The organism is Priestia sp. D51, from assembly GCF_053345675.1.
The window spans coordinates 458,631-902,400 of record NZ_JBLTIR010000002.1 but is presented as its reverse complement, the minus strand read 5'-3'; the positions used below and the strand labels follow the sequence as shown (position 1 = coordinate 902,400).

Below are 443,770 nucleotides of genomic sequence, written 5' to 3'. Positions count from 1 at the left end.
ATCGGTTATTCCGCTAGAAGGAATGGATTATCAAATTATAAATAAAAAAGGGCAAATCGTATATGGATCCATGTCCACTTCATACATAAAAAATAAACGGGATTTTTACTCTCAGGTCAATACCAATATCCGCTCAGGTAAATACATTATAAAAGTTTATCCGCTTTTTAATTCAAAAGACGAAGTAAACGGGGCGATTGCGCTACGGTATCAATTAAATATGGCCTCTGCTAATCCGAATATTAAATGGATCGTTGCGCTTGTCACATTTGTATCGCTAGCCAGCCCGTTTCTTTACTTTTATTTGTTTGCTTATTTGTTTGGAAGACGATTTAGCAAAAAAATTGAACGGCCTTTTAATGAGCTGATGACCGCAGCTAAAAATATTCAGCATAATAATTTAGATTTTTCGCTGTCCGTCACTCAAGACGCCAAAGAATTAAGTCAGCTGCTTCATGCCTTTGAAGAAATGCGAAAAGAATTAAAGCAATCGTTAGCTAAGCAGTGGCAGCTAGAAGAAGACCGCAAAGATATGACGGCTGCGATTGCGCATGATTTACGAACGCCTCTTACGATTATTCATGGACATACGGAAATTTTAGTAGAAGGAAGCAAAAGAGACCCGGAGAGGCTTAATCGATATTTACATACGATTTACACAAATACACAGCGTTCGATTCAACTGTTAAATCAGCTGCAAGAAGTATCTGTCATAGAAAATCCGGGCTTTACCGTAAAGAGAGAGCTAATCGATATAATCTCATTTGTTCACGAGAAAGCAGACGAGTTTCAGCTTTTATGTCAAAAAAAAGAGATTGCCTTTTTACCTTCGGTTAGTGAAGCAGAAGCATTAAGTCAATTTTACGGAGATCCTCAGCGTATTTCTCAAGTGCTAGATAATATCATTACAAACTGTATTCGCTACACGCCTGAACGAGGGGAGATAGGGTGGAATACCGTCATTCATCATAACGAAGTAATCTTTGAAATACATGATACGGGTCCCGGCTTTGCGTTATCGAACAAAGAGCAGGTGTTTAAAAAGTTTTACAGAGAAGATGCGTCGAGAACAAGCGGCCACGGAAACTTGGGGCTAGGTCTTTATATTGCTCATTCTATTGTGAAAAATCACGGAGGAAGCATCACAGCCGATAATAAAGAGACGGGAGGGGCATTATTTAAGATTGTTCTTCCGATGGGAAAGAAGTAAACGCATAAAGAAGAACCCTCAAAAAAGAGAGTTCCAAAAAGGGTAAGTAAGAAAGAAATGTACATGTTCCTTTGGGGGGACTGCATCTGTACAGTAAAATTTATACCCGGTATGCACTTGTTAAAACGTTGAAAAATAAACCAATCATGTAAAAAATAGATGAAATCAGCTTTTAGCATTTAAAAAAAGACTGCAAAACGGCGGTATACCGTATTCTGCAGTCTTTCTCTCGTTTATTTGCTTAAAAACTCTCTCATAAATTCATTCACTTTTTCTGGCTGCTCATGCTGAGGAGCATGCCCTACACCGTCTAAGCGGTGAATCGTTACGTTTGGAACGTACTCTTCAATTCCATCTAAATTACTGTTTTCAAACGCTTCATCTGCATTTCCCCATACAATTAAAGTCGGAGAGTGAAATACTTTATGCGGAAGGGCAACAGGTTTATGAACGCGCTCTTCAAACGGATAAAGAGAAGACGCACGGTAGTAGTTAAGCATGGATTTCATCGCATTCGGCTGATTCCACGCCTCTACGTATTTAGCTTCTTCTTCTTTTGTTAAATAGCCTTTTTTGATGCCAGGCTCCGTCAGCATGTTTCTTAGCTTTTCACTATTATTTGCGAGTAGCTCATCTTGAGAATTTGGCTGTTGGAAAAAGCTCATATAGCTGCTTGCTTCTCGTTGAGCAGGGTTTTCAGCAAGCTCTCTTATAAATGTATAAGGATGCGGTGCATCGAACATCACTAACTTTTTGACATACTGCGGATACGTATAAGCAAATGCCCATGCTACAGCGCCGCCCCAATCGTGTGCTACTAACACACACTCTTTTTCACCAAATGCTTCAATTAACTGTTTTACATCTTCCATGAGAAGAGGCATGCTGTAAGAAGAAATTTCTTCTGGCTTATCTGATAAGTTATAGCCTCGCATATCTACAGCTACCACGCGATAATCTTTGGAAAACTCTTCCAACTGATGGTGCCACGTGTACCAAAAGTAAGGGAATCCGTGTAAAAACAGCATAAGCTCGCCTTCACCTTTTGTTACATAATGAAGATTTACATCATTTACTTTTACATAACCGTCTTTAAACATGTTACTCATCCTTTCGCTTTTAACCTTTATTATAGAAAAACTTTACTCTTTATTAGTTGATGTATCAAACAATAAGGTTTCCTTACGCTATAAATAAGCTATAAAGCTCTCTTAAAACCCTTATTTTGGTTATTATTTGTGAAATATAACCACAGTTTTATTTTGAATAATCTTAATCTATTAGAAAAACTTGGAATTTAAAAGAGTATGTAATAAGATAGTATATGATAAATATTTCCATATATAGGAGGAGACATATGCAAAAGAAAATTCTACATACGGTGCTTTCACTGGCAGTAGGAGCAGGAATATTTGCTGTTGGCGGAGTTCCTACTCAAGCTAAGAGTCAAGATCAAAAGGTAAGTAACACATACACAATCGCTTTTAAAAATGGATTGCCAGACAACTATCAAGAGATTATTCAAAAAGCTGGTGGCAAAGTGACTAAAGCGCTTCCTGAAGTAGGAGGGATAGAAGCTCAATCTGAACAGGCTTCTTTTCTTAATAATTTAAAAGGGAATTCTTCGATCGAAGCTGCTAATAGAGAAATTCCTCTAAGCTTGGACAAAACATCAGGTAGTCCTTATAACTATCAGTCTAATATTATCAGTTCACAGAATGTAGATAATTATTGGGACTCTCAGTGGGATATTCAACGAGTGACAAATGGCGGAAAATCTTATGATGTAGAAACAGGCGGATATAAAAATAAAGACGGTAGTACAACTCATAAAGCAGTGGTGGGAGTAATTGATACGGGTATTGATGCATCTCATCCTGATTTAAAAAATAATATACTAGGTGGACGTAATCTTGTTCCGGCTGGAATGGACGAATCTGAAACTGGAGATCCCGCAGATATAAAAGATCGCAATGGACACGGTACGCATGTTGCTGGGATCATTGGAGCGAATGGAAAAGTAAAAGGAGTAGGACCAGAACTTGGAATACGTTCTTATCGCGTACTGTATTCAGAGCAAGCTCTTGGAATGCCTGCTTGGATTATAGACGGAATTATTGCCGCAACCAATGATAAAGTCGATGTGATTAATATGTCTCTTCGTTTCTATAATAATAACAAGATGACTATTGAAGGAGAAAGCTATAAATCAATTGCGGAAACACTGCTTTGGAAAAGAGCCATTCAGTATGCCGTGAAAAATGGCGTAACGGTCGTAGCCGGTAGTGGAAACGAAAGTTTAAATTTAGATAATAAAAAGGAAGTAAACGACTTTTTAAATACCTTGTATGAACCATATGGTATAAGTGTCAAAGGGCCAGCAACTGTCGTACCGGCGCAAATGCCAGGAGTAATTAATGTTTCGGCTTCCACAAAATGGTCGACTCGGCAGCTTGCTTTCTACTCTAATTATGGAAACAGCGCCATTGACGTGGCGGCTCCAGGAGGAGATTTCGGAGAGAAATATGCAAAAACTAATGATCCTGCAACAGCTGATCCAAACAATTTAATCCTAAGTACATGGCCGACTTATTTAGGGACTTCCTATGAGTTAAACGCCGGTACTTCCATGGCAACTCCTCAAGTAGCTGGAATTGCAGGAGTTCTTAAAGCAGCTCATCCTGAGTATAAACCCGCTCAAGTAACAGCACGTATTAAGCAAACAGCTGTTGACTACGGAAAAAAAGGACACGACGCTTTATTTGGTTCAGGAGAAGCAAATGCTTATAGAGCGTTAGAAGATATAAAGAATTAGTACTTGTAATGGATACAGTAAAAAGTCTCCCTAAAACATTGCTTTTAGGGAGACTTTTTTGAAAAATTATCATCTTGAGCATTAGTGCTTTCTTAAAAATCACCGGCCTTGGCAATTCCTAAATTAGATTCAAAGTCAGTAATGTACACACAGGCATTTGTATATTTATCATAGGAATTATAGCGAAAGTTTCTGCTTATATTATAATCTCCACTTATAGGTTTATAGGATTGAATTGATTTAATTTGATCGTTAAGAGACAAATCAAAATTATGAGTGGCTTTTTTTAATTGCTCGAGCTGGAGCTTGGTGAAACTATCGCGGTGCTTTTGGATTTCGTCTTGCATGAGCTCTATTTTATATTTAGATGCGGTGTTGATATGATTAATCGCAGGCCCCATATCTTTTTTTATTTGTGCTTCGGAAGAATGAAAGTGTTTATCATCAAATGAGTCTAACACGTTACTGCTTTCTTCCGAAGTTTTTGTTGCATCTATAACGTCATGCATATTGTTCATGAGCGTAACTTCATAGATCGTCTTGCTTGAATTGAATTTTTTATAGGATGTTACATACTCTTTTTCTGTTAAAGTATCTACGTCTTTTGCTAAGTGGGCTATGCTTTTTTTTAGCTCGCTATCACTTTGTGTTTCTACTTTTGACGTACTATTAATAGACGCAGACAGCAGGTTAAAATCATTTTTGTAGCTTTGAAACGTTTTATCTTCTATCTTTCCGTCATTATTAATTAAGCGTTCGGACTCGTTTTGCAGAAATTTCAGCTCTATGGCCAGCTCTTTTTTTGCTTCGGTTTCATCTATGCTCTCATTGTTTGAAGTTGTGTGACTGCACCCCATTAATCCAAGCGCCAAAGCTATCGTAATGGTCCCAGTTGTTATCTTACTTATGTTCCTCATGTTGAAACTCCATTTCTCTTTGTTTATTACTTACTTATAAAGACTATATCATATAAATGGAATATTTATGTTTATATACTATTAAATGTTACATTTTGTATAGGTAAACTTAAAAAAGTATTATAATGGAATTTATAAAAATAGTACTAAAAGAAGATAAAGGTAATAGAAAAATTAATTATGCATTTATACTTTTTTACTATTAATATGACGTCTAAAGGAGGAAATCAATATGAGTGGAATTGCTAAAACCCCCGAACCGCCTTATTATGCCGTTATTTTTGCTTCTGAAAGAACAGAAGGCGAGAAGGGTTATGGAATAATGGCAGATAAAATGGTGGAGCTTGCATCTAAACAAAAAGGCTTTTTAGGAATAGAAAGTGCCAGAGATCAAGATTTAGGCATTACCGTTTCGTACTGGGACTCTTTAGAATCAATCAAAATGTGGAAAGAACATTCAGCTCACCGCGCAGCCCAGCACAAAGGAAAAACAGAATGGTATCAAACGTTTTCGCTTAGAGTGTGTAAAGTGGAAAGACATAGCTTTTTTGAGATGTAAGACGTATATGGCTGATTATTTTGCAACAAGGGAGAAGCCGTTATGTTTTATGGCGTTATAGGATTTATAGCCGTTTTTATTACTTTGTGTTCATTAGAAGCAAAGCTAAAAACAATCGTTAAGCAAAATGATAGAATCATTGATTTACTTGAGAAACAGAATAGAGAGTGAGAAAACGCTAATGAACTCACCGTTTATAATATCATCTCCTGAGTTTAGTTAAGGGAGATGTTTTATTTTAAGAGTGCATAAAAAAAACCTCAGTAGGAGGTCTAGTTATTACTTTTTAAAAAAGCACTTATAACAAGCTCATTTACTGTCCGGTGTCATCTAGAGGCTAATTATAAAGTGAGGTTATATTTATCGTTTCACCAGAAAATATGAGCTCAATTTCTTTATTTCTTACTTGTGAGCTTTCATTTAATCACCGTATTTTTTTCTGTAGGTAAGAAAGGTTATCAAATATATAACTGAAATCATCGTTAGAAATATTAGCGGCGAAATGCCAATGCCATCATAAGAACTTTTTCCTTGAAAAGTCCGGTAAATGGACTCTATAACTTCTAAAATCAGCATACCTATAACTACCACAAATGCGTATGATTGAGCCTTCGTACTGATAAACTTTTTTCTTTCATCACCTTTTCGAGAAGATGATGAAACAAAAATCAAAATTCCGCAAACTAACAGGATGAATGAATACACAATTTTAACCCAATCCATTCTTACTCCTCCTTATAATAAATGTAAAAAGTATTTTACATTTATTATTGTAGCATCAGTTCCATAAATGTCAAACTCTTTTTACATTGTAAATTATTTGTATAGAAGAATCGCTATAGAAGAGTGGATATCTTTAAATGGATTTTATAACACAATGTCACGCTACAAAGTGACTTAAATCAACTCCATTGATAAAATGGAAGTAACAGGAATTTTTGTGTTTCACCAACTAAAAGTGAGGTGGGTTATTTGGTTCTTCATAAAAAAACGGTGTCTTTTGTCGCTCTTTTTTTACTGCTGTTAGTAATAAGCTCAAATTATGTGTTATATCATTCTTCTTTTGGACTTCAGTCGTTGCCTGCTGATTTCAACGGAGTAGTAGTAGGTTCTATTTTAGACTTAAGCCTTGTGGCTCCGCTCTTATTTCTAGCTTGGCAGCGTAAGTTCAGTCTAAAATACTTTATTGTATTAATGGCTACAGGCCTTATTGCTGCGCGTTTTATCATTCCGAGTGAATACTTGGCTTCTTTTCAGTCGGTTATGTGGCTAGGAGCTGGCATAGAAGGACTACTTATTTTGTTTGAACTTTCACTGCTATTTATGCTAGTCAAAAACGTACCGCCTATTTTAAGAAGAATCAAATCAAGCTCTTTACCGCTGTTATTTTCCTTTTCACGTGCTGTAAACGAAAAGTTCTCCAAACAACCGTTTATACACGTACTGTGTTCAGAAATGCTGATGTTTTACTATGCGTTTGGAACGTGGAAGAAGCAGCCGAGGACTGAAGGGAATACGTTTACTCTGTATAAACGCTCAAGTTTTATCACATTTCAAATTATGATTATTCATGCGATTGTCATTGAAACATTAGGACTTCACTGGCTGCTTCACAACACGTCTATGACTCTTTCAATCGTTTTACTAATCCTTAATATTTATAGTATTGTTTTCTTTATAGGAGATATTCAAGCATTAAGGCTTAACCCTTTACGAGTGGAAGATGATCGCATATACATTTCATTTGGTTTAGCTAAGCGTATGGAAATCTCTTTTAAAAATATTGAAGAAATAATAGAAGACACTCACATCCTTAAACAAAAAATAACCAGCACCACGATTGAATTTATCGCACGCGATTTTGAAACCGTTCATCCTGATCTTTTACTAACATTAAAATCTCCAGTAGAGGCGACGCTTTTTATGGGAATTAAAAAGAAATACCAGCAGGTCGCCATTCGCGTAGATGATCCACATGCGTTTAAGAAAATAGTCAAAGAACGTTTGGAGAAAAATAAACAAAATATGTAATCGGTGGGTTGAATTCGAAATTAACGAATAAAGAGGTCACGCACATTGAAAATCTACAAATTCAGTAAAGAACATGGCAAAAAAATAGAAAAATATCAGTCGCATTTAGCTACTTATGTAAAAATAACACAAACAAATAAAGCAGCTAAGATTGGTTATATGTATATAGAAGGAGAAGGAACGGTAGGATATCACGAAGCGCCTATAACTCAGCTCTTTATCGTCGTCGAAGGTGAAGGGTGGGTAACAGGAGAGGACCAAAAACGAATTTCAATTAAAAGCGGAGAAGTGGCACTGTGGGAAAAAGGAGAATGGCATATGTCGGGAAGTGAAGAAGGCATGGCGGCCATTGTCATTCAATCCGAGGCTTTACACCCCGAAGAATTTATGGAGGTAAAAGAGCATGCTTAGATAGAGTTATCCAAGCATGCTGATTTTTTATAGAACTTTAAACTTTTTAAGGGCAAATTCAATACCGTCTTCACCCGACTTCTTCGTTACAAAATCAGCGGCGTTTTTTAACTTATCAGAGCTGTTACCCATCGCAATTCCAAGGCCGGCTAATTCTAGCATATCAATATCATTTTCTCCGTCTCCAAATGCGATGGCCTCGGATTGATGGATGTTAAAATAGTCTAAGACCTTCAGGATAGCTACCGATTTTGTGATTTCTTCTTGAAGCACACTTACGATAAAAGGGTGCCATCTTTTAAATAGTAAATGAGGAAATCGCTGTGCATACTGCTCGGCGGTTCTATCATCGGCATATAAGCACATTAAATAAATATCTTCATCATAAATACGCTCATTCATTTGAGGATAATCATTGAGCGATAATGTTTCCTTTAGTGCTTTTAAAATGTTGTCATCTTTGACACCGTTCACGCTGAGCTCTTTTGTGTAAAATGAAAGACCGTGATTTTGGGAGGCTGCGTATTCAAAGACTTCACGCGCAACGTCCTTATCCATGGACAGCTTATGAATAACTTTTTCATCGTGTACAGTAAACGCTCCGTTCGCGGTAATGAGCGTATCTATACCTAATTCTCTAATTTCTTCACAGAGAGATAAAGGCCTTCCGGTAGCGGCTACGATTTTTAATCCTTTGTGCTTTAAACTTTTTACAATCTCTCGAGTTTTGGAGGAAATAGTCCCGTTTTCGTGATGAGTAAGAGTTCCGTCCACGTCAAAAAATACAATTTTATAGCTCATAGTAATCTCCTTGCTTAAACAGCTCGATCTTTTTTTACATTTACAAGCAGTAGCGCACAAATTAAAATAGCAGCTGCATATAAAAACGCAGAAACAACCGGTTTATGTAAAAAAGCAGTATGATTGTATGAAGAGTCATACAAGTAAAGAGCGGCTAGAAATAGAAAAGGCAGTAGTTTTTTCATGTTGTCACCTCCTGGTTTTATTATACATATTTTTCTTGTATTTGTATGTGATCTTAATAAGAGTGATAGAATAATAGTATTTTACATAAGCAAAGAGAAAGCGAAGTGACGAATATGACGATACATCACTATATAGGTTCTCCTTATGAATTGCCTACAGGAAGTTTTGGCACAAAAGAAACGCTGGTGCCTTTATCCGAAGTTTCTTCCTTTAATCGAAATTCAAAGAAAGAAAAGATAATTACAATCTATGAAAAAGAAGAAGATGCGTACGGTATTAGTGTTAATAGTTTAACCGACGGGTATAGCGACATCAAGCACGTATTCACCTTGCCATATATCTATGAATTATCTTGTGATACACATCCTAAATCGATAAGAGAGTTATTTACTTATATTGAAGAACACCTTATAGAGGGCTGTTACATTGAATTATACTCTTGCTTAGACGGAGGTGAAGCGGAAGAAAAAGATTCAAGTCTAGATATGAGTATTAACTTGAAAACGCTGTATTTTGGAAAGTATTATAAATTAGACAAAAAGAAGTATATCTATGAATTAGGGGAAATGTTCAAATTTGAAGACAAACAATTTGTAGTGGTGGTGAAATGAGGGAATTAGCCTATAACCTTTAAGTAAGAGTTATAGGCTAACCAGTTTAGGCAGACTAATATTTATAAAAAAGGCTTAATATACGGTAGGCTCAAACCAAAATAAATAACAAACGACATAAGCAAGTAACAGCCAATAACACTTCTTCTAACGGGTGTAGAAGCTTTCTTCAACCAGCCCCAGTGCTTATCTTCATAGTCAAAAATAAAGTAATCTAAAATGATGGATAGCGTGATAATAACCGCAATTAGTAACAGACCCATATGTATCCTCGCTTTCGGTTTATGAAATTATTACCATTTATAACAATATACCTTATTATTCCATTCATTACAAAGTAATTTTCTATAAACGGTTTATCGACACTACTAGATTATGGTAAAATTCACAGAGTATAGTAGGATCATTTTTTAAAGAAAGATGGGAAGAAGTTGGATGTCGTAAAAGAAGTGAAGCTATTAAAATATCAAATGAGTCTCATGAAGCACATGATTAACGCAGAGGAACATCCTTTTTTTATGTTTGTGATTGATCATGAATTTGAAGAAAATCAAGTGAAGGCATTCTTGAAGATACTAGGTGTGTTTAGCTGCCGAATAAAAGGTGAAGAAATTTTCGAATGGTATCAAAATGATCAGCTGTTCTCTCAATTTAATCTTCCGTTCGATAAACTATATGCGTCAGAACAACCAAATTTAGAGGAATTAAAATCGGTTGTTGCTAAAATCTTTTATCAGGAATTTGAACTAGAATATTTATTGTACAGTTTAAAGAAGCAGTGTATTCAAATGGAAGTGTGTGATTTTTTCTTGCAGCGTTTAAAAACAGATTTGAAATAACTCAATTCCGAATGTGTTTAAACGTGGAACTTTTAAAGGTAGAGGAGGGTAGTGAGATGGCGCGAATTATTAATTTCTGGTCATTTATCTTTACGCTACTATGCGTTGGTTTCTTTTTCATCGCTTTTTATTATCCAGCGTTATTGAATATCAATCTTTGTTTAGCAATTATTCTATTTTGTATTGGTATCGCAGGGTTCTTTGGAATAAACAATTGGGTATCGGCTCTGAGAAGTATTTTGACAGTAATAATTAGCGGTGGATTAATCCTAGTAACAGGATTAATTATCTTCATCGGCAATCTTTTTTCATAGCACATACATAAGAGGTACAACAAAAGGTTCTCGTGTAGAGAATCTTTTTTTATGTACATGCAATTATCTAGAAAATAAAAATGAAAATATAAAAACCTTTTTATAAAACGCTTCGTCTAAGAACAAGAAAGGAGAGGCAGAAGTGAAAGAACTAACCGTAGAATGGATACACGTACAAGACAAAGAACTAGTGATAGATGAAATTATGGATCGATATGGACAGGAAATCTTGCAGCTAGCTTACTCATATGTAAACAGCGTAGCAGTTGCGGAGGATTTGACGCAGGAGATTTTTATTAAATGCTACAAAAATCTTTACAAGTACAGCGGTAGATCCAAGTTTCGGACGTGGTTATGGCAAATCGCAATTAACCACTGTAAAGACTTTTTAAAAAGCTGGTACAACAAAAACATCATACCGGCGACAGACTATTTTCCAAATCATATCAGTGAAAAAGAAAACATAGAGGAAGCTGTTATTCAACACGAAGAAGATCACGAGCTGATGTCAGCCGTTATGAAGCTGCCTACCAAATATAAAGAAGTGATTTACCTCTTTTACTATGAAGAATTGTTAATTAAAGACATTGCGCTCTTAACCAAAACCGGAACGAATACAGTAAAAACGAGACTGAGGCGTGCAAAATCACTTTTAAAAGAAATGCTGGAGGAATGAGTCATGGATAAACGTCTTAAAAATCTTAGAAAAACAATGAATCGTGAAGTATTTGCTCAGCTAACATTTACAGAAAAACATAAGAAAAGTATTCGAGAAAAAATAAAGCAAGAGACTCATAACGAAGAAGGAATTCTGCTTGCTATGATGCAGCTGCTTGTGCAGGAGAAAACGGGCTATGAGTTAGTCAGCTTACTGCAAAGCCGAGGAATTTTAAATTTTAAAGAAAACGAAGGGTCTTTATATATCATCCTGCATCGACTAGAGCTAAAAGGTGTATTGACGAGCAGCTGGCAAGAAGACGGAGCAAAATTTTATCAATTAAATCAAAAGGGGCGCAAACTGCTCAAAAAAGTGGAAGAGCAGCCGTTATCTAACCACATAAGTTTTAAAGAAATACTAGAGGGGTGAAGAAGGATATGAGTGAACAAAGAAATTCATTCTTGGAACAAGTGAAGGCACAAATAAAATCAAAAGAAGCCAAGGCATTTGTTTCTGCGGAATTGCATCATCATTTAAACGAAGTAAAAAGCTATTGGCTGCAAAAAGGGATAAGCGACGATCAAGCAGAAGAAAAGGCCGTTCATCAAATGGGAAACCCTGTCAGTATTGGTCGGAACCTTAACCGTATTCATCGTCCAAAAATAGACTGGGTTACACTAAGTTTATTTGCTGCCGCTCTGCTTCTAGGGTTTTTGCCACTGCTGTCTCAAGATGGTATGGTCGACAATCATTTCTCTACCTATAAGGTTGTCTTTGTTATCTTGGGAGCGATGCTAGCTTTAGTTATGATGTTTATAGACTATAGAAAGTTAGCCACTAAAGGGTGGTTATTCTATTTATTAGGTACCTTACTTTTATTATTTCTGACAACAAATTTTAACACATTTACAGAAGGTCAATCTGTTTTCAAAGTAGGGCCTCTAAAAATTGAAGGTTTAATGGCCATTCCTTTTTTCTTTTTGGCATGGGCAGGGTTCTTTCAAAGCAATCGCTTTAAAATGTGGAAATTCCTTCTTTTATTTCTTCTGTCACTGTATTTCTTTTTGCAGTGTGGCCTTACAACCCTCTTTATATATGTAACCTTGACCTTTACAATGATTTGGTGGAGTAAGTTAAATAAAAAGAAAATAGCCATTGTCTTAGGATCTGGCTTTGCGTTAGTCGCTGCTTGGGGCATAATTGGATGGATGACCGTTGCTTATTATCAGAAGTATAGAGTTCTCTCATTTATAAACCCTTATAATTCAGAAGAGTACTTTGGTCTTTCAAAGGTTCATCATTTATTTATGGATGCAGGATGGTTTGGAAAACATTCATTTGTCGATCAAATGATTCCTCAAGCTGACACGAACTTTGTATTTCTAAGCTTTACTTATTATTATGGGTGGCTGTTTGCATCTATTCTTTTTCTAGTTCTTTCTTTAGTTGTCGTCAGAATAGTGCTTATTGCTAAGAGAATTGGTGATTCGTATACTAAACTGCTGCTAGTAGGAGTTATAATAATCTATACGGTACAACTTGTTGGTCACGTAGGAATGATTGTCGGATTCTTTCCTATGACCAATATGTCTTTACCGTTTATTAGCTATGGATGGATGCCGGTTCTGTTAAATGCATTCTTAATAGGAATTGTGTTGAGTATTTATAGACGCAAGAATTTACTGTCTACAAACACCTTGCATGCTAATCAGCAATAAAGTATAAATCGATAGACTCTTTTATAAACAAATAATTAATTATTTACTTTGTAAAGACAAACAAAACAAACGCTAAGATTCATTTGTCAGCGTTTGTTTTACAGCTAGAAGAACCCTTACAGGACTTTTGATTCTTTTTTATTTACATTCAAAAGAATAATCATTAATAATTGGATTATGTATTTCTACTATGGCTTCTCCGCCGTTATCATAACATCTTGAGGTCAAAGTTTTTATCTCTGAACTATTAAAATAGCTAGAACAGTTGATCAACACAGAGATTACTAGTAGTAAAGTAAGTAGAACAATTATGATTTCTTTTATTCCAGATTCAACGATAGATTTAATTTTTCATTCTCCTTTGCAATTTACATTAAAAGCTATAGACGTAGTAACAATGAGTCAGAACGTTTAAATTTCAAGAGCTTGATTTTCGGATAGTCGAAAATCAAGCTTTTATTCTTTCATATAGAAATTTCAATAACCCTATCTAAATCCCGATTTTCTTACATTTTTAATTGACCTGTTTTATTCATAGTCAACCGTTGTTCCTCCAAACATAAACGTAATAATTCCTAATATAAAGAGTAGCTGAGAAATCATGCCTACTATACTGCAAATCAGACCGGCAATCGCGAGTCCTTTACCGCTTTGATTCGTAGCAGCTATTTGATTTGATGCTTTTTTGTAGAAGATGATTCCAATAATCGCTGTAATAAACCCAATGATTGGAATAAAAATAGATACGATACCTAGAGTTAGAGAAACAATAGAGTTGGTGTTTACTTGAGGTTTTGTATTAGTTTCCAATGAATTCACTCCCTATAAATTATATTTTTTGATTATACCATAAAAAGGAATAATATCCTTTTTCCTAATAAAAGTAGAAATTTTTAGAATTATATGTGCCGCAGTATATGTTCTATTCGTTGTTTCATCAAACGTATGAAGGTATGTGCAAAAGAAACGCAGCTTTTGACTTTTCTATAAGAAAACCAGCTTTGTAGAGTATATTTACTGAGATAGCAGATTCTGCGCCATAAAATAAATTAACCTAAATTAAGGAAAATATGATACAATAATCCATAAGGATGTGAATAAATGGAATTGTTTATACCGGATGCCTTTCTGTATGTATCATTTGCGATTATGACGGCATTTTTTGTACATGCGGCTATTAAACTAGCTACATTTCAAACAATACATAAGCATGTTTGCCTGCAGCAAAAAGACATGTATCTCATACAAAACGTAAATCTGTTACGCGCTCAGAATCTCATATGCTGCGTGTATCACAAATTTAAATTTATACATTCTGTTCACAGACAAGAAGCAATAGGTGAACAAGATGATAAAGGTCCGCATTCGCCAGTATTTTTTTCGGTTAACTAAAAAAATACTGGAGGAATATAAATGTTAAAACATAAAAAGAAGCTTTTCTTTATTGCTGTTTCCGTTTTTCTACTTGCCGGCTGTGATTCAGCAAACGTGATTCAAAGTTCGCACACGCACTTTTTGGATCACTATTTTATTTATCCTTTTTCACTGCTCATTTTGTTTATAGGAAATACGTGGCTTCATCAAAGCGTTGGCTTTTCCATCATGCTTGTGACCGTTGGTGTACGTATGCTGTTGGCGCCTTTAAACATTCTTCAATATAAAAATCAGCTGAGCAATAAACGTATACAGCCTCAGCTTCAACAGCTAAAAGAGAAGTACAAAAATAAAGATCCTGAGAGTCAGCAGCAATATCAGCGTAAAATGATGGAACTGCTTAAAGAAAATGGAGCCAATCCTCTTATGGGCTGCCTTCCTTTACTTGTCCAGCTTCCGGTCTTTTCAATTATGTACTACGCGATTAGACGAATAGATGAAATTAGCGCATCATCTTTTTTGTGGCTTGACTTAGGACATGCGGATCCGTATTTTATCCTTCCAATCGCTGCGGCATTAGCTACGTATTTGCAGACAAGAGTCATGCAAAAGGATGAAGCAGGAATGAATGGATCGCACGCAGTGTTATCTCAAATTCTTTCGCCTGTCATGGTGCTTTCATTTGGGGTATTTTCACCGTCTGGTCTCGTTTTATACTGGATGACAGGCAGTTTGTTTATGATTTTTCAGTCTCTCGTATTAAAGAAGGTTTTTCAAGAAAAGGCAGTGCTTGAAGCAAAATGAATAAATTAAAAGGTTGCTTTGCTTGAAGCAGCCTTTTAATGAAAGGAGGAGTACGGTGAAAAAATATATTCTTTCATTCGGCGTAACAATTGGCACGATAGCACTTTTATTTTTTATTGGCAATACCTTTCATATTTCGTTACTTTCAGTTCAGTGGCTTTATGTAAATGAACCGGAAAATTTTCAAATGGAAGCAAAAGGCGGTTTGATACCGGTAGCCGTTGGACTTATTCTTGGTTTTATAGCAGACTACGTATTAAGTGAAAAAGAAAAAAAGCAGCGTCATCAATTATAGTGAAGGAAAAGGATCTTTTATGGGAGATCCTTTTTTTATTTGTGATTTGGGTAAAAAGGTAAGGCAAGAATAGTACAGGCAGATGTTGTCATACATATTACGGTCATAAAAAATGAATGAGTTAGAAACAAAGCTTTATGTCGTCATCGACTTTTTATAGTTTACTAGCTATAATTGGTAGTGAATCGTCATTTTTGTAAAAAAAAGGTGATATTACGAATCATCATAGCGATTAGATTACACTAACTACTAATAGAGAAAGTGAAGTGAGCACATGACAAATCTTTTAGAAGTTAGAAACATGGCAAAATCGTTTGGCCGAAATGAGGTTTTAAAAGATGTTTCTTTTCATGTTCCTCCTGGGTCGATTGTTGGATTTATTGGTGATAACGGAGCGGGGAAATCGACGACGTTTAAAGCAGTACTAGGATTAATTTCGAGAGATAGCGGTACGGTCGAAATATTTGGTGAAGACAATTTGAATAAAGATGCGACGATTAAAGAAGACATTGGCGTCGTGTTTGATGCGATTAATCTGCCGGTTTCTTTAACAATAAAACAGCTAAACAACGTTTTTAAGAAGCTATTTCATTCTTGGGAAGAAGCTGATTTTTACCGACTGATTCATTCTTTTTCACTGCCGGAAGATAAAAAAATACATACGTTTTCACGAGGCATGTCGATGAAATTATCTCTAGCAGTAGCGCTGTCCCACGGTGCTAAACTATTGCTGTTAGATGAAGCGACAGGAGGACTTGATCCTTCGTCTAGAGAGGAAATATTAGATGAGTTAAAAGCTTTTGTCAGCGATGGCAACAGCGGAATACTGCTTTCATCTCACATTATGAGCGACGTTGAAAAAATCGCGAGCCATCTTGTTGTGATTAAAAGCGGAAAAATTTTATTAAATGAAGAAAAAGAGAAAGTGTTTGAGGAGTACGCAATTGCCGTTATGAATGAAGAGCAGCTAAACGTACTTCCCGAAGAGATAGTAGTAGCAAAAAGAACGTATGATAAATCTGTCCGTGTACTCGTATCAGATAAGCATCAGCTGCCAGAAGGAACTGTAACTGAACCGATGTCGATGGAAGAACTAAGCGTGCTTTTAACAAGGAGTGAAACGTAAATGAAAGGTCTATTGTTAACGAATTACTACCTCATTCACCGAAGCTTTTTGACGTACACAGCGCTTGCCATAGTCATTTCTGCGGTCATCTTTTATTTTGCGGATCCTTCATTTTACCGTATTATAGCGATGTTAATTATTTTGTTAATGGCAATGCCCGCGCTTGAAGTGATCAAATTGGAAAGTAAGACCGGCTATGACAAATACGTGCTCACTCTTCCAATTAGCCGAAAAAATGTGGTGCAAAGCCACTATGTTTTTTACTTTTTAATTGTCGTCATCGGAACCATCCTGTCCTATGGTGTTTTCTCAATGTATTCGCTTATTTCTAAGAGTGCAGTAGAGAATATAGTAAATATCGTTTCATTTGGTACATTTATCGTCCTTTTTGCCGGTGCACTTGCTTATCCGCTTCTTTATGTATTCGGAGCAGAGAAATCTGACGGAATAGTACTTGGAGGTGGAATGGGAGGTCTTTTCGTTGCGATTGCTTTACAAGGAGTTGTTGGGTATATAGTTGAAATATTAGCAGCATCCAGCTTACCGATCGCTTCTTCTTTGCATGTTCCTATCTTATATACTCTTTTTGGGATGGTAATGTATATTGCTTCTTACTTTATTGCGCTGTCTATCTACCGGAAGAGAGAATTTTAGTGTGAATTGATTTTGAAGTAAAGACTACAAAGCGTTCTTTAAGGCTATTTATCAACCAATAGTTCAAATAAAAAAACAGCCACAACGTTTGATAAACCAAGCAAAGAAGATCTCAAAAATATAACCGGTATTATTGGTGATAAAGCTTAAGTGATGGGCACTTTTAAAAAAGTTAATTGTGTCCTCTAAGCACATGTATTATAGTAAAAGATGCAGTTTTAAAATGTGAAAGGAGATCATATGGGGAATTTGTTTAAACGGGCTTCAAACGTATCAAAAACCGCTTTTATTGCTACACTGATTTTGTACATAATTATTGTAGCGTGTTTTATTCCGTCAATTGTATTTGCCGGAGCTTTCTTTGCTATAGTAATTAAAATAGCAGCAGCACTTTTAATCTTAGTAACAATCCTAGGAATGATTTATTCGTGCTTCATTAAAGGCGGCCAAAAATTTCTTTTTTTACTGTTACATGCCGCTTCTTTATTGATTGTTTTGTTTAGTATCTCTGCTTTTATGCTCGCTAAAAGCGCTGAGTTGACATAGTAAAGAGGAATTACATATGCAAAAAGGCAGGAGAAATCCTGCCTTTTTTATTTTTGTATGATTTCAACAGGACTCGTATGTTCTGGAGAGGCGCCGCTGACTATTTGGCTAAACTTGTTTAACAAGAAGAAAAGAAGGAAAAGGAAGAAAAAGGAGATGTGATAATTTGGAAATGATCATAGCTGTGACAGCGGGTATGGGTTTTCTTTTATCTTTTTATCTTTTTTATTTTTACCCTGTTATGAGTGAAAGAAAGGGGAAACCTTTGAGTGAAAGCCAAACCTATATGATAAGAGGGCTAGACGTAATCGTTCTTTTAGCCAGCGCTATAGCGGGAAGTCATTTTACCTAAACAGGATTGTGCTATTAATCGGTGCATCTCTTAATTGCTGACAAATAAATCGTATGCTGAGACTATCAAGCTAGGTGGGGTGAAAAAGAGGGGAGGCTAATACAATGAAATGGTACAAGCACGCGCTCATTCCTTTAGCTATAGGCCTTTTAAGCTTTGTGTGTTTTATCATTTATAGTAAGACAGCGGCAAATTCGAGTCTTCAGATGAACCAGTCGCTGTTTATTTCGATTGGTATAGGTATTGGAGCAGTTCCAGTATCCTTTTTTGTAGAGTATCAAAAGAACAAAGAAAATAAAAAGTTTCATAGCTAAGTTGTTTGCCGAATGCCTTTTAGGTCTTTAGTTTGTTGAAATGGATGTGATAATTTGTTTACCCTTGTAAAGATTGGTTTGTTTGCCTTCGTTATTTTACTGCACATTGCCTTTCGAAAACTGATTTTGTATGCCCATAAAAAACAAAAGAAATCCCCAAAAGAAGGACGAAGGATATTAATAGGAGGAGTTTTGGTTATTTTGATTATCCTGTTATCCATTTTAAACTTTTTAAAGTATTACTACGGTGGTTAAAAAGGGCGGGCATATGTATTTTATATCTGTCTGGTCCTCGTCGATTAACCCATTGGTACGTCAACACTAGACTAGAAACGTTTTTTAGGTGATCAATTCTGTAATGCATGAGATTCAGATAACCAAACGTCTCATGGATTCAAATGTAATTAAATCAATGGGCATCGTGATGTAGTTGACTCGTTCATTCTTCTAAACTGTAAAATTGTGTTAGTGAAATTTTACACATCTCTCGGCTGGACCCGATTAAAGAAATAAAAAGCCACTAATTACAATCAGTGGCTTAGAGAAATCTTCATTGTTGATGATTGTTATTGCTGTTCCGATTTAACCAAAATTTTGACTTGGTTTTTTTCTTTAATCAGGCTTTCAAACCCTTCTTCAATTACATCGTCTAGAGCTATCTTTTTCGTTACTAACTTTTCGGCTGAGAAGTAGCCTTTTTGCATAAGAGACAATACTGCTGGGAACACGTTACGATAGCCAATGATTCCTTTAACAGTTCGTTCTTTAATTACAATATCATTCGGTAGAATTTCTGCTCCTTTTTCCCATATGCTAACGATAATCGTTTCTCCGCCAATTCCTGTCGATTGGATGGCTTGACGTAATACAATAGGTACGCCTGTTACTTCAAATGATACATCTACGCCACCGTCAGTTAATCTAGCAATTTCGGCTACCGTATCTTCAACTTCAGCAGGATTAATGATGATGGCTCCTAATTCTTCTGCTTTCGCTTGTCTTTCTGGGGATAATTCAACTGCATAAATATCAGTTGCACCTGCTGCTTTCAACGCTTCAATGACAAGAAGTCCAATTGGTCCACATCCAAATACAGCAACTTTGTCTCCGGCTTTCACTTTACTTGAACGTACTGCATAAAGAGCTACTGCCGCTGGTTCTACTAGAGCACCTTGTTCATAAGATAAATCATCTGGAAGTTTGAATAAAAGTTCTTCGTCTACTGCGACATATTCACTAAGACCGCCACCGCCTCCGGCTAAACCTAAGAATCCCATTTGTTCATCTAGGTTATAAGCACCTTGGTGTCCGTGTGTAGCAAAGATTGGCTCAACAACCACACGATCACCAACTTTATAATGGGTTACACCTTCTCCAACCTCTACTACTTCACCTGAGAATTCATGTCCAAGCGTCACTGGAGCAACCTCATTAGTGAGAGGGTGCGGTTTATCAACTGGAATAAAGATGGGACCACCTAAGTATTCATGCAAATCACTACCGCAAATTCCACACCATTTAACTTTCATTTTTACCTGACCAGCCTGTACAACTGGTTCATTTATTTCTTCAAGACGAATATCTTTTTGATTATGCCATCTTAGCGCCTTCATATACTCCATCTCCTTGTGTCATTTCTTTTACTATATCTATCAGTATACAACCAGATATACTTATGGTAAATTTAGTTAATATTAACGATTGTTAAGTAATACTTAACTAAAAGAAAAAGAGGGCATTATGAATATTGAACAATTAAAACATATAGTGGAAATAGATAAAACGGGTTCACTAAAAGAAGCAGCAGGTAACCTTCATATTACGTTACCTGCATTAAGCCAATCTATAAAAAATTTAGAGAAAGAACTAAATATAATGATTTTTCATCGTTCCAGAAGAGGATCTATTCCAACTGAAGAAGGTCATAGGTTAATTGAAAAGGCCAGCGCTGCTTTATTGAAAATTCAAGAATTTATGGATGAAGCAGAAGCGTATACAAATACAATGAATGGTGAAATAAAGATTGCAACCTACCCAGGACCAATGGAGATTCTCGTTCGCTTAATAACAGAAATTAAAAGAGAATATCCGAACATAAAGGCTTCTGTCTATGAAAATAGCACCGAGTATATTATAGATAAAGTTCTAGATGGGGAAGTAGATGTAGGTTTCATTACTTATACAGAAAAAGAAGAAAAAAAGTATCGGAACTTGGTATTTAAAAAGTTATTGGATGGTCATATGGTAGCTGCAGTAAATAAGAAGTCGCCATTAGCCAAACAAACACTCATTACTGAAGAGATGTTAATTAACCAGCCAATTGTTTTATATAACGACAAGTATATTCAGGAATTTATGAAAGGTTTTAGTTCACTGCCATGTGATATCTTGTTTACTACCAATAATGTAGATACAATTCGTCATACATTGGAAAATAATACGGCAATAAATATAGGATTTGACTACGCATTTAAAACAGATGCTGGTTTATCTAGAAGTAATCAATATGTAGTCGTTAACTTTGCTCCTCCGCACTATAAAACTTATTCTTTTGGGTATTTTTATAACGCCAATAATGGGCTTTCTAGAATAATAAGAGAATTCTTAAAGCGGATTCACAGAACTATAGTAAATAATGAATGATAAAGAGTGAAGGTTAAAAAGAATTATTTCAGAGAGAGGGAAATATGTGAAACGTCATTTAACTTTGCTTTTATCGTTATGTAGCAGTTTGTTCATTTTTTTATTGTCCCTGTTTCAATGGGATTTAGATGATCGTATAGGGAAATACGTAAGTCCATATATATGGTTATTCTTTGTCCTTCCTTTCTTTTTACTACTAACGCTGTGGACATTGATTTATCTCTTTAGTAGTAGAAAGTGGCTACCTTTAGTTATTCAAGTGATAACCTTTGTGCTGTGGTTCTTCATTCCGTTTGAGCAGCTTAATTTAGACATAAACTTTAAACTCCATCAGCAGAAAAGAGAAGAAGTGGCAGCTCACATACAAAGTGGCGTCTTGAAAGCCGATGGAGTCGACTACCCATCGCTCATTCCTTTCTCCAATGAACCCGACAACTCATCGCTGATTGATCTACCGAAAGAGTATGCGAGTGTGTCCAGAGGTCGAGATGATGTTGCAGTAGAAACCAAAGGAAAGGCAATCTCCGTACTTTTCTTTACAAGCAGTGGACTATTCGGCCATTTCTCGGGTTTTGTGTATGACCCAAAAAACCGTAAACCTTCATCGGGCGATTTTGGTATGAAGTTTGATGAAATAGAAAAGATACAAAAGAATTGGTATTATATATCTTATTAGTAAAAACAGGGGCTTTGAATTATGATTCAAAGCTCCTGTCTTTTAGTGTTCACGTTTGTAATTAATTGGCCTTATATAACCGAGCTTCCTATGAATTCGAATATAGTTAAACGAATGGAGGTAGGCGTGTCGTCTACTTAAACTTAAAGATTTTTAAACACAGCCTGTCCACATCCATTCATTCTATCGTTACTATAGGGTCTAGTTATCTTGCTTTATTTACAACAAAGAACCGCATTTTATCTAAAAAATAACTAAAAGAATAAAAAGTAAGAATTTTTAAGAAAATTTTAATAACTGTCTAAGAAACTTCTAATTTCCTCTTTATTTTTTTGTAAGTTGTCTCCTTTAAGATAGAAGTAATCGAGTAGCCCACCTTATTTTGAACGAATGGAAGTGAAATAAGGTTGTATGACCAAAATACGAATGGGTAACCTCACTACTTAAAATGGAGGCTGATGTACACTTATGAATCTAGAGGTTTTTCGAAATTACTCCTTGCAGCATTTGAAGAAAGATATACTATCGGGTATTGTTGTTGGCATTATAGCTATACCTTTAGGGTTAGGATTTGCGATAGCTTCTGGAATATCGCCTGTTACAGGACTGTATACAACGATTGTAGCAGGATTGTTAATTGCTATTTTAGGTGGATGTAGGTTTCAAATCGCGGGACCTACGGGTGCGTTTGTTCCTGTTTTATTAGGAATTGTGTTGCAATATGGCTATGAAAACTTATTAATTGCCGGCTTTATGTCAGGGATTCTCCTCATTATCTTTGCGCTATGTAAAGTAGGAGCTTTAATCAAGTATTTTCCGTCTTCTATTATTGTAGGATTTCAGTCAGGAATTGCGCTGATTATCTTCAGCGGACAAATTCCAAACTTCCTTGGGCTGCACGCGATTGACAAATTTCAATTTTTTCATTTGAATATAAAAGAGATCTTTGGTAATTTACACTTCATCAACATCTATAGTATCGCTACAGCAGGATTGTGCTTAGCTACGATTTTAATAGTTCTTTACTTTTCGCCTAAGTCGCTGGGAATGTCCTATTTACTTGGAATTATTGTATCAACGGGATTAGCATCTTTTTTCTTTGCAAATCAGTTTGAAACGATTGGTTCGATTTACGGAGAGATACCTCGTCATTTCCCGGCGCCAGCGTTTCCAGATATAACAGTGGAGAGGGTGGTAACTCTTTTACCTTCTGCGTTTGTAATTGCTGTACTTGTAGGGTTACAGTCTTTGCTGACAGCTCGCGTTGCGGATGAAATGACAAAGTCAAAGCACAGCAGCAAAAAAGAACTGATTGGCCAGGGAATCGTAAACATGGTAACGCCGATGTTTTCAGGTATTCCTGCAGCAGGAGAGATTGCAAGGACCGTTACCAATATTAAAAACGGCGCTTCATCTCCAATTGCAGGAATCACGCACGCTATCTTTGTGTTGATTGTGCTGCTAGTGCTTGCTCCATATGCTTCATACGTGGCGCTTGCGAGTCTCGCACCCGTATTGATGGTCGTAGCGTGGAATATCAGTAAAAAAGAACAGTTCTCAAAGGTGATAAAAGAAAAATCATTTCATTCATTGGTTTTACTTACGACATTTTCGCTAACGGTGTTTACAAACTTGACGATCGGAATCGCCGTTGGATTATGCCTGTCGGGTGCCCACTTTATGATAAAAAAGAGCAAAGAAAAGCAGAAATTATTAAGAAAAACAGGTTAACGTAAGGTAGAATAATACGCGGAAAACCCCCACTGTAAGCTTGCACAGTGGGGTTTTTTTATAATATTTTAATTACTTTCCTTCAAACCAGCAGCGGGCGTTATCAAAAAGCATATGCTGAATCTGCTGTTTCGTTACGCCTTTTCTTTTTAACTCAGGCACGACTTCTTCTAATACAAAGCTCATCGACCATTTTGGAAAACGTTCTTCAATCACGCCTTCTGGAAACCAGTCCATTGTACAGCAGTAGTCTTGTGAGAGAAACATGCGGTTTGAATAGCCTTGTTTAGCCAATTCAATGACCGTTTCATTTCTATTTTCAGTTGAACATTCTCTTGTCAGGCCGTAGCGGTCCATACCGATAAAGGCACCTTGATTTAATATGTTTGAAATATACTCAAGGTTATCTGTATCTCCCGTATGTCCAATCAGAATTTGATTTGGATTAGCGCCTTCATCGAGTAAGATGTCCAGCTGCTTTAAGCCTGTGCCGCTTGCAGGATGTGAATGAGTCATAATTGGTACGCCCGTTTTTTTATGAGCTCTTGCGACAGCGCGCATTACTTTTTCTACATCAGCCGTTACGCCAGGTGCATCCGTAGCGCATTTTAAAAAGCCTGCTTTAATCGATGTGTTTTGAATGCCGACTTCAATGTCTCGAACAAACAGGTCTGCCATATAGTCAATGCTACGAGTTTGAAAGTGAGTAGGGATGTAGTTATACGTATAAATTCCTGTGGCTGCGATGATTTGAGTATCTGTTTCACGGGCAATTCGCTCAATAAAACGAATATCGCGTCCTTGTTCCATCACCGTAGGATCACAGATTGTTTTAACTCCAAGCTTCTTTGCACGAGTTACTTGTTCGACTGCTTTTGCCACTTCTTGTTCTTCATCATATAAATGAGGAAACTGTGCGTGAACAGACTCAGAACGAACGCGCATATGTTCATGGATTAGTGTTAGCCCTAGTTCTGACGTGCTGACTGGGCCTGTTACAGAATTGATAAATGTCATGTGACGATTCCTTTCATTATATACCTGTAAATCAAACAGCTGGTGATTAGGTACAGTTTTACTATAATCTGTTTTTATAGATAGACTTCTGTTATAAAAAACACATATTGCATTATACAATATATAGGTTGTCTTACACAACACACGAGACTTTTACTCACTATGACAAAAAATCCTTCTTTCCAAACAGGAAGAAGGACTAGTCATATTGATGATTATCCAGCATTTACACTGTAATTATCACCATTTAATTTACGGAATTTTAAATAGCTGCCAACTCGCCAAATCACAATATAAATAAAAGCTAATGTCATCGTCAAGACCGCGAAGTCTATGGAATCTAAGCCTTTGAAGTACTGGCTCAAAGCCATTCTTATAAAAATAATGGCGATAATCACATATTTAAAATTTTTATTTGGCTTTGAATAAATAAAGCCATCTTCTCTTATTTCATAGTCCGTTTGGCTAAGCATAATGAGCCCGAATATCACACCTAATACACCAGCAATCATCATTTCCCAGTAGGGTGGTAAGTGAAAGGACTGGCCCGGTATCAGCTGACTTAGACTAAGAGAAAATGCAATTAATATGAACAAAATAGGAGCTAATATACCAAGTCCATTCTTTTTAATGGGCTTATTTTTCTTTTTCATTTTTCTCCAGATAATGAATCCAATAAGAGCGATAACAAATAGATAAATCAGTAGCATTTCCATCGTCATGTTGCCTCCTTTTTCATTTCTATGTTCGTACAATCCACTATTTAGTATAAACACTAAAAGGCTGTAGATAAAAGTGCATTCTTTCATTTTTTACACATGAGAATTCTCACTATTTTTTAGTATTGTCGTTTTATGGTTTATACGTCTCGTTACTGTTTCTCTCTTTTTTACCACAATATGTTAGAATGGTAGAAAACGAGAAAACGTAGTGCAAACAAATTTTGTTTATACGCTGCCATAGTTATAGAGGTGAATGAGTTGAGGTTAGGAAAGCAATTAAAAAAATTAAGAGAAGAACAAAAGATGTCAGAAGAAGAGGTTGCTACGCAGGTAGGTGTCCCTGTACAAAACATACATAAGTGGGAAAATAATCAGGGCTATCCTGACATTCAGCATCTTTTAAAGCTAGGAGACATCTACAAGACAACCATTGATGAATTTATTAAAAAGGATGCTGCATTACAAAACAGAATAAACATTCAGGAAGAAGAAAAAGAAGACGACGATAAGCTGCTTCACCCAGGCTTTTATATCGGAATTGGCCTCATGTTTTTTGGGAATTTTCTGAGTCTCATCATCGGCAATCTTATGATTATGATGGTGACAAACATCGCTGGAATGTTAATTATCTGTTTTTATAAAGAAATCTTAAAGCTTTTGAAAGGTGTCAAAAAAGATTTTTATGAACAGAAATAAAAAGCAATGTTATGTAATAACACAAAAACGATGAGGTGTACCAAGTGAAAGAGTTAAATTTAAATTTTATGACCATCTCTTTTTTATGTTTAGTCAGCTATTACTTATTTCGAGTGGGAGCATACGCTTTAGCGAGAAAGTATGTAGCTAAAACGTCCGAGGGAAGTGCTTTGAATTGGGCTGTAAATGTACTTGTTAGAGGCGGTAAAAAAATGGAGTTCAGTGATTACGTCACGTGGGCAGGATTTTGTGCATTTTTGTACCGTGTGTAATCACAGTAAAAAAGGAGGAACGATCTTCTTATTTTAAAAGGAAGAAGCGTTGCCTCACATGGTTTTTGAGCTTGAATGATAAAAAGGTGAAAACATATAAAATCCTTAAAACGAATATAGGTTATCAATGAAACCTAAAGTAGAAAGGTAGTGTAGTGATGATCAAGTCAAAGCTTTTGTGGAAAGTTATTGGCCTAGAAATCTTAGTTATCTTTTGGTTTGTGGTAAACGGTGCATACGTGAGCATGACGCATCCTACTGCACATTATCTTCAGTTTTTAGGAGTTGTCCCTTTAGCAATAGGAATAGCTTTTTATCTAACAAAAACAAAAAAGTGGCAGCATTTTTTCTCCTTTCAACAAAACATGTCCTTTAGAACAAGAATCCTCGTTCTTTCTCCGCTTCTTTTGTATTTGCTTATTATCCTCATCGGGAACAAAGGTGTACACGGAAGTTCCATTGCAGATATTGTTCTTATTTTGCTTACCCAAACTCTAGTCATAGCATTTGTAGAAGAGATGGTATTTAGAGGATTTATGCTGAATTTGCTGTTATCAAAAAGCTATAAAGTAGCGGTTCTTCTATCATCGTTCCTATTTGCCTTTACGCACAGTTTGAATATGTTAAGCAGTCAATCGGTAGCAAATACAATTTTTCAAATTCTATTTGCATTTGTTATTGGGTTGGTCTTGGCTTTACTGATCGTTAACGGTCAATCGATTGGAGTGACGATTGTATTTCACGGCTTAAATAATTTTCTCCAGTTTACAAGCCCTGTCAACGCAAATGATTCTTTATTTGTTAATTACGCGCTGCTTCTATTTTTAAGCGGATATGCCTTTTATTTATGGAACCGAAAATCTACTTTATCTGTTTCTCACCATCAGATTAGTAGCTAGTTAAAAAGAGGTGGAGATGTAACGAAACCAGCCCAACCTAAAGACAAATAACTACTATACACGAGCTGAACCGCTTCTGACACCGCAGTTGATTTCCGTGCAAGGCTTCGCTTTCCGCGGGCGGCCGATGAGCCTCCTCGTCGCTTACACTCCTGCTGGGTCTCACCTGTTCCGCTTTTCCCGCAGGAGTCTTCGCCTTGCCCTCCAATCAACTGCTAGAAAAACCTACACACATGAAAATTATGTTTACCACAAACAAACGAACCACGAATCAAAAGTATTGATCAATGACTCATTTTTCACTTCGTCTAATCTCCTTTTGTCCCAGTCTCTTTTTAGTGTTTTAAAGCAGGGATTAATCTACCCAAAGCTGAATAACTTCTATGGCTAGTGTTACTCAATTTAATTTGTTGAGATTTTATTAAACGCAAAAGGGGAGAAACGTATGTTTGAAGAAAAAGTAGGGATTATTACGGGTGGAACGTCAGGGATTGGCTTAGCAACAGCGGAATTACTCGCAAAAGAGGGCATGCATGTTGTGATTGCTTCTAGAAATAGTGAAAAAGGAGAAGAAGCTCTTTCTAGATTAAGAAAGTGGTCTCCTCACTCTCTTTTTATCAAAACGGATGTAACGAATAGTCAAGATGTCAAAAACCTTGTGAGCCACACATACTCTACTTTTGGAAGAATTGATGTGGGCTTTAATAATGCGGCTAACACGGAGGCAGCTTCTAATGCTACCCATGAATTCAAAGAAGAAGACTTTGACCATTTAATAAACGTTACGTTAAAAAGCGTATGGCTTTGTATGAAATATCAGCTGCAGGTAATGACCAAACAAAACAGCGGTGTCATTGTGAATACGTCGTCAATGGACGCTATTTTATGTTCAGCAGGGACAGGCGTATATGCGGCTGGGAAAAGCGGTGTGATCGCTTTAACAAAATCAGTTGCTCAAGAATATGGTCATCAACATATAAGAATTAACTCTTTGTGCCCAGGTGCATTTCGTACGCCTATGTTAGAAGAAAGATTTTCAGATTTATCTTCAGAGGAAAAAGTAAAGCTCAATGAATCCTATCAAAAGCTCAATGCGCTGGGCAGAATTGGTGATCCGCTTGAAGCGGCAAAAGCAGTAAAGTGGCTTCTTTCGGATGACGCATCTTTTATTACGGGTCAAAATATTATTGTAGATGGTGGGATTGGGTTTAGGTTTGAGTAAGAGTAATGGAGTAAAAAGGTGTTTAAGGGGATGCTTATGTCGTTCATTCTTAATAATTGTATGGCCATTAGTATCGTATTTACGGTAATCCTTTTTATAAGTATTGCGTTTAAAAAAAGAATAGTGGCCCTTGTTATTTCCTTTGTTACGGTGTTATTCGGTTCATTTTTACTTTTTTACGCTTTTGCGAAAATAAGCGGGCTTGATGCTCTAGACATTCAAATAAAAGGTTTAATCATTATAGGAGAAGGTTTACTCTTACTTGTTGCTACAAGCGTATTTATTTCCGTCCAAGAGGCAAAAAAAAAAACGGTGTAAAGTAAAAGAGAAACTGGCTGCTAAAGGCGGTGATGAAATGGCAATTGGAGTGGCATTAACAGTTTTAGTAGTAGGGCTTATGTTTGCAAGCGGACTAAGCCGAGGGAAAACAGCTAAAAGAAAATATATGGTGTGGGGAACAACAACTATATTAATCATAGCTCCGTTCTTTTCGTGGGCCGTTTCAATTTTGTTTGCAATTAGTCAGGAAGAAGGTTTTGCAGGAGTTGCATTAATGATGTTATTGTTTCCTATTTTCTTTTTAATAGGACTCGTTGCGCTTTTAACAGGAGTCTTTAAAAAAGAGAGTGTGAATAAATCTATTTAAAAAAAGAAGGAACAATCAAGAGTACAATTGATGGTAATATAAATCCGAAATAACTAAGGTAAAACCTTTAATCTATTAATAAAAAAAGCCAATTCGTGTTAAATTCGAATTGGCTTTTGCATTTTTCGGAACGACTGTTGTACAAATACACCTTTGGCTACAGCAAGAATCTCTTTTATTACTCTTCTGATTTTGAAGATAGCACTTCTTTTTTTAGAAAGAAGCATAAAACAAAGGCAATGATCGTAAGTACAAATGCGTAAGTATAGATATGCTGAAACGATTCAATAAATAAAACTTTAATTTTCATAAATAATTCTGGAGTAAGTCCACTTGGAATTCCTCCTGCTGCCAGGCTATTCATATTATTTGCCATACTTTTAGGCAATTCATCGCCTAAACTGCTTAGATTTGACGTAAGTGTGGAAGATAATAGCGTCCCAAACATACTTACTCCGACAGTTGCGCCAATAGACTGAAACAATGGAACAGTTGCCAAGGCAATTCCTTTGTGTTCTTTTTCTACAGATTCTTGAACAATTAAGTTATCTCCACCGAACATAACGCCTAAACCAAGACCGGTGATAAAAAAGAAAATAATGACCTGCAGGGTAGTGGTACTAATATCTAATTTAGAAAATAAATAAAAACCGATAACAGGCATAATGAAAGAAATCACGAATAATTCGCGGTACCGAACTTTTGTTAATAGAAATCCAGAAACGATTGAGGTTGCAACAGCACCTACCATCATGGGCAAAGTTAAATACCCAGATTCTGTAGGAGTAAGGCCTAATACATTTTGTGCAAAGTAAGGGAAAGATGAGAATGAGCCCATCAATCCACAGCCTACAGTAAAAACAAGCAGTGACAATACTAAAATATTACGATTTCTAAATAGATGCAGCGGTACAATAGGTTCAATCACTTTTGATTCCACCCAAATAAACAGTCCAATTAAAATCACGCCTACATATAGTAGCGAAACGATAAATGGAGAGCTCCACGTATACCCTTCGTTCTCGACTAAAACAGGCGTAATTAATAACGAAATGATTGCAGCTACTAGAAGAATAGCTCCTGCCCAATCAATTGTTACTTTTTTTCTTTCATGTACTTCTTTTAACCCACTTGCTAAAAAAATGACTGCTATTAATCCCACTGGAATATTCACGAAGAAAATCCAATGCCAGCTTGCTTGATCTACAAAAAAGCCTCCCATTAGTGGGCCTAAAAGCATAGGGATAAACATTACTGGTCCCATAAACGCTTGAACTTTTGCTCGTTGTTCAACAGGGAACAAATCACTCGAAATCGTCATGGCTAATGGCATGAGGCCACCCGCGCCAAGTCCTTGAATTCCTCTTCCAATTAAAAGCATAATCATTGAATGAGAAAGCCCGCATATAATGGAGCCTCCAATAAAGAAAGCCATAGAAGCGAAGTAGACTTTTTTTCGACTAAATAAATCGGCTAATTTTCCTAGTATAGGCATGAAAGCAGATAGAGCTAGCATATAGATGCCTGCAACCCAGCCATACATAGATAATCCGCCAAGATCACGTATAATCGTTGGCATGGCTGTATTTACAACTGTTTCATCAAGCTCAGAAAAAATAATTCCAATCATTAATCCAGTCATTACTAGTATTTTATTGTTTTTATTATTTAAAACTTGTTCTCCAACATTTGAGATGTTTTCCATATTGCGTTTCCTCTCGTGAAATTATTAGAAATGATCACTAAACAGCATGTGAATCATTTCTCGTTATTATCTCTATTAGTCTCTCGGGGATTTCGGTTTCTAAATCTCGGTGTTCTAAATTCAGCACCGTCTCCCCAAGGTCCGCGCCCAAAACTTCTTGGACCATGCTCTGGATCACCACCAAAAAATCTGTGGTGAGGTCCAAATCCTCGTAGGTCATTATGGCGTCGAAATTCTTGATTTTCATCATGACCTTGTTTTAACATTTCTTCATCTAAATAAGTATTTAACTTTTGCATTAAATGTGAAAGAGTATCCTGCTCTTCTTCTGAAAGAACATCAAAGATGCCTGAGTTATTGTCTTGTTCCTCCGTAGCCTCGATAGCTTCTAGTCCAGCTTCTGTTAGCTCAACGGAAAGTACTCGCCGATCTTTCTCAGATGGCGTACGAACAATGTAACCTTTTCTTTCTAACTTACTAAGTAATTCACCTATTGACTGAGGTCTCATATCCAGTAAGTACGACAGCTCTTTTTGTGTAGTTTTAGGCTGCAATTTTAATAATTTTAATATCCGTCCTTGCCCCCGGTGCTGATCACCTAGTGCTCCAGCATCTCTTCGATTAACAAAGTAGTGTCGCTGGTATCTTGCCAGCTGTCTCTGGAACCTGAAAAATTGATCAATCAAATCTTGCTCGTGTAAATATTCGTTATCTCTTTCATTCATGATAAAAGCCTCCTTACTAATTTAACGCTGCACTTATCTACATAAAAAATTTTATCCTTATAATAAGATAGGAAGGATTCATTTGAAATAAAAATAAGGTACCTTATCAAATAATAAAGGTACCTTACTAAAATGTCAATTTCTTATAAAAAAGATACTTTGACAAAGTTAAACATATGCATAAAAGCTGTATATTCTATAGAAATCCCTTACTTGATTAAGTAAGTTTGCTAAAAGATATGATTACAAAATAAAGTGATAAAGCTAACTGTACTAAGTTAGCTTTATCACTTCATGGCGTTTTTCAATACGTTTTTCGATTTTCTCCATTGCTTTTTTATCTTTTAATAATGCTTGTTTATTTTCTTTTACTAGTTCTTCAAAAGATTTTTTCTGTTTAAACAAACTAACACTTCTTTCTCACTATCGTGTTTTTGAATGATGAGGGGGTATGGTTATTTATCCTCGGCATTAAAATGAAATGACTTCTCAGATTTTGCGATGACGACCGTAGCTAAAGAGTTTCCTACGACATTTAATGCTGAACGGCCCATGTCTACAAAGAAATCAACTGCTAATAATAAAGCGACTCCTTCTGCAGGTAAGCCAATTTCTTTAGCCGCAGCTAACAGTACAACGATGACAGCTGAAGGGACGCCTGCTAATCCTTTCGTCATAAGCATTAATAAACCAATAATCACAATAATTTGTTCAAGACTAAGAGGTAAGTTATATACATTGGCAAGAAAAATAATTGCTACACTGATATAGATGCTAGCTCCATCTAGATTAAAAGAGTAGCCGGTTGGTAATACAAAAGAAGTGACAGAACGTGACACTCCGAACTTTTCTAATCGATGAATGAGCAGCGGCATAGAAGCCTCTGAACTGCGCGTTGTAAACGTTAATAAAATCAAATCTCCGGTTCTTTTTAACAGTTCCTTATAAGGGATACGGAAAATAAGTGCGATAATCGGAAACACAACAAATGCCGTAATGGCAAAAGATAAATACGTAATACCTACAAATTGGCCTAAAGAAAGCAAGCTGCCAATCCCGTATTTAGCCACGCTAAATGAGATAAATCCAAATACGCCAACTGGGGCAAACGATACCGCGTATTCTACTACTTTAAACATAGCTTGTAGCCATGCTTCAAAAAATGTAATAACCGGCTTCGCTTTACCTTCAAGTGATGTAAGAGCTAACCCTACAAAAATACCAAAGAAAATAATCGGCAACAGCTTTCCTTGTGCCATTGCTTCTACAATATTGCTTGGAATAATACTTAAGAAAAACTCTCCAAAGTCGATGCCTTTTGCTAGGTTTCCTAACGAGGAAGTATCCACTGCACCTACATGCATATGTCCACCTACATTTGTTACTTTAGCAATGAGTATTCCTAATATAATTAATACTGTAGTCACAATCTCAAAATAGAGAAGCGTTTTAAACGCTACTCGTCCCAGCTTTTTTGTATCATGCATCCCTGTGATTCCTAATACAATCAATGGGAAAACAAGAGGGACAATCACCATTTGAATAAGCTGGATAAACGCTTTTCCTACTATTTCTAACTTTAAACCAACTTCTTTACTAACATAACCAACGATCAATCCAAGAATTAATCCGATAATTACTTTTAATCCTAAATTAAGCTTAAATTTCTTTTTTGCAGCCATCTGTCCAATTCTCCTTGTAGTGTAGTATTGTTTTTGCTTTAGTAACCTTTGAGAATTAGACAAGTACACATGCTATTATTATGCTTATTCACTATCGAAAGTGCATTCACCTAAAATACCTCCTTAAAATATCTTTTTACATACTAAAACAATTATTCCTATAAGTAAAGTGTGGATTTTGTTTATTCTTCGGGTTTTTATCTAAAATTGATGGTTTTAATGTTAAAAAAAGTAATATAAGCAGTGTTAGAAAAAGCGTAAAAACCCTGATATTTTAAGGTTTTTACGCTTTTATTAATGATCTATAAAACCATGAATAAGTCATACCTTATAATTCTGATAAAAATACTATAAATTATATTTTATATATGTTATTATGTTTACAGAATTTAAAGGAGTGTGTATGATGCCGTTTAGTTATGTTTCTCACTTATATTGTCCTAAATGCAAAAAAGAATATAGTCCAAAAGAAAAACATCAATTATGTGAATGTGGCTCACCGCTATTGGTAGCGTATGATTTAGAGAGATTGAAACCTAACTTGACTCCAGAAGATGTTCAAAGCAGGGAACCAAATTTATGGAGATATCATGAGCTTCTTCCAGTAGAAGATCCAGAAAACGTTGTTTCATTGGGCGAAGGGATGACTCCGCTTATAAAAATGCCTAAGCTAGGTAAAGAAATGGACATTCCAAACTTATATATGAAAGATGAAGGCATTATTCCAACGGGATCATTTAAAGCTAGAGGCGCCGCTGTAGGGGTGTCAAAAGCAAAAGAACTTGGCGTTGAACAGTTAGCCATGCCTACAAATGGAAACGCCGGAGCTGCTTGGTCGCTGTATTCTTCGCGCGCTGACATAAAAGCAACCGTTGTGATGCCAAAAGATGCGCCTGTTATTACACGAAATGAGTGTGCTGTCGCTGGAGCTGACCTTTACTTAGTCGATGGACTCATCAGCGATGCGGGTAAAATTGTCGGTGAGGCTATTAAAGCATGGGGTCTTTATGATGCTTCTACGCTTAAAGAGCCGTACCGAATCGAAGGTAAAAAAACTATGGGCTTAGAAATTGCTGAACAGTTTTCTTGGAATCTTCCTGATGTGATTTTATATCCAACAGGAGGAGGCGTTGGCTTAATTGGAATCTATAAAGCGTTAAATGAGTTAAAAGAGCTTGGCTGGATTAAAGGTGATCTTCCTCGTTTAGTTGCGGTACAAGCTGAAAACTGCGCGCCTATTGTAAAAGCATGGAATGAACGAAAACAAGAATCTGAATTTTGGCCGGATTCTTCAACCATCGCCTTTGGTATCAACGTACCAAAAGCAATCGGGGACTTTCTTGTTTTAGAAGCAGTCTACAATACAAATGGATGCGCGATTGCGGTGGACGAAGATAAGATTGTGGAGGAACAAAAAAAGGTTGCGCAGCTTGAAGGTTCGTTCATTTGTCCTGAAGGTGCTGCTACATTCTTAGCTGCACGCCGTTTAAGAGAAGAAGGATGGATCAAAGAAAACGAAACGGTTGTGGCTTTAAATACAGGGCTTGGAGTTAAATATCCAAACACGGTAGATATTGAAGTACCTATTTTAGAGCGAAATGGCAGCCTTACTAAAAAATAAAATAAGAAACATCCAAATAGATCTCCGACTTTAAGCAGTCTAATCGGAGATCTATTTTTATAATTTTATCTTGTCCAAATTATAAATGGTAAACTTAAAATTTAGGTTTGCTGCGTCCAGTTAATCAGTTTTCAACGGTTGGGGGATAAATTTATGCTTTTATCTCGTATGAGTATATTTCTTTTAAAAGAAAGCTAGGGGAAAAGTTTCTCACCTACAGCAAGAAGGGACTGGAGCAAAAGTATTTTTGTTAAAGGAAGGGCCGAACGAGTTTGATTCTTGAGGGAGAATCAAACTCGTTCGGATTTTTTCATTGTTAAGGCGAATAGAGGTTTCATGTATTCAATTGCTTCTAGCTTTTGATTGGAGGGCAAGACGAAGACTCCCGCGGACAGCGAAGTCTTGCACGAAAATCAAAAGAAGTGTAACAAGCGATTCATACTAAATTATTTATCTCATTTGTTCGTCTTAAATTGGAGAGATTTCTTTATGTCTCAACCTTTTCTAATGAGTCTTTATACAAAGTGACACGCTACAAAGTGACTAGAACCGACATCTTTATAGTCAGGTGGAATATCTGCACATTTCTTCTGGGCTATCGGGCATCTTGTCCTAAACTTACACCCAGAGGGAGGGGTAATCGGACTTGGTATTTCACCTTTCAAAATGATTTTTTCTCTTTTGATGGTTGGATCAGGTATCGGTATGGCAGATAACAGCGCTTTTGTATAAGGGTGCAGTGGATTTTTGAATAATTCATCTCTTGATGCCTGCTCCACAATATTTCCTAAATACATAATAGCAACCTTGTTACACAGGTGCTCGACGACGCTCAAATCATGTGAAATAAACAGATAAGACAAATTTTCTTTTTCTTGAAGTTCACTAAACAAATTAATAATTTGAGCTTGAATTGATACATCCAGTGCAGATACCGGTTCATCTGTTACAAGAAATTCAGGATTTAAAGCCATGGCTCTGGCAATGACAATTCGCTGACGCTGTCCGCCTGAAAATTCGTGTGGGTATCTGTCTATATGGTAAGGAGATAAACCGCATTTTTCCATAATCGACAAGACGTGATCTCTTACGTTAGTTCGTGAAGCTAACTTATGTTCAATCATCGCTTCTCCAATCGCTTCGCCTATTCTAATTCGAGGATTTAAAGAACTAAAAGGGTCTTGAAAGACGAGCTGTGACTGCAAACGGTAATGAATCAGCTCTTTTTTTGACAGCTTAAAAACATTCTTTCCTTTAAAAAATACGTCTCCGCTTGTTTTATTATGAAGTCTTAAAATGGTTTTTCCTAAAGTAGACTTACCGCTTCCTGACTCACCAACCAATCCGAAAATGTCACCTTTTTTAATTGAAAATGTTACTCCGTCCACTGCTTTTACCTGTTCATTTGCTGATGTAAATAACGTAGATTTGGAGGAGTAAAATTTTTTTAAGTTGTTTACTTCTAACAGCGTTTCACTCATTGATCTTTACCTTCCTTATAAAGCCAGCAGGCTGTGTAATGATTGTTTTCTGAAATGAAGGGAGGCGCTTTTGTTTTGCAAATATCCATACAGTGTTCACAGCGCTGGCTGAAATAACAGCTTTCTGTAAGGTCTGTAAGTTTTGGTACTTGCCCTGGTATTGAATGCAGCCTTTGTGTTCGTTTGCCGATAACCGGTTTTGAGCGAAGCAGACCCTTGGTATAGGGATGTTTTGGATTTTGAAATAGCTCAACTACCTGTGCTTTTTCTACGATTTTACCTGCATACATCACCATTACGGTATCAGCCATTTCAGCTACAACGCCGAGATCATGTGTGATAAATAAGATCGATGTACGAAGGTCATGTTTTATAGTTTGTAATAGATCTAATATTTGAGCTTGAATCGTTACATCTAGAGCAGTAGTAGGTTCGTCGGCAATTAATAGCTTAGGGTTGCACCCGAGTGCAATCGCAATCATAATCCGCTGAAGCATACCGCCGCTTAGCTCGTGCGGATAACTTTTTACTATTTTTTTAGCATTGGGTATCCCTAAAAGCGTAACAAGTTCAATGGCTTTATCATTAGCTTCAGCTTTACTGATAGATAGATGCTCTAATAGAGTCTCGGTAATTTGGTCTCCAATAGTGAATACTGGATTTAGAGATGTCATCGGTTCTTGAAAAATCATCCCAATGTCTTTTCCTCTAATTTTTCTCATCTCTTTTTTTGTTTTTTCTAATAGATTGGATCCATTAAATAAAATCTGACCATCTGTAATTTCCCCTGAATCAGAAAGTAGCTGCATAATGGATAGAGCCATTACGCTTTTCCCGCATCCTGATTCACCAACGATACATACCGTTTCACCAGGGGTAATGGAAAAGCTGACGTTGTTTACTGCTGTAACCGTACCTTCTTCCGTATGAAAAGAGGTGTGTAAGTCTTTTAATTCTAGTAAAGGTGTATTCATCTATTCATTACCTACCTTTTCATTTTAGGATCAAGCGCATCTCTTAAACCGTCTCCAAGAAGATTAATAGAAATGACCGTTAAAAAGATGGCAGCGCCTGGTGGAATCCAAAGCCAAGGTCGTTTTTTAAAATCAACTAAATTATTAGCTGCATCAATCATATTTCCCCAAGAAGGTGTAGGGGGAGTCACGCCTAGCCCCAAATAGCTTAAAGCAGACTCACTTAGAATAGCTCCTGCTACGTTTAAAGTAGCAACGACCAGTAACAAAGGGAAAATATTAGGGATTAAATGATAAAAAATCTTTCTTTTATCGCTTAAACCTAATATTTGTGTGGCTTGAATAAAAGGCTGTTCACGCAGTGAAAGAACTTGGCCGCGAACAAGCCTTGCAAGTCCAGGCCAGCCAATTAAACTGAGCATTAGCATAATAATATAAATACGGTATTCAGAAGGCGTTTTCCATTCTGATAAAATAGCGCCCATGATCAACAAAAGAGGAAGGCCAGGTATAGACATCAATATGTCAGCTAGCCGCATCAGCACTTGATCAATGATACCTCGGTAAAAACCAGCAACAGCTCCTAAAACAGAGCCAATTAAAACGGATAGAATCATAGAAGCAATTCCTACAGTGAGAGAAATTTGACCAGCAAGCATCAAGCGGGTGAGTACATCTCTTCCATACTTATCTGTACCTAACCAATGCTCTGCGCTTGGCGGATGATTCATTAAATTAACATTTACAGTACTGTTGACATAAGGAGAAAACAAAGGGCCAATAAAACTAAAAGCAATCATGGCAAGCAAAAAGAATAATCCGCTTATCGCTAATTTATTTTTTCGCAGCCGCATATACGTTTGTTTCCATAGTGATATTGGTTTTGAAACTGCGTCTTTTTGCGGCTGATCTGTTACTAATGAAGTTTCCATACAATAATCGCCTACTTTAACCGGATTCGCGGATCGACCGCTGCATATGTAATATCTGCTAAAAAGTTACCTATAATCGTTAAGAAAGAAAGTAACATCGTAAAAGACATTAAGACTGGATAATCCCTAAAGCTTAATGCTTCGAGCTGAATTCTGCCCACCCCGGGCCAGTTGAAAATTTGTTCAGTGATAATCGCACCGGAAAATAGCCCGGGCAGTTCAAAAGCTAACAGTGTAATAGCAGGAAGCAACGCATTTTTTAACGCGTGCTTAAAAATGATAGAACGTTCTTTTAATCCTTTTGCACGTGCTGTTCGTATATAATCTTGCCGAATGACTTCAAGCATTCCGGTACGAAAATATCTAGTTAATGAACCTACGCTTAGAAGTGTCAAAATCGCCACCGGGAGCACCATGTGCTTACTCACTTCTAGCAGATAAGCTAGCTTTGTTGTATTACTGCCTGTATCAATCATCCCTCCAATTGGAAGAATCCCTAAATCAACAGCAAAAAATTTAATAAGCAATAAACCAATAAAAAAAGAAGGGAATGACATAGCAGCAAAAACACCAAGTGTAACAAAGCCATCGAACCAAGAATATTGTTTTACAGCTGAAATAACCCCTGTAAATAGAGCGATTGTCCAGGTGAAAAATAGAGAAACTGCAGCTATAAGAAATGAGTTCCAAATGAATTTATTTAATAATGACGTTACAGGTTCTTGGTACTTTAATGAAAAACCAAAATCACCTTTTACTAAATCTGTAAACCACCTTACGTATCTTTCTAAAATCGGCTTATCAAGTCCATATAATTCTCGTAGTTCCTGAGCTCTTTCCGGAGTCAGTTTAGGATTTGAGTCGATATAATCCCCGGGCAATAAAGCAAAAAGAACAAAAATAAGAAAAGAGGTGCCAATTAAAATAGGAATCATTTGTAAAAATCGATAAAAAATATATTGTTTCAATACGTGTTCCTCCCTAAAAGTGCCCGGCGGCTAGGACCAGGCACTATTTTTTACCTATACATGAAAGCAGACTTCACTCTTTGATTGAAAGGTTTGGAAGGCTCGCAGAAATCCCAGTAAAATTATCTGGATTAAGTCCGCTAATGCGTGCATTATTAGCGTGAATAACTTTACGGTAATTCAGTAAAATAACCGGCGGATCATCAGATAATTCTTTATACAGTTCATGGTAAATCTTTTTGCGTTCGTTAATATCCGTAGTGCCAACGCTTTCTTCTAACAATTTATCTACCTTAGGGTTTGAATATCCTGCTGAATTATCAGGGTGAGTCGAAGCTAAATCTGCGACTGCATCGTCAGGGTCAGTAAGCATAGGGGTAGAAACAGCAGCTAAGTCGTAATCTTTTTTATTCAGCTTCGTCAAAAGAGTATTAAAGTCTAATACTTCTGGGTTAAATTGAATGCCGAGCGCCTTGTAATTTTCTTTTGCGATTGGAATAAAATCGTCGTCATTTCTGCTTGTTAAATAACTGATTTTCAGCTTAGTGCCACCTTTAGCTCGTATTCCGTCTTTTCCAACTTTCCATCCTGCGTCATCTAATAGCTTTTTAGCTTTTTTGACATCATATTTATATTTGTTGATGCCATCTTCTGTGTATGCCCACGAGACAGGAGAAACAGGTACATTAGCAACAGTGCCGTATCCTTTATATGTAACGTCGGTAATTTTCTGACGATCAAGGCCGTATATCAATGCTTGTCTGACGGCTTTATCTTTTAGATACGGCTTAGTATTGTTAATATACGCGTAGCTATAAGAGTTAGCGGTTGTCACTTTGATATTTGCAAAACCTAGCTCTTTAAGCTGCTCTACGCTTTCCGGTTCTGCTGGAAAACGGTCATAGTCTGTTTCGCCTGCTTCAAATAGTTGAGAAGTTGTTTCCGGCGTGGTTACTTTATAAATGAAATTCTTTACTTTAGGCGGGCCGTCATAATAGTTCTTATTTGCAACATAGCGTATTTCTTGACCAGGAATATATTTTTCTAGCTTGTAAGGGCCGGATCCTACAGGCTTAGAGTAAAGGTTTTTTAAATAATCTAAATGGCCGTACGTATAGTCTTTTCCGTAATAATCTTTTGATAGCACGATACCGCCTAGCAGTAAAAGAGCTTTTGCGTTTACTTTTTCCGTTGTGATTTTAATTGTTAAAGGATCAACCACTTTGATTCCTTCTATTGTTTTTGCTTTTCCATCTTTATAGTCTTTTCCACCTTTAATTGTAGCGGTCGCTAAGTCACCCCATCCGTCATAAGCTGGATCGTGAAGAAGTGTTAATGTAAAAGCTACGTCATCGGCAGTAAGAGGGGAGCCGTTGCTGAATTTTAAATCATCTTTTAAGTGAAACGTATAAACAAGCTGATCATCTGAGATTTCCCAACTTTTTGCTAAAATCGGAATGGGTTTTCCGTTTTTATCTAAATCTACTAAAGGGCTAAAGATAGGACTTGTTGCGTTTCCATCCCAGCCGTTGTCGTAGAAATAAGGCAAAAAGACGCCTCCGGGAGCTGACATTCCAGCAATAAACGTATCTTTTCTTTCTAGCGCTTTGGCTGGAATATTTCCTGTGTTAGAAGCCTTTATTACCTGATCTTTTATTTGTTTAATGTCGGCCGTCTGTACAGCAGAAGTTGTTTCCTTATTAGCTTTTTCATCTGTGCTACTATTTAGTGCACATGCCGATAAAAAGCTAGCAAAAGTCATTGTTAACACTAAACCAGTCATTTTTTTCATCATTTTCCACCCCAAGTTATATTTTCTTTGTGCAAAACCAGTAAACTTTTTTATCACTTCCAGTTCTATGTATAATAAAACATGTAATTCTTATCGAAAAAGTATGTTTTATTTTATGATATTTCTAAGATATGGGAGAGTCAATAAGTATCAAAGTGACTTCAGTTAAAGAAATATGACTTATCATAAAAAGTAATTTCTTGAAAATAAAAACTTAAAAACAGCACGCCGCATTTTGTAAAACGTTTTCATTTATCATAGAAAAAATGTAAAAAAAGTATTATATGTAAATTATTGTTATAGTTGTGAATCTTTATATTCAATATAATACGGATACATTTAGGTTTAAAGTTTGTCTCAGGGGGTATTCGAAAAAGGAGAGATGGCATCTTTACATCCAGAGAAACAGCTTGGTGAGGAAGTTGAATTCATTTGTCATATACTCAACTTGAAGAATATGCCAAAAGTCGCATTGTAAACCCGCTTGCTTTTACAGTAGAAGACCTACTTGAAGCCACGAACGATTATAAGGAGAAAGGAGTTGAATTTCTATCCCTAGAACCCCAGCCAACTCTTAAAGTTTTATTCTATGGACCGAATCATCCAGTGCTGCACTTGTTAGAACGAGCTTTATATTTATTTTTGAAGCTACATAATTTTTGTAATAGAAACAGTGTATCTATTACAAAATAAAGCTTATATCTAATGGGTTGAAACAATAATTGTCAGATAACCTGAGTGGAAATTGCTACCAAGAACATTGTAAACCAAATGCGCTATCTTTAATGACTAGTTACTATTTCGGCGATTGTAATTCCATCAAAAGCGATCCCTATTTTTAGGCAAAAAACGTTTTTTTAGTAGCAACGAATTGTACGTTGAAATAAAAAAAGTTTATTTTGGTTTTAATTCATTTATTTATTAATGTTTCTTCCTCAGCTTTTTTTGGCTTCAAACCCTTTAGCCATAACCTTTTTTAATATTTAACATCACATGAATAGTTTTCGTTTTTTACTTAAAAATAAGTAGTGTTCCAACACATTTGCATGTGAAATACAGTGAGTCAAATTTGACTTTACTACTCAGTCTTGTATAATCGTATACCGCGGAGGTGACGTGATGAAATGAAGTTTAACAAGAAAAAAATTAACGTCGTAGATATTGACAAAGCTAAAAAAAGCGTCTTTGCTACAGGAGTAGGAAACGCGATGGAATGGTTTGACTTTGGCTTGTATTCATATTTAGCCGTTATTATTAGTCAAAACTTTTTTAGTGCAGTTGAAAATGATCAGCTCAAATTAGTGTTCACATTTGCCACATTTGCGATTGCCTTTTTAATGCGTCCATTAGGCGGTGTTATATTCGGTAAAATTGGAGACAAGTTAGGAAGGAAAGTCGTTTTAACCACCACCATTATTTTAATGGCCTTTTCCACATTACTCATTGGGTTGTTACCTACATATGATCAAATCGGTATATGGGCACCCATCCTTTTATTAATTGCACGAATCATTCAAGGTTTTTCAACTGGTGGTGAATATGCTGGTGCGATGGTGTATATTGCAGAATCGTCTCCAGACAATAAGCGAAATGTGCTTGGAAGTGGACTAGAAATCGGTACACTTGTCGGCTATATTCTTGCTTCACTGCTAGCCAGCTTACTGTTTTTTGTTCTCTCGGATAAACAGATGGCCTCATGGGGCTGGAGAATTCCCTTCTTATTAGGATTGCCTTTAGGACTTATTGGTTTTTATTTACGAAGAAGTTTAGGGGAAACACCTATTTTTGAAAATGAACTTTCCAACGAAGACGAAGTTGAAGAAGAAAGCTTCCTCTCTATTTTAAAAAATCACAAAAAAGATGTGTTTGTTTGTTTCGTAGCCGTGGCTTTCTTTAACATTACAAACTATATGCTATTATCGTACATGCCTTCTTATTTGAATGAAATTATTGGTTTATCAAACACAGTTGGTACGGTATTAATTACGGCAGTTATGATTTTAATGGTGCCGCTTGCTCTTATGTTTGGAAAACTGAGCGACAAAATCGGAAACAAGAAAGTTTTCTTAATCGGTCTAGGCGGATTGAGCTTACTGTCAGCCTTTTCGTTCTATTTAATCAACTTAAATGGTTTGGTTTTTATTTCAATCGGTATTCTAATTCTAGGTGTTTTACTTGCTACGTATGAAGGAACAATGCCAGGAACGCTGCCAACGATGTTCTACACAGATATTCGCTACCGAACATTAGCGATTACGTTTAATGTTTCAGTTTCTATCTTTGGTGGAACGACGCCATTAGTTGCGACATGGTTAGTTCACGCAACGGGCAATCATTTAGCTCCAGCATTCTATTTAACGATTGTGAGCATCATCGGATTTTTCGTAATCTTGTTCCTGTTCGCGAACACTGCAGGAAAATCACTGAAAGGTTCATACCCTACAGTTGCTTCTAAGTCTGAGTACAATGAAGCGGTTGAAAATCCAAAAGATTCATTATGGTGGCACACAGAGCAAACAGAAAAATAAAGTAAATAATAAGCAGCTGCTACATTCACTGCTGCGTAAAATAGGAACACTCAAAAAGAGCCTTCTCTTTGTATAGAGCTACAAAGAGAAGGCTCTTTTTATCGTTCGATGATTTATTCCATTTCCTGTATTTGCTATCTGCGGTTCCGTATGTTACGATTAAATTAATTATTTTTGTTCGGTATAGGATTGAGAGAAGAGAAATCTCTTCAATAGAATTTTTTATCTTAAGATAGTATGGTTGGACAAGGGTAGTAATACAACCGTGGAGTATTCCACACCAGGAGGCACTATTATGGAACAAGGTACAGTGAAATGGTTTAATGCAGACAAAGGCTTCGGCTTTATCGAAGTTGAAGGCGGAGACGATGTATTCGTACATTTCAGCTCTATTCAAGGTGAAGGCTTTAAATCGTTAGAAGAAGGTCAAAAAGTAACGTTTGACATTGAACAAGGTCAACGCGGAGCACAAGCTGCTAACGTTCATAAAGTAGCATAATTAATCCAACGTAAAAAGACTCCACATAGGGGTCTTTTTGCTTTGGATTTTAATCATTAAAAAAGAAATGATTTTAAAAAGGTTACTTTAAACATAAGTATAGACATTGGAGACAAAAGCCAGTAAAGAAGAGCTACCTATATCCTGTGTCGTAAATAAATAGAAAAGAATGCCTTATAGCTGTAGAACGATAGGCTTTAGGAGCAGGTATTAAGGTATCAAATATAACTAACCTTCATTGGACTAGCCGTTGGAAAAGGTTGCTGACTATCAGAATGCTGATAACGTCTCAAATATAAGCTGCACATTATATTTCCCGATAAATAAAGTTAAAAATTTGATTGGTTTTGATATGAGAGAGGATGAAGGATATGAGTATAAGCTTATTTGCTAATGGAGAAACAGTAAGTATAAAAGCATCTAATGAAGTAGTGATCATCTTAAAAAGTCATTATGTGAAAAATATGAAAAGATATTCTTATACAGTTGATAAATATCCCAGTACATTTTTCTTTGAAGAAGAGTTAATGAAGCACGAATCATAATTATTCATGAAGAAATATTGATTTATAGTTTGGATTCCGCCAATACTATGCTATACTGAGTTTACCATTTGTATTACCGATTACTATTTTTGTATTAATAAGCCCTATTCCTCAGTGGATAGGGTTTTATTATTACATTTTCAAAGTAATGAAAAAGACAGACTCCATGGAGTCTGTCTTTTTCTATTTATGACGGATTACGCTTTTTGAACGTTAGTAGCTTGAGGGCCGCGTTGACCTTGTTCTACTTCAAATGTAACTGCTTGACCTTCGTCTAAAGATTTGAAGCCTTCGCTTTGGATTGCTGAGAAATGTACAAATACATCGTCTCCATTTTCGCGTTCGATGAATCCAAAACCTTTTTCTGCGTTAAACCATTTTACTTTACCTTGTTCCATAATTGTTGCCTCCTAGTGTGACACGCACACATTGTGTTACTATCCTTGCTCAAATCTACAGACGAAAGTTATGTAACTTATCAATCTTTACCGAACAAAAATAATTCTCCTTAAACTTAACAGAAATGATGACGTATTGCAAGGATAGAGTTTGTACAGCTAGAAGTTCTCCTTTGTCTATTTTGCACTATGTGAGCTAAAAAACGATACGTAAGCCTCCTCAGTTCAAATAAAGAGAATGTTTGTGGTACACTTAAATAGTAAAAAACATTTAAAAGCGAGGAATTATATGAACACAACTAAAAAACACCACAGGCCTAAGCGGCTAAAAATTGCTTTCCGAGCACTAATGGTCATTATCGGAGGGATTATTGCAGCTTACGGCTTAGAAACTGTCTTAATTCCAAACCACGTCTCAGATGGAGGGGTAACAGGCATTAGTATCGTTGCGTCAAACCTATTTGGATTACCACTAGGTGTTCTAATTGCCGTTATTAACATTCCTTTTGTATGGTTAGGGTATCAACAAATCGGGAAAAGTTTTGCTATATTTTCCATCCTCGGAATCGTCTCACTAGCTGTCGGTACAAGCCTCATGCATCACACTCCAGCGATTATTGAAGGAGATACACTACTCGTAACCGTTGTCGGCGGTATTATCCTTGGTTTTGGAATGGGAATCGCACTGCGTAATGGCGGCGCGCTAGATGGCATCGATATGCTAGCTGTACTGCTTTCTCGAAAATTGCCGTTTGGAACAAGTGATCTTATTTTGTTCTTAAATGCGTTTGTCTTTATTTTTGTTTCATTAGTATTTGGTCTGCAAGGCGCGATTCTTTCTGCAATTGCATACTTTATTGCATCCAAAGTTATTCACATCGTAGAAGTAGGTCTAAGCGGATCGAAAACCTTCCAGATTATCACTTCTCAGCCTGCGTTAATGGTAGAGACAATACGTGATCGTTTAGGTCGAAGCGCTACATATAAAGAAGCTTACGGCGGATACTCTCATGAGAAATTCAAGGAAATCACATGTGTAATCAACCGCTTGGAAGAAAGCAAAATGAAAGAAATTATCAATGAAATTGACCCGACGGCTTTTGTTACGGTATATGACGTAGCCGAAGTTAAAGGCGGTAATTTCCGAAAGAATAATATTCACTAACATCATCAATACATCGTAAGAACACTCTACCATATCCTTTTTTACTTAGGCGTGTAGAGATAAGAAAAAGCAGCGTGATGTTTTACATCCGCTGCTTTTTCTTATCGTAAAATCCACTTGCTGAGCGGAGGGTTTTAAAATCGGATATGCTCAAAAAATGAGACGGTCAGAGTTAAAGTAGATAGGGTACCTGAAGACATTCACGTAATGATTTTTCCTTTGTATTTCTTCTTTGGAAATTTGACAACAGCGTTCCATATTATAATAGAAGCACTTGTTACTGAAAAAAGGCACATACAACTTCTTCCGCCGTCAAACAGCAGACTCAGATAGCCTACGTGTACCATATGTATTTGTATTCACTTTCCTCTCGTGCTGTATTTAACAAAGCCAACAGAAAAAATCTCTGAACGTAGAAGAACAGAGATTCAACAGAATGATGATTCTTATATCATACAAAGGATGACTTTTCCTGTCTCAGAAAGGTCATCTTTATCGTACCACCACCAAGGACTTGGCGCTGTGCGTTTTCTCACAGCGAGGGAAGAAAAACTCTGTTATTGTGTAGAGGTCGGAGTAAACTTTCTTAATTATGTGCGCTTCTTTCATATGTATCGAACCTGCTGACTAAGATCAGCAGGTTTTTTTATGCTATGGGCTAGCTCTCCTCTTCAAGCGGGCAAGACCGGTTAATCTTTATAGACAAATAGACTTTATACCATTTTACCCATACGTAAAATAGGTTAAAATAAAGGGGTGAGGCGTGGAGAGAAAAGAGAAGAGTTAAATAAAAGGTATTTAACATCATAATCACAAGCTTGATGAGTGATTGTACTAAATGGTGAACGTTGAAAGGGGATACATAGTTTTGAACACAAAATATCTAGATTTACTTGCACAAAAGTATGATACGGAAGAAAAAGTGGTAACCGAAATTATTAACCTTGAAGCTATTCTTCATCTGCCAAAGGGGACTGAACATTTTGTCAGTGATTTACACGGCGAGTATCAAGCTTTTCAGCACGTGCTGCGAAATGGTTCAGGAAATGTAAAAGAGAAAATCAAAGACCTTTTTAAAAATGTATTATCTGACAAAGAAATCAATGAATTTGCGACATTAGTGTATTATCCTGAAGAAAAATTACCGTTGATTAAAGCGCAGTTTCGAAACAAACGAGAACTATATGAATGGTATAAAGAAATCATCGATCGTATGCTTAATCTCATCTCGTACGCTTCTTCTAAATACACGCGCTCTAAACTGCGTAAAGCGTTGCCGGATCAATTTGTGTACATTATTGAAGAGCTGCTATATAAAACGGATGAATTTACAAATAAAGAACAGTACTATACAAAGATTGTTCAGCAGATTATTTCTTTAGGGCAAGCCGATAAGCTTATTATAGGGCTAGCTTATACGACGCAAAGGTTGGTTGTGGACCATCTGCACGTAGTAGGGGATATTTATGATCGTGGACCTGAACCGGATAAAATTATGGATACGCTGATTAACTATCACTCCGTTGATATTCAGTGGGGAAACCACGATGTGCTATGGCTAGGCGCTTTTGCGGGCTCGAAAGTGTGTCTTGCCAATATTATTCGGATCTGCGCGAGATACGACAATCTAGATATTATTGAAGACGTATATGGCATTAACCTGAGACCGCTGCTTAACTTGGCGGAGAAATATTATGATGATAATCCTGCTTTTAGACCAAAAGTAAGCTCGAGTGACAAACTATCCGATCACGAGCGACTACAAATTACGAAAATTCATCAGGCCATTGCGATGATTCAGTTCAAGCTTGAAAGTCCGATTATAAAAAGACGTCCTTTCTTTAATATGTCAGAAAGGCTGCTGCTTGAAAAAATTGATTATGATAAAAATGAAATTACGATATACGGAAACACGTATCCGCTAGAAAACAGCTGCTTTGCAACGGTGGATCCGGCGCAGCCTGATAAGCTATTAGAAGAAGAAGAGCAGGTAATGGAAAGACTGCTGCTTTCCGTGCAGCATTCGGAAAAGCTGGCGAGACATATGAAGTTTCTTATGAAAAAAGGCAGCCTTTATTTGAAATATAACGGAAACTTATTAATACACGGCTGCATTCCTTTAGATGAAGAAGGAAACATGGAAAAAATGACGATAGAAGATAAAACGTATGCAGGCCGTAACTTGCTTGATGTGTTTGAACATTATTTACAAGAGGCTTTTGCACATCCTGAAGAAACGGATGATTTGGCAACAGACATGGTCTGGTACCTATGGACAGGAGAATATTCATCACTCTTTGGGAAACGTGCCATGACGACGTTTGAACGATATTTTATCAGTGATAAAGCAACGCATAAAGAGAAGAAAAATCCATACTACTATTTACGGGAAAATGAGGAAGTCTGCCAAAACATTCTCGCAGAATTTAATTTGAATCCTGATCACGGTCATATTATTAATGGTCATACGCCTGTCAAAGAAATCGAAGGAGAAAACCCGGTCAAAGCAAATGGAAAGATGATTGTTATTGACGGCGGTTTTTCAAAAGCGTATCAATCCACAACAGGTATCGCTGGATATACATTATTATATAATTCTTACGGCATGCAGCTAGTCGCTCACAAACACTTTAATTCAAAAGAAGAGATTTTATTAGAAGGAACGGACGTCTTATCCGTAAAGCGATTAGTTGATAAAGAACTAGAAAGAAAAATGGTTTTAGAAACAAACGTTGGAGAGGAATTGTTAAAAGAAATTTCGATTTTAAAAGATTTACGAAAATATCGCTATAGTTAAAGCTAAAAAAAAGAGCAGTATGCCCCTGGGCGTCTGCTCTTTTTTATTTAGCGGTACTACACCGTCATTTCCCAGCTCGACATTTCCAGCCAGTGCTCTTGTTCACGATAATCGGGCATAATTTTCCCGACAAGACGCCAAAAGGAACGATCATGATTCATGTGAACCATGTGGCACATTTCATGAACGACTACGTAATCAATGACGTGCGGCGGTGCCATTGCCAGCCGCCAGTTGAAGGTTAGCTGACGCTTAGAATCACACGTGCCCCACGCTTTTTTACTATCGGAAATCGAGATGGATCGCGGCTTTGTTTTAAAATGTTTTTGATAGGAGGAGACACTTTTGGTTACGAGCGCTTTACATTGTTGATAGTAAAAACGTTTGAGCGCTTGTTTTATCGCTTCATCGTCGTGCTGATTGACATAAATCTGAAGCGTGTTCGCTTCAAACACTACAGAATCCTTTGTAATGGTCGAATCGTGATGAATCTGTATCGGATAGTTTTTTCCTACATATAAAAAGCTTTCTCCGTGTTCATAGACTTTTTTCTTGGGTCCATGCGTTCTATCTTTCATTTCATTTATTTTTTGCTGAATCAATGCCCAGTTGTTCTCTAATAACATACGTACTTGTTCAGTAGAGGTTCCTTTAGGAGCAAGGACTTCGACCGTTCCGTATCCGTCTACTTTGATTGCAAAAGAACTTCGGTTTTTATATCGTATTTCATAATGGATACTCTGATTTGAAAAAGTGTGTATCATGTTATCCTCTATATTGTACGGTTAAGCCTCTTAGGAATTTTCGAGCAAAATTCTCTTTGCACGGTTTGTAATTTTTATGGCCTTTTTTTCGTAATAAAGCACCTAATTCTGCTTTAGATACACGTATTCCACCGTCGTCAAATACTTCTAACATCTCTTCGCTTGTTAGGGATAAAGCGATTTTCACTTTCTTTAATAAGACATTATACATATTTTGATTGCTCTGAACCGGCGCTGGAGGTGCTTGCCCTGGTTTAGGATCTTGTTGTCCTCTTTTAAAGGTAATAAAACCGTTTAAAAAAGAATCTAACATACTGTTCGTGCACGGTATATGATCGTCCTCATGAACTGCATCCTCGTCTTCTTCATCCGGTGTTCTCGTAAGGATTTTTAATACGTCTTCTTTGGTTACATCTTCTCCGCCAAGATTAAAGATCTCTACCATTTCTGTATTTTTTAAATCCAAGGCATATCGTAATCTAATTAAAATATCGTTATTATCCATTCTTGCTCCTCCTATAACTTGCTTGCTGTATGTAAAAATTATGACTGCCACAATCTGAACGGACTTGGTCAATATCAGTACAATTATAGTAACAGGTTCCGCTGGAATTCTAAGTTATTCCATTCATTTCTACAAACATATAACTTCTCATATTTATCAGCCTTCGTCAACTCTTGAAAAAGAACGATTTGCTCATATTATGTCCGAACAGACACTTTGCCATAACAAAAATTAGGCGCCGCAGTCTGCTAAAAGAAGCAGAGTCAGCTTTATTTTTTAAAGAAGGGATAGGGCAATTTTTGAATTTGGAGGATTCTTGTGTGCTGCTAGAATGATATACCTTACTAAATAAATAGTTTTACATATTTATTAAGTGTCCAATTAGGAGTATGATAGTAGTAAAAAAAGAAAGAGGTCAACAGATGAATTCAACATACTCACCAAGAGAATCCACAAAAATTAAAGCTTTATCCATGCATGCGCTTTTTATCGCACTGACGTTTGTAGCGACAATGTTTATCAACATCAAGCTTCCTATTATGGGTAACGGAGGCCTCATCCATTTAGGCAACGTTCCTCTTTTTATAGCGGCCTTTATTTACGGTAAAAAAACAGGAGCCATCGCCGGCGCTTTTGGAATGGGGTTATTCGATCTGATCTCCGGCTGGACAGCATGGGCGCCGTTTACGTTTATTATTGTAGGGGCCATGGGCTTTTTAGCAGGTCTTATCTCTGAAAAAGCACCTGGTAAAAGAGCACTTGTCAACACACTGGCAGTTGTTGCTGCGCTGATTGTAAAAGTCGTCGGCTACTATTTTGCTGAAGTGATTCTTTATGGTAACTGGATCGTTCCGCTTGGCTCTGTACCAGGAAATGTGATGCAAGTTGTGATAGCCGGTATCATCGTTGTTCCGCTTGTAGCGCGCTTAAAGAATAGAGCGGTACAAATTTAATCGCTCAATCGTAACTTGTTTTACCATTATCCTATCCTTAAGTGATATACTTGATGAAGGTTTATCAAGTGAAAGGAGCGGAAAACACCATGAAATATTTAAAATCACAGATGAAGCAGCTCATTAAAGACAATCAGGAACTGCAAGGTAAGCTGAACGGTTTGATGAAAGAGCACAGTCTAGAAAAAAACTTTGCTCTTAAAGCTTTATACCATGCAGAAGTGGCTGAAGGCGGGAAATATCAGCTTGCCTATCAAGCATTAGACGCCCCGAAAAAGTAATGGCCTTGTTGCTCATTCGTATATTTCTTCATTATAAAAAGGCAGCCAAATCGCGTATTTGGCTGTCTTTTTTAGCAAATAGAATGACATAGAATTGTTTTGGCTTTTGCACAACTTCTTTCTAACTGCTTAAATCTTGATAAATAGGGTATTGAAAAATAAATGCTAGCGATCGTTCTAATTATATAAGAAAAGAGGAAAATAGCGATGACCGTATGTGCTTTAGGACAAGCAAAAGTAGAATTATCAAATGGAGAAACAGTAAATTACCGAATGAAAAAAGGCGGAAAAGAGGTGCTTTTGTTAATTCACGGAAACATGAATTCTTCCCTTAACTGGGATGTGTTAATGAACGAACTTCCAGAACATATCACAGCTTATGCCATCGACCTAAGAGGGTTTGGAGACTCCACTTACCATACACCTATCCACACAATCAAAGACTTATCAGATGATGTCAAACTGTTTGCGGATGCTTTAAAGTTGTCTGCTTTTACAATAAGCGGGTGGTCATTAGGAGGAGCAGTTGCTATGCAATATGTGATTGATCATCCGAATGATGCCAAGAATTTAATTCTATTAAGCTCCGTCAACATCAAAGGCTATCCCATTCCAAGAAGAACGTTGCTAGAACTGCCTATTCCTAACAACTTTATACAAACCAAAGAAGAAGTAAAAGAAGCATTTAGAATGGTAGAAAACGCGAAAGAAACAAAAAACACATGGTTTTTAAAAATGATGCTGCGTCAATTTTTATATACAAAAAATAAGCCGTCTGCTGATCAATTTGAAAAGTATTTAGAAGGAACGATCAAGCAGCGCAACTTAATTGATATCAATTACGCACTCATGAGATTTAATATTTCAAACGACTTTAATGGTGTTGTTCAAGGGACAGGAGAGGTGGAAAAAATCACGATTCCTACTATGGTTATTCAAGGAGATGAAGATAAGATGGTTTCAACAAGAGATGCATCTGACATCGCGAAAGGCATAGGGGAAAATGCAACGTTAAAAATTATGAAAGGTGTAGGCCACTGCCCGCTGTTAGATGATTTAAGCAGTTTAATGGACTTATACAACGCTAATTTAAGTAAAGCTTAGGAAAAGCGAGATTTTCTTTCCTAACAAAAGTTTTATTATTGCTAGATGCAGCATGTTCTAAATTCACACAATCAAAATGGGCTGTCTGCAAAAGAGATACTATGAGATGAAAAAAGCGTGCTATCTTTTGAGGAAGCAGACAGCGAGCAAATAAAGCCACTACAAAAAACGTAAGGTCTTTTTAAAGAAGCTTACGTTTTTTTACATGCACGCAACATATTCAATTCTGTTTTTCAAAATAAAGAAAAAGATTGGTAATCCATTTTGATAGCACTATCACACCAAGATAAAATACAAATAAATGACGGTAAGTAGCCCATTCATGCAGCTGGAAAAAGCCAATCCCTGTTAATAACGGTTTGAAAATAAAAGCAAAAAATAAGCAAAGAATCGTTGCGTATAAATAGTAATTTTTATGATGGTTAATTGTCCATTGGTAAAGCAGCATAAAAGAGACAGGAATAAGCGAAGCATCTAGGCTAAAGCTTACGGGTATGATTGTGTTGATTTGGTAAGGATACGTCCACAGCCCGTTATAAACTCCGGCTGTATCACTATAGTGAAACCAAACGTGCACGTTAAATCCATAAAACCCTAAATGAAAGGCTTTTTTTCGATCAATTAAAAAGAAGAGAATGACTAAAGGCAAAATAAAAGCACTCAAGGTCACCCAAAACTGCCAAGAGCCTGGAGTGGAGTATTGCTGCCAGTATTCAGCCCACGTTTTGGCTAGATTTTCTTGTATGCTATGTATTTTTTTTAGATATTCCTGTTGGTTTGGTGTCAATGTAATCCATCCTTTTTAAGTAAGCAAAATTTCGTTACTTTTAAAATGCCCTTTTCTTAAGGTTTGGATACCTTTCCCTGTTGAGTTGTTTGTATTTTTCTGCACGCAAAACAATGTATGTATTCGGTGTAATCTGCATGTTTACGTCGATTTTGCTGCTCGGAGAGGCCGTTTATCAGCTCATCATTTAAAAAGCAGTTACAGCGACTGTTTTTTCCATTTTTATGAAACTTTTAGCGAGGTTTTTACGTATAAAAGGTATCAATAAAATAGTAGAAAAAGGAGTGGCTGTTTGTCTGAAGAAAAGAAAAAGGCAAATTATCTAGGAATGGGATTAGGTCTGGGCGTTGTGATGGGGGCTTCTCTTGGAATGTTGAAGGATAATATGGGGTTTGGTATTGCGATTGGGACCTCATTAGGGGTTGTTTTTGGAACGACGATGAATCAAAGAAACAATAAGGAATAGATTTCTGAAGAAAGGAGTAGAGAATGAAATATTTTGACGAAGCAAAAGAACTATGGGTAAACTATGTCCCGAGAAATGGGCAGTCGGATATTGTAGAAGGAGAGGTCCTCCGAGCCATTGAAAAGCTTCGCTGTGAAGCTCAAGGAAACGGAAATGCCAATTGGGACAGCGGGTTTGAGATGCTGGTGCTATATATACTAGACGTATTAAATGACCCGGACGTATTCAGCGCAGCTATGCTAGCCGAAATAAAAGCCGATGTTCACACCTTGCTTACTTCAGCAGAAGATCCGTATTTAGAAGACGACGTATACGATCGCTTGACGGATTGCGTCATTGTGTGGCATATAGCCAAAGGCGGACCTATCAAACGAGAAAAAAATCCTCAATTGTATAGATAAGCGAGAAAAAGGAGCTGTTTTAAACGGGCTCTTCTTTTTTTGATCCCCAACGCTTTGCTTAACCAACAACTATCTAATTGCATCATGTGCTAAATAAATACATATTAAAAATCAGCGGTTTACATCACAGCAGTGTAGCATAAGCTTCTTAAAAAATCGATTCATAAACGATTAAATGTTTGCTGACCTCCATAAAAAGTTTATAACTGACGCTGTTGCAAACGCCTGTATTATTATATTCTTTACTACATAAAAGATAAAGGAGAAGCGCCGATGTATATTCCAAAGTATTTTAAAGTAAATGATGAACAAATCATGTATGATTTTATTGAAGACAATGGATTTGCCACTTTGTTTTCATATCATAATGAAAAGCCTTATGCTACTCATTTGCCTCTGATGTTAGATCCGAAAGAAAAAGCTTTATACGGGCATTTCGCTCGTCCGAATCAGCAGTGGAAAGATGCTGAAAATCAAGAAATTTTGATTGTGTTTCAAGGGCCTCACTGCTATATTTCACCGTCTTGGTATGAAACGAATCAAGCTGTGCCGACATGGAATTACGAAGCTGTTCACGTGTATGGCACGATGAAAATGATTGAAGAACCTAAAGAGCTGCTTGGACTGCTGAGCAAGATGGTAGCGAAGTATGAAAGCCCGAGCAGTACATATACACTAAATGACGTTGACCCTGCTTATATGAATGGTTTAAGCAAAGGAATCGTTGGATTTAAGATCGATATTATTAAAATGGAAGGCAAGCAAAAGATAAGTCAAAATCATTCAGCAGAGAGACAGCAGTTAGTCATAGAAAAATTAGAGCAGACGTCTCGTGAAAATGAAACAAAAATTGCGGAGCTGATGAAGCAAAATGTGCAGCGCGTGCTTAAGAAGTAACCGCTGTTGGAAAAGATCAGCAGTTTGTTAAAGGGAAGATAAAGAGAAACTAACTATGTGTTTAGTTTCTTTTTTATGTTCACAACATTTTCTTGTTATTGACAAACAGGCTGTATATCCTTTAAAATTATCTTTAATTAAAGATAATTAAATTAAAGATAATTTTAAAGGAAGTTAAAAAATTTATACATTATGAAAAGAGGCGGAGCAGATGGAATTGTTAGGGTTGCATCACGTATCTATTTTGACAGGGAAAGCTGAGAAAAACTATCAGTTTTTCACTAAAGTTTTAGGCATGCGATTAGTAAAAAAAACGGTGAATCAAGATAACACTCAGTCTTACCACTTATTTTATGCAGATGGAGAAGGGACCCCAGGAACGGAAGTAACGTTTTTTGATATTCCAGGGCTTGCAAGAACGCATGAAGGTGCATCTGATATTTCGACTGTGTCGCTTCGCGTTAAAAGTACGGATTCTCTACACTTTTGGAAAGAACGCTTCGAGCAGCACGGAGTGGAATATGAAGAAATAGCTAAACGAGCTAATCGTGATACATTAGCATTTAAAGATTATGAAGGTACACGTTTGCTTCTTGTTGCGGACAACGGTGAAAAGGGGGTAAGAGCAGGCGTGCCGTGGAAGCGCGAAGACATTCCGTTAGAACATGCCATTATCGGCTTAGGACCGGTCACGCTAACGGTGGGCACGGCAGAACCAACAGTCGATGTTCTGACAAACATTATGGGATTTCGCTATGTGGGTTCTTATCCATCTTTTGCAGAAAATCAAAAGGATATTTTGGTTTATGCAACGGGTGAAGGCAGAAGCGGAGCCGAAGTTCATATTGAAACGAGACCCGATTTGCCGAAAGTTCGCTTAGGGCGCGGTGGCGTTCATCACGTTGCCTTCCGTGTTCCAAATGAAGAAGAATACAATAAGTGGGCAACTCGACTAAATGAAAACAGTCTGCCGAATTCCGGTAAAGTAGAACGATACTATTTCAAAGCACTTTATTTCAGAGAACCAAACGGCATTTTATTTGAATTATCAACGGACACACCTGGATTTGCGACCGATGAACCGCTTGAAACGATGGGTCAAACACTAGCGCTGCCCCCATTTTTAGAGCCGAAGCGCAAAGAAATTGAAGCGAAGCTGAGACCGCTAGATTTGGATGAAACACTATAAGATTTGTGGCTATTGAGACATGAAAAAACTCCAGTATTTATACTGGAGTTTTTTAGGTTAACACTCATCTTGCCAGAAACCGCAACCACATGCACCAATAATAATGAGTAAAATAAACAGTACGATGATAATGGCAAAACCATTACATCCATGATGAGGAACGCCATATCCACATTCAGGAACCATATATCCATAGTCCGGCATTGTGTATCCGCAGTGTGGAATCATATGGTCATAAGCAGGAGCAGTATAGGCGTGGTGAGCCATAGCAGGTGAGAACGGCATATTTTCATTAGAACTAAAAGGTGCGTTTACGTTATTGTGCATTTTAATATCTTCCCTTCATTTATAAAACTTTTATAAAGCTTTGATAACTTATTCATATGTTCGAAGGTCCTCATATGAAGCTTATTCACAGCCCAATTATGGTTGATTAACTATATTTTATGGTGAATGGAAATGTAGCAGTTAGTTTTACAATGCTTGTGGCCTTATAAGTTATGTCAGAAGGGAAGGGGGTTACCTGTTCTAAATTGTATAACGCTGTTTCTAGAACTGGTTATGAGGAACGTTTTGATTTTCTTAATTCTATATCGTATACGTACCCAAGCTTTCGATGGTTCATAACGTCTTCAGGGGTTGTATTCCAAGGATACATCGGATCTCTAAAGTTTTGACCAAATGGCCCATTTTTCAACGGCAGATAGTTTTGATTGCGGTGAACCATTTGCCATAGCCCAAATACGATCCACATTTGCGTGGTGTAAAAAGAAGACAGGATCATTCGGAGCAGTAGGGACAACGCCCATCTGTCCGCCAACCCAACGGTGTACACGATTGTGAAGCTGTGGCCCGTTAATAAATCCTTCAAGCTGATTACGAAAGCTGTTTTGGCTGGTCATATCCCAAGGCGGCGTATCATACTGAGTTATTTTTAAAGCATCCAGAACATCATCTCGAGTAGGGAGTGTAGGCGCCTCTTTCGTTGCCCCGAAATTACGTTTTAACCCTCCAGAAGGATTTCCTTGTTCATCGATTGTCGTCCAGCACCCAGCTGCAAAGGGACCGGTATCGACGATAAAATCTTTTTTAGGGTTTCCGTTTCCGCCCATAAAATCTGCGCTCCAAATTTTTGATTGTGATGGATTCTGCAGCTGTGCATCCGTTTCCCACTCCCAATAAGGAAGGGTTACTTCTGGATTGATCGACTGAAGGTCACGTTCGAATCGCAAAAGGTATTCACGATGCCACGGCAAAAAAGCAGAACTCATATGTGCTGCATTTCGATCGCTGCCAGGAGGCGTATGAAATTTACCTGCTGCACCATGCCAGGCTACATAGCGGTCATATATTCCTTTTTCCTTTAGTATTAGCACGGCACGAATAAAATCTCTTTTTTCGGTGTCTGTAAGATGTAATACGTTTTTTCTGACTTTATATTTGTTACTCATTTTTAAACCTCTTTCTTAAAAAAGAAGCAAAGGGCTGTTTCTTTTTTATACTTAGAATATGTCCAAGAGGTAAAAGTGCTACTGTCATATCTCTAAAATTTCACAGCCTAAATTTGGATTTTTTACATATCAAATAGACTTTAAATCAATTATTAACTTTTTAGAGCTGTAGATAATGAGAAGAGGTATAATGAAAAAAGCAGGCGTGAGCCTGCTTTTTTCATTGTATATATTAGTGTTAATGACCTATTGGATACATGGTCGTTACACTATAGTCGTAGTCTTTGCCTCTGTAGTCGGTATACACAACTCTAACTTCTTGGTTTAAAGAACTAATATATTTTTCTTTAACGTAATTGCCAGATTTATTATTGGTGCCGTCTTCACCTTCGTTAATGACTTCTTCGGCAATAGACATGGCTTGTTTTTCATTTAAATACTTGCTAAATTGGCTTTTACCATGGTAATTGTCCGCTCCTGGTTTTTGCATATGCGCGACAATGTGGCAATATCCGTATTTATCATTTCCTTCTTGTAAGACAAGCTCTTTGCCGGTAAATAACCTGTCGCTTTGAGTCTCTGCAGAGCATTCGTTGCTTGATGTAGTGTCCGATGTACTGCTGGATGTGCTGCTTGAATTTTCATGCTGCTGAATGAGGGAAATAGGTGAATTGTTGGTAAATACAGCGATGAGAGCAATCACAAGTGCTACAATGGTGTATAGTATTTTGCTGTTTTTAAAAAAATCCATTCCTTTATGCGTCTCCTTTTTGAATCAACGTTAAAATCAAATCAACTTTCTTTTCTAGCTGATCGATTAAGTTTTGTTTTACTTGTTCTGATTGTAATAAAGCGCTTCTTAGTTCGTCCATATCTTTTTGCATATACGCACGGTTTTCTTTTTCTTGCTGCAGCTCTCTTTGAAGAGCGTGTATCGTGGACAGCAATTCTTTATCTTGGTTCATTTCTGCGTTCACCGCCTCTGTATTGATAAAAAGCAACGTATGCCCACTATATAAAATACCACTATCTCTGCTGTAAATCGACTATTTGGATAGGAAATGGGCCCTCCCGGGTGAGGTTTTAGCAGGATATTGCTAGTTGAGAGGAGAATAGTATGGTTTACCGTAGATTGATAAGCTGCACAGAAAAGAGGGAAGAAAATGTTTCCGGAATTAGAGACAAAACGGCTGATATTAAGAAAAATTGTAGAAAATGATGCGGGTGAGATTTTAGAATGCTTTTCTGATGAAGACGTGCTGCGCTATTACGGGCAAAAATCTTTAGAATCGATTGACCAAGTGAAAGGGATCATTGAGAATTTTTCCAAAGGCTACGAAGAAAAGCAGTTGATTAAATGGGGGATTCAGCTAAAAGGAAACGAAAAGCTGATTGGCACAATAGGGTTTCAAGAGTGGTCTTCAGAGCATAAAAAAGCAAATATAAGCTATGCTCTTTTTCCTGAGCACTGGAACAAAGGATACGCAACGGAAGCCGTTCATGAAGCGATTTCTTATGGCTTCCACAAACTTCAATACAATCGCATAGGAGCGATTGTATTTACGCAAAATAGCGGATCTATCGCTTTGTTAAGCAAAGTAGGATTTAAAAAAGAAGGGACGTTAAGAGAGTACCTATATCAAAACAATATCCCGTTTGATACATATGTTTATTCGCTGCTGCGCGGGGAAGCAAAGATATAATTGTAAGCACAAAAAAAGGAACATGGGGAGATGTTCCTTTTTTTGTGCCTATATTTGCTATTAGAACGTACGTGCAGCTTCTTTAGCGCGAGCAATACCGTCTTCTTTAATTTCTTGTGCTTTATCTGGCATTGCAGCCTGTCCTTCTACAAATAGGCTTCCGATAGAAGGAACCCCGAAGAAGTTCATCATAATGCGCATATAGCGGTGACCCATTTCTAGTTCACCAGCAGGGCCGCGAGAGTAGATACCGCCGTTTGCTTGAATATGGAATGCTTTTTTATCTGTTAATAGACCTACAGAACCTTCTGCAGTGTATTTGAATGATTTTCCGGCTACTGCTACAGCATCTAAGTATGCTTTCATCACTGGAGGGAATGAAAAGTTCCACATTGGTGTAACAAATACATATTTGTCTGCTTGAGCAAATTGGTCACTTAACTCGTTTAAGCGAGCAACTTTGCGCTGTTCTTCAGAAGTAAGTGTATCAAATTCTGCGCCGCTTCCAAGTTTGCCCCATCCGCTGAATACATCGCCGTCGATGTGAGGGATATGCTCTTGATATAAGTTAACGTGAACAATCTCATCCGTTGGGTTTACTTCTTTATACTCATTAATAAATGCATCTCCCGCAGCCATACTGAATGATTGCGTAGCATCGTTAGGGTTTGCTGTAATATATAATACTTTTGCCATAATTCTTTTCACCTTTCTGTTTTCAATATATAAATGTTGTTTTATGAATTAAAGATAATGTGTTCGAAAACATCTACTACGTTATTAATAGTAACTTAAGTAACGAATTTAGTCAAAGGTTTTTTATTTGGTTTTATCATGTTCACAAACATTTTTAAGAGTATTACGCTTTTGGGTTTTATGGCTGAATCCTTTAAGAGGAAGGGATTTTTTTCAGTTTGAAAGGTAAATTTAAACGTTATTTATTTAGAGGAACTATCTTTTTCGAACGTAGATAATTAAAAAAAGAAAAAGAAAAATTATGTATTTTTGTTTCATACGTTATTAATAGTAACAAAAGCTAACAGCGTTTCATCTTTTCTTTAAACCTATTTTCAGCGTAAAACGAGCAGGAAGGTGATCATTATTTCAAGGGAAATATAAGGGAGGGGAGAGTAAAGAAAAAGACCTCGATCTGCTTCGAAGTCTTTTTGATTCTTATTGCATTTAAAATGTTTTGGCCATTGAATGCGCTTTTTGAAGTGCTTTTTCTTTAATTTGCGGAATTTGATCCGGAAATTTTACCTGCCCTTCAATAATGATGTTTTCGAACGCTTCAATACCAAAGAAGTCCATCATGATTTCTAAATAGCGGTGGCCCATTTCTCTTGCCATTTCTGGACCTTCTGAATACACGTCTCCGCGGGACTGAATGTGAAGTGCTTTTTTTCCTTTAAGCAATCCCTGAGCGCCTTCTTTTGTATATGTAAAGGTTTTACCTGACACGGTAATCGCATCAATGTACGTTTTCATGATCGCAGGAACGGAAAAATTCCACATTGGCGTGACAAAAATATATTTATCAGCAAGTACGAACTGTCCGCCTAGTTCGGCTAACCTTCCCACTTTTAATCGTTCATCCGTTGATAAATCCTGGATGGAGGAGTGAGAACGAAGCTTTTTCCATCCGTTAAATACGTCTGCATCTAAGTATGGAATATCTGCTTGATATAAATCTAAATGAACCACATCATCTTCTGGATGTGTTTGCTTATACACATCAATAAATTCTTTCCCTACAGCCATGCTAAGCGATTCGTCTTCAGCTAAAGGGTGTGCAGTAATATAGAGAACATTTGCCATGATGCTCATCCTTTCTATGGAGTAGTTTTATTAATCTTGGACCCAGCTTTCTGCCCACTGGCTAATTGGTCCTAGTATTTTACCTAACTCTGTTCCTTTTTGAGTCAGCGAATATTCAGAACGAATAGGGCGGTCGGGAATGACATTTCGGACAACGATTCCGTGGTCTTCAAGCTCTTTAATCCGTTCTGTCAACAGCCTTCTGCTTAAAGCTGGTATACTTTCATTTAATTCACTAAAGCGTTTAGGACCGCTCATAAGCACATAGATGATTAATCCTGTCCACTTCTTGCCAATCAGTTCGAAACTTTTTTCTACTTTAGGTTGAATATCTTTTGGTTCGTCCATATTACGTATCCTCCTTCAAACAATATGGATGAAAAATAACTTATGCATTTATTGTAACAGAAAAAGCGTAAAAACATGTGGAAACTTTGGGTGAAGCAGGGTGAAATGAATAAATTCACTAATGTTTGTACCTTGCCTTTTGTTTTATAAAAACTTTTCACACATAGGCTTGTCACAACATACGATGTACGAATTCATTTTAAGAAAAGGTGGTATGGTCATGGCAGGAGTTATTAACATCTGTAACACGAGAATTAATGGTATGGCAAGAAACGGATCGATGAATTTTGGAGAAGTTCTTCACAACGGACACACAGCGGATGTTAAATCTGTTGGAATCAACTCAACCTATGGAGACATTTCAGCTGCTTGTGCGCGAATGAAAAATACAAATATGGATGCAGATATATTTGATCAAACGGCTGTTGCGAATATTGATGGGGTATATGGAAATCAGCTATAAAAGAGAGCTGCTTATAACACATGAAGTTATAAGCAGCTTTTTTATGCTGAGAAGTAGAACACTTATTTATGATAAAAGAATGTGTTTCTAATTCAATAGAATGATCTACTAAAGTTCGTGAATCTATTATATACGCCTTTTCTAAAAAAATTTATATATTGTACAAGCACCCCGTCATTTATTGAATAGTATATAGAGGAAAAACAAAGAAAGGATGATTAAAATAGAATTATATGATTCCTATTACAACCGTTCCGATGGAAAATACTATATTAAAAAGAAAAAAAAGAGTCCAAATCCCTTAAAAGAGACCAAAAATAAAATAAATAAAGCAGACCATTCATTATATAGTATGAGTATAAAAAATAATCATAAACAACCTATTAAAGTGAGTATTATTATGCCTACTTATAATAAATACCACCAAACCTCTCTTTCGCTTTACGGTTTATCTAAACAAACGTTTCCCCACGCTCAGTATGAAGTCATTCTAGTGGATGACGCTTCTTCTGACAACACACCTAACATTTTAAAAGAAGCTGATGTCCCGTTCAAATTTAAGTATATCCGTATGAAACAAAATAAAGGGCGCTCATCTGTGCGCAATATAGGAATTAACCATGCTGAAGGAGATCTTTTAATCTTTTTAGATGGGGAGATGCTAGCTCCTCCTGCTTTTATTGAAAATCACTATAAACATCATGTGCATGAATCCGATCTTGTGGTTACCGGAGCTATGCATTATGAAGGAGTCTACACGTTTATTATGCCAGACTATAATGAAGATCAAATGGCGCACTTAAAAGAACTGGTCGGCGGGGATCCTGAGTATAGAAGATTGTATGAAAACTATGAACAGACGAAGTGGCATTCAAACGTTCCTTATCCTCTTGTAACAAAAGAAGATATTGATACAAACCGTTTTCAACGTTTATCATTTCCTAATCGTTATTTCCTTAACAGCGGGCTAAAACATTTCGGAGAGCGACTTGAGGGATTTACGCTACCTTATATTGCATTTTTAAGTGGAAACGTATCAGTGAGAAAAGGGAACTTAAAAAAATCTGGTCTTTTTGATGAAACGTTTGTTGGCTACGGGGCAGAAGACTGGGAGCTTGGATATCGATTGTATAAAAATGGTGCACAATTTGTTTTAGATCCTTCAACAGTTGCTTATCATCAGGAACATGGGATATCGAAGCGAAAAGTGAAAGAGCAATGGGGCAATCACTATCGTTTTGTGAAAAAACATCCGAATATAGACGTTCTTATTCTATCTCTCGAATGGAAAGAGCTTCCGTTTATGCATATGCATAAAACATTAGTTGAATATAAAGCGCTGGAGCAGCGTTTTCCTGATGAATATAAGGAATTTAAACATGCTTTTCGCGTCATGCTGTTTAGAATCATTGAATATTTAAATAGTGGACAGCCCGTGACGAAACTTTACGATCTCCCAGGAGGATCAGATGAAAGAATAAAAATTATTCAGCAGTTCGAAACACTGCGCCCTCGTGGATTTGAGTACTTGGCGAGTTCTTTTGAACAAATCTATTACCTATAGCACTATTATATGAAGAAAAAGATATAATATCATCTCTTAAAAATTATCTCGTCGTAAAAGCCCCTCAGCTTACACCCACAAATTGAGGGGTTTATTTCTATATCTATTTTATATAAGGGGAGAAAACATGAATCAAAATTCACCAAAGTATGTTGCGTTAACGTTTGATGATGGCCCCTCAGCTTACACGGCTGCCATTTTAAAAATTCTAAAAAGATATAATGTACGTGCGACCTTTTTTGTCGTTGGTTCGGAAGTAGAAAGATTTTCAAAGCTGATCCAACGTATTCATAGAGACAAGCACGTAATTGGAAATCATACGTGGAGTCATCCTGATATTACAACTCTTTCTAAGTATGAATTGTGGAAAGAAATCACTTCTACAAATGCTCAAATAGAGAAAATCATCGGTTATTCTCCCAAGCTGTTTCGTCCACCTTACAGTTTGATAAATGATACAGCTCTTGCTGCTATTAAAGAATTGGGAATGACGTCTGTTCTATGGAATATAGATAGCCAGGATTGGCGTGAAGAAGATCCACTGGCCATATGCAAACATACGATTAAAAATCTACAAGAAAAGAATCTTATCGTCATGCACGACGGAGATCGATATGGCAGCGGAGCGCGGGACCATATTGTTGCTTCATTGCCAAAACTCATTAAGTATTTAATAAAGAACGACTATCAATTTGTAACGGTTCCTGAATTTCACAGAGTCGCATACAAGATTGAAGGTTGGTCTTAAGTAGAAAAAGGAATGGTTCTTAGTCATTCCTTTTTTAGATGTATGAAATAAGATAAAATGGATAAGGATTACATGTATTAGGTTATAGAAAGACTAGATAGAGAAACGTGTTTGAGAAATGAGGAGTTTGCGGTGAGAGTAGTATAAAAGTATTTCAACTTATAGAGAGAGTGATCGTTAAAGCATGTGGTCATCATAAATAAAATTGGAAAAAAATGAATCTTTTTAGAGTATGATTCGTACTAGTAAATAGATACATAATTTTTATGAAGAAAAGAGGTAATACATTGAGAAACAAAGGTTTGATCGCTACGATTGTTGTGTTAGTGCTTATTGTAATTTACGGAATAAGCTCTTACAATGGCCTCGTTAGCGCAGAGGAAGATGTAGATAATAAATTTTCCCAAGTGGATAACCAACTAAAAAGACGATCTGATTTAATTCCTAACTTAGTGGAAACGGTAAAAGGCTACGCTAAGCATGAACAGGAAGCAATTGATTCAGTCACTCAGGCAAGAGCGCAGCTAGCGGGAGCGAAAACGCCTGAAGATAAAGCTGATGCAGATCAGCAATTAAGCGGCGCGTTAAATCGCCTGCTTGTAGTGGTTGAAAAGTATCCGGATTTAAAAGCAAATGAAAACTTCAGAAGCTTGATGGATAGCTTAGAAGGAACGGAAAATCGACTCGCTGTAGCGCGTAAAGACTATAATGATGAAGTTGCAAAATATAATAAATCCGTTAAGGGATTTCCTAAAAACATGTTTGCGCGCACGTTTGGGTTTGATGAAAAATCATATTTTGAAGTAACAAATGAAGAAAAACAAGCGCCGAAAGTTGATTTCGGGAGCGATAAGTGATGAAATTTCTTGCTTCGTTTGCTTTATTATTATCTCTTTTATGTAATACGGTAAGCGTTGCTTTTGCTGCACCTGATATCCCAAATCCGGTAGGCGATATTTACGTTCAAGATTTTGCTCATCTGTTAAATGACCAGGAAAAAGCGGATATCAATCAAATGGGCAGAAAGTTAGATGATGAAACGAAAGCTCAAGTAGCGATTCTTACGGTGAATTCATTAGGTGATTCGGATGTAGAAGAGTACGCAAATGAAGCGTTTCGAAAGTACAAACTCGGTGATAAAAAGCTGAACAATGGCGTTCTTATTTTGCTCGCTAAAAAAGAACAAAAAATCCGAATCGAAGTAGGGTATGGGTTAGAAGGAGCTATCACCGATATCAAATCTGGAGAAATCATTGACTCTTATGCTATTCCTAACTTAAAAAACGGCAAATACGATACGGCGCTAGAAACTACATATAAAGCTGTTTATAACCAAGTCGTAAAAGAGTATGATTTAGGAAAAGATTTTGAACAAAAAGTGCCAAAAGCATCCGCTTCTTCTGATAGCGGTGTTCATTTCACAACCCTTCAAACGCTGCTGATTGCAGCTGTTATTGTGGGCTTGCTTATCCTTGACTTTGTCTTTTTTAAAGGAGCCATCACTCAATTTCTGCTAAACTTCCTTGTCATGTTTGGAGGAAGAGGCGGCGGAGGTGGCGGCAGTGGAAGCGGTCCTCGCGGAGGGGGAGGCGGCAGCTCCGGAGGCGGCGGAGCGAGCCGAGGCTGGTAAAAAGATAAGAGTTAAAAGAGGCTGAGATAAAATTAGGTTAGTTGAAAGAAAATCCGAACGTGATGGATTCTTGATTGAGAATTCAACGCGTTCGGATTTTTTGTTTGTATGGTGAACCTAGCTTTCATATCTTCATTCAGTTACTTCTAGCAGTTGATTGGAGGGCAAGACGAAGACTCCTGGGGGGAAAGGCTCACCGGCCGCGTCATGAGCGGTTCAGCTCATGTATTCTATTTGTACTCATTTAGATGAAATAATTAGGGGTATCTCAACCTCTTTTTTGCTTTGTGTGCCTATATCTTAAAAAATAGATTTTTTCTATTGTATAAGCATAATCAAAAAAAATTAGGGAACTAAGAAAAAAGTTAGAGATTTACAAATAAAAAGGAAGGTTTTATATGAATACATTTAGATGGATAGCGGCAAGGAAACAGCTTTCTCCTCGCGCGTTTAAAGATGAGTTAACTAGTCAAATCTGGTTTAGTCCCTTAATTTATGCTTTCTTTTCTGTTCTTTTAGCTGCACTGACGCTGTTTCTTGACTATTATTGCAAAGTAGGAGAGAAGGTCCCTTCATTTTTTTCAATCAACATGGATTTAACGAATACGTTAGTGAGTACGATTATGCCCGGGATTTTATCGATCACCACATTTACCTTTAACTTAATGCTTGTTGTGTTTACATCATTTGCAGCTCAGTTTTCTCCTCGCGTGTTAAAAAACTTTGCTTCTTCTAAGTCTACTCAGCGAATTTTAGGTATTTTTATAGGGAGTTTTTTGTATACACTTTTTGTCTTTCTTTTTTTAAACAGCTCTCAAGTAGACGGATATTTTGCGATTCCGTTTGTGACGACAGCCCTTTCTGTTTTTAGTGCGGGCACGTTTGTCTACTTCATTAATCATTCTGTTAAGTGGCTGCAAGTAAATCATATGACTCAATCGATGAAAACAGCGTCCATAAAAGCTATTAAGACAACGATTCGCGAGGAACTGGAGATTCATCGAACGCAGTCTAGTCATAGCGAACAATTTTCCTTTCCACAAGGAGAGAAAAAGCCGGTATGTATTCAAACATCTGGCTATATTCAAACGTTGAACTACAGCCAATTGATTCACTGTGCCAAAGAGCATAATTTAGTGATAAAAATGGAGCGTGAAGTAGGGGATTATGTGCTCAGCGGAACCGTATTGTTTTATTATTGGCATAGAGATTCGACGGAGCACGATGAAATGGATTGCACCGTTTTTCACCAATATATCCATGTAGGGAAATCCCAGACTGATATTCAAGACACGACGTATATTATTACCAAGTTTGTCGAGATGGCAATTAAATCACTAGGAAATGATGACTTCAAAACGGCGGTTAACTCCATTCACCAAATTAGCGATATTCTTCGGGAAATTTGTGCCGCGAGTCAATTTTCTTCTTACTTAGTTGATGATAAAGGCGTGATACGAATGGTGATCCCTGACAAAAAGTTTGAGGACTTTTTATATGATGGATTTGCTAATATCCGGCACTATGCGAGACGGAATATTATCATTACGATGGAGCTGCTCAAAACGCTTGGAAATCTCGCTGAGGCCATTGGGCCAGCTTATTATGACGACATCTGGGAGTTTGCCGTATACATTTCTAAAGGCTTTGAAGAAGAGTATTTATTTGTTCAAGATAAAAAATATTTTTTACATATTCTTTGCGATTTAGCGGTTTCCACAAAAAAAGAAGAGCAGTATGAACAAATCGCCAAACAAATGAAAGAATAAAAAAAGCCGAAGTCAGACGCTGACTTCGGCTTTTTCTTTATTTATTTGAACGTTTTAAGATGCTTTTAGCATGTGAAAATGTATCAAAGCTTGCTTTTCCGTGATACGCACCCATTCCGCTGTCACCAACGCCGCCAAATGGAAGGTAGTGAGATGTCATGTGATTAATTGTATCGTTAATAGAACCGCCGCCAAATGACACGCTGTTTAAGATGTGATCTTGGACTGCTTCATCTTCAGAGAAAAGATAAAGTGCCAATGGTTTTGGACGTTTTACGATTGCTTGGATTACTTCTGAGATTTCATCGTATACGATGACTGGAAGAATTGGTCCAAAGATTTCATCTTGCATCACATTGTCTTCCCATGAGATGTTGTCAAGAACAGTTGGTTCAATAAACAGACGAGAACGGTCCGTTTTGCCTCCAAAAACGATATCTCCGTTTGTTAAGAAGCTGTTAAGACGATCAAAATGCTTTTCGCTCACTACGTGAGGGAAGTCTAGATTTTGTGAAACATCTTCGCCGTACGTGTTTGTTACGACTTGTTTTAGGTTAGCTAGCAGCTCGTCTTTTACATTTCGCTGAACAAGAATGTAGTCTGGCGCTACGCACGTTTGGCCAGCATTTGCAAATTTACCGCGCGCAATACGTTTAGCTGCTTCTTCAATATTAGCATCTTCGTGTACAATTGTAGGACTTTTTCCGCCTAGTTCTAGCGTAACAGGCGTTAAATGTTTAGCTGCAGCTTCTGCTACAATTTTGCCGACCATTGTACTTCCTGTAAAGAAGATGTAATCAAAGTTTTCTTTTAGTAAAGCCGTGCTTGTTTCCACTTCACCTTCGACTACAGTCAAGTATTCTTCAGGAAAGTTTTCATTAAACATCTTAGCAAGAAGGCTTGACGTATGAGGTGTTAATTCAGAAGGCTTTAACACCACGCAGTTACCTGCAGCAATCGCGCCTACTACTGGTGATACAGCAAGTTGGAACGGATAGTTCCAAGGTGCAATCACTAGAGCTAAACCGTATGGATCTTGATAAATGTAGCTTTTTGCTCCAGCGTGAGTAGATGGTGTTTCTACTTCTTTTGGCGCTGCCCATTCTGCAAGATTCTCAACTGCAAAGTCGATTTCGCTTAGTACAAGACCAACTTCTGCACGTTTTGCTTCCATTTCTGGTTTGTTAAGATCAGCTTTTACTGCTTTTAAAATGTCGTCTTCATGTCGGACAACAAGTTCTCTCAATTTCTTTAGCGTTTCGATACGAAACGCAACGTCTTTTGTTTTACCGCTATTAAAGAATGAAAGCTGTTTTTTTGTAAGTTCTTGATAGTTATTCATCAGAAAGTCTCCTTTTACTTCACATTTTTAGCTCTTTACTTATTGAATAGAACTAGCTGCTTATTTCCAAGTCGTAACCGTATTGACCGGTAGACGGTAAGAAGCATGGCCTTCGCTTGCTGCTTTTCCGATTGAGATAAGCATAACTGGAAGATAACGTTCTTTATCTAGACCGAATGCTTCTGCGATTAAGTGTTTTTCGTATCCGCCGATTGGATTTGTATCATACCCGTGAGCACGAGCCACAAGCATAAGCTGCATAGACACAAGACCTGAATCGATCAGCACGATGTCTTTCATATCTGCTTTTGGCATGTTTTCGTAAATCGGCTTAAAGAAATTTAGCTGCTGTTCTTTAATGTCTTGCGGCATATAGCCAAGCTCTACGGCCTTGCCGAAAATCTCATCTGCATATTCAACGTTATTCATATCACCAAACACGGCAATAACAGCTGAAGATGTATGAACTTGTTCACTGTTAAATTTCGCAAGTTCAGCTAGCTTTTCTTTTCCTTCCGGCGTTTCAATTACAACAAAGCGCCACGGCTGCATATTAACAGAAGAAGGAGCGCGCATAGCTTCTGTAAGAATTTCCTCCATTTCCTCACGGCTAATTTTTACTGAAGGATCATATTTTTTAATTGAACGACGTTTTAAAGCAATTTCGTTAAAGTCTTTTGTAGTCATAGTCATTATTCCTTTCTTTTTAGGCGTTAAACTTATTTATTGTCATTTCTATATTTTTGATTGTGGACAATTGTTTGACATATCAATAATTGATATATCAACAATATAATACATTGATTTAAGAATTGCAAGGGAAAAAGTTTAAACTTTTGAAGTGGTGTGAATTGGAAGTGTGAAGATTCATTCTCCAGTGAACAAACAACTACAAAGAGAGTAAGGAAAAAAGAAATGATAAAAATGATCAAACAAAAAGTTTGACTACTTTATTTCTCTTGGTTACGATAAGTAACGAAAAGAAACAAAAGTGAATTTGTTACTTTTTAAATGAATGACAGTTTGAGAAAGAAGAGATAGAAAAATGTTTATTCTCTTTTTAAAACTTAAACTGTATCTATAATTAGTACAGTATAACAAGACATATCACGCAGGAAAAGTAGGAGGACTTCAAGATGTATACAGATTTAAAAGGTAAAGTAGTAGTTGTAACAGGTGGATCAAAAGGATTGGGTCGCGCAATGGCCGTTCGTTTTGGTCAAGAGCAGTCAAAAGTAGTTGTAAACTACCGCAGCAATGAAGACGAAGCGCTAGAAGTGAAAAAAGAAATTGAACAAGCTGGCGGTCAAGCAATTATTGTTCGAGGCGACGTAACAAAAGAAGAAGACGTTGTGAACCTTGTAGAGACAGCTGTTGAAGAATTTGGCACATTAGACGTTATGATTAATAATGCTGGTGTTGAAAACCCGGTTCCTTCTCATGAATTATCATTAGAAAACTGGAATCAAGTAATCGACACAAACTTAACGGGCGCGTTTTTAGGCAGCCGCGAAGCGATTAAATATTTTGTTGAAAATGATATCAAAGGAAACGTTATTAACATGTCTAGCGTTCACGAAATGATTCCTTGGCCATTATTTGTTCACTATGCAGCAAGTAAAGGCGGCATGAAGCTAATGACGGAAACATTGGCTCTTGAATATGCACCAAAAGGAATCCGCGTGAATAACATTGGACCTGGGGCAATTGATACACCAATTAACGCTGAAAAATTCGCTGATCCAGAACAGCGTGCAGACGTAGAAAGTATGATTCCAATGGGCTACATCGGTAACCCGGAAGAAATCGCGTCAGTTGCAGCATTCTTAGCATCATCACAAGCAAGCTATGTAACAGGTATTACATTATTTGCGGATGGCGGTATGACAAAATATCCTTCTTTCCAAGCGGGAAGAGGTTAATAAATAGAACTGAACAAAAAAGACCTCGGAATATTCCGGGGTCTTTTTTGTATGTAATAAATGTATAGGATATTTACCAAATATTGAAACTTTTGTTGGAGTGCTACGTATATAAGCTAACGACGAATAAAGGACGTGTTGATATGCTCCCGGAAACGATTCAACAAAAAGTAAATCAGTATAGAGATTTTTATATCAGCTTAAAAAATGAACTGAAATGGAAAGTAGGAGATCACAAGCAGTTTATGGCTATCGCTTCTATGTATGCAGTGAAAGGTAAATCGCTCGAGCTTCAGGATTATCTCGAGTTAAGCGACTATATTAAAAATCAAGTAGGGATGTTTTCTACGTTAAAATCATCACAGCGGTTTACAATAGCAGCTATGCTTGATACTCGCTATGAGAATCCAAAAGAAACGTTTCATGAGTTTTTTGACGTATATGATCAATTGATACAAGGCGGATTTACGAGAGGCGCGTTTACGTACATTGCGGCTTCGGCTATGCTGTCGAATGAGTCAAGCCGAAGTCATAAAGAAATGGTCCGAAGATCCGCAGAAATTTATCAAGGCATGAAAAAGAAGCATCTTTTCCTTACGTCAAGCGGGGATGTACCTCTTGCCGTTTTATTAGCGGAAACGAGCGAGTCTACTGATGGTCTCATGCATGAAATTGAACACTTCTATACAACATTGGCGCAGCATGGATTTAAAAAAGGAAATGACCTTCAATTTTTAAGTCATATTCTTTCAATCGATAAAAATTTAGATGCAGATACCCTTATTGAAAGATGCGTATCAGTAAAAGAAGCCTGTGAATCGGCAGGTATGAAAGTAAAAGCGATGCACTACCCGGTCATTGGCTTATTAGCACTGTTTGAAAAACCAGAAACTGAAATTGAACTTATCCATGAAGTGGTGAAGCAGTTAAATGCAGATAAACTTTTTAAATGGCAGAAAGACATCAATGTTATGCTGGGGGTTAATTTGGTTATCAGTGAAAAACTGAAGGATTCTAGAGTGGTCGAAACGGGCATCTATACAACGATCGAAACGATTATTCAAGCTCAGCAAGCAGCTATGCTAGCGGTTATTGCGAGCACTTCAGCAGTTGCTACTACTACGACTACTTGATAAATTAAAGAGCTATAAAAGAGAGAGGGAGACATAACTACATCAATGAAAAGATCCGAACGTATTTAATTCTCAACTAAGAATCAAACTCTTTCGGACCTTTCTTCAACTTAAATACTTTTGTCTCATCTTCTCTCTTAAAAAGTATAAACCTCGCCATCATCTGGAACTAAGACACGGGACGCCATATCTTTTTCGTTGATAAAGCTTTTTAACTCTTCTCTTGATAGCGTCCAGTGATTGACAGCTTCCATATGGACAGAAAGAATCGTAGCATGAGGGGCCGCTTTGTGCACTTCGTAAATATCTTCTTTCCCCATCACAAGAGAACCGCCTTCTAAAAACTGATTATCGCCGCCGTTTACGACAATGACATCCGGTTGATGGGTGTTGATTTCTTCTTCAACAGCGGAATACCATACCGTATCTCCAGCTACATAAAGCGTTTTTTCGCTCTTGTGTTTAAAAACAACGCCGCATACTAAACCAGTACGCTTTAAAATTTCTCCTCTTCCGTGTTCACCTTTTGTTTTGGATAATTGGATGTCTTCAAAGACCGTGTTCTTTGTTAGTACTTCTACATTTTTAAAACCATCAGCTCTTACTACTGCGGCATCTTCTTCATTTTGAACGAACATTTTGATATCGTTTGGCAACGCCTGCTTAGCGGCATCGTCAAAATGGTCCAAATGAAGGTGAGTGAGAATGACGGCATCAATACCATCAATAATCTCTTCAACGGATAACGGTAAGCTTACTAAAGGATTGTTTTGATCTTGTCTGATCGAATTTGGAAAGGGAGGGTACGTGCCTTTTTCCGCTAACATAGGATCAATTAAAAACGTTTTTCCCCCGTATTCAACAAGTAAAGTGGCATTTCGAATATGTTTAATCTTCATCTCTATCTCTCCTTTTTTGATCTACCTCTAGTTTATAGGATGAGCTGTTTTCAAATCCATAAACAAAATCAAGTCTTTTAGCACTTTTACTTGATAAATGAAAGAATATTAGTCAAAAGCAAAAAGAACCGAAACAGTGCTGTTTAGGTTCTTTTTAAGATTTCTTTTATTTCTTTATATACACATACTTGGTTGCGTCCATGTTGTTTGGCAGCGTACAGGGCGATATCTGCTTTATTCAACAGCTCATCTAACGTTTCATTTTCTTGTTTTTCCGCTTGTGCTACTCCAAGACTTAGCGTAACAGAAATGGTTTTTTCATTAATCAGTAAGGGCTGAGTCCCGACGTGACGGCGAATTTGCTCAGCAAGCGTTTCGCCTTCAGATAAAGTATGGCCCTTTAGCGCGAGTACAAATTCTTCACCGCCGTACCGAGCAAAAAGGGCTCCTTGCGGCAATACGGACTCGCAGGCTTTTACGACATGTACAAGCACCTGATCGCCCGTATAATGGCCATACGTGTCGTTTACTTTTTTAAAATAATCAATATCAAGTAAAAGAAGTGTAAAAGAAGATGCGGACTTTTTTGCTTCATCGAACGCTTGCTTGCTGTGCTGAAAAAATGCCCTGCGATTATAAATTTGCGTCAGCTCATCGTAATAAGCTTGATTTTCAAGCTTTAGCTGAAGTCTTTTTAGCTCCGTGATATCTGTAAAAATAAGCAGCAAGCCGTGACTGTTGTTAGCATACTGCAAAGGAGAAGTGCGAACTTGATACGTATACGAAGATTGATCTTCAGAAAAAAGCTCCAGTTCATGACTGCTTTTTGTATTTTCTAATGTAAAAGGAAACGAACGGCCGGACAGCGTCACCCAAACATCAGCAAAACGTTTTCCAAACATCGCTTTTTTTAGCTGAGGAAACATGTTTTTAGACGCTAGGTTAAATTCAATTAATCTGTAGCTTTCATCAAGTACGATAACGCCGTCATTGATGCTGTTAAATATCGCGTCTTTAGCAACGGGCATAACTGTAAACATACGCGATGAGTTAATGGACCATAAATATAAAAATGAAGAGACCCATAAAACCATCGGAACTGGATCAATTCCCTGCGGCGTAAAGCCCATTAAATAGATAAAAGCGGTGACGATAGGGACTAATTGACCGACCATTAATGAAATTAACTGCAGGCGATAAGCTTTGGCTGTTTCTTTCCAGCGGTAAACGGCGAGCAAAAAAGCAACGAACATAGACGAAAAGATGAACATGCCGTGAATTGTGTACCATGGCCCAATTTCTTGATGAACGTAAGGAGCACCTAGAACGGGATCAATTTCAAACACGCGGTAATGAAGGTGATGCCAGTCATTTGTTGCGACCATAATCAAACTAATAAATGGAATGATAAAAAGGGTAAAAATATGTTTTTTTCTTACCTTTATGCCGACATACTGCATAACAAACAGCAGTCCTGCAGGAGGCGAAAAAGGCATGCCCACGTATTGAATAACGGTCCAAAATTTCATTTCTCCGAGGTTAACGGATAGTAAGCTAAACGCCGCACCCATACAATAAATGGTGGTGAAACCTGTATGAAGAATAAATAAATGCGCAATGTTAGCGTAGTGGTGACGCTTAATAAATACGTAAAAACATAAGTATAGATTAAGAACACCTGACGTGCAGATAAGCGTTATATAAGCTGTTAAATCTAAATTCACAATTGTATCCCTCATCAAGAAAGCATTTTTAGTTAAATGTAGCACAGTTGAAATGAAATGTGGATATTTTATGTAGGAAATTAGTAGTGCAGGGAATACAAGGGTAGTTCAAGACGATGAAAAAATGGTGCCTAAACAACAAGTAATTGAAACAAACGGAGAAGATTTATCTTCATCTACAAAAGTCAAAGTTTCTCAGTGAAAAACACATGCCTGAAAACACGAGATGTCCTTCATCTCCGTGTCTTCAAGCATATTTTTATTGGAGTTCTATTTAAGTTTTATAAAGGTGTCATCTGCATTTTTTTCTGTCTAAAAAAGACCCAATCCGTAAAACCGATTTCTTTAAGACGCTTTTTTACTAATTCAAAGTCGTCGCCAATACGCCCTGGGTCATGAGCATCGGAACCAAATGTAATGTGTACCCCGTAGTGCAGGGCTCTTTCTAAAATATCGTCTGCAGGATACCAGCCTCCGCAGTCTTTGGTTTTGCCTGATGTATTAACTTCTATAGCAATGTCATGTGCCGAAATCACTTTTAGCGTCTGATCAATGACAGCTGTCTCGATAGAAGAAAAGGAGGGATAGAATCCTTTCATGGCATCAATATGGCCAAGAATCTGAAACATTCTGCTTCGGGCGGACTCTTGGATCAATTGATAATACGTTTCTTTCGTGCGCTGTTTTTCTTTTTGAGAAAGTCCTTCCCAGCGCGTTTTATGAAAGATACTGATTTCATCAACTTGGTGGACAGAGCCAATTATGTAGTCAAACGGATATTTTTCATAGTGGCTTTGATATATTCCCGCATGCTCAGGAAAGAAATCAGACTCCACGCCTAACAGCACTTCAATTTTCTCTTTATATTCTTCTTTTAGTTTCAAAATCTCAGCTACATATCCGGAAAATGCGCTTTTTCCCATCGTAATGTGAGGATACGGCTGCTCTTCTTCGCTTGCAAAATAAGGAGAATGATCCGAAATCCCAATAATATCAAGGCCTTTATCAATAGACGCCTCTATATAATCTCGAATCGTTCCGCGAGCATGTCCGCATCGGTCGTGATGGGTATGAAAATCAAATTTTAAATCAGCGTTCATGTTTCATCACCTCTGTCATCTTTTTGTGTGGTGTATAGAATATTCTACAAAGAAACAAAGTATCCCTCGTAGAAATGGCTGAAGAGAATATTTCTTGAATTTGCGGGTGATTCATCTACTAAAAAGAGTGTACAGAAACAAGTTATTTTATTTAATTTGCTGTAAAAATTGAATTGGAATCCGTTCCAAAAGTTACATTTGATTTGGCTTATTAAAACGCATATACTACTCATACACGATCTGAAACAACGTTCAGGTAATCGCTGCATCATTTGATGTAGAGGAAAGTCCATGCTCGCACGGTGCTGAAATGCCCGTAGTGTTCGTGCCTAGTGAAAAAATAAGCTAGGGCAGCTTGGCTTATAGCTTAGCTGACGGCGGGAAAAACCACCTAAGTCCTCGGATAGGGTCGAGTATCCCTGAAAGTGCCACAGTGACGAAGCTTTGCTGGAAACAGCAAAGGTGGAACGCGGTAAACCCCACGAGCGAGAAACCCAAACAATGGTAGGGGAACTGTCTTGAAGGAATTTAACGGAGAGACGGACGGTTACATGCGTAATCGTAGATAGATGATTACCGCCTGAGTACGAGATTAAAATCGTTTGCAGTACAAAGGTACAAAACATGGCTTATCGAACGTTGTTGAAACAGAGTCTAACTATAATTATGTAACCAAAACAAACCAATGGGGTTTGTTTTTTTGTTTGTTATTTTTCAACTCATAGCCGACTCATTGATAGAGTGCTTGAATTCCCTTACTATATGTAAATACATATTGCCTAAATTGTTGTATAGTTTACTTGTACTTACTAAACATGGGGAAAGGGAGAAGATGAATGATTAAGAAAATGGAACATACGGCAATTATTGTTAGAAATATGGATGAAACGATTCACTACTACGGGGATATGTTTGGCTTTAAAGTTCGCCTTCAAGGCTCTACCGAAAAAAGAGAGATGGCTTTTTTGTATCTTGAAGAACAGCCGGGTATTGAAATTGAGCTCATTCGAGATATTGATCCGATTGGCGAGTATACCAAAAGCGGGATTGTTAACCATCTTGCCTTTACGGTAGAGGATATAAATAAGGCGATTCAACATTATAAGAGCAAAGGAATTGAATTTTTATCATCTGAGCCTCAGCCAACGCTTGAAGGTGGCCGTATGATTTTATTTCACGGACCAAATGAAGAATTGCTGCAGTTAGTAGAACGAGTTAAATTCTAAAAAAGTCTACTTTAAGGGGTACATACAAGAAAAAATGTGTTTTAGATTCTCAAAAAAGACCTTTCTTTTAGTGTGATAGAAGGGTCTTTTTGCTGTGTAGTTACTATGATATCTTAGTTAGCTTTTTAATAATCCCCTTACGTTTCAGGACAAATTCTTCTTTCTGCTAGAAAATGATGAGTATAAAATTTTAATAAGAGCCGTATACAGCAGTCATCAAGATGAACTAAAAACATCCTCGAGTATGTTTCCATTTTTTATCGTAACACCTGCTATTTATAATGTATAATTCATTATAATCATATTTTTCATACATCTATGTAATGGATAGAACGGTTAATAAGGAGATGGTACAAAGTGGAGTGGCAGCAGTTTAAATATTTTCAAACGCTAGCACGTACGCAGCATATGACGCGCGCAGCAGAAGAGCTGTTAATTACGCAGCCTGCGCTCAGTCGTTCAATCGCTCGTTTTGAAGAGGAAGTAGGAGCACCGCTATTTGACCGGCAAGGACGTTCCATTATATTAAATCAATATGGTAAAGTTTTTTTAAAGCGTGTAGATAACATAATGAAAGAATTTGATAAAGGACAAGAGGAAATTCAAGCGCTGCTAGATCCTGAAAAAGGGCAGGTGTCACTTGGATTTTTACATACGCTCAGCACGGATTTGATTCCAGATTTAATCGCTTCGTTTCGCAGTTTATATCCTAAGGTGAATTTTCAACTGAGGCAAAGTCCTTCGCACGTGCTTCTTGAGCAGCTGGAGCTCGGCGAACTGGATCTTTGTTTGATTGCGCCGATGGAAGAGAAATCGTTCATTAAATGGCAGCATCTTTGGAGTGAAGAGCTGTTTGTAATCGTACCGAAAAATCACCGGTATGCTGATCGTGAATGTATTGCACTAGAAGAAATTGCTGAGGAATCATTTATTCACTTAAAAGAAGGCTTTTCTCTTCGTCTTACGTTTGAGCAGTTATTTGAAGAGTCAGGAAGAATGCCTCACATCATGTTTGAAGGAGAGGAAGCTGATACCGTAGCGGGACTAGTAGGAGCCGGCTTAGGAATTTCTATCCTTCCAGATTTACACGGAATCGATCAAAGCAAAATAGTGAAAATTCCATTAGCTAAGGCCAACTGCCACCGAGTCATTGGACTAGCATGGATTGAAGGAAGATATCTATCACCGGCTGTTAAACAGTTTAGAAACTTTGTTTTACATAAATTTAATGATCAGAAATAAAGATGCTTCATGGCCTAGGCTTGTTTACAAACTTAGTCCTTTTTTCGTTGGAATAATCGTTTTAAAATCGATCTCTTTTTACCTACTACGCTGCTTTCTTTTGAAGCTTCTACTAATTCTGAAATGGCCTGCTGTTCACGCAGACTTTTACGCAAAGATTGAATAAGCTGCTTATCTTTTTCCTGAAGAATTTGTTTTGTATCAGGCTCTTGTTGGGGTGGAGGCTGTACCGGCTGTTCGGGAGGTTTCGGCTGCTGGTCATCGGCCTCGGGCTGGTCAGCTGCTTCTGCTGTGTTCTCTGTGTCCTCTTCGTCTAGAGACACGGCAGCTTGATCCTCGCTTGTAGTCAAAGAGAATTCTTTTTGCAGCGCTTCATTGATTTCTTCTGCTTGACAGCCTTCATCATAAAGCTGCTTAATTTTCAGTAAAACGGTCGCAGCTGCAGCTTCATATTGTTTTGGTCGATGATCTTCTTTTTGTATAAAGAAATCTTTGAATTTATCTATGTATCTTCTGATAGTTGAAGTAGGAATACTCGTTTCTTCAGATAATTCTTTTACACTAAGCCATTTTGTCATTTTCTCACCACTTTTTAAATGATTACTTATTCGTCAGCATCAATTTGAAATTGTACTAGTATCTACTGTTTATCTTATCACGTAACGCTTCTACGTACTTTGCTGTGTTGATTTCTGTAACGTTTTTATAATCACAGTGTCATAAATAAGGGATAAGCTGCCACTCGCGCAAAGATTTGCTAGTTGAAGAATAGGAAATACAAGCATTTACCTGAAGAATGTTGCACAATGATGAGCGTACTTCTTATGTATTATCTTATAATGTTGCTGAAGAAAAATCGAGTGATTACTTCACGGTTTATTAATTATGGTAATGTTGTACTAAACAATAAAAGGAGGGACAGCATGAGTTTTACAGAGCGAGCAGTAGCCCTTATTAAACAAATCCCTCGCGGAAAAGTCATGACATACGGACAAATTGCCCGCCTGGCTGGGAGTCCTCGAGGTGCAAGGCAAGTTGTACGAGTACTGCACTCAATGAGTAAGAAACATAATCTTCCTTGGCACCGAGTGATCAATTCTAAAGGAGAAATTGGATTTAAAGACGAAGAAATGCATGTTGTCCAAAAGCTTTCACTCGAAGCGGAAGGAATACTCGTTTCTTCGGAGGGAAGACTTGATCTTAAACTCTATCTCTATGAACCTGACGTGCATAAATAACAATTGAGATAAATGATCGAGTATGAATTGCTTGTTACACGCCTGTTGATTTCCGTGCAAGACTTCGCTTTCCGCAGGCGGCCGCTGAGCCTCCTCGTCGCTTGCGCTCCTGCGGGGTCTCATCTATTCCGCTTTTCCTGCATGAGTCTTCGCCTTGCCTTTCAATCACCGGCTAGAAGCACCTGCATTTACCCTACTAATAAAAAAATCCGAATGAGTTTGATTCTCCATCAAAAATCAAACTCATTCGGAACTTTCTTCAACTAACATACTTTTGTTATTTATGTTTTTCAAAAGCGAGCTTTAATCCAAAACCGATTAACACGACGCCCGTTGCTTTATCCATAAAGCGCTGCACGCTAGGTGTTGTAAGCCATTTTCGTAAATAGTTAATAAAAAAGACGAATACGAAAAACCACGTGATCGCAAGGATCGTATACGTTATTCCCATAAGAAGCAATTGAAGCGTTACGTTTTGATCAGTTTGAACAAATTGAGGTAAAAAAGTTAAGAAAAACACCGCTACTTTTGGATTAAGAACATTTGAGACAAGGCCTTGACGAAAAGCGGACGTTTCTTTTGACTGCTCCTCTTTTTCAGAAGAAGATGCATTGCTTTTTTTAGAAAGGAAGGCAGAGGTGCCTAAGTACATTAAGTAAAGGGCTCCTGCGTATTTTACGATTTCAAATGCCAGAGCTGACTGAAGGAGAAGAGCTGATAAGCCAAACGTGGCGGCGAGCGTATGAACTAAAGAGCCGCTCGCTAAGCCTAAAGCCATTTTATAGCCGCCCGTTTGTCCGTCTGCCATCGTTCGTTTCGTGATAAGGGCGGTATCGATACCAGGGCTCATAATAACAAACAATGTAAGAACCAAAAAGGTCAAGATGTCGTTCATTTTTTTCTTCCTCCTCGCTGTGGTAGTATTAAATTATACTTTATTTATTAAATATAATTTAACATAAGTAACGCTGTTTATTAAGTTTAATTTAATAAAATTAAATATAATTAAACATAATTAAACATCTTTTACGGAGGAATCATCATGGAAAACATAGATATTGGAAAAAAAGTAGAGAAATTTCGAAAAGAAAAGGGACTAAGCAGTCGTGAATTAGCAAAATTAGCGGATATCACGCCGTCTATGTTAAGTCAAATTGAACGGGGGTTAGCTAATCCGTCCATTTCAACGCTTAAGATTTTAGCTAAATGCCTCGACGTGCCTACATTCAGCTTTTTACTTGAAGAAATAAATACCTCTCATTTAGTCGTACGGTCGAATGAGCGTAAAACGATGAAGGTAAAAGAGCTCACGTATTCCCTAGTATCACCTGATTTTACTGGAAATCTAGCTACGGCGATTATGGAAGTCCCTCCCATGATGTCTTCATCTGAAACACCTTTAGCACATAAAGGGGAGGAAGTGGCATACGTTTTAGAAGGAAAAATTAAAGTGTATTTGGACGAGGAAGTATACGTGCTAGAAAAAGAAGATAGCGTCAAAATCCCTTCGCATCTTAAGCACAAATGGGACAATCCGTTTGATGAGAAAGCCGTTATTTTATTTTCCGTTACGCCGCCGGTATTTTAAATTTATTAATAGGTGGTATGCTAGTTATTCTTTATTATCGGGTACTTTATTATATAAATGTGATAAAACTATCATGTTTGTGAGAGTAAACAATTGATAAAATAGAATTGTTGGTAATCTCTACCTAAGAGACTACATACTAAATACTTTTTGGAAGGGTGTTGAAAGGTAATGAAGAGATGGAAAGAGATGTTTTACACTTCAAAGCTTAAAAAAATGATGCCTGCACTGGCTCTATCATGCGCGGCGGTTGTAGGCTTTTCAAGCAGCGGAGTACAGGCTGAAACGGTGAAGTGTCAAAAACAAGAAACGAAAAGTGATCGAGAGTTTGCTAAGCTTGAAGAAAAATATGATGCGAATCTTGGCGTTTTTGCTTTAGATACCGGTACAAACAAAACGGTAACGTATCATCCGGACGAGCGTTTTGCTTATACGTCTACCCATAAGGCTCTTGCTGTCGGTGCACTTTTACAGCAGAAATCAATTGAAGATCTCAACGAGCGAATCTTTTATACGCGCGATGACCTTGTGAACTATAACCCTATTACAGAAAAACACGTGGATACAGGCATGACTCTTAAAGAACTCGCGGATGCATCGCTTCGCTACAGCGACAATACGGCAGGGAATTTAATTCTGCAGCAGCTGGGCGGACCGGACGGATTTAAAGAAGCTTTAGAAAACATAGGAGACGATGTAACGCTGCCTGAGCGGTTTGAGCCTGATTTAAATGAAGTGAATCCAGGAGAAACCCACGATACAAGTACACCAAGAGCACTTGCTGCAAGCCTTCAAACGTATGTACTTGGACAGGCACTTCCTGAAGACAAACGTGCACTTTTAACGGATTGGATGAAACGAAATACGACAGGGGATGCCTTGATACGAGCGGGCGTGCCAAAAAGCTGGGAAGTAGCCGATAAGACAGGCGCAGGCTCCTACGCGACGCGAAATGATATTGCCATTCTTTGGCCGCCAAATGGAGATCCAATTGTTCTTGCGATCCTTTCCGATCGTACGGAAAAAGATGCGGAGTATCATGATAAACTGATTGCAGAAGCGGCTAAACAAGCGGTCAAGGCTCTTAAAGCTACTTATAAATAAAAAAATTGGATAATAGTAGTTTAAATGTAAAAAAAAGATTGAAAAGATTGATAGAACATTCTATTATTAATGAGACAAAATATAGGAAGGAAGTATCTGTTATGAAAAAGATTTTTCCAATTGTTCTATCTTTCGGTTTATTAACAAGCGTATCTTTTGGCACGGTTTCAAACGTAGATGCGGCAGCTAAATCTTACAAAAACTGTACCGAATTAAACAAAGACTACAAAGGCGGCGTAGCTCGTACGGCTAATGTAAAGAATAAAGGCGGCAAAACAAAGTACAAACCGTACGTATCAAAAGCACTGTATGATGCCAATACAAAGCTAGATCGAGATAAAGACTACATTGCCTGTGAAAAATAAATACTGAGTGACTCATCCAAGCGCTTATTGTAAGCGCTTGGATTTTTTAATATCATCAACTTCTGTATGTTGCGAGCTGAGATTAAAAATTAGTCAAATCGCACAAATTAATATCAGAAAATTCACATAAATAATGATGAACTTGCGTTAAAATTCGTATACACTATGTACATGTTAAGTTAAGTTACATCTAATGTTAGAAGTAAGAGGGGAAACATCATAAAAAAGGAGTTGAGTATATAGTGTCTACAAATGCAACAAGTTCCGTTATAGAAGAGGTGCATTCTCATCAAGATAGGGGGCTTGATCCGTCACTAAAGCCAAAAAGGGATGCGGATCGAAAGCTAACTCCACTGGCCTATATGTTTATGTGGATTGGAGACGGCGTTAACTTAGGAAACATGACGCTTGGTGCTAGCTTGGTAATCGCAGGTACTGCGGTATTAAATCTTTTTCAAACGTTTGTGGCAGCCATTATTGCCATCGGTATTATTTCTACTTTTTTTGTGTTAAACGATCGAATTGGCTACAGGACGGGTATACCGTATGTGATGCAGCTTCGAATGTCTTTTGGCATAAAAGGCTCCGTTATATCGTCTCTTTTACGAGGTATTCCAGCTATCATTTGGTATGGTTTCCAAAGCTGGACAGGCGGTACAGCTTTAAACGAAATTGGTAAAATTGTGAGCAAAGGGGCTTTTGACAATCTTGTTCTTTGTTTTATTATCATTCAACTGCTGCAAATTGTTCTTTCGCTGTACAGCTTCCACGCGGTTAAATGGGTAGAGATGCTTGCGTCGATCATTATATTGCTTGGTCTTGTTTACGTATTTGGTGTTCTTTTAACGTCTCATAGTGAGGTAGTAGCAGAGAAGTGGGTACATACAAAAGGCTCGTGGGGACTTCCGTTCTTTTCTTTCATCATGATGTTTATGGGTAATTATGCGGCGATTTTCCTAAGCGCAGCCGATTACTCCAGAGAGCTAAAGCCAGGCATTAGCGACAAGAAACGCGGATTTTTATATTTTACACCAATTCTAGTAGCCTACGGATTTGTTCTGACAATCGGGGCTATGCTTGCTTCTGCTACGGGTATTTCCAATCCAGTTAAAGCGTTCGCGGTTGTAGTCGATAATTCGTATATCACTGTTGCTGTATCAGCATTTATTGTGATTGGCGTGATTGCCGTAAACATGGTGGCAAATATTATTCCGCCTACGTATGTCATTACGCTGCTGACAAAAGCAAACTATAAAGTAGCGGTTACGATTACCGGGCTGCTTGCCTTTTGCTCGTTCCCTTGGGTGCTTGTTCAAGATTCATCAGCTGCAGGTCTTGGTTTGTTCATTTTGATTTACTCTGCTTTTTTAGGGCCGATTGTTTCTATTTTACTAGTCGATTACTATATTTTACGGAAGCAAAAAGTGAATGTAGAGGAATTGTATCAAGAAAAAGGGCCATTTTCCGGCTACAATCCATGCGCTTTGCTTGCGATGCTCATCGGTGCAGGCGCTGCGTTTATTGAAGTTGATTTAGGCTGGATTATAGGAGTAGTAGTCGCAGGAGTTGCGTATATTCTTTTAACGAAATTTGCTTTTAAACACTCAAAGTTCAAAAAAGGAACCATCTTTGAACAATAATATTCAATAGATAAAAGTCTTTGCTTACGGCAAAGGCTTTTTCTTTTATCGCGTCAGAGTAAATCTCTTTGTCTAGTTTCCTAAAAAGTGGGTAAAGTAAAGAAGAGTAAAAAGTAACCTCTATTAGGAGTTGCTTTGAACAGAAGCGCATCTAATGTATTGCATCAATCATAGCTTAAAGGAGAGGGCAGAGTATGTATGAATTTAGAGTGTATACTCTTCGAGATGGAAGCGAAAAGGTAATCAAAACGCTGAAACATGAATCGTTTGCTGATGAAATTCAACGAGCGGGAATTAAGCAAACAGAAATTGCGCAAACGCAGCTAGTAGATAAACCGAGATAACGTATTTGCATTTATTTTTACATTTAAAAAGGCCGGTTTCCTGTGTCTTCACGCAGGAAACCGGCTTTTCTGATTTCTTATAGCTCTTCACCGTTTGTTTCAATTACATGTTTATACCAGTTAAAGGAATCTTTTTTGTAGCGCTCCATCGATCCGTTTCCTTCGTTGTCACGGTCGACATAAATCATCCCGTATCGTTTTTTCATTTCGCCTGTTGTAAAGGAAACAATATCAATAATTCCCCACGGCGTGTAGCCCATTAAATCAACACCATCGTACGTTACAGCTTTTTCTAACGCTTCGATGTGCGATTTTAAATATTCAATTCGCGATGCGTCATGAATGGAACCGTCTGCTTCAACCGTATCGATGGCGCCAAATCCGTTTTCTACAATGAATAGCGGAATTTGATAGCGGTCGTAGAAGCGATTTAACGTATAGCGCAAGCCCGTTGGATCGATCGACCAGCCCCAATCGCTTGATTTGATATAAGGGTTTGCTACGCCGTTTGGCAATCCGCCGTTTACGATATCACCCGTATTATCAGCTTCAACGTCGCTTTTAACCGTTGTGGACATGTAATAGCTGAAGCCTAAATAATCTACTTTTCCGTCTCGTAAAATTTCTTCGTCGCCTTCTTCAAACGGAATGTGATAGCCTTCTCGTTCGAATTCTTTTAACGCGTAGCTCGGGTAATAGCCGCGAACTTGAACGTCAGGGAAGAAGTAGCGCTGTCTCATTGTTTCTTCTGCTAACATCACGTCTTCAGGGTTTGAAGAATACGGATAAATTGGCACATGTGACACCATTGCTCCGATTTGGAAATCTGGATTAATTTCTTTTCCTTTTGATACGGCAAGAGCGCTTGCTAAAAGTTCATGATGTCCCGCTTGATACATCACTTCTTTTGCATTTTCACCAGGCTTTACAGAAACGCCTGAGTTCGTCCATAGAAATAGAGGATTGTTTACGTCCATTTTATTGTTGATTTCATTAAACGTCATCCAGTACGTGACTTTGTCTTTGTAGCGGTCGAAACAAACTTCAGCGAATTTCACAAAGCAATCTACCACTTTTCGGCTTCTAAATCCGCCGTATTCTCGAGCTAAATGCAGAGGCATTTCAAAGTGAGACAGTGTAATAACCGGTTCAATCCCGTGCTTTAACAGTTCATCAAATACATCGTCGTAAAATTTTAGTCCTTCTTCGTTTGGCTCAGCTTCATCGCCTTTAGGGAAAATACGGCTCCAGCCGATAGACGTTCGCAAACATTTTAAGCCCATTTCTGCAAACAGTGCGATATCTTCTTTGTAGCGGTGATAAAAATCAATCGCTTCGTGATTTGGATAAAATTTATCATCTTCCACTGTTTCAGTGATTTGTCGCGGTACACCGTGCGCACCTGCAGTCATAACGTCTACTACGCTCGGTCCTTTTCCGCCTTGATTCCATCCACCTTCAAATTGATGAGCTGCTAATGCGCCGCCCCATAAAAAATCTTTTGGCATTTTTGTCATCGTTAGTTCCTCCTTATTTCACTACGGTAAATAATGTTTGATTTAGTCCGCTATTTTCAACATCTTCAACGATTACTTCTCGGTAAGCGTTTGAATTTGTGATAATAACCGGTGTAATCGTTTGTAACCCTTGTGTTTCAATAAATTCTTTATCAAATTCAATTAGTAAATCGCCTTTTTTAAACTTTACACCGTCTTCTACGTGCAGGGTAAACGGCTTGCCGTCTAACGTAACGGTATCTAATCCAATATGAACAAGCAGCTCAACGCCGTATTCTGAACGAAGGCCGATAGCATGCTTCGTTGGTGCTACCATGACTACAGTTCCCTCAAAAGGTGCATAAAGCTTGTTATCTGAAGGATCAATCGCTAATCCTTCTCCCATCGCACCTGAGCTGAATACTTCGTCCGGTACGCTAGAAAGTGGGATAACTTTCCCGCTAAACGGTGCGCTGATTGTTTCTTCATTTTCGTTCGGGTTGCTGACAGCTACTTCGTTTAAAGGAGCAGCTGCAGCTTCTTTTGCTGCGTCTTCTCCGTAGCCAAATACTTGAATAAGCACAACTGGAAGAATAATCGCAATAGCACATCCAATTAAAATTCCCCAGATTGACATCGGATAGTCTTGGCTAATACCGTTTACAATGGTCAACGGTCCAGGCAATCCTGCGTAAGCAAAGTAATATGGGTGAAAGAAACTTGCTACAACGGCACCAATAGCACCTGAAACGCATCCAAAGATAAACGGCTTTTTAAAACGTAAGTTTACGCCGTAGATAGCTGGCTCTGTAATACCAAATAATCCTGTTATTCCGGCTGATACGCTTACTTTACGTGCTTCTTGGCTTTTTGCTTTTAAAATAACCCCAAGCACCGCTCCAACTTGAGCTACTACGGCAATTGTTTGATACGCTTGAAATGAATCTCTGCCGTTTAAATCAAAGTTTGCAAGCACCATCGGCGTAATTCCCCAATGTACTCCAAAGATAACAACAATTTGCCAGAAGCCGCCAATGATTGCTCCAGCTAAGGCAGGTACGTTTTCAGCTAAAAAGTTATAGCCGTGAGCGATTCCGTTAGCTCCCATCGTTGTAACGGGGCCAATGAGTAAAATCGTTATAGGAACCATAATCACCATACATAAAAACGGAACAAACAGCGGTCTAACGACTTCATGAATGCCCTTGTTTAGGAACCTTTCAAGGTAAGACAAAATCCATACTAAAAATAAAGGCGGTAAAACAGAAGAAGTATAGATCGTTTCGGATAAGGGAAGACCTAAAAACGAAATGCTGCTTCCATTGGCAATTTTGGCCGCCATTTCTGCCCATGTTGGACTGACTAATGCGGCACAGCACGCCACTGCGATGTAGGTGTTGGTTTTAAAATGCTTGGATGCTGTGATGGCAATAAAGATAGGTAAAAAAACAAACGGTGCCCACGAAATAAAGCTTAATACTTGATAGGTGCCCGTTTTGGCAAAGCTATCCGAAAACAAATTAATTAAGATTAACGAGCCCTGTAAAATTCCTGCCGCTGCTAAGATGTATACAAACGGTGCAAACACAGCGGACATTGTAGCAATCACACGGTTTAAAATCGTGCCTTTGTTTTCAGTTTGCTCCTCTGCTGTATCCAAATTTACTAAACTAGCAAACTCTTCATAAACGTCTCCTACGTGCTGTCCAATAACGACCTGAAACTGCCCGCTGTTTTCAACAACCGTAATGACACCAGCCATAGAAGATACCTTACGTTTGGCTTCTGGCTTCGAGCGCTTTAATACAATTCGCAGCCTCGTAGCACAGCGTGTAGCGCTTACGATATTTTCTTCGCCGCCTACTGCATCTAAAATATCTGCTGCAAGCTTGTGATAATCTCTAATTTTCCCTCCCATATGTTCAACCCCCTTGTTGAGTATACGCTTTCAGTATAATTGTACCGATACAATTTATCAATACCCAAATAAAATAATAATCAATAAATAATTTAAGTTTATGGATGGAGTTAGATTATGGTATAATCGTGTTATTCTTGAGACAAATTCAGTAAAGAGGTATAGCTATGATCAAATACCAACAAATTGCAATTGAAATTGAAACCTATATTGAAGAACACAAGCTTCAGCAAGGAGACAAGCTGCCGGTATTAGAAACGCTGATGGCACAATTTGAGGCGAGTAAAAGTACGGTAACAAAGGCCTTAGATCTATTAGAGAAAAAAGGCGTTGTTTTTCAAGTAAGAGGAAGCGGCATTTTTGTTCGCCGTCATAAACGGAAAGGATACATTGGCTTGCTTTCCAATCAAGGATTTACAAGTGAACTTGAAGATTTTCAGTTAACGTCGGAAGTAATTGAGCTAGATGTACGGAAACCGACGCAAGAAGCGGCGTTAAATTTAAACATAGAAGAAAATAGCGACGTCTATTATGTAAAAAGAGTACGGTATATTAACGGCCAGACGCTTTGTCTGGAAGAATCGTTTTATAATAAGTCCATCGTTACGTACTTAAATAACGAAATTGTTTCTCAGTCTATTTTTCATTACATTAAAGAAGGCCTTGGCTTAAAAATCGGGTTTTCTGATCTATATCTTCACGTCGGCAAGCTGAACGAAGAAGAAGCAAAGTACTTAGGATTAAAAGAAGGCGATCCTAAATTATTTATTGAAACACTTTTTCACTTAGCGAACGGCCAGCCGTTTGACTTTTCGAAAGTGACATATAACTACGAACAGTCTCAGTTCTTTTTACAAGCAACGAGTCATGTTTTATAAAAAAGTGCCCGTCTCTCAATTAGCAAGGAACGAGAGGCAGGCACTTTTTTTTCATTTCTTCGATAAAAACATGAAAGAAGATAAAGATTGTAATAAATAGGAAATTAATATACGATAAAATGGTTACAGGGTTTATAGAGATAAGGAAATGAGGTGCTAAGCTACCTTATTCCAATGCTTTTTATGTTTGGTCTGCTTTCCATGAATTTATTTCAGCCGACTAAAGGCGATTTTATCGCTGTAGATGTGATATCGATTCTTGCAGGTGCCGTAATTGGTTTTATAATGAACATAGGTTGTGCAGTATTAAAAACAGTCAAAAATAAGGTGGAGTAAACTGATTAGAGGCGGTGGAGGTTTTGAGTGAAAGTATCATCATTCAGCCATATGCTAGTAAGTATCAACAAGAAGTAGTGGACTTAATTCTTCCTATTCAGCAGCAAGAATATCACATTCCAATAACGGAGAAAGATCAGCCCGATTTATTTAAAATCGAAAGCTTTTATCAACAGGGCAACGGAAACTTTTGGGTTGCTGTTTGCAACGAAAAAGTAGTGGGAAGCGTAGCTTTAATAGACATTGGAAGCCGCCAAGTAGCGCTACGGAAAATGTTTGTAGCCAAACCTTATAGAGGAGCCACCTTCAAAACAGCTCACCGTTTATTGCATACAGCCATCGGGTGGGCAAAAGAGAGAGAAGTGGAAAGAATATACTTAGGAACCACCTTACAATATAGGTCTGCGCATCGATTTTATGAGAAAAATGGCTTTCAAAGTATGGAGAAAGAAAAGCTGCCTGCCAATTTTCCGGTGATGAACGTAGATAAAAAGTTTTATACATATGGGGTGTAAGTTGTGCTATTATGCAAAATCATATCGGTTAGTGTAATGAACGATAGCGATGTGTCTGTAGCAAAACATCTAAAAAGACGGTCTATGTATAATAGACCGTCTTTTTAGATAGCTTGTTTATCAAGATAGATGATAGCCCAAACGGCAGTGAACAGCTCAACGTTACAATAAGGATTCGCGGAAAGAGACTAAAAGCCGATATTCCGTCACTTAGCAAAAATAAAGTTAATACGGCGAGTGCTCCCATGATACCGAAAAGAAGATATAGAATTAGTTCAATTAATATTTGAAATGAAGCTATGTATTTCATGATGTTTGCTATCGCTATTGAACAAGGGATGCCTACTATAATAATAAATGGAGCGGTAAGATACACACCAATAAGCAAAGTCGATAAATAATCTACTATACTTGTATAGCCAAGGGGATTTAATTCAAATATTTCCATGCAAACCGCACCGCCGCATATCGATGAAGTAATAGTTGAAAATATTCGTTTAATAAGCTTCACAGTCGTTCTCCTAGACGTACTTTTTTATCTAGAATAACAATATAGTTTAAAAAATACTAGCATTTATTGAAAGAAAAGTGGAGGTAGGTGTTGGGACTACTTAAGCAGCAGATGGGTATGTTTAGTTTAATAACAAAAGCCGCTAGATTCATAAATCTAGCGGCTTTCACTTTGGTAATGTCTCTTGATAATGAACTCTTTTTTTCAATAGTAAATCGTCTAACTGAGCAATTAAAATTCCCGCGATGACAATAACAGAACCAATCAGTTCTTTAAGCGTAAACAGCTCGTGCAAAAAGAGAACTGCAAACAGCGCAGCAAAAATCGGCTCTGTTGCAAAAATAAGACCTGTGTGAGTAGGAGTTGTGTAGCGCTGGGCAATGGCTTGACAAATGAACCCAATCGCGCTGCAAAGAACGCCAAGACCTAAAATCGCAATCCATGATGATAAAGTAGTGGGGATGCTAGGGTGTTCAAATAAAAAGCTGCAAATCAGTGCAAATAATCCAGCAAAACCTAGCTGTAAAATGCCGAGAGCAATTGGGTTTTCATTTTTGGTAAACGTGCCAGTTAACGTAATATGAATGGCATAACACAGTGCAGTTCCAATGCAAAGTACATCACCAGCATTCATATGAAAGGAGTGCTTTAAAGTTAAAACACTTATACCGGTTAGGGTAGTGATAATACCAAGCCCAATCGGCCAAGAAGGAAGCTTCTTCACTAACACGCAGTGGAGCAACGGAACAAAAATGACCGTTAAACTGACAAGAAATCCGGCATTTGAAGCAGACGTCATGCTGACGCCAAACGTGACAAATGCAAAAACGGAAAACAGTAAAAAGCCTAAAATAGCGGATGATAAAATCGTTTTGCGCGTGATTTGCCGTAAAGGCTTATGAAAAAACAGCCCGGCAATGAAAAAAGCAATCAAACATCTAAGCGCAATAATGGTAAATGATCCGAGTGAACTCAGCCCCATTTTCATAAACACGTACGACATACCCCAAAATACGTTTACCCCAATCATCATCATATTTGCTCGCGTGCGGTAACTCACGTTCAACCCTCCATTTTTTATCATGTACCCACAGTATACAAAGGAATTTGATATTAATAAAATGAATCTTTATAATGATGAACGTGAATTAAATTCATGTTGGGGTGGGATAAAATGAGCTTAGTGAAGTATGAAATTTTAAACAAAGTAGCGGAATTGCAAAGCTTTACAAAAGCGGCAGATGCGATGGCGCTCACGCAGTCAGCGGTCAGTCATGCCATTACAAATCTCGAAACAGAATTTGGATTTCCGCTTGTGAATCGAAACAGATCAGGTATTACTTTAACAACAGAAGGCGAAACGATGCTGCTTGCCATTCGAAAGGTTCTGCAAGAAAATGAAAAAGTTCATCAAGAGGCAGCCAGTCTGTTAGGTCTTGCAAAAGGAACGATTAAAATTGGCATTTTTAAAAGCGTATCGACCAAGTGGCTCCCGGAAATTATTCAGCTGATGGAAAAAACCTATCCGGCCATTCAAATTCAGCTAAAAGAAGGCGATTATCTTGAAATTGAACAGTGGCTGCTAAGCGGAGAAATAGACTGCGGCTTTATTAACATTACGCATTCAAGTCAATTTCATATTATTTCTTTAAAAAAAGACCCGCTGCTGTGTGTCGTATCAAATCAAAGTGCTTTGTATCATCAAAAAAACGTTTCCTTTAAAGATTTAGAGAAAGAACCGTTTATTATGCCGACATACGGCGGATATCATGATATTAAGCAATTGTTTGAAGAACAGGGGGTTCAGCCTGAAATTCGCTTTGAATTAATGGATGAAAGTGCTATCCTATCGATGATTACGTATCACTTAGGCATTAGTATTTTACCTGAAATGCTTTTGGATTCAATCCCGCAAGAGCTGCGTGCGATTCCGTTTCAAGTGGATAGCTACCGTTCGATTGGTCTAGCTACTCGTTATCATCTTTCACCTGCAGCCAAAAAATTTGCTGAAACAACGCAAGCATGGCTGCAGGATTCGGATAAATAGGAGATTATTTATAGAGTAAAATCGGTTAATTCATAAGACTCTTAGGAACTAAGCGCATCTTTGTGCTATAATAAAGCTATACAATTACCTATTAGTCATCATTGATGACTAATTTTTTTTGGAGGATATTATGGAAGATTTATTACAATTAAAGAACAAGAACATTGTGATTATGGGAGTTGCCAACGACCGAAGTATTGCTTGGGGTGTTGCAAAAGCCCTTCATCAAGTAGGAGCAAACTTAATTTTTACATACCGTAAAGAACGTTCACTAGGAAAATTGAACAAGCTTTTAGAAAAAAATGAAATTCAAGCATCATTAATTGCTGAATGTGACGTAAACAGTGACGAAAGCATTGAAGCAGCGTTCAAAAAAATCGGAGAAGAAGCAGGTACAGTTCACGGAGTGATTCACTCTGTTGCGTTTGCTCATTCAGAAGATCTAAACGGCGAGTTTATTAATACGTCAAGAAGCGGATATGCATTTGCTCAAGACACAAGCGCTTATTCATTTATCGCTGTAGCGAAAGCAGCAAAACCCCTTATGACAGAAGGCGGTTCTCTTGTAGCAATGAGCTATCTTGGTGCAGAACGTGCAGTCGAAGGCTATAATGTAATGGGCGTAGCGAAAGCAGCACTTGAGTCTTCAGTAAAATACTTAGCATTAGACTTAGGAAAAGACAATATCCGCGTAAATGCGATTTCAGCAGGCCCAATTCGTACGCTTGCAGCAAAAGGCATTTCTGACTTTAACCAAATTCTTCACAAAGTTGAAGAAAAAGCACCTCTTAAGCGTAACGTAACGCAAGCAGAAGTTGGCGACATGACGGTTGTATTACTGAGCCACCTTTCACGCGGCGTAACAGGAGAAATCGTACACGTAGACGCTGGCTATAATATTGTAGGTTAATTGCAAAACACCTTCTCGAATGAGAAGGTGTTTTTTTCATGGGAAGACAAATGCATCCCAAAAAACACGGATCCCTTAAAGAAATATTCATTCTATACTTCTAGATAAATACGTGCTTCCACTTGTAAAACAAGAGCTCATGCCTATAAGTAAAGAGAAGAAATACGTAATTTAATTCATAATTAATCAAACGCCTATATTTTAAAATAGATAAGCTCTAAATTCTAAAAAGAACATATGATGTGGCAAAGGAAAAGGAGTTGACGAAATATGCATCAAGGACAGCAACATTATATTCCATGGGAACAATGGCATCATCAGCATCCTCAAGGCACGTGGAATCAATGGCATCAGCAACATCCTCATGTCCCTTGGGAGCAGTGGCACAAACAGTATCCGCACGGCACATGGAATCAATGGCATCAACAACATCCATACACACCTTGGAATCAGTGGCATCAGCAGTATCCGCACGGTTCGTGGAATCAGTGGCATCAGCAAAATCCATATGTGCCATGGAATCAGTGGCACCAGCAGCATCCACACAGTTCGTGGAATCAATGGCATAATATTTATCATCAAAGCTAATCAGCTTTTTACCACAAAAGGTCCAGTTCCCAAGGAGAACTGGACCTTTTGTGCGCAGATGGTGAATGGTGCAGTAAGCTTATTTTTTAGTAATTTATATGAGCCCAGGTGATGCATGAAAACGGAAAAGTCTGTTTGGTCTATAGGGGAGGGGGTACACACAGTAAAGGAGATTAAAGAAAACATTCATGATTCCTAAGGTGTATAAAGTGGATTGATTCGTATGAAAGGATTCATGTAAATAAGTAAAATTAAATATAATTTTCTCGCTTGACAATATACCTATAGGGGTATAATATAAAGCGTGTAAACAACATCAATTCAATAGCAAGGCGGTGATTGTTATGCTTTATATAGAAGTATTGTTGCTTGCTATTTTATTTATTGCATACAGCCGTTATTATCCTGTTAAAGGAATACAGTGCATACGGGAATCTGAAGCAAAAGAACTTGGGCGAACGGTTGTAGATATTCGCCATTATCATGAAGTTCGCGATTCTATTGATACAGTTATTCCGTATGCGTATCTCAAACGCTTTTATTCAGAAATTCCACAGGGCAGCGTTCATCTGATTGCCGGAGATAGAGTGGAGTTAAATTTAGGCGTACGGTTCTTACGAAAAAAAGGTTTTAAAGTACGCAGCTATGAGTTAGCAGCGTGTAAAAGTAAAGGAAAGAAAGGGGTATTCGATTATGGAGTATAATCAACAAGTGAAAAATCGCATGCGCCGAATTGAAGGGCAGTTAAAAGGCGTGTTTAGCATGATGGAACAAGGAAAAGACTGCCGAGACGTCGTGACTCAATTATCTGCTGCAAGAAATGCCATTGATCGCACAATGGGAGTTATTGTGAGCAGCAATCTTGAACAGTGCGTCAGAGAAAGCCTTCAGCAAGGAGAGCCAACGGAAGGGTTAGTGAAAGAAGCTGTACAGCTGTTAGTGAAAAGTCGTTAATCGTTGTCACCTTATTTAAGGTTGACGAATATCATTATTTAACATAATATACCCTTACAGGTATATGTATATAAAAGGAGAGATAAACACTATGAAAATTGATCAAGTTTTAGATGCAAAAGGATTAGCGTGTCCAATGCCAATCGTAAAAACAAAAAAGGCAATGGATACTTTAACAACAGGCCAAGTATTAGAAGTGCAAACGACAGATAAAGGTGCTAAAAGTGATCTAACAGCTTGGGCAAAATCAACAGGACACGAGCTTATTGATTTTAAAGAAGAAGGAAGCACATTTATCTTTTACATTCAAAAGAGCTAATTTTTTTAGAATTAAATATACCCCATAGGGTAATAGGAGGAACAACATGACTGAGCAAAAGAAACGAACAACAATTGTATTATTTAGCGGTGATTATGACAAAGCGATGGCAGCTTATATTATTGCTAACGGAGCGGCTGCTTATGACCATGAAGTGACGATATTCCATACGTTTTGGGGATTGAATGCGCTTCGTAAAGAAGAAATGGTGCCGGTGAAAAAAGGATTTTTAGAAAAGATGTTTGGCAAAATGATGCCGCGCGGTGCGGATAAAATGGGCTTATCTAAAATGAACTTTGCAGGTATGGGACCTAAAATGATTAAAAATGTCATGAAAAAGCATAATGCCCTAACGCTGCCGCAGCTTATCGAAATGGCACAGGAACAAGACGTTAAGCTAGTAGCTTGTACAATGACGATGGATCTTCTAGGGTTACAGGAAAAAGAGCTGCTAGATAATATTGAATATGCAGGCGTAGCGGCGTATTTAGCCGATGCAGAAGACGGAAACGTAAACTTATTCATCTAAAAGATAGCTCATGAAGCGAGGGTCAATATGATTATCAATGCGCTTATTATCGTTTTTCTGCTGTGGTTTTTGTATCAGCGTTTTGCAACAGTAAAAGGTATTCAGCAAATAGCCACAACGGAGTTAAAAGCAAAGTTAAAAAATAAAAATAACCAGTTTATCGACGTGCGAACACCGCATGAATTTCGTACCAAACATATTAAAGGATTTCGAAACATTCCTTTATCAGAACTGCCAGCGCAAACAGGCCAGCTTTCAAAAGACAGAGAAGTAGTCGTTATTTGTCAAAGCGGAGTGAGAAGTATGAAAGCAAGTAAGCTGTTGAAAAAGCAAGGTTTTATATCCATTACCAACGTTAAAGGCGGCATGAATACGTGGAGATAAATCAAGAAGGAGGAGACGCAGAGTGAAGACAATAGCAGCACAAGAAGTAGAACAATTAGTAAAAAAACAAGAACAAATTCACATTTTAGACGTGCGTGAAGTAGAGGAAGTAAAAATAGGTAAAATACCAAACGCGTTAAATATTCCGCTTCCTTTATTGGAATTCCGTATGCATGAGTTAGATAAAGCAAAGAATTATATTGTTGTCTGTCGTTCTGGTGGCAGAAGCGGAATGGCAGCTCGTTTTCTTGAGCAGAAAGGCTACAGTGTAACGAATATGACCGGCGGCATGATGGAGTGGAAAGGGGAAGCGGTCTAATTTTTTTAGATAAAAATATACCCCTACTAGTATTTAAACCAAGGAGGAAAAAGAAATGATGCAAGCAAACTTCGTATTAGATGCAAAAGGGTTAGCATGTCCAATGCCAATCGTAAGAACAAAGAAGAAAATGAATGAATTAGAAGCAGGTCAAGTGCTAGAAATTCAAGCAACGGATAAAGGCTCTACGGCTGACTTACAAGCGTGGGCAAAAAGCACAGGTCATGAGTATTTAGGTACCGAGGCAGCAGGTGACGTTCTTCACCACTTTCTTCGTAAAGGCGGAGCTGAAGAAAACGTAACGCCAATTCCTGAAATTTCATTAGAAGAATTTGCGAAAAAAGTAGAGCATGATGAACATCTTCATATTTTAGACGTTCGTGAAGTAGAAGAATACGATGAAGCTCATATTCCAGGCGTAGTTCACATTCCGCTTGGTGAAGTAGAAAAACGTTTCAATGAGTTAAATAAAGAAGATGAAATTTATATTATTTGCCACTCTGGAAGACGAAGTGAAATGGCAGGCCAAACAATGAAAAAGCAAGGATTTAAACATTTAATTAACGTGGTTCCCGGTATGCGTGACTGGACGGGTAAAGTAGAATAACCAATCGATTATAATGGATTAAAAAATTTTGATAGTTCATATACCTAAGGAGGTATTTTAATATGACAGTACATGTACTTACTGCAAAAGAAGTTACATCTAAAATTATCAATAAAGAAGCGTTATTTATCTTGGACGTTCGTAACGAAAGTGATTTTAGCGATTGGAAAATTGAAGGTCATCAATTTCAGCATTTAAATGTTCCATACTTCGATCTTTTAGACGGAGTAGAAGAAATCTTAGAAAAAATCCCTTCTGATAAAGAAGTATTAGTTGTTTGTGCTAAAGAAGGTTCATCCGTGATGGTAGCTGACATGCTTTCTGAAGCTGGTCTTACCGTATCGTACCTTAAAGGCGGTATGAAAGCGTGGAGTGAGTACTTAGAGCCTGTTAAAGTTGGCGATTTAAAAGACGGCGGAGAGATCTATCAGTTTGTTCGTATCGGTAAAGGGTGCTTATCTTATATGATCGTATCAAACGGTGAAGCGGCTATTATTGATGCGACGCGTATGGCAGATGTGTACATCCACTTTGCCAAAGAACTTGGTGTCACGGTTAAGCACGTGTTTGATACGCACCTTCATGCAGATCACATTTCAGGAGGAAGAGTTATTGCGGAAGCAACAAATGCAGCGTACTGGCTGCCTCCAAAAGATGCAGAAGAAGTGGTTTTTGACTACAAGGCTTTAGAAGAAGGCAGCGATGTCGTGATTGGTAACACAATGATTACGATTCAGCCTCTTTATTCACCGGGTCATACGATTGGATCAACTTCTTTTATCTTAGACGATCAATATTTGCTTTCAGGTGATATTTTGTTCATTGATTCAATTGGACGTCCTGATTTAGCTGGTATGGCTGAAGACTGGGTAGGCGATTTGAGAGAAACGCTTTATACACGTTATAAAGCATTGTCAGATGAGTTAATCGTATTACCAGCTCACTTTATGATTATTGATGAGCTAAATGACAACGGAAGCGTAGCTGAAAAGTTAGGTGCGTTGTTTGCGGAAAATCATGGATTAAATATTGAAAACGAAGCAGAGTTCAGACACTTAGTAACAGATAATTTACCGCCGCAGCCAAATGCGTATCAAGAAATTCGTGAAACCAACATGGGAAAAGTAAGCCCAGATGAAGAAAAACAGCGTGAAATGGAAATTGGACCAAACCGCTGTGCGATTCGCTAAAACCTAAACAAAGGAGAGAGAGAAATGGAATCAAATAAAGTACTAGATGCAAAAGGGCTGGCATGTCCAATGCCGATTGTTAAAACAAAAAAAGCAATGAATGAATTAGAAGCAGGTCAAGTGTTAGAAATTCACGCAACGGATAAAGGGGCAAAAAATGACCTTGGAGCCTGGGCAAAATCTGGCGGTCACGAGCTTCTTCATACAGAAGAAGGCGACGTTCTTAAATTTTGGATTAAAAAAGGATAAGAAATAATAGACGAAAAGGGTATCTCTTGTAAAAGGTACCCTTTCCTTATATGAAACGGAGCGACTATAGATGGATCTTACATTTATCATCACGCTTTTTCTTATTGGATTTATTGGGTCGTTCATTTCCGGTATGGTCGGTATTGGCGGGTCTGTTATTAATTATCCGATGCTGTTGTATATTCCTCCATTAGTAGGAGTAGGAGCATTAACGGCTCATCACGTCTCAGGTGCAGGAGCCATTCAAGTATTCTTTGCGACATTAGGCGGCGTATGGGCGTATCGAAAAAGCGGATTTTTAAACAAATCATTAATTTTATACATGGGCAGCAATATTCTAATTGGGAGCATGCTTGGAAGCTACCTCTCACATTATATGAGTGAACAAGGATTAAATGTTGTATATGGAGTTTTAGCTCTTATTGCGGTTATGATGATGTTTATTCCAAAGAAAAATGTAGATAAGATAAAAGAAGGCGAACTTCAATTCAATAAAGGACTAGCTTCTATTTTATCACTGCTTATTGGAGCCGTAGCAGGAGTGTTAGGAGCAGGGGGAGCCTTTATTTTAGTTCCTGTGATGCTCGTAGTGCTTAAAATTCCAACTCGAATTACCATCGCCACTTCACTAGCGGTTACCTTTATTTCTTCCATTGGTTCAACGGTTGGAAAGCTGGTGACGCATCAAGTGCCATTTATACCAGCACTAATTTTAATTGCTGCAAGCCTAATTGCTTCTCCAATTGGTGCAAAAGTTGGTCAGAAAATGAATACAAAAGTGCTTCAGTGGATCCTTGCCGGTTTGATTTTAGCAACGGCAATTAAGATTTGGTGGGGGCTAATGTAAAAAAGCTATGGATTCCCATAGCTTTTTTATATTGTTCCATTACTTTCCACATACGTTTCAAGCGCAGGGTGAAATTCTTTTTGATAGTGGTTAGACGGACACACTTTCACTACAGTCGCGTGAAGTGCATTAGATTTTGATGTATTTAACACTTGCTTGCATTTTGGGCATCGTTCATTAAACAGTAAATGAAACCATTTCACTTTTCATCACTCCTGTATTAAAACCTTTAAACCTTATCGAGTTAATAAGGATTATAACGAGTTTTATACGGCAGGTCAATGAAAAGGGAAAGGAATCTTACATAATGGTTTACTGAAATAAATATATTTGTATAAAAAATTAAGAATTTGTAGAATTTATTGTTTATTTATTTGAATTTTATGTTATCCTTTTTAACATACATTAAATATAAGGCCACATTTATCGTACGACCTTTGAATTGTATTGCAGATAGGGAATAAGAAAATATATATTGAAAGGAGAAAGGGAGAGTCAGAGAGGACGCACATGCTAGTTGTCTGTTAAAAAGGCATCTTGCAAGCTGTAAAAGCTGCATAATCTCATGAATAGAAGCATCTGTCTTAATTTTTCTGACTATTCGAATAATTATTTTTACCATTGAAAGTTTGAGTCACTGCAAAAGTTTAAAATCTAAAAAAGGAATGATCAACAATGAAAGATAAATTTGCCCAACGAGCTAGTCTTGTAAAATCCTCTGAAACGCGCGAAATTTTAAAAGTAACGGAACGACCAGAAGTGATTTCGTTTGCAGGAGGACTTCCAGCGCCGGAGCTATTTCCCGTTGAAGCAATGAACGATGCGTGCCGCGCCGTATTAAATGAAGACGGAGCCGCTTCGCTTCAATACAGTACAACTGAAGGGTATATTCCTTTACGAGAAGCCATTTCGACACGAATGAAGCATATCGGCATCGAGTCCGCTGTTTCAAACATTTTAATTACGTCCGGATCTCAGCAGGCAATCGATCTTACAGGAAGGCTGTTTCTTAATGATGGAGACGTGGTAATCTGTGAAAGTCCAACGTACCTAGCAGCCATTAACGTCTTCAAATCTTACAATGCAACGTTTGTAGAAGTAGATATGGACGAAGACGGAATGATTATGGAAGAGCTGGAGAAAAAACTTCAAGAAAATCCGCATGCGAAATTTATCTATACAATTCCAGATTTTCAAAACCCTACAGGACGCACCTTAACGCGAGAAAGACGTCAGCGAATGATCGAGCTTGCGAATGCATACGACGTGCTGATTGTAGAAGACAATCCGTACGGAGGCGTACGATTTGCAGGAGAAACCCTTCCGCCCGTTAAGCAGTTTGATACAGAAGGCAGAGTTATTTATATCAGCACATTCTCTAAAATTTTTGCACCAGGTCTTCGAATCGGCTGGGTGTGCGCAGATGAAGCTTTCATTGATAAGTACGTGGCATTTAAACAAGTGGCTGACTTGCATACGGACAGCCTTGCTCAGCGGATAACGGCTAAGTATATGGAGCTTTATGATATTGAAGAGCACATTCAAAAAATTAAAGCTGTGTACAAAGAGCGATGTACACAAATGTTATCTTGTATTGAAGAATTTTTCCCGGAGAATTTGTCTTACAGTAAGCCAGAAGGCGGATTGTTTATTTGGGTAGAGCTGCCCCAAGGAATCGATTCAGCACATATCTTTTCAGAATGTCTAAAAAATAACGTAGCCTGTGTTCCGGGAACACCATTCTTTCCAAATGGCACAAGAAACAACGCGCTGCGCTTGAATTATTCCAATATGTCTGCGGAGCAAATCGTAGAAGGCATGAAGCGCATGGGAGACGTATTGCACCGTGAACTGGCGAGAGAAACGACTGTTTTATAAAAGAAATGAAAAAATCAAATAAAGCCATTTTATTAATTCATGAAATATACGGTGTGAACGATCATATGAAGTTTGTAAAACAGGAATTGTCTAAGTTAGGGGCAGATATTATCTGCCCTAACTTACTATCTAAAGACGTTTCTTATAGTTATGAAGAAGAAGGAATGGCTTATCAGAACTTTGTTCAAAACATTGGGATTGACGAGGGTTCAAAACAAATTACTAACATGTTAATTCAGCTAAAACAAGAATATGAAGAAGTAGGGATCATGGGATTTAGTGTAGGAGCCACAATATCGTGGCTATGCAGTGAAAACAATTTGTGTGACTTTGTGATTGGCTGTTACGGATCGCGCATTAGAGACTATATAAATAGACGTCCTGTGTGTCCAACTCTTCTTATTTTTCCCGCTGAAGAGCAAACATTTGATGTAGACCGTTTAATAAACTCACTAGAGCAAAAAAGAGAGCCGCTTTTGGAAATCAAAAAGTTTTATGGATTTCATGGGTTTATGAATCCTTTTTCACAAACCTTTAATAAAGAATCAGCGGACGAAGCCTTCCAAACAGTAAGTGACTTTCTCGAAAAGCACTTAGCTGATCACTAGCTATACACGCTGAAAGTGATACCTTGCAATAAGCAGAAACTGACCCTTTTTCAGTACGTATACCTGTATTAACATTTTCTTTAAACGTATCAAAAAGGAGCGAGGTTATGCTAAAGTCAGTTGAACTTGTAGGAACAGCGGTAAAGCTAGTGCCGCTTGAAAAAATGCATGAGCAAGGACTCTATGAAGCTGCAAAACCGAAAGAAATTTGGGAGCATCTCCCGGTAAAAGTTCATCGTCTAAGTGATATGAAACAGCTGATTGAAAGTGCTTTAACAGCAAAGCAGGAAGGAAGAGAGCTGCCTTTTGCTGTATTTGATATAGAGTCACATTCAATTGTAGGAAGCACAAGATTTTTAGATATATCACTTCCTAACAAAAGCGTCGAAATAGGGTGGACGTGGTATCATCCATCCGTGTGGCGAACTCGAGTCAACACGGAGTGTAAGTATTTATTATTAAAATACTGTTTTGAAGAGCTGAAGTTTCACCGCGTTCAGTTCAAAACGGATGTGCGAAACAAGCGGTCTAGAGCGGCTATTAAACGGTTAGGTGCTACGCAAGAAGGCATTAGCAGAAAACATATGCTTTTACCAGATGGATACGTACGAGATTCGGTTATCTTCAGTATAATTGACGACGAATGGCCGTTTGTCAAAAAGCGACTAGAAGGTTTTTTACATGCAGCCAGTCAGGGAAATAAAGAAAATGCCAGCAATTAATGGCATTTAAAGATAAAAAGCACAAGCTATAGCTTGTGCTTTTTATCTTTAAAGAGCTTCTTTAATAATTTTTTTATAGTAAAGAACCGATAATATACCAAAGATAGAGTACAGGGCCGTATAAACAACCATAACGATAATCATAGGTGTCCAAACCTCTGTTCCAAACCAGAACCAGCCGGATTGCACGGCAAAATAGCTGTGAAGCAAGCCTACGATTAACGGGATGCCGAAATTAAAGAGCTGTTTTATTTTTATTCCGTTTAGTAAGTCTTTTTCAGTAAATCCTAGCTTTCTAAGAATTGTATAGTTTGGCTTTTCATCTTCACTTTCGTCCATTTGCTTGAAGTAAAGAATGCACCCTGATGTGATTAAAAATGCCAGTCCTAGAAAAGCAACAATGAACATGATTAGACCCATAGTCTGCTTTTGGCTCCCCATCATATCCATACGGGAATCATTTAAGCTGTTATTGCTAAATTTCATCTCTCCGAAAAGCTCATTTGCTTTTTTTAAGTTATCTTCATTTGATATGTCTATTCCAGTGTAGATAGACGACTCTTTTTGAATAGAAGGGTCCGCATTCTGTTTAAGCTCATTAAATACAGCATCATCTACAATGGCAGTAGGCAAACCGCCCCCTGTAAAATAAATAGATAGAAGAAACTTTCGCTTTAATCCTACAAATTTTTGTGGAATTACTTTTTGCTTTCCTTTTAACTCAATTTGTCCCGAATCTTTAAATGCCATTGTTTTTTGAAGCATATTATTATACCCGGTAAACAAGGTTTCGTTTTGAGCTAGATTTAAGCCATTAACTGATTTTTCACTAATCATCGGAATCGTCATAGCAGATGAGTCGACCATTGGACTTTTTAGTTCATGTTCTAAGATGCTTTTTACGTTTGCTTTTACTTGGATGACGTCAATCTTTTTTTCTGTATATGCTATCTTCTTTTGATCCAGCGCGGCTTTAAACGAAGCAGCGTCTTTTGTATTATTGATCGAAAAATCGTTAGGTACATAGTCTCCAGCCGACTTTTCAGCAGAGTAATAGGAAATGTAGCTCAAACATAGAAAACCGATAGCAAGAGCCGATACGGTTGTAATCACCGTTAGTAATAATGCGTTTGATTTCATTCGAAACATAATGGAAGAAAGAGATAATACGTCGTTAATCGACAAATAGCCTTTTTTGCTTTTTCGCATAAGATTTAATAAAAAGCGAACGGACCCTTTATAAAACAAATAGGTTCCGATGATAACCGAAGCTAAAATGGATACCATTGCGATGGACAAAGCATTCATGCTTGTAAAAGATCCGTCAAACAATTTAGCAGAAATATAGTAGCCGGAAACAATAAAGATCATGCCAAGAATTCCAATAATAATTTCAAATATACTAATTTTTTTCGTTTTGCCTTCTGTCGACGAAGTAACTCGGAATAGGGCTAAAATGGTCTGTCTTTTAATAAAAAGATAGTTCATCGTCATGATTAACAAATAGATGACGCCGAACACAATCAGCGTTTGAATCAAGGCTTCTTCTGAAAAGTGAAGCTTGGCAATGCCTTTTGTATCGGTGATTTTAAATAAAATCATGATGATTACTTTTGAAAATGAAAATCCGATTAAAATGCCGACAATCAATGAGCTAAAGTACAGCATAAAATTTTCAGCCGTCAAGATACGAAAAATTCTTGTTTTGGTCATGCCAATTAGCTGAAATAAGCCAATTTCTTTACTGCGCCGTTTGATAAATATCGTGTTTGCATATAATAGAAAGATAGAAACAATGGCTACAAGTAAAACAGAAGCGGCCCGAACGGCTGCGCCTCCTTTAATGGAGCCTTTGGTTGCATCAAGAGCAGGATCGTACTGAAGCGTGACAAAAGCAAAATATAAAGCTGCGCTGAAAACCAGTGCAAAAACGTACAAATAATAGTTTTTTACATTCTTTTTGAAGTTGCGGAAGACGAGCTGATTAATATTCATCTTGCACTCCGCCTAGTACACCTTGAGTTTTCATAATATCTTCAAAGAAGTCTTTTCGCGTTTGATCCCCTTTATACAGCTGCGTATAAATTTGTCCGTCTTTTATAAAGATCACTTTACTGCAATAGCTGGCTGCCACTGGGTCATGCGTTACCATCACAATTGTTGCGCTTCTTTTGTCATTAAGCTCGGTCAGTTTGTTTAATAAATCGCTAGCTGCTTTTGAGTCAAGTGCACCGGTTGGTTCGTCAGCGAAAATCATGCTTGGTTCATGAATAAAGGCTCTTGCGGCAGAGGTACGCTGTTTTTGTCCGCCCGAAATTTCATTTGGATATTTATCTTTGAGCTCATAGATGCCAAGCTGTTTGGCTAGCGCGTCAAATTTTTTGTGAGCTACTGCTGAAGGAGTTTTGACAACAGAAAGCGGCAAGAGGATATTTTCTTTGACTGTCAGTGTATCCAGTAAGTTATAGTCTTGAAAAATAAAGCCTAAATGTGTTTTTCGAAAGTTTGCTAACTGCTTTTCTTTCATTCTGCTAATTTCATTTCCTTCAATTTTGATGGTTCCGCCGTTGATTTTATCAATCGAGGAAAGCACGTTCAGAAGCGTGGTTTTACCTGAGCCGGAAGCCCCCATAATTCCTACAAATTCTCCTTTCATAATCATAATATCTACACTTTTTAATACTTCTTGTTTATTAAATTTATTTCCGTAGCTTTTATGAATATTAGTTGCTTCTAATATGTTCATATGTACTCACTCCTTTAATCTGATACGTTTATTATAGAAAAAGGGCTTTAGCTTTTCCTTTGATTCACCGAACAAATAACGAAAGCATGTGACATTTTTGTCACATGCTTTTCATATCAACAAAATCATTTGATTTAGGAAAGGCAAGTGTAAACGTCGTGCCTTCGTTAAGAGCTGACTGCACGCCAATGTGAATAGAAAGAGCGTGCGCAGCTTTTTGAGCGAGATACAAACCCATACCTGTGGCACGGCTGTCTTCATGCTGAGTGGTTGATGTAAAACCTTTTTCAAAAATGCGCGGCATATCTTGAGGAGAAATGCCGCGTCCGCTGTCTTTTATCTCGACGTACACTTGACCAAGGTGCTTGTAGCTTCTAATCATTACGTCAGATGCTTCACTGTACTTGACTGCGTTTGTTAAGAGCTGTCTCATAATAAACGAAAGCCACTTTGCGTCACACAGTACACGTTCTGCCTGTATGTCCACATCAAACCCAATATTTTTTTGCATACACCAAGCTTGCAGCGTTTTGATTTCAGTGAAAATAAGGGACTCTAAATCCAGATGTTCAATATACATATCATTTTCGATAAAGAAAATGCGCTTTTGATGCAGCTGTTGATCAAGTAAAAAGTGAATACGGAGCCACTCGAACGTCAAGTTTGCTTTAACTTCTCGATTTTCTAAGCGTTCAATTATTAAATGCATTGCAGTTAACGGCGTTTTAATTTCGTGAATCCAAGCTAACATTTCATCTTTTTCCTGCGTCACGTGCAGCTGGGTTTGCACGCCATCTTTTTTCGCCTGTTCTAATTGTTGCATCAGATTTTGCTGAACAATCTTTTCAAAGGGGCGCAGCGGATGAGAAAGAGTAGAAGAATCAAAGAAATCCTCTTCATCTTTTAACCCTTGGTAAAATTTCGTTTCTTTCTGATAGCGGAAGACGCAAAAAATAAGAAAGATAATCGATGATAAAAACACGATATAAAGAATCGAAGACAGAGGAATGGATTCATCAATATAAGCGATAAAAAGCATTAAAAGATGCATCATAAAAAAGAAAAGAATCCAGCTTAGACGCTCGCGAATAAAGAGTTTAATCATAGCGTTCCTCTTCAATCGCTACGTAGCCTTGACCGACTTTTGTTTCAATAAAGCTTCCCAGTCCAATTTCATCTAACTTTTTTCGCAGGCGATTGACGTTTACCGTTAGGGTATTATCACTGATAAACCGTTTATCTTCCCACAAACTATTAATCAGCTCATCTCGGCTTACAATCGTATTCTTTTTATATATTAAGCATTTTAAAATAAAGATTTCATTTTTGGTTAACTCAATAGCTTTAGATTCCGTTGATACTTTATTTTTTTCGTAATCAATCGTTGCGCCTTGCCACGAAAGAAGGCTTACTTGTTCAACGCTGTAATTATACACGCGGCGGAGAAGGGCTTGTATTTTTGCTACAAGCACATCAAAATGAAACGGCTTTTGCACAAAGTCGTCGGCTCCAAACTGCATAGACATGACCATATCAGAAGGATGATCTCGTGAAGATAGGAATATAATAGGGATTTTCGAGTGAGAGCGAATCATTCTGCACCAGTGGAATCCGTCATACTTCGGCAGCTGAATATCCATAATCACTAAATCAGGTTTTACCTCGCTAAACTCCTGCATAACGTTACTGAAATCACGGATGCCATAAACATCATATGACCATTGCTCCAACCGCTCTTTCAGTTCGTTAAACAGCGTTACATCATCTTCAATTAAAAGAAGTTTAAACAATAACACGTACCACGCTTTCTGTTTTTATACTCATTTTATAGTAATATTCTTTTATTTACCATATATGTTAGTAGATTCATAGGGGTTCTTTTTAAAATGTAAAGAATAACACTGGCTGAGCATAGTTTATAAACATACGCTGAACTCTAAGGAAAAAGAGAGCTGTTAGGAAAGAAATGCAGCTGTAGTTTTACAGAAATAAAAGGAAATATTTAAAAAGCTAATTTGACTTACCGGGATAGTAGGTATAACATGCAGATAAGTCGAATAAACAGCTATTTAAAAACAATCGACCAGACGACTGGAGATGCTTTGAACAATCAAAGCATCTCTTTTTATTTGTCGTGAAAAGGAGGAAGTATACGTTGAGTAAAAAAAGAAAGCTAAAGCTAGGAGCAAATATTAAAGGACTTGGAAATACGACGGATGGATGGAGACATCCGGACGTAGAGCCTGATGCGAGCATTAATATTGAGTTTTATAAGAAACAAGCGCGTATATTAGAAAAAGGACTTTTCAGCTTTGTCTTTATTGCGGATGGATTAGCCATATCTGAAAAGTCTATTCCTCACTTTTTAAATCGTTTTGAGCCAATTACGCTGCTGTCAGCTCTTGCTGCTTCTACGAGTCACATCGGACTAGTTGGAACGGTTTCAACAAGTTTCAGTGAGCCTTTTACAATCGCTCGTCAGCTGATGTCTCTTGATCATATCAGCGGTGGCCGAGCAGGATGGAACTTAGTTACTTCTCCGCAAGAAGGGGCAGCGCGCAATCACAGCAGAGGATATCTTCCTCTTCACAGCGAACGATACGAAATGGCAAAAGAGCATCTCGACGTAGTAAAAGGGCTGTGGGATTCGTGGGAAGACGATGCTTTTATCTATCAAAAAGAAACCGGTCAGTTTTTTGATCCGAAAAAAATGCATACGCTTGGGTTTAAAGGCAAGCATTTTCAAGTTCAAGGGCCTTTAAATATTGCTCGTTCAAAGCAAGGACATCCGGTTGTGTTTCAAGCTGGCTCATCAGAAAGGGGAAGAGGTTTCGGAGCGGAAAATGCGGATGCGATTTACACAAATGCACATACACTAGAAGAGGCGCAGGCATTCTATCAAGATATGAAAAATAGAGCAAAAAATCCCGAAGAGCTTCTCATTTTTCCAAGTATTGATTTAATTATAGGAGATAGCGAGGAAGATGTAGAAAGAAGATATGGAGAGCTTGCTGCTTTAATTCCAATTGATCATGCCATTACATATTTAGCTCGTTTTTTTGATGATTATGACTTTCATCAATTTGACGTAGACGCACCGTTTCCAGAGTTAGGGGATATCGGAGCAAATGCCTTTCAAAGCACGACAAATAAAATTAAACAAGCGGCGGCTGCTCGAAAGTTAACGTTAAGACAAGTGGCGCTTGAAACAATATTGCCGCGTTCGCCGTTTTCAGGAACGCCAGAGCACGTAGCGGATGAAATGCAAAAATGGCATGAGCAGGAAGCAGCGGATGGATTTGTGCTTCGTCCTTTTATGAGCGAGACGTTTCATCAATTTGTGGAAAAAGTAGTGCCTATTTTACAAGAGCGTGGTCTTTACGACACTTCATACGAAAGCAGTACGCTGCGCGGGAATTTGAACCTTTCCGTTCCAGCCAATCGATATAGTCAAACAAAGGGGGAGTTTGTATATGACAGTTAAATCAATCGGTGAATACAGCGTCACAGAAAGCTTAAAGAAGCAGGTAATTGAGTGGAGAAGACATTTTCATCGCTATCCTGAATTATCGTTTCAAGAGCACCGAACGGCTCAGTTTGTTGAAGATACGCTTCGTTCGTTTGAAAGCTTTATCATTACGCGTCCTACACCAACAAGCGTGGTAGCTAGATTAATAGGGAAAGAAGAGGGAAAAGTAGTTGCGATTCGAGCGGATATGGACGCGCTGCCGATTGAAGAAGAAAATACGTTTTCATTTGCTTCGGTTCATAAAGGCGTGATGCATGCATGCGGACATGACGGTCACACGGCTATTTTGCTAGGAGTAGCTTCTGTGCTTTCTCAGTTAGGAAATGAATTTAAAGGAGAAATTCGCTTAATTTTTCAACACGCAGAAGAGCTGCTGCCCGGGGGAGCGCAGGAGCTTGTGAAAGAAGGCGTGATGGAAGGTGTGGATTATGTAATTGGTACGCACTTGAATTCTGGTCTTCCAGTCGGAGAAATCGGCGTGCTTGCAGGTCCTATGATGGCTTCGCCTGACACGTTTAATATATCGATTAAAGGAAAAGGAGGACACGCCGCAGCGCCTCATGAAGCAGTTGACGCCATCGTTGTAGGAGCGCAAATTGTGACAAACCTTCAAACGATTGTTTCAAGAACGACGAATCCAATCGATAAATTAGTCGTATCGGTTACACAATTCCACGGAGGAACTACGCACAACGTACTTCCTGATAAAGTGCAGCTGAACGGTACCGTTCGAAGCTTTGACGCGGCTCTGCGAGAAAAAGTTCCGGCACAAATCGACCGGATTGTAAAAGGAATAACAGAAGCCTACGGTGCAGAGTACACCTTCACATATGAAAAAGGCTATCATCCCGTCATTAACTCTGAAAAAATTACAAGGCTAATTGAAGAAACAGCCATCGAAGAATACGGAAAAGAACGTGTTAAAACACTGTCTCCTAAAATGGGAGGAGAAGATTTTTCAGCTTACCTGCAGGAAACGGAAGGAGCTTTTTTTAACATCGGAGCCCGAAATGAAGAACATGACATCGTATATCCTCATCATCATCCGAAGTTTACAATAGATGAAGCCTCGCTTGAAGTCGGAGTAAAGATGTTTTTGCGCGTTACTGAAAAGCTGTTGGCTCGTTAAAAAAAGAGATTCAGACATACAATGACCCAATTTAAAGACGAAAAAAGGCACAAAGGAGCTCGTATGGATTGCTTGTGACACGGCTGTTGGTTTCCGTGCAAGACTTCGCTTTCCGCGGGCGGCTGATGAGTCTCCTCGTCGCATACGCTCCTGCGGGGTCTTACTTCTTCCACTTTCCCCGCAGGAGTCTTCGTCTTGTCCTCCAACCAACAGCTAGAAGCTACTACATAGATTAAATCTACGTCCGTCAGCACAATAAAAAGATCCCAACGGTTTATGGTTCGGATCTTTTTTCAACTAAACTACGTTTGTCCCACCCTCTCTTCTTTACGCCATCTTACTTCGTATCTTTATAATTCGTCGCAAATCCTGCTGCAATTAAACCAATTAAACCCAGCACTCCTACAATAATCGTTATGACCACTATGCTCACCTCAATCGCTCTTAATAATACGCTTTCATTTGTTTAATTTTACCATGAGTCTTCGTATGAAAGAAGCTTTTCTTTTAAAGGCTCGAGCTTCTTAAATTTTTGATCATAGCTTTGCCGTTTTAACATGTCATTGGTTATTATCAGCGCATCTTCTTTACGCCCCGCATACAAGTAGGCTTCAATAACTTCGTCGAATCCCTCTGAGTAAGGAAATTTTTCGTATTTTGCGAGTTTAAATGATGCATCGTAGTGTTTCGTTGATTCTTCATATTGCTTTAGTTTTAAAAGCATACGCCCGTTCGCTAAATGTAAATCAGCTCGTTCTAAATCGGTAAGGGTATGGAGTTCAATTCCTTGGTTACGTATATCAAGCGCATCTCCATAGCGCTTTTTCTCTTCCAGCTCAAACGCTCTCTCGTAAAAATGATCAAACTTCGTTAGCGGTCTCCTTGATTTATACAACTTGTAAATGCCGTATAGAATCAAAAGCAATAACCAAAGCAATTCCTTCAACTCTCTTTCATTTCTTTATGTATAATATTTATAATAAAGGAAATTAAAACTAATTGATAGATTGAATGAAAGAAATACGTGTGGAGGTATAAGATGGTCATCAACCAGCAGATTTACCATGTAAAAGGACTTCGGTACATCATCCGTTCAGCTCACATTAACGATGCAAACGAACTGTCTCACCTAAGAGTTCAGCTAGATGGAGAAACGGAAAACTTAGATCGTGAATCAGGAGAAGGGTATATGGACGAATCCGACTTTGGAAAACTTATTCGACGTGACACAGAAAGTAAACGAAACTTATTTTTAGTAGCGGTTGTACATAATGAAATTGTCGGATTTTCAAGATGTGAAGGTAATGAGTTGAAGCGATTGGCTCATAAAGTAGAGTTTGGTGTATGTGTCGCAAAAGAATATTGGGGATACGGAATTGGCAAAGGTTTTTTGCAGCAATCCATACTGTGGGCAGAGAGCGCGGGCATGAAGAAAATGACGCTGAATGTGTTAGAAACGAATAAAAAAGCCATTGATTTATACGAAAAGTTCGGATTTGAAGTAGAAGGAGTATTAAAAAATGACAAGGTGCTGTCAGACGGCAAGTTCTATAACACAGTAGTGATGGGGCGATTTGCATAGCCTTTTACGAAGATTTTTTATCGATTTTTAAAGGAAAAACACCTTCAAGGCTAATGTGCTTGAAGGTGTTTTGCGTTTCGCCTGTTTTACTAGAATGATAGTTAGTGATAGACCTCACTTTTTTCACTAAAGCTTTTATTGATTTCAAATCCTTGTTCTTCTTCTTTTTCGACATCTGTACCAATAGGCTCCCACTTAATAAGAAGTGTCGCGACCAGACCAATAACGGGAACGATTGTAAGGACGAGAAATGTTGTATAGATTCCGCCAATCGAAAGGACAACCGGGAATAAGTAAAAACCTAAAATACTGCCAATACGCGTTGTTCCTTGCCCCCATCCAGAGCCTAGCCCTCGCAGTTCAGTCGGATAAGAAAGAGTGGCCATTGTCATCCCTTGCGCTCCAGGGCCAAAAGATTGACCGAAAATAAATAAAGCAATAAATAAAATCGGTAGCGCAATAAAATGAGTATCGCCTGTGAGCCCCATCAGGACCAAGCTTAAAGAACAAATGGTATAGCCTGTAATCGCAAGTTTTCTTATGCCGACTTGCTCAGTTAGTCGTGATTGTGTAAAGCCGCCAATAATCCCAAATAAATTAAAGAAAAGAGTACCGATAATTGCATAAATCATTCCTTTGCCAAAAATAAGCGTGGAAATGGTTGGGATATAGAAGCCAACGGCAAAGTACTGCATACTTTGAGTAGCTGTAATGATGGAAGCTAGAAATGTCCGAGCCCGATACTTTCCTTGGAAAATAGCTTTGTAAGAAAGTTTTTTTGAACGAGATAATGGTTCTTCTTTTGCATTTTTAGCCACCGTGACTTGTATGTCATAGGTTTTCTCTAACACCTTGACAGCTTCTTTAAGCGGAAGGTGATGAGCGGCCCACATCGGGCTTTCATCCATATAGCGGTAGCGCAAAATTAACACGATTAGTGCAGCAACAGCTCCAAATCCTACCGACCAGCGCCAAATGTCTTCGTGCTGCCCGAGCAGATAAAAAGGAAGAACAACAAGTCCAGTAACAGTTGCGGCCACGTACCACAGGGGACACCACAAGTTCACGTATTGACCTTTTTTCTTTAAATTACTGAACTCAGCAATAAAGCTGAGCGCTACCGGAACATCTAACCCTACGCCTACGCCCATTAAAAACCGAAAGATAAATAACCAAACTAAATCAGTTGCTAAAGCAGCGCCAAGAGCAGAGAATACCATGAAAAATAAATCGATTAAAAACATTTTGTTGCGGCCGAATTTGTCGGTGTAATATCCCCCAACAGTAGCTCCTAGTAAAGCGCCAAAGGCCATAATAGCTGTAAGGCTTCCAAGGCCGGCAGGAGAAAGGTTAAATTGTTCCTTTAATTGATCAGCTCCAATTCCGAGACTGGTAAAGTCGTAGGCATCGACAAAAATGCCGCCTAACGCTACTAAAATGATTTTCCAGCTTTTAGAGGTAACTGGATTTGAATTAACAAAGTTGATAATGTCTTGACGTGATTGAATCACGTGAGGTTGAGCATTTGTCATACTTGTCCTCCTTATTATGTTATATATAACTTAGGAAACAAAAAAGCTCCCATTCTTTTAAAAAGAATGAGAGCCTCCAGTTGTCTGGTCGGTATTTTTAAATCCTATATGTTTAGTAAGGTTAATTTACCAAAAAATTTATAGAGTTGTCAATACGAGATACGAACGATCAAAATAAATTCTAAGAATAACATAATCGTTGACAAACATAGCATAAACTTTTAATATATAATTAAACAAAGTGAATTACTTGGTATTGATGATGCTGTACGAAGAAACGCGCCTACTAGGCAACTGGAGGCCAGACCATTGTGTTGAAACAAATGGACTGGTCTCCTTTTTATATTAAATGGGTGTTATGGAAGAGTTGGATTCGGAAACGGAATAGTTGGTATAGATTTAGCGATGAGCAAAATAGTCGAATGGACAGTAAGTAAGGTTTTTCTTAATAAGGTTTTTGAGAGCGCAAACATTTTAAGAGGAGGATCCGTATATGACTGCCGACTTTCATTTTCATACAGATGTATTAATTATTGGAGGAGGCCCTGCTGGTGCATGGGCAGCTCTGCAAGCAGTTAAAGAAGGTGCAAAAGCTGTACTTGTAGATAAAGGATATTGTGGAACGAGCGGAGCAACTGCGCCTTCTGGTACAGGAGTTTGGTATGTAAAACCTACTTCTGATGAACAGTTGGAAGCAATGAAAAGCAGAGAAGAGCTGGGAGGATATTTAGCTGAAAGAAGCTGGATGAAACGAGTGCTTGATTGTACGTTTGAACAAGTAAATGAATTAGCTCATTTTGGCTATCCGTTTCCAGTAGATGAAAAAGGGATTTCTCAGCGAACGACGCTTCAAGGTCCTGAATATATGAGGCTAATGCGGCGTCAGCTTCAAAAAGCAGGCGTACAGATTTTAGATCATAGCCCGGCACTGGAGCTTCTTGCAGATGAACACGGTGTGGCAGGTGCTTGCGGAATCAATAATCAAACGAAAGAAACATGGAGAGTGGAGGCTGCTGCAGTTGTGGTTGCAACGGGAGGCTGTGCATTTCTAAGCGGAGCACTCGGTACAAATGTTTTAACAGGAGACGGTTACTTATTAGCTACAGAAGCAGGTGCGTCGCTTTCCGGCATGGAGTTTTCAAATGCTTATTCGATTTCACCAGCTTTTTCTCCGATTACAAAATCTGCATTTTATAAATGGGCTACATTTTATTATGAAGACGGTACAGTCATTGAAGGAGCCGGCTCTCATAAAGGGCGCTCCATTATAGCCAGAACGTTAATGACCCAGCCTGTTTATGCAAGGCTGGATAAAGCGGATGAACGTATTCAAAAAGCAATGCGCTTGTCACAGCCAAATTTCTTTTTATCGTTTGATCGTCTTCATATGAACCCCTTTACTCAAATGTTTCCAATCACCCTGCGTTTTGAAGGAACTGTTAGAGGAACAGGCGGTATTCACATTACAGACGAAACGTGTAGAACCGACATTCCAGGATTATATGCAGCCGGAGATGCAGCAACACGCGAATTAATCTGTGGAGGATTTACGGGAGGAGGCAGCCATAATGCTGCATGGGCTATCTCTTCAGGCTGCTGGTCAGGAAAAGCAGCGGCAGCATTTGCTGTTAAGCAAGGAAGAAATGCTGCAAGTCGACATGCTAAAGGCTTATCAGAAGCGTCAGGAATCACAAAGTCAGTAGCTTCTTCTGATGCAGCTGATACGAAAGAAATGATAGCATCGGTTCAGCGCGAGGTCTTTCCATATGACCGGAACTGGTTTCGTTCAGAAGCAAGGCTGCAAGCTTCTCTGACAAGGTTACATGCCGTATGGAATGAGTTGAAGAACGGAGTGTATGATAAAGAAAGAAACCTCGTGAGAAGTCGAGAGCTTGCGGCCATGACGGCAACGGCGCGATGGATGTATACAAGTGCATTAGAAAGAAAAGAAACGAGAGGGATGCACCGCCGTGACGATTTTCCGTTTATGGATTCCAAACAGCACTACCGGATTCTAAGCGGAGGCGTGCAAGAAGTCTGGGCGAGACCCTTAGGAACAAAGTCTTCTAATCACGTAAAGGGGGTTATTTAATGATTGAGCTCCTTAGTGAAGACCGGTGTATTAACTGCAATCTTTGTGTATCCGTTTGTCCAACAAATGTCTTTGACCGCTCTCGCATGGGAGGAGCTCCCTCCATAGCTCGTCAATCCGATTGTCAAACTTGCTTTATGTGTGAACTGTATTGTCCGGTAGATGCTTTATACGTAACGCCTTTAGCTGATCAAACTGCAGAAGTAGATGAACAGGATGTAATTAATCAGCACCTGCTAGGAAGTTACCGAGAAGCTGTAGGCTGGGGAAAAGGAAGAAAATCCACCGCTTCTTCCGATCAATCGCATGTCATCTTAAATAGGAAATAGAAAAAAAGAGCGGACAAAGCCGCTCTTTTTTACTTTTGCGTTTCCCGAATCCATTTCACAATATCATCAATGACATAAGAAGGAATGTTGGCTGAAACAGCATATTCATCGGGCGTGCTTTTTTCACCAGTTCCTTCTGTGAAAAAGTGGTTGAGCTTTGGATAAAGCTTAAAGGAAGCGTTGGAACGCTGAGACAAGCTTTGTTTCCAGCCTTCAAAATCTTCGGTCGTTACTTGATAATCACGCGCTCCTTGTAAAAGAAGCAGCGGCGTTTTCTGAGATTTTGCGACTTCTGCGGGGTGCCAGTGAGCTAAGTCATACCAAAAATAAGGCGTGCCAAGCAAGAATTCTTTTGGCGGCTGAGCTGGGGAAAAGCTTGGGTCTTGTAAAATGGCAAACTGCTGCTGGAAAAAAGAAAGCTGCTCTTTCGTAAGCTGATTCAGCGATACAAGATAGGCAAATTGTTCAAGCATTAACTCTGGAAGTGTGCGGCTCGGTGCAGCAAGTAAAACAGAGCCCCGCACGCTTTTATCAGGCGTTTGATTTAAAATCCTGGGCATCATCATGCCGCCTTGACTGTGTCCTAGTATAAAAATGTTACGGCTGTCGATGCCTTTTTGTTTCGCCATTGCTTTGACTGCGAGTACGGCATCATCAGTTGTTTCATCGTCAACGCTTATCTTACTTTCACCGGACATTTTAGCTGTATGTTCGTATGTACGCTTGTTGTAGCGTAAAACGGCGATTCCTTGAGAAGCCAGTCCTGAAGCCAGATCTTGAAACGGCTTTAAGCTCATAAAGGTTTCATCTTGATCAGAAGGACCTGATCCGTGAACTAAAATGACAACGGGGACATTTTGATGCTTTGAACGTGTTGGAAGAGTGAGCGTTGCTGGAAGTTCGTAAGGTGCTTTGCCGATTGAAAGCTGTGTTTCTCTGTAATTCTTAGGGGTGTCATAAGGCGGTGTGGAAAATGAAAACTGGCGCTCGTCCGGCACAATTCGCCAGTCATCGATTTGACGATTTTGACTAAAACGAACGGTTAAAGTAGCTGATGCATGTTCAAATTTAATGGGAATGTCTATATTCCGATGAACGGTATTGACTTCGCCTTGTACAGCTGTACCAATCTTTTTTACAGCACCAAGCTGAGCGGTTAGAGATGACCACCACGTTTTTAGGTTATCTTCACTCATTTTTGCCTGCAGGCTGCGGGAAAAGTAGCGCGTAGCTTCTTTTGTTTTTCCGTTCGATAGATTGGTTAGAAATGAATTAGCTCGTTTGTATTCAACTTTTGCTGAGTGATGAGCAGCATTCGCCGCTGCTTCAGCTTGAATGGTTGAAGTGGACATAGGAAGTACTTGAAGGCCGAGAGCTAAAGAAACAGCGAGTGGAAGGGCAGCTTTTACTTTTTTCATACATCATCCTCCTTGGGGATTCTTTTACTCTACCAGTATACCAATTTTAGGTAAATGAAGTCATGTCATTCTGAGATAAAAAGAAAGGCGCTGGGCTATAAATATAGTAAAATAAAGAAGTTAAATTATTTAGAAAATTAAAATAAATTAAGAAGTGTAAAAGAGGAGGAGCTTTTATGAACTATGATCCGCATTATCATCCATATCCATCTTACCGAGTGCCCGTTTATGCAAAGAAAGGAATGATATCCACATCTCAGCCGCTTGCAGCGCAGGCAGGTCTTGATATCTTAAAAAAAGGAGGCAATGCTATTGATGCAGCGATCGCGACAGCGGCAAGTCTTACCGTATTAGAGCCGGCTTCTAATGGGATCGGAGGAGACGCGTTTGCGCTTGTTTGGACGAATAATCAGCTGTATGGACTAAACGCGAGCGGACCTTCTCCGCAGTCTATTTCCATTGATGCGCTGAAGGAAATAGGATACAGAGAAATTCCTAAGTACGGAATGATTCCCGTTACGGTTCCCGGTGCTCCGGCTGGTTGGGCTGCTTTATCAAAGCGATTTGGTAAACTGCCTCTTTCTCAAGTGCTGGAGCCTGCTATTCAATATGCTAAAGAAGGATTTCCGTTAGCTCCTACACTCGCTAAACAATGGAAACAAGCGTACGATACGTTTAAACGAGTACATACAAGCGAAGAATTTGAATCGTGGTTTCAAACGTTTGCGCCGAATGGACGAGCACCAAAAGCAGGAGAGATGTGGTCATCTACTGATCATGCTCATACGCTTCAGCTCATTGGTGAGACAAATGCAGAAGCCTTTTATAAAGGTGAGCTTGCAGAACGTATGGATGCATTCTGCAAAAAATATGGCGGCTTTTTATCAAAAGAAGATTTGGCAGCTTACGAACCGGAGTGGGTAAATCCTATTTCCGCTCACTACCGTGGATATGACGTATGGGAAATTCCTCCGAACGGACAAGGGCTTATTGCGTTACTGGCATTAAATATCGTAAAAGGCTTTGAGCTTCAAGAAAAAGATGGGGTGGATACGTATCATAAACAAATCGAAGCGATAAAGCTTGCATTTGCGGACGGAGAAAAATACATTACGGAAGAAACGAAAATGACCGTACCTGTCAGCGAACTGCTGTCTGATACATATTCAAACTATCGCCGCACCCTTATAAAAGAACATGCCCTTCAGCCTGAAGCAGGAGAACCTGTTGGAAGCGGAACAGTGTATTTAGCAACGGCTGATGAAGAAGGAAACATGGTTTCATTTATTCAAAGTAATTATATGGGCTTTGGTTCTGGAATCGTTGTGCCAGAAACGGGAATTGCTTTGCAAAACCGCGGTCACAATTTTTCAATGGACCCTAATCACGATAACTGTCTTGCTCCGAACAAAAAAACGTTTCATACCATTATTCCAGGCTTTCTCACTAAAAATAATGAACCTGTAGGACCGTTTGGCGTTATGGGAGGTTTTATGCAGCCGCAGGGACATATGCAAGTTGTCATGAATACGATTGACTTTCAGCTTCATCCTCAAGCTGCTTTAGACGCGCCAAGATGGCAGTGGAAAAAAGATAAAACCGTGCTCGTTGAGCCAACTTTCCCTTCGCATGTAGCACAAGCGCTTGAACGAAAAGGACATAAAATTGAAGTAGCGGTGGATTCGATGGCATTCGGGCGCGGACAGATCATTTGGAGAGATCCTGAAAGCGGCGTGCTGTGCGGAGGAAGTGAATCACGAACGGATGGTTGTGTAGCTGGATGGTAAGAACAAAATAGATCAAGAAAGAAGCCCGTACTGATTAGAGTCGGGCTTTTTTCATGTCTCAACCATATGTATAAATCTCTTCAAAGAACTGAAAACTAAAACAAACATGTACGTACGTAAAGAGAACGGGATTAGAACAACCGTCTTAAGCTGCCAATCGACACGAAGGTATACTAACAACACTTGGTGAAAGGAGCGAAAAGGTTATGAGAAATAAAAAATTTGAAGTGAATTTTTTACGTACAATGCTGATTATAGGGCTGGGAATGCTCCCTTTTCTATTTAGAAAACCACCGATCAAAGACTGGCTGCTGGCTTATGCATTTAATGCATTAACAAATGGTATTATTGATAAATTTATTGTCTCTCACGGCCTTCTTCGATATCCAACTCGCTTGCTGAAAAAACAGTTTAGAATTAATGTGTTGTTCGACTTTTTACTGTATCCTAGCATATCCGTTATGATTAATCAGGCTACGTATCACGATAAAGGGTTAAAGATTTTATATAAAATTGTGCTTTTTACGATTCCAATGTTTTTTATTGAATTATGGGCTGAAAAACGAACGAAGCTCATCGAGTGGAAAACAGGGTGGATGTGGTACCACACCTTTACTAGCGTAACATTAAAATCGTATCTTAACCGGCTGCTGATTGGATGGATTCGGAAAATTGAAAAGAAGCAGGACGAAACGAAAATAAAATAACATTGGTTCTAAAAACGACGTTAGAGAGGTGAACAAAGGTGCATATTTCTATCCTTCTATGGCTGATTTTTCAAAATATCCAAAAGAAAACGTGGAAAAAAATTCACGAGCTTTATGCTGGGGTTTTATACGTGAGCTTTTTTAATATTCTTTATTACTTTTTATGTAACGATAAGTTGCTTTGGGATTTTAAATCTTCTCATCTTTCATTAAAAGTACTGCGTATTTTACACCTTATGTTTATTACACCTCTCATGGTTTTGTCGTTCTTAGCTACTTATCCGCCTACACTTCTTAAACAGGTGAAGTATATTACAAAATGGGTATGTACAGCTTCATTTGTAGAATGGATTGGACTTAGGTGTAAGGCTATTACATTTAGGCACGGATGGCATTTAGGGTGGTCCGCACTTATTTATGTAATGATGCTTATCTTTTCGAGATGGTTTCAAAAAAAGCCTTTTGTGGTCTTGCTGCTCTCGGTTTTTGCAACAGTAGTTCTCAGCATTATTTTTAAAGTTCCCGTGAGCAAACGGATGCTAAAACATCCGCTGAAACGAATATTGACTCGGCCTTTAAAAGATCATGTGACTCAAGCTGTTGCGAATAAAGTAAGGCGAAAATGCCTGCTTCTCAAGCTGTTCTCGTAAGTTCCTGCTCTCTGTAAAGAGCAGGTTTTTTAGCTTACTGGAGGAATAACGTCCGTCAGCAACAGAATGAAAAAAATCAGGCCCACTCCCGTAAAGCTTAAAGAAGCAAGAAAATAAGCCGTCCAACGCAAACGAAACGAATTATGTTCAATATTGGCTCCAGACATTAACCTCATGGAGTGAGTGTTATAGTGAGAATGAGCGCTGTTGCTTCCGCTGCTTGAAAACCAAAAAGTTAAAACTGAAAACAAAAGTCCGCTAAAAAACATAAGCTCAATAAAGCGGATAGACAAAAATGATGAGCATGCATAGGTTAATCCAGCTTCAATAAGCAGGGTAATAACAAAAATAAGCTGAGTTCTCTTCAAAAAATTTCCCCCTTTTTTTCTCTATGTCTACTTTTCATTATACAATAATTTACATGTATAAAAAGTCTCAAAAATTCTTTTATTATGATATAATGGTAATTATTGTATGTTTAAAAAGGGTATTCAAAGCCCGTACGCATCACGATTAGAAGCTCTTTTATAACGATGACACTGATGATATACGCTGCGATTAGTTTCAACTACGTAGAATGAAAGTGAGGAATATCTATGGACTTAGGAGAGACTGTGATTGCAATACTAGCAGCGGGAGCACTACTGTTATACGCTACGCTAGAGCTTTGGTTTGCGCCTCGTAATTCTTCCTTTTTTAAAGGGTGGAAGCAAAAACTAGCCGTCATTTTACCGTTATACACAGTTACATTTGGCATATGGTTCGCGTTTTTTTCATAACAAAAAAGTCTTACAAAAAGGAGGAATGAAAAATGGAAATCAATTCATACCTCATTCGGTTTTCATGTATGCTGATGCTCATGTTTGGGGGAATATTTATTATTCGGTATGTAAAAACAGGGGACTTTTATTTAGATCAGCTTCTTGTCTTTGGAGCGGGTTTTGTTCTGTTTATCGGCTCACTTATTTGGAAAAGAAAACATCAGCAGCAAGGAAATAGAAAAGCTTGTTAATCTTATAAAATTGTGACAGTATAAAACAGATAAAAAACGTAATCTCGTGACCATGCTATTGTTTACGAGCTGGTGGAGGAAAAGAAAATGAATGTACCTAATTGTCCAAGCTGTCAATCACAGTATACATATGAAGATGGAAGCCTGTTTGTCTGCCCGGAGTGTGCGCATGAATGGGGACAAGATGAAAAAGCAGAAAGCACGGAAGAACAGCTTACTGTAAAAGATGCAAACGGTAATGCTTTAAAAGACGGAGATTCAGTTACTGTCATCAAAGACTTAAAAGTAAAAGGAAGCTCATTGGTTGTAAAAATCGGAACGAAAGTAAAAAGCATTCGTTTAGTAGAAGGCGATCATAACATCGACTGCAAAATTGACGGATTTGGAGCCATGAGCTTAAAATCTCAGTTTGTGAAAAAAGCATAACAATTAAAAAAAGCCAGGATGAAGAAGACTTTCATTCTGGCTTTTTTTTATGTATTTTAAGGAACAAGGTGAAATATATAGACCATTTTGTCTATTTTAGAAGGAATCTAGCTAAATGTCCCGAACTTACTTAAAGTGTCTGAAGGTTTGGATATTAATGGAATGGATGACCATTTCATGAAGGCAAAGGGGAGGGAGAAATGTGAAAAAGTTTTTAGCGTTTCAAATTTTAATTGCATTAGTAATTGGAGCTGTTATCGGGCACTTTTTTCCGGACTTCGGGATGGCTTTAAGACCGGTAGGGGACGGGTTTATCCGGCTCATTAAAATGATTGTGGTGCCGATTGTCTTTTCAACCATCGTCATAGGTGCTGCGGGAAGCGGCAGTATGAAACAAATGGGGAGTCTAGGGTTAAAGACGATTATTTGGTTTGAAATTATTACTACCATCGTATTAGGAATCGGTCTGCTGTTAGTGAATTTGCTAAAGCCCGGAGTAAGCCTCGATCTTTCTCATCTTGTTAAAAAAGATATCGGTGAATTGTCTCAGTATACCGACAAGGTCGTGGACTTTAAACAAATGATTTTAAACATCATTCCAACGAATATCGTAGATGTGATGGCAAAAAATGATTTGCTGGCCGTGATTTTCTTTGCTATTTTATTCGGTGTTGCCGCTTCAGGAGTTGGGAAAGCATCCGAACCTGCAATGAAATTTTTTGAATCAACCGCTAAAATTATGTTTAAATTAACGCAAATTGTGATGGTCACAGCGCCTCTTGGTGTACTAGCGCTAATGGCTGCATCTGTGGGGCAATACGGCATTGTCCTTCTGCTTCCGATGCTGAAGCTAATTGGAACCGTCTTTTTAGGCCTTTTTATTATTTTATTTGTTTTATTTCCGCTTGTTGGGTTTTTGTTCAAATTCAACTATTTTGAAGTCTTCAAAATGATTTGGGACTTGTTTCTTATTGCGTTTTCAACAACAAGTACAGAGACGGTGCTGCCACAGCTGATGGAGCGTATGGAAAAGTACGGATGTCCTAAACGAGTGGTGTCGTTTGTTATTCCGTCCGGCCTGTCGTTAAACTGTGATGGATCTACTTTGTATTTATCCGTTTCATGCGTCTTTTTAGCACAGGCTTTTAATATTGACATGCCCTTAACTCAGCAATTATTTATGATGCTTATACTCGTAATGACAAGTAAAGGAATTGCGGCTGTCCCGTCAGGTTCACTTGTTGTGCTTTTAGCTACAGCCAACGCAGTAGGTCTGCCGGCTGAAGGAGTCGCAATCATTGCAGGAGTGGACCGCATCATGGATATGGCCAGAACAGGAGTTAACGTTCCAGGCCACGCCATTGCCTGTATCGTCGTCTCGAAATGGGAAAAAGTATTTCGAACCCAAACGCCAATTCCGCCTGCATCCCACACGGAATCTCTATAAAACCAACCCCCGCTTTAGCTCATAGAGCGGGGGTTTTTTGTTAAGTCTCCAAACATTTATTAACGATGTAGACTAGAGTAATTTTCCATACTCAGCCCTCCTTAAAAAAAAGCACCAGCCGCTTAAGTCTAAAAAAAAGCCCTGTGACCGTAAAACAGTCACAGGGCTTTTTTTTAGATGAATGTTCACAAATTGTTCACTTACGAAGAAGGAAGATAAAAAGCTATACTAAGCCAAGTAAAAAACATGAAAAGGATGAGGAATATGCCCACAACTAAAAAAGAAAGTATGTATTTTGGAATGATGATGTGCGGAGGGATGGTGCTTGTGATGACGATGTATAACATGTTCATAAATGATGTCATCGGGCATATCACACTTGCAGAAGGTATTTTAAACTTGGTTATCACATTTGTAGTTGCCATGGCTGTCGAAACTTTCTTAGTAGGTCCCGTAGCAAAAAAAGTAGCATTTTCACTGCCGTTTGATAAGTCTAAACAGTTAAAAGTCGTGTTGATTTTATCATCATGCATGGTTATTGGAATGGTGCTTTCCATGTCTGTATATGGATTAATTACGATGTCACTTACGAAAGGTTTAGACGGAGAGCCGATTCTTTTAAGCTATGCATTTATCGTTATGAAAAACTTTATCGTAGCCTATCCGCTTCAGCTTCTCATTATGGGACCTTTAGTTCGCGGATTGTTTATGAAATTTGTGAAAAAGAATCCGGCAACGGCTTAAGTCAAAACCCTAAGAACGCCTATTTTCTTAGGGTTTTGTTGTGCAAAGCTGTTCAGTCAGAAGAGAAGAAAATTCACGTAAAGCCGCCGATACAAAGGCATCTTTTCGCGTAATAAAAAAAGTAGGAACCTTTCTATATGGCTGCGGCAGCGGAGTTAACGTTAATGAATTATAGTTAGATACAATGGATTTCATCATTATAGCTACGCCCATACCTGCTTTTACACAGCCAATAATGGCTTCAATCGTACCAAATTCTAATATGCGTTTTGGAAACACGCCTTCTTTTGTCATAAGCATTTCTAACGTATGTCGATATGCGCATCCGCTGCTGAATGCTAATAAATTCATATCGTTTAGGCTGTAAAGAGAAGGAAGAGGGTGGCGGCTCACAAGTACAAGCTCTTCATCTTGAACAAATAAAGAGTTTAGATCAGGATGTTCACAGCTGCCTGCAACAAATGCGCCTTCAAGTTTTCGTTCTAAAACCAGTTGAATAAGAACATCGGTTGTATGTGTTTCTAAGATGAAGTCTACATTAGGATAGGCAGTGCAATAAGTAGAAAGCAAAGGCGGCAGCCGAAGAGCCGCGGTGGATTCAGTTGCACCTATTTTTAAAGGTCCTATCGGCGTTTGCGAGCTGCTTTGCACAGCTGCCGTGGCTTCATTGGTTAAACGAAGAATTTGTTCAGCATAACGATGCAACAGCTCTCCGCTGGAAGTTAACGTTACCCCTTTACCGCTTCGTTGGAAGAGCTTTGTACCCAGCTCCGCTTCTAATTGCTGAATTCGCATCGTCACATTCGACTGCACGTAGCTTAAACTTTTGGCAGCTTTTGAAATGTTTTTTTCTTCTGCTACCGTTGTAAAAACAAGCAAATCTTTTATATCCATCAAATCTCCTCCTTCAGCTATCATTTTTATTGATGACTTTTATCTTTATTGCTTATTTTACATGATATCACCGCTACTCTACACTGAAAGTAAAGGTGGAGGAGAGAAAATGAGCAGACAAAAAGCTTCTTATAAGTGGATGATTTTATTTATTGCCACCCTTTCTCAGACGTGTGCAACGTTTGTCACGTACGGCGCGGGACCATTGGCAGCGCTTTGGCAAAGACTATATGATTTATCGCAGTTTCAAACAGGACTGCTCGTATCAGCTGTTCAAATTGGTCCGATTTTTTCCATGCTGTTCTTTGGAAACTGGATGGATCGATATGGAGAAAGGTGGCTTGTAGGAGGAGGATCTATTTTGCTGGGGATAAGCATGCTTTTTGCCTATAGCGTTGATCATTATTTGTATCTAACAGGCGTACTTCTCGCAGCAGGCGTGTGGTATGGAACAGCACAGCCAGGAGGAAGCAAAGCCGTGGTGAAGTGGTTTCCATCTCGTCATAGAGGGCTTGCCATGGGAATTCGGCAAACGGGAATTCCGATTGGAGGCGCTATTGCTTCCGCGGCATTACCGCTAGTGTTTTATCAATACGGGTGGCATGGGGCTGTTCTCATACAGGCTGCGGCAGCTATCGGGGGAGGTCTTCTTTTTTTAGTATTCTATCGAGAATACCCATCATCGCCAGAAAAAAAAGAAACATTTACGCTTCGTCAAAAAATTATGCGTATTTCTCAAGATAAAACGCTCTATCCCTTATTCTTTGTAGGTGTTTCAATGATTTCTCTTCAAATGATCATTGTGGCGCACTTTATAAGCTATTTAACGAAAGCCATAAAGATGGATTTTGCTTCAGCGGGCATGGTGCTGAGCGTCACACTGTTAGGGGGAATGATTGGGAGAATTGCTTTAGCCTGGCTAAGCGATCATGTGTATAACGGAAATCGAAGAACACCTTTGCAAGCGACGGTTTGGGTGACTGTAGGACTAATCATAGCTATTTCTTATATTGGATTTACTTTGCCTTTTTGGCTACTAACTATTTTTTGTTTTAGCCTCGGCTTTTTTGCAATTGGCTGGTTTAGTTTGTTTATCGTGTTAATAGCAGAAAAAGCCGATGATCGTTTTATTGGTTTAACGGTAAGCATTGCGTTAACGCTCAATCAATTTGCCATTGTGCTTGCACCGATTTGGTTTGGGCTCCTTGTGGATTGGCTCCGGAGCTACGCGTTGGCTTTTAGTACGGCTGCATGCATCATTGCTTGTGGAGGAATATGGTTAAAAAAAGAGCGAGTTCATTCATTTTTAAATAAAAACGTCACTAAATGAAAAGTGATGTAGGGCCATTTATTTAAGAATAGAGAAGACCTCTTACTCTCTAAAACGTTTCAAAGTCATGCTCCCGGGTACACACAACATTAATGAGGAGGAGATAGTATGGAAGCAAAAGCAAAGAATGTTGTGGGGGTATATGAAACGGAACAAGAAGCAATTCATGCTGTAGAGAATTTAAAAAAAGAAGGATACGCATCAGAAGAAATATCTATCATCGGTAAACATAAAAAGACCAAAAAAGTTCAGAAAGAAACGAATACAAAAGCAGAAGGGGCAGCAACTGGAGCGCTTACCGGAGGTACGTTAGGGAGCTTGACCGGAATATTAGCAGGTGCCGGAGCTCTTGCAATCCCGGGAATAGGCCCAATTGTAGCGGCTGGTCCGATTGTAGCTACATTAACAGGTGCAGCAGCTGGTGCGAGTGTAGGAGGTCTGTCTGGTATTTTAGTCGGTATGGGAATTCCAAAACAGCAGGCCGAGCACTATAATGAGTCAGTCAAAGAAGGCAGCCTGCTTGTTTTAGTAGACAAAGAAGACTCAGATCATGATGGAAACCCGAAAGCGCCTTTAACCGGAATGGTTTTATAGAACTTATTATGTATAGGAGAAAGCTGTCGCAGTGCGGCAGCTTTTTTTTATGCGCTGGTTTTATTTAAAAGAACTACATGCACAATAATATTCCATAATAGTTAAAAATATCAAAGTATTTGAGGGTAACCTGAAAGATAATATGCCTTAAATTATAATGTAATATTATTGTAACAATAATTTATTTATTGTTTTATTTTGGAATTTGAGTTTCGATAAAAGCTTTAACAACGGGATTTACGCGCAAAATACATCCATAAATTAACTGTAAACTATTATACGAAGTAGAATAATTTTCTAATTATTTTTCATGAATTAATTTTTAGCAAATTATTCATGTTTGAAAGAGGGCTAAAAAGTATATTTCAAAAGTATGTTTACTAAAAAAAGTTAAGCAGGTTGTTTAGTAGCATCATTCATTTAGTTAAATCTCGAAAGGAGCTGCTAAAAAATGAGTATTCAAAAAAGTACAGACAGTTCAAGTTTAGCAGAAGTGATTGATCGAATTCTAGACAAAGGAATTGTCATCGATGCTTTTGCTCGAGTATCACTCGTAGGAATTGAAATTTTAACAATTGAAGCACGAGTCGTTATTGCAAGTGTCGATACGTGGCTTCGCTACGCAGAAGCGGTCGGGTTATTAACCGACAAAGTAGAGGAAGAAGGGCTGCCTGGCCGAACAGAGGAGCGAGGAGCAGGGCTTAGTTTTTAAGTCTTTTAATCGTAAGAAAATTCATTAAATAAATAATAATAAGAGAAAAGAGGATGAAACATGTCAACAACTGATAAGAATGTACAAAGTGAAAAACAAGAAAATCAGCAGCAGGAAGAAAAAACGCAAAACTCTTTGAATCTTGCCATTTTAGGAGGCGTAGTAGGAGCGGGAATTGGACTTCTTTCAAGTCCGCAAACGAGTAAAAAAGTACTCAGTCGCTTAGGACAATCAGAAATTGTACGTGCGACAGGACAAGAGTTAAGAAGAAACGCACAGGATATTTTAACGCAGCAAGCGATGGGAGCGTTAAGACAGACGGCTACAGGCTATCTTGAAAAAGACAATTTAAGCAAGCTGCTGGCACCTAAAAAGAAAAAAGAAGAAACATCAAATGAACAGGGAGATTCGCAGGAAGAAGTCAGCGCAAGCGCAGAAATGGAAACGTCTCAGTATGAAGAGCTAAAAGAAGAAAATAAAAATATGAACGATCAGCTGCAGCGCATTGAAGAGATGCTAAACAAACTCATGGACGCGAAGAAGTAAGATATCCGTCCTGAAGGGGAATTTCATGGATAAAAAAGATGTGGAGAAAGCAGCCTTAAAAGCAGGAAAAAAAATAGTGGAGCACACGCCTGAACCTGTTAAGGAAAAAGTAGAAGAAAAGGTTAAAGAAAAAGTGAAAGAAAAGTTTGTCGAAAAAACCGAAGGGAAACTGCAGGAAAAAGCGGATGAAGCGTCAGAAAAACTGCAGGAAACGAAAGAAAAAAATGCCCAAAAGGTACACGGCAAAGGAGAAGACGCAAAAGAAAAGCTTCAAGACGTCTTATTATCAGTAAAAGATAAGCTTAGCGATGTGAAAGAAGCTGGAGAAGACTTTCAAGAAAAAGTTTCTTCTTCAGACGATAAAGATAAGTCAAAAAACAAGCGGAAAATAAAAGGCGTAAATCAGATTAAAAAAGCAACGGATATTAAAAGCTCTACTAAGATTAAAAGTTCCAATGATATTAAATCATCTACAGATTTAAAAACAATGGGATCATAAGCGAAAGGAGAAATGGGATATGTCTATTCAAAAAAGTACTAATAGTTCAAGTTTAGCAGAAGTAATTGACCGTATTTTAGATAAAGGAATTGTTATTGATGCGTTTGCAAGAGTGTCTGTTGTAGGAATTGAAATTTTAACAATTGAAGCACGAGTGGTTATTGCTAGTGTTGATACATGGTTACGCTATGCAGAGGCAGTGGGGCTTCTTCGTGACGACGTAGAAGAAAACGGCCTTCCTGAACGTTCAAATTCAAGTGAAGGGCAGCCGCGTTTTAGTATTTAATATGAATTTTAGTATTTAATATGAAGTGGTATGGAACCTTCCTTTTTGAGGGTGGTTCCAGCTTTTAGATCTAACTATTGGAGGCTACTAAAGATGGAAATTAAAAAAATTATGCAAGCCGTGAACGACTTTTTTGCTGAAAACGTAGCTCCTCCTCATAAAATTACCTCGGTGGAAGTTACTGAAGATGAAGGCTGGAGAGTTATTGTTGAAGTCATTGAAGAACGAGAATATATGAAAAAGTACGCCAAAGATGAAATGCTTGGAACATACGAGTGCTTTTTAAATAAAGAAAAAGAAGTCATTTCATTCAAACGACTCGACGTCAGATATAGAAGCGCCATTGGCATTGAAGCATAAACGATAAGATGGCAGGAGGAACGTAAAAATGACCGTCTTAACAGACAAAAGGAAAAAAGGCAGTGGAGCTTTTATACAAGATGACGAGACAAAAGAGGTTCTTTCAAGAGCGCTGAGCTATTTAAAATCCGGCTATTCCATTCATTTTACAGGTCCTGCCGGCGGAGGTAAAACCTCTTTAGCGCGAGCGCTTGCTAAAAAGAGAAAGCGTCCTGTGATGCTGATGCACGGGAATCACGAGCTCAACAACAAAGATTTAATTGGCGATTTTACGGGCTATACGAGCAAAAAAGTAATCGACCAGTATGTTCGTTCTGTTTATAAAAAAGATGAACAAGTAAGTGAAAACTGGCAGGATGGACGGTTGCTTGAAGCTGTAAAAAACGGCTATACGCTGATTTACGACGAATTTACTCGGTCTAAGCCTGCGACGAATAATATCTTTCTATCGATATTAGAAGAAGGCGTGCTGCCGCTGTATGGAGTGAAAATGACCGATCCTTTTGTACGCGTGCATCCCGATTTCCGCGTCATCTTCACGAGCAACCCAGCTGAGTATGCTGGCGTATATGATACGCAAGATGCGCTTCTTGACAGGTTAATTACTATGTTTATTGATTATAAAGACATCGACAGAGAGACAGCGATTTTAACGGAGAAAACGGATGTAGAAGAAGACGAAGCGCGCACAATTGTAACGCTCGTAGCAAATGTGAGAAACCGCTCTGGAGACGAAAACAGCAGCGGGCTTAGCCTGCGGGCTTCGCTTATGATCGCTACCCTTGCTACGCAGCAAGACATTGCTATCGATGGAGATGATGAAGATTTTCAAACGTTATGTATGGATATTCTGCATCATCCGCTTACCAAATGTTTAGATGAGAAAAATGCAAAAAGCAAAGCCGAAAAAATCATTTTAGAAGAGTGTAAGAATATAGACACTGAAGAAAAGTAAAGGAGCTTGAAAACATGAGTGAAACAAACGAAACGGGCATTTATATTTTTAGCGCCATTCAAACGGATAAAGACGAAGATTTTGGATCGGTAGAAGTAGAAGGAACAAAAGCTGAAACGTTTTTGATTCGCTACAAAGACGCGGCGATGGTAGCAGCTGAAGTGCCGATGAAAATTTATCATCCTAATCGCCAAAATCTATTAATGCATCAACACGCAGTAGCAGCGATTATGGACAAAAATGATACGGTTATTCCAATCAGCTTTGGGAATGTATTCAAATCAAAAGAAGACGTAAAAGTTCTTTTAGAAAACCTTTATCCGCAGTTTGAAAAGCTGTTTCCAGCGATCAAAGGAAAAATTGAAGTTGGTTTAAAAGTAATTGGAAAAAAAGAATGGCTCGAGAAAAAAGTAAACGAAAATCCTGAACTTGAAAAAGTATCAGCATCCGTAAAAGGAAAATCAGAAGCAGCCGGTTATTATGAGCGTATTCAGCTTGGAGGAATGGCTCAAAAGATGTTTACTTCCCTGCAAAAAGAAGTCAAGACAGATGTGTTCTCTCCGCTTGAAGAAGCAGCGGAAGCAGCAAAAGCAAATGAGCCAACGGGCGAAACAATGCTTTTAAACGCTTCTTTCTTAATTAACCGAGAAGATGAAGCGACGTTTGATGAAAAAGTGAATGAAGCGCATGAAAACTGGAAAGACAAAGCCGATTTTCATTACAGCGGTCCTTGGCCTGCTTATAATTTTGTGAACATTCGCCTAAAAGTAGAAGAGAAATAACGTGCTTCACAAATTAGTAACCGCACCTATTAACCTTGTAGTAAAAATCGGCGAAAAAGTACAGGAAGAAGCTGATAAACAGCTATATGACCTTCCGACGATTCAGCAAAAACTCATTCAGCTTCAAATGATGTTTGAGCTTGGTGAAATTCCGGAAGAAGCGTTTCAAGAAAAAGAAGATGAATTGTTAATGAGGTACGAAATCGCGAAACGCAGAGAAATTGAACAATGGGAAGAACTGACAAAAAAAAGAAATGAGGAATCCTAGATGGGAGAATTACTGTATTTATACGGTTTAATTCCAACAAAAGAAGCAGCAGCCAGAGAGCCGTTTCCATCTTATAAAGGGTTTGACGGAGAACATTCACTGTACCCAATAACGATTGATCAGGTGACGGCTGTCGTTTCTAAGCTGGATGCTGACGCCTATTCAGAAGAAGTGATTAAAGAAAAAATGGAGCAGGATATGAGCTGGCTGCAGGAAAAAGCATTTCATCATCACGAAACGGTAGCCGCTTTGTACGAAGAATTTACGATCATTCCATTAAAATTTTGCACCATTTATAAAAGTAAAGAAAGTCTGCAGGCAGCTATTGAGCTTAACAAAGAAAAGCTAGAGAATTCACTGACGCTGCTTCAAGGAAATGAAGAGTGGAACGTGAAGATTTACTGTGATGATACAGAGCTTAAAAAAGGAATCAGCGAGACGAATGAAAGCGTGAAAGCAAAAAAAGAAGAAATTAGTGAATTGTCACCAGGAAGACAGTTTTTTGAAAAGAAAAAAATAGATCAGCTGATTGAAAGAGAATTAGAGCTTCACAAAAACAAAGTGTGTGAAGAGATACATGACAAGCTAAAAGAACTGTCGCTTTATGACTCTGTTAAAAAGAATTGGAGCAAGGACGTAACGGGCGCGGCTGAACAAATGGCGTGGAACAGCGTGTTTCTTCTCCCGTCTCTCCAGATCACTAAGTTTGTAAACGAAATAGAAGAGCTTCAGCAAAAGCTTGAAAATAAAGGCTGGAAATTTGAAGTGACGGGACCATGGCCGCCCTATCATTTCTCGAGCTTTGCGTAAAGTGAGGAATTAACATTATGTCTCTTAAACAATCCATGGAGAATAAAGATATTGCTCTTATTGATATTTTAGATGTCATTTTAGATAAAGGAGTCGCCATTAAAGGAGACTTAATCATTTCCATAGCCGGCGTCGATTTAGTGTATTTGGATTTGCGGGTGCTAATTTCTTCGGTTGAAACGTTGGTGCAAGCAAAAGAAGGAAATCGCAAACCCATCACTTCTGAACAATTTGATAAACAAAAGGAGGAATTACTGGATGCAACCGGTCAGCCAAGCAAATGGACAAATCCACTTGGATCCTGATAAAGCTGAACAAGGCTTAGCGCAGCTTGTGATGACAGTTATTGAACTATTGAGGCAAATCGTTGAACGTCATGCCATGAGGCGGGTGGAGGGTGGAACGTTGACGGACGAACAAATTGAAAACTTAGGAATTGCACTAATGAACTTAGAAGAAAAAATGGACGAGTTGAAAGAGGTGTTCGGTCTGGACGCAGAAGATTTAAATATTGATCTTGGACCGCTAGGCAGCCTGCTTTAAGCGGTCAGTGGGAGGAACAGTATGGCAGTCGAACATAATATGCAGTCAAGTACGATTGTAGATGTGCTCGAAAAGATTTTGGATAAAGGAGTCGTCATAGCGGGGGACATCACCGTAGGAATTGCAGATGTCGAGCTATTAACGATAAAGATCCGCTTGATTGTGGCTTCGGTTGATAAAGCAAAAGAAATCGGCATGGACTGGTGGGAAAATGATCCCTATCTCAGTTCAAAAGGAGCCAATAGTAAAGCGCTCGAAGAAGAAAATAAAATGCTGCATGAGCGGTTAAAAACGCTTGAAGAAAAAATAGAAACAGAACGTTAAAAACTGTACGCTACTTAAAAAATGGAGGGATTTACAATGGCAACTGAAACTAAATTAAATAACGAACAGGTAGAAAACAAGGAAAACAAAAACAAGGAAAACGGTTCAAAAGAAAAGACCGATTCAAAAGCAAGCAAAACAACAAGCAGCGGGCCAATCAAACGAGCGGTAGCAGGAGGCATCATCGGTGCAACGATTGGATATGTATCGACTCCTGAAAATCGAAAAAGTCTCCTTGACCGCATTGATACAGACGAATTAAAAAGCAAAGCATCTGATTTAGGAACAAAGGTAAAAGAAAAATCAAAAAGCAGCGTGGCCAGCCTGAAAACATCTGCGGGAAGCTTGTTTAAAAAAGATAAATCAAAAGATGATGAAGAAAACGTAAATTCTTCTAGTAGCGAAACAGAAGACGATAACGTTCAAGAGTACGATGAGTTAAAAGAAGAAAATCAAACTCTTCAAGACCGTTTATCACAGCTTGAAGAAAAAATGAACATGCTTGTTGAGCTTAGCCTCAATAAAAATCAAGACGAAGAAGCGGAAGATACAGATTCCGACGAAGAAGAGAACGATGAGAACGAGGAAAACGAGCAGGACGATGAAAACGAAGAAGAAACATCTAAGCCTCGTAAAAAGAACAAAAAAGAAGAGGAGCAAGAAGAGGAAGAAGAAAGTGAAAGTGACGAAGACAGCGAGGAAGAAGAGGAAGATTCTCGTTCAAACAAAAAAAATAAAAAAGTAAAAACAGAAGAAGAAGACGAAGAAGAGGAAAGTGAAGAAGAAAAAAAGGAAGCGAAACCAAAAAAGTCAACAGCTAAAAAATCAAAAAATACAAAAGCAAAGAAAAACACGGATGAAGAAGATGATGACGCAACATCTCTTTCTAGTGAAGACGATACAACAGCCTAAGACGTAAAGGAGGAAAGAAATACATGAGTACAGGCCCTTCTTTTTCAACTAAAGACAATACGCTTGAATACTTTGTGAAAGCTTCTAATAAACACGGCTTTTCACTTGATATTTCATTAAATGTAAACGGCGCTGTGATTTCCGGTACCATGATTTCAGCAAAAGAATACTTTGATTACTTAAGCGAAACGTTTGAAGAAGGCAGTGAAGTGGCTCAGGCGCTAAGCGAACAATTCTCTTTAGCAAGCGAAGCGAGCGAATCAAACGGAGAAGCAGAAGCCCATTTTATTCATTTAAAAAATACAAAGATCTACTGTGGAGACAGTAAGTCTACTCCTTCAAAAGGAAAGATCTTTTGGAGAGGAAAAATAGCAGAAGTAGACGGATTCTTCTTAGGGAAGATTTCTGATGCAAAATCAACGAGTAAAAAGAGTTCATAAAAAACGGCGGGGTGAGTGCCCCGCCGTTTTTTAGTGATGTGATGAGATATGCAGCTTCTTTTTTCGATACATGAGCGGAGTCATCTTCATTTCTTTTCGAAACTGATTAATAAAATAGCTTGTACTATTAAATCCTACTTGATAGGCGACGTCCGTCACATTTGCTTCTGCTTGCTGCAGCATAACTAAGCTTTGCTGAATTCGATAGTTTAATACATAGGTCAAAGGCGATTTTTTTAACATTTTCTTGAAATATCGACAGCATTCAGAACGGCTTAATTGTCCCGCTTTGGCAATATCATCAAGCGTAATCTTTTCAGCAAAGTGCAAATGAATCCAATTCAGCATTTGCTTCATCCGCTGATTTTTGATCATTTCTTTTTCGTTGTATTTTAGCTGCAGCCCGTTAAGAATTACATTTTTCCAAAGTATGCTGAGTTCAGAGGCAATCTCTATTTCATAGTGGAGCGGCTGCTTATGGATCCATGTGTATATCTTATGTATAGAATCTAACACGTTATTCCCCCACGCTTGCTTTGGACTGATGAATAAATGTGATAGATTCGTTGCATGAATGTAGGGATAAACGTAATTTGTGAAAAGCTCTTGCGGCACAAGAAAATGAGGAGAAACATTTAAGCAAATGTACACGCAGCCAGATTTGTGTATGTCTTCAGCCATATGAAGACATTCGCTGTTAATAAACAGTCCGTAGCCTTGTTTTACAGTCACTGTTTTTTCATTTATTTGAAAAGACGCATTACCTTTTATAACCAATACAAATTGAAGCTCATCATGCCAGTGAAGAGGGATGTAGCCGTTTATGTGATCACTGATTGTTGTTTGATAACATGCCACTGGCAGCTCAACAGTGCGATGGGTCGTTAGCTCTTTTAAGTTTTCATCAATTTTAAAATGCGCTGCTGGCATACATGGACACCTCAATATATTTATATTTTTTAATGCAATATGCGTATTTTCTGCCCCGTTTTTCATTTATTATAACACTATTCTTATAATAAAAGTGAGGGATGAAAGATGAACGATCTCAGCAGAAAAAAAGGGTTCTTTTTTGTAACAACGGGAGCTATATGTTGGGGGATGGGAGGAACGGTTGCTCAAAAGCTTTTTCAAGAATTTGAAATCAGTGTAGACTGGCTTGTTTCAGTACGGCTGCTCACTGCGGGTTTTTTGCTGCTAATGATTTCATGTATAAAAAGGAATCATTCTCACGTACTTGGAGTATGGAAGAACCGAAAGTCAGCTTTTCAGCTCGTCGTTTTTGCCATAGCTGGTATGCTCGCCGTTCAGTATACGTATATGGCTTCTATTAAGCATGGAAATGCAGCAGTAGCTACGCTGCTACAGTATTTATCACCGGTGATGATTATCATTTATTTGCTTTTGCGCAAGCAGTCTATATTTACGCGACAAGACGTCATCACTGTTCTGCTGGCACTGGGGGGCTGCTTTTTTTTATTAACAAACGGCTCTATTTCTCAGCTGTCTGTTCCTGTATCTGCCGTTGTTTGGGGAGTGCTGTCAGGCGTAGCAGCTGCTTTTTATACGCTGTATGCAGTTCCGCTGATCAAAAAGTACAGTTCGCTTGTCATCGTTGGCTGGTCAATGGTAATTGGGGGAAGCGTAATGAGCTTTATTCATCCTCCTTGGGAAGCATCAAGCTTATCACCAATAACCTGGGGATATATTTTATTTGTCATTATTTTTGGCACGATGCTTGCTTTTTGGTTTTATGTAGAAAGTCTGCAAAGTCTTTCACCTAAAGAAACGAGTTTGCTTGGAAGTTTAGAACCTTTAGCCGCTGTTATCACAACCGTTGTTTGGCTGAAAGAGCCTTTTGGTTTTTATCAATGGATGGGCACAGCTTGTATTATTGGATTAGTTCTATTACTCACACGAACGAAACAAGTATCTTCTGAGACGACACTTTCAGCATAAATGGGGGCTTGCTAAAAGAAGAAGCAAACCAATGTCACTTTGCCGCCGAATCTGTAGAAACTCGTTTAACTTTTAAAATCTTTACATATTGAATAAACACTCTTTCTTTTGTAGAGACATTTAATTTAGCAAGTCTTGATGCGTCATCTCGGTTTTTAGCAGATTCTATCACAAAAGTTCCTTTGATTTTGGCTTCATCTTTTAGAACGGAATACTGTATTTCAAATCGTTTTGCTTTCGTTTTCTGCATAGTGATTGATAAGCTCCTTTGCCTGATAGATTAATGTGTTGGTATGAAATAAGCTTCGATAAAAAGGAAGAAAAGAACGTAACATATACTACTAAATGAAATGCAAAGCGGCAGTGATTTTTATCACACCACAACCTAGTATTTCATCTTTTTACCAAAAAAGATAGGGTGTTTTATCGTCGCTGCTTATAAAATCTTTTATTCTTTCTGCTTGACCTAGAGTTAACTCTATGGTTTATCTTGTAGTAGTATCATTTCAAGGAGGGGCTTTATATGAAGTATCATACAATTGCTAATACTGACTTACACGTATCAAATTTAATTATGGGAAATATGCGTTTAACAGAGCTTTCTTTACCGGAAGCAGAGAAGCTAATCCGCACAGCGATGGAAGAAGAAATTAACTTTTTTGATCATGCTGATATTTACGGTCCTGATTATGTAGGACAATGCGAAGAATATTTTGCAAATGCTATACAAATGAACCCAAGTCTTCGTGAAAAAATGGTGATTCAAAGCAAATGCGGCATTAACGCAGCGGAAAATTACTATGACTTTTCAAAGAAGCATATCATAGACTCTGTTAACGGCAGCTTAGAGCGTTTAAAAACAGATTACTTAGATCTTTTATTACTGCATCGTCCAGATCCACTAATGGACCCTGAAGAAGTAGCAGAAGCATTTAATGAACTTCAAAGCAGCGGAAAGGTACGTCACTTTGGTGTGTCGAACCACAACCCAGCGCAAATTCAGCTGCTTGAAAAATACATCAACCAAAAACTTGTCGTAAACCAAGTGCAGTTCAGCATCGCACATACGCCAATCATAGACTCTGGTATTTCGTTAAATATGGGTATCGACCAAGCTGTGAACCGTGACAGCAGCGTGCTTGAATATTGCCGTTTAAATGAAATCACGCTTCAAGCATGGTCACCATTCCAAAACGGATTTTTTGAAGGACCTTTCTTAGGTGATAAAGAGAAATTTGGAAAGCTAAACGAAGTGATTGATCGCATCGCAAATAAATATAGCGTGACAAACACAGCGATTGCCGTTGCGTGGATTACAACGCATCCTGCAAACATCCAAGTAGTGCTTGGTACGACAAATATTCAACGTATGAAAGATGCAAGTAAAGGTTCAGAAATCAAGTTAACGCGCCAAGAGTGGTACGATATTTATAAAGCCGCTGGCAACATGGTACCTTAAGCGCTGCAGTTCTTAAAATAAAGCAGGTAACTCCGTTCGGATATGGAACGGAGTTACCTGCGTTTTACGATAAGTAACTACTGGTTAAGCTAGAAAAAGATTTAGCAGAAGCTCAATTATTTTTGTGACGCCAAGACCTAACAAAAAGGCAATAAAACCACCAATTACAATGGTAAGCATCATGTGAGCAGTATTCATCGTATTCATCCTTTCTGATTTGAATGTATGTTGCTGCTTGTACAAAAAGTCTGCAGCATAAAGTGCGCAATGAAGAAGACTATAAAAGAATAAATCCTCGAGATAACTAGAGGTCAAGACAAACTCATCATGTTTTTCTGAGAAGTTTAAGGTATAGGAGGAAGCAGTATGACGTATACCATTTCACAAGTGGCAAAAAAATTGAACGTGACAATTTATACCATTCGCTATTATGATAAAGAAGGGCTTTTTCCATTTTTAGATCGTACAGCGTCAGGGAATCGTATTTTTAAAGAACAAGATATTGAATGGATTGATTTAATTTGCTGTTTAAAAAGCACGGGTATGCAAATCAAGGACATTCGGACGCTTATTGAAAACTGTACGCTTGAGAATGCCGTGCTTGATAAAAGTCTTCAAATGCTGATGGATCATAAAAAAGCAGTGCTAAAAGAAATTGAAGAAATTCATCACAAGCTTGAGACGATTGATTATAAAATCAAGCACCTGCCGGAAATGTACGAGCGAATTGTTAATAAGCCTTCAAACTAAACAAAAAAGGAAGCGTAAAAATGATCGAAAAAGTAGTACCTTTCACTGCAGAGAATATGCAGCAGTGCATTGACTTGTATCTAGATGTATTTACAAAAAAGCCTTGGGGTGAACCATGGACGGAAAAATCAGCTAAAGAAAGGCTGACTGATTTACTGAACACGCCTAAATTTATCGGCTATTTATTTTATGACAAAGGAAATTTAATTGGCATGATTGCAGGTCACGCGAAAAAATCATACAGCGGTATGACCTTTTACGTGGCCGAGCTTTGCGTCAGCGCAAGCGTGCAGGGAAAAGGATACGGTTCAGCTATCTTAAGCCGGTTTGAGAACGAACTTCAAAGACACGATATCGACAGCTTGTATCTCTTGACGGCGACTGGAGGAGCTGCACAGGCTTTTTATGAAAGAAACGGCTATACTGTAAATGATCAGCGGGTCGTCTTGAAAAAATCGTTTGTATAATTTTGTACATAAAGCGGGAAGAGAGCTGCAGAGTGGCTCTCTTTTTAATTAATCTTTTTATCTATTAATATGTAGAAGAAAGGGAAGTATGAACAAGGAAAATAAGGTAATGAAAAGGCGTAAACAAGGAACGGTAAATTAAAAAGCATGTTGTTTTTTCTCAGTGGTGAGTCTCATTATGAGCACACTTAAAAACAGTGCCCATTATGTGGACACTGCTTTTTCATAATAAAGTGGAAAGCTAGCTTTTGGTAAAAAATTAGTGAAAATGAAGCTGTTCATCATTATTTCTAATGATTAGCAACCGCCAAATCCTCCCCAGCAAGCACAGCCGATGATGATTAATAAAATGAATAATACGATGATCAAAGCAAAGCCACTGCCAAATCCGCAGCCGCCACCGCCGTAACCGTAACCGCCATAACCACAGCCACCATAGAAGCCCATATAGTTCACCTCCAAGTTCTGAGTACATTTTTAACATATGCCTGAAATGCAAAAGTGCTCCAAAAATATCCAACGATTTCAATGAAAATAAAAAAAGATAAGAAAATAAGATGGACACGGTACTTTTTTTCACTTTCTACATAGGATGAATCATCCCAAGATCTCATATATGAGCCCCCATGTTATAACGAAGCAGGCTAATACCACTTCCTCCTTAGCCTGCGTACATAATAATGAAGGAGAAGCCGAAGAATTTTTTCTTCGGCTTTTTGTTTTTTACGATGAAATAAACACGTTAGTACGTTCCTTATACCATTCTAAGTCAGGGTCCGCTTCTTTTTGTATGTATTAGGTACTAAAGAGAAATCAAGCTCATTTTCATATAAACCTAGTCATTTGCTTTTTTTCGTAATTCTTTTCCCTTATTTTCAGCATAACCGAGATATTTGCCCAAGACAGCGAATAGGTAAATGCATATTCTTGGATGAAAGCAAAAAACAAAAAAACGGAGGTTTCTCTCATGAATTCAGAAATGCATTTTTTACCTACTATGTATTCTCAAGATCATCATCAACTTCAACACGCAGATGAAAGGTTTATTGGCAGACCGTTTGGCTTTGGCAGACCGTTTGGTTTCGGACGCCCGTTTGGCTATGGTTTTGGCAGACCATTTGGCTATGGTTTTGGAGGTCCATTTTTAGGAGGATTAGCAGGAGGGCTAGTAGCAGGTTCACTGTTATCACCATATGGCTATGGCGGTTACGGCTACGGTGGTTATCCTTACGGTGGCTATGGCGGTTACGGTTATGGCTTCGGCGGCTGCTGTTAAACGTAAATAAAAGAAGAATCCTAAAAGAAGTATTTTTCACCTCATTCTTTTCTATAAAGAAATCTGTTTTGGAGCGTAAGGCTTTATGTCCATCCACAGTTAATCAGAGCGTGCATCCCACTTAATGTAAAAAACCATCTGGTGATTTTCCAGGTGGTTTTTGCGTGGAGTTTTTTATGTAGGAAAGAAGTTATATATTTACGCACTTACTGGAGGTCTATGTCTAAAGCAGAAGATTACGACATGATGTTTATCAATACCTTTCCTGCTGCATGCAAAAATTAGCTGATATTGGGCATAATAGAGAGAGGAAAGGAGGCGTTTGCATGGATTTATTATCTGGGAAACCTTATTGGCAGACAACAGTAGCGAAGCCGCCTGTATACCCGTCTCTAGAGGAAGATATTGAGTGCGATGTTCTCATTATCGGAGGAGGAAGTTCAGGTGCACAGTGTGCTTACTATTTATGTGAGCAGGGGCTTGATGTTGTGGTTGTTGATAAACGTAAAGCAGGGCATGGAAGTACAATTGTAAATACCTCTCTTATTCAATATTTAGGAGATAAATTGTTTTACGAATTAGTCAACACGTTTGGAGAAGAAAGAACAGTCCGTCATTATAAGTTGTGCGAACAGGCCATTACAGATATTGAGGAAGCAGCTAAAAAGCTTCCGATTAATGCACAATTTATAAGAAGAGACAGCTTGTATTACGCAAGTTATGAAGAAGATATCCCGAAGATAAATAAAGACTATTTTTATATGCAAAAGCATGGATTTGAAGCTGAAATCTTATCAGAAGAACAAATTGAAAAAGACTATGGATTTAAAAAACGAATGGCAATGCTTATTAAAAATGATGCAGAGCTGAACCCTTACAGTTTTACACTTGGTCTGTTGGAGTATGGAAAACAGCATGGGATTCGGGTGTTTGAAGAAACGGAAATTGTCGGTCAAAAGTTAGAAAAAGATGAAGCGGTGTTTTTTACCAAAAATAAATCACAAATCAAAGCTAAATATGTCATTATGGCAGGAGGCTATGAAAATCAAGAATTTAAGAGAGAGAAAAAAGCTGTACTCACAAGTTCCTATGCTATCGTTACGAATCCTGTAAAAGATTTTACAGGATGGAAAAACCGAAATTTAATTTGGGAAACCGCTCGACCGTATATTTACATGAGAACCACTTCCGATAACCGAGTCATTATAGGAGGTCTTGATGAAAACACGATTGTGCCGCAAGAACGTGATGCCAAACTCATTCATAAAAGAGACAAACTTTTAAAAGAGTTCAATAAGCTTTTTCCTCATATTCAAGTCGAGGCTGATTATTACATAAGCGCTTATTACGGAGGCACTCATGACGGCCTTCCCCTTATCGGAATATATGAAGAAATGCCTAACTGTTACTTTCTAAGCGGATATGGGGATAACGGAACGGTGTATAATATGGTGCTAGCTAAAATCATAGCAGAACATATTACAACGAAGAAAAGCAGTGATTTAGAACTTTACATTCAAACAAGAAAAGTTTAATATGTGAGAAAATGGAAGGTTTTTAAAAAAGCCTTCTTTTTTTACATACATACATTTCTTGAAGTAGAGGAGAGACATAGTATGATAGATGGTCACGCTATTTATTTACGCCCGTTAACTGTCAGCGATGCGCAGAACAGCTTTCGGCTGCAAAATGACAATCGCGGCTTTTTTGAACAGTTTTCTATGATTCGAGAGGATTCTTTTTATACGTTAGAGAGCCAAGTAGAACAAATTAAGCGTCATGAAGAGAACAGAAAAAACGATCAAGAATACTATTTTGGTCTTTTTCAAAAAGAGAATAATAAATTAATTGGCACCATTAGTCTTTTTCAAGTGATGCGGGGATCTTTACAAAGCGCAATTATCGGCTATTTTTTAGATCACCATCATAATGGGAAAGGGTACGCAACAGAAGCCGTAAAAGCACTTGTTGACTATGCGTTTGAAGAGCTGCATCTTCACCGCATTGAAGCCGGCGTCATGCCACGTAATGTGCCTTCTCAGCGCGTACTCGAAAAAGCAGGATTTCATAGAGAAGGAATCGCTAGAAAAAATGTAAATATTAATGGCATATGGGAAGACCATCAAGTCCTGGCTATCCTTAACCCTAATGATGAAATAGAAGAAATAACGAGTTCTTAAAATTTTGATATACGTTTTTACATTTAAAATTTATAATGAGAATAAGAGAATAGAACAGTCTATATTTAAATAGTAGGTGACTAAGGTAATGGAAGAGAGGAACATCAATGAAAAAGCCGTTTGGGATGTATTGCAGATGGCTAGCGAAGTAGTCGGAAGCAGGACGCTGTTTGTAGGGATTTTCGACGAACAATTTTCAGTTATGAAAGCCTTTAATAAAGAAGGGGGAAGCCTTGTAGAGGATGGACTGATGCTGCCGCTAGAGCTTGCGGTATGCAACTTAGTCACGTGTGATGAACCCCTTGTTATTCCCAATACAAAACGCGATGTTAGAACGTCTAATTTAGCCATCATTGATGGTGCCCGGGTAGGTTCTTATTTAGGAACACCTATTGTGCTAGAAGACGGGAGAATGTTTGGTACCTTATGTGCGGTCGATCCGGATCCTTATCAGTTTAGCGAAAGTGAAATTCAAGGGTTAAACCGTCTGGCTGGTATTTTGTCTCATATTATTTATAAAAATCAAGCGGCTGTTTTGCCGAAAATTGAAGAGAAAATTCTGCAGCTTGATAAGCTGGCACTCGTAGGACAGCTAGCAGCAGGGTTAGCGCATGAGATTCGAAACCCGATGCAGTCGGTGCGCGGCTTTATTCAATTTTTATTTAATGAAAATGAACAGGCAGAACCTTTTCAAAAAATTGTTCTTGATGAACTGGATCGTATGAATGAACTCATTAACAACTTCTTGCTTGTCACGCAGCCAACAGCGCCTAAAAAAGAAATCGTATCGATTGTAGAAGTTATTCATGATACCGTTGCTTTCTTGAAAAGTGAAGCTGCGCTGTATAATGTCGAAATGAACGTAAGAATAGAAGGAGCCATTCCGCTTGTATCAATCGATCCTGCTCAAATGAGACAAGTGTTTATGAATCTTTTGAAAAACGCTATTGAAGCAATGGAGAAAAAGAAACGCGGGGAAGTAAATCTTATTATCAAAGAATGGGAAGGTTGGGCTCTTATTGACATTCAAGATACCGGCTCTGGGATTCCGCTATCTATTATTAATAAAGTAGGAAATCCATTTTTCTCAACAAAAGATGGAACAGGCATGGGGTTAGGGCTTTCTATTTGTAAAACGATCATCAATGAGCATAACGGTAAGCTTGCAATTGAAAGTGATGAGAATGGGACAGTAGTGACGGTTAAGCTGCCTTTGACGCTTTAAGATAAAACAAAAAAGAAAGGAGAGCAAGCACTCATCCTTTCTTTTTTGCTGACCTTTTTAATATGCTGAACTGTCTTCAATCCAGTATTCATAGTCTTCCGCATCTTTTTTATTTAACTTTTTGCCGTTGATGTAAATTTTGTCCCACTCGTAAATTTGTTTATCCAAATAAACGTTAAACACAATGCGCACATGCTCTTTTTCTGTATAATCGTAGCCGGTAAATTGTACAACGTGATGACGGCCTTCTTGCTTGATGTAGCTCCATTTTGGATGGTCAGTATACGTTTCAAGCGTGGGTGCTTCATCGCCGTAGCGAACTACATCTTTAATATTCGTTTTTGTTGGTAAATATGATAATCCCGCTCCGACTCCAAACGTAATCACAAGCGCTAAGATACTTAAACCAATAGCAATTCCGATATGAGTGCCGCCTTTTATTTGCAAATAAGCTTCTTTCCGCTGCTCTGGCTGAGCTTCGGCTCGAGCTAACACGTTTTTAACGTGCTTATAATACCAGCGGTTGGCACATAGCCCTGTAATAAGTGAAGCACCGCCGAACACAATTGCATCGGACCACTCTGGTATGTCTACAAAGCACAAAAGGGAAAACCAAACTACTTCAATAAGCGTTAAAATAAAAAAGTGCTTATACATTTTTCGGTATGCAAACCAAGCGCTTGTTAGAAAAAAGGCTGCCCAGTTCCACGTGTTGCTTTTAGCTGGATTGGCTGTTTTTCCCCATTTTAAATCATAATAAGACGTATTTGTTCGAACTACTTTATGCTCTTCTTCAAAAGACAGGAGTTCATTTACTGCTTGTTCTTCCATTTAAAACACCTTTCATTGGTTATAATCTATCATCTAAAATGACTCTATTATTATACATTATTTCTAGTATTTTTCTATTCTTCCTTAAATTATTTTTAAAGTAAGAATATTTGCGCTGTGTATTTTTTAATGGGAACTTTCATAAAAAAGAAGAATATGGTAGATTTGAAGAAAAAGGAGCTGCCCCAACGTGAATCGTTTAAAGAAAGCCCTGCATCAATCGTGGTCAATTCATTCAAGCACGAAGTGGACGGCTGACAATCCTGCCAAAGGACAGTGCGGAGTGACCGCGCTTGTCGTTCAAGATATCAAAGGAGGAGATATTTTAAAAACTCCGTGTAAAGAAGGCTGGCATTTCTATAATCAGCTCAACGAACGGCGCTATGATTTTACACAAGAACAATTTCGTGAGCCTCTCCATTACGCAGATATTTTATCCAGTCGGGAAGAAGCGTTTATGGATACGAATGAGGAGCAATATGAGGCTTTAAAGAAAAAAGTAATGACCCATTTTGTACATAAAAATTTGCGTTAGAAAGGAACACAGGAATGAAAACTATTCAGTATTCCATTGTTGATGTATTTGCACAGAGAAAATATACGGGAAATCAGCTCGCCGTTTTTAAAGACGCCGGAAGACTTTCAGACAAAGAGATGCAGCAAATGGCTAAAGAAATTAATTTCTCTGAAACGACGTTTATTACGTCGGCTTCTGTAAAAGGAGAATATGATGTACGGATTTTTACGCCTACTGAAGAAGTGCCATTTGCAGGCCATCCGACGCTCGGTACCGCTTATGTTATTCGAGAAGAACTAGAAGAAAAAGATACAGAGGAGCTTACTCTTCATTATAAAGCAGGTCCTACGCCTGTTACATACGATGAACAAAAAGATGTACTGTGGATGACACAAGGTCAGCCGACGTTTGGGAAAGTGTTAGATAAAAAGCAGGTGGCGGACGTGTTAAACCTTGATGAAACTTATATCGATATGCGTTTTCCCGTTCAAGAAGTATCCACGGGTCTGCCGGTCATTCTTGTCCCTTTAACATCATTAGAAGCTGCTAAAGAGATAAATGTAGACAAAGAAAAATATTTCAAGCTGATAGAAAACACGGAAGCAAAAGCAATTATGGTCTTTTCGCCGGAAACCTATCACCAAGATCATCACGTAAATGTGCGAGATTTTGCTGATTATTACGGCGTTCCAGAAGATGCGGCAACCGGCAGCGCCAACGGCTGTTTAGCAGCATATTTAGTTAAATACGGTTATTTTAATCAGCAAGCTATTGACATATGTGTAGAACAAGGATACGAAATAGGAAGACCTTCACTGCTGTATGTAAAAGCTAGTTATGATGGAGAGGCTTTTCACATTAAAGTAGGCGGAAAAGTAGAGATGATTGCGCGCGGTGAATGGATTTTGTAACAAGCTGTTCATCTGCTGTTCACAATAAGTCCTTATTCTAATAAAAACGCAATAGGACCACGGCGTTTGGTTACACTAGTAAACAGATAGATACTGAAAGAACAAATGATGGCGGCCAAAAGGCCGCCATTTTAAATGGTTCATAAAAGGAGTGGCAGAAAAAATGATTCACATTTTACTGGCGGATGACGATGAGCATATGCGGCAGCTGGTTCGCCACTATTTGCAGCTTGAAGGTTATATGGTGCATGAAGCAAAAGACGGGGAAGAAGCTTCGGGTCTGCTTGCTAAGCAGCACATTCATTTAGCGGTTGTCGATATTATGATGCCTCATAAAGACGGATATCAAGTTTGCGAAGAAATACGCAGCTATTATGATTTTCCGATTATTTTATTAACAGCAAAAGACCAGCTCGAAGACAAAGAAAAAGGCTTTTTAGCAGGAACGGATGACTATGTTACAAAGCCGTTTGAACCAAAAGAATTGATTTTCCGAATCAAAGCACTGCTTCGCCGGTACGAAGTGGTAAATGAAAAAATGATCGTGCTGAACAACACCTCTATCGACCGAAAAAGCTATGAAGTGCACTGCAGCGGGCGACTGTTCATTCTTCCAATGAAAGAATTTGAATTATTAGCTCAGCTTGCGAGCTATCCAGGAAGAATTTTCACAAGAGAAGAATTAATTCATCTGATATGGGGAGCGGATTTTAACGGAGATAACCGCACAATCGATGTACACGTAAAAAGGCTGCGCGAAAGGTTTGGACATACCGATGATTTTGTCATTACGACGGTTCGAGGCGTCGGCTATAAGCTTGAGGTGACGGCAAAATGAAGACGCTCTATTTGCGGATTGTCCTGACAACCATTGCTGTGATGGTATTTAGCAGTCTCCTCGCGTTTATTGTGGCGAACGTTTATTATCAGTACAGCTTAAAACCTTATAACGATCAAAAGCTTACGCGTATGGCAAAAGACATTGCGAGCTTTTACGAAAGCAATAGAGGCGTAGATCAACAGTCTTATTTACAGCATATTAGTAAACTTGGCTATCAAATATATGTAGTGGACAGCACTGGACATGAGACGTTTTACGGACGAGAGTTTAGAAACCAGCACTTAGAAAAGAGTGCTGTCAAACAAGTGTTAGAAGGCAAAATGTATCACGGAATTGCAAACTTTCCTTCACAGGTGTTTGTGACGGGGTTTTTTGATAATGTGTTAGCTAATACCATCGGCGTGCCGTTAAAAGGAGAGGGTAACAAGCAGCAAGCGCTGTTTATTCGCCCTGATATTCAGCTGCAGTTCGGGGAAATGCGCATTTTTTTCTCGGTCATTTTACTGCTGATGATTGTATTAAGTATTTTGTTTGTACTTATTAGCACGCGTTATTTAGTAAAACCAATCGTCAAGCTAACGGAAGCAACAAAGCAAGTGGCGAAAGGAAAATACAACGTTGAGCTGTACGTAAAGCGCCGAGACGAAATCGGCGCGCTTGCTTCACATTTTTCCGAAATGGCTAAAAGTTTAGAGCAGCTTGAAGAGATGCGCCAGGAATTTGTATCGAACGTGTCACATGAAATTCAGTCTCCGCTGGCGTCCATTCAAGGGTTTTCGAAAACGCTCCGTTCTGCTGACCTTTCAGATGAACAAAGAAATGAGTATCTGTCTATTATTGAAGAAGAAAGCCGGCGCATGTCGTCCCTCAGCAAACAGCTGCTTACGCTTGCTTCACTTGATAAAGAAAGTGAGCATATCGAAAAAAGCATGTTTGACGTTGCAACTCAAATCAAGCAAGTGCTGTTTATGACGGAGTGGAGCTGGCGTGAAAAAGAATTAGCCATTGAAATGGATCTTCCTTCAACGATGATTTCAGGCGATCAAAAACTGCTTCATCAAGTGTGGACAAATTTGATTACTAACAGCGTAAAGTTCACGGAAGAAGGAGGAACGCTGTCTCTTCGCGTTGGTATGGAAGATACGTATTGCCACGTGGAGTTTCAAGATACGGGAATCGGCATGTCAAAAGAAAGCCTACCGCATATTTTTAATCGTTTTTATAAAGAAGACAAAGCAAGAAGCCGGACGGAAGGAAGCAGCGGTCTTGGTTTAGCGATTGTGAAGCAAATCGTCGACATGCACGGAGGTTCCATTCACGTTGAAAGCGAAAAAGGAAAAGGCAGCACTTTTCACGTCTATCTTCCGAAAATGTAATGAGCCGTTCATCTTCCATTCATTTTCTGTTTTTATACTTTAAATAGAATGAAAAAAGGAGATGAAAGAAAGATGTTTTTGGCTTTACGTGAATTAAAACATGCGAAGCTGCGCTACTTACTCATTGGCGTGATTATGGTGTTAATTGTATGGCTTGTACTTTTTGTATCGGGCTTAGCAAAGGGGCTTTCCTCTGACAATGCTTCAGCTGTTCAAGAAATGAAAGGAAATTACGTTGTACTTCAAAAAGAAGCGGATCAGCGCCTGACGCGCTCTGTTTTATCCATAAACAAAACAGAAGATATTCAACAACTAAGTGGAAAGAAAAAAGCTGAGCCGCTTGGTGTGATGATGACAGCCGTTATAAATGATGGAAAAGCGAAAAAAATAGACGCCTCGTTTTTTGCCATAAGCACAAGCGGCTTTTTAGCTCCGAACGTAACAGAAGGGAAGATGATTACGGACGATGCGAAACATGAAGCCGTGGCGGACTCTTCGCTAAAAGAAGAAGGAGTAAAGCTAGGTGATACGATAAAAGATACGGCTTCAGGAAAAAGCTTTAGAATTGTTGGTTTTACAAAAAATCAGTCGTTTAGTCACGCGCCTGTTATTCATATTAATCTTAAAGAGTGGAAAACAATTGAAAACACAGGTGCGTTTAATGCAGTGGTGTTAAACATGAACGATAAAAAAGCACATGCTCTTCAAAAAAAGGAGTCTGACATTGACGTGATTAGTAAAGATGAAGCGTTAAAAGGAATTCCAGGTTATCAAGAAGAACAAGGCTCGCTTTTAATGATGGTCGCATTTTTGTTTATCATTGGCGCTTTTGTGCTAGCCGTTTTCTTCTACGTGATGACGCTTCAAAAAATGAATCAGTTTGGCGTGTTAAAAGCGATAGGAGCAAAAACAAGCTATTTAGCGCGAACGATTTTATCTCAAGTGGTTGTCTTAACTTTATGCAGTCTTGCTATTAGTATTGGATTGACGTACGGAGTAGCAGCCGTATTGCCGGATTCGATGCCGTTTCACTTAGACGTATCGCTAATCGCAGGGTGTTCAGCGCTGTTTGTAGCTGTTTCTGTACTGAGTTCATTATTATCGCTGTATCGCGTAGCAAAAGTAGATGCGGTTGAAGCGATTGGGAGGGCTGTTTAATGAGTGAAGAAAAATTAGTTTTAGAGAGTGTTAGCAAGTCGTTTGGAGACGGAGAAAACGCTGTAGATGTGTTAAATGATCTATCGCTGCGTGTAAAAGCGGGAGAGCTTGTGGCGATTGTCGGTCCTTCTGGTTCTGGGAAAAGTACCTTTTTATCCATTGCTGGCGCGCTGCTTTCACCGTCTAGTGGACGCGTGATTATTGACGGAGACGAGATTAATAACATGTCTTCAGCGCAAATGAACAGCATTCGTCTTAAAAAAATTGGCTTTATCTTTCAATCAGCTAATTTAATCCCGTATTTAACGGTTCGCGATCAGCTGCTTCTTGTCACGGAACTAGAAGGAAACCGAAACAAAGAAGCAAAAAAAAGAGCGGATGATTTGCTTGAAAAGCTCGGGCTTGCCCATCGAAAACATCACTATCCTGAAAGTCTATCCGGCGGAGAGCGCCAGCGGGTAGCGATTGCAAGAGCGTGGATGAATAACCCTGAAATTATCTTCGCAGACGAGCCGACGGCAAGCTTGGATTCAGAGCGAGGAAGAGCGGTCGTTCAAATGCTTGCAGATGAAGTGAAGCTAAGGGGAAAAGCGGCTGTAATGGTTACCCATGACCAAAGAATGTTGGATTTATGTGACCGCGTTGTGTGGATGGAAGATGGGAAATTAGTGGAATCAGATAACGTGCAAGTTTAAAAAAGAGGCTGGGACAAAAGTATGTTAGACGAAGTGAAAAACGAACTATTCATCAACATGTTTGATGAGCGGTTCGTTTTTTTGTGATAGTGCCTATCGTTTTATCTGTTTTGTTCCTTCTAGCAGTTGATTGGAGGGAAAGACGAAGACTCCTGCGGGAAAAGCGGAACAGATGAGACCCCACAGGAGCGTAAGCGACGAGGAGGCTCAGCGGCCGCCCGCGGAAAGCGAAGTCTTGCACGGAAATCAACGGCGGTGTCTCAAGCAGTTCAGCTCATAAGACAATGCTATTTAGGAAAGAAGAAAATAAGACACAGGAAATGAAAAAGCCATGAAGAAATAATAAAAAGGTGATGAAATAATGAGAACATGGAAGACAGCCGCGTTTGGACTTGTCATGGCAAGCTTTTCCGGGTGTTCAAGCAGTGGAGTTCTTGAAGAATCTCCGCCAAAAGCGTATCTTGAAGCAAGCAACCATCTTTATGACACAAAAGTTGGCACTTACTGCTGGAAAAACACGTGTGTGGATAAAGCAGGCCCTTTGGAATTATTAAAAAACGAAAAGCCTATTAAAGTAAAAGCAAATGAATCGCTATCGCTTGTTATCGAGTATAAACGGCAGCCCAACGAAAAGCATATGGCACAAATACAAAACAACCATGAAATGGAAATACCACTGAAGAAAAATAAGCTGAAAGCACCTTCTGAAGCAGGCACGTACTACTACTCATATTCAGTATGGTGGATGGATGAAAGTCAAAAAAATGTATCTAATGGAGATGCATCGTACGCGTTTGTATTGGAAGTGAAATAAGGAGAGAGCCTATGCAACCCCCTATTATTCTCATTGGACCTATATGCGCGGGTAAAACGACGGTTGGTGAAAAAGTAGCGCAAAAACTAAGTATTCCTCAGTGCTCAATGGACGAAGTACGATTTTCTTACTACGAGGAAATAGGTTTCAGCAAAGAAACACAGCAGGACATTCGAGAAAAACAAGGGTTTCAGGGTATGTACGCCTATTGGAAGCCGTTTGAAGCCTATGCCGTTAAAAGAATACTAGAAGATTACAGGCATGCGGTCATTGATTTTGGCGCCGGTCACTCGGTCTACGAAGACATGGGACTGTTTCAGCAAGTAGAAAAGATATTAAAACCTTATCAGTCTCTATTTTTATTGCTTCCCAGTGCTGATAAAGAAGAGTCCATACAACTATTACATCAAAGACTGCAGCAAATAACCGATGATGAAGATGTTTTTAAGCTTAACAAACATTTTGTAACGCATCCGTCAAATGAGCTGCTGGCAAAGCAAACAATTTACACAAAGGAAAAGTCGGCAGATACAGTAGCAAAAGAAATTATTTCATCTATATCGAAGGAGTGAAAGCAATGATTAAAAAAATCGGTCAAATTATGGTGTATGTAAACGATCAAGATCAAGCGGTAAAGTTTTGGACAGAAAAGATGGGATTTCAGGTTATGTCCGAACAAAATAATGAACAAGGCATGAAGTGGATTGAGCTAGCGCCGGCAGCGGGTGCTGAAACAACCATTATCCTTCATAACAAACAGCTAATAGCAAAAATGCAGCCAGAATTAAACGTCGGAACTCCTTCGCTTCTGTTTTTTACAGAAAATGTGGATGTATTATACAGCGATTTAACGGCTAAAGGCGTAACGGTGGGAGAAATGGTATCGATGCCTTCAGGAAAAGTCTTTAATTTTTCAGACAGTGAAGGTAACTATTTTGCAGTTATGGAAAACGTGGATCATAAATAAAGGGAAAAGAAAAAGCACCGGGAGCATTCACTCTCGGTGTTTTACATGTGGGGCAGGGTGAGTTACTCTGCGTCGTTATTATAAATCAAGGAGTGATGCCTCTCATGATAAAACTAATAGGAGAAAAAGTGTTGCTAAGAGAAGCGACACAGGAAGATGTTAATGAACTTTATTACTGGAAATACGAAGAAAAAAACCAAGAAGCAAAAAAGTGGAACGCTCCTTATATAACAGAAGAAAAGCTTACGAAAGAAGAATATATGAACTCATGGGAAAAAGAGTATGAACTTTTCGCGTCAGTTCCTCGAATACTTGCGGTTATCATTGATGATAAAGCGGTGGGAACCGTGAGCTGCTATTGGGTGGACAAGCATACAAACTGGCTGGAAACCGGAATTGTCATTTACGACCCAGACTATTGGAGTGGGGGATACGGAACGGAAGCTTACCGCATGTGGATTGATTTTTTATTTGAATCTACACATTTACATAGACTCGGTATGTCCACATGGTCAGGCAATATCAGAATGATCCAAACAGCGGCAAAAATAGGTATGAAAGAAGAAGCGAGAGTCAGAGAAGCACGTATTGTAAACGGAAACTATTTTGACAGCATTAAAATGGGCATTCTGCGAAGAGAATGGGAAAGTCATCGTAGTAAGAGCTGTAATAGAAAAGAATACAGAGGTGAACGAAAGCATTGATTAATATAGTCTCATTATTTAAGGCTTCTTCCTTTATAAATGGAAGAAGCTTTTCTTATATCAATCATGTCATCTGTAAGACCTAGCGTGTATAAAATTAGAAGAAGGAACGTTTATATAGATCTGCTCAAAACAGTTACTGTGTTAAAAACATCAGGGGGGAAATGCATGCGGGTAAACTTTAAAGAATCTGCAAAAAGAAGCGTGAAAAAGGAGAGAACGCTGCAGTTTACACTAAATGTAATTGGAATATTTATGTTTATAGGGGTTTTAATCAGATGGTGGACTGTTCCGTTCGCTATTAGTAACAACCTCGGAATTTATTATAATCCAGATTTTCAAATGAAGCCCAGTGAGTGCAAGGAATTTCTTGCATTCGTTTTATGCGCAGCAGGCGTGTATTTTAGTTTAATAAACGTCTACTTTTTAGGCAAAACAGGTAAAAAACTAGTCTATACCGTTCTTGTTTTACTGGCTGTCTTTAACCTCTATATGATGCTTACACTTCTTGCTGTAGCTACGCATTAAAAAGGTGCGTGCAGCTTAAAAGAAAGAGGTCAAACTTTCTTTCTCCCTTAAATGGTTTTACGATTTTTCTATGTAAAAAACAGATAAGTCTTCAAACGTCTTCATTAGCTGAGCTTCCATATTACTTCCACCTTTTGATATTTTCACTGACACATATGTAGACATTATGTGCGTTTTTGCTTTCATACAATTCTATCAAATCCATTAAAACAGTTTTATTTTTTAAATTCAACTAAAAAGTATTTTCATTATTTTTCCATAAATTATCTAAGATAAGCGGCTATAAGGTTTAAAGAACAAAAGAAAATTGAAATGATTTTTTATGAGTTTTATATCTTGACGAAAAAATATTTCAGGAATAAGATAGGTTACATAAAGTAACGAATGAAAGAAAAGTTACTTTTTAAAGATTATATTTTTCCTAACAGGAGGAAGAGATATGGAAGCGATGACTTTTGTTTTATTCGGTTCAACAGGTGATTTAGCGAAACGCAAAATTTATCCTGCACTCTATAATTTATTTGTAGACGGGAAAATCCCTAAATCAATTTCTGTTGTAGGACTAGGCAGAAGGGAGATGTCCGACGCTGACTTTCAGGAAAAAGTAAAAGAGTCTATTCATACTTTTTCACGTCGCGTCGAAAAAGATTCATCTCTTATGCAGCATTTTCTTTCAGCTTTTCGCTACAGCCCATTGGATGCAACGAATGCTGAAGATTATAAAAAGTTGTTAAATCTAGTAGAAGCACGCGAAGAGGAACGAAACATTCCAAGCAACCGAATGTTTTATCTATCCGTTGCACCAGAATTTTTTGGTACGATTGCCGAGCATATTAAAGACAGTGGCTTAGGTGCTACAAAAGGTTGGAAACGGTTAATTATTGAAAAACCGTTTGGTCATGATCTACAGTCAGCTCGTCAATTAAACGAAAACTTAAGCAAAGCGTTTAAAGAAGAAGAGATTTACCGCATTGACCACTATCTTGGCAAGTCGATGGTACAAAATTTAGAAGCGCTGGAATTCGCTAATCCTATTCTTCAATCATTATGGAATAACGAACATATTGCGAATATACAAATTACAGCAAGTGAAACGGTCGGCGTAGAGGAAAGAGCAAGCTATTATGACCATTCAGGAGCCATTCGAGATATGGTTCAAAATCATATGCTGCAAATGCTGATGATGACGGCTATGCACTTACCGGCCCGCATTAGCGCTGATGATATTCGAAACGAAAAAATAAATGTGTTAAAAGCGCTTCGTCCGCTTGTAAAAGAAGATATGGATCTAGACGTTGTTCGCGGTCAATATGAGGCTGGAAAAATAAACGGGGCTTCAGTGCCGAGTTACATAAATGAGCCCGGTGTATCACCATCTTCTCAGACGGACACGTTTTTAGCAGCCAGACTATATATCGATAATTCGCTTTGGAAAGGCGTTCCTTTCTACATTCGTACAGGGAAAAGAATGGCGGAAAAAGCGACGCGAATTGTTATTGAATTCAAAGACTCGCTAAAAGAGTTGTACTTAGACAAAGGAGAAACAACATCTCCAAATCTGTTGATCATTGAAATTAACCCGCACGAAAATATTACGCTGCAGTTAAACAGCAAAAATCCATTTAATCATGGTCATATTGAGCCTGTACAAATTAATTTTTCAGGTCAGCAAGAAGGAGCGCCGGAAGCATATGAACGCCTTATTGCAGATGCATGCGCCGGAGATTCTACATTTTTTGCTCATTGGAAAGAAGTAGAGCTAGCTTGGGAATGGGTTCAGCCGCTTCTTGAAGCATTTCAGGAAAATACAGTGCCGCTTCACAAATATGCTGCTGGTTCACACGGCCCTGACGCATCAAATGAGCTTTTAGAAAAAGACGGTTTTAAATGGTGGTTGGATGAAGAAACAGCAAGTCAATCACGAGAAGTACAGCCAGTTTAATACAAACAAATTGAAAGAAGGATGACACATGAGTACCAACATAGATACACTCGCAGTTAATACGATTCGCACCCTGTCAATTGACGCGGTGAACGCAGCTAATTCAGGACACCCTGGACTTCCGATGGGAGCGGCTCCGATGACCTATGCGCTGTGGGCGAATCACTTACAGCATAATCCGGCAAATTCAAGCTGGTTTAACCGAGATCGTTTTATCTTATCAGCCGGTCATGGCTCAAGCTTACTGTATAGCATGCTGCATTTAAGCGGATACAATGTATCAGTAGAGGATTTAAAAAGCTTCCGCAAGCTAAATAGTAAAACACCGGGTCATCCTGAATTTGGCCATACGGATGGCGTAGAAGCAACAACAGGTCCTTTAGGTCAAGGAATTGCAAATGCAGTCGGAATGGCAATGGCAGAAGCCCACTTAGCAGCAAAATTTAATAAACCAAATTTCTCTGTTATTGATCACTATACGTATACGTTAGTAGGCGATGGTGACTTAATGGAAGGCATTTCTTATGAAGCGATGTCAATGGCTGGCCATATGAAGCTTGGTAAACTTATTGCTTTATATGACTCCAACGATATTTCGTTAGACGGGGAATTAAATCTTTCATTTAGCGAAAATATCCAAAAAAGAGCGGAATCTGCAAACTGGCAGTATTTACGTGTAGAAGATGGAAATGACGTGGATGAAATCACAAGCGCCATCGAAAAAGCGAAACAGAACACGGAACAGCCAACGCTCATTGAAGTGAGAACAATTATTGGCTACGGAAGTCCAAAAGTAGCGGGAACAAATAAAGCACACGGCAATCCCCTTGGAGAAGAAGAAGCAAAAGCAACAAAACAAGCCTACGGCTGGAAAACGGAAGAAAACTTCTATGTTCCAGAAGAAGTAAAAGCTCATTTTGAAAAGCTAGAAGAAAAAGGGATGAAAGCAGAAGCAGAGTGGAACGAACTGTTTGCTTCTTACCAAAAAGAATACCCTATGCTGGCTGATGAATTAGAGCGTGCCATTACGGGCGAAGCGTTAATTGAAGTGAATGATATTTTAACATTCTCATCAGAAAAAGCGATGTCGACTCGTGTTGCAAGCGGGGAAGCGATTAATTATTTCACTAAATCTGTGCCATCTATTTTTGGAGGCAGTGCTGATTTATCGCATTCCACGATGACGGACATTAAAGAAGAAGGCCCTTACGCACCCGGATATTTCGGTAATCGAAATATTTATTTCGGCGTACGTGAACATGCAATGGGAGCGGCCGGTAATGGAATGGCCCTTCACGGCGGTGTGAAGCCGTTTGTCAGCACATTCTTTGTTTTTAATGATTACTTGCGTCCAGCGATTCGTTTAGCTGCACTGCAAAAGCTGCCGGTCACATATGTGTTTACTCATGATTCCATAGCAGTAGGAGAAGATGGACCAACTCATGAGCCGGTTGAACATTTAGCTTCTCTTCGTGCAATTCCAGGGCTTACCGTAATCCGTCCGTCTGATGCAAACGAAACAGCAAGCGCTTGGGCTTATGCGCTTCAGCAAGCGGAAGGTCCTATAGCCTTAGTGCTTAGCCGTCAAAACTTGCCTGTATTTGAAGAAACAAAACAAAATATCAACGACCTAGCTAAAGGTGCTTACGTATTAACCGAAACAAACGATAACCCGGAGATGATTTTCATCGCCACAGGTTCTGAAGTAGCACTAGCGGTCAGTGCAAAAGCTCAGCTAGAACGTGAAGGTACATCCGTACGAGTTGTAGCGATGCCTAGCTGGGAGCTGTTTAACAAGCAGTCAAAAGAGTATCAAGATCGCGTCTTGCCTGAATCTGTTTCAAAACGAATCTCTCTAGAAATGGGAATTTCACTTGGCTGGGAACGCTTTGTAGGGCCAAAAGGAAAAGTTTTAGCAGTTGACACATTTGGTGCTTCAGGAACCGGAGCTGATGTGATGAATCTGTTTGGATTTACAGAAGAAAACGTAGTAGCACAGGCAAATGAATTACTAAAGGCTTAAATAAGAAGATAAAAAGATAAATAGAAGGAGCGGTTCACATGAAAGTAGGATTAGTTGGTTTAGGGAAAATGGGGATTAACTTAGGACAAAACTTACTGGATCAGCGTCATGACGTTGTAGCATTTGACGTAAATTCAAACGCAGTTGAACAAATGAAAGGGTACGGTGCTTCAGGAGTATCAAGCTTACAGGAGCTTGTTCAGTCACTCGAAACACCAAGAGTTGTATGGCTGATGGTTCCTCATACGGTTGTTGATTCTGTTATTAGTGAAGTGACGCCTCTTTTAGCTGAAGGAGATATCGTTATTGAAGCCGGAAACTCTCATTACAAAGAGTCTATTCGACGCTATAACGAGTTAAAAGAAAACAAAATCCACTTTATGGACGTTGGAACATCCGGCGGAATGGAAGGCGCTCGTAACGGCGCTTGCTATATGATCGGCGGAGATCGTGAAGCGTGGGAAATTGTTGAACCTATTTTCCGCGATACAGCAGTAGAAAACGGATATCTATACGCTGGAGAAGCAGGCAGCGGGCACTTTTTAAAAATGGTTCATAACGGGATTGAATACGGCATGATGGCTGCAATCGGAGAAGGATTTGAAGTTCTTGAAAAAAGCCAGTTCGACTACGATTACGAAAAAGTGGCGAGAGTGTGGAACAATGGATCTGTTATTCGTTCATGGCTCATGGAATTAACCGAAAATGCATTCTCTAAAGATGCTAAGCTAGATGACATCAAAGGAGTTATGAACTCTTCTGGTGAAGGGAAATGGACGGTAGAAACGGCTCTAGACCTTCAAACAGCTACGCCGGTTATTGCGATGTCTTTACTGATGCGCTATCGCTCGCTTGAAGATGATACCTTTACAGGAAAGGTAGTTTCCGCGCTTCGAAACGAGTTTGGCGGTCATGCTGTGGAAAAGAAATAACAAGTGAAATAGTGGGTATAGTAAAAAAAACTAATGGAGGAATGAAAAAATGAAATTTTTTATTGATACTGCAAACCTTGACGATATTAAAAAAGCATACAAAGTGGGCGTTTTATCTGGCGTCACAACAAACCCTTCTCTTGTTGCAAAAGAAGGCGTAAAGTTTGAAGATCGTATTGAAGAAATTTTAAAAACCGTTCCAGAAGTAGAATCCGTTTCAGCAGAAGTGACGCCGGATGCCGAAACAGCAGAAGACATGATTGCGCAAGCAGAAGAACTAATCAAAATTAACGGCGGGGATCAAAACATTACGATTAAGCTTCCAATGACAATTGCTGGATTAGAAGCGACTCGCTACCTTGCTAAAAAAGGTGTAAAAACAAACGTAACGCTTATTTTCACTGTAAACCAAGCGCTTTTAGCAGCTCGTGCAGGTGCAACATATGTATCTCCGTTCCTTGGTCGCCTTGATGATATTTCAGAAGACGGTGTGCAGCTTGTGGCTAAAATTGCCGAGCTGTTCCGCATTCAAAATATCGACTCTCAAATCATTGCGGCTTCTGTAAGACATCCGGATCACGTTACACGCGTAGCCCTTGCCGGAGCTCATATTGCAACTATTCCATATTCAGTAATCGAGCAGCTTGTCAAACATCCTTTAACCGAACAAGGAATTGAAAAGTTTGCGGCTGATTGGAAAAACGCTGTTCAAAACTAAGTAAAAGATAAAGAACGTGCGCATTCTAGAAAAAGAATGCACGCGTTCTCTCATAATATCCTTAAAGAGGTAAACATCATGAATACAGTAGACGCTAAAATTATTAAAACCCAATACGGTTCAGAAGTTTATGTAGACGATGCAGAGCATATTAACTTTAAAAGCCTTCATGCGCCGAAAGTTAATCAGCCGCTCTATCGCATTGAATTTGAAATTGGCTACTTTTTATTAAAAGAACACAGATATTACGAATACGAAAAAAACTATTTTTGGCTTGCAGTAAGCGAAGATTTTAGTAAGCTAATTATTCAAGAACCTGATATGGAGAGCTTATTTGGAGCTAAAAGCGAAGACGAAAGAACGGCAACAAAAGAGCTTTTAAGTCAGTGGCTCATTCATACCGAGGCTTATAAAAAGCAATTAAACCAGCATATTAATGACTGCAAAAAAAGTAATGAAACAAATGAGGGCATAACGGCTATTTTAGAAAAGTTGCTGCATATTTCAGCAGCAGACATTGAACAAGCCCCAATCGAGAAATTAGCTGCTTCACGAGCAGTTTGACTTAAAAAGTAGGTAAGCATTCATAACTGCAATAGAAAAAGATGCTTCGCTTAAAACGCGAAGCATCTTTTTCATTTTTTATAAAGAGCGGTTTTATCTTTAGGAAAGGTTCTTTCCGCTAAAGTACCTGTTACTTAAATAACTTATACCAATATAAAGTGGTTTCAATAGTAGGATTATATGACTGCTTTAGTGTGTCAACTCCACCTAGTATAAACCCTTGTTTCACATAAAATCTACATGCACCAAGATTATCATCTTGTGCTTCCAAGGACATTCCTATAAGTTTTCTTTGTTTTGCCCACTCTTCTGCTTTATTTAAAAGCAACTTTCCGACTCCACTGCCTCTATAATCTTTTTTAGTAGCAATGTTTTCAATATAACAGAAGCGATTCCAATCCTTACTTATTCTAATCTGTCCTATGCAAGTAGTATTCATATAAGCTAAAAACAAAGATTTATCCTCTTGGTTTATATATTGGTTCCAATCAAGTTTGTCATCTGGAAAACGTGTTTCTCTAGCTTCATCAAAAAGAACTTCTTTATAAGACCACTTGCCTGATTGTAAACTGGGGACAACTCTACCATATAGCTTAAAATAATCATTTGTTATATTGATATCCTCTATTAAGTCATTATTTAATGGAGAAATAGTGAGTTTACTTTCACTACCCAATAGTACACACTTCCTTTTATGATGTTTTGAAAAAATTTTATTTAAGGATAAGTAAATCCTATCTTATTCAACATTACTGTCCGTTAGCTGAATGAACCTCTCTTTATACACTACTATAAAGAGTAAATTTTTCCTGGTTATAATTAAAAGCAACAATCTTTACGAAAAGAGCCTTAGGAAAATAAAGGATAGTAATAAAAAACGACAATATTGTCGTTTTTTATTGACGAATTAATCGGAGAAGGGTACATTATATTAAAACGACATAGTTGTCGTTTTAATATAAGGAGGCTGAAATGATGCTTATTACGATGTTAACAACAGGAACTCGAGGAGACACCCAGCCTTTTATGGCTTTAGGATTAGAGCTAAAAAAGAAAGGATACCGTGTACGAATTGCCGCTTCAGAAGCTTACCAAAACTTCATAGAATCGTACGGGTTTGAATATGCCATGCTTCGAGGAGATGTTTCTAAAATTATAGAGAGCGGAGCAGCTGACGACGCAATTAATGCAGACAATCCTCTCAAATTTTTTTCAAGCTTAAAAAATGAAAAGATGATGGGTATGATGATTAATATACAAGAAGATTTGCACAAAGCATGCAAAGGAGCCGATGCAATTGTATATCATCCAGGTGCGGCAATTGGTTATTTTGCTGCTAAAGAGATGAATATACCAAGCATTCTAGCGAGCCCTTTTCCAATGACACCAACAAAAGATTATCCAGCGTTGATCTTTTATGATCGACCACGGTTTGGAAAAATATATAACAAGCTGACGCACCGTATTTTTGAATGGGGATTTTGGAAGGTAGTAAGTGGTCCTTTAAAAAAATATTGGGTTCAGCAGCATGGAGAAGGACCTAACGATTTTTTATGTCCGTACCCAAAGCAGCGTACAGCAGCTAACCCAACCATTGTTTCATCAAGTCCCGCCGTATTTTCCGTATCTAAAGATTGGCCTGAACACGTTCATTCCTACGGAAATTGGTTTATGGACAGTGATCATAGCTATCAGCCGGAAGAGAGGCTGGAAAGATTTTTAAAGGCTGGAGAACCGCCGGTTTATATTGGGTTTGGAAGTGTTGGGGATAAAAAAAACGCAGACGAAACGACTGCTTTAGTGATTAAAGCCTTAAAACTTGCAGGGAAACGAGGTATCATCAATACAGGAGGAAGTGGAATGAATCACACGGAGGGGATAGCAGAAGACATTTTCTTTGTAAAAGATATCCCTCATGAGTGGCTGTTTCCTAAAATGTCTGCCGTTGTTCATCATGGAGGAGCGGGAACAACAGCCGAAGGCCTTCGAGCTGGCGTTCCAAGTGTTATTATTCCTTATGGAAATGACCAATTCGCTTGGGGAAGAAAAATTTATGAGCTGGGAGCTGGAGCAAAAGCCATTCCGAGAAAAGAATTGACGGCTGAAAAATTATCCACAGCTATTTCCTATACACAAGTTAATGAAATTCAATCCAAAGCACAAGAAATCGGAAAACAAATCCGAGCTGAAAAAGGAGCCGAAAAAGCAGCTCAGGTGATTATTAATACACTCGAGACATTCGGGAATAAATAAAAAGTAAGCGAGCGTGAAAAAAATGCCAAAAGTAAGGGAAGGATACGCTGAAAAAAAGAAGCAAGAGATTTTAGAAGCAGCCAAAAGAGTATGCAAGAGCAAACCGGTGCATGATGTAGCCATGCGAGATATCGTTTTGGAAGCTGGAATGAGTCAAGGAGGCGTGTACAAATATTTTTCAAACCTTGATGAAGTATTTGTCGGACTTCTTAATCAAGAAAGCGTCAGCTATAAAGTAAAAGATAAAATTGAAGCCCTGCTTCAGACAAAGAAAGACTCCTTTGAAATGCTGCATGATTTCATTATGTATATTGGAGAGCATATCCAAGAATCGATGACAGCAGGAGGAGAAATTTACTTTGAACTAGTAGCATTGTATTCAAAAGACCCTCAGCGTTTTATGAAAATTGAAGATCAGCTAGTTGAAGTATCGAACCTTAAATATATTCAAAAAAAGCTTCACGACTTTATTACGGAACAAATAGAAGTAAAAAATTTTTCTCCGGCTGTACCAACAGATGATCTGCTAGCTTTTATGGCTACAGCGATCAACGGAATTACGCAAAATCCAGCTCTGGTCTACAACGTAGATGGACAGAAACAAGCTGCAGAGGAGACAAACGTAGAGCGTCATATAAACACGCTGTCAATAGCTGTCCGAAAGCTGTTAGGAGAATAAATAAAGTTGCAACCTTGAAAATTCCTCTTAGTATTGCCAGCAGTGTTAGGTATGTTTAGAAAAATGGTGTGTCACTTCTCCGTCTCTTTTGAATAGTTTTGCAATAATTAAGCATAATACGACTGCAAACTATATTTAAGGAGATGGAAAAAATGAAAAAAGGACTTATCATTGCTTCTTCGGTTCTTTTCCTTTCAGGCCTAGCTGCGTGCGGAGGAAATAAAGACAATAACGCAATGGACAATACTCAAAATGATTTACGCAACACTTCTACAAACGACGGAGTTGATAACAATATCCCAATGGATAATACCGATCAGCCGACCAAGTCAGTTGAAGCAGCGCAAAATGTAGAAGATATGAAGGAAGTTGATGATGCATATGTGCTTCGTGATAATAACAACGCCTATGTAACAGTAGACCTAGCTGGAAATGACGCAGCGGACAACAATGATAACGGCAAGGTGAACACCGTAACGTATAACGGCGATACTTATCATGAAGTTTCAACTGATTTTGAACAAAAAATTGCGGACCGCGTGAGAGAAGCAGATAGTAAAATTGACAAAGTATACGTGGCGTTTGTCAACACGGGTTTAGACAATATGAATAACAACAATAACGTACCTGGTGTAGATAAAAATGACAACATCTATAAAGATGATGAAAAAGACAACAACCGTGATCCGGAAGATATTGTAGAAGATCCAAAAGATATGATGGATCGTAACAACAAAGATCAATAACATAAAAAGGCCTCTGAATCACCAGAGGCCTTTGGTTCATTAACTAAGTTCAAGTAAAGAAATAAAAATCGGAAGAACACAGCAAGAAACGGCTGAAATAAAATCAAGCTCGTTCTGTTTTTTTGCAGAAAGCGTGAACTCCATCAAAATAATTGTCAGGATACTCATGAAAAGCGTTGCATAAAAAAGAAAATCCCGCTGACTTTCCACTAAAAACAACACCGCATTTAAAATTAAAATAACGGCATAAAGAAACTTAAGCAGCACGTGAAGCTGCATGCTGAATTTATTCTCTTGTTTGTAGCGCAAGATATAGACAAAAAAGAAAATAAATAAAGTTAATTGCCATGAGGCAGGAAGTAACTGCTGCCATAGATTGTCCAAGAAACTCATTCCTCCTATAAAACGATGATGCATATATGTATAACATACATTTTTATTTTAAAAGTGAAGAGTATCTTTAGGCAAGAACATTTCTTCCTTTTTTATTCTTTTTCTTATACAGGCTCTCAACATAAAAAAAGAATGGTCGCAATGACCATTCTTTTTACTTCACTTCAATTAAAACCTTCGTACCGTCTGGAAACTCATCTACTTGATGTGAAATCCAAGACCCGGCGCCTCGGTTGTCTGAAGGCTTTACATATTCAATATCTGCGCCGCTTCCGCCTTCTTCACAAAAGGCCATCGGAAACTCATCTCGATCATAGCCGCTTTTAGTCGGAATGCCTTTTAAAGACTCACTGCGGTTTTCTTCAGCACCGTCTCGATCGATTGTACAAACAGCCGATTTTCCTTTATCGATTGCATGTTGAATGTGCGCTGCAGTTTCAGGGTAACGATCAGCAGGGAAGGTAATGACTTCATCGTAGGAGGGATTCGTTGAAGAGTTCTGCTCTAACGGATTTCCTTCAATCATAACAATAACGGCTATCACTAAAATTAAAATACCAGAAACAATTTTTTTCAACCTGTAAAACTCCTTTATAAAACGTTTATCACTCCTATTGTAAAGTAATAAGAAAAAAATGTAAAAACATATAATGGAACTAGCTAGAATTCATAACACAAACATAAGCTCACGTTCAGCTGCTGAACGTGAGCTTATGTCTAATGATGAGAGTGGTGATGATGCGTTTCGTTTTCAGCTGGCTGCAGTGAACGTAACTCTTCTTTTGATAATTTGCCTACTGCGACTTGCTGAGTAGGAAGAATGTGCTCACCGCGAGCATTAATATCGGTTTTAATATAGTAAATACCATCCTCATTAAAGGCAGCTTTTGCTTTATACATACTGCCGTCATAATGTGCCTTTGCTGTTTCAACTTTACCGGGAGCATCTTTTTTCCACACGTTAAACTGAACGATTTTGGCATCATCCACCGTTTTATTTTCTTGCATTACGTGCACTTTTAGTACCTGTGTGCTCTGTGGCTCTATATTTTCTGGAAGCATCACATGTGCAGACAGAGGCTTTTGCTGCTTGTAGAGCTGGTCTGCGTTACTGTTTACAGAGCACGCGGAAAGCACAAGCGTACTGAGTATGACTAGTCCGGACATTTTCCATTTATTCATTGTTACTGCACCTCACATCGTTTCATCAATCATGCGTTTAAAAATCGCTTCAATGCTGGAATTCGTTTGATAACAAAGAAATCTAAAAGCCACACGATAACTAAGGACAGTCCGACTAAAGGAAAGAGGATACCAAACACGACGATTATACACGTCACGATTCGCATTGCACTTCCTTCAGGAACTTTAGGAGCCCCCATGTTTTTAGCTGGTTTTCTCTTCCACCACAGTAAGGATCCGCTGATAGCGATACCAGCAATTCCGATACAAATAATAAGGCCCATAAGCTGATTGATAAATCCAAACTGTGTGCCTTTATGAAGCGTAATACCAAGCGCAATCAATTTGCCCATAAATCCATAGTTGTCGTACCGATAATCGGCTAACACAGCTCCGGTATATTGATCAAGGTGAATGGTTGCTTCATCTTGAGCTCTTGGTGAAAAAACGGAGAGCGTATACACACCTTGAGCGTCGTGCGGAATAGAAATGGTGTAGCCGTCGTGCATATGCTGTTCTTTTGCAATACCTACAATGTCATCAAGCGATACTTTTGTATATTGTGAAGCTGTGGAGCTTGGCACTTCTAACGTTTCAGCTCCCCAAGGCACGTCCGCAACATCTTTTGTTTGCACGGTTGAAGTAGGAGCACTGCCTACCCAAACAGACGGAGGGTACCCAACACCTGCGTTTGTGGCGACTTGCTGAAACGCATTGCCCCACAGTCCTGACCACGGAAGTCCTGTTAGTACGAGAAAAAGCATCCCCGCTGAAATCCAAAAGGCCGGTACTGCATGAAGGTCACGTATCAGTACGTTTTTACCTTTTGAAAACCGAGGAATCAGCACGCCTTTTATTTTGTCTTTTTTGCGCGGCCACCATAAAAAAGTGCCGGTTACAATTAAGACAATTGCCCAGCAGGCCGCAAGTTCTACGATACGATCACCTGCTGTTCCCGCCATCAGCTCTCCGTGAAATTCTTCAATTTGATTCATCAAGCGACTGGAATCATCTACTTTTCCTATGATGTGACCATTGTGAGGGTTAACAAACATCGTATATGTATGGTCTTTTAATGAAATTCCTACTTCTGAAGAACGAGTAGAGCGATCACTGGGCTTATACGTCAACACATCAGCGTCTGGATACTTTTCCTTTACAGCCTGTACTTGTGCTGAAGGGGATACGGACTGTGACTGAGCTTGTACATGATAGAAGTCGTGATACAGTTTTTCTTCAATTTGAGGCTTGAATAAATACATCCCGCCCGTAACAGCTAATATAAGAAGAAACGGAGTAAACATTAAACCTGCATAAAAATGCCAGCGCCATATGGCTTTGTATAGACCTTGAGAACGCGCCGTGCTTTTTTTCGTTGTACTTGCTGATTCTTCGCGCTTTTCCTGCATCGTTTTTTCCTCCTTTTTACTAACTAACGTGCTTTTATTATAGAAGGAAAGGGAGAATTAGCCATCACCCCTGAGAGTGATTGTTGGGGTTTATAAGAGGAAGGGGGTAATAAAAAAACAGCTCGTGAAAGCTGTTAGTTCATTAAGCCATTTTGAAACGCATAGCTTGTCAGCTGCACGCGGTTTTCTAAATGAAGCTTACTTAAAATATTTTTCAAATGGCTTTTTACCGTGTGTTCAGAAATAAATAACTGCGCCGAGATATCGCGGTTTGACAGCCCTTTAGCCACTAATTGAAGCACTTCAAGCTCCCGTGCAGAAAGGGGAGTGTCTGGCTTTGTAATCGATGTTTCCTGCGGAAACTCTTTTAAAATTTGAAACGCAATTTCTTTTGACATAGGAACTTCATCTAAAGCGAACGCACGCAAATAGTCGTACCACACTTCAGACTGCAGGTTTTTTAACAAATAGCCCTGGGCGCCTTTTTTCAGCGCATCAAACAAATCCGTAATATCGTCTGAAACCGTGATGACTACAATTTTAACATACGGAAACTGAAGCTTAATTTGTTTTGTGGCTTCTAATCCATTCATCACAGGCATTTTAATATCCATTAGCACAATGTCAGGCATTAATTTTTCGGTTAGTTCGATTGCTTCCTGCCCGTTGGTTCCTTCGCCAACAATCATAAAATCTTCATATTCTTCTAAAATATCGCGAATGCCTTCTCTTGCGTGAGCGTGATCATCTACAATCAAAATACGAAACGGCTGCATTTACGTAACCTCCTTTTTAATACTAACAATGGTCTGGTTCTGTTTTCGTTGAATGGAAAAGTCCCAGTTCATATCTTTGGCACGATCTTTCATAATTTGCAGGCCAAGACCGGCCTTAAGAGATTCAGAGGTGAAACCTATACCGAAATCTGTAATTTCACAAATCCATCCGCCTGCCGTTTCACCGGCTGTAATCCAGATTTTATTTGTTTTTGCATGTTTAATGACGTTCATAGCAGCTTCTTTCACACAGGCAAACAGCTCATTTTTTTCTTTTCTCGAAAGCGTTGTTTCTGACAGTCTCCAATCTAAATTGACATCTAGTAAATGAGTATGTGTTAAATCATCGACGTATTGATGAATGCTTTCAGTCCAGCTTTCTGAAGAGTCTGAAGGAGAGTGCTTTAAATTTGTAATCGCTTGGCGCGTATCGTCATGAACATGCTGCAGAGTTTGCTTCATTCGGATAAAATCAGGATCCTGCTCTAAGTTGTTTTTTCTTCCGAACTTGTTCATTTTAACAGATAGGAGAAACAGCGACTGCGCAATGCCGTCATGCAGTTCACGAGCTAATTTTTCACGCTCAATAAGCGCAGCTTTCTTTTCTTTTTCTTGCCTTAGTTCCTCTTGCATTTTTTCTAAAATAGAAAATAAATAGCGGACAAAGACAAGCGTTACAAAAAAGACAAGCAGCGGAGAAAGAACATTTCCCATGTCCATTGAGATGTAAGGGAGCAAAAAGGCATGGCGAACATACTCCCAAAGTGCGATGGTCAGAGTTGGAAGAAGCAAAATCAGCCATTTAATTTGTCTATATTTCACGGTATCCCTTCTTTCATCCATAAAATGTGTCTATATTTTATCATTTGAGCGAAAAATTACTAGAGGAAAGAAGAGAAATCACTCTTAGGGGTGAGTGGATAAAGTGAATAAAGAAAATCTTATCTGCAATATCATACAAGAAAAATTCTCGAGTCAATGGTATGGTTAAAAAGCTTAGTATGTGACAAGGAGTGATTTATTAATGGCAAAAGAAATTCGGACAGCGCACGTTGACGCTGATTTACATATTGAAGCTTACCGTTTTAAAGGAATTATGCAAAAGTTTCCTGCTCATTTTCACGAGTATTATGTGATTGGATTTATTGAAGAAGGTCAGCGTCATTTAATTTGCCAAGGCAAAGAATACATCATTAATCCAGGCGATTTGCTGCTGTTTAATCCGTATGATGTTCATAGCTGTGAACAAATAGACGGCAAAACACTTGATTATCGCTGTATTAACGTAACGCCAGACGCGATGAAAAAAGCTGTTTTTGACATTAACGGCAGTGAAAGTCTTCCGCGTTTTAACAGCAATGTGGTACAAAGAAGTGAGGCTGTCTCTAGTTTAAAAGAGCTTCATTTGCAAATTTTAAATGGTGAACATGAGTTTAAGAAAGAAGAGTTATTTTTATATTTGCTAGAAGAGCTCATGCACGATCATTCAAACCTTTCCTTTTTTTCGTCAGCTGCTGACACGTCTGATGAAATCAAAACAATCTGCAGCTATTTGGAAGACAACTATACAAACAAGATCACGCTGGATGAGTTAAGTCAGCTAATTGGATGGAGCAAATACCGGCTGCTGCGCTCTTTTACAAAGCAAAAAGGAATCTCTCCATACAGCTATTTAGAAACAGTTCGAATCAATCAGGCTAAAAAGCTTCTAGAACAGGGACAAAAACCGATTGACGTCTCCTTTTTAACTGGATTCAGTGATCAAAGTCATTTGACTCGATTTTTTAAAAGTCAGGTGGGGCTAACGCCAAAACAATACATGAAAATCTTTGAAAGTGAAAAGAAAACAGAATGCTAGTAACAGCTTAAAAAGGAGAGAAGAGCTGTGGATCATTTAGCTGCTTATATGCTGATGGCGCTGGTTATGTCAATGATACCTGGTGCTGATACGATTCTTATCATGAAAAATACGCTTCATCACGGAGCAAAAGCAGGACGTTTTACCATACTCGGCATGGCTACAGGCCTCACGTTTTGGACGTTAATTGCTGTGCTTGGCTTGTCTGTTGCTATCGCGCAGTCGGTGTATCTGTTCAACACCATTAAATATATAGGTGCCGCGTATTTATTTTACTTAGGTATCAGGGTATTTCTGACAAAAAATACGCTCTCATTGGAGCACATTTCAGAAGAAGAAAAAGCTGTTAAGCCTTCATCTAATCACGCCTATAAAGAATCATACATACAGGGAGCTCTTAGTAATTTTCTTAACCCTAAAACGGTATTGGTTTATATTACATTCATGCCACAGTTTATCAACTTGGATGCTCACACGAATCAGCAGCTGCTTATGCTTGGTTTTATTCTTACCCTCATAGCGGTAAGTTGGTTTTTAATCTTAGTGTATGTAGTAGATTACGTGAAAAAATGGCTTAAAAAACCGATGTTTCAAAAAGCTTTTCAGAGATGCAGCGGAGTGCTGCTGATTGGTTTTGGAATAAGAACAATCGTGTAATAGTAGCTAGTAAGCAAAAAAGAGGCTGGGATAAAAATATGTTAGTTGAAGGAAGATCCGAATGAGTTTGATTCTTGATGGAGAATCAAACTCGTTCGGATTTTTTATTAGTATGGTGAACATAGCCTTCGTATATTTATTCAGTTATTTCTAGCTGTTGATTGGAGGGCAAGGCGAAGACTCCTGCGGGAAAAGCGGAACAGGTGAGACCCCGTAGAAGCGCAAGCGACGAGGAGGCTCACCGGCCGCCCGCGGAAAGCGAAGCCATGCACGGAAATCAACAGCAGTGTAACAAGCCACCGATACTAGTTCATGTATTCAATTTTATCGTCTTTAAATTGTATTGATTTAGCTATGTCTCAATCTCTTTTCTTAACGTTTAAAAACACGTAAACGAAACAATTTGTCGTGTATCAACACCGAAAATGGTCCAAAAACGTCCGTTCCATCTAAATCCTGCAACCGACCGCGGTCCTACAAAAATAGGGAAATACCAGAAGCTAGAGCCGTTTCTAAGCCATATAAACGTATTGCGGAATAGACAAAGAGAAATGGCTCCTGGGTCAACAGCAAATGGAGTTGCCGTTTGCTGAGCTGGAATAAATGCCGGCGGAGGGGAAGTTGGAGCTTGCTGCGGGTCAGGTGTAGGTAAACCGCCTGGTGGCCTAGGTGGACCGGGCGGGAGTTGAGGTCCAGGAAATCTTGCTGGGTAAAAATAAAAATCCATGTAATTAATGTCCATTTTTTAAGCACCTCTATTTTCTTAATCACTATTTTATAAAGTATGAGAAAGCTGCCTAAAGGGATTGGGCAACTATAGCTTTTTTTACATAGGTCTTTTTTATGAAGAAAAGTTTGGTTCTTAAGTCGGGAATGAATTCCTTCATGAACTCGATAAAAACTGAATAGGATAAAACAGAGTGTGTTTTTAGAGGAGGACTTTTCATGGATAATAATCCAAAAAAGATGTTTACACCGGTTAAGACCTATCAGCCTTTCCACAGTATCTATGATCCATGCCGGCCGATAGGAGTGAAATATTATTCTACGCCGCCTCAATTATACATGGGATTTCAACCGCCGAATCTGCAGCAGTTTTCACCGAAAGAAGCGCTAAAAAAAGGAACGCTGTGGCCGGCTTTTTGGGACTACTATGAAAATCCATACAAAGATAAAAAGAGGGATGAAGAATGAAAAAACTACCTCCAGAGTACTATCAGGATTTAGAAGAAATACAGGCGATTGATTTTGCACTTGTAGAATTAACGCTGTACTTAGATACCCATCCAAATGACCAGCAGGCTATGCAGCAGTTTAATGAATACGCGCAGCAGGCTATGCAGTTAAAAGGAAACTTTGAAACAAAGTACGGGCCGCTCCAGCAGTATGGAAACAGCTATACCGACGGGAAGTGGAGCTGGGGAACAAGCCCTTGGCCATGGCAAATATAAGCAGATAAAGGCGGGAACTATATGTGGGTGTATGAAAAGAAATTGCAGTATCCAGTTAAAGTAAGTACGTGTAATCCAACGCTTGCCAAATATTTAATGGAACAGTACGGGGGAGCGGACGGAGAGCTTGCGGCAGCACTTCGGTATTTGAATCAGCGCTATACGATTCCCGATAAAGTGGTTGGACTGCTAAACGATATCGGGACAGAAGAGTTTGCTCATCTTGAAATGATTGCGACGATGATTTATAAGCTAACAAAAGATGCAACGCCGGAGCAGCTGAAGGCAGCTGGATTGACAGAACACTATGTAAACCATGATAGTGCACTTTATTACAATAATGCTGCTGGCGTTCCGTTTACCGCTACGTATATACAGGCAAAAGGAGATCCGATTGCAGATCTTTATGAAGACATAGCGGCAGAAGAAAAAGCAAGAGCTACATATCAATGGTTAATTGATATATCAGATGACCCTGATTTAAACGACAGCTTACGATTTTTACGAGAAAGAGAGATTGTTCATTCACAGCGGTTCCGTGAGGCCGTGGAGATTTTAAAAGATGACAGAGACAGGAAGAAAATCTTTTAACTAGCAAAAAACATCCCTCTTTGCGAATGCAAATGAAAGAAGGGATGTTTTTTATTATGGCAGCGTTGATTATGCGCTAGAACTGCAGTGACAAGAAACAACCTTTAATGTTCCTTCAACATCTTTCCAAATTCGCGTATAGCAGTATTCGCCTCCAATAGATTCACCAGTTGCCAGCGACCCATTTAACGCTACTTTTGTAACGGTAACGGCAAGTTCTTGAAACAGTTTAATTTCTTGTTCCAACACTTCGATGCCCGCTATATCAAGACTTTTTGAACGATGAGCATTTATATCTTGCTCTTTTGACAACCATTGCCCAAAGTGATTCACAAAAATAAGCTCATCTGAAAGTAATTCTTCTAATAACTCTACGTTATTAGAAAGCATGGCTGAGCGAAGCATTTCTTCGTATTCTATCACTCTTGCTTGGTTCATTTTTAATCCTCCTTTACGCCTTGTGTAACTCTTTTCTATTTCCACCTTACTTTTCCTTTAAACTTCTTCCTTTAATAGGTTGTGTTAAATTATGTTAATCAAGGGGATAAGTGGACTAATTTTCTGTAAGCATAAAATATTCTGAAAGACTCCATTATTTACCTTTAAATGGTATAAAATTAGAGTGAAAGAACCTTTTCTTTCCACTTGTCTAGTTATCTTTTTACTATTAAGAAGCAGTTTTTTATACTTATAATTGTAGCGGAATGAACGTTCATTCCGTATTTGGAAAGAGGTGATAAAGTGGAATCTACTCCAACAAAACAAAAAGCGATTTTTTCTGCTTCGCTTCTGCTGTTTGCAGAAAGAGGATTTGATGCAACAACGATGCCAATGATTGCAGAAAATGCCAAAGTAGGAGCAGGAACAATTTATCGCTACTTTAAAAATAAAGAAAGCCTTGTAAATGAATTATTTCAACAGCACGTAAACGAGTTTTTACAGTGCATTGAAAGCGGTCTGGCAAACGAGAGAGATGGATACCGAGATGGATTTCATCATATCTTTGAAGGTATGGTGACATTCACTAAAAACCATCCTCGTGCGCTTGGATTTATTAAAACTCACAGCCAAGGAGCTTTTTTAACAGAAGAGAGCCGCTTAGCCTATCAAAAGCTGGTAGAATTTGTTTGCACGTTCTTCAGAGAAGGACAAAAGCAAGGTGTGATTAGGAATCTTCCTGAAAATGCGCTCATTGCTATTTTATTTGGAAGTTTTATGGAAGTATATGAAATGATTGAAAATGACTATTTATCTTTAACTGATGAACTTCTTACAGGTGTAGAAGAGAGTCTGTGGGCAGCACTTAGCAGACAATCATGAAACTTAACAAGTGAAAGAGGGATAACATGACAATTAAAGAAATGCCTCAGCCAAAAACGTTTGGAGAGCTTAAAAACTTACCGTTATTAAACACAGACAAACCACTTCAAACGCTGATGAAAATTGCGGATGAATTAGGGGAAATCTTTAAATTTGAAGCGCCTGGCCGTGTAACGCGCTACTTATCAAGTCAGCGTCTAATTAAAGAAGCATGTGATGAGTCCCGATTCGATAAAAACTTAAGTCAAGCGCTTAAATTTGTGCGTGATTTTGCAGGAGACGGTTTATTTACAAGCTGGACTCATGAGAGAAACTGGAAAAAAGCGCACAACATCTTACTTCCAAGCTTTAGCCAGCAAGCGATGAAAGGCTATCACGCGATGATGGTCGATATCGCCGTGCAGCTTATTCAAAAGTGGGAGCGCCTAAATGCAGATGAGCATATTGAAGTACCGGAAGACATGACGCGCTTAACGCTTGATACAATCGGTCTTTGCGGCTTTAACTACCGCTTTAACAGCTTTTATCGCGATCAGCCGCACCCGTTTATTACAAGTATGGTCCGTGCATTAGACGAATCGATGAAAAAACTGCAGCGTGCAAATCCGGATGACCCGGCTTACGATGAAAATAAGCGTCAGTTTCAAGAAGATGTTAAGGTGATGAACAACCTAGTAGATAAAATTATTGCAGATCGCAAAGCAAGCGGTGAACAAAGCGATGATCTATTAACGCATATGCTAAACGGAAAAGATCCAGAAACAGGTGAGCCGCTTGATGACGAGAACATTCGCTATCAAATTATTACGTTCTTAATTGCGGGACACGAAACAACAAGCGGTCTTTTATCATTTGCGCTGTATTTCTTAGTGAAAAATCCACATGTATTACAAAAAGCAGCAGCAGAAGCAGCACGAGTTCTAGTAGATCCTGTTCCAAGCTATAAACAAGTGAAACAGCTTAAATACGTCGGCATGGTCTTAAACGAAGCGCTGCGCTTATGGCCGACGGCTCCTGCGTTTTCTCTATATGCAAAAGGGGATACGGTGCTTGGAGGAGAATATCCGTTAGAAAAAGGCGATGAACTGATGGTTCTGATTCCTCAGCTTCACCGTGATAAAACGATTTGGGGAGACGATGTGGAAGAGTTCCGCCCAGAGCGTTTTGAAAATCCAAGCGCGATTCCGCAGCATGCGTTTAAACCGTTTGGAAACGGTCAGCGTGCGTGTATCGGTCAGCAGTTCGCTCTTCATGAAGCAACGCTTGTACTTGGTATGATGCTAAAACATTTTGATTTTGAAGATCATACAAACTACGAGATGGATATTAAAGAAACTTTAACGTTAAAACCTGAAGGCTTTGTTGTAAAAGCAAAATCAAAAAAAATTCCGCTTGGTGGCATTCCTTCATCTAGCACGGAACAGCCTGCTAAAAAAGCACGCAAAAAGGTAGAGAACGCTCATAATACGCCGCTGCTTGTGTTATACGGTTCAAATATGGGAACAGCTGAAGGAACGGCGAGGGATTTAGCAGATATTGCGATGAGCAAAGGATTCGCACCTCAGGTTGCAACGCTTGATTCCCATGCAGGAAATCTTCCGCGTGAAGGAGCTGTTTTAATTGTAACGGCTTCTTATAACGGACATCCGCCTGATAACGCAAAGCAGTTTGTCGACTGGTTAGACCAAGCGTCTGCTGATGAAGTAAAAGGCGTTCGCTACTCCGTATTTGGATGCGGCGATAAAAACTGGGCAACTACGTATCAAAAAGTGCCTGCTTTTATCGATGAAACGCTTGCAGCTAAAGGGGCAGAAAACATAGCTGAACGCGGCGAAGCAGATGCAAGCGACGACTTTGAAGGCACATACGAAGAATGGCGTGAACATATGTGGAGTGACGTAGCAGCTTACTTTAACCTCGACATAGAAAACAGTGAAGATAATAAATCTACGCTTTCACTTCAATTTGTCGACAGCGCTGCGGACATGCCGCTTGCGAAAATGCACGGTGCTTTTTCGGCGAACGTTGTAGCAAGCAAAGAACTACAAAAACCAGGCAGTGAACGAAGCACGCGTCATCTTGAAATTGAGCTTCCAAAAGAAGTTTCTTATCAAGAAGGAGATCATTTAGGTATTATTCCGCGCAACTATGAAGGAATAGTAAATCGTGTAACGACAAGGTTCGGTCTAGATGCATCACAGCAAATCCGTTTGGAAGCTGAAGAAGAAAAATTAGCGCATTTGCCACTCGGTAAAACCGTATCAGTAGAAGAGCTTCTGCAATATGTGGAGCTTCAAGATCCTGTTACGCGCACACAGCTTCGCGCAATGGCTGCTAAAACGGTCTGCCCGCCGCATAAAGTGGAGCTTGAAGCCTTGCTTGAAAAGCAACCGTACAAAGAAAAGGTGCTGGCAAAACGCTTGACAATGCTTGAACTGCTTGAAAAATATCCGGCGTGTGAAATGGAATTCAGCGAATTTATCGCTCTTCTTCCAAGCATGCGTCCGCGCTATTACTCCATTTCTTCATCACCTCGCGTCGATGAAAAACAAGCAAGCATCACGGTTAGCGTCGTCTCAGGAGAGGCGTGGAGCGGATATGGAGAATATAAAGGAATTGCGTCGAACTATCTTGCTGAGCTGCAAGAAGGAGATACAATTACGTGCTTTGTTTCCACACCGCAGTCAGGCTTTACGCTGCCAAAAGATCCTGAAACACCGATTATCATGGTCGGACCAGGAACAGGCGTCGCGCCGTTTAGAGGCTTTGTGCAGGCTCGCAAGCAGTTAAAAGAACAAGGACAGTCGCTTGGAGAAGCGCATTTATACTTTGGCTGCCGTTCACCTCATGAAGACTATCTGTATCAAGAAGAGCTTGAAAACGCACAAAATGAAGATGTCATTACGCTTCATACCGCTTTTTCACGCGTACCAAATCAGCCGAAAACATACGTTCAGCACGTGATGGAACAAGACGGCACGAAATTGATTGAACTTCTTGATCAAGGAGCGCACTTCTATATTTGCGGAGACGGAAGCCAAATGGCACCTGACGTTGAAGCAACGCTTATTAAAAGCTATGCTGATGTTCATGAAGTAAGTGAAGCAGACGCTCGCTTATGGCTGCAGCAGCTAGAAGAAAAGGGCCGATACGCAAAAGACGTGTGGGCTGGGTAAATAAAAAATAACCTCCGCTAAATAGCGGAGGTTATTTTTTATAGCCAGATTGAGACATGACTAACCCCACCTCATTTATAGCGCCTTAGCGTTTCTTCTGCGTGACAGCAAATTTTTTCAATTAGCTCCTGAGGTTCTTCAATTAAAGCATGAGCACCTAAGGTATAGAAAAAAGAAGCCATGTAGTTTAATTCATTTCCATCAGTTATCGTATCGATATAGCCACTGCCATCACGCGCCACCTTCACGTGATTTTCAAGCCACGGAACGCCTTTACACTGACGAACGCCTTCGTGCGTCAAGGTTACTTTTAACGAAATCGGCTGTGAGTTTACCGGTTCTGTTTCAAGCCATTCTTTTAACGTAAGAGACATCTTTTCGTCTTTTTCTAAAACTTTTAACGAGTGAATACGATCTGCTCGAAACAATAATACTTTTTGCTTATCGCAGGAATAAGCGGGGCAGTACCACAAGCCGTTATGAGCATAAATGCCAAGGGGTTTGACTTCTTTTCTTGTTTGACCCGTCTTTGAATCATAAAGAAATTCAATATATTTTCCTGTAAGGCTTGCTTCTAGCAGCTCTTTTAAATAAGGAGTGTCTAAGTTTCTTTTAGGATTCCAAAACGCAATATGAGCACTTATTTTATCTACTTTTTTCTTCGTTTCTTCAGACAGGTACACATAAAATTTTTGAAGAGCCGCATGAATTTCTGCATCAAACGGAAGGTCATGATAATACTGCAGAGCTTGATAAGCAAAAAAGATCGAAATAGCTTCTTGTTCCGTAAACAAGATAGGAGGGAGAATACGGTTTTTTAACACTCTGTAACCACCGCTCCGTCCTTTTTCACTGTAAAGAGGCAGTCCTAATTCACTTAAGTCCAGCAAATAGCGCTGAACGGTCCGTACAGAAAGGCCAAATTCCTCCGCTAGTTCTTTTGCCGTAAACGTTCTTTTTGTATTAATAAACATAAGCATATCAACAAGCCGTCTAGACTTAGCCATTTATTTTCACCTTTTTCTTTTAATATGACAAAAAGTGTCGTATTAAGATGATATCATACAGAAACAGTAAAGTTGAAAGGAGAAAAGGGAATGAAGAAAAAAATCGTCGTATATATTGCCGCAAGCTTAGACGGGTATATCGCAAGAGAAAACGGAGAGATTGACTGGCTAGAAAGCGTAGAAGGAGAGGGGGACAACGGCTACGAAGCGTTTTATCAAACGTGTGATGCGGTCGTTATGGGAAAGGCTACGTACGATCACGTGCTGAAGCTCACACCCGAGTTTCCGTATCTCGATAAAAAGTGCTACGTGTTTAGCCGCTCAGCTCAAGGAAAAGATCAGTATGTGGAGTTTATAAACGAAAGCGTGACGTCATTTCTCCACAACCTCAATCAAGGTACGAAAAAAATATGGCTGGTGGGAGGTGCTGATATTCTCGCTGATTTCTTAAAAGCAAACAGGGTGGATGAATTTATTATATCGGTTATTCCCGTTTTGCTTGGAGCTGGTATTCCATTGTTTAAGCCAGGAATTCCAGAAATGAACTTCAAGCTCACTAATATGAAGCAGTACGGACAAATTGCTCAGCTGTATTACAAAAGAGGATAAGCCTTTTGCGGAGCATTCAATTACTGTTATTTTAGGGACAGTGACATCAAGACCGGCTTTTTTTCATAGTATATTTTTGGGGTGAAAAAATGCCAAGAGTAAATTATCGAGATTCAGACGTTGCTTTAATGGCAAGGATGATGAGAGCAGAAGCTGAAGGCGAAGGAAAACAAGGCATGCTGTATGTTGGAAATGTCATTGTAAATCGCCTTAAAGCAAACTGTTTAGATTTCAAGAATTTAAGATCCGTTCCGCAAGTTATTTATCAGGTGCAGGGAGGCAACTATTCGTTCGAGGCTGTTCAAAAAGGAAATGTATTTTATCAACGAGCAAGAGGTGTTGAAAAAAGGTTAGCCAAAAAGAATTTGGATTATTGGAGAGAACACCCGGGGAAATATGCACTGTGGTACTTTAATCCATCCGCTCCATGCCCTCCAACATGGTACGGTCAACCCGCTTCTGGTCAATACAAAAATCATTGCTACTATGAGCCAAAGCCTGGAACATGCGCTAGCGTTTATAACGGGTAGATAGCTTAGAAGATATGCTGCGCTTTGAGAGTCTGGCCTCAAATCCAAACCGTTAGCTGCAGGTGACAAGGTAATTCTTCTTCATATAATAAGAGAAAGCCCTCTTTTCATAAAGAGGGCTTTTGCTAATTGGTGCATGTCTCATTTTGCTTCAAATTTTATGTTTTTACCAGCTGCAAATTCGGATTGATCCTTCGCTTTTGTATCCTTTACCACCCAGGACGTCTTTACCTTAGCTGCTGCTAAAATATCTTTGATTTGCTTATCGGTTAAGCCTTTCGTATAAAGGACAAATTCCCTTGTATAGATGTTTTTGTTTTCTTGCTCTTCATCTGCACCGCTGCCAAACCAATATCTTGTTTGCTGATCGTCTTTCATGTTATTAAAAGCTTCTTTATAGTTAGGTAGCTTAACTTGAATATCCGACAGGTAGTTCGTACCGCGTAAAGTAAGAGTCATATGTACTTTGTGAAAATCTTTTTTAGAAGGGCCTGTTAACCCTGATGTTCCAACTTCACTAAATTCTTTTTTCGTCAGCGGTTTAACTGTAGTAGAAACAGAAACTTTTGGATCTGAATTATTTGTCACAACGTCTTCGGTACTGCAGGCACTTAAAATGAACAGCGTTAAAAGAGCATAAACTGCTCCCATCACTTTTTTCTTCATGCTCGTTCTCCTTTGTCATTAATAGATAATGGTACTCATTCGCCATGTTCATTATCTTTACCTTTATTTGTCTCAACGTCATGATTAATGAAGAAAAGTATAGAACAAAAAGAGAAATGCCTCGGCATTTCTCTTTTTGTTCTATGAGTCTGGATTAAGCGAAGTATGCGTATACTCCGGCATACGCTCTTCTTTTTCCGTTAGTTGAGTATCGGGGCTTTGCTGCTCTTGTGAAACAGGAGACAGCGTAGATTTTTGTTCATGATTCATGTTTGTCATTCCTCCTTCTATGAAGTGAGCTGTTAATCAAGCGAAAGCAAATCATCTTGAATTCGCTGTGTTAAAGAGGCAACTTGCTGCGTTAAACTGTCATTTTCCGCCTGGAGTTTTTGATAAGACTGATTTGCTTTTGAACATAGGTAAGGATCTGTTTCCCACCAGTCCATGCCAATTTCTCTTGCTTTATCAATAGAAGCGACAAGCAGCCGGATTTTTATGGTTAAGAGTTCAACATCAGCAATTTGCACTTTAATATCTCCAGCAATAACAAGACCTTTATCTAATACTTTTTCCAATACTTCTACAATGGTGCCCAGCTGCCCGTTATATTCCGCCGCCATTTTTTCACTCCTTGTTATAACACTTTTCCCAGCGGACCTAGATCAATATTTAAATCTTCATTTGTAAAGTTAAACACTGATTTTAGTTCCTCCATTTTGTTCTCTAACTTCATCAACGCCACGCCCAGATCTTCGATTTGAGCGTCCGTCAGGTTTCCGCTGTCGACTCGGCGAATCGCATGTTTTTCAATGAGCTGCCGCAGTAATTCAATGACGGTTAAAACAAGCTGTGCTAGGCCCTGTTCAGCATTTTCCGCACTCAGCTCAATGCGACCGTTCCGTTTAGGGTTATTTTCCATTTTGCAACGCCTCCGTTTCCTGTTCAAACTGCTGAGAAGAAATGATTTGACGATCATGAGAGCCTATCAGCGTTTCTACAGAAGAAATCAGTACGCGCAGATCAAGATAGACTAAATCAATTCCGGCAATTGAAATCAATAAATCACCTTTAATGGCAATTCCTTTATCGAGGATCACATCCAATATATCAATGAGGGCAATGTCTTTTTGCTCGAGCGTTTGTTTTCGCAGCGATGTCATCCCGCATCTTTCTCCGAGCGGAGAGTGTCGATATGATAAGCAGGCCATGGTCCTGTTACTTCAATGTTCAGTCCCATGTTTTTGTAAAGCGCTTGCTTGTTGCTAATGGCTTTTAGAAACGATTCCACATTGCTCTTGGACAAAAGGTAGATGCTGTTCCAGCACATGCTGTAGCTGTCGCCGGTTATCTTTTGACTCCAGTTATTTTTGATTGTGTGGTAAGCGGCGTAGGGACTTATCTCACTGTGCAGGTGATCACAAAGCGAAAGCTGCTCTTTTTCTGTTTCTTCTTCAATCAGCCTTTCTATCTTTTTACGTTCAAAAAACTGCCTGCCCGGAGGTAACGTATTTATTTCTTCTTTTTTCTTTTGGATCGTTTCACTGTATGTCAAGAGGTAGCTCTTTAAATGATTCGTATGGGCATACACTTTTATATTCCATTCTTCAGATTTTTTTAAAAGCTGAAGAGAAGAAAGGGTTTTTTCTTTGTTATCGACAATTCTTTTTTGGCAGCTGTCCTTGCTTTTATAGACAGTACAAAATTTCATTGGAAGAAGCGTGTAGTGCTTCTGTAAGAAAAGAAGGGTCTCATGGTGATGCATAGCCTTGTCTTGCAGCCATTTCATATCTTGCTCTATCTTTTCTTTTAGCATTTCTTCTGAATACTCAACGCTTGGCAAGTCGCATACGAATGCGGTAATATCATCAAAGCAAAGAGTATAGATAGGGTTGTTCTTGTCCATGCCTTCAAGGGCGGGGAAGGAAATTTGCTTAGTTTCTTCGGTTGGAACTAGACCATATAAATAAATGAGCTTTTCCATTTCTTTCAACCTCACTTTTGTTTCTTCGTCATTGATTCCCATCTTTTTAATTCATGTTCTTTTGCTGCTTCATACCTAAGCAGCAGTTCTTTTTCTTTTTCCATATATGCATCTTCTGGTATTTCTCCAAGCTCATACATCATTTGAAGATGAACGATTTTTTGCTGAATAAAAGAAACGTCATACAGTTCCTTATCCGCTTCTTCTTTGATTTTTTGCCCAACTTTAACAATGAGCGTGACAGGAGATAACAGCAGTTTATGAATCATACATTCTCTTCTACCTTTAGTTGAATATTAATAAAGTTATAAGCAGCCCACGGTCCGGAATATTTAAAATCGGCTTTGTGCTTCCATTTTTCATACAGGTCATTTACACGTTCATCAAACGCTGCTTCTTTTTCTCGGTCAATTAAAAAAGAAGCGTTTAAAAGCATCGTTTCGACAATAGGAGGATTGAGTCTCGACGCTTCAGCTATCGGTTCTAAATGTTGATACAGCTCTTTTTTACAGTCGTGCTGAAGCTTTAAAAAGAATTTCTGAGCTGTTTCTCCGTGCGCAATTTGTTTATAAAAATCAGCACTGGCAGAACGCGGGTTTCGTACTTGCTGCAAAGAAGAATCTTGATTCACTTTTTGTTTCAGCCAGTCCGGTTTCCCAATTACTTTTAGTCCGACTTCTATTTTTCCTTTTAACTGTGGGAAAAGAGAGGTGAACTGTGGATATAAGTTTTCTAACAGCATTTCAACATCTTGTTGACTATGAAACACGTTGCCAAAGCTGATTGGAATGACCGAATCATGCTCATTCATTACTTTGGAAATCACCTGCTGGTGCGCTGTGACGTTCTCTTTTGTAGGGTGATAAATTTTAAGAGGAAAGGCAGCAGCCACTATAGCTGCATCTCGGTAATGAATGGTAAAAGTAGCTCTTTCTTGCTGATCAATCGTGACGCTGCCAAACGTATGCGCCTCGGTGGCGGGAATACTGCAAAAAATATAAATGCCCGTTTCTTCACTCATTGATTTCTGTTTCATTCCTTTCCATTAAAATAATCAGCTTACTTCTCTGCTGGAGAGCTTCGATAGCGCAGGCTGGTGCGTGAAAAAGACGTAATGTTATGCTGCTTATTGACCAGCACTTCATAGATACCAAGCAGTTCATCTTTTGCATAGCGCCTCATATACTCCTGTTCTTCAAATGCTTCAAGTGTTATTTTCCATCCTCCATTTTGAATCGATTCATACGAAATAATTCGGTGAGGAGGAGCAACGTGTTCTTTAAAAAAATCAGTCACGGATTCCATAATTTCGGCTACTTTCACTTCTCTAACCCACCTTCATGAGTTTATAAATCTAAATCTTGTAAAAGGTTTAGCTGTTCAAGTTTTTTTCCGCCGTTATTCGAAGAAAGAAAATCTTCTCTTTCATTATGAAGCAGCCGAACTGCCTCGGCATACCTCAGCCATGTGTCCACACTGGCAATAACGATTCGAGCTTCGATGGTAATTAATTCAATACCAATAACGGAAATACGAGCGAATACGTCAATTACCACGCCTTTATCTAAGATGCGGTCAACTACTTCAGCTAGACTAGAACAATCGTTTGATTTGTTAATCGTCATAATGAAATTCCTCTCATGTTGCATAGTAAAATATATACGTTTACTAATCTTGCTATTAATGTGTGTGACATTGTAAAAAATATACAAATAAAACGTGCATAAATGTAAAAATAGTATAAAATACCATGATTATTTTTGTTTAGATACGGGTAGAGTTAAGTACATTACTTTTATCCATTGATGATTGAAAACACATACATAAAAAACAAAGGGAGTGGAGAAAGATGAGAAAAGAAGAGCAGCCGGTATTATCTGATTTTATTGAAAAGGACCAATTTGAGTTAAATTCATATTTAACCTCTTTACTTGAAACGACAAGTGAAAAAAAAGAAAATCAAAGTTGATGAGTTGAAAATATAAAGGGCTACTTTCCATGTGGAAAGTAGTTTTTTCATTTGTGAACTTGATATACTTATTGGACAAAGAGGTGAGAAAGATGAACCAAAAAGACGTGGTTTCGAAAAGTATTTTAACAAAAGCGACCGGCTTTTTGGCATCCGGTTATACTCATAGTTTAAATCCGTATGCTGGATGTACATTCTCCTGCAAATTTTGCTACGTGCGAGAACTGCCAATTCAGCGTTTTAAAGAAATGGAGTGGGGGACGTGGTTAGAGCTGAAAGTCAACGCAGCTGAAGTCTATCAAAAAGAAATACAAAAACTGCGAAAAAAAGAGCAGCCGATGCGCATCTTTATGTCTTCAGCGACAGACCCATATCAGCCGGCTGAGCGTAAAGCAGGCATCACGCGCACCCTTTTAGAAACGATGATCAATCATCCACCTGATTTTTTATTGGTTCAAACCAGGTCTCCCCTTGTGACGAGAGATATTGATTTGCTTTTAGAACTTCAAAAAGTGTGTGATCTTCGCGTATCGATGACTGTTGAAACGGACCGAGAAGATGTAAAACAAATTTTTTCTCCTTATGCTCCGGGGATGAAACTTCGTATGAATGCGTTGAAAGAAGTAAAAGAAAGCGGAATTTCAACGCAAGTAGCCATTGCTCCAATGCTTCCTTTCACGCCTGAATTTCCTGAGAAAATAAAAGGAATGATGGACCGAATTTGCATTGATACCTTGTACTTAGGGGACGGTTCCTTAGGCAAAACGTCTAAAAGGCTAGGGATGCCAGAACTATTTGATCAGCACGGTTTCCTAGACTGGTATGACAAAGACATTCATATCAAAGCCATTCGTTATTTTGAAAAATTTTATCCTTCTTCGATGATTTATCTTTCTCAAGAAGGGTTTGCACCGTAAAAAAAGAAGGGCCTATATAGCCCTTCTTTTCTCCATATTAATTTTTATACGTATCAAACATGTTTGTGTCATCAGGTACGTTTTCTAAATAACTGATCTTCCCGTTTTTATCTAGCTTAGCAATATCTTTTCCTGTTTGAGTAAATACGCTGCCAGATGCACGTTTTCCGCATACTGCCCAAGGCGTTTCAAACATGTCCGTACCTTCAACTGCTTTCCAGCCTTCGAACATATGCTTAATATCAGCATTTTCTTTAAAAACCATTTTCACAAACAGCTTCCAGTTTTCAATGCCTTGCTTTTCGTGGCCGTTTAAGACAAATACGATATCGTCTGAAAAAAGGCTCACCAATTCTTCAAATGCTTGTTCGCTTGTACGTGATTGATCGAATAAATCAAAATATCTATTTAAGTTTTCCATGATAATCTCCTTTGGGTGCTACAGCACCATTTTTTCTTCTACAGTTGCTTTTAGCTTATCCAGGTTTTCTTTTGGACATTTTTTATGAATTTCATTTGTAAGCGTGGCAATGGTTTGCCGTTTTAAAATGGACTGCCACGAAGATTCGGCTTCTTCCATTAAATCGGATAATAAGCAAATATCTTTGTCTTTTAAATTAAGCATATCGTGAAAAATACCGCTTGATGAATAAAGAGACTGCTTGCCTTCAATGGCTACGTATACGTCATAAATACGAATTTCTTCCGGTGTTTTCTTTAAGCGAAATCCACCTTTGCTACCAGGAACGGAAGCAAGTAAATCAGCGCTAACCAGCTTGCGAAGAAGCTTTTGAAAATACGTAGGCGAACCCCCAAGCTGAGTGCTGATAACATCTCCTGGCAGCACAGCTTTTTCAGGTAAAAACGTAAGCAGCAAAATGGCATACACCGATTGCTCAACGCCTGTTTTCATATGCAAAAACATCATCTCCTGCCATATGTCTACAATGTGGATAATGATTATCCATGTTTAGGTTATCATACCGCTTATGAATCAAAAAGTAAAGCAGTTACTTAATATACACGCGATATTCGTGTATACTGTGAAAGAAGCAGCAACAAAATACGGAGATGAGAGAATGACAACTATTGCAGATATCGCTCGGCTTGCAGGAGTAGCAAAAAGCACTGTATCCCGCTACCTTAACGGAGGGTCTGTGAGCGATGCGACGAAACGAAAAATTGAAGGAATTATTAAAGAAACAAACTATAGCCCAAATGCTTTTGCTCAAAGCTTAAAAGCAAAAAAAACAAATATCATCGGTGTCATTGTTCCTCGCATGGGTTCTTTTGCGACTTCCCGCACATTAGATGGTATTGACCAAGAACTTAGAGACCACCACTACCAAATGATTGTTTCCAATTCTAATCAAGATTTAGAAAGAGAAATTGAAAATATTTATACGCTGGCTAAGCAGAAGGTAGCCGGTATTATTTTGCTTGCCGTTCAGATTACAAAAGCTCATTTGGAAGCGTTCCGTACGATTTCAATTCCCGTTTTGCTAATTGGACAAGAGCATAAAGAAGTTCACAGTTTAATTCACCAAGATTACGAGGCTGCATGCGACATTGGAAGGTACATAGGGGAAAAAGGGCATAAAAAAATTGCTTTTTTAGGCGTAACTGAAAAAGACATAGCTGTAGGTGTAAAGAGAAAAGAAGGGGTAAAGCAAGGTCTTAAAGACAGCGATTGCGAGATCCGCTGTTATGAAACAAGCTTTAACATGAGCGATGCAATCGGAGCAGCTACGGCAGTGATGAAAGAATTTAACCCGTCCATGATTGTATGTGCGACCGATAACATTGCGCTTGGTACGTTAAAGGCAGCTTATTTAAACGGACTGCGCGTTCCTGAAGATGTATCCATTACCGGCTTTGGAGGCTATGAAATTACAGGTGTGATTCATCCGAGCTTAACAACCGTAAAATATTACTATAAAGAAGCGGGCCAAATGGGAGCACAGCGAATTATCAAGCTGGTTAACGGCGAAGAAGTTGAAAAGCTTACACTTTCGAACTATGAATTGATTGAAAGAGAAAGCGTTGACAATCGTTTTACATAAAAAATGATTGACAGAATGTAGGAGATGCTATAGTATGAATGGTGTAAATACAAACAAATAATTGAACGTATCTCCTAAAGGGGAGTAGCTTTAACAGCAAAGTCGTCATTACAGAGATTATCTCTCGGCTTTGTTGGCGACATTATGTTGTTAGCAAGACCTTTACCGCTTATTTGGTAAGGGTCTTTTTTGTATTCAATTATAAAAAAGGAGGAAAAGGCTCGGACATTTAGAGGAGAAACGTTACATAAAAAGAGAAGGTGGAGGTAACTATGGAGGAACTAATTGGCGTATCAGTGCAAGGTTTGCTGCAAATTATTTTTCTTGATTTAATTTTAAGCGGAGATAACGCGATTGTGATTGCAATGGCGGCTCGTAACGTACCAAAAGACTTACAAAAAAGAGCGATTTTAATTGGAACAGGCGGCGCGATTGGTCTTCGATTATTATTTGCGGCTATTATTGTCCCATTATTAAAAATTCCATTAATCGGAGCGGTCGGCGGCTCGATGCTAGTCTGGATCGCGTATAAATTATTAGCCGATAATCACGAACACGGCGATAACCCTCAAGGTGGAGCAACGGTATGGAGTGCGGTTAAAACGATTATTATCGCAGATGCGGTCATGTCATTAGATAACGTATTAGCTCTAGCTGGTGTAGCTCATGAATTTGTTCCTATTATGATTGGTGTATTAATTTCAATTCCGATTATTATTTGGGGAAGCAGCTTTATTATGAAAGCAATGGAAAAATTTCCGATTATCATTTACGCTGGAGCGGCGATGCTCGCATGGTCTGCTGGAAAAATGATTGTTGAAGATAAAATTATTGGTGGATTTGTTCCAAGTACAGCTTTACATCTTGCTGTTCAAGTTATCTTAACGATTGCAGTTGTAAGTATTGGATACATGAAAAACAAAAAAATGAAAAAAGAACAAGCCCACGCAGCTTAATAAAAAAAGAGCGTACGGATGATCCGTACGCTCTTTTTTCATGATTCGGGATAGTGCATAAGTAAAAAAAAGCTTGCTTCTTCTACAGATGAATTGATATAGCTGTGAGAGGTATTTCCTGAAAAATGCAGAGCGTCTCCTGAGACTAATTCATGTTCTTCACTTTCAAAACGAACCGTTAATTCTCCTTCTTTAATAAGTAAGTATTCATCTCCTAAGTGAGTTTTTGCTTCATGCACGCATCCGGGCTTTAATGTGACAATGTAAATTTCAAACTTTTTTTCCGGGTGATAAGGAAAAAAAGAATATACTAAGTAATCACCTTTGTTGTCCGTGATGGGATCTAGCTGTTTTATGCTTACTTTCTGCACATCCGGAGTGTCTTCTTTTATAAATACAGAAAAAGAGACTTGAAGGCCGTTCGCAATCTTCCAAAGCGTAGTAACTGTCGGACTGGATTTACCTTTTTCAATTTGTGCAAGCATTGCTTTGCTCACACCTGTTAATTCAGAAACTTGATCAAGCGTCAAATTTCGATTTTTTCGTAGTTTAACAAGATTTTTAGCAATAATATCTTGAATCGCGTCCATTGTTGTACTCCTTTAATGATTATAAAGATAGTATAACATACCGTTGTTTAATATAACGTATAGATGTATAATATAGCAGAAAAGGAGGGAGTACGGTGATCGCAGAAAAAGCAGTACAGCAGAGAGAAAAAGTGGATCTAACGTTCAGACAAGGGGCCAAGGACTGTGTCCCTACGCTACTCGGTTACATAAGCATAGGGCTTGCCGCCGGGATTGTCGGCGTGTCCTCGCATCTTTCCGTTATGGAAGTTACTTTATTATCAGCGCTCGTGTATGCCGGGGCTGCTCAGTTTATTATTTGTGCACTGATGGTTGCGAACAGTTCGATTTCAGCTATTATTCTCACAACATTCATCGTTAACTTACGACATTTTCTTTTGAGTGCTACGGTCGCGCCTAAATTCACAAAATATTCGTTATTAAAAAACGTCGGAATTGGAGCACTTCTGACGGATGAATCATTTGGAGTGTCTTCAAATAAAATTGCAAAAGGGGAGCCAATTAATGACCGCTGGATGAACGGATTAAATATAACGGCTTACGTCAGCTGGATTATCGCCTGTACGATGGGAGCCATTTTTGGGCATTTGCTATCTGACCCGGAAGCCTTTGGATTTGATTTTGCCTTAACGGCTATGTTTTTAGCTCTGCTTGTTTTACAAATCGAAAGCGTGTTACCTTCAAAACTTAATCATTATTTACGTTTAATTCTTTATATGGCGATTATTATGATTGTGCTGTCTTTTTTGGTACCTTCACATGTAGCTGTCTTAATTTCAACGATTATTGTAGCGACGATTGGGGTGGTGACGGATAAATGAGTATCCACTATTCAACACTTATCATTATTTTAGGGTGTGCCCTTGTTACCGTAGTTCCTCGTATTGTTCCGTTTTTAGTTGTGCGTAACATCGCGCTGCCAGAACCCGTATTAAAATGGCTGTCCTATATTCCTATTTGTATTTTAACAGCACTTGTTGTACAGAACTTTATCATTCAAACAAATGACAGTGTGAAAATTAACTGGCCCGTCATCATCGTAGTCATTCCGACCTTACTGATTGCGCTGAAAACAAAAAGTTTATCTCTCACCGTTATTAGCGGAGTTGGAATGATGGCGCTGCTTCGTTTTTTTCTTTTTTCATGAAAGCTCAAGTTATGCTCTTGAGCTTTTTTACTGTCTCCTTTACGCACGCTTTTTCATATAGTATGATAAGAGTGTAAATTAGAAGCCAATGAAAACTAAAATATAGATGAGGTGCTTTTATGAGCGGAGTAGTATCTAAATAGGAACAATTGAATGAAATAAATTAAATAAGCAAGACGGGTATTTTTTTGAGAGTAAAGGTACCCTTTATTTGCTTATGGATTTATTTCACTGCCTATGAAGATACCTACAATGCTTTATAAAGGGTTCGGCATTTGTCGCGAAAAAGGCGTCTGTTTTTACAGAGCTTTCTTTCGTGATATGTGTTTAGACACCTTATGAACGCAAAAAGCTGTGGGATCACCACAGCTTTTTTTGTTTACCTTTTTCATTGCCTTCTAATAAATAGGTATCTTCATATGTGATGACAAATCATAGTGAGGAGAAAAACCATGAATACGATGACATTTGAAAAATTGCAGTATCACGAATTAAAAGAAATCGTAAAATCTCACTGCGTAAGTGAGCTGGGAAAACAATTAATGGATAAACTTCAGCCGAGCACATCTCTTAAAACAGTAAAAAACCGACTTAAAGAAACAACGGAAGCACGAAGACTTCTAGATGCTGAGAAATCACTTCCGCTATCAGGTGTCTCAGGTATAGGAAGAGTCATTGAAAAGCTTGAAAAAGGCATGATTTTAGAGCCTGAAGAGCTAATGCGAGTATCCGATTTTTTAAAAGGCTGCAGAAAAGTAAAACAATATATGGTCGATAAAGAATTTTTTGCTTCGCTCTTAAGTTCCTATGCCCATTCGATGAAAGAACTGACAAGTATAGAAGAGGAAATTAATTTTGCGATCAAAGCTGGAAAAGTAGACGCTGCGGCAAGCAAAGAGCTCAAGCGTATCAGAAGACATATAGAAGGAACGGAAGCTAAAATTTCGGAGCAGCTTGCGAAATTTTTACGAAACGGTAAAAACAAAGATTATATTCAAGACTTCTTCATCAGTAAAAAAGGAGACCGCTATACGATTCCGATCAAGGCATCCTATAAAAATCATGTTGGAGGAACGATTGTTGAAACATCTTCTAAAGGGTCAACAGTGTTCATAGAGCCGGCATCTATTACAAAGCTGAATGCGGAACTAGCGATTTTGAAAGCAGAAGAAGAGGTAGAAGAATATCAAATTTTAGCGTCTTTAACAGGTTTAGTGTTAGAGAAGCTAGCTGATATTCATATTAATTTAGAGCTAATTAGCCAATACGACATGGTGTTTGCCAAAGCAAAATACAGTAAACAGGCAGACGGAATCGAACCTAAAATTAATGATTATGGATATATTCATTTAAAAGGCGCATATCACCCGCTGTTAACTGGTAAAATTGTTCCACTTCACTTCGAAATTGGCGAGAATTATCGAAGCTTAATTATTACGGGACCTAACGCAGGAGGAAAAACCGTTGTCTTAAAAACGATTGGGCTACTGACACTCGCTACAATGTTAGGATTTCATATTACAGCTGAGGAAGGAACAGAAATTGCATTGTTTGAACATATTTTTGTCGATATCGGCGACAACCAAAGTATTGAAAATGCGCTGAGTACCTTTTCCTCACACATGAAAAATATATCGGCTATTTTGCAAAAAGCAACGAACAATACGCTGCTCCTATTCGATGAAATTGGGAGCGGCACCGAACCGAATGAAGGAGCTGCACTTGCGATTGCGATTTTAGAAAAGTTTTATCATATGGGCTGCATAACGGTCGCGACTACGCATTACGGAGAAATTAAGCGTTTCTCAGAAATTCATCCTGACTTTATGAATGCCGCGATGCAGTTCAACAGTAAAACATTAGAACCGCTGTATCAGCTGTTAATTGGTACATCTGGAGAAAGCAATGCGCTTTGGATTTCAAAGAAGATGAAGGTAGAAGAAGAGATTTTACAAAAAGCAAAGTTTTATATGGAAAGCAAATCGTATGATACAGAAGTCGTCAGAGAAAATAAAATAAAAAAACCAACTATTTTGAAGGAAAAGAAAAAAGACCGTGTTGAATACCAAATGGGAGATCGAGTCAAGCTGTTAGATTATGAAAATCATGCGATTGTGTATAAGTCTAAAGACAACACAAACACTATAGTCGTGCTCTATCAGAATGAGTTAATTGAAGTAAACGTTAAGCGAGTAGCTCTTGAAATCAAAGCTGCTGAATTATATCCCGAAGGCTATGATCTCGATTCATTATTTATTAGCTATAAAGATCGAAAAGAGCAGCATGATCTGCAGCGAGGATCAAAAAAAGCATTGCGGAAAATTGAAAAAGATATACGGGAAAATAGGTAAAGCAGAAACCCAGCACCTATAAGAAAGTGCTGGGTTTTGTTTTTATGCAGCTTCTCAACAATACATAGCTCCCTTTTGTTAATGACTTAAAAGGTAAGGAGGTTTCCTTTAGCTATATTAGTAATCTATAGGTATAAAAAACATCTCTCACCTCTCTAATGTACCCAAGAGACGTGTTTAATAAATTATTCCTTTGCCGGAACGGGAAGACTCTTGAGCGTTGTAAAACAAAAAGCCATTTTTTTCGCAAAATGTAAAGGAGGCTCTACAGATTGAATATGAAGATACATAAGGACCGGTTCTGTAAAAAGCCAATGGTTATGCAAAGCGCTTACGATAAGACCTTGCCGCGCAGCAGCTTCTGTAAAACGAGGGATTTCTTCTTGTAAAATAGCAATCTCAGCCAAGTTTAACGCGTTTCCCTGCGCGTCTATCGCCTCAAATGATACGCCAACAGGAACGACAGAGCTGCTTTTCCGCCCTTGAACAGAAGCCTGAAAGCTTCTTTTAAGCGACACTGAGCATCCTGTTGGACTAACTTTGCTTTTAGCGTTTAAAATCTGCCCAAACTGCTGACATATCTCACTTGTAGTATACATATAAGCCCCTGCCTTTCTTCTATACTCTTAGTAAGCTTTATGACATAAGAGCTTCACTTATGCAAACCGTGTTCTTATAAAAAAATCCTCTTCACGATGAAGAGGATTTTTTTATTATTCAGCATGCGATGAACGTTCGTTTAACAAATTTTCATAAAAACGAGCAAGTGAAGCAGAAAGGTATGGAATAGACCATAAAAAGCCGATTCCTACTGTAATAATACTTAATAAAAACCAGCCAAGAAAGCTTAGCAGCAGCAGGAAGTACTGTCCTTTATAACCATTCATCAACCTGCGGCTTTCTGTAATCGCTTGATTCATCGAGTAAGTAGGATTGTCTTTACAAATATAGTACGTTTGTGAATATGCCAGTGCTTTAATAATTCCAGGAATCAGTAAAAGCAGTGACCACAGCATCACATAAAGAGTCATAAGTACATAAATTCCTAATGACTTTACATAAAGGCCAAAGTCTTGGAATGTTTTAAACAAGTGCCCCAATCGAACAGATTCACCTCGTGCTAGACCTAAAAATGCCCAGTAGTTCGCCATCAGAAGAGGCGAGAAGACAATAGCAAAGGCAGTTGAAATCCATGAAGCGGAATCAGATTCATCTTTCATCCAATTGTCATAGCCTCCGCTTGCCACAATTTCAAATGGAATAGGCAGAAGCGTATATACTCCGTACGTCACCACCGTCAGTAGAATCGCAAGTCCCCAGCGATTCTTTAAAGAAGCTTTAGCTTCTCTTTTAATCGTACCGATGTTCATGTTGTTCCTCCTTTAATGTTGCAAAACAGTATCTTTGTGCTCGTATTAACATGTAAACCATGCACAATTGTTAATTTTGTATGAAATGAAAATAATAGTCAATAGGTTCTGAGATGAAAAGAGCGCTCTTACAAAAATTTTTACTAGACAGATAGAAATCTCTAAGTAGGTACAATCTGCTTTTGAAGAAGGAGGAGGTGCAAAAGCACTGTGTGCGATGTTTTATTTTAGTTTGAAGTGAAACCCTCATGGAAAGACTTTCTAAGATAGGAGGGATTTCTATGTTTGAAATGATTAAAATGATGCAACAAGTCTTAAACGAAAAAGAATTTTCTTATTGGGTTCATCAAGATCTTTTTAGTTTTCAGTGGTGGCTCATAGTAGTGATAAATGCACTTTTCCTGCTGCTTTTTTACTTTTTTATTGATAGACAGCGCCTCTTTTTTATGCTTCTCGTTTTTTTTATCAGCTTTGATATAGTCGGCTTGGTAGATGAATTCGGTAAATTTTTTAATCTGTGGTGCTATCCTCACCAGATGCTTCCATTTACCGATCGCTTCAATACGGTTGACTTTGCTATTATTCCGGTAAGTATCGCACTCGTCTACCAATTTTTTAGCAAATGGAAATTTTTCTTTATCGCACATATTATTACGTCTGCCGTTATTGCTTTTATAGGCATTCCGATATTCAAAGCGCTGTATTTGTACCAATTGCTGAACTGGTCGATGTTTTATTCATTTCTTACCGTATTCGTCATGGGAATTGTCGTGAAAATGATTAGCGATTGGATTGCGGGTAAGAAGAGAGGCTATAGCGTTAGCTAAACAAACAATACTCCTGTCTATTTGAGATAGGAGTATTATTTGTTTAAGGCAAAACGGCAGTATTCCTTTATAATAAATGTAAGAAAGAATGAGAGGAGACTGTGAAAGTGGAAAAAGCGAATATCACCCGAACATTTTATGAGTTAGAATGCAGCCACTTAAAATCAGAGATACGAACCTCTGCTAAAGAGCTTTCAAACATTCTTGCAGATGGTTACGTGGAGTTTGGCAGCTCGGGCAGGGTATGGAAACGAAAAGATTACAATCACAATCATGTACTTTCGCCAGATGTATTTGAGATCTCTCATTTTCATGTAGACGTATTGTCTCCTGACTGCGTATTAACTACCTATCATCTTATGAACCATACGGCAGAAAAAAAGACGCTTCGCAGTTCTATTTGGCGAAAAAGAGAAGAAAAGTGGCGCTTGTTTTTCCATCAAGGCACAGTGATAAACGGGGGAGTAATAAATAAGATTATTCGGTTATTATTATACTTTCCCTCTATTTGATGCTATGATGAAAGTATATTTTGACGTAAGGGATGTTTTGAAATGAGCAAAAATAACGTAAAAAAAGAAGTGTTTTCATGGATTAAGTCCATTGTTATTGCATTGGTTATTGTAGTGGGAGTTCGCCATTTTTTATTTGCGCCAACTACGGTTCACGGTGAATCGATGTATCCAACGTTTGAAGATTCAAATCGCGTTATTTTAAATAAAATCAGTGATGTTGATCGCTTTGATATGATTGTATTTCATGCACCGGATGCAGATGAAAATTATATTAAACGTGTAATTGGACTGCCAGGAGATACGGTAGAAATGAAAAACGACGTTCTGTATATTAACGGAAAAGCTTATAAAGAGCCGTATTTAAAAGAATCTAAAAAATCTCTTGCACCTAATGAAAAATTCACGGAAGATTTTACGCTTCAAACGCTGCCTGCAACTGATGGCAAAGTGAAAGTGCCGAAAAATTCACTGTTTGTAATGGGTGACAACCGTCCTGTAAGTCATGATGGACGAGCATTTGGCTTTATTTCACAAAAATCAGTGATCGGAAAAGTGCAGTTTCGCTACTATCCGTTAAATGAAGTGGGCGAACCGAAATAAAAAAGATAGAAAGACTGACGAAATTTAATCCGTCAGTCTTTTTTTGTTGGGTGAAAAGAACTGATTTTTAAAAAACGATTTGCTTTATACAAGTTAAACATCTTCTAAGGAATCAGTAAATTAGACCTTATGTTACTTCAAAGTAAGAGGTAGTACTGATAGATAAGCAGTTTTTATGGGTATACAGATATATGAAGATAAAGAAGTAAGGATTTTGGAAAGGAGTAGGTCAACATGAAAAACGTATTAATCATTAACGGACACGAGTATTATAAAAAGTCAAAAGGAGAGTTAAATCAGACGATTTTTAATGAAATGCAGCATTTACTCGCTGATCAATTTGACATTAAAACAACGGTGGTTGATAAAGGCTACGAAGTAGAAGAAGAAATTGAAAAGTGGCTATGGGCTGATGTTGTGATTATGCAGACGCCTATTTACTGGTTCAGCATTCCCGGAAAATTTAAGCAATATATTGATCGCGTGTATATGGATAACATTTTCTTTAAAGGTTCCAATCAATACGGGCGAGGCGGCTTATTAACGGGGAAACAATACATGTTTTCTCTTACATGGAATGCGCCGGAAGCGATTTTTAACAATGACGAAGCTTTCTATGAAGGAAAAAGTTTAGACGAAGCCATTATGCATTTGCATAAAATGAATCAGTACGTCGGTATGAGTCCACTTCCAACATACTCTATTCACGATGTAGTTAAACATCCAAACATTGATCACTACAAGCATAAATTACAAAATCATGTAGCAGAAGTATTTGGAATAGGAGAGCATCGTTAAAAATAGAGTTGATCGTTTTCTGAGAGGCTCTATAGATTCTAGAAAAAAACATAAAAAAGCGGCTTTATCTTAGATAAAGCCGCTTTTTTATGTGACAGTTTCAAACTTCAGGGTGTGAGGTGGGGTAGTTTTTGTTTACCCGTATATATCTAAATAAAACAATCTAAATGATAATGAAGTAGAAATTATTTATTCCGTTTGTTTATAAATTGTTTAAATATAAGATGAAGCAGTTTAGCTTTGGAAAATAAGGGAAGAAACATACTAACTTGCCTGTGTATATTTAGAAAAGGAGGGATAAAGATGTCGTTAGCTCATTTTGATGATATTTCAGAAATTTGCTATGCATGTGAAAAACAGCCTCTTGGGAAAAGACAAAAACGCATTGGCGTATGGACGGAAAAAGAAATGAGAAAGCCTGTTGAAGAGAGAGTAGAAAATCAGAAGGTGGTCGCCCTTTCTCGTTAATGTAAAAAAGCCTTTAGCTCATCTAAAGGCTTTTTTACATATTGGCGTTTGGACATGTGTGAAGGGTCATAGAAGCAATCGTTATAAATCTTCTAGTCTTTGAACTTTTTTGCCTTCTATTTTATGCTGTTCCATCGTTTCTTTTAACTCTTTGTTCGCCGTTGTCATGGTCGTTTCATTTGTTACGCCCATAAATGACCAGCCGTGAGATTCAAGCCAGTACTTGAATTCCCGCAAAAACTCTTCCTGCGTTCCTCCCGTATGATAAAAAGCTCCTTGAATCGTAATAGCCGGTTTTTCCGTATTATACGTTACATACATTTTATTTGCACACATCCAAATGGACCTCCTTTATTAATAAACAAACGTAAATTGACAAAGAAGCGCTGAATCATTCCTCAATAGTTACACTATTTCTCTATTTGACTGCTGTTTTCCTTTTAATCTCTGCGATTAATCATAATTAAATCAAGTTTTTTACAGAAAGAGGAATGTAAGTAAACAGATAAAAAGCGCGTTTCGCAATGAAATCGTCATATTTCTACATATTCTTTAAGGGTCATGTAAAAGTTGTAACATAATGAATGGCACTGTAAGAAACTTAATCCAATTAGAACAAATGTTACTGTTTTTTTTAATGAAAAGGCGAATCTATGTGCTAAGGTAATAACAGGTTCAAATTTTAGGAGGTAGTTTTTGTGAGTAAAAAACGTGTAAAAAAATGGGCAGTTGCTTCTGCAGCGTCTGTAGCATTTCTAGCAAGTCAAGGAACAGCATCAGCAGCAGCTTCGCACAAAGTCGTAAAAGGAGATACCTTGTGGGGGCTTGGCCAACAAAATGGGGTTACGGTAGATGAGCTGAAAGGCGCTAATAACCGCCAAAACGACATGATTTACGTTGGAGAAACATTAACGATTCCTGACCAGGGACAAGCACAATCTGCCGCTAGTCCGGCAACATCTGTACATACAGTAGCACAAGGCGAAACGTTATATCATATTGCAACACAAAACGGCATGACTGTGGATCAGTTAAAAGCTGTTAACGGTTTACAAAGTGATATCATTACCATCGGACAAACATTAAAACTTCAAGGAGAAGCACCGGCGCCGGCACAAACTGCTCCGTCTACATCGGCTTCTGCACAAGATCAAGATTTACTAGCTAGATTAGTAGAGGCAGAAGCAAAAGGTGAGCCGTACCAAGGAAAAGTAGCGGTAGCAATTGTGGTATTAAACCGTGTAGCTTCACCGGAATTCCCAAATAGCATTCACGACGTTATTTATCAGCAGCTAGGAAACGGCGTGTATCAATTTTCACCAGTAGCAAACGGAGCAATTAATCAACCTGCATCAGAAGAATCAAAACGAGCGGTAAGCGAAGCATTATCAAACCCGCATGAAAACGATGCGCTGTTTTTCTATAATCCGAAAATCGCTGAAAGCCAATGGGTTGCAACGCAGCAAGTAACGGCAGTTATCGGAAACCATGTATTTGCAAAATAAGTAGATTTCTTTCAAATATAAACATATATTTCATATATATGTAATGTTCATACAAAGAGTCTGCTACAAAAGTATCTTGGTTAAAGTAAAATCCAAACTATTAATATTGATAGTTTGGATTTTTTTGTTATGGTGAACGTAGGTTTCGTATATGTAGAGGTACTTCTAGCTGTTGATTGGAGGGTAAGGAGAAGACTCCTGGGGAGAAAACGGAACAAATGAGACCCCGCAGGAGCCCATGCAAAGAGGAGGCTTATCGGCCGCCCGCGGAAAGCGAGGCCTTGAACGGAAATCAACAGTGGTGAAACAAGCAGTCCAGATCATTTATTCCTATTATTCGTCTTTAAATGAGGGCGAGTTAGGTATGTTTTAATCTCTTATGTATGAAGAGAGAAATAGCTCTTTTTAAGTTTAATTGAACCTTAAAATGCCTTAACAGATCCATCTGTTAAGGCATTTTTTTGCTTTAATTTTAAGAAAACCATTGATTATTTAGAGAATAATGGTATTATAGGGGTAGTCAATTGATAATGATAATCATTTACATATGATATAGAGGAGGAGATAACTAGACTTCTAGATGAAAGAAAGGAGCAAGGAAAGTTGAAGTTTTATCAGTTAATTCTTGTGTTTGCTGTACTAGCGGTTTCGTCTCTTTTTGTAGGAGTACAAGACCTGTCAGCGATGGATCTGTTTCATTTAACAAAAGAAGAAAGCCAAACGCTGTTTTTTAGTCGTTTTCCTAGGCTTTTGAGTATTATTATGGCGGGAATGAGCCTTAGTATTTGCGGATTAATTATGCAGCAAATTACGCGAAATAAGTTTGTCTCTCCAACAACTGCAGGAACGATGGACTGGGCAAGACTTGGTGTGTTGATTTCTCTACTAGTATTTGCTTCAGCAAGTCCTCTATTAAAAATGAGCATTGCTTTCATTTTCTCACTTGCGGGCAATCTATTGTTTATGAGAATACTAGACAGAATTAAATTTAACGATACGATTTATATTCCGCTAGTTGGTTTAATGCTCGGCAGTATCGTAAGTTCCCTAGCTACCTTCATCGCTTACAAATACGATTTGATTCAAAATCTTTCTTCATGGCTGCAAGGCGACTTTTCGCTAGTAGTCAAAGGGCGATATGAACTTTTATACCTGAGTATACCGCTCTTAATAATTGCTTATCTTTACGCAGATAAGTTCACGGTTGCTGGTATGGGAGAAAGCTTTTCAATCAATTTAGGCGTGAAATACAAACAAATCGTAAACATTGGATTAGTCATTGTTTCGCTTATTACGTCGATTACGATTTTGACCGTTGGCATGCTGCCTTTTTTAGGATTAATCATCCCAAATATCGTATCGATTTACCGTGGAGATCATTTGCGAAAAAGCCTGCCTCATACAGCGGTGCTTGGAGCTGTATTCGTACTTGCGTGCGATATTTTAGGCAGAGTCATTATTTTCCCTTATGAAGTTTCTATTGGGTTAATGGTCGGTGTAATAGGAAGTGCGATCTTTCTTTTTATGCTGATAAGGAGAGGTCGTTATGCATAACAAATATAAAATTATTATTCTCGCCGCGCTGGCTATTTTGTCGGCTGCGCTGTTTATCAGCTATGATTTAGGCTACTGGCAGTACACGCTGCCGCGAAGAATTGAAAAAGTCGCTGCGATTGTTTTAACCGGAGGAGCGATTGCGTTTTCATCCGTTATCTTTCAAACGATTACCAATAATCGAATTCTAACTCCTAGTATTCTAGGACTGGATTCACTGTATTTATTTCTGCAAACGTTTATTGTGTACATCTTTGGCTCGACGAATATTGTCATCATGAACAAAAATCTTAACTTTCTTCTTTGCGTTTCGCTGATGATTATCTTTTCGGTCTTGCTTTACATACTGATGTTCAAAAAAGCCGGTAAGAATATTTTCTTTATTTTACTGGTTGGAATTGTGTTCGGCACGTTATTTAAAAGCATGTCTTCATTTATGGAAATGCTGATTGATCCGAATGAATTTCAAATTGTACAAGATAAATCATTTGCAAGCTTTAACAATGTCAATACTGATTTGCTATACATAGCAGCGGTTATTTTTATCCTGCTTGGCATTTACGTATGGCGTTTTACCTCCATTTTTGATGTTCTGTCGTTAGGAAGAGAACATGCGGTAAATTTAGGTATTGATTATGACAGGCTTGTCAAAAAAATGCTGATTGTGATCGCCATTTTTGTCTCAGTGGCCACAGCTTTAGTTGGGCCGATTACCTTTCTTGGACTGCTTGTTGTGAACCTTGCGAGAGAGCTGTTCAAAACGTACAAGCACACCTATCTTATGATGGGATCACTGCTGCTTAGTGTTATAGCCCTCGTCGGAGGAGAATTTATTGTTGAAAAAGTGTTCACCTTCAGCACCACGCTGAGCGTCATCATTGACTTTGCCGGCGGAATTTACTTTATTTATTTGCTGCTAAAGGAGAATAGATCATGGTAGAAGTAACAAATGTCAGTAAAAAATACGGAGAAAAAACCGTTTTAGAAAAAACATCTGTGGTGATTCCAAAAGGAAAAATCACGTCATTTATCGGCCCAAACGGAGCGGGGAAAAGTACGCTGCTTTCCATTATGAGCCGTCTTATTAAAGCCGACTCAGGATCAATATCAATAGAAGGAAAAAATATAGAGAATATTGACAGCTCGGATTTAGCCAAAAAAATGAGCATTTTAAAACAGTCCAATCAGCTGAATATCAGACTTAGCGTACGTGAACTCGTAAATTTTGGCCGGTTTCCTTATTCAAAAGGCCGGTTAACAAAAAGCGATGAACAAGCGGTTGATCAGGCGCTGAGTTATATGAAACTTGAAAGTATTCAAGATAAATACTTAGATGAACTGAGCGGAGGACAGTGTCAGCGAGCTTTTATCGCTATGGTCATCGCACAGGACACGGAGTATATCTTCTTAGATGAACCGCTCAATAACTTAGATATGAAGCATTCTGTTGAAATTATGAAGCTGTTGAAACGTCTCGTAGAAGACTTAGGCAAAACCATTGTGATTGTCATTCACGATATTAATTTTGCGTCTGTCTATTCGGATTACATCGTGGCGCTTAAAAACGGTGAAGTGATCCGTGAAGGCCCAACAGAAACCATCATTCAAACATCTGTATTAAAGGATATATACGATATGGATATTCCAATCGAAACGGTTGGCGGACAGCGTATTTGCGTTTATTTTTCATAAAATTTATTCATGAGGTGACAAAAGTGAAAAAAGTGTTAGTAATGTTTGTAGCAGTCTTAACGGCGATTGTTGTGGCCGCTTGCGGTAATCAAGGAGCAAAAGAAACAACAGGTGGAGAAAGTAAGCAAAAAGAAACGGTAACGGTAACCGATCAGTTCAATAAAGACGGAATTAAAATTGAGAAAAATCCTAAAAAAGTTGTAGTATTCAGCATGGGTGCACTTGATACGCTAGATAAACTAGGCGTTGAAGTAGCGGGCTTGCCAAAACAAGCGATTCCTGAGTATTTATCAAAGTATCAAGATGATAAGTATGCGAATGTAGGTGGCTTAAAAGAACCTGATTTCGAAAAGATTGCAGAACTAAAGCCAGACTTAATTATTATTCAAGGCCGCCAAGCAGATTCATTTGATGAATTTTCAAAAATTGCGCCGACGATCTATATCGATACGGACAACCAGCACTATATGAAGTCATTTAAAGAAAACACAAAAGTACTAGGACAAATTTTTGATAAAGAAGATCAAGCGAAAAAAGAGCTAGCAGCAATTGATAAGCAAATTGCAGATTTGAAAAAACAAGCGGACAAACTAGATAAAAAAGCGCTTGTAATGATGGCAAATGACAGCAAAATGACAGCATTTGGTCCAGGGTCTAAATACGGATTAATTCATGATGTATTTGGTATCAAAGCAGCAGACGACAGCCTAGATCCATCGGCTAAGCACGGTCAAAGCATTGCATATGAATATTTAGTTAAGCAAAACCCGGACTACTTATTCGTGGTTGACCGCGGCGCAGCAATTGGTGAAAAATCATCCGCTAAACAAATTGTTGAAAATGAGTATGTAAAAGAAGTCAATGCAGTGAAAAACAATCACGTTGTGTATCTTGATCCAGGTCTTTGGTATTTATCTGGAGGAGGCCTTGAGTCAATGGCAGGCATGATTAAAGAAATCAAAGCAGGAATAGAGAAGTAATAGAAAAAAAGAGCTGGGTTTGACCAGCTCTTTTTTTTTGCATTTAAAGTATTCAGGGTTCCGTGACTGTAAAAAGACCGCTACGAGCAGTTTTTTGCTTATAACAAAAGGTGTTATCCACATGTTTCAATGAAGTTGTACTTTAGCTACCCAGAATAAAAAGGTCGCATATGGAAACAGTAGTTATGTGCAGATATGAGAAAGACGGCACGCTAGAATATGTTAGGGAGAAAAGAAACAGTGAAAAATCCTATAGCGGACAAAACTCTACATAAGTTAGTTCAAAAGTTAGTTCAAAAAACAAGCAATGTCAATAAAAGGAGTGTTTCATATGTATTATTACAAAGAAGGATTAATTAATGGCATTAAACCGGATAAGCCCGATCCTGCGGCTGCGAAGGTACTGCAAGAAGCCTTAGGCGGTCAGTTTGGTGAAATGCGAACGATGATGCAATATTTCTTCCAAAGCTCTAACTTCAGAGGAAAAGAAACGCAGTACCGAGATTTAATGAAAGGCGTTTTTTTAGAAGAAATAGCTCACGTAGAACTCGTTCAAAATACCATCAATGCATTGTTAGATGAATCTGGCGGAGCCGGCGTAGGAAGTCAAGGTTCAGATCAGGCTCCTCTTGATGAAGCTGTAAAACACGCTAATCCTCATCACTATATTATGGGGGCTCAAAGCTCACTGCCAGTAGATGCGGGCGGGAATCCATGGAACGGCTCATGGGTTTATAATCACGGAAATCTAGCGGCTGATTTGCTCAATAACGTTGTATTAGAATCAACCGGCGTTTTACAAAAAACAAGAATATATGAAATGAGTTCTAACCAGACGTTAAGAGAAACGCTAGGCTTCTTAATTGTTCGCGATAATGCTCATCAAAATGCATTCGCTAAAGCACTCGAAACATTAGGAGTAGATTGGGGAAAACTCTTCCCTATACCAAATTACGATATTAACAAATATCCTGAATGCAGAAAATTTGTCGAAATGGGCTATCATAACACGCAATTTGATTTTAGATTAGATCCGCATCGAATGGGAGAAATATTCCAAGGGCAGACGCCAAGCAGAAATGGCGGAGACCTAAGCGTAACACCTCCACCGGAAGCTTTTCCAGTCCCTCATTTATCTGAAATGCCAAATGAGCACGCTCCAGGTCTTGGAGACATGAACGCATAAAAATATGCAAATTAGCTTTAATGAATTAGAGCTAAAGCAAATAAAAAACATTGACTGAGAGCTAGTAGTCAATGTTTTTTTATGTTTCTTCAGCTGTCGTTCCTCTGAATGCAAGAACATCCCGCCGTTTACATAAACTCGGGATAAGCGGTTGTTTTACATCTATTTGTGAATTTACTTGTTTTTTATAAGAAGAAAAGGGAATACTTTCTTTAATCACTTGTGATAGAAAGCTAATAAGGGGCATGCTGCTATGCGTAGTCAACAAGATGAATTTTTATTTAAAAGAGAGCTCTATCGCTTAGTACAAGAATACAAACGCTGTAAAGCTGAAGAGATTAGACGGGCAATTAAAAAGGATATTCTTCTTTTGAAGAAGGTTATAAATAACTGAAATAGACAAAAACTAGAAAGAAGCTCATGTTAGTTAATAAATGAGCTTTTTTGCCTGCTTTAAACTTGTTCAAACGAATTAGTATGTCTGTAAATGGTCTTGGGAAGAGTATGGATCATGTTAAACAGAGCTAACGCAGTTGTTTCTGATTCTTCATAACGATAAATGATATCGTTTTCAACATCGCAGATTTGAAAACTGTTTAATTGTTTTGAATAACTTAGTGTAAACCTATTGGCAAGAGTATGAGTAATGTCGCTATCTCTATAATTTACTAAATTTGCTATCATATGCTTAATTTCAGTTAGGTTCATCCACCAAGTCACCCTTTCATGTTATTTAGGTTATCATACCATGTCCAGGTAATTTGAATACTGTTTTTTACAATTTGTAACAACAATTTTCAAAATGAAACATAAAGGTAATAAAAAGTTAAAACGAGCAGCTAAACGCAAGCTGAACATTTCCTATGAGGGTGTAGGCTTTTCTTTGTAATAGGTCAACTCCAGCTTTTTATCCGCGATTTCTTTTAGCCCAATACGAATCATACTGAATACCAAAATCCATAATATAACCGTTAAAATCGTATGTCCAGCTGGGAAAATACCTAGTACAGGTGAGTCCCAAAGAGCGTGCATAAAAACGACAAGCAAAAATACACCGAAAAATTTTGGTTTTATCAACATGCTCCACTGAAATTTCTTATCTCCTTGCACGATGCAGATGGCAGCGCCAGTCAAGGCAGCCCAAGCCACATGTCCTCCAGGAGCAAAAATACTGCGCCAGAGTATTGTAGAATAGAGCATGTGAAAGCTGCCGGAAAGAAGTGCTCGCAAAGCATAGCCAGCGGTTTCAAAAGCAGCAAAACCAGCTCCTATTGCAGCTCCTAAGAGAAGTCCGTTAAGGATATATCTATATTTAAGATTGCGTACAAAATAAATAACAGCGATAACTTTAGCCAGTTCCTCACATATTCCAATCACGATCACGTTTGTGTTATTTCCAAGAATATCATAAAACACAAGTGCTAATAAAAGTGAGAGGATTCCGCCAATAAAAACGACATAAACAATTTTGTAAATAGCAATATTCTGCGGAGCGTTCATTTCCCAAAAGAAAATGAGCGTAGTAAATGGCACTGCAAAAGCACCGACTACAATAAGACCGGGTATAAAGTTGATGTTTTCGAATAAGCTTACGCCTAGATATAGTCCTAAGTATGCAACAAGCGCAATAAGAAAGACCCTTGCAAAAAGCCAAGGCTTTGGCCATGTATTTACAACCTCTTCTATTTTAGGAGTCGTAAGCCCTGTTCCTACAATAAAAAGCCGTTCAGCTTCCATTTCACTGTGCTGTCGGAAGACTCGAGAGAATATATTTCGAAATTTAGGTTCAACCGAACGTTCATTTCTTGGAATTTTATCAACACGATGGGCAAACAAGTAGAATATGCTGTAGTTTTCATCGTGGTCCACAATTTCATGGCCGCAATTTAAGCAGAATTTTACCCCTTCCGGATTAGAATAAGCGCAATGGGGGCATTTCATTTATCTTCCTCCTCTTTCTTTTGACGCTTGTCTTACGATATCTTCTACATATATTATGTGAGTTGATGAAAAAAAGCATAAGAGGGTTTGGCAGGTAATTTGCTTAAATAATGGAATGGTACAGAAGCTATTGCTGAAAGAGACCTCATGAAAGCTAAAAAGGCTGCGTCATAAGGCGAATATTCGACTTACAGCACAGCCCTTTATATGATTAAAAATGTGGATGTTTATAATGCTACTACGCAATAAAAAAGCTTCCTGAAATAAAAATGATGACACCAATGACCATCATTAATGTTTCGCGGTCTTTTTTTCCTGTTTTTTTATTAGCAGGAAGCAGCGATTTTGAAAGAGGCTTGGCAAAAATGATGACAAGCATGCAAACAGCAGCAAAGATGCCAAGCGCCACTTGGAAATTACCTTCAATAAAGACGCATGCCATTAAAAGTACAAGACTTATTTTTAGAAAAATTTTTGATAGGTTCACTATCAACACTCCTTTAGAACACTTAATACGAAAGACTTAGTGATTTTTTTATATGCCTGTTGTTTTCTACGGCTTGAAGGAGAAAATGAGCGACGTCAGAACGGCTGATGTTGCGTCCGTTTTCTGGTATGCTAGCTTCTCCTATACGGTAATACGTGGTTAATGGACCGCTCGTTAGACCCATTGGCCGAGCAACTGTCCAGTCGAGTCCGCTTACCTTCAAGAGCTTCACGGCTTCGTGATGGTCGCGAAGCACATTTTTTAAAATACGCTGAGCAAGCCAGCCCGTCATGCCTGGAATTTCTCCATCGATTCCGGCTGAAGCCGTGTAGGCGATACGCTGAATTCCGTTTTCGTTCATACATTGAATCAGCAGATTTGTCGTTTCTACTAAAAGGGTAGAATGCCCTAGATTTTCGGTTCCCAGACAAGAAATGACTGCATCACACCCTCGCATAGCCTGACACACTTCATAATAATCAAGCACGTCGCCTTGTATGATGTGTACGTTCGCATGCGTTACCTTAAGCTTAGATGGATTTCGCACAAAAGCTTTTACATAATGTCCGTTTTTAATCGCTTGCTTGATTACTTCCTGTCCGGTCCTGCCGCTTGCGCCAATCAAAAAAATGTTCATACGATCAACCCTTTCGTTTCAATGTAGGTAGTAAAAACGAAATTTTCTTTTACCATAACACATTTTTCTCGATTTAGCTTGTCATAACATAAAAGTTGCTTACGCGATTCATCAAAGTAAGAGGTATCCTCTGTTCTTTTTTAAAACTTATGTCATAGACTGTCTAGAAAACAAGGAAATGTACGAACGGTTTATAAAGGTGTTTAATGCTATAGAAGCGAAAGGGTATTATAAGAATAAGGGACGAACAGAAGGGGCGATGCACGATGAAAAAATCGGTAAGCAGAGCACGTGTTATCATAGTACTAATAGGTTTTCCGCTCATCTTTCTCATTATGGCGCTTGTGACGGGTGAGTGGCGATATATGACTTGGATGATCCCGCCTGCACTGATGTCATGTTGGACGGCACTCTTCGTATTAAGAAAGCAAGAAGAAAGATAACAGGAAATTTGAACTATTGCATCGAATTTATAGAAAAAGTATAAAATGATAGAAAGCTATAGTAAGAAAATTTAATGAAGGACGGTGTGAAGATGAACGGACAACAGTTATTGTATGGGTTGCTTACGTCTAAAGGCGATATCCTAAGAGCTGCTTATGTGTTATGTGACCACCGCATTTATACGGAAATGTCAGCACGGTATCAGCAAACGGAGCATACGGATTTTCAAGCATCATTGGTAGAAGAAATGAAATTGCTTGAAAAACAGCCTGAAGTAGACATGCATCTGCATATTTTGCTTGAAATGGCGAAGTTTTTTGAACTTCCCGTTTCTCATGCTACAACAAATGGCGAGCTGTACGAGTTAAGCGATAACATTGGAAATTTGCTTGTATCTAAATACAATGAGCTGTTTTCAATTGCACGCTGTCATACGCTAGAAGACGTGATGCGCCATCAAATCCGACTGTTCTTTCATCTAATTGATTCGCAATACATGATTGCTACAAATCGTCAGCAAGCTGTGTTTCAGCAGCAGCTGATGAATTGGATTGAGCAGCTTCCTCCCATGTATCAAGAAAGAATGATTGATGTATTAGGAGACTATCAGCAGGCAGCGCTTGTGAAACTGCTGCAAAAAAAAGGGACAATTGAGCTATACAAACAGCTTCCTCCGCACGCATACCCTGCTATTTCAGGCCTTATGGCAACCGTAATGAGTATCTTTATTCCCGTTAATTACCCGCCAGCACTGCTATTTAGTATGAATGCGCCGCTTTTTTTAATGGCGAGCTTTGAAAGTCATGAAATTATTGCAAAACGCAAAGAAGCTGGAACGTTTTTACCACTGTTATTAGTAGTTGTTCAGCTGATGTGGACGTACAAGCTTGAGCATCAGGATGAGCTGTTGAATTATCAGTCTCTATTGATCAAGTGGTCATCTGTACACACAACGTATCAAGATTATGTAAAAAAGAAAGAGCAGTCACTGTTTGATCGTGAACGGTTAGACAACTTTATTTATAAAACAGAGCAGTATGTTAAGCAGCTCCGCGCTACGGAGAAAAAGACGGTGAAACAAATTGAAACGCTCAAAACAGCCATTCGCCATCAGCTTGATGAAATGGAGCTCACATCGTTAAACGGAGGGCTTGTGCTTCAAAAAATGATTGAAGAGCATGAATCATTAAAACAGGATGTAGAAGAACTGCAGCGCAAGCTTTCGATTAAAGGTGACTTCTTCTCTAAAGTAAGGCTGACGTTCCGTTCTGCAGAACGAGCTGTCAAAAGCAAAGTGAAAGAAGTAGAGCGTAAAAAAGTGCTTATGCAAATGACGGACTTTATTTTAGCAAATCGCTTGCCCGTATGCGTGGATATTCAAAATGAAATTTATGATTATCAAGACGAGCTGACGACGACTATTTTTCAAATTAATCAGCAGGTCGAGCTGCTTGAAGAAACAAAACAAAGCCGCCAGCTAGCCGATGCAAAAGTACGCCGCTATGATCAAGAAATAAAGCGATTTGAGCGGAACTATTATGGCTTAAAAGAAGGAACAGTTGAAGAAATGGCGCAGTAAAACTGGGACAAACGTATTTTATCCGAACGAGTTTGATTCTTTATGGAGAATCAAACTCGTTTAGTTATGTCTCAACCCTATTCTCTGTCTGTAGGAGCGGACAGCTGATCTTTATACTCATCTACATAGAGCATGCCGTTTGTTGACACAACTGCATACAGCACTTGGTTCAACTGAAGCTGACGATTTGAAAGCTCAAGGTTGATCCATTGTTCGGTATATTGAGGTGTTAAATTTTTATGAATAATTTCTCCGTCCATGATGAGTTCTACCGGTAAATTCATTTCTTTAAACGGCTTAGACAAAACGTCCTGTTTGGCAATGTTTTGATAAGCAGTTTTCTTTAATACCGACAGTTTTCCGCTTACTTCTAAAACAGCAAATTCTACTTCAGCAATGTTGAACGTTCCTAGTTCTCGTAAATGCTGATTCAAGTCGTCAATGGAATATTTGACTTTTTTCATATTTGCTTCAAGAAGCTTTCCTTTTTCTATAATAACCGTCGGGCGTCCTGTAATCCATTTTCGCAAGCGCCTGCTTTTTAGAGCTGTTGATGCTAAAAGAAAATGAATAGCCACAAGAAAAGCAAAAGAAGCGAACATCGGCAGAAATTTTAATTTTAAATCAAATCCCATATTTGCGATGAACGACCCAATAATGATGGACATCGCAAACGTAAAATGATTGTTATGGGTGTTAATTTGTTTTCCAATCAGGAAAGTTGTAATGCTTAAGATAATAAAAGAAACAAAGGTTCTAAGAAGGGACATGAGAATGTCTTCCATAGGTTGTGATGTCACCTGCTTTCTCATAAATAGAAAGAGTATCTATCTCTATAGCGTTATCCATTTAAAGGATCGTTATACAAGAAAAAACATCAAGAGGAAGTGCGGATAATTCGTTCATATTCGGCTGCTTAAAAAGGGCTAGAAAGGCTGTAGGTAAGGGATAGAAGCGAACAAAAAGAATGTGCAAATTCCTTTGAAATTTTTTGGAGGATTTGTTACAATAAAGGTGCTTATTTTTGTTCGGTAAGGATAGTTCGAAGTGTTCGTCTTGACTTATTGTAAGAGCAGGAATAGAGTAATACACAATGTGTGGATTGTCACACAAGGAGGAAAAGAGATATGTTACAAGGTAAAGTAAAATGGTTCAACGCTGAAAAAGGTTTCGGTTTCATCGAAGTAGAAGGACAAGACGATGTATTCGTTCATTTCTCTGCTATCCAAGGCGAAGGTTTCAAAACTTTAGAAGAAGGTCAAGAAGTTACATTTGAAATTGTTGAAGGCAACCGTGGACCACAAGCTGCTAACGTTCAAAAGTAATTTTTTTTATAAAGTTTAAGCCGATCAGCAGAACGTTTCTCTGGTCGGTCGTTAAACTAAACTGGGAGAAGGCCCCTTTTATAAAAGGGGTCTTTTCTTGTTCGCTTTTTACACCTTGTTGACGATTTCTTTGATTTTGCAGAAGTATTCAAATATGAAAAAAACTAGTCACGCAGTATAAAAAAAGCGTATAATGAAATGATGAAAATAGGAATTGTAGAGCAGAAAGGATTTTAAAACGTATGAGCAACCAACTTCAAGAAACGATGGTCGATTCACGTCGTACATTCGCCATTATTTCTCACCCGGATGCCGGGAAAACAACGTTAACAGAAAAAATGCTGTTACTGGGCGGAATGATTCGTTCAGCCGGAACGGTTAAAGGAAAAAAATCAGGCAAGTTTGCTACATCTGACTGGATGGAAATTGAAAAACAACGTGGAATTTCAGTTACATCAAGTGTTATGCAGTTTGAGTATAAAGATCACTTTATTAACATCTTGGATACACCAGGACACGAAGACTTCAGTGAGGATACGTATCGTACCTTAACAGCTGTAGATAGTGCGGTCATGGTTATTGACGGAACAAAAGGAATTGAAGCACAAACGCTTAAGCTTTTTAAAGTTTGTCGTATGCGCGGTATTCCCATCCTAACGTTTATCAATAAATTAGACCGTGAAGGAAAAGAGCCGCTTGAGCTGCTTGAAGAAATTGAAGATGTACTTGGTATCGAATCATACCCTGTAACGTGGCCAATTGGCATGGGGAAACGATTCCAAGGAACGTATGACCGTTTTTCAAAGCAAATTGAAGTGTATCAAGGAAACAAAGAGTCTTATTTTGCAGACTTTGACGGTGAAAATATCGACGATGAAATTAAAAAACACGTCGATGAAATGTATTTACCAGGCTTAGTGGATGATTTATCTCTATTAGACGAAGCAGGTAATGATTTTTCAATTGAAAAAGTAAAGCAAGGCTTATTAACGCCTGTTTTCTTCGGAAGTGCGATTGCGAACTTCGGCGTACAGTCTTTCTTTAATTCATTTTTACAATTAACATCACCGCCGCAGCCTCGTGAATCAACGAATGGCACCGTTCAGCCTACCGATGAAAACTTCTCAGGTTTCATCTTTAAAATTCAAGCGAACATGAACCCAGCTCACCGCGACCGCATTGCGTTCGTACGCGTATGTTCAGGAAAATTCGAGCGTGGAATGAACGTAACATTAGCAAGAACGAACCGCAAAATGAAGCTAGCGCAGTCTCATCAGTTCTTGGCATCAAGCCGTGAAACAGTAGACACAGCGTATCCAGGGGATATCATTGGCTTGTATGACTCAGGTACGTATCAAATTGGCGATACCATTGTAGGAGAGGGAAAAGTATTCGAATTCGACGCTCTTCCAAAGTTCCCGCCTGAACTGTTTGTAAAAGTTCGTGCGAAAAACGCAATGAAATCCAAGCACTTTGAAAAAGGAATTAATCAGCTTGTACAAGAAGGGGCGGTACAGCTTTACCGTACGCCGTTCTTTGGAGATTATATTTTAGGAGCAGTCGGTGAACTTCAGTTCCAAGTATTTGAACATCGTATGAAAGGTGAGTACAATGTCGATCTTGAATTCACACGCATGTCTCACAACATTGCAAAATGGGTAGACAAAGCAACAATTGAAGATCGCATGCTAGATTCTCGCGTGATGCTAGTGGAAGATCGTGATAAGCATGCTGTTCTTATGTTTGAAAACGATTTTGTATGGCGTTTGTTCCAGGACAAATATCCATCTGTTAAATTCCTAGATCCGTTTAATCTATAAAAGAGTATAAAAAAAGGAAAACAATACATACTACTTTCATAAGTAGACAGTCGATTTTCCTCCTTTGCTTAAGAGTCAGTATTTACTGGCTCTTTTTTTAATGAGCCACTGATTTTAAATTTAAAAGAATGACTCCTGCAATGATTAATACGATGCCAAATACCATCGTAAGACTGCCGCTTTCTTTCCAAATGACTACACCAATCACAGCTGTCACAGCAGTTCCTACACCAGACCAAATGGCGTATGCAACGCTGAGCGGAATGTGCTGAAGCGATGTGGAAAGCGCATAGAAAGCAAGACCAAATCCTAATAAAACACCAAGACTAGGCCAAAATTTTGTAAATCCGTTTGATGCTTTTAACATAGATGTACCAAATAACTCTGAACTAATTGCAATTGCTAAAAATAAATAGGCTTTCATCGAAAACCCTCCTCTGTTAATTTCCGAAGTTGTTGTTGAATCTGTTTTTGCATGTCTGGATCCACGGGTGCGAGCCCAAACATTTGGCTGAACCATAATCCATCGGCTGCTAAGCGCACAATGGTAGCAAGGACAGGGTCAATGCCATCTTGTTCAATATGGTGCTGCCACTTTTCGTAGTGTTTTTGAAGGTGCTGCAGAAGTTCAGGATTCGTTGCAATACCTGCAAGCAACCCTGCGCTCATCGCTTGTTCACGCTGAAGGTCATGAAGGGTCTCAGCGAGATAAGCCCGGCTCCATTTGCCAGGAGAATTGTCATGTTCAACTTGTACGTTTAGTCCGTCATCATATTTCTTGGTGACTGAATACAGCATTTGCTGAATCAATTCATCTTTTGATGAGAAGTGGTACAACAAGCCGCCTTTACTAACACCGGCTTCTTTTGCTACTTTTTCAAGCGTCAAATTTCCAACGCCGTCACGCTGCACAACCTGAGTGGCCGCAAGCAATATATCATCATATGTAGACACATGAATTTCCTCCTTTTTGATTTTCCCTAGAATACTTTACCGTCTGGACGGTTTGTTTGGCAATACTTTTATTTCGAATTTCAAAAAAAATTTTTGTGCACACTAAAATATAAAGTATAAAAACAAAAATGAACGCGTAAACAAAGGGTTAATCCGTTTACTACTTTTACTATATGAAGAAAAAGGAAAATTAAAGCCTGGGTATATGAAAGATAAAAGAAAGGTGTGAAGAAACAGATGAGGGATGTGTATCAAAGTTTTCAAGAATTATCTCAGTGTGAACGAGCCGGAATCGATTACGAAATAGAGTGTGTCATTCGCCGGAGAGAAATTGTCGTGCTTGCGATTCACGGAGGAACGATGGAAATTGGGACAGAAGAAGTAGCGGAAAAAATAGCAGAAAAGCTGAACGCAACGGTGTACGTATTTAAAACACTGAAAACAGAAAATCCGTTTGAATTACATGTTACGTCTGCAAACTACGATGAAGAAATGGCGCGTCATCTTGTGAAAAAATCAGAGGTCACAATTTCTCTTCACGGTGCCTATAGCGATGTCTGTACAACTTATATTGGAGGAAGAGACGAAAAGTTAGAAAAAGCGGTGCGTCAAGCACTTTCTAATTTTCCGATCAGTGAAACGCCCGTACATTTAAAAGGCGTTTCACCTCGAAATATCGCCAACGACAATCAGCGGCATAAAGGACTGCAGCTTGAAATCACCACTCCGCAGTATGAACAATTATTACAGGATGAGCAGCTGGTCAACGAGTATGTGAATGCGATAGTATCGGCTGTGAACTCAGTGATGTAAAGATAAATTCAACAGCTTTCTGTATATCGGCTGCAATAAGAGTTGGTTGTACATCAGCCCACTTTTCTCGTTCATGTAACGTGTCATGCCCAGCACCTGTTAACACTAAAATGCAGTGAGCGCCTGCTGCACTGGCCGCTACTAGGTCTTTCCACCGGTCGCCAATCACGATGCAGTTAGCCAAATTTAAGCTGTGCTCCTCCGCTGCTTTTAACAGCATGCCGGGGTTTGGTTTGCGGCACGAACAGGCGTCTGAATCTTCATGAGGACAAAGGTAAACATCATCAAATCCAAAAGCTAAAAGTTCAGAGATAAACTGTGATTTATTTACCTTTCCTTTTGCAACATCGGGCTGATTTGTGAAGGAAAACAGCGGAATGTTTTGTTTTTTTATGTCTTTAATCGCTTGCTTTGCTTGGGGGAACAGCTGAAAATCACCTGGATATTGAATGTCATTACTGCCTCCAATCGTTCCGTCTCGGTCTAAAAATATTGCTTCAATCATGTTATTCACCTCTTTTTCTATCATAATATAAAACAGGATGAATTTGGTAAAAATTTTGTTTTTTGAAAAAAATCAAAGAAATATGACTGTCTTTTTACTTCTCATCATATGGATAAGTTAAATAGAAGTGGTGAGGAGGGGGAAGACAAGTGAACGAAGAATCGTTTTATTCACCATTTATAAGCGAAGAAGGAAAGAAAAAAACAATTGGAGAAATTGAGTTTTCAGATGTGCAGCGCATGATGGAAAAACATTTAGAAGAAGGCTATCAGCTTGAGTTCAAGCGCGAAGTAAGCTCAACGGTCAAACGGAAAATCCCAAATATCATCGCTTCGTTTGCCAATGAAAAAGGAGGGTGGCTTATTTTTGGCGTAGATGAAGACGACCATTCCATTAACCTGCTCGAGCGCAAGGAATATGAGCTGTTTATTAATAATATGCTGAAAGATGTCACCAATCCCATTCCTCGTATCGTTACGCGCTTTTTATCACCTGAAGATCACCCCGGGCAAGGTGTTTTTGTTATTTGGATTCCCGAAGGTCCGAACCCTCCGTACATGTCTTACGGGAAAATTTACAGAAGAATTGGAAGCGGCACATCTCCGGTTACGGAAATCGATGATCGCTATCATTTAGATCGTCTTTATCAAAAATCGGAGGATCAAACGCAGCGAATAGAGGAATTTTGCACAAAAGAACTGTCTATCTATAACAGAAAGTGGCCGATGCACGGGAAAAGCTATATTCATTACGGGATGTGTAATATGTACGTGCTGCCACTATATGATTTGCATTTAATCGAACAAATGGAAGAAGAACGGTTAAAGCAATATATTTTAAGCAAGTCTAGCGAACCAAAATACTATCGTTTGGACGATGAGAGTACGGTGATGCTGCATACACCGTTTGTCAAAGCTTCTTATTCAGCGGAATCCATCATTTTTCGAAGCACAGATGTAATTGATGCATATGATAAAACAATTGCGTGGGAGCAGTTTTATAACGGATCAGCTAAGTTTCACATTCCTATTCCGTATATGGAAGAACCAAAACAAATTCATGACGTGCTGAAATCCAGCATTTCAAGCTACATTGATGAGACGATTTTTGAGCAGTTTCAATATATAAACGGACCCTTTTTTCTTACATCTTTAATCAGCTGCATCGGCGGATACATCGATTGTATGATGGAATTAAAAACTGAGCTCGAAGACATGATTATTGTAATTGATTTAGAGAACGTTCGAAATGATGTGCTTTACTTTCCGCATCAGCAGTTTCAAACATTTCTAGAAGAAGAAGGGCTCGTCTTTTCAGATAAAAAGCAGTATCGGTTTAATCAATCATTTAAAACAACAAAACTAGGGGGAAACGTCGAGCTTCTTGCCTACGTTGATTATATCGTAACGGCGTTTGGGCTTTCAAAAAACCAGTCCATGGACTTTCTTAAACATTCGTTAAACCGAGTATAAAATATACAATTTTTTGACAATAGCTAAAAAAATGACAAAAATGAAAAAAAGTATGATAATATCTTTCGTAAGTAATGAGCAAGTAAAGAAGAGAAAGGGGACTCTTTTTTACAGCTGCCGTTGCTAGGTAGGGTTAAACATAAGGGGAGAAAAAGTAATGAAAAAAGCGACATCCATACTTCTAATTGTCCTAGCACTTGCTGGTCTAGGAGGAGTATGCGCTGCTTATTACCATTTGGAGCAGCAAAAGCAAACGGAAGAAATGACGTATGAACAGAACTACATAACCGTAAGAAATGCATGAAAAAACCAGCCGATCGGCTGGTTTTTTTGGGGTTTCAAGTCATAGTAAGTAAAATAAAGATTTTGCTTGTTCAGTTTTTTTAAATAACTCCAATGATGTATAGACGCAAAATAGAAAGCCAACGCTTGAAAAAATAAAAAACAAGCGGAGAAAAGGGCGTTTTTTTTGAATGCGAAAGTACGTAAAAACAACGAGTGAACATACAAGCAGTACGCTCATAGCAGCAAATCGAATCGCGAGCTCTGCTAAATCATCAACCGTGCTTTGAAACAGTTTTAGCGTTTCATCGTTCAAATCAGTCTCAGGAATGTTCGTTTTGTCTTGCTGATTTAACACCCCTACATCCCATTTTTCTCGACTATAATCATGAGAAACCGTGTAGTAAAACGGACCAAGCTTTTTTTCATCTGCACCGTCATCAGCAAGTGCTGAAGCTGGATGCATGAATGCTAGAACAAAAAATAAAAAGCTCCACTTTCTCATTACCAAAGCCTCTTTCTAACTCAGACTATCTCCCATTATAAACCAAAAATTTTTATGTTTCCATCATCCCTCTTTCCTATTTCCATTTCTATATATAAAGTGAAAGGGGGAATAAAAGATGGCAGAAAAAATTCAGCATTCAAGCCAGCTTCGCTTAGTATTAGAACAAGGAATAAAAGAGGATGGAAAACCCGATTTAAAGACAAAATCCTATATGAACATTCAGCCGGGAAGTTCTGCAGATGCACTCATTACAGCAAGCGAAACCATTGCCAGCCTGCAGTCGCTGCCGCTTGTTGAAATCAACGAAGTTGTCACGTTTTCACTTTTAAAATAAGAAAAGAGGTAGAGTATGAAAACTTTAACGATGCAGTTTTTGAATGAGTCACAAAAAGCAGTAAGCCTATCGATTGAATCACCAAAAGATACGTTAGACGCAGCAGCCATCACAGCAGCAATGAACGCGCTGATCGCAAGCGATGTCTTTACTTCAAGCGGCGGAGCGCTCGTTGCCAGAAAAGGCGCCCAAATTGTCGAGCGAAATGTAACCGAATTTACGATTTAAAAATGAAAGTCCTTCCACTTCGGTGCGAAGGGCTTTTTTAAAAGGAGAGAGGAAGATGGCAGAGTGGTTTACGCTTGTTTCAGACGTTGGTTTTCCTATTGTGGTGACGCTTTATTTACTTCACCGAATCGAAGCCAAGCTCGATACAGTTGTGCTGTCCATTCAGCATTTAACCGATGAAGTAAAAAAGTGATTATGACAATTGTAAGGCGGTTGTCATGGAAAAGTTGACGGATTTGACACCTCACACTACAATTAGTAGTGTGAGGTGTCGAATATGAAAATTGAAAAATTCAAATTTAACGAAACCGGCCTTAATCGCTTTTTTGGCCCGCTTGAAGCAAAAATTATGACGGCTTTATGGAACGGAAGTGAAATGTCCATTAAAGACGTGCAGCACGTGCTTGAGAAAGAAAAAACAGTTAACTTCAACACCGTTATGACCGTTATGAATCGACTGGTGGAAAAAGGCGTGTTGCAAAAGCGTTTAAAAGGACGTACGTCGATGTATCAGCCGATTCTTTCTAAAGAGGAATTTATCGACGCTCAGTCGAAAGAGTTAACGCACGAATTGATCGATGAATTTGGCTCGCTTGCTGTTACTCATATGCTTGATGCGCTAGAAGAAGTCGATGATTCACTGTTAAGTATGCTCGAATCAAAAGTCAAACAGTTAAAAAAGGATGAATAATCAATGAATCAAGGAATACTAAAGCGTTCAAAGCTTATTTTTAACCTGTGCTTTTTTATTGCCGTGACGTTGCTTATGCAAATGGGGATGTATGTGCTGCATTTGCTGTTTGGATGGAATTTATCGTTTAACTTAATTTTACTTTGTAACAAAGTAGCCCACTTTTTCGGCTTGTTTTTTATTGAATACATGCTGAATGCCGTTATTTTTCACACGATGTTTGTACTGTTCATTAAAGCTGTAAAGCAAGTGATTCAAATGCGGAAAGTCCGTAAAATGATTACGAAGCTGCGAGATGAAACAACAACGGCTGACCTGCAAAAAGCGTACGGAAAGGATTTAACGGTCTTAACAACAGATCAGCCCATTGCCTTAACGATGGGGCTGTTTACACCGCATATCGTCCTGTCTACAGGGTTGCTGTCGGTGCTTGATGAAAATGAACTCGAAGCCGTTATTTATCACGAGCAGTCGCACGTTGCAAACAAAGACCCGCTCAAAACGTTTTTGCTAAGTACGCTTGCCTCTGCATTATGGTATATTCCATTTATTAAATGGAGCCATAAACGCTTCAAAGTTATGCGTGAAGTGCTGGCTGATCAAGATGCCATTGTGAAAAATGGCACGCCTGCTCACATCGGCAGCGCGCTTTTAAAAATGGTGAAAACGGGACAGACAAGTCTCTCGTGTGCGCACGTATCGTTTGCTGATACGTCTGTTAATTATCGCATTCAATATATTTTAAATCCGGAAACGAAAATGCCGATGCAGCCTCCTGTTATTTTAACGCTGACGTCGCTATACGTGTTTTTTATTTTGTGTGCGCTGATTTTTACAGCTCTAACAGCTTTGTAAGTTTGTAAGAGAGAAAGAAAAGAAGGAGATGAGATTGTGTCAAAAGCAAAGAAAAAGAAAAAAGTAACGCCCAATCAGCAAACATCCTCAAGCAAGTGGATTTTTTGGGTGATTGGAATTATTGCGGTCTGTATTTTAGGGTTAATCGTCCTTTCGAATATGTCAAAGGGCGGAGGAGATGAAAAGGCCGCTCTTACATATGATAATCAGCCGTATCTTGGAAAAGAGTCAGCTCCGGTAGAAGTGGTAGAGTTTGGAGATTACAAATGCCCGGCTTGCAAAAACTTCACGGAATCCTTTTTCCCGCTGATTCAAAAAGGTTATGTGGATACAGGTAAAGTGAAATTCTACTTTATGAACTATGCATTTATCAACAACGACTCCTCTCGTGCAGCAGAATTCGCCGAAACGGTATACAAAGAGCTTGGAAACGATACATTTTGGAAATTCCATGAACTTCTTTATAAAAAGCAAAACGCAGCGGACGAAAAGAAAGATGTCTTAACGGAATCCTACTTAGAAGATACGCTGAAAGAAGTGTCAAGCGATGCCGATGCGAAAAAAGTAGCGAGTGCATTTAAAGACGGAAAAGGAAAAGATGCGTTTAATCAAGATATGAAGACAGCCAATGACTTAGGCATCACAGGTACACCAACCATTTATGTAGGCGGCAAAAAATTCGAAGGAAAAACAATCGATGACTTTGATCAAATGGTCAAAGATGCGGCTAAGGAGAACAAATAATGAACAAGTCTTTGGTTTTCGGGTGGATTACAGCGCTTATCGCGATGCTTGGAAGCTTGACGTTTAGTGAAGTTCTTCACTTCATCCCGTGCGAACTTTGCTGGTATCAGCGAATTTTAATGTATCCGCTCGCGATTGTGCTAGGCGTAGCCGTGTACCGGAATGATACGTTCATCTACAAATACGTCCTGCCGTTTTCGGTGATTGGTATGGCGCTTTCAGGCTATCATTATTGCCTGCAGAAGATACCGGCTCTTAAAGCATTTGAAACGTGTACAAGCGGTGTTCCTTGCTCAGGTCAATATATTAACTGGCTTGGATTTATCACCATTCCTTTTTTAGCGTTTATTGCGTTTACCATTATTACGATTATGATGCTTGTTCTTCGCAAGCAGATGAAAAAAGCTTAACCTCCGGGTTAAGCTTTTTTTATCTGAAAACAAAAAAAGTCCCGCTTACAAGAAGCGGGTGCAAATAGGGTACATCTATGAAAAATGATGAAATTGTTTTGACAAGAACAGTATATAAAAGAAAAGTGAAAAAACGGTGAAAAGAGAAAAGCTTTTTTAAAAAATATGCTTTTCTTATAAAAAAAGCCCCGCTCACAAAAAGCGGGGAATAAATAGGGGTCATTTATGAAAAATGATGAAATTGCTTTGACAAACTTAGTATACAAAAGAAAAGTGAAAAAACGGTGAAAAGATGGAAGCTTTTAGAAAAAATAAAAAAAGACCTGTTTTGGGGAAACAGGTCACTAGAAAGGGAGTAAAACTATGAAAAAATATGCTAATTGGCTTTACATGTACTATCTTACCGCCCAATAGTGAAAAAACAGTGAAAAGAAACATCAAACAAAAAAAGACCTGCTCTGGGGAAGCAGGTCTTCACAAAGGAGTAAAACTATGAAAAAAATATGCCAATTGGCTTCGCAAGTACTATCCTATACCTTTATGGTGAAAAAACGATGAAAAGAGAAGCAGGATATAAAAAAGACCTGTTTTGGGGAAACAGGTCATTAGAAAGGGAGTAAAACTATGAAAAAATATGTTAATTGGCTTCGCAAGTACTATCTTATACCTTTATGGTGAAAAAATGATGAAAAAAGAAACTGGATATAAAAAAAGACCTGCTCTGGGGAAGCAGGTCTTCAAAAGGAGTAAAACTATGAAAAAAATATGCTAATTGGCTTCGCAAGTACTATCCTATACCTTTATGGTGAAAAAACGATGAAAAGAGAAGCGGGATATAAAAAAGACCTGTTTTGGGGAAACAGGTCATTAGAAAGGGAGTAAAACTATGAAAAAATATGTTAATTGGCTTCGCAAATACTATCCTATACCTTTATGGTGAAAAGATAATGAAAACGAGGTTAGGATATAGCTCCTATTTTTCCATATTATAGATTCATTTCTCTTTAATAGGGTATACGTTCATTAGAATCGATATAAACTTAAAGAACTGGCAGGGAGGGATATATATATGGAAAAGAAGCACGAAGCAACTGCAAATCAGCGCGTGGTTCACCGCGCTCGAAATAGCTGGTCAGGCTTTTTGTTTGGCGTAGGGTTAGTTGCTTTTATTGATGAAGCAGTGTTTCATCAGCTGCTTCATTGGCATCATTTTTATGATAAGTCCACAACGGCCGCTGGTTTAGTGTCGGATGGTTTGTTTCATGCATTCAGCTGGTTCGCTACAATCGCATCACTTTTTATGGTGGCAGATCTAAGGCGCCGGGGCGGCTGGTGGGTGAAAAGGTGGATAGGAGGAGTATTGCTTGGAGCGGGAGCGTTTCAGCTTTATGACGGGACCGTGCAGCATAAGCTTATGGGCCTTCACCAAATTCGGTACGGAGTGAAGATTGCACCTTACGACATTACGTGGAATGTACTTGCATGTTTGATGCTGCTTATTGGCATCATGTTAACATGGTTTACACGTAAACAAGGTGCACATCATGATTAAATATGAAGTACTATCTCAGCTTTTATTAGCCCTGCCTTTTGTCGCTGCCTTTTTTTTATACGTGTGGGCTGTAACGTCTTCAAATGCAACGTATAGAAAATGGTCATTATATAGGACGTCCAGCTGGACACTTGGTATTTTATGCGCCATATCTTCTGTAGCAGGACCGCTCGCAGCTCGTGCTCATATGGACTTTACCGCGCATATGACAGGGCATTTGCTTTTAGGTATGCTAGCTCCGCTTTTAATGGCGTTAGGAGCACCTCTTACACTGCTGCTTCGCACGCTTCCGGTTCATGCAGCCAGAAAGGTGTCAAAACTTTTAAAAGGGCGGTTTGTTCGGTTCATCAGCAGTCCGGTGACAGCTTCTGTTCTTAACGTAGGAGGACTTTGGATTCTTTATACAACGAGTCTGTATGGCATGATGCATCACTCTTTTTTCGTGCATGTCGCTGTACATATTCATGTATTTTTAGCCGGCTATTTATTCACCGTATCGATGATTTCAATTGATCCTTCGCCGCATCAAAAAGCTTTTACGCACCGAGCGTCCGTATTGGTTCTTGCTCTTGCCGCTCACGGTATTTTATCAAAATATGTGTACGCTCACCCGCCTATGCACGTCTCGGTAGAAGAGGCGCAGCAAGGGGCTATGCTGATGTATTACGGAGGCGATTTAATCGACTTATGTTTAATTGTACTTCTTTGTTATGAATGGTTTAAGCGGGTTCAAAAAGTCTCTTTTACATAAAAACGCGCAGAAAGCATCATGCTTTCTGCGCGTTTTTTTTAGTGAATGTTTCGTTTTTTAAAGCGTCCGCCGCGGACTTCGGTAATATCTGCAACGGCTAAAAAGGCAGTAGGGTCAAAATCTTCAACAATGGTTTTTAGCTTTGATTCTTCAAGGCGCGTAATGATGCAGAAAATCACCTTTTTATCATCGCCCGTATAAGCACCTTCACCGTGCAAATAGGTAACGCCTCGACCTAGACGCGCATTAATCGCATCGCCGATGTCATCAGAATGATCACTAATAATCCAAGCTGATTTTGATTCTTCCAATCCTTCTACAACTGTATCAATGGCTTTAGCCGCAATGATGTACGCAAGGATGGAATACATGGCGCGGTCCCACGTGAACACAAATCCCGCTGCTCCTAAAATGAAGAAGTTGAAAAACATTACAATTTCTCCCACAGAAAACGGAATTTTTTTACTGATTAAAATAGCAAGTATCTCCGTACCGTCAAGCGCTCCGCCGTAGCGAATTACGAGTCCAATTCCAATTCCGAGAATAATCCCTCCAAAAACGGTAGCAAGAAGAACGTCTGCGGTAAACGCGGGGACATGGTGAAACATAGAAGTTAAGATGGATACAACCAGTATGCCAAAAATAGTGGAAAGGGCAAATGTTTTTCCCATTTGCTTGTACCCGATAAATACAAACGGAAGATTTAGTACAAAAAGAAAGATTCCTAGATTTACGCCGGTAATATGCGAAAGCATGATGGAAATACCGGTAATTCCTCCGTCAACAACGTGGTTTGGAACAAGGAAGATTTCAAGTCCTGTGGCCATGAGCAGGGCACCGATCGCAATGGCGATAGCCCTACCAAATACCTGCCCCTTGGACAGCTTTCGGTGCTGAATTTTCGCTTTTTCGAGTTCTGTCATTTGCATGTCTCCTTTGATGTCTCCTATGTATTTCTCACTTTAGAAAAGTGAAACTATCTTTAATTATACCTTACTATGCACAATTAGTGGGGATAGACGGCTTAATTACTTGTTTCAACCTATAAAAAAAGCCTGCTTTAGAGTCATAAGCAGGCTTTTTAAGGAGTAAAACGATGAAAAAAGATAGTTGGCTTCACGGCTTTAACTATATAGAGGCTTGATGAAAAAATGATGAAAATGCCGGCATGTGCGGCAAGAAAATCGGGGATACTAGTTAAAAAAGGCCAAAAGGAGATGACGAAATGAGCGTGTGGATGATGTATAATCACTTGATGCATTCGCAAATCTTTTTAAGCAGCGTATTAATTAGCGGTATTCTTCTTGTTAGCGGAGGATTTGTGTACGGCAGAATAATGAGTAAGAAGTGAACCTAATATTGCCGCGAATAGGTTGTTAATGGAAGATGCTCAATAGTAGCTTGGTTAATGTTATACTTGCTCCATAAGCTTAGCGTGGAGGTGTCAGCATGAGCAAGCATCATGATCTAACAGCATCATACGGAGAATCGCTAGTGACGTGTGAACATCAGTTTGAAGCTAGCTATTACTATCATCAAATGCGCGAACAGTGCATGAATCATATTCATGAAATAAGCAAAGCGGTAGCTGAATTCACCGTTGATTTTACAGATGAAAGTTTGAAAATATTAGAGCTTCTTTACTATGATCTAGAAGACGGCGATCGCTTTGACTGTTTTTCAATAACAAAAGAAGAATTCGAAGAGTGTATGGGCGTATACTTTGGTGAGGTGGTTACGTCTACGATTGATGAAGCGCGCTGGGTTGTGAAAGAATATCCGCTTATGGAAAACAAGTATGTGACCGGAATTGAAAAAGGGAATCTTTCACTCATGTTTCCCCATGGCTTTTTTAACCATAAAGAGCGTCATCCAGAGTGCGTTTTTACTCTTTATCATTTATATAAACAGCTGCAAAAATAGGAAAAAGGTGAACGTAAGTTCACCTTTTTTAATGTCCAAGCTTTATGGGAATATAAATATCCATTTCATATGTATCACTATATAAATTGCCGTGTATAGCTGTATTTACAATTTCAAGAGCAGGACCTTCAATCATGCTGTAAGGAGAGTTCGGCAGCCATTCATTCCAGATGCTGTTATACGTCGACCCAAGCGATGTAATGGGACCTCTGTGTTTAAACTGCAGGTATGTAAACGAAGGAAACGTATGAACGCTCATACCGCTTGGAATACAAGCCGTATCAGCCACTTCTGTACCTGCAATATAAAAATAATTTTCTCTTTTCGGAGCCATGCAAATGCCTGTAATCATATGAGGTTCTTTTGAAGAAGTAATCATTTCTTTTTCTTTAAGTATTTGCTTCAAAAGATTCTCTTTTTGATACTCTCCGTTTTTTGCTATGCCTATCACTGAAAATCCTTCTTTATATACAACTTTACCTTGCATAATCCACCTCGAATTTTTCAAGCTCTAGCTTTTATTCTATCAATCATAAATTACTTTACCGTGATTGTAACATAATCTTAAGTAGATATCGATGCAGAAAATGGAACATTACAGTAGCCAGCTTTTGTGAATTAATAAATAGTTTTAACAAGCTGGTTTAAGGAGGTCTTTGAACTCTTAGTCATGTAAACCAAAAGGTAAGTATATACTTTATTACCGTATATTCCATATAAATAAAGGGAGGGAAAGTAATGGGAGACTTGATTCAAAGCCAGCTGAATATATTTTCATCGCAGTCTCAAAGCGTGCAGTCGTTGACTTACGGTTCTGAAACGAGCATTTTAACAGTAAATGCTGAGACCAAAAAAAACAATCAGAAGATGAAGATAGATGGATTTGCTACAGTTGAAGCAAACATTCCTCTTGGATTAACTAGTTATCAATACGGGGTAACACTTAGAGTATATAGAAATTCTCAGCTTTTGTTTTCACAGAATTTACAGCAAGGAGCTGCAGCCGTTTTAACACTATCATTCACTCAGCAAAATGTTCTTTCTTTTACATGGGTAGATACAGTAGCATCAATTGGTACATACACGTACTCAGTCAGAATGGAATTTTTTGTCCGTTCTTCAACTGGGGTGACCGTTCAAACGACCACCCGTACAATTGCGATTACTACATAAAAACAGCGCCAGAATTCTGGCGCTGTTTTTACTAATACAACACTTTATTTATATAACGTTTATGAAGAGTAAATCCGGGAAACTCCTTAATATAAGTCAAAATGGTAGCTAAACCAGTAGTCGTCCTGCACGTTCTTTGTGTTTGAAGCGACAATATGCTCATGACCTTGTTCATCCGTGGCAATCCAGTTATAGTTGATATCCATTTTAATCGGATACATATTGCCTTTTTTAAACAAAATAACGGGGGGAGTTACTTCAACAAACTCGTTTAGTTTTTTAACAACATTTTCTTTACAGCGCATTAGCTCCATGTCTTTTTCTCCTTCGGTGTTATTGCACAATCATATTTTTTGCGTTGTGCACAATATATAATTTAAAATAACAAAGGTAAGTTTAGCACATTTTACAAAAAACAGAGAAATAAAAAGGAGCGATATCGATGAATGAACAAATTTTATTAGCAGAACGCCCAAAGGGAATGCCAACAAAAGATACGTTTAAATACGAAAAAATTGAAATGCCTACAGCGAAAGAAGGCGAGGTACTTGTTCAAACACTTTACCTTTCTGTTGATCCGTATATGAGAGGACGCATGAACGATACAAAATCATATGTTCCTCCATTTGAGCTAAACGCACCGCTTGCAGGCGGCATTGTAGCACGCGTAACGGAATCAAAATCAGATCGCTTTAAAGAAGGCGATATCGTGACAGGTATGCTTCCTTGGAAACGCTATTCAGCCGCAGAAGCAAAAAGCTTGCAGAAAGTTGATCCAGAGCTAGCGCCAATTACAACGGCTATCGGCGTTCTTGGTATGCCTGGTCTCACAGCTTACTTTGGACTGCTTGAAATCGGTCAGCCAAAAGAAGGCGAAACAGTAGTCGTTTCCGGTGCAGCAGGTGCTGTTGGATCTGTTGTTGGTCAAATCGCTAAAATTAAAGGCGCACGTGTTGTCGGCATCGCAGGTTCTGAAGATAAAATTGCTTATTTAAAAGATGAGCTCGGATTTGATGAAGTGATTAATTACAAAAAAGGAAATGTGAAAGAAGCATTGAAAGAAGCGTGTCCTAATGGAGTTGATGTTTACTTTGAAAACGTCGGCGGAGAGATTTCAGATGCAGTTGTTAGCTTATTAAATAAATTTGCGCGCATTCCACTTTGCGGCCAAATTTCACTGTATAACTTAGAAAAACAAGATGTTGGACCACGTGTTCAAACACCTTTATTAATTAACAGTGCGCTAATGAAAGGGTTTATCGTAGCCGACTATGCTGACAAATTCCCTGAAGGCATTAAGCAGTTAGGCGAATGGGTGCAGCAAGGGAAAATCAAGTACAGCGAAAACGTTGTAGAAGGTTTTGAAAATGTACCTGAAGCGTTCCTTGGGTTATTCGAAGGAGCAAACTTAGGAAAACAGCTTGTAAAAGTAGCAGAATAAGCGTAAAAAAACCGTGCGGGATCATTTCCGCACGGTTTTTTTACATAGTTGAAGCCGTTTGTTGCTTGGCTTCTTCTTCGATATGTTCACCAGTTCGTTCGATTGGCGAGCGTTTGTGATAGCGTCCAAGCAGTCCTGTCATGATGAAGATACCGATTAATGAATAAAGAACTTGAACTACGCCGAATACCACTGTTGCAGAGCCTACAATCAGCACATCTGTCAAAAGCATTGTTTTACCTGGATTAATGCCAAACCTCTTATCAAGAAACACGCATAGCATGTTGATTCCGCCAAGAGAAGAGCCGTGACGAAACAAAAAGATTAGTCCAATGCCGACGATAATGCCGCCCATAACCGCGGCTACAAGCGGATGCGGAAGTGCAAATGAAAAGTTGGCAGCTAATAAATCGGACATCACTGACATCAAGCTAACACTGATGAAGCTTTTTATCGTAAACTGCAGTCCAATTTGTGTAAGAGCCATAAAATAAAACGGTAGATTGATGATAAAGAACAATACCCCAAATGAAATACCGGTTAAATGCTGCAGCACAATGCCAAGTCCTGCCGTTCCGCCAATAACGAGGTTAGAAGCGGTTAAAAATTGAATTCCGATGGCAACGCATAAGCAGCCAAAGGTAATCCATCCCCATTGTTTTACGTGATTCATATCTCCATCCCCTTTTGTATATTTATACAATACTTTCGATAGAAAACACCGTCTTTTAATTCACAAAATCTATTTTACTATATATCTTTTCAAAAAAAAGCACTTTTGTGAGAGAATCTAACACAAGATAAAAAGTTAGATAATTCAGATTTATTGAGTTCTTCTGGAGCAAATGAGTGATAAGCCGATATGTTTCTAAAAAAAGATTAAAAAGAAAGAATGAGAAAAACGGATTTTGGAAAATGTATAAACAAATATTTGGATAATGGTAAAAAAAGGGAATTAATATCAGTTAAAACGAACTATTTTAATTATTAATTAAAATATTATTCGTATTTGTGTTGATTTTTTGTTTGATTGAGGTAATATATAACATTATTAGCATGAAAATATGTAGAGATGGAAGTGGATGCAAAATGAATAAGAAATTATCAGCGTTGACAGGGGTGGCTGTACTTGCTTTTTCGCTTACAGCATGTGCCCCTCAGCAGGAAAAAGAGGTTTCTGCTGAGAAAAAAGAACCCGTTCAAAATCTAGCTGATCAGCAAATTATGGCGGACGCTTGGTACCAGACATCCGGCGAAATGAAAGCTTTGTATTACCAAGGCTATAATACAGGGAAGCTTCGTTTAGATAAGACGCTTGCAAAAAGTACCGATAAAAAGCCTGCCATTATTTTGGATTTAGATGAAACCGTGCTTGATAATAGCCCATTTCAAGCTTCAGCCATCAAAACGGGTAAAGGATTCCCTTATAAGTGGGATGAATGGGTGCAAGCAGCAAAAGCGAAAGCAGTGCCAGGTGCTGTCGATTTCTTGACGTATGCAGATCAAAAAGGTGTAGATATTTACTACATTTCAGGCCGTACAACTTCTCAGCTTGAGGCAACAATTAAAAACCTAAAGAATTTACATATTCCTCAAGCAACCAAAGACCATGTGCTGTTGACGGGTCCAAAAGACGAAGGAAAAGAAACGCGCCGTCAAAAAGTAGCGAAGAATCATAATGTAGTCCTGCTGTTTGGTGATAACTTATCTGATTTTAGCGGCTTTGATAAAAAGTCGATGAACGATCGAAATAAGCTTGTAGAAGAACAAAAAGAAGCATTTGGTCAAAAGCTAATTGTGTTTCCAAATCCAATGTATGGAGATTGGGAAGGAGCTATTTATAACTACGACTACTCAATTTCGGACAAACAAAAAGATAAGCTTCGCCGCGAACAGCTTCAATATTTTAATTAAAAAATAGGTTGAAACATAACGAAATCGCTCCAATCAAAAGGCGAACAAATTGGATACATGAGCTGAACCGCTTGTTACACCGCTGTTGATTTCCGTACAAGACTTCGCTTTCCGCGGGCGGCCGATGAGCCTCCTCGTCGCTTCTCTCCTGCGGGGTCTCATCTATTCCGCTTTTCCCGCAGGAGTCTTCGTCTTGCCCTCCAATCAACAGCTGGTATCACCTGCATTGAATGAAACCTGTGTTCAGCATCACAATAAAAAATCCGAACGAGGTTGATTCTTCATTAAGAATCAACCTCGTTCGGATTTCTCTTCAACTCACATATTGTTGTCCCAGCTTCTTTTAATCTTTTTACTATACCCTATTTAAACGATAGCTTGTACAAATGATCCTGCTTTTTAAGAAAGAAGCCACGGAGCATAAGGAGCTTGCTTCCACTCGTGTTTTAACATGCCATAAATTACAAGATCGTGGTAGTGGTCATATAGATATTCACCTTCTCTGCAAATGCCTTCTTCCGTAAAACCTAGACGCGTAGGGATGGCTTTGCTTTTTTCATTATTAATGCCGCAGCGTATTTCGACTCGATGAAGGTTTAACGTATTAAATGCATAATTCAGGCATCCGTGTACGGCTCTTGTCATAATGCCTTTTCCTTGGAAATCATGTCCAATCCAATAGCCGAGACTTGTACTTTTATTTCCCCAATTAATTCCGTGGAAACCAATCATTCCGGCGATTTCTCCGTAGTACCGAATGATCGCCTGGAACCCTTGGTTATTATAGTATTGAGCTCTCCATTCAGGGATGAGTTCATCATAGTCAGCAATACTTTGCATGCTATCTACCCATGGGAGCCATTCTTTTAGGTAAGGTCTTGACTCGTTAATAAGAGAAAGCAAGGGGAAAGCGTCAGTTGATTCAATTAAATGCAAACTAACTTCGTCATCAATTTTGTATTCAAACATACGAAAGCCTCCTGTGATGATGGGCCTGCTGAGATAAGCGTAGCGTGTAGGCAGTTCTAACATCTAGTTTTTCTTTATTCTACCACAAGTAGCAGAGCCGAGAACGAGGAAGTTTGAGCTAAACGTAAATAACGCATAAAGTCGATAGGATTTTAATGATTAAAAAAATTAATAATTGAAAGCACTTTTATCAATATTTTTACAGAAAAGAAGCATATACAGTGATACAATGGAAGAAGAGATAAGGCGTTGTATGTATACATACTTTCTAACAAACATGATATTGGATTGATAAAAGCAGGTGGTAAAAACATGGATGTACAACTATTAATAACGGTATTTGCACTCGGGTTTTTCGGGTCATTTTTAGCAGGTATGCTTGGAATTGGAGGGTCAGTTGTTTTGTACCCGCTGTTGCTATTTGTTCCGCCTCTTGTAGGAGTGGGAATATTCAGCGCGCACGAAGTAGCTGGTATAGGAGCTGTGCAGTCGCTGTTTGCCTCCGTTTCAGGAGCTCTTGCTTATAAAAAGGGCGGCTATTTGAATAAACCGTTAATTTTATATATGGGCGTCAGTGTCTTAGTTGGTAGTCTCATTGGTTCAACGCTATCAAACTCGTTTTCAGAAGGAATGATCAATTTCATTTACGGCGTGATGGCAACAATTGCTGCAGGATTAATGTTTATGCCCAAAAAAAATAATCCAGCGGCCGATTCATTCGAAGTGACGTTTTCAAAACCTTTGGCAGCAGCCCTGGCGTTTTTAGTTGGAATTTGCGGGGGGATTGTCGGAGCAGGAGGCGCATTTTTACTTGTTCCTATTATGATTACCGTGTTAAAAATTCCTGTGCGCGTAACGATTGCAAGCTCATTAGCCGTGACGTTTATTTCGTCTATGGGAACAACATTCGGTAAAGTAATGACACATCAAGTCCTTTTGCTTCCGGCGCTTATGATTATTGGAGCAAGCTTACTAGCAGCTCCGATTGGCGCTTTTGTCGGGCAAAAGACGAAGGTAGCGTCGCTGCAAGTGATCTTAGCAGTCGTTATTACGGCGACTTCGTTGAAAATATGGTTTGATTTACTAATGAAATCTATTCATTAAAAAAAGCTGCCTCTTTAAGGGCAGCTTTTTTATTTTGTAGTTGATGCAACAAGGTGAGCGACTAAAATATAGCGTTCAGGTGCTGAACCAACGTAGTTAAATGGATAACAGGTGCTGACGGTTAAAGTGGCTCTAGGTTTTGGCACAATAACGGTCCGGTCATCCGCATCCACAATTCGTACTTTGTTTACTTTGTATGTGAAGGTGCCTGCTGCTGTACTTACCACAAGCGAATCGCCTTCACCCACGTCGCCAAGCTTACGAAAAACCGTATCGCGATGTCCTGATAGAACAGAATTGTCGTTTTGACCAGGCAGCACGCTTCCCGCAAAATGACCGACGCCTTTTTCTAATTCATCTTCGTTCGTACCGTGATAAATTGGCAGCTTCGCATTTAATTTAGGAATATATAGTTCTCCCATTAAATCACCGATTTTTGGCTGTTTCGGATAAGACACATTTGACACTTTCGGCTTTTTTTCTGAGCTAGCAGTACGAGAGTGTACCGCTTTTTTTGGTTCAACAGAAGAAGCTTCAGCAGAAGAGTCTGCTGTTGATGAGTCCTTGCTTTTAGAAACTGAAGCTGCGGCTGGTTCTTCTGTATCCATTGTTTTAAATGCCAAATAGCCTCTTGCAAATTTATAGGCGTTTGTTGTTGTAAACCAAAGACCAAAGCAGATGACAGCGGCTAAAAGGGAAAGAACAATCAACCGCTTTTTACGATTGATTGTTCTTCTTGTTTTTCTTGGTTCCATTTTATGCGCGTCTCACTTTGCGGAAAAGAACAAAGCCAGCGGCTACAAGCACTAATCCAATTAATGTATTTGTTACATAATTAGAAGCCGTTTCCGGAAGTTTTCCGCCTTTAACGGTTTTTTGTACAGCGCTATTCGTTTGTTGCTTCTCCGGTTCTTGTTTCTTTTCTACTGCTGGTTTTTGCGCTTGAGCTGGTTTTGCTACAGCTTCAGCAGATTTTTCTACTTCTTTTCCTGTATCTGTGATGATATCAGAATTAAACATATCGCCTGTGATCACCATGTCTGCTAAAAATTCACCGTCTGTTGTATAAAGAGAAATTTTTAGACTTGCATTTTTTAATTCTTCTAAGTTGATTAAATCAGTAAGAGAAAGCGGTCTTTCATTTCCGCCTTGTACAAGTGAAAATTTAGCGTCTAAATGGAAGATTGATAGCATTTCTTTATAAATAGACATTAATTCAGCGATTTGATCAGCAGATAATTCTGTTGCTGTATCAAAATCTTCGAATGCCGCTAAGCGCTCGCCTAATTGATCTAAGCGGTTAAGCGTTGCTTCATTTGAAAGCTCATCTTCTAACGATGTAAAATGTGCTTCAATTCGATTTAACTCTTCTGAAGTTAAGCCTAATTCAGACTGCATAAATGATAGTAAGCCGCTTAAATCTTCTTCACTTAATTCATCATCGTAAGAAGTGTCTTCTTCGTCATATGACTCATCATCTTCATACCAGTCATCGCCTTCTAGATAGAAGCCGACATCATCGTATAAATCATCTAGGTACACATAGTCGTCTAAGCTTTGGCCGTTCTCTTTTAATAACGCATTTAAGCTTGTTTTGTCTAAGTCAAAATCTGCATACAAATCTTGCACATTATGTAAGTCAGCTGCAATCGGTTCACCTAAAAAATCTTCTAAATCTGCGATTGTATCGTAGTTTTCAAGACTATCGTCATACAGTGAAAGTGAATATTCAACGTCGTCTTTGGTTACTTCAAAACCTCGCGTTTGGCTTACCGATTTTAAATATTTGTTGAAGTCTGCGTCAAATGTTGACGCGGCTGCGAATGAAGACGTTGGAAATACGCCAACAAACAGCAGAAATGATAATAAAATTGTCCCCAGTTTTTTCATCAATTTTCTCCTTTTTTTTACGTTTTCTACAAGATTATATAGTAAGAGTTATAAATTTACAATATATACTTATATTATATATACCTTGAATATAGTGGTAATTTAAGGTATTTATAGAACTATATATTTTGAGAATACCATATGGAAGGGAGCGGAAAGCCCTAGGTAGAAAAAAGGGAAAAATAAAGAAAAAGGTTTATAATTTTTTTGACAGAGCAGAAATATAAAGAAACATCAAAAAAGAACAGCATTTAGAAGCTGTTCCTTTTGAAATGATATGTAAGCATTAGCATAGATAGTTGAAATTCGATACCGTTCCGCTTTAGAAAAAGGTGGCTACGAGTTATGATTTTAGTAAGGATAGTGAAGAAAAGTGAGAGCGCGGTTTTGTCAGCTCTATTTTGATTCCTTTTAGTCTTAAACGTTCTACAAACTGTTTGCGTTTTTTTCGCTTTTCATGCGGGGATTGATTCATATTCGCCTCATCCTCCATATTTAGTCAAGTAGCTAACATATCATTATCATAATCAAAAGATGACGGTTACACAATAAACATTCTCAAATATTCACAAAGATTTAAAATTTGTTACATTGATAGTGTACATGTACCCCATTCTCTTTTTTTATAACATCTCAATGTGCTGTTTTTAAATTGAAGTTTTATGAATTCCGTCGCAGAATAAAAAAACATGATCAAAATGAGCACGCAGACTTTTATATTTTGATTCATGGTGCTTAAAAGCTATACTAGTAGTGCGTATAGAAAAGACGAAAACGAGATTGGATATCTCATCTATTCGTATACAAAAAAGAAAGAGGGATCTTGATGAAAACAGAACAGCAGTATTTTGAAGAAGGAAAATCAATTCAAATATATATGAACGACATGAGTACATTAAAAGAGGAAAGTTTAGCTGTTTATGAACAATTTCAGCTTCCTAAAGATGGACTGGCTGACAAATTAAAAGCTCACAAGCTTCACTTCTTAGCAATTACTGAAGATTGGTGCGGAGATGCGATGATGATTAACCCAATCATTCGTAAAGTAGCTGAAGCTGCCGGTATCGATGTGCGTGTTGCACTGCGCGATGCGGACACCGAATTAATTGATCGTCACTTAACAAACGGCGGCCGTGCTATTCCGATTATTTTAATTTTTAATAATGAAGGAAATTTACTAGGTAAATGGGGTCCTCGTGCTCCTGAAGTTCAGCAGATCGTGGATGAGCTTCGCGCCGAACTTCCTTCAAAAGAAGATCCTTCGTTTGAAGAAAAGCAAAAAGAAGTCTTTTCTGCGTTACGAACAAGATATAAAGAAGAACCGGCTCTTTGGTCGTATGTTTATAACAGCTTCAAAGAAACAGTGTTAGCTGTTGTAAAATAATTTAAAAAAGCAGGGTAAAATGAGCGCTTCATTTTACCCTGCTTTTTTTCTGGTTATTGCAGCAAAATCGTTTGTATATCACTTTAATGAAAAGGCTGTTTTTATAAATGTTAGTGTTCAAAACGCGTACTTTTAATTGGTAAAACGCACAAAATTCTAAAAATAAAAATATTTTTTATTCAAAACGCGTACTTTTTTAACTTGATGATGATATAATAGCAAATAATAAATGAAGAAGGGGGACGGGTGAATGAATGTAAAAGCTTTTGGTTAGTACTTTTAAGCAGCATTTTTAGAGATCAAAATGAATTTTATTTTTTAAATTTAATGAAAGCGCTTAATAACTCACTTCTCAGAATATATAGAAGAAAGGTGTTAGATACATGAATAACTTACATAGAAAAATGGGAACGTTTTCTCTCATGATGGTCGGCCTTGGATCTATTATTGGATCAGGATGGCTGTTTGGGGCATGGAGAGCTGCTCAAATTGCAGGCCCTGCAGCAATTGCTTCTTGGATTATTGGAATGGTTGTTATTTTATTTATAGCTCTTTCTTACAGTGAACTAGGATCGATGTTTCCAGAAGCAGGAGGTATGGTTAAGTATACGCAGTACTCGCACGGCTCATTTCTTGGCTTTATTGCGGCTTGGGCAAACTGGATTGCCATTGTATCCGTTATTCCTGTTGAAGCGGTTGCCTCTGTTCAGTACATGAGTTCATGGCCGTGGGAGTGGGCGAAATGGACAGGGAGTTTAGTAGAAAACGGGATTCTTACTGGAAAAGGCTTGGCTATTGCTACAGGGCTATTAATCATTTATTTTCTTTTAAATTATTGGACGGTAGGCTTATTTTCGAAAGCTAATTCACTTATTACCGTTTTTAAAATTGTGATTCCAGGGCTTACAATTGGTGCTCTTTTATTTGCAGGATTTCACGGCGGAAACTTTTCCTCTGCAGGAGGCGTTGCTCCAAATGGATGGGCAAGCGTGTTGACAGCTGTTGCTACGTCTGGGATTGTGTTTGCTTTTAACGGTTTTCAAAGCCCTATTAACATGGCGGGAGAAGCGAAAAATCCGGGACGCTCTATTCCAATTGCCGTGGTAGGATCCATTTTGATTGCAACCGTGATCTATGTATTGCTTCAAATTGCGTTTATTGGAGCGGTAAATCCTTCAGAAATCGTAAAAGGATGGAGTCATCTGAACTTTAATTCGCCGTTTGCCGATTTAGCGATTGCACTAAATATTAACTGGCTTGTTATTGTTTTATATGCAGATGCGTTTGTATCGCCATCAGGAACAGGTATTACGTATACAGCTACCACGTCACGCATGATTTATGGTATGGAAAAAAATAAATACTTGCCGAATATACTAGGACGAGTTCATCCGCTTTACGGCGTTCCTCGTCAAGCCATGTTTTTTAATCTATTTGTCTCATTCATCTTTTTATTTTTATTTAGAGGCTGGGGAATTTTAGCCGAAATTATTTCTGTAGCTACGTTAATTTCATATCTTACTGGTCCTATCACAGCTATGACGTTAAGAAAAACGGGGACCGATCTTTATAGACCTTTACGTATAAAAGGGTTAAATGTAATAGCGCCTCTTGGCTTTATTTTTGCTTCACTTACTCTTTACTGGGCGAGATGGCCGTTAACTGGACAGGTATTATTTATTATTTTAATTGGTTTGCCAATTTATTTTTATTACCAAGCAAAATCAAAATGGAAAGGCTTTGGTCAAAACTTCCGAGCTGGCGTTTGGATGATTGTCTACTTATTATGTATGATGACAATTTCCTGGATAGGAAGTGAAAAATTCGGGGGACTCAATATTATTAAATACGGCTGGGATATGGGACTTATTGCAATTGTTGCACTTTTCTTTTATGCTTGGGCACTTAAAAGCGGGTACAAAACAGAGTATTTAAAAGAAGCAATTCATGTTAATAATGAAATGAAAGAAGCGGAAGCACAGACTGCCTCGGCTAAAGAGCAAGTTATAGAAAAACAAATTAAATAAGTAGTAAAAATGAGGCTGGGACAAAAGTATTTCAGTTAAAGTCAAATGCGAACTATTAATTATTTTTTAATTGGTAGTTCGTGTTTTTTGTTGTTATGTTGAAGATAGATTTCATGTTTTCAATTGCTTCTAGCAGTTGATTGGAGGACAAGGCGAAGACTCCGGCGGGAAAAGCGGAACAGGTGAGACCCCGCAGGAGCGTAAGCGACGAGGAGGCTCAGCGGCCGCCCGCGGAAAGCGAAGCCTTGCACGGAAATCAACAGCGGTGTAACAAGCAGCTCAGCTCATGTATACAATTTATTCGTCTTTAGATTAGATTGATTTAGTTATGTCCCATCCTTTTTTTATGGATAAATTTTCTTTTTTTGAATACTAGATAGTAAAAAATGCTATAATGGTTGGCAAAATCATGCAGGGGGAGAACGGCTTATGGATATCGTATCAATCACTTCTTTTTTAGGTGTAGCCGCTTTGCTTACGGTTATGCCTGGTCCTGATAACTTATTTGTTTTAGCACAAAGCATATCAAACGGTAAATATGCAGGGATTTCGACTTCATTAGGTCTTTGCACGGGCTTGCTTGGTCATATAGCAGCGGCAACGTTGGGTCTGTCGGCTATTATTTATCAATCAGCTTTAGCATTTGCTATTGTCAAATACGCTGGGGCAGCTTATTTATTATATCTGGCTTATAAGACGTTTACAGCCAAAGATTCCGCTCTCGCTGTTGAAAATAAAGAAGCCATTGAGTACAAGGTGCTATATAAAAAAGGAGTGATTATGAACCTGCTAAATCCAAAAGTTTCGCTTTTTTTTCTTGCTCTTTTACCTCAGTTTGTTAATCATTCAACCGGACACGCCACACAGCAAATGCTTGTTTATGGAGCTGTGTTTTTAGTTCAAGCGCTGATTATCTTTACGTTAATTAGTCTATTTGCAGGGAAAGTAGGGGAGTTTTTGCGAAAATCTCCGGCGCTGTCTAAGCGGCTTAATCTCGTGCAAGGCTCTATCTTTACGCTTATTGGCTTAAAAATTGCTTTTAGTGAGAAATAGCAAAAGATAAGATGGCGAACCTGCTTTTTATCTCTATTAAAAGGCGTGGACATAGGTTAGTTAAAGGGAGATCCGAACGATAAATCCAATTCGTTCGGATTTTTTATGTTTATGGTAAAATCCAGTTTTTTAAGTTATTGTTCTCTAACCTTTAAGAGGACGAACCCTTCTTGTCCACTTACATATATATATAGAATGAGAGATAAAACATCGGACAAAGCCGGTGTTAACCCCAAGTTCTTTCATATTATGGCTGAAAGGAAAGGTTCACATGAAAAAAGTATGGCTAGATGCAGGGCACGGCGGTACAGATTCAGGCGCTTTAGGAAATAATTTGCGTGAAAAAGATATTACGCTGCAGCTTGTATTACACGCGCGGGCGTATTTAGAGCATAACTATTTAGTAGATGTTCAAGTAACTCGTTCAACCGATGTGTTCGTTTCATTATCAGATCGAGCGAACCGAGCTAATGCATGGGGAGCAGATATATTTGTTTCAATGCACATTAATGCCGGCGGAGGTACTGGATTTGAAACGTATCGCTATCCATCACAAGAGGGAAGTCAATCTTCTCTTTTACAAAAAGAGCTTCATGCAGAGATTTTACCAACCATGCGCAAATTTGGAACGATTGCAGATCGCGGTTTAAAAACAGCTAATTATGCTGTACTGCGTGAAACAAATATGCCTGCTGTTTTAACTGAAAACTTATTTATCGATACAACAGCCGACGCTGAAAAATTAAAAAACGCGACGTTTCTTCGTGAAGTGGGAGAAGCACACGCGCGTGGAATTGCTGCGTATTTAAACTTACCTTCTACTAGCGTTACATTCTATACCATTCAATCTGGAGATACGTTTTATAGCATTGCAAAGAAGTATAATATCACCGTTCAGCAGCTGCAGGATGCAAATAACGGCGTAGATCCTACCAAACTGCAAATTGGGCAGCAGATTGTTCTTCCTGTCACTACGTATACTGTACAAGCAGGAGATACGTTCTATAGCATTGCAAAGAAGTATAATATGACTGCTCAGCAGCTGCAGGATGCAAATCCCAGCGTAGATCCTACCAAACTGCAAATTGGGCAGCAAATTATCATTCCCGCTGTTTAATATCTGTAAATAAAAAAGATGACACGGCAGCGTGTCATCTTTTTTATTATTGAACTAATCTTACAAGCATATGGGCAAGGTGATGCTGCTGTTCTTTGTCTCCAACTTTCCACAGTTCGTGAAGCAGGTTTTCCTCTCGATTGTGAGGCTCTTCATGCTTAGCGAGATAATCAGCTACTTTCTGAGCTGTTTTAGCCAGCTGTTCCTCATTCATCCCTAACTTTTCACCTTTTGAGACCTTGTCCCCTAGATAACTTTTAAATCCTTCGAAGCTAGAGAGAATATCCTCTTTTTTCTCCTCGCTCATAGAATTAATGGCTCCTTCAACTTTTGCTGAATGGTTTGTTTCTACAGAATTACTCATAGATTTTTTCTCCTCTCATGGTTATATTTGGGTGTTAGAAAGCATATTCCCTGAGGATTCAGTAAATAAACGTCCAAATGTGTTATTTTTACATGATGGCGTTTTACAAGGACTTAAAAAGGTGAGGTCAAACGAGATTTTATCAACCAATAATAAAATGACAAAAAAAGACTTTGAATAAAGAAATCAAAGTCTTTATATGATTTTTATACTGAAGCATCATATTTCCGGCGTAGGAGTAGGCGTGGCATAGCCTTCCTTATATTTATGATCAATTTCTTGACGAATGTCTTCGATGCTTTTGCCTTTGCTGTAGTCTACTACAGCTTGAGCCGCTATTTCTAAGCAGACACCGCATTTTGTTCCGTGATCATCCCACATTACTGCGCCGTTTTCTTTGTTTTCAAAGATAAAACAGTCGTAGTTGTTTTGATGATTAGCTTCTTCGCCACATCCGCAGTAGCAAGGAATGTTTTCTAGTAAGGTTTGATGCTTAGCAGCGGCTGCATAAATAAGCTGCATATCTTCGGGCTTGTCACTCAGAAAGGAAGGGAGAGTGTCACTATTTTTTGTTTCTTCTCGTTTATCCCCTAATGTGTGCGGCTGATGTTCTTCATGTTGTGTTGTTTCTGTATGTTTGCTAGCTGAACTTTCTTTACTTTCGTTTCCACAGCCGGACACCATGCCTGCTGCAAGGACAACTGGTATGACCTTTGATTTCATCATCAAAATGTTCATCCTTTCTTCAATTAAAGATAGAAAATAATATGTACATCCATCACGTTAAAAAGACATCATTCGTCTTTGAAGTCATTCATCAACTTTCTGCAAAATAATTTTCCGATACATACCTTTCAACATGACGCTTGAATTTTCCTTCAAGATAAGCTGATCCCGGCTTGCTTCAAGCATATGTTCAAAAGAGAGGCCAATATCCGTTCCTAGTAATTTTACGAAGAGGCGGAATATTTTTTTAGGAAAAGCCGCGGATTTCTTTTTAGTTTCAAATTTATCAAAAATCAGGATCGTTCCCTTAGGCTTTACTACTCTGGTCATTTCTTTTAAAGCTTGCTTTGCATCAGGTACTACGCTAAGAATTAAGCTTGCTACAACAACATCAAACGAAAAAGAGTCGAATGTTAGCTGCTGAGCGTCCATTTGGTGGAAAGTTATAGACGGGTTTTTGTATTTATCTTTTGCTTTTTGAAGCATTTCACTGGAATAGTCGATGGCTGTTACATTTACTTGATGAGGAATAAAAGCTAAATCGGCACCCGTTCCAACACCTACAAATAAAATGCGCTGCTCAGACGAAAAGGGGACATCTTGAAAGACTTTTTTTCTGGCTCGATAAAACATCCCGTTATTAAAAAAGACATCATAAAAAGGGGCCCAGCACTTATAAATAAATTGGTTCCAGCGGTTATTCACGTAAACCCTCCTAAAAAATAAGCTTTCCAACGCATGCTGGAAAGCTTATAGATTCCATTTATTTTTTCATTTTGAGTAAGCGAAGGCTGTTTAAAATAACAAGTAGCGCTGCTCCTGTATCGCTTAAGACGGCAATCCACAGAGTAAGCCACCCTGGGAAGATAAAGGCTAAGGCAATGACTTTAACAATAATAGAAAACCAAATGTTTTGTTTGATAACAGCTAACGCTTTGCGACTTAGCTTCATTGTATGAGGAAGCTTTTCTAAATTGTCTGCCATCAGGACAATATCAGCTGTTTCCATGGCTGTATCAGTACCAGCACCGCCCATTGCAATGCCAAGATCAGCAGTAGCAAGGGCAGGGGCATCGTTAATTCCATCTCCAACCATAGCCGTTTGATACCCTTCATGTTGAAGCTGCTGTATGGCCTTTACTTTGTCTTCAGGCAGCAAATCAGCGAAATAGCGGTCTACCCGAGACTGAGAAGCAATCATTTTAGCTGTCCCTTCGTTATCACCGGTTAACATCACAATTTGCTGCATTCCGTTTTGCTTAAGGCTTTCTAAAGCAGATATGGTTGTATGTCTGATGGTATCAGCTACGCTAATAATGCCTAGAACACTTTTAGCTGTTCCGACAATAATAATCGTTTTACCTTCGTTTTGAAGCTTTTCAATCTGAGACCAGCAGTGTGTTAGAGGTGTTCCTAAATCTGAGAATAATTTTGCATTACCTGCGTAATAAACCGTGTCTTGAATTGTTGCTTGCACGCCTTTTCCCGTAAGGATTTTAAAATTTGATCCTTGTAAAGAAACGACTTTTTTCTCCGCAGTATAATCCACGATAGCGCGGGCAATAGGGTGATTCGAATAATCTTCAAGCGTTTTGGTTATCGCTAAAAGCTGATTTTCTTCAGCAGCAAGGGAAACAACTTCTGAAACGGCTGGTTTGCCTTCTGTTAGCGTTCCTGTTTTATCAAAAGCAATCGCATTGATTGCACCGGCTTTTTCTAAAAACGTCCCGCCTTTAATGAGCACACCATTTTTCGCCGCGTTTCCAATCGCAGATACAATGGCGACGGGAGTCGAAATGACTAGCGCGCATGGACAAGCGACAACTAATAATTCAAGCCCTTTGTAAAACCACTCGCTCCATGCACCATCAAACAGGGGAGGGATGACCATAATGAATAAAGCTAAAATAAAGACAATAGGTGTGTAAATGGTTGCAAATTTATCAACAAATGCTTGAGTCGGCGCTTTTTTCTCCTGTGCTTCTTCCACTAAATGAATGATTTTAGCAATGGTCGTATCTTCGACTAGCTTTGTTACTTTAATTTCTAACGATCCGCTTTCGTTAATCGTGCCGGCATAGACAGCATCGCCCATTACTTTATCAACGGGAATAGATTCACCTGTAATAGGAGCTTGGTTGATACTGGATTCCCCGTTTATAATTTCACCATCGAGCGGAATTCGGTCTCCTGGCTTTACGACAATCGTGCTGCCAATTGAAATATCTTCCGCAGCTTTTTTAATCAGCTGCCCGTTTTCCTTTACCCATGCTTCAGAAGGAGCTAAATCCATCAAACCTCGTATCGAGTTTCTTGTTTGTTCAATTGATCTTGTTTGTAGAGCTACACCTAAAGCAAATAGCCAGACGACCGTAGCACCTTCAAGCCATTCACCAATAACAGCTGCTCCAAGTGCTGCAACGGTCATTAAAACATTCATGTCTAAAGAACGGCTTTTGATTCCGTAATAAGCACTTTTAGCCGGCTTATATCCGCTAACAATCATGGCAATAGCGTACAGTACAGTTGTCATATAAGAAGCAATTCCTGTATGAGAACCGATAAAACCTAGTGCGATGAGAATACCTGAAAAAATAATCGGACCATTTTTGCCTTTATGGTGCCGAGATTCAGCGGGCTGCCTGCTGCTGGTCACTAAAGTAGCGGTATACCCAGCTTTAGATACTTCTTTAATAATGTCATCAGCTTCATTATCATGTTCAATTTGTGCTTTTCCCGTTGAAAAGTTAACGCGTACGTCTTTGACAGCAGGAACTGTTTTTAAATGATTCACAATCGTGTTTGCACAAGCTGCACAGTCCATTCCTTCAATCAAATACGTTTTCATTTTCTTATTTGATTGAATAGGCTCAATACTAAAGCCCAGTCTTTCCACTGAGTTTGGAATGAGTGACAGAGCTGATTCACTTGCCGCCGCCACTTGAAGCTTTCCTGTATTGTAGTTGATTGCTACGTGTTGAATATCGTTTAACGTTTTTAAACTTTTTTCAATCGTAGCAGCACAAGAAGGACAATCCATTCCATACACGCGGTATTCAGCCGTTTCTTCTATATCACTGCCTGTTGCTATATCGTGATCGCTGCAGCACGAAAGCTGGCTTTTATCGGTCGTTAACGCACTTGTATCTGAACAGCAGCTGTGACTGTGTGCGTGACTCTTTGTACTACAGGAAGAAGGTTCTTCAGTAGGTGAGGCTTCTGAAGAAGAGGAGCAGCAGGGGCTGTTCTCAATTTCTGATGAAGAAGGGCCGCTGCAGCAGCTTCCGGTATGGTGATGATGTTTTTTATCTTCGTGTTTCATTGTGTCCCACTCCCTATACGGTAAGAAAAACTTAAATGGTTACATCTTCTTTTTTAGCAAACATAATATCAATTACTTGTTTAATATGTGCATCCCTTAAAGAATAAAAAGCTAACTTTCCTTCTTTGCGATAATTGGCAATTCCTATATTTCGCAGCAGTCTTAAGTGATGAGAAGCAGTAGCAACCGTAGAGCCTACAATGTTGGCTACGTCACATACACATAATTCCTCACCTTTATAAAGGGCTAATACGATTTTCAGCCGCGTTTCATCTCCCAACGCTTTGAACATCGTAGAAATATCCTGAACAGCTTCAACATCGATAGAAGGCTTAATACGATTCACCTTTTCTTCGTTAAAACAATAAATATCACAGCGATCTTTTGGCATAGTTTCCTCCTTCATTCAAACATTCAAATGATTGTTTGTTTATAATATATGCCAATTTAAAAAAATGTTCAAACATTTATTGATTATTCGGACTTTTTTTCTGAGCAAAACATAAATATAGAAAGAATAAATATGAAAAGTATGCCTATTAGTGTATGTACTCTGGACTAAATGGTGCGGGCAAAAAGAGAATGATTTTACGTGTAGAACAAAACAAAAAGCCACCCCTATAGGTAGCCTTTCAATGACTTTTAAAAATGAGAGAAATAACCGAATACAGCGCAAATTATGTTCATTTGGTTATCGTTTTAATCGATTAAATAATAAATCTGCTGCATTATTTAACACCTTGTCCGATTCTTTTAATCGCTTGTCTGAGTTTTCTAAATAGGATTGAGCAGATAATACAACATCTAATGGATCCTTGACATTTTTCTTTTCGGTGCATACTAAATGACCAACATTATTTTTCCAATGAATCGTGCATTTAAAATTCACAAATGTATCATCGCTCGTTCTCAAACGCAAATGCCTGATGATGGGGTTAGATGAAGAGTGCTGTGACAGCATCCACATTGCTTGTTTCCGGTCGTCTTTATGAATAATGCTCCACAGACTGGAGACTGAAGAAAAATAAGAATGTGCTTGACTAGAAAAATGCAGGATTTCACCTTCTTGATTTAATTGAAAGTAAGGAACGGGGATCCATTTAAGTATGTTACTTTCCATCATGCACCTCTCCCAACTTAAGTAATCTCTTTTACCATATCACAATTACCTAATATTTGTATGATTTTTATCATTTTTCCCACTCTTTTCTCCGTTTTAAGCTGTAAAAGCTACCGAATTATTCAGTTTAAAACACTTGAAAAAGGAACGTGTGTTCGGTAAACTAAAAATTAAAGGAGCGAATTCTATGGAACGGCTACTTCAAGAAAGCTACTCTTCGAAACGACCTGTTGAAATTATTTATATGGATGATAAAGGATGTTTGACACAGCGATTTATCATTGTGTATAAAATTGATCCTCAGAGCGTAAAAGCTTGGTGCTTACTAAGGAACGAGAAACGAACGTTTAAAATAGAGAATATCCTTTCATGCGGATTCAGCAATAAAAGGAAAAGCAGTTTTAGGCAGAAAGCTCACTCAATTTAAGAGGGGCTTTTTCATATCATTTCCTCTTATGGCGTGTGAGTTATTTTCATACACTATATCCACCAGAAAGGGGAATGAACATGACATTAAACCAAGGAAAGAAAACTAAACATATTGCTAAAGGGAGCACGGAAGAAGAAAATATGACAATGCAGGGTGAGAAAAAACAGCATGAAGCACAAAGTACCTCTTTGTCTCATAATAATTGTCGTGCAAACCTTGACGGAGATTAATCTATAAAAGGAAAGCTTTCGTCTCCGAGGCTTTCCTTTTTTGTGTATATTGCATTTTTAAGCTAACTCGTATTTTTCTGAGCCAATCACAATATAGTCTTTCGCTTCACGTGTTCATACTATCCTATCTCGCATCCTTCGTTTTTAGAATCATTTTTCTGACGTTCTTGCAACATTGGGTCTACTATATTACTCATAAGCGAACCTCAGCCTTAACGGGACAGAAAAGGGGAAATGAAGATAAAAATTCTGCGTTTCTTCATTATAATAAGAAAAAACGATCTGTTTACTAGTATTTAAATCTTTCGAAAAATCAAAATAAATAATGATTGATTTCGTCACTTTATTGTGGTTTCATAATAAAGTGTAAAAAGACCATTTTTCTTTCAGAGAGAAATGAGATAGAGTACTTCTGTGTTGATTCTTTCTTTTGAATATAGTATACATACAGGGGTATAGAAATTAATTGGGAGGAAAACATGGCGATATTATATATGAGCATAGGTATTTTACTTTTATTAATTTGTTACAGTTTTTATAAACGCTATGTGCCGGTGCAGGGAATAAAGAAAGTGACGACCGCCGACTGTGATTCTACAACGATTTCGTATGTAGATGTTCGTCATTTTCATGAAATGAAACAAAACCCCTGTCAAAAAGCAATCCATATTCCGCTTCCTTATTTAGAGAGACAGCATGAGGAAATTCCATATAAAGAAGTGGTCGTAATTGTTCCTGACAGCATTTCCCGAAATTTAAGCATTCGGCAGCTCAAAAAACATGGATATCAGGTCAAAGGATACATGTGTGCGGAAAGATGTGTATAATAAAAAAACGGCAAATAAGCCTTAAACGACTTTGATATAGAAGGATATAATAGATAAGCTAAGCGATACTCATTTCAAAATGGGTATCTTTTTTTGCTTTAAGGATTAAGAAGGGGAGTGGAGATCGGTTTCTTTTGGTTCAACAGCTACTGAGTCTTTTAGCGTATTTTTATGACAAAAGGTTTGAAAAATCCCTTTTGTGGTAAAAAAAAACGTAGTTCTCCTAGTGCATAGACAGAGGTTTAATAGGAAGTTATAATTTAGGCAATTACATAAAAGGGGAGTAAGCTAAGGAAGGTGAATAGATGTGCGAAAGATAAAGCGGTTGCTATTTCTGTTCATTTGTATAGCGGTTGTAATTGTTGCGTATGAGATGATTCGATATCCGATTGAAAACAATGCTGCAAGTGTGCAGCAGCATTTGCGAAATTGGGAGCATAAAGAAAGTATTGATGGTTCTGCAAGGATTACGCTGCAAGATTTTAAACGGGTTGATCACTCTAATACATACATAGCCTTATTCTCCATACCTGGTGATAAAGAAGGAATGGCCGTATTGAAGCAAGGATGGAACAAACGCCTGCGTATTGAAGTCAGTACCAAAATGAGCAATTTAGTGGATTATGATGATATCCATACAAATAAAGGTACATATGCGCTGTTTACAGGAACAAATAGAAGTAAACAAATTGAGCGCGTAAAGGCGGCTTTGGTGCACGATACATATACAATTGATGCCGCGGTTCCAAAAAGTGATTATTTTGTGCTGTATGAAAAAATACCGAGTCATATTAAACATCCGTTTCCAGCAACGACAACGCTGCTAGATAAAGCAGGGGATGATATCACGGTTAAAGAATTTATGGATCAAGAGCTGCGTGAATAACACGCAGCTTTTTTCTATAATAAAAAGCTTTTTAAAAAAATTCACGTTTTGTTCATATTTTTGAAAGAAAGAATTTTAAGCAAAAAAATCAAATATTTGCTACAAAACAAAGGGGAATTAACGGGCAAAATAAGTTTCATACAGGGCGTCACATTTTCTTTGAAAATTTGTCACAAAATATTCAATTATGTCGATGTGTATTGATATATCAATGTTGAAGCAAACATGCAAAGCTAATTTTGCAGTTATTCCTAAAGAAATAGTTAAGAAATGGGAGCTTAATCCTTTTATTTACATTTATTCATACCAAATTATGTGATAGAATATCGCAAGGTTGAAGCACTCTAACCCCATTGGTACAGTCACTATATTAGAATATTTTTAATATAAAAAAATAAAGCAAAAGGGACGAAAAAAATGTCATTTTGTATTACAATAGTAGTGGCCTACAAATAAGGGGGAAGAGAGTCTGTATAAAAATGTCGTTATCTAGCGAAAGATAGCGCATTTTGAATGTTCATCAATATAGGCTTCGCATCATGTGTTGTTAGAAAGGAGAGTTTTAAGTGAAACCAAAAAAAGGATTTTGGAAGCTAGTAGGTTTACTATCTGCGCTTTCACTAGTATTTTTGAGCGGTTGTTCAAAACTTGCTGTATTGAACCCGCAAGGTCCTGTTGCAAAAACGCAATCTGATTTAATCATTTGGTCTATGTGGATGATGTTGATCGTGGTTGTTGTCGTATTTGCTATTTTTATATTTGTTCTTGTCAAATATCGTGAAAAACCTGAAAACATGGACTATGAGCCACCTGAGCAAGAAGGTAACTTAAAGATGGAGGTTATTTGGACAGCATTCCCAATCATCATCTTAATTCTATTAGCAGTGCCAACTGTTAAAGCGATCTACTCTGCAGAAGAAGTACCGGCAGAATCAAAGGATAAAGATCCAATCGTGATTCACGTTACATCTGCAAACTGGAAATGGATTTTCAGTTATCCGGAACAAAATATCGAGACGGTTAACTACGTAAACATTCCAGCAGATACGCCAGTGAAATTTGAGTTAACGGCTCAAGGACCTATGAACTCATTCTGGGTACCAGAACTTGGCGGACAAAAATATTCGATGAACAATATGTCAATGCCATTATACTTAGAAGCTGATAAGCCTGGTTCTTATATGGGACGTAGTGCTAACTTCTCGGGTGAACATTTCACTCAAATGCAGTTCGAAGTTCAAGCTCAAACGGACAAAGACTTCAAAGAGTGGGTTAGTGACGTAAAAGGTACAGCTGGTAAATTGACTGAAAAGAAATATGATCAAATCCTAAGCCCAGGCGTTGTTGGTCGTCAAACTTACAACGGTACACATTTAAAATGGATTGACCATGCAAAAGATGTATACATTCCTGGCAAAGAGCTAGAACGTGGTACAGGACATGATCACAGCAAGATGAAAGAAGACGAAAAAACGAGTAATGAAGAAATGGAAAACATGGATCACTCAAATCATGAATAACATTCATTTATTACACTAAATAACGTAATGATTGGGGGAAGACATAATGAAGCTAGATGAATTTTTCGTCACTGGCGAACCTATGATTTACGCTGCTGACGCAGCAATCGCTATGACGGTCATCGGTATCGTTTTTGTCTTAACATATTTCAAGAAATGGAAATGGTTATGGACAGAATGGTTAACAACAGTTGACCATAAAAGACTCGGTGTCATGTACATCCTTTCAGCTGTATTAATGCTTTTCCGCGGCGGAATTGATGGAATCATGATGCGTATGCAGCTTGCATTCCCGGGTATGAACATTTTAGATGAACATCACTACAACGGAGTCTTCACGGCTCACGGTGTTATCATGATCTTATTCATGGCAATGCCATTTATTATCGGACTAATGAACGTAATCGTTCCATTACAAATTGGTGCGCGTGACGTAGCATATCCGTTCTTAAACGCAATCAGTTTCTGGACATTCTTTATGGGAGCAATGCTATTTAACCTTTCTTTCGTAATCGGAGGAGCTCCTGATGCAGGTTGGACAAGTTACTTCCCGCTTGCAGGTAAAGAATTCAGTGAGGGTATCGGAAATAACTTCTATGCCGTTTCACTACAGATTGCTGGTGCTGGTACATTAATGACTGGTATCAACTTCTTTGTAACAATTTTAAAAATGCGTGCCCCTGGCATGACAATGATGAAAATGCCAATGTTTACTTGGTCAATCTTCATCACATCAATTATTATCATTTTCGCGTTCCCTGTATTAACAGTAGCGCTTGCACTTATGACACTTGACCGTGTATTCGGAACAGCCTTCTTTACAATGGCTAACGGCGGTCTTCCAATGATGTGGGCTAACTTATTCTGGATTTGGGGTCACCCTGAAGTATATATCGTTATTTTACCGGTATTCGGTGTCTTCTCAGAAGTTATCAGTACACATTCTCGTAAGAACTTATTCGGTTATAAAGCAATGGTAGTATCAATGGTCGGTATCGCATTCTTAAGTTACCTTGTATGGGTGCATCACTTCTTTACAATGGGTAACTCACCGTCAGTTAACTCGTTCTTCTCAATCACAACGATGTTAATTGCCGTACCAACCGGAGTTAAAATCTTTAACTGGCTCTTTACAATGTATAAAGGCCGTATCAAATTTACGACTGCGATGCTTTGGTCATTAGCGTTTATTCCAAACTTCGTAATCGGTGGGGTAACAGGGGTTATGCTTGCGATGGCATCAGCCGATTATCAATATCATAACAGTTACTTCCTAATCGCTCACTTCCACTATGTATTAATCTCAGGTACAGTGTTTGGCTGTTTCGCAGGTTTATACTTCTGGTATCCGAAAATTTTCGGTCACACGTTGAACGAAAAATTAGGAAAAATTTCATTCTGGATTTTTGTTGTTGGATTTAACGTATGTTTCTTCCCACAATTCTTCTTAGGTTTAGACGGTATGACTCGTCGTATGCAAACTTATGCAGACAACCTTGGCTGGAACGGATTAAACTTAGTTTCAACAATCGGTGCATTCTTAATGGGTCTTGGCTTCTTCGTATTAGTAGTTAACTTATTATACAGTGCATGGAAAAACAAACGCGACACTGCAAACGATCCTTGGGATGGTCGTACACTTGAGTGGTGGACTAAATCACCAGTTCAAGCTTACAACTTTGCAGTAATTCCTCATGTGAAAGAAATGGATGCATTCTGGCACATGAAAAAACGTAATGAAACAGAAATTAAAGCAGAAGACTTAAAACCAATTCACTTACCAAGCAACTCTGGTGTGCCGTTTATCTCAGGTATTTTCTGGTTTATCGGTGGATTTGGCTTAGTATTTGAATGGATTCCAATGGCAATCGTTGGATTAGCAGGTATTTTTGCTTGTATGCTTGCTCGTTCATTTGATTATGATCCGGGCTTCTATGTAAAAGTAGATGAAATCAAGAAGGTTGAAGGAATTACAGGGGGTGACAAATAATGGCAGGACATTTAGATAAATCATTGCCGTTAGAATACCAAGAAGAACAAAGTCGCCTGAATATCCTTGGATTCTGGATTTTCTTAGGTGCCGAGATCGCGTTGTTCTCTACGCTGTTCGTAACGTACTTAACGTACCATACGCGTACAGCGGGTGGCCCTACTGCAGAAGAACTGTTCGTTGTTAAAGATTTTATGATCGAAACGCTGTTACTACTATTCAGTAGTTTCACGATGGGAATTGCCATCTTTAAAATGCGTAATAATGATTTAAAAGGACTTTTAGTTTGGTTTGTTATTACACTTGTTCTTGGTGGAGGATTCCTTTTCTACGAAATTCGTGAGTTTTACATGTACGCAGTTCACGAAGGTGCAACAATGCAAACAAGTGCCTTCTTATCAGGGTTCTTTACACTACTTGGAACGCACGGTCTTCACGTAACAGTCGGTGTATTCTGGGCAATCAGTATTATTATTCAATTAGTAAGACGAGGATTAACACCAGTTACTGCTCGTAAAGTATTTATTATCGGTTTATACTGGCATTTCCTTGATGTTGTATGGATCTTCATCTTCACGCTTGTATACTTGAACGGATTGGTGGGATAAGACATGGAAAATAAACAAGGCCAAAAAGCAGGTTTTCCGCTTAGTCATGTATTTGGGCTTATCCTTTCACTAGCCTTAACATTCGCAGCGCTTGGTTTAGTAGTGCTAGCTGATCTATCAAGAAGCATTACGATGACTCTTATCATGATCCTAGCGTTATTACAAGCAGCAATGCAGCTAGTAATGTTCATGCACATGACTGAAAGTGAAAATGGTAAAGTACAGGTTGCAAATATTCTTTACAGTTTCTTTATTGCACTTTGTATCGTTGTTGGTACACTGTGGATTCTTGCAGCTCACTTTAACCATTAAAAATAAAACCACTTACTTCGGTAAGTGGTTTATTTTTTTTCATTCAGTTTATATTTCAACGTTTGATATTCTCCCGTAGCCACTTTTTTTACTACTTTTCCTTTATCATCTCTATAAACATTTACTTGTTCGTATACTTCAATTCGGTATCCGCCTCTTTTTTCTGTTTTAACATGAACTTCTTTGACCGACATATTTAATTGTTCCGCAGCGTCTTCATCAGCAGAAGTTTCAACAGCTCCTCCATCAAGTGAAAGGTGAGATATGCTGTCAAACGACTGCTGGGAATTGTTATCAACATAGCTTGTCACGACTAAAATGCCGGCAAAAAACAATACTAAAAAAAGCGTCCGGACTTTTATCTTCATCTTAAAACACCCCCGTAAACTGACAAACAAGCACGACTGCACCTAATATCCAAACGTAAATCGCAAACGTTTTTAACGAATGATGCTTTAAATAATTGATCATCCATTTTACCGCTACATAACCGAATAAAGCAGATGAAAGGGTAGCGACGAATAAAAAGAAAACGGAGAGATGCTCGACTTCACCTGTGACTACATCTTTTAACTGAAGTAACACTGCTCCGCAAATGGCCGGAGTCGACAATAAAAAGGAAAAATAAGCGGCTGTTTCACGGTCTAATTTTCGCATTAACGCAGCTACCATCGTTAAGCCAGACCTGGATACAGCAGGGAATATCGCAGCTGCTTGAAACGAGCCGATAAAAAAAGCATCTCCGTATGAAATATGATCCATTTTTTTATAGCCATTTTTTACGGAATCACCAAACCATAACAGCAGTCCCGTCGCAAGAAATTCCCAGCCGATCGTTAGGCCAGATTTAGAAATGCTGTCAAAATAGTCTTTAAACAAAAGACCAATCGCAACTGCAGGGATCGTTCCTATCACTAAAAGCCCTGTAAGCTTGCTAAAGGGATGCCGAATAATATGCCATAGCTCACGCTTATAAAAGACAAACACAGCAAGCAGAGTGCCCATGTGCAGCATCGTATCTAAATACAATCCCGCATCGTCTAAGCCAAATAAGTGGCGCCCTAAATACAAATGCCCCGTGCTGCTTATTGGTAAAAACTCTGTAAGCCCCTGAATGATTCCCAAAATAAATGCTTCAAACCACGACATCTTATCACCTCATACAGCGTGTCCTTATTAGTAGTGTATAGAGGAAGTTCTGAGAACATGACAAAAACATGGAAGTATAGGCATTCATTTAGTGAAATAAATACGTAAAAATAGGTCATAGTATAAGAAGAGACGACCATTCTTATCTCCATCTCATCCACTATGGAAAGAGGTGCTTAAAATGATACGAAAATGGGTTGCTGTATGCGTCGTATTCGCTGCTTTTATTTTTCCGCAAGCAGTAAGTGCTGAACAGCCAAAAGTAGAGGTGTTTCAAATTGAAACGGGCAGAGTCGTTCGTTCAACGCCCAAACCTCCAAATGTTCAAAAAGAAGCCGAAAAAAGTATTGCGTCCATTACTGGTTTATATAAAAAGGCAAGTCCGCTTCCTAAAAAAGGCTATCTTGTTAAAGTACCTCTTGATCCAGCCGTGAAAATTGAAAATAGTGCGGTCAACACGCTGGCAAGTGAAGTTATTTTTGTTCTTGAACCGAACCAAAAACCAATCATGATGGTATTTGACAATGAAAATAGAACCTATTTTTTTGAATTTACTCATGATTTAACTCTTCTCAGAAAAGCATTACAGCTATAAGTCATCGAAATGATGGCTTTTTTTTACATAGACAGTTGACAGTTTATTATGATAAATGTAATATATTTAGAAAAGTCAGAAATAATAAGGGGGAGAATTATGTGATAGCTCTACGACCGTTCTCCAAAAAAGACTTTAAACAGCTAATGGATTGGATTCCCTCCGAGTCATTTATGGTGCAATGGAGCGGCTCTAGCTTTTCTTTTCCGCTTACTCCTAGACAGTTAAAACACTATATTCGATATGCAAATGAAGATGGTGCCTCTACCTATGCTTTTTCTGTCATAGATGACAATGAACAGCTTATTGGGCATATTTCCCTGGCTCATATTGATTATTATCATAAAACAGGAAGAATTGGCCGAGTGCTGCTTGGTGAAAAGTATAGAGGAAAAGGGTTTTGCTCGCACATGTTTGAAAAAGTGTTAGCTTTCGGTTTTGAAGAACTGGGCCTTCACCGAATTTCGCTCGGCGTCTTTGATTTTAACGAGCGGGCGATTCAGTCTTATGAACGAATTGGCTTTACACGCGAAGGCCTTCTTCGAGATGTCCGGCTTGTAGATGGACAGTACTGGAGCTTAATTGAAATGAGTATGCTAGAAAGTGAATGGGCACAGCGTGATGTGCATCAAAAATCAAGCTAACATCTACTAGTGAAAAGCCAGCTTCCTAACAAGCGGGCTTTTTTGACGCGTGCTTAAATTTCCTCAAGAAGGTATAAATTTTCATTCATTAAGGCATATAGAGAGTAAGTGATGTGTAAAGGAGGCCGTATGAATGAAAAAATACAAAGTAGGCGTCTTAGCGGCATGTATGTTGCTTTTAGGAACCGCTGGGTTTGGAATTGTCTATCAGCATCAAACATCTGCTAAAGAGCAGCCTCATTCGTTTAATGTACTCGTTATGGGCGTAGATGAAAGGCCAGGCGATACGGGCCGCTCAGATGTATTAATGGTGGTCAATTTAGATAAAAGCCATAATAAAGCAAAGGTTATGCCGATCCCTAGAGATACGCGCGTGCACATTGATGGAAAAGGGACGGATGAGAAAATTAACCATGCTTATCGATACGGAGGCATTCCTTTAACCGTGCGCACGGTTGAGAATTTTTTAAATATTGACGTTGACTACTATGTGAAAGTAAATATGGAGGGGTTCAAAGATGTAGTCGATGAACTTGGCGGCGTGAACGTGAATAACCCGTTTCCTTTTGTCTTTGATTCATTTATCTTTCCTGAAGGAGAAAATGCGTTGAACGGTGAAAAAGCTCTTGCCTATGTACGGATGAGACATGAAGACCCAAAAGGTGATTTAGGAAGAAACAATCGCCAGCGTCAAGTGGTGGAAGCTCTATTAGATAAAGGAATGAACATGTCAACGGTGAAAAATATCCCAAGTCTTCTCACGCTCGGAAAAAAGCATATCCAAACGAATATTGATGTCAGCGATGCATTTACGATGTATAACGTCATTAAGAATGGACGGCCTGATTTCGAAACGGTAACGGTAAAAGGAGAAGGACAAATGGTAGATGGTACATGGTATTATGTTGTAAAACCATCTGAAAAAAAGCAGCTGAGCGCTATGTTTCAACAAACCCATTAATAAAAAAGAGGGCTGAATTTTTTCAGCCCTCTTTTTATTCACCAATTTCTTCTTGACGCTGCAAGCAGGAAATTTGTTTTTTCTCTGGATGGACACCAAATGTATAGCCCCACGTTTGCAATTTATCTAGAATGATTTCGTCTTTTTTAAAGCCAAAGATCATCACTACATCTTGGTTTTCATCTAAAAGCAAATACTTTTCATCTTTGCGCCACATCGTTAAGTTTGACGCATAGAAAAGATTCCAGCCGTTATTCATGCGATGGCCGGTTGCTTGGTTTTTATAGTTGACAATCATATTTCTTCCTCCATTAGTGAATCTTTCTAAAAGTAAAACTTCAAAGAATATTATAAACGTTCTCTTCCTAGAAATCTATTATTTATCCTATTGAGGGGACCTCGCCGTGATGTTTATAAAATACATGTGATAAAAGATTTAGTATATAAGGATATATCTGTATAAAACAAGAGTCAATAAGTAAGAAAACGGAGAAAAAAAGGGTCTAAAAGCGTATATAATTGAAAAAAATATAAGTTATCTAGCTTTAAAGACTTAAAAACACGCTTTTCAGACCATGGACATGCTTTTTCGAATTTCTACCTACAAGAAAGAAGGCAGAGGTGCGAAATGTGTAGGTGAATCTAAATGAGTTTACGGTAAACATGGAGCCCCAAAACGTGGTACACGCTAGAAAAGGGGGAAATTCAACGATGTCCAAAAAAGCTCTATGGATTAAAAATGCTTCGCAAGTTGTAACGGCCAAAGAAAATAAAGGTCCTTTAGCTGGCAAAGAAATGAGAAACTTGACGGTGATTGAAAATGGCTCAGTCTGGATAGAAGGAGATCAAATTGTGACCGTAGGTACAACAAAAGAGCTAGAACAAAAATATGAAAGGGAAAGAAATGATGCAACGATTATTGATGCTTCTCACAAAATTGTAACTCCGGGTCTGATTGATCCTCATACACACGCTGTGTACGCTGGCTCTCGTGAAGAAGAATTTTATAGGCGGTTTGAAAGACCAACTTCTTACTTGGATTTATTAGAAGAAGGTGGAGGTATTCACTCCACTGTCGTTCAGACACAGGAAGAGTATGCGTACCGAATTTATCAGCAGAGCTATGAGCGTCTTACGTCTTTTCTAGCTCACGGGGTCACAACTGTAGAAGTGAAAAGCGGATATGGCTTAGAACTAGAAACAGAACTGAAGCAGCTGCAAATCGCTAAAATGCTGAATGATACACACCCAGTTGATGTCATAAGCACCTTCTTAGGAGCACACGTCGTACCTTTAGCATATAAAAGAGATACGCAGAAATACGTCAATTTACTTATTCACGAAATGATTCCTCAAATTTCTTCTTATAAGCTCGCAGCATTTAATGATGCTGTATGTCTTCCAAATGCTTTTTCATTCCAACAATGTCAAGAAATACTCGAAGCCGGGAAAAGCCATGGCATGCTTCCTAAAATACATGCCGACCCCTTTGAATACTGCAGAGGAGCAGAGCTCGCAGCAGAGGTAGGAGCGATATCAGCAGATTATCTTTTGTATGCTTCTGATGAAGGGTTAAAGAAACTGGCTGAAAAACGGATCGTAGCCACACTTTTACCGGGGAATTCCTTATTTGTTGGAATGAAATGGCCAGATGCTAGAAAAATGATCGATTTAGGCGTTCCGGTTACTCTTTCTACAGACTGCAATCCAGGTTCATCTCCAACGACTTCACAGCAATTTGTGATGAATCTGGCATGTATGAATATGAACATGAGTCCTGAAGAAGTGCTTGTAGCCACAACTATTAACGCAGCTCATGCTATTAATCAAGGAGATAAGATTGGGAGTATTGAAGCCGGAAAACAAGCTGACTTAGCGATTTTTAATGTCTCTAGTTATCGAACCCTTCAATATCAGTATGGCTTGAATCATATTGATAGCGTAGTGAAAAAAGGAGAAGTAGTTGTAGAAAACGGTAAAGTTTTGTAAAACAAGTTTATAGAAAAAGAGAAAAGGGTAAAGAGTAGAGAATTTGTCACACATGCAAAGGCAGGGAATTTAGATATGATTACAAAACAAAATGTTATTCCATTACTAAAAGAAGCTTGCCCATCTTTTGAGCCAAGCGAAGAAATCAACTTCAACGATAAAGAAGAGCTGCAGCATGAATTAAGCCGAGTAGCGGGTCATTTGATCTCTCTTGAATATAACGGCCAGCTCGAACGTGAACCGGATGTGTTTGAAGCGATTGAACAGCTGTATATAGAAGGTGAATCTGATGTGAAAGAAGCTGTTACAACGGGACTCTTTCAAGCAATGCATGAAATGATTATAGATCAGCAAATTAGTCCAGAAGAAATTGGAATGCTATTAAAACCTCACTCACTGAAGTGGTGGAAAACGATTGACCACTTTAGCGAAAATAGTGCGGAACAGTAAGGAAAAAGAACGTCATGGAAACATGGTGTCCGTGACGTTCTTTTCTTTTACTGTTCTTTTTTCAGCTGGCGCTCTAAAATAAAAGGACCAAACGGAATAACCGACATAAGAAATGCAAATAAAGAGCGGCCGATTGACCATTTATGCGCGAATTTTACATGAACGACTGCAAGAGCATACAGCACAAAAAGTGCACCGTGTGCTGCGCCTACAACTGATACAGCTTCGGGTATGCCTGCTGCATATTTTAGCGGCATAGCAATGCCCAGCAGCAGTAAAAATGAAATTCCTTCTAAAATTCCTACTAAGCGCAGGCGACCGATTGGTGATGTAAGAACCATGTTTTCTCCTCCCGTAACGACGGAATAAATTTCTGTATCGATGACAAAAATGTACCATAGCAAGCTCTTCATATACAAGCATCATTTGTATCTGTCACAAAAAAGTCGAAAACGCTTTAATTTGTGCTATAGAAGTATTTTGTTTGAAAAACTGACATACTCTTGTGATGCAATGTATAAAAGAGCACACTACGTGTTGACAAGTTATTTTAATTATTTTATATGTATAGTATCGAAAACGTATGAGAGGATTTTTTACCATGACAAACCGAAAACAGCAGCGGGAGAAAATTTTAGATGCTGCTTTTGAAGTGTTCGGATCCAAAGGTTACTATGAAGCAAAAATGATTGATATTGCTAAACTAGCGGGTGTATCTAAAGGAACGCTTTACTTGTACTTTTCGTCTAAAGAGTCGCTTTATATCGCTGTTAATAATCGTTCGTTTGATGAGTTTTTGTATCATGCAAAGCGAAGAACAGATAAATGCCAAACGTTTCACGAAAAGCTCTATTCAGTTGCGAAACATCACCTGCTCTTTTTTTACGAAACTAAAAAATATCCGGACTCTTTTTGGCAAGCCCCTCACCAAATGCCAGAAATGATGGGGCGTCTTCATCAATTTTTTGAGGATTATCATGGGCTTGTTGCTAAATTGATTGAAGAGCAAAAAATAAAAAACGCTTTTTTACACTCAAAAGCGTTTTGCAGCATGTTAAATGGGTATAGGATGGATATCGTTTCCGATGATGATATAACAGAAGAAGATATCATGAACTATGCGGAGTTCATTGTGAACTTATACATTGAAGGCTGCTATTTTGAGACCCAAAAATGACTCGTCGGTACTGGTTGATAATGGAGGGATATGATGAGTAACAGCAGCACAGTAATTAATTTTTCATATTTTCAAGAACAAACCGTTACAAAGGTAAACACAGATAACACCCTGCCGTTTTCTCTTGGATTTAGTAAAGGCGGACTTGTGGCAGAATGTCCATGGAGACTAAAAAACAAACGCAGCATCTTGCTTGGTCAAGCCGACTGGAAATCGCTACATTCCGCCGAGCAGCGTCAGCAAGTCGAAGCGCTGCTGCTTGGCCAGCTCATTCTCTCTATACAGTGGTATGAAGATATCGGTATCCTTCGAATTGCGTTTTCTAATGGGTATGCGCTAGATATGTTTCATGACAGCTCGTTTTTTGAAGGCTGGGATTTATATGGTCAAGACGGCTTTTCTTTTATCTCGCTTCCAGGGGGAGCGTGCGACCATCAAATTTCAGTTTGTATAGACAGTTCATCAGCATATGAAAGGAGGTGAGTTTTTTTTTGCGAAAAACTGACCCATGGGTACTCTAAAATTGTTAAAAAAATAAAACGGGTCTGCAGTTATTAAAGGATGAAGGCTTCTCAAATAACTTAGTTACGTAACGGAGGAAAAAGATGAATTTTTTGACGAGATTTAGTTTAAAAAATGCGGTAGCTGTGTTTATCGTTTCATTTTTACTTATTTTAGCGGGGCTATATTCATTTTCAAAACTAAAAATTGATTTACTGCCGAATATCGAATTTCCGCAGCTGTCCATTGAAGCAACGTATCCTGGGGCTTCTCCTGATGACGTAAATGAAAGTGTCACGTCGAAAATCGAAGACCAAGTAAAAGGAATTGAAGGCGTTAAAAGCGTACAAAGCGTATCGTATGAAAACGTCGGTATTATTAATTTAGAATTCCCGTTTAATACGGATTTAGATAAAGTTGAACAGCAAATTAACTCGTCGATAAAAGAATTAGATTTGCCAGAGTCATCAAATGTAGACGTAAACCGTTTCTCATTTGGTTCCTTCCCGATTTTCAACATTTCACTGTTTGCAAAAGATGATGCAAATCTTGAAAAAGTATTAAACGATGAAGTGATTCCTGAATTGAATAAAATTCAAGGTATTAACTCCGTCTCAGTTGGCGGTGTGAAAGAGGACCTTTTACAAATTACGGTCGATAAAGAAAAAGCAGCTCAAGCTGGCTTAACGCTTGATGGGATGAAAGAACAAATTAATCAAAAAGCCGTTTCCTTCCCAGCAGGAACATTAAACGGAAAAGAGCTTCAAATTCCAGTGCGAGTAGAAGAAAAAGTTGCCACGATCGATGCATTAAAGAAAATCCAGCTGAAATCCACGATGAACCCTGAAGCACAGCCTGTGAAACTTGGTGATATTGCCAAAGTCGAAGCCGTAACAGAACAAGGCGAATATACACGCTATGACGGCAAAGATGCGCTGTCGATGGCCATCACAAAAAAGCAAGACGCTAATACGGTTGAAGTGGCCAACGAAACGATGAAGATTTTGAAAAAATATGACGATCAGTTAGACTACGCAATTGGCTTTGACTCAGCTGACGGCATTGAAAAGTCTGTTGAAACATTAGTACGCGAAGGATTGCTCGGGGCATTATTTGCGTCACTCGCCGTGCTGATTTTCTTGCGTAACTTCCGTGCGACAATCATTGCGATTATATCGATTCCATTATCGCTGTTAGTATCAGCTATTTTCTTAAACCAGCTTGATATTTCGCTTAATATTATGACACTAGGTGGAATGGCTGTAGCCGTTGGGCGCGTAGTGGATGACAGTATTGTTGTGATTGAGAACATTTTCAGACGCGTTCGCCGTTCAGAAGAAGGCATGAGCAATGAGCTTGTCGAGTCGTCAACAAAAGAGATTTTAAAAGCAATTACCTCGTCTACGATTACAACGGTTGTCGTATTCTTGCCAATCGGCTTTGTAGGAGGAATTACAGGAGAGTTCTTCTTGCCGTTTGCTTTAACAGTTGTTTTTTCATTGTTAGCATCTCTTCTTGTAGCGATTACAATCGTGCCGATTCTCGCAAAGTTTGCATTTAAAAAAGTACCGCCTGAAGAAAAAGAAGGAAAGCTGCAGCGCGGGTATGCAAAAGCGATTGCATGGTCGCTTAATCATAAAATCAAAATTTTGATTTTATCCTTTATTTTACTGTTTGGATCATTTGCGCTTGTTCCTTCACTTGGCTTTACGTTTATTCCAAATGAAGAGCAAAAAATGCTTCAAGCCAACGTTCAATTACCGGCATCTACGTCCCTTGAAAAAACAAACAATGTATCCTTAAAAATTGAAAAGATGTTTGCGGACCAAAACGAAATTTCAGACGTGACAACGGAAGTTGGATCACGCGACTTTTCAACAGGTGTAAAACGTCCGAACCAAGTTGGCTATTTCTTGAATGTAAAAGAAGGCGTGAATGTCGATACGTTTATTGATAAAGTTCAAAAGAAAATGGAAAGCATCACGAAAGAAGAATCACCGAAAGCAACAGTTAATGTGCAAGAAGCATCAACAGGAGGGCCTCCTACAAATAATAACGTGACGGTTGATTTATATTCTTCTAATTTAGATGACTTGCAAAAGGCAGCTAAGCAAGTGGAAAACCACTTAAACAAAGACAAACGTCTTAAATATGTAACAAATAACTTCTCAGATAAGCAAAAGCAGCTTGTAGTAGAAGTAGATCCTGATAAAGCCGCAGAGTATGGAGTATCTGGATTTCAGCTGCTTGGTACAATCTCTGATCAAACCAAACCGGTATCGGTTGGAGACTTAAAATTGGATAATACAAAACGAGCGGTTCAGCTTTCGTACGATAAAGGCCTTGCCTCAGTAAAAGAAATTAAAGACCTGCAAGTGTTTACAGAGAGAGGGCCTGTGTTAGTAAAAGATATCGCTGACGTTCGTACAATTGATACGTTCACTTCTATTCAAAAACTCGACGGTAAAGTATTTGCACGAGTAGAAGCAGACATCAAAGGCGATGATGTTCAAGCTGTGACCAAAGATGTTGTAGATGGAGTGAAAAAGCTAGACTTGCCGAAAGATGTGAGCTTGGACGGAGGAGGCGGAAGCGACGAGACAGTAGAAGTCTTCCAATCTCTAGGTCTAGCCATTTTAACAGCAATCGGCCTTGTGTATTTAACAATGCTCGTTACGTTTGGAAAAGCGCGTATTCCATTTATCATTTTATCGTCACTCATTTTTGTGCCAATCGGTTCGTTAGTTGGTCTTGTCATTGCAAAAGAACCGCTATCCGTCAGCGTCATGATTGGATTCTTAATGCTGATTGGAATCGTTACAACAAACGCGATTGTGCTTGTAGATCGAATTACCCAAAATCGCGAACAAAAAGGCATGACGATCCGTGAAGCCCTTATTGAAGCTGGGAAAACGCGCTTGCGTCCAATTTTAATGACGGCGTTTGCTACCATTGCTGCTTTAATCCCGCTGGCGCTTACTACGTCAAGCGGAACGCTGATTTCAAAAGGCTTAGCCATCACGGTAATTGGAGGACTTACGTCATCTACTCTTCTTACTTTAATTATTATTCCAGTTGTATACGAACTCTTCTTCGCAAGACAAGTAAAAAGAGAAAAACAGCTGGAAAAAGAAACGACATAAGAACTATTTTCTAATAGAGGAAAATATGACCATAGACTATATGTTATAATAAAAGTACGTTTTAACCCCTTATATTATAGAAAAAGAAGCGGCGCTTTCGAGCGCCGCTTCTTTTTTATGTAAAATCATTATTTACAAAAAATGATTAAATGTCTTATATGGAGGGAAAGAGTGTTAACAGGAAGCTTTACTATATCATCGTAGAGTTATCTAAAAACCATACAAAGTACAGGAGTGTCGTTTTCGTGAGTTCAACAAAGAAAGTTGTATTTATCAGTTCCATTATTTTAAATGTCCTTTTCATAGGTGTTTTTGCTTTTTATGCAACAAGCAGCAGCGCGATGAAAAATCCGCTGTCTTCTAAACATTCGTCTAAGCAAAGCTACAGGGATAACCCTTATTACATTGAACGGACAACTTTGTTCAAGCAATTAAGTATTCCTAAAGAGTCAATCGTATTTCTCGGTGATAGCATTACCCAGCGCTCTGAGTGGAGCGAACTTTTTCATAATAAGCAGATTGTCAATCGAGGCGTAGCCGATGATACAACTGAAGGGGTATTGCATCGTTTAAAAAGCATTACAGATGCTAAGCCAAAAAAGATTTTCTTAATGATTGGCATTAACGATTTAAATGAGCAAAAATCTGTAAAACAAACCAAAGCCAATTACGCTGAAATTCTTGAGCGTATTCATAAAGAATCACCGGATACAAAAGTCTATATTCAAAGTGTACTGCCCGTGAACAATAAAAAATGCGGCGACGCAGTGGACAATAAAGATGTGATAGCGTTAAATAACTATTTAGAGCGTCTCGCTAAGAAACATAGTGATTCTTACATTGACCTGTATTCGAAAGTATCCAAAAACAATCAGTTAAAAAGTAGTTTCACGGTGGATGGTCTTCATTTAAAAGGCCAAGGCTATGCTGTTTGGAAACAAGAAGTTCAGTCATACGTAAACCAATAAAAAAAGCGCTCCGGAAGGAGCGCTTTTTTTAGATAAGCTCTGGTAAATGTTTTTTAGCATCGTATTCGACAAGAGCATCATCGTTTTTAATGCGGTGTAAATAATCAGGATTTGAAATTAGCGGGCGGCCAATAGCAGCTACGTCGATCCAGCCGGCTTGAAGCGCTTTTTCAGCTGATTCAGGCGTTAAATCACCCACGCCGATAATTGGTCCATCCCAGTACTTGCGCGTGATTTCATAAAGGTTTTGGCCGTTTTGGACATCTTCGTAAAAATCAAGCATAGACGGGTGAATAATCTCAATGCCTGTTTCTTTAAAAGCTTTTGTATACGTTTGAATGGCTTTTTCGGTATCATCCCAGCGATAGTCTGGTTTATCAAGCTTATGAGGAGAGAAGCGAATCACAACGCGTTCTTTTCCGATAGCGTCAATAACAGCAGAAATCACTTCTTTCATAAACGTTAATCGCTGTGCAAGGTCGCCTCCGTATTCATCCGTGCGTTTGTTAGACCAGTCTGAATTAAATTGATCAATTAAATAGCCGTGAGCACCGTGAATTTCAACGCCGTCAAAGCCTGCTTCAATGGCATTTTTAGCTGCTTGAGCGTACTGTCCTACAACTTCTTTAATATCTTCTTTTGACATTTCTTCAGGCTCTTCGTACGGCTTGCGGAAACGAGGCACTTGACCTTGTGCTGCAATAGCAGAAGGGGCCTGAGGTTTATGCCCATTGATTAATCCGGAATGACTCAAGCGGCCAACGTGCCAAATTTGAGCGATAATCGTGCCGCCTTCTTCATGAACAGCTTCTGTTACAGGCTTCCATGAATCAATTTGTTCTTGTGTATAGATACCGGGAACGCCAGGATTTCCTTTTGCGCGTTCGCTGATAACAATTCCTTCACTAATAATTAAGCCAATACCATCCTTTGCGCGGCGGCGGTAGTAGTCTACAACGTCTTGACCGACTACGCCTGTCTCTGGATCAGCAAAGCATCGTGTCATCGGTGCCATTGCTGTACGAGTGTGTAAATCAAATGCTTCAATGTTTGTTGGTTGGAATAATTTTTCAAATTTACTCATTTTATATTCAGCTCCTTAAGAGGAAAGTATAGCTGCGAACGTTTTTGCAGCGGGTTCAGTTTATTGTAACAGGGGATTTGTTTTATCTTCAAACATTTCGACTTCCGAAAAATGATCACAAAAAAAGCCGGCTGTTTTGACAGCCAGCTTTTACAATATTAATGCTGTTTGTTAGGAAGTTTTTTCTCCGGGTGGCCAGTAGCTTGACCCTGCTTATTTTTACGCTGCTTTTCTTGATTGTCGTTCAGCTTTTGAACAAATTGATTTGTGTTTTCCATTATCCATACCTCCTTTATGAGCTTTCCCTGTTACTATAACCCATTGCACTCAAAAACATGACGCCAATCCGCTAAAAGCAGCTCCGTATATACACCGGTATATAGAAATTAACAGGAAAATCGTGTATACTGTTGTAAAAATAACGTTAATGTTTCGTGAGTTTATAATTTCTTATTCATTCATGAACAAGAAAAGGTGTTACGCAATGAGTGATTTTTTTAGCGGGAAAGAAATGTCGTTTATTTTAATTTTGACATTCAGCGTGTACATATTTGTCTGGAATGTGCCCCTTCAGGCGACCAATGCCATGATGATTTACTTTATCCTGCTGTTTTTGTATACAGTCAGTAAGCTGCTTTTTTCTCCTCAGTTCCGACAATTTCCGCTTGTTAAGGTGCTATTGGCCATTTTATTTGTTCTTATGCTAGCTGAAATAATCGTTGCTTACAGCACTCATAGCATAAAGATTACAGATTTACATCATATTTTCGATTATTTCAGTCATATGGATTTGTATTCATAATTTTTTTGAATAGCTTTGTTAACATGCTTTCGCAAACTATGGGTCTCTTATTTTTGAACATACAAGACGGTGAAAAAGCAGGGCATATTGTATATAAAGCTTAAGAAACGCCTCTATTCTTCAGCTTTTTCTCTTTTAAAGGAGTAGGAGGTCTTTGTTCATGACCGTGCTCTTTCAAAAATTAACTATCGTTCATTGTACGCTTAGTAAGATGAGTATACTAATCATTGGCGTATATACCGTTTGTACATGGCTGTTTTTATAAAGAAAAGGTGCACATCAGTGCACCTTTTCTTTATGAATGTTTCTTCACTACGTGATTGATAATTTGCTCGGCTGCTGCAGCCGGTCCAGATGCCTGCTGGAAACTTGCGTTGATTTCTTTAATTCCTTTTTTATAGGAATCGTCGCGGACAACTTCGTCAACGGCACTTCTTAAAAGAGAGGCGTTTACCGTTTCTTTTGCTAAGCGATACCCCGCGTTTAGTTCCACGAGCCTTTGAGCAACGATCGGCTGATCTTTGCCATGAGGTAAAACGACTAACGGTACGTTAAAATGAATAGCTTCGTTTACGCTGTTCATGCCTCCGTGCGTGATAAAAACGTCCGCTTCTTTTAACACGTCAAGCTGAGGAACATAGGGCAAAATAATAAAATGCTCTGGCGCTTTTTTAATTCTTTTAAAATCGGCCCGGTCTCCTGCTGCAATTACAACTTTTCCATCAAAATCGCTAAATGCGTCGATGCAAAGGTTGAAAAAGCCTTCTACGTCATGAAGTACCGTTCCCATTGAAATATAAAGAACTTTTTCGTCTTTCAGCTTTTCTAATGGAAAATCATGAGAGCGGTGACGCTTTGGAAAGCTTGGCCCAATAAATAAACACGAGTCATCAAAATGTTCATGAAGCGGCTGGAAAAAGCGGCTTGTGTACACGACCGTTAATTCGCCTTCATTGTTCATAAATTGAAGCAGATTTTTAGGCTCTATGCCAAAGTGATTTTTAAGCAGGCTGAGCCCGTACTGAGCTTGTTCATCCGGCTGAAATGGAACGTCTGAATCAGGATGAAGAGGCATCATTCTTAAACGGTCTTTCGGCATTAAAAAAGAAGCAGATGATACAATGCCAGGGATCCGCAAATAATCACGCACTAATTCGCCTGCTCCAAACTTGTCGTAAAACACAAAATCAAATTCAATTTTTTTTGATAATATATGAACAAGCTTCAGCGTATCTAAAGACGTTTGGATGTGGATGTTTAAAAAAGCGTTGATTCCTTGAGGAGTTTCAGGCTTGATGGATACACCGCTTAATAAGTCTGGGTGAATGTGTACGATAGCCCCGGCGTTTTCAAGGCGCTCTTTAAAACGCTCGGCCGTAATGTAATGAACTGTATCACCTCGGTCTGAAAAAGCTTTTACCATTCCAAGCGTTGGGTTTACGTGACCTTCAGCGGGAAAGTTGATCATTAAAATGTTTGCCATTTTTTCACTTCACTTTCGGTAAGATTTCTTCAAGCGTAATCAAATATAAGGAAGTTGACAACTAATTTGGTTAGCACATTTATTTTTTGAAGCCCTGCCTTTGTGTATAAAATGTGAAAAAATATAACTTTCTTCCTAAAAAATAACATAATTAAACTGAGTTTATGATAGAATTTTGAGAGCACTAGAGAGAAAGAATCATTTTTGGAGGTTGCTATTTTGAGTACGTTATCAACAAATTCAGAACCGGTTTTAAAGCCTAAAAAGAAAAAAGAGTTTACTTACTTCACATTGCTTCTATTTATCGTGTTGGGCTTTGGACTGCAAATCATAGCCGGAATTGGAGTAGCTATTTACGATGAAGTTATGGGTTCAAATATGACAGGAATTTTATTAGAAGGCCCATATGCTCTGCTTGTAGACGCGGCATTTTTTCTAGGGGTTGCGGTGCTTTATAGACCTGTGCGCAGATTTTTAAAACCTATGTGGAACGTCTCGGTATTAAAAGAAGGGAAAACGTATGTATATATTGTGGTAGGCTTTTTAATTGTAGCCGCGGTGCAGTACGTGATGCTTTCATTTTTAAACGTAGAAAGCGCAGATCAGCAGCAAAAAGATTTAAATCAAGGCAGTTTTAATCAAACGCAGCTTTCAAGCTGGATATTTTTTATAAGTGTAGCAGTTATCACGCCTATTAAAGAAGAGCTGCTTTATAGAGGTGTTTTATGTGGTTTCTTAACCAAACGCCATCACGTGCTTGTGGGCATTTTCGTTTCCGCTCTTGTATTCGGTCTTTTACATATTGGCTTTCCGATTACAGCTACCGTCATGGGACTTGTTTTCGCCATTATTTATTATCGAACAAAATCTATTTTCCCATCTATGATTTTACATATGCTGTGGAATGGATTAGTGAGTATAACCGTGTTCTTTTAAAAGAGGGTAAAACAAAGTAGTTTCGTTGAGGGAAAATCCGAACAATTCATCGTTCGGATTTTTTTATTGGTAGGATGAATCTAAGTTTCATGCATGTAGCTTCCTTCTAGCTGTTGATTGGATGGATTTCGTTATGTCTCAATTTCTTTTTATTTCGATAAAGACGCCGAATGCTTTACGCGAATTTTCCCAACTATTAATAACCCAAGAGGGTAAAATAGTCCAAATAACAGACTGTACGGAATCCACGTATCTCTGTCCCACGTTTGTTCATAGGGAATGCTTGGATACACGATAAGTGAAAATGTAACGGCAATAATGCCTAGCGGAAGAGTTAAAATTCGGTAGTTTTTTAATTCAAGAATTTGAGCGAGTCCGGAAACGGTCGCATAATAGTAGAGAGACGTTTTGAAATAAAGAGATAAAAACCACATAATGGCCATGATTACTTCAATATTTTTCAGAAAATCGGCAACTTCGATACGCCTTGCAAGCTCATAGCTTGGATATAAAGCGATACGTGTATACGTATTTCCAAGTACAAGAATGCCAAGTAATAAAATAATAATCATAATGCCTCCGCCGATTAAGCTTCCTGTAAAAAAAGCGCGGTTTCGCTGATCAGGTTCCCCTACGTGAGCAGGGAAAACGGTCAGCAATACAATAAAAGTGAGAGACGTAATACTTGTAAAGACCAGAATAGATCTAATAATAGGCTTAACGCCTACCTCTAACAAAGGCTGCAAATTCTCATAATGAATTTGAGGGAAGATCGAAAAAACTAAGATTAAAAACGGAATAACAAACCAAGGAAAGAGAATTTCAGCACAGCGGGCAATCGTTTCAATGCCAAGACGAACGCCGACAATCACAATTCCCATAAACAAAATATGAACAGCAAGCATAGGCGTTTGAATAATAATGCGAGTTGTTAGAAATGAGCCCACGTAAAACAAAACTTGACTGCAAAAAAGAAGAGTAGAAGCGACAAATAAAAGAGAGAAAAACTTTCCTAGCCACTTGCCTAAAATGGCTTCGTTTAGTTCTACAAGGGTTTTATTCGGATAAAGGCTAGAAAGTTTGATATACATCCATACAAGAAAAACGCCTACACCTACGCCCAAAATGGCTGGAATCCATGCCTCTTGTTTAGAATCAGCCGTTAAGCTTCCAGGTACGACTAAAATAGTGTCGCCTAAACTATAAAAAATCACGAGTATTCGAAACTGTGCTGCGGATAATTTTATCTGACTATGCACGTTGTTCACTTCCTTTTACTTCAACAGACTGAACAAAAAATCACTAAAAGGTTTTAATAAAAAAGCAATGCCGTCTCCAGGGTTAGGGATTTCCACACCGCCATATTTTAAACTAACAATTAAAATACTTACTATGAACAAACTCCAAAAAATTCGCTTTTCTCTTTGACTGTTCACTTTTTTTAAATAAGGTATTTCTACTAAACAAACAGCTGCACAAAGTAAAAAAATCCCTAAAAATATAAGCATGTATCAACCTCAATTAGTAACCCTTCAAAAATAATGAAGGGATGTTAAAGACGCCTGTGTTTCAAAAATAGTATCACCCAAAATGGCTTCATTTATGAAAAGTAAGACTAAAGGCAGTGCAAAACCGTGTTATAATGACCAAGTTGAGCGTTATAATAGAGAAAAAACAGCATGATTACAAACAAGTAGATACATAACAAGGTAAGGATGGGAGAGAGATAGATGGCAGACGAATTCAAAAAAATGCTAGATGACAAAGAAAAGGTACAGCTTATGATCGCCGCCGTTGTCATGCTCGGAGGCCTGGTCGTTTTGTTAAAAAGCGTTGCAACGGGTCAGGCAATGGGCCAAAAATGGCTAGAAAGTAAAGGGAATGTAGACACAGATCTGTATGTTGAAACGGTAAAAAGTTACATACACCTGTATCAAATTGTGGGTGGCGTGATGTTTGGAGGAGGCCTTCTCACGTTACTTCGTGCTAAACTAAAGAAATAAAGCGGCAGCAAAATAAAAGATCATAGTCCAAAAGAAGTGTCATATCTTTTTAATAACTTAAAAAATAGTGAAAAGGAGTTATGTATGAATAATGAAGAAAATACACCGGCTTATCATCTGTTTATGATGATAGGAGCGCTTGCTATGCTGATTTTTGGTGTTGTCGGTTTCTTTATTCAGTATCCTGCTACGTTAAGTTTTGTGATGTGCATTGGCGGAAGCATCATATTTTTGCTGCATTTATTTGAGTATATGAAACCTAAAAATGAACTATAGCATCTTCAAACGAGGAAATCTAGAAGCAAAGGAAGATGAGAAATGCAGAAACATCGTACGTACGAAACGCTAGTTGATCTTTATCAAAAAAGCGCAAAAATTCATTATGAAATCGATTATCGAGATAAAAAATCTGTAAAAAAAGGAAACCGAGCTGCAGAAGATATGAAAAAAATTGCGCAGCTCATTCATTTATACTATCCAGGCATGCTCTTTGAATTTTCAACACTGCTGACGAATCCTACTTATCGAATTGACCTATGGGCTGCACATCATATTTTAGAAATTATGAGCTATTCACCAATGCTTGAGGACAACGCGCTTTCCGTCATTGAACGCTACGCCGACGAAAATGATTTTACGGCTTTAGGGAATCGCATGTGGTTAGGTCAGTGGAGAGAAAAACAGCGCTAAAACCCATATAGGCAAACAAGAATAACTAAAAGGAAGATAGATATATGAGTTTACGTACATTAAAGAATGGTATAGGCGTCACCATTCGAGAAGCAGAATCAAAAGACGCAGAGAAAATGATTGCTTTTTACAATCGAGTGGGAGGAGAAAGTGATTTTCTTTCATTTGGAGAAGGGGAGTTTCTTAGACCAGTTTCAGAGTATGAAGTGTTTTTAGCTTCTGTAAAACAAGAGCAAAACTCTCTTATAGTCGTGACTGAAAAAGAAGAGAAAATCATTAGTATTGCATCCATCACCTCGTCTCAAAACCCGCGTAATAAGCATGTGGGTACCCTTGGTATCGTGGTAGAGAATGCTTATAGCGGGCTAGGGCTAGGAAGACAGCTAATGATTGAGCTGATTGAATGGGCACGTATGAATAAACAAACAAAAAAAATCGAACTTGTGACGCGAGAAGATAATCAAAGAGCTATTTCTTTATACAAACAGCTAGGGTTTCAAACAGAAGGATTAAAAGAAAAAGACACCTATATAAATGGCGTCTACTATAATACAATGCTTATGGGTCTTCACTTATAAAAAGAGGCTGAGACAAAAGTATGTTAAGTGAATGAAAATCCGAACGATTCATCGTTCGGATTTTTTCATTGTGGTGATGAACGTAGGCTTCATATAATTGATGTAGTTATATCTCAATCTCTTTTGATTTATTGTTTTCTAGCATCAGCAAATGTACTCATCGCCTCGTTCATGAATTTCGCTAATCCTTTTCCGTAGCGATCGATGTTGGCTGTAAACCGCTCATCTTGTACATACATCTCTCCAAGACCTTTAAAGGCTTCTAATGAATACGTTCCAAAGTTCTTATTTAAAAATTGATACCATTGCTCAATGGCTTTTTGAGCTTCTGTAGAGGATGGTGACAGATCACGCAGAGAAGCTAAGTGAGTGTAGATACTTTCCCATTCGTTTGACATGCGCTGCTGTTCTTCATGTGAAAAGCTTTGTACTTTTTCATTCGCTTCATCTACTCGCTGATTTCCCCAGCGCTTCCGGGCTTCTTCTTCGTATGGGTTATGCGAAAAATCCAGCCCTTTAAACCGCTCTTTTTCGTTCATTTCAATCGCTCCTTTTTCATATTGAATCGTTTTATTAATGGTTGCAATCATTTGATCGAGCCGACTGCGTTTTTCAATCAGCATGTTTTTTTGCAGTATCAACGCTTCTGTGCGATTAAATGTTGGGTCTGTTATAATCTCCTGAATTTGTTTTAAAGGGAAGCCAAGTTCTTTAAAAAATAATATTTGCTGAAGCATATCAAGATTAGCCGGTGAATAAAGCCGGTAGCCGGATTCACTGACAGCATCAGGTTTTAATAGCCCGATTTCATCATAGTGATGCAGCGTGCGGACGCTGATTCCTACTAAGTCAGCCACTTCTTTTACTTTTCTGTTCATTCTTTCATCTCCCTTCTGAAATCTACTATAAAATATAACGCAGCGTAAGGGTCAATACTAAAAAAGAAATAATTGACTTTTAGTTTATATGCATTTATATTTAATTAGCATTAACTATTTATAACATGAAATAAATAAGCAAGCCTGGAGGAATAGATGTGACAAAAAGCAATCAGTATCTTGGGGAGATTCGTTCATCGCTTCAAGTGCTATTTGAAAAAATGCAGCCCGAAATGATGGAGAGCCTAAATGAGCATGAGATGACTCCTACGCAATTATTTGTTCTTTCTTATTTAAAGAAAGTAGGGAGCAGTAAGGTTTCTCAAATTGCAGAGCTAATGGATGTAAAACCGAGCGCCGTGACTCTTTTAGTGGATCGTCTTGAACAGCACAATTTTGTGATAAGAGAACACAATAAAGAAGACAGAAGAGTTGTTGACATTACCTTAACGGAGTTTGGGCATCGCAAACTTGAAGACGTGCTAAATGGTCGAAAAGCCATTATGGACCGCTACCTTTTGCATCTAACAGAAGAAGAGCTTTCCATGATGGCTTCTATTACGAAAAAGCTTGCAACATCAGCTGCTTCTTATAAAGATAAGCAGCAGTAACAAAAAAGAGGAGAGACACACGATGGAAAATCAAAAAAATTCAAAGCGCACGCTTTTATTAATTGGGTTAATTATTGCGATGTTCTTTTCTGCACTTGATGGAACCATTGTCGGAACAGCTATGCCAAGAATCGTAGGAGACCTTGGTGGTTTAAGCATGATGACATGGCTGACAACAGCCTATTTATTAACGTCAACAACGGTTGTTCCGATTGCAGGAAAGCTCGCTGATTTAGTAGGACGCAGAGTAATTTATGTTACAGGACTTATTATTTTTATGGCGGCTTCTGCTTTATGCGGGATGGCAAATAATATGACAGAGCTTATTTTATTCCGTGCATTACAAGGAATTGGCGGCGGCGTTATGATGCCGATGGCAATGATTGTAATCGGTGATTTATTTACAGGAAAAGCACGAGCAAAGTTTCAAGGAGTATTCGGAGGAATTTATGGTCTTGCTTCTGTCATCGGTCCGCAAATTGGCGGATGGATTGTTGATTCATTGAACTGGAAATGGGTGTTTTACATTAACTTGCCGGTAGGGATACTCGCTACCGTTTTTATTGCGCTCGGACTTCAAGGAAAAAAACATACAGGACCTGTTAAATTCGATGTAGCTGGTATGTTCACAATGGTTATCGGAGTAGTAAGCTTGCTTCTTGCCCTGAGCTTTGGAGGAAAAGATTACGACTGGAACTCTTGGCAGATTATTAGTTTGTTTGCACTTGCTATTGCTGGGATTATAAGCTTTATTATTGTGGAAACGAAAGCTAAAGAACCGATTCTTCCGATGTATTTATTTAAGAACCGAACGTTTACGCTTTTAAATATCATTGGCTTTTTTATGAGCATTGGTATGTTCGGAGCTATTACATTTGTTCCGTTCTTTATGCAAGGAATCGTTGGAGTCAGCGCCTCAGAATCAGGTACCATTATGACACCAATGATGATTTCAATGATTGTAACGAGTATTATTGGAGGTCAGCTTGTTTATAAAGTTGGAATCAAGCCTCAAATCGTTACGGGTATGCTCATTATGGCAGGAGGGTTCTTCTTGTTAACAACATTAGACCTTCATACTAGCAAGCTTGTTGCTACTTCTTATATGGCCGTAATCGGTTTAGGAATGGGTCTTGTAATGCCAATTTTAACGCTTGCTCTTCAAGAAAGCTTTTCAAAAGAAGAGCTCGGTGTTGTTACATCATCAAGTCAATTTTTCCGTTCAATTGGAGGAACGTTCGGTATTACCATTTTAGGAGCGATAATGAACGCCAAATCAGGTACGCTTCTTACTGACAAACTCGTTCCATATTTAAACTCATTGCCTGCTCAAGCAAGCGCTTTTGCCGACGGGTTCAAAAAAGCGATTGATACGAATCCTGAAAGTGTGCTGCAGATGCTGTTTAGTCCTGAGGCTCTAAAGAGTATTCCAGCTGCGCTTTCAGACAGCATTGTGCCCATTTTGAAGACCTCGCTAATGAGCGCATTGCACAGCGTCTTTTTCATGGGCTTAGCTTTTATTATTTTAGGAGCGGTATGCACATTGTTCTTAAGACAGATCAAGCTTTCAAATAAAAAAGCCGAAGAAAAACCAGAAGAAGGCATTGCTGAAGTAGAGCCATCACATTAAAAAAAGCGCACAAATTTGTGCGCTTTTTTTCTATATTAACTAGTTGTTTCATTAGGCTTGCGAAGAAAAGGGGATTGTTTAGACGTGTCATACGAAATTTGATCAAGCAAATACGATAAATATAAGTTCAGTTCAAACCGATCTTCCGACACAAAATCTGTAAGCGCTTGCTTATTATCTTTCCACATAGTAATTCCTCCTTAATTTTACATACTAATGAATGGATTTAATATCAGAAAGCAAAAGGGAAACAACGGCTTCATTTTCGTCTTTTACGGATAGAATTTGCTGATGGAGATTTAAGTTGTGCACGCGGCCTTTGCACGTTTGCAACGTTCCATCTTTATAGTAAGAAACAGTTATCGTCCCACTTTTCGTTAATTCTCGTAAAAACATTCAAGAAGCCTCCTTAAAAAAGATTACCTGATTTAAAAGCCAGTCCTTTCATTTGAGATGAGCAAAAGGGAATGGTATGTACTGCAAGCTTCCCTTTATATTCTTCACCGTGTATGAATGGATAAAAGGTTGCTAGCTCACCTATAAACTGTCCTAAATTTCAGAATATACTGTCTTTTGCGTATAGTGTTTTTTAAAAGGATTAATGTTACATTTATTATGTAACATTCTGATGAGAAAGAAAACCGTTTCTACAAAACTTCTCTAAAAATTACAAAATATTCATATTCGTGTGAAGGATGTAGAATGAGCAGATATGGAAGTAACTGCATTTATAAAAAACGTAACGACAGCTTCAATTATTAATGATCTTAATACTAGTTATCAATTATATGTATTTTACTAATTTATTCTTCTCCGATAAAATGCAGGTAGACGAATTTGATAAGAATTTTCTAATGATTTATATAATTAAATTTGATATAATCTATAGGAATAATAATGTATGAAGGGAAACATCATTGATTAATTAGACACAGGTATTACATGTTGTTGAAGATGATTCGTAAAAGCATACATATTTAAATTATATATTTTTGTGAGGTGGACAGTGTTGCAACTTAAGGTAGTAAACAGCCCTTTTAATCAAGAACAAGCAGATTTGCTTAATCGCCTTCTGCCGACATTAACAGAAGCACAAAAAATGTGGTTGAGTGGTTATTTAACAGCATCTCAATCTACGTCTGCCGAAGGAACGCCAGACGTTTCTACAGCAGCGCCTGCTCAGGCGGAGCAGACGATTTCAAAAGACGTAACGATTCTTTACGGATCACAGACAGGAAATGCTCAAGGTCTTGCTGAAAATACAGGCAAAACGCTTGAAGCAAAAGGTTTTAATGTAACTGTATCTTCTATGAATGATTTCAAACCAAATAATTTAAAGAAACTTGAAAATTTATTAATTGTTGTAAGTACACATGGAGAAGGAGAGCCGCCTGATAACGCGCTATCTTTCCACGAATTTCTTCACGGCCGTCGAGCGCCAAAGCTTGAGAATTTCCGTTTTTCTGTCTTGTCGCTTGGAGACAGCTCATACGAATTTTTCTGTCAAACAGGGAAAGAATTTGATGTGCGCTTAGCAGAACTTGGCGGTGAAAGACTGTATCCGCGCGTTGACTGTGATTTAGATTTTGAAGAGCCCGCAAATAAATGGCTTAAAGGTGTTATTGACGGATTAAGCGAAGCGAAAGGACACAGCGCTTCGGCAGCTGTTCCGGCGGAAGCTCCTGCAGGAACTTCCCCGTACTCAAGAACAAATCCTTTTAAAGCAGAAGTGCTTGAGAACTTAAACTTGAACGGCCGCGGATCAAATAAAGAAACGCGACACTTAGAACTATCTCTAGAAGGTTCAGGTTTGACGTATGAACCAGGAGACAGTTTAGGTATTTATCCTGAAAATGATCCTGAGCTTGTTGATCTTCTTCTTAACGAATTCAAGTGGGATGCGAGTGAAAGTGTAACGGTTAATAAAGAAGGAGAAACGCGTCCTCTTAGAGAAGCGCTACTCTCTAATTTTGAAATTACCGTGTTAACAAAGCCGCTTTTAAAGCAAGCAGCTGAGCTTACTGGAAATGATAAATTAAAAGCGCTTGTAGAAAATCGCGAGGAATTAAAAGCATACACACAAGGCCGTGATGTAATTGACTTAGTTCGTGACTTCGGCCCATGGAACGTATCAGCACAAGAGTTTGTAGCTATTTTACGCAAAATGCCAGCGCGCCTTTATTCAATTGCAAGCAGCTTGTCAGCAAATCCTGACGAAGTTCATCTAACAATTGGAGCGGTACGTTACGAAGCGCATGGACGCGAGCGTAAAGGTGTTTGTTCAGTCCTATGTTCAGAACGTTTGCAGCCAGGTGATACGATTCCTGTATACCTTCAAAGCAATAAAAACTTTAAGCTTCCTCAAAACCAAGAAACGCCGATTATTATGGTGGGACCTGGTACAGGTGTGGCTCCGTTCCGCTCATTTATGCAAGAGCGTGAAGAAACAGGAGCAAAAGGTAAGTCATGGATGTTCTTTGGAGATCAGCACTTTGTAACAGACTTCCTTTACCAAACAGAGTGGCAAAAGTGGTTAAAAGACGGCGTGCTAACGAAAATGGACGTGGCGTTTTCACGCGATACTGAAGAAAAAGTATACGTACAAAACCGTATGCTTGAACATAGTAAAGAATTATTCCAGTGGTTAGAAGAAGGCGCATCTTTTTATGTGTGCGGAGATAAAACAAATATGGCACGCGACGTGCACAACACGCTAGTTGAAATTGTTGAAACAGAAGGCAAGATGAGCCGCGAAGAGGCGGAAGCTTACCTTGCTGAAATGAAGAAACAAAAACGTTATCAGCGTGATGTATACTGAGGATTGAAAGGAGATTTTCAACATGGTAAACAAAATTTTAAAAGCGCCCGAAGGTCCTCCAAGTGACGTTGAGCGCATAAAAGATGAAAGTAATTATTTACGCGGTACATTAGGAGAAACAATGCTAGACCGCATCAGCTCAGGTATTTCTGAAGACGATAATCGTTTGATGAAGTTCCACGGAAGCTACTTACAAGATGATCGAGATCTTCGTAATGAACGTCAAAAACAAAAGCTAGAGCCAGCTTACCAATTCATGCTTCGCGTTCGTACGCCAGGCGGTGTTTCAACACCAGAACAGTGGCTAGTGATGGATGATTTAGCACAAAAATACGGAAATGGAACGTTAAAGCTGACAACTCGTCAGGCGTTCCAAATGCACGGAATTTTAAAGTGGAACATGAAGAAAACGATTCAAGAAATTCATGCTTCTTTATTAGACACAATTGCAGCTTGCGGAGATGTAAACCGTAACGTAATGTGCAATCCGAATCCATATCAGTCAGAAGTGCACGCTGAAGTATTCGAATGGTCAAAAAAATTAAGTGATTATTTATTGCCTCGTACAAGAGCGTACCACGAACTTTGGCTAGATGAAGAGAAAGTCATTAGCACACCGGAAGTGGAAGAAGAAGTGGAACCAATGTACGGTCCGCTCTATTTGCCAAGAAAGTTCAAAATTGGCGTAGCTGTGCCACCTTCTAACGATATTGACGTGTATTCACAAGACCTTGGCTTTATTGCCATTTTAGAAGACGAGAAGCTTGTTGGATTTAACGTAGCAATCGGCGGCGGTATGGGTATGACGCACGGGGATAAAGCAACTTACCCTCAGCTTGCAAAAGTGATTGGCTTCTGCCGACCTGACCAAATTCTAGAAGTAGCGGAAAAAGTCATTACGATTCAACGTGATTATGGAAACCGCTCTGTGCGTAAAAACGCGCGTTTTAAATACACGGTTGATCGTCTTGGATTAGAAACGGTAAAAGAAGAGCTTGAAAACCGTCTGGGCTGGAGCTTAGACGAAGCAAAATCTTATCACTTTGATCATAACGGAGACCGCTACGGCTGGGAAAAAGGTGTGAAAGGAAAATGGCACTTTACTCTTTTTGTTCAAGGTGGACGTATTGCTGACTTTGAAGACTATAAGCTTATGACGGGTCTTCGTGAAATTGCAAAAGTTCATAGCGGTGATTTCCGTTTAACGGCTAATCAAAATTTAATTATCGCGAACGTATCCACTCAAAAGAAAAAGCAAATTAGTGACTTGATTGAACAGTATGGATTAACAGACGGCAAGCATTATTCGGCTCTTCGCCGCAGCTCATTAGCTTGCGTATCGCTTCCGACTTGCGGGCTTGCGATGGCAGAAGCTGAGCGTTATCTTCCAGTTCTTGTTGAGAAGATTGAAGCAATTGTAGATGAAAACGGCCTTCGCGATAAAGAAATCACGATTCGTATGACGGGCTGTCCTAACGGCTGTGCGCGTCCTGCTTTAGGTGAAATTGCTTTTATTGGTAAAGCGCCGGGTAAATACAATATGTACCTTGGAGCAGCATTTGACGGCAGCCGTTTAAGCAAAATGTACCGTGAAAATATCAGTGAAGAAGAAATTTTAAATGAACTGCGCGTCTTACTTCCTCGCTATGCAAAAGAAAGAGAAGAAGGCGAGCACTTTGGTGACTTTGTCATCCGCGCTGGAGTAATTGAAGCTGTAACAGACGGCACGAATTTCCACGCATAATACGTATGAAGGGACTTTTCTAACTTACAGAAAAGTCCCTTTTTCTATTTTAGTATTCTCTAACAAATACAGCTACTCCAAATACCCCTAATCTTTCAGCAGTAATTTGTTCAAAGCCGTTGTCAAGTAAACAATGAGCTGCAGTGCGGTAGCGCTGACCTTGAGCTAACAAACGTCCGCAAGGATTTGCGCGGCCAATTACCGTTGCTTCTACGATGGTACGAGGAGCTTGTCTATCCAAAGGATTTCGCTCCCACAGAATTGTCACCACATCCGGAGGACGCGGAATAGATACATTACCCGTGTGTTCATGCATAGCCATCACCTCCTTACCCTATAGTAAATGCAAAAAACGCCAAACTGCTTGTACACATGCTGATTTTTATTAAAAAAGGCGTTCAACTATGCCCCAGTTAACCACTTTTATGGAAATGAAGGAATCAATAGAAACAGCTGATAGAAAAAAGAATGCTATAATGTAAAAGAAAGGAATTTTCATCAAGGAGGGAGAAACATGCAGCAAAAACGAGTAGCGGTTATTACAGGGGGAGCAAGTGGGATTGGCAAAGAAACTGCCTTAAAGTTCGCGCAAAAAGGAGACGCAGTGGTCATTGCTGATTATGATGAAGGAAAAGGAAAAGAGACTCTTCAAAAAATTGAAGAAGCTGGAGGCCACGCTTTATTTGTGCAAACGGACGTCACCAAGTTTGAAGAAGTGGAAGCACTGATTGAGAAAACGGTGAATACATTTGGACGAATTGATGTGATGTTTAACAATGCAGGGATTGGACGTCCTACATCTATTTTAGATCAAGACTTAGAAGAATATCACCGTATTATTAATGTGAATCAGCACGGCGTTACATATGGGATTATGGCAGCAGGCAGGAAAATGAGAGAGTTAGGTATTAAAGGCGTCATTATCAATACGGCCTCTATTTTTAGCTTCTTAGCCTCACCCGGAACGTATGCTTATCATGCAACAAAAGGAGCTGTTGTGATGATGACAAAATCAGCTGCGCTAGATCTCGCTAAATACGGTATTCGCGTCGTCGCCGTTGCGCCAGGATTTGTTGATACGCCTATTATTCAAGGCTATAAGGACAACGGTATGATTGAAGGAATGAAAGCAAAAACGATGAGCAGAAAGCTCACTAATCCAAAACAAATTGCAGATATGGTTTATTTGCTGTCCTTAGAAGAAGCGGGAGCTGTAAACGGCAGTGTCATCATGGCTGATGATGGGTATGCGGCGTTTAAATAAAACGAAAAAGGATTCTTTTCTTAAAAAGAATCCTTTTTTTATTATGTAGGAGGCAGGGAGCTATAAACAAACGTATCGTGAGCTTTTCCGTTTTGATACATATAGTTTTTTAACACTCCTTCTTGTTGAAACCCGAGCTTTTCAAGCACGTGCTGTGATGCTTTGTTTTCAAGAAACACAACAGCTCCAATCCGCACTAGCTGAAGGGTAGCAAATCCATAAGCCATAACAGCCGAAGCAGCTTCCGAAGCATAGCCGTGACTCCAGTGCTGAGGGTGTAGCTCATAGCCAATTTCCGCGCGCTTATGCTTTTGGTTCCACTGATTCAATCCAACTGTCCCGATTAGTTCCCCCGTATCGAGCCGTTCGATTCCCCAACGCAAACCTTTTTGATTTCTGTAGTTTTCAGCAAAAATATCAATCAGCACCAAAGCTTCTTGGAAAGTTGTGAATTTTTCTTGCCCGTAATATTTGATAACTTCTTCCTGAGAAAAGCAGTCAAAGATAGTATCTGCATCCGCTTCTGTTATTTCACGCAGTTTAGTGCGAGGTGTAGAAAGAATAGGAAACATATTTTTCTCCTTTCTATTTTATATAGAAAGATTTCGGCAGCTTGGAAAAAATCCCTTTTATTTTATTTTTCTGTTATAAATTAAGTAGAGATATGAGCTAAATGACTAGGAAAAAGATAGGAACAGCTTCTAAATAACGCAAACAATTTTTATGTAAGGGTAGCAAAAACAGTATACTAAAAAAACAAATAGGACTAGCTGCACGTTTAGCAGCTAGCTTTCCTGTAGCAAAGAACCTATTTTTTGGTTAACTGATTGCGATCTTCAATTTGAGGAGGCTCTTCAAGCCATCCGTTTTGAATCATAATTTTTCCGCCTTCTTTTGCCAAACTGTAAATGTCTTTTGCAAGCTGTAGCATCTTTAATGGCAAATCACTTCTTAAACTAAAGGCTCCTCCTAAGGCGTTACTCCCCAGACCGAACGTACTCAAAAGACTCGTATTGTACATCATCAGCTTATCTGAAAAAGGAGGAACGGTTGAATTCGTCGCTTTTCCAGCATGAGTAGCCGGAGGTTCTATGTAGCTATGGCGTAAAATATCACCTAATTCTGTTTCAATTTTCTTCGAAAGCTTCATACCCCTGACAAAATGCTGCTGTGCCTCTTTGTTGTTGGCCACTTGAGCAAAACCAATCATCAGCTGCATTCCTACAAGATTTGTATCAACAGCATGTTGAATAAGTGACACTTCAATGGTATTCAACGATCTTTTTTCGCTAAACCAGCTCAATCCGCCTATATAATTTTGCGCATGGACAAAATGAACTTCCTTCGGCATAGAAACGTATGGGGGTTTTGCGATGACACCCGTTTCTAACAATACTTGTGTGGATTGATTGTATATGTCCTGTGCTTCTGCTGTTGCATCTACAAAGAAATTCCGTATATCTTCTCGGTAAGACATGGTCGAATGCAAAGCAAACAGTCCTGTTTCAATTTGAGACATTAAGCGTATATACATAACTTCAAACATATGGTCGTATAGCTTAGGAACTCCTACATTCACGTCATCTTTCGTAAAACCAATTGGGATAACAGCGCCTTCGTTCTCAAATATTTCTTTTATTTGCGCTACACTTTTTAAAGATCGGCTGTAATATAGCTCAAAAAGTTCTTTGTAATCCTGTTTATCTTCCAGAAAATATTCTAAGAACCTCAAAATCATCGTTTTTTCCTGATAAGTCATCCATAAGTTAGCAAGCTCTGAGGACGTGAGCGGCGGAAGTTTTGATGTGCTCATTGTACACATTCCTCCTGAAAATAGTGATAGGTAAATATGTATAGCTTCCTTAGTATTGCTTTTATTTATAGGAATATTCTTCTTTTTAATTTATTGAAAGACCTCAGTAGCGGTTATTATAGTAGGATAATTGAAGGGAATAAACCTTACCAATAAGTCAGTTGTATGATAACTGATATGAATAAAACTAAGTTTTTCTATTACTTTAAATAATTTGACAATTGTTGTTATTCTTACTATTATGGAAACATAAGTTTTACATATATTGCTAGAGTTCAGCAACACATTCTAGTAGCACTATAAGTAAGGAGCTTACGATGAAGCACATTGTCCAAGCAACAGATCATCCTAGAACGAAAGACACGTTAAAAGAAGATTTACGCAGGTTAGGCATCACACAAGGGATGACTATCATGGTTCATTCTTCACTATCTTCATTAGGGTGGGTAAACGGAGGTTCAGTAGCCGTTGTTCAAGCTTTAATGGAGACTGTGACAGAGGAAGGAACGATCGTGATGCCGTCACAGTCGGTCGATCTTTCGGATCCATCGGAATGGGGCAATCCGGCTGTGCCAAAAGAGTGGTGGGAAACTATTCGGGAAACGATGCCCCCGTATGATCCAGTGTACACACCAACAAGCGGGATGGGACAAATTGTGGAAACTTTTCGAACATATCCTGACGTAAGAAGAAGCAGCCATCCAATGTATTCATTCGCCGCTTGGGGAAAGGACAGCGAAGACATCTTAAGAGATCATCCCCTTGAATTTAGTTTAGGCGAAAATTCTCCTCTTGAAAGGCTTTACAAAAAACATGCCTTTGTTTTATTATTAGGTGTCGGGTTTGGGAATAATACTTCTTTTCATCTAGCAGAATATCGAATTCCATATCGAAACGTGATTCAAAAAGGATCTCCAGTTATGGATTCAGGAAAGCGAGTATGGAGGACGTATAAAGAATTAGAGTTTCGAGAAGGACTGTTTGAAGAGATAGGTGAAGCGTTTATTGAAGCAAAAGGAATAAAAGTTGAAAAAATTGGTTCAGCACGTGCATACTTCTTTTCAATGCCTAAAGCCGTCGATTTTGCTGAAACGTATTTGAAAGCGCTATAGTGAGCAGTTGTATGTTTTCTAAGTTGTCTGTATATCAGACAACTTGAAGTGAGACAAACAAGAGTTTCCGACACGTCTATACTTTATATTAACAAAGCGCAGCAGTCGTTTAAGCAAGATAGTTTACTTTTTATGTTTCTTGTTTCATAATGGCACTTGTCTGTGAATTTATTCAGTCAGGTTGTCTTACAATTATGGAGATAAAAAGCAAGTGTTAAATAAATTCATTAAAAAATTTAAATGTATAGAAAAAAAGGAGAGAATACAATTATGTCACTACGTGATCAAGCACTACATATGCATCAAGAAAAACAAGGTAAGTTAGAAGTTAAATCAAAAGTTGAAGTTCAAAACGCTCAAGATTTAAGCTTAGCTTACTCTCCGGGAGTAGCAGAACCTTGTAAAGAAATTCATGAACATCCAGAAACGGTGTATGATTACACAATGAAAGGAAACATGGTCGGCGTTGTGACAAATGGTACTGCTGTTCTTGGTCTTGGAAACATCGGACCTGCGGCTTCACTTCCCGTTATGGAAGGAAAAGCAATTTTATTTAAAAGCTTTGCAGGCGTAGATGCATTCCCAATTACACTTGATACAACAGATACAGATAAAATTGTTGAAACTGTGAAATTAATGGCTCATACATTCGGAGGCATTAACTTAGAAGATATCGCAGCTCCACAGTGCTTTGAAATTGAAGAGCGCCTGAAAAAAGAAGTAGATATTCCTGTGTTCCATGATGATCAGCACGGTACAGCGATCGTAACAGTAGCAGGACTTGTAAATGCATTAAAAATTGTAAACAAATCAATGGAAGACTTAAAAATTGTCTTAAACGGAGCAGGAGCTGCCGGCATTGCTATTACAAAACTTCTTTATTCTTACGGCGTACGTGACATGATTATGTGTGATACAAGAGGTGCTATTTATGAAGGACGCCCTCAAGGTATGAACAAAGTAAAAGCGGAAGTGGCTTCTTATACAAACGTAAACAAAGAAAGCGGTACGCTAAGCGATGTAATTAAAGGAGCGGATGTATTTATCGGCGTATCTGCAGCAGATGCATTATCTCAAGAGATGGTTAAATTAATGAATGAAGATGCAATTATCTTTGCGATGGCAAATCCTAATCCCGAAATCAAGCCAGACGCTGCAAAAGAAGCAGGAGCGGCTGTTATTGGAACAGGTCGTTCAGACTTCCCTAACCAAGTAAATAACGTTCTTGCATTCCCTGGAATTTTCCGCGGTGCGTTAGACGTTCGCGCTACTCATATTAACGAAGAAATGAAAAAAGCTGCTGTTGAAGCAATTGCAGCCCTTATTACGGAAGAAGAGCTAAACGCAGATTACGTGATCCCTGGACCATTTGATCCTCGCGTAGCGCCAGCTGTAGCAGAGTCTGTAGCAAAAGCAGCAATGGATTCAGGCGTTGCCCGTATTACAATTGATCCAGCACGTGTAAAAACACATACAGAACAATTAACAAAAATCGAAAACTAATAACGGATAAAAAAGCCCTTTGAAACGCTGTTTCAAAGGGCTTTTAAGTTAAAGACCTGCTGTAACCCCAGTGAAATCTAAACGTAACACCATTTCATCTCCTATATGATGTACAATAAAGAGAAAAGAACCCAGGTTTTGTATCATAAAGGGAGGAACAAAGATGTACACCGTATTTTCAACATTTAATGTACCGGATGAAAAAGCTGAAGAAGTGATTGGAATTTATAAAAATCGTTCAAAATCAGTCGACGAGGCTCCAGGATTTGTAGACTTTCTACTTCTTCAAAACGATAAGCGAGCAGGGGAGCTCACCGTTCAGCTTACATTTGATACGAAAGAGAATTATTTAAGCTGGGTACGAAGCGAAGATTTCAAGCGTATTCATGATTTAGAGAAAAAGTACCCTGATCAAGAACTGGCAGCCGTCATCCCAAAAGTTTCTCAGTACAAAGTGGTGGCACGATGAGTTCACTTCCCGTTAATAAGATCGTCGAAAGAGTAACGGAGAAAATCTACGAGTTAGAACCTTCTTTGCTCGAAAAATTCGGAGAGCGCGGCAAAGAAAGATGCCATGAAGATAATCATTATCATATGAAGTATTTAGAGACAACATATAAGTTAGACAATCTGCAAATTTTTACGGACTATGCCTTATGGTTAAACAATTTACTCACAAGCCGAGGCATGAAAACACAGCATATTATTGATAATTTTAATTTTATACAAGAAGCGCTGTTTGAATTAGATAATTACGGTGATAAACAAGTACAGGCGTATGTGAGTTACTTAGAAGAAGCGAATCATATATTGAAGCAACAGCAGCTTTAAAAAGAAGATAGGACAAAAGTGTTTTAGTTGAAAGAAAATCCGAACGGGTTTGATTCTTGATAGAGAATTCAATCCGTTCGGATTTTTTCATTGGTAGGGTGAGCGTAGGTTTCCTGTGTGTAGATGCTTCTAGCTGTTGATTGGCGTGATGCAGTTATATTTCACTTTTTTGTTTTACATATGTATAAAGGTGGAAATAAAAAAGAAAAAGGAGAATACATATGCAAAAACAGCTAACAAAAGGAATCCTGTCCTTAGTCACTCTATGTATGATTGGAAGTGCGGCAGCTTGTTCAGGTGAACCAGCTAACAAGACAAAATCCGACAATCATAAAGCAGAGGAAAAACCAATTGAAGACCGTCAAGAATTGACAAAGCTACAGCAGTATTCCAATGACCCAGACATTAAAAAGGGGAAAGAAGAAGATTTTGACTTGATCGGTACGTTAAAAAAAGACGCTGAAAAAGAAATGACGCTGAATATTGATGATCAACTTGTTAAAGTACCAAAGAGCTCTGGGATGGAAGTGGAAGGCTCACAGCTAAAAGATATGCTTAATAAAGAAGTAGAAGCTGAGATTGACGCAGCTACACAAGAAGCAATTAGTATTGAATTAACTCCAAAAGCAAAAGCAGATAAAGATGGCGTGTACGAACAAGATGGAAACGAACGTAAAGTTGTGGGTATTTTTATAGAAGAAAGTAACAAACATATAACGGTAAAAGTTCCAAACGGCAAAAAAACGTATCAAAAAAGCACAGATTTTGAAAAAGAAGAAAAAGGCAGTTTAAAAGAAAAGACGGTATACCTTGAAATCAACTCAGCTAACGAAGTAGAAAGTATAGAAAAAGAAGACCGTGAATAAATAAAGCTACAGTTCTTCTTTCCCTCCTTGCTCTCTTGACTTTTCGAACTGTCTCACTTAACGTTACAGTAGAGAAAGAAAAAAGGTGGTTTATGGAAGATGAACAGTGAATTTACCATTGCCGTGCACAGCTTAGTGTTCCTAGCAAATTTACCAGATCACCGAGCAAGCAGTGAATCGATTGCTTATAATATCTGTACCAATCCTGCACGGGTTCGCAAAACAATGAGTACACTCAGAAAAAACAACTTGGTTCGGACAAAAGAAGGGCTAGGTGGCGGTTATACTTTAGGCTGCAGCCCTGCTGAAATAAGTCTTGGGCTGATTTACCGAGTTATATCGACAGGAACGTTGAAGCCTCACTGGTGCAGCGGCGACCCTGACGCTGACTGTATTGTGAAATCAAACATTCAAACAGTGATGGACGACATTTTTACAGAGAGTGAGCAAAGCGTAATCAGGCATCTAGATCAAATTACGATCGAAGACGTGCTGAAAAAAGTTAGAACTGCTCACTAAGAAGCACCTTGCATAAGCAAGGTGCTTTTGTTATGACTCTTTAGAAGCGGCTGTTTCATTCACTGCTGCTTTTAAGTCGTCATTTACTTTTCTTCCATTCTCTAAATACTCAGTTTTGAAGCCGCTTTTTAAAGCCCATGTGTAGAAGAGAAGAGAAACAACAACAATAATTCCCATATCCCATCCGTATTTAATAACATTAAGGCCGCCAAACTTTTCGCTTCCAAGCCAGGAAATAGTCATCATACAAAGTAAGTATACAACCATCCATACGCCGCCTTTGAAGTTCTGTCGAAAACCTTTCCATTTAGCCTTTGCTTGATAATAAAAATAAATAGGAAGGCCGATTAAAATAATAAACAAAACTTGTCCAGTTAGCGGCCAGCGCGCCCAATATAAGGTTAAAGAGGCAAAAATAAAACCAAGCGGCGCAATGATGCTTAATCCCTTTAAACGAAGGGGACGATATAAATCGCTGCCAGTTCGTCTTAGTGTCATAACCGTAACAGGACCTGTAATGTAAGAGATAAGCGTAGCGACTGAAATAATTTCAGCAAGCACGCCCCAGCCCCGAAATAAAAACAAAAAGACAAGAGCAACAGCTAAGTTAAAAAACATGGCTTGACGCGGAACACCATAAATCGGATGAAGGCGTCCTAGGACACTTGGCAAATATTTATTTTGTTCCATACCATAAATCATTCGAGCAGTAGTAGCTGTATACGTAATACCTGTTCCAGATGGTGAAACAAACGCATCTGCATACAGGACAATGACAAGCCAGTTAATGTTAAGGGCAATGGCTAAATCTGCAAACGGAGAGTTAAAGTTTAAATGACTCCATCCCTTCGCAATATCAGAAGGATTTACTGCCCCGATAAATGCAATTTGTAGAAGCAAATAAATGACTGTAGCAACTAAAATTGAGCCTACTACCGCAATCGGAATAGAGCGGCCCGGATTTTTCGCTTCTCCCGCCATATTAATAGGGCTTTGAAAACCGTTAAAAGCAAACACAATCCCAGACGTAGCAACTGCTGTAAGCACGCTAGCCCAGCCGTTTGGTGCGATGCTGCTTCCAGAAGTGAAGTTCTCGCCGTGAAAGCCTACAAATAAAAGTGCTCCGATTGTAAGTCCTGGTATAACAATTTTAAAAATAGTAATTAACGAGTTGGCTTTGGAAAATAGTCCAACTGTCCAATAATTCAGTAAAAAGTAAATAATCAATAGCACAGTAGCGATAGCTAATCCTTCGCCAGTTAACGTTCCTTTTTCTACGAGGTGGCTTGTCCACTGTGCCCACTTCCAAGGCCACGAACTCATATACTGTACAGAAGCTACTGCTTCGACTGGAATAACGGATACAATCGCAATCCAGTTTGCCCAAGCAGCAATAAAACCAATAAACGAACCGTGTGAGTACTGCGTATACTTGACCATCCCGCCGGCTTCGGGAAACATGGATCCTAATTCACTGTAAGAAAGTGCAATAAATAAAATAACGACCATTCCAATGACCCATGATAAAATAGCTGCCGGCCCTGCAATTTGAGCTGCTCGCCACGCTCCAAATAACCAGCCGGAACCAATAATTGATCCAAGTCCCGTCATGGTTAACGCGAATGTTCCCATTCTTCGATGTAAATTGTTCATCTGACTAACACCTTTCATGTAAAATAAGTCTTTCGTTTAAACGTTGTTGCTTTATTATTATTATTCTGAAATCTTTCGCTGTCAACTTTTGTCGTTACATGCAGTTCTTACTACCTATTAATTTTCAGTTATGCAGGACAGCTATCCTCAACCTTTCTGTCATAGCAATTAAAGCGCTTTACTTTCTTTTTCATCCTACAGGAAACCCTACAGAAATAGATAAAAACCGACAAAAAGTTATCAAGTTCGTATCTTATGCACTAGCAATATGAAAAAATTAGGGGATAAGTGGTAGTTATATTCCCTAAAATTGTGAAGAGAAAACACACTTCATAATAAAGCCCCTTTTGAATAGCGGAATAAATACCTTCAAAAGGGGTAAGAATTGGCTTTTTGAGCCTTTATCTTTCTTGATGTTTATACTCGAGTAATTTTACGACGTTTTCTACATCATTTTCAGCAGAAAGGTCGTTGATATTCACTTTGTAAATAAGCGTATCCGTTGCAAAGAATTCATCTTCTCCCTCAGGTTTTACTTTCAAGTTTAAGATTTTTACCCGCACAATATGAGTGAACTTACCGCCTTTACCTGGCTGTATTTCACCCATTTGTATTCCGATATCATCTTTTTTAATCGGGCGAACTTTTACTTTTTTATGCTGTTTACCGTACACCTTCTCATAATGAGAAGTAATATCTTGATGTACCCAAGGTTCAAGAGATTGATAAATAAAATCTTTTACAACAGGCTGACTTACGTGTGATTCTATATTTTCTTCTGGTATATTTTCTTCTGCGGAAATGGAAAGCGTAAAACAAAAAAAGACAAAGGCTGCTAAAAACAAAAATTTTCCCACGAAAAAACCCACCTTACCTGTTCGTTTATGTAGCTGATTTTCTAGATCTGCATCTTTATCTTTTGAACAAAGGCATGAAGGTATGCACAGTTTTTTGTGAAATTCACCTGATTAAAAACCAATTTCGTTTAAATAAAATATGTTCTAAATAATTGATTGAAAATTCAAACGCGGTTTACGTACAAAAATAGCCAAGTGCGCCTTTACATAGGGACACTTGGCTATTTTCCTGAATATTTTATGCTGCTGTTTTCTTATTGCCCTTGAAAATAAAATAAAGAGCTAATAACATAAATGCTACACCAATCCAGCGGGATAGATCAAAGGGTACTTCTTTGCTTCCAAACCAGCCAAAATGGTCGATAATCATACTTGCAAATAACTGACCGATAACAGTTGAAATATTAGCTGCTGTTACGCCAATTTTAGGAACGGCTAAAACGGTTAGAAACAAATAAGATGCTCCGAATAAAGCGCAAGTAAGCTGCCATTTAGGGACATCAAAAACAGAGAGAATGTTTCCTTGTCCAAAGAAGACCACGACAATCGTTAAAATCATGGCACCTGTTGCAAAGGTTAAAAAAGCTGTTTCAAACGTACCTGTTTTTTTACTTAAAGTACCGTTAATAGAAGATTGAGCGCTTAGCGTTAATCCTCCTATTAAGGTAAGTATTACCATTAATAAACTCATCTTAAAACCCTCCTAGAAAATAAGTACAAGCGCAATTCCCATACATACAATAGCCATTACGCGTTCTTTGTTAATTTTAATTTTGCTGCTGCCAAGCCAACCAAAATGCTCAATGATCATGCTTGTAATCATTTGGCCCACAATAACCGCAACCATTGAAACACCAATTCCGATAAAGGGGATACTAATCACTAGAATCGTTAAATAAACCGTACCTAATAATCCACCGGTTAAATTCCACTTAGGCGCTTTTAAGACGTAAGGTAGATCTCCCTTTCCAGCAAATAAAGTGGTCAGACCTAAAATGAGCGTTCCCATGATAAAAATATAATAACTGCTTTCAAGTTTTCCAACTGTTTTTCCGAGTTCTCCGGCAATGGCGCCTTCCATACTTAAAGCAGCGCCGCCTAAAACCGCAACTAAATAAACCAACAACTTCACGTTTATCACTCCAATATTTCTTTATATTTGTATATCTAGAAAAATAGATATAATGAGTGAAAAAAACTCGTTAAAGTTTTTTTCGTAAGAATGAAGAAAGCTCTTGAAGCGTTTCTTCATTTCGGCGATAGTATGTCCATTGACCGTGCCGAATTGACTCTAACAAACCTGCTTTTTGCATCATGGAAAGATAGCTGGATACTGTTGACTGAGACAGCTGAGCTTTTTCCTGAATATCTCCCACGCAAACACCGCCTCTGCTGCTGACCTCCTTAGGCAAATGTGCTTGTTTGTCTTTAAAATGCTTTTCAGGTTCTTTTAACCACTCTAATATATTTAATCGAGTTTCATTAGATAATGCTTTAAAGATATCAATAGGTTTCATACTTATTATTTTATTCGTCACAGCTCAGATGTCAAATGTTCAAGTTTGCATTTTATAGTTAAATAACTAGCAATGGGTTGAATTATAACAGCTGTGAACAAAAAGTCAACTTATAATAGGGTATAAAGAAGAACGTTTTACCCAGCTATTTTTCTACTTATATAAGTAGAAAGCATCTTATTTTTTTGAGCAGAACAGATGACATATTCCTTATTTTTCAAGGAGTAGTTTAGTAAAATAGAAAAAAGTGAATAACAAAAGAAGCTAGTCTATTTACTCAGGGGGAGGGCTGCATATGCAAGGGAAAACAAAACAAGTGCGCTTTCGTAATATGGTAGCGTATGGATTTGGGGATTTGTTTGGCGGAGGATCCTTTTTTATTATCGGCACATTGTTTATGGTGTTTTTAACGGATGTAGTCGGGCTTTCTCCTGTAGAAGCAGGAACGATTGTAGCTCTTGGAAAAGTGTGGGATGCTTTGTTAGATCCAACCATTGGGTACATATCTGATCATCTTCAGACAAAAAAAGGACGAAGAAGAGTCTTTTTTCTTTTTGGAATCATTCCAGTTGCCATCACGTTCAGTATGCTGTGGATTCCTATTGAAGGCTCACATATGTTTAAATACACCTATTTTATTTTAGCTTATCTTTTATTTAATACCGCGTTTGGTATGGTCATGGTTCCTTACAATACGCTAGCAGCAGAAATGACGACAGATTATAGTATTCGTTCGAAAATGACGGGAATACGCATGGTCTTTTCACAAGGCGCTTCATTTTTAGGTGCTTTTTTCCCGAAACGAATCATTGATGCATTTCCAGGCGGACAAGGATATTTAATCATGGGCATTATCTTTGGACTTCTTTTTGCTCTTCCATGGGTTTTTGTTTACAAGGGAACATGGGATAGCGGAGAAGTAGTGGAACGAAAAAAGAAAAACGGATTTTGGTTAGAATTTAAGCAGCTGTTTATCAGTTTTGGAAGTACATTTAAAAATAAGTCGTTTAACGTGTACCTTGCCATGTATTTAGCATCTTACATTGCAATGGATGTATTTAATGCTCTTTTCTTTTATTTTATTGCCTATTACATGCTGCGCGAAGCGATTTATGCAGATACCCTGAGCTTTGTGCAAATTACACAAGTGATATTTATTCCTCTTGTTACGTACATAGCCATTAAGTTAGGAAATAAATTAACCTATAACTTCAGCATGGTCATTTGGGGAACGGGCATTATTTTATTCAGTTTCCTAACAACAGATAGCTCGTTAGTTCTTATTTACTTAGCGGCATTTTTTTTAGGAAGCGGTCATTCGGGAGCGATCATGATTCCATGGAATGTACTGCCGTTTGTATCAGATGTAGATGAGATGATTACGACAAAAAGACGAGAAGGCGTGTATGCAGGGCTGATGTCGTTTATTCGAAAATCGTCTCAGGCGCTTGCGATTTTTCTTGTTGGTATTGCCTTAAAGAATATTGGCTATGTACCAAATGCCGAGCAGTCAGCGTCTACACTAGCCGGCTTACAAAAGCTGTTCATGATTGTACCTGCTATTTTAATTCTCATGGGAATTATAGCAACCATATGGTTTAAAATAAGTCCGAAAAATCACAAAATTTTATTAGCTGAAATTGAAAGAAGAAAAAAGGGGGGCCCGGCGACCGCCGTTACTCCTGAAGCGAAAGCGGTTTGTGAAAGTTTAACGGGCTATAAATACGAACAGCTTTGGAAAGACGTAACCATTTCAAAAGAAATTCGAGATAAAACGGTTGTTTAGCCTTTAGATTCACGAAAAAAAGTAAAATTTTTAGCGCGGGGATTCGCTAATTATATCCAATAAGAAACTTCCTCTGACGTATTGCCTTTTAACAACAATAGAAATTCTCCTGCCTATCGACTCATTTTTTAGGTGAATTTTAGAAAGGAAGAATTTCTTGCCATTAAAGATGTGCAATTTGGCACGTCTTGATAGGGTGGATTGTACAATTTATAATGAAACTATAAACTAACCACAGGCGCTTTCAAGGCGCAGGTATAAATTAGAAAAAAGGAAGGTACAGTTTATGCCAATTCGATATGTTTGTCCACAATGCCAAGGAGCCGGTAAGAAATTTGGATTGATAAAGTGCAAAGTGTGCAACGGCGAAGGAAACATCATCATGTCTTCTAATGAGCCAGATCCAACTAAAAATAAAAAATTAAAATCATCTTCTAAACAAGATAAAGCAATGTAGGCTATTGCTAATAAAGGTATGTATGAACCCCGCTTTTCTACAAAAAAGCGGGGTTTTCTGCTAGACAGACGAACGCTTTTCTTATGATACAATAAAATAAAAGTCGCTAAAATAATAGATAGGGAACCGAAAGAAGAGGGAAATAGATGGAATACACCGCAAAACAATTTACGCCGCAGTTAGAAAAGCATATACATAAGGTTGAAAGGTCTATGCAAGAACTTCTCAAATCCATATATGAACAATATAAAGAAGCTTTTGAAAAAAAGGGGATGGAGATCTCTGTAGATGTGATCCGTGAAGGGGAAAATCCTTTTCACCCTGGTTATCACGCCACTATTCAAGTGGGTATTTTAGAAAAAGATGAGTTTTTAGATGGTCTTTTTATTCCTATCTGGCACTGTGTACGCACATTTTTGGGCATTCGTTCTTCGAAGAAGCTCCCAGGCAGCAAGATAACCGGAGAGCTGATGGAAGAAACAGAAGAGGAAATAACAAAAGAAGTAGTAGCCTATTTAGATATGCAGCTAGAAGATTAGAAGCAACCTGCTTCTAATCTTCTTTAAATTGAAGAAGGTGCAGTTTCTTTTTCAATTTGTCTTTTAGCACGAATAAAGGCCGTCAGCTGCTGAATTTCTTCTTGAGATAGTTCCGCACCGTCGACCGTAATTCTATGAGTCTGAGGCGATGTTAATTCGATGGGTGCATCTGAAGGAGAATGAGGTTCCTTTTCCTTACCTAGCAAATAGTCTGTTGATGTATCAAATAGTTCTGCGATTGTAACGAGTGCTTCAAGAGAAGGACGACGATAGCCAGATTCGTATCCTGCGTAGGTGCTTTTAGCAATTTCAAGCTGGTCAGCTGTATATTGAAGAGACCATTTTTTTTCTTTCCTGAGTTGAGCTAATCTGCTTAACATTCATGACGCTCCTTTGTAGGTGTAGTATGTAAAAAACCGAGGCATTCAGCTCGCGCGCAGATCTTTGGAATCAAACCGTGAGCCAATTTACATTTTTATTCATTATATCATTGCCGTAGAGAAAAGTGTACGCGAAACGAATAATTTTTCTCTTGATTTATTGAATTTGGGTTACTATAATTACAGGTGAAGTACGCGAAATGAATATAATTTATTTGATAGATTGTCAGGTTTTTTTACAGAAATTAAGCAAAGGGGATGTCGGTTTTGAAAAAACTATTATTGTTATCAACTGGCGGAACGGTCGCTTCACTTGAAGGTGAAAATGGACTTGTTCCTGGAATGGAGCCAGATCAATTACTAAGCTACATACCTGATTTAAATGAACATTGTCAAATTGACAGCAAATCTCTTATGAATCTTGATAGTACAAATATGCAGCCTGAATGTTGGATAGAGATGGCAAAAGCGATTGAAGAGCATTATAATGAATACGATGGTTTTGTTATTACCCATGGAACAGATACAATGGCCTACACATCGGCAGCTCTTTCTTACATGCTTCAGCATTCTAAAAAACCAATTGCGATTACAGGATCTCAAATTCCTATTTCATTTAGTAAAACGGACGCGAAGCGCAATATTGCAGATGCGATTCGCTTTGCATGTGAGGAAACAGGCGGAGTCTATGTAATCTTTGACGGTCGTGTGATTCAAGGCACAAGAGCAATTAAGCTTCGTACAAAAAGTTATGATGCATTTGAAAGCATTAACTATCCATACGTGGCGTCTATCCATGATAATACGGTGGAATATACAAAATCGGTTAGCTCTAGTAAAGAAGAGTTGACGGTTAATACATCTCTTTGTACGGATGTGGCAGTTGTCAAACTGTTTCCCGGCATTAAGCCTGAATTTTTCGATGGATTAAAAGATGTATATCAAGGCGTTGTTGTTGAAAGCTATGGAAGTGGAGGAATTCCATTTCAAGTTCGCAATATTTTAGCCAAGCTTATTGAATTGACAAATCACGGTGTATCCGTTGTCATTACTACTCAGTGCCTTGAAGAAGGAGAAGACATGGGCATTTATGAAGTAGGCCGAATGATTAATCATGACAGCGTCGTTCGCTCAAAAAACATGAACACAGAAGCCATTGTTCCTAAATTAATGTGGGTGCTCGGACAAACCAAAGACCCTCACCAAGTGAAAAAGATGATGGAAACGTCGATTGCAGAAGATATTAATTAAAAAAGAAAGCAGGTACAGCTATGAAACAAGAAACAGCAGGATATCGTACAGAAGCTGATTTTCTAGGAGAAAAACAAATTCCAGCAGACGTATACTACGGTGTACAAACCGCACGTGCCGTAGAAAATTTCCCGATTACGGGTTATAAAGTACATGAAGAAATGATTAAAGCGCTTGCTATCGTAAAAAAAGCGGCAGCGCTTGCAAATATGGACACAAAGCGCTTGTATGAAGGTATTGGAAATGCGATTGTGCAAGCAGCTGATGAAATCTTAGCAGGTCAGTGGCATGAATACTTTATTGTGGATCCTATTCAAGGCGGAGCAGGAACGTCAATGAATATGAATGCTAATGAAGTGATTGCAAACCGTGCCCTTGAAATTATGGGAGACAATAAAGGCGAATACGGTAAATTAAGTCCTAACAGCCATGTGAATATGTCTCAGTCAACAAATGATGTATTTCCAACGGCTATCCATATTTCAACGCTGAACTTATTAAATAAACTTCTTGTTACAATGAATGATATGCATGATGTATTTAAACGAAAAGCGCAAGAATTTGATCATGTGATTAAAATGGGCCGTACGCATCTTCAAGATGCTGTACCCGTTCGTCTTGGTCAAGAGTTTGAAGCATACAGCCGCGTGTTAGCGCGCGACATTAAGCGTATTAGCGCGACGCGTGACCACTTGCATGAAGTAAATATGGGGGCGACAGCTGTTGGAACAGGTTTAAATGCAGATCCTCGCTATATTGAAAATGTAGTCAAACACTTAGCTGATATCAGCGGTCTGCCGCTTGTGCATGCAGAGCATTTAGTGGACGCTACTCAAAATACAGATGCTTATACAGAAGTATCTGCGGCGCTTAAAATCTGTATGACGAATATGTCTAAAGTTGCCAATGACCTGCGTTTAATGGCATCAGGTCCTCGTGCAGGTCTAGGAGAAATCAGCCTTCCTGCTCGTCAGCCTGGTTCTTCAATCATGCCAGGAAAAGTAAACCCGGTTATGGCTGAATTAATCAATCAAATTGCGTTTCAAGTAATGGGAAATGACCAAACGATCTCTCTTGCTTCAGAAGCAGGTCAGATGGAGCTTAACGTTATGGAACCTGTGCTTGTATTTAACTTGCTTCAATCAATCAGCATCATGAACAACGGTTTCAGAAGCTTTACAGATCACTGTCTAGTAGGAATTGAAGCAAACGAAACGCGGATGAAAGAATATGTAGAAAAAAGCGTAGGGATTATTACAGCTGTTAACCCTCACTTAGGCTATGAAGTCGTATCGCGTATTGCGCGTGAAGCGATTTTAACAGGAAAACCAATTCGTGAGCTTTGCCTTCAATACGATGTGTTAACAGAAGAGGAATTAGATCTCATTTTAAATCCATTTGAAATGACGAACCCTGGTATTGCAGGAAGTTCATTATTTGATCGTCAATAAAGAGAACGGCTTCCATAAGGAGGCCGTTTTTTTTTTATAAAGACATTTGCTGAATGACGCGGCGCATTTTCTGAGCTGTTGCAGCCAAGACGTCATCATTTTCAGCATATTCGGGAATTTGCGTATAAAAATCTCCGAAACACTCCTCTTTATATCTCGGAACGATGTGCATGTGAAAATGAGTTAACTCGTTAAACATACCCCCGTTTTGAGAGAGAGTAACTCCGTCTGGAATAAAAAGCGTCTTAACTGCTTTTGTCATTAGCTTCGCTGCATTCATCACGGCTAGTATGTGTTCAGTATCAAATTCGTCGATTTCCACTACATGTGCTTTAGGAAGAATTAAGAGGTGTCCTTCTTTAAACGGCTTGTGGTCTAGCAGGCATGTCACAAACGAATCTTCAAATATCATATGCGATTTTTCTTGGTTATTTGCTAATCGACACCCTAAGCAATCTATACTTGGATTCCCCATCATATGTTCTCTCCTTTTTTAAGATAACTAAAGTGTAGCACGAGAAGTGTCAGGAGGAATAGATTGAAATATACACAGTTGTTTTTTCGCTTAGTAAAGAGAGCCCGGGTATATGACCTGGGCTCTTTGGTTCGTTCTTTTTATTTATAGGCTTCGCTTCTTTATCTAAAATTTACCATGGTTTTAATTGTAAAATAAATATCTTTACAGTATAATGACAGTGTAACAGTTAACTGTAACTGAAAAGGGGGGATTGTTTGAAAACATATACAGGCAAGCAAATTACGGAATTATTAAACAATGAAGGTGCGGACTTGAACCTGCGTACGGTGCGGTATTACACGCAAATAGAAATTGTTCCTCCGCTGGAGCTAGTGGGAAATAAGCGCGTCTATACAGATCAGCATGTTCATTACTTTCGAGCCGCTTTAACATTATCAAAAGCAGGGGAGTCACTAGCTTCCATTCAAGAAACGCTGCGTTCAATGAGTGTGGAAGAAGTGAAAAGTATAGGTGCGCAGCTCCCTCTTTACCAAAGCAAACAAATTCAAAATCAAGAAATGCATCAAGTCAATGAAGATGTGTTTGTCGCTATGAATCGGAATTTATCAGCAGACGTACGGCAAAAAGTAATTGAGTCTGTTACTCAGATTTTAAAGGATCATTCATCGCATGATTAAATTAGCCATAGCAAAATCAGTAATGGAAAAAGAAGAAGGAATGAACCACCTATGTATTACATTTGAACAATCGCAAATAAAAGTTAAAAACATCACGATTGATATTCAGCTGCCCGAAGGTTTGTTCAAAACAAGAAACTTAAATGGGTACTGTGAAAACCCACAAGGACAAATCGAAGTAAAACATATTGACGATGAACCTTTATTAATAGAGCTCTACACGGAAGAGACCGTTTTATATCCACAGGCAGAGATTGCAGTTGCGGTGACTTACCGCGATGAACACTTGCATATACAGCAAGAAAGACATTCTCTAATGATTAAATTTACCGATGAAGATTTGATAGGGGATTCATTTTTAAATCAAGAAGTCAGTGCAAAAGTGAAAAAATTTGCTCGTATTAATTCAGTGGAAAGAGGCGGTCACATGAACTTAACTCCCTATGTAGTAGAACAAACAAGTAAAGGAGAGCGTGCCTATGACATTTATTCAAGGCTGTTGCTCGACCGAGTGATTATGCTCACAGGTGAAGTTACGGATGAGGTGGCTACTAGCATTATCGCTCAGCTTTTATTTTTAGATGCAGAAAACCCAGAAAAAGATATTAGCATTTATATTAATTCACCGGGAGGGTCCATTACAGCGGGCATGGCTATTTTTGATACGATGCAGCTTATACGTGCAGATGTAAGTACATTGTGTATAGGGCTAGCAGCATCTATGGGTTCAGTTTTACTAGCGGGCGGTCAAAAAGGGAAACGTTTTGCTCTTCCTAACAGCGAAGTGATGATTCACCAGCCGCTAGGAGGAGCAAAAGGACAAGCAGCTGAAATTGAAATTCGAGCGAAGCGTATTTTGCGCTTAAAAGACCACCTAAATGAACTTCTGTCTGAACGAACAGGACAATCGCTGTCAACGATTAATAAAGACACTGATCGAGATACATTCTTTACAGCGGATGAAGCAAAAGAATATGGCTTGATTGATCAAATTTTAGTTCATCAATAAGGAGGATACCATGTGGAAAAGTCAAATCGTTATTCAGTAGAATATGAATGGGGAAACGTGATTTATTACCAAGAAGTAGAAGCAATGACGATACACGAAGCAAAAGAATACGTTCAACATACAAAAGTAAACGCCGCTATTCGCGCTGTTCATGTCATAGAAGATGTCGAATCGTAACGAAAAACTGGATCCTTTCGGGGATTCAGTTTTTTTGAGCAAATGAAGCAGGGATTTATAGGAAGAAAAGAGAATGCAAAAAGAGATTTAAAAACGAGCAGCTGGTAGCATCATTCAGCAAGAACATCTCATTTCAATTACAAAAAGAAAGGTAGATGTAAATGAAAAAAGTATGGTCTGGATTAGTAGTTCTCATTGCTATTTGTTGGGTGATAACAGGATGTCAGCAAAGCAGTGCTTCAAGCGGTACTGTTGAACAAAAGCTCGTAATCGAAAAATACATAGCCGATAATCAATATGGCCATGCGGTTAAAATGAAAGACCAAAATCAAGTGCAGAAAGTGCAGCAGTGGTTAAAAGATGTATCCTGGAGAGAAGAAAAAGCTGAAATGATTCGAAAACCTAACTACATTCTTCACTTTGAACCGGTAGAAACCAAAAAGGATATAAAGGTACAATCTTATCGGATGTGGGTCAACTTAGACAACGAAACCGTTGAATTAGCTACAGATACACACTACGCACAGTTAAAGGGCAAACAAGCAAGATCATTTATTGAATTAGTAGAGCCGAAATAGAAAGCAGCTATAAAACAATGTCTAATGAAAGCTAAAACTGCACCCGTTCATATTGAAGCTGTCTTCACCGATATGCTTGAAGATCTCGAAGGGACAGAGCTACTCATTACTAACGCGCTTGATATGAGGGTGTAGAAATATTAAGTGTCAGAGGTGACAAGCAGCAATTATTAAATGTAGCCATAAAGAATTACACTTACAGGTAGGTCTATTATTAAAACATTTTGCTATAAGAAGTAAGGGAAAAAGAGAAATCAAGACGCTGATTTCTCTTTTTTATTTAGGCGTGTCGATGATTATTATTTCCGCGCATTTTGCGTAAAACAAAACTCACAATTAAAACTAAAATAACAGCACCAATAATTGCAGGAACAATTGCGAATCCGCCGATCTCTGGACCGAAATCTCCAAAAATTAGAGAGCCTAACCATGCTCCAATGAACCCAGCGATGATGTTTCCGATAATTCCACCTGGAACATTTCGTCCTGTTAACACACCGGCAAGCCAGCCGATAAGTCCTCCAACAATAAGCGTCCAAATAAATGACATATACCTAACCTCCTTTTTATAGGGAATTCCTTTTCAGTCTTTCCTAAAACACATTTTGTCATGCGACATGCTTGCTGCAAACCCTTTTACATTTTTTCATCTATTTATCATATATGCTAAGATAGCCCAACATTAAATTGAAGAGTTATGTATGAGAATTCACTGTGAAAGTAACGATAAAATAAAGGAAAGAAGTTCAGCTTATGTACGTTTTAGACTCAATTTAGCTCATTCTGTTCGCAAAAGGGGACATCCGGTTCATTTTTAAAAGCTTTTTCCTTTAGTTTTACTTTTTTCAACGGTATATGTGATATCATTTTAAGTAAACAAATTCTTAACGGGAGAACAATATGGAGTCATTATTATTAGATAAAAAGCTTAAACACATTACGAATTTAATTCTAGAAAAAAAAGAAGAGTTCTCAAAACAAAAACAAGATGAAGACAAAGATATTCAACAACAGTTAGAACCGTGGCGCGTTCATTTAATTAAAATATACGCTGATTCTGTATCAACAAATGATACAAAAAACTTTGAAGTGCTTGAGGAATGGGGAAGAGAAGTAGCGAATTTACTCGTTACCCTTCAGCTTCCGTTAGATGTAGCATTAGAAGAAATTAGCTATTACCGAAATATTATCGGAGAAATTATTAAAGAAGAAGCAAAAGCTGAAACGTTTACGTTTGATGCCTTCTATCAAGTTATTTCTCGTTTCAACGTAGTAGTGGATAAGGCCGTGCACTGGGTTAGTAAATCGTATATGACCGACTTTGCAAACAAAATCCAATCCGCGCGCTATGCAATTGATGAACTATCAATTCCTGTAGTACGCATTACGAAAGAAATTGGCGTGATTCCTCTTGTTGGGGATTTAGATACAAATCGTGCTCAAATTTTAATGGAAAATGCGCTACAGCACGGCAGTGACTATAAGCTAAATTGGTTGATTATTGATTTGTACGCCGTTCCAATTATTGATACGATGGTAGCGGACCAAATTTTTAAAGTAATTGGTGCTTTAAAATTATTAGGCATTCAAGTAGTTTTAAGCGGTATCCGTGCTGAAATTGCTCAGACGATGGTGAACTTAGGGTTAGATTTGGCTGATATTACAACTTTCAGTAGCCTTCACCAAGCAGTGGAATATGTTAATCAAGCGGACTAATATAAAACAAAAGCCCATGATATGGTTACATACTCATGGGCTTCTATTGATAGAAGAAAATTTGAAGTTTATTTAATAAAGCATCTAATGATTGACTAACTTGAAGTGTGTTAGGACTTGTCATTCCTTCACGGACAGCCGTTTGAATCATTAACGTTCGTGTCTGTTCGATTTCTTCTATTAGTATTTGGTACATAGATTTGTCTTTTTGATGGGTTGAAAGCAGCATGTTGATTCCTCTTTTTTTATAGTGATTATGGTTAAATTAACATTAATAGGTTTATTTTTCAATATTATGAAATTAAAAATAGTAAATTTTAAGAATTTTTCATATAAAAAAAGAACCTCTTTTTCAACAGAGGTTCTTTTTCTAATATAATAATTCATTATGCATGTTTATGACTACCACGCATTTTTCTCATGATGAAACTTACGATTAACACTAAAATGATTGATCCGATAATAGCAGGAATAATAGCAAATCCACCTACAACTGGTCCGAAGCTTCCAAAGATAGCTGAACCTAACCAAGAACCGATGAAACCGGCAATAATGTTACCAATAATACCTCCTGGAACGTCTCTTCCCGTAATTAATCCGGCAAGCCACCCAATAATACCACCTACAATAAGTGCCCATAAAAATGACATAAATATCATCCTCCTTTTTAATGATGTATTGCTTATATAGGTTAGTACCCCACTTAAAAGAAAACTATTCATAGAATAACAAAAAAAATAAAAAAAACTTGGAAAAGGACTTAAGAACTGGGATAGAGTCATAGAAAATAGACTAACTAGTATATAATAGAAAAAGGAACATAGTTTAGAAGAGAAAGGAGACATGAAGTGAAAATAAAAAATCAAAGCGATATAGTAGAACAACACTTGATTCAGCACTGGATGTATTTTCAGCATACGAAGAAATCTGTGAAGGTGGATACACCAGAAATGAAATGGATTTCTGCATCTCCTTATAATCGCGGCATATATGCAGGAACCCGTCATATTGAGACTGCGTTAGGGATGTGCTCTTCGGAAGGGGAAGAACCTCTATGGATTGTTGGTCCATCTTCATATGATAACCTTAGGCCAGTTCTTCATAAAAATGGATTTGTTCCTTATGAAAAATGGATCGGAATGATTCAGCACATTCAAGAAAAAGAATACGTACACACAGGAGTAGAAGGGTTTCAATGTAAGCGAGTGCACACAGAAGCTGAATTGAAAGAATGGATAACGGTATACATAGACGGCTATCAAAAACCAAAAGAATATCAAGCTGACTTTCTTGAAAGGTTTAGGGAGCTTATGCAGCACACTGATCAATATCACTTATATTTGGGTCTTTACCACAACCGGCCAGCTGTAGCTGGGTCTCTCTTTTTTTATGACGGTACAGCGGGTTTGTACTGTATCACTACAGCTAGACATATGAGGAGAAAAGGCCTGGCTACCGCCTATTTGAAGGAAGTTCTTACTGAAGCAAAAAAACAGGCAGATACGTGTATTTTGCATGCTACAAGTGCAGGAAAGCCAGCCTATGAAAAACTTGGTTTTACAGCGGTTAACGAATTTGATGTATACAGATGGAGAAATAGAGATGGAAAATAATGTGCTGCAGCTTGTGAAACAAGAGACAAAATTCGACAAAATTTTAAAAAAGTGTAGCTTCCACTTCGTTTTTGGTGTATCCTAGGAAAAAGCAGCAGCATGAGCTAGTGTCGTACATAGAACACAGATAAAAGGAGTCATTATGAAACATTTTTTTAAAACGAGCACGTTTTGGATAGGTTTAGTTGTCGGAATCGCGCTCACATTTGGGGGATATTTTACTGTTACTAGTATTTATGATTATTATTTAGGACGAGAACAGCTGAAAGTATTGACTGCCTCTCAGAAAAACCTTCAAACTGCTTTTAAAGAGTATAATCAGCTTATGGCCGAAAAAAAAACCAAAAAGCAATTTATCAATGAACTCGATGATATTTCAAATACGATAAACTATGAATATAATGAATTAGCTTCCCTTGATCCTACGATGAAAACGATGTATAAGCATACGGGCGTCATCGATGATATGGAACTGATGATTGATAATATCGATAGCATTTATGAATTAACGATGAATGATCACAAAGACGCAACAAAACCGCTTCAAACCTACGTATCTGATTTAATGGAATATGTAGAAAAAGATATGAAAAAAGAAATAAGCATGCTAAGTAAATAGAAAAAAACAGCTGTCTAAACAAATAGGCAGCTGTTTTTTTGTTGATTATAAAAGGAATCTTTTGGTTTCAGGCGAAAGAGTATACTATGCACCCACTCACTTACGTGCACCACGTTCACAAAAAAGGGAGGACATAGTATGAAAAAAGTGGTGGTTATCCTATTTAGTTTATTTTCATTAACCGCATGTCAGGTTCCTACAGCTGAAACGCTTGAAGATCCTTATCCACCCGCTATAAAAATAATAGCCGAAGGCAAAGAAGCCATCATCAAGCCTTTATTTTTTTGCTGGACCGAATGTGAAGCTGATTTTGGCGAACGAAAAAATTTTAGACAAATTGTTATGAAAGATAGTATTCCCGTCTCTCAAGATGGTCAAGTGTCCATTGAAATAGATGGTAAAGAACCTAATGCGCTTTATTACAAACAAATTCGCAATCAGTCTATTTATGAAAACACAGTAGAAAAAAAAGACATCGAAAAAACATCTGCTATTACAGTAGCTTCTGCCTCTCACAGTAACAGTGATCGGTATATACTCGTAGCGGACTGGAAAGATAACAACGGTGAAAAGTTAATCGGGCGCGTCTACTATACTCCAGTAAAATTTGAAACGCCATAGATATGGCTCTCTATGTTGGAATAGAGAGCCATATGTTTAACTAATAGAATTAAGCGCCTGTGCAAGAGAAGAAGTAGTCTTGACCTGTTCAAATGAAAGCCCTAAGCGAATTGCAGTTTGAGAAATTTCCGGTCGAATTCCAGATAAAATGGTTTGCACCCCGATTAAACGAAGAGCTTTTACCAAATTAAAAATCTCTTGTGCCATCATCGTGTCAATCGTAGCTACACCGAGCAGGTCAATACATAAATGTTCAACGTCTTTTTCTGAGCATTGCTGAAGCGTGTTTTCTAAAATAAACTGACTTTTAACCGTTCCAATATCTCCTACCAGAGGCAGAAGGGCAACTTTGTTTTGCAGCATGATCACAGGAGAACTTAATTCATTAATTAACTCTTTCTGAGCGTTCAACTGTTCTTGCGTATTCTTATGATATTCTTGAATAAAGATATAAATAGATAGATCAAATGCTTTAACAATAATGTCATACCACATAAATATCTTATCCACGCTTACCTCTTCTGAATGCAAAGAGACAAACTTCTTTAAGTAATTAACGACAATTTTTTGTGAATTAAAGTATTCTCGAATAACAAAGTGAAGAGGCGTACTTAAATGCTTTGGATCACGCGCAAGTTCGACGGACCACTGCTGGAAATCGGAAAAAAAATATTCCTCATCTTTTATAAATACGTCAAATAAATGCTGGAAATAATCTTGATTTTGCTGCTTCAGTTCTTTCACAATTACTGGATTTTTACTCGAATACACGGAGAACTCGTTTTCATCGTCGAGCTGATTGTACCAGTCTTCAGTTAATTGAAGAGAATGTTCTTTTAAAAAATGATATAGGTCCTGATTTCTATGCATGAAGACTCTCCTTACATATGTATAGTCTAATTATTTTATAAATAAAGGCATAAAAGCATCCCCTGATCTAGAGTGAGGATGCTTATAAATAAATCCATTATGAAGCGCATTTATTTTCCTATACGCCTTGTTTTCCCTAACTGTATAATTTCAAACCCAATTTATTAAAAAATAAACATTTTTTAACTAGCCTATTCATACATTTTACCTATTTTTCATAAAGAACCACTTCTTGTGCTTATAGCTTTAGCTTCGGTAAGGCATCTTTAATGCTTTGATAGACTAAAATAAAGGACATATCATCTTCTATAGTGCTCATATGTATGGCCATGTTAGGAGAAATTCCTGTTAAAACGAGCTGAGTTCCCATTAGCTTCAGCCAATTGTAAATATTAAGAATATCACGGCCGAATGAATCGTTAAATCCAGCTAACCCTGAGACGTCTAAGATTAAGTAACGATCTTTGCTGCTTGTGTTACGCGAGGTGAAGCTATTAAATAGCATTTCTATACGCCGCTCATTTAAAGTTCCGATTAATGGCAGAACAGAGATTCCTTCTTCTATTGGCACAATAGGAGTGGATAGTCTTTCCACTTCTTCTAAAGCTTGCTGAAGCTGTTCCTGGGCTGTAATCTCTATTGTTACGTCTTTTTGAACACCGATAAAGTAGTATTTATCTTCTTCTTCTACATATGTCGGGTCAATCGTTAGCTGATTATGAAAGAAAGAGCCGTCTTTTCGATAATTCACAAGCGTAACAGAAACTGACTGATTGCGGCTTATAGCGCTGCGAATTTCATCAACGTGGTGCGGGCTTGTAAGAGGCCCTTGTAGAAAACGGCAATTTTCCCCTAATACTTCTTCTTCCTTATAGCCGGTCATAAGGGAAAACCCTTGGTTGAGGTAAATAATTGGATTATCAGGTAAAGAAGGATCCGTCACGATAATACCAGATTGCGAACTATGAAGGGCTTTATTTAAAATGGACCATTTTGAATCTTGAGCTTCAGGTGTAGTCAATGCATTCCCTCATTCCTTGGAATTTTTATAAAAATATTGTGACATAAACACGTTTAAAAAACAATTTTCGACGCGTTTGCTTCTAGAGAAAGAATGAAGATAAGGAAAAATATGTTATAATAGTTTTGGGGGGCAAAGGGAGTGTGAACAAATGTGATAACTATCAATTTATTTAACGTTAGTTTCTTTGTGATGGCGCTAGTAGGCTTTATTCTCATTTTTTGTTTGCGTATAAAGTTCAAGCGACCACTGTCATTCTTTAAATGGTCTTTTTTGTTCGGAACGGTGCTGCTGTCGCTAAGCGTATACTTGTTTATGGCGACCAGCCAATATATTCATTTGATATGCAATACAATCGGCTCAGTTATGACAGCGCTCTATCTTATCAGTATTATAGTGGGAGCAGAAGAGTCATAAATACATATGTTTGAAAGTCTATTAAAAGTGGAAAATAAGTAGCGATGCTTAAAAGAGAAAGAAACGAACTTACATTCTGTGAGCCGAAATAATGAAAACTGGAAAAACACCTCGGTAAAAAATGCCGAGGTATTTTTCATAAATAAAAGGGAAAGGAGAATATTTAGAGAAATACTAGTCATACTTTACTGAGTGTAGTAAAATAAAAAGTTATTATTCTATTTTTAGGTTGTTGCTATTGGCAACATGTGTTAGTCTAAAAGTGGTATACATTTTAGGCGATCTTGAAAAAGAGAGACGAGAAGCTTTTATTCAAGTTTCTTAAAAGCTTGACGTTTACTGAGGTGAAACAATGAAATCTCAAGTACAAAAATTTGTAGGCTATTTATTAGCTGGTGATCAAGACAGCGCTTGGGAAGTTGTGCTGGAAGAAATCCAACAGGGAAAGAACAGCCTAGATATTTATGAAAATTTAATTACAACCGCAATGCGAGTAACTGGAGATATGTGGGAAGAAAATATCATTTCTGTAGCTGATGAGCATGTTGCAACTACGACGTGTGATTATGTGCTAACTCGCTATCGCTTTTATAAAAAAATTCAGGGACACGCTTCAGACACCGCTCCAAGGGCACTGCTTCTATGCTTGGAACAAGAACAGCACTTCATTGGTTTAAAGATGGTGGCTTTATTGTTTGAGGAACATGGTTGGAATACTCGCTTTTTAGGGGCCAATCTACCTCTGGAATACGCTGAGAAAATGGCTATAGAATGGAAGCCGCACATGGTAGGATTATCTGTCAGCATTCCTTATCATATTGAGAGGCTTGCTGAATATACCAAAACTTTGGACAAATTAGAACCAAGACCAACAGTAATGGTAGGAGGGCGCTTAGTTTCTCAAATTGATTTCCGTTCTTACTGTTCTGAGCATACACGCCTAATTCCGGATCTTTACCAACTAAATAACTGGTTAATCAGTTATCACAAAGGAGTGGAAGTTAATGTCGATGCTTGAATATGTTCCAATTCCTTACTTTCTAGTGGATACTGAATTTAATATTTTGGAATGGTCGCAACAATCAGGTCATTTATTTAAGCCTTCAGCTAATTTTTTAGATCTTGTAGATGTATTTAGTCAAGAAAAGGCGAGAAAGTTTTTAAGCTTGCGCCAAAAAGATTCTCGAGAATTGTCTGTAGACGAACCCCATGATGAGCAAACGCTTGTCCAAAGCCGAGGCCAGGCTATTCAGAAAGTAGAGCTTGTGATGCAAACCAATGATTCGCCGTATTCACTGTTTGAATGCTTAATTCAATGGGATAGTGATATAGGTCATTTAGTTTGTATTCGCCAAGATGAACGTATACAAGAGCTAACAAATCTTGTTCAAGACCATCGGAAACGATTAGCAGATACAGATTTTGAACTGCTTGAACAAAAAGAACGTCTCGAAAAATCATTACAAAAAATTAAGCAATTGTCCGCTTCTTTTATTAAATTATCCTCTAAAGTAGGGCTTATACCTCTTTTTGGAGACTTAGACACAGCTCTTGTAGCTGAAAATACGTCCATTTTGCAAAACTTTGCACATGAAGGAAATTACACCACACTTCTATTTGACTTTGGGGGCCTAGATATATTAACAACCGAAGGAATTCAAGCTTTTGCAGGCTTTATGCAGTCCTTCTATCTTATGGGGATCACATGCTATATTATTGGCATGAAACCGCACCATACGGCTGCTTTGAAAAATAGAACGTTTGGTGAACAAATTATTTATATGAATAACCTGAGTGAAATTATTGCTGTGAATAAAAATGTGAGTTAAAAGGGTGGAGGAGAAGAAAGAATAACTTTCTTCTCCTCTTTCTGTATACACTTCTCTTCTTATAATTAAACATCTATTAAAGAATCTTTTTATATTTCAGCTGAAAGAATGACGTTAAGACGTTGAAGCCCTGTGTCGTTTTTAATTAACGGTCTTCAAATGTTTTACGGGGGAATATTTCTACTCGTGCTATCTTTATGTACAGAGCAGATTCATGTTTCGACTATTATGCCTCGAAACGCAGTATGGTCTATTGTATATTTAATTTTTGTTGGTTCAATTGCTGGACACGGCTTATATTATTGGCTAATCGCCCAAACAAATCCGGTTTTTCCATCTACTTGGTTGTATGTATCTCCTTTAATCGCCGTGTTAATCGGCTATGTAGTCTTAAATGAAGCTATCACGCCTTCTATTATTGGCGGAGGTCTTCTTATTTTAATAGGAGTATTTATGGCCAATCGTGAAGCTTTGGGAGTATATTTTAAAAAAGGTGTGCTATTCAAAAAGCAGCTGTAAAACAAGTCTCCATTCGCTAACTTGTTTTTAGTTGATCGCAAGACAAAAAAGATTGAAGAAAGATATAAAAGATGACTAAAAGCCTCTTCCTAATGAAAGAAGAGGCTTTTTTGTTAAGAGTTTGCTGACATCGTATGAGACGGCAAAATGATGTCTTGGTCTACTAGGAAGGATAAAAGTTCTCGTGTAGCATATGACATATAGCGATCTTTTTTCAAAATGATGCCGAGCTCCCACATTGGAGTAGGTGCGGCAATTGGAATACTTTTAATAAAAGGATTATTGATTTTTGGAAACACGGACTTTGGTAAAATGGCAATACCTAATTCAGAAGCGACTAGTTCAATAATCAAATCCCATTGAGAACTTTCGTACGCTATTTTTGGATGAAAACCCGCTTGAATGCACTCATGAATAATGCGATCATGAAGAGAGAAATCTTTGCTGAACAGGACAAACGGCTCTTCTCTAAGCTCGCTCAAAGCAACGATTGATTTGGCTGCCAGCGGATGCTCATGATGAATGTATAAATTAAACTCTTCTTCAATAAACGGATAGACGTGAAAAAGAGGGTTTTGAATAGGCAATACGATAATACCAAGGTCTACTTGTTCGTTTTCTACAAGTTCGACAATTCGCTTTGCGCCAAGCTCCACAAGCTCCAATTTCACCTGAGGATGTTTTGATGTAAAGTTTTTTGCGATCATTGGAAAAACAACAGTCCCTACTAAAGGAGGAATCCCTACTTTAATATCTCCTGTAGGGAGATTTCGTAAATCATCTAACAGAGCATGCAGCTCGTGAAGAGTGGATACCAGCTTTTGGCTTTGCCCATATACAATCTGTCCTGCATCGGTTAATGTCAGCTTTCGAGTAGAGCGATCAAAAAGGTCTACGCCGAGTTCTTCTTCTAGTTTTTTTACAATTTTACTTAATGCTGGCTGAGACAAGTGAATTGCAGCTGCTGCTTTCGTGAAACTTTTTTGATTAACTACTTCCATGAAATGTTGCAGTTCTCGAATATCCATAAATTCTCCTCACTAGTATTCTTAGTTTTCATACTATTTATTCTATTTATCTATTTTACTTATGATTCAAATAAATGTAAACTCTTACATAAGGAAGTGAATAGTGATTCATCCAAAAATAGCACATCAAATTCCTCTAAATACGTTAGAAACCCGCATATTTGTAAGCGTTAACAAAAAAGTACCCTCGAAGAAAATCCTAAAAAAATATTTTTTTCTCCCGTAAAACAAAGCCGCGAGCGCAGAAATAACACGTGTTGAAATGTTCATTTTGTATACTGTTCTGACAATTAAGAAAGAGGAATAAAATGGTATAGTGCACCACTAAGGTGAGTCTATTCATTCTGCAAACGAGCCGTACATAAAAAAAAGGGCCGGTTTGTTAAAAATAATTGGGGGAGTGGTTGAGATGACATATGTTAAAGGACTAGAAGGAATCGTTGCAGCTGAAACAAAAGTAGGGCATGTTGATGGAGAGAAAGGTCAGCTGATTTATCGCGGATATTGGGCAAAAGATTTGGCGATCAATTATTCTTTTGAAGAAGTTTCTTATTTAATTTGGAACGGCACGCTGCCAAATCATGATGAGTTAAAAGCATTTAAACAAAAAATGGTGACTCATCGTACGCTTCCGGCTAATATTGTTGCGTTAATGGACTGTTTGCCAAAAGATACAGAAGTGATGAGCGCGCTTCGCACGTGTATCTCAGCTTTAGGAGACCCTTCATACAGCTGGCCTCCGACAAAAGAGCAGGCGCTTGCCATTACAGCAGTCACACCTACTATTATTGCCTATTGGTATCGTAAAATGAATGATTTAGAAGTAGTAGAGCCTAACGAGCATTTGGATCATGTAGCAAACTATTTATACATGATTAACGGGGAAATTCCAGATCAAAGTTTGGTTACTGCGCTGAACGCATATTTTGTTTTGACAATTGAGCATGGAATGAACGCCTCAACCTTCTCATCACGCGTTATTTCATCTACCGAATCTGACATGGTTTCAGCTATTTGCGGAGCAATCGGCGCGATGAAAGGTCCGCTTCACGGAGGAGCTCCTTCTGGTGTTATTAACATGTTTGATGAAATTGGAAGTGAAGAGAATATTGAGCCTTGGGTTCGTAAAAAATTAGATAATAAAGAGAAAATCATGGGATTTGGTCATCGCGTTTATCGTACACATGACCCGAGAGCAGAAGCATTAAAAGAAGTATCGAAACAAATTTCAGGAGACAACGGGCTATTTGATTTAATTGTTAAAATTGAAGATAAAACAATTGAATTACTAAATGAATACAAGCCGGGAAGAGGCATTTATACCAACGTAGAATATTTCGCTGCAGCGGTTATGAAAGCGGTTGAGCTTCCGTCTGAACTATTCACTCCGACCTTCACAGCAAGCCGTGTGGTTGGTTGGACAGCTCATGTCGTAGAACAGTCAGAAAATAATCGTATTTACCGACCTCAGTCTGCTTATATTGGTTATACGCCAGTTGAGCAAAATCAATAATAAAACGGATTTCACATAAAAAACGTCGGTAGATCCGACGTTTTTTTCATATGGTTAAATATATTCTTTTTGAGAATAAAATCGCTTTAATAAATAGAATAATCCGACTGCTAGGCATAAACTTGCTGCAGCTAAGCTAGAGGTAATCATGGCGTGTTCACCTTCGGTAGGGGTATGTGAAAGTTTATAGCTGCTGTAGCATAAAAGAGCTGTGATACATAAACAGCAGGAGCTAATTAATCCATACCGCTTTTTGAAGCCAATAATAGATAGTAATACAATCAAATAAATCCCGCTCACCATCATCATAATTGGAAACTGAGGGTGGAATTTAATTGTATATAACAAATAATCGATGTGAGAATAGTGATGAACCGCCGAGGACTTTGTTAGCCCTCCGGTCAAACTAGCTGATAAAGGTCCTTCAAGCATCGAAGAGCCGTTATACCAAGTAGCGACTGAGGAAAGTAAAAAAACAAAACAACTTGCAAATAGCTGCGTCATGCATTTTATTGACACGTATAGAAAGCTCCTCTCAATAACCATCTTTTGTTAATACAAGTCCGAAAATTATTATAGCAGGTTTTGAAAGTAAAAAAAGCACTATTGGAATGGTTTCATAAAACGTTCATATTTCAAAAGGTTTGCTTTTTCAAAAGAAAGGGAAAAAAGGTGAAACGGAAGATATGAATAGAGGAGAGAGAAAGATGAAGGCAGCAGTGATTTTGAATCCAAACGCAGGAAACAAAAAATTAGTAAATGAAATTGACTTTATATGTGATCGGTTAAACACTGCATTTGAGACGGTTACGTTATATAAAACAGAGCAACCTGGAGATGGTGCCGATCTGGTAAGAAAATTGGAAGGCAAAGCGGATGTCATTATTGGAGCAGGAGGAGACGGGACGATTTATGAGTTGATCAACGCTCTTGCTCCGCTGAAGCAACGCCCTGTATTTGCTATTTTACCCGGAGGAACGTGCAACGACTTTTCGCGTGCAATCGGAATGAATCAAAATCCTTTAAAAGCAGTGGAGCAAATTATTGAAAAGCAGACGGAAGCAGTGGATGTTGGAAAACATGGCGAAGATTATTTTTTAAACTTTTGGGGAATCGGTCTCGTAGCTGATGTATCTGAAAATATTTTAGAAGAAAATAAAGAGAAATTTGGTAAGCTCTCTTACTACATGAGCGTAGGTAGAACGTTAAATCAAGCAGAGCCTTTTCAATTAAAAATGACGAGCGAAAAAGCTTCCTATGAAGGAGAAGCAGTTATGGTGTTAATTGGGAACGGTCCTTTTTTAGGAGGAACTCGCGCTATGCTAGGAAACAGCTCATTTCAAGACGGATTATTAGATGTATTCGTTATTAAAGAAATGGGAATCGAGCCGGTTATGGCATGGTTACAAACAACTCCTGATGAGGAACAGCTTGACCCTGAAAGCAACCTTATGCATTTTCGGACAAAAGAAGTCCATATTGAAACCACTCCTGAAAAAACGGTAGATTGTGATGGAGAAAAAGAAACGACAACACCTTCAACGATTACGGTTCTCCACAATCACATAAATATGATAGTAGGAAACAAATAAAAAAAACGCTGAAACTTCAAGCGTTTTTTTTTATGAAGACAGCCATCGCGGAGAAGTGAAGAGCATAATCATTATGCTGCTCATCGTAATAACAAGCATGGAGTAGCAAAAAGCTGTAAATCCGATAATATGTAAGCCCACTATCATAATCGTACTGTCTAAGATAAAAATGGTTATTCCTATATTAATTTTCCATTTTTTCGATACAATAATAGCGATTAAATCCAGACCGTCCGAACTGATGCCGTAGCGAAGCATCAGTCCTATTCCCATTCCTACGAGTGTGCCTCCAAGCAATGAGCTAAAGAGCAAAGGAAGCTCCAGCGTGCCTTCGAGAATAGACAGCCATTCTGTCATAAAAAAAGAAACAAACAAACCTATACTTCCATAAAAAAAGTTTTGGCGATGACGAAAAAAAGCATATAAATAGACAGGTACGTTCAAAAAGAAAATGGACAGTCCGATAGGAGTTCCAAACACATAATATACGATAAGCCCAAATCCTATAAGTCCACCGTCTAGTAAGTGATACGGAGCAATAAACCCGTTTAGCCCTAGTCCAATTAATAAGCTGCCACAGCAAATCGAAACCACTCTCGAAAAAATATTCCTCACCCTATACGTTAAATTTTAATAGGAGTACTCGTCCATCTATGTATATGGCAAGCTTAGGTGATTTAGAAGTGGAGAAGACAAAAAAAGAAAATTATGTAAAAAGTATTGATTCTATAACTCTGATATTCTATAGTTAATCTAACTTCGTTTTCACGACAATTTCTTGATTTTTTACGATACTGTTTAACTGTTTGTATTTTTTAATATATAAAAAAGTTGTGTTCTGTAAAAAGCATACGATTGTAATAAGTCGATAAAAGCAAGCCGCTATATAAAGGGGTTGATTACGTGTAGGATTCTCTTTCTTTTCAGTCATACTAAAAAGAAAGAGGGATTGTCGTGAAAAATCGTTCCGTACTTTTTTTATGGTTTGGTCAAAGCCAAGCTAATTTAGCAGATGTATTATATATTGTTGCGTTAATCAGCATTCTTTACGCTCAAAATAGTTCTCCTGTGCTGCTTTCATGCATTCCGTTTACCATTACGGCTGCTAAGTTTTTGAGCAGTTTTACGGTGCCTTTTCTTATAGATCGCTACAGAGCTAAGCGTATTCTTGTGGTGTCTCAGCTGTTAAAAACCAGTGTTTTGTCTATGTTTTTCTTGTGGCATATGTCGCTTATCAGCATGCTGTGCTGCGTGGCGCTTATTGCTTTTTTCGATGGGTGGGCAGCTCCGGTTCAAAGCTCTATGCTTCCTCATTTAGTAGATAAAGAGAAGCTGTTAAAATGGAACAGTATGTTTAATGTCACGGATCAAACGATTCAAATTGCAGCCTATCCGCTTGGAAGCTTTCTGATTATTAGCTGGGATGCTACCGGCCTTTTATGGCTGTCATTTTCGTTATTTAGTTTGTCACTCGTATTCATGCAGGCCATTCGCATGAACGTTCATTCTTCTAAAACGAAGCAAAAACAAGGGTTAAAAGAGGGATGGAAGCTAATTTGGCATTATCCGCGCCTGCGGGTTTTATTAGTCATGGAGGTTTTAGAAGGGATGGCTGCCGGCGTTTGGGCATCAGCTATTGTCTACGTGTTTGTGAAAGAAATATTAAATAAAAATGAAGCTTGGTGGGGATATATTAACAGCAGTTTTTTTGTTGGAACGGTTCTTGGTGGTTTCGTTTTGCTGAAGATTTCAGTTGAGCAAGAGAGAAGTCTTTATCATATCGTAATACTAGGCAGTCTTTTTTCAGGTTTCTTTACATTATTGTTCGGAGTGATATCTGTGCCGTTTCTTTCCCTTTTACTTAGTTTTACTATTGGCATTGCCCTTCAAATAAGCGCTACGTGTTCTTACACGCTTACACAAACGGCCGTTCCTTTAGAAAAGCTTCCTAAGGTGCTTTCCGCTACGCTGAGCGTTTCATATGTGACGTTTGGACTTTCGGTGCTGCTGCTTGGCGCTGTTGCTTCGCTAAATGTGACGGCGGCGTTTCTAACGGCAGGAGGACTGATTGTAATCAGCGGCTGCGTAGGTTTATTCTTACGAAATTATGCGCTTGCTAACTAAAAAAGGTTGCTGCTTGCAACCTTTTTTAAAACAGCGTATTTTCTCTCCTCAACCATAAGCCGTATAAGGTTGTTTGCTTTAAATATCCCCTTGTGTAAAAGTAGGGAGCTTTTCACGAAAACGAAAGGAAAAAAAGTATAGCTATCGAATTATGTTAAGAGCGTTGAGCTAAAAGGAGTGATTAAATGGTTGTCATTCGACAGGCGGTTGAAACTGATCGAGAGCGACTGGCTACGTTAATGCAAGAATATATAGTGAAATTCTGCGAGCAGCCTGACCCTTCCCGGAAAGCTTTAACTTTACATATTAAGCGTCTATTGAATAATCCTTCCTACGGTATCCAGTTTGTTGCTGAATTGGAAGGGAAACTAGTAGGTTTTGCGACGGTGTACGTATCGTGGAGCACCCATTATTTTAAAGAAACAGGCGTCTTAAAAGATTTGTACGTATCTCCTTTAAACAGAGGAAATAAAATTGGTGAACGTTTGTTTAAGATTTGCCTTGCCTATTCTCAAAAGTATGAGTTTGCAGGAATGACCGCTGAGTGCAGCAGTGAAAATAAAGTTGTTCAAAACCTTTATCAAAAAATGAATGGTAAAGAAAATGCAGGGGTTCAATACCGTTTTTTTTAAGAGAAGTACAGCTTTTACTTTTAAGACTTCTACTAAATGGCAAAAATATGTTATAGTATGAAAAGTGAAATTGATGAAAATGTCGGTGGGCTATATGTTAGATGATGGTATGAATAGTAGGGGGAAGTTGGACTAGCTGTTTGAAAGGCGGCCATCCTATTTTTAGTATAGCCGCAAGGAAGGAGCAGGACCTTGAAAAAAAATCCAATCTTAAACGCGTGGAAAATAGTAACTGCGACGAGCGGTTTTTTACTTGCGCTGTTTATCTTTAAAGTCCGAAAAGGAAGATAACCATATAAAAAAAGCTCCTCGATTGAGGAGCTTTTTATTATTTAGTAATAGGAAACGTCAAGGGAGTCACTGTTGATAAAGAATCTCGGTAAGAATGATAGGTGAAATAATGACGTGTTGGACTATAAATAGTCATGTAAAGTAAATAATCATATTTCGTTTCCATATAGAAAAAAACGCCGTCTTCGTGGAGTGCATAGAAAGAGTACGAAATCCCGAGCAGCGTTTGCTTTTGTACGCTTGCGCTTGGATTTTCTTTAATCCATTCATACAGTTCAAAAACACTCACTCCTGGTGAAGATTGCAGCGTATGTACTTTGTCATATAACTTATCAGATACATCCGAAACCGACTGTTTTAATTGGTTAAATAAGTTGGACATTTGTTCTTTCATTGTGGTGATCTCCTTTACGGGTAGTCAGCTATTAGCATGCTCAGAGAAATTCACGCTTATGTATAGTTAGTGAATGGCTGATTTGAATTTGCCGCCCTGCGCTTCTTGGGTATCCATAATGGTTGTAAATGCCTGTGGATCAATTTCAGAAATAATGGTTTTAAGCTTGGTAATTTCTAAACGCGTCACAACTACGTATATGACTTCTTTTTCTGTACCTTCAAATCCGCCTTTACCATACAGTTTCGTCACGCCGCGGCCTAGACGATGCGTAATAGCGTCTGATAGCTCTTCATAGTGATTTGACACAATAAAAGCTGCTTTTGTTTCATCAAGCCCTTGAATGATCGCATCGATTGTCTTAGACGCAATATAGTACGTAAGGATCGAGTACATGGCCTGTTCCCAACCTAGCACGAACCCTGCCCAAGCGAAAATGAAGATATTTAAAAACATCACAAATTCACCCACAGAAAACGGGATTTTTTTTGTTAATAAAATACCTAAAATCTCAGTTCCATCTAACGCTCCACCGTGACGAATGACCGTTCCTACACCTGCTCCTAAAAGGAGCCCGCCAAATACGGTAGCAAGAAGCGGTTCAGATGTTACAGCTGGAACATGGTGCAATTGAGATTCTACAATGGATAAAGCAACAACTGCAAACATAGATGAAAAGCAGAAGCTACGACCAATTTGTTTGTATCCACTATATAAAAAAGGGAGATTAAAGATGATGATAAGTAGACTGAACGGCAATTTCGTTAAGTAAACTAAAATTAGAGAAATACCGATAATACCGCCGTCAATTACGGAATTTGGGACTAAAAATAATTCGATAGAAACGGCAGCCAAGGAAGCTCCAATTAACATCATAATGTAGCGATAAATGAGCCGACCTGCCTTTTCCTTTTTGTGCTGTTTCGTTGTCATAAAATCTTTCCTTTCAACATACTGCCTATACGCAACTCTTACTAGTATAACTAAGTCTTGGGAACTCTATCCAATTATCTACTTTAAAAAAGACTAGCCAGAATAAACAAAATCCTGTTAAATTAAACGGTAGACATTTGCTGAAACAAAGGAGCTGTACATATGATAAACGTTTATATTCCACCGCTTCAAACAAGCGCTGGCGAAAAAGCGGCACGCTATATTGATACATTAACCAAACCGATAGGAAGCCTTGGAAGGCTCGAAGAAATAGCAGTTGAATTAGCGGCCATGACCGGAGAAGCTTTTCCGACAGTCACGCCGCCAGGAGTCCTCGTTTTTGCAGGCGATCATGGAATTGTAAAAGAAGGAGTTTCAGCTTACCCTCAAGACGTAACGGCACAAATGGCGCTGAATTTTTTGCATGGAGGAGCAGCTATTAACGTGTTTAGTGGGCAAATAGATGCCCAGTTCAAACTGATTGACATCGGCATTGCTTCTGACCTTTCCCACAAGGACCTTGTACAACGCAAAGTGAAGCTGGGCACAGCAAGTTTTTATAAAGAAGACGCGATGACGCGCAGTGAGGCAGAATTGGCTGTTCAAGTCGGATATGAAGAAGCTGAAGAGCTTATTGCCCAAGGAATTAAATGTTTGATTGTGGGAGAAATGGGCATCGGAAACACTACGTCAAGCACGGCTATTTTAGCTGTATTGACAGGAGAAAAAGTCTCTAAGCTTGCAGGAATGGGCACAGGGATTTCTGACGAACAACTGCGCCACAAAGTGAAGGTAATTGAAGAAGCGCTGCAAAACAGGCACATCAACCCTCAGGATCCAATTGATATTATCAGTAAAATAGGGGGGCTTGAAATTGCAGGGATGACAGGTGCTATGCTGGCGGCAGCTGCTCACCGTATTCCTATTTTAGTAGATGGTTTTATTTGTACAGTCGCAGCTCTTCTGGCGACAGAAATAAATACACAAGCAAGAGACTATATGTTTGCTAGTCACGAATCTGTTGAACAAGGTCATGCGTGTGCAATGAAGCTCCTTGGCAAGAAACCGCTTCTCAACCTCAATCTTCGGTTAGGTGAAGGAAGTGGAGCTGCTGTTACATTTCCGCTGCTGCACTCGGCTTCGCTGATGATTGCTAATATGGCTACGTTTCAATCTGCGGGAGTGTCTGAGAAAGAATAAACTTAGAAAAAAATAAACCTAAAAAAGACATGGGAACAAAACCATGTCTTTTTTCTTTATTTTATAAAAAAATCTTATATTTTTAACATCATAAACCAATAAACGCTAAAGCTAGCACCTGTTAAAATAAATGATCCAATAATTAACAATACCAGTGCAACGCGTCGTTTAATCGCTTGAATTTCTCTATCTTTTGGCAAACGTCCCATTGGTCTTCCTCCATTATGTAAATATTTCACGTATTTTCCTATTTTACTCCGCTTTAAAAAGAGAGAACATATGTCAAAGTTACTAAAAAACAAATTATTTTACAAAAAAATTGTATCCACGTTACAGCAGGGCAAAGAATACGTATTTTTTCAGTTAGAAAAGGACTGCTCTAAAGGTTTACTTACATGGCAACAACCTTTATCATATAACTGACTATACTATGATGTTATCCAAAGTTGGAAGAAATCTCAATAAATGTGAGTGTTATAATTACATGATAAGAGTCAGAAAATTTTAAAAAAGAGTGTGAGCAAACAATGAACGGTATGTTGATTATTCGGAACGGTGCTCCTTTTTATGAAGGAGCTTCCGTGCCTATTCCAAAAGATAAAGCTTGTATTATCGGACGAAGCAGTGAAGAATGGGAGCCTTATCTGGCCTTTCAAAGTGCTTACATTTCACGCAAGCATTTTGAAGTAACGTACGAAAGCAATGCATTTTTCATTACAGACTTGTTTAGTAAACACGGGACAAAAGTAAACGGAGAAGAGTTACAGCCTGGAACCCCTCGTTTCTTGAAAGAGCAGGATGTCATTACCTTAGCAAATGAGGAGGCAGCTTTAGTATTTAGAAATGATGATATGGATGCAACCCTCGATTTAGGACCTTTGCTAAAACAAATAAATAAGCCATTTTACACATTAGATTCAATTTTGCAGAAAGTAAAAGTAAAAGAGGAAACGTATATTCTGTCAGATAAAGAATACGCGTGCTTAGCTTACCTTCTAGAATATAACAATCAATTTGTTTCAAAAGAAGCATTAAAAAAAAGCGTTTGGCCTGAACGAGTAGAGTCAAATGGAGAAATTCTGGTAGCAGCGGAAGAGCTGAATGCGCTGATTTACCGGGTTCGCAAAAAAATAGGAACATATTTAGAAATCGAAGTGATTCGGGGAAAAGGATATTGGCTGCACTTTAACGAAAATGGACGTGAATAGAATCACGTCCATTTTTTAATCTCGTTTTACAGCATGTACACGTATATGTTTAGCTTCTGCTAGCCAAGATCCGTTTTGAAATAGTTTGTCTTGCATTCGATTTTCTAAGCGCGTAATGAGGACATTTTTAGTTTCTGTCGTCACGTGAGCAAAAAGAGGGGCTGCATTTGTTTCGAGCCAATTACGCAAGCCGTTTTCCCCTTTTAACAAGAGGGGCCGGCTGTAGTGTATGGCCGTGGTGACTTGAAAATTCTGTGATTCCAAAAGAGAAGAATATTCAGCTACAGAAGGGAAGTACCATGGGAAATCTACATCGTTATAAGGGATATCAAACGTTTTAAATTGACGAATGATTTCTGTGAAAATTTCGTCCATGTTTCCTTTTCCCCAAAATTCTGCTACAAATCGGCCATTTGGTTTTAAAGCATTGTAAATATTTTTAATGACAAGGTGAGGGGGACGGATGTCGTGTAAAGTTGCATTGGAAAAAACTGCGTCAAATTGTTCGTAATAAGGAAGGTTAAGGGCGTTTAACTGTTCAAAGGATAGAGTCGGGTACTGATGACGAGCCTGTTCAATCATATTTTCAGAGCAATCGATGCCCGTTGCACGGACATGAAGCTTATTGAGCTGCGAAATAAATTCGCCAGTGCCACAGCCAATATCTAAAATATGTTCGCCAGCTTGAGGAGAAAGAAGGTTCATAGCACTTCCTCCAAATGAAGAAACAAACGGAAGATGATACACTTGAGCAATTTTTTGTTGATTAACAGTTTGACTCATGAAGTGATTCCTCCTTTGTAAAAGATGATAACGATCGTTTTATAAGAAGAAACAAGCTTTGAATAGTAGATATGAAGTTATTGATAGAATTATACCATATATCTTACTTATTATGCCGAAAACTCCAAAGAAAAAGCGCACCAAACTTCTAGCTTGGGCGCTTACAAGCACGAACTATTTTCTAACCATTAACCGAACTGAACAAATAGAGGAAGGTCTGTATGACCCATCTCACGTACGTAGACGTATAAATTTCCTTTATGATGAATTTCATGATCAATGGCCATTTGTAAAAGCTGTCTTCCGGCAAGCTTTCTTCCAAACGCTGCAGTTGCGTCGATAGTCTTGTTTAAATCATCTTCGCTAAGTGAGCGTAATACGTCTACTGTTTTTTCCGTATATTCAGCTGCAAGGTCCGATAATGACTTACCGCTAAAATCAGCTTTTTGACCAAGCGGAGATAAATCACCGGATTTTACCACTGATGCAAATGCATAAAAGGATGTTAAAATATGCGTAGATAAGTCAAAAGCGGACATAGATGTCGGGGCAGGCTTGTATTCGTAGTGACCTGCTTCAATTTTGTTGATTAATTCATTAGTTACGTTTCGATGTGCTAAAAAGTGATGAGTAATTTGTTCAACTGTCATGATAAAAGGCTCCTTTATTATGTATTCGCTTCTGAGTATATCATCTGAAAATCAGAAAGCGAAGAAAAAACTTTATCAAAAAGAAAAACAGCTGCATATGAGCAGCTGCTTTTCTTTTTATTAGAAATTACGTTGTTTTAACTCTTCAAGTAATAACTCCATACCTTCGCGGCTTAAAGTTAATTTGCCATCTGCGATTGTTACATTGTCAGAAGATACTTCGCCAGTAATCGCACAAGCACCGTTCGGCTCATATTTCTTTAAAATAATTCGATCTGTTTCGACAAAAATTTCAACAGGATCTTTTACATCTATTTCAAGAACACGTCTTAACTCTTTCGGAATTACGATACGACCTAAATCATCTACTTTTCTTACAATACCAGTCGATTTCATTTTTTAATCACCTTTACTTTTATATTTTATTGAGTACACAAAATATTATTTTTGGAATTTCTAAGATGATTATATACTAGATAACCGCTAAATTTGTCGAAGTTATTAATATGTAAATGAACTGTAATATTATTGAAATATTATCTGTAAATACAAATCCTCCTACAAAATGGAATATGTAGGGCTCTTTGTATGATATAGGAGATGAAGGAATTAATTACATTTGACATACAATTTTATTTATGTTTATACAGCAATCCGGGGGTAAGGGGAGGCTACATGTAAGCGCAGGAGTAAATAAGTTGAAAGAATAAAGAAAATATGATTAAATTTAAAAAGTAACCTTCTCAAAATAATTAAATCGTAATGATTACGTATTTCAAATAAAAAATTGATAAAGCGAAAGGATGACAAAGAGTTTGGCTAAAAAATCAAAAGTTGTAAAAGAACAAAAGCGCCAAGAGATAGTAGCGAAATATGCGCAATTGCGCCAAGAGTTGAAGGAAAAAGGAGATTACGAAGCGTTAAAAAAATTGCCTAGAGATTCTTCACCAACGCGCTTAAATAATCGCTGCCGCGTTACCGGTCGCCCTCGAGGCTATCTTAGAAAATTTGAAATGTCACGCATTGCTTTTAGGGAATTGGCCTACAAAGGACAAATCCCAGGTGTTAAAAAAGCAAGCTGGTAGTATAAAAGCCCTCATAATGAGGGCTTTTATTATTTATTAGCTGCAAAGTATCGAGCAATTCCTTGATAAATACCTGTAGATATTTGCTGCTGATACGCATTAGAAGAAACAATTTGCTCATCGTGAGCATTTGATAAAAAGCCTAATTCAAGAAGTACAGCACGCTGGTTGTTTTCTCGAGTAACATAATAATCTCCAAAACGAACCCCCATATCCTTCATAGAAGGCGCATTTTCAGCCATGCTTTCTTGAATATATTTTGCTAATTCTTTATCTTTGGATTCACTGTAATAAAATGACGCAATGCCGTTTGCAGAAGATGAAGTAGAAGCGTTATAGTGAATGCTGATAAACGCATCTGCATGCTTTGCTTCACTAACGTTCACACGTCCGCTCAGTGAAATAAAGGTATCGTTTGAACGCGTCATAAATACATTTGCTCCCGAATTAGCTAAGCGGCTTGCCACAAGTTTTGCGGTTGTTAACGCTAGTTTTTTCTCAATCGATGACTTGCCTGAAGTACCAGGATCATATCCGCCGTGTCCAGCGTCTACTACAATAATTTTATCTTTTAAAGCAGCAGATGGGGAAGGCAAACTAGCTGAAGTTGTAGAACCAGCCGCAGCTGTTAACCCTTTTGACACCCATGCTGTTTGACTTGCAGAGTACTGAATTTGCACCCAGTCATTCGTTTCGCCTACTTTTTTGAATCGTTCGCCCGCTTTTGCTACACGGATAATGCCCGCGCTTAAGCTCGGCTGGCTGCGTAAATTTGAAGCTTTTGTAATTTGAATCGACTGGGCTGTTTGTGAAGACTGTCCGGAATCAGCTTGTAAATACTGACTTGCTACCCAGCCTGTTTGACCTGATGCTGTTTTAATCTGTGACCAGGATCCGCTTTCTTTTACCACCGTTACTTTTGAATTGCGCGGTAAGTTCGCCACGACCGATGCGCTTGTGCTCGCAGAAGAGCGAACATTTAATGAGCTAGCGTTAACAACAGCTGACTTGGATGTTGTAGAACCCGAGTTACTAGTCGGTGTAGAAGAACCGGAGCCTGCTTGTAGGTACTGACTCGCTACCCAGCCTGTTTGACCCGCTGCCGTTTTAATCTGTGACCAAGATCCGCTTTCTTTTACCACCGTTACTTTCGAACCTCGGGATAAGTTCGTCACGATAGACGCGCTTGTGCTCGCAGAAGAGCGAACATTTAATGAACTGGCGTTAACAACGGCTGACTTGGATGTCGAATTTGCCGTAGACGTACTGTTTGTTTGTGTTTTGTTTATGTATTGAGATGAAATCCAAGCTTCTTTACCGTTATACGTAATTTTAGCCCATCCCTTGCTTTCATCTACTATATTAACGGTGTTTCCCTTCGTTACTTTTCCAACGATAGCGCCGCTTGTACTAGGCGTTGCACGTACATTTAACGATGTAGCAGTTACTTTGGCCGATTCAGCTGCATCTGCGTCAATCGAATGCAAAAGCAATGAAGAGCTTAAAAGAACAGAAGAAACGGCTGTGTACATGACATGTTTTTTATTCATTTTTTCCTCCTTGCAAATTACAAATTTCAACATAAGTTAATTAGTATACAAAGCATATATCGGCAAATAGCCCAAAATTTTGAGTTAAATCTACTATTATCTCATAATGCCGATATTATCCATCATACTATATGTCGAATTTCAATTGTATAATGAATTTGAACTATCTGCCATCCTTAACGATAAAATTTTACATTAATGTAAAATATAATTATATCAAAGGTGAACTGTAGGGATATTAAGGGCATTTAAAGGTCTTTAGCCCTTTGTTCACCGATGTTTTGAGGACATGTTTTATACTAGAAAAAATGTAAAATAGTATAAAGCAGCTGAATGTGAATATGATAGAGGAGAGATAGCAAATAAAAGAGTATCTATCTTTTGGAGGAGGAAACATCCACAATTATGAAACATTCAGAATAAAAATAACAAAAATATATAAAATAATATAAAGCCTGGGTATATCGATGGAAAAGCTCATAGCATAAACAAAAAGTAAATAGTTAGAAAATTCTTTCTTTTTATTTTAAAACATGGTACAGTATAAAAAAGTGAAAGGGTGGAAACTGATATGCGAAAGATTGTTCAGTATGAAACAAAGTGGTCGCTTTTGTATCAAATGGAAAAAGAAGCGTTACTTAATACACTAAAAGATTTTTCAGTAGACATCGAACATATTGGAAGCACGTCCGTTCCAGGATTGGCAGGTTCACCAATCGTTGATATTTTAATCGGCGTCAAACGCGAAGAAGACATAAATGAAGTGCGCGCTATATTAAAAAATAAATCTCACGTATACGTAGCGGAAAAGGAGATGTTCGTCTTATTAAAAGAAGGCGTTCCAGCTTCACACTACCCTCCAATTATGACAGCTAAAAATGCCCGTAAGCTCATTCCACATGATGCTAGAAGAAGTCATGTGTACGTAACGGTCAGTGAATCACCTTACTGGAATGAACGAATTAACTTCAGGGAGCAGTTACGCTCGAGCGAACGTGCTAGAAAAAAATATGAAGGTATGAAATACGAGCTTTCAAAACGATTGTGGAACGATATTTCTACCTATGAGTACAAAAAAGAAGAATTCATTCAGCGCAGTCTATAAAAAAACGTCATTTCAATTGAAATGACGTTTTTTTAATTAATTATCTTGTAAAACAATGGTCTCAAGCTTATCAGCAGTATTTACTGCGAGAACCGTATAGTTTTTACCGCTTTGAAGATTTGTTCCAGGAAGATTTAGTATTTCTTTTCCGTCTGCTGTGGAAACAGATAAATCATACGAACCCGGATTTACTACTTGATAACCTGAAATGCTTTTAAAAGACAGATTTTTAAATAAAGGAGCAGCCCCTTTAGGACCTACGTTTACCGCAGGAGCATCAGGAGATAAATGAGCAACACGTAAGCTTGCTTTTCCATCCATCCCTTGCTTATTATTCGTGAAAGCCTGCAGTTCAAGATTTTCGGCTTTATTTACAGCGGCTACTGTATACGATTTTCCACCGTCTACAACAAGGGTAGCTTCGATGATGGAATCTTTTGTTCCTTTTGTCTTCGCTTCGTATACTTCTACTTTATGAGAACCAGCTGACAAAGGCAGGGAGTTGGAGACATCTTTAAACTTTGCTCCTTCTACTAAAGCTTTGTCATCCACAAAAATGTCTACAGCTGGAGCATCCGGTGAAGCATGAACGATACGAACTTCTGCATTTTGAGCTGGTCGCTCATCTGCAGCAGGAGGTGTTTCAGCGGCAAATACTAACATGCGGCTAAGTGCCAAGAAGGCAATCACTGCTACCATTACGAATAGTCGTTTCATCAAGTATCACTCCTTTTTTAGTATACACAGCTTTATGTAAAGAGAAGGACTGTGCAGTTGTTAGCGTATACTAAATAAAATCAACTATTCGTATGTTTGTTAACTTTTAACGTGTTTACTGAGATTTCTGACGGAAAAATCGAAGAATAGCCAAAATATTGTACAAGGTTGTTAAGAGCCAGGTCAATAAGAAGCCTAGGCCAAGTCCGATATTGGCATCTATATACGTATGCGTGAAGTCATCATATACGACGTAGGCAAGAGGAGCAATTGACAGTAAAAGGAGAAGAAAAAACAAAAGTGTTTTCCATCTGCTTAAAGTGAAGGTTAGATAAAAGAAAAGGAAAGCGGAAAACAATAGAAGACCGTCTCGAATAGCCCAAGGTAAAACGCCGATATGTGGATTAGCGAGAAGAAAGGTTGGAACAATTGAAAGGAGGAAAAGGAGAGACAGCAAAGTCACATGAAGGGTGTTCTTTTTTGTAAAAGCCGGCACCAATAAAAACGCTGCCGTTGCACCTAAAAGAAAATTACAAATTAAAATAAACTCCATCCAAACACCTCATTTATCGAGTATTACTTTTAGTCTATTCAAGACGCTGTTAAAGTAGATAAAAAAAGCTGCGATGAACATCGCAGCTTTTGATCATTCGAATTTAAATCCTTGTTTTTCAAGCATCGCTCGAACTTCTGGATAATAAATGGTTTTGTAAATAGCGGATACAGTTTGTGACCAGTTCCGGTCATCTGCACCGTTTGTTCTCTTTTTCATATACTCTGCCATTTCAGCATCATAGTCTTGAATCAATGACTTTAAGTCATGATTATAGCTTTCACGATGGTGCACAGCAGCTTGTGGCAATCGAGGCTTTTTCGCAGAATGATCTGCCGGATGTCCAACGACAAGACCGCTTACTGGGAATACGTATTCCGGTAAATCTAGGAGCTCAATGACTTCTAGTGGCTTTCTGCGAATTCCGCCGATTGGTACTGTACCTAAACCGAGTGACTCTGCTGCAACTGTTGCTGCTTCTAAAGAAATTCCAGCATCGGTTGCCCCCACTAAAATTGACTCAAGTCCATCGGTTACGCCAAGAGGCGCATCGTTAAGCTCAGCTGCAATCTTAGCACGATTAAAATCTGCACAAAAGATTAAAAATAGAGGAGCTTGGTCAATCCACGCTTGGTTGCCTGCAAGCTCTGAAAGCTTTTTCTTCTTTTCTTTATCTTGGACGCTAATAATAGTTACTTGCTGTCCGTTAATAGAAGAAGCGGCTGACTGAGCAGATTGAATAATTGTATCTAAATGCTCGTCGCTTACTGCTTCGTCTGTATATTGACGGATAGAACGATGATCTTGAATTGTACGAATTGCTTCATTCATGATGCGTCATCCTTTCAAAGAAGTTATTTTTAGCCTTGTAATGTTTTTACATCTAAAGGTGCTACAAGTACGCCAGTTTGAGCAAATGCTACAAAACTTTGGAAATGAGCTGATTTATTGTGTGCTTGAATTGCTTCTTCGCTTTTCCACTCTTCAATCATCATAAATGTGTTAGGTGTAAAAGCATCTTCAAATAGTTGATAGTTGCTGTTTCCTTCTTCTTGTAAAGAATGCTTAATTAGTTCTTGTACGTTTTCTAAAAATTCTTCTCTTTTTGCTGGGTTAACTTTCATTGAAGCTTGTAAATGAATCATGGGTGATTCCTCCTTTAATAATGATGGTGCTTTATATTATTTGTTTTGTTTTTAATCTTTCATTCAATTTACGATTAAAATGAAGATAAGTTCGAATATCATCGAACAATGAAACTATAACACCGATTAAATAACAGTGCAAGGAATTTAGTTCGAAAGTTATCGAACATTGATACACAAAAGAAGCTGTGTTATATTTTAAGCATGAGAAAACCTTATCAACCACCGAAATCTGAAATTAAATTAACGCCTATTTTACATGCATTGAGTGATCCTAACCGGCTGCGAATTGTACAGTGTTTAGCGACAAGAAAGGAGCAGACCTGTTCGTATTATCAAAAATTAAATGTATCAAAATCAACGCTATCACATCATATTAAAGTACTTCGCGAAGCTGGAATTATTAAACTACGTATAGAAGGTACGCAGCACTATTATTCCTTGCGTTTAGAAGAACTTGAGGAACTGTTCCCAGGTCTGCTTCCTTCCATTATAAATATAGATGAGCAATTATTTTAAAAGCTGAACGATGTTTTGTTCAGCTTTTTTGTTCAAAATAAATGTGTCCATGCAGGCTGCATCCAGGATTAAAAGAAGAACGACAGTGAGGGCAAGTCGAGTTACAGGTTAAGTATTCATTAATTGAGAGCTCATGTTTACATACTCCGCAAAGAATAGCTTTTTCATTAAACATAGATTTTGGCCATCTTTTAATGTCGTGATCCGCATGTGCGTTATGACATTGATAGCATGGATAATATGTATGACAGCAATAAAATTTTATTGCAATAATATCTTTATCCGTATGATAGTGCGTACAGCGCGTTTCGGAATCCACTGTGTCACCTTTTACTGCAGGTACAGATTTGTTCATTATCATCACTCCTTATGAAAAGTATAGCATGCTTTTATACGCCTTATCATACATATGTAAAAAGAAAAATGCTATAATAAAACCATCGTTTTACATGTCAGATTGCATGCTAAAAAGATCAGATAAAAATTGATGTCAAAACAGATCGATTAAGTGAAGTAAAGAGAGGAAGAAAAAATGAGTAAGCAAGTTATCGTTTTTACCGGAGGCGGAACAGCTGGACACGTAACACCAAACATTGCCATCATGAAAGAATTAGACAGTGAAAAATGGGATATCCATTATGTCGGTTCTCACAATGGTATTGAGAAAGAATTAATTACAAAATTAAACGTTCCATATCATGCGATTTCAAGCGGGAAGCTGCGTCGATACGTAGATATGGAAAATGTAAAAGATGTATTTCGAGTAGCAAAAGGGGTTGGCGATGCACGTCGCGTGCTGAAAAAGTTAAAGCCTTCTCTTGTTTTTTCAAAAGGCGGTTTCGTCACAGTTCCTGTGGTAATGGCTGCTAAATCTTTAAACATTCCCGTGTTCATTCATGAAAGTGATTTAACACCGGGACTGGCAAATAAAATTGCGCAGAAATTTGCCACTAAAATTTTCACTTCTTTTGATGAAGCCGCAAACTACTTTCCAAAAGAAAAAGTGCAGGTTGTTGGTTCACCTATTCGAAAAGAGCTATTTAGCGGAAGCGCAGCGAACGGGGAAAGCTGGCTTCGCTTTTATGATAAGCGCCCCATTTTAACGATTATGGGCGGAAGTTTAGGAGCGCGCCGTATTAATGAAATCGTTCGAGAGTCTTTGCCTGAACTGCAAAAGAAATTCCAAATTGTACACCTTTGCGGAAAAGGCAATATTGATACAAGCCTTGAAAAAGAGTCAGGATACCGTCAGTTAGAATACGTAAACGAACAGCTTCCAGATGTTCTAGCGGCAACTGATTATGTGATTACACGCGGCGGATCAAATGCCATATTTGAGTTTTTAGCTCTTCATAAACCGATGATGATTATTCCTTTATCAAAAGCACAGAGTCGCGGAGATCAAATTTTAAATGCACAATCCTTTAAGAAAAAAGGCTACTGTATGGTTGTAGAAGAAGAGCAGTTAACAAAAGAACTGTTTTTGCGTGAAGTAAATGAGCTTCAGCAGCAGGCAAGTACGATGAAGCGTACAATGCGTGAAGCAACAAAAACGGATGCTATTTCAATTCTTGTAAATGAAATTGAGAAAATGAGCTAAAAAAGAGGCTGAAACAGACGTATGTTAGCCAAAGTGAAAAACGAACCATTGATCAAGGTATTTGATTAGTGGTTCGTTTTTTTTTGAATCTATTATTTTAAAATAATGAATAAACATAGAAAAATAAAGCTTTTAAAATTTCAAAAAATGTTGTTGACAGTAAATTTTAACAGGAGTAAGATTACTCTCATGAAACGTTCCACTGTGAAACGCTGAGTCTTTTCTGAAAGAGAAGGAAAGAGCGGAGGACCCAATTATCAGGGGTGAATCTCTTAATTGAGTAGGGTTACTTTCTTGACCCGAACCCGTCAGCTAACTTCGTAAGCGTTAAGAGAGAGGATGGTGTAATCGTGGTCGTTTTCTATAACAGCGGATAGTACGCTCCTTTCAAAATATAGGTGAAAGGAGCGTCAGGATGCATTTATCTAAGCAAATGATTCAAATGATTGAATATCGGGCCATGTGCGATCAGCAATCTTTTGATCTAGCAAACCGCTATTTGTCTACGTTAGTTAATCAAAGTTTTAAACGCAGCAGTAAAAACTATTATTAAGTCTAAAAATTAAATAACAAAGATACGCTTAATCAATTATGAGCGGGGGACCCAATATTTTGTACGTATGTACTAGGGGTGAATCTCTTAACTGAGTAGGGTTACTTCCATAACCCGAATCCGACAGCTAACTCCGTAAGCGTTTTGGGAGTAAAAAATTCGTGTCAATCACGGCTTATTTGTCGTGCATTAAACCGCGGAAGAGAACTCTCTTCTGCGGTTTTTTAGTGGAAAAAAATAGCATCACGTCTCGCCTTTAGCTTTCTTGGACGTGATGGTTTATGTAAAGCAATAGTTACTAAGCTTAGAAGCTATCATTTTTGTTAGGAAACAGTTAGGAGGGAGCAACTTGGATATGATCATGCTTGGAACGCTTGCCATATTAACAGCTGCTATGTACGGAATTATTTGCTGGTCGTCTCATGTAGTAGACGAAAGAGAGGAGAAGTGAACATGTCGTTCATTTTGTTAGGTATTTCAGTTCTCGTTTTAATTTATTTAGTATATGTACTGTTAAATCCAGAACAATTTTAATAAGCGGAGGAATAAAACGTGGGGATTTTTCTACTATCAGTTGCGCTGCTGCTTGTTTTTGTAGCGCTTATTGCAAAGCGCGTAGGTATTTATATAGCGAATGTGTTTTCAAACGACAAAAACACTAGCTTGGTAGGAAAGATAGAAACAGTTATGTTTAAAGCAGCAGGAATTAAAGGGCTTAATCAGACGTGGAAGCAATATGCATTTGCTCTTGTTTTGGCGAATACGTTTATGATTTTTGTGGTGTACCTTATCTTCCGGTTTCAAGGGGTACTGCCGTTTAACCCAAGCCACATCAAAGGAATGGATCCGGCACTTGCTTTTAACACGGCCATTAGTTTTATGACAAATACGAACTTGCAGCACTACAGCGGCGAATCAGGTTTGTCCTATTTCTCGCAAATGGCAGCCGTTGTATTTATGATGTTTGCAGCACCAGCAACGGCACTTGCAGTAGCAATCGCTTTTATTCGCGGGCTAGCAGGGAAGGAAATGGGAAACTTTTTTGTTGATTTTGTAAAGTCAATTACGCGTATTTTACTTCCTATCGCTTTTATAACAGGCATTTTATTTGCGTTTTTAGGTGTCCCTCAAACGTTAAGCGGGACTGTGACTGCCCATACATTAGAAGGAGCAACGCAGCAAATAGCAAGGGGACCAGTTGCTTCTTTTCTTTCAATCAAAGAGCTAGGAAACAACGGAGGGGGATTTTTTGGTGTCAATTCAGCTCATCCATTTGAAAATCCTAACGCGTTGAGCAATGTATTACAAATCGTCCTTATGCTGTTATTGCCAACAGCACTTCCTTTCACATACGGAAAAATGATCGGACAGCGTAAGCAAGGCCGCATCTTGTTTGTAGCGATGAGTATGCTGTTTATCGTTATTTTAAGCACAGCGTTTGTAACAGAGTGGGGAGGCAATCCAAGACTTGGTGCTTTTCATTTAAATGAAGCGAACGGTTATATGGAAGGGAAAGAAGTCCGTTTTGGTGTCGGCATGTCGACGCTTTACGCCATCGTGACGACAGCAAGTGAAACAGGTGCAGTCAACACCATGCACGATACCCTGACGCCTCTTACCGGGTTATTAACGCTTGGAAATATGATGTTAAATACCGTATTTGGCGGTGTCGGAGCAGGATTTATGAATGTTATGATGTACGTCATCATTGCCGTATTTTTATCAGGTTTAATGGTTGGAAGAACACCAGAATACGTAGGTAAAAAAATTGAAGGAAAAGAAATGAAGCTAATCGCCGTGACGCTTATTCTGCAGCCGCTGCTAATTTTAGGAGGAACAGCCGTAGCACTTACCACTCATTTAGGAATGGAAGGTATATCAAACCCTGGCTTTCACGGCTTAAGTCAGGCACTGTACGAATTTACGTCGTCAGCAGCAAACAATGGGTCCGGTTTTGAAGGACTCGGTGACGCAACGCCGTTTTGGAACATTTCTACGGGAATTGTTATGTATATTGGACGCTACTTCGGACTAATTACAATGCTGGCGGTATCGAGCTCACTAGCATCTAAGCAGCTTGTTCCCGAAACACCTGGAACATTTAAAACGGATACGTCTTTATTTAGCGGCATTTTAATTGGAACTACCGTTATTGTAGGAGCACTTACGTTTTTCCCAGTGCTTGTGCTTGGGCCGGTTGCTGAGTATTTAACACTGTAATCAAGAAAGCGGAGGATCATAATGAATAAACGGAATTTTGCAAATAATATTGAATTGGATCACAACAGTCATATTCAAGGTTCTGTAGATAAACAAGCTTCATCGATTTTTATTCAATCAGTAAAGCAGGCGTTTATCAAGCTCAGCCCAAGAACGATGATAAAAAACCCTATCATGTTCGTAGTAGAAATCGGGTTTGTAATTACGCTTTTTTTAGCCGTTGTTCCGGACCTTTTCGGAGAAAGTACAGTAAGCACAGGATTTAATGTTGCCGTATCTCTCGTGTTATTTTTCACCATTGTTTTTGCTAATTTTGCAGAAGCATTAGCAGAAGGACGAGGAAAAGCACAGGCAAACTCATTAAAGAAATCTAAAGGCGATATTACAGCTAATCAGCTTCAAAACGGGCAAATGATACAAGTTTCGGCCTCGCAACTAAAAAAAGGAGATATTGTCGTCGTTTCACAAGGCGAAATGATTCCTGGAGATGGAGAAATTATTAAAGGACTGGCGTCCGTTGATGAATCGGCCATTACGGGGGAATCGGCACCTGTTATGAAAGAAGCAGGCGGGGATTTTAACTCTGTAACGGGAGGTACAAGAGTTGTCAGCGATGAAATTACAATTAAAATTACGTGTGAGCAAGGTGAATCATTTTTAGATAAAATGATTTCGCTTGTTGAAGGAGCAGAGCGTCAAAAAACGCCAAATGAAATTGCGCTAAACACGGTTTTGACAAGTTTGACGATTATTTTTTTACTAGTTGTTGTGACGCTTCCTGTCTTTACAAACTATTTACATTTTCAACTCGACACGGCTATTTTAATTTCACTGCTCGTCTGCCTTATTCCTACGACGATTGGAGGATTATTATCGGCCATTGGAATTGCTGGAATGGATCGAGTCACGCAGTTTAACGTGATTGCTATGTCAGGAAAAGCAGTAGAAGCAGCTGGTGACATCAATACAATTATTTTAGATAAAACCGGCACCATTACGTTTGGAAACCGAATGGCTCATCAATTAACGACTGTAGAAGGCGTAGACGAACGTGAACTGTACAAATGGGCGTTTGTTTCTTCTCTTTACGACGAAACACCAGAAGGACGCTCAGTGGTTGATTTTATCCAAACTCGCATGGGAGTAGAAGACCTTAGAAAAACGCAGGGAACGTTTGTAGAATTCAAAGCTGAAACGCGAATGAGCGGCATTGACTTACAGAATGTATCTGTACGAAAAGGGGCAGTGGACGCCGTCACGGCATGGGTAGAGTCAAATGGCGGGATAATTCCCTCTGATTTACAGCAAAAAGCAAACGAAATTGCAGGAGCTGGTGGCACGCCGCTTGCCGTCGCCGCTGATAATAAAATTTACGGTTTGATTTATTTAAAAGACACGGTAAAACCAGGAATGAAAGAACGCTTTGATGAACTTCGTAAAATGGGTATTAAAACAGTCATGTGTACAGGAGATAATCCTTTAACCGCAGCAACCATTGCAAAAGAAGCGGGAGTAGATGAATTTATTGCGGAATGCAAGCCAGAAGACAAGATTCAAGTGATTAAATACGAACAGCAGCAAGGCAAGCTAGTTGCGATGACAGGTGACGGGACAAACGATGCCCCTGCACTTGCTCAAGCTGATGTTGGCTTAGCAATGAACAGCGGAACTTCAGCTGCCAAAGAAGCAGCAAATATGGTGGATTTAGATTCTGACCCTACTAAAATTATTGAAGTCGTTTCAATTGGAAAACAGCTATTAATGACAAGGGGTGCCTTAACTACATTCAGCATCGCAAACGATATTGCTAAGTATTTCGCGATTATTCCAGCGATGTTTACCTTGGCGATTCCGCAAATGGAGGCTCTTAACGTAATGAAGCTGAATTCACCACTATCTGCGGTGTTGTCAGCGCTCATTTTCAATGCGGTCATTATCCCGCTGTTAATTCCCTTAGCCATGAAGGGAATTGCCTATAAGCCGATGAGTTCTAACGCACTGCTGCGAAAAAATTTGTTCATTTACGGATTAGGTGGGGTATTAGTTCCATTCATTGGGATTAAAGCGATTGACTTATTACTTTCATTTGTGATGTAGAGGAGAAGAAACGATGATACAAACAGAACGAACGGGAAGCATTATTGTTCGCTTAACAATTATGATGATCATTCTTTGCGGTCTTATTTATCCTGTTGTGATGACAGGTATTGCTCAAACAGCTGTTCCAAGTAAAGCAAACGGCAGCCTAATCTATTCAAACAAGCATCAAGTTATCGGTTCTAAGCTGATTGGGCAGCAGTTTACGGGCAATGCATTTTTTCATGGCAGAGTCTCTAGTATTGATTATAACGGGGCAGGATCTGGGTCGTTGAATTTAGCACCTTCAAATAAAGATCTTACGAATCGTATCGAGAAATCCGTAGCGGCGTGGAAAAAAGAAAACGAAGTGCCCAAAGAAGGAATTCCAATTGATGCCGTCACAAATTCGGCTTCTGGACTCGATCCTGACATTACGCCACAAGCTGCATATGCACAAGTAGAGCGTGTGGCAAAAGCCACACATATTAAAGCCAACACGCTAAAACAGTTAATCAAAGAACATACTCAGCAAGGGGCTTTTAGTGAAAAACGAGTAAATGTAGTAGAGCTAAATTTAGCTGTTCAACGAGAGCGCTAATTACATGCACTCGCTTCATGTACTGAAGCGAGTGTGATAAAGGGGCACAAACAATGAAAGAAAAAGAAGCTCATCCATACTTTCGAAGAAAAACTCCGGAAGAACTATTGCGTGAACTTCATAATCAGAAGCGCGGAAAGCTTAAACTTTACATCGGTGCCGCGCCGGGAGTAGGAAAGACGTATAAAATGCTTCAAGATGCGCACGATTTAGTCAAAGAAGGCATAGATGTCGTAGTTGGATATGTAGAAACACACGGCAGGGATGAGACTAAAGAGATGATTGGAAATCTAGAAGTAATCCAAAGAGAAACCATTTTTTATAAAGGAAAAGAATTACAAGAGCTTGATTTGCTGGCGATTGTAAGAAGGCGCCCAAAAGTTGTAATTATCGATGAACTTGCTCACACAAATGTTCCGACAAGCCGCCATAAAAAACGTTTTGAAGATGTTTCTTACCTGCTCAACCAAGGTATTTCAGTCATGTCAGCAATGAATATTCAGCATATGGAAAGCGTACATGACCTTGTATATGCCATAACCCAGGTAAAAGTTCGTGAAACAGTGCCAGATTTATTTGTTCAGCAAGCAGATGAAATTCAGCTTGTCGATGTTACACCGGAACAGCTGCAAAAGCGGCTTCGTGAAGGGAAAATATACGAAGTCCATAAAATTGAACAAAGCCTGCAGTCGTTTTTTAAGCTTGCGAATCTCCATGCACTTCGTGAATTAACGCTCAGAGAAATAGCGGATGAAGTGGACGGCAAGCTGATTCATGCGCATGAAATTGGCGTAACAGGTATTTGTGAACGCATTTTAGTCTGCATTCAATACAGTGAAACAGCTGAAAAATTAATTCGGCGAGGCTGGAGAATGGCGAACCGATTGAAAGCAGATTTACTGCTGCTGCATGTTTTTACAGGCGAGCAAACTGAAAGGCAAAAAGCCCAAATCAAACACTGGCAGGCATTCGCTGACCGTTTTCACGCATCGTTAATTGTTGAAGAAGCTAAAAAGCAAAAACCAGCTGCAGTGATTGTGAATGTAGTCAAGCATTATCGCGTTACTCAAATCTTACTAGGGCAATCAGCAAGGACAAGGTGGGAAGAGATTCGAAAAGGGTCTATTGTGAATACGATTATGAGACAGACTCATAACATCGACATTCATATTGTTTCAGATTCAGCAAAGCAACAACAATAAAATGCATATATAATAAAAGGAGAATATGAGTGAATATTGCGTTCTTTTTACTCCCTAAAAAAGAAGTCGTTACACTATCGACACAGTCAACGATCCGTCAAGCATTGGAGAAAATGGAGTATCATCGCTACTCTTCTGTACCGCTCATTAACCATAAAGGAGAATATGTAGGGACTTTGGCAGAAGGAGACTTGTTATGGAAGCTAAAAAGCTTAGAACATATAGAACTCCATGAGTTAGAACACCTACGAATTGAGGAGGTTCCAAGACATCGCGATTACGAAGCTATCACCATTAACGATGAAATGGAAAGTATTTTGTCACGCGCGTCTGAACAAAATTTTGTGCCAGTTGTAGATGATCAAAACATTTTTATTGGACTCGTGCGGCGAAGAGAGATTATAGAGTATTGTATCTCCCAACTTTTTATACATGGAGAAACGCCTTTAAATGTGAAGATTTAGTTAAGTTTGCGTAAAAAACATAATTTTTACATAAAAGGTAGTCTCTTTTTATATAATTAATGTTATAATAAGAGATGTAAAGACGAAACTTGCGTAATGTAAGCCTCTAACATTTGTTAGAGGTTCTTTTTTTACATAACATAAAACATTTGATTTCAGTTCTTTCTATGGTTAAGTTAGAATAAGTGTTAAAGTAAGAGGTTTCTTGCTTTTTTACATAAGAAAAGTGAGCTGTACAAAGGAGACAAAGCATATTGACTACGGAAAAAACAAAAAGCGATCAATTACGCAGCATATTCAAAACTATTATCTTCGCTATCGCTCTAGTATTTATGATTCGCGCATTTTTATTTTCTCCGTATATTGTAGAAGGTGCTTCAATGAACCCAACGCTGCATAACGGAGAGCGGTTGTTTGTGAATAAACTGTCGTATTCGCTCCATGATATTCGCCGCGGAGATATTGTGATTATTAAAGATGAGGCTAAGAATAAGCATTATGTAAAAAGAGTAATCGGTCTGCCAGGTGAAAAAATCGAAATGAAAAAAGATCAGCTTTATATTGATGATAAAAAAGTAAGTGAACCTTATTTAAAAACGAATCGTCAAATTGCCAACAACATGGATATGGAGCTTACGGGAGATTTTGAACCCGTACAAATACCTAAAAACGAAGTATTTGTAATGGGTGACAACCGTCTGTACAGTATGGATAGCCGCAACGGTCTAGGTCTTATTGATGAAAAACGAATTGTCGGAAAAAGCGAATTTGTATTTTATCCGGTCAAAAAAATAAGAAAAACAACGTAAAAAGAAATGCCGATAAAGGTATTTCTTTTTTTATGCCTATGTCTACTCCGCTTATAGATGGGCAAGCTAAGGGAAAAAAGGTGTGAATCAATTGAAGACGGCCTATGAAAAGTTATTTAAACATTTTAAATTTGTTGATGCTCTTGAGATGAAAAACCGATTAGCAATGGGACCTATACTCACATACGCTTCACGAGAAAACGGGGAAATATCCGATATCGATCTGACTTTTTACGAAAAACGAGTAGGGGGCGTCAGTACGGTAATTATCGGCCCCGCGTTTATCACAGAAAATGGCCAAGTAGCACATGGTCAAATCGGAATTCATCGTGATCAGGTCATACGAAAGCTTCATCAACTAACCCAAATGATTCATAGAAGAGGAGCTAAAGCGATTCTTCAACTATCGCACGGGGGAAGAAAGTGCGTAGAAATGGAAAGTAAGTGGCAAGCAATTAGCCCTAGTGAAAAGCCTCACAAACGTAAAGGAAAAAAGCCTGTTCAAATGACCGAGCGCGATATAACTTATATTGTTCAAGCGTTTGGCGAAGCTACCACAAGAGCTATGGAAGCAGGATTTGATGGAGTGGAAATTGACGGAGGAAATGAATGTTTACTGCAGCAGTTTACGTCAAGGCAAGCCAATGAACGAAGTGATTCTTATGGAGGAAGCGCAGAAAACCGCTTCACTTTTGCACTTGAAGTTATTCGTGAAGTGACGCGTCGAGCAGCACATGCGGGCAAACCATTTATTGTGGGATATACATTAGCGCCCAAAGAAAAAGGCTATTTAGGAAATAAAGTGGAAGATACATTTGAGTGGATTGATCGTCTTGTTCATACAGAAATTGATTATTTACATATCAGTGCTTTGCATGAACCTACCTCAAAAAGGGAAGAAAATCCTTCACTGCTTTCTTCGATCATTAAGCATGTCAATTACCGGGTCCCTCTTGTGGGTACAGGAGGACTTACGGCAACGGAAGTCGCAGAAGCTTTTGAGCAAGGTCTGGCTTTAATTACGATTGAACAAGCGTTAGTCGTACAGCCAGATTGGGTAGAAAAAGTGATAAATAGCGATGAGCCTACTTCTATGGATGTGACGTCATTAGATAAAGATGTGAGTTTACCACCTGAAGTGCTAGCTCACTGGCAAGACATGCATAAAAATGACCGCCCTTATTAAGTGAGCGGTCGTTTTTATGTTGTTGACTTAACAAGAAGAATTTTATTTTACTGATACTATAACCAAGCAGCATACATAGACTAAAAGAAAAACTAAAAACACAGTTGACTTCTAGGAATAATTAGAATTACAATATAAACAACTTATTTATAAAACGGACAGCTGATCGGACATACCGAAGGCTTCTAGCAAACAACTGTTGGAGGCCTTTTTGTGCTCTCTAACAGAAGATTAAAGTGGAGGGACAACATGAAAAAGTTAATTACGTTTGCACTTATTGGCTTTTTAGCTCAGTTAATTGACGGATCACTTGGAATGGCGTACGGGGTGACATCAACTACCCTACTTTTAACGTTTGGAATTGCACCAGCTGTGGCTTCGGCATCTGTTCACTTGGCAGAAGTTGTAACAACAGCAGCGTCTGGTGTTTCACATATTAAATTTGGCAACGTAGATAAATCGATGGTTTTAAAACTGATTATTCCTGGTTCCATCGGGGCTTTTGTAGGAGCCTGCTTTCTAAGTAATTTACCTGGAGATGCAGTAAGACCTTACGTTTCAACATTCTTATTGCTCCTAGGAGTTTATGTGTTATTTCGCTTTTTATTTACGTTTAAAACAAACGAAGAAAAGAGCACCAAACCTTTATCGACGAAGCAGTCCATTCCGTTAGGATTAATTGCTGGATTTGCTGATGCTACAGGAGGAGGCGGCTGGGGGCCGATTGCAACGCCTGTATTGCTAGCTAAAAAAGGCACAACAGCACGGAAAGTCGTTGGAACCGTTGATACAAGTGAATTTGCTATTGCCGTCTCGGCTACACTTGGCTTTTTAATTTCTCTTGGCTGGGAGCAGGTAAACTGGTTCTGGGTAGGCGCTCTTATGATTGGCGGAATTATCGCGGCTCCGATTGCTGCATGGTTTGTTCGTATTATCCCGGCTCACTTGCTTGGTTCGCTTGTTGGTGGGTTTATCATTTTAACAAATGCTCGAACACTCTTAAATACATGGGTATCAAGCAGCTCAACGCAGATAGCTGTATACGCATTTATCCTTATTGTATGGGCAGCAGCAATCGTTTACTCATTTTTACAAGGGAAAAAATATAATCAAAATCGAAACGTAGAAGTTTCGTAATAAAAGGATGGAATAAAAATAGCTTAGTTAAAGGAAAAACTGAACGCATTTGATTCTTGATGGAGAATCAAATGCGTTCAGTTTTTTTAGGGTTAGGGTACATGTAGGTTTCATGTATGTAAGTGCTTCTAGCTGTTGACTAGAGGGCAAGGCGAAGTCTCCTGCGAGAAAAGCGGAACAGATGAGACCCGACAGGAGCGGCCGCCCTCGGAAAGCGAAGCCTTACACGGAAGTCAACAACGGTGTAACAAGGGAGCATACTAGCGTATTTATCTCATGTTCGTCTTTAGATTGGGATGATTTTGTTATGTCTCAATCTCTTTTAGTAAAATAGACGAGCGTAGATATTTTTTTTACGTCTTATGATACAATAGACGAGTTCATTCATGAGTGGGAATACTTTCTAACACATATAAAATTCATTGAATCGTCGAGGTGTGAAGAGTAAGTGGTCTATTTTATTTTAGTATTAGTAGCAACTATCGAAGTAATTGTCTTGTTGATTAATCGACCTGTATTTGCAAACATTCCGTATGTGCAAGTATATATTGTTCCTTTGTTAATAGTAATTGTCATAACGATGTTACTTTCGCGAAATCCAAAGAGGTTTATGCGGTGGTTTAAACAAGGGCTTATTACGATTTCAGTCGTTGTACTTGTATTCGTACCGGTTCTCTATGCCAAAAATCTCCCGCTGTATGGTTATAATGAAGCAAAAAAAATGCTTGCGCAAAGAGAACAGCTCTTGCTAAGTCAGTTCCAAAAAGGAAAATACGTATATCCAGCAAAAGACAGCCCTAAAAAATACAGGTATCTATTCAAAGTTCATCGTGGAAACGGCATGCTTGAATATGTATTCGACCCATACACAGGCGGTTATGAAGTTGTGACAGATGTGATAAAAAAATAAAGGTTTAGCTTATTTAAAGCTAAGCCTTTTTATATGAGAAAAAATTGAAACTTTTTGAAAATCTGTGCGTATTTACTAAAGAGCGTTCACAAAAAAGTCACAAAAGGAGTTGCACAATGGCAAAATTAGAATACCGACTGCTAAAGCCTGATGATACGTTTGTATCTATTTATCACTATCAGTCTATTGAACTTGAACAAATTTTAGCAAGAAGAGAATGCGAATTTTTTGTTAAAGAAGGAATAACGTATAAACAAACTTCATCTGCAGTCGAAGATGATATACATATTATTTATGTGAAAGAACATGAACATGGACCGAAAGAGCAAGCAGAAGGTGATCACAGAGAGATTACGTTAGAAGTCCGCGAACTGAATTCTCTTCAAGGACATCCGATTTTATTCGCCTCTTCATTTTATACGCATTTGGACGTATTAAGCTATATCGGAACTGTTTATACGTACTATAATGGATTGGAATGGGAAAGAGACTCTGCGGAAATTGATGAAGACCGCAGCGTATACAGTTTATATGTAACAAAAACAGGCGTAACGTATGAAAGGGGAAAGGCTTAATGTCAAAAACAAAAAAAATGATGGCGGGGGTTTTGACCACTGCTTTAATGACATCGCTCGTTGCCTGTGGTTCAACTGATCAGGCAAGACCAGCTAAACCGAAAGATAAATCGTGCGACAAGTGGAAATGGGATGAAGATACGAAAACGTACTACTGTTCAGATTCTTCTTCTTCACACAGCGGTTCATATTATCACGGAGGGCGCTACTACGGGTCTAAAAAACAGCTGACCTCATCATCGTCCTATAAATCATTTAAATCAAGCAGCTCGTATAAATCTGGAATCGGGAGCGGCTCTAAAGGCGGTTTTGGCGGGTAATGCATAAAGAAAAGCGAGAAATGTTTTATAAAGAAATTCAAGATTTTTGGTATGACTTATATGGAACAGAGTATGCTCTTTATGACGTCCATATGGAGTCTTCTCACATCATTCATTCTATTAAAGAAGCAGCAAATCAAATCGGGGAACTATTTTTTAAAACGGCACCTTTACTTCGTTCATTAGATGATCAGACGCTTCTTTCTTTAGGATTTCCAAAAGCCAGTTTACCGTACCTGCGACTGAAAACGATGGAAACAGAAAGTGTTATTTCACGCCTTGATTTTGCTGTTACGGCTGATCAAATCAAGCTTTTAGAACTAAACGCGGATACGCCTACATTCATCAAAGAATTATTTCATGTAAATGAGTTAGTCTGTCGGCATTTTCAGGTTCAAAACCCTAATAAGCTTGAAGAAAAAAAGCTTGCTTTAGCATTAAAACACGCCATTTTTGAAGCTTATAACGAGCTCGATAGAACGAACTATCCAAACGTCGTTTTTTCTTCTCATGATACACATGAAGAAGATAAGCTAACGACTCTTTATTTAATGAAGCTAGCCGATGTAGATGCTACATACGTTCCGTTATCGCAGCTTCGAATTGTCCCTGCCTCTACAGTTGAAGAAGGTGAACATATAGAAGCGGGCGTGTATGATCAACATGGACAAAAAATAGACGTACTCTATCGCCAAACGTATCCGCTTGAACATTTAATTGAAGATGAAGATCCGAGTACGCATGAAAAAGTCGGACACATGCTTTTAACATTGGCACAGCAAAAACAGGTAGCCATAATCAATCCGCCTTCTGCATTTTTACTGCAGTCTAAAGCCGTGCAAGCACTCATTTGGGCTTTGCATGAACAACATCATCCTTTCTTCACTAAAGAAGAGCATCACATTATTGAAACATACTTTTTACCAACGTATTTAGAAGAAGATCCATTTATTGAAAGAAAACAAGCATTTGTGAAGAAACCATCGTTTGGTCGTGAGGGAGATACCGTTGAAATTTATAATGAAGACGGAATCAAAATAGACGAAGATCAGCATAAGACATATCAAGAATACACGGCTGTATATCAACAGTTTATTCCTTTGCCAACTGCAAAAATGAAGACGCAAACGAAAACAGTAGAGGCTCATATCATGTACGGGTGCTTTTTATTAAATGGAAAAGCAAGCGCAGTAGGAATTCGAGCTGGAAATCAAATTACAGATAACGAATCGTATTATTTGCCGATTGGATTAAAATGAAAAGGGGAACTAAAAATGACACAATGGATTGATTGGGCTAGTATAGGGAGTTTTTTATCTCACGTAGCGGTAGGATTAGGGCTATTATTTATCGGAGTAATCGTATTTGAATTAACAACAAAATTTAATGATCGTGAACTTATAAAAAAAGGAAATGTCGCAGTCGCTTTGAAGTTATGGGGAAAAGGAATTGGGCTTGCTATTGTCATTTTCACTGTGTGGAGCAACAGCTTAAATTTGGTAGATGCAACTCTTTGGGGAGTAGTAGGTATCATTACTCAAGTAGTGACATATTGGATTATTGAATTTATTATGACGCCTAAAACGAGCCTAGCCAAAAAAGTAGAAGAAGGAAATGTAGCGGTTGGAGTAACTCTTTTTGCAGCATCGATAGCCGTTGGCCTTATTGTCGCTGGAAGCTTAACATATTAAAAGAAGGCGATTCCTGTTTTACGGGGAATCGCTTTTTTTATGTCCAGACTGCTCGTGTTCACTTAGTAATAATATACGTGTATTTTCACGGTCGGCACGAACAATTTTTTGCTGTGTGTAAAGCGGAATGACAAAGAGCAAAATAAATAAAAAAACATAGCTCATTTTTGTTATCCTCCCATGTAAATTGTAAACGCCTGCTAATAGTGTGTGACAAACAATACGTAAATATAGCATATTTGACTGGATAAACTGGGAAAAATTGAGGGGTGCAAAAAGAATATAATCTTACCTTCAACAAAAACTAAAAGCAGTATAGAGACACGTCTTTTATTAAGAAAGGAGTTGGGAAAAGTGAAAAGGTGGCTCATTTTGTTTTTATTGATCGTAATCGCATCTGGATGTGGACGTCCAGATGAAACGTCTCAACCGAGCATTTTCCTTATACCAGAAGGGTACAAAGGATGGGTTATGGTCGAATATGATAAAGATAACGGAAATCCTAGCAAGACAGAAGGAGACTACACTGTATTTAAAGTAAACGAGCAGGGAGTCGGGAAAACCAAAACGCTTTTAAGCGGCGGCGGCTGGGCAAGAAATAAATATTTCTATGTAAATAAAAATGGAGAGCGAAAGCAATTGAAGCAAGGGAAGATGATTCATGGCACGACTCAAGGTAACAAAAATCATACGGTAACCTACTTTTTCGTCGGCACCGCAAAAGAGTTCGACAAGGCCGGGGACTATCGAAGAAAACTTACCGAAGAAAGTTCTTCGTAAAAAAGAAACGCTGCCTCTTTGGCAACGTTTCTTTTCTATCTTCATTTGAATGTGCAAAAGACGGTGTCTTTTAAACGTTGAATTTCGTTTAGTGCTTCTTCCTGCTTATGAATTACCCAATCTGGCAATGAGTGTTCAACCGACAGCTCGTCGAAACAAGCCCCGCATGTTTTAACTTCAATATAAGATTCAATATATTGAAGGTGATCTAAGTTATAAGCCCAAAGTCGACGTTCAGGGCAGATTGTTTCCAAGTAAAGCGGAAGCTGAAAAAAAGGATCTACTGCTTCAGAAAGTTCTAACGGTCCTTGGCCCTCAGCGCTGATGACGTCTAGATAACCACAGTGAGGACATGTGCATGAGTGCGTTGACCCGCTCAATTTTTTATCCAGTTTTACAACTCGCGCACATAGTTCGCAGTTTGGACATTTTACTAAGATAAAGTCAAGGAACTTATCTAAAAATTGCTGCTGTATTACTTGTTGATTTGTCATTTTTTGTACCTCTAACTGTCAAACTTTTTTTAGTTACGAAAATAAATAATGAAACCTACATACTATTCATAACACATGATGGGGGTTAAAACAACAAAAACCCTTTTCGACAGCAGGGTTGTGTGATATAGTATGACAAATCAGAATAAATAAAGAAAAATGGTGAGAAAACATGAGTCAAAACGAACAATGGACATCAAAACTCGGCTTTATCTTGGCATCCGCCGGTTCAGCAATTGGAATCGGAGCCATTTGGAAACTTCCTTATGTAGCCGGAACAAGCGGAGGAGGGGCCTTTTTTTTACTGTTTATCTTGTTTACAGCAATTATTGGTTTGCCGCTTTTGCTTGCTGAATTTGTACTAGGTAGACATACACAAAAAGAAGCAATTCGTGCTTATGATGCAGTTGCTCCCGGTTCTCTTTGGAAAGGAATCGGGTATTTAGGCGTGATTACATGCTTCATTTTATTATCTTTCTATAGTGTAGTAGGAGGATGGATTTTACAATATATTTTTGCAAGCGTCACGGGTCAGCTGAATGGAGTAAGTAACTACGGGAGTTTATTTAACTCCACCATTGCTAATCCGACAAGTGCTGTTATCTCTCAATTTGTTTTTCTTCTTTTAACAATTGTTGTAGTAGCAAGAGGTATTCAAAATGGTATTGAAAAAGCAAACAAAATTTTAATGCCTGCTCTCTTTATTTTATTTATTATTATTATTATTCGTTCTTTAACATTAGACGGAGCGATGGAAGGCGTATCTTTCTTTTTGTATCCAGATTTTTCAAAGCTTACCTCCCAAACCATTTTGTTTGCAATGGGACAAGCATTCTTTTCGCTTAGCGTAGGCGTTTCGGTTATGGTTACGTACAGTTCGTATCTGTCTAAACAGCAAAACTTGCCAAAATCGGCTATTTCAATTTCAGCGTTAAATATTTTGATTTCTTTACTAGCAGGTTTGGCAATTTTCCCTGCAGTCTTTTCAATGGGCGTAAAGCCGACGGAAGGACCAGGTCTTTTATTTATTGTATTGCCTTCTATTTTTGAACAGCTTCCGTTCGGAATTGTGTTTCAAACTTTCTTTTTGGCGCTGTTTTTATTTGCTACTTTAACATCTGCGTTTTCAATGTTAGAAATTATTGTTGCTTCATTAACCAAAGGAGAGCAGCATAAGCGCATAAAGCTATCTTGGATTTCGGGCTTACTAATCTTTGTGGTAGGAATACCTTCAGCACTATCGTATGGTTTATTAAGTGACGTATCGATCTTTGGAAAAAGCATCTTTGACGCTTTTGATTTTCTTGTAAGTAATATCCTTATGCCTCTCGGTGCTCTTTTAATTGCCATCTTTGTTCCTTGGAAGATGAAAAAAGATGTGTTAATTGAAGAGTTTAAGCATGGTTCGACGAATGTGAAGCGCTGGTTCTCTTTATGGCTTCTTGCTATTCGATACATCGCACCTGTTTTAATTATCATTGTATTTATTAATATGCTAGGCTTTATCTAACGAAAAAACGCTGTTAAAACGCTTGGTTTTAACAGCGTTTTTTTTGGAGGAAAAGGAGGAGTATGATGCTTGATTTCTTGTACGATATGTTTGTAGGAGCAGGGGTATTTATTTTATTATTCGTTCTTTTGCTAGTAGCGAGAACGTCGGGGAAACGCAAGAAATAGGCGGGTATAATTCCCAGTGTAAAAACCCCAAAAAAGACTAACACCACAGAATTAAACTATGATAATATATTATCCTATGAGCATAACCAATGCTCACATATGTTGTGATGAAGCGTTTTTTAGAAAGAGGGATCATCTTGAGTGGAGAAGTTCTTGTCAAGATTTTATCTCAAGCGTATGAACAAAAAAAGACATTACCAATCGTCTCATTCTCGTCTTTTTTTGAACAAAAAAAGGTGGGCTTTCGTTTAAATAACGATGTGTCCGCTGATATCATCTACCATACGCTTACATGTATTCAGAGAAAAACGTGTGTCCAAGATGTGTTAGTGGAAGTACTAAAAGTTGATAGTCCAAACAATGACGGGGCATTTTCTGATTGTGTATATATTTTAGCAAATGGTACAAACCAGCAAGTGAAAGAATGGGTTCAACCCTTACGTCCTAAAAGAGTTACACAAGGATATCAGCACGGGACACCCATTGATGCGCCACAGTTAAAAAATGACTACCACGTGTTTGCCGTTACTTGGTCATAAGCGTTTAACCCAAAAAACATCCTGCTGTCGCTGCAGGATGTTTTTTGTTAATAAGGACGGGCGTCTTTTCCTTTTTCATTAGCTTCTTCTACTGCATCAGCAGCTTTGTTGCTTCCTAACGGTGAACCGCCTTCTTTTGGCAATTTCCCATATGTAGGAGTCATTTCTGCTCCCATTTCAATTTCTAAAGAACCATCATCATGCATGAGAAGACCGATACCATTAGCTACTCGATTGCCGTAGTCAAAATCACATTGAGTTAAAAGCTCAATCATCTTTGTTTGAACGGTATGGTGACAGCACTTTAAACCGTCTACTAAGTTTTGAATAAGCTCATCACGTTCCCAGTCTTCTAATAAACGATAGCGTTCACCAGCTTGCTTAAAGTCATTTGTACGGTCAATTTTTTCTTTTTTTACATTCCCTTCAACATAAGGCTGATGAGGTTTTGGATGATCATGCGCTTCTTGAAGACCTCCAAGAGAAGATGGCTCATAATTCACATGCGGGTTCTGACCAGGAGCTGCATCTACATGATAGGCCATTTGACCATCTCGTTGATTTGTTGCTACATGTTTTTTCGGTGCGTTAATAGGCAGTTGCAAGTAGTTTGTTCCCACACGGTGACGCTGCGTGTCGGAATAAGAAAACGTTCTTCCTTGCAGCATTTTATCATCAGAAAAATCTAGCCCATCCACAAGCACACCCGTACCAAAAGCGACTTGCTCCGTTTCAGCAAATACGTTGCTTGGATTTTTATCTAGGACCATTTTACCTACTGGAAGAAATGGAAACTGGTCTTCCGGCCAAATTTTCGTGTCATCAAGCGGATCGAAATCTAGTTCGGAATGCTCTCCGTCTTCCATGACTTGCATACAAAGTTCCCACTCAGGGTAGTTGCCTCTCTCGATCGCTTCATACAAGTCTTGAGTAGCGTGACTGATATTTTTAGCCTGAATTTCTTCTGCTTGTTTTTGGGTCAAATTTTTAATTCCTTGTTTTGGTTCCCAATGGTATTTAACAAGAAAGGCATCGCCATCTTTGTTTACCCACTTATATGTATTAACACCGGAACCTTGCATTTGCCGATAGTTAGCAGGTATTCCCCAAGGTGAAAATAAAAAAGTAATCATATGCATAGCCTCAGGTGTATGAGAAATAAAATCAAAAATACGCTCGGTATCTTGACGGTTTGTCACAGGATCGGGCTTAAAAGCATGAATCAAGTCAGGGAATTTAATAGCATCGCGAATAAAAAATATTTTAAGGTTATTTCCTACTAAGTCCCAGTTCCCGTCTTCTGTATAGAACTTTACAGCAAATCCCCTTGGGTCTCGCATCGTTTCTGGAGAGTCCTTTCCATGAGTTACGGTAGAAAATCTGACAAAAACGGGCGTCTGTTTGCCTGCTCCTGAAAAAACTTTTGCGCGGGTGTATTTTTCAACGGGCTCGTCACCAAGTTTTCCGTAAGTTTCAAAATATCCATGAGCTCCCGTTCCTCGGGCATGAACAACACGTTCCGGTATACGTTCACGATCAAAATGCGAAAGTTTTTCAATCAGCTGGTAATTTTCAAGAGTAGCAGGTCCTCTGTTGCCTACCGTTCGAGAATTTTGGTTATCACGAATGGGGTGACCTTGACGCGTCGTAAGCGTCTGCTCGTTCTCTCCGTTTGCATAGCGTTTGTCTTCCGAGTCACCTGATCCGCTAACATTTGTACCATGAATGCCTTTATGGCTCATAAAATAATCCTCCTTATTTAAAACATAACCAAGACTATTTTTTTCAGCACGCGCTTTTTTATTCATTAATATGGAAATAATATAAATTTTTAGAAGAAAAGCTGTTTTGCTGAAGAGGGGAACAAATCCACTAAACGAATAATTTTAAAAAAAAGTTTCACATTTCAAAAAAAAATAAATTGTTTTTTTTGAAATATAAAGATAATGTTACGGGTGATTTTTTACCTATTATTAGTGTAGGAAAAGGAATAATATTGGAATATATTAGCTTTTTTGTCGAACTTATTAAGTGTTAAACGACAATAAACTACGACAATATACACCATACGGCTGCGCTACTGTCGTTTCCTGTAACATAAATGTAATATTAGTGATGTTATTTTGTAATAATGTGTTGTTACAATGTAAACGTCTTATAGATTAGTAGATTATGGCATTGGAGGAACCTTTTTTTATGAAAAAGTTGATATATTCGTTAGCGTTATGTGGATCTTTAACAGTAGTACCTACAATTAGTGAAGCTGCTTTAGGAGATGCTACGCTGCACCCAGGAACAAGTAATTCAGATGTGAAAGAATTACAGCAAAAATTAAAAAACAAAGGTTATTTTACATACGGTACAACAACAAACTATTACGGTTCAATCACGACTAGCGCAGTAAAATCGTTTCAGCGCGCAAATGGTTTATCAGCAGATGGTATTGCAGGTCAAGCTACATTTAATAAACTGCTAGGAAGCGGAAGCTCATCAAGTTCATCAGTTAGCTCAAGCTCATTGCTGCGCGTTGGTTCAACAGGACCAAACGTACAATCTTTACAGCAACAGCTAAAGAATAAAGGCTATTTTAAAGGAACTACAACTCAATACTTCGGTTCAATTACAAAGAATGCAGTAATGGCATTTCAACGTGCAAATGGACTGTCTGTGGATGGAATTGCGGGTCCAGCTACGTTAAGTAAATTAAAAAATGGGGGTTCTAGCGCTTCAACTGGCGGTTCTAGCTCTAGCAGCTCAACTATTTTACGTCAAGGTATGAAAGGTTCAGCAGTAAGCAGCCTTCAGCAAAAACTAAAAAATAAAGGTTACTTCTCAGCTGGTGTAACAGGATACTTTGGCTCAATTACAACAAGTGCAGTAAAATCATTTCAACGTGCAAATGGTTTATTAGTAGACGGAGAAGCGGGTCCGGATACGCTAAATAAATTAAACTCAAGCAGCTCTAGCAGCTCAAAACCTTCAACATCAACAGGAAGCAGCACAAGCTCAAGCTCAGCTTCAAAAGTTATTTCATACGGTAAACGTTTTATGGGAACACCTTATGTTTGGGGCGGAGCTGCGCCTGGAGGATTTGATTGCAGTGGTTACCTTAACTATGTATATCGCAATGCAGTAGGTGTAAGTCTTCCTCGTACAGTTGCTAGTATCTATCAAACTGGTACGCGTGTAAGTTCACCTCAGCCTGGAGATATCGTTTTCTTTGAAACGTACCAACCAGGAGCTAGCCATGCTGGAATTTATATCGGAAACGGTCAATTCATGCATGCAGGTTCTTCAACAGGCGTAACAATCACATCATTAAGCAACTCTTACTGGTCAAAACGTTACTTAGGAGCAAAGCGTTACCTATAAGAGTGTAACAAAAAGGAGTAGTTGCATAACTATTCCTTTTTTCTATGCACCGTAAACGTAAAAGTAGGAAATTTTTGTGTCGTTTGGTATGATAATTGGAGAATAAACAAAAGGAGTGTATAACATGGCTATTGTAGATGTAACCATTATTCCGGTAGGTACGGAAACGCCAAGCGTGAGTCAGTACGTAGCTGATATTCAAAAAGTGCTGGCCAAGCATGAAGATGAAATTACATATCAATTAACCCCTATGAATACATTGATTGAAGGGGAATTAAGCACGCTGCTAAAAATTGTTCAAGAGATGCATGAAGTACCTTTTGAAAATGGTATTCAGCGCGTGTGTACAAATTTACGAATTGATGATCGCCGTGATAAAGAAAATCATACGATGGCTGGGAAATTACAATCAGTACAGTCTAAATTAAAAGCGAAATAAATAATATGCACTACAATAAAAAACGCTTGAGTATCTACTCAGGCGTTTTTTATTGTAGTTATACTTAATTGGCATGCACAAGAGAAAAAATTTGAAAAGCTACGCGCAGCCGAAGGGTTTCCTCTGACGTGTGAATAGGTCTTTTTAGTAACTCTTCGCATTTTTCGATTCGATAGATTACCGTGTTCCGGTGAACGAATAACTGCTTAGCAGTCTCTGAGATTTGGCAATTGGAATTTAGATATGTTTCAAGCGTGTCAAGTAAGATGGAGCGATCTTTCTTATCGTACTGCAGCAAACCTTCTAATGTTTGAGAATAGTAATCCTGTAAATCGTTTGCTGGAAGCAACCTCAGCAGCTCTTTGAACTGTTTTGGCTGATAAAATTGAATAAGCTTTGACTGATCTTTAAAATGGATGGTTTCAAGAGCTTCAACAGCTTCTTTATATGAGTCAGCGATTGTAAGTAGGGATTGGCTTTGGTTTCCAATTCCAAATGACATTCGCTTATCATAGTGACGGTAAACAGCTTCCTGCAAGCGATGCAAGCATTCTATAATCATAGGTTGAGAATGAGGTGTAAACAAGAGAATGTAAAGATTGTCATAGAAAAACAAAACGGCCTCTGTAGGACCTGCTGATAACTCATATTGAAGGAGCTCATAGATCATATCATCATCGCTGTAAGGCGTGAATGTAGAATGAATTTTCCCAACGGCGCAAATATAGCTGTTTCCTGCTGATAAGCCCATCATCTGTGCTTGAAAGGAAGCATCCTCAGGCGTTTTATAATAATTGTTAACAAGCTGATTGAAAAAATCGTTTTTTCGTCGCCGTTCAGCTTCATACAAAGCCTGCTGTCTCATCATTTCGAAGGATAAAACGTTTGTCGCTTGTTCAATCGTTAGGAGCGCTGAATCGGATAAAGAAACTTGGTGTTCAATAAATAAATAACTGTACTTTCTTGTATGAGTAGCAATCGGAAAAAGCGTAACGGTTTTTTTTGTGTTCAAAAAGGAAAAGGTTGTATATTTTGACGTTCGTAAAAACAGCTGCTTAGCGCCCGCTACCGCTTCTTCCATTGGGAGCGAAAAAGGTTCGCGTTTGTTTGTGTAAAAGAGTTCATGGCCATGGGTATCAAAAAGGGCAACGTGAGCATTGCATAACGTTTGAATGGATTGCATAATTTTCTCAATGCCTTTTCCTTGTAAGATGTAGGAGGAAAATAGCTGATGTGTGACCATCGCTTGCTGAAGCTCGGCTGTTTTTTTATCTAAAATAAAGCTGAGAGATTCATTAATAACCGCGCCTAACGTTTCGTCCGTTTGGAAATCAATGATTGGAAAGTGAAGTTCATCAGCTAGCTGACAAATAGAAACAGGCACGTGTTCGAAAAAACGCTTCGTTTTTATGGCCAATCCTGCACATTTCTTTTTAGCCATTCCTTCTACAAGTTTTGCTAAGCTTTCTTCATGTTCTTTGAAGTGATAACCCGTTGTAATTAAAAATTCTCCTTCTTTTAAAAAAGATAAAATATCGGGTGCGTCCATCATATTGACGTTATGTACTTTGCGGGTGACCCCTTTTTGTCCGGCTACTACAGATGCTTTCTCATAAATCGGGATGCGTAAAAGAGTTTGTAGTTCCATTATTCATTACTCCTTTTGTTAAAAATTCTCACATTTCCCTGCGCGTATTTTTATCTACCTTCTATTTTATAAGAAAGTTTAGTTAAAATAAATAAAATTTTCAGAAAAAAATGTATAAATTGTTAATGAAGAAGTTTAGTTAATTCTGTAAGATAAAATAAATAACATATAACGTTAGAAAAAGTAACGTATATAAGACTTTGTGTATTTAGTGATAATAGCCAAAAAAACACTAAATCATTGTAGGAAGTGTTAATGAAAACAATCAGTCATTTTCTTAAAATGAAGATAGCAGGAGGGATAGCAATGGTTGCAGATATGACGGGAAAATCTAAGCTTTGTCAGCAAATCGAAGAAAACATTAGCTGGTTGTCACAGTTTGGGTTAGATGAAAAAGAAGGTGTCACGAGGCTTTTATATACGGAACAGTGGAATGCAGCTCAAAAGGCATTGGAAGAAAAAATGAAGGGACTTCACCTCAAAACGTATTACGATGATGTAGGAAATTTATTTGGACGGTTGCAAGGAACGGGTCCAGAACAACAAGTTATTTTAACAGGATCCCATATCGACACCGTGATAAACGGAGGAAAATATGACGGGGCTTTTGGTGTTGTGGCAGGTATCATTGCTCTGCAGTACCTATATGCGCATTATGGCTCCCCTACAAAAACCTTAGAGGTCGTATCACTTTGTGAAGAAGAAGGTAGCAGATTTCCTCTTACGTATTGGGGATCAGGTAATATGAATGGATTACACAGCAAAAGTGATGCAAAACATGTTATAAATAAAGAAGGGATTAAGCTGGATGACGCAATGAAACAGCTCAATTTCGGAGAAGGCCTCCACAGCGAGCCATACCGCACAGACATCGCTTCTTTTATTGAACTGCATATCGAGCAAGGAAAGCAGCTTGAAATGTCTCATTGCGATATCGGAATTGTTTCTAGTATCGTCGGGCAGAAAAGATTTACAGTATCTGTTAAAGGTGAAAGTAACCATGCGGGCACAACCCCGATGAACATCCGAAAAGATGCATTTTATGTGAGCTGCAAACTCGCTAAGGCATTTATTGAATTGAGCGAAAAATATCATAACGCTTTATACGTAACGGTTGGAAAAATTACACTTTCTCCAAATGCACCGAATGTAATACCAGGATATGTAGAATTCACGGTCGATATAAGACATCATGAGTATAAGGTTTTACAAGAAGCAGAACGAGAAATGAAGGAAATTATCAAGCGAACAGCAGGGGATTTAGAAGTGAATCTCAACTGCTGGATGGATGAAAAACCTGTTGCCATGAGCGAACAATTATCTGAACTTTCCAAAATTATTTCCTCGGAAAAGAATATCTCCTCCCGAGAATTAGTAAGCGGTGCAGGACACGACTCGCAGGTATTCGGGCGAAGAGTTCCCACATGTTTGTTATTCGTCCCGAGCCAAGATGGAATCAGCCATTCCCCAAAGGAATTCACCAAAGGAGAACAGTTAGAAAAAGGAGTAAAGGTCTTAATAGAACTATTATATAAACTTGCCTACTAGGAGGAATTTGACATGACTATAACAAAACAGCTTCATACACCGCCGCGTACGATTATGACACCAGGCCCTGTAGAAGCAGATCCACGCGTATTAAGAGCATTAGGAACACCTATTTTAGGTCAGTTCGACCCCGCATTTACGCGCATTATGAACGAAACGATGGAAATGCTTCGTGAGCTATTTCAAACCAAAAACAAATGGGCTTTTCCCGTTGATGGAACGTCTAGAGCTGGGATTGAAGCAGTTCTTGCAAGTGTAGTTGAACCGGGCGATAAAGTATTCGTCCCGATTTTCGGCCGCTTCGGCTATTTATTAACGGAAATTGCCGAGCGCTACGGAGCTGAGGTACACAATATTGAATGCGAATGGGGAGAAGTGTTTGACCCTGAGACCGTGATCCAGGAAATAAAAAAAGTAAACCCAAAAATCGTTGCAATGGTTCATGGCGAAACGTCTACAGGGAGAATGCAGCCTCTTAAAGAAATTGGTGCTGCATGTCGCGACCAAGATGTTTTATTTATCGTCGACGCAGTAGCTACTATCGGCGGTACGGATGTAAAAGTAGACGAGTGGAACATTGACGCATTGATTGCAGGTACACAAAAGTGTTTATCTGTTCCGTCGGGTATGGCACCTATTACGTACAATGATCGTATTGAAAAAATTATCATGGAACGTAAAAAAGTTGAAAAAGGAATTGCGACAAAAGCAGATGCTCAAACTGTTCGTCTACGTCCAAATATTATCAGCAACTATTTTGATTTGAGTCAGCTTCAAGACTATTGGAGTGAGCGCAGGCTAAATCATCACACGGAAGCAACGTCCATGCTCTATGCTTTGAGAGAAGGACTGCGCGTTATTTTAGAAGAAGGGTTAGAAGAAAGATTTGCAAGGCATCGTCTCCACGAAAAAGCACTTGTAGCCGGAATTAAAGCAATGGGATTATCTTTATTTGGCGATGAGAACTCAAAAGTTCCAACCGTTACGTGCGTCTTAATTCCATTAGGAATTGACGGGGAAGCAGTTCGTTCTACGCTTCTTGAACAATTTGGAATTGAAATCGCAAGTTCTTTTGGGCCGATGCATGGAAAAATATGGCGTATCGGTACAATGGGATACAGCTGCCGTAAAGACAACGTTCTCTTTACATTAGCCGGTCTTGAAGCAGTGCTTATTCGAAACGGGGCAAGCGTAAATGCAGGTTCTGCTCTGCAAGCAGCTTTAGAAGTTTATGAGGAAGAAGTAGCGTTGTCTAGTCTGTAAAGATTCGTTATTCACCATATAAAGAAAAGAGGAGATTTTCTATGAGCGAATACTTTTTCACACACCCATATGCATCGCAGCGTACGTGCACGTTTGGAAAAAACGGAATGGTAGCAACTAGTCAGCCTCTTGCCGCTCAGGCGGGTCTTGAAATGTTGAAAAAAGGAGGCAATGCAGTAGATGCTGCTATTGCCTCCGCAGCTTGTTTAACGGTGGTAGAACCTACTTCAAATGGAATTGGCGGAGACGCATTTGCTCTTGTGTGGATAAATGAAGAACTATATGGACTCAACGCGAGCGGTCCTGCTCCTGCTTCTATCTCTATTGAGGCTCTGCGCGCCATGGGGATAAAAGAGATGCCGGCTCGCGGTTTTGTTCCTGTTACGGTCCCAGGTGCCCCGAGTGCGTGGGTGGAGCTGTCAAAACGCTTTGGCCGGCTACCGTTAAAAGAAGTGCTGCAGCCGGCTATTTCTTATGCGCAAGAAGGGTTCCCAATCTCCCCAATTTTAGGGTACAATTGGGAACGAGCGTTTGAACGATTTACACACGCGTTAAAAGGTGAAGAATATAAACACTGGTTTGAGACATTTACTAACAATGGATCTGCTCCTAAGGTAGGGGAAATGTGGCGATCACCAGACCATGCTGCTACACTGCTTGAAATTGCCGAAACGAATGGAGAATCTTTTTACAGAGGGGATTTAGCTGATAAAATAGCAGCTTTTTCAAAAAAACACGGCGGATTTTTAGCAAAAGAGGATTTAGCAGCTTTTAAAGCAGAGTGGGTAAAGCCGATTTCAACTTCTTACCGAGGATACGATGTGTGGGAAATACCGCCCAACGGCCAAGGCCTTATTGCGCTTTTAGCTCTAAATACGCTAAAAGGTTTTTCTTTTGATGCCAAAGATTCTGTCGATACATACCACAAGCAAATTGAAGCTATGAAGCTAGCGTTTGCAGATGGACAAAAATTTATTACAGATGCTGATAAAATGACAGTAGCAGTTGAAGATTTGTTGAATGATTCTTATGCAAACAAGCGCAGAGGGCTGATTGGTGAAAAAGCGCTTATTCCCGAAGCCGGACAGCCGTCTCATAGCGGCACGATCTATTTGGCTACAGCTGATGGAGAAGGAAACATGGTATCATTCATTCAAAGTAATTACATGGATTTTGGCTCAGGACTTGTCGTACCTAATACGGGCATATGCCTGCAAAACCGCGGGCACAATTTTTCGTTAGACCCACAGCACCATAACCGATTAGAGCCTGGAAAACGAACCTATCATACCATTATTCCTGGATTTTTAACAAAGAATAAAAGTGCTGTAGGTTCATTCGGTGTAATGGGTAAATTTATGCAGCCGCAAGGACATGTGCAAGTCATCATGAATATGATTGATTTTCATCTAAATCCTCAGGCAGCTTTAGATGCACCAAGATGGCAGTGGATTGAACATAAAAAGGTTCTTGTGGAAAAAGAAATGCCTTCACATATTGTAGAAGCATTAGAACGCAAAGGGCATGATATTCATGTGGCTACGAGCAGACATACGTTTGGAAGAGGGCAGATTATTTTAAGAGATGAACAAACCGGTGTATTATATGGCGGCACAGAAGCGCGAACAGACGGAGCCGTCGTTGCTTATTAGATCACAGAGAAAGGAGCGCGAGAAATGCGACAATTGGATATTTTTATAGCGTTTTTTCGCTCAGGTATGCTCGGCTACGGAGGAGGACCTTCAGCTATTCCACTTGTAAAAAAAGAAGTAGTCGATACGTACAAGTGGATGGATGACGATGAATTTGGCGATTTGTTAGCAATTGCCAATACGCTGCCTGGGCCTATTGCGACAAAGCTGGCTGGATACATCGGCTATAGAGTCGGCGGTATCTTAGGTCTCGGTACAGCTTTATTTGCAGCCGTTATTCCAACCGTTTTTTTAATGGTATTACTGTTGACCACTTTAACGCAATTTAAAGATCAGCCCTGGGTTATGGGGATGACCAAAGCAGTCGTTCCTGTAGTAGGAGTGATGCTCGCGGTTATGACATGGGATTTTTTCAAAAAATCAACGTCTGGTTTAGGCTGGACGCCAGCTATTATCTTACTCATTATTAGTTTAGGACTAATGGAATTTGCCCATATTCATCCAGCAGTTATTATTATTGTACTTATGGCAGCAGCTTGGATTCCGCTAAAACGAAAAGGAAAAAAAGGCGAAAACGATGAGCACAAGCAAAAGAGGGAATCGGTATGATTTATATTCAGCTATTTATGGCGTTTTTTGTTTCAAATATTTTAGGTTATGGAGGAGGACCTGCGTCGATTCCGCTCATTCAAAAAGAAGTTGTAGACCGCTACCATTGGCTTACCGTTAAAGAGTTTAGTGAAATGCTGGCAATTGGAAATGCGCTTCCAGGTCCAATTGCGACAAAAATGGCGGGATTTATCGGATATCAGCAGGCAGGGATTTTAGGCTCGGTGATTGCTCTTTTTGCAACGATTGCTCCGTCGGTTTTGCTTTTAGTCATTTTACTTCGAATATTATTTAAGTATAAAGATTCACCAAATGTTAAGAAAATGACCAACTACATTCGTCCCGTAATCGCTATTTTACTTGGCTTAATGGCGTATGAATTTTTTATGAATTCATACGGTGATTCAGGTATATGGCAAACTCTATTTTTAGTAGCAGCCAGCTTTCTTTTATTGGAAAAATTACGTGTGCATCCAGCGTTCGTTATTGTCGGAGCACTCGTATACGGAGCTGTTTTTCTTGCTTAAATGAAGCTCTCAAATGCTGAGAGTTTTTTTTGTAAAAGAGACGAAAAGAGGGAGAACAATGGTTGAAAAAGCACTATTAGAAGACGTGCAGGACCTGGTTAACCTGCGAATGCTGCTCATGAAAGAACTGGGAGAACTAAATGGGAGTGAGGAGCTGTTTCGAAAGGCGACAGAAGAATATTTTACTGCGAATATAAATAGCCCAAATAATTATACGGCTATTTTAAAAGTCGATGGAAAAGTTGTATCAGCAGGAAGCATCGTCTTTTTTATACGTCCGCCTTCACCGGGTAACCTTCAAGGAAAAGAAGCATATGTTATGAACATGTATACAGCTTTTGATCAACGAAAGCACGGCTATTCTTCCGCTATTTTAAAGCACTTGATGCAGTACGGCCAAAAAAGTGGTGTAAATCGAATATGGTTAAATGCTTCCGCCGCTGGAAAAAGCTTGTATCAAAAACATGGATTTATTGAATATGACTCTGAAATGGAATACGTGTTTGAAAAAAATTAAAGTGACAAAACTCTTGATAGAGAGAGGTTTGAAGGGGCGATGGTTTTTAAAAAATAAAAAAAATTAATAAAAAGTGTTGACGAAGATAAAAAAACCATTCATAATACAAATCAACATCACACAACATTACACACAACTTGGAAGCGACAAACAGTTTCAAACGATCGGAACTGATTATCCAAGTACGCATACATAGTCAATACTGAGCGTTGATAGGAGCACGAGTAGAAAAAATTTCCCTGTATCAGAGAGCTGACGGTTGCTGCGAGTCAGAACAAAAATTTTTTCGAAGTACATTCCTTGAGCATCTTTTCCGAGCAGGAAAAGACGGCCTGGCCGTTATTTTAATGAAGAGGCAAGCAAAATGCTTGCAACTAGGGTGGTACCGCGAATTTTCGTCCCTACTGACTCTTAAGAACAATCTTAAGGGTGAGTAGGGACTTTTTGTATTTCGGTCCATTATAATTTTATATCCATTACAAGCGATGAAAAGAGCATAGTAGCAAAATCTTCCCTGTATTCAGAGAGCTGATGGTTGGTGCGAATCAGTACAAAAGAGATTGCGAATTACATTCTTGGAGCTTTCTTTTGGCAATAGTCAAAAGCGGCAATAGCCGTTATCTTAATGAAGAGGCAAGCAATGCTTGCAATTAGGGTGGTACCGCGATCAATTCGTCCCTACTGATACAATCAGTAGGGACTTTTTGTATATCCGCACAAGCGGCTGTGTAGGTGTAAAACGGATTTTTAAATACAAACTAAACGAAAAGATCCGTTCAAGGTTGTAAAATCAAAGGAGGATTTTTAAAATGACAAAATCACTAGAACAATTACGAGGACAAATCGACGAAATAAATTTAGAAATTTTAGAATTATTAAATAAACGCGGTGAAATCGCACAAGAAATTGGAAAAGTAAAAGGTACACAAGGTGTGAATCGCTTTGATCCAGTTCGTGAACGTAAATCATTAGATCAAATCTTAGCTAACCATAATGGTCCATTCGAAGCTTCAACAATTCAGCATATTTTCAAAGAAATTTTCAAAGCAAGCTTAGAACTTCAAGAAGACGATCACCGTAAAGCACTTCTTGTATCTCGTAAAAAGAAATCAGAAGATACAATCGTTGACATCAACGGCACAAAAGTAGGACCTGGAAACTTAGAATTCGTAATGGGACCATGTGCAGTAGAAAGCTACGAACAAGTAAAAGAAGTGGGCTTAGCGCTTAAAGAACAAGGCATTACATTAATGCGCGGCGGAGCGTTCAAACCACGTACATCACCTTACGATTTCCAAGGTCTTGGGGTGGAAGGATTAAAAATCTTACGTCAAGTAGGAGATGAGCTAGGTCTATCAATTATCAGTGAAATTGTTTCTCCTCAAGATATTGAAACGGCTCTAGACTACGTAGATGTGATTCAAATTGGTGCACGTAACATGCAAAACTTCGAGCTATTAAAAGCTGCAGGTTCTGTAGACAAACCAATTCTTTTAAAACGTGGATTGGCAGCAACAATTGAAGAATTCATTAACGCTGCTGAATACATTATGTCTCGCGGAAATGGAAACATTATTCTTTGTGAACGCGGTATCCGCACATACGAGCGTGCAACACGCAACACATTAGATATCTCAGCTGTTCCAATCTTGAAAAAAGAAACGCATTTACCAGTTGTAGTAGACGTAACGCATTCGACAGGACGCAAAGACTTACTATTACCATGTGCAAAAGCAGCGATTGCTATCGGCGCAGATGCTGTAATGGCAGAAGTTCATCCAGACCCAGCAGTAGCACTATCAGATTCAGCACAGCAAATGAACATTCCTGAATTCCACAAATTCATGGAAGAATTAAAAGGTGCAGCAGTAAAATTATCTTAATTTCATAGTGATACAGTGATAAGAAACTAGTAGCAAACATTTCCCTGTCTCAGAGAGCTGACGGTTGGTGGAAGTCAGTACAAAAATGTGAGCGAATTACACTCTTTGAGTACTCTTTTACAGAGCGGTCAGCGGATCGTTAACAATTCGAGGTGGCAAGTAATGTTTGCAACTAGGGTGGTATCGCGAGAAAAACTCGTCCCTATGACGTAGGGGCGAGTTTTTTATTTTTTATAACAGAAAGGAATCGATAATATGAGATATTTAACAGCAGGAGAATCGCACGGACCTCAATTAACAGCGATTATTGAAGGAGTACCAGCAGGACTTGAGTTAACAGCCGAACATATTAATGAAGATTTAGCAAGAAGACAAAAGGGACATGGGCGCGGACGCCGCATGCAGATTGAAAAAGACCAAGTTCAGATTAAAGGCGGTGTTCGCCACGGTGAGACGCTTGGTTCACCAATTGCTTTAGTCGTTGAAAACAAAGATTTTACGCACTGGAGAAATATTATGGGTGCTGATCCAGTTGATCATGAGGAAGAAGTAAAGAGACAAATTACAAAACCTCGTCCAGGTCACGCGGATTTAAATGGAGCGATTAAATACGGCCACAGAGATATGCGAAACGTATTAGAACGTTCATCTGCTCGTGAAACGACGGTACGAGTAGCCACAGGCGCAGTTGCCAAACAAGTATTAAAAGCTGTAGGTGTAAATATTGCATGTCACGTACTTGAAATCGGCGGTGTGAAAGCTGAAAAAACGGCATATGAGTCGCTAACAGAACTTCAGGAAAAAACTGAAGCGTCACCTGTTCGCTGCTTAGATGAAGAAGCGGGACAGAAAATGATGAAAGCAATCGATGATGCAAAAGAAAATGGAGACAGCATTGGTGGCGTAGTGGAAGTAGTAGTAGAAGGAATGCCTACTGCAGTAGGCAGTTACGTGCACTATGATCGTAAGTTAGATTCAAAGCTAGCTGCTGCTATTATGAGCATTAACGCGTTTAAAGGCGTTGAAATCGGCGTAGGCTTTGAAGCAGCTCGCAGACCGGGAAGTGAAGTCCATGATGAAATTCTATGGGATGAACAAAACGGCTATACGCGTAAAACGAATAATGCAGGAGGTTTAGAAGGAGGCATGACAACAGGGATGCCGATTGTGGTGCGAGGCGTCATGAAACCTATTCCTACCTTATACAAGCCGCTGCAAAGTATAGATATTGATACAAAAGAGCCGTTTGCTGCAAGTATTGAACGATCAGACAGCTGTGCAGTACCGGCGGCGGCGGTTGTAGCAGAATCAGTGATTGCTTGGGAACTAGCATCTGCTATTATCGATCAATTTGGGGCAGATCGAATTCAGTTAATTCAAGAAAATGTAAAAAAACACGAAGAATACGCAAAGCAATTTTAAAGAATAGAGGAGAATGAAAGGTGAAAACACGTGTATTACTTATTGGCGTTGGCCTTATTGGAGGATCATTAGCGCTAGCTATGAAGAAGCATCGTCACGTAACAGTCGTTGGAGCTGATATCAACACAAATGAAGTACAAGTAGCCAACCAGCTAGGTATCATTGATTATGTAGCTGAAGATATAAAAACAGAAGCAGCCCAAGCAGATTATATCGTGCTTGCTACTCCAGTAGAGTATACGACAGCATGGATACACGACCTTTCTACTTGGAAGCTTAAAGAAACGGTTATCGTAACGGATGTCGGAAGTACAAAAGGTGAAATTATGAAAGCAGCCCAAGCGCTGAATAAAAAACGTATTTCATTTATTGGTGGGCATCCGATGGCTGGTTCTCATACGAGCGGTGCAGTCAATGCACGAGCGGATTTATTTTGTTCGGCGCGCTATATTTTAACGCCGTTTGAAAATGAGCAAAAAGAAAAAATAGATGCGCTTATGCATTTGCTAGAGCCTACAGGTGCACAATTTGTACCGCTTGATGCAGCTACTCATGACCAAATCACCGGAGTTGTCAGTCATTTACCACATGTGATTGCAACCAGTCTAGTAAGACAAGTCAAAGGCTATTCAGCAAATAATCATCTTGTTACAGAAATGGCGGCAGGCGGTTTTCGAGATATTACGAGAATTGCTTCAAGCAACCCTCATATGTGGAGAGACATATTAAAGCAAAACCGTTCTATGCTTTTAACATTGCTCGATGACTGGATGAAAGAAATGGAACAAGTAAAACTATTAGTAGAAAAAGGTGACGGACACGAGTTATTTGATTACTTTTCTGATGCTAAAGAATTTCGTGATTCGCTTCACGCATAAAAGGAGAGACAGATTGTGACAGTAAAAGCTTTACGAGGAACGATTCAAATTCCAGGAGATAAATCCATTTCTCACCGTTCCGTCATGTTTGGTTCAATTGCAGAAGGAACAACAACAATTAACGGATTTTTGCCGGGAGATGATTGCCTTAGCACCATTTCCTGCTTTCAAAAACTAGGTGTAGATATTCAAATGATTGATGAACAAAGCGTCGTGGTAAAAGGAAAAGGTATACAAGCGCTAAAAGAGCCATCTGATATTTTAGATGTCGGAAATTCGGGCACCACGATTCGCCTCATGATGGGGATTTTAGCAAATACACCCTTTCATTCAACGTTAATTGGAGACGAATCTATTGCCAAACGCCCTATGAAGCGTGTGACTGGTCCGCTTCGTGATATGAATATTCATTTAGACGGCCGAAAAGACGCTAATTTTACACCGCTTGTTATTCGAGGTGGGAAAGCAAAAGGTATACACTATACATCTCCTGTTGCAAGCGCACAAGTAAAATCAGCTATTTTACTTGCTGGACTGCAGGCGGAAGGAACAACTTCTGTAACGGAACCGGCGAAATCGCGTGATCATACAGAACGTATGCTAGAGGCGTTTGGAGTTAAAGTGAAAGAAGAAGGATTAACCGTTTCAATTGAAGGCGGTCAAACGTTAAGAGGAACGCATGTAGAAGTGCCTGGTGATATTTCGTCAGCTGCATTCTTTTTAGTAGCGGGGGCTATTATTGCAAACAGTCGCATTGAAATTCAAAAAGTTGGGATGAATCCGACTCGAACGGGTATTTTAGAGGTGCTTTCAAATATGGGGGCTTCGATCGAGACAGTCAAAGAAACAAAAGAAACGGCGGAACCCTATGCAGATTTAGTTGTAGAAGCTTCTCACTTAAAAGGTACGGAAGTAGGCGGAGACTTAATTCCGCGTCTAATTGACGAAATCCCAATTATTGCACTAGCTGCCACACAGGCAGAAGGGATTACCGTTATTAAAGATGCTGCAGAGTTAAAAGTCAAAGAAACAAACCGTATTGATACGGTAGTGAATGAGTTAACCAAAATGGGAGCTAACATTGAAGCAACGGAAGATGGAATGATTATTCACGGAGGTACAAAACTTCATGGAGCAAATGTAAACAGCCACGGAGATCACCGTATCGGTATGATGCTTGCTGTTGCCTCTTGTATTGCAGAAGGAGAAACAATTATTGAAAATCGTGAGGCGGTATCCGTTTCGTACCCGCAGTTTTTTGCTCACTTAGAGTCTTTACAGCAGTAAATTCCCTTATTATGTTAAAATAGCAGTTTGAAAGTTGTAAGGAATTTATAAAATTAAAACCAATGACTCTATATTTCGCCGGAGAAATCCGATATAATCATTACAACACCTCTAGTATTAAATAGAATTTGGTGAATGATTATGTTTTTGATGATTGTCTACATCGGGGCCATTTTATTTTTTATAAAAATGTTTATGGATCGAGATTTTATTTGGTTTTTGTTTCTATTGCCATTTTTGATGTTTGTTATGTTTTTTGAAACAGACTATCTTGATCATGTCCCTGAATCTGGAAGGTTAATTATCTTTACGTTTTCTTTTTTAGTCATTTATGCAATGGTTTTAGTGTATAATCGATACTTTAGAAAAGAAGGATGTAAAGAGTAAATTCAAATGTGAATCCATTGATAATGATAAAAAAAGCATGCCCTACGGCGTGCTTTTTTTATCGCTTGAATTGACATCCACTGGTGTAAGCGGCTTTTTAGCAGGGCCTTCTACCACAGATCCGTCGTAAGAAAAACGAGAACCGTGACAAGGACAGTCCCACGTGCGGTCACCGGCGTTCCAATTTACTTCACATCCTAAGTGCGTGCATGTAGTATCGACGCAGTGAAGCTTCCCTTGAGGATCTTTATACGCCCCCGTACGTTTGCTGTTTACATATACGACCGACCCTTCATCATTTTGAAGCTGATCGAGTCCTTTTTCAGGCATTGAAAACTTACCGGTAATAAAGTGTTCAGCCACATCAAGATTTTGACGAAAGAAATGCTTAAGGCTAGGGTCCGCATAAAAACGAGACGGATTATACAACTCTGCATATGGGTTGTCTTTCCCGGTTATTGCATCCCGGATAATATGTGCTGCAATGGTGCTATGAGTCATGCCCCATTTTTTAAACCCGGTAGCAATAAAGATATTTGGCTTGCTTTCTTTAAGGGGCCCGATATATGGAATTTTATCAAGCGTAAATAAATCTTGTGCAGACCATTTATAACGAAAATGTTGGACAGTAAAATTTTCTTCGGCGAACCTCTGAAGGGACTCATAGTGAAACATAGTATTAATTCCTTGTCCAGCTTTGTGGCCTTCTCCGCCAATTAAGATGAGTTCTTCTCCGTCAACTTTTGTTGAACGCAGCGAATGAGTAGGCTGATCAGCACTTAAATACATGCCTCCAGGGTAAGCTTGTTCAACTTTTGCTGCTAACACATACGAACGTTTGGCATACATACGCGTATAGTAAAAGCCCGCTCCATCATAAAATGGAAAGTGTGAACACGCCACTACATATTTGCAAGAAATGCGATGTCCGTCTCTTGTGACAACGGTGGGCGACGTGCTTTCTTCTACATCCGTTGCTACGGTGTTTTCAAAAATCAATCCGCCGCTTTCTGTGAATTTTTTTACTAAATGAAGCAGATATTTTAACGGATGAAACTGAGCTTGATCTTTCATAATAGCTGCTGCTCTAATATCAAAACTAAAAGGAATCTCTGTTGCAAATTCACATGGAATATGTAATCGCTGATAGGCTCGAAATTCTTTACGAACTCGATGGTCAAACTCCAGCGTTTCTCCGTATAAGTAAGCATCTTGTACTGAAAAATCACAGTCAATGTTTTCCGTTTGAATTAAGTTTTTCATAAACTGCAGAGCTTGTTCGTTTGCTTTATAATACAGCAGCGTTTTTTCTTCGCCAATGTGTGAAAGCAGTTCATCGTAGATAACGTCATGCTGAGCTGTAATCTTTGCTGTTGTGTGACCGGTTGTACCATTTAAAATATTATCAGCTTCAATTAACGCCACGTTCAGTCCTTCTTTTTGTAATAAATAAGCCGTTGTAATACCGCTAATACCGCCTCCTACTACTACAACATCAACTTTTCGATTTTCTGAAAGAGATGGGTATGTTGGAAACTTTAAATGATCGCGCCAGTAGGGCTCAGTATCCTTTGGGATATTTGCCAATTTATTCACCTCCATATGATAAGTCTTATTTTTACCATAGTTTTCTAAAAAATGTATGCAAAATAAAGGAATCTACTCTAATAGCACCTCTTGGCTATACCTATTTAAAGAAAAGGAGGGGAAAAGAGTGATTACAATCAGCCTTTGTATGAATGTTGCGAACAAAGAAGAGGTTAACCCAAAACATTTGCTATTCAAGATGCTTCTTTTTCAACGTGGCTTCCACACCAGGACCTTGCCATTTGCTCCTATAGAATTGGTGAATAAAAAGCAGAGCATGAAATGATAAAAGGCTACAGATTTAAACATGCAGAGCAATAAATTCATATAAATGATAGGGAGCATCATATAATAAAAGTATAGATGCTTAATTCGGCAAAAGGTATGTAAACATCAAGGTCCAAATAAAAGGGCAAACGGCATGTTTGTCCTTTTTTCATGATTATAGTGACAATTTTCATATATAGTAATAAAGTATATATATAGCAAAAAAATCCTAATTTTAAAGAATATAAAAAACGGCTTAAAACCAAAACAAGTTGTACTCTTAGAGTATGTAGAACGTGCAAAAAAACGAAATAATATGTAGTATTGTAATACAGGACGTAATTGGGAAGAAAAATGAAAACGTTGACAAAAAGAGGAGGGGTACCATGTTGGGTTCACTACCTAATGTTATAAATACGTCAACGCTCGTGTCTTCAAGTGAACAACAAGAAGCGTCATCTGAATCATTTAAAACATATACTCATAAAGGAAAAAAATTCAAGGTTTATTTACCTAAATCCTATCATATTTTGAAATCTTACCCACTAATGGTTATGCTGCATGGATGTACACAAAATGCAGATGATTTTGCGATAGGCACGCAAATGAATGAGCTCGCCGACGAAAAGGAATTTATTGTCGTATATCCACAGCAGTCTTCTAACTCAAATATGAATAAATGCTGGAACTGGTTTGAACCGCTTCATCAAATTAGAGGATTTGGCGAGCCAGCGATTATTGCAGGGATTGTAAAAAAAGTCCAAAACATGCACTTTATTCAGAAAAATAAAGTGTTTGTTGCCGGTCTGTCAGCAGGAGGAGCCATGAGCATCGTCATGGGGGTAACGTATCCAGAACTGTTTGCTGGCATAGGTGTGTCAGCAGGTATCGAATATCAGGCGGCTCTTAACGTATTTAATGCGTATTCCGTCATGGCCAGTAAAGGTCCTTCCCCCGTTAAACAAGGAAGAATTGCTTATCAGCAAATGGGAAAACGGGCAAAGCCACTGCCGCTCATTGTATTTCATGGTAACGCCGATTCGACGGTAAATGTAGCCAATGCAGATCAAGTGGTTCACCAGTGGATTACAACGAATAATCTTGCTTATAACGGAAAAATAGATGGATGGATTCAGAATAGCCCTGTTAAAACGAGAGAGGAAAAAATCCTCTTTGGACGGGATTATACAACGTATCGCTACGAAAGCAGTAAGGGAGAATTGGCTATTGATAAATATATTATCAATGGAATGGGGCATGCATGGTCAGGAGGGAATTCAGCGGGCAGCTATACGGATCCTAAAGGCCCCAATGCTAGCCGAATCATGTGGGACTTTTTCATGAGTCAAAAAGTATAAACAGAGCATATAATGAGGTTCAGTTGCGTTCTTATCGCAGAGAAGAAGAGCTGAAAGTAGCTCTTCCGGCCCTTATTAGTATAAAGCAGCAGCTGCAGGAGCAATCATTTTAACTAGACGGTTTTTTCTAAAAATTAGGATTTGATTATTTAGAAAACGGGTACTGTAATAAAGAAATATGAAGCCGAAATTACATAGCTTAGGATTGACAGCTTATAGTTGTAAATGTAAGATAACTGCGAGCTGCATTTTGTATGATTAAAACATTAAAATAAGCCGAAAACTGAACAAATAAATAGAAATTGTAAGATGAGCGGGTAAGGAAAAGGAGATTAAAAAATGAATATTGCATTTTTCTTAGTACCAAAAAGTGATGTTGTAACATTAAATATTCACTCCACATTAAGACAGGCTCTTGAAAAAATGGAGTATCATCGCTATTCTACAGTTCCACTGGTTGACGATGATGGTAAATATGTGGGCGTTCTTACTGAAGGAGATCTTCTTTGGAAGTTAAAAAGCCTAGGAGACTATCGCTTTCAAGATACGGAAAATATTAAATTAACAGAGATTGACCGCTATCAAGATTATAACCCAGTTGCTATATATGATGAAGTTCAAAACATCCTTTCAAAGGCAATTGACCAAAATTTTGTGCCTGTAACGGATGATCAAGGCGTATTCATTGGAATTGTGAGAAGAAGAGAAATTCTAGAGTTTTATGCAGAAAGCGCAAGTAAAGTGAAAAATCAAATATAAAAAAGGCCATCTTTAGATGGCTTTTTTCTTGTCTTAGCTGCCAAGCATATACTCCTAAAAACAGGCTTAGGTCATGGCCCACAGCAATGCACTTCCTTGTACTAGTTTACATAATCTATTTATATATAGGTATAAAATTGCCTATATAAATCTTATTTATAGATAAGGATGGTTTATGTGAATTACAACAACAAAAAGAACTGTTGCTGGTGTTCTAATCAGTATTATTACAAAACTTCTGGTTATGATCCAAGAAGTAGCCATGAAGGAAAATGCTGTCATAACGATTATAAGCATAACGATCATTGTCCTAAACATGATGATGATCATCGTTCAGGTCATAAAAAATGTCACCATGGTGGAGGTCACGACGGCAACCATGGCGGTTGTCATGGCGGAGGCCACGGTGGCAACCATGGCGGAGGTCACGACGGTAACCACGGCGGTTGTCATGGCGGAGGCCACGGTGGCAACCATGGCGGAGGTCACGACGGTAACCACGGCGGTTGTCATGGCGGAGGCCACGGTGGCAACCATGGCGGTAACCACGATGGAGGGCATCACGATGGTAACCACAGTGGCTGTCATCACGGCGGACATCACGGCGGTTGTAGAAAACGTCATTGCTGCAAAAGACGTAACTGCTGTTGGGGCTGGGTTTTTTAATACAGGAGCTTCAAAGCAACAGAAAGAACTCAAGAAATTGAGTTCTTTTTTTGTAAGTTGAAACTTATAAACGGTATAATTCGTATATATAGTAAGAGCATTTTGGAGGAGGAAAAAAATGTTTAAAAAAATGTTTGCTAAAATTGGAGTTGGAGCTGCCAAAGTGGATTTACGACTAAATGAAACGGCCTATACGCTCGGTCAAGTAATTGAAGGAGCTATTGTCATCCAAGGTGGAAACGTTCAGCAACATATTAATTTAATTGATGTTGAATTTTGGCTTGAAGTTCAAATGAAAAGCGGTCAAATGCATACACATCGTGTGGAAAGCCTGCGCGCAGCTTCTTCATTTACAATTAATGAAGGTGAGAAAAAGGAAATTCCGTTTACATATCATTTACCTTTGGATCTTCCAATCTCTGCGAGCAACGTTAGCTATTTTTTTAAGACACACTTAGATATTGAAGGGGGAGTTGACTCAACAGACCGGGATCCTGTGCGCATCAAAGCACCAAAAAGCTTATATCAGCTAGTAGAGGGCTTTGAAGCACTTGGGTTTAGAGAAAAACACCATTCAGGAAAATTTAACGGATACAAACAAGAATTTGCATTTTTTCCTACAGACTTCTTAAAGGGATATGTAAATGAGGTTGAGTTTGAGTTAGCCATTGAACGAGAAGGTATACGAGTGTTATTGGAGCTAGATTTACCTTCTTTCGGCCGGGAGAGGGAAATAAAAAACGAACTCTTTTTTACAAATGATGAACTAAGCCATCCATCCACTATCGCTCGTTTGCTGGAAGAAGCGATGGAAGAGATGATGGAAAATCCTCGAGACTATGAATATTATAAGCCTTCTCACTATGATCAGCATTCACATCATCCACGTATGAGCGGGTTAGGAGGAGCAATGGGAGGCTTTGCAGCCGGTATGTTAGGCGGGCTGCTCATTGAGAATTTGATCGATGATATGTTTGAAGACTCGGCGCTTGGTGAAATTGGAGAAGATATTGAAGAAGCCAGGGAGGATCTGTTGGATGGAGACTTTTTTGATGGAGGAGACGATTGGTAAAAGGGATTTTGAATAACTAAAAAGGATGATTAATGATGATCATCCTTTTTTTCTTTATCTTTCCTTTTTTTTACTTCTATATACTTAATGTGAAAATCTTCTATAATCAAAACTTTAAAGTAAAATTGCTCATGCTGAATGATATCATTTTTGGTCACATCAAACTTTTCGGTTAACACCCACCCGGCAATGGTATCTACTTCTTCGTCGCTAATATCCGTACCAAGTAGATCATTTACTTGGCTAATGAGCATTTTTCCGTCAAGAATATAGTGATCGTCTTTAATTTTTTGTACATAAGGAATTTCGTCCGTGTCAAACTCATCTCGAATTTCTCCCACAATTTCTTCAATAATGTCTTCTACTGTCACAAGCCCCGCGGTTCCACCATACTCATCAAAAAGAATAGCCATTTGAATGCGTTCTTTTTGCATCTTTACGAGCAAGTCATGAATAGGTACGGTTTCAATTACTTTAAAAATAGGCTTGACATATGATTCTAACGTATTAGTTCCGTCTTTTTCGTTAAATACAATGTCGTTATAAATTTCTTTAATATTAACGAGACCAATTATCTTATCTTTATCTCCATCTTCAACAATTGGATAGCGGGTATATTTTTCGACATTTGCAATTTGCAAAAAAACCTCTACCACGTCATCTTTAGAAGCACTTACAATTTCCGTTCGTGGGACCATTACTTCTTTAGCTAAACGGTCATCAAAATCAAAAATTTTGCTCATATATCGATATTCGGACTGATTAATTTCACCGCCTTCAAAGCTTTCAGATAACAAAATGCGAAGTTCTTCTTCACTATGAGCAGCTTCATTTTCCGAAATCATCGTTATACCAAACATCTTGGTCAACATACGAGCTGAGCCGTTTAATATTTTAATGAACGGATACATAAGTTTGTAAAACACGATAATCGGTTTTGCAAAGTTCAGCGTAATTTGTTCAGCCATTTGAATAGCAAACGTTTTAGGAGCTAATTCTCCTAAGACAACATGTAAAAAGGTAATAACAACAAATGCAATGACAAAGGATAAAATACCAGCAAGCGGCTCATTCGTATGGAAGGTAGTAAAAAGAGGATGCAGCAACCGATCTAGCGTCGGTTCACCGAGCCAACCAAGCCCGAGAGCCGTGATAGTGATACCAAGCTGACAAGCGGATAGATATTCATCTAGATGCGTAATAACGTGCTTGGCAGATACAGCTTTTTTGTTTCCTTCTTCTAGAAGCTGGTTGATTTTTGAACTCCTTACTTTTACAATAGCGAATTCTGTCGCTACAAAAAAAGCAGTTAATGCAATCAAAACTGCGACTAATAGTAATTTTACGGCGATCATCAAAGTCACCACCTTGTACGTAAATGTATATCTTAAGTGTTAGCCAAAGTGGAGAAAACATGTATTAAATCGGGAAAAGAAAAACGCACATAAAAAAACTGCTTCTATCTTTAAAAAGAAAAAGAAGCAGTTTATTATGTTACATGTTCATTTAGGGGAATTAATCTTAACTTTACCATCATGGTCTATCACATATCGGTTCTACAGTTCAACTGATTTTTAGCAAACGTATTGCGAGCGTGTTATGACACCTCCTTTAACTGTAATCCGAGTATATATGATGCATCTCTCACTCCTTTCTATTAGTTAACTGTATTATAATACATAATTAATCAAAATACTACAAATATTCAGAAAATAATTCAAAATGCATAGTTTTTTGTCATTTTCTGAAATATATACGCAAAAGAGATTGAAACACAACCATATCAATCGAATCTAAAGGGGAACAAATTGGATAAATGGTCGAGTATGGATCGCTTGTTCCACCGCTGTTGATTTTCGTGCATGACTTCACTTCCCGCAGGAGTCTTCGCCTTTCCCTCCAATCAACAGCTAGAATCAACTCTAAACATAACCTATATTCACCATACTAATGAAAAGATCCGAACGATGAATCGTTCGGATCTTCCTTTAATTAAAATACGTTTGCCCCAGCCTCTTTGTAATTAATGCAGTTTATGGTTATTAGGCATCTGAGGAGAGGCAGTAGCTTTTGCGAAACTTGTGATCATTTGCTGCATATCTTCTTTTGCAAGCTGCGGCACTTGATAATAATGATGTTTGTTTTGATAAAGAGAAATTTCATAAGCCATTTCAATCCAATTAGGAACACTGTCTCCGAATATTCGGCGAACAACAGGATTAGTTATTTCTAAAGCTGTCATAGTTAAAAGAGATGCTTGAGACTTGACTAGACCCAGCATATGACCTGAAATTCCTTTTTCATTAATTTCCTCAACGGACTGATTCGGCTTTTTAGGCTGCGAAGGCTTTAAGCCATAAACAAAGGTATGAGACTGTTTCATGTTATATACATGTGTAGAACCGGCCGGCTTTTGGCCAGTAGAAAAAGCTTCTACGATTAAATTATATTCATTTAAAATAAACTGATATTGCCGATCAATAATATCAAGCAGCTCTTGTTCTTTTACATATTGCCTAAACATCATAAACTGATCCATTACATTGATCGAGCCGGCAAGTGTTTCATGAACGTCAAATAGCTCATGCCCTCCATGGTTCAATTGAGGGGGGACAGCTCCAGTTTGCATGTTTGTAGGAAGTTCGTGATTATTCATACTAAGTCCTCCTTAAAATCGGTATCGACTATAGTCTTTAAACTTCTTCAAGTTTTATACTCAAACTTGATTTATTCATAAAATGTTGCTCTACATAACTTAATTTACCTCTAGTTAGTTAATTAAAGGGTAAAAGTGAAAGGGTTTTATAAAAAAAAAGCGAATATCAATAACAATTCACGATCTATAGATAGGGGAATCAAAAAACATGAATGAGCTGCTGTCATACTCAAGTGAATTAAAACATGAAGCAAATCAACTGGTGGTATCCAACCGTTTGTTTAATTTGTTAAGAGAATACGGTTGCCCGCTCTCAGGGGAGAGTTTTGAGTTAAATGTCATGACAAATCGCATCATTAATTTTTACGTAGGAAATGATGAAATGGATGAAGAATCTATTTTTCACATGGGGTATCAGCTTACAAAGCGTTTTCAACCTTATAAGATGATATTTGCTAATGAAAAAGGTAAGTATCAGTGGAGTGTGTATATGATTCAGAAGGGTGAAGAGTGGAAGCTTGATATTTCCGTGCTTCCAGAAAATATCGTGAAGGGCAAAGTTGAGAAACAAGTATTATTAAAATCACTTCTCACTGAAAAGAAGCGGGAATGTATTTTATTTTTCAAGCAGCAAAGCGGATATAATCGCTACTATACGAGTGATCATGTCTATAAGGCTGTGCTAGAAGATGACATTTACGATGATATGTCTTTTTTTATGTGGCTGCAAAAACAAAAAAAAGGAAATCAACAAACGTAAAAAAAGAGCCGATTGGGCTCTTTTTATGCATGTACGGATGTTTTTACAGGTAAAGCAGCTTTTAGCATCCAAATATGTTTTTCAATGTTGCCAATTGTTCCAATGAATAAGTCAGCTGTTACGTGATCATGTGCTGCTTCAGCTTTTTCAACTGCATTTTTTAGGTTTTTAACAAGTAGCGTATAGTCATTAATTAAGGTTTCTACCATTTCTTCACTCGTTTGCTCATTCCCATCTTCAGAAAGAGTAGCTGCTTGTAAAAATTGCTTCATCGTAGCAATTGGGCTTCCTCCAATGGCTAGTAATCGTTCTGCATATTCATCTATATAGTCCGCCGTCTCATTATAGAATTCTTCAAATTTTTCATGAAGCGTAAAAAATTGAGGCCCTTTTACATACCAGTGAAAGCGATGTAGCTTTGTATATAATACGTTAAAATCGGCAATTTGTTGGTTCAATACGTTTTCTAAATTCATAGTTAATAGCCTCCTAATAAGTTGCTGTTATCTTATGTTTATATTATATCAAATATCAAATTAAAATCAATACTTATTTATAATTATTATTAAATAATAATTATAATGCTTTTAAATTGCAGTTATTCTCTTTAAAAACTCTAAAGATATGATAGGATAGAGCAAGAGTATTGAAAGGAAGAAGGGGTAGTCATGCATATTACACCAGAAGCAAAACAATTAATTAACAATATACTTGAAGAGCAGGAGATAACAGGAATTCGCTTATATTTCAAAGGAATTAGCTGTGAAATCCCTAACATTGGGTTAGCTTTTGAAGAGCCTTTTGAAAATGATGAAATGTATGAAGTCGACGGAGTACAAGTAGCAATGGAAGCTTCTATTGTGCCTTATACAAATGAATTAATGTTAGATGTCCATACAACGCCGTACGGCCCAGGTTTAGCATTAGTTGGAGCTAAAGAAGCTGAGTAAAAAATTTATGTAAGAGAAGCTAACAGGTTTGTTGTTTGTTTTGGTAAACCTTGGTTTACTTAATTCAAACGTTAGTGAAATGGAGGGGGACCTATGCTTCTTTCTCATCATGTAACGGTTGAACAAAGACAGCAAATCAAACGCTTTAAACAGCAAATACAAGACGCAAAAACGCTAGATGAGCGCCGTTTGTATCAAGCCCAGCTAAATAAATTTGTTGAGCGCCTATTTATTGAGAATCGCTTGCAGCGCAGCGGCGAACAATAAAAAACACCTAGAAAAGAAGCCTTCAAAGAAGGTTTCTTTTTTTTTAGTAGATTATTATACTTTTACACCTTGTAATTATTCATTTTCTTATATATCGCCCTTTATCTATTTGAAATTCGGTTTTCTGTATGAATATAGCACTAAAAACGTGTAAGTGACTGTTAAATGAAAGCGCTCTCTGATATAGTGAATGTATAGAATTGTACTTGTTCACCTACAATGTTCATAAGGAGTGGTTTGTATGATTGAAAGAGGAAACTTCTTAATTGGTTTAGCGTGGGGAACATCTTTGAGCATACCTTTATGGATCGCCTTCTTTGGCTGGATAAAATTAGTTTGGCGCTTGCTTTAAATAAATAAAAACAAAAAAAGTAAAAAAAACTTCAGTGAATATGCGCTGAAGTTTTTTTAAATAGTATAAATAGGTATTAAGAACTATTTAACAAATTACAATTTGTAACGATAAGTAAATAAGACTACTATAAATATTATTTTTGGATTTTTTAGGTTTCTAATGTTTTAGGTCTTATTACACAATAGGAAGAAGGAGTACAAATTGAAAAGCTATCGTTTAGTAAGTTTCTCTACCTTATTTATCTGTCTATTCGTTTTATTCATTTCACCTTTTCAAGACACATCTAGTGCATCAACTGATAAATATCAAAGTTTCAAGCAGCTCTCACAGCACGAGTCTTCAGCTAGCTATAAAGTGACGACTAAAGAAGCGAAAAGCCCTGTCCTTATCTTTGCTCCACACGGTGGAGGAATTGAAGGCGGGACAAGCGAAATTGCCAAAGAGCTTAGCAAACAAAATGCTCTTTACCTATTCGAATCGTTAAAATCGAAAGGCTCGCGAGATCTGCACCTCACAAGCACTCATTTTGATGAGCCCACAGCGCGTAAGATGGTAAGCATGTATGATAATGTTTTATCTCTTCACGGGTATTCTGGGAATGAAAAACATATTTTTGTGGGGGGAACTGATCGGGAACGTGCAAAAAAATTAACGCAATTATTAAATCAAAATGGATTTCCCGCGGAACTGATTACAAAAGGGCACGATGAGATTGCAGGCATTAACCCTAAAAATATTGCAAATAAAAATCGTACCGGCAAAAGTATTCAATTAGAGATTAGCCAACCGCTGCGAAGTGCTATGTTTCATTCATTCACTTCACAAGGAAGAGCTTCGTCTAAAACTCAAACTTTTTATAAGTTTACAAATGTGCTTTCTACGTTTGTTTCCACTTCTTACTGATTTAAAAAAAGAATGCTTTCACAAGCATTCTTTTTTTATAAACTAGTTTTCCTATTCGTGACTTATAATAGGTTTCCAGTTAAAATCTTTTACATCTTGAACAGAAGGCTTTCTCACGTGCTGTAAGCTTTCCTTATTACATGCTCCATAAACTATAAAATTTTGCTGAGCTTCTATTAAAGAAATAGAGTTGGCTCCTAGTTCATTGGCATTCAGCTTTTGATACGGATCGTCTTCCCAAAAACATATCTCACAAATATCATAGTCACCATCACTGTCTAACGATTGATAACCGCAGCAAGGGCACGTATACTTTTTCATTGTTCCTATCCTTTCTGTATGGGATTTTAAGCTAGAAAAAAGTCAGCCATCTTATTTAACTATTTTACTATATTCAAAGGTGACCTGAAAGAATATTCAAAAAATTATAGAAGCATATTTCCTAGGATTTGTGAACATTTTATAACGAATTGGTGATAGTTCTTGTGAGATTGAGTGAAAAAGGAGTACACTTACTAGGAAAATAGATCGTGTTCGGAAACGTCTACATAAAAACATTTTTGGATATGATGAATGAAAAAAGAAAAAAGAGATAGGGAGTCATAAATATGAAAAAAATAATAGGTTTACTTTTAGCATGCTTTTTAGCTGTCCCGACAGTTAGTTTTGCTCATACACATGTGCAAACAACAGTACCGGAAAATGGTGCAACTGTTACAGCTCCTCTAAAAGAAATTAAATTAACCTTTGAAACACCCATCGAGAAAATCAGTACTGTGACCATTACAAAAGATGGACAAAAAATTTCACTTGCATCGCAAAAAGTAGAGGGGCATGATTTAATAGCTTCTGTTGATCAGCCTCTTGAAAACGGATCTTACGCAGTAAACTGGGAAATTGTAGGGGAAGATGGTCATGTAATGAAAGATTCGATTGCTTTTAAAGTAGATGTGAAAGATGAAGCGAAAGAAGAGAATACTCAAGCAGCCGGAAAAGATAGTGAAAAAAAGCAAGGCGCCACGCAATCCGAACAGCACCAAAAAAGTGCAGCAGCAAATGATGAGAAAACAGAGAACAATGATTCTTCATCGTTTTTTGTTATCATGATTATTGCTATTGTAGTGGTGGTTGGCGCATTACTCTTAATCTTCAGAAAGAAAAAGGCTTAAAAAGATGAGTGTTTTGTTGCCTGTTTTTGAGTGGTTCACATACGTAGCTCTTTCCTTATTATTAGGATTTGCCGTACTGCAATATGTGCCCCTTACAAAAAAGCCAACAATTTTATTATCAAAGCGATGGCTACTTGCAAGTGCAGCGGCTGTCGCTCTTTTTTCGGTTGGAAATTCGCTTGAGATTATTTTATCTTTTTCAAAAATAAGAGGGTTAGGTGAAACAGTTCGTCTTGTATTATTGGAAACAAGAACGGGACACGCCTGGATCTTTGTTGTACTGATTGCTATTTTATGTATGGTTGCTGTTTCAATAGAGAGCCACCCCCATATGTATACATTACTGACTGTAGCCTTAGTGGGAGGAATCGCCTACGCAAGTCACGCAGCATCCGCTTCTGTGCTTAGCGGCATGTTGTCTCATTCCCTTCATATTTTAGCAGTTGGACTGTGGGGAGGAGTGGTTCTGATTGTTGCCGTTTTTTCAAAAGAAACCTCCAATTGGAAAAGTTTCTTAAGCTGGTTTACTCCTTTTGCGATCGCTTGTTTTGTGCTTCTTTCATTAAGTGGGTTCATTTCGATGGTTATTATCATGGGGCTGTCCAACTATGTAAATTCATGGGCTACAGATTACGGGCAATCTCTTTTGTTAAAGCATATTACGATTATTCCGCTGCTTGCATTTGCCGTCATCAATGGCTTTCTTATGAAAAAAGCGATAAAACATCCAGAATATAAGCCCGTGATGTGGATTCGAGCAGAAAGCATTATTTTGCTTATCATTTTTTTATTTACAGCTATCATGGTAACGCAATCGCCGCCAACTAATATAAGTCATATGGCAATGGATTCATCGATTCTTCCTTTTATCTATGGGAAACAAGTGACGCTGCCTCTAACGTTTCACGTAACGATTGTAGGAATCCTATTCTTATTTGTTGCACTGCTGTTTTTTGTGTATTTACTTGTTTGTTTTTACAAAAAGACAGTATGGCTCAGCGTATTAAGTGCGGGTTTGTTTGTGTTTGCTTTTTATATTGCGATGATGACAAGTATTCAAGTCTAAAAACAGTGAGAAATATCTCACTGTTTTTTTATTAGCCATTAAAAGTAGTGTTATCTCTCGGGCCATTTCTCGGAGAAGGGGGCATCGGCATTTGGGAACTAGAACCGGAGCCGGATGTAGAGCCGCTTGGAGGCGATATATTTCCTGCGTTTCCAAAAATAACGATCCCGCCAGAAATTGTGCCAATAGAAATAGATTTAATATAAACAAACATCCTTATTCAACCTCTCATCTAGTAAAAGAATTCAGTGTACCACAGTATATGACCAGCTTGTCATTTTTGTATAGACGAGTTTAAAAAATAGGTAAAAGCTTAGAAGTTCAGGTTGAGAAAGGAAATGGTGTAAAATAAGATAGAACTTTGAAGGTAAAGTGTTGATATCACCTATTAAAAGAAGTAGAAAGGAACTAAGATGAATACGCAAAAAGGAATTCATTTTTCATTTAAAAAATTATGGTTGCTAACGAACCCTCCGACAGGAAAGCTACTCATTTCGTTCATACTGGCCTTAATTAATACCGGAGCGTCGCTTTCTATTCCTCTTGTCATTAAAGAAGTGATGGAGAAAATTGCAGTAGGCGTCTCACCGCAGCTTATAGCAGGACTCCTTGGTTTATTTGCTGCTCAAATGGCAACAAGCGCAGTATCTCTTTATCTCCTTGCTCAAGTAGGCCAAGGTGTTGTAAAAGAACTCAGACATAAAGTGTGGAACAAGCTCATAAAGCTTCCGGTTTCATTTTACGACCAAAATCGTTCCGGTGAAATGGTAAGCCGCATTACAAATGATACAACCATTGTGATGAACTTATTGTCAACAGAAATGATTGACTTTGTTAAAAATATTTTATCTATTATCGTTGCCATTGTTATTTTATTTACGCTTGATGTACCCATGACGCTCATTTTATTAGCGGTTATTCCCGTTATGTTTGTACTGGTTATGCCGCTAGCGAGAAAAATACATAAAATTTCACGTGAGCAGCAGGATAAAATGTCCAAGCTTACAGCTTTTTTAGCTCAAATGCTGAGTGAAATCCGCTTGATTAAAGTATCCGGTTCAGAGAAAAAAGAAGTTGATTCAGGCTTACAATCGTTTCAGTCACTCTACCTCTTCGGTGTAAAGAGAGCTAAAATTGAAGCTATCATTACACCGATTATTAGCACGGTGATGACCGCTGTTATGATTGCCATCGTCGGGTTTGGTGCATACCGGGTGAGTGAGGGATTTATCACTGCAGGAGAGCTGGTGGCTTTTGTTCTTTACCTTTTTCAAATTATGGTTCCGGTTGGTTCACTTACCCGATTTGTTACGAGCTTTCAGCAAACTAAAGGAGCTTCAGAAAGAATCTTTGATATATTAGCTGAGAAAGAAGAGAACTATGAAAATGGAGAAGTGCTTGAACAGGTAGGGAGTTTAAGGTTCGATAAAGTTGCTTTTCAATATGAAGATAAACCCGTATTGCAGGAAGTTTCATTTTCTGCTAAAAAAGGAGAAGTTACCGCTTTTGTTGGACCTAGCGGAGCTGGAAAATCTACTGTTTTTTCTCTTATCGAACGCTTTTATGAGCCTTCATCGGGTCACATATTCTTGGATGGAACAGACAGTCAAAACGTCAACTTACGTTCGTGGCGTCACCTATTTAGCTATGTTCAGCAAGATTCTCCGATTTTAGCAGGAACAATTCGAGAAAATCTCATTTACGGATTAGAGCGGCATGTGACGGATGAAGAAATAGAAGAAGCAGCAAAGTTAGCGAATGCTCATCATTTCATTCAGTCCTTTGAAGCTCAATATGAAACAATGATTGGAGAAAGAGGTATTAATCTCTCAGGAGGACAGCGACAGCGTATTGCAATTGCCCGAGCGCTGTTACGAAATCCTCAGTTTTTATTACTGGACGAAGCGACAGCTAGCTTGGACTCCGAGTCAGAAAAGCTTGTGCAAGAGTCATTGGAGACAGTAATGAAAGAACGCACATCACTCGTCATTGCCCATCGTCTATCTACGGTCATTAATGCGGACCAAATTGTTGTAATAGAAGAAGGGCAAGTTACAGGAAGCGGAACGCATAAAGAGCTGTTAGCCTCTCATTCTTTTTACCGGCGTTTAGTAGAGCAGCAGTTTCAAACATCCCTATAGAACAAACAAAAAAAGACTGCTTTCGAGCAGTCTTTTTTTAGTTTATTTATTTAGCTTTTTAACTAATTCATCACCCATTAACTCAGAAGAAAAAGGATCTCGACTTGTGACAATTTGATCATTTGCCCAAACAGCATATGCTTTTTTATCCATCTCAGGGATGTAATTAGCCACTTCACGAAGTTCTTGTTCTAAACTGTATGGTAAAAAGGGAAGTACTTCTTCCGGTTCAATTTCATCAGGATAACCGGTTACGTCTAGTCCTTTAATTAACAGTTCATCATCGGATCCTTTCAAGAAAGCAAACACAGAAGGTCCGTGACACTCAGCTGCTAAAATACCTCCGTTGTCGTACACTTTGTTCATAAGTGCATGCAAGTCCACATTTTTTGCTAAGTCAAACATAGCGCCGTGGCCGCCTACTACTAAGATAACGTCATAGTTCTCAGCATCTACTTCTTCAAGTTTCATTGTCTGATCCGCTCTTCCTGACTCATATAATTTCTTATACGTTCCGTCTGGATCAAAGTCTTCTGAAATACTTCGAACGTCTAGTTCCGGCTTACCTCCAAAAGGTGAGGCTAAGTCAACGGTGTGTCCTGCGTTCTCAAGCTTTTGCAGCGGAGCAAATAATTCTTCTGCCCACCAACCTGTGTGATAATCTTTCTCTTCGTATCCGCTTGATAATACAGCTAACACTCTTGCCATGTTTATACCTCCTAAATGATGTAAAACGTATAGTGATACATATCATGTATTCATTGTGAACTGTACCCTATATAAAAAAACTTTAAACAATGGCAAGTTATGAAAAGGTAGCGTGAATCATAAACAAAACCAAAAAAGAGATAGCAAATTTAAGATGCCACTTTTTATCTGTACGCTTATAGCGCTTCACGCCCATCACGAGCAGACAAGCTAGAACAGCCATCGTGATAATTCCTGAAAAGTACGTAAAATTTGCTTGAAATCCTTTTATCAAAGCCATATAACCATGTAAAATAATCAAAGCAGTTGATATAAGGGCAACGGGAACGTGCCACTGACGAACGTACTTGGCTAAAAACTGAATAAGCGGTTTTAACTCAAACTTTCCTTTTTTAATTTGCGATATCGGTTTCCATTTTAATAATAAAAAGATAGGATAAATAGCTAAAGCTGCAAAGAAACCAATTCGTGCGATAGAACCAAGCTCTTTAAAATTCCCTTCGTATATTTTAGAATCAAGCGGAAGGGAATGTTTATAAATAGGGACGTAAATAAGCCCTGCTACAACTAGTAAAAAAGAGATAGTAAAGATAAAGATCACTTTTTTACGCTCACTTTTATTTTTGATTAACGTCTGTAGCCATGATTTTTTAGCTGGAGATTTAGCGGAATTCATTTTCTTCCTCCTTGGAAAAATCTAGTTAGTATCAGTATGAACTTTTTTTCTTAAAAAATCTTTAAAAATCCTTCTTTTTTTAAAAAATTCATTTTTTTCTTTGCAATACGCGTTATAGTTAAACAAAGGGTTTAAAAAGGAGATGAATACATGAAAAAAAGAATAAGTATATCTATAATCAGTCTTTGTTTACTTTTAACAGCCTGTGGTCAGGAACCTGCTCAAAGCACAAATGCTGAGAAGCCAAAACCGTTGGACGTAAACCTTCAAGGCCCAGAGAAGTTACAGAAAAATGAAAACGGTATCTACAAAGCCGAAGTTACATATGGAGACGAAAAAGTAAAAAATGATGACGTTGAAATGATTGAATTTGAAATAGAGAAAAAAGATGGCGAAGGGAAAGGGAAGATGTTAAAGCCTAAACAAATAGGAAAAGGTGTATATGAGATACAAACATCTTTCTCTGAGCCTGGCACATATACCGTGCAGTCACATGTTTCTGCAAAAGGGACGCATAACATGCCTCTTATAACCGTTACGGTTAAATAAAAGAAGTCAAGGATGCTAATTCCTTGGCTTCTTTTCGTTTAGTATGTCCGTTAAATTCCCATTCTACAAGGGGAAAAGGTTATTTGGAATAGGATGATGTTTTCTATCATCAATTAAAGTAATGCACTGAGCCAGCTGTTCAATCCCTCGTTTGATCGTATTCTTATTTACTTGTGAGATGCTTAATCGGAGAAGCGTGTCTCGTTTATATTCTGGTAAAAAAAATCTAGAAGCATCATCAACATATATGTGCTGCTCGTTTAGCATGTGGACGATCTGTTTTGCTTTCACATGCTCAGGTAAACTAATGGATAAATAGAATCCTGAAGGTGGCTTAGAAAAATGTGTATGAGCGGGCAGCAGTGAATCACATGCTTCTACAAGAGTTTGCATTTTGGTATGGTATACCTCTTTTATCTTTTTAAGATGACTAGTAAACATGCCGCTTTTTAAATAAATTTCAAGAGCGCCTTGGGAAAGCGCTGAACTATTAAAATCTGAACTGAATTTATATCGTAAAAAGTTGCTATTCATTAACGAAGGAAGCACGATAGCAGCAATGCGTAACCCAGGAAGAAAAATTTTCGAAAAGCTTTTAATATAAATGACTCGTCCAGAAGGATTAAAAGAAAATAAAGGATCTGATTTTGCATCGGGATCAAGGTCGCCCAAAAAGTCATCCTCGACTATATATACATCGTATTTTTCGGCCAGCTCCACGATTTTTTTCTTCTCGAAATTTGTATAACAATGTCCAAGAGGATTATGGAATCTTGGAATAATATAGAAAAATTTTATGTCATTATTTCGAAAAATGTACTCCAAACGATCAAGATCAATCCCTTCCATCGATAGCTCGATCCCAAAAGTAGTAGTTTGGTGCAGGGTAAGAGACTCGATAAAACCGAAATAAGTGGGCTGTTCAATCAGGATATTATTTTTTCCATTTGGAAATGGCATAGAAACTAATAAGTGAAGAGCTTGCTGAGACCCAGATACAACAACTAACCTTTCAGCTTGAGTGAACACCTGTAGGCTCTGCAAGTGTTTCACTAACTGTACCCGCAATGAGTAAGAGCCTTGTTGATCAGAGTATGTAAAAAGCTCTTCTTTGTAGTGTTCAATTGCTTGGTTTATACAATGCTGAAATTCAAGATAAGGCATAACGTTTTTATCTGGACCAGCAGACAAGAAATCAATCACTTCATTTTCATTCGTCCTATGTTGAAATTCTGCCACAACGTAGTAGCCGCTTTTAGGAACAGAATAAATTAAATGCTCTTTTTCTAATTCGCTGTACGCTTTAATAACGGTATTCTTGCTGCACGAAAAATGGTGGGAGAGTCGGCGAACAGAAGGGAGTTTACCACCTGCAATAAGCGATCCATTTGCTAGGCCAAGCTTAATTTCTTCCATGATTTTTAGATATTTCAAACTCATAGGTCCTACTCCTTTAATTTGTACCCGTACAGTTAGGTAAAAGAATGATTTATTTTACTAGTTGTCCTGCGCTATCCTTTTAATTATATCAGAACTTTTTTTAGAAAAATGGTACAGTTCTGAAAAATAAAAAGACAGGGGTAGGGTAAGATGCAAAAAGAAACGAGAGAGAAAATCGGCTTATTGTTAGGGGTAGTAGGCGTTATCTGTTTTAGCTTAACCCTTCCTTCTACAAGCATTGCAGTCGAGTATTTCGGAACGACAGTCGCCGGTTTAGGAAGAACAGCTGTAGCTGCTATCTTAGTAGCTGTGATATTGATTGTACGAAAAGAAAAATTTCCTTCTCTTCGCCAATTTAAAAGTCTGCTGATCGTTGCTTTAGGCGCAGTTTTAGGGTTTCCTCTGCTCACTTCCTGGGCAATGAAATCATTGCCTGTTTCTCACGGAGCGGTTGAACTCGCTCTTTTACCATTAGCCACAGCCGGTTTTGCGATGTTTAGAGGAGGGGAACGTCCTTCTTTCAAATTCTGGATATCAAGCATGATTGGTTCTGCGGCTGTTATCGTGTATGCTCTTCACCTCGGATTTGGTCAACTGCAGTTTGCCGATGCCGCTTTACTAGCAGCGGTGCTGATACTTGGACTGAGCTACGCAGAAGGAGGGGTGTTGGCAAGAGAATTAGGCAGCTGGCAGGTAATTGCTTGGGCCATTATCATCGGTGCGCCATTTTTTATGATTCCAGTGGGACTAAGCATTACAGCTGAGATGCTTCATGCGCCTTTAAAAGCGTGGGTTAGTTTGATTTATCTATCAGTTGTGAGTCAATTTTTAGCATACGTTGCTTGGTACAGCGGGATGGCTATGGGGGGAATAGCGAGAGTTAGCCAGGTTCAATATTTGCAGCCATTTTTAATGATTCTGTTTGCAGCTCTATTTCTAGGCGAATCAATTACACTTTTTACTCTTGCTATAGCAATAATTGTTGTCTTTTCGGTTGTGCTAGGCAAAAACGCCTCGGTATCAAAAAAAGAAGTGCATCCCCAGAAAATGATGAATAAAGACGCTTAACTAATATGTAAATTTGTTACATTAAAACAGCATGCTCTATTTCCGTTAGCAATCGGCAGGTTCATTCAGTCTCCTGTTTTTCTATGTAAGTTTCAAGAGCCAAAGTATAAGAAATGAATGAATTTCCTATGTAAAAAAGGTATATAACGGTTTTTTTTCACATAGGTTGAACATTATACAAGAACTTGTACACCGAAAAAATACAATTAGACAAATAATTCGTATGGGGCTTGTCATATACATAGAGAGAAGAGGTAGTGATGAAAAAGGACGGGAGATAGAGGAGATAACGAGATGAACACTTTTTTGAAAGGAACGTTTATTCTAGCAGGTGCTGCCTTTGCAGGAGAGTTAATTGAATTTCTTGTAAATATGGTACTTGCTAGAGAATTAGGAAGGGAAGGCATGGGCATGTACATGACTGTTCTTCCTATCATTTTTCTTATTGCCACCGTAGCCAACTTAGAACTGCCTATTTCTATTTCTAAATTTCTTGCTGAACATCATCGCAAAGAACATCAGCATATGATGAAGCATGCCACCATTTTTGCGACTGCTGTGAGCTTGGGGATTTTTTTTATTACACTGGCCGTATTAGCAGCCTTTCCATTTTTCAGTCACTATCATCCTTACTTGAAATGGGTTGTACTATGTTTCATTCCGGTTGTTTCATTTTCAGCGGTGCTTCGTGGATATTTTACGGGTAAAAATAATATGACGACCATCGCTGTGTCTAATTTTATTCGCAAAGCCTTTCAGCTAACTATTTTATTTGTTGTTTTTCAAATGTTCGCTTTCACAGATGTTAAAATGTCTCTGTTTATTGCGATTTGTACACTGATTGGAACCGAAGCTGTTATTTTGCTTTATTTTTTTATCACGTATGTTACTCAGTTAAGTGTTTTATCAAGAGGGCACAGGCCTCTGCTTTCTCCAAGTGAGATTCGGAAAAAGCTGTTAGGCGTCTCACTTCCGACCACGGGACTGCGTTTATTTAATGCGGTATGTAATGCTATTCAGCCGTTTTTAATCAAACACGCGCTCGTTTTATCGGGCATGACGTTAACCGGGGCAACGCAGCATTTTGGTATGCTAACAGGGGTAGCGATGTCGATCGGCTTTTTTCCGGCTTTCTTTGCTCACTCTCTTTTAGTAGCACTCATACCTGCTGTATCTGAAGCTCATGCGAAAAATCAGGAAGAACAGCTTCAAAGACTTTTGACTCAAAGTATGCAAATGACATTTTTATATGGGATTCCGTCTATAGTGGCGATGTATTTCTTTGCTGAGCCGCTTACTAACTTGTTTTTTCATTCTACAGAAGCCGTGTACTATCTAAAGGCTTTATGGCCATATTTTCTTTTTCACTTCTTTGCCGTCCCGCTTCAAGCTTATTTAATTGGACTCGGCTATGTAAAAGATGCTTTTTATCATACGATTTGGTCTCATATTGTCTCTTTTTCCCTGATGTTTTTCTTAGGATCACAAACAAATATTGGCATGCAGGGAATTATTATCGGGATGAACTGTGGCGTGGTTGTTTTGACCGTTCTGCATTATGTAACGATTTGCAAAGTCATTAACGTTTCCTTTTTTTCACTTAAGCATAAAACGCATTTATCTTAAAAAAACCTCCAACAGTGAAGTTGGAGGTTTTTTGGTTACCAGTTATTCATAATTGAGCTAAACAGTGTAGCAGGGTCTTGTCCGCCGCCGCCTGATAAGTATTTCGTTGTTTGCGTAGAATTAGCATTATCAAAGCCAGCGTGGATAGAAACGACTGCATCATCGGTATACCCGACAAACCAAGCATCTTTGACGTCGTTGGTTGTACCGGTTTTACCTGCAGCATCTCGTGAAGAACGAGCGTTAACACCTGTTCCATAGCTTTTTTCAATTACGTCTTGCAGCATGGATGTCATTGTATCCGCATTTTCTTCACTCATTACTCGCTCTGTCTGAATGTCTGGCTTTTTCACTTCACCGTCGCGCATCTCAATTTTTCGAATTGCGTACGGCTTAGTCATCACGCCTTTGTTAGCGAAGGTTGTATATCCTTGTGCTAACTGAAGGGGAGAGAACGTTGTCGTCGTTCCTCCAAGAGCAAGTCCTAATTTTGACTTATCGTCATCTTCAAGAGGAAGTCCAGCTTTTTCCATGAATTTTACGCTTGTATCAATACCAATTTGTTTTAAAAGCCAAACAGCTGGAACGTTAAGTGAACGAGTAAGTGCTTCACGCATTGTCACATGCTTTTGATATTCACCTTCTGCGTTTTTAGGGCTATATCCACCGCCAAAGTCTTGTCGTTCGTCACTTAAGAGTGAAGTTGGTGTATAATCTCCAGTTTCTAGTGCTGGACCGTATACGGCTAAAGGCTTAATAGCTGAACCAAGCTGATAGCCGCTTGTAGCACGGTTTAAGCCGTTTCGTTCATAGCTGCGTCCTCCATACATCGCTGAAATCCCGCCTGTTTTAGGGTTGACAGCTGAAATCCCAACCTCTACTTTGCTGTTGATGTCATCATCTCGGAACGTATGATTTGCTACAGAGTTATTAATCGATTCCTGTAAATTAGGATCTAAATCTGTATAGATGGCATAACCACCCTTATAAAGGTCATCAGCAGATACGCCATATTGTTGAGCAGCTTCTTTAATTACATAATCAATAAATGCTTGATTCGAGTTCGGTTTTTTAACCGGAATACTAGGCTCGACTACGCGTTCGTTTAACGCTTGCTGATACTGAGTATCGCTAATAACGTTTTGGTCATGCATCAGTTTCAATACAACGTTTCGTCGGGCTGTTGCTTTTTCTGTACTATTGCTTGGTGAATACGTACTCGGCGCTTTTGGGAGTCCTGCTAAAAGCGCAGCTTCGCCTACGGTTAAATCTGATACAGGCTTATTAAAATAAATCTGAGAAGCTGCACCAATACCGTATACACCGCTTCCGAAATAAATTTGATTTAAATATAATTCCAAAATTTGATCTTTTGTAAATTGTCTTTCTAAGCCTAGTGATAGAAACATTTCATCTACTTTACGTTTAATGGTCTTATCACTAGATAAGTAAAGATTTCTTGCTAACTGCTGCGTAATGGTACTTGCGCCTTCAGCTTTACTCATTGTTACAATGTTCTTAAAAAGGGCGCGGCCAATACCTTGTAAATCAATCCCAAAATGCTTGTAAAAGCGACGGTCTTCCGTTGCAACAAACGCCATTTTTACATAATCGGGAATTTCATTGCTCGAAACATTTTGACGGGGAACGGTTTTATACAATTCGTCAATCTTACGGTCATTTTTGTCATAGACTACCGTACTTTGAACCGACTGCAGTTTCGAGTAAGATAAATCAGCCGTTTGCTGAAATTGCTTTAATACATAGGTAACTCCTAGCATTACAATTAAAACAACGACTAAAAAGGCTAAAATAAATTTCCTCATGTTGGTTCACTCCACTAAGTAATAATTCCATGTTCACACATAGCTACATTCTTCGTCTTTACAAGGTCGTTATGTAAAGAATGCTGAAGTTTGTTGACCCATTCAATCTTTTAACAAAGAGATGGGTGATAAAGTATTAACGTTTACAAGCTGACGCGCTAAGTTTAATAAAGGCTATTATTCAAGTGCAGGTAAGTTTTTAGGGTATAAGACGATTGACATAAATAGCTCTTTACGCAGTTATTTTTTGCTTACTCGCAGATGCTTCGTTTTTTTATTAAACTGAAACAAAGTGAAATACAATCATCTGAACTTAGTTTACCCATAAATTTGTGTTTGTCAAATAAAGTCGTATAAAGCACCATTCGGGGCTTTGTTCCCCTTTATGAAAAACCAAGGGGGTATTTTACGTTCTGTTTCTCATAGAAAAAAGTTGTTATAACACGTATAAGAAATACGATTTAGTACGCTCGGGTATAAATGCTGATATCTGTTGAAAGTAACGAAATAAAGAAAAAATTAACTAATTTATCAGACTAGGGCACTTTTTATACGAAGGAGGACGGGCGAGTTTTAATTATTATCCACCTTTTGACGGGAGCACTTAGATAAAAGTGGAATATTTCTTTACCCGCTGTAAGTCAAACGAATTAAATACCTAGCTGCATATGAGCAATGGCCATATGAAGTTATTCAGTATTATGTGATACTGCCAGCAAAACATACAGGTATTTCTTTGACAGTAGTTCCTTTACAAATGCTTCGAAAGTTCTTATAATAAAATTATCTTTAATTCGAGATATTTAAAAGGAGTGGATATACGTGAAACATATTTTTAAAAAAGGAACGGACGAGACGAAACCGACTTTATTGCTGTTGCATGGTACAGGAGGTACAGAACAAGATCTGCTCCCTGTTGCAGATATGATTGATTCCTCTTGCTCCGTATTATCTGTAAGAGGAAATGTACTAGAAAACGGAATGCCCCGTTTCTTTAGACGTTTACAAGAAGGAATATTTGATATAGAAGATTTAATTGAACGTACAAAAGAACTTCATCAATTTTTAGATGAAGCGGCTGAAACATATTCATTCGACCGACACAACATCGTAGCTGTAGGCTACTCAAATGGTGCCAATATTGCAGGAAGTTTGCTGTTTCATTATGAGAATTCTTTAAAAGGGGCGGCTCTTCTTCATCCGATGGTTCCAAGAAGAGGAATTGAAGTGCCTAAGACCGACGCCTCTATCTTTATCGGCGCAGGTACAAACGATCCTATTTGCCCAGCATCAGAAACGGAAGAACTTTCTGCTCTTTTAGAAAAAGCCGGAGCGGACGTACAGGTCCATTGGGAATCATTTGGACATCAGTTAACACGAACAGAAATTGAAGCAGCTGAAAAATGGTATCGGTCAAAATTTTAATTTCAAAACTTTCCGCACTCGTGCGGGAAGTTTTTTTATTTTCAAAAAACAAGGACAGTTATCATACAAAAGATAGATATAAATGGTAAAAAGTACTTTTTTTACTGAATGAAGGGAAATTTTATGATATCATTTTATTTCCGGTATATCCTTGCAGAACAGCTATTTTTAGGTAAAGTATCAAATTATTTTAAAATTCCTGGCTTCTATCACAAAAAAATGAAACCAAAGTCTGAGTAAACCGTTATAATAAATGCAGGATTTAAATTCAAAAGGATGGTTAAAAGCATATGACTCGTTTTTTTATTGTTTTACTTTTCGTTCTAATGGTTATATGTGTATATACCATTATTTCGCAAACCCTTTACCGTCGCTATCATTCATCAGTCATAATAAAAGGGGCAAAAAAGCATAAAATAGCTATAACATTTGACGATGGGCCTCATCCTGTTTATACGCCAAAAATTTTGGACTTGTTCAAACTGCATGAAATGAAAGCTACTTTTTTTATTGTGGGAGAACTAGGGGAAAAACACCCGTCTATTTTAAACAGGATGATTGATGAAGGACATGAAGTAGCTATACATCATCATCGTCACGTGAGTGCATGGACGCAAACACCTTGGCAATTAAAAAGACAAATTCATCATTGTGCACAGGTTATAGAGAAAGTAACAAATCAAAAGCCGCTTTTTTATCGTCCGCCGTGGGGACATTTAAATATGAGCAGTTTATTAATGGCCAAGCCATATCACCTCGTAATCTGGACAGGAATCTTTCAGGATTGGACACTAAAAACAACGAAAACGGCATTAGTTCAAAAACTAATGCGTAAAGTAGAAGATGGAGCCATTTTTGTTTTACACGATAATGGAGATACCCCGGGAGCAGATGAAAAAGCACCTGAAATGACGATTGCGGCGTTAGAAGAATTTTTACCTTACTTAAAACAGCAAGGGTATGAAAGTATAACCATGCAGCAATTGATGAATCAATCGTAAATAGAGGAGCGAGCAGTGGACTTAACAATTATTTCTCAGTATATACATTCCTATGGTTATATTGTTATTTTACTTGTACTTTTTTGTGGGATTGTTGGAATTCCAGCGCCTGAAGAATCATTTTTAATATTATTAGGCATGTTTATTGCCAAACATCAGCTGAACTTATACGAATCATCTCTTTTTGCTTTTTTAGGTGTTATAACTGGAATGCTTACTGCTTACGGGCTAGGAAGGTATGCGGGAACCCCATTTTTTGATAAATACGGAAAATACGTAGGGTTAACCAAAGAGAAAATTGAAGCGGCAAGCGGCAGCTACCATAAATATGGGATATGGACCATTTTATTTGGTTTATATATTCCAGGCTTACGTCAAATTAGCCCATATATGGCAGGAATAAGTCGCTATCCGTTTTTGCTTTATTTGCTGTTATCGGTGGTAGGCAGTCTAGTATGGGTCCTTTCTTTTCTCGTTCTAGGTTACTATGTAGGAGACCGGATTCATATTTCGTATATCATTATCGGAGCTGTAGCTTTTTTTGTTATTTATTTACTTATAAAAAGAAAAAGAAACCGAAAACGTCTTGAGAGGAGGGATGGTCAATGAGGAAGGTTCTGTTCTTGCCGCTTTTTCAGATGCCATCTGGTCATCACCAAGTAGCAGACGCCGTTATGGATGCCATCATGGAACGTTTTTCCCACGTTATTTGTCAAAAAATTGATTGTTTAAGCTATTGGAGCAAACCGCTTGAACAAATGATTTCATCGATATACATGAAATGGATTTCTGTTTTTCCAAAGCAGTTTGAAAAATTTTATTACGGGCATGTATACAAAAAAAACGACCATACGATGGATGATTTTGTCGTGAAAAAGTGGCCGATTATCGAATATCATATGAAGAAATTAATTGATGCAGAGCAGCCCGACGTCATTGTTTGCACACACAGCTTTCCTTCCTGTGTATTAAGCGGCTTAAAAGAAAAAGGAATCATTGATCTTCCTATTATAAACGTATACACCGACTTCTTAGTAAGCGACGTATGGGGTAAAAATGGAATCGAACTTCACTGCGTGCCTGATCAGGATACGAAAGCATTTCTACAAAACGTTCACGGTGTAAAAGAGTCTTCTATTTATGTAACGGGCATTCCCGTTCATAAAGCGTTTTTAAAAAGACGGATTGACCATCTCATGCCCCAGAAGCATATCCTGATTGCCGGAGGAAATTCGGGCCTTGGGAATGTACGCAAAATGCTTCAGCAGCTTCCGCAAAACTGTACGTATATGTATTATGTGCTGTGTGGAAAAAATAAAAAGTTGTATCAAGAACTAGTGAAACTAAACCACCCGAAAGTTAAAGCGGTCCCGTATGTAAAATCAAGAGAGAAAATGAATGATTTATATGAAGGAGCAGATGCCATTGTCACAAAAGCAGGAGGCGTTACAATTAGCGAAGCCCTTCATAAGAGACTACCTATTTTTATTCATTCATCTCTTCCCGGTCAAGAACAAATTAACATTGAATATCTAAAAGAAAAAGAGCTGCTGATACCGCTTAATGATGCTGAAGCCTTTGAACAGCAGCTTAAGAACATTTTAGAAAATGATGTGAAACGAAACCGGTTGATAAAACGAATGGACGAATATGTAGACAGCTTAGAAGTAAAAGTAGATCGCGTGCTTGCAGATCACTTTAAGCTGTATCGATATGAGACAAGTCAAAATCAATTTTAAGCAGAACATTGGTTATTTCTTTTTACATTCGATAAACTAACTGTAGATATAACATCTGTAGAAGGTTAAATGAAGTAAAAGGAGATTATAATATGAACTCAGTTATTGAAACGATTTTAAATCATCGTTCTATTCGCAAATATGAAGACAAACCATTGTCGGAAGAGCAAATTCAGACGATTGTAGAAAGCGCACAGGCAGCTTCCACATCAAGCTATATTCAAGCGTATTCCATTATTGGAGTAAAAGATAAAGAAACGAAGCGAAAGCTTGCCCAATTAGCAGGAAATCAGCCTTACGTAGAAACAAATGGACACTTCTTTGTATTTTGCGCTGACTTTCATCGTCATGATGTCATTGCAGAAATGGAGAAAAAAGATTTATCGACAGCGCTCGAAAGCACAGAGCAGTTCATGGTAGCTATTATTGACGTTGCCCTTGCTGCGCAAAATGCAACGCTTGCTGCTGAATCAATGGGACTTGGAGCTTGTTATATTGGCGGTTTGCGTAACGAATTAGAAGAAGTAAGCAAATTGTTAAAACTGCCTCATCATGTAATCCCGTTATTTGGTCTAACGGTTGGACATCCAGCGGGTATGACGGATAAAAAGCCGCGCTTACCATTTAAACATGTGTATCATGAAGAAACATATGAGCCAAACCATGAGCAGACGAAAAAAGAATTAACGACGTATAACGAAGAAATTTCTGCTTATTACAACGAACGAACAAATGGCAAACGCCAAGACACATGGACTGGTCAAATGGCTGAAATGCTTTCCAATCCTAAGCGTATGTATATGAAAGAATTTGTTGAAAAGCAAGGATTTAATAAGAAATAAAAAGGCTGGGACAAAAGTAGTTTAGCCGAATTGAAAAGCGAACCACTCATCAGAATCTTTGATGAGCGGTTCGCTTTTTTTGTTATGGTGAACATAGGTTTCATTTATGTAGTTCCTTCTAGCAGTTGACTGGATTCATTTCCAACCTCTTTTTTGTTACGAAAAAAAACTTAATATACCCGTTAAAGGGTCAATAAAAAAGAAGAGGCATAGCCAGCAATGATAGAGAAATTTAACTATTTTGGTTAAAACAACAATAAAAAGCAGTAAAAAGTAGAAACGTTTCATCATATAGCCAAATTATCAGAAATATTACGTTTAAACGTTCCTTTTTGTTAAGTTTTGTAATAAAAGTAGCATGGCTCTGTAACGGCTGTGAAATGTGAGGATGATATCATTCAATCATTGAGTAAATAAGGAGGTATTCGTAATGAAAAAATTTATATTTACTCTAGGAACAACAGCAATCCTTTCAGCGGGATTTGTAGGTGCAGCTTCTGCTTCTACAAGCGGAACGTATCACGTAGAAAAAGGTGATACGTTATGGAAAGTCGCTCAAAAGCACAGCGTGAGCGTAGACGAGCTAAAAGATGCAAATAACTTAACATCTAATATTATTTATCCAAATCAAGAATTAAACGTAGCTACTATAAAAGAAATGACGCACAAAGTTCAGCAAGGAAATACATTATGGTCCATCAGTCAGCAATACGGCGTGACGGTAGATCAAATTAAAGAATGGAACGGACTGAAGTCAGATTTAATTTATCCTGGCGAACAACTAAAAATTCAGTCTCCAAACGGCCAAGCTCAGCAATCAAGCCCTTCAGTAGCCCAAGCTGCTCCAGAAACTCAGCAAGCTCAAGCGCCGGCTGAACAATCTCAAGAAGAACAGCAGCAAGCTCAAACTGAACAAGCTCAAAAAGAGCAGCAGCAAGCTCAAGCTGAACAAGCTCAAAAACAACAACAACCTGCTGAATCGTCACAACAAGCCAGCGGCAAATCAATGACAGTTGAAGCAACTGCCTATACGGCTAATTGTGCTGGATGTAGCGGTACAACTGCTACAGGAGTGGATTTAAAAGCAAATCCAAACCAAAAAGTAATCGCTGTTGATCCTAGTGTTATTCCGTTAGGTTCGAAAGTTTATGTAGAAGGCTATGGTGAAGCTGTAGCTGCCGATACAGGTGGAGCAATTAAAGGCAATCGAATCGATGTATTCGTTCCTTCTGAAGGTGATGCTCAACAGTTCGGAAGAAAATCTGTTAAAATCACGGTTATGAACTAAGAAGTTCTTTATAAAATTGCTAGTCTAGTATAGAAATACATAGCTAGTAAAACAAAAGAGGTGCCTTATGGCACCTCTTTTTACTTTATAATACGCTTTGCGCCCGCATAGCTGTTTTTCCAGTACGCTGTTGAAAGTGATTGCGTTTTAACGCCTTTGCTGCTGACATAAATGAATTCTTGTTTGTCTAGGTAAATTCCTACGACTGAAACGGATTTGCCGTTTTTAAAGAAAACTAAATCTCCAGCCTGCAGGCTGTTTTGCTTTACGTCCGTGCCGCTTTTATACTGATCTGCTACTGTACGGGGGATAGAAATATTCGAGCCCGCGTTTTTATATACATACTGTGTGTACCCCGATACATCAAAACCTTTTGGTGTTGTGCCTCCATATTTATATGGCTTTCCGATCAGTGTTTTGGCATACGATACAATTTGCTGCTGTTTTGCACTAACAGAAGTTTGGGGTGCTGGAGACGGCGCAGGTGCGCTTGTACTTTTCACTTTCAGCACTTGTCCAACTTTTAGCGCATCTGTTTTTAAATTGTTTAATTTTTTTAATTCAGCTACCGTCATGCCGTACTTTTTAGCGACTGCTGTCAGCGTGTCTCCCTTTTTCACCGTGTAGGTGCCATTGTTATCAGCCGGTGTAGATGGAGCTGTTGGTGAAGGTTGAATATCTTCATCAAGCAAATAACTCATATTTGCGCTAAACGTTACTTTTCGCTTCGTTTTATAGCTCTTCGCTTTTTGCTGAAATTGCGTATTGTATGCGTTGATTTCTTTTTCAAAATTTGCAGAGATCTTATTAAATTCCGCGTCACTTACATCTCCATACGCATAGTCTTCAAGATCTACAATGTAATTGTAAAGAGCAATTAAGCTGTCATATAAATACCCTTGAAGCTGATCAGCTTCTGAATTAAGATGATTCATCGCGTAATTTTTATCGGTCTTTGTTAGAAACTGGTCAATTTGATCCGCAAGCTGATCATATGCCGCTAACGCTTTTTCGTCATCTTTTATTCCTTCAATTTCTTTTAGCTTTTTTTCTACGGTTTTATAAAATGGTGCGTAATAATCTGCTAGCGAATTAACGTCTTTTTGATAAACGCTCACAGAAGAAGCAGCATAAGCAGAGTGGCTAAAAACAGGCGTTGTCACCGATGCTCCTACTAAAACGGATGCTGCTATAAATGGTACAAGTAGTTTCTCTTTTTTCATTTGTAAAGTCCCCCAAATATCCAAATAATAGTATAGCAGATAGATTATACTATATTAGGTTATAAAAGAACTAGTACTTTTCCTTTAATTTCATATTTTTTAGCAGTTTGCGTACCTGATAGAAGATAATCTAAGGATCAAAGGAAATATGTGATACAATGTACAAATATTCAGTTAAAAAGGAAGTGTACGATATGCAACAATTTATCAAAGAAATAGCGCGCGGAAAAAGAGGATCAACTGACTTAACGTATGAACAAGCAAAAGAAGCAGCTCGCTTAATCGCTTCTGGACAAGCTACGGATGCTCAGATTGCTGCTTTTTTTATTGCGGAACGTATTAAAACCGAAAATGCAGATGAACTATTGGGATTCGTTCATGCTTTTCGTGAAAAAACAAAAGAGATACCGCTGTCTCAGCCGTTAAAAGATAAATCAATTGATTTTGCAAGCCCTTATGCAGGGAGAAATTCATTTTTTGCGACCATTCCTGTATCGATTTTATTAGCTGAAAGAGGTGTGCCAGCTTTTTTACACTGTACAGAAGCGCTTCCTCCAAAGTTTGGAACAACGATTGAAGATGTACTTCATTCATTACAGATCCCTCAAGCTCAAACGATTGAAGACATCGGTCATACGTTTGAAACATTAAAAATTGGCTTTGTAAATGCTGAAACAATCTCTTATCCTCTTAGTCGCATCAAACAAATTCGTCATGAAATTGGCGTAAGAACACTAATTAATACGGTTGAAAAACTATTAAATTTATCAAATGCTTCTTCTTTAATGATGGGCGCTTTTCACCGCACGGCCATTAACAAAATTGTGCCCATTTTTGCTTCGCTCCCGTTTAAACATGTATACGTGGTGCAAGGTATAGAAGGATCTGAAGATGTACCTGTACATAGAAGCAGCTTTGTTTTTACTATCTCAGAAGGAGAGATGGAGTCGTTTATTGTCAATCCAAAAGAATACGGACTGTTTGTGGAAGAAGAACACTTTGAAAAGAAAATAAGTGTTGAAAAACAAGCGGCATATGTGACGCGCATTTTGGAGGGTGAATCTTCTTCCGAACTGACTTATGTCTATAATCAAGTAGTATTAAACGCCGGCTTGCGCTATTATTTATTTGGCTATGAAACTTCTATTGAAAAAGGAGTAGACTATGCAAAACGTCAGCTAGCTGAAGGTCTGGGTTGGAAACACCTGCAGAAATGGAAAACACAAGTGATTTCAGAAGAGTAAAAGGTGAGCAAATATGCTCATCTTTTTTTATCGAAAGATATAAATCCTTTGTTTTTTATCAGAAAATTTAATATAATTAGTTGTGTATTTGCGTTAGAAAATATCACATTTGATGTTAATAAGAAAATAGATTAGCAGAAAGGAAGCTTTCATTGAAACTTACGTCGAGAGAACAAGAGAAATTAATGATTGTCGTAGCTGCAGACTTAGCAAGACGCCGTCAGACAAGAGGATTAAAACTTAACTATCCCGAGGCAGTAGCGATTATTACATACGAAATTATGGAAGGAGCTCGCGATGGCAAGACGGTAGCACAGCTAATGCGAGAAGGTACCAAGATTTTAAAACGAGAAGATGTAATGGAAGGTATTCCGGAAATGATTCATGATATTCAAGTAGAAGCTACCTTTCCAGACGGAACCAAGCTCGTCACTGTTCACGATCCAATTCGTTAAGAGGAGGGAAAAATATGATTCCAGGGGAATACGTCTTAAAAAAAGAACCGATCACATGTAATAACAGAAAGCAATCGATTAGCGTGACTGTAATCAATAGAGGCGACCGCCCCGTTCAAGTAGGTTCACATTTTCATTTTTTTGAAGTGAATGCCGCGCTCGAATTCCCCCGCGAAGCTGCGCTTGGCTATCATTTAAATATTCCAGCCGGTACAGCCGTTCGCTTTGAGCCAGGTGATGCAAAAGAAGTAGAGCTGGTTGCTTTCTCCGGAACAAGAGAAATTTACGGTCTGAACAATAAAACAAACAGATCGCTTTCTGATAGAAAGGAAGATGCATAAGATGAGTTTTCAAATGTCGCGACGTCAGTATGCAGATATGTTTGGACCAACCGTTGGAGATGCTGTTCGTTTAGCAGACACAGAGCTATTTATTGAAATTGAAAAAGATTTCACAACCTACGGAGATGAAGTGAAGTTTGGCGGAGGAAAAGTGATTCGTGACGGAATGGGGCAGCACCCTCTTGCAACGCGAAGTGAAGCAGCGGACTTAGTGTTGACAAATGCCATTATCGTTGATTATACAGGCATATATAAAGCAGATATTGGAATAAAAGATGGACTCATTCAAACTATTGGAAAAGCGGGTAATCCGCTGTTGATGGATGAAGTAGACATCATCATTGGTGCGAGTACGGAAGTAATTGCAGCTGAAGGGAAAATTGTAACCGCCGGCGGTATTGATGCGCATATTCATTTCATTTGTCCGCAGCAAATTGAAACCGCCCTTGCCTCTGGCGTGACAACGATGATTGGAGGAGGAACAGGACCTGCTACAGGAACAAAGGCTACCACTTGTACACCCGGAGCGTGGCATATCGAACGAATGCTTGAAGCCGCTGAAGCATTTCCGATGAATATTGGCTTTTTAGGAAAAGGAAATGCAAGTGCGAAAGAGCCTTTAATTGAACAAATTAAAGCAGGAGCAATTGGACTAAAGCTTCACGAAGACTGGGGAACCACGGCATCTGCCATTGACACAAGCCTGCAAGTAGCAGACGAGTACGATGTTCAAATTGCGATTCATACAGATACTTTAAATGAAGGCGGCTTTGTTGAAGATACGATTGCAGCAATTGGTGATCGAGTCATTCATACCTACCATACTGAAGGAGCTGGAGGCGGGCATGCACCTGATATTATGGAAATGGCAAGCTTTCCAAACGTGCTTCCATCATCAACTAATCCAACAAGACCCTATACGGTCAACACGCTTGAAGAGCATTTAGATATGCTCATGGTATGTCATCATCTTGATCCTGCTGTACCAGAAGACATCGCTTTTGCTGATTCCCGCATTCGCAAAGAAACGATTGCAGCTGAAGATATTTTACACGATTTAGGTGTATTCAGTATGATTTCTTCAGATTCTCAAGCAATGGGACGTGTAGGAGAAGTGATTACACGAACGTGGCAAACAGCTGATAAGATGAAAAAGCAGCGAGGAAAAATTGATGGTGACAGCGAAGTCGGCGATAACGCACGTGTCAAACGCTATGTAGCTAAATATACGATTAATCCAGCTATCGCTCATGGAATTTCCGAATACGTAGGATCTGTAGAAACAGGGAAAATAGCTGACTTAGTCCTATGGGAGCCAGCGTTTTTTGGAATAAAGCCTGACTTGATTGTAAAAGGCGGTTTAATTGCTCACAGCTTAATGGGAGACCCTAACGCTTCAATTCCAACCCCACAGCCGGTCTTATATCGTCCGATGTTTGCTTCTTATGGAAAAGCAAGAGCTAAAACCTCCGTTACGTTTGTGTCAAAAGCAGCGTATGAGAACAAAGTGGGCGAAAAACTAGGGTTACAAAAGCTGCTTAAACCAGTAAAAGATATTCGTCAGTTAAAAAAAACAGATATGAAGTTAAATGGAGAAATGCCTAAGATTGAAGTTGATCCCCAAACGTACGAAGTAAAAATAGATGGACAAATGATTACATGTGAAGCGGCAGAAGTTGTGCCTATGGCGCAGCGATACTTTTTATTTTGAGGTGAAAAAATGGTAATCGAAAAAATTATCGGAAATATAGCAACATTAGAAAAACGAGCTCCACATATAGAAAAGGTATATATCGAAAGTGATCACTTAGTAAAACGCGTTCAGCGCGTTGTAACAGATCACGGTAAGGAACTCGGAATTCGTCTGAAAGAAAACCGCGAGTTAGTTGATGGCGATGTACTATTTATGGATGAAAGCAATATGATTGTTGTGCAAGTTCTGGCAGACGATATTTTGACCATTCAGCCGATTGATATTCAGCAGATGGGAGAAATTGCTCATCAGCTTGGGAACCGCCATTTGCCGGCGCAGTTTGAAGGTGGAGACATGCTTGTACAGTACGATTATTTAGTCGAAGAACTACTTCAGCAGCTCGATATTCCCTATAAGCGCGAAAAAAGAAAAGTAAAACAAGCTTTTAAGCATATCGGACATAGTCATGACTAATTCATTGCTTTCGCTGATTCAACTATGTGATTCGAATTTCCCATCGGGTGCATTTTCGCATTCGTTTGGTTTTGAAACGTATATTCAGCGAAATCAAATTTACGACACAGAAACCTTTCAAGAAGCGCTTCGTACATACCTTGATGTTCAGCTGACGTATACGGACGGCTTAGCATGCAGGCTGGCTTATGAGTATGCTGTTCGTGACCAGTTTAACGAAATTATGAGAATTGATCATGAACTATACGCTCTTGCTTTGTCAAAAGAAACAAGAGAAGGGACAAGACGGGTGGGCCAGCGCATGTTAAAGCTTTGCTTAGAGTTATTTCAAGGCTCTTATTTAGAAAAGTATATGAGTGAAGTAAAAGCAAAGAAGGCGTACGGACATCCTGCTGTTGTATTTGCATTAGCCAGCCTGCAGTTAAACATTACAAAAGAAGAGGCAATTTTAAGTCATTTGTACGCTAGCACCTCTTCATTAATTCAAAATGCTGTTCGCGGCATACCAATCGGCCAAACCGACGGGCAAAAAACGCTCGTTCTTTTTCAGCCGCTGCTGCAGCAAGCGCTTCAGCATATTTTGCAAGCAGATCAAGAGGAATTTGGTGCCGTGACACCAGGGTTAGAAATTGCTCAAATGCAGCATGAACAACTGCATGTTCGATTGTTCATGTCATAAAAAAGGAGGGAAGGCCTTCGAATGATGAAGGCATAAAAAATGGATGCAATTAAAATTGGAATTGGTGGACCTGTTGGTGCAGGAAAAACAATGTTAGTAGAACGATTAACGCGTGCGCTAGAAGGGCAGCTCAGTATGGCAGTCATTACAAACGATATTTACACAAAAGAAGATGCACAGTTTCTAGTAAAAAACAGTATTTTGCCAGAAAATCGTATCGTAGGAGTAGAAACAGGAGGATGTCCTCATACAGCTATTCGAGAAGATGCATCCATGAACTTTGCTGCAATTGATGAGTTAGTGGAACGTCACCCCGATGTTGAACTTATTTTTGTAGAAAGCGGAGGAGATAATTTAGCCGCAACGTTTAGCCCAGAGCTCGTTGATTTTTCAATTTATATCATCGATGTAGCACAAGGAGAAAAAATCCCGCGTAAAGGCGGTCAAGGAATGATTAAATCTGATTTATTCATTATCAACAAAACAGATTTAGCCCCATATGTAGGAGCCAGTTTAGAAGTAATGGAAAAAGATACAATCCAAGCGAGAGGGCACAAGCCTTTTGTTTTCACCAATTTAAAAGAAGATAAAGGGCTCAATCAAGTGATAGAATGGATCAAAAAAGAGGCCTTTTTAATCGGCCTTGAATCATGAGCTACACGGGTTATTTAGAGCTTCGTGCAGAAAGAAACAGTGAGCGAACGGTTATTAAAGATACTTATCATTACGGGGCTTTCAAAGTTGCCAGACCTATTTACATGACTCCTGAATCACCTTTTGTTTATATGCTTCACGTAGGCGGGGGATACGTGAGCGGAGACAAATACAAAACGATGATAACGGTCGAGAAAAATGCTCAGCTGACTGCTACTACTCAATCTGCGACAAAGGTGTACAAAACACCGAACGCAGCTGTTTTACAAGAAACGTGCATAACCCTTGAAGAACAATCCATCATGGAATATATACCAGACCCGCTTATTTTGTATGAAAATGCTGCATTTGTCCAAGAAATAACGGTTCATATGGCAGAAAACGCTGCTTTGTTTATGTGTGACAGCATCACCCCGGGGTGGTCGCCGGATGGGCAGCTGTTTCAATATACCTCTATGCGTTCCAAGCTGAAACTGTATGTAAACAAGCAGCTGAAGGTATACGATCACTTATACTTGAAGCCAGAAAACCATCTGCGCGGCATGATGAAAATGGAAGGGTATACTCATTTTGGATCGATTATTATTGTTCATCCAAACGCCGACGACGCATTTATAGCGAAAGTACATCAGCTGTGCGAAGAGGCAGGCTGTAAAGCAGGAGCTTCCGCACTTCCGATTTCTGGATGTGCTATTCGAATACTAGCTGCTAGTACACAAGAAGTGGAAGAGATAATCGTCAAAGTATACGGATTGTTCCGGCAGGAGTTATTAAAAGCTGAAGTATCACTTTTGCGTAAGTATTAAAGTGCCTGTACAAAAGTATAGTAGTTAAAGAAAAATCCGAACGAGCTGAACTCTTGATAGAGAATCAAATTCGTTCGGATTTTTTTATTGGTAGGGTGAACGTAGGTTTCCCGTATGTAGTTCGTTCTAGCCGTTGATTAGAGGACAAAGCGAAGTCTTGCACAGAAATCAACAGCTGTGGAACAAGCAGTCCAGATCATTTATCCTACTTATTCGTCTTTAGATTGAATTATTTTCATTATGTTTCATTCTCTGTTAGAACCACAGACTAAATAATCCGTCGCTTACACCTAAATTATACATATAATAGAGGCCAAATATAATGCTGACAGCACCTGTTACCTGCATCAAACAGCGGTTTAACGTCACTTGCTTTTTAGTTGTAACGAATGGAATTCCAATAACCGTCGTAAATAACAGCATGCCAAGACAAGTGCCGATTCCAAAAATGATAATGTACAGCGCACCTTGCCATACGTGAGTAACGGTGCCCATCGTTACTACAACCATCGCTGCGCTTCCGGCCAGTCCATGAACAAAGCCAATGCCTAATGACTTTAAGTAAGACGTTTTTTCGTGATGCGTATGCACTTGTTTTTTGTAAGACAGAAACGATGTAAAACCGAGATAAACGAGCATAATGCCCACTAAAAATTCAAGTGACATGCTCATACGTTCAGAAATACTGCTTTTTAACACTATTAAAATCATGCCAAAAATAAACAGCGTAAGCGTATGACCAATCCCCCAGTATACTCCTGCAAGCGAAGAGCGCCACAGCTTTTTACTTTTTGAAGCAATGGTTGATACAGCGATAATGTGATCTGGTTCTAGAGCATGCTTAATTCCTAAAAAAAATCCTAGTATTAAAATTGAAAAAAAACTTGTTTCCATGTCAGCTTTCTCATCCTTTCGTACGTATAAAACTAGTATATCGCACGCTTTTGTTTTAATAAACAGAAAATTCTAAACGAAAATGTCTGGTTGAATAGCTAAAACATTTATCAATTTACAATAAGTTACAAATATTAAAGGAGATGTAGTATAAAAATTTTACATTTACAAAAACTATAAGTAAATTATTGTGAGGTTGATAACTATGGACAAAATTTCTACTGATATCATGCTGTGGAGTTCTTTTATACGTCAAAATGTTGGGATAGAACGTGACTAGACTAGAAGCTCTTTTATGGAGCATTGCGTTGCCAGGCTTTGGACAATTACTAAACAAAAAACATATAAAAGGAATTTTGTTTATTGTACTTGAATTTCTCATTAATATGGGCGCAAATTTTAATGAAGGCATTCGCTTAAGCTTTTTGGGGGAAACAAAGCAATCCCTCGAGGTAATGAACATGCAGTGGTTAATGTTTTATCCATGTTTATATTTTTTTGCAATTTGGGATGCTGTTAAAGAAGCAGAAAACGGCGCATCGAGATTTACATTTATTCCTTTTGTCTCCTGTGCTTATTTTGTTACAGTAGGCATTATGTATTCCTCAGTGACAACCATCAACGGTGTTTTTATAGGCCCAATTTGGCTCCCTATGCTGTCTGTTGTACCGGGACTGGTTATTGGACTCATTGCCAAAAAGCTATTAGAAGTGTATATACATAAGAAAAAATAAACGTCATTTCAATCTATACATCCGTAGATTTTAATGGACGTTTATTTTATTTTTGTTTATAAATAAGTAATAAAGTCTCTTATTTAGGGAACGTACTAACAGTGGCTATTTTCACATAATCTTAAGAGAGTGTGTTCTACTCATAGAAAAGAGCACATTGAAAATGGAGGGAATGTGTACAAGCTTATATAATAGCAATTTGATAAAAAGAAGCTGGAGAGAAGGTGAATCAATGATCACAAATGGTATTTATCGTTTTTTTCTTATTTGGTACGTATGCGGAGTCGTTTTGCTTTCATTTGATTTGCTGCCTTCATGGTTAGAATGGGCAAATGCTGTTTTTTTACACTTGAGCAGTCTTCTTGCTCTTATTTATCTAGCTAAAGCCTATGGAGTAAGGCGGGCACTGGTCGTTGCCGTATTTGTGACAGGCGCATCTATTTATGTCGAAAGTCTAGGTGTTAAACATGGGTTTTTGTTTGGATCCTACGATTATGAAAAAGATTTTGGCGCTAAAATCTTAGGAGTTCCTCTGACCATTGGATCGGCTTGGTTTATGGTCGTAATCACAAGCAGAATATTAGCTCTCGGAATTATGAAGCGCATGGAGCTGCCGTTTATTGTCCATGGAATTGCCTATGCGGTCATTAGTTCGCTATTTGCTGTTATTATGGATTTGGCTATTGATCCCGTTGCCTATGTTGTTAAACAATATTGGGTGTGGGAAGGGGACAGCTTTTATTATAATATTCCTTTATCCAATTTCTCCGGCTGGTTTTTACTGTCTTTCTTCATTCAGCTGGTCGTATATTTCTTTTTAGCTAAGGTTCCTAAAGAAGAAGAGCCGATATGGGAAAGAAGAATGGTGTTTTTGTATAGTGCAGTCGTCATGATGTTTGTAATTGTAGCATTAGTAAATGGCCTGTGGCTTGTGGTATGGCTGACGATGATTCCTTTTCTTATTCTTTATATTGTGTATAAAAAGGAGACTCGCTTATGATTTATCCGAAGAAAAACTCAATATTTGAGCGCTTTTTTCAACTGTTTGTCACATATCAGCTCAAAAAACAGTTTTATCGTATTCATTTACATATAGAAGAGCTCCCAAAAGATAAAAAAATATTATTAATTGCTAATCATTCCAGCTGGTGGGACGGTTTAGTGACATTTTATTTAAATAACGCGGTATTAAAAACAGATCTATACGCTATGATGTCTGAACAAGGAATGAAGGATTTTCCTTTTTTTCAACGAATTGGGGCTTTTTCAGTAAATGCAGCGTCTCCGAAGCATACGGTGGAATCGTTAAGGTTTGCCAGTAGGCTGTTAGAAGATAAAAAAGCGGTGCTTGTTTTTCCTCAAGGAAAAGAAGAGCATCTTGAGAAAAGACCGTTAGCTTTTTCTGAAGGACCTGCTTTTCTTCTAAAAAAGCAATCTGACGTTGAAGTTATTCCCATTACATATTATTATACGTTTCGCCATGATCAGCGACCTGAGCTTTTTATCTGGGTAGGGCAAGCTGTTTTTTACGACTTAGCCAATGCAAGAGAAGATATAACCAAAACGCTAGCCGCTGCAGTCACTGCTCAGCTCGATCATCAAAAACAAAAAATCATTCAAGAAAACGATGAGGAATTTACGGTTTTATTAACAGGACGAAAGACGCTTAGCGAGTGGTTAACGTGGTGGAAAGCGAAGGTGAAAGAATGATTTACTATATGCTTTTATTTATTTTGATGCTGCTTCTGACCATTGTAAATATTCAAGCAATGCCTAAATTAAATAGATACAAGTTGAATTCAAAAACACCTCAGCCTCTCATTTCTATTTTGATTCCAATGCGAAACGAAGAACGAAATGTAAAGCGAATCATTTCTTCTGTTAAAGGATTAACGTACAGCAATCTAGAATGTGTCATACTAGACGATCAGTCCACAGATGAAACACGAACACAGCTGTGGAAAGAAATTCACGGGGATTCAAGGTTTACCATCATAGAAGGAAAAGAGCTGAAAGAAGGGTGGGTAGGAAAAGTTCATGCCTGTCACCAGCTGTCACAAGCTGCAAATGGAGACTATTTATTGTTTGTAGATGCCGATGTACAGCTCAAAGAACGCACGCTAGAACATACTTTAGCCACCGCACAAGCGACAAAAGCAGCTCTTTTAACAGGATTTCCTCGTTTTCCCGTAAAAACGTGGTTAGAAGCATTGGTTGTTCCGCTTCAGCATGTTGTTGTTTTTAGCTATTTACCGGTTGTGGTAGCGAACCGTAACAAGGTGAGCAAAGCTTCAGCAGCTCACGGTGCTTTTATGTTTATAAAAAAAGAAGCTTATGAGATCGCAGGAGGACATGAAGCTGTTAAAACTTCACTAGTAGAAGATGTGCATCTAGCTCAGCTTTTTAAGAAAAAGAAACAGCGCGTTATTTTAGCCAATATTACGTCTCACGTTAGCTGTTATATGTATGAAACAACTGAAGAAGTATGGAATGGGTTTGCTAAAAATATCTTTGTTGGTCTAGGCCGATCCGCTAAAGCAGTTTGGATACTGAGCGTTTTTTTTACCTGTTACTATGTGCTGCCGCTTCCTTTGTTTATAGCAGGAATATTCACAGGCAACATACTTTGGATTCTTCCTTTTTGCATTATGCTTTTTCAGCGGTTTTTAATTGACCGGTCGGCTCAGCAAAAAGGGCTTTTGTTTCTTACTATGCCGGCGTCGGCAATTGTGCTGATGCTGCTCATGAACCATTCTATGAAGCGTGAACGAAAAAAGCAGGGATATGAATGGAAAGGAAGGCATTATCAATGAAAAAAGTACTAATTGTCGGGGCAGGATTAGGCGGATTAGCTGCAGGAGTTCTTCTTCAAACAAAAGGGTTCGATGTCACAATCGTTGAAAAAAACGAGCACGTAGGCGGAAAAATGATGCCTGTGCAGCTAGGAGAATATTCTTTTGATTTTGGGCCTAATACCATTACAATGCCAGAAGTTTTTCAGTGGTTATTTGAGCAAGCGGGCGAACGTGCAGAAGACTATATGCCTCTTGTTAAACTAACGCATCATACAAATAATTTCTTCACCGACGGTTCACAATTTTCCATGTCTATCGAAGAACGAAAAATGATTGAGCAGCTTGAACGTCTTGACCCCTTTGCTGCTAAACAATACCCGGCCTATTTAAAAGAAGTAAAAAGAATATATGACATTGCAAAAAGTCAATTTTTCTACCGGACATTTTCGTCATGGAAAGATTACACAAACCCTTCTCTATTAAAAGCACTGCTGCAAGTAAGGCCGTTTGAAACAGTAGATACGTTTCATCAGCGCTTTTTTCGAAATGAAAACATTCGAAATGCATTTAATCGATACGCAACCTATATTGGATCTTCACCTTATACATCGCCCGCTACCTTTTCACTGATTGGACACTTAGAAATGAATGACGGGGTGTACTATGTAAAAGGAGGAAATACTAGAATTGCAAAAGGGCTGGGGCATGTGTTCCAAAAAGCCGGCGGAAAGCTGTACACAAACTGCAGCGTGACTGAAATAGTAGTAAAAAATAAGCGGGCTGTCGGAGTGGAAGTGAATGGAGAAGAAAAGATAGACGCGGATATCGTTATTGTAAACGGGGACTTGCTAAAAGCCTATCCGGCACTCGTAAAAGAGCAGGATAGACCTCATTTTAAAAACAAAAAAGCAGCTGAGTTTGAGCCTTCCATATCAGCCTATGTAATTATGGCAGCAGTTAAAAAGCGCTTTTCTCAGCTGATTCATCATCAAGTGTACTTTTCTCAGGGTTACAAGCAGGAATTCTATGAACTATTTCAGCAAAAAACGCTTCCAACCGACCCTACCATTTACGTTTGTAATTCTTCGTATACCGATAACACGGTAGCTCCGGGTGATAATTTATTTATTTTAGTGAATGCCCCTGCTGTAAAAAAAGAGAATCAAGAAAAAATGAAAGCTTACAGAGAGGTTGTCTATCGCAAGCTTTCTCAGTTTGGTTTAGATATTGAGCCCTCGCTTGTACATGAACGAATTGTTACTCCATGTGAAATTGAACAAACCTTTGGTGCATTTAAAGGCGCTTTGTATGGAGTGAGTTCAAATCGGAAAATGGATAGTTTTCTTCGTCCAAGTAACGTCTCAAAAGATGTTAAAAACTTATATTTTGTAGGAGGAACGACTCACCCAGGCGGGGGATCTCCTATGGTCACAATTAGCGGTATCAATGTAGCTACGCTTATTTCATCTTCCTAATTGATAAATCAGGATTGTCAAAAAGTTTAGTTTTTTGGTACTATAAGAAAGGACAGAGGCTGTTAACCACCTGTTCTCGCGGATGGAAAAAAATGTTACATAATGAAGTTGAAAAGGTGATTACATAACTATATGATTGTATTTACGTGTCTTATTATTATCATAAGCATTATTCGTCCGTACTTGGAGAGCGTGACTGTTAAGCGAATTGCTTCAGAAGGCAAAAAAATTCGCTACTACAAAGAACAGTTCTTTTTTTATGTGCTAATTTTACTATTTTATATTGCGGTGATGGTATACCATGCGGTTCCATTTTCTATGTTGGGGTTGCAGGGAGTATATCTAGATACGATTCACCGGACGGCTCCGTATCCAGCATGGATTGAATATTTGCTGCTTTTAATCTTTGCAGGCTTTATCATTCTTTCCATTATGCTTCAATGGATGAAAGATCATGGAGAAACGGTTTTTGTGGAACAGGAGATGCCCACGTCAATTGAGGCAACCGTTCCTAAAACGGAAAGAGAGCAAAAGTGGTGGCTTGCATACAGCGGTATTTCCAGCTTCGTAGAAAGCACCGTCTATTTTCCTAGCTTTTATTTATATAGTCACTATGTATTAGCCATTCAAAATACATGGGTGTTGGCTATTTTAATTGGTATTGGTTATTTCCTATCACAGCTAGCTTTTCAGCGTGACCGTTTGAGTGTCCAGACGCTGTTGGTTGGTATCGGGCTAGGCGCTTTATTTATCATGACAAAGTCAGTTGTAATCATGGTCTTGTACTATGGTTTTAGTTTCTTAATCTATGATATTTATCAACAAGATCGCAATTTAGTAAAAAGCACAGAAGATCACTAAGAAACAACACGGCATAACGCCGTGTTGTTTCTTTTTTTTATAATTTATAAAAAAAGCTTGAAAAGCGCTTTCAATAGTCTTATAATTTAGATAAATCGATTTACTAAACCGGTTTAGTAAGTGGTTAGCTAGTATAATAAGAAAGGTAGGTCGATTTATGAATCATATCATTATTCCTTTAAATGCATTTGAAACGACAAGCTCTCAGCACACCATGATTGGGAAAATATATGAACAGCAAGTACATGGAGTGGAAATTCGAAGAGAGTTAATGAAAAAAGTAGATCAAGAGATTGAGCTTATTGCCGAAGAATTAAAAAGATATCCGCTTTTTACAGTATATTCGGCTCCAATCGAACTGTGGAAAGAAAGTGGAGAGTTAAACAAACAAGAATTAAAATCTATTCTTGAAGAAGCCGTATCACTTGGCGCTCAGTGGGTAAAAGTTTCTCTTGGTTTTTATCAGCCACAATCACCTATAGGGGAATTGCAGGAGCTATTGCAGGCATTTCCAGCTTTACATCTATTTGTGGAAAACGATCAAACCAGTTATGGAGGCAACATAGCATCTTTGCACGCATTTTTTGATAACGCTTACGAAATTCCTGTTTCCATGACGTTTGATATTGGTAACTGGCTTTATGTACAGGAACGACCCCAGGAAGCAATCAAAAAGCTAAGGTCATTTGTAGGCTATATTCATATTAAACACGTAATAAAGAATAGCGGAAAGCTAGTAACAACCTCTATATCAAACGATTCAAATGAAATGTGGAAAGATATTTTGAAAGGGTTTTCTCATTCGATTTTTAAAGCTTTAGAGTTTCCAATCGATGAATCGGAACAAATCCCCCGCTTCATTTCATTGGTGCAAGCAGCAGAACAGGAGGAAGTGCAATGAATTCATTAGACGTTATTACCTTCGGAGAAGCAATGGCGATGTTCATGGCAGAACAACCAGGACCGCTGTATGAGATTAAGCATTATACAAAAGAGCTAGCCGGAGCAGAAACAAATGTAGCAATTGGTCTCGCTCGTCTCGGTCTGCGCGCAGGGTGGGTGAGCAAAGTCGGCAATGATCCTTTCGGTACGTTTATTATGAAACGGCTACAAGAGGAGTCGGTCAACACCGATTGTGTACTAGTAGATAGCGAACATTCAACAGGCTTTCAAATTAAATCAAAAGTGGAAGTGGGAGATCCGGAAGTTTGTTACTTCCGAAAAAATTCGGCAGCCAGTCACTTGCACCCACGCGATTTTAATCGAAACTATTTTTTAGCGGCAAAACACATGCATATGACAGGAATACCGCTTGCTGTGTCAGCAAGCATGCGTGAATTTGCTCTACACGCGCTTACCTCGATGAAAGCAGCTGGCAAAACGGTTTCCTTTGACCCGAACCTGCGACCGACTCTTTGGACATCGAAGGAAGAAATGATTTTTACAATCAACGAAGCTGCTAAACAAGCAAACTACGTTCTGCCAGGCATTGAAGAAGGGAAAATTTTAACCGGATACGAAAACCCAGAAGACATCGCTTCTTACTATTTAGATGCAGGCGTAGAGCTTGTCGTTATTAAACTAGGTGAACAAGGAGCCTTTTTTAAGACGGCTAAAGAGCAAGGAATGGTTGAAGGAATAAAAGTCAAACAAATAGTGGATACAGTCGGTGCAGGAGACGGCTTTGCAGTAGGGCTGTTAAGCGGACTTCTTCAACATGATTCTCTTACTCAATCTGTCATGAGAGCAAATGCTATTGGGTCATTAGCTGTACAAAGCCCTGGAGATAACGACGGATATCCAACTGAACAGCAGTTGCAAAAATATATGGAATCCCAAAAACAAGGAGTGAAGTGATAATGAAACAGCAGCTAGCAAAAAAAAGATGGCTTCGGTTAATTCCTATCGTATTTATTACGTATAGCCTTGCATATTTAGACCGTGCAAACTACGGGTTTGGAGCAGCAGCAGGGCTGGCAGAAGATCTTCATATTACGCCAGGTATTTCGTCTTTATTAGGATCGCTCTTTTTCTTAGGTTATTTCTTTTTCCAAATTCCTGGCGCTCACTATGCTGAAAATAAAAGCGCCAAAAAGCTGATTTTTTGGTCTCTGATTTTATGGGGAGCACTTGCTACAGCTACAGGTATGGTAAGCCACGTCGGATTTTTGTTTGTTATTCGATTTGCTTTAGGAGTAGTGGAAAGTGCCGTTATGCCTGCTATGCTCGTTTTTTTAAGCCACTGGTTTACAAAAGCAGAACGTTCTAGAGCCAACACGTTCTTAATTTTAGGAAACCCGGCAACCGTCCTTTGGATGTCAATTGTTTCTGGATATTTGCTAGAATCATTTGGCTGGAGATGGATGTTTATTTTAGAAGGTTTTCCAGCTGTTATTTGGGCGTTTTTATGGTGGAAACTAGTAAACGATGAGCCAAAAGATGCAGGCTGGCTGTCGAAAAAAGAAAAAGCAGACTTACACGATGCGCTGCAAAAAGAACAAGAAGGAATTAAACCTGTTAAAGGCTATAAAGAAGCTTTCAAAAATCGTACTGTCATTTTATTAAGCATTCAATATGCTTTATGGAGTATTGGCGTCTACGGATTTGTTATGTGGCTGCCGTCTATTATTAAAGCAGCGCCTAACATGAGTATAGTGAAGACAGGGTGGTTAGCGTCCGTTCCTTACGTATTAGCAGTCGTATTAATGTTAACGGTTTCATATCTGTCAGATAAGTTTTTAAAACGAAGCGCATTTGTATGGCCGTTCTTACTAGTAGGAGCTCTTGCCTTTTACGGATCTTATTTAGTTGGCACAAGCAACTTCTGGCTTTCTTTTACTTTACTCGTTATCGCCGGAGGAACGATGTATGCTCCGTACGGACCGTTCTTTGCGATTATTCCTGAAATTTTACCGCGTAATGTTGCCGGAGGAGCGATGGCTTTAATTAATAGCATGGGGGCACTTGGTTCATTTGCCGGTTCTTATATTGTAGGATTTTTAAATGGATCAACAGGAGGGTTTGGCGCTTCCTATATCTTTATGGCTGGATCATTATTCCTTGCGGCAGTTTTAACCATTGTCGCAACGAAAAAGCCAAGAGAAGTTCAGAGTGTGAAGCCAGTTGAAACAACGGCTTAATGTAACGATAGAAAAGGAGAATTGAGATGCATATTGAGAAAATTACAAGTAGCGGTATTGTAGCGGTCATTCGAGGAGCAAGCGCTGAGCGAATTATTCCGCTTGCCTACGCGTTAAAAGAAGGTGGAGTAACAAATCTAGAAATCACAATGGAAAACCCTGCTGCCGTAGAGGTTATTAAAGAATTGAAAAATGAATTTGACGATTCGATGTTTATTGGAGCAGGAACTGTTCTAGACGAAGAAACAGCACGAATTGCCATTATGGCAGGAGCGTCATTTATTTTTTCCCCTACGGTGAACGAACGAACAATTAAAACGGCTAAAAGATACGGAGTCATTAGCGTTCCGGGTGCTTTTACACCTACTGAAATTTTAACAGCCTATGAATGCGGCGCAGATATGATTAAAGTCTTCCCGGCAAGCGTAGTAGGCCCCGCTTATTTTAAAAATATAGCAGGACCGCTTCCTCATATTCCGTTAATGCCAACAGGCGGCGTTACGGCTGAGAATGCGGGAGCTTATATTAAAGCCGGAGCAGCTGCTATTGGAGCAGGAAGCACATTAGTGGATGGAAAGCAGCTTCCAACTCCTGAATACTTACTTCAAGTAACAAGGGAAGCGAAACGTTTTACTCATGAAATTCAAGAAGCTAGGCTTGCGTACGCTTAATAAATAAAGCCTTCTGCTAGCAAGAAGGCTTTTCCTTTTTCGTTTTTTTCGTTTACACTAGGAGTAGCATAATTTTAGGGATTGAATGAAAAGGACGGATCATGATGCAAAAAGTTACTATGCTGGACGTTGCAAAAGCAGCAAATGTCTCCAAAAGCACCGTATCACAATACATTAACAAGCGATACGAATATATGGGCGAAGAAACGCGAAAGAAAATTAAAGAAGCGATTGATACACTGGGCTATCAGCCCAACTATCTAGCACGGAGCTTAAAACAAAAGCGAACGTCGATGATTGGGATTATTGTTGCCAATATTATGCACAGATTTTCTACGGAAGTCATTCGTGCCATTGAAGACTATTGCCATTCGCAAGATATACATGCCATCATTTGCAACGCAGATGATGACCCTGATAAAGAAAAGAAATATATTAATATGTTAAAAGCAAAGCAAGTAGATGGCCTTATTTTATTTCCAACGGGTGCCAATACTTCTCTTTATGAGCAGATGATCAAAGAAGAATATCCGGTTGTTATTATGGATCGTAAAATTCATGATGTAAAAGGAAAAATTCCATCCGTAGTGGCGAACAACCAAGAAGCCACAAAACAGGCTATTTTGCATCTGCTCGAGCTTGGACATAAGCATATAGCGATCATTACAGAACCCTTAACTATTACACCCCGGATTGAACGTGTAGAAGGGTACAAAGAAGCGTTAACATCAGCCAATATGCCTGTAAATGAATCCATGATTATTAACTGCAAAAAAGCGGACATGCAAAAAGCGCTGGAGAAGCTATTTGCAGCCGATAATCCGCCGACAGCGCTGCTGGCTGGAAACGATTTAGTGTTCATTGAAGTGCAGAAATTTATTAAACAACACGGATTTAATATCCCCAATGATTTATCTTTAATTGTTTATGATAATATTCCTTACGCAGATGTAGCAACGCCTGCCGTTACCACGATTTCGCAGCCTGCTTTTGACATGGGAACAAAAGCAGCAGATTTACTTATTAAACAAATTTTGAAAGAAAAGATAGCTTATGAAGAGTACCAGTATGAATGTGAATTAATTATTCGAGAAACAACGTTGTCGTATTAAGCTAAAAAGAGCGCCTATGGCGTGCTCTTTTTAGCTCATCAAAATATTCGTTTTTTTTACGTTGTTACTAAACCGGTTTAGTAGAAAGTGAGGAGAAGAAAGATGAAGATACAATTAGCATTAGATCGCGTCACAATTGAAGAAGCTATTATCCTTGCCAAGCTGGCAGAACCCTATGTTGATTGGATTGAAGTAGGTACATCTCTTATAAAAGAGTATGGAATTGAAAGCATTTATAAAATCAAACAGGCATTTCCGCACAAGATGATTGTAGCAGATATCAAAACGATTGATAACGCAGAGTATGAATTTACCATGTGCTATCAAGCAGGAGCAGATATAGCAACAGTAATGGGCGTATCACCTTTACCCACGATAGAGACGTGTGCAAATGTCAGCGAAAAATGGAATAAAAAAATGATGGTTGATTTATTAAACACGTCAAGCAGCTCGCAAAAGCAAGTAAGTATTTATAGAAGCGCTATTTTCTGCCATCATATCAGCAAAGATGAGCAAGAAAAAGAAGGAAAATCGCTGAGTCAAATAAATTTGCGGCAGTATTTTCATTCAGATGCGCAAATAGCAGTAGCAGGAGGAATTAATCCAGCCTCAGCAACGTCATTACTTCAAATGAAGGCGGACGTTGCGATTATTGGATCAGCGATTACAAAAAGTGCGGATGTGGTAAAGGCATCTGCTGAATTTCAAGACTTATTTATGAGCAGGGGGAACGTATAATGACAAAAACACAAACGATTTTACATGAAATTACGACCGTAATGAATCACATAAAAGAGCCTCAAATAGAAGAAGTAGCGTTTTCACTTTACCAAGCAAAACGAATTTTTGTTATAGGCGAAGGTCGCTCCGGGTTAATGGGCAAATCATTTGCGATGAGACTGATGCATTTAGGTGCAACAGTATACGTTGTAGGAGAGACCATTACTCCTTCGATTGCAGCGGGTGACGTATTGGTGGCTGTATCTGGTTCAGGAAAAACACAGCAAGTGGTGAGCGTAGCTAAAAAAGCCAAAGAAGTAGGATGTTCAGTTATCGGCATTTCAGCTAGTACAGAATCACCATTAACTGCTCATACTGATGAGCTGCTGCACATTCCCGCTGCAACCAAATACCGAAGCGAAAATGAAGCCGCTTCTATTCAGCCGCTTGGTTCATTGTTTGATCAATGTGCTCATGTTGTGTTTGATACGATTTGCTTAGAATACGGGAATTTGAACCAAACGGATCATGAACAGGCGTTTAAGCAGCACAGCAATTTAGAGTAAGTGGAAATAGGCTGAAACAAAAGTAGGTTGGTTAAAAGAAAATCCGAACGATGAGTCGAGATTCTTGATGGAGAATCACATTCGTTCGGATTTTTTTATTGGTATTGGTGAGCGTAGGTTTCATGTGTGTAGTTGCTTCTAGCTGTTGATTGGATCGATGTAGTTATGTCTCACTCTCTTTTGATACAGGTAAGTCTAAACGTTTACTTCACTTTTGTTTATTGCGAAGATATTCCTTCTCTTCAAAGTAAATAACAGCATTTTTATGTTGAAATTGCTATAATATACAAGCCGGTACATATACTAAGGCGACTGAAAATAAAGGAGTTTTGATTGATGACAAAAATAAAATTAATTTCACATAACGATTTAGACGGGGTAAGTCCAGCACTGTTGGGTCGGTTAGCGTTTGGCGACGACAACTTTGATTACAGCACGGTAAGCATTGGCCGCATCAATGACACAGTGACGCATTTTATTGAAGAAGAAAACGATGGAGACACAGCTTTATACATAACGGATATTAGCGTAAACGATGAAGTAGCGGAAAAATTAAATGAACTGGTAAAAAAAGGCCAGAAAATAACTCTTATTGACCATCATATCTCTGCTCTTCCACTAGCTGAGAAATACGATTGGGTTCATGTTATTGCAGAAGACGAAAACGGTAAAAAGACAGCAGCTACATCTCTTTTCTACGACTACTTAGTGCGCAACAACATGCTTCAAAAAACGGAGTTGCTTGATGAATATGTAGAACTTGTGCGCTTATTTGATACATGGGACTGGTTTCATGAAAATAATGTGAAAGCAAAGCGCCTCAATCACCTATATTATCTAATCCCGCATGAAGAATTTAAAGAGACCATTCTAGAAACGCTTCGTGAATCGTACCATACTGAAAATCAAGAATTTACGTTTACGGACAAACACGAAATTTTACTAGAAGCAGAAGAAAAAAAGATTGAAAAATATATTTACGACAAGCAAAAACAAATCATAAAAGAAAGTGTTGAAATTGCTAAAACAGCGTACAACGTAGGCATTGTATTTGCAGATACATATCAGTCTGAGCTAGGAAATGCACTGTGTCTAGAAAACGAAGATATCGACTTTTCCGTTATGGTGGACATGGGACGCCAAAAGATTGGCTTCCGTGCAGTAAAAGACGAAATCAACTTAGCCGAAATTGTTGGGCACCTTGGAGGAGGAGGTCATCCAAAAGCTTCTGGATGCAAGTTAACGGCTGAAACGTTTGCTCTTTTCGTCACGGATCACTTGTTTAAAGACGAAGAAAAAAGTGAATAAAGCGTATAAGGAGGAGATGCTATGTCATTTAAAGATTTAGTTGTTGTTGTTACGGGAGCTGCGAATGGAATAGGAAAAGATGTATCACGCGCATACGCAAAACAAGGAGCAAAAGTGGTATTGGCAGATGTGGACGAAACCGAAGGAGAGCGTCACGCAGAAGCTATTCAAAGACAAGGCGGAGAAGCCATTTTTGTGAAAACAGACGTCCGAAAAGAAGACGACATTTTAAATCTCGTTGAGAAAACGGTCGGTACGTATGGAACGATACATATTTTGATTAATAATGCAGGCGTTTCCCACTGGAAATCACCGTATGAGCTAACCATTGATGAATGGGATGACATTATCAATACGAACCTGCGCAGCGTGTTTCTATGTTCTCGCGAAGCAGCTAAAGTGATGAGGAAAAACGAAAGCGGAGGCTCCATTGTAAACTTAGCTTCTACAAGAGCTTCAATGTCTGAACCAGATACAGAAGCCTATGCTGCTACAAAAGGAGGAATCGTTGCTTTAACTCATGCACTTGCCGTTTCGCTTGGTGATGACAACATCACGGTAAATGCTATTTCTCCAGGATGGATTGAGACATCTGACTACGATGGCCTTCGTGAAATCGATCATACGCAGCATCCGTCTAATCGGGTAGGAACGCCAGCCGATATCTCAAGAGCGTGTATGTACTTAACAAACGTCGAAAATGATTTTGTAACAGGAGCTAACCTCGTAGTAGACGGGGGAATGACGCGAAAGATGATTTATGAACATTAAGTATCTATAAAAAAGGCTGAGATAAAAATATTTTAGACGAAGTGAAAAAATGAACCCTTGATCAAAATTTTTGATTAGCGGTTCGTTTTTTTATTACGGTGAACGTAGGTTTCACCTGTTTCGTTCCTTCTAGCAGTTGATTGAAGGGCACGACGAAGACTCCTGCGGAAAAAGCGGAACAGATGAGACCCCGCAGGAACGCAAGTGACGAGGAGGTTCAGCGGCCGCCCGCGGAAAGCGAAGTCGTGCACGGAAATCAACTGCGGTATCAAAAGCGGTTCAGCTCATATATCCCATTTGTTTATTTTAGATTGGATTCATTTCGTTATGTCTCAACCTCTTTTGATGATCAACAAAAAAAAATAATTTTTCTGTTGACAGGTAATAATAATCATTGTAAAGTAAGTTACATAAAGTAATTAAATTTCAATTAATATTTTTTTAGTTTAATATCTCGAATTAGAGATATAAGAATTCATTATATCTTGTTTATCTCCTTTTATCAGGGGGAAGGGTATAAACATGCAATTTAAGCTTAAAAAAACAAACAATTAGGAGTGTGGAAAATGGGTTTTTTAGATAAATTATTTGATAAATCAAGTGATCAACAACAGGTTGGAAAAGATTTTTATGAAGCAATTAAAAACCGACGTTCTATTTATGCAATTGATAAAAATGTAAAAATGTCAGAAGAAAAAATTGAAGAAATTATTAACTTTGCGGTGAAACATACTCCTTCAGCATTTAATTCCCAAAGCGCACGCGTAGTCGTTTTATTTGGCGAACAGCATGATAAAGTGTGGAATATTACGAGAGAAGCGCTTCGTAAAATTGTTCCAGCTGAAAATTTTTCAGATACGGATCAAAAAATGAACTTATTCGGAAGCGGCTATGGAACAGTTCTTTTCTTTGAAGATCAAGAAGTAGTTGAAGGACTGCAAAAGCAGTTCGCATCTTACAGCGAAAATTTCCCGGTTTGGTCTAACCAATCATCAGGCATGCTGCAGCATGTGATCTGGACAGCTCTTGAGCTCGAAGGCCTAGGAGCAACTTTACAGCATTACAATCCATTGATTGACGATGAAGTAAAAGCAGCTTGGAATGTTCCAAGTTCATGGAAGCTGATTGCTCAAATGCCATTTGGTAATCCCGTGTCACCGGCGGGTGAAAAAGAATTTCAACCACTAAGTGAACGTGTAAAAGTATTTAAATAAGCAAAAAAAGGCACGGACAACATTATTTTAATTAAAGCAAAATCCGAACGATTCATCGTTCGGATTTTTTTATTGGTATGGCAAGCGTAGGTGTTGCGTATGTAGCTGCTTCTAGCGGTTGATTTCGTTATATCTCAGACCCTTTTTTACGGTAAATAGTTTGAATATTCTTTTATGTTTAACCTAAGAAAAATGCGGTTAAATAGGAGGAGTAGTCCTCAAATCTTCTGTGGAATTTATGCGCTATACATAAGCAATTCAACGATGTTTTACAAAAAAATAAAGTTTTTAACTTGGTTTTTTAGAGAATATTTGTTAACATATCCACTTGTGAGGTCTTAGTAAGAGGAGGATGATGTAAAGAATCCCATATCGGACGCAAGGGCGTAGATATGTGGAGTGGAAATTTTAAAGGAGGATATTATGTCTGATCAAGGAAATCAAGGAAAGTTTAAAAAATCAATATCGTTACTTGACCTAACGTTAATTGGGATGGGAGCTATTTTTGGTTCCGCCTGGTTATTTGCGGTTAGTAACGTAGCGTCAAAGGCTGGTCCAGCCGGAAGTTTTTCGTGGCTGATTGGCGGAGTCATTATTTTACTTATCGGTTTAGTGTATGCTGAACTTGGAGCAGCGCTGCCGCGTACCGGTGGAATTATCCGTTATCCGGTTTACTCACATGGTCATTTAGTGGGTTACTTAATTTCATTCATTACCATTATTGCTTACACAAGTTTGATTGCCATCGAGGTAACGGCTGTACGTCAGTATGTTGCGTTTTGGCTTCCTGGTCTAACTAAACATGGTTCTGAATCGCCTACTACAATCGGCTGGTTATTTCAGTTCGCGTTATTAACGCTATTTTTTATCATTAACTACGTAAGTGTAAAAGCATTTGCTAAGTCAAATGTTATTATATCTGTGTTCAAATATGCGGTTCCTCTTACAATTATCGTCGTGTTAGCTTATCACTTTAAATCAGCTAACTTTACAACTGGCGATTTTACTCCGTTTGGTTTTAATGGTATTCAAGCAGCCATTTCAACAGGTGGCGTTATGTTTGCTTACCTAGGACTTCACCCTATTGTTTCTGTAGCCAGTGAAGTTAAAAACCCGCAGCGTAATATTCCAATCGCGCTCATTATCTGTATTGTACTTTCAGCGATTATTTACACAGCACTGCAAGTATTGTTCATTGGTAACATTCCGGCTGATATGCTATCAGGAGGATGGGGAACAATTCAAGAGCAATTCTCTTTACCATTTAAAGATATTGCACTTATTTTAGGCCTTGGCTGGTTAGTAACGCTTGTTATTTTTGATGCTATTTTATCACCAGGCGGTAACGGGAACATCTTCATGAATACAACTTCTCGTTTAGTTTATGCTTGGTCTCGTAATGGAACACTATTTAAACGTTTCTCAAAAGTAGATAAGAAAACAGGAATTCCACGTGCGTCACTATGGCTATCGTTTGGAATGTCCGTATTCTGGACACTGCCATTTCCTTCTTGGGAAGCGCTAGTAAACGTATGTTCAGTAGCACTTATTCTGTCTTATGCGATTGCGCCAATTTCAGCTGCTGCATTCAGAGTAAATGCAAAAGACCTTAAAAAGCCTTTCAAATTAAAAGGCATGAGCGTTATTGCTCCCGTGTCATTTATCTTCTGTTCATACATCGTATATTGGTCAGGATGGACGACAATTTCTTGGCTTCTAGGATCACAGCTTCTAATGGTTGTTATCTACGTAGCATTTAAGAAATACGTACCAACTGACGTTGTAAAATTTGCACAGCAGCTTAAATCTGCTTGGTGGCTAGTTGCTTATTATATTATTATGCTTGTTATCTCTTACCTAGGCTCATTTGGTGGAGGACAAGGTGTGCTAAGCAACCCGCTTGACTTAATTTTAATTGCTCTTGTTTCAATCGGTATTTTCTACTGGGCGAAATACACGGGTTTACCAAAAGCAGTTATCGATACGGATGATTAATAAAAAACACGGCATGAATTCATGCCGTGTTTTTCGTTTGTATAGGGGTGTACTCTATTTATTTATCAAACAGCCACGTTTTTAAGATAGCAGCATACTCACGAAAGTAGGCTTGAAGTTTAATTGAATTTGGTGTCTTTGCACCTAAAGGATAAACGTCAAAACCTTGACGCTTGGCAATAATAGAGGCGCGAAATAAATGAAAATCACTGCTAACAAGCACGACTTTTTTGTGTTGAATATCAACTTTCTTTTTAGTGAAAGTGAAATTCTCAAAAGTAGAAGTTGACTGATCCTCTTTTATCATTCGATTCTTTTTAATTCCTTCTTTTCGTAGAAAACGATAGGCTGCTTCTGCTTCAGAAATTTCTTCATCGGATCCTTTTCCACCCGTTACGATAACTTTTGTTTGTTTATGAGTCTTTAAATAAGATAAAGCCGTTTTTGCTCGTTCTTTTAAACTAGGAGACATTTGATCTCCGTCTACTTTGGAACCTAAAATGAGCACATAATCTGCTTTTTGCGGAACAGGCTGATGAGCGGTTTGATACATACAAAAAGACATGATTGCTATGTAAAGAACAAGCAAACTAATAAAGATATAAATGATTTTTTTCTTCAACTACGAGCACCTTCCTAGCTATTTCATAAGATGTTTGGAAAATAATTGTTATTATAGCATACGAGACCCAAATAAGTATAAACACAGTAATATATAATAATAGAAGAAAATCGTTATTGTGAATGGTTATAAAATTCGTTACAATAAAGAATAAATGATTTTAAAAGTGCCTCTAAGGAGGATAATAGGGAAATCGGTGTAAATCCGGTGCAGCCCCCGCTACTGTAAATGTGGATGAACCTGCAAAGACCCACTAGTCAAACTAGGAAGGATGCAGAAGTAAAATGAAGCATAAGCCAGGAGACCTGCTTTTAAAAACCCCTTATTTTTCGGTGGGAGAAATAAGTCAAGACAATGTGTTAATGAGCGCATGACCAAACCTTGACTTTTACAGTTAAGGTTTTTTTATGTGATAGGGAGTGGAAAAAGTGAAAAAAGGAAAACCTCTTATGATTCAAGGAACGCACTCAGACGCTGGAAAAAGCATGATTGCTACAGCGTTTTGCCGTATTTTTAAAGAAGACGGCTATCAAACTGCACCGTTTAAATCGCAAAATATGGCGCTTAATTCATACATTACAATGGATGGAAAAGAAATTGGAAGAGCGCAAGGAATTCAAGCTGAAGCGGCTGGAGTAGAAGCAACAACCAATATGAATCCTATTTTAATTAAACCAACTCGTGATCATGAATCTCAAATTGTCGTTCATGGAAAGCCGCTTCGTAATATGTTTGCTTTTCAGTATCGGCAAGAATTTTTTAATGAAGGTTTGAACGTTATCACGGAGTCTTATAAAGAGCTTGCCAATCATTATGATCGAATTGTGATTGAAGGTGCTGGAAGTCCTGCTGAAGTGAATTTGAACGATCGGGAACTGGTAAATATGCGCGTAGCAAAGATAGCCCAAGCCCCTGTTGTGTTAGTAGGAGACATTGATAAAGGAGGGGTTTTTGCGAGTCTGGTGGGTACTCTTCAATTGCTTCCAGATGAACATAAACCTAGAGTAATTGGAGTGTTAATCAATAAATTCCGAGGAGACTTAGAGCTTTTAAAACCGGGGTTGAAGTGGTTTGAAGAATACACGGGAGTTCCGGTACTAGGAGTGATTCCTTATATGCACGACGTGGAAATTGACGCTGAAGATTCGCTATCACTCAGAAATTACTCAACGCTTGTGAATCCGTTAAAAGAAATCGATATTGCGGTTATCTCGTATCCTCGCATCTCAAATTTTACAGACATTGATCCTCTAAGCTTAGAAGAAGACTGTCATGTGAGACTTGTAACCAAGCCATCACAACTAGGTACGCCTGATTTAATTGTTTTACCAGGAAGCAAAAATACGATTGAAGATGCGCAGTTTTTACAAGAAAGCGGCCTGGCTCTAGCCATTAATCAAGTCTTGAACGCAACGAACGCTCACGTTATTGGCATCTGCGGGGGATATCAAATGTTAGGCGAGACAATTACGGACCCCGATGCAGTAGAGTCCCGGATTGAATCTATTAAAGGGCTGGGTTTGCTTCCAGTGGAAACCGTTATGACAACCAGCAAAAAAACAGAAAGAGTTTCTGGATATGTTCAGTTAGAGAGTGAGAAGGTTTCGATTGAAGGCTATGAAATTCATATGGGAAAGACGGTTTCTAAAAGCATAACGGAAGCCTTTGCGGTGGTAGATGATCAAAAAGAAGGAACGGTTAAAGACAACATCATTGGCACGTATGTTCATGATGTGTTTCATAACGATGCTTTGCGCAGAGCTTTGCTTAATCAAATTCGTAAACATAAAAAATTGCCGCCTATTACGGATACATTCAACAGTCGCCTGCAAAAAGAGGAGTCTTTTTCAAAAGCAGCAGCATATGTGAGAGAAGCTGTAGATATGGAAAAGCTGTATCATTTAATAGACAACTATAAAAGCCCGGAGCAAGCACAAAAAGTGTAGCTTGTAGAGGTTTTCGCTTGTTTTTTCACCGAGAACTTTAGTACGCTATTCTACGTTGCCTAGTTCAACAGTCTAGCACTCGTAACAAATAAAAGATGATTGTTTCCAATACTATGTAGGATGGAAACATGGTTTATGGACAGGAAAATGAATGGTTAATGTAATGTAAAACATCACGCCTCGTTTCCTAGAGGAGCTGAAAGTATTGATTTTTAAACGTATTTTTTTAAACAAAGCATCTATTTTATACATAGTCAGTTTATTTATTGTATGTACTTCGGTGATTATGGGAGTATTTATTGGTACAGTTTCGTTAACCGTAGGAGATACAATCAAAATTATTATTGGCCACCTTACCGGACTATCCTTATATCACGGTCCGGAAAACATGGATTTAATCATTTGGCAAATTCGTTTTCCAAGAGTACTGGTGGCATTTTTAGTAGGAGCTTCGCTTTCAATAGCAGGAGCTGCCTTTCAAGGGCTATTAAGAAACTCTCTTGCAGATCCTTACACGATCGGAGTTTCCTCAGGTGCAACCCTTGGCTCTGTCATGGCAATTTATTTTCACTGGAGTATTTTTGGTTTGTCTATCTTCACGCTGCCTGTAGTCGGCATCGTATCTGGTTTTATTACTCTTCTTTTAGTTTTTGGTATTACGAAACTCGCAAGCGGCAATTTGGCCAATGAAACTATCATCTTAGCGGGGATTATTTTATCATCCTTTATGAGCGCGCTTATTTCATTAATTGTAGCTCTTTCTCCTGAAGAAGATGTAAGGCAGGTTTTATATTGGCTAATGGGAAGCGTATCAATGAGAGGATGGTCGCATATTCAAATTTTAGGGCCGTTCTTTTTAGTCGGTACGATTATGCTGCTGTTACATGTGAAAGAGCTGAACGGCTTAGCATTTGGCGATCAATCCGCTCAATTTATGGGGATAGACGTAAAGAAGAAAAAAAGAATGATTTTAATAGGTGCATCCGTATTAACCGGGGCTGCGGTATCAGTATCTGGGGCAATTGGATTTGTTGGCTTAGTTATTCCCCACGTAGTGCGTCTCGTAGCGGGAGCTAATCATAAGCATGTACTGCCGCTTTCTATTTTAATCGGAGGAAGTTATTTGGTTTTAGCCGATTTATTAGCAAGAACGATATTAGAACCTCGTGAACTGCCGATTGGAGTCGTAACCGCCTTAATTGGTTCGCCAATTTTTACGCTGCTGCTTGTAAAAGAACGTATGCGGAAAAGAGGAATATCATGATTGAACTATATAATGTGACGGGAGGATACGATAAACAGAAACCGACCGTTCGTGACATCACGTTCACCGTAGACAAAGGTTCTTTTGTTGCTTTACTAGGACCAAATGGAAGCGGAAAAACAACGCTTATTCGCTTAATTATGAATGTATTAACCACTCAATCAGGAGAAGTAAAGGTAGAAGGGAAGTCAGTGAAGGCTTATTCACCAAAACAACTGGCGCAAAAAGTTGCAGTCATGACGCAAGAAAATCAAATTGGATTAGAATTTACGGTTCAAGAAATTGTTTCACTGGGACGTTATCCTTATCAGGCAAAAGGTTTGTTTAGCACTGTATCAGCACAGGATGAAGAAGTGGTAGAAAGCGTGATGAAATTAACAAACGTCTGGCACTATCGAAATCATACCTTTCAATCGCTGAGCGGTGGAGAAAAACAGCGGGTTTTACTTGCTAAAGCACTGGCGCAAGAACCTGACTACTTACTTCTTGATGAACCAACGAATCACTTAGATGTAAAACATACGATGGAACTGCTTCAGCTGTTAAAAACGTTACAGCAGGAAATGAGCTTGACGGTTCTGGCCATTTTGCATGATCTCAACATTGCCTCGCTGTTTGCAGATAATGCCGTATTATTGAAAGATGGAAGAGTAGAAGAAACAGGGATGGATGCCATTTTTCAGGATGCAGCTACGTTAAAAAGAGTATATGGCGTTGATTTGCATGTATTTCACCATCCCGCTGTGAACAAGCGGCAAATTGCTTTTGTGCCGCCGTATCAATATCCAGAGACGGACTTCCATGAGTTGTATCAGTTGCAAAAGGAACCGGGCAAGCTATGTTTATCCTTTGCTCGTCCTTTGAGAACTCTTTCACTGGGTTCCAATGAAACAGGTCTAGACTGGTGTCAAGAAATTGTTCAACAGCAAAGCAGTTCTAACACGGCGTGGAAATCTGCGTCTTTATCTAGTCATGAAGTTCGCTTAAAAGACGATAAAGGTTACTCGTGGCTGACTGTACTGACACATGGACAAAAAGAGAATGAAATGAATATTGTTCTACTAACAAATACACCGCTTTCGGACGCGAACTTACTTCATGCTGCGATGAAGGTAATTGAATACCGGGCTTTCTTAGGAAAAACAGGCCGTATTGTTGTAGCATCATCTCATCATAAAGAAGAAAATCAAGAAGAAATTTCAGCGTTCTTAATGGAACGCCTACAGAAAGAATTACAACTATTTATGGAAACAAAAATGACCGACAATTGCTTTAAATAAGCAGTAGCGGTCATTTTTTATTCTTCGGAGTGATCAGGCTTTTCTGTTTCACCTCCTGAACTCATCGTTGTCTCAGTTGTATGTTCATCAATCTTTTTTTCTTTTAGCTTAACAGAGAATAAGTCTTTGACTTCTTCATCCACTTGATCAGAGTCAGCGCTGTAAGTTGTACCAATGTTTAAGTGGCCGGTCAAATCTTTAATTCCTAGCTGGCCAAAATTATTACTAAGGTCAATTTTGTCTAACAATACTTTTTCCACCATAATTTTTTCAACAACAATGGACTGCTTTGGCTGAGTTACTTCATCAATCTTTTTGTCAAGAGTTTTCACCATCTCATATAAAGCTGTATTGGACGATTCTTCCTTTAACGCAGAGAGCTGATTTTGAATGTCTTCGAAATTAGGAGCTGACTGCATAGTCGAAAGTAAATGAGCTGTTTGCTCGTGCAGTTGAGACAATGATTGAATAAGATGAGCTGATTCATGTAATTGCTGATGAAGCTCTTCTATTTTAGGAATCGCGTCGGTTAAACGCGTCACTTGATCAATAATTCCCTGCAGATTCAGCGCTGAATCTGACGAATGAACAGGTTTTGTGAATTCAACTTCATCAGATGTCTTAGGCTCCGTTTGGCTCGGCAACTTCTTTGGCTGCTGAGGGGGTTTCTTTAGATTAGACTGTTTTTTAGTTTTCATCTTTTCGGGTAATTCTTTCCGCTTTTGATTAGAGCTTTGGTCTATGGGACTTACTTTTTTTTTGGTTGGAAGGGAAGACGGATTTATTTTGCGGACTGTTTCAATTTTAGGCGATTGTTTAAACCACTTAGAAAACATGAAATTCCCTGCCTTTCATGCTACGTATAGTTCTGCACAATAAATTACAAATCAAATTTCACGTGCAATAGACCATCTTTAAATGATGCGTGACACGGCGCTTCCCCTACAGCAGGTGGAAGGATGATTGATCGTTGAAACGTTCCTTCACGTCTTTCTTTGTGAAGAACATTTGCATCCTTCATCGTTAAAAGAGATGAACCGGATATGTGTAAAGTATTTTCATGCATGGTCAATTCGACGTCTGTTCGTTTAGCACCGGGTATTTCAATCACAACTAACAGTTGATTTGCCCATTCGTATACATCAATTAAAGGATAATCTCGATACTCATTTACAATTTGAGGAGAAGCATCTGCTTCCGTATCATTCTTTTCTTCAGGATCATCGTCAAAAATCTTTTCCCAAAATTTTGTATGGTTTTCTTCTTGTAACGTTTCTGCCCACTTTTTAAACTTTCCATCATTCATATTTGTCACCTTCTTTAAAAAAATAAAACAAGGCCTTTTGCCGCTTTCTATTTTATATGTATGCATGAAAACAGAAAAAAACGTCCACTTTAATCTAAATCGTGGACGTCTATTTGAGACATAGGAATATTAACATGTTTAGGCATCCGGATTTCCAACACCCCGGAACGATATACGGCGCGTGTACCTTTTTTGCGAACCGAACAAGGAAGCTGAATTTCTTCTTTGAAGGATTCTTCTCCATCTATTCCTTCAATCGTACACACGTATGGAGTATGATAGACTTTAATGCTTGATACAATATCGCGGTTAGGAATTTTTAACTGAACAATGCATTCGTCTAATGTATTAATGACGTTTGAATCAAATCTTCTTAGCTGTTGTCCATGACCTTCATTTCCCACATCCTGCTGTTCTTTCATCATGTCTTGGGCCTGCTTAAAGAATTCATTTCCTTGCATAAAATCCGGAAAAGAATGGGACATCGTAGAAGAAATCATTTGCTGAATATATTTATTCATGTCTTTAGATGCCATTCCTTTTGGGATATTTTCCATCATTCCTTTAAACGGAGACTTTCCAAATGGAAACATATTTACACACCTCCTTGTAATGTGCCAAGTAAAACGACAAAATCGTTAAATCTAAATTTGATTTCCAATTGGAGCTGAAGGGTTTGCAATTTGATCTTGATCGCTTACGTCAGGATCTAACACGCCCGTATTCATTTGAGAGCAAGTAGGAGAGAAGTTACCTAAAGAGAAATTTGCGCCGTTAAACTTTGAGTTCGCCGTGTGACTGTTTTGAATGGTGGAACCGAAATCAATATTTGCGTTTTGTGTGACACCGTTTGTTACGATATTAAAAACGTTAATTTGAAGAGGCATAAAGAGACTCCTTACTGTTTTTATTCATTCTACTCCAACGGCCTATTGCGTTCAGAGAGAATGTATTCACCGTTTGTCGTCATGCTGTTGACAAGCATTGCCCTATATCACTGCTGATAACCATTGACATGATCAACGTTTGCAATATCTGTTTGGTCATTTGTATCAGGATCGATATAAATGTTTCGCATTTTCGAGGAAGCAGGTGAGACATCGCCATAAGAAGAGTTCGTACCAGTGGATTTTGAATGAGCCGTGTGACTGTTGTGGAGTGCTTCGCCAATGTTGACAGAACCGTTGCTTGAGATACTGTTGATCTTTAAATTATAAATGTTAATAACACTTGGCATACGCTCTCACCCTTTTCTATGGTTGATTAATGTATCCTATGATGATAAGTGCCTAAACGTTCACAATTCCTCATAACTAAAATCGCCTTTTCCGATTGAAGGAAAAAGCGATTGAGAGAGGATTACTTAATGATATGATGGGCTTATGAAATGGGTGCAATACGACAATTCTTTTTTTCTAAAATGTAAGAGATGCTTTGTTGGACAGTGGAAAATGTTCGCCAATTAAACTGAGAATCAACAAGCGACAGAGCCATTTTTGAAGAAAGACCAACAATAAGGCAAGTGGTACCAATCAAACGCAAAGCATCGTGGAGCGTGTTAATATAATAACCGTGTTCTTCATCTAATGAATGAAGGGAAGATAAATCAATAAGTAAATAGCGCGCCTGTTCTTTTACAACTGCCTCCAATACCGTTTCAGTTAGCTTCTTTCCACGTTCTATATCCATCTTACCGGTAATGGGCACAGCTAAAACCTCGTCCCATATCTTTAATAAAGGAGTGGACAAATCCTCAATTAACCGCTCTTTTTCAAGCTCTGCTTCGGCTTGATCTGTAAAGTCTAATAGCATAAGCAAGTAGCCATAGCGCTCGTCGTCTTTTGTATCAATGGGGTGAATCACAGCTTCTGCTACGTATTGACTGCCAATCGTTATACGCGTTCTGTAGGTTGTATGAAGAGAGGTGAGTAAATTTTCCGTTTCTTCAGAATTGGAATGAAAGAAGTCCATATGCTTTCCAATTAACTCTTCGATATGAGATAACTGGTAGATTGGGAGTACTGGCTGAAGTGTTTCAATTGCTCTTGCATTCATCCACTGCACACGATAGTCTTGATCTGCAATGATCATGGTTTCTTGAATATTTTCTAAAATCAAATGTCCATTAAGCTTTTGTGGAAGTCGTCCAATTCCATTCATTCTCCATCTCTCCTTATGCGTGTAGTAAGTTTATGTACATCTACTTTATATTTTACAGTGAAAAGAATGAAGAAGGCTATAAAAAATTTATTAACGTATGTAGGGATCATGGTATGTAAAAAAACGTAGGAGTAAGCACTCGCTTCAATCAAAAAACTCCCCTGGGTAAAGGGGAGTTCACTTTATTCATATGATTTAATAAAATCAACGTTATATTTTTCAACGCTTGATAAGTAGGAGTCTCTAAATGATGAATCAGGCGTATACCATGACTTTTCATAAAAATAGGTTTGAAGATCTTTCGATTTAAATACATACCCATGCCGCGCATAGATTTCATTTCGAGCTAGCCTTCGTTCACTCGAGCTCAAACTGCTAATATCACTATAGCTTAATTTGTAAGAATCCGAATCCGGAAGAATATAAGAGCTTGAAGTAGCATAAGAGCGCGGCCCAGGCACGATTACTTCTCGTTCTTTTATGACGGTTTTTTCCTTTTCAAGGGGCGGCGTTTGTATATTTAATATAATACTTTCTTCACTTTGAATGGTGTAAGGACTGCTTTTGAACGTGGTGCCGCCTTTTTGCACTTCTGCATGAACAGTGACGCTTCCATCCGTGGCAACAGGCCCTATTTGTGATGAGCTATTCACCTGAAGCCCCGTGCTTTTTCCGTTTACGAATAAAATAGCGTCATCTCTATTCGATGAGATTGTAACATAAGCCCCTTTAAATACAACAGATATATTTTCTTCTTTTTGACGGTGAAAGTTTACAGTGGTTTGGTCTGTAAGCTTTCCGTAAGAGCTTTCATAAGAAGCTGTAAGCGGGTAATTTCCAATCATAAAAGGACCTATTTTTTGCGTTTGATTTTTGGATATGGATTGTTTTGTATCATTGACTGTAACTGTTGCATCCTCTGGCGTGGTGAGGGAGATATAATATGAGGACGGCACAACCACGTACTGTTTTTTGAAGAGTGGTGAATGTTTCTGTTCTTTTATTGTAAAGTAGATACTCGATTTATTTTTCAAATCATTTTCAACGTCTCGTAAAATAGAACCATCGGAAGTTGCATCCAACAGAGCTTGAATAGATGTGTCATTAATAACTAGAGTAGACTGCGAAGAGTCTACTAACTCTCTTAACACAGCTGTATCTTTCGATTCCAATGCCTCAATAAAGCGGTCAGCCGTTTTTTCTTCTGAACCAGAGAAAAAGAAATAAAATACAAAAGTTAAAAGAAGTATAAGCACAATACCCCCGCCAATATACCAGCTCTTTTTATGCTTAGCTGCAGCTGGCGACACGGTGAAAGAAAAGCCGCAGTTATTGCAAAATAATTGATCTGTGCTTGCACTGGCACCGCATTTTGGACATTGATTCATTCACACCATTCCCTTCTTTTTATTCCATTAAATGTATGGAACGTGTAGGTAAAACAGACCATTAAATTGGAAAAAGAATAGATTTAACGAGAAAGATAAACACACCAAACATGCACAGAAAAGATGAGGTATGCTATGATAAGAACTATATATTAATCCGATAGGGACACTCTGTCATATAAAAAGGAGATGAAGCAAATGAGTGTTTCATTTGTAAATAAAAATCAAAAGTCTACGTACGAAAAACTGCTACCTCTAGTCGAAAAATTTAAGAAACGAGCTTTTAAAATAGATGAAGAAGGTACGTTTCCGTTTGAAAATATTCAAGAGTTAAAAGAAGCTGGCTATACACGTCTTTCTCTAGAAAGCAACTATGGAGGAGATGAATTACGCCTTTATGATTTTTTATTATTTCAAGAATTAATTGCTCAAGGGGACGCTTCTACGGCTCTTAGTATTGGATGGCATATGGGGATTACAATGGACTTGCGTGAAAAACAGCCTTGGAGTCAGCAAATGCTCGATTTTATTTTTAAAGAAATAGAAAAAGGTGCACTTATTAATACCGCTGCTACTGAACCGAAGACAGGAAGTCCTACTCGAGGAGGCAAACCGGAAACGACAGCTGTAAAAACAAAAGAAGGCTGGCGAATCAATGGCCGAAAAACATTCACTACGATGTCTCCAGTGTTAAATTACTTTTTGGTAAAAGCAAGCATTGAAGGTGAAGAAGAGATCGGCTTGTTTTTAATTCCTCGTGAAACAAGCGGACTTTCAATAGAAGAAACATGGGATATGATTGCAATGCGCGGGACAGGAAGTCACGATCTTGTGCTAGAAAATGTCGATATTGAACAAGACTTTCTTGTTGAACGCCTAGGTGGCTTTAAAAAGAATGAGCCAAGCGGCTGGTTGCTTCATATACCAGCTTGCTACATGGGTACAGCCATCGCAGCAAGAGATTATGCTGTCGCATTTGCTACAGAATATTCGCCTAATAGTATTGAAGGAACGATTAGCGAGTTGCCAAATGTGCAGCGTTTAGTCGGAGAGATGGAACTTGAACTCATGCAGGCGCGTCACTTTATGTACAGCGTGGCAAATAAATGGGATGAAACAAGCGACCGAGCAGCATTAGCGGGAGAATTAGCAGCTGTCAAACACGTAGTGACCAATAGTGCCTGTACGGTTGTTGACAAAGCCATGCGCATAGTAGGAGCGCGTAGCTTGCAGCGCAGTAATCCGCTGCAGCGCTATTATAGAGACGTGCGTGCTGGGCTCCACAACCCTCCAATGGATGATATGACGGTTGTTAATTTAGCGAAGCAGGCGTTTGCTAGATAAAACTTAATAACATGTTAAATGATGAAAAACTGCTTATTATAGGCTATTCTATAGTAAGCAGTTTTTTCGTTACAAAAGGAGGAATTGAAGATGAAGTCCGTAAGAGAAATTCAGCTGACACCTCATAATATCGCGTGGGAAAAGGAATTTTCAAAAGAAGCTGCCACCTTAACAACTATAATGTCAGCTCAAGTTTTAGAGGTTCATCATATCGGAAGCACTGCTGTTCCCGGCTTAAGCGCAAAACCGATTATTGATTTACTTATTGAAGTGAAAGATATAAAAAAAGTAGATACATATAATCAAAAGATGGAACAGCTTGGATATGAAGCAAAAGGTGAAAACGGCATAAAAGGAAGACGATACTTCCAAAAAGGTGGAAATGAAAGAACCCACCACGTTCATATTTATGAAAAAGGCCACCCAGAAATTAATCGGCATATATGGTTTCGAGATTATCTGCGTACTCACCCTGATGCAGCAAAAGAATACGAAACGTTGAAAACAGAACTAGCGCATCGCTATCGCTTTGAACCGGAAAAATATGTGGAAAATAAAACGAATTTTATTCATAAAATAGATGGGCTAGCTTTAAAATGGAAAAAGGGAAGCAGCAATAAGAATAGGAAAGATGATCTTAGATAAAAAGGAGGAACGAGCTTGACTCCAGTTCTAAATCGACAGACAAATACAGGTAAAAAGAAAAAAACAATATGGATCAGCCTGATATCCTTTGTTATTCTTTGTTTTGTACTTTGTACGGCCATTTCTCTTTATGTAGGCATAAGCCTGACAAAACTAGATAAAAATCCTGCTGTGAAAAATCCTAGTGATTACGGCATGCACTATAGCAATCAAGTATTTTTGAGCAAAGACGGAATAACCCATTTAAAAGGATGGATGATTGAACCAACGGAACAGCCAAAAGCGACCATTATTATGTCACATGGATACGGAAATAACCGTGAAGCACAAGGAGCGGGCTTTCTGCCGCTGAGTAAAGAATTTGTAAAAGCGGGATATCGAGTAGTCATGTTTGACTTTAGAGATTCAGGAGACTCAGAAGGAAATCAAACGACGATTGGTGTAAAAGAACAGCTCGATTTATTAGGCGTTATTCAGAAAATGAAAGAAACAAAAAAAGAGCCAATTGTGCTCTACGGCATTTCAATGGGAGCAGCCACTTCTTTATTAGCAGCCTATCAAGATGACGACGTAAAAGCAGTGGTAGCCGATAGTCCTTTTAGTGATTTAACCTCTTATTTAAAAGAAAATCTATCTGTATGGTCTCATTTACCAAATTTTCCATTTACACCGCTAACCATTGCTATTCTTCCTGTTATTGCAGATGTAAATCCTGCTGAAGCTAGTCCTATTAAAGCAGTCGAGCATATTTACCCTCGACCAATTTTATTTATACACAGCACAGGAGATACAAAAATCCCTTACACTGAAAGTGAAAAAATGGCTAAAACACACCCGGATGCTTTTTCCTTCTGGAAAACTGATAAAGCAGAACACGTTCAAAATTATCATGTATACAAAAAAGAATATGTAAAGCGGGTATTATCTTTTATTGAGCAATCGCTGTAAAAAAAGTGGATGGGACAAAAATATGTTAGACGAAATGTAAAACGAACCATTGATCAAAACTTTTGATTAGTGGTTCGTTTTTTTGTTAAGACAAACGTAGATTTCATTTGTGTAAATCTTTAGATGGGATTCATTTCGTTATGTCTCAAACTCTTTTAGCCGTTGATTTTACCTTGTTCTATAAGCTCAGCATGTAAATTACGAAGAATGTAGGTTTTATAACTTTCTAGCTTTCTTCCATCGATTTTAGAGATATTGGCCGCTTTTAACTGCTGAACAAACCAGCCCTTTGAATAGATATGAGCCATTGTTAATCACTCCTTCAAAAAAATCCACTCTAAATAATTAACTATATTCATAAAAGGAACTAAAAAGAAGTGAACGAAGCAAATGAATTGACGTTCATTTTTTACAGCGTTATACTGCTCTACAGCTACATAAAAGGAGGAAATGAACAATGAGCAAACAGTATATAAACGTAAATGGCGTTAATTTGCACTACATAAGCAAGGGACAAGGAGAGCTTATGCTATTTCTTCATGGGTTTCCTGACTTTTCGCATATTTGGCGACACCAGATAGATGAATTTTCTAATGATTTTCACACAATTGCTCTGGACTTAAGAGGATATAACTTATCTGAAAAGCCAAGCGGACTAAAATCATACGAGATTGATGTATTAGTAGAAGATATTCGCCAAGTGATTGAAGGCCTAGGATATAGCTCCTGCACGCTAGTTGTACACGACTGGGGAGCAGGAATCGGATGGACATTTGCTTATCGCTACCCGGAATATGTACAAAAATTAATTGCTTTTAACGGTCCGCACCCTTATACATTTATGCGTGAGCTTAGAACAAATAAAAATCAGCAAAAAGCAAGTGAGTATATGAAATGGTTTCAAAAACAAGAAGCACAGGACTATATGGAACGAGACAACTTCTCAGGTTTGCGTAAGCTTGTGATCGACCCAGGTGTAAAAAAAGGATACCTAACAGCTGATGATGTACAAGCATACATGAACTCTTGGGAAAATGGCTCTGTACTGTCCATGCTAAGTTATTACCGCAATTTAAAGATTTTCACGGAAGAAGACCTTCGAAGAAAATCTTTGTTTCCGTTAGAAGAAGAAGTGTTAAACATCCCGGTACAAATTATTTGGGGAAATCAAGATCCTACTTTTATGCCTGAAAACTTAGATGGTATTGAAGAATATGTGCCAAACATATTTGTTCACCGATTAGCTGAAGCATCTCATGCCCCTCAGCATGAAAAGCCTCAAGAAGTAAACAACGTGATGTGGAATTTTTTAAATAAGTAAAGAGAAAAAGAAAGGTTTCCTTTAGAAACCTTTCTTTTTCTTTTGAATTTAAAATAATTTTTAAAAAAGTGATCCAACAGAATAAGGTGATCGTTAGGTAAGTAGAAAAGGAAGGAATTCTTGAAAAAAAGCGGTTAAAAACTTTTTCAAAAAAAGTGATCTAGCTGAACAAAGCGTTCGTTAGATAAGTAGAAAGGGAAGGAATTCTTGATGAAAATGACATCTTAAAAAAGTTTTAAAAAAGTGATCCAAGGTCGTTCGCCAATCGTTTAGTAGATAGAAAGAGAATACTTCCTAAAAAGAGTCATTAAATACGGGAGAACATGAAGGTAAAATATAAAGAACATTCAAAATGTTCAATCTATTTAATGATTTAAGATGTAGTAAGAATGAAAAAAGTAGCGTACATCAACTAAAAATGAGGAGAGTGGAAAATGATGAAATTAAGCAAAAAGTTAATGATCCCTGTACTAGGAGCTTCACTATTGATGCCCACAATTGCAAACGCTGAGGAAGCACAACCAACGGCAGTAACAAAAGCTGCAGATTTACGAGCGAACTTAGACTACTTATTATCTGAACACTTTACGCTTGCCGTTGCCGCTATGACAACAGCCTATGACGGTTCTAAAGACGCTGACGCTGCGTTTAAAGCATTGGACCAAAATGCCGTTGACATGGAGCCTGCTATTGCGTCTGTCTATGGTGATAAAGGAGCAGCTGAATTCGAAAGAATTTTCAGAGAACATAACAATTACACAGATGATTTTGTAAAAGCAACAAAAGAAAATGACAAAGAAGCCATGGCTGAAGTAGATAAAGAAGTAAATCAATTCGTAAATGAATTTGCTAAGTTCTTAAGTACTGCTACGGAAGGCAAACTACCTGAAGATGCAGCAAAAGAAGCGCTTCGCGTACATGAAGACCAAGTAAAAGAAACATTTGAAGATTATGTAGCAGGTGACTACGAAGCGGCCGCTAAAACATACCGCGAAGGATATCAGCAAATGTTTGCCATTAGTAAAGCGTTATCAAATGCAATCGTAACGCAAATGCCTGATAAATTCGACAATACCAAAGTAGGTACACCAGCAGCAGATTTACGTTCTTCATTAAACAGCTTAGCAGCAGAACATTTTGCTTTAGCAACAATGGGAATGGAAAAAGGGTTCAACGGTTCAAAAGATTACGACTATGTTAGCTGGTTAGAAAATGCTAACACAGCAGATTTTAAAGCTGCAATCGGTTCAGTATATGGCGATGAAGGGGCTGCACAATTCGAAAAAATTTGGCAAGGAGATCACATCAATGCCCAAGCTGAACTAGTAAGTGCACAAGTAAAAGGCGATGAAGCAGGAGAAAAAGCTGCTAAAGACAAGCTCCATAAATTCGCGCAAGAATTTGGTACATTCTTAGGAACAGCAACAGATGGAAACCTTCCAACTGCAGACGCACAGGCAGCTATAAAAGCACATGAAGATACGGTTATTAAAACATTTGAGCAATATGCATCCGGCGACTACGCTGGAAGTTATGATACGTACCGTGAAGGGTATAAATTAATGTTTGGTGTCGGCCAAGCTTTAGGTGAAGCGATTGTAAAACAAAATCCCGATAAGTTTGCTGAGACAGCTATGCCAACAGATATGCCGAAAACAGGTATGGGCGGGGCATCTGAATCAACGATGAACCCACTAACAGCGATCTATATTGCACTAGGTTCGTTAGCTGTATTAACAGCTGGAGTTATTTTACGCAAGAAACCAGTAAGCAAATAATATTTTTTCTCCTTTTCCTTATGAATTACAAGTCAAGAGTCCTAAAAAAAGAAGAGAGGTTGTTCTCTCTTCTTTTTTATAAACAGCTGTGAAACGAGGTGACGATGTGAAAAAAGCGATTGTTCTCGCCTACTGTATATTAAGTTTGGTCCTGCTTGTTAGCGGCGGACTATATTTTAAAGAACAAATGGTAGAAGCAAAAGAAATGAAGCAACAGAATGCAGCTAAGCAAAAAGAAAAAGAAGCACAATCAAAGGATTTAAAAAGCCGGGTAACGCTTGAAGAGGAATTTGCTGTATTAAAAAAGCATAAAACAGAAGCCAAACAGTTAAACAAAGAATTCAAAGGAATTATTCCTGCAAAAGTGTCCATTCCAGCTATTCATGTGGAGGCTTCAATTGAACAAGTAGGGTTATTAGACAGCGGTGAAATGGCAGCGCCATCTACAGAAAATGGAGTTGCTTGGTTTGAACCAGGAGCTAAACCTGGCGTAAAAGGAAATGCTGTACTAGCAGGACACGTAGACAGTAAAACCGGCCCTGCCGTCTTTTACAATCTAAAAAACTTAAAAAAAGATGATGAAATTACCGTAAGAGATGCACAGGGGACCACGCTTACCTTTGTTGTTAAACGTACAAAAAGCTATCCGCGAGATAAGGCACCTTTAAACGAAATTTTTGGGTACAGCAACAAACGTAATTTAAATCTAATTACGTGTACAGGCACGTTTGACCGTGCAGAAGGAACCCATCAAGAGAGGTTAGTTGTATATACAGAACTAAAAGCTGACCAAGCAAAAGAATTGGAGCGTGAAGCAACTGCACCACAACCTCCCACACATGTAAAGATGAGCGGTAATTTGCTTACGTGGTACGCGGTACGAGAAGGCAATATTATCGGTTACCGAATTTATAAAAAGAACCCAGGCGGAACATTTGTCCATATTGGCAGCGTTTCGGAATTTGAGCGAAAAAGCTTTGCCGACTCCGACGCATCTCAGTCTCGTTATTATGTAACAGCTGTTAACGAGTCAGGAAAAGAGTCTGCCCCATCTAGTATAGCGAAATAACAAAAAGCTCTCTTCAAACGGAGAGCTTTTTGTTATTTTTGATTGTCGATTCAAAAGATATCTTCTGGCTTTCTATTTATCTAAATGCTATTAGTTTTAATAGATAAATAAAAATTCCTTAAAAATAATACTTGAATAATATAAATATTCAGATTATTATGTACTAATAGTCTTTTTGGTAATTAAAAGGAAAAAAACAAAAAGAATCTAAAAGAAAAGGGAGAGAAAGTATGGCACAACCTAATTTGCAAACAGAGCAAAAATCACATCCAACAACCTTTCTAGACAAACTATTAGGAAGAGTAGAAGCATTCGGAAACAAACTACCTGATCCTTTTATTTTGTTTGTATGCTTAGCGCTTATTATCGTATTAGCGTCTGTTGCTATTAATAGTATGGGAGTAACAGTGGTCCATCCTGGTACTAATAAGACTCTTCCAATTAAAAGTTTGTTGTCGCATGAAGGCATTCAGTATATCTTAACATCGATGCTGACCAATTTCACTGAATTTAAGCCCCTAGGACTTGTACTTGCTATGATGCTTGGAGTCGGACTTGCAGAAAAAGTAGGTCTGCTTGAAGTGGCCATAAAGAAAACGATTTTAAATGCTCCAAAAGCTCTTATTACATACGCCATCATTTTTACAGGGATTATGGCCAACTTAGCCGCAGATGCTGCTTTTGTCATCGTGCCTCCGCTTGCCGCAATGATATTTTATACAGTAGGAAGACACCCGCTTGCTGGATTAGCAGCAGGATTTGCTGGGGTGGGATCAGGCTTTACAGCGAATCTTATTATATCCGGAACCGACGGATTGTTATCAGGCATTTCTACTGAAGCTGCTAAAACAATCGACCCAAGCGCTGCTGTCAGTCCTGCAGCGAACTGGTACTTCATGGCGGCTTCTGTATTCGTTTTAACTATTATAGGAGCGATCGTCACTGAAAAGATTGTAGAACCTAGACTGGGTAATTATAAAGGGAGAAAACGCAATGATTTTGGTGAAATCAGTGAGGTAGAAGCAAAAGGATTAAAAAACAGTATCGTTGCTACATGTATTTATGTCGTTGTACTAGCTGTTTTCTTATTTTGGCCCAACTCTCCTCTACGAAATGAAGACGGCGGAATTGTTCCATCTCCTTTTTTAGATGGTATCATTCCGATTACGCTGCTGTTTTTTGTGGTAGTTGGCTCTGTTTATGGAATAACAGTAGGGAAAATCAAAAGTTCTAGAGATATACCTGCTTATATGACTGATTCGATGAAAGATATGGCTAGCTATATTGTCCTGATTTTTGCCGCCGCTCAATTTATCGCTTACTTTAATTGGACTAATATTGGAACGTGGATTGCAGTAGAAGGAGCGGATGCATTAAAAGCACTAAATCTAACTGGACTTCCAGTTGTGGTTGGTTTTGTATTTTTAACTGTGGTTCTAAGCCTTCTTATTTTTAGCGGCTCTGCTCAATGGGCACTAGAAGCACCTATTTTTATTCCATTATTCATGCTGTTAGGATACAATCCTGGATTTATTCAAGCAGCTTACCGAATAGCGGATTCGTCTACGAATGTAATCACTCCTTTAAATCCATACATGATTGTCATTTTAGCCTTTATGAAAGAATACGAGCCGAAAGCAGGACTTGGAACCATCATTTCACTTATGCTTCCTTATACTTTAGCCTTCTTAGGAATTTGGATTGTAATGTTGATTGTTTTTGCTGTATTCGGTATTCCTTTAGGACCAGGTGTATATATGTATTTGTAAAAAAAATCCTCTTCTTGGAGTAGAAGAGGATTTTTTATGTCAGAAATTCTAACACATACAAATAATATTGCAGCTTCTGTGTACATAGAAGAATAAATAACAAAAAGAAAAGAGTTTTAAAAACAAAAGTTTTCTGAATAAATTTGCAAAAAGTAGTTGCTAAATACATATAAATCAAATATGATAGTAAACATAACAAGATATGTTATATAATCTAACATTTAATTTAGGGGTTATTTATTCGTACTTAAGGGGGAAATCATCATGCAAATGGGCGATTCAGTATTTATGTTTTTTTCGGCATTATTGGTTTGGATTATGACACCAGCTATTGCATTGTTTTACGGAGGCATGGTTCGAAGTAAAAACATGTTAAGTACCGCGATGTATAGCGTAGGTTCATTAGCTGTCATATCTGTTCTTTGGATAGTAGCTGGCTATTCTCTAGCATTTTCGACCGGTGGCAATGCTTTTATTGGAAACTTGGACTGGGTGGGATTAAAAGGCGTTGGATTCACTCCAAACGGGGACTACAGCGCAACGATCCCGCATAACATGTTTATGATGTTTCAACTAACATTTGCTGTGTTAACAGTAGCTATTATCTCTGGGGCTTTTGCAGAGCGCATGAAGTTTTCAGCATTTATCTTATTTGCTATCCTATGGTCATTATTTGTATATGCACCCGTTGCACACTGGGTTTGGGGAGTTGGCGGATGGCTTCGTGAACTAGGAGCTATTGACTTTGCTGGCGGAAACGTCGTTCACATTTCATCAGGTGTAGCAGGATTAATTCTAGCTCTTGTTGTTGGAAAACGAAAAAATGCCGATGCTGCAGCACCTCACAATTTACCACTAACTCTTTTAGGCGGAATGCTGATTTGGTTCGGGTGGTTTGGATTTAACGTTGGAAGTTCCTTAACTATTAACAGCGTTGCAATGACGGCTTTCATTAACACGAATACAGCGGCAGCAACAGGAATTATCGGCTGGCTTGTAGTAGAGTGGATTATTAATAAAAAGCCTACGCTGCTTGGAGCCGTTTCGGGAGCGATTGCTGGACTTGTAGCTATTACACCAGCTTGTGGATTCGTTACACCGTTTGCTTCTATTGTAATTGGTTTTATCGGCGGAGCAGTTTGTTTCTGGGGTATCTTCTCACTTAAAAAGAAAATCGGTTACGACGATGCGTTAGATGCATTTGGTCTTCACGGTATTGGGGGAACATGGGGAGGTATCGCAACGGGTTTATTTGCCACAACTTCTGTAAATGATGCCGGCGCGAATGGTTTATTCTACGGAGACCCAAGTCTACTATGGAAACAGCTGGTGGCTATCGTAGCAACGTATCTATTTGTCGGCATCGCTACCTTCATTATTGTTAAAGTGGTTGGGTTGGTAGTATCTCTACGCGCAACACAAGAAGAAGAAACGCTCGGGCTTGATATTACGCTGCACGGTGAAAGAGCGTATCACGAATCGAATATGTAAAAGGGGTGGGCACAGTGAGTGATGTTTTAACAAAAATTGAAATTATTACGCGCCCTTCAAAGTTTGAAGAGCTTAAGCAAGAACTAGCAAAAATTGGCGTGAGCGGTATTACGGTTACAGATGCGTTAGGATGCGGATTGCAAAAAGGCATTACGGAACTTTACAGGGGGGTCAAAAAACAAGACAATATGCACGCCCGAATTAAAGTAGAAATTGTTGTGTGCGAAGTTCCCGTATCCGACGTTGTTGATAAAGCAAGAAAAGTACTAAATACAGGTCAGCCTGGGGATGGGAAAATATTTATCTATGAATTAAAGAATGCGATTAAGATCCGAACAGGGGAAGAGGGATCACAGGCATTACGAAACAATAGTTAAACTCGGGGAGAAGCGGAAAACAAAGGGTCATAAAAAGAGGCTGGGACAAAAGTAGTTTAGCCCAAGTGAAAAACGAACCACTCATCAACATATTTAATGAGTGGTTCGTTTTTTTGTTTTTTGTGATGATGCCTATCGTTTTATTTGTTTCTGTCCTTCTAGCAGTTGATTGGAGGGCAAGGCGGAGACTCCTGCGGGAAAAGCGGGACAGGTGAGACCCAGCAGGAGCACAAGCGCCGAGGAGGCTCAGCGGCCGCCCGCGGAAAGCGAAGCCCTGCACGGAAATCAACTGCGGTGTCATAAGCCGGCCAGCCCATGTATCTCATTTGTCCGTCTTTCGGTTAGATTCATTTCGTTATGTCTCAACCTTTTTTTAGGTTGAATAGTTACAAGGCATGTTTCCTTATGGTGACATGCTTTTTTGTTATATATACGGTCAAGGAGTATATCGCAAAAAACAAGGGAATATAATTAAAATTATTTTTATAAAATTGAGAAAATTATAAAAATATGTGTCATTATTACTGACAAGTTTGGTGAAATAGTGCTGTTTATCCTTTTATAATAGTAAAAAATGACTATAATTTTACTTTTATTAGTTTCTCTCTGTATAGGAGAGTGAATCTATTATGAAAGGATGTGACAATCAGTGTACATAAACAGCAAGCTTTTTTACCGTTTTCAGAAATGACATTTGCCGAAAAGATAAAAAGCGTTCTAGACGCGAACAAAGGGAGGGAAAATCGTTATAAAAGACTAGCCGCTATTACGCGTTTTATAACGATTACTACATGCTAAGTAAAAAAATGTTATCTATTTTAGCAACAACGGTCTTATCAGTAGGATTTGTAGCTGGCTGTGGCAGCAACAGTACATCAGGAGAAGATAAAGGCAGCAATGTTATTAAAATTGCTACGCAAAGCCCTTTGTCAGGAGGTAGTGCAACGTTAGGTGAAGCGATCAAACTGGGAGCTCAGCTAGCTCTTGATGAAGAAAAAGACACGTTTAAAAAATTAGGATATAAACTTCAGCTTGTGCCGTATGACGACCAAGGCGATCCTAAAAAAGGCGTAGCAAACGCTCAGTTAATCGGATCAGACAAAGCTGTCTATGGCGTAATAGGACATTTAAATTCAGGAGTTACCATTCCTTCATCTGAAACGTATGAGAAATACTCAATTCCAATGATTTCTCCTGCAAGTACAGCAACGGATGTAACAGACCGAAAGTTAAAAACAGTTAACCGCATTGTAGCCCGTGATGACTTCCAAGGGCCTGCAGGAGCGAAATATGCTGTTAAAGAGTTGAAAGCAAAAAATATTTTTGTCATTCAAGATAAAACAGCCTACGGACAAGGGCTTGCAGACGCTTTTAAAACAGCGGCTGAAAAAGAAGGGGCAAAAATTGTTGGATTTGAAGGAATTACAGTTGGAGAAAAAGATTTTAACGGTGTGTTAAATCAAGTCTCTAAAGAAAAGCCAGATCTCGTTTATTTTGGAGGGCTCTACGCAGAAGGCGGACTCTTAATTAAGCAAGCTCGTGACAAAGGAATTACCGCTAAATTTATGGGAGGAGATGGCTTAGACTCCTCAACTTTAGTTGATATTGCTGGAGATGCTGTAAAAGATACGTACCTTACGTCAGTAGCAGGAGATGCTTCCAAAACACAATTTGCTAAAGATTATGAGAAGAAATTCAATAAAAAAGTAGAGTCATATTCTGTATACGGGTATGATTCCATGAAGGTTATGCTTCAAGGTATTCAAAAAGCAATTGAAGACAATGATAAAAAGCTTCCTTCTCATGAAGCAGTGCGTGATGCTGTACGAGGTATTAAAGAATACAAAGGAGAACTTACGCAGGTAGGATTTGATGAGAAAGGAGACAATAAATACGCTAAAATCTTTATCTATAAGTTTGACGCTCCTTCATATCCAGCTAAATTAGAAGGGGAAATTTCACAGTAAACCTTAGAAAAGAAAGGTATGGATGTTCCGTACCTTTCTTTTCTTAAAATTGATTTTATAGGACGAAAGGGACGAGGTTATATGTTTGCTCATATTATACAAACGCTGCCGCAAGTGTTAATCGACGGACTAACATTAGGAGCTGTATATGCAATTATTGCCCTAGGTTATACGATGGTATATGGCATTTTAGAACTCATCAATTTTGCACACGGCGAAATTTTTATGTCAGGGGCCTTTATCGGAACCGCTATTTTAATAGGATTAACAGGCGTAGGTTGGATTGCAGCTTTTCCAGCTGTTGTGACGTTAATTTTAGTTCTTCTTATTACGAGTGTTGCGACTGGGTTTCTTGGTATGGGAATTGAAAGAGTGGCTTATCGCCCCCTGCGCAAGTCTTCTAAACTGATTACACTTATTACAGCTATCGGAATGTCGTTTCTATTACAGGATTTTGTGCGCTTCATTACGGAACTTAAGAATGGTAATTATATTGTTAATACCCCTGCTTTATTTTCAGGAAAAGTATCGGTTAACGCTTCTTCTCTTTCATCATCATTTGATGATGCTACATTTAAAGTAACGTTTATCGTAGTGTTAATTGTTGCTCTTTGCTTAATGATCGGACTCGAAATTTTCGTCAATCGAACCAAATGGGGAATGGCAATGAGAGCCGTAGCTCAAGATCCCGATACGGCTTCACTCATGTCCATTAATGTAAACAAAGTTATTTCTCTTACTTTTTTTATTGGTTCAGCTTTAGGGGGAGCAACCGGCGTGTTATTTGCGCTTCATTACGGAACAATTGACCCTTACATTGGTTTCATATTAGGATTAAAGGCTTTTACAGCAGCAGTTTTAGGAGGAATAGGCAATATACGAGGCGCAATGTTTGGAGGGCTAATGCTTGGCATTCTTGAAATGTTTGCAGCTGCGAATTTATCAACAATTACCGGCAATGTTTTAGGAGCAGAGTATAAAGATGTATTTGCATTTGCTATTTTGATTTTGGTGTTAATTTTTAAACCAGAAGGCTTATTTGGAAAAGCCGTTACAGAAAAAGTGTAGGTGATGACGATGAAAAAATTAATGAGTAGGCTTGAAGGAAACAAAAAGGCGCAAATCATTTTATTTTTTATATATGTAATTGCAACAAGCGGTAGTTTAATGCTTGCCCAAAATTCCGTCGTCGCATTTTTACTTCTTTTATTTTCATTATTACTTCTGTACTTTATGTCTCTTTCTACTAAATTAAAATGGCTAATAGCAGGGGTCATTTTAATTGTGTTGCTTCCTTTTTCAGCTAGCCAAGGCCCTGCTTATGAATCATATATGGAAGTATCTACGCTAGTAGGCATTTATGTTGCTATGGCACTTGGGTTGAACATTGTAGTCGGATTGGCCGGATTATTGGATTTGGGATTTGTTGCTTTCTTTGCAGTTGGGGCTTACACGTATGGAATTTTCGCGACTAATCAAGCTGCTAATTTTATGCCTTTTGGTACGTACCCATTATCAGGAGAAAGCTTTTGGTTTTTTATCATTGCAGGGTGCCTAATAGCCGCTTTATTTGGAGTTTTGCTTGGTATACCTGTGCTGCGCGTAAAAGGAGACTATCTAGCTATCGTTACGCTTGGATTCGGGGAAATTATTCGAATTGTGTTTAACAATTTGGATAAACCGATCAATATTACAAACGGGGCAATGGGGCTGTCCTCCGTGACGCCGCCTTCTATTTTTGGGATTAATTTAGTATATCCAAGTCAGTTCTATTATGTAGTATTAGTCATCTTAGCTGCGGTTATTTTTATTGTACGGCGATTTGAATATTCTAAAGTAGGACGATCGTGGAAAGCGGTTCGTGAAAATGAAATTGCCGCTCAAGCGATGGGAATTCACCTTGTTAGAACAAAGCTGCTTGCATTTGCTATTGGTGCATCATTTTCAGGCATGATGGGAGTTGTTTTTGCCGCGAAGCAAACGTTTGTCGATCCAACCAGCTTTACGCTGTTAGAATCTATTACGATTTTAGTGATGGTTATTTTAGGAGGAATGGGGAGCGTTCCGGGCGTCATACTTGGAGCAGCGGTTGTAACCATTCTTAATCTTCAAGTATTAACGGAGCTCACGGATTGGTTTAATCAGCTGAGCTTAAACGGAGTTATCTCTATACCGGATGCACTTTCGCCAGCTAAAATGCAGCGATTTATCTTTGGCGGACTTCTTATTTTATTTGCTCTATACAGGTCTCAGGGATTGCTTCCTGCTAAACAGCCTACGTTCGATTTGAAAGAGCTGAAAGAAGAAGCTGAAGAAGAAATACAGCCTGTGATTTCAACGGCTAAGAAAAACGTCAATCTATAGAGGTGAAAGAAATTGTCTATTTTAGAAGTGAAAAATGTAACCAAGACCTTTGGCGGTTTAGTTGCCAATCAAGACGTAACAATGGATATTCAAAAAAATTCAATAACAGCTGTAATAGGACCAAACGGCGCTGGAAAGACCACGTTTTTTAATATGGTGACAGGTGTTTATCAGCCAACCTCAGGTGATATTATGTTAAATGGTCAATCCATAACAGGGCTAAAACCTCACAGCGTATCAAAACAAGGGATTTCTCGGACATTTCAAAACATCAGGTTGTTTAGTAATATAACGGTTTTAGAAAATGTGTTAGTTGGGATGCACAACCATTTGAAAGCAACTACTTTTGAAACGCTGTTGAATTTACCTCGAGCAAGAAGAGCGGAAAAAGCAGCTAAAAAAGAAGCGTATAAGCTGTTGGAATACGTTGGGCTAGAAGCTTTATATAACGAAGTAGCCACTAACTTATCATATGGAGCGCAGCGCCGACTCGAAATTGCGAGAGCGTTAGCTACTAGACCCTCACTGTTATTATTAGACGAACCGGCTGCTGGTATGAATCCGCGTGAAACAAAAGAGCTGACGGATCTTATTCACACGATACGAAGAGACCGGGAAATAACCATTTTATTAATTGAGCATGACATGAAGCTCGTCATGGGAATTTCTGATCATATTATTGTATTAGATCATGGAATAAAAATTGCAGAAGGAAATGCTGAACATATCCGTACGCACCCGAAAGTGATCGAAGCCTATTTAGGAAAAGGAGCGGCAGAGGAGATAGAAAGGAAGGAGAAAAGCACATGACTCTACTAAAGTTAACTGAAGTTGACACCTTTTACGGAGGAATTCAAGCGCTTAAAGGAATATCGATTGATGTAGAAGAAGGAGAAATTGTGACTCTTATTGGAAGCAATGGAGCCGGTAAATCTACCACATTAAAGTCCATTAGCGGTCAAGCTCCTGTCAAAGCAGGTAGTATCGTGTATAAAGGCACCCACATCACGAAATTCCCTCCTCACCAAACGGCCCGGCTAGGAATAGCTCACGTACCAGAAGGAAGAAAAATTTTCCCTAAGATGACGGTAAAAGAAAATTTAACGATTGGAGCCTTCTCACTTTCTAATAAAAAAATAATAGAAGAAAATATGGCTAGAGTACTCACATATTTTCCGAGATTAAAAGAAAGGCTGACTCAAAAAGGAGGAACGATGAGCGGCGGTGAACAGCAAATGCTAGCTATCGGGCGAGCGCTTATGATGAACCCTTCTATGCTTATGCTAGATGAACCTTCTATGGGGCTTGCTCCCATCATTGTAGAACAAATATTTGAAATCATTATGGAATTAAATAAAAGCGGAATGACCATTTTGCTCGTTGAACAAAACGCTTATCAAGCACTGCAAATCGCGCACCGAGGCTACGTGATTCAAACGGGAGAAATTATTTTGCAAGGAAAAGGACCGGAATTAATTCACAATGAAAAAATAAAAGAAGCTTATTTAGCTTAAAAAATAAACCGCATCGCGTTTTAACGCTGCGGTTTATTTTTGTTCACAGGGGATGATTTGGATAAAGCAGGTAAGCATTGCTATTATCTGGTTTAGTTTCTTAATTAAGTAGGGAACGTTTAAAATAAGATTATTGAATAAGTGAGTAATTAGATAACCTCCTAGATGAAAGGAATGCTTCCATTTAAAGCTTTTTCATAAAAAACAAAAAAAGTTGAAACTTTTTTCATCAAAAAACGTTTATAAAGTAATAGAAAAAAATGGGTACGGTTATTTACACTCAAAAAGGAAGTGAGAGCGTGGCGACGCTGAAAACTAATTATTTGACTGACTTATGCTTAATCTATAGAGAAAGTCAATTTTATGTAATGCAAATACCTAGTTTCTACAAAAAAATGGCTAGCAAATACTTTCAGTTTCAGCCCCAAGAAAAAATAATTGCGTATTTACACAGCTCTTTTATAGCGGGCCTAGATAAAAGGGGAATTTGCTTTACAAATAAGGGGATTTACTGGAAAAGCAGAGGGATGAAAAAAGGAAAAATGTTATGGGAAGATTTCGCTAACATTCAATCCATTACCATTCGAAAAGAAGAAATGATTTGTTTTAATGACGTGGAGAAATTTCAAGTCAATCAAAACGATTACTCAGCTAGAAAGCTAGTATCTCTATTAAAAAAAATCAAGAAATTTATTCGCACTCATTCCCATGAATATATGTGTCAAGACTATATATATCCATGTGTATCCTCAAAAGAATTAACTTCTATTTGTTCATCTTTTCAAATTCATCAAACACCTGATCCAAAAGATGTGTTGTCGGTAGCAGGACAACTATGTGAAGAAGTTGAAAAAGAGATGCGAAACAGGCTCTATTTACCTGCAAAAGAAAAAATTGTAGCTCATTTAAATACATATCCTCTTCAAAAAACCGAGGGCATTACCGTTTGTTCTAAAGGAATTTATTTCTCAAAATCTTTTAAAACAGTTTATTACCCTTGGCACTTATTTCGCCACGTGAGTATTTCAGTGGAAACAGAGGAATTAAAAATTGCTAAAAAACATTCGTTATCTCTCAACTCAGCTGCCGTATCAAGCGGAGAAGTAATGCTGTTTCTCAAACA

At 38.6% G+C, this 443,770-nt stretch carries 517 protein-coding genes, 1 other RNA gene, 3 pseudogenes, 3 riboswitches and 3 other annotated features (2 of these 527 only partly in view); of the genes and pseudogenes, 348 read left to right on the top strand and 173 right to left on the bottom strand.

The window, feature by feature from the left end:
* On the top strand, positions 1-1,210 hold the 3' portion of the coding sequence (locus ACNHOZ_RS11545; RefSeq protein ID WP_447697126.1) for an ATP-binding protein. The gene continues 254 nt to the left of window position 1, outside the view; 1,210 of the gene's 1,464 nt are visible here — the last part of the coding sequence; its start codon lies beyond the left edge, outside the window; the stop codon is at positions 1,208-1,210.
* Positions 1,211-1,443: 233 nt separating this feature from the next.
* On the opposite strand, the gene ACNHOZ_RS11540 is transcribed toward ACNHOZ_RS11545, so the two are convergent.
* The gene (locus tag ACNHOZ_RS11540) at positions 1,444-2,310 is read right to left on the bottom strand and encodes an alpha/beta fold hydrolase (RefSeq protein WP_230683489.1); all 867 of its coding nucleotides are present in this window, start codon (positions 2,308-2,310) and stop codon (positions 1,444-1,446) included.
* 257 nt (positions 2,311-2,567) lie between these two features.
* On the opposite strand from ACNHOZ_RS11540, the gene ACNHOZ_RS11535 reads away from it, so the two are divergent.
* Positions 2,568-4,025, top strand: coding sequence for a S8 family serine peptidase (locus ACNHOZ_RS11535; protein WP_275210964.1), 1,458 nt, complete (start codon positions 2,568-2,570; stop codon positions 4,023-4,025).
* A 92-nt stretch (positions 4,026-4,117) separates the two neighbouring features.
* Here ACNHOZ_RS11535 and ACNHOZ_RS11530 read toward each other — a convergent pair whose 3' ends face one another.
* On the bottom strand, positions 4,118-4,942 hold the full coding sequence (locus tag ACNHOZ_RS11530; RefSeq protein WP_394553924.1) for a hypothetical protein: 825 nt from the start codon (positions 4,940-4,942) through the stop codon (positions 4,118-4,120).
* A 232-nt stretch (positions 4,943-5,174) separates the two neighbouring features.
* On the opposite strand from ACNHOZ_RS11530, the gene ACNHOZ_RS11525 reads away from it, so the two are divergent.
* Together ACNHOZ_RS11525 and ACNHOZ_RS11520 are read left to right on the top strand one after the other, a co-directional pair.
* Entirely contained in the window at positions 5,175-5,501 is a 327-nt protein-coding gene (locus tag ACNHOZ_RS11525) for an antibiotic biosynthesis monooxygenase family protein (RefSeq protein WP_048019474.1), read from the top strand.
* 42 nt (positions 5,502-5,543) lie between these two features.
* Positions 5,544-5,672 (top strand): hypothetical protein, encoded by a 129-nt coding sequence (locus ACNHOZ_RS11520; RefSeq protein WP_255256928.1) that lies wholly within the window; start codon positions 5,544-5,546, stop codon positions 5,670-5,672.
* Positions 5,673-5,921: 249 nt separating this feature from the next.
* Here ACNHOZ_RS11520 and ACNHOZ_RS11515 read toward each other — a convergent pair whose 3' ends face one another.
* Positions 5,922-6,224: a hypothetical protein gene (locus tag ACNHOZ_RS11515; protein WP_028414656.1), complete on the bottom strand. Its 303-nt coding sequence runs from the start codon at positions 6,222-6,224 to the stop codon at positions 5,922-5,924.
* Positions 6,225-6,473: 249 nt separating this feature from the next.
* Between ACNHOZ_RS11515 and ACNHOZ_RS11510 the strand changes: the two genes are divergently transcribed.
* Together ACNHOZ_RS11510 and ACNHOZ_RS11505 are read left to right on the top strand one after the other, a co-directional pair.
* Complete coding sequence (locus tag ACNHOZ_RS11510) at positions 6,474-7,532, top strand: beta-carotene 15,15'-monooxygenase (protein ID WP_255901964.1); 1,059 nt, start codon at positions 6,474-6,476, stop codon at positions 7,530-7,532.
* 45 nt (positions 7,533-7,577) lie between these two features.
* Positions 7,578-7,943, top strand: a complete 366-nt coding sequence (locus tag ACNHOZ_RS11505) for a cupin domain-containing protein (RefSeq protein WP_255901961.1) — start codon at positions 7,578-7,580, stop codon at positions 7,941-7,943.
* Positions 7,944-7,970: 27 nt separating this feature from the next.
* Here the strand turns inward: ACNHOZ_RS11505 and ACNHOZ_RS11500 are convergent, their stop codons facing one another.
* Together ACNHOZ_RS11500 and ACNHOZ_RS11495 are read right to left on the bottom strand one after the other, a co-directional pair.
* A complete protein-coding gene (locus ACNHOZ_RS11500) occupies positions 7,971-8,744 on the bottom strand; it encodes a Cof-type HAD-IIB family hydrolase (protein ID WP_447697125.1) in 774 nt (257 codons plus the stop codon).
* 14 nt (positions 8,745-8,758) lie between these two features.
* Positions 8,759-8,929 (bottom strand): hypothetical protein, encoded by a 171-nt coding sequence (locus ACNHOZ_RS11495; protein ID WP_255901955.1) that lies wholly within the window; start codon positions 8,927-8,929, stop codon positions 8,759-8,761.
* Between the two features lie 114 nt (positions 8,930-9,043).
* On the opposite strand from ACNHOZ_RS11495, the gene ACNHOZ_RS11490 reads away from it, so the two are divergent.
* Positions 9,044-9,541, top strand: coding sequence for a hypothetical protein (locus ACNHOZ_RS11490; RefSeq protein WP_255906646.1), 498 nt, complete (start codon positions 9,044-9,046; stop codon positions 9,539-9,541).
* A 62-nt stretch (positions 9,542-9,603) separates the two neighbouring features.
* Here the strand turns inward: ACNHOZ_RS11490 and ACNHOZ_RS11485 are convergent, their stop codons facing one another.
* A complete protein-coding gene (locus tag ACNHOZ_RS11485) occupies positions 9,604-9,804 on the bottom strand; it encodes a hypothetical protein (RefSeq protein WP_047750364.1) in 201 nt (66 codons plus the stop codon).
* Positions 9,805-9,972: 168 nt separating this feature from the next.
* Here ACNHOZ_RS11485 and ACNHOZ_RS11480 point away from each other — a divergent pair, with 168 nt between their 5' ends.
* The 5 genes from ACNHOZ_RS11480 to ACNHOZ_RS11460 all read left to right on the top strand — a co-directional run bounded on the left by ACNHOZ_RS11480 (position 9,973) and on the right by ACNHOZ_RS11460 (position 13,070).
* Positions 9,973-10,380, top strand: coding sequence for a DUF1878 family protein (locus ACNHOZ_RS11480; RefSeq protein WP_048019480.1), 408 nt, complete (start codon positions 9,973-9,975; stop codon positions 10,378-10,380).
* Positions 10,381-10,436: 56 nt separating this feature from the next.
* Positions 10,437-10,694 carry a hypothetical protein gene (locus tag ACNHOZ_RS11475; RefSeq protein ID WP_048019481.1) on the top strand — a complete coding sequence of 86 codons (258 nt, stop codon included), beginning with the start codon at positions 10,437-10,439 and terminating at the stop codon, positions 10,692-10,694.
* Positions 10,695-10,836: 142 nt separating this feature from the next.
* Positions 10,837-11,370: a sigma-70 family RNA polymerase sigma factor gene (locus tag ACNHOZ_RS11470; RefSeq protein ID WP_048019482.1), complete on the top strand. Its 534-nt coding sequence runs from the start codon at positions 10,837-10,839 to the stop codon at positions 11,368-11,370.
* Positions 11,371-11,373: 3 nt separating this feature from the next.
* Positions 11,374-11,781, top strand: a complete 408-nt coding sequence (locus ACNHOZ_RS11465) for a PadR family transcriptional regulator (RefSeq protein WP_048019483.1) — start codon at positions 11,374-11,376, stop codon at positions 11,779-11,781.
* 8 nt (positions 11,782-11,789) lie between these two features.
* Positions 11,790-13,070 (top strand): FtsW/RodA/SpoVE family cell cycle protein, encoded by a 1,281-nt coding sequence (locus tag ACNHOZ_RS11460; protein ID WP_048019484.1) that lies wholly within the window; start codon positions 11,790-11,792, stop codon positions 13,068-13,070.
* Between the two features lie 528 nt (positions 13,071-13,598).
* Here the strand turns inward: ACNHOZ_RS11460 and ACNHOZ_RS11455 are convergent.
* Positions 13,599-13,880 (bottom strand): DUF4190 domain-containing protein, encoded by a 282-nt coding sequence (locus ACNHOZ_RS11455; RefSeq protein WP_048019485.1) that lies wholly within the window; start codon positions 13,878-13,880, stop codon positions 13,599-13,601.
* Between the two features lie 291 nt (positions 13,881-14,171).
* Here ACNHOZ_RS11455 and ACNHOZ_RS11450 point away from each other — a divergent pair, with 291 nt between their 5' ends.
* The 8 genes from ACNHOZ_RS11450 (at position 14,172) to ACNHOZ_RS11415 (ending at position 18,535) form a co-directional block, all read left to right on the top strand.
* Positions 14,172-14,462 carry a hypothetical protein gene (locus tag ACNHOZ_RS11450; protein ID WP_447697124.1) on the top strand — a complete coding sequence of 97 codons (291 nt, stop codon included), beginning with the start codon at positions 14,172-14,174 and terminating at the stop codon, positions 14,460-14,462.
* Between the two features lie 21 nt (positions 14,463-14,483).
* Positions 14,484-15,248 (top strand): membrane protein insertase YidC, encoded by a 765-nt coding sequence (gene yidC / locus ACNHOZ_RS11445; RefSeq protein WP_048019487.1) that lies wholly within the window; start codon positions 14,484-14,486, stop codon positions 15,246-15,248.
* Between the two features lie 55 nt (positions 15,249-15,303).
* Positions 15,304-15,543 carry a hypothetical protein gene (locus ACNHOZ_RS11440; RefSeq protein ID WP_048019488.1) on the top strand — a complete coding sequence of 80 codons (240 nt, stop codon included), beginning with the start codon at positions 15,304-15,306 and terminating at the stop codon, positions 15,541-15,543.
* 274 nt (positions 15,544-15,817) lie between these two features.
* The gene (locus ACNHOZ_RS11435) at positions 15,818-16,669 is read left to right on the top strand and encodes an ABC transporter ATP-binding protein (RefSeq protein WP_048019489.1); all 852 of its coding nucleotides are present in this window, start codon (positions 15,818-15,820) and stop codon (positions 16,667-16,669) included.
* Positions 16,670-17,323, top strand: coding sequence for an ABC-2 transporter permease (locus ACNHOZ_RS11430; RefSeq protein ID WP_168761062.1), 654 nt, complete (start codon positions 16,670-16,672; stop codon positions 17,321-17,323).
* Positions 17,324-17,563: 240 nt separating this feature from the next.
* Positions 17,564-17,869, top strand: coding sequence for a hypothetical protein (locus ACNHOZ_RS11425; RefSeq protein WP_033580213.1), 306 nt, complete (start codon positions 17,564-17,566; stop codon positions 17,867-17,869).
* A 166-nt stretch (positions 17,870-18,035) separates the two neighbouring features.
* Positions 18,036-18,221 (top strand): hypothetical protein, encoded by a 186-nt coding sequence (locus tag ACNHOZ_RS11420; RefSeq protein WP_168761061.1) that lies wholly within the window; start codon positions 18,036-18,038, stop codon positions 18,219-18,221.
* Positions 18,222-18,325: 104 nt separating this feature from the next.
* Positions 18,326-18,535 carry a hypothetical protein gene (locus ACNHOZ_RS11415; RefSeq protein ID WP_168761060.1) on the top strand — a complete coding sequence of 70 codons (210 nt, stop codon included), beginning with the start codon at positions 18,326-18,328 and terminating at the stop codon, positions 18,533-18,535.
* Between the two features lie 566 nt (positions 18,536-19,101).
* Here the strand turns inward: ACNHOZ_RS11415 and ACNHOZ_RS11410 are convergent.
* Complete coding sequence (locus ACNHOZ_RS11410) at positions 19,102-20,148, bottom strand: 2,3-butanediol dehydrogenase (RefSeq protein WP_029714146.1); 1,047 nt, start codon at positions 20,146-20,148, stop codon at positions 19,102-19,104.
* A 127-nt stretch (positions 20,149-20,275) separates the two neighbouring features.
* Here ACNHOZ_RS11410 and ACNHOZ_RS11405 point away from each other — a divergent pair, with 127 nt between their 5' ends.
* From ACNHOZ_RS11405 to ACNHOZ_RS11395, 3 genes are all read left to right on the top strand, one after another.
* On the top strand, positions 20,276-21,178 hold the full coding sequence (locus tag ACNHOZ_RS11405) for a LysR family transcriptional regulator (protein ID WP_063247448.1): 903 nt from the start codon (positions 20,276-20,278) through the stop codon (positions 21,176-21,178).
* Positions 21,179-21,224: 46 nt separating this feature from the next.
* Positions 21,225-21,854 carry a hypothetical protein gene (locus ACNHOZ_RS11400; protein WP_168761059.1) on the top strand — a complete coding sequence of 210 codons (630 nt, stop codon included), beginning with the start codon at positions 21,225-21,227 and terminating at the stop codon, positions 21,852-21,854.
* A gap of 468 nt (positions 21,855-22,322) precedes the next feature.
* Positions 22,323-23,585 carry a SulP family inorganic anion transporter gene (locus ACNHOZ_RS11395; RefSeq protein WP_063247446.1) on the top strand — a complete coding sequence of 421 codons (1,263 nt, stop codon included), beginning with the start codon at positions 22,323-22,325 and terminating at the stop codon, positions 23,583-23,585.
* 72 nt (positions 23,586-23,657) lie between these two features.
* Here ACNHOZ_RS11395 and ACNHOZ_RS11390 read toward each other — a convergent pair whose 3' ends face one another.
* Positions 23,658-24,602: a phosphotriesterase family protein gene (locus tag ACNHOZ_RS11390; protein ID WP_168761058.1), complete on the bottom strand. Its 945-nt coding sequence runs from the start codon at positions 24,600-24,602 to the stop codon at positions 23,658-23,660.
* Positions 24,603-24,817: 215 nt separating this feature from the next.
* Positions 24,818-25,318 (bottom strand): CcdC protein domain-containing protein, encoded by a 501-nt coding sequence (locus ACNHOZ_RS11385; RefSeq protein WP_240962100.1) that lies wholly within the window; start codon positions 25,316-25,318, stop codon positions 24,818-24,820.
* Positions 25,319-25,573: 255 nt separating this feature from the next.
* Between ACNHOZ_RS11385 and ACNHOZ_RS11380 the strand changes: the two genes are divergently transcribed.
* From ACNHOZ_RS11380 to ACNHOZ_RS11370, 3 genes are all read left to right on the top strand, one after another.
* The gene (locus ACNHOZ_RS11380; RefSeq protein ID WP_275210968.1) at positions 25,574-26,020 is read left to right on the top strand and encodes a helix-turn-helix domain-containing protein; all 447 of its coding nucleotides are present in this window, start codon (positions 25,574-25,576) and stop codon (positions 26,018-26,020) included.
* Positions 26,021-26,064: 44 nt separating this feature from the next.
* Positions 26,065-26,292, top strand: a complete 228-nt coding sequence (locus ACNHOZ_RS11375; protein ID WP_168761055.1) for a hypothetical protein — start codon at positions 26,065-26,067, stop codon at positions 26,290-26,292.
* A gap of 158 nt (positions 26,293-26,450) precedes the next feature.
* Positions 26,451-27,191 carry a CPBP family intramembrane glutamic endopeptidase gene (locus tag ACNHOZ_RS11370; RefSeq protein WP_168761054.1) on the top strand — a complete coding sequence of 247 codons (741 nt, stop codon included), beginning with the start codon at positions 26,451-26,453 and terminating at the stop codon, positions 27,189-27,191.
* Here the strand turns inward: ACNHOZ_RS11370 and ACNHOZ_RS11365 are convergent.
* A complete protein-coding gene (locus tag ACNHOZ_RS11365) occupies positions 27,188-27,403 on the bottom strand; it encodes a hypothetical protein (RefSeq protein WP_168760338.1) in 216 nt (71 codons plus the stop codon). The two genes, ACNHOZ_RS11370 and ACNHOZ_RS11365, sit on opposite strands and share 4 nt — an antisense overlap.
* Before the next feature lie 233 nt (positions 27,404-27,636).
* Here ACNHOZ_RS11365 and ACNHOZ_RS11360 point away from each other — a divergent pair, with 233 nt between their 5' ends.
* Genes ACNHOZ_RS11360 through ACNHOZ_RS11350 form a run of 3 tightly spaced genes read left to right on the top strand, consistent with a single transcriptional unit; the run spans position 27,637 to position 29,059 of the window.
* Entirely contained in the window at positions 27,637-28,413 is a 777-nt protein-coding gene (locus tag ACNHOZ_RS11360; protein ID WP_168761053.1) for an SDR family NAD(P)-dependent oxidoreductase, read from the top strand.
* A 36-nt stretch (positions 28,414-28,449) separates the two neighbouring features.
* The gene (locus ACNHOZ_RS11355; RefSeq protein WP_168760337.1) at positions 28,450-28,731 is read left to right on the top strand and encodes a hypothetical protein; all 282 of its coding nucleotides are present in this window, start codon (positions 28,450-28,452) and stop codon (positions 28,729-28,731) included.
* 37 nt (positions 28,732-28,768) lie between these two features.
* On the top strand, positions 28,769-29,059 hold the full coding sequence (locus ACNHOZ_RS11350) for a hypothetical protein (protein ID WP_048019508.1): 291 nt from the start codon (positions 28,769-28,771) through the stop codon (positions 29,057-29,059).
* Between the two features lie 178 nt (positions 29,060-29,237).
* Here the strand turns inward: ACNHOZ_RS11350 and ACNHOZ_RS11345 are convergent, their stop codons facing one another.
* The 4 genes from ACNHOZ_RS11345 to ACNHOZ_RS11330 form a co-directional block, all read right to left on the bottom strand.
* Positions 29,238-30,764, bottom strand: coding sequence for an MDR family MFS transporter (locus ACNHOZ_RS11345; protein WP_168761052.1), 1,527 nt, complete (start codon positions 30,762-30,764; stop codon positions 29,238-29,240).
* 53 nt (positions 30,765-30,817) lie between these two features.
* Positions 30,818-31,489, bottom strand: a complete 672-nt coding sequence (locus tag ACNHOZ_RS11340) for a MarR family winged helix-turn-helix transcriptional regulator (RefSeq protein ID WP_016766587.1) — start codon at positions 31,487-31,489, stop codon at positions 30,818-30,820.
* Positions 31,490-31,762: 273 nt separating this feature from the next.
* Complete coding sequence (locus tag ACNHOZ_RS11335; protein WP_013058107.1) at positions 31,763-31,894, bottom strand: FbpB family small basic protein; 132 nt, start codon at positions 31,892-31,894, stop codon at positions 31,763-31,765.
* Positions 31,895-31,944: 50 nt separating this feature from the next.
* On the bottom strand, positions 31,945-33,171 hold the full coding sequence (locus ACNHOZ_RS11330) for a dicarboxylate/amino acid:cation symporter (RefSeq protein WP_168761051.1): 1,227 nt from the start codon (positions 33,169-33,171) through the stop codon (positions 31,945-31,947).
* Between the two features lie 406 nt (positions 33,172-33,577).
* Between ACNHOZ_RS11330 and ACNHOZ_RS11325 the strand changes: the two genes are divergently transcribed.
* Positions 33,578-34,792, top strand: a complete 1,215-nt coding sequence (locus tag ACNHOZ_RS11325; RefSeq protein WP_048019510.1) for a threonine synthase — start codon at positions 33,578-33,580, stop codon at positions 34,790-34,792.
* 515 nt (positions 34,793-35,307) lie between these two features.
* Here the strand turns inward: ACNHOZ_RS11325 and ACNHOZ_RS11320 are convergent.
* From ACNHOZ_RS11320 to ACNHOZ_RS11300, 5 genes are all read right to left on the bottom strand, one after another.
* Complete coding sequence (locus ACNHOZ_RS11320) at positions 35,308-36,273, bottom strand: ABC transporter ATP-binding protein (protein ID WP_048019511.1); 966 nt, start codon at positions 36,271-36,273, stop codon at positions 35,308-35,310.
* A complete protein-coding gene (locus ACNHOZ_RS11315) occupies positions 36,270-37,247 on the bottom strand; it encodes an ABC transporter ATP-binding protein (RefSeq protein WP_447697123.1) in 978 nt (325 codons plus the stop codon). The genes ACNHOZ_RS11320 and ACNHOZ_RS11315 overlap by 4 nt, the downstream gene beginning before the upstream one ends.
* A gap of 11 nt (positions 37,248-37,258) precedes the next feature.
* Complete coding sequence (opp4C, locus tag ACNHOZ_RS11310; protein WP_048019513.1) at positions 37,259-38,179, bottom strand: oligopeptide ABC transporter permease; 921 nt, start codon at positions 38,177-38,179, stop codon at positions 37,259-37,261.
* 11 nt (positions 38,180-38,190) lie between these two features.
* A complete protein-coding gene (locus ACNHOZ_RS11305; protein ID WP_048019514.1) occupies positions 38,191-39,147 on the bottom strand; it encodes an ABC transporter permease in 957 nt (318 codons plus the stop codon).
* Between the two features lie 73 nt (positions 39,148-39,220).
* The gene (locus ACNHOZ_RS11300; protein ID WP_155404461.1) at positions 39,221-40,942 is read right to left on the bottom strand and encodes an ABC transporter substrate-binding protein; all 1,722 of its coding nucleotides are present in this window, start codon (positions 40,940-40,942) and stop codon (positions 39,221-39,223) included.
* A 429-nt stretch (positions 40,943-41,371) separates the two neighbouring features.
* On the opposite strand from ACNHOZ_RS11300, the gene ACNHOZ_RS11295 reads away from it, so the two are divergent.
* From ACNHOZ_RS11295 to ACNHOZ_RS11280, 4 genes are all read left to right on the top strand, one after another.
* Positions 41,372-41,632: a hypothetical protein gene (locus ACNHOZ_RS11295; protein WP_155404462.1), complete on the top strand. Its 261-nt coding sequence runs from the start codon at positions 41,372-41,374 to the stop codon at positions 41,630-41,632.
* 431 nt (positions 41,633-42,063) lie between these two features.
* A complete protein-coding gene (locus ACNHOZ_RS11290; protein ID WP_033580232.1) occupies positions 42,064-43,467 on the top strand; it encodes an MFS transporter in 1,404 nt (467 codons plus the stop codon).
* A gap of 295 nt (positions 43,468-43,762) precedes the next feature.
* Positions 43,763-43,966, top strand: a complete 204-nt coding sequence (locus ACNHOZ_RS11285; RefSeq protein ID WP_014459099.1) for a cold-shock protein — start codon at positions 43,763-43,765, stop codon at positions 43,964-43,966.
* A 371-nt stretch (positions 43,967-44,337) separates the two neighbouring features.
* Positions 44,338-44,511 carry a hypothetical protein gene (locus tag ACNHOZ_RS11280; protein ID WP_168761049.1) on the top strand — a complete coding sequence of 58 codons (174 nt, stop codon included), beginning with the start codon at positions 44,338-44,340 and terminating at the stop codon, positions 44,509-44,511.
* Between the two features lie 197 nt (positions 44,512-44,708).
* On the opposite strand, the gene ACNHOZ_RS11275 is transcribed toward ACNHOZ_RS11280, so the two are convergent.
* Positions 44,709-44,909: a cold-shock protein gene (locus ACNHOZ_RS11275; RefSeq protein ID WP_025908891.1), complete on the bottom strand. Its 201-nt coding sequence runs from the start codon at positions 44,907-44,909 to the stop codon at positions 44,709-44,711.
* A 289-nt stretch (positions 44,910-45,198) separates the two neighbouring features.
* On the opposite strand from ACNHOZ_RS11275, the gene ACNHOZ_RS11270 reads away from it, so the two are divergent.
* Positions 45,199-46,074 carry a YitT family protein gene (locus ACNHOZ_RS11270; RefSeq protein ID WP_013058095.1) on the top strand — a complete coding sequence of 292 codons (876 nt, stop codon included), beginning with the start codon at positions 45,199-45,201 and terminating at the stop codon, positions 46,072-46,074.
* A gap of 868 nt (positions 46,075-46,942) precedes the next feature.
* On the top strand, positions 46,943-48,871 hold the full coding sequence (gene fbp, locus ACNHOZ_RS11265; protein ID WP_048019516.1) for a fructose-1,6-bisphosphatase: 1,929 nt from the start codon (positions 46,943-46,945) through the stop codon (positions 48,869-48,871).
* A 56-nt stretch (positions 48,872-48,927) separates the two neighbouring features.
* Here fbp and ACNHOZ_RS11260 read toward each other — a convergent pair whose 3' ends face one another.
* Together ACNHOZ_RS11260 and ACNHOZ_RS11255 are read right to left on the bottom strand one after the other, a co-directional pair.
* Positions 48,928-49,635, bottom strand: coding sequence for a M48 family metallopeptidase (locus ACNHOZ_RS11260; protein WP_447697122.1), 708 nt, complete (start codon positions 49,633-49,635; stop codon positions 48,928-48,930).
* A gap of 1 nt (position 49,636) precedes the next feature.
* Positions 49,637-50,140 (bottom strand): YehS family protein, encoded by a 504-nt coding sequence (locus ACNHOZ_RS11255; RefSeq protein WP_048019518.1) that lies wholly within the window; start codon positions 50,138-50,140, stop codon positions 49,637-49,639.
* A gap of 422 nt (positions 50,141-50,562) precedes the next feature.
* Here ACNHOZ_RS11255 and ACNHOZ_RS11250 point away from each other — a divergent pair, with 422 nt between their 5' ends.
* The 3 genes from ACNHOZ_RS11250 (at position 50,563) to phaZ (ending at position 52,478) form a co-directional block, all read left to right on the top strand.
* A complete protein-coding gene (locus ACNHOZ_RS11250; protein ID WP_048019649.1) occupies positions 50,563-51,093 on the top strand; it encodes an ECF transporter S component in 531 nt (176 codons plus the stop codon).
* A gap of 89 nt (positions 51,094-51,182) precedes the next feature.
* Positions 51,183-51,374 carry a hypothetical protein gene (locus ACNHOZ_RS11245; protein ID WP_013058089.1) on the top strand — a complete coding sequence of 64 codons (192 nt, stop codon included), beginning with the start codon at positions 51,183-51,185 and terminating at the stop codon, positions 51,372-51,374.
* A 207-nt stretch (positions 51,375-51,581) separates the two neighbouring features.
* Entirely contained in the window at positions 51,582-52,478 is an 897-nt protein-coding gene (gene phaZ / locus ACNHOZ_RS11240) for an intracellular short-chain-length polyhydroxyalkanoate depolymerase (RefSeq protein ID WP_447697121.1), read from the top strand.
* A 220-nt stretch (positions 52,479-52,698) separates the two neighbouring features.
* Here the strand turns inward: phaZ and ACNHOZ_RS11235 are convergent, their stop codons facing one another.
* Positions 52,699-53,265: a CBO0543 family protein gene (locus tag ACNHOZ_RS11235; RefSeq protein WP_048019520.1), complete on the bottom strand. Its 567-nt coding sequence runs from the start codon at positions 53,263-53,265 to the stop codon at positions 52,699-52,701.
* Between the two features lie 292 nt (positions 53,266-53,557).
* Here ACNHOZ_RS11235 and ACNHOZ_RS11230 point away from each other — a divergent pair, with 292 nt between their 5' ends.
* The 4 genes from ACNHOZ_RS11230 to ACNHOZ_RS11215 all read left to right on the top strand — a co-directional run bounded on the left by ACNHOZ_RS11230 (position 53,558) and on the right by ACNHOZ_RS11215 (position 56,218).
* Positions 53,558-53,731 carry a hypothetical protein gene (locus tag ACNHOZ_RS11230; protein WP_168761048.1) on the top strand — a complete coding sequence of 58 codons (174 nt, stop codon included), beginning with the start codon at positions 53,558-53,560 and terminating at the stop codon, positions 53,729-53,731.
* 23 nt (positions 53,732-53,754) lie between these two features.
* On the top strand, positions 53,755-54,132 hold the full coding sequence (locus tag ACNHOZ_RS11225) for a hypothetical protein (RefSeq protein WP_048019521.1): 378 nt from the start codon (positions 53,755-53,757) through the stop codon (positions 54,130-54,132).
* 273 nt (positions 54,133-54,405) lie between these two features.
* A complete protein-coding gene (locus tag ACNHOZ_RS11220; RefSeq protein WP_048019522.1) occupies positions 54,406-55,029 on the top strand; it encodes an FMN-binding negative transcriptional regulator in 624 nt (207 codons plus the stop codon).
* Between the two features lie 211 nt (positions 55,030-55,240).
* On the top strand, positions 55,241-56,218 hold the full coding sequence (locus ACNHOZ_RS11215) for a ring-cleaving dioxygenase (protein ID WP_447697120.1): 978 nt from the start codon (positions 55,241-55,243) through the stop codon (positions 56,216-56,218).
* 57 nt (positions 56,219-56,275) lie between these two features.
* Here the strand turns inward: ACNHOZ_RS11215 and ACNHOZ_RS11210 are convergent, their stop codons facing one another.
* The 4 genes from ACNHOZ_RS11210 to ACNHOZ_RS11195 all read right to left on the bottom strand — a co-directional run bounded on the left by ACNHOZ_RS11210 (position 56,276) and on the right by ACNHOZ_RS11195 (position 58,634).
* Complete coding sequence (locus ACNHOZ_RS11210; protein WP_048019524.1) at positions 56,276-56,545, bottom strand: YjcZ family sporulation protein; 270 nt, start codon at positions 56,543-56,545, stop codon at positions 56,276-56,278.
* Positions 56,546-56,883: 338 nt separating this feature from the next.
* Positions 56,884-57,669, bottom strand: coding sequence for a tyrosinase family protein (locus tag ACNHOZ_RS11205; protein ID WP_447697119.1), 786 nt, complete (start codon positions 57,667-57,669; stop codon positions 56,884-56,886).
* Between the two features lie 238 nt (positions 57,670-57,907).
* The gene (locus ACNHOZ_RS11200) at positions 57,908-58,420 is read right to left on the bottom strand and encodes a hypothetical protein (protein WP_048019526.1); all 513 of its coding nucleotides are present in this window, start codon (positions 58,418-58,420) and stop codon (positions 57,908-57,910) included.
* A gap of 4 nt (positions 58,421-58,424) precedes the next feature.
* Positions 58,425-58,634 (bottom strand): hypothetical protein, encoded by a 210-nt coding sequence (locus ACNHOZ_RS11195; RefSeq protein ID WP_048019650.1) that lies wholly within the window; start codon positions 58,632-58,634, stop codon positions 58,425-58,427.
* A 198-nt stretch (positions 58,635-58,832) separates the two neighbouring features.
* Here ACNHOZ_RS11195 and ACNHOZ_RS11190 point away from each other — a divergent pair, with 198 nt between their 5' ends.
* On the top strand, positions 58,833-59,372 hold the full coding sequence (locus ACNHOZ_RS11190) for a GNAT family N-acetyltransferase (protein ID WP_048019527.1): 540 nt from the start codon (positions 58,833-58,835) through the stop codon (positions 59,370-59,372).
* Positions 59,373-59,432: 60 nt separating this feature from the next.
* Here ACNHOZ_RS11190 and ACNHOZ_RS11185 read toward each other — a convergent pair whose 3' ends face one another.
* The 3 genes from ACNHOZ_RS11185 to ACNHOZ_RS11175 all read right to left on the bottom strand — a co-directional run bounded on the left by ACNHOZ_RS11185 (position 59,433) and on the right by ACNHOZ_RS11175 (position 61,538).
* Entirely contained in the window at positions 59,433-60,068 is a 636-nt protein-coding gene (locus ACNHOZ_RS11185) for an FMN-dependent NADH-azoreductase (protein ID WP_048019528.1), read from the bottom strand.
* A 486-nt stretch (positions 60,069-60,554) separates the two neighbouring features.
* Entirely contained in the window at positions 60,555-61,190 is a 636-nt protein-coding gene (locus tag ACNHOZ_RS11180) for an FMN-dependent NADH-azoreductase (protein WP_048019529.1), read from the bottom strand.
* 30 nt (positions 61,191-61,220) lie between these two features.
* Positions 61,221-61,538, bottom strand: coding sequence for a winged helix-turn-helix transcriptional regulator (locus ACNHOZ_RS11175; protein WP_013058076.1), 318 nt, complete (start codon positions 61,536-61,538; stop codon positions 61,221-61,223).
* A gap of 220 nt (positions 61,539-61,758) precedes the next feature.
* On the opposite strand from ACNHOZ_RS11175, the gene ACNHOZ_RS11170 reads away from it, so the two are divergent.
* The 6 genes from ACNHOZ_RS11170 (at position 61,759) to ACNHOZ_RS11145 (ending at position 67,712) form a co-directional block, all read left to right on the top strand.
* Positions 61,759-62,001: a spore germination protein gene (locus ACNHOZ_RS11170; RefSeq protein WP_013084095.1), complete on the top strand. Its 243-nt coding sequence runs from the start codon at positions 61,759-61,761 to the stop codon at positions 61,999-62,001.
* A 214-nt stretch (positions 62,002-62,215) separates the two neighbouring features.
* On the top strand, positions 62,216-63,565 hold the full coding sequence (locus ACNHOZ_RS11165; RefSeq protein WP_048019530.1) for a glycosyltransferase family 2 protein: 1,350 nt from the start codon (positions 62,216-62,218) through the stop codon (positions 63,563-63,565).
* 127 nt (positions 63,566-63,692) lie between these two features.
* A complete protein-coding gene (locus ACNHOZ_RS11160; protein WP_048019531.1) occupies positions 63,693-64,313 on the top strand; it encodes a polysaccharide deacetylase family protein in 621 nt (206 codons plus the stop codon).
* A gap of 287 nt (positions 64,314-64,600) precedes the next feature.
* Positions 64,601-65,170: a LemA family protein gene (locus ACNHOZ_RS11155; protein ID WP_080754488.1), complete on the top strand. Its 570-nt coding sequence runs from the start codon at positions 64,601-64,603 to the stop codon at positions 65,168-65,170.
* Positions 65,170-65,943, top strand: a complete 774-nt coding sequence (locus tag ACNHOZ_RS11150; protein ID WP_048019532.1) for a TPM domain-containing protein — start codon at positions 65,170-65,172, stop codon at positions 65,941-65,943. The genes ACNHOZ_RS11155 and ACNHOZ_RS11150 overlap by 1 nt, the downstream gene beginning before the upstream one ends.
* Positions 65,944-66,341: 398 nt before the next feature.
* Positions 66,342-67,712 carry a DUF2254 domain-containing protein gene (locus tag ACNHOZ_RS11145; protein WP_048019533.1) on the top strand — a complete coding sequence of 457 codons (1,371 nt, stop codon included), beginning with the start codon at positions 66,342-66,344 and terminating at the stop codon, positions 67,710-67,712.
* A 37-nt stretch (positions 67,713-67,749) separates the two neighbouring features.
* Here ACNHOZ_RS11145 and ACNHOZ_RS11140 read toward each other — a convergent pair whose 3' ends face one another.
* Entirely contained in the window at positions 67,750-69,054 is a 1,305-nt protein-coding gene (locus ACNHOZ_RS11140) for an aldehyde dehydrogenase (RefSeq protein ID WP_048019534.1), read from the bottom strand.
* A 60-nt stretch (positions 69,055-69,114) separates the two neighbouring features.
* Positions 69,115-69,741, bottom strand: coding sequence for a nitroreductase family protein (locus tag ACNHOZ_RS11135; protein WP_080968611.1), 627 nt, complete (start codon positions 69,739-69,741; stop codon positions 69,115-69,117).
* Between the two features lie 449 nt (positions 69,742-70,190).
* On the opposite strand from ACNHOZ_RS11135, the gene gdh reads away from it, so the two are divergent.
* Together gdh and ACNHOZ_RS11125 are read left to right on the top strand one after the other, a co-directional pair.
* On the top strand, positions 70,191-70,976 hold the full coding sequence (gene gdh, locus ACNHOZ_RS11130) for a glucose 1-dehydrogenase (RefSeq protein WP_048019536.1): 786 nt from the start codon (positions 70,191-70,193) through the stop codon (positions 70,974-70,976).
* Between the two features lie 83 nt (positions 70,977-71,059).
* The gene (locus ACNHOZ_RS11125; RefSeq protein WP_328175063.1) at positions 71,060-72,109 is read left to right on the top strand and encodes a DUF4003 family protein; all 1,050 of its coding nucleotides are present in this window, start codon (positions 71,060-71,062) and stop codon (positions 72,107-72,109) included.
* A 137-nt stretch (positions 72,110-72,246) separates the two neighbouring features.
* On the opposite strand, the gene ACNHOZ_RS11120 is transcribed toward ACNHOZ_RS11125, so the two are convergent.
* From ACNHOZ_RS11120 to ACNHOZ_RS11110, 3 genes are all read right to left on the bottom strand, one after another.
* The gene (locus ACNHOZ_RS11120) at positions 72,247-73,008 is read right to left on the bottom strand and encodes an MBL fold metallo-hydrolase (RefSeq protein ID WP_048019538.1); all 762 of its coding nucleotides are present in this window, start codon (positions 73,006-73,008) and stop codon (positions 72,247-72,249) included.
* 143 nt (positions 73,009-73,151) lie between these two features.
* Positions 73,152-74,732, bottom strand: coding sequence for a histidine kinase N-terminal 7TM domain-containing diguanylate cyclase (locus ACNHOZ_RS11115; protein WP_048019539.1), 1,581 nt, complete (start codon positions 74,730-74,732; stop codon positions 73,152-73,154).
* A gap of 281 nt (positions 74,733-75,013) precedes the next feature.
* The gene (locus ACNHOZ_RS11110; protein ID WP_048019540.1) at positions 75,014-75,832 is read right to left on the bottom strand and encodes a histidinol-phosphatase; all 819 of its coding nucleotides are present in this window, start codon (positions 75,830-75,832) and stop codon (positions 75,014-75,016) included.
* A gap of 248 nt (positions 75,833-76,080) precedes the next feature.
* On the opposite strand from ACNHOZ_RS11110, the gene rnpB reads away from it, so the two are divergent.
* From rnpB to ACNHOZ_RS11095, 3 genes are all read left to right on the top strand, one after another.
* Positions 76,081-76,469: RNase P RNA component class B (gene rnpB, locus ACNHOZ_RS11105), an RNA gene on the top strand.
* Between the two features lie 199 nt (positions 76,470-76,668).
* On the top strand, positions 76,669-77,058 hold the full coding sequence (locus ACNHOZ_RS11100) for a VOC family protein (RefSeq protein WP_048019541.1): 390 nt from the start codon (positions 76,669-76,671) through the stop codon (positions 77,056-77,058).
* Positions 77,059-77,415: 357 nt separating this feature from the next.
* Positions 77,416-78,300, top strand: coding sequence for a LysR family transcriptional regulator (locus tag ACNHOZ_RS11095; protein WP_033580265.1), 885 nt, complete (start codon positions 77,416-77,418; stop codon positions 78,298-78,300).
* A gap of 32 nt (positions 78,301-78,332) precedes the next feature.
* On the opposite strand, the gene ACNHOZ_RS11090 is transcribed toward ACNHOZ_RS11095, so the two are convergent.
* On the bottom strand, positions 78,333-78,878 hold the full coding sequence (locus ACNHOZ_RS11090; protein WP_048019542.1) for a MerR family transcriptional regulator: 546 nt from the start codon (positions 78,876-78,878) through the stop codon (positions 78,333-78,335).
* Between the two features lie 345 nt (positions 78,879-79,223).
* Between ACNHOZ_RS11090 and ACNHOZ_RS11085 the strand changes: the two genes are divergently transcribed.
* Entirely contained in the window at positions 79,224-79,538 is a 315-nt protein-coding gene (locus ACNHOZ_RS11085) for an MGMT family protein (protein ID WP_048019543.1), read from the top strand.
* 34 nt (positions 79,539-79,572) lie between these two features.
* On the opposite strand, the gene ACNHOZ_RS11080 is transcribed toward ACNHOZ_RS11085, so the two are convergent.
* Together ACNHOZ_RS11080 and ACNHOZ_RS11075 are read right to left on the bottom strand one after the other, a co-directional pair.
* Entirely contained in the window at positions 79,573-79,707 is a 135-nt protein-coding gene (locus tag ACNHOZ_RS11080; protein ID WP_268990040.1) for a hypothetical protein, read from the bottom strand.
* Between the two features lie 108 nt (positions 79,708-79,815).
* Entirely contained in the window at positions 79,816-80,433 is a 618-nt protein-coding gene (locus tag ACNHOZ_RS11075) for a LysE family translocator (protein ID WP_048019544.1), read from the bottom strand.
* Positions 80,434-80,580: 147 nt separating this feature from the next.
* Here ACNHOZ_RS11075 and ACNHOZ_RS11070 point away from each other — a divergent pair, with 147 nt between their 5' ends.
* The 5 genes from ACNHOZ_RS11070 (at position 80,581) to ACNHOZ_RS11050 (ending at position 84,579) form a co-directional block, all read left to right on the top strand.
* On the top strand, positions 80,581-81,126 hold the full coding sequence (locus ACNHOZ_RS11070; RefSeq protein ID WP_048019545.1) for a helix-turn-helix domain-containing protein: 546 nt from the start codon (positions 80,581-80,583) through the stop codon (positions 81,124-81,126).
* A gap of 171 nt (positions 81,127-81,297) precedes the next feature.
* Entirely contained in the window at positions 81,298-82,230 is a 933-nt protein-coding gene (gene bla, locus ACNHOZ_RS11065; RefSeq protein ID WP_048019546.1) for a class A beta-lactamase, read from the top strand.
* Positions 82,231-82,331: 101 nt separating this feature from the next.
* On the top strand, positions 82,332-82,595 hold the full coding sequence (locus tag ACNHOZ_RS11060) for an excalibur calcium-binding domain-containing protein (protein WP_048019547.1): 264 nt from the start codon (positions 82,332-82,334) through the stop codon (positions 82,593-82,595).
* A 242-nt stretch (positions 82,596-82,837) separates the two neighbouring features.
* Positions 82,838-84,235 (top strand): NCS1 family transporter, encoded by a 1,398-nt coding sequence (locus ACNHOZ_RS11055; protein ID WP_048019548.1) that lies wholly within the window; start codon positions 82,838-82,840, stop codon positions 84,233-84,235.
* 194 nt (positions 84,236-84,429) lie between these two features.
* Positions 84,430-84,579, top strand: coding sequence for a hypothetical protein (locus tag ACNHOZ_RS11050; RefSeq protein ID WP_013058052.1), 150 nt, complete (start codon positions 84,430-84,432; stop codon positions 84,577-84,579).
* Between the two features lie 77 nt (positions 84,580-84,656).
* On the opposite strand, the gene bglA is transcribed toward ACNHOZ_RS11050, so the two are convergent.
* A complete protein-coding gene (gene bglA, locus ACNHOZ_RS11045; protein ID WP_048019549.1) occupies positions 84,657-86,096 on the bottom strand; it encodes a 6-phospho-beta-glucosidase BglA in 1,440 nt (479 codons plus the stop codon).
* A 13-nt stretch (positions 86,097-86,109) separates the two neighbouring features.
* Positions 86,110-87,993: a beta-glucoside-specific PTS transporter subunit IIABC gene (locus ACNHOZ_RS11040; RefSeq protein ID WP_447697118.1), complete on the bottom strand. Its 1,884-nt coding sequence runs from the start codon at positions 87,991-87,993 to the stop codon at positions 86,110-86,112.
* Positions 87,994-88,160: 167 nt separating this feature from the next.
* Here ACNHOZ_RS11040 and ACNHOZ_RS11035 point away from each other — a divergent pair, with 167 nt between their 5' ends.
* The 3 genes from ACNHOZ_RS11035 (at position 88,161) to ACNHOZ_RS11025 (ending at position 89,722) form a co-directional block, all read left to right on the top strand.
* Positions 88,161-88,871, top strand: a complete 711-nt coding sequence (locus tag ACNHOZ_RS11035) for a GntR family transcriptional regulator (RefSeq protein ID WP_014459154.1) — start codon at positions 88,161-88,163, stop codon at positions 88,869-88,871.
* Between the two features lie 153 nt (positions 88,872-89,024).
* Entirely contained in the window at positions 89,025-89,207 is a 183-nt protein-coding gene (locus ACNHOZ_RS11030) for a hypothetical protein (protein WP_048019551.1), read from the top strand.
* 23 nt (positions 89,208-89,230) lie between these two features.
* Positions 89,231-89,722: a GNAT family N-acetyltransferase gene (locus ACNHOZ_RS11025; protein ID WP_048019552.1), complete on the top strand. Its 492-nt coding sequence runs from the start codon at positions 89,231-89,233 to the stop codon at positions 89,720-89,722.
* 82 nt (positions 89,723-89,804) lie between these two features.
* Here ACNHOZ_RS11025 and ACNHOZ_RS11020 read toward each other — a convergent pair whose 3' ends face one another.
* Both ACNHOZ_RS11020 and ACNHOZ_RS11015 read right to left on the bottom strand, forming a co-directional pair.
* Positions 89,805-90,233 carry a hypothetical protein gene (locus tag ACNHOZ_RS11020; RefSeq protein WP_063247423.1) on the bottom strand — a complete coding sequence of 143 codons (429 nt, stop codon included), beginning with the start codon at positions 90,231-90,233 and terminating at the stop codon, positions 89,805-89,807.
* Positions 90,234-90,399: 166 nt separating this feature from the next.
* On the bottom strand, positions 90,400-91,293 hold the full coding sequence (locus ACNHOZ_RS11015) for a DMT family transporter (protein WP_063247422.1): 894 nt from the start codon (positions 91,291-91,293) through the stop codon (positions 90,400-90,402).
* A gap of 114 nt (positions 91,294-91,407) precedes the next feature.
* Here ACNHOZ_RS11015 and ACNHOZ_RS11010 point away from each other — a divergent pair, with 114 nt between their 5' ends.
* From ACNHOZ_RS11010 to ACNHOZ_RS10950, 13 genes are all read left to right on the top strand, one after another.
* The gene (locus ACNHOZ_RS11010; protein WP_063247421.1) at positions 91,408-92,280 is read left to right on the top strand and encodes a LysR family transcriptional regulator; all 873 of its coding nucleotides are present in this window, start codon (positions 91,408-91,410) and stop codon (positions 92,278-92,280) included.
* 130 nt (positions 92,281-92,410) lie between these two features.
* Entirely contained in the window at positions 92,411-93,190 is a 780-nt protein-coding gene (gene fabI / locus ACNHOZ_RS11005) for an enoyl-ACP reductase FabI (protein ID WP_014459159.1), read from the top strand.
* Between the two features lie 270 nt (positions 93,191-93,460).
* The gene (locus ACNHOZ_RS11000) at positions 93,461-93,778 is read left to right on the top strand and encodes a hypothetical protein (protein ID WP_045290693.1); all 318 of its coding nucleotides are present in this window, start codon (positions 93,461-93,463) and stop codon (positions 93,776-93,778) included.
* Between the two features lie 344 nt (positions 93,779-94,122).
* Positions 94,123-94,482 carry a hypothetical protein gene (locus ACNHOZ_RS10995; RefSeq protein WP_063247420.1) on the top strand — a complete coding sequence of 120 codons (360 nt, stop codon included), beginning with the start codon at positions 94,123-94,125 and terminating at the stop codon, positions 94,480-94,482.
* Entirely contained in the window at positions 94,472-94,732 is a 261-nt protein-coding gene (locus ACNHOZ_RS10990) for a metal-sensitive transcriptional regulator (protein WP_063247419.1), read from the top strand. Before ACNHOZ_RS10995 ends, ACNHOZ_RS10990 begins: the two co-directional genes overlap by 11 nt.
* 91 nt (positions 94,733-94,823) lie before the next feature.
* The gene (locus ACNHOZ_RS10985; RefSeq protein WP_028414566.1) at positions 94,824-95,051 is read left to right on the top strand and encodes a sulfurtransferase TusA family protein; all 228 of its coding nucleotides are present in this window, start codon (positions 94,824-94,826) and stop codon (positions 95,049-95,051) included.
* Positions 95,052-95,097: 46 nt separating this feature from the next.
* Entirely contained in the window at positions 95,098-95,580 is a 483-nt protein-coding gene (locus ACNHOZ_RS10980; protein ID WP_013058040.1) for a DsrE/DsrF/DrsH-like family protein, read from the top strand.
* A 27-nt stretch (positions 95,581-95,607) separates the two neighbouring features.
* On the top strand, positions 95,608-95,964 hold the full coding sequence (locus tag ACNHOZ_RS10975) for a rhodanese-like domain-containing protein (RefSeq protein ID WP_447697117.1): 357 nt from the start codon (positions 95,608-95,610) through the stop codon (positions 95,962-95,964).
* A gap of 22 nt (positions 95,965-95,986) precedes the next feature.
* Positions 95,987-96,283, top strand: a complete 297-nt coding sequence (locus ACNHOZ_RS10970; RefSeq protein ID WP_255901771.1) for a rhodanese-like domain-containing protein — start codon at positions 95,987-95,989, stop codon at positions 96,281-96,283.
* Between the two features lie 55 nt (positions 96,284-96,338).
* Positions 96,339-96,890, top strand: coding sequence for a sulfurtransferase TusA family protein (locus tag ACNHOZ_RS10965; RefSeq protein WP_063247416.1), 552 nt, complete (start codon positions 96,339-96,341; stop codon positions 96,888-96,890).
* Between the two features lie 62 nt (positions 96,891-96,952).
* Positions 96,953-98,080 (top strand): MBL fold metallo-hydrolase, encoded by a 1,128-nt coding sequence (locus ACNHOZ_RS10960; RefSeq protein ID WP_221832509.1) that lies wholly within the window; start codon positions 96,953-96,955, stop codon positions 98,078-98,080.
* A gap of 24 nt (positions 98,081-98,104) precedes the next feature.
* Positions 98,105-98,329 carry a sulfurtransferase TusA family protein gene (locus ACNHOZ_RS10955; protein WP_221832511.1) on the top strand — a complete coding sequence of 75 codons (225 nt, stop codon included), beginning with the start codon at positions 98,105-98,107 and terminating at the stop codon, positions 98,327-98,329.
* A gap of 70 nt (positions 98,330-98,399) precedes the next feature.
* The gene (locus ACNHOZ_RS10950; protein ID WP_255901766.1) at positions 98,400-99,176 is read left to right on the top strand and encodes a sulfite exporter TauE/SafE family protein; all 777 of its coding nucleotides are present in this window, start codon (positions 98,400-98,402) and stop codon (positions 99,174-99,176) included.
* 26 nt (positions 99,177-99,202) lie between these two features.
* Here the strand turns inward: ACNHOZ_RS10950 and ACNHOZ_RS10945 are convergent, their stop codons facing one another.
* Positions 99,203-99,379 carry a hypothetical protein gene (locus ACNHOZ_RS10945; RefSeq protein WP_189645014.1) on the bottom strand — a complete coding sequence of 59 codons (177 nt, stop codon included), beginning with the start codon at positions 99,377-99,379 and terminating at the stop codon, positions 99,203-99,205.
* Positions 99,380-99,851: 472 nt separating this feature from the next.
* Here ACNHOZ_RS10945 and ACNHOZ_RS10940 point away from each other — a divergent pair, with 472 nt between their 5' ends.
* The 3 genes from ACNHOZ_RS10940 to ACNHOZ_RS10930 all read left to right on the top strand — a co-directional run bounded on the left by ACNHOZ_RS10940 (position 99,852) and on the right by ACNHOZ_RS10930 (position 102,384).
* On the top strand, positions 99,852-101,054 hold the full coding sequence (locus ACNHOZ_RS10940) for an aminotransferase-like domain-containing protein (protein WP_255901760.1): 1,203 nt from the start codon (positions 99,852-99,854) through the stop codon (positions 101,052-101,054).
* A gap of 65 nt (positions 101,055-101,119) precedes the next feature.
* Positions 101,120-101,662, top strand: a complete 543-nt coding sequence (locus tag ACNHOZ_RS10935; RefSeq protein ID WP_372497457.1) for a dienelactone hydrolase family protein — start codon at positions 101,120-101,122, stop codon at positions 101,660-101,662.
* A 107-nt stretch (positions 101,663-101,769) separates the two neighbouring features.
* Positions 101,770-102,384 carry a GNAT family N-acetyltransferase gene (locus ACNHOZ_RS10930; RefSeq protein ID WP_168761038.1) on the top strand — a complete coding sequence of 205 codons (615 nt, stop codon included), beginning with the start codon at positions 101,770-101,772 and terminating at the stop codon, positions 102,382-102,384.
* Positions 102,385-102,432: 48 nt separating this feature from the next.
* Here the strand turns inward: ACNHOZ_RS10930 and ACNHOZ_RS10925 are convergent, their stop codons facing one another.
* The 4 genes from ACNHOZ_RS10925 to ACNHOZ_RS10910 all read right to left on the bottom strand — a co-directional run bounded on the left by ACNHOZ_RS10925 (position 102,433) and on the right by ACNHOZ_RS10910 (position 106,920).
* Positions 102,433-104,379: an ABC transporter permease gene (locus ACNHOZ_RS10925; RefSeq protein WP_168761037.1), complete on the bottom strand. Its 1,947-nt coding sequence runs from the start codon at positions 104,377-104,379 to the stop codon at positions 102,433-102,435.
* A complete protein-coding gene (locus tag ACNHOZ_RS10920; RefSeq protein WP_048019567.1) occupies positions 104,369-105,130 on the bottom strand; it encodes an ABC transporter ATP-binding protein in 762 nt (253 codons plus the stop codon). Before ACNHOZ_RS10920 ends, ACNHOZ_RS10925 begins: the two co-directional genes overlap by 11 nt.
* 100 nt (positions 105,131-105,230) lie before the next feature.
* The gene (locus tag ACNHOZ_RS10915; RefSeq protein ID WP_048019568.1) at positions 105,231-106,235 is read right to left on the bottom strand and encodes a sensor histidine kinase; all 1,005 of its coding nucleotides are present in this window, start codon (positions 106,233-106,235) and stop codon (positions 105,231-105,233) included.
* On the bottom strand, positions 106,228-106,920 hold the full coding sequence (locus ACNHOZ_RS10910) for a response regulator transcription factor (protein ID WP_033580356.1): 693 nt from the start codon (positions 106,918-106,920) through the stop codon (positions 106,228-106,230). The genes ACNHOZ_RS10915 and ACNHOZ_RS10910 overlap by 8 nt, the downstream gene beginning before the upstream one ends.
* Positions 106,921-107,285: 365 nt before the next feature.
* Between ACNHOZ_RS10910 and ACNHOZ_RS10905 the strand changes: the two genes are divergently transcribed.
* Both ACNHOZ_RS10905 and ACNHOZ_RS10900 read left to right on the top strand, forming a co-directional pair.
* Complete coding sequence (locus ACNHOZ_RS10905; RefSeq protein WP_255901749.1) at positions 107,286-108,614, top strand: LLM class flavin-dependent oxidoreductase; 1,329 nt, start codon at positions 107,286-107,288, stop codon at positions 108,612-108,614.
* The gene (locus ACNHOZ_RS10900; protein WP_168761036.1) at positions 108,604-109,788 is read left to right on the top strand and encodes a M20 family metallopeptidase; all 1,185 of its coding nucleotides are present in this window, start codon (positions 108,604-108,606) and stop codon (positions 109,786-109,788) included. Before ACNHOZ_RS10905 ends, ACNHOZ_RS10900 begins: the two co-directional genes overlap by 11 nt.
* A 472-nt stretch (positions 109,789-110,260) precedes the next feature.
* Here ACNHOZ_RS10900 and ACNHOZ_RS10895 read toward each other — a convergent pair whose 3' ends face one another.
* Positions 110,261-110,725, bottom strand: coding sequence for a hypothetical protein (locus tag ACNHOZ_RS10895; RefSeq protein ID WP_028414549.1), 465 nt, complete (start codon positions 110,723-110,725; stop codon positions 110,261-110,263).
* Positions 110,726-110,827: 102 nt separating this feature from the next.
* On the opposite strand from ACNHOZ_RS10895, the gene ACNHOZ_RS10890 reads away from it, so the two are divergent.
* Complete coding sequence (locus tag ACNHOZ_RS10890) at positions 110,828-111,370, top strand: GNAT family N-acetyltransferase (protein WP_255901744.1); 543 nt, start codon at positions 110,828-110,830, stop codon at positions 111,368-111,370.
* 101 nt (positions 111,371-111,471) lie between these two features.
* Here the strand turns inward: ACNHOZ_RS10890 and ACNHOZ_RS10885 are convergent, their stop codons facing one another.
* Entirely contained in the window at positions 111,472-112,902 is a 1,431-nt protein-coding gene (locus tag ACNHOZ_RS10885) for an MFS transporter (protein ID WP_209367088.1), read from the bottom strand.
* Between the two features lie 493 nt (positions 112,903-113,395).
* On the opposite strand from ACNHOZ_RS10885, the gene ACNHOZ_RS10880 reads away from it, so the two are divergent.
* Positions 113,396-114,994 carry an FAD-dependent oxidoreductase gene (locus ACNHOZ_RS10880; protein ID WP_447697116.1) on the top strand — a complete coding sequence of 533 codons (1,599 nt, stop codon included), beginning with the start codon at positions 113,396-113,398 and terminating at the stop codon, positions 114,992-114,994.
* Positions 114,994-115,323, top strand: a complete 330-nt coding sequence (locus ACNHOZ_RS10875; RefSeq protein WP_447697115.1) for a 4Fe-4S binding protein — start codon at positions 114,994-114,996, stop codon at positions 115,321-115,323. The genes ACNHOZ_RS10880 and ACNHOZ_RS10875 overlap by 1 nt, the downstream gene beginning before the upstream one ends.
* A gap of 29 nt (positions 115,324-115,352) precedes the next feature.
* On the opposite strand, the gene ACNHOZ_RS10870 is transcribed toward ACNHOZ_RS10875, so the two are convergent.
* Positions 115,353-116,741 carry an alpha/beta fold hydrolase gene (locus tag ACNHOZ_RS10870; protein WP_447697114.1) on the bottom strand — a complete coding sequence of 463 codons (1,389 nt, stop codon included), beginning with the start codon at positions 116,739-116,741 and terminating at the stop codon, positions 115,353-115,355.
* A gap of 176 nt (positions 116,742-116,917) precedes the next feature.
* Between ACNHOZ_RS10870 and ggt (ACNHOZ_RS10865) the strand changes: the two genes are divergently transcribed.
* The 3 genes from ggt (ACNHOZ_RS10865) to ACNHOZ_RS10855 all read left to right on the top strand — a co-directional run bounded on the left by ggt (ACNHOZ_RS10865) (position 116,918) and on the right by ACNHOZ_RS10855 (position 119,885).
* A complete protein-coding gene (ggt, locus tag ACNHOZ_RS10865; protein ID WP_255901733.1) occupies positions 116,918-118,528 on the top strand; it encodes a gamma-glutamyltransferase in 1,611 nt (536 codons plus the stop codon).
* Between the two features lie 206 nt (positions 118,529-118,734).
* Positions 118,735-119,235, top strand: a complete 501-nt coding sequence (locus tag ACNHOZ_RS10860; RefSeq protein WP_115654403.1) for a CBO0543 family protein — start codon at positions 118,735-118,737, stop codon at positions 119,233-119,235.
* A gap of 38 nt (positions 119,236-119,273) precedes the next feature.
* Positions 119,274-119,885: a CBO0543 family protein gene (locus tag ACNHOZ_RS10855; RefSeq protein ID WP_115654402.1), complete on the top strand. Its 612-nt coding sequence runs from the start codon at positions 119,274-119,276 to the stop codon at positions 119,883-119,885.
* A 29-nt stretch (positions 119,886-119,914) separates the two neighbouring features.
* Here the strand turns inward: ACNHOZ_RS10855 and ACNHOZ_RS10850 are convergent, their stop codons facing one another.
* Complete coding sequence (locus ACNHOZ_RS10850; protein WP_014459189.1) at positions 119,915-120,253, bottom strand: hypothetical protein; 339 nt, start codon at positions 120,251-120,253, stop codon at positions 119,915-119,917.
* A 246-nt stretch (positions 120,254-120,499) separates the two neighbouring features.
* On the opposite strand from ACNHOZ_RS10850, the gene ACNHOZ_RS10845 reads away from it, so the two are divergent.
* From ACNHOZ_RS10845 to ACNHOZ_RS10825, 5 genes are all read left to right on the top strand, one after another.
* Positions 120,500-120,664, top strand: a complete 165-nt coding sequence (locus ACNHOZ_RS10845; RefSeq protein WP_226555224.1) for a hypothetical protein — start codon at positions 120,500-120,502, stop codon at positions 120,662-120,664.
* Positions 120,665-120,696: 32 nt separating this feature from the next.
* A complete protein-coding gene (locus ACNHOZ_RS10840; RefSeq protein WP_115654400.1) occupies positions 120,697-120,897 on the top strand; it encodes a hypothetical protein in 201 nt (66 codons plus the stop codon).
* A gap of 87 nt (positions 120,898-120,984) precedes the next feature.
* Positions 120,985-121,323: a zinc ribbon domain-containing protein YjdM gene (locus tag ACNHOZ_RS10835; RefSeq protein WP_154973800.1), complete on the top strand. Its 339-nt coding sequence runs from the start codon at positions 120,985-120,987 to the stop codon at positions 121,321-121,323.
* Between the two features lie 202 nt (positions 121,324-121,525).
* Positions 121,526-122,770 carry a glutamate-aspartate/proton symporter GltP gene (gltP, locus tag ACNHOZ_RS10830; RefSeq protein ID WP_063247394.1) on the top strand — a complete coding sequence of 415 codons (1,245 nt, stop codon included), beginning with the start codon at positions 121,526-121,528 and terminating at the stop codon, positions 122,768-122,770.
* Positions 122,771-123,034: 264 nt separating this feature from the next.
* Positions 123,035-123,514, top strand: coding sequence for a hypothetical protein (locus ACNHOZ_RS10825; protein ID WP_063247393.1), 480 nt, complete (start codon positions 123,035-123,037; stop codon positions 123,512-123,514).
* A 27-nt stretch (positions 123,515-123,541) separates the two neighbouring features.
* On the opposite strand, the gene ACNHOZ_RS10820 is transcribed toward ACNHOZ_RS10825, so the two are convergent.
* Complete coding sequence (locus ACNHOZ_RS10820) at positions 123,542-124,408, bottom strand: LysR family transcriptional regulator (RefSeq protein ID WP_048019582.1); 867 nt, start codon at positions 124,406-124,408, stop codon at positions 123,542-123,544.
* A gap of 109 nt (positions 124,409-124,517) precedes the next feature.
* Between ACNHOZ_RS10820 and ACNHOZ_RS10815 the strand changes: the two genes are divergently transcribed.
* The 16 genes from ACNHOZ_RS10815 (at position 124,518) to gvpU (ending at position 133,769) form a co-directional block, all read left to right on the top strand.
* Complete coding sequence (locus ACNHOZ_RS10815) at positions 124,518-125,738, top strand: MFS transporter (RefSeq protein WP_048019583.1); 1,221 nt, start codon at positions 124,518-124,520, stop codon at positions 125,736-125,738.
* A gap of 108 nt (positions 125,739-125,846) precedes the next feature.
* Positions 125,847-126,332: a general stress protein gene (locus tag ACNHOZ_RS10810; protein WP_048019584.1), complete on the top strand. Its 486-nt coding sequence runs from the start codon at positions 125,847-125,849 to the stop codon at positions 126,330-126,332.
* 451 nt (positions 126,333-126,783) lie between these two features.
* Positions 126,784-127,044 carry a gas vesicle structural protein GvpA gene (gvpA, locus tag ACNHOZ_RS10805; RefSeq protein ID WP_013058000.1) on the top strand — a complete coding sequence of 87 codons (261 nt, stop codon included), beginning with the start codon at positions 126,784-126,786 and terminating at the stop codon, positions 127,042-127,044.
* A 60-nt stretch (positions 127,045-127,104) separates the two neighbouring features.
* Positions 127,105-127,590: a GvpT/GvpP family gas vesicle accessory protein gene (gene gvpT / locus ACNHOZ_RS10800; RefSeq protein WP_048019585.1), complete on the top strand. Its 486-nt coding sequence runs from the start codon at positions 127,105-127,107 to the stop codon at positions 127,588-127,590.
* A gap of 25 nt (positions 127,591-127,615) precedes the next feature.
* On the top strand, positions 127,616-128,089 hold the full coding sequence (gvpQ, locus tag ACNHOZ_RS10795; RefSeq protein ID WP_048019586.1) for a gas vesicle protein GvpQ: 474 nt from the start codon (positions 127,616-127,618) through the stop codon (positions 128,087-128,089).
* A 19-nt stretch (positions 128,090-128,108) separates the two neighbouring features.
* Positions 128,109-128,375, top strand: a complete 267-nt coding sequence (gvpJ, locus tag ACNHOZ_RS10790; protein ID WP_013057997.1) for a gas vesicle structural protein GvpA — start codon at positions 128,109-128,111, stop codon at positions 128,373-128,375.
* Between the two features lie 93 nt (positions 128,376-128,468).
* Positions 128,469-128,735: a gas vesicle protein GvpO gene (gene gvpO, locus ACNHOZ_RS10785; protein ID WP_033580317.1), complete on the top strand. Its 267-nt coding sequence runs from the start codon at positions 128,469-128,471 to the stop codon at positions 128,733-128,735.
* A gap of 28 nt (positions 128,736-128,763) precedes the next feature.
* Positions 128,764-129,690, top strand: coding sequence for a gas vesicle protein GvpN (gene gvpN / locus ACNHOZ_RS10780; protein ID WP_033580318.1), 927 nt, complete (start codon positions 128,764-128,766; stop codon positions 129,688-129,690).
* Positions 129,691-129,704: 14 nt separating this feature from the next.
* A complete protein-coding gene (locus tag ACNHOZ_RS10775) occupies positions 129,705-130,472 on the top strand; it encodes a GvpL/GvpF family gas vesicle protein (protein WP_045294303.1) in 768 nt (255 codons plus the stop codon).
* A 1-nt stretch (position 130,473) separates the two neighbouring features.
* Positions 130,474-130,740 (top strand): gas vesicle protein GvpG, encoded by a 267-nt coding sequence (locus ACNHOZ_RS10770; protein WP_013084016.1) that lies wholly within the window; start codon positions 130,474-130,476, stop codon positions 130,738-130,740.
* A complete protein-coding gene (locus tag ACNHOZ_RS10765) occupies positions 130,741-131,550 on the top strand; it encodes a GvpL/GvpF family gas vesicle protein (RefSeq protein WP_048019587.1) in 810 nt (269 codons plus the stop codon).
* 17 nt (positions 131,551-131,567) lie between these two features.
* On the top strand, positions 131,568-131,855 hold the full coding sequence (locus ACNHOZ_RS10760) for a gas vesicle protein (RefSeq protein WP_033580320.1): 288 nt from the start codon (positions 131,568-131,570) through the stop codon (positions 131,853-131,855).
* Positions 131,809-132,093, top strand: coding sequence for a gas vesicle protein K (locus tag ACNHOZ_RS10755; protein ID WP_255901710.1), 285 nt, complete (start codon positions 131,809-131,811; stop codon positions 132,091-132,093). Before ACNHOZ_RS10760 ends, ACNHOZ_RS10755 begins: the two co-directional genes overlap by 47 nt.
* A 21-nt stretch (positions 132,094-132,114) precedes the next feature.
* Positions 132,115-132,417, top strand: coding sequence for a gas vesicle protein (gene gvpJ / locus ACNHOZ_RS10750; protein WP_028414528.1), 303 nt, complete (start codon positions 132,115-132,117; stop codon positions 132,415-132,417).
* A gap of 36 nt (positions 132,418-132,453) precedes the next feature.
* Positions 132,454-133,329: a GvpT/GvpP family gas vesicle accessory protein gene (gvpT, locus tag ACNHOZ_RS10745; protein WP_063247391.1), complete on the top strand. Its 876-nt coding sequence runs from the start codon at positions 132,454-132,456 to the stop codon at positions 133,327-133,329.
* Between the two features lie 23 nt (positions 133,330-133,352).
* Positions 133,353-133,769, top strand: coding sequence for a gas vesicle accessory protein GvpU (gvpU, locus tag ACNHOZ_RS10740; protein ID WP_013057987.1), 417 nt, complete (start codon positions 133,353-133,355; stop codon positions 133,767-133,769).
* A gap of 30 nt (positions 133,770-133,799) precedes the next feature.
* On the opposite strand, the gene ACNHOZ_RS10735 is transcribed toward gvpU, so the two are convergent.
* Positions 133,800-134,699, bottom strand: a complete 900-nt coding sequence (locus tag ACNHOZ_RS10735) for an AraC family transcriptional regulator (RefSeq protein WP_048019589.1) — start codon at positions 134,697-134,699, stop codon at positions 133,800-133,802.
* Between the two features lie 108 nt (positions 134,700-134,807).
* Between ACNHOZ_RS10735 and ACNHOZ_RS10730 the strand changes: the two genes are divergently transcribed.
* Positions 134,808-135,728 (top strand): DMT family transporter, encoded by a 921-nt coding sequence (locus tag ACNHOZ_RS10730; protein ID WP_048019590.1) that lies wholly within the window; start codon positions 134,808-134,810, stop codon positions 135,726-135,728.
* Between the two features lie 34 nt (positions 135,729-135,762).
* Here the strand turns inward: ACNHOZ_RS10730 and ACNHOZ_RS10725 are convergent, their stop codons facing one another.
* The gene (locus ACNHOZ_RS10725; RefSeq protein WP_013057984.1) at positions 135,763-135,978 is read right to left on the bottom strand and encodes a hypothetical protein; all 216 of its coding nucleotides are present in this window, start codon (positions 135,976-135,978) and stop codon (positions 135,763-135,765) included.
* Between the two features lie 273 nt (positions 135,979-136,251).
* Between ACNHOZ_RS10725 and ACNHOZ_RS10720 the strand changes: the two genes are divergently transcribed.
* The 3 genes from ACNHOZ_RS10720 (at position 136,252) to ACNHOZ_RS10710 (ending at position 138,404) form a co-directional block, all read left to right on the top strand.
* Positions 136,252-137,187, top strand: coding sequence for an aldo/keto reductase (locus tag ACNHOZ_RS10720; RefSeq protein ID WP_048019591.1), 936 nt, complete (start codon positions 136,252-136,254; stop codon positions 137,185-137,187).
* A gap of 366 nt (positions 137,188-137,553) precedes the next feature.
* Complete coding sequence (locus ACNHOZ_RS10715) at positions 137,554-137,937, top strand: MerR family transcriptional regulator (protein WP_014459212.1); 384 nt, start codon at positions 137,554-137,556, stop codon at positions 137,935-137,937.
* A gap of 20 nt (positions 137,938-137,957) precedes the next feature.
* The gene (locus ACNHOZ_RS10710; RefSeq protein ID WP_048019592.1) at positions 137,958-138,404 is read left to right on the top strand and encodes a GNAT family N-acetyltransferase; all 447 of its coding nucleotides are present in this window, start codon (positions 137,958-137,960) and stop codon (positions 138,402-138,404) included.
* Between the two features lie 297 nt (positions 138,405-138,701).
* Here ACNHOZ_RS10710 and yjcZ read toward each other — a convergent pair whose 3' ends face one another.
* A complete protein-coding gene (gene yjcZ, locus ACNHOZ_RS10705) occupies positions 138,702-138,851 on the bottom strand; it encodes a sporulation protein YjcZ (RefSeq protein ID WP_014459214.1) in 150 nt (49 codons plus the stop codon).
* 520 nt (positions 138,852-139,371) lie between these two features.
* Here yjcZ and ACNHOZ_RS10700 point away from each other — a divergent pair.
* From ACNHOZ_RS10700 to ACNHOZ_RS10685, 4 genes are all read left to right on the top strand, one after another.
* Positions 139,372-139,680 carry a hypothetical protein gene (locus tag ACNHOZ_RS10700; RefSeq protein ID WP_080968612.1) on the top strand — a complete coding sequence of 103 codons (309 nt, stop codon included), beginning with the start codon at positions 139,372-139,374 and terminating at the stop codon, positions 139,678-139,680.
* Positions 139,681-140,006: 326 nt separating this feature from the next.
* Entirely contained in the window at positions 140,007-141,215 is a 1,209-nt protein-coding gene (locus ACNHOZ_RS10695; RefSeq protein WP_048019593.1) for an NAD(P)/FAD-dependent oxidoreductase, read from the top strand.
* Between the two features lie 81 nt (positions 141,216-141,296).
* A complete protein-coding gene (locus tag ACNHOZ_RS10690) occupies positions 141,297-141,860 on the top strand; it encodes a GNAT family N-acetyltransferase (RefSeq protein ID WP_048019594.1) in 564 nt (187 codons plus the stop codon).
* A gap of 88 nt (positions 141,861-141,948) precedes the next feature.
* Positions 141,949-143,085, top strand: coding sequence for a sensor histidine kinase (locus ACNHOZ_RS10685; protein WP_063247385.1), 1,137 nt, complete (start codon positions 141,949-141,951; stop codon positions 143,083-143,085).
* Between the two features lie 57 nt (positions 143,086-143,142).
* Here ACNHOZ_RS10685 and ACNHOZ_RS10680 read toward each other — a convergent pair whose 3' ends face one another.
* A complete protein-coding gene (locus ACNHOZ_RS10680) occupies positions 143,143-143,916 on the bottom strand; it encodes a DUF2628 domain-containing protein (RefSeq protein WP_168761028.1) in 774 nt (257 codons plus the stop codon).
* A gap of 190 nt (positions 143,917-144,106) precedes the next feature.
* Here ACNHOZ_RS10680 and ACNHOZ_RS10675 point away from each other — a divergent pair, with 190 nt between their 5' ends.
* The 17 genes from ACNHOZ_RS10675 (at position 144,107) to ACNHOZ_RS10595 (ending at position 158,606) form a co-directional block, all read left to right on the top strand.
* On the top strand, positions 144,107-144,451 hold the full coding sequence (locus tag ACNHOZ_RS10675) for a YunG family protein (RefSeq protein ID WP_063247383.1): 345 nt from the start codon (positions 144,107-144,109) through the stop codon (positions 144,449-144,451).
* A gap of 14 nt (positions 144,452-144,465) precedes the next feature.
* On the top strand, positions 144,466-145,344 hold the full coding sequence (locus tag ACNHOZ_RS10670) for a PhzF family phenazine biosynthesis protein (protein ID WP_063247382.1): 879 nt from the start codon (positions 144,466-144,468) through the stop codon (positions 145,342-145,344).
* A 163-nt stretch (positions 145,345-145,507) separates the two neighbouring features.
* Positions 145,508-146,182, top strand: coding sequence for a response regulator transcription factor (locus ACNHOZ_RS10665; protein WP_048019598.1), 675 nt, complete (start codon positions 145,508-145,510; stop codon positions 146,180-146,182).
* Positions 146,179-147,561 (top strand): sensor histidine kinase, encoded by a 1,383-nt coding sequence (locus ACNHOZ_RS10660; protein WP_048019599.1) that lies wholly within the window; start codon positions 146,179-146,181, stop codon positions 147,559-147,561. Before ACNHOZ_RS10665 ends, ACNHOZ_RS10660 begins: the two co-directional genes overlap by 4 nt.
* Before the next feature lie 72 nt (positions 147,562-147,633).
* Complete coding sequence (locus ACNHOZ_RS10655; RefSeq protein ID WP_034265368.1) at positions 147,634-148,719, top strand: ABC transporter permease; 1,086 nt, start codon at positions 147,634-147,636, stop codon at positions 148,717-148,719.
* A complete protein-coding gene (locus tag ACNHOZ_RS10650; protein WP_168761026.1) occupies positions 148,719-149,414 on the top strand; it encodes an ABC transporter ATP-binding protein in 696 nt (231 codons plus the stop codon). Before ACNHOZ_RS10655 ends, ACNHOZ_RS10650 begins: the two co-directional genes overlap by 1 nt.
* Positions 149,415-149,540: 126 nt before the next feature.
* Positions 149,541-149,738, top strand: a complete 198-nt coding sequence (locus ACNHOZ_RS10645) for a hypothetical protein (protein WP_080968613.1) — start codon at positions 149,541-149,543, stop codon at positions 149,736-149,738.
* Positions 149,739-149,775: 37 nt separating this feature from the next.
* The gene (locus ACNHOZ_RS10640) at positions 149,776-150,228 is read left to right on the top strand and encodes a hypothetical protein (protein ID WP_205826987.1); all 453 of its coding nucleotides are present in this window, start codon (positions 149,776-149,778) and stop codon (positions 150,226-150,228) included.
* A gap of 11 nt (positions 150,229-150,239) precedes the next feature.
* Entirely contained in the window at positions 150,240-150,800 is a 561-nt protein-coding gene (locus tag ACNHOZ_RS10635) for a shikimate kinase (RefSeq protein ID WP_048019601.1), read from the top strand.
* A gap of 5 nt (positions 150,801-150,805) precedes the next feature.
* Positions 150,806-151,195 (top strand): VOC family protein, encoded by a 390-nt coding sequence (locus ACNHOZ_RS10630; protein WP_048019602.1) that lies wholly within the window; start codon positions 150,806-150,808, stop codon positions 151,193-151,195.
* Positions 151,196-151,299: 104 nt separating this feature from the next.
* Complete coding sequence (locus tag ACNHOZ_RS10625; RefSeq protein ID WP_048019603.1) at positions 151,300-151,899, top strand: GNAT family N-acetyltransferase; 600 nt, start codon at positions 151,300-151,302, stop codon at positions 151,897-151,899.
* A gap of 168 nt (positions 151,900-152,067) precedes the next feature.
* Complete coding sequence (locus tag ACNHOZ_RS10620) at positions 152,068-152,427, top strand: hypothetical protein (protein ID WP_034265388.1); 360 nt, start codon at positions 152,068-152,070, stop codon at positions 152,425-152,427.
* A 439-nt stretch (positions 152,428-152,866) separates the two neighbouring features.
* Positions 152,867-154,369 (top strand): glucose-6-phosphate dehydrogenase, encoded by a 1,503-nt coding sequence (gene zwf, locus ACNHOZ_RS10615; RefSeq protein WP_048019604.1) that lies wholly within the window; start codon positions 152,867-152,869, stop codon positions 154,367-154,369.
* Positions 154,370-154,397: 28 nt separating this feature from the next.
* Entirely contained in the window at positions 154,398-156,392 is a 1,995-nt protein-coding gene (gene tkt / locus ACNHOZ_RS10610; RefSeq protein WP_048019605.1) for a transketolase, read from the top strand.
* A gap of 38 nt (positions 156,393-156,430) precedes the next feature.
* Complete coding sequence (gnd, locus tag ACNHOZ_RS10605) at positions 156,431-157,324, top strand: phosphogluconate dehydrogenase (NAD(+)-dependent, decarboxylating) (protein WP_047750468.1); 894 nt, start codon at positions 156,431-156,433, stop codon at positions 157,322-157,324.
* 49 nt (positions 157,325-157,373) lie between these two features.
* Entirely contained in the window at positions 157,374-158,042 is a 669-nt protein-coding gene (gene fsa, locus ACNHOZ_RS10600; RefSeq protein ID WP_014459236.1) for a fructose-6-phosphate aldolase, read from the top strand.
* A 78-nt stretch (positions 158,043-158,120) separates the two neighbouring features.
* Positions 158,121-158,606, top strand: a complete 486-nt coding sequence (locus ACNHOZ_RS10595) for a hypothetical protein (RefSeq protein WP_033580500.1) — start codon at positions 158,121-158,123, stop codon at positions 158,604-158,606.
* A 130-nt stretch (positions 158,607-158,736) separates the two neighbouring features.
* Here the strand turns inward: ACNHOZ_RS10595 and ACNHOZ_RS10590 are convergent, their stop codons facing one another.
* Positions 158,737-159,282, bottom strand: a complete 546-nt coding sequence (locus ACNHOZ_RS10590; RefSeq protein ID WP_048019606.1) for a GNAT family N-acetyltransferase — start codon at positions 159,280-159,282, stop codon at positions 158,737-158,739.
* A 299-nt stretch (positions 159,283-159,581) separates the two neighbouring features.
* On the opposite strand from ACNHOZ_RS10590, the gene ACNHOZ_RS10585 reads away from it, so the two are divergent.
* From ACNHOZ_RS10585 to ACNHOZ_RS10575, 3 genes are all read left to right on the top strand, one after another.
* Positions 159,582-160,859 (top strand): glycosyltransferase, encoded by a 1,278-nt coding sequence (locus tag ACNHOZ_RS10585; protein ID WP_447697113.1) that lies wholly within the window; start codon positions 159,582-159,584, stop codon positions 160,857-160,859.
* Positions 160,860-160,881: 22 nt separating this feature from the next.
* On the top strand, positions 160,882-161,538 hold the full coding sequence (locus ACNHOZ_RS10580) for a TetR/AcrR family transcriptional regulator (protein ID WP_048019653.1): 657 nt from the start codon (positions 160,882-160,884) through the stop codon (positions 161,536-161,538).
* A 152-nt stretch (positions 161,539-161,690) separates the two neighbouring features.
* Positions 161,691-162,284 carry a hypothetical protein gene (locus ACNHOZ_RS10575; protein WP_028414498.1) on the top strand — a complete coding sequence of 198 codons (594 nt, stop codon included), beginning with the start codon at positions 161,691-161,693 and terminating at the stop codon, positions 162,282-162,284.
* Positions 162,285-162,323: 39 nt separating this feature from the next.
* Here ACNHOZ_RS10575 and ACNHOZ_RS10570 read toward each other — a convergent pair whose 3' ends face one another.
* The 6 genes from ACNHOZ_RS10570 to ACNHOZ_RS10545 form a co-directional block, all read right to left on the bottom strand.
* Positions 162,324-162,677 carry a DUF1516 family protein gene (locus ACNHOZ_RS10570; RefSeq protein ID WP_223272376.1) on the bottom strand — a complete coding sequence of 118 codons (354 nt, stop codon included), beginning with the start codon at positions 162,675-162,677 and terminating at the stop codon, positions 162,324-162,326.
* A gap of 154 nt (positions 162,678-162,831) precedes the next feature.
* Entirely contained in the window at positions 162,832-163,203 is a 372-nt protein-coding gene (locus tag ACNHOZ_RS10565) for a NucA/NucB deoxyribonuclease domain-containing protein (RefSeq protein ID WP_372452795.1), read from the bottom strand.
* Between the two features lie 191 nt (positions 163,204-163,394).
* The gene (locus ACNHOZ_RS10560; RefSeq protein WP_255901648.1) at positions 163,395-163,859 is read right to left on the bottom strand and encodes a FixH family protein; all 465 of its coding nucleotides are present in this window, start codon (positions 163,857-163,859) and stop codon (positions 163,395-163,397) included.
* A gap of 29 nt (positions 163,860-163,888) precedes the next feature.
* Complete coding sequence (locus ACNHOZ_RS10555) at positions 163,889-165,268, bottom strand: PepSY-associated TM helix domain-containing protein (RefSeq protein ID WP_255901645.1); 1,380 nt, start codon at positions 165,266-165,268, stop codon at positions 163,889-163,891.
* A 134-nt stretch (positions 165,269-165,402) separates the two neighbouring features.
* Positions 165,403-166,044 (bottom strand): response regulator, encoded by a 642-nt coding sequence (locus tag ACNHOZ_RS10550; protein WP_033580507.1) that lies wholly within the window; start codon positions 166,042-166,044, stop codon positions 165,403-165,405.
* On the bottom strand, positions 166,045-166,866 hold the full coding sequence (locus ACNHOZ_RS10545; RefSeq protein ID WP_028414492.1) for a sensor histidine kinase: 822 nt from the start codon (positions 166,864-166,866) through the stop codon (positions 166,045-166,047).
* A 202-nt stretch (positions 166,867-167,068) separates the two neighbouring features.
* On the opposite strand from ACNHOZ_RS10545, the gene ACNHOZ_RS10540 reads away from it, so the two are divergent.
* Both ACNHOZ_RS10540 and ACNHOZ_RS10535 read left to right on the top strand, forming a co-directional pair.
* A complete protein-coding gene (locus ACNHOZ_RS10540) occupies positions 167,069-167,902 on the top strand; it encodes an AraC family ligand binding domain-containing protein (RefSeq protein WP_048018915.1) in 834 nt (277 codons plus the stop codon).
* A gap of 27 nt (positions 167,903-167,929) precedes the next feature.
* The gene (locus ACNHOZ_RS10535) at positions 167,930-168,559 is read left to right on the top strand and encodes a LysE family translocator (RefSeq protein WP_048018916.1); all 630 of its coding nucleotides are present in this window, start codon (positions 167,930-167,932) and stop codon (positions 168,557-168,559) included.
* Positions 168,560-168,709: 150 nt separating this feature from the next.
* Here ACNHOZ_RS10535 and ACNHOZ_RS10530 read toward each other — a convergent pair whose 3' ends face one another.
* Together ACNHOZ_RS10530 and ACNHOZ_RS10525 are read right to left on the bottom strand one after the other, a co-directional pair.
* Positions 168,710-168,859 carry a hypothetical protein gene (locus ACNHOZ_RS10530; RefSeq protein WP_168760336.1) on the bottom strand — a complete coding sequence of 50 codons (150 nt, stop codon included), beginning with the start codon at positions 168,857-168,859 and terminating at the stop codon, positions 168,710-168,712.
* A gap of 79 nt (positions 168,860-168,938) precedes the next feature.
* On the bottom strand, positions 168,939-169,301 hold the full coding sequence (locus tag ACNHOZ_RS10525) for a hypothetical protein (RefSeq protein WP_033580509.1): 363 nt from the start codon (positions 169,299-169,301) through the stop codon (positions 168,939-168,941).
* 203 nt (positions 169,302-169,504) lie between these two features.
* Here ACNHOZ_RS10525 and ACNHOZ_RS10520 point away from each other — a divergent pair, with 203 nt between their 5' ends.
* The 3 genes from ACNHOZ_RS10520 to cotJC are packed head-to-tail and all read left to right on the top strand — an operon-like array spanning position 169,505 to position 170,601.
* Positions 169,505-169,753: a spore coat associated protein CotJA gene (locus tag ACNHOZ_RS10520; protein ID WP_013057939.1), complete on the top strand. Its 249-nt coding sequence runs from the start codon at positions 169,505-169,507 to the stop codon at positions 169,751-169,753.
* Positions 169,750-170,010 (top strand): spore coat protein CotJB, encoded by a 261-nt coding sequence (locus ACNHOZ_RS10515; protein ID WP_048018917.1) that lies wholly within the window; start codon positions 169,750-169,752, stop codon positions 170,008-170,010. Before ACNHOZ_RS10520 ends, ACNHOZ_RS10515 begins: the two co-directional genes overlap by 4 nt.
* A gap of 21 nt (positions 170,011-170,031) precedes the next feature.
* The gene (gene cotJC / locus ACNHOZ_RS10510) at positions 170,032-170,601 is read left to right on the top strand and encodes a spore coat protein CotJC (RefSeq protein ID WP_025751043.1); all 570 of its coding nucleotides are present in this window, start codon (positions 170,032-170,034) and stop codon (positions 170,599-170,601) included.
* Between the two features lie 69 nt (positions 170,602-170,670).
* Here cotJC and ACNHOZ_RS10505 read toward each other — a convergent pair whose 3' ends face one another.
* Positions 170,671-171,039: a nuclear transport factor 2 family protein gene (locus tag ACNHOZ_RS10505; protein WP_033580511.1), complete on the bottom strand. Its 369-nt coding sequence runs from the start codon at positions 171,037-171,039 to the stop codon at positions 170,671-170,673.
* Between the two features lie 303 nt (positions 171,040-171,342).
* Here ACNHOZ_RS10505 and ACNHOZ_RS10500 point away from each other — a divergent pair, with 303 nt between their 5' ends.
* Together ACNHOZ_RS10500 and ACNHOZ_RS10495 are read left to right on the top strand one after the other, a co-directional pair.
* A complete protein-coding gene (locus tag ACNHOZ_RS10500) occupies positions 171,343-171,921 on the top strand; it encodes a TetR/AcrR family transcriptional regulator (RefSeq protein ID WP_063247369.1) in 579 nt (192 codons plus the stop codon).
* A gap of 26 nt (positions 171,922-171,947) precedes the next feature.
* Positions 171,948-175,097, top strand: coding sequence for a bifunctional cytochrome P450/NADPH--P450 reductase (locus ACNHOZ_RS10495; protein ID WP_447697112.1), 3,150 nt, complete (start codon positions 171,948-171,950; stop codon positions 175,095-175,097).
* Between the two features lie 71 nt (positions 175,098-175,168).
* On the opposite strand, the gene ACNHOZ_RS10490 is transcribed toward ACNHOZ_RS10495, so the two are convergent.
* Positions 175,169-176,104: a helix-turn-helix transcriptional regulator gene (locus ACNHOZ_RS10490; RefSeq protein ID WP_154973768.1), complete on the bottom strand. Its 936-nt coding sequence runs from the start codon at positions 176,102-176,104 to the stop codon at positions 175,169-175,171.
* 90 nt (positions 176,105-176,194) lie between these two features.
* On the opposite strand from ACNHOZ_RS10490, the gene ACNHOZ_RS10485 reads away from it, so the two are divergent.
* Both ACNHOZ_RS10485 and ACNHOZ_RS10480 read left to right on the top strand, forming a co-directional pair.
* The gene (locus ACNHOZ_RS10485) at positions 176,195-176,713 is read left to right on the top strand and encodes a dihydrofolate reductase family protein (protein ID WP_033580514.1); all 519 of its coding nucleotides are present in this window, start codon (positions 176,195-176,197) and stop codon (positions 176,711-176,713) included.
* Between the two features lie 89 nt (positions 176,714-176,802).
* Entirely contained in the window at positions 176,803-177,243 is a 441-nt protein-coding gene (locus tag ACNHOZ_RS10480; RefSeq protein ID WP_013083968.1) for a cell wall hydrolase, read from the top strand.
* 141 nt (positions 177,244-177,384) lie between these two features.
* On the opposite strand, the gene ACNHOZ_RS10475 is transcribed toward ACNHOZ_RS10480, so the two are convergent.
* The 10 genes from ACNHOZ_RS10475 to gvpA (ACNHOZ_RS10430) all read right to left on the bottom strand — a co-directional run bounded on the left by ACNHOZ_RS10475 (position 177,385) and on the right by gvpA (ACNHOZ_RS10430) (position 181,515).
* Complete coding sequence (locus tag ACNHOZ_RS10475) at positions 177,385-177,909, bottom strand: hypothetical protein (protein WP_033580515.1); 525 nt, start codon at positions 177,907-177,909, stop codon at positions 177,385-177,387.
* Positions 177,910-178,050: 141 nt separating this feature from the next.
* Positions 178,051-178,179: a hypothetical protein gene (locus ACNHOZ_RS10470; RefSeq protein WP_255219776.1), complete on the bottom strand. Its 129-nt coding sequence runs from the start codon at positions 178,177-178,179 to the stop codon at positions 178,051-178,053.
* Positions 178,180-178,211: 32 nt separating this feature from the next.
* On the bottom strand, positions 178,212-178,529 hold the full coding sequence (locus tag ACNHOZ_RS10465) for a gas vesicle protein (protein ID WP_048018920.1): 318 nt from the start codon (positions 178,527-178,529) through the stop codon (positions 178,212-178,214).
* Positions 178,530-178,543: 14 nt separating this feature from the next.
* Positions 178,544-178,828: a gas vesicle protein K gene (locus ACNHOZ_RS10460; protein WP_047750481.1), complete on the bottom strand. Its 285-nt coding sequence runs from the start codon at positions 178,826-178,828 to the stop codon at positions 178,544-178,546.
* Positions 178,818-179,069, bottom strand: a complete 252-nt coding sequence (locus ACNHOZ_RS10455; RefSeq protein ID WP_048018921.1) for a gas vesicle protein — start codon at positions 179,067-179,069, stop codon at positions 178,818-178,820. Before ACNHOZ_RS10455 ends, ACNHOZ_RS10460 begins: the two co-directional genes overlap by 11 nt.
* Positions 179,066-179,890: a GvpL/GvpF family gas vesicle protein gene (locus tag ACNHOZ_RS10450; protein ID WP_048018922.1), complete on the bottom strand. Its 825-nt coding sequence runs from the start codon at positions 179,888-179,890 to the stop codon at positions 179,066-179,068. Before ACNHOZ_RS10450 ends, ACNHOZ_RS10455 begins: the two co-directional genes overlap by 4 nt.
* Before the next feature lie 11 nt (positions 179,891-179,901).
* Positions 179,902-180,159 (bottom strand): gas vesicle protein GvpG, encoded by a 258-nt coding sequence (locus ACNHOZ_RS10445; protein ID WP_033580519.1) that lies wholly within the window; start codon positions 180,157-180,159, stop codon positions 179,902-179,904.
* Positions 180,156-180,926 carry a GvpL/GvpF family gas vesicle protein gene (locus ACNHOZ_RS10440; RefSeq protein WP_048018923.1) on the bottom strand — a complete coding sequence of 257 codons (771 nt, stop codon included), beginning with the start codon at positions 180,924-180,926 and terminating at the stop codon, positions 180,156-180,158. Before ACNHOZ_RS10440 ends, ACNHOZ_RS10445 begins: the two co-directional genes overlap by 4 nt.
* 23 nt (positions 180,927-180,949) lie before the next feature.
* The gene (locus ACNHOZ_RS10435) at positions 180,950-181,213 is read right to left on the bottom strand and encodes a gas vesicle protein GvpO (protein ID WP_013057922.1); all 264 of its coding nucleotides are present in this window, start codon (positions 181,211-181,213) and stop codon (positions 180,950-180,952) included.
* Between the two features lie 23 nt (positions 181,214-181,236).
* Positions 181,237-181,515 carry a gas vesicle structural protein GvpA gene (gvpA, locus tag ACNHOZ_RS10430; RefSeq protein WP_013057921.1) on the bottom strand — a complete coding sequence of 93 codons (279 nt, stop codon included), beginning with the start codon at positions 181,513-181,515 and terminating at the stop codon, positions 181,237-181,239.
* Positions 181,516-181,951: 436 nt separating this feature from the next.
* On the opposite strand from gvpA (ACNHOZ_RS10430), the gene ACNHOZ_RS10425 reads away from it, so the two are divergent.
* Positions 181,952-182,776, top strand: a complete 825-nt coding sequence (locus ACNHOZ_RS10425) for an SPL family radical SAM protein (protein WP_255901621.1) — start codon at positions 181,952-181,954, stop codon at positions 182,774-182,776.
* Between the two features lie 37 nt (positions 182,777-182,813).
* On the opposite strand, the gene ACNHOZ_RS10420 is transcribed toward ACNHOZ_RS10425, so the two are convergent.
* Positions 182,814-183,197 (bottom strand): nuclear transport factor 2 family protein, encoded by a 384-nt coding sequence (locus ACNHOZ_RS10420; RefSeq protein WP_028414480.1) that lies wholly within the window; start codon positions 183,195-183,197, stop codon positions 182,814-182,816.
* 18 nt (positions 183,198-183,215) lie between these two features.
* The gene (locus tag ACNHOZ_RS10415; RefSeq protein WP_045294225.1) at positions 183,216-183,695 is read right to left on the bottom strand and encodes an RrF2 family transcriptional regulator; all 480 of its coding nucleotides are present in this window, start codon (positions 183,693-183,695) and stop codon (positions 183,216-183,218) included.
* Positions 183,696-183,855: 160 nt separating this feature from the next.
* Between ACNHOZ_RS10415 and ACNHOZ_RS10410 the strand changes: the two genes are divergently transcribed.
* The gene (locus ACNHOZ_RS10410; RefSeq protein ID WP_028414479.1) at positions 183,856-184,839 is read left to right on the top strand and encodes a LacI family DNA-binding transcriptional regulator; all 984 of its coding nucleotides are present in this window, start codon (positions 183,856-183,858) and stop codon (positions 184,837-184,839) included.
* Between the two features lie 272 nt (positions 184,840-185,111).
* Positions 185,112-185,795, top strand: a complete 684-nt coding sequence (locus ACNHOZ_RS10405) for a TerC family protein (protein ID WP_255901616.1) — start codon at positions 185,112-185,114, stop codon at positions 185,793-185,795.
* Between the two features lie 38 nt (positions 185,796-185,833).
* Here the strand turns inward: ACNHOZ_RS10405 and ACNHOZ_RS10400 are convergent, their stop codons facing one another.
* Positions 185,834-186,385, bottom strand: a complete 552-nt coding sequence (locus ACNHOZ_RS10400) for a helix-turn-helix domain-containing protein (RefSeq protein ID WP_048018925.1) — start codon at positions 186,383-186,385, stop codon at positions 185,834-185,836.
* Positions 186,386-186,480: 95 nt separating this feature from the next.
* Between ACNHOZ_RS10400 and ACNHOZ_RS10395 the strand changes: the two genes are divergently transcribed.
* The 3 genes from ACNHOZ_RS10395 (at position 186,481) to ACNHOZ_RS10385 (ending at position 189,883) form a co-directional block, all read left to right on the top strand.
* Positions 186,481-187,206, top strand: a complete 726-nt coding sequence (locus ACNHOZ_RS10395; protein ID WP_033580524.1) for an AzlC family ABC transporter permease — start codon at positions 186,481-186,483, stop codon at positions 187,204-187,206.
* Entirely contained in the window at positions 187,203-187,532 is a 330-nt protein-coding gene (locus tag ACNHOZ_RS10390; protein WP_048018926.1) for an AzlD domain-containing protein, read from the top strand. The genes ACNHOZ_RS10395 and ACNHOZ_RS10390 overlap by 4 nt, the downstream gene beginning before the upstream one ends.
* Before the next feature lie 452 nt (positions 187,533-187,984).
* Complete coding sequence (locus ACNHOZ_RS10385) at positions 187,985-189,883, top strand: endonuclease MutS2 (RefSeq protein WP_168761018.1); 1,899 nt, start codon at positions 187,985-187,987, stop codon at positions 189,881-189,883.
* 185 nt (positions 189,884-190,068) lie between these two features.
* On the opposite strand, the gene ACNHOZ_RS10380 is transcribed toward ACNHOZ_RS10385, so the two are convergent.
* Both ACNHOZ_RS10380 and ACNHOZ_RS10375 read right to left on the bottom strand, forming a co-directional pair.
* Positions 190,069-190,482, bottom strand: a complete 414-nt coding sequence (locus ACNHOZ_RS10380; protein ID WP_048018928.1) for a DUF1259 domain-containing protein — start codon at positions 190,480-190,482, stop codon at positions 190,069-190,071.
* Between the two features lie 114 nt (positions 190,483-190,596).
* Complete coding sequence (locus ACNHOZ_RS10375; protein WP_028414473.1) at positions 190,597-191,253, bottom strand: DUF975 family protein; 657 nt, start codon at positions 191,251-191,253, stop codon at positions 190,597-190,599.
* Between the two features lie 281 nt (positions 191,254-191,534).
* Here ACNHOZ_RS10375 and ACNHOZ_RS10370 point away from each other — a divergent pair, with 281 nt between their 5' ends.
* From ACNHOZ_RS10370 to ACNHOZ_RS10350, 5 genes are all read left to right on the top strand, one after another.
* Positions 191,535-192,080, top strand: coding sequence for a CBO0543 family protein (locus ACNHOZ_RS10370; protein ID WP_034267820.1), 546 nt, complete (start codon positions 191,535-191,537; stop codon positions 192,078-192,080).
* Positions 192,081-192,187: 107 nt separating this feature from the next.
* On the top strand, positions 192,188-192,592 hold the full coding sequence (locus ACNHOZ_RS10365; protein ID WP_048018929.1) for a nuclear transport factor 2 family protein: 405 nt from the start codon (positions 192,188-192,190) through the stop codon (positions 192,590-192,592).
* 42 nt (positions 192,593-192,634) lie between these two features.
* Positions 192,635-193,195, top strand: coding sequence for a signal peptidase I (lepB, locus tag ACNHOZ_RS10360; RefSeq protein ID WP_028414470.1), 561 nt, complete (start codon positions 192,635-192,637; stop codon positions 193,193-193,195).
* Positions 193,196-193,429: 234 nt separating this feature from the next.
* Complete coding sequence (locus tag ACNHOZ_RS10355; RefSeq protein ID WP_034267823.1) at positions 193,430-193,993, top strand: NAD(P)H-dependent oxidoreductase; 564 nt, start codon at positions 193,430-193,432, stop codon at positions 193,991-193,993.
* 303 nt (positions 193,994-194,296) lie between these two features.
* Positions 194,297-194,461, top strand: a complete 165-nt coding sequence (locus tag ACNHOZ_RS10350) for a hypothetical protein (RefSeq protein WP_013057894.1) — start codon at positions 194,297-194,299, stop codon at positions 194,459-194,461.
* A gap of 81 nt (positions 194,462-194,542) precedes the next feature.
* Here the strand turns inward: ACNHOZ_RS10350 and ACNHOZ_RS10345 are convergent, their stop codons facing one another.
* The gene (locus ACNHOZ_RS10345) at positions 194,543-194,797 is read right to left on the bottom strand and encodes a hypothetical protein (protein WP_013057893.1); all 255 of its coding nucleotides are present in this window, start codon (positions 194,795-194,797) and stop codon (positions 194,543-194,545) included.
* A 362-nt stretch (positions 194,798-195,159) separates the two neighbouring features.
* Between ACNHOZ_RS10345 and ACNHOZ_RS10340 the strand changes: the two genes are divergently transcribed.
* From ACNHOZ_RS10340 to ACNHOZ_RS10305, 8 genes are all read left to right on the top strand, one after another.
* A complete protein-coding gene (locus ACNHOZ_RS10340) occupies positions 195,160-195,966 on the top strand; it encodes a cell wall hydrolase (protein WP_048018930.1) in 807 nt (268 codons plus the stop codon).
* 238 nt (positions 195,967-196,204) lie between these two features.
* Complete coding sequence (locus ACNHOZ_RS10335) at positions 196,205-196,339, top strand: hypothetical protein (RefSeq protein ID WP_255901588.1); 135 nt, start codon at positions 196,205-196,207, stop codon at positions 196,337-196,339.
* A 230-nt stretch (positions 196,340-196,569) separates the two neighbouring features.
* Entirely contained in the window at positions 196,570-197,520 is a 951-nt protein-coding gene (locus tag ACNHOZ_RS10330) for an ABC transporter permease (RefSeq protein ID WP_028414467.1), read from the top strand.
* Complete coding sequence (locus tag ACNHOZ_RS10325; protein ID WP_034267834.1) at positions 197,513-198,460, top strand: iron chelate uptake ABC transporter family permease subunit; 948 nt, start codon at positions 197,513-197,515, stop codon at positions 198,458-198,460. The genes ACNHOZ_RS10330 and ACNHOZ_RS10325 overlap by 8 nt, the downstream gene beginning before the upstream one ends.
* Positions 198,454-199,212 (top strand): iron ABC transporter ATP-binding protein, encoded by a 759-nt coding sequence (locus tag ACNHOZ_RS10320; RefSeq protein ID WP_028414465.1) that lies wholly within the window; start codon positions 198,454-198,456, stop codon positions 199,210-199,212. The genes ACNHOZ_RS10325 and ACNHOZ_RS10320 overlap by 7 nt, the downstream gene beginning before the upstream one ends.
* Before the next feature lie 23 nt (positions 199,213-199,235).
* Positions 199,236-200,192, top strand: coding sequence for a siderophore ABC transporter substrate-binding protein (locus ACNHOZ_RS10315; RefSeq protein WP_033580631.1), 957 nt, complete (start codon positions 199,236-199,238; stop codon positions 200,190-200,192).
* A gap of 331 nt (positions 200,193-200,523) precedes the next feature.
* Entirely contained in the window at positions 200,524-201,378 is an 855-nt protein-coding gene (locus ACNHOZ_RS10310; RefSeq protein ID WP_047750489.1) for a manganese catalase family protein, read from the top strand.
* A gap of 253 nt (positions 201,379-201,631) precedes the next feature.
* Complete coding sequence (locus ACNHOZ_RS10305) at positions 201,632-201,772, top strand: hypothetical protein (RefSeq protein WP_196299086.1); 141 nt, start codon at positions 201,632-201,634, stop codon at positions 201,770-201,772.
* 467 nt (positions 201,773-202,239) lie between these two features.
* Here ACNHOZ_RS10305 and ACNHOZ_RS10300 read toward each other — a convergent pair whose 3' ends face one another.
* The 3 genes from ACNHOZ_RS10300 to ACNHOZ_RS10290 form a co-directional block, all read right to left on the bottom strand.
* Positions 202,240-203,319: a PrsW family intramembrane metalloprotease gene (locus tag ACNHOZ_RS10300; RefSeq protein ID WP_047750491.1), complete on the bottom strand. Its 1,080-nt coding sequence runs from the start codon at positions 203,317-203,319 to the stop codon at positions 202,240-202,242.
* Positions 203,320-203,557: 238 nt separating this feature from the next.
* A complete protein-coding gene (locus tag ACNHOZ_RS10295) occupies positions 203,558-203,806 on the bottom strand; it encodes a hypothetical protein (RefSeq protein WP_033580533.1) in 249 nt (82 codons plus the stop codon).
* 22 nt (positions 203,807-203,828) lie between these two features.
* Complete coding sequence (locus tag ACNHOZ_RS10290) at positions 203,829-204,443, bottom strand: NAD(P)-dependent oxidoreductase (RefSeq protein ID WP_034267848.1); 615 nt, start codon at positions 204,441-204,443, stop codon at positions 203,829-203,831.
* Between the two features lie 535 nt (positions 204,444-204,978).
* Here ACNHOZ_RS10290 and ACNHOZ_RS10285 point away from each other — a divergent pair.
* Positions 204,979-206,466, top strand: coding sequence for a hypothetical protein (locus ACNHOZ_RS10285; RefSeq protein ID WP_048018931.1), 1,488 nt, complete (start codon positions 204,979-204,981; stop codon positions 206,464-206,466).
* A gap of 77 nt (positions 206,467-206,543) precedes the next feature.
* Here the strand turns inward: ACNHOZ_RS10285 and ACNHOZ_RS10280 are convergent, their stop codons facing one another.
* Positions 206,544-207,266 carry a DUF421 domain-containing protein gene (locus tag ACNHOZ_RS10280; protein ID WP_230683493.1) on the bottom strand — a complete coding sequence of 241 codons (723 nt, stop codon included), beginning with the start codon at positions 207,264-207,266 and terminating at the stop codon, positions 206,544-206,546.
* 327 nt (positions 207,267-207,593) lie between these two features.
* On the opposite strand from ACNHOZ_RS10280, the gene cspD reads away from it, so the two are divergent.
* Both cspD and ACNHOZ_RS10270 read left to right on the top strand, forming a co-directional pair.
* A complete protein-coding gene (cspD, locus tag ACNHOZ_RS10275) occupies positions 207,594-207,791 on the top strand; it encodes a cold-shock protein CspD (RefSeq protein ID WP_013057877.1) in 198 nt (65 codons plus the stop codon).
* 242 nt (positions 207,792-208,033) lie between these two features.
* Positions 208,034-209,611, top strand: coding sequence for a peptide chain release factor 3 (locus ACNHOZ_RS10270; RefSeq protein ID WP_028414456.1), 1,578 nt, complete (start codon positions 208,034-208,036; stop codon positions 209,609-209,611).
* Positions 209,612-209,708: 97 nt separating this feature from the next.
* Here the strand turns inward: ACNHOZ_RS10270 and ACNHOZ_RS10265 are convergent, their stop codons facing one another.
* Complete coding sequence (locus tag ACNHOZ_RS10265) at positions 209,709-210,035, bottom strand: DMT family transporter (RefSeq protein WP_013057875.1); 327 nt, start codon at positions 210,033-210,035, stop codon at positions 209,709-209,711.
* Positions 210,032-210,565, bottom strand: a complete 534-nt coding sequence (locus ACNHOZ_RS10260) for a TetR/AcrR family transcriptional regulator (RefSeq protein WP_048018933.1) — start codon at positions 210,563-210,565, stop codon at positions 210,032-210,034. The genes ACNHOZ_RS10265 and ACNHOZ_RS10260 overlap by 4 nt, the downstream gene beginning before the upstream one ends.
* 237 nt (positions 210,566-210,802) lie before the next feature.
* On the opposite strand from ACNHOZ_RS10260, the gene ACNHOZ_RS10255 reads away from it, so the two are divergent.
* Complete coding sequence (locus ACNHOZ_RS10255; protein WP_048018934.1) at positions 210,803-211,378, top strand: poly-gamma-glutamate hydrolase family protein; 576 nt, start codon at positions 210,803-210,805, stop codon at positions 211,376-211,378.
* On the opposite strand, the gene ACNHOZ_RS10250 is transcribed toward ACNHOZ_RS10255, so the two are convergent.
* Positions 211,329-211,883: an HAD-IIIA family hydrolase gene (locus ACNHOZ_RS10250; RefSeq protein WP_047750495.1), complete on the bottom strand. Its 555-nt coding sequence runs from the start codon at positions 211,881-211,883 to the stop codon at positions 211,329-211,331. The two genes, ACNHOZ_RS10255 and ACNHOZ_RS10250, sit on opposite strands and share 50 nt — an antisense overlap.
* Positions 211,884-212,032: 149 nt before the next feature.
* Between ACNHOZ_RS10250 and ACNHOZ_RS10245 the strand changes: the two genes are divergently transcribed.
* Positions 212,033-213,355 (top strand): AlbA family DNA-binding domain-containing protein, encoded by a 1,323-nt coding sequence (locus ACNHOZ_RS10245; protein WP_048018935.1) that lies wholly within the window; start codon positions 212,033-212,035, stop codon positions 213,353-213,355.
* Between the two features lie 157 nt (positions 213,356-213,512).
* On the top strand, positions 213,513-213,659 hold the full coding sequence (locus ACNHOZ_RS10240; RefSeq protein WP_165351766.1) for a hypothetical protein: 147 nt from the start codon (positions 213,513-213,515) through the stop codon (positions 213,657-213,659).
* 39 nt (positions 213,660-213,698) lie between these two features.
* Here the strand turns inward: ACNHOZ_RS10240 and ACNHOZ_RS10235 are convergent, their stop codons facing one another.
* Positions 213,699-214,142, bottom strand: coding sequence for a hypothetical protein (locus tag ACNHOZ_RS10235; protein WP_028414451.1), 444 nt, complete (start codon positions 214,140-214,142; stop codon positions 213,699-213,701).
* Between the two features lie 118 nt (positions 214,143-214,260).
* Here ACNHOZ_RS10235 and ACNHOZ_RS10230 point away from each other — a divergent pair, with 118 nt between their 5' ends.
* The 9 genes from ACNHOZ_RS10230 to ACNHOZ_RS10190 all read left to right on the top strand — a co-directional run bounded on the left by ACNHOZ_RS10230 (position 214,261) and on the right by ACNHOZ_RS10190 (position 219,710).
* Complete coding sequence (locus tag ACNHOZ_RS10230) at positions 214,261-214,479, top strand: DUF1659 domain-containing protein (RefSeq protein WP_013057868.1); 219 nt, start codon at positions 214,261-214,263, stop codon at positions 214,477-214,479.
* Between the two features lie 15 nt (positions 214,480-214,494).
* Entirely contained in the window at positions 214,495-214,707 is a 213-nt protein-coding gene (locus tag ACNHOZ_RS10225; protein WP_013057867.1) for a DUF2922 domain-containing protein, read from the top strand.
* Between the two features lie 55 nt (positions 214,708-214,762).
* Positions 214,763-214,900 carry a YvrJ family protein gene (locus ACNHOZ_RS10220; protein WP_028414450.1) on the top strand — a complete coding sequence of 46 codons (138 nt, stop codon included), beginning with the start codon at positions 214,763-214,765 and terminating at the stop codon, positions 214,898-214,900.
* 84 nt (positions 214,901-214,984) lie between these two features.
* On the top strand, positions 214,985-215,398 hold the full coding sequence (locus tag ACNHOZ_RS10215; protein WP_028414449.1) for a BlaI/MecI/CopY family transcriptional regulator: 414 nt from the start codon (positions 214,985-214,987) through the stop codon (positions 215,396-215,398).
* A gap of 3 nt (positions 215,399-215,401) precedes the next feature.
* A complete protein-coding gene (locus ACNHOZ_RS10210) occupies positions 215,402-216,253 on the top strand; it encodes a M56 family metallopeptidase (protein ID WP_028414448.1) in 852 nt (283 codons plus the stop codon).
* Positions 216,254-216,289: 36 nt separating this feature from the next.
* Entirely contained in the window at positions 216,290-216,997 is a 708-nt protein-coding gene (locus tag ACNHOZ_RS10205; protein ID WP_048018936.1) for a DsbA family protein, read from the top strand.
* Positions 216,997-217,407: a disulfide oxidoreductase gene (locus ACNHOZ_RS10200; protein ID WP_028414446.1), complete on the top strand. Its 411-nt coding sequence runs from the start codon at positions 216,997-216,999 to the stop codon at positions 217,405-217,407. Before ACNHOZ_RS10205 ends, ACNHOZ_RS10200 begins: the two co-directional genes overlap by 1 nt.
* Before the next feature lie 1,069 nt (positions 217,408-218,476).
* On the top strand, positions 218,477-218,959 hold the full coding sequence (locus ACNHOZ_RS10195; RefSeq protein WP_047750497.1) for a DUF2243 domain-containing protein: 483 nt from the start codon (positions 218,477-218,479) through the stop codon (positions 218,957-218,959).
* The gene (locus tag ACNHOZ_RS10190) at positions 218,952-219,710 is read left to right on the top strand and encodes a cytochrome c oxidase assembly protein (protein WP_048018937.1); all 759 of its coding nucleotides are present in this window, start codon (positions 218,952-218,954) and stop codon (positions 219,708-219,710) included. Before ACNHOZ_RS10195 ends, ACNHOZ_RS10190 begins: the two co-directional genes overlap by 8 nt.
* 38 nt (positions 219,711-219,748) lie before the next feature.
* Here ACNHOZ_RS10190 and ACNHOZ_RS10185 read toward each other — a convergent pair whose 3' ends face one another.
* Complete coding sequence (locus tag ACNHOZ_RS10185; RefSeq protein WP_028409242.1) at positions 219,749-220,633, bottom strand: YitT family protein; 885 nt, start codon at positions 220,631-220,633, stop codon at positions 219,749-219,751.
* A gap of 302 nt (positions 220,634-220,935) precedes the next feature.
* Here ACNHOZ_RS10185 and ACNHOZ_RS10180 point away from each other — a divergent pair, with 302 nt between their 5' ends.
* Together ACNHOZ_RS10180 and ACNHOZ_RS10175 are read left to right on the top strand one after the other, a co-directional pair.
* Positions 220,936-221,061: a hypothetical protein gene (locus ACNHOZ_RS10180; protein WP_016764808.1), complete on the top strand. Its 126-nt coding sequence runs from the start codon at positions 220,936-220,938 to the stop codon at positions 221,059-221,061.
* A gap of 98 nt (positions 221,062-221,159) precedes the next feature.
* On the top strand, positions 221,160-221,633 hold the full coding sequence (locus tag ACNHOZ_RS10175) for a hypothetical protein (protein WP_048018938.1): 474 nt from the start codon (positions 221,160-221,162) through the stop codon (positions 221,631-221,633).
* A 28-nt stretch (positions 221,634-221,661) separates the two neighbouring features.
* On the opposite strand, the gene ACNHOZ_RS10170 is transcribed toward ACNHOZ_RS10175, so the two are convergent.
* Positions 221,662-222,120, bottom strand: a complete 459-nt coding sequence (locus ACNHOZ_RS10170) for a GyrI-like domain-containing protein (protein WP_047750500.1) — start codon at positions 222,118-222,120, stop codon at positions 221,662-221,664.
* Between the two features lie 251 nt (positions 222,121-222,371).
* Between ACNHOZ_RS10170 and ACNHOZ_RS10165 the strand changes: the two genes are divergently transcribed.
* Positions 222,372-222,806 carry a hypothetical protein gene (locus ACNHOZ_RS10165; RefSeq protein WP_048018939.1) on the top strand — a complete coding sequence of 145 codons (435 nt, stop codon included), beginning with the start codon at positions 222,372-222,374 and terminating at the stop codon, positions 222,804-222,806.
* Between the two features lie 86 nt (positions 222,807-222,892).
* On the opposite strand, the gene ACNHOZ_RS10160 is transcribed toward ACNHOZ_RS10165, so the two are convergent.
* Positions 222,893-223,120, bottom strand: coding sequence for a hypothetical protein (locus tag ACNHOZ_RS10160; RefSeq protein ID WP_048018940.1), 228 nt, complete (start codon positions 223,118-223,120; stop codon positions 222,893-222,895).
* 128 nt (positions 223,121-223,248) lie between these two features.
* Here ACNHOZ_RS10160 and ACNHOZ_RS10155 point away from each other — a divergent pair, with 128 nt between their 5' ends.
* Positions 223,249-224,247, top strand: a complete 999-nt coding sequence (locus tag ACNHOZ_RS10155) for an NADP-dependent oxidoreductase (protein WP_048018941.1) — start codon at positions 223,249-223,251, stop codon at positions 224,245-224,247.
* A gap of 40 nt (positions 224,248-224,287) precedes the next feature.
* On the opposite strand, the gene ACNHOZ_RS10150 is transcribed toward ACNHOZ_RS10155, so the two are convergent.
* Complete coding sequence (locus ACNHOZ_RS10150; RefSeq protein WP_028414439.1) at positions 224,288-224,920, bottom strand: YitT family protein; 633 nt, start codon at positions 224,918-224,920, stop codon at positions 224,288-224,290.
* Between the two features lie 416 nt (positions 224,921-225,336).
* Here ACNHOZ_RS10150 and ACNHOZ_RS10145 point away from each other — a divergent pair, with 416 nt between their 5' ends.
* Positions 225,337-226,161 (top strand): 5'-nucleotidase, lipoprotein e(P4) family, encoded by an 825-nt coding sequence (locus tag ACNHOZ_RS10145; RefSeq protein WP_048018942.1) that lies wholly within the window; start codon positions 225,337-225,339, stop codon positions 226,159-226,161.
* Here the strand turns inward: ACNHOZ_RS10145 and ACNHOZ_RS10140 are convergent.
* Both ACNHOZ_RS10140 and ACNHOZ_RS10135 read right to left on the bottom strand, forming a co-directional pair.
* Positions 226,154-226,369, bottom strand: a complete 216-nt coding sequence (locus tag ACNHOZ_RS10140) for a hypothetical protein (RefSeq protein ID WP_165573214.1) — start codon at positions 226,367-226,369, stop codon at positions 226,154-226,156. The two genes, ACNHOZ_RS10145 and ACNHOZ_RS10140, sit on opposite strands and share 8 nt — an antisense overlap.
* 191 nt (positions 226,370-226,560) lie before the next feature.
* Positions 226,561-227,130, bottom strand: coding sequence for a GNAT family N-acetyltransferase (locus tag ACNHOZ_RS10135; protein ID WP_034270344.1), 570 nt, complete (start codon positions 227,128-227,130; stop codon positions 226,561-226,563).
* 312 nt (positions 227,131-227,442) lie between these two features.
* Between ACNHOZ_RS10135 and ACNHOZ_RS10130 the strand changes: the two genes are divergently transcribed.
* A complete protein-coding gene (locus tag ACNHOZ_RS10130; RefSeq protein WP_033580552.1) occupies positions 227,443-228,234 on the top strand; it encodes a sulfite exporter TauE/SafE family protein in 792 nt (263 codons plus the stop codon).
* 29 nt (positions 228,235-228,263) lie between these two features.
* On the opposite strand, the gene ACNHOZ_RS10125 is transcribed toward ACNHOZ_RS10130, so the two are convergent.
* The 3 genes from ACNHOZ_RS10125 to ACNHOZ_RS10115 form a co-directional block, all read right to left on the bottom strand.
* Positions 228,264-228,989 carry a class D sortase gene (locus ACNHOZ_RS10125; protein WP_028414436.1) on the bottom strand — a complete coding sequence of 242 codons (726 nt, stop codon included), beginning with the start codon at positions 228,987-228,989 and terminating at the stop codon, positions 228,264-228,266.
* A 1-nt stretch (position 228,990) separates the two neighbouring features.
* Positions 228,991-230,124 carry a processed acidic surface protein gene (locus ACNHOZ_RS10120; RefSeq protein ID WP_048018943.1) on the bottom strand — a complete coding sequence of 378 codons (1,134 nt, stop codon included), beginning with the start codon at positions 230,122-230,124 and terminating at the stop codon, positions 228,991-228,993.
* A gap of 343 nt (positions 230,125-230,467) precedes the next feature.
* Positions 230,468-230,599 (bottom strand): hypothetical protein, encoded by a 132-nt coding sequence (locus ACNHOZ_RS10115; RefSeq protein ID WP_013057845.1) that lies wholly within the window; start codon positions 230,597-230,599, stop codon positions 230,468-230,470.
* Positions 230,600-230,950: 351 nt separating this feature from the next.
* Here ACNHOZ_RS10115 and ACNHOZ_RS10110 point away from each other — a divergent pair, with 351 nt between their 5' ends.
* From ACNHOZ_RS10110 to ACNHOZ_RS10090, 5 genes are all read left to right on the top strand, one after another.
* A complete protein-coding gene (locus ACNHOZ_RS10110) occupies positions 230,951-231,508 on the top strand; it encodes a thioredoxin family protein (protein ID WP_048018944.1) in 558 nt (185 codons plus the stop codon).
* A gap of 383 nt (positions 231,509-231,891) precedes the next feature.
* Positions 231,892-233,535 (top strand): APC family permease, encoded by a 1,644-nt coding sequence (locus ACNHOZ_RS10105; protein ID WP_047750503.1) that lies wholly within the window; start codon positions 231,892-231,894, stop codon positions 233,533-233,535.
* Between the two features lie 136 nt (positions 233,536-233,671).
* Complete coding sequence (locus ACNHOZ_RS10100; RefSeq protein ID WP_255901545.1) at positions 233,672-233,806, top strand: hypothetical protein; 135 nt, start codon at positions 233,672-233,674, stop codon at positions 233,804-233,806.
* Between the two features lie 158 nt (positions 233,807-233,964).
* On the top strand, positions 233,965-234,588 hold the full coding sequence (locus tag ACNHOZ_RS10095; RefSeq protein WP_033580556.1) for a LysE family translocator: 624 nt from the start codon (positions 233,965-233,967) through the stop codon (positions 234,586-234,588).
* A gap of 271 nt (positions 234,589-234,859) precedes the next feature.
* Entirely contained in the window at positions 234,860-235,705 is an 846-nt protein-coding gene (locus ACNHOZ_RS10090; RefSeq protein ID WP_048018945.1) for an N-acetylmuramoyl-L-alanine amidase, read from the top strand.
* 46 nt (positions 235,706-235,751) lie between these two features.
* Here the strand turns inward: ACNHOZ_RS10090 and ACNHOZ_RS10085 are convergent, their stop codons facing one another.
* From ACNHOZ_RS10085 to ACNHOZ_RS10060, 6 genes are all read right to left on the bottom strand, one after another.
* Positions 235,752-236,069 carry a DUF3243 domain-containing protein gene (locus ACNHOZ_RS10085; protein WP_328242870.1) on the bottom strand — a complete coding sequence of 106 codons (318 nt, stop codon included), beginning with the start codon at positions 236,067-236,069 and terminating at the stop codon, positions 235,752-235,754.
* 219 nt (positions 236,070-236,288) lie between these two features.
* Positions 236,289-236,795 (bottom strand): PCYCGC motif-containing (lipo)protein, encoded by a 507-nt coding sequence (locus ACNHOZ_RS10080; RefSeq protein ID WP_080968589.1) that lies wholly within the window; start codon positions 236,793-236,795, stop codon positions 236,289-236,291.
* An 84-nt stretch (positions 236,796-236,879) separates the two neighbouring features.
* Complete coding sequence (locus tag ACNHOZ_RS10075) at positions 236,880-237,500, bottom strand: class I SAM-dependent methyltransferase (protein WP_028414429.1); 621 nt, start codon at positions 237,498-237,500, stop codon at positions 236,880-236,882.
* Positions 237,501-237,558: 58 nt separating this feature from the next.
* Positions 237,559-240,117 (bottom strand): heavy metal translocating P-type ATPase, encoded by a 2,559-nt coding sequence (locus ACNHOZ_RS10070; protein WP_447697111.1) that lies wholly within the window; start codon positions 240,115-240,117, stop codon positions 237,559-237,561.
* A 31-nt stretch (positions 240,118-240,148) separates the two neighbouring features.
* Positions 240,149-240,508 carry an ArsR/SmtB family transcription factor gene (locus ACNHOZ_RS10065; protein WP_028414427.1) on the bottom strand — a complete coding sequence of 120 codons (360 nt, stop codon included), beginning with the start codon at positions 240,506-240,508 and terminating at the stop codon, positions 240,149-240,151.
* A 300-nt stretch (positions 240,509-240,808) separates the two neighbouring features.
* On the bottom strand, positions 240,809-241,237 hold the full coding sequence (locus ACNHOZ_RS10060) for a PAS domain-containing protein (protein ID WP_230624700.1): 429 nt from the start codon (positions 241,235-241,237) through the stop codon (positions 240,809-240,811).
* A 187-nt stretch (positions 241,238-241,424) separates the two neighbouring features.
* On the opposite strand from ACNHOZ_RS10060, the gene ACNHOZ_RS10055 reads away from it, so the two are divergent.
* The 8 genes from ACNHOZ_RS10055 (at position 241,425) to qoxD (ending at position 248,040) form a co-directional block, all read left to right on the top strand.
* Positions 241,425-241,664, top strand: a complete 240-nt coding sequence (locus ACNHOZ_RS10055) for a hypothetical protein (protein WP_033580560.1) — start codon at positions 241,425-241,427, stop codon at positions 241,662-241,664.
* A gap of 80 nt (positions 241,665-241,744) precedes the next feature.
* Positions 241,745-241,897, top strand: a complete 153-nt coding sequence (locus ACNHOZ_RS10050) for a hypothetical protein (RefSeq protein WP_168761006.1) — start codon at positions 241,745-241,747, stop codon at positions 241,895-241,897.
* Positions 241,898-242,376: 479 nt separating this feature from the next.
* Entirely contained in the window at positions 242,377-242,724 is a 348-nt protein-coding gene (locus ACNHOZ_RS10045) for a rhodanese sulfurtransferase (protein ID WP_048018947.1), read from the top strand.
* Positions 242,725-243,031: 307 nt separating this feature from the next.
* Positions 243,032-243,610, top strand: coding sequence for a hypothetical protein (locus ACNHOZ_RS10040; RefSeq protein ID WP_013057828.1), 579 nt, complete (start codon positions 243,032-243,034; stop codon positions 243,608-243,610).
* Between the two features lie 566 nt (positions 243,611-244,176).
* Complete coding sequence (qoxA, locus tag ACNHOZ_RS10035; protein ID WP_013057827.1) at positions 244,177-245,130, top strand: cytochrome aa3 quinol oxidase subunit II; 954 nt, start codon at positions 244,177-244,179, stop codon at positions 245,128-245,130.
* Positions 245,131-245,176: 46 nt separating this feature from the next.
* Positions 245,177-247,120 carry a cytochrome aa3 quinol oxidase subunit I gene (gene qoxB, locus ACNHOZ_RS10030; RefSeq protein WP_013083896.1) on the top strand — a complete coding sequence of 648 codons (1,944 nt, stop codon included), beginning with the start codon at positions 245,177-245,179 and terminating at the stop codon, positions 247,118-247,120.
* Positions 247,120-247,728: a cytochrome aa3 quinol oxidase subunit III gene (qoxC, locus tag ACNHOZ_RS10025; RefSeq protein WP_013057825.1), complete on the top strand. Its 609-nt coding sequence runs from the start codon at positions 247,120-247,122 to the stop codon at positions 247,726-247,728. Before qoxB ends, qoxC begins: the two co-directional genes overlap by 1 nt.
* 3 nt (positions 247,729-247,731) lie before the next feature.
* Complete coding sequence (gene qoxD, locus ACNHOZ_RS10020) at positions 247,732-248,040, top strand: cytochrome aa3 quinol oxidase subunit IV (protein WP_013057824.1); 309 nt, start codon at positions 247,732-247,734, stop codon at positions 248,038-248,040.
* Positions 248,041-248,069: 29 nt separating this feature from the next.
* Here qoxD and ACNHOZ_RS10015 read toward each other — a convergent pair whose 3' ends face one another.
* Entirely contained in the window at positions 248,070-248,408 is a 339-nt protein-coding gene (locus ACNHOZ_RS10015; protein WP_048018948.1) for a hypothetical protein, read from the bottom strand.
* 1 nt (position 248,409) lies between these two features.
* Entirely contained in the window at positions 248,410-249,189 is a 780-nt protein-coding gene (locus ACNHOZ_RS10010) for an undecaprenyl-diphosphate phosphatase (RefSeq protein WP_048018949.1), read from the bottom strand.
* Positions 249,190-249,370: 181 nt separating this feature from the next.
* On the opposite strand from ACNHOZ_RS10010, the gene ACNHOZ_RS10005 reads away from it, so the two are divergent.
* The 3 genes from ACNHOZ_RS10005 (at position 249,371) to ACNHOZ_RS09995 (ending at position 251,389) form a co-directional block, all read left to right on the top strand.
* Positions 249,371-249,784 (top strand): hypothetical protein, encoded by a 414-nt coding sequence (locus ACNHOZ_RS10005; protein WP_033580565.1) that lies wholly within the window; start codon positions 249,371-249,373, stop codon positions 249,782-249,784.
* 101 nt (positions 249,785-249,885) lie between these two features.
* Positions 249,886-250,428 (top strand): GNAT family N-acetyltransferase, encoded by a 543-nt coding sequence (locus tag ACNHOZ_RS10000; protein WP_034270305.1) that lies wholly within the window; start codon positions 249,886-249,888, stop codon positions 250,426-250,428.
* Between the two features lie 133 nt (positions 250,429-250,561).
* A complete protein-coding gene (locus ACNHOZ_RS09995) occupies positions 250,562-251,389 on the top strand; it encodes an LCP family protein (protein WP_048018950.1) in 828 nt (275 codons plus the stop codon).
* A gap of 34 nt (positions 251,390-251,423) precedes the next feature.
* On the opposite strand, the gene ACNHOZ_RS09990 is transcribed toward ACNHOZ_RS09995, so the two are convergent.
* A complete protein-coding gene (locus ACNHOZ_RS09990) occupies positions 251,424-251,687 on the bottom strand; it encodes a hypothetical protein (RefSeq protein WP_013057818.1) in 264 nt (87 codons plus the stop codon).
* 413 nt (positions 251,688-252,100) lie between these two features.
* Here ACNHOZ_RS09990 and hutI point away from each other — a divergent pair, with 413 nt between their 5' ends.
* The gene (gene hutI, locus ACNHOZ_RS09985) at positions 252,101-253,378 is read left to right on the top strand and encodes an imidazolonepropionase (protein WP_028414420.1); all 1,278 of its coding nucleotides are present in this window, start codon (positions 252,101-252,103) and stop codon (positions 253,376-253,378) included.
* 75 nt (positions 253,379-253,453) lie between these two features.
* The gene (locus ACNHOZ_RS09980) at positions 253,454-253,828 is read left to right on the top strand and encodes a DUF7674 family protein (RefSeq protein ID WP_028414419.1); all 375 of its coding nucleotides are present in this window, start codon (positions 253,454-253,456) and stop codon (positions 253,826-253,828) included.
* Between the two features lie 47 nt (positions 253,829-253,875).
* Here the strand turns inward: ACNHOZ_RS09980 and ACNHOZ_RS09975 are convergent, their stop codons facing one another.
* Positions 253,876-254,169 (bottom strand): DUF3817 domain-containing protein, encoded by a 294-nt coding sequence (locus tag ACNHOZ_RS09975; protein WP_013083888.1) that lies wholly within the window; start codon positions 254,167-254,169, stop codon positions 253,876-253,878.
* A gap of 260 nt (positions 254,170-254,429) precedes the next feature.
* Here ACNHOZ_RS09975 and ACNHOZ_RS09970 point away from each other — a divergent pair, with 260 nt between their 5' ends.
* The 4 genes from ACNHOZ_RS09970 to ACNHOZ_RS09955 all read left to right on the top strand — a co-directional run bounded on the left by ACNHOZ_RS09970 (position 254,430) and on the right by ACNHOZ_RS09955 (position 259,617).
* Entirely contained in the window at positions 254,430-255,005 is a 576-nt protein-coding gene (locus ACNHOZ_RS09970; protein ID WP_028414418.1) for a TetR/AcrR family transcriptional regulator, read from the top strand.
* Positions 255,006-255,038: 33 nt separating this feature from the next.
* Positions 255,039-255,488, top strand: coding sequence for a DUF6188 family protein (locus ACNHOZ_RS09965; RefSeq protein WP_048018951.1), 450 nt, complete (start codon positions 255,039-255,041; stop codon positions 255,486-255,488).
* A 122-nt stretch (positions 255,489-255,610) separates the two neighbouring features.
* A complete protein-coding gene (locus ACNHOZ_RS09960; RefSeq protein WP_048018952.1) occupies positions 255,611-258,649 on the top strand; it encodes an efflux RND transporter permease subunit in 3,039 nt (1,012 codons plus the stop codon).
* 245 nt (positions 258,650-258,894) lie between these two features.
* Complete coding sequence (locus tag ACNHOZ_RS09955) at positions 258,895-259,617, top strand: GDSL-type esterase/lipase family protein (protein ID WP_048018953.1); 723 nt, start codon at positions 258,895-258,897, stop codon at positions 259,615-259,617.
* Between the two features lie 28 nt (positions 259,618-259,645).
* Here the strand turns inward: ACNHOZ_RS09955 and ACNHOZ_RS09950 are convergent.
* Positions 259,646-260,686, bottom strand: a pseudogene (locus ACNHOZ_RS09950) (alkene reductase); the annotation flags it as partial.
* Positions 260,687-260,859: 173 nt separating this feature from the next.
* Positions 260,860-260,979 (bottom strand): DUF4023 domain-containing protein, encoded by a 120-nt coding sequence (locus ACNHOZ_RS09945; protein WP_080754499.1) that lies wholly within the window; start codon positions 260,977-260,979, stop codon positions 260,860-260,862.
* Positions 260,980-261,185: 206 nt separating this feature from the next.
* Between ACNHOZ_RS09945 and ACNHOZ_RS09940 the strand changes: the two genes are divergently transcribed.
* On the top strand, positions 261,186-261,503 hold the full coding sequence (locus ACNHOZ_RS09940) for a hypothetical protein (RefSeq protein ID WP_028414413.1): 318 nt from the start codon (positions 261,186-261,188) through the stop codon (positions 261,501-261,503).
* Between the two features lie 295 nt (positions 261,504-261,798).
* Here the strand turns inward: ACNHOZ_RS09940 and ACNHOZ_RS09935 are convergent, their stop codons facing one another.
* Positions 261,799-262,986 carry a macrolide family glycosyltransferase gene (locus ACNHOZ_RS09935; RefSeq protein WP_048018955.1) on the bottom strand — a complete coding sequence of 396 codons (1,188 nt, stop codon included), beginning with the start codon at positions 262,984-262,986 and terminating at the stop codon, positions 261,799-261,801.
* A 219-nt stretch (positions 262,987-263,205) separates the two neighbouring features.
* Here ACNHOZ_RS09935 and ACNHOZ_RS09930 point away from each other — a divergent pair, with 219 nt between their 5' ends.
* Entirely contained in the window at positions 263,206-263,922 is a 717-nt protein-coding gene (locus ACNHOZ_RS09930) for a CPBP family intramembrane glutamic endopeptidase (RefSeq protein WP_033580570.1), read from the top strand.
* Between the two features lie 149 nt (positions 263,923-264,071).
* On the opposite strand, the gene ACNHOZ_RS09925 is transcribed toward ACNHOZ_RS09930, so the two are convergent.
* Positions 264,072-265,181 carry a GerAB/ArcD/ProY family transporter gene (locus ACNHOZ_RS09925; protein WP_048018956.1) on the bottom strand — a complete coding sequence of 370 codons (1,110 nt, stop codon included), beginning with the start codon at positions 265,179-265,181 and terminating at the stop codon, positions 264,072-264,074.
* Positions 265,182-265,196: 15 nt separating this feature from the next.
* Positions 265,197-265,430 carry a hypothetical protein gene (locus ACNHOZ_RS09920; protein WP_048018957.1) on the bottom strand — a complete coding sequence of 78 codons (234 nt, stop codon included), beginning with the start codon at positions 265,428-265,430 and terminating at the stop codon, positions 265,197-265,199.
* 222 nt (positions 265,431-265,652) lie between these two features.
* Between ACNHOZ_RS09920 and ACNHOZ_RS09915 the strand changes: the two genes are divergently transcribed.
* The 4 genes from ACNHOZ_RS09915 to ACNHOZ_RS09900 all read left to right on the top strand — a co-directional run bounded on the left by ACNHOZ_RS09915 (position 265,653) and on the right by ACNHOZ_RS09900 (position 267,193).
* Positions 265,653-265,925: a hypothetical protein gene (locus ACNHOZ_RS09915; protein WP_028414407.1), complete on the top strand. Its 273-nt coding sequence runs from the start codon at positions 265,653-265,655 to the stop codon at positions 265,923-265,925.
* Between the two features lie 84 nt (positions 265,926-266,009).
* A complete protein-coding gene (locus ACNHOZ_RS09910) occupies positions 266,010-266,201 on the top strand; it encodes a hypothetical protein (RefSeq protein WP_014459359.1) in 192 nt (63 codons plus the stop codon).
* Between the two features lie 42 nt (positions 266,202-266,243).
* Positions 266,244-266,615 (top strand): hypothetical protein, encoded by a 372-nt coding sequence (locus ACNHOZ_RS09905; RefSeq protein WP_013083874.1) that lies wholly within the window; start codon positions 266,244-266,246, stop codon positions 266,613-266,615.
* 44 nt (positions 266,616-266,659) lie between these two features.
* Positions 266,660-267,193: a GNAT family N-acetyltransferase gene (locus tag ACNHOZ_RS09900; RefSeq protein WP_048018958.1), complete on the top strand. Its 534-nt coding sequence runs from the start codon at positions 266,660-266,662 to the stop codon at positions 267,191-267,193.
* A gap of 128 nt (positions 267,194-267,321) precedes the next feature.
* Here the strand turns inward: ACNHOZ_RS09900 and ACNHOZ_RS09895 are convergent, their stop codons facing one another.
* Complete coding sequence (locus tag ACNHOZ_RS09895) at positions 267,322-268,071, bottom strand: MerR family transcriptional regulator (protein ID WP_048018959.1); 750 nt, start codon at positions 268,069-268,071, stop codon at positions 267,322-267,324.
* A gap of 158 nt (positions 268,072-268,229) precedes the next feature.
* Between ACNHOZ_RS09895 and ACNHOZ_RS09890 the strand changes: the two genes are divergently transcribed.
* Positions 268,230-268,682: a MarR family winged helix-turn-helix transcriptional regulator gene (locus tag ACNHOZ_RS09890; protein ID WP_048018960.1), complete on the top strand. Its 453-nt coding sequence runs from the start codon at positions 268,230-268,232 to the stop codon at positions 268,680-268,682.
* 22 nt (positions 268,683-268,704) lie between these two features.
* Complete coding sequence (locus tag ACNHOZ_RS09885; protein ID WP_048018961.1) at positions 268,705-270,312, top strand: MDR family MFS transporter; 1,608 nt, start codon at positions 268,705-268,707, stop codon at positions 270,310-270,312.
* Between the two features lie 35 nt (positions 270,313-270,347).
* Here ACNHOZ_RS09885 and ACNHOZ_RS09880 read toward each other — a convergent pair whose 3' ends face one another.
* Positions 270,348-270,500 carry a hypothetical protein gene (locus ACNHOZ_RS09880; protein WP_168760996.1) on the bottom strand — a complete coding sequence of 51 codons (153 nt, stop codon included), beginning with the start codon at positions 270,498-270,500 and terminating at the stop codon, positions 270,348-270,350.
* 25 nt (positions 270,501-270,525) lie between these two features.
* Entirely contained in the window at positions 270,526-270,708 is a 183-nt protein-coding gene (locus ACNHOZ_RS09875; RefSeq protein ID WP_013083869.1) for a YolD-like family protein, read from the bottom strand.
* Between the two features lie 613 nt (positions 270,709-271,321).
* Between ACNHOZ_RS09875 and ACNHOZ_RS09870 the strand changes: the two genes are divergently transcribed.
* Together ACNHOZ_RS09870 and cysI are read left to right on the top strand one after the other, a co-directional pair.
* Entirely contained in the window at positions 271,322-273,130 is a 1,809-nt protein-coding gene (locus ACNHOZ_RS09870) for an assimilatory sulfite reductase (NADPH) flavoprotein subunit (RefSeq protein ID WP_047750521.1), read from the top strand.
* Positions 273,131-273,152: 22 nt separating this feature from the next.
* Entirely contained in the window at positions 273,153-274,874 is a 1,722-nt protein-coding gene (cysI, locus tag ACNHOZ_RS09865; RefSeq protein WP_048018962.1) for an assimilatory sulfite reductase (NADPH) hemoprotein subunit, read from the top strand.
* Positions 274,875-274,923: 49 nt separating this feature from the next.
* Here the strand turns inward: cysI and ACNHOZ_RS09860 are convergent, their stop codons facing one another.
* The gene (locus ACNHOZ_RS09860; protein WP_033580575.1) at positions 274,924-275,190 is read right to left on the bottom strand and encodes a hypothetical protein; all 267 of its coding nucleotides are present in this window, start codon (positions 275,188-275,190) and stop codon (positions 274,924-274,926) included.
* 198 nt (positions 275,191-275,388) lie between these two features.
* Here ACNHOZ_RS09860 and ACNHOZ_RS09855 point away from each other — a divergent pair, with 198 nt between their 5' ends.
* Positions 275,389-276,138 carry an SDR family NAD(P)-dependent oxidoreductase gene (locus tag ACNHOZ_RS09855; protein ID WP_034270246.1) on the top strand — a complete coding sequence of 250 codons (750 nt, stop codon included), beginning with the start codon at positions 275,389-275,391 and terminating at the stop codon, positions 276,136-276,138.
* Between the two features lie 41 nt (positions 276,139-276,179).
* Here the strand turns inward: ACNHOZ_RS09855 and ACNHOZ_RS09850 are convergent, their stop codons facing one another.
* A complete protein-coding gene (locus tag ACNHOZ_RS09850; RefSeq protein ID WP_048018963.1) occupies positions 276,180-276,710 on the bottom strand; it encodes a GNAT family N-acetyltransferase in 531 nt (176 codons plus the stop codon).
* A 236-nt stretch (positions 276,711-276,946) separates the two neighbouring features.
* Entirely contained in the window at positions 276,947-277,951 is a 1,005-nt protein-coding gene (locus ACNHOZ_RS09845) for a DUF3231 family protein (RefSeq protein WP_045293334.1), read from the bottom strand.
* A 317-nt stretch (positions 277,952-278,268) separates the two neighbouring features.
* Between ACNHOZ_RS09845 and ACNHOZ_RS09840 the strand changes: the two genes are divergently transcribed.
* From ACNHOZ_RS09840 to ACNHOZ_RS09815, 6 genes are all read left to right on the top strand, one after another.
* Entirely contained in the window at positions 278,269-279,063 is a 795-nt protein-coding gene (locus ACNHOZ_RS09840) for an aminoglycoside N(3)-acetyltransferase (protein ID WP_048018965.1), read from the top strand.
* A 270-nt stretch (positions 279,064-279,333) separates the two neighbouring features.
* Positions 279,334-280,566: an NAD(P)-dependent malic enzyme gene (locus ACNHOZ_RS09835; protein ID WP_447697110.1), complete on the top strand. Its 1,233-nt coding sequence runs from the start codon at positions 279,334-279,336 to the stop codon at positions 280,564-280,566.
* Between the two features lie 163 nt (positions 280,567-280,729).
* Positions 280,730-281,035 carry an antibiotic biosynthesis monooxygenase family protein gene (locus tag ACNHOZ_RS09830; RefSeq protein WP_013057785.1) on the top strand — a complete coding sequence of 102 codons (306 nt, stop codon included), beginning with the start codon at positions 280,730-280,732 and terminating at the stop codon, positions 281,033-281,035.
* Positions 281,032-281,397, top strand: coding sequence for a hypothetical protein (locus tag ACNHOZ_RS09825; RefSeq protein ID WP_255901498.1), 366 nt, complete (start codon positions 281,032-281,034; stop codon positions 281,395-281,397). The genes ACNHOZ_RS09830 and ACNHOZ_RS09825 overlap by 4 nt, the downstream gene beginning before the upstream one ends.
* Before the next feature lie 221 nt (positions 281,398-281,618).
* Positions 281,619-282,263, top strand: a complete 645-nt coding sequence (locus ACNHOZ_RS09820) for a hypothetical protein (RefSeq protein ID WP_168760992.1) — start codon at positions 281,619-281,621, stop codon at positions 282,261-282,263.
* Between the two features lie 99 nt (positions 282,264-282,362).
* A complete protein-coding gene (locus ACNHOZ_RS09815; RefSeq protein ID WP_028414393.1) occupies positions 282,363-282,782 on the top strand; it encodes an Rrf2 family transcriptional regulator in 420 nt (139 codons plus the stop codon).
* Between the two features lie 30 nt (positions 282,783-282,812).
* On the opposite strand, the gene ACNHOZ_RS09810 is transcribed toward ACNHOZ_RS09815, so the two are convergent.
* From ACNHOZ_RS09810 to ACNHOZ_RS09790, 5 genes are all read right to left on the bottom strand, one after another.
* Positions 282,813-284,435 carry an APC family permease gene (locus ACNHOZ_RS09810; RefSeq protein ID WP_028414392.1) on the bottom strand — a complete coding sequence of 541 codons (1,623 nt, stop codon included), beginning with the start codon at positions 284,433-284,435 and terminating at the stop codon, positions 282,813-282,815.
* A gap of 401 nt (positions 284,436-284,836) precedes the next feature.
* On the bottom strand, positions 284,837-285,292 hold the full coding sequence (locus ACNHOZ_RS09805) for a hypothetical protein (protein WP_028414391.1): 456 nt from the start codon (positions 285,290-285,292) through the stop codon (positions 284,837-284,839).
* 238 nt (positions 285,293-285,530) lie between these two features.
* Entirely contained in the window at positions 285,531-285,983 is a 453-nt protein-coding gene (locus ACNHOZ_RS09800) for a DMT family transporter (protein WP_013057779.1), read from the bottom strand.
* A gap of 12 nt (positions 285,984-285,995) precedes the next feature.
* Positions 285,996-286,424, bottom strand: coding sequence for a DMT family transporter (locus ACNHOZ_RS09795; RefSeq protein WP_028409192.1), 429 nt, complete (start codon positions 286,422-286,424; stop codon positions 285,996-285,998).
* 70 nt (positions 286,425-286,494) lie between these two features.
* The gene (locus tag ACNHOZ_RS09790; RefSeq protein ID WP_013083854.1) at positions 286,495-286,809 is read right to left on the bottom strand and encodes an ArsR/SmtB family transcription factor; all 315 of its coding nucleotides are present in this window, start codon (positions 286,807-286,809) and stop codon (positions 286,495-286,497) included.
* Between the two features lie 295 nt (positions 286,810-287,104).
* Here ACNHOZ_RS09790 and ACNHOZ_RS09785 point away from each other — a divergent pair, with 295 nt between their 5' ends.
* The 3 genes from ACNHOZ_RS09785 to ACNHOZ_RS09775 all read left to right on the top strand — a co-directional run bounded on the left by ACNHOZ_RS09785 (position 287,105) and on the right by ACNHOZ_RS09775 (position 289,591).
* Positions 287,105-288,595: an MFS transporter gene (locus ACNHOZ_RS09785; RefSeq protein ID WP_255901494.1), complete on the top strand. Its 1,491-nt coding sequence runs from the start codon at positions 287,105-287,107 to the stop codon at positions 288,593-288,595.
* Positions 288,596-288,881: 286 nt separating this feature from the next.
* On the top strand, positions 288,882-289,052 hold the full coding sequence (locus tag ACNHOZ_RS09780) for a hypothetical protein (RefSeq protein WP_013083852.1): 171 nt from the start codon (positions 288,882-288,884) through the stop codon (positions 289,050-289,052).
* A 146-nt stretch (positions 289,053-289,198) separates the two neighbouring features.
* Positions 289,199-289,591, top strand: coding sequence for a hypothetical protein (locus ACNHOZ_RS09775; RefSeq protein WP_028414388.1), 393 nt, complete (start codon positions 289,199-289,201; stop codon positions 289,589-289,591).
* Between the two features lie 23 nt (positions 289,592-289,614).
* Here the strand turns inward: ACNHOZ_RS09775 and ACNHOZ_RS09770 are convergent, their stop codons facing one another.
* Positions 289,615-289,971 (bottom strand): helix-turn-helix domain-containing protein, encoded by a 357-nt coding sequence (locus ACNHOZ_RS09770; protein WP_028414387.1) that lies wholly within the window; start codon positions 289,969-289,971, stop codon positions 289,615-289,617.
* A 267-nt stretch (positions 289,972-290,238) separates the two neighbouring features.
* On the opposite strand from ACNHOZ_RS09770, the gene ACNHOZ_RS09765 reads away from it, so the two are divergent.
* Positions 290,239-291,222, top strand: a complete 984-nt coding sequence (locus ACNHOZ_RS09765; protein ID WP_048018970.1) for an asparaginase — start codon at positions 290,239-290,241, stop codon at positions 291,220-291,222.
* A 20-nt stretch (positions 291,223-291,242) separates the two neighbouring features.
* Positions 291,243-292,673 carry an aspartate ammonia-lyase gene (gene aspA, locus ACNHOZ_RS09760; RefSeq protein ID WP_048018971.1) on the top strand — a complete coding sequence of 477 codons (1,431 nt, stop codon included), beginning with the start codon at positions 291,243-291,245 and terminating at the stop codon, positions 292,671-292,673.
* 34 nt (positions 292,674-292,707) lie between these two features.
* Here the strand turns inward: aspA and ACNHOZ_RS09755 are convergent, their stop codons facing one another.
* Positions 292,708-293,151, bottom strand: coding sequence for an HIT family protein (locus ACNHOZ_RS09755; RefSeq protein WP_080968590.1), 444 nt, complete (start codon positions 293,149-293,151; stop codon positions 292,708-292,710).
* A gap of 254 nt (positions 293,152-293,405) precedes the next feature.
* Between ACNHOZ_RS09755 and ACNHOZ_RS09750 the strand changes: the two genes are divergently transcribed.
* The 4 genes from ACNHOZ_RS09750 to ACNHOZ_RS09735 all read left to right on the top strand — a co-directional run bounded on the left by ACNHOZ_RS09750 (position 293,406) and on the right by ACNHOZ_RS09735 (position 295,592).
* Positions 293,406-293,828 carry a MerR family transcriptional regulator gene (locus ACNHOZ_RS09750; RefSeq protein ID WP_034270210.1) on the top strand — a complete coding sequence of 141 codons (423 nt, stop codon included), beginning with the start codon at positions 293,406-293,408 and terminating at the stop codon, positions 293,826-293,828.
* Between the two features lie 427 nt (positions 293,829-294,255).
* Positions 294,256-294,837 carry an ATP-dependent Clp endopeptidase proteolytic subunit ClpP gene (clpP, locus tag ACNHOZ_RS09745; protein WP_028414383.1) on the top strand — a complete coding sequence of 194 codons (582 nt, stop codon included), beginning with the start codon at positions 294,256-294,258 and terminating at the stop codon, positions 294,835-294,837.
* Between the two features lie 12 nt (positions 294,838-294,849).
* Positions 294,850-295,014: a hypothetical protein gene (locus tag ACNHOZ_RS09740; protein ID WP_165573521.1), complete on the top strand. Its 165-nt coding sequence runs from the start codon at positions 294,850-294,852 to the stop codon at positions 295,012-295,014.
* Between the two features lie 161 nt (positions 295,015-295,175).
* Positions 295,176-295,592 carry a hypothetical protein gene (locus tag ACNHOZ_RS09735; RefSeq protein ID WP_028414382.1) on the top strand — a complete coding sequence of 139 codons (417 nt, stop codon included), beginning with the start codon at positions 295,176-295,178 and terminating at the stop codon, positions 295,590-295,592.
* Positions 295,593-295,872: 280 nt separating this feature from the next.
* Here the strand turns inward: ACNHOZ_RS09735 and ACNHOZ_RS09730 are convergent, their stop codons facing one another.
* Entirely contained in the window at positions 295,873-296,142 is a 270-nt protein-coding gene (locus ACNHOZ_RS09730; RefSeq protein WP_048018972.1) for a GlsB/YeaQ/YmgE family stress response membrane protein, read from the bottom strand.
* Positions 296,143-296,492: 350 nt separating this feature from the next.
* On the opposite strand from ACNHOZ_RS09730, the gene ACNHOZ_RS09725 reads away from it, so the two are divergent.
* Positions 296,493-297,308, top strand: coding sequence for an STAS domain-containing protein (locus ACNHOZ_RS09725; protein WP_047750531.1), 816 nt, complete (start codon positions 296,493-296,495; stop codon positions 297,306-297,308).
* A gap of 43 nt (positions 297,309-297,351) precedes the next feature.
* Here ACNHOZ_RS09725 and ACNHOZ_RS09720 read toward each other — a convergent pair whose 3' ends face one another.
* Entirely contained in the window at positions 297,352-297,537 is a 186-nt protein-coding gene (locus ACNHOZ_RS09720; protein ID WP_028414380.1) for an aspartyl-phosphate phosphatase Spo0E family protein, read from the bottom strand.
* A 157-nt stretch (positions 297,538-297,694) separates the two neighbouring features.
* Complete coding sequence (locus ACNHOZ_RS09715) at positions 297,695-297,958, bottom strand: GlsB/YeaQ/YmgE family stress response membrane protein (protein ID WP_013083841.1); 264 nt, start codon at positions 297,956-297,958, stop codon at positions 297,695-297,697.
* Between the two features lie 198 nt (positions 297,959-298,156).
* Between ACNHOZ_RS09715 and ACNHOZ_RS09710 the strand changes: the two genes are divergently transcribed.
* From ACNHOZ_RS09710 to ACNHOZ_RS09700, 3 genes are all read left to right on the top strand, one after another.
* Positions 298,157-298,921: a GNAT family N-acetyltransferase gene (locus tag ACNHOZ_RS09710; RefSeq protein WP_048018973.1), complete on the top strand. Its 765-nt coding sequence runs from the start codon at positions 298,157-298,159 to the stop codon at positions 298,919-298,921.
* 142 nt (positions 298,922-299,063) lie between these two features.
* Entirely contained in the window at positions 299,064-299,540 is a 477-nt protein-coding gene (locus ACNHOZ_RS09705) for a hypothetical protein (protein WP_014459392.1), read from the top strand.
* Between the two features lie 138 nt (positions 299,541-299,678).
* Positions 299,679-300,161 carry a hypothetical protein gene (locus ACNHOZ_RS09700; RefSeq protein ID WP_048018974.1) on the top strand — a complete coding sequence of 161 codons (483 nt, stop codon included), beginning with the start codon at positions 299,679-299,681 and terminating at the stop codon, positions 300,159-300,161.
* Between the two features lie 36 nt (positions 300,162-300,197).
* Here the strand turns inward: ACNHOZ_RS09700 and ACNHOZ_RS09695 are convergent, their stop codons facing one another.
* Both ACNHOZ_RS09695 and ACNHOZ_RS09690 read right to left on the bottom strand, forming a co-directional pair.
* Positions 300,198-301,031, bottom strand: a complete 834-nt coding sequence (locus ACNHOZ_RS09695) for an STAS domain-containing protein (RefSeq protein WP_048018975.1) — start codon at positions 301,029-301,031, stop codon at positions 300,198-300,200.
* Positions 301,032-301,269: 238 nt separating this feature from the next.
* A complete protein-coding gene (locus ACNHOZ_RS09690) occupies positions 301,270-302,052 on the bottom strand; it encodes a PAS domain-containing protein (protein ID WP_048018976.1) in 783 nt (260 codons plus the stop codon).
* A 153-nt stretch (positions 302,053-302,205) separates the two neighbouring features.
* Here ACNHOZ_RS09690 and ACNHOZ_RS09685 point away from each other — a divergent pair, with 153 nt between their 5' ends.
* The 4 genes and pseudogenes from ACNHOZ_RS09685 to ACNHOZ_RS09670 all read left to right on the top strand — a co-directional run.
* Positions 302,206-302,469 (top strand): hypothetical protein, encoded by a 264-nt coding sequence (locus ACNHOZ_RS09685; RefSeq protein ID WP_080754501.1) that lies wholly within the window; start codon positions 302,206-302,208, stop codon positions 302,467-302,469.
* Between the two features lie 352 nt (positions 302,470-302,821).
* Positions 302,822-303,487 (top strand): cobalamin B12-binding domain-containing protein, encoded by a 666-nt coding sequence (locus ACNHOZ_RS09680; protein WP_048018977.1) that lies wholly within the window; start codon positions 302,822-302,824, stop codon positions 303,485-303,487.
* Positions 303,474-304,298, top strand: a complete 825-nt coding sequence (locus ACNHOZ_RS09675) for an STAS domain-containing protein (RefSeq protein WP_029714452.1) — start codon at positions 303,474-303,476, stop codon at positions 304,296-304,298. The genes ACNHOZ_RS09680 and ACNHOZ_RS09675 overlap by 14 nt, the downstream gene beginning before the upstream one ends.
* 138 nt (positions 304,299-304,436) lie before the next feature.
* Positions 304,437-304,817, top strand: a pseudogene (locus ACNHOZ_RS09670) (EamA family transporter); the annotation flags it as partial.
* A gap of 113 nt (positions 304,818-304,930) precedes the next feature.
* Here the strand turns inward: ACNHOZ_RS09670 and ACNHOZ_RS09665 are convergent.
* A complete protein-coding gene (locus ACNHOZ_RS09665) occupies positions 304,931-305,845 on the bottom strand; it encodes a LysR family transcriptional regulator (RefSeq protein ID WP_013083830.1) in 915 nt (304 codons plus the stop codon).
* Between the two features lie 409 nt (positions 305,846-306,254).
* On the opposite strand from ACNHOZ_RS09665, the gene ACNHOZ_RS09660 reads away from it, so the two are divergent.
* Positions 306,255-307,358: a citrate synthase/methylcitrate synthase gene (locus ACNHOZ_RS09660; RefSeq protein WP_255901469.1), complete on the top strand. Its 1,104-nt coding sequence runs from the start codon at positions 306,255-306,257 to the stop codon at positions 307,356-307,358.
* A gap of 54 nt (positions 307,359-307,412) precedes the next feature.
* On the opposite strand, the gene ACNHOZ_RS09655 is transcribed toward ACNHOZ_RS09660, so the two are convergent.
* Positions 307,413-307,877 (bottom strand): DUF4306 domain-containing protein, encoded by a 465-nt coding sequence (locus ACNHOZ_RS09655; protein WP_223260182.1) that lies wholly within the window; start codon positions 307,875-307,877, stop codon positions 307,413-307,415.
* A 188-nt stretch (positions 307,878-308,065) separates the two neighbouring features.
* Between ACNHOZ_RS09655 and ACNHOZ_RS09650 the strand changes: the two genes are divergently transcribed.
* Complete coding sequence (locus tag ACNHOZ_RS09650; protein ID WP_048018979.1) at positions 308,066-308,950, top strand: diacylglycerol/lipid kinase family protein; 885 nt, start codon at positions 308,066-308,068, stop codon at positions 308,948-308,950.
* 30 nt (positions 308,951-308,980) lie between these two features.
* On the opposite strand, the gene ACNHOZ_RS09645 is transcribed toward ACNHOZ_RS09650, so the two are convergent.
* Positions 308,981-309,544, bottom strand: a complete 564-nt coding sequence (locus ACNHOZ_RS09645) for a YitT family protein (RefSeq protein WP_047750539.1) — start codon at positions 309,542-309,544, stop codon at positions 308,981-308,983.
* A gap of 360 nt (positions 309,545-309,904) precedes the next feature.
* Here ACNHOZ_RS09645 and ACNHOZ_RS09640 point away from each other — a divergent pair, with 360 nt between their 5' ends.
* Both ACNHOZ_RS09640 and ACNHOZ_RS09635 read left to right on the top strand, forming a co-directional pair.
* Positions 309,905-311,074: an MFS transporter gene (locus ACNHOZ_RS09640; protein WP_033580596.1), complete on the top strand. Its 1,170-nt coding sequence runs from the start codon at positions 309,905-309,907 to the stop codon at positions 311,072-311,074.
* 185 nt (positions 311,075-311,259) lie between these two features.
* Complete coding sequence (locus tag ACNHOZ_RS09635; RefSeq protein WP_048018980.1) at positions 311,260-311,706, top strand: GNAT family N-acetyltransferase; 447 nt, start codon at positions 311,260-311,262, stop codon at positions 311,704-311,706.
* A gap of 328 nt (positions 311,707-312,034) precedes the next feature.
* Here the strand turns inward: ACNHOZ_RS09635 and ACNHOZ_RS09630 are convergent, their stop codons facing one another.
* A complete protein-coding gene (locus ACNHOZ_RS09630) occupies positions 312,035-312,391 on the bottom strand; it encodes a hypothetical protein (RefSeq protein WP_033580598.1) in 357 nt (118 codons plus the stop codon).
* Positions 312,392-312,457: 66 nt separating this feature from the next.
* The gene (locus ACNHOZ_RS09625; protein WP_033580599.1) at positions 312,458-313,324 is read right to left on the bottom strand and encodes a YitT family protein; all 867 of its coding nucleotides are present in this window, start codon (positions 313,322-313,324) and stop codon (positions 312,458-312,460) included.
* A 162-nt stretch (positions 313,325-313,486) separates the two neighbouring features.
* Between ACNHOZ_RS09625 and cobT the strand changes: the two genes are divergently transcribed.
* The gene (cobT, locus tag ACNHOZ_RS09620) at positions 313,487-314,524 is read left to right on the top strand and encodes a nicotinate-nucleotide--dimethylbenzimidazole phosphoribosyltransferase (protein WP_048018981.1); all 1,038 of its coding nucleotides are present in this window, start codon (positions 313,487-313,489) and stop codon (positions 314,522-314,524) included.
* A 74-nt stretch (positions 314,525-314,598) separates the two neighbouring features.
* Here the strand turns inward: cobT and ACNHOZ_RS09615 are convergent, their stop codons facing one another.
* Positions 314,599-314,733, bottom strand: a complete 135-nt coding sequence (locus ACNHOZ_RS09615) for a hypothetical protein (protein WP_255219782.1) — start codon at positions 314,731-314,733, stop codon at positions 314,599-314,601.
* A 318-nt stretch (positions 314,734-315,051) separates the two neighbouring features.
* Here ACNHOZ_RS09615 and ACNHOZ_RS09610 point away from each other — a divergent pair, with 318 nt between their 5' ends.
* Positions 315,052-315,732: an FHA domain-containing protein gene (locus tag ACNHOZ_RS09610; protein ID WP_048018982.1), complete on the top strand. Its 681-nt coding sequence runs from the start codon at positions 315,052-315,054 to the stop codon at positions 315,730-315,732.
* 15 nt (positions 315,733-315,747) lie between these two features.
* Here the strand turns inward: ACNHOZ_RS09610 and ACNHOZ_RS09605 are convergent, their stop codons facing one another.
* The 3 genes from ACNHOZ_RS09605 to ACNHOZ_RS09595 form a co-directional block, all read right to left on the bottom strand.
* Positions 315,748-316,515, bottom strand: coding sequence for a class I SAM-dependent methyltransferase (locus ACNHOZ_RS09605; protein ID WP_028414366.1), 768 nt, complete (start codon positions 316,513-316,515; stop codon positions 315,748-315,750).
* A gap of 188 nt (positions 316,516-316,703) precedes the next feature.
* Positions 316,704-317,165: a DinB family protein gene (locus ACNHOZ_RS09600; protein ID WP_048018983.1), complete on the bottom strand. Its 462-nt coding sequence runs from the start codon at positions 317,163-317,165 to the stop codon at positions 316,704-316,706.
* Between the two features lie 120 nt (positions 317,166-317,285).
* Complete coding sequence (locus ACNHOZ_RS09595; RefSeq protein ID WP_013057736.1) at positions 317,286-317,561, bottom strand: AbrB/MazE/SpoVT family DNA-binding domain-containing protein; 276 nt, start codon at positions 317,559-317,561, stop codon at positions 317,286-317,288.
* A gap of 419 nt (positions 317,562-317,980) precedes the next feature.
* Here ACNHOZ_RS09595 and rpsN point away from each other — a divergent pair, with 419 nt between their 5' ends.
* Positions 317,981-318,250, top strand: a complete 270-nt coding sequence (gene rpsN, locus ACNHOZ_RS09590; protein ID WP_028414364.1) for a 30S ribosomal protein S14 — start codon at positions 317,981-317,983, stop codon at positions 318,248-318,250.
* Positions 318,251-318,279: 29 nt separating this feature from the next.
* On the opposite strand, the gene ACNHOZ_RS09585 is transcribed toward rpsN, so the two are convergent.
* Positions 318,280-319,800, bottom strand: a complete 1,521-nt coding sequence (locus ACNHOZ_RS09585) for an SH3 domain-containing protein (RefSeq protein WP_048018984.1) — start codon at positions 319,798-319,800, stop codon at positions 318,280-318,282.
* 571 nt (positions 319,801-320,371) lie between these two features.
* Between ACNHOZ_RS09585 and ACNHOZ_RS09580 the strand changes: the two genes are divergently transcribed.
* Positions 320,372-320,905: a GrpB family protein gene (locus ACNHOZ_RS09580; RefSeq protein ID WP_048018985.1), complete on the top strand. Its 534-nt coding sequence runs from the start codon at positions 320,372-320,374 to the stop codon at positions 320,903-320,905.
* 36 nt (positions 320,906-320,941) lie between these two features.
* Here ACNHOZ_RS09580 and ACNHOZ_RS09575 read toward each other — a convergent pair whose 3' ends face one another.
* The 4 genes from ACNHOZ_RS09575 to ACNHOZ_RS09560 all read right to left on the bottom strand — a co-directional run bounded on the left by ACNHOZ_RS09575 (position 320,942) and on the right by ACNHOZ_RS09560 (position 323,320).
* The gene (locus ACNHOZ_RS09575) at positions 320,942-321,622 is read right to left on the bottom strand and encodes a DUF4397 domain-containing protein (RefSeq protein WP_048018986.1); all 681 of its coding nucleotides are present in this window, start codon (positions 321,620-321,622) and stop codon (positions 320,942-320,944) included.
* 115 nt (positions 321,623-321,737) lie between these two features.
* Positions 321,738-322,175, bottom strand: coding sequence for a hypothetical protein (locus ACNHOZ_RS09570; protein WP_033580605.1), 438 nt, complete (start codon positions 322,173-322,175; stop codon positions 321,738-321,740).
* A 93-nt stretch (positions 322,176-322,268) separates the two neighbouring features.
* On the bottom strand, positions 322,269-323,006 hold the full coding sequence (nfsA, locus tag ACNHOZ_RS09565; protein ID WP_016764733.1) for an oxygen-insensitive NADPH nitroreductase: 738 nt from the start codon (positions 323,004-323,006) through the stop codon (positions 322,269-322,271).
* Between the two features lie 29 nt (positions 323,007-323,035).
* Positions 323,036-323,320, bottom strand: a complete 285-nt coding sequence (locus ACNHOZ_RS09560; RefSeq protein ID WP_013057729.1) for a putative quinol monooxygenase — start codon at positions 323,318-323,320, stop codon at positions 323,036-323,038.
* A 204-nt stretch (positions 323,321-323,524) separates the two neighbouring features.
* Between ACNHOZ_RS09560 and ACNHOZ_RS09555 the strand changes: the two genes are divergently transcribed.
* Positions 323,525-323,839, top strand: coding sequence for an ArsR/SmtB family transcription factor (locus ACNHOZ_RS09555; protein ID WP_013083811.1), 315 nt, complete (start codon positions 323,525-323,527; stop codon positions 323,837-323,839).
* 19 nt (positions 323,840-323,858) lie between these two features.
* Here ACNHOZ_RS09555 and ACNHOZ_RS09550 read toward each other — a convergent pair whose 3' ends face one another.
* Positions 323,859-324,194 carry a CHY zinc finger protein gene (locus ACNHOZ_RS09550; RefSeq protein ID WP_034270168.1) on the bottom strand — a complete coding sequence of 112 codons (336 nt, stop codon included), beginning with the start codon at positions 324,192-324,194 and terminating at the stop codon, positions 323,859-323,861.
* Positions 324,195-324,371: 177 nt separating this feature from the next.
* On the opposite strand from ACNHOZ_RS09550, the gene ACNHOZ_RS09545 reads away from it, so the two are divergent.
* The 16 genes from ACNHOZ_RS09545 to ACNHOZ_RS09470 all read left to right on the top strand — a co-directional run bounded on the left by ACNHOZ_RS09545 (position 324,372) and on the right by ACNHOZ_RS09470 (position 339,183).
* Positions 324,372-325,439 (top strand): undecaprenyldiphospho-muramoylpentapeptide beta-N-acetylglucosaminyltransferase, encoded by a 1,068-nt coding sequence (locus ACNHOZ_RS09545; RefSeq protein WP_029714620.1) that lies wholly within the window; start codon positions 324,372-324,374, stop codon positions 325,437-325,439.
* 200 nt (positions 325,440-325,639) lie between these two features.
* A riboswitch (cyclic di-AMP (ydaO/yuaA leader) is annotated at positions 325,640-325,782 on the top strand.
* A 72-nt stretch (positions 325,783-325,854) separates the two neighbouring features.
* Positions 325,855-325,992: a hypothetical protein gene (locus tag ACNHOZ_RS09540; protein WP_155404449.1), complete on the top strand. Its 138-nt coding sequence runs from the start codon at positions 325,855-325,857 to the stop codon at positions 325,990-325,992.
* A gap of 15 nt (positions 325,993-326,007) precedes the next feature.
* Positions 326,008-326,148, top strand: a riboswitch (cyclic di-AMP (ydaO/yuaA leader).
* 297 nt (positions 326,149-326,445) lie between these two features.
* Positions 326,446-326,526, top strand: a complete 81-nt coding sequence (gene kdpF / locus ACNHOZ_RS09535) for a K(+)-transporting ATPase subunit F (protein WP_063611563.1) — start codon at positions 326,446-326,448, stop codon at positions 326,524-326,526.
* A 24-nt stretch (positions 326,527-326,550) separates the two neighbouring features.
* Positions 326,551-328,212, top strand: a complete 1,662-nt coding sequence (gene kdpA, locus ACNHOZ_RS09530; RefSeq protein ID WP_447697131.1) for a potassium-transporting ATPase subunit KdpA — start codon at positions 326,551-326,553, stop codon at positions 328,210-328,212.
* A 21-nt stretch (positions 328,213-328,233) separates the two neighbouring features.
* Positions 328,234-330,309, top strand: coding sequence for a potassium-transporting ATPase subunit KdpB (kdpB, locus tag ACNHOZ_RS09525; protein ID WP_048018988.1), 2,076 nt, complete (start codon positions 328,234-328,236; stop codon positions 330,307-330,309).
* Positions 330,310-330,322: 13 nt separating this feature from the next.
* Entirely contained in the window at positions 330,323-330,889 is a 567-nt protein-coding gene (gene kdpC / locus ACNHOZ_RS09520) for a potassium-transporting ATPase subunit KdpC (RefSeq protein ID WP_048018989.1), read from the top strand.
* A gap of 53 nt (positions 330,890-330,942) precedes the next feature.
* Complete coding sequence (gene kdpDN / locus ACNHOZ_RS09515; RefSeq protein WP_447697109.1) at positions 330,943-332,091, top strand: KdpD-like non-kinase potassium sensor; 1,149 nt, start codon at positions 330,943-330,945, stop codon at positions 332,089-332,091.
* 29 nt (positions 332,092-332,120) lie between these two features.
* Positions 332,121-332,555, top strand: coding sequence for a CBS domain-containing protein (locus ACNHOZ_RS09510; protein WP_048018991.1), 435 nt, complete (start codon positions 332,121-332,123; stop codon positions 332,553-332,555).
* 254 nt (positions 332,556-332,809) lie between these two features.
* Entirely contained in the window at positions 332,810-333,364 is a 555-nt protein-coding gene (gene lepB / locus ACNHOZ_RS09505; protein WP_028412768.1) for a signal peptidase I, read from the top strand.
* 82 nt (positions 333,365-333,446) lie between these two features.
* Complete coding sequence (locus ACNHOZ_RS09500; protein ID WP_368078233.1) at positions 333,447-334,550, top strand: oxidoreductase; 1,104 nt, start codon at positions 333,447-333,449, stop codon at positions 334,548-334,550.
* A 249-nt stretch (positions 334,551-334,799) separates the two neighbouring features.
* Positions 334,800-335,687 (top strand): sulfite exporter TauE/SafE family protein, encoded by an 888-nt coding sequence (locus ACNHOZ_RS09495; protein WP_033580612.1) that lies wholly within the window; start codon positions 334,800-334,802, stop codon positions 335,685-335,687.
* Positions 335,688-336,135: 448 nt separating this feature from the next.
* Positions 336,136-336,597, top strand: a complete 462-nt coding sequence (locus ACNHOZ_RS09490; protein ID WP_447697108.1) for a hypothetical protein — start codon at positions 336,136-336,138, stop codon at positions 336,595-336,597.
* Positions 336,598-336,713: 116 nt separating this feature from the next.
* Entirely contained in the window at positions 336,714-337,172 is a 459-nt protein-coding gene (locus tag ACNHOZ_RS09485; RefSeq protein WP_048018993.1) for a hypothetical protein, read from the top strand.
* Complete coding sequence (locus tag ACNHOZ_RS09480; RefSeq protein ID WP_028412772.1) at positions 337,172-337,492, top strand: hypothetical protein; 321 nt, start codon at positions 337,172-337,174, stop codon at positions 337,490-337,492. The genes ACNHOZ_RS09485 and ACNHOZ_RS09480 overlap by 1 nt, the downstream gene beginning before the upstream one ends.
* Positions 337,492-338,751 (top strand): glutathionylspermidine synthase family protein, encoded by a 1,260-nt coding sequence (locus ACNHOZ_RS09475; protein ID WP_447697107.1) that lies wholly within the window; start codon positions 337,492-337,494, stop codon positions 338,749-338,751. Before ACNHOZ_RS09480 ends, ACNHOZ_RS09475 begins: the two co-directional genes overlap by 1 nt.
* 15 nt (positions 338,752-338,766) lie before the next feature.
* Entirely contained in the window at positions 338,767-339,183 is a 417-nt protein-coding gene (locus ACNHOZ_RS09470) for a DUF350 domain-containing protein (RefSeq protein WP_033580616.1), read from the top strand.
* Positions 339,184-339,201: 18 nt separating this feature from the next.
* Here the strand turns inward: ACNHOZ_RS09470 and ACNHOZ_RS09465 are convergent, their stop codons facing one another.
* Entirely contained in the window at positions 339,202-339,348 is a 147-nt protein-coding gene (locus ACNHOZ_RS09465; RefSeq protein ID WP_165351762.1) for a hypothetical protein, read from the bottom strand.
* A 189-nt stretch (positions 339,349-339,537) separates the two neighbouring features.
* On the opposite strand from ACNHOZ_RS09465, the gene ACNHOZ_RS09460 reads away from it, so the two are divergent.
* A complete protein-coding gene (locus ACNHOZ_RS09460) occupies positions 339,538-339,963 on the top strand; it encodes a DUF6843 domain-containing protein (protein ID WP_033580617.1) in 426 nt (141 codons plus the stop codon).
* A 41-nt stretch (positions 339,964-340,004) separates the two neighbouring features.
* Here ACNHOZ_RS09460 and ACNHOZ_RS09455 read toward each other — a convergent pair whose 3' ends face one another.
* A complete protein-coding gene (locus ACNHOZ_RS09455; protein ID WP_028412776.1) occupies positions 340,005-340,457 on the bottom strand; it encodes a hypothetical protein in 453 nt (150 codons plus the stop codon).
* Positions 340,458-340,629: 172 nt separating this feature from the next.
* On the opposite strand from ACNHOZ_RS09455, the gene ACNHOZ_RS09450 reads away from it, so the two are divergent.
* Positions 340,630-341,967, top strand: a complete 1,338-nt coding sequence (locus tag ACNHOZ_RS09450; protein ID WP_048018995.1) for a sodium-dependent transporter — start codon at positions 340,630-340,632, stop codon at positions 341,965-341,967.
* 304 nt (positions 341,968-342,271) lie between these two features.
* On the top strand, positions 342,272-342,673 hold the full coding sequence (locus ACNHOZ_RS09445; RefSeq protein WP_230683478.1) for a hypothetical protein: 402 nt from the start codon (positions 342,272-342,274) through the stop codon (positions 342,671-342,673).
* Between the two features lie 217 nt (positions 342,674-342,890).
* On the opposite strand, the pseudogene ACNHOZ_RS09440 reads toward ACNHOZ_RS09445, so the two are convergent.
* Positions 342,891-344,415 (bottom strand): annotated as a pseudogene (locus tag ACNHOZ_RS09440) (catalase); the annotation flags it as partial.
* 454 nt (positions 344,416-344,869) lie between these two features.
* Here ACNHOZ_RS09440 and ACNHOZ_RS09435 point away from each other — a divergent pair.
* The gene (locus ACNHOZ_RS09435; RefSeq protein WP_028412780.1) at positions 344,870-346,045 is read left to right on the top strand and encodes a C40 family peptidase; all 1,176 of its coding nucleotides are present in this window, start codon (positions 344,870-344,872) and stop codon (positions 346,043-346,045) included.
* 124 nt (positions 346,046-346,169) lie between these two features.
* Entirely contained in the window at positions 346,170-346,484 is a 315-nt protein-coding gene (locus ACNHOZ_RS09430) for an MTH1187 family thiamine-binding protein (protein ID WP_013057706.1), read from the top strand.
* Between the two features lie 64 nt (positions 346,485-346,548).
* On the opposite strand, the gene ACNHOZ_RS09425 is transcribed toward ACNHOZ_RS09430, so the two are convergent.
* The gene (locus ACNHOZ_RS09425; RefSeq protein ID WP_028412781.1) at positions 346,549-348,132 is read right to left on the bottom strand and encodes a PucR family transcriptional regulator; all 1,584 of its coding nucleotides are present in this window, start codon (positions 348,130-348,132) and stop codon (positions 346,549-346,551) included.
* Between the two features lie 306 nt (positions 348,133-348,438).
* On the opposite strand from ACNHOZ_RS09425, the gene allC reads away from it, so the two are divergent.
* The 11 genes from allC (at position 348,439) to ACNHOZ_RS09370 (ending at position 360,105) form a co-directional block, all read left to right on the top strand.
* A complete protein-coding gene (allC, locus tag ACNHOZ_RS09420) occupies positions 348,439-349,680 on the top strand; it encodes an allantoate deiminase (protein ID WP_230683486.1) in 1,242 nt (413 codons plus the stop codon).
* Between the two features lie 12 nt (positions 349,681-349,692).
* The gene (locus ACNHOZ_RS09415; RefSeq protein WP_048018999.1) at positions 349,693-350,943 is read left to right on the top strand and encodes a pyridoxal-phosphate-dependent aminotransferase family protein; all 1,251 of its coding nucleotides are present in this window, start codon (positions 349,693-349,695) and stop codon (positions 350,941-350,943) included.
* A 41-nt stretch (positions 350,944-350,984) separates the two neighbouring features.
* Positions 350,985-352,595, top strand: a complete 1,611-nt coding sequence (ggt, locus tag ACNHOZ_RS09410; RefSeq protein ID WP_048019000.1) for a gamma-glutamyltransferase — start codon at positions 350,985-350,987, stop codon at positions 352,593-352,595.
* A 24-nt stretch (positions 352,596-352,619) separates the two neighbouring features.
* A complete protein-coding gene (locus ACNHOZ_RS09405; RefSeq protein ID WP_048019001.1) occupies positions 352,620-353,204 on the top strand; it encodes a chromate transporter in 585 nt (194 codons plus the stop codon).
* Positions 353,201-353,731, top strand: a complete 531-nt coding sequence (locus ACNHOZ_RS09400; protein ID WP_014459451.1) for a chromate transporter — start codon at positions 353,201-353,203, stop codon at positions 353,729-353,731. Before ACNHOZ_RS09405 ends, ACNHOZ_RS09400 begins: the two co-directional genes overlap by 4 nt.
* A gap of 58 nt (positions 353,732-353,789) precedes the next feature.
* Positions 353,790-354,248, top strand: coding sequence for a GNAT family N-acetyltransferase (locus tag ACNHOZ_RS09395; protein WP_048019002.1), 459 nt, complete (start codon positions 353,790-353,792; stop codon positions 354,246-354,248).
* 200 nt (positions 354,249-354,448) lie between these two features.
* Positions 354,449-354,654 (top strand) — a binding site (T-box leader).
* Positions 354,655-354,724: 70 nt separating this feature from the next.
* Positions 354,725-354,931: a binding site (T-box leader), on the top strand.
* A gap of 126 nt (positions 354,932-355,057) precedes the next feature.
* The gene (locus ACNHOZ_RS09390) at positions 355,058-356,131 is read left to right on the top strand and encodes a bifunctional 3-deoxy-7-phosphoheptulonate synthase/chorismate mutase (protein ID WP_013057698.1); all 1,074 of its coding nucleotides are present in this window, start codon (positions 355,058-355,060) and stop codon (positions 356,129-356,131) included.
* A gap of 6 nt (positions 356,132-356,137) precedes the next feature.
* Positions 356,138-356,338: a binding site (T-box leader), on the top strand.
* Positions 356,339-356,386: 48 nt separating this feature from the next.
* Positions 356,387-357,553, top strand: a complete 1,167-nt coding sequence (gene aroC, locus ACNHOZ_RS09385) for a chorismate synthase (protein WP_033580623.1) — start codon at positions 356,387-356,389, stop codon at positions 357,551-357,553.
* 20 nt (positions 357,554-357,573) lie between these two features.
* Positions 357,574-358,431, top strand: a complete 858-nt coding sequence (locus ACNHOZ_RS09380; protein ID WP_033580624.1) for a prephenate dehydrogenase — start codon at positions 357,574-357,576, stop codon at positions 358,429-358,431.
* A 15-nt stretch (positions 358,432-358,446) separates the two neighbouring features.
* Complete coding sequence (gene aroA, locus ACNHOZ_RS09375) at positions 358,447-359,718, top strand: 3-phosphoshikimate 1-carboxyvinyltransferase (RefSeq protein ID WP_048019003.1); 1,272 nt, start codon at positions 358,447-358,449, stop codon at positions 359,716-359,718.
* Between the two features lie 141 nt (positions 359,719-359,859).
* On the top strand, positions 359,860-360,105 hold the full coding sequence (locus ACNHOZ_RS09370) for a hypothetical protein (protein ID WP_013057694.1): 246 nt from the start codon (positions 359,860-359,862) through the stop codon (positions 360,103-360,105).
* A gap of 42 nt (positions 360,106-360,147) precedes the next feature.
* On the opposite strand, the gene ACNHOZ_RS09365 is transcribed toward ACNHOZ_RS09370, so the two are convergent.
* Complete coding sequence (locus tag ACNHOZ_RS09365; protein WP_080754504.1) at positions 360,148-361,692, bottom strand: FAD-dependent oxidoreductase; 1,545 nt, start codon at positions 361,690-361,692, stop codon at positions 360,148-360,150.
* 127 nt (positions 361,693-361,819) lie between these two features.
* Between ACNHOZ_RS09365 and ACNHOZ_RS09360 the strand changes: the two genes are divergently transcribed.
* The 5 genes from ACNHOZ_RS09360 (at position 361,820) to ACNHOZ_RS09340 (ending at position 365,814) form a co-directional block, all read left to right on the top strand.
* Complete coding sequence (locus ACNHOZ_RS09360) at positions 361,820-361,978, top strand: hypothetical protein (RefSeq protein ID WP_155404450.1); 159 nt, start codon at positions 361,820-361,822, stop codon at positions 361,976-361,978.
* Positions 361,979-362,345: 367 nt separating this feature from the next.
* Positions 362,346-363,317 carry an extracellular catalytic domain type 1 short-chain-length polyhydroxyalkanoate depolymerase gene (locus ACNHOZ_RS09355; protein ID WP_033580627.1) on the top strand — a complete coding sequence of 324 codons (972 nt, stop codon included), beginning with the start codon at positions 362,346-362,348 and terminating at the stop codon, positions 363,315-363,317.
* A gap of 339 nt (positions 363,318-363,656) precedes the next feature.
* Complete coding sequence (locus tag ACNHOZ_RS09350) at positions 363,657-364,076, top strand: CBS domain-containing protein (RefSeq protein WP_033580628.1); 420 nt, start codon at positions 363,657-363,659, stop codon at positions 364,074-364,076.
* 262 nt (positions 364,077-364,338) lie between these two features.
* Positions 364,339-364,803, top strand: coding sequence for a hypothetical protein (locus ACNHOZ_RS09345; protein WP_048019004.1), 465 nt, complete (start codon positions 364,339-364,341; stop codon positions 364,801-364,803).
* A 57-nt stretch (positions 364,804-364,860) separates the two neighbouring features.
* Positions 364,861-365,814 carry a sporulation protein gene (locus ACNHOZ_RS09340; protein ID WP_048019005.1) on the top strand — a complete coding sequence of 318 codons (954 nt, stop codon included), beginning with the start codon at positions 364,861-364,863 and terminating at the stop codon, positions 365,812-365,814.
* Positions 365,815-365,843: 29 nt separating this feature from the next.
* Here ACNHOZ_RS09340 and ACNHOZ_RS09335 read toward each other — a convergent pair whose 3' ends face one another.
* A complete protein-coding gene (locus tag ACNHOZ_RS09335) occupies positions 365,844-367,169 on the bottom strand; it encodes a hemolysin family protein (RefSeq protein ID WP_048019006.1) in 1,326 nt (441 codons plus the stop codon).
* Positions 367,170-367,837: 668 nt separating this feature from the next.
* A complete protein-coding gene (locus ACNHOZ_RS09330; RefSeq protein WP_028412794.1) occupies positions 367,838-368,470 on the bottom strand; it encodes a spore coat protein in 633 nt (210 codons plus the stop codon).
* Between the two features lie 208 nt (positions 368,471-368,678).
* Between ACNHOZ_RS09330 and ACNHOZ_RS09325 the strand changes: the two genes are divergently transcribed.
* Positions 368,679-369,230 carry a hypothetical protein gene (locus ACNHOZ_RS09325; protein ID WP_033579460.1) on the top strand — a complete coding sequence of 184 codons (552 nt, stop codon included), beginning with the start codon at positions 368,679-368,681 and terminating at the stop codon, positions 369,228-369,230.
* A gap of 23 nt (positions 369,231-369,253) precedes the next feature.
* On the opposite strand, the gene ACNHOZ_RS09320 is transcribed toward ACNHOZ_RS09325, so the two are convergent.
* Positions 369,254-369,706 carry a Dps family protein gene (locus tag ACNHOZ_RS09320; protein WP_028412796.1) on the bottom strand — a complete coding sequence of 151 codons (453 nt, stop codon included), beginning with the start codon at positions 369,704-369,706 and terminating at the stop codon, positions 369,254-369,256.
* Between the two features lie 192 nt (positions 369,707-369,898).
* Here ACNHOZ_RS09320 and ACNHOZ_RS09315 point away from each other — a divergent pair, with 192 nt between their 5' ends.
* The 3 genes from ACNHOZ_RS09315 to ACNHOZ_RS09305 all read left to right on the top strand — a co-directional run bounded on the left by ACNHOZ_RS09315 (position 369,899) and on the right by ACNHOZ_RS09305 (position 371,705).
* Complete coding sequence (locus tag ACNHOZ_RS09315; RefSeq protein WP_013057684.1) at positions 369,899-370,180, top strand: hypothetical protein; 282 nt, start codon at positions 369,899-369,901, stop codon at positions 370,178-370,180.
* Between the two features lie 93 nt (positions 370,181-370,273).
* A complete protein-coding gene (locus ACNHOZ_RS09310; RefSeq protein WP_013057683.1) occupies positions 370,274-370,447 on the top strand; it encodes a hypothetical protein in 174 nt (57 codons plus the stop codon).
* Between the two features lie 556 nt (positions 370,448-371,003).
* Positions 371,004-371,705: a poly-gamma-glutamate hydrolase family protein gene (locus ACNHOZ_RS09305; RefSeq protein WP_048019007.1), complete on the top strand. Its 702-nt coding sequence runs from the start codon at positions 371,004-371,006 to the stop codon at positions 371,703-371,705.
* Positions 371,706-371,756: 51 nt separating this feature from the next.
* On the opposite strand, the gene ACNHOZ_RS09300 is transcribed toward ACNHOZ_RS09305, so the two are convergent.
* The gene (locus ACNHOZ_RS09300; protein WP_033579458.1) at positions 371,757-372,026 is read right to left on the bottom strand and encodes a CPCC family cysteine-rich protein; all 270 of its coding nucleotides are present in this window, start codon (positions 372,024-372,026) and stop codon (positions 371,757-371,759) included.
* A 287-nt stretch (positions 372,027-372,313) separates the two neighbouring features.
* Here ACNHOZ_RS09300 and ACNHOZ_RS09295 point away from each other — a divergent pair, with 287 nt between their 5' ends.
* The 3 genes from ACNHOZ_RS09295 to ACNHOZ_RS09285 all read left to right on the top strand — a co-directional run bounded on the left by ACNHOZ_RS09295 (position 372,314) and on the right by ACNHOZ_RS09285 (position 376,081).
* Entirely contained in the window at positions 372,314-372,874 is a 561-nt protein-coding gene (locus ACNHOZ_RS09295) for a copper resistance CopC family protein (protein ID WP_048019008.1), read from the top strand.
* A gap of 4 nt (positions 372,875-372,878) precedes the next feature.
* Positions 372,879-373,940 carry a copper resistance D family protein gene (locus tag ACNHOZ_RS09290; RefSeq protein ID WP_230683477.1) on the top strand — a complete coding sequence of 354 codons (1,062 nt, stop codon included), beginning with the start codon at positions 372,879-372,881 and terminating at the stop codon, positions 373,938-373,940.
* A 413-nt stretch (positions 373,941-374,353) separates the two neighbouring features.
* Positions 374,354-376,081 carry an ABC transporter ATP-binding protein gene (locus ACNHOZ_RS09285; RefSeq protein WP_034270099.1) on the top strand — a complete coding sequence of 576 codons (1,728 nt, stop codon included), beginning with the start codon at positions 374,354-374,356 and terminating at the stop codon, positions 376,079-376,081.
* A gap of 42 nt (positions 376,082-376,123) precedes the next feature.
* Here the strand turns inward: ACNHOZ_RS09285 and ACNHOZ_RS09280 are convergent, their stop codons facing one another.
* Both ACNHOZ_RS09280 and ACNHOZ_RS09275 read right to left on the bottom strand, forming a co-directional pair.
* Positions 376,124-376,789, bottom strand: a complete 666-nt coding sequence (locus ACNHOZ_RS09280; protein WP_028412803.1) for a type 1 glutamine amidotransferase domain-containing protein — start codon at positions 376,787-376,789, stop codon at positions 376,124-376,126.
* 97 nt (positions 376,790-376,886) lie between these two features.
* Positions 376,887-377,465 (bottom strand): hypothetical protein, encoded by a 579-nt coding sequence (locus tag ACNHOZ_RS09275; protein ID WP_028412804.1) that lies wholly within the window; start codon positions 377,463-377,465, stop codon positions 376,887-376,889.
* 150 nt (positions 377,466-377,615) lie between these two features.
* On the opposite strand from ACNHOZ_RS09275, the gene ACNHOZ_RS09270 reads away from it, so the two are divergent.
* Positions 377,616-378,014, top strand: a complete 399-nt coding sequence (locus tag ACNHOZ_RS09270; protein WP_048019010.1) for a FixH family protein — start codon at positions 377,616-377,618, stop codon at positions 378,012-378,014.
* 63 nt (positions 378,015-378,077) lie between these two features.
* Here ACNHOZ_RS09270 and ACNHOZ_RS09265 read toward each other — a convergent pair whose 3' ends face one another.
* A complete protein-coding gene (locus ACNHOZ_RS09265; protein ID WP_048019011.1) occupies positions 378,078-379,454 on the bottom strand; it encodes an aminotransferase-like domain-containing protein in 1,377 nt (458 codons plus the stop codon).
* Positions 379,455-379,604: 150 nt separating this feature from the next.
* Here ACNHOZ_RS09265 and ACNHOZ_RS09260 point away from each other — a divergent pair, with 150 nt between their 5' ends.
* On the top strand, positions 379,605-380,522 hold the full coding sequence (locus ACNHOZ_RS09260) for a DMT family transporter (protein ID WP_048019012.1): 918 nt from the start codon (positions 379,605-379,607) through the stop codon (positions 380,520-380,522).
* A gap of 294 nt (positions 380,523-380,816) precedes the next feature.
* Positions 380,817-382,148 (top strand): polysaccharide biosynthesis protein, encoded by a 1,332-nt coding sequence (locus ACNHOZ_RS09255; protein WP_013057669.1) that lies wholly within the window; start codon positions 380,817-380,819, stop codon positions 382,146-382,148.
* A 35-nt stretch (positions 382,149-382,183) separates the two neighbouring features.
* On the opposite strand, the gene ACNHOZ_RS09250 is transcribed toward ACNHOZ_RS09255, so the two are convergent.
* A complete protein-coding gene (locus ACNHOZ_RS09250; RefSeq protein ID WP_034270090.1) occupies positions 382,184-383,974 on the bottom strand; it encodes a transglycosylase domain-containing protein in 1,791 nt (596 codons plus the stop codon).
* Between the two features lie 822 nt (positions 383,975-384,796).
* On the opposite strand from ACNHOZ_RS09250, the gene ACNHOZ_RS09245 reads away from it, so the two are divergent.
* The 6 genes from ACNHOZ_RS09245 (at position 384,797) to ACNHOZ_RS09220 (ending at position 390,269) form a co-directional block, all read left to right on the top strand.
* Positions 384,797-385,399, top strand: coding sequence for an alpha/beta hydrolase (locus ACNHOZ_RS09245; RefSeq protein WP_033579450.1), 603 nt, complete (start codon positions 384,797-384,799; stop codon positions 385,397-385,399).
* A 290-nt stretch (positions 385,400-385,689) separates the two neighbouring features.
* A complete protein-coding gene (locus ACNHOZ_RS09240) occupies positions 385,690-386,400 on the top strand; it encodes a polysaccharide deacetylase family protein (RefSeq protein WP_048019013.1) in 711 nt (236 codons plus the stop codon).
* A gap of 15 nt (positions 386,401-386,415) precedes the next feature.
* Positions 386,416-387,009, top strand: coding sequence for a DedA family protein (locus tag ACNHOZ_RS09235; protein ID WP_048019014.1), 594 nt, complete (start codon positions 386,416-386,418; stop codon positions 387,007-387,009).
* Positions 387,006-388,139, top strand: coding sequence for an MGDG synthase family glycosyltransferase (locus ACNHOZ_RS09230; protein ID WP_028412812.1), 1,134 nt, complete (start codon positions 387,006-387,008; stop codon positions 388,137-388,139). The genes ACNHOZ_RS09235 and ACNHOZ_RS09230 overlap by 4 nt, the downstream gene beginning before the upstream one ends.
* Before the next feature lie 92 nt (positions 388,140-388,231).
* Positions 388,232-388,981, top strand: a complete 750-nt coding sequence (gene nfsA, locus ACNHOZ_RS09225) for an oxygen-insensitive NADPH nitroreductase (RefSeq protein WP_028412813.1) — start codon at positions 388,232-388,234, stop codon at positions 388,979-388,981.
* A gap of 430 nt (positions 388,982-389,411) precedes the next feature.
* Positions 389,412-390,269 (top strand): 3D domain-containing protein, encoded by an 858-nt coding sequence (locus ACNHOZ_RS09220; RefSeq protein ID WP_063247733.1) that lies wholly within the window; start codon positions 389,412-389,414, stop codon positions 390,267-390,269.
* 80 nt (positions 390,270-390,349) lie between these two features.
* Here ACNHOZ_RS09220 and ACNHOZ_RS09215 read toward each other — a convergent pair whose 3' ends face one another.
* Positions 390,350-391,492, bottom strand: coding sequence for a C40 family peptidase (locus ACNHOZ_RS09215; RefSeq protein ID WP_048019016.1), 1,143 nt, complete (start codon positions 391,490-391,492; stop codon positions 390,350-390,352).
* A gap of 194 nt (positions 391,493-391,686) precedes the next feature.
* On the opposite strand from ACNHOZ_RS09215, the gene ACNHOZ_RS09210 reads away from it, so the two are divergent.
* From ACNHOZ_RS09210 to ACNHOZ_RS09175, 8 genes are all read left to right on the top strand, one after another.
* Positions 391,687-392,736 carry an anthranilate phosphoribosyltransferase gene (locus tag ACNHOZ_RS09210; protein WP_048019017.1) on the top strand — a complete coding sequence of 350 codons (1,050 nt, stop codon included), beginning with the start codon at positions 391,687-391,689 and terminating at the stop codon, positions 392,734-392,736.
* A gap of 152 nt (positions 392,737-392,888) precedes the next feature.
* Positions 392,889-393,191, top strand: coding sequence for an urease subunit gamma (locus ACNHOZ_RS09205; protein ID WP_013057659.1), 303 nt, complete (start codon positions 392,889-392,891; stop codon positions 393,189-393,191).
* 14 nt (positions 393,192-393,205) lie between these two features.
* Positions 393,206-393,532 (top strand): urease subunit beta, encoded by a 327-nt coding sequence (locus tag ACNHOZ_RS09200; protein ID WP_028412817.1) that lies wholly within the window; start codon positions 393,206-393,208, stop codon positions 393,530-393,532.
* A gap of 1 nt (position 393,533) precedes the next feature.
* Positions 393,534-395,243 carry an urease subunit alpha gene (gene ureC, locus ACNHOZ_RS09195; protein ID WP_028412818.1) on the top strand — a complete coding sequence of 570 codons (1,710 nt, stop codon included), beginning with the start codon at positions 393,534-393,536 and terminating at the stop codon, positions 395,241-395,243.
* A gap of 9 nt (positions 395,244-395,252) precedes the next feature.
* Positions 395,253-395,699 (top strand): urease accessory protein UreE, encoded by a 447-nt coding sequence (ureE, locus tag ACNHOZ_RS09190; RefSeq protein ID WP_048019018.1) that lies wholly within the window; start codon positions 395,253-395,255, stop codon positions 395,697-395,699.
* The gene (locus ACNHOZ_RS09185) at positions 395,692-396,378 is read left to right on the top strand and encodes an urease accessory protein UreF (RefSeq protein ID WP_048019019.1); all 687 of its coding nucleotides are present in this window, start codon (positions 395,692-395,694) and stop codon (positions 396,376-396,378) included. The genes ureE and ACNHOZ_RS09185 overlap by 8 nt, the downstream gene beginning before the upstream one ends.
* A 39-nt stretch (positions 396,379-396,417) precedes the next feature.
* On the top strand, positions 396,418-397,032 hold the full coding sequence (ureG, locus tag ACNHOZ_RS09180) for an urease accessory protein UreG (protein WP_028412821.1): 615 nt from the start codon (positions 396,418-396,420) through the stop codon (positions 397,030-397,032).
* A complete protein-coding gene (locus ACNHOZ_RS09175; RefSeq protein ID WP_048019020.1) occupies positions 397,029-397,838 on the top strand; it encodes an urease accessory protein UreD in 810 nt (269 codons plus the stop codon). The genes ureG and ACNHOZ_RS09175 overlap by 4 nt, the downstream gene beginning before the upstream one ends.
* A 255-nt stretch (positions 397,839-398,093) precedes the next feature.
* Here the strand turns inward: ACNHOZ_RS09175 and ACNHOZ_RS09170 are convergent, their stop codons facing one another.
* A complete protein-coding gene (locus tag ACNHOZ_RS09170) occupies positions 398,094-398,732 on the bottom strand; it encodes a HoxN/HupN/NixA family nickel/cobalt transporter (RefSeq protein WP_028412823.1) in 639 nt (212 codons plus the stop codon).
* 272 nt (positions 398,733-399,004) lie between these two features.
* On the opposite strand from ACNHOZ_RS09170, the gene ACNHOZ_RS09165 reads away from it, so the two are divergent.
* The 17 genes from ACNHOZ_RS09165 to ACNHOZ_RS09085 all read left to right on the top strand — a co-directional run bounded on the left by ACNHOZ_RS09165 (position 399,005) and on the right by ACNHOZ_RS09085 (position 416,094).
* Entirely contained in the window at positions 399,005-399,466 is a 462-nt protein-coding gene (locus ACNHOZ_RS09165) for a hypothetical protein (protein WP_033579442.1), read from the top strand.
* A gap of 232 nt (positions 399,467-399,698) precedes the next feature.
* Positions 399,699-400,466 carry a carotenoid biosynthesis protein gene (locus tag ACNHOZ_RS09160; RefSeq protein WP_048019021.1) on the top strand — a complete coding sequence of 256 codons (768 nt, stop codon included), beginning with the start codon at positions 399,699-399,701 and terminating at the stop codon, positions 400,464-400,466.
* Positions 400,463-401,176 (top strand): lysophospholipid acyltransferase family protein, encoded by a 714-nt coding sequence (locus tag ACNHOZ_RS09155; protein ID WP_048019022.1) that lies wholly within the window; start codon positions 400,463-400,465, stop codon positions 401,174-401,176. Before ACNHOZ_RS09160 ends, ACNHOZ_RS09155 begins: the two co-directional genes overlap by 4 nt.
* Positions 401,173-402,279, top strand: a complete 1,107-nt coding sequence (locus ACNHOZ_RS09150) for a glycosyltransferase (protein ID WP_048019023.1) — start codon at positions 401,173-401,175, stop codon at positions 402,277-402,279. The genes ACNHOZ_RS09155 and ACNHOZ_RS09150 overlap by 4 nt, the downstream gene beginning before the upstream one ends.
* The gene (locus tag ACNHOZ_RS09145) at positions 402,276-403,736 is read left to right on the top strand and encodes a phytoene desaturase family protein (protein ID WP_048019024.1); all 1,461 of its coding nucleotides are present in this window, start codon (positions 402,276-402,278) and stop codon (positions 403,734-403,736) included. Before ACNHOZ_RS09150 ends, ACNHOZ_RS09145 begins: the two co-directional genes overlap by 4 nt.
* A gap of 132 nt (positions 403,737-403,868) precedes the next feature.
* Positions 403,869-404,597 (top strand): hypothetical protein, encoded by a 729-nt coding sequence (locus ACNHOZ_RS09140; RefSeq protein ID WP_048019025.1) that lies wholly within the window; start codon positions 403,869-403,871, stop codon positions 404,595-404,597.
* Between the two features lie 157 nt (positions 404,598-404,754).
* Positions 404,755-405,498 carry a sugar phosphate isomerase/epimerase family protein gene (locus tag ACNHOZ_RS09135; RefSeq protein ID WP_048019026.1) on the top strand — a complete coding sequence of 248 codons (744 nt, stop codon included), beginning with the start codon at positions 404,755-404,757 and terminating at the stop codon, positions 405,496-405,498.
* Positions 405,495-406,454, top strand: a complete 960-nt coding sequence (locus ACNHOZ_RS09130) for a sugar kinase (protein WP_048019027.1) — start codon at positions 405,495-405,497, stop codon at positions 406,452-406,454. Before ACNHOZ_RS09135 ends, ACNHOZ_RS09130 begins: the two co-directional genes overlap by 4 nt.
* Before the next feature lie 2 nt (positions 406,455-406,456).
* Entirely contained in the window at positions 406,457-407,737 is a 1,281-nt protein-coding gene (locus tag ACNHOZ_RS09125) for an MFS transporter (protein WP_013083743.1), read from the top strand.
* Positions 407,738-407,763: 26 nt separating this feature from the next.
* Positions 407,764-408,408, top strand: coding sequence for a bifunctional 4-hydroxy-2-oxoglutarate aldolase/2-dehydro-3-deoxy-phosphogluconate aldolase (locus ACNHOZ_RS09120; RefSeq protein WP_014459503.1), 645 nt, complete (start codon positions 407,764-407,766; stop codon positions 408,406-408,408).
* A 101-nt stretch (positions 408,409-408,509) separates the two neighbouring features.
* Entirely contained in the window at positions 408,510-409,520 is a 1,011-nt protein-coding gene (locus tag ACNHOZ_RS09115) for a LacI family DNA-binding transcriptional regulator (protein WP_047750584.1), read from the top strand.
* A 102-nt stretch (positions 409,521-409,622) separates the two neighbouring features.
* The gene (hxlA, locus tag ACNHOZ_RS09110) at positions 409,623-410,258 is read left to right on the top strand and encodes a 3-hexulose-6-phosphate synthase (RefSeq protein ID WP_048019028.1); all 636 of its coding nucleotides are present in this window, start codon (positions 409,623-409,625) and stop codon (positions 410,256-410,258) included.
* Complete coding sequence (hxlB, locus tag ACNHOZ_RS09105) at positions 410,258-410,806, top strand: 6-phospho-3-hexuloisomerase (RefSeq protein WP_033579433.1); 549 nt, start codon at positions 410,258-410,260, stop codon at positions 410,804-410,806. Before hxlA ends, hxlB begins: the two co-directional genes overlap by 1 nt.
* 336 nt (positions 410,807-411,142) lie before the next feature.
* Positions 411,143-412,114: a DHH family phosphoesterase gene (locus tag ACNHOZ_RS09100; protein WP_033579432.1), complete on the top strand. Its 972-nt coding sequence runs from the start codon at positions 411,143-411,145 to the stop codon at positions 412,112-412,114.
* A 21-nt stretch (positions 412,115-412,135) separates the two neighbouring features.
* Positions 412,136-412,885, top strand: coding sequence for a glucose 1-dehydrogenase (locus tag ACNHOZ_RS09095; RefSeq protein WP_048019029.1), 750 nt, complete (start codon positions 412,136-412,138; stop codon positions 412,883-412,885).
* Between the two features lie 566 nt (positions 412,886-413,451).
* A complete protein-coding gene (locus ACNHOZ_RS09090; RefSeq protein ID WP_048019030.1) occupies positions 413,452-414,099 on the top strand; it encodes a nitroreductase family protein in 648 nt (215 codons plus the stop codon).
* 423 nt (positions 414,100-414,522) lie between these two features.
* Entirely contained in the window at positions 414,523-416,094 is a 1,572-nt protein-coding gene (locus tag ACNHOZ_RS09085) for an APC family permease (RefSeq protein ID WP_028412838.1), read from the top strand.
* A 58-nt stretch (positions 416,095-416,152) separates the two neighbouring features.
* Here the strand turns inward: ACNHOZ_RS09085 and ACNHOZ_RS09080 are convergent, their stop codons facing one another.
* Entirely contained in the window at positions 416,153-416,716 is a 564-nt protein-coding gene (locus ACNHOZ_RS09080) for a YdcF family protein (protein WP_033579429.1), read from the bottom strand.
* 147 nt (positions 416,717-416,863) lie between these two features.
* Positions 416,864-417,043, top strand: a riboswitch (cobalamin riboswitch).
* Between the two features lie 92 nt (positions 417,044-417,135).
* Here ACNHOZ_RS09080 and ACNHOZ_RS09075 point away from each other — a divergent pair.
* The 3 genes from ACNHOZ_RS09075 (at position 417,136) to ACNHOZ_RS09065 (ending at position 421,206) form a co-directional block, all read left to right on the top strand.
* Complete coding sequence (locus ACNHOZ_RS09075) at positions 417,136-418,662, top strand: cobyric acid synthase (protein ID WP_048019031.1); 1,527 nt, start codon at positions 417,136-417,138, stop codon at positions 418,660-418,662.
* A 205-nt stretch (positions 418,663-418,867) separates the two neighbouring features.
* Positions 418,868-419,926, top strand: a complete 1,059-nt coding sequence (locus tag ACNHOZ_RS09070) for a FecCD family ABC transporter permease (RefSeq protein ID WP_028412841.1) — start codon at positions 418,868-418,870, stop codon at positions 419,924-419,926.
* The gene (locus ACNHOZ_RS09065; RefSeq protein WP_033579427.1) at positions 419,923-421,206 is read left to right on the top strand and encodes an ABC transporter ATP-binding protein; all 1,284 of its coding nucleotides are present in this window, start codon (positions 419,923-419,925) and stop codon (positions 421,204-421,206) included. The genes ACNHOZ_RS09070 and ACNHOZ_RS09065 overlap by 4 nt, the downstream gene beginning before the upstream one ends.
* 17 nt (positions 421,207-421,223) lie before the next feature.
* Here the strand turns inward: ACNHOZ_RS09065 and ACNHOZ_RS09060 are convergent, their stop codons facing one another.
* The 7 genes from ACNHOZ_RS09060 to ACNHOZ_RS09030 all read right to left on the bottom strand — a co-directional run bounded on the left by ACNHOZ_RS09060 (position 421,224) and on the right by ACNHOZ_RS09030 (position 426,060).
* Positions 421,224-422,042 carry a hypothetical protein gene (locus ACNHOZ_RS09060; protein WP_048019032.1) on the bottom strand — a complete coding sequence of 273 codons (819 nt, stop codon included), beginning with the start codon at positions 422,040-422,042 and terminating at the stop codon, positions 421,224-421,226.
* A gap of 44 nt (positions 422,043-422,086) precedes the next feature.
* A complete protein-coding gene (locus ACNHOZ_RS09055; RefSeq protein ID WP_048019033.1) occupies positions 422,087-422,512 on the bottom strand; it encodes an Hsp20/alpha crystallin family protein in 426 nt (141 codons plus the stop codon).
* Between the two features lie 89 nt (positions 422,513-422,601).
* A complete protein-coding gene (locus ACNHOZ_RS09050; RefSeq protein WP_028412845.1) occupies positions 422,602-423,105 on the bottom strand; it encodes an Hsp20/alpha crystallin family protein in 504 nt (167 codons plus the stop codon).
* Positions 423,106-423,156: 51 nt separating this feature from the next.
* The gene (locus ACNHOZ_RS09045) at positions 423,157-423,399 is read right to left on the bottom strand and encodes a spore germination protein (protein WP_013057626.1); all 243 of its coding nucleotides are present in this window, start codon (positions 423,397-423,399) and stop codon (positions 423,157-423,159) included.
* A 107-nt stretch (positions 423,400-423,506) separates the two neighbouring features.
* Positions 423,507-423,749 (bottom strand): spore germination protein, encoded by a 243-nt coding sequence (locus ACNHOZ_RS09040; RefSeq protein ID WP_013057625.1) that lies wholly within the window; start codon positions 423,747-423,749, stop codon positions 423,507-423,509.
* Between the two features lie 143 nt (positions 423,750-423,892).
* Complete coding sequence (locus ACNHOZ_RS09035; protein ID WP_048019034.1) at positions 423,893-424,672, bottom strand: STAS domain-containing protein; 780 nt, start codon at positions 424,670-424,672, stop codon at positions 423,893-423,895.
* A gap of 182 nt (positions 424,673-424,854) precedes the next feature.
* Positions 424,855-426,060 (bottom strand): TcaA 3rd/4th domain-containing protein, encoded by a 1,206-nt coding sequence (locus ACNHOZ_RS09030; RefSeq protein WP_048019035.1) that lies wholly within the window; start codon positions 426,058-426,060, stop codon positions 424,855-424,857.
* A gap of 198 nt (positions 426,061-426,258) precedes the next feature.
* Here ACNHOZ_RS09030 and ACNHOZ_RS09025 point away from each other — a divergent pair, with 198 nt between their 5' ends.
* The 3 genes from ACNHOZ_RS09025 to ACNHOZ_RS09015 all read left to right on the top strand — a co-directional run bounded on the left by ACNHOZ_RS09025 (position 426,259) and on the right by ACNHOZ_RS09015 (position 428,997).
* The gene (locus ACNHOZ_RS09025; RefSeq protein ID WP_048019036.1) at positions 426,259-427,404 is read left to right on the top strand and encodes an acyl-CoA dehydrogenase family protein; all 1,146 of its coding nucleotides are present in this window, start codon (positions 426,259-426,261) and stop codon (positions 427,402-427,404) included.
* 90 nt (positions 427,405-427,494) lie between these two features.
* A complete protein-coding gene (locus tag ACNHOZ_RS09020; protein WP_048019037.1) occupies positions 427,495-428,049 on the top strand; it encodes a GrpB family protein in 555 nt (184 codons plus the stop codon).
* A gap of 15 nt (positions 428,050-428,064) precedes the next feature.
* Positions 428,065-428,997 carry an alpha/beta hydrolase gene (locus ACNHOZ_RS09015; protein ID WP_048019038.1) on the top strand — a complete coding sequence of 311 codons (933 nt, stop codon included), beginning with the start codon at positions 428,065-428,067 and terminating at the stop codon, positions 428,995-428,997.
* A gap of 155 nt (positions 428,998-429,152) precedes the next feature.
* Here the strand turns inward: ACNHOZ_RS09015 and ACNHOZ_RS09010 are convergent, their stop codons facing one another.
* On the bottom strand, positions 429,153-429,305 hold the full coding sequence (locus ACNHOZ_RS09010; protein ID WP_080743170.1) for a YflJ family protein: 153 nt from the start codon (positions 429,303-429,305) through the stop codon (positions 429,153-429,155).
* Positions 429,306-429,454: 149 nt separating this feature from the next.
* Between ACNHOZ_RS09010 and ACNHOZ_RS09005 the strand changes: the two genes are divergently transcribed.
* From ACNHOZ_RS09005 to ACNHOZ_RS08945, 13 genes are all read left to right on the top strand, one after another.
* Positions 429,455-430,318, top strand: a complete 864-nt coding sequence (locus ACNHOZ_RS09005) for an alpha/beta fold hydrolase (RefSeq protein ID WP_048019039.1) — start codon at positions 429,455-429,457, stop codon at positions 430,316-430,318.
* Between the two features lie 434 nt (positions 430,319-430,752).
* The gene (locus ACNHOZ_RS09000) at positions 430,753-432,096 is read left to right on the top strand and encodes a hypothetical protein (RefSeq protein ID WP_048019040.1); all 1,344 of its coding nucleotides are present in this window, start codon (positions 430,753-430,755) and stop codon (positions 432,094-432,096) included.
* Positions 432,097-432,202: 106 nt separating this feature from the next.
* A complete protein-coding gene (locus ACNHOZ_RS08995) occupies positions 432,203-433,165 on the top strand; it encodes a class F sortase (RefSeq protein WP_033579418.1) in 963 nt (320 codons plus the stop codon).
* Positions 433,166-433,395: 230 nt separating this feature from the next.
* Complete coding sequence (locus ACNHOZ_RS08990; RefSeq protein ID WP_196299083.1) at positions 433,396-434,934, top strand: AbgT family transporter; 1,539 nt, start codon at positions 433,396-433,398, stop codon at positions 434,932-434,934.
* A 264-nt stretch (positions 434,935-435,198) separates the two neighbouring features.
* A complete protein-coding gene (locus tag ACNHOZ_RS08985) occupies positions 435,199-436,425 on the top strand; it encodes an ammonium transporter (protein WP_028412855.1) in 1,227 nt (408 codons plus the stop codon).
* A 14-nt stretch (positions 436,426-436,439) separates the two neighbouring features.
* On the top strand, positions 436,440-436,802 hold the full coding sequence (locus ACNHOZ_RS08980; protein ID WP_013057611.1) for a P-II family nitrogen regulator: 363 nt from the start codon (positions 436,440-436,442) through the stop codon (positions 436,800-436,802).
* Between the two features lie 165 nt (positions 436,803-436,967).
* Positions 436,968-437,105 carry a hypothetical protein gene (locus ACNHOZ_RS08975; RefSeq protein WP_168760963.1) on the top strand — a complete coding sequence of 46 codons (138 nt, stop codon included), beginning with the start codon at positions 436,968-436,970 and terminating at the stop codon, positions 437,103-437,105.
* Positions 437,106-437,593: 488 nt separating this feature from the next.
* Positions 437,594-438,769, top strand: a complete 1,176-nt coding sequence (locus ACNHOZ_RS08970) for a branched-chain amino acid ABC transporter substrate-binding protein (protein WP_033579416.1) — start codon at positions 437,594-437,596, stop codon at positions 438,767-438,769.
* 81 nt (positions 438,770-438,850) lie between these two features.
* Positions 438,851-439,837 carry a branched-chain amino acid ABC transporter permease gene (locus ACNHOZ_RS08965; protein ID WP_033579574.1) on the top strand — a complete coding sequence of 329 codons (987 nt, stop codon included), beginning with the start codon at positions 438,851-438,853 and terminating at the stop codon, positions 439,835-439,837.
* A 9-nt stretch (positions 439,838-439,846) separates the two neighbouring features.
* On the top strand, positions 439,847-441,133 hold the full coding sequence (locus ACNHOZ_RS08960; RefSeq protein WP_048019041.1) for a branched-chain amino acid ABC transporter permease: 1,287 nt from the start codon (positions 439,847-439,849) through the stop codon (positions 441,131-441,133).
* A 12-nt stretch (positions 441,134-441,145) separates the two neighbouring features.
* Positions 441,146-441,943: an ABC transporter ATP-binding protein gene (locus ACNHOZ_RS08955; protein ID WP_048019042.1), complete on the top strand. Its 798-nt coding sequence runs from the start codon at positions 441,146-441,148 to the stop codon at positions 441,941-441,943.
* A complete protein-coding gene (locus ACNHOZ_RS08950) occupies positions 441,940-442,647 on the top strand; it encodes an ABC transporter ATP-binding protein (RefSeq protein WP_048019043.1) in 708 nt (235 codons plus the stop codon). Before ACNHOZ_RS08955 ends, ACNHOZ_RS08950 begins: the two co-directional genes overlap by 4 nt.
* 299 nt (positions 442,648-442,946) lie before the next feature.
* On the top strand, positions 442,947-443,770 hold the 5' portion of the coding sequence (locus ACNHOZ_RS08945; protein WP_028412856.1) for a hypothetical protein. Its footprint extends 85 nt past the window's final position; only the first 824 of its 909 coding nucleotides appear in the window; the start codon lies at positions 442,947-442,949; the stop codon falls past the right edge of the window.

Excerpts from the sequence above, each read along its gene's own strand:
- ACNHOZ_RS11540 (WP_230683489.1), bottom strand. The coding sequence starts at position 2,310 with ATGTTTAAAGACGGTTATGTAAAAGTAAATGATGTAAATCTTCATTAT.
- ACNHOZ_RS11535 (WP_275210964.1), top strand. The coding sequence starts at position 2,568 with ATGCAAAAGAAAATTCTACATACGGTGCTTTCACTGGCAGTAGGAGCA.
- ACNHOZ_RS11530 (WP_394553924.1), bottom strand. The coding sequence starts at position 4,942 with ATGAGGAACATAAGTAAGATAACAACTGGGACCATTACGATAGCTTTG.
- ACNHOZ_RS11525 (WP_048019474.1), top strand. The coding sequence starts at position 5,175 with ATGAGTGGAATTGCTAAAACCCCCGAACCGCCTTATTATGCCGTTATT.
- ACNHOZ_RS11520 (WP_255256928.1), top strand. The coding sequence starts at position 5,544 with ATGTTTTATGGCGTTATAGGATTTATAGCCGTTTTTATTACTTTGTGT.
- ACNHOZ_RS11515 (WP_028414656.1), bottom strand. The coding sequence starts at position 6,224 with ATGGATTGGGTTAAAATTGTGTATTCATTCATCCTGTTAGTTTGCGGA.
- ACNHOZ_RS11500 (WP_447697125.1), bottom strand. The coding sequence starts at position 8,744 with ATGAGCTATAAAATTGTATTTTTTGACGTGGACGGAACTCTTACTCAT.
- ACNHOZ_RS11495 (WP_255901955.1), bottom strand. The coding sequence starts at position 8,929 with ATGAAAAAACTACTGCCTTTTCTATTTCTAGCCGCTCTTTACTTGTAT.
- ACNHOZ_RS11490 (WP_255906646.1), top strand. The coding sequence starts at position 9,044 with ATGACGATACATCACTATATAGGTTCTCCTTATGAATTGCCTACAGGA.
- ACNHOZ_RS11485 (WP_047750364.1), bottom strand. The coding sequence starts at position 9,804 with ATGGGTCTGTTACTAATTGCGGTTATTATCACGCTATCCATCATTTTA.
- ACNHOZ_RS11475 (WP_048019481.1), top strand. The coding sequence starts at position 10,437 with ATGGCGCGAATTATTAATTTCTGGTCATTTATCTTTACGCTACTATGC.
- ACNHOZ_RS11465 (WP_048019483.1), top strand. The coding sequence starts at position 11,374 with ATGGATAAACGTCTTAAAAATCTTAGAAAAACAATGAATCGTGAAGTA.
- ACNHOZ_RS11460 (WP_048019484.1), top strand. The coding sequence starts at position 11,790 with ATGAGTGAACAAAGAAATTCATTCTTGGAACAAGTGAAGGCACAAATA.
- ACNHOZ_RS11450 (WP_447697124.1), top strand. The coding sequence starts at position 14,172 with ATGGAATTGTTTATACCGGATGCCTTTCTGTATGTATCATTTGCGATT.
- yidC (WP_048019487.1), top strand. The coding sequence starts at position 14,484 with ATGTTAAAACATAAAAAGAAGCTTTTCTTTATTGCTGTTTCCGTTTTT.
- ACNHOZ_RS11435 (WP_048019489.1), top strand. The coding sequence starts at position 15,818 with ATGACAAATCTTTTAGAAGTTAGAAACATGGCAAAATCGTTTGGCCGA.
- ACNHOZ_RS11430 (WP_168761062.1), top strand. The coding sequence starts at position 16,670 with ATGAAAGGTCTATTGTTAACGAATTACTACCTCATTCACCGAAGCTTT.
- ACNHOZ_RS11425 (WP_033580213.1), top strand. The coding sequence starts at position 17,564 with ATGGGGAATTTGTTTAAACGGGCTTCAAACGTATCAAAAACCGCTTTT.
- ACNHOZ_RS11415 (WP_168761060.1), top strand. The coding sequence starts at position 18,326 with ATGAAATGGTACAAGCACGCGCTCATTCCTTTAGCTATAGGCCTTTTA.
- ACNHOZ_RS11410 (WP_029714146.1), bottom strand. The coding sequence starts at position 20,148 with ATGAAGGCGCTAAGATGGCATAATCAAAAAGATATTCGTCTTGAAGAA.
- ACNHOZ_RS11405 (WP_063247448.1), top strand. The coding sequence starts at position 20,276 with ATGAATATTGAACAATTAAAACATATAGTGGAAATAGATAAAACGGGT.
- ACNHOZ_RS11395 (WP_063247446.1), top strand. The coding sequence starts at position 22,323 with ATGAATCTAGAGGTTTTTCGAAATTACTCCTTGCAGCATTTGAAGAAA.
- ACNHOZ_RS11390 (WP_168761058.1), bottom strand. The coding sequence starts at position 24,602 with ATGACATTTATCAATTCTGTAACAGGCCCAGTCAGCACGTCAGAACTA.
- ACNHOZ_RS11385 (WP_240962100.1), bottom strand. The coding sequence starts at position 25,318 with ATGGAAATGCTACTGATTTATCTATTTGTTATCGCTCTTATTGGATTC.
- ACNHOZ_RS11370 (WP_168761054.1), top strand. The coding sequence starts at position 26,451 with ATGATCAAGTCAAAGCTTTTGTGGAAAGTTATTGGCCTAGAAATCTTA.
- ACNHOZ_RS11360 (WP_168761053.1), top strand. The coding sequence starts at position 27,637 with ATGTTTGAAGAAAAAGTAGGGATTATTACGGGTGGAACGTCAGGGATT.
- ACNHOZ_RS11355 (WP_168760337.1), top strand. The coding sequence starts at position 28,450 with ATGTCGTTCATTCTTAATAATTGTATGGCCATTAGTATCGTATTTACG.
- ACNHOZ_RS11350 (WP_048019508.1), top strand. The coding sequence starts at position 28,769 with ATGGCAATTGGAGTGGCATTAACAGTTTTAGTAGTAGGGCTTATGTTT.
- ACNHOZ_RS11345 (WP_168761052.1), bottom strand. The coding sequence starts at position 30,764 with ATGGAAAACATCTCAAATGTTGGAGAACAAGTTTTAAATAATAAAAAC.
- ACNHOZ_RS11340 (WP_016766587.1), bottom strand. The coding sequence starts at position 31,489 with ATGAATGAAAGAGATAACGAATATTTACACGAGCAAGATTTGATTGAT.
- ACNHOZ_RS11330 (WP_168761051.1), bottom strand. The coding sequence starts at position 33,171 with ATGGCTGCAAAAAAGAAATTTAAGCTTAATTTAGGATTAAAAGTAATT.
- ACNHOZ_RS11325 (WP_048019510.1), top strand. The coding sequence starts at position 33,578 with ATGCCGTTTAGTTATGTTTCTCACTTATATTGTCCTAAATGCAAAAAA.
- ACNHOZ_RS11320 (WP_048019511.1), bottom strand. The coding sequence starts at position 36,273 with ATGAGTGAAACGCTGTTAGAAGTAAACAACTTAAAAAAATTTTACTCC.
- ACNHOZ_RS11315 (WP_447697123.1), bottom strand. The coding sequence starts at position 37,247 with ATGAATACACCTTTACTAGAATTAAAAGACTTACACACCTCTTTTCAT.
- opp4C (WP_048019513.1), bottom strand. The coding sequence starts at position 38,179 with ATGGAAACTTCATTAGTAACAGATCAGCCGCAAAAAGACGCAGTTTCA.
- ACNHOZ_RS11300 (WP_155404461.1), bottom strand. The coding sequence starts at position 40,942 with ATGATGAAAAAAATGACTGGTTTAGTGTTAACAATGACTTTTGCTAGC.
- ACNHOZ_RS11290 (WP_033580232.1), top strand. The coding sequence starts at position 42,064 with ATGAAGTTTAACAAGAAAAAAATTAACGTCGTAGATATTGACAAAGCT.
- ACNHOZ_RS11285 (WP_014459099.1), top strand. The coding sequence starts at position 43,763 with ATGGAACAAGGTACAGTGAAATGGTTTAATGCAGACAAAGGCTTCGGC.
- ACNHOZ_RS11280 (WP_168761049.1), top strand. The coding sequence starts at position 44,338 with ATGAGTATAAGCTTATTTGCTAATGGAGAAACAGTAAGTATAAAAGCA.
- ACNHOZ_RS11275 (WP_025908891.1), bottom strand. The coding sequence starts at position 44,909 with ATGGAACAAGGTAAAGTAAAATGGTTTAACGCAGAAAAAGGTTTTGGA.
- ACNHOZ_RS11270 (WP_013058095.1), top strand. The coding sequence starts at position 45,199 with ATGAACACAACTAAAAAACACCACAGGCCTAAGCGGCTAAAAATTGCT.
- ACNHOZ_RS11260 (WP_447697122.1), bottom strand. The coding sequence starts at position 49,635 with ATGATACACACTTTTTCAAATCAGAGTATCCATTATGAAATACGATAT.
- ACNHOZ_RS11255 (WP_048019518.1), bottom strand. The coding sequence starts at position 50,140 with ATGGATAATAACGATATTTTAATTAGATTACGATATGCCTTGGATTTA.
- ACNHOZ_RS11250 (WP_048019649.1), top strand. The coding sequence starts at position 50,563 with ATGAATTCAACATACTCACCAAGAGAATCCACAAAAATTAAAGCTTTA.
- ACNHOZ_RS11245 (WP_013058089.1), top strand. The coding sequence starts at position 51,183 with ATGAAATATTTAAAATCACAGATGAAGCAGCTCATTAAAGACAATCAG.
- phaZ (WP_447697121.1), top strand. The coding sequence starts at position 51,582 with ATGACCGTATGTGCTTTAGGACAAGCAAAAGTAGAATTATCAAATGGA.
- ACNHOZ_RS11225 (WP_048019521.1), top strand. The coding sequence starts at position 53,755 with ATGAAATATTTTGACGAAGCAAAAGAACTATGGGTAAACTATGTCCCG.
- ACNHOZ_RS11220 (WP_048019522.1), top strand. The coding sequence starts at position 54,406 with ATGTATATTCCAAAGTATTTTAAAGTAAATGATGAACAAATCATGTAT.
- ACNHOZ_RS11215 (WP_447697120.1), top strand. The coding sequence starts at position 55,241 with ATGGAATTGTTAGGGTTGCATCACGTATCTATTTTGACAGGGAAAGCT.
- ACNHOZ_RS11210 (WP_048019524.1), bottom strand. The coding sequence starts at position 56,545 with ATGCACAATAACGTAAACGCACCTTTTAGTTCTAATGAAAATATGCCG.
- ACNHOZ_RS11205 (WP_447697119.1), bottom strand. The coding sequence starts at position 57,669 with ATGAGTAACAAATATAAAGTCAGAAAAAACGTATTACATCTTACAGAC.
- ACNHOZ_RS11200 (WP_048019526.1), bottom strand. The coding sequence starts at position 58,420 with ATGGATTTTTTTAAAAACAGCAAAATACTATACACCATTGTAGCACTT.
- ACNHOZ_RS11195 (WP_048019650.1), bottom strand. The coding sequence starts at position 58,634 with ATGAACCAAGATAAAGAATTGCTGTCCACGATACACGCTCTTCAAAGA.
- ACNHOZ_RS11190 (WP_048019527.1), top strand. The coding sequence starts at position 58,833 with ATGTTTCCGGAATTAGAGACAAAACGGCTGATATTAAGAAAAATTGTA.
- ACNHOZ_RS11185 (WP_048019528.1), bottom strand. The coding sequence starts at position 60,068 with ATGGCAAAAGTATTATATATTACAGCAAACCCTAACGATGCTACGCAA.
- ACNHOZ_RS11180 (WP_048019529.1), bottom strand. The coding sequence starts at position 61,190 with ATGGCAAATGTTCTCTATATTACTGCACACCCTTTAGCTGAAGACGAA.
- ACNHOZ_RS11175 (WP_013058076.1), bottom strand. The coding sequence starts at position 61,538 with ATGGACGAACCAAAAGATATTCAACCTAAAGTAGAAAAAAGTTTCGAA.
- ACNHOZ_RS11170 (WP_013084095.1), top strand. The coding sequence starts at position 61,759 with ATGGCAGGAGTTATTAACATCTGTAACACGAGAATTAATGGTATGGCA.
- ACNHOZ_RS11165 (WP_048019530.1), top strand. The coding sequence starts at position 62,216 with ATGATTAAAATAGAATTATATGATTCCTATTACAACCGTTCCGATGGA.
- ACNHOZ_RS11160 (WP_048019531.1), top strand. The coding sequence starts at position 63,693 with ATGAATCAAAATTCACCAAAGTATGTTGCGTTAACGTTTGATGATGGC.
- ACNHOZ_RS11150 (WP_048019532.1), top strand. The coding sequence starts at position 65,170 with ATGAAATTTCTTGCTTCGTTTGCTTTATTATTATCTCTTTTATGTAAT.
- ACNHOZ_RS11145 (WP_048019533.1), top strand. The coding sequence starts at position 66,342 with ATGAATACATTTAGATGGATAGCGGCAAGGAAACAGCTTTCTCCTCGC.
- ACNHOZ_RS11140 (WP_048019534.1), bottom strand. The coding sequence starts at position 69,054 with ATGAATAACTATCAAGAACTTACAAAAAAACAGCTTTCATTCTTTAAT.
- ACNHOZ_RS11135 (WP_080968611.1), bottom strand. The coding sequence starts at position 69,741 with ATGACTACAAAAGACTTTAACGAAATTGCTTTAAAACGTCGTTCAATT.
- gdh (WP_048019536.1), top strand. The coding sequence starts at position 70,191 with ATGTATACAGATTTAAAAGGTAAAGTAGTAGTTGTAACAGGTGGATCA.
- ACNHOZ_RS11120 (WP_048019538.1), bottom strand. The coding sequence starts at position 73,008 with ATGAAGATTAAACATATTCGAAATGCCACTTTACTTGTTGAATACGGG.
- ACNHOZ_RS11110 (WP_048019540.1), bottom strand. The coding sequence starts at position 75,832 with ATGAACGCTGATTTAAAATTTGATTTTCATACCCATCACGACCGATGC.
- ACNHOZ_RS11100 (WP_048019541.1), top strand. The coding sequence starts at position 76,669 with ATGATTAAGAAAATGGAACATACGGCAATTATTGTTAGAAATATGGAT.
- ACNHOZ_RS11090 (WP_048019542.1), bottom strand. The coding sequence starts at position 78,878 with ATGACAAAATGGCTTAGTGTAAAAGAATTATCTGAAGAAACGAGTATT.
- ACNHOZ_RS11085 (WP_048019543.1), top strand. The coding sequence starts at position 79,224 with ATGAGTTTTACAGAGCGAGCAGTAGCCCTTATTAAACAAATCCCTCGC.
- ACNHOZ_RS11075 (WP_048019544.1), bottom strand. The coding sequence starts at position 80,433 with ATGAACGACATCTTGACCTTTTTGGTTCTTACATTGTTTGTTATTATG.
- ACNHOZ_RS11070 (WP_048019545.1), top strand. The coding sequence starts at position 80,581 with ATGGAAAACATAGATATTGGAAAAAAAGTAGAGAAATTTCGAAAAGAA.
- bla (WP_048019546.1), top strand. The coding sequence starts at position 81,298 with ATGAAGAGATGGAAAGAGATGTTTTACACTTCAAAGCTTAAAAAAATG.
- ACNHOZ_RS11060 (WP_048019547.1), top strand. The coding sequence starts at position 82,332 with ATGAAAAAGATTTTTCCAATTGTTCTATCTTTCGGTTTATTAACAAGC.
- ACNHOZ_RS11050 (WP_013058052.1), top strand. The coding sequence starts at position 84,430 with ATGTATGAATTTAGAGTGTATACTCTTCGAGATGGAAGCGAAAAGGTA.
- bglA (WP_048019549.1), bottom strand. The coding sequence starts at position 86,096 with ATGACAAAAATGCCAAAAGATTTTTTATGGGGCGGCGCATTAGCAGCT.
- ACNHOZ_RS11040 (WP_447697118.1), bottom strand. The coding sequence starts at position 87,993 with ATGGGAGGGAAAATTAGAGATTATCACAAGCTTGCAGCAGATATTTTA.
- ACNHOZ_RS11035 (WP_014459154.1), top strand. The coding sequence starts at position 88,161 with ATGATCAAATACCAACAAATTGCAATTGAAATTGAAACCTATATTGAA.
- ACNHOZ_RS11010 (WP_063247421.1), top strand. The coding sequence starts at position 91,408 with ATGAGCTTAGTGAAGTATGAAATTTTAAACAAAGTAGCGGAATTGCAA.
- fabI (WP_014459159.1), top strand. The coding sequence starts at position 92,411 with ATGGAAGATTTATTACAATTAAAGAACAAGAACATTGTGATTATGGGA.
- ACNHOZ_RS11000 (WP_045290693.1), top strand. The coding sequence starts at position 93,461 with ATGCATCAAGGACAGCAACATTATATTCCATGGGAACAATGGCATCAT.
- ACNHOZ_RS10995 (WP_063247420.1), top strand. The coding sequence starts at position 94,123 with ATGCTTTATATAGAAGTATTGTTGCTTGCTATTTTATTTATTGCATAC.
- ACNHOZ_RS10990 (WP_063247419.1), top strand. The coding sequence starts at position 94,472 with ATGGAGTATAATCAACAAGTGAAAAATCGCATGCGCCGAATTGAAGGG.
- ACNHOZ_RS10985 (WP_028414566.1), top strand. The coding sequence starts at position 94,824 with ATGAAAATTGATCAAGTTTTAGATGCAAAAGGATTAGCGTGTCCAATG.
- ACNHOZ_RS10980 (WP_013058040.1), top strand. The coding sequence starts at position 95,098 with ATGACTGAGCAAAAGAAACGAACAACAATTGTATTATTTAGCGGTGAT.
- ACNHOZ_RS10975 (WP_447697117.1), top strand. The coding sequence starts at position 95,608 with ATGATTATCAATGCGCTTATTATCGTTTTTCTGCTGTGGTTTTTGTAT.
- ACNHOZ_RS10965 (WP_063247416.1), top strand. The coding sequence starts at position 96,339 with ATGATGCAAGCAAACTTCGTATTAGATGCAAAAGGGTTAGCATGTCCA.
- ACNHOZ_RS10960 (WP_221832509.1), top strand. The coding sequence starts at position 96,953 with ATGACAGTACATGTACTTACTGCAAAAGAAGTTACATCTAAAATTATC.
- ACNHOZ_RS10955 (WP_221832511.1), top strand. The coding sequence starts at position 98,105 with ATGGAATCAAATAAAGTACTAGATGCAAAAGGGCTGGCATGTCCAATG.
- ACNHOZ_RS10950 (WP_255901766.1), top strand. The coding sequence starts at position 98,400 with ATGGATCTTACATTTATCATCACGCTTTTTCTTATTGGATTTATTGGG.
- ACNHOZ_RS10940 (WP_255901760.1), top strand. The coding sequence starts at position 99,852 with ATGAAAGATAAATTTGCCCAACGAGCTAGTCTTGTAAAATCCTCTGAA.
- ACNHOZ_RS10935 (WP_372497457.1), top strand. The coding sequence starts at position 101,120 with ATGAAGTTTGTAAAACAGGAATTGTCTAAGTTAGGGGCAGATATTATC.
- ACNHOZ_RS10930 (WP_168761038.1), top strand. The coding sequence starts at position 101,770 with ATGCTAAAGTCAGTTGAACTTGTAGGAACAGCGGTAAAGCTAGTGCCG.
- ACNHOZ_RS10925 (WP_168761037.1), bottom strand. The coding sequence starts at position 104,379 with ATGAATATTAATCAGCTCGTCTTCCGCAACTTCAAAAAGAATGTAAAA.
- ACNHOZ_RS10920 (WP_048019567.1), bottom strand. The coding sequence starts at position 105,130 with ATGAACATATTAGAAGCAACTAATATTCATAAAAGCTACGGAAATAAA.
- ACNHOZ_RS10915 (WP_048019568.1), bottom strand. The coding sequence starts at position 106,235 with ATGATTAAACTCTTTATTCGCGAGCGTCTAAGCTGGATTCTTTTCTTT.
- ACNHOZ_RS10900 (WP_168761036.1), top strand. The coding sequence starts at position 108,604 with ATGACAGTTAAATCAATCGGTGAATACAGCGTCACAGAAAGCTTAAAG.
- ACNHOZ_RS10890 (WP_255901744.1), top strand. The coding sequence starts at position 110,828 with ATGGTCATCAACCAGCAGATTTACCATGTAAAAGGACTTCGGTACATC.
- ACNHOZ_RS10885 (WP_209367088.1), bottom strand. The coding sequence starts at position 112,902 with ATGACAAATGCTCAACCTCACGTGATTCAATCACGTCAAGACATTATC.
- ACNHOZ_RS10880 (WP_447697116.1), top strand. The coding sequence starts at position 113,396 with ATGACTGCCGACTTTCATTTTCATACAGATGTATTAATTATTGGAGGA.
- ACNHOZ_RS10875 (WP_447697115.1), top strand. The coding sequence starts at position 114,994 with ATGATTGAGCTCCTTAGTGAAGACCGGTGTATTAACTGCAATCTTTGT.
- ACNHOZ_RS10870 (WP_447697114.1), bottom strand. The coding sequence starts at position 116,741 with ATGAAAAAAGTAAAAGCTGCCCTTCCACTCGCTGTTTCTTTAGCTCTC.
- ggt (WP_255901733.1), top strand. The coding sequence starts at position 116,918 with ATGAACTATGATCCGCATTATCATCCATATCCATCTTACCGAGTGCCC.
- ACNHOZ_RS10860 (WP_115654403.1), top strand. The coding sequence starts at position 118,735 with ATGAGAAATAAAAAATTTGAAGTGAATTTTTTACGTACAATGCTGATT.
- ACNHOZ_RS10840 (WP_115654400.1), top strand. The coding sequence starts at position 120,697 with ATGGAAATCAATTCATACCTCATTCGGTTTTCATGTATGCTGATGCTC.
- ACNHOZ_RS10835 (WP_154973800.1), top strand. The coding sequence starts at position 120,985 with ATGAATGTACCTAATTGTCCAAGCTGTCAATCACAGTATACATATGAA.
- ACNHOZ_RS10825 (WP_063247393.1), top strand. The coding sequence starts at position 123,035 with ATGCCCACAACTAAAAAAGAAAGTATGTATTTTGGAATGATGATGTGC.
- ACNHOZ_RS10820 (WP_048019582.1), bottom strand. The coding sequence starts at position 124,408 with ATGGATATAAAAGATTTGCTTGTTTTTACAACGGTAGCAGAAGAAAAA.
- ACNHOZ_RS10815 (WP_048019583.1), top strand. The coding sequence starts at position 124,518 with ATGAGCAGACAAAAAGCTTCTTATAAGTGGATGATTTTATTTATTGCC.
- ACNHOZ_RS10810 (WP_048019584.1), top strand. The coding sequence starts at position 125,847 with ATGGAAGCAAAAGCAAAGAATGTTGTGGGGGTATATGAAACGGAACAA.
- gvpA (WP_013058000.1), top strand. The coding sequence starts at position 126,784 with ATGAGTATTCAAAAAAGTACAGACAGTTCAAGTTTAGCAGAAGTGATT.
- gvpT (WP_048019585.1), top strand. The coding sequence starts at position 127,105 with ATGTCAACAACTGATAAGAATGTACAAAGTGAAAAACAAGAAAATCAG.
- gvpQ (WP_048019586.1), top strand. The coding sequence starts at position 127,616 with ATGGATAAAAAAGATGTGGAGAAAGCAGCCTTAAAAGCAGGAAAAAAA.
- gvpJ (WP_013057997.1), top strand. The coding sequence starts at position 128,109 with ATGTCTATTCAAAAAAGTACTAATAGTTCAAGTTTAGCAGAAGTAATT.
- gvpO (WP_033580317.1), top strand. The coding sequence starts at position 128,469 with ATGGAAATTAAAAAAATTATGCAAGCCGTGAACGACTTTTTTGCTGAA.
- gvpN (WP_033580318.1), top strand. The coding sequence starts at position 128,764 with ATGACCGTCTTAACAGACAAAAGGAAAAAAGGCAGTGGAGCTTTTATA.
- ACNHOZ_RS10775 (WP_045294303.1), top strand. The coding sequence starts at position 129,705 with ATGAGTGAAACAAACGAAACGGGCATTTATATTTTTAGCGCCATTCAA.
- ACNHOZ_RS10765 (WP_048019587.1), top strand. The coding sequence starts at position 130,741 with ATGGGAGAATTACTGTATTTATACGGTTTAATTCCAACAAAAGAAGCA.
- ACNHOZ_RS10760 (WP_033580320.1), top strand. The coding sequence starts at position 131,568 with ATGTCTCTTAAACAATCCATGGAGAATAAAGATATTGCTCTTATTGAT.
- ACNHOZ_RS10755 (WP_255901710.1), top strand. The coding sequence starts at position 131,809 with ATGCAACCGGTCAGCCAAGCAAATGGACAAATCCACTTGGATCCTGAT.
- gvpJ (WP_028414528.1), top strand. The coding sequence starts at position 132,115 with ATGGCAGTCGAACATAATATGCAGTCAAGTACGATTGTAGATGTGCTC.
- gvpT (WP_063247391.1), top strand. The coding sequence starts at position 132,454 with ATGGCAACTGAAACTAAATTAAATAACGAACAGGTAGAAAACAAGGAA.
- gvpU (WP_013057987.1), top strand. The coding sequence starts at position 133,353 with ATGAGTACAGGCCCTTCTTTTTCAACTAAAGACAATACGCTTGAATAC.
- ACNHOZ_RS10735 (WP_048019589.1), bottom strand. The coding sequence starts at position 134,699 with ATGCCAGCAGCGCATTTTAAAATTGATGAAAACTTAAAAGAGCTAACG.
- ACNHOZ_RS10730 (WP_048019590.1), top strand. The coding sequence starts at position 134,808 with ATGAACGATCTCAGCAGAAAAAAAGGGTTCTTTTTTGTAACAACGGGA.
- ACNHOZ_RS10725 (WP_013057984.1), bottom strand. The coding sequence starts at position 135,978 with ATGCAGAAAACGAAAGCAAAACGATTTGAAATACAGTATTCCGTTCTA.
- ACNHOZ_RS10720 (WP_048019591.1), top strand. The coding sequence starts at position 136,252 with ATGAAGTATCATACAATTGCTAATACTGACTTACACGTATCAAATTTA.
- ACNHOZ_RS10715 (WP_014459212.1), top strand. The coding sequence starts at position 137,554 with ATGACGTATACCATTTCACAAGTGGCAAAAAAATTGAACGTGACAATT.
- ACNHOZ_RS10710 (WP_048019592.1), top strand. The coding sequence starts at position 137,958 with ATGATCGAAAAAGTAGTACCTTTCACTGCAGAGAATATGCAGCAGTGC.
- yjcZ (WP_014459214.1), bottom strand. The coding sequence starts at position 138,851 with ATGGGCTTCTATGGTGGCTGTGGTTATGGCGGTTACGGTTACGGCGGT.
- ACNHOZ_RS10700 (WP_080968612.1), top strand. The coding sequence starts at position 139,372 with ATGAATTCAGAAATGCATTTTTTACCTACTATGTATTCTCAAGATCAT.
- ACNHOZ_RS10695 (WP_048019593.1), top strand. The coding sequence starts at position 140,007 with ATGGATTTATTATCTGGGAAACCTTATTGGCAGACAACAGTAGCGAAG.
- ACNHOZ_RS10690 (WP_048019594.1), top strand. The coding sequence starts at position 141,297 with ATGATAGATGGTCACGCTATTTATTTACGCCCGTTAACTGTCAGCGAT.
- ACNHOZ_RS10685 (WP_063247385.1), top strand. The coding sequence starts at position 141,949 with ATGGAAGAGAGGAACATCAATGAAAAAGCCGTTTGGGATGTATTGCAG.
- ACNHOZ_RS10680 (WP_168761028.1), bottom strand. The coding sequence starts at position 143,916 with ATGGAAGAACAAGCAGTAAATGAACTCCTGTCTTTTGAAGAAGAGCAT.
- ACNHOZ_RS10670 (WP_063247382.1), top strand. The coding sequence starts at position 144,466 with ATGAAAACTATTCAGTATTCCATTGTTGATGTATTTGCACAGAGAAAA.
- ACNHOZ_RS10665 (WP_048019598.1), top strand. The coding sequence starts at position 145,508 with ATGATTCACATTTTACTGGCGGATGACGATGAGCATATGCGGCAGCTG.
- ACNHOZ_RS10660 (WP_048019599.1), top strand. The coding sequence starts at position 146,179 with ATGAAGACGCTCTATTTGCGGATTGTCCTGACAACCATTGCTGTGATG.
- ACNHOZ_RS10655 (WP_034265368.1), top strand. The coding sequence starts at position 147,634 with ATGTTTTTGGCTTTACGTGAATTAAAACATGCGAAGCTGCGCTACTTA.
- ACNHOZ_RS10650 (WP_168761026.1), top strand. The coding sequence starts at position 148,719 with ATGAGTGAAGAAAAATTAGTTTTAGAGAGTGTTAGCAAGTCGTTTGGA.
- ACNHOZ_RS10640 (WP_205826987.1), top strand. The coding sequence starts at position 149,776 with ATGAGAACATGGAAGACAGCCGCGTTTGGACTTGTCATGGCAAGCTTT.
- ACNHOZ_RS10635 (WP_048019601.1), top strand. The coding sequence starts at position 150,240 with ATGCAACCCCCTATTATTCTCATTGGACCTATATGCGCGGGTAAAACG.
- ACNHOZ_RS10630 (WP_048019602.1), top strand. The coding sequence starts at position 150,806 with ATGATTAAAAAAATCGGTCAAATTATGGTGTATGTAAACGATCAAGAT.
- ACNHOZ_RS10625 (WP_048019603.1), top strand. The coding sequence starts at position 151,300 with ATGATAAAACTAATAGGAGAAAAAGTGTTGCTAAGAGAAGCGACACAG.
- ACNHOZ_RS10620 (WP_034265388.1), top strand. The coding sequence starts at position 152,068 with ATGCGGGTAAACTTTAAAGAATCTGCAAAAAGAAGCGTGAAAAAGGAG.
- zwf (WP_048019604.1), top strand. The coding sequence starts at position 152,867 with ATGGAAGCGATGACTTTTGTTTTATTCGGTTCAACAGGTGATTTAGCG.
- tkt (WP_048019605.1), top strand. The coding sequence starts at position 154,398 with ATGAGTACCAACATAGATACACTCGCAGTTAATACGATTCGCACCCTG.
- gnd (WP_047750468.1), top strand. The coding sequence starts at position 156,431 with ATGAAAGTAGGATTAGTTGGTTTAGGGAAAATGGGGATTAACTTAGGA.
- fsa (WP_014459236.1), top strand. The coding sequence starts at position 157,374 with ATGAAATTTTTTATTGATACTGCAAACCTTGACGATATTAAAAAAGCA.
- ACNHOZ_RS10595 (WP_033580500.1), top strand. The coding sequence starts at position 158,121 with ATGAATACAGTAGACGCTAAAATTATTAAAACCCAATACGGTTCAGAA.
- ACNHOZ_RS10585 (WP_447697113.1), top strand. The coding sequence starts at position 159,582 with ATGCTTATTACGATGTTAACAACAGGAACTCGAGGAGACACCCAGCCT.
- ACNHOZ_RS10580 (WP_048019653.1), top strand. The coding sequence starts at position 160,882 with ATGCCAAAAGTAAGGGAAGGATACGCTGAAAAAAAGAAGCAAGAGATT.
- ACNHOZ_RS10575 (WP_028414498.1), top strand. The coding sequence starts at position 161,691 with ATGAAAAAAGGACTTATCATTGCTTCTTCGGTTCTTTTCCTTTCAGGC.
- ACNHOZ_RS10570 (WP_223272376.1), bottom strand. The coding sequence starts at position 162,677 with ATGAGTTTCTTGGACAATCTATGGCAGCAGTTACTTCCTGCCTCATGG.
- ACNHOZ_RS10565 (WP_372452795.1), bottom strand. The coding sequence starts at position 163,203 with ATGATTGAAGGAAATCCGTTAGAGCAGAACTCTTCAACGAATCCCTCC.
- ACNHOZ_RS10560 (WP_255901648.1), bottom strand. The coding sequence starts at position 163,859 with ATGAATAAATGGAAAATGTCCGGACTAGTCATACTCAGTACGCTTGTG.
- ACNHOZ_RS10555 (WP_255901645.1), bottom strand. The coding sequence starts at position 165,268 with ATGCAGGAAAAGCGCGAAGAATCAGCAAGTACAACGAAAAAAAGCACG.
- ACNHOZ_RS10550 (WP_033580507.1), bottom strand. The coding sequence starts at position 166,044 with ATGCAGCCGTTTCGTATTTTGATTGTAGATGATCACGCTCACGCAAGA.
- ACNHOZ_RS10540 (WP_048018915.1), top strand. The coding sequence starts at position 167,069 with ATGGCAAAAGAAATTCGGACAGCGCACGTTGACGCTGATTTACATATT.
- ACNHOZ_RS10525 (WP_033580509.1), bottom strand. The coding sequence starts at position 169,301 with ATGGACATTAATTACATGGATTTTTATTTTTACCCAGCAAGATTTCCT.
- ACNHOZ_RS10520 (WP_013057939.1), top strand. The coding sequence starts at position 169,505 with ATGGATAATAATCCAAAAAAGATGTTTACACCGGTTAAGACCTATCAG.
- ACNHOZ_RS10515 (WP_048018917.1), top strand. The coding sequence starts at position 169,750 with ATGAAAAAACTACCTCCAGAGTACTATCAGGATTTAGAAGAAATACAG.
- cotJC (WP_025751043.1), top strand. The coding sequence starts at position 170,032 with ATGTGGGTGTATGAAAAGAAATTGCAGTATCCAGTTAAAGTAAGTACG.
- ACNHOZ_RS10505 (WP_033580511.1), bottom strand. The coding sequence starts at position 171,039 with ATGAACCAAGCAAGAGTGATAGAATACGAAGAAATGCTTCGCTCAGCC.
- ACNHOZ_RS10495 (WP_447697112.1), top strand. The coding sequence starts at position 171,948 with ATGACAATTAAAGAAATGCCTCAGCCAAAAACGTTTGGAGAGCTTAAA.
- ACNHOZ_RS10490 (WP_154973768.1), bottom strand. The coding sequence starts at position 176,104 with ATGGCTAAGTCTAGACGGCTTGTTGATATGCTTATGTTTATTAATACA.
- ACNHOZ_RS10485 (WP_033580514.1), top strand. The coding sequence starts at position 176,195 with ATGAAGAAAAAAATCGTCGTATATATTGCCGCAAGCTTAGACGGGTAT.
- ACNHOZ_RS10480 (WP_013083968.1), top strand. The coding sequence starts at position 176,803 with ATGCCAAGAGTAAATTATCGAGATTCAGACGTTGCTTTAATGGCAAGG.
- ACNHOZ_RS10475 (WP_033580515.1), bottom strand. The coding sequence starts at position 177,909 with ATGAAGAAAAAAGTGATGGGAGCAGTTTATGCTCTTTTAACGCTGTTC.
- ACNHOZ_RS10470 (WP_255219776.1), bottom strand. The coding sequence starts at position 178,179 with ATGAATCATGAACAAAAATCTACGCTGTCTCCTGTTTCACAAGAGCAG.
- ACNHOZ_RS10465 (WP_048018920.1), bottom strand. The coding sequence starts at position 178,529 with ATGGCGGCGGAATATAACGGGCAGCTGGGCACCATTGTAGAAGTATTG.
- ACNHOZ_RS10460 (WP_047750481.1), bottom strand. The coding sequence starts at position 178,828 with ATGGAAAATAACCCTAAACGGAACGGTCGCATTGAGCTGAGTGCGGAA.
- ACNHOZ_RS10455 (WP_048018921.1), bottom strand. The coding sequence starts at position 179,069 with ATGACATCGCTGCGAAAACAAACGCTCGAGCAAAAAGACATTGCCCTC.
- ACNHOZ_RS10450 (WP_048018922.1), bottom strand. The coding sequence starts at position 179,890 with ATGGAAAAGCTCATTTATTTATATGGTCTAGTTCCAACCGAAGAAACT.
- ACNHOZ_RS10445 (WP_033580519.1), bottom strand. The coding sequence starts at position 180,159 with ATGATTCATAAACTGCTGTTATCTCCTGTCACGCTCATTGTTAAAGTT.
- ACNHOZ_RS10440 (WP_048018923.1), bottom strand. The coding sequence starts at position 180,926 with ATGAAACAGAAATCAATGAGTGAAGAAACGGGCATTTATATTTTTTGC.
- gvpA (WP_013057921.1), bottom strand. The coding sequence starts at position 181,515 with ATGACGATTAACAAATCAAACGATTGTTCTAGTCTAGCTGAAGTAGTT.
- ACNHOZ_RS10425 (WP_255901621.1), top strand. The coding sequence starts at position 181,952 with ATGAACCAAAAAGACGTGGTTTCGAAAAGTATTTTAACAAAAGCGACC.
- ACNHOZ_RS10420 (WP_028414480.1), bottom strand. The coding sequence starts at position 183,197 with ATGGAAAACTTAAATAGATATTTTGATTTATTCGATCAATCACGTACA.
- ACNHOZ_RS10410 (WP_028414479.1), top strand. The coding sequence starts at position 183,856 with ATGACAACTATTGCAGATATCGCTCGGCTTGCAGGAGTAGCAAAAAGC.
- ACNHOZ_RS10405 (WP_255901616.1), top strand. The coding sequence starts at position 185,112 with ATGGAGGAACTAATTGGCGTATCAGTGCAAGGTTTGCTGCAAATTATT.
- ACNHOZ_RS10400 (WP_048018925.1), bottom strand. The coding sequence starts at position 186,385 with ATGGACGCGATTCAAGATATTATTGCTAAAAATCTTGTTAAACTACGA.
- ACNHOZ_RS10390 (WP_048018926.1), top strand. The coding sequence starts at position 187,203 with ATGAGTATCCACTATTCAACACTTATCATTATTTTAGGGTGTGCCCTT.
- ACNHOZ_RS10385 (WP_168761018.1), top strand. The coding sequence starts at position 187,985 with ATGAATACGATGACATTTGAAAAATTGCAGTATCACGAATTAAAAGAA.
- ACNHOZ_RS10380 (WP_048018928.1), bottom strand. The coding sequence starts at position 190,482 with ATGTATACTACAAGTGAGATATGTCAGCAGTTTGGGCAGATTTTAAAC.
- ACNHOZ_RS10375 (WP_028414473.1), bottom strand. The coding sequence starts at position 191,253 with ATGAACATCGGTACGATTAAAAGAGAAGCTAAAGCTTCTTTAAAGAAT.
- ACNHOZ_RS10370 (WP_034267820.1), top strand. The coding sequence starts at position 191,535 with ATGTTTGAAATGATTAAAATGATGCAACAAGTCTTAAACGAAAAAGAA.
- lepB (WP_028414470.1), top strand. The coding sequence starts at position 192,635 with ATGAGCAAAAATAACGTAAAAAAAGAAGTGTTTTCATGGATTAAGTCC.
- ACNHOZ_RS10355 (WP_034267823.1), top strand. The coding sequence starts at position 193,430 with ATGAAAAACGTATTAATCATTAACGGACACGAGTATTATAAAAAGTCA.
- ACNHOZ_RS10350 (WP_013057894.1), top strand. The coding sequence starts at position 194,297 with ATGTCGTTAGCTCATTTTGATGATATTTCAGAAATTTGCTATGCATGT.
- ACNHOZ_RS10345 (WP_013057893.1), bottom strand. The coding sequence starts at position 194,797 with ATGTGTGCAAATAAAATGTATGTAACGTATAATACGGAAAAACCGGCT.
- ACNHOZ_RS10335 (WP_255901588.1), top strand. The coding sequence starts at position 196,205 with ATGCAAAGAGGAGGCTTATCGGCCGCCCGCGGAAAGCGAGGCCTTGAA.
- ACNHOZ_RS10325 (WP_034267834.1), top strand. The coding sequence starts at position 197,513 with ATGCATAACAAATATAAAATTATTATTCTCGCCGCGCTGGCTATTTTG.
- ACNHOZ_RS10320 (WP_028414465.1), top strand. The coding sequence starts at position 198,454 with ATGGTAGAAGTAACAAATGTCAGTAAAAAATACGGAGAAAAAACCGTT.
- ACNHOZ_RS10310 (WP_047750489.1), top strand. The coding sequence starts at position 200,524 with ATGTATTATTACAAAGAAGGATTAATTAATGGCATTAAACCGGATAAG.
- ACNHOZ_RS10305 (WP_196299086.1), top strand. The coding sequence starts at position 201,632 with ATGCGTAGTCAACAAGATGAATTTTTATTTAAAAGAGAGCTCTATCGC.
- ACNHOZ_RS10300 (WP_047750491.1), bottom strand. The coding sequence starts at position 203,319 with ATGAAATGCCCCCATTGCGCTTATTCTAATCCGGAAGGGGTAAAATTC.
- ACNHOZ_RS10290 (WP_034267848.1), bottom strand. The coding sequence starts at position 204,443 with ATGAACATTTTTTTGATTGGCGCAAGCGGCAGGACCGGACAGGAAGTA.
- ACNHOZ_RS10285 (WP_048018931.1), top strand. The coding sequence starts at position 204,979 with ATGAACGGACAACAGTTATTGTATGGGTTGCTTACGTCTAAAGGCGAT.
- cspD (WP_013057877.1), top strand. The coding sequence starts at position 207,594 with ATGTTACAAGGTAAAGTAAAATGGTTCAACGCTGAAAAAGGTTTCGGT.
- ACNHOZ_RS10270 (WP_028414456.1), top strand. The coding sequence starts at position 208,034 with ATGAGCAACCAACTTCAAGAAACGATGGTCGATTCACGTCGTACATTC.
- ACNHOZ_RS10265 (WP_013057875.1), bottom strand. The coding sequence starts at position 210,035 with ATGAAAGCCTATTTATTTTTAGCAATTGCAATTAGTTCAGAGTTATTT.
- ACNHOZ_RS10255 (WP_048018934.1), top strand. The coding sequence starts at position 210,803 with ATGAGGGATGTGTATCAAAGTTTTCAAGAATTATCTCAGTGTGAACGA.
- ACNHOZ_RS10250 (WP_047750495.1), bottom strand. The coding sequence starts at position 211,883 with ATGATTGAAGCAATATTTTTAGACCGAGACGGAACGATTGGAGGCAGT.
- ACNHOZ_RS10240 (WP_165351766.1), top strand. The coding sequence starts at position 213,513 with ATGAAAAAAGCGACATCCATACTTCTAATTGTCCTAGCACTTGCTGGT.
- ACNHOZ_RS10235 (WP_028414451.1), bottom strand. The coding sequence starts at position 214,142 with ATGAGAAAGTGGAGCTTTTTATTTTTTGTTCTAGCATTCATGCATCCA.
- ACNHOZ_RS10230 (WP_013057868.1), top strand. The coding sequence starts at position 214,261 with ATGGCAGAAAAAATTCAGCATTCAAGCCAGCTTCGCTTAGTATTAGAA.
- ACNHOZ_RS10225 (WP_013057867.1), top strand. The coding sequence starts at position 214,495 with ATGAAAACTTTAACGATGCAGTTTTTGAATGAGTCACAAAAAGCAGTA.
- ACNHOZ_RS10220 (WP_028414450.1), top strand. The coding sequence starts at position 214,763 with ATGGCAGAGTGGTTTACGCTTGTTTCAGACGTTGGTTTTCCTATTGTG.
- ACNHOZ_RS10215 (WP_028414449.1), top strand. The coding sequence starts at position 214,985 with ATGAAAATTGAAAAATTCAAATTTAACGAAACCGGCCTTAATCGCTTT.
- ACNHOZ_RS10210 (WP_028414448.1), top strand. The coding sequence starts at position 215,402 with ATGAATCAAGGAATACTAAAGCGTTCAAAGCTTATTTTTAACCTGTGC.
- ACNHOZ_RS10200 (WP_028414446.1), top strand. The coding sequence starts at position 216,997 with ATGAACAAGTCTTTGGTTTTCGGGTGGATTACAGCGCTTATCGCGATG.
- ACNHOZ_RS10195 (WP_047750497.1), top strand. The coding sequence starts at position 218,477 with ATGGAAAAGAAGCACGAAGCAACTGCAAATCAGCGCGTGGTTCACCGC.
- ACNHOZ_RS10190 (WP_048018937.1), top strand. The coding sequence starts at position 218,952 with ATGATTAAATATGAAGTACTATCTCAGCTTTTATTAGCCCTGCCTTTT.
- ACNHOZ_RS10185 (WP_028409242.1), bottom strand. The coding sequence starts at position 220,633 with ATGACAGAACTCGAAAAAGCGAAAATTCAGCACCGAAAGCTGTCCAAG.
- ACNHOZ_RS10180 (WP_016764808.1), top strand. The coding sequence starts at position 220,936 with ATGAGCGTGTGGATGATGTATAATCACTTGATGCATTCGCAAATCTTT.
- ACNHOZ_RS10175 (WP_048018938.1), top strand. The coding sequence starts at position 221,160 with ATGAGCAAGCATCATGATCTAACAGCATCATACGGAGAATCGCTAGTG.
- ACNHOZ_RS10170 (WP_047750500.1), bottom strand. The coding sequence starts at position 222,120 with ATGCAAGGTAAAGTTGTATATAAAGAAGGATTTTCAGTGATAGGCATA.
- ACNHOZ_RS10165 (WP_048018939.1), top strand. The coding sequence starts at position 222,372 with ATGGGAGACTTGATTCAAAGCCAGCTGAATATATTTTCATCGCAGTCT.
- ACNHOZ_RS10160 (WP_048018940.1), bottom strand. The coding sequence starts at position 223,120 with ATGGAGCTAATGCGCTGTAAAGAAAATGTTGTTAAAAAACTAAACGAG.
- ACNHOZ_RS10155 (WP_048018941.1), top strand. The coding sequence starts at position 223,249 with ATGAATGAACAAATTTTATTAGCAGAACGCCCAAAGGGAATGCCAACA.
- ACNHOZ_RS10150 (WP_028414439.1), bottom strand. The coding sequence starts at position 224,920 with ATGAATCACGTAAAACAATGGGGATGGATTACCTTTGGCTGCTTATGC.
- ACNHOZ_RS10145 (WP_048018942.1), top strand. The coding sequence starts at position 225,337 with ATGAATAAGAAATTATCAGCGTTGACAGGGGTGGCTGTACTTGCTTTT.
- ACNHOZ_RS10135 (WP_034270344.1), bottom strand. The coding sequence starts at position 227,130 with ATGTTTGAATACAAAATTGATGACGAAGTTAGTTTGCATTTAATTGAA.
- ACNHOZ_RS10130 (WP_033580552.1), top strand. The coding sequence starts at position 227,443 with ATGGATGTACAACTATTAATAACGGTATTTGCACTCGGGTTTTTCGGG.
- ACNHOZ_RS10125 (WP_028414436.1), bottom strand. The coding sequence starts at position 228,989 with ATGGAACCAAGAAAAACAAGAAGAACAATCAATCGTAAAAAGCGGTTG.
- ACNHOZ_RS10120 (WP_048018943.1), bottom strand. The coding sequence starts at position 230,124 with ATGAAAAAACTGGGGACAATTTTATTATCATTTCTGCTGTTTGTTGGC.
- ACNHOZ_RS10115 (WP_013057845.1), bottom strand. The coding sequence starts at position 230,599 with ATGAATCAATCCCCGCATGAAAAGCGAAAAAAACGCAAACAGTTTGTA.
- ACNHOZ_RS10110 (WP_048018944.1), top strand. The coding sequence starts at position 230,951 with ATGAAAACAGAACAGCAGTATTTTGAAGAAGGAAAATCAATTCAAATA.
- ACNHOZ_RS10105 (WP_047750503.1), top strand. The coding sequence starts at position 231,892 with ATGAATAACTTACATAGAAAAATGGGAACGTTTTCTCTCATGATGGTC.
- ACNHOZ_RS10095 (WP_033580556.1), top strand. The coding sequence starts at position 233,965 with ATGGATATCGTATCAATCACTTCTTTTTTAGGTGTAGCCGCTTTGCTT.
- ACNHOZ_RS10090 (WP_048018945.1), top strand. The coding sequence starts at position 234,860 with ATGAAAAAAGTATGGCTAGATGCAGGGCACGGCGGTACAGATTCAGGC.
- ACNHOZ_RS10085 (WP_328242870.1), bottom strand. The coding sequence starts at position 236,069 with ATGAGTAATTCTGTAGAAACAAACCATTCAGCAAAAGTTGAAGGAGCC.
- ACNHOZ_RS10080 (WP_080968589.1), bottom strand. The coding sequence starts at position 236,795 with ATGATGAAATCAAAGGTCATACCAGTTGTCCTTGCAGCAGGCATGGTG.
- ACNHOZ_RS10070 (WP_447697111.1), bottom strand. The coding sequence starts at position 240,117 with ATGAAACACGAAGATAAAAAACATCATCACCATACCGGAAGCTGCTGC.
- ACNHOZ_RS10065 (WP_028414427.1), bottom strand. The coding sequence starts at position 240,508 with ATGCCAAAAGATCGCTGTGATATTTATTGTTTTAACGAAGAAAAGGTG.
- ACNHOZ_RS10060 (WP_230624700.1), bottom strand. The coding sequence starts at position 241,237 with ATGGAAAGTAACATACTTAAATGGATCCCCGTTCCTTACTTTCAATTA.
- ACNHOZ_RS10055 (WP_033580560.1), top strand. The coding sequence starts at position 241,425 with ATGGAACGGCTACTTCAAGAAAGCTACTCTTCGAAACGACCTGTTGAA.
- ACNHOZ_RS10050 (WP_168761006.1), top strand. The coding sequence starts at position 241,745 with ATGACATTAAACCAAGGAAAGAAAACTAAACATATTGCTAAAGGGAGC.
- ACNHOZ_RS10045 (WP_048018947.1), top strand. The coding sequence starts at position 242,377 with ATGGCGATATTATATATGAGCATAGGTATTTTACTTTTATTAATTTGT.
- qoxB (WP_013083896.1), top strand. The coding sequence starts at position 245,177 with ATGAAGCTAGATGAATTTTTCGTCACTGGCGAACCTATGATTTACGCT.
- qoxC (WP_013057825.1), top strand. The coding sequence starts at position 247,120 with ATGGCAGGACATTTAGATAAATCATTGCCGTTAGAATACCAAGAAGAA.
- qoxD (WP_013057824.1), top strand. The coding sequence starts at position 247,732 with ATGGAAAATAAACAAGGCCAAAAAGCAGGTTTTCCGCTTAGTCATGTA.
- ACNHOZ_RS10015 (WP_048018948.1), bottom strand. The coding sequence starts at position 248,408 with ATGAAGATAAAAGTCCGGACGCTTTTTTTAGTATTGTTTTTTGCCGGC.
- ACNHOZ_RS10010 (WP_048018949.1), bottom strand. The coding sequence starts at position 249,189 with ATGTCGTGGTTTGAAGCATTTATTTTGGGAATCATTCAGGGGCTTACA.
- ACNHOZ_RS10005 (WP_033580565.1), top strand. The coding sequence starts at position 249,371 with ATGATACGAAAATGGGTTGCTGTATGCGTCGTATTCGCTGCTTTTATT.
- ACNHOZ_RS09995 (WP_048018950.1), top strand. The coding sequence starts at position 250,562 with ATGAAAAAATACAAAGTAGGCGTCTTAGCGGCATGTATGTTGCTTTTA.
- ACNHOZ_RS09990 (WP_013057818.1), bottom strand. The coding sequence starts at position 251,687 with ATGATTGTCAACTATAAAAACCAAGCAACCGGCCATCGCATGAATAAC.
- hutI (WP_028414420.1), top strand. The coding sequence starts at position 252,101 with ATGTCCAAAAAAGCTCTATGGATTAAAAATGCTTCGCAAGTTGTAACG.
- ACNHOZ_RS09980 (WP_028414419.1), top strand. The coding sequence starts at position 253,454 with ATGATTACAAAACAAAATGTTATTCCATTACTAAAAGAAGCTTGCCCA.
- ACNHOZ_RS09975 (WP_013083888.1), bottom strand. The coding sequence starts at position 254,169 with ATGGTTCTTACATCACCAATCGGTCGCCTGCGCTTAGTAGGAATTTTA.
- ACNHOZ_RS09970 (WP_028414418.1), top strand. The coding sequence starts at position 254,430 with ATGACAAACCGAAAACAGCAGCGGGAGAAAATTTTAGATGCTGCTTTT.
- ACNHOZ_RS09965 (WP_048018951.1), top strand. The coding sequence starts at position 255,039 with ATGAGTAACAGCAGCACAGTAATTAATTTTTCATATTTTCAAGAACAA.
- ACNHOZ_RS09960 (WP_048018952.1), top strand. The coding sequence starts at position 255,611 with ATGAATTTTTTGACGAGATTTAGTTTAAAAAATGCGGTAGCTGTGTTT.
- ACNHOZ_RS09945 (WP_080754499.1), bottom strand. The coding sequence starts at position 260,979 with ATGGAAAACACAAATCAATTTGTTCAAAAGCTGAACGACAATCAAGAA.
- ACNHOZ_RS09940 (WP_028414413.1), top strand. The coding sequence starts at position 261,186 with ATGAGTGATTTTTTTAGCGGGAAAGAAATGTCGTTTATTTTAATTTTG.
- ACNHOZ_RS09935 (WP_048018955.1), bottom strand. The coding sequence starts at position 262,986 with ATGGCAAACATTTTAATGATCAACTTTCCCGCTGAAGGTCACGTAAAC.
- ACNHOZ_RS09920 (WP_048018957.1), bottom strand. The coding sequence starts at position 265,430 with ATGCTTATATTTTTAGGGATTTTTTTACTTTGTGCAGCTGTTTGTTTA.
- ACNHOZ_RS09915 (WP_028414407.1), top strand. The coding sequence starts at position 265,653 with ATGGCAGACGAATTCAAAAAAATGCTAGATGACAAAGAAAAGGTACAG.
- ACNHOZ_RS09910 (WP_014459359.1), top strand. The coding sequence starts at position 266,010 with ATGAATAATGAAGAAAATACACCGGCTTATCATCTGTTTATGATGATA.
- ACNHOZ_RS09905 (WP_013083874.1), top strand. The coding sequence starts at position 266,244 with ATGCAGAAACATCGTACGTACGAAACGCTAGTTGATCTTTATCAAAAA.
- ACNHOZ_RS09900 (WP_048018958.1), top strand. The coding sequence starts at position 266,660 with ATGAGTTTACGTACATTAAAGAATGGTATAGGCGTCACCATTCGAGAA.
- ACNHOZ_RS09895 (WP_048018959.1), bottom strand. The coding sequence starts at position 268,071 with ATGAACAGAAAAGTAAAAGAAGTGGCTGACTTAGTAGGAATCAGCGTC.
- ACNHOZ_RS09885 (WP_048018961.1), top strand. The coding sequence starts at position 268,705 with ATGGAAAATCAAAAAAATTCAAAGCGCACGCTTTTATTAATTGGGTTA.
- ACNHOZ_RS09880 (WP_168760996.1), bottom strand. The coding sequence starts at position 270,500 with ATGTGGAAAGATAATAAGCAAGCGCTTACAGATTTTGTGTCGGAAGAT.
- ACNHOZ_RS09875 (WP_013083869.1), bottom strand. The coding sequence starts at position 270,708 with ATGTTTTTACGAGAATTAACGAAAAGTGGGACGATAACTGTTTCTTAC.
- cysI (WP_048018962.1), top strand. The coding sequence starts at position 273,153 with ATGGTAAACAAAATTTTAAAAGCGCCCGAAGGTCCTCCAAGTGACGTT.
- ACNHOZ_RS09860 (WP_033580575.1), bottom strand. The coding sequence starts at position 275,190 with ATGCATGAACACACGGGTAATGTATCTATTCCGCGTCCTCCGGATGTG.
- ACNHOZ_RS09855 (WP_034270246.1), top strand. The coding sequence starts at position 275,389 with ATGCAGCAAAAACGAGTAGCGGTTATTACAGGGGGAGCAAGTGGGATT.
- ACNHOZ_RS09850 (WP_048018963.1), bottom strand. The coding sequence starts at position 276,710 with ATGTTTCCTATTCTTTCTACACCTCGCACTAAACTGCGTGAAATAACA.
- ACNHOZ_RS09845 (WP_045293334.1), bottom strand. The coding sequence starts at position 277,951 with ATGAGCACATCAAAACTTCCGCCGCTCACGTCCTCAGAGCTTGCTAAC.
- ACNHOZ_RS09840 (WP_048018965.1), top strand. The coding sequence starts at position 278,269 with ATGAAGCACATTGTCCAAGCAACAGATCATCCTAGAACGAAAGACACG.
- ACNHOZ_RS09835 (WP_447697110.1), top strand. The coding sequence starts at position 279,334 with ATGTCACTACGTGATCAAGCACTACATATGCATCAAGAAAAACAAGGT.
- ACNHOZ_RS09830 (WP_013057785.1), top strand. The coding sequence starts at position 280,730 with ATGTACACCGTATTTTCAACATTTAATGTACCGGATGAAAAAGCTGAA.
- ACNHOZ_RS09825 (WP_255901498.1), top strand. The coding sequence starts at position 281,032 with ATGAGTTCACTTCCCGTTAATAAGATCGTCGAAAGAGTAACGGAGAAA.
- ACNHOZ_RS09820 (WP_168760992.1), top strand. The coding sequence starts at position 281,619 with ATGCAAAAACAGCTAACAAAAGGAATCCTGTCCTTAGTCACTCTATGT.
- ACNHOZ_RS09815 (WP_028414393.1), top strand. The coding sequence starts at position 282,363 with ATGAACAGTGAATTTACCATTGCCGTGCACAGCTTAGTGTTCCTAGCA.
- ACNHOZ_RS09810 (WP_028414392.1), bottom strand. The coding sequence starts at position 284,435 with ATGAACAATTTACATCGAAGAATGGGAACATTCGCGTTAACCATGACG.
- ACNHOZ_RS09800 (WP_013057779.1), bottom strand. The coding sequence starts at position 285,983 with ATGAGTTTATTAATGGTAATACTTACCTTAATAGGAGGATTAACGCTA.
- ACNHOZ_RS09790 (WP_013083854.1), bottom strand. The coding sequence starts at position 286,809 with ATGAAACCTATTGATATCTTTAAAGCATTATCTAATGAAACTCGATTA.
- ACNHOZ_RS09785 (WP_255901494.1), top strand. The coding sequence starts at position 287,105 with ATGCAAGGGAAAACAAAACAAGTGCGCTTTCGTAATATGGTAGCGTAT.
- ACNHOZ_RS09780 (WP_013083852.1), top strand. The coding sequence starts at position 288,882 with ATGCCAATTCGATATGTTTGTCCACAATGCCAAGGAGCCGGTAAGAAA.
- ACNHOZ_RS09775 (WP_028414388.1), top strand. The coding sequence starts at position 289,199 with ATGGAATACACCGCAAAACAATTTACGCCGCAGTTAGAAAAGCATATA.
- ACNHOZ_RS09770 (WP_028414387.1), bottom strand. The coding sequence starts at position 289,971 with ATGTTAAGCAGATTAGCTCAACTCAGGAAAGAAAAAAAATGGTCTCTT.
- aspA (WP_048018971.1), top strand. The coding sequence starts at position 291,243 with ATGAAACAAGAAACAGCAGGATATCGTACAGAAGCTGATTTTCTAGGA.
- ACNHOZ_RS09755 (WP_080968590.1), bottom strand. The coding sequence starts at position 293,151 with ATGATGGGGAATCCAAGTATAGATTGCTTAGGGTGTCGATTAGCAAAT.
- clpP (WP_028414383.1), top strand. The coding sequence starts at position 294,256 with ATGAACTTAACTCCCTATGTAGTAGAACAAACAAGTAAAGGAGAGCGT.
- ACNHOZ_RS09735 (WP_028414382.1), top strand. The coding sequence starts at position 295,176 with ATGAAAAAAGTATGGTCTGGATTAGTAGTTCTCATTGCTATTTGTTGG.
- ACNHOZ_RS09730 (WP_048018972.1), bottom strand. The coding sequence starts at position 296,142 with ATGTCATTTATTTGGACGCTTATTGTTGGAGGACTTATCGGCTGGCTT.
- ACNHOZ_RS09725 (WP_047750531.1), top strand. The coding sequence starts at position 296,493 with ATGGAGTCATTATTATTAGATAAAAAGCTTAAACACATTACGAATTTA.
- ACNHOZ_RS09720 (WP_028414380.1), bottom strand. The coding sequence starts at position 297,537 with ATGCTGCTTTCAACCCATCAAAAAGACAAATCTATGTACCAAATACTA.
- ACNHOZ_RS09715 (WP_013083841.1), bottom strand. The coding sequence starts at position 297,958 with ATGTCATTTTTATGGGCACTTATTGTAGGTGGTATTATTGGGTGGCTT.
- ACNHOZ_RS09705 (WP_014459392.1), top strand. The coding sequence starts at position 299,064 with ATGAAACATTTTTTTAAAACGAGCACGTTTTGGATAGGTTTAGTTGTC.
- ACNHOZ_RS09700 (WP_048018974.1), top strand. The coding sequence starts at position 299,679 with ATGAAAAAAGTGGTGGTTATCCTATTTAGTTTATTTTCATTAACCGCA.
- ACNHOZ_RS09695 (WP_048018975.1), bottom strand. The coding sequence starts at position 301,031 with ATGCATAGAAATCAGGACCTATATCATTTTTTAAAAGAACATTCTCTT.
- ACNHOZ_RS09680 (WP_048018977.1), top strand. The coding sequence starts at position 302,822 with ATGAAATCTCAAGTACAAAAATTTGTAGGCTATTTATTAGCTGGTGAT.
- ACNHOZ_RS09675 (WP_029714452.1), top strand. The coding sequence starts at position 303,474 with ATGTCGATGCTTGAATATGTTCCAATTCCTTACTTTCTAGTGGATACT.
- ACNHOZ_RS09665 (WP_013083830.1), bottom strand. The coding sequence starts at position 305,845 with ATGGATATTCGAGAACTGCAACATTTCATGGAAGTAGTTAATCAAAAA.
- ACNHOZ_RS09660 (WP_255901469.1), top strand. The coding sequence starts at position 306,255 with ATGACATATGTTAAAGGACTAGAAGGAATCGTTGCAGCTGAAACAAAA.
- ACNHOZ_RS09650 (WP_048018979.1), top strand. The coding sequence starts at position 308,066 with ATGAAGGCAGCAGTGATTTTGAATCCAAACGCAGGAAACAAAAAATTA.
- ACNHOZ_RS09635 (WP_048018980.1), top strand. The coding sequence starts at position 311,260 with ATGGTTGTCATTCGACAGGCGGTTGAAACTGATCGAGAGCGACTGGCT.
- ACNHOZ_RS09630 (WP_033580598.1), bottom strand. The coding sequence starts at position 312,391 with ATGAAAGAACAAATGTCCAACTTATTTAACCAATTAAAACAGTCGGTT.
- ACNHOZ_RS09625 (WP_033580599.1), bottom strand. The coding sequence starts at position 313,324 with ATGACAACGAAACAGCACAAAAAGGAAAAGGCAGGTCGGCTCATTTAT.
- cobT (WP_048018981.1), top strand. The coding sequence starts at position 313,487 with ATGATAAACGTTTATATTCCACCGCTTCAAACAAGCGCTGGCGAAAAA.
- ACNHOZ_RS09615 (WP_255219782.1), bottom strand. The coding sequence starts at position 314,733 with ATGGGACGTTTGCCAAAAGATAGAGAAATTCAAGCGATTAAACGACGC.
- ACNHOZ_RS09610 (WP_048018982.1), top strand. The coding sequence starts at position 315,052 with ATGAACGGTATGTTGATTATTCGGAACGGTGCTCCTTTTTATGAAGGA.
- ACNHOZ_RS09605 (WP_028414366.1), bottom strand. The coding sequence starts at position 316,515 with ATGAGTCAAACTGTTAATCAACAAAAAATTGCTCAAGTGTATCATCTT.
- ACNHOZ_RS09600 (WP_048018983.1), bottom strand. The coding sequence starts at position 317,165 with ATGACAGTTGAACAAATTACTCATCACTTTTTAGCACATCGAAACGTA.
- ACNHOZ_RS09595 (WP_013057736.1), bottom strand. The coding sequence starts at position 317,561 with ATGAAATCGACTGGTATTGTAAGAAAAGTAGATGATTTAGGTCGTATC.
- ACNHOZ_RS09585 (WP_048018984.1), bottom strand. The coding sequence starts at position 319,800 with ATGAATAAAAAACATGTCATGTACACAGCCGTTTCTTCTGTTCTTTTA.
- ACNHOZ_RS09580 (WP_048018985.1), top strand. The coding sequence starts at position 320,372 with ATGCGAAAGATTGTTCAGTATGAAACAAAGTGGTCGCTTTTGTATCAA.
- ACNHOZ_RS09575 (WP_048018986.1), bottom strand. The coding sequence starts at position 321,622 with ATGAAACGACTATTCGTAATGGTAGCAGTGATTGCCTTCTTGGCACTT.
- ACNHOZ_RS09570 (WP_033580605.1), bottom strand. The coding sequence starts at position 322,175 with ATGGAGTTTATTTTAATTTGTAATTTTCTTTTAGGTGCAACGGCAGCG.
- nfsA (WP_016764733.1), bottom strand. The coding sequence starts at position 323,006 with ATGAATGAAGCAATTCGTACAATTCAAGATCATCGTTCTATCCGTCAA.
- ACNHOZ_RS09560 (WP_013057729.1), bottom strand. The coding sequence starts at position 323,320 with ATGATTCATTTACAAGCTTCAATGAAAGTTAACCCAGCAAAAAGAGAA.
- ACNHOZ_RS09555 (WP_013083811.1), top strand. The coding sequence starts at position 323,525 with ATGAGAAAACCTTATCAACCACCGAAATCTGAAATTAAATTAACGCCT.
- ACNHOZ_RS09550 (WP_034270168.1), bottom strand. The coding sequence starts at position 324,194 with ATGAACAAATCTGTACCTGCAGTAAAAGGTGACACAGTGGATTCCGAA.
- ACNHOZ_RS09545 (WP_029714620.1), top strand. The coding sequence starts at position 324,372 with ATGAGTAAGCAAGTTATCGTTTTTACCGGAGGCGGAACAGCTGGACAC.
- ACNHOZ_RS09540 (WP_155404449.1), top strand. The coding sequence starts at position 325,855 with ATGCATTTATCTAAGCAAATGATTCAAATGATTGAATATCGGGCCATG.
- kdpF (WP_063611563.1), top strand. The coding sequence starts at position 326,446 with ATGTCGTTCATTTTGTTAGGTATTTCAGTTCTCGTTTTAATTTATTTA.
- kdpB (WP_048018988.1), top strand. The coding sequence starts at position 328,234 with ATGAATAAACGGAATTTTGCAAATAATATTGAATTGGATCACAACAGT.
- kdpC (WP_048018989.1), top strand. The coding sequence starts at position 330,323 with ATGATACAAACAGAACGAACGGGAAGCATTATTGTTCGCTTAACAATT.
- kdpDN (WP_447697109.1), top strand. The coding sequence starts at position 330,943 with ATGAAAGAAAAAGAAGCTCATCCATACTTTCGAAGAAAAACTCCGGAA.
- ACNHOZ_RS09495 (WP_033580612.1), top strand. The coding sequence starts at position 334,800 with ATGAAAAAGTTAATTACGTTTGCACTTATTGGCTTTTTAGCTCAGTTA.
- ACNHOZ_RS09485 (WP_048018993.1), top strand. The coding sequence starts at position 336,714 with ATGGCAAAATTAGAATACCGACTGCTAAAGCCTGATGATACGTTTGTA.
- ACNHOZ_RS09480 (WP_028412772.1), top strand. The coding sequence starts at position 337,172 with ATGTCAAAAACAAAAAAAATGATGGCGGGGGTTTTGACCACTGCTTTA.
- ACNHOZ_RS09475 (WP_447697107.1), top strand. The coding sequence starts at position 337,492 with ATGCATAAAGAAAAGCGAGAAATGTTTTATAAAGAAATTCAAGATTTT.
- ACNHOZ_RS09470 (WP_033580616.1), top strand. The coding sequence starts at position 338,767 with ATGACACAATGGATTGATTGGGCTAGTATAGGGAGTTTTTTATCTCAC.
- ACNHOZ_RS09465 (WP_165351762.1), bottom strand. The coding sequence starts at position 339,348 with ATGAGCTATGTTTTTTTATTTATTTTGCTCTTTGTCATTCCGCTTTAC.
- ACNHOZ_RS09455 (WP_028412776.1), bottom strand. The coding sequence starts at position 340,457 with ATGACAAATCAACAAGTAATACAGCAGCAATTTTTAGATAAGTTCCTT.
- ACNHOZ_RS09450 (WP_048018995.1), top strand. The coding sequence starts at position 340,630 with ATGAGTCAAAACGAACAATGGACATCAAAACTCGGCTTTATCTTGGCA.
- ACNHOZ_RS09435 (WP_028412780.1), top strand. The coding sequence starts at position 344,870 with ATGAAAAAGTTGATATATTCGTTAGCGTTATGTGGATCTTTAACAGTA.
- ACNHOZ_RS09430 (WP_013057706.1), top strand. The coding sequence starts at position 346,170 with ATGGCTATTGTAGATGTAACCATTATTCCGGTAGGTACGGAAACGCCA.
- ACNHOZ_RS09425 (WP_028412781.1), bottom strand. The coding sequence starts at position 348,132 with ATGGAACTACAAACTCTTTTACGCATCCCGATTTATGAGAAAGCATCT.
- allC (WP_230683486.1), top strand. The coding sequence starts at position 348,439 with ATGGTTGCAGATATGACGGGAAAATCTAAGCTTTGTCAGCAAATCGAA.
- ACNHOZ_RS09415 (WP_048018999.1), top strand. The coding sequence starts at position 349,693 with ATGACTATAACAAAACAGCTTCATACACCGCCGCGTACGATTATGACA.
- ggt (WP_048019000.1), top strand. The coding sequence starts at position 350,985 with ATGAGCGAATACTTTTTCACACACCCATATGCATCGCAGCGTACGTGC.
- ACNHOZ_RS09405 (WP_048019001.1), top strand. The coding sequence starts at position 352,620 with ATGCGACAATTGGATATTTTTATAGCGTTTTTTCGCTCAGGTATGCTC.
- ACNHOZ_RS09400 (WP_014459451.1), top strand. The coding sequence starts at position 353,201 with ATGATTTATATTCAGCTATTTATGGCGTTTTTTGTTTCAAATATTTTA.
- ACNHOZ_RS09395 (WP_048019002.1), top strand. The coding sequence starts at position 353,790 with ATGGTTGAAAAAGCACTATTAGAAGACGTGCAGGACCTGGTTAACCTG.
- ACNHOZ_RS09390 (WP_013057698.1), top strand. The coding sequence starts at position 355,058 with ATGACAAAATCACTAGAACAATTACGAGGACAAATCGACGAAATAAAT.
- aroC (WP_033580623.1), top strand. The coding sequence starts at position 356,387 with ATGAGATATTTAACAGCAGGAGAATCGCACGGACCTCAATTAACAGCG.
- ACNHOZ_RS09370 (WP_013057694.1), top strand. The coding sequence starts at position 359,860 with ATGTTTTTGATGATTGTCTACATCGGGGCCATTTTATTTTTTATAAAA.
- ACNHOZ_RS09355 (WP_033580627.1), top strand. The coding sequence starts at position 362,346 with ATGTTGGGTTCACTACCTAATGTTATAAATACGTCAACGCTCGTGTCT.
- ACNHOZ_RS09350 (WP_033580628.1), top strand. The coding sequence starts at position 363,657 with ATGAATATTGCATTTTTCTTAGTACCAAAAAGTGATGTTGTAACATTA.
- ACNHOZ_RS09345 (WP_048019004.1), top strand. The coding sequence starts at position 364,339 with ATGAAGGAAAATGCTGTCATAACGATTATAAGCATAACGATCATTGTC.
- ACNHOZ_RS09340 (WP_048019005.1), top strand. The coding sequence starts at position 364,861 with ATGTTTAAAAAAATGTTTGCTAAAATTGGAGTTGGAGCTGCCAAAGTG.
- ACNHOZ_RS09335 (WP_048019006.1), bottom strand. The coding sequence starts at position 367,169 with ATGATCGCCGTAAAATTACTATTAGTCGCAGTTTTGATTGCATTAACT.
- ACNHOZ_RS09330 (WP_028412794.1), bottom strand. The coding sequence starts at position 368,470 with ATGAATAATCACGAACTTCCTACAAACATGCAAACTGGAGCTGTCCCC.
- ACNHOZ_RS09325 (WP_033579460.1), top strand. The coding sequence starts at position 368,679 with ATGAATGAGCTGCTGTCATACTCAAGTGAATTAAAACATGAAGCAAAT.
- ACNHOZ_RS09320 (WP_028412796.1), bottom strand. The coding sequence starts at position 369,706 with ATGAATTTAGAAAACGTATTGAACCAACAAATTGCCGATTTTAACGTA.
- ACNHOZ_RS09315 (WP_013057684.1), top strand. The coding sequence starts at position 369,899 with ATGCATATTACACCAGAAGCAAAACAATTAATTAACAATATACTTGAA.
- ACNHOZ_RS09310 (WP_013057683.1), top strand. The coding sequence starts at position 370,274 with ATGCTTCTTTCTCATCATGTAACGGTTGAACAAAGACAGCAAATCAAA.
- ACNHOZ_RS09300 (WP_033579458.1), bottom strand. The coding sequence starts at position 372,026 with ATGAAAAAGTATACGTGCCCTTGCTGCGGTTATCAATCGTTAGACAGT.
- ACNHOZ_RS09295 (WP_048019008.1), top strand. The coding sequence starts at position 372,314 with ATGAAAAAAATAATAGGTTTACTTTTAGCATGCTTTTTAGCTGTCCCG.
- ACNHOZ_RS09290 (WP_230683477.1), top strand. The coding sequence starts at position 372,879 with ATGAGTGTTTTGTTGCCTGTTTTTGAGTGGTTCACATACGTAGCTCTT.
- ACNHOZ_RS09285 (WP_034270099.1), top strand. The coding sequence starts at position 374,354 with ATGAATACGCAAAAAGGAATTCATTTTTCATTTAAAAAATTATGGTTG.
- ACNHOZ_RS09280 (WP_028412803.1), bottom strand. The coding sequence starts at position 376,789 with ATGGCAAGAGTGTTAGCTGTATTATCAAGCGGATACGAAGAGAAAGAT.
- ACNHOZ_RS09275 (WP_028412804.1), bottom strand. The coding sequence starts at position 377,465 with ATGAATTCCGCTAAATCTCCAGCTAAAAAATCATGGCTACAGACGTTA.
- ACNHOZ_RS09270 (WP_048019010.1), top strand. The coding sequence starts at position 377,616 with ATGAAAAAAAGAATAAGTATATCTATAATCAGTCTTTGTTTACTTTTA.
- ACNHOZ_RS09265 (WP_048019011.1), bottom strand. The coding sequence starts at position 379,454 with ATGAGTTTGAAATATCTAAAAATCATGGAAGAAATTAAGCTTGGCCTA.
- ACNHOZ_RS09260 (WP_048019012.1), top strand. The coding sequence starts at position 379,605 with ATGCAAAAAGAAACGAGAGAGAAAATCGGCTTATTGTTAGGGGTAGTA.
- ACNHOZ_RS09255 (WP_013057669.1), top strand. The coding sequence starts at position 380,817 with ATGAACACTTTTTTGAAAGGAACGTTTATTCTAGCAGGTGCTGCCTTT.
- ACNHOZ_RS09250 (WP_034270090.1), bottom strand. The coding sequence starts at position 383,974 with ATGAGGAAATTTATTTTAGCCTTTTTAGTCGTTGTTTTAATTGTAATG.
- ACNHOZ_RS09240 (WP_048019013.1), top strand. The coding sequence starts at position 385,690 with ATGACTCGTTTTTTTATTGTTTTACTTTTCGTTCTAATGGTTATATGT.
- ACNHOZ_RS09230 (WP_028412812.1), top strand. The coding sequence starts at position 387,006 with ATGAGGAAGGTTCTGTTCTTGCCGCTTTTTCAGATGCCATCTGGTCAT.
- nfsA (WP_028412813.1), top strand. The coding sequence starts at position 388,232 with ATGAACTCAGTTATTGAAACGATTTTAAATCATCGTTCTATTCGCAAA.
- ACNHOZ_RS09220 (WP_063247733.1), top strand. The coding sequence starts at position 389,412 with ATGAAAAAATTTATATTTACTCTAGGAACAACAGCAATCCTTTCAGCG.
- ACNHOZ_RS09215 (WP_048019016.1), bottom strand. The coding sequence starts at position 391,492 with ATGAAAAAAGAGAAACTACTTGTACCATTTATAGCAGCATCCGTTTTA.
- ACNHOZ_RS09210 (WP_048019017.1), top strand. The coding sequence starts at position 391,687 with ATGCAACAATTTATCAAAGAAATAGCGCGCGGAAAAAGAGGATCAACT.
- ACNHOZ_RS09200 (WP_028412817.1), top strand. The coding sequence starts at position 393,206 with ATGATTCCAGGGGAATACGTCTTAAAAAAAGAACCGATCACATGTAAT.
- ureC (WP_028412818.1), top strand. The coding sequence starts at position 393,534 with ATGAGTTTTCAAATGTCGCGACGTCAGTATGCAGATATGTTTGGACCA.
- ureE (WP_048019018.1), top strand. The coding sequence starts at position 395,253 with ATGGTAATCGAAAAAATTATCGGAAATATAGCAACATTAGAAAAACGA.
- ACNHOZ_RS09185 (WP_048019019.1), top strand. The coding sequence starts at position 395,692 with ATGACTAATTCATTGCTTTCGCTGATTCAACTATGTGATTCGAATTTC.
- ureG (WP_028412821.1), top strand. The coding sequence starts at position 396,418 with ATGGATGCAATTAAAATTGGAATTGGTGGACCTGTTGGTGCAGGAAAA.
- ACNHOZ_RS09175 (WP_048019020.1), top strand. The coding sequence starts at position 397,029 with ATGAGCTACACGGGTTATTTAGAGCTTCGTGCAGAAAGAAACAGTGAG.
- ACNHOZ_RS09170 (WP_028412823.1), bottom strand. The coding sequence starts at position 398,732 with ATGGAAACAAGTTTTTTTTCAATTTTAATACTAGGATTTTTTTTAGGA.
- ACNHOZ_RS09160 (WP_048019021.1), top strand. The coding sequence starts at position 399,699 with ATGATCACAAATGGTATTTATCGTTTTTTTCTTATTTGGTACGTATGC.
- ACNHOZ_RS09155 (WP_048019022.1), top strand. The coding sequence starts at position 400,463 with ATGATTTATCCGAAGAAAAACTCAATATTTGAGCGCTTTTTTCAACTG.
- ACNHOZ_RS09150 (WP_048019023.1), top strand. The coding sequence starts at position 401,173 with ATGATTTACTATATGCTTTTATTTATTTTGATGCTGCTTCTGACCATT.
- ACNHOZ_RS09145 (WP_048019024.1), top strand. The coding sequence starts at position 402,276 with ATGAAAAAAGTACTAATTGTCGGGGCAGGATTAGGCGGATTAGCTGCA.
- ACNHOZ_RS09140 (WP_048019025.1), top strand. The coding sequence starts at position 403,869 with ATGATTGTATTTACGTGTCTTATTATTATCATAAGCATTATTCGTCCG.
- ACNHOZ_RS09135 (WP_048019026.1), top strand. The coding sequence starts at position 404,755 with ATGAATCATATCATTATTCCTTTAAATGCATTTGAAACGACAAGCTCT.
- ACNHOZ_RS09130 (WP_048019027.1), top strand. The coding sequence starts at position 405,495 with ATGAATTCATTAGACGTTATTACCTTCGGAGAAGCAATGGCGATGTTC.
- ACNHOZ_RS09125 (WP_013083743.1), top strand. The coding sequence starts at position 406,457 with ATGAAACAGCAGCTAGCAAAAAAAAGATGGCTTCGGTTAATTCCTATC.
- ACNHOZ_RS09120 (WP_014459503.1), top strand. The coding sequence starts at position 407,764 with ATGCATATTGAGAAAATTACAAGTAGCGGTATTGTAGCGGTCATTCGA.
- ACNHOZ_RS09115 (WP_047750584.1), top strand. The coding sequence starts at position 408,510 with ATGATGCAAAAAGTTACTATGCTGGACGTTGCAAAAGCAGCAAATGTC.
- hxlA (WP_048019028.1), top strand. The coding sequence starts at position 409,623 with ATGAAGATACAATTAGCATTAGATCGCGTCACAATTGAAGAAGCTATT.
- hxlB (WP_033579433.1), top strand. The coding sequence starts at position 410,258 with ATGACAAAAACACAAACGATTTTACATGAAATTACGACCGTAATGAAT.
- ACNHOZ_RS09100 (WP_033579432.1), top strand. The coding sequence starts at position 411,143 with ATGACAAAAATAAAATTAATTTCACATAACGATTTAGACGGGGTAAGT.
- ACNHOZ_RS09095 (WP_048019029.1), top strand. The coding sequence starts at position 412,136 with ATGTCATTTAAAGATTTAGTTGTTGTTGTTACGGGAGCTGCGAATGGA.
- ACNHOZ_RS09090 (WP_048019030.1), top strand. The coding sequence starts at position 413,452 with ATGGGTTTTTTAGATAAATTATTTGATAAATCAAGTGATCAACAACAG.
- ACNHOZ_RS09085 (WP_028412838.1), top strand. The coding sequence starts at position 414,523 with ATGTCTGATCAAGGAAATCAAGGAAAGTTTAAAAAATCAATATCGTTA.
- ACNHOZ_RS09065 (WP_033579427.1), top strand. The coding sequence starts at position 419,923 with ATGATTGAACTATATAATGTGACGGGAGGATACGATAAACAGAAACCG.
- ACNHOZ_RS09060 (WP_048019032.1), bottom strand. The coding sequence starts at position 422,042 with ATGTTTTCTAAGTGGTTTAAACAATCGCCTAAAATTGAAACAGTCCGC.
- ACNHOZ_RS09055 (WP_048019033.1), bottom strand. The coding sequence starts at position 422,512 with ATGAATGATGGAAAGTTTAAAAAGTGGGCAGAAACGTTACAAGAAGAA.
- ACNHOZ_RS09050 (WP_028412845.1), bottom strand. The coding sequence starts at position 423,105 with ATGTTTCCATTTGGAAAGTCTCCGTTTAAAGGAATGATGGAAAATATC.
- ACNHOZ_RS09045 (WP_013057626.1), bottom strand. The coding sequence starts at position 423,399 with ATGCCTCTTCAAATTAACGTTTTTAATATCGTAACAAACGGTGTCACA.
- ACNHOZ_RS09040 (WP_013057625.1), bottom strand. The coding sequence starts at position 423,749 with ATGCCAAGTGTTATTAACATTTATAATTTAAAGATCAACAGTATCTCA.
- ACNHOZ_RS09035 (WP_048019034.1), bottom strand. The coding sequence starts at position 424,672 with ATGAATGGAATTGGACGACTTCCACAAAAGCTTAATGGACATTTGATT.
- ACNHOZ_RS09030 (WP_048019035.1), bottom strand. The coding sequence starts at position 426,060 with ATGAATCAATGTCCAAAATGCGGTGCCAGTGCAAGCACAGATCAATTA.
- ACNHOZ_RS09025 (WP_048019036.1), top strand. The coding sequence starts at position 426,259 with ATGAGTGTTTCATTTGTAAATAAAAATCAAAAGTCTACGTACGAAAAA.
- ACNHOZ_RS09020 (WP_048019037.1), top strand. The coding sequence starts at position 427,495 with ATGAAGTCCGTAAGAGAAATTCAGCTGACACCTCATAATATCGCGTGG.
- ACNHOZ_RS09010 (WP_080743170.1), bottom strand. The coding sequence starts at position 429,305 with ATGGCTCATATCTATTCAAAGGGCTGGTTTGTTCAGCAGTTAAAAGCG.
- ACNHOZ_RS09005 (WP_048019039.1), top strand. The coding sequence starts at position 429,455 with ATGAGCAAACAGTATATAAACGTAAATGGCGTTAATTTGCACTACATA.
- ACNHOZ_RS09000 (WP_048019040.1), top strand. The coding sequence starts at position 430,753 with ATGATGAAATTAAGCAAAAAGTTAATGATCCCTGTACTAGGAGCTTCA.
- ACNHOZ_RS08990 (WP_196299083.1), top strand. The coding sequence starts at position 433,396 with ATGGCACAACCTAATTTGCAAACAGAGCAAAAATCACATCCAACAACC.
- ACNHOZ_RS08985 (WP_028412855.1), top strand. The coding sequence starts at position 435,199 with ATGCAAATGGGCGATTCAGTATTTATGTTTTTTTCGGCATTATTGGTT.
- ACNHOZ_RS08970 (WP_033579416.1), top strand. The coding sequence starts at position 437,594 with ATGCTAAGTAAAAAAATGTTATCTATTTTAGCAACAACGGTCTTATCA.
- ACNHOZ_RS08965 (WP_033579574.1), top strand. The coding sequence starts at position 438,851 with ATGTTTGCTCATATTATACAAACGCTGCCGCAAGTGTTAATCGACGGA.
- ACNHOZ_RS08960 (WP_048019041.1), top strand. The coding sequence starts at position 439,847 with ATGAAAAAATTAATGAGTAGGCTTGAAGGAAACAAAAAGGCGCAAATC.
- ACNHOZ_RS08950 (WP_048019043.1), top strand. The coding sequence starts at position 441,940 with ATGACTCTACTAAAGTTAACTGAAGTTGACACCTTTTACGGAGGAATT.